315 protein-coding genes, 2 tRNA genes and 1 pseudogene are annotated in these 359,675 nt (G+C 63.4%); 167 read left to right on the forward strand and 151 right to left on the reverse strand.

Annotated elements, in window-relative coordinates:
* Positions 1 to 367: 367 nt before the first annotated feature.
* The 8 genes from LB535_RS01900 to LB535_RS01935 all read right to left on the reverse strand — a co-directional run bounded on the left by LB535_RS01900 (position 368) and on the right by LB535_RS01935 (position 11,803).
* The gene (locus tag LB535_RS01900; RefSeq protein ID WP_224630957.1) at positions 368 to 964 is read right to left on the reverse strand and encodes a DUF2478 domain-containing protein; all 597 of its coding nucleotides are present in this window, start codon (positions 962 to 964) and stop codon (positions 368 to 370) included.
* Between the two features lie 132 nt (positions 965 to 1,096).
* Positions 1,097 to 1,378: a hypothetical protein gene (locus tag LB535_RS01905; RefSeq protein ID WP_224630958.1), complete on the reverse strand. Its 282-nt coding sequence runs from the start codon at positions 1,376 to 1,378 to the stop codon at positions 1,097 to 1,099.
* A 10-nt stretch (positions 1,379 to 1,388) separates the two neighbouring features.
* On the reverse strand, positions 1,389 to 2,288 hold the full coding sequence (locus LB535_RS01910) for a peptidylprolyl isomerase (protein WP_224630959.1): 900 nt from the start codon (positions 2,286 to 2,288) through the stop codon (positions 1,389 to 1,391).
* Positions 2,289 to 2,291: 3 nt separating this feature from the next.
* Complete coding sequence (gene narI, locus LB535_RS01915) at positions 2,292 to 3,071, reverse strand: respiratory nitrate reductase subunit gamma (protein WP_224630960.1); 780 nt, start codon at positions 3,069 to 3,071, stop codon at positions 2,292 to 2,294.
* 12 nt (positions 3,072 to 3,083) lie between these two features.
* Positions 3,084 to 3,782, reverse strand: coding sequence for a nitrate reductase molybdenum cofactor assembly chaperone (gene narJ, locus LB535_RS01920; RefSeq protein WP_224630961.1), 699 nt, complete (start codon positions 3,780 to 3,782; stop codon positions 3,084 to 3,086).
* Entirely contained in the window at positions 3,782 to 5,308 is a 1,527-nt protein-coding gene (narH, locus tag LB535_RS01925; protein ID WP_224630962.1) for a nitrate reductase subunit beta, read from the reverse strand. The genes narJ and narH overlap by 1 nt, the downstream gene beginning before the upstream one ends.
* Positions 5,305 to 9,048, reverse strand: coding sequence for a nitrate reductase subunit alpha (locus tag LB535_RS01930; protein WP_224630963.1), 3,744 nt, complete (start codon positions 9,046 to 9,048; stop codon positions 5,305 to 5,307). Before LB535_RS01930 ends, narH begins: the two co-directional genes overlap by 4 nt.
* Positions 9,049 to 9,061: 13 nt before the next feature.
* Positions 9,062 to 11,803, reverse strand: coding sequence for a nitrate/nitrite transporter (locus tag LB535_RS01935; RefSeq protein ID WP_224630964.1), 2,742 nt, complete (start codon positions 11,801 to 11,803; stop codon positions 9,062 to 9,064).
* A gap of 290 nt (positions 11,804 to 12,093) precedes the next feature.
* Between LB535_RS01935 and LB535_RS28955 the strand changes: the two genes are divergently transcribed.
* The gene (locus LB535_RS28955) at positions 12,094 to 12,732 is read left to right on the forward strand and encodes a hypothetical protein (protein ID WP_318012250.1); all 639 of its coding nucleotides are present in this window, start codon (positions 12,094 to 12,096) and stop codon (positions 12,730 to 12,732) included.
* 30 nt (positions 12,733 to 12,762) lie between these two features.
* Entirely contained in the window at positions 12,763 to 13,353 is a 591-nt protein-coding gene (locus LB535_RS01945; RefSeq protein WP_224631182.1) for an NAD(P)H-dependent oxidoreductase, read from the forward strand.
* Positions 13,354 to 13,431: 78 nt separating this feature from the next.
* Here LB535_RS01945 and LB535_RS01950 read toward each other — a convergent pair.
* Together LB535_RS01950 and LB535_RS01955 are read right to left on the reverse strand one after the other, a co-directional pair.
* A pseudogene (locus LB535_RS01950) lies at positions 13,432 to 13,590 on the reverse strand (alcohol dehydrogenase); the annotation flags it as partial.
* A gap of 37 nt (positions 13,591 to 13,627) precedes the next feature.
* A complete protein-coding gene (locus LB535_RS01955; protein WP_224631197.1) occupies positions 13,628 to 13,876 on the reverse strand; it encodes a hypothetical protein in 249 nt (82 codons plus the stop codon).
* A 143-nt stretch (positions 13,877 to 14,019) separates the two neighbouring features.
* Here LB535_RS01955 and LB535_RS01960 point away from each other — a divergent pair, with 143 nt between their 5' ends.
* Both LB535_RS01960 and LB535_RS01965 read left to right on the forward strand, forming a co-directional pair.
* A complete protein-coding gene (locus LB535_RS01960) occupies positions 14,020 to 14,664 on the forward strand; it encodes a helix-turn-helix domain-containing protein (protein ID WP_224630965.1) in 645 nt (214 codons plus the stop codon).
* Between the two features lie 47 nt (positions 14,665 to 14,711).
* Positions 14,712 to 15,227 carry a GNAT family N-acetyltransferase gene (locus tag LB535_RS01965; protein ID WP_224630966.1) on the forward strand — a complete coding sequence of 172 codons (516 nt, stop codon included), beginning with the start codon at positions 14,712 to 14,714 and terminating at the stop codon, positions 15,225 to 15,227.
* Positions 15,228 to 15,380: 153 nt separating this feature from the next.
* Here the strand turns inward: LB535_RS01965 and LB535_RS01970 are convergent, their stop codons facing one another.
* Both LB535_RS01970 and LB535_RS01975 read right to left on the reverse strand, forming a co-directional pair.
* Complete coding sequence (locus LB535_RS01970; protein WP_224630967.1) at positions 15,381 to 16,556, reverse strand: acetate/propionate family kinase; 1,176 nt, start codon at positions 16,554 to 16,556, stop codon at positions 15,381 to 15,383.
* A gap of 61 nt (positions 16,557 to 16,617) precedes the next feature.
* Positions 16,618 to 18,999 (reverse strand): phosphoketolase, encoded by a 2,382-nt coding sequence (locus LB535_RS01975; protein WP_224630968.1) that lies wholly within the window; start codon positions 18,997 to 18,999, stop codon positions 16,618 to 16,620.
* Positions 19,000 to 19,513: 514 nt separating this feature from the next.
* On the opposite strand from LB535_RS01975, the gene LB535_RS01980 reads away from it, so the two are divergent.
* The 3 genes from LB535_RS01980 (at position 19,514) to LB535_RS01990 (ending at position 21,764) form a co-directional block, all read left to right on the forward strand.
* Positions 19,514 to 20,713 carry an NnrS family protein gene (locus tag LB535_RS01980; protein WP_224631183.1) on the forward strand — a complete coding sequence of 400 codons (1,200 nt, stop codon included), beginning with the start codon at positions 19,514 to 19,516 and terminating at the stop codon, positions 20,711 to 20,713.
* Between the two features lie 188 nt (positions 20,714 to 20,901).
* Positions 20,902 to 21,363: a group III truncated hemoglobin gene (locus tag LB535_RS01985; protein ID WP_224630969.1), complete on the forward strand. Its 462-nt coding sequence runs from the start codon at positions 20,902 to 20,904 to the stop codon at positions 21,361 to 21,363.
* Between the two features lie 44 nt (positions 21,364 to 21,407).
* Positions 21,408 to 21,764, forward strand: a complete 357-nt coding sequence (locus LB535_RS01990) for an ion channel (protein WP_224630970.1) — start codon at positions 21,408 to 21,410, stop codon at positions 21,762 to 21,764.
* 89 nt (positions 21,765 to 21,853) lie between these two features.
* Here the strand turns inward: LB535_RS01990 and hemN are convergent, their stop codons facing one another.
* Positions 21,854 to 23,185, reverse strand: coding sequence for an oxygen-independent coproporphyrinogen III oxidase (hemN, locus tag LB535_RS01995; protein ID WP_224630971.1), 1,332 nt, complete (start codon positions 23,183 to 23,185; stop codon positions 21,854 to 21,856).
* A gap of 259 nt (positions 23,186 to 23,444) precedes the next feature.
* Here hemN and ccoN point away from each other — a divergent pair, with 259 nt between their 5' ends.
* The 9 genes from ccoN to LB535_RS02040 all read left to right on the forward strand — a co-directional run bounded on the left by ccoN (position 23,445) and on the right by LB535_RS02040 (position 32,283).
* Positions 23,445 to 25,055: a cytochrome-c oxidase, cbb3-type subunit I gene (ccoN, locus tag LB535_RS02000; protein WP_224630972.1), complete on the forward strand. Its 1,611-nt coding sequence runs from the start codon at positions 23,445 to 23,447 to the stop codon at positions 25,053 to 25,055.
* Between the two features lie 10 nt (positions 25,056 to 25,065).
* Positions 25,066 to 25,797: a cytochrome-c oxidase, cbb3-type subunit II gene (gene ccoO / locus LB535_RS02005; RefSeq protein WP_224630973.1), complete on the forward strand. Its 732-nt coding sequence runs from the start codon at positions 25,066 to 25,068 to the stop codon at positions 25,795 to 25,797.
* A gap of 13 nt (positions 25,798 to 25,810) precedes the next feature.
* Positions 25,811 to 25,960: a cbb3-type cytochrome c oxidase subunit 3 gene (locus LB535_RS02010; protein WP_140541799.1), complete on the forward strand. Its 150-nt coding sequence runs from the start codon at positions 25,811 to 25,813 to the stop codon at positions 25,958 to 25,960.
* 2 nt (positions 25,961 to 25,962) lie between these two features.
* Complete coding sequence (ccoP, locus tag LB535_RS02015) at positions 25,963 to 26,826, forward strand: cytochrome-c oxidase, cbb3-type subunit III (protein ID WP_224630974.1); 864 nt, start codon at positions 25,963 to 25,965, stop codon at positions 26,824 to 26,826.
* Between the two features lie 168 nt (positions 26,827 to 26,994).
* Entirely contained in the window at positions 26,995 to 28,554 is a 1,560-nt protein-coding gene (gene ccoG / locus LB535_RS02020) for a cytochrome c oxidase accessory protein CcoG (RefSeq protein WP_224630975.1), read from the forward strand.
* Positions 28,551 to 29,066 carry a FixH family protein gene (locus LB535_RS02025; protein ID WP_224630976.1) on the forward strand — a complete coding sequence of 172 codons (516 nt, stop codon included), beginning with the start codon at positions 28,551 to 28,553 and terminating at the stop codon, positions 29,064 to 29,066. Before ccoG ends, LB535_RS02025 begins: the two co-directional genes overlap by 4 nt.
* Entirely contained in the window at positions 29,063 to 31,348 is a 2,286-nt protein-coding gene (locus LB535_RS02030) for a cation-translocating P-type ATPase (protein ID WP_224630977.1), read from the forward strand. The genes LB535_RS02025 and LB535_RS02030 overlap by 4 nt, the downstream gene beginning before the upstream one ends.
* Positions 31,345 to 31,521 carry a cbb3-type cytochrome oxidase assembly protein CcoS gene (gene ccoS / locus LB535_RS02035; RefSeq protein WP_224630978.1) on the forward strand — a complete coding sequence of 59 codons (177 nt, stop codon included), beginning with the start codon at positions 31,345 to 31,347 and terminating at the stop codon, positions 31,519 to 31,521. The genes LB535_RS02030 and ccoS overlap by 4 nt, the downstream gene beginning before the upstream one ends.
* A 60-nt stretch (positions 31,522 to 31,581) precedes the next feature.
* The gene (locus tag LB535_RS02040; protein WP_224630979.1) at positions 31,582 to 32,283 is read left to right on the forward strand and encodes a CBS domain-containing protein; all 702 of its coding nucleotides are present in this window, start codon (positions 31,582 to 31,584) and stop codon (positions 32,281 to 32,283) included.
* 93 nt (positions 32,284 to 32,376) lie between these two features.
* Here LB535_RS02040 and LB535_RS02045 read toward each other — a convergent pair whose 3' ends face one another.
* Both LB535_RS02045 and LB535_RS02050 read right to left on the reverse strand, forming a co-directional pair.
* The gene (locus tag LB535_RS02045) at positions 32,377 to 32,637 is read right to left on the reverse strand and encodes a DUF6455 family protein (protein ID WP_224630980.1); all 261 of its coding nucleotides are present in this window, start codon (positions 32,635 to 32,637) and stop codon (positions 32,377 to 32,379) included.
* Positions 32,638 to 32,849: 212 nt separating this feature from the next.
* Positions 32,850 to 33,659 carry a universal stress protein gene (locus tag LB535_RS02050; RefSeq protein ID WP_224630981.1) on the reverse strand — a complete coding sequence of 270 codons (810 nt, stop codon included), beginning with the start codon at positions 33,657 to 33,659 and terminating at the stop codon, positions 32,850 to 32,852.
* Positions 33,660 to 33,877: 218 nt separating this feature from the next.
* Between LB535_RS02050 and LB535_RS02055 the strand changes: the two genes are divergently transcribed.
* The 5 genes from LB535_RS02055 (at position 33,878) to LB535_RS02080 (ending at position 40,998) form a co-directional block, all read left to right on the forward strand.
* Positions 33,878 to 35,410 carry a PAS domain-containing sensor histidine kinase gene (locus LB535_RS02055; RefSeq protein WP_224631184.1) on the forward strand — a complete coding sequence of 511 codons (1,533 nt, stop codon included), beginning with the start codon at positions 33,878 to 33,880 and terminating at the stop codon, positions 35,408 to 35,410.
* Positions 35,397 to 36,011, forward strand: a complete 615-nt coding sequence (gene fixJ, locus LB535_RS02060; RefSeq protein ID WP_224631185.1) for a response regulator FixJ — start codon at positions 35,397 to 35,399, stop codon at positions 36,009 to 36,011. Before LB535_RS02055 ends, fixJ begins: the two co-directional genes overlap by 14 nt.
* Before the next feature lie 462 nt (positions 36,012 to 36,473).
* Entirely contained in the window at positions 36,474 to 37,751 is a 1,278-nt protein-coding gene (hemA, locus tag LB535_RS02070; RefSeq protein ID WP_224630982.1) for a 5-aminolevulinate synthase, read from the forward strand.
* 312 nt (positions 37,752 to 38,063) lie between these two features.
* Positions 38,064 to 39,308 carry an MgtC/SapB family protein gene (locus LB535_RS02075; protein ID WP_224630983.1) on the forward strand — a complete coding sequence of 415 codons (1,245 nt, stop codon included), beginning with the start codon at positions 38,064 to 38,066 and terminating at the stop codon, positions 39,306 to 39,308.
* A gap of 382 nt (positions 39,309 to 39,690) precedes the next feature.
* Positions 39,691 to 40,998 (forward strand): NRAMP family divalent metal transporter, encoded by a 1,308-nt coding sequence (locus tag LB535_RS02080; RefSeq protein WP_224630984.1) that lies wholly within the window; start codon positions 39,691 to 39,693, stop codon positions 40,996 to 40,998.
* A gap of 423 nt (positions 40,999 to 41,421) precedes the next feature.
* On the opposite strand, the gene LB535_RS02085 is transcribed toward LB535_RS02080, so the two are convergent.
* The 3 genes from LB535_RS02085 to LB535_RS02095 all read right to left on the reverse strand — a co-directional run bounded on the left by LB535_RS02085 (position 41,422) and on the right by LB535_RS02095 (position 43,951).
* A complete protein-coding gene (locus LB535_RS02085; RefSeq protein WP_224630985.1) occupies positions 41,422 to 42,177 on the reverse strand; it encodes an SDR family NAD(P)-dependent oxidoreductase in 756 nt (251 codons plus the stop codon).
* A gap of 74 nt (positions 42,178 to 42,251) precedes the next feature.
* Positions 42,252 to 43,022 (reverse strand): SDR family NAD(P)-dependent oxidoreductase, encoded by a 771-nt coding sequence (locus LB535_RS02090; RefSeq protein ID WP_224630986.1) that lies wholly within the window; start codon positions 43,020 to 43,022, stop codon positions 42,252 to 42,254.
* A 95-nt stretch (positions 43,023 to 43,117) separates the two neighbouring features.
* Complete coding sequence (locus LB535_RS02095) at positions 43,118 to 43,951, reverse strand: GNAT family N-acetyltransferase (protein WP_224630987.1); 834 nt, start codon at positions 43,949 to 43,951, stop codon at positions 43,118 to 43,120.
* 462 nt (positions 43,952 to 44,413) lie between these two features.
* Here LB535_RS02095 and LB535_RS02100 point away from each other — a divergent pair, with 462 nt between their 5' ends.
* A complete protein-coding gene (locus tag LB535_RS02100; RefSeq protein WP_224630988.1) occupies positions 44,414 to 45,280 on the forward strand; it encodes a hypothetical protein in 867 nt (288 codons plus the stop codon).
* A 130-nt stretch (positions 45,281 to 45,410) separates the two neighbouring features.
* Here the strand turns inward: LB535_RS02100 and LB535_RS02105 are convergent, their stop codons facing one another.
* Positions 45,411 to 46,613, reverse strand: coding sequence for an ROK family transcriptional regulator (locus LB535_RS02105; protein WP_224630989.1), 1,203 nt, complete (start codon positions 46,611 to 46,613; stop codon positions 45,411 to 45,413).
* A 222-nt stretch (positions 46,614 to 46,835) separates the two neighbouring features.
* Between LB535_RS02105 and LB535_RS02110 the strand changes: the two genes are divergently transcribed.
* The 6 genes from LB535_RS02110 (at position 46,836) to LB535_RS02135 (ending at position 53,010) form a co-directional block, all read left to right on the forward strand.
* Complete coding sequence (locus tag LB535_RS02110) at positions 46,836 to 48,074, forward strand: extracellular solute-binding protein (protein ID WP_224630990.1); 1,239 nt, start codon at positions 46,836 to 46,838, stop codon at positions 48,072 to 48,074.
* 186 nt (positions 48,075 to 48,260) lie between these two features.
* Positions 48,261 to 49,145 carry a carbohydrate ABC transporter permease gene (locus LB535_RS02115; protein ID WP_224630991.1) on the forward strand — a complete coding sequence of 295 codons (885 nt, stop codon included), beginning with the start codon at positions 48,261 to 48,263 and terminating at the stop codon, positions 49,143 to 49,145.
* Positions 49,145 to 49,990 (forward strand): carbohydrate ABC transporter permease, encoded by an 846-nt coding sequence (locus LB535_RS02120; RefSeq protein ID WP_224630992.1) that lies wholly within the window; start codon positions 49,145 to 49,147, stop codon positions 49,988 to 49,990. Before LB535_RS02115 ends, LB535_RS02120 begins: the two co-directional genes overlap by 1 nt.
* Positions 49,987 to 51,009 (forward strand): SIS domain-containing protein, encoded by a 1,023-nt coding sequence (locus LB535_RS02125; RefSeq protein WP_224631187.1) that lies wholly within the window; start codon positions 49,987 to 49,989, stop codon positions 51,007 to 51,009. The genes LB535_RS02120 and LB535_RS02125 overlap by 4 nt, the downstream gene beginning before the upstream one ends.
* Entirely contained in the window at positions 51,009 to 51,947 is a 939-nt protein-coding gene (locus LB535_RS02130) for a PfkB family carbohydrate kinase (RefSeq protein WP_095766418.1), read from the forward strand. Before LB535_RS02125 ends, LB535_RS02130 begins: the two co-directional genes overlap by 1 nt.
* Positions 51,934 to 53,010 (forward strand): ABC transporter ATP-binding protein, encoded by a 1,077-nt coding sequence (locus tag LB535_RS02135; RefSeq protein WP_224626714.1) that lies wholly within the window; start codon positions 51,934 to 51,936, stop codon positions 53,008 to 53,010. Before LB535_RS02130 ends, LB535_RS02135 begins: the two co-directional genes overlap by 14 nt.
* An 87-nt stretch (positions 53,011 to 53,097) precedes the next feature.
* Here LB535_RS02135 and LB535_RS02140 read toward each other — a convergent pair whose 3' ends face one another.
* The 8 genes from LB535_RS02140 to LB535_RS02175 all read right to left on the reverse strand — a co-directional run bounded on the left by LB535_RS02140 (position 53,098) and on the right by LB535_RS02175 (position 65,802).
* Positions 53,098 to 54,612 carry an aldehyde dehydrogenase family protein gene (locus LB535_RS02140; RefSeq protein ID WP_224630993.1) on the reverse strand — a complete coding sequence of 505 codons (1,515 nt, stop codon included), beginning with the start codon at positions 54,610 to 54,612 and terminating at the stop codon, positions 53,098 to 53,100.
* 179 nt (positions 54,613 to 54,791) lie between these two features.
* Positions 54,792 to 56,066, reverse strand: coding sequence for an RNA polymerase sigma factor (locus tag LB535_RS02145; RefSeq protein ID WP_224524412.1), 1,275 nt, complete (start codon positions 56,064 to 56,066; stop codon positions 54,792 to 54,794).
* A complete protein-coding gene (locus LB535_RS02150; RefSeq protein WP_095766415.1) occupies positions 56,063 to 56,437 on the reverse strand; it encodes a YciI family protein in 375 nt (124 codons plus the stop codon). The genes LB535_RS02145 and LB535_RS02150 overlap by 4 nt, the downstream gene beginning before the upstream one ends.
* Before the next feature lie 110 nt (positions 56,438 to 56,547).
* On the reverse strand, positions 56,548 to 57,639 hold the full coding sequence (locus tag LB535_RS02155) for a DNA topoisomerase IB (protein WP_224630994.1): 1,092 nt from the start codon (positions 57,637 to 57,639) through the stop codon (positions 56,548 to 56,550).
* A 91-nt stretch (positions 57,640 to 57,730) separates the two neighbouring features.
* Positions 57,731 to 58,606 carry a transglutaminase N-terminal domain-containing protein gene (locus tag LB535_RS02160; protein ID WP_224630995.1) on the reverse strand — a complete coding sequence of 292 codons (876 nt, stop codon included), beginning with the start codon at positions 58,604 to 58,606 and terminating at the stop codon, positions 57,731 to 57,733.
* A 124-nt stretch (positions 58,607 to 58,730) separates the two neighbouring features.
* The gene (locus LB535_RS02165; protein WP_224630996.1) at positions 58,731 to 61,142 is read right to left on the reverse strand and encodes a circularly permuted type 2 ATP-grasp protein; all 2,412 of its coding nucleotides are present in this window, start codon (positions 61,140 to 61,142) and stop codon (positions 58,731 to 58,733) included.
* A gap of 6 nt (positions 61,143 to 61,148) precedes the next feature.
* A complete protein-coding gene (locus LB535_RS02170) occupies positions 61,149 to 64,499 on the reverse strand; it encodes a DUF2126 domain-containing protein (protein ID WP_224630997.1) in 3,351 nt (1,116 codons plus the stop codon).
* 106 nt (positions 64,500 to 64,605) lie between these two features.
* Positions 64,606 to 65,802, reverse strand: coding sequence for an acyl-CoA dehydrogenase (locus tag LB535_RS02175; protein WP_224630998.1), 1,197 nt, complete (start codon positions 65,800 to 65,802; stop codon positions 64,606 to 64,608).
* 106 nt (positions 65,803 to 65,908) lie between these two features.
* On the opposite strand from LB535_RS02175, the gene LB535_RS02180 reads away from it, so the two are divergent.
* On the forward strand, positions 65,909 to 66,820 hold the full coding sequence (locus LB535_RS02180) for a LysR family transcriptional regulator (RefSeq protein ID WP_224630999.1): 912 nt from the start codon (positions 65,909 to 65,911) through the stop codon (positions 66,818 to 66,820).
* Here the strand turns inward: LB535_RS02180 and LB535_RS02185 are convergent, their stop codons facing one another.
* From LB535_RS02185 to LB535_RS02220, 8 genes are all read right to left on the reverse strand, one after another.
* On the reverse strand, positions 66,821 to 69,142 hold the full coding sequence (locus LB535_RS02185) for a Tex family protein (RefSeq protein WP_224631000.1): 2,322 nt from the start codon (positions 69,140 to 69,142) through the stop codon (positions 66,821 to 66,823).
* 122 nt (positions 69,143 to 69,264) lie between these two features.
* On the reverse strand, positions 69,265 to 70,443 hold the full coding sequence (locus tag LB535_RS02190) for a serine hydrolase domain-containing protein (protein WP_224631001.1): 1,179 nt from the start codon (positions 70,441 to 70,443) through the stop codon (positions 69,265 to 69,267).
* A 29-nt stretch (positions 70,444 to 70,472) separates the two neighbouring features.
* Positions 70,473 to 71,669 (reverse strand): serine hydrolase domain-containing protein, encoded by a 1,197-nt coding sequence (locus tag LB535_RS02195; RefSeq protein ID WP_224631002.1) that lies wholly within the window; start codon positions 71,667 to 71,669, stop codon positions 70,473 to 70,475.
* 118 nt (positions 71,670 to 71,787) lie between these two features.
* Entirely contained in the window at positions 71,788 to 72,816 is a 1,029-nt protein-coding gene (locus LB535_RS02200; RefSeq protein ID WP_224631003.1) for an extracellular solute-binding protein, read from the reverse strand.
* A gap of 45 nt (positions 72,817 to 72,861) precedes the next feature.
* Entirely contained in the window at positions 72,862 to 73,674 is an 813-nt protein-coding gene (locus tag LB535_RS02205) for an ABC transporter permease (RefSeq protein ID WP_224603934.1), read from the reverse strand.
* Positions 73,667 to 74,614, reverse strand: coding sequence for an ABC transporter permease (locus LB535_RS02210; RefSeq protein ID WP_224631004.1), 948 nt, complete (start codon positions 74,612 to 74,614; stop codon positions 73,667 to 73,669). Before LB535_RS02210 ends, LB535_RS02205 begins: the two co-directional genes overlap by 8 nt.
* Positions 74,614 to 75,714, reverse strand: coding sequence for an ABC transporter ATP-binding protein (locus LB535_RS02215; protein ID WP_224631005.1), 1,101 nt, complete (start codon positions 75,712 to 75,714; stop codon positions 74,614 to 74,616). The genes LB535_RS02210 and LB535_RS02215 overlap by 1 nt, the downstream gene beginning before the upstream one ends.
* 140 nt (positions 75,715 to 75,854) lie before the next feature.
* Entirely contained in the window at positions 75,855 to 77,522 is a 1,668-nt protein-coding gene (locus LB535_RS02220) for an amidohydrolase (RefSeq protein ID WP_224631006.1), read from the reverse strand.
* A gap of 250 nt (positions 77,523 to 77,772) precedes the next feature.
* Between LB535_RS02220 and LB535_RS02225 the strand changes: the two genes are divergently transcribed.
* The 4 genes from LB535_RS02225 (at position 77,773) to LB535_RS02240 (ending at position 81,409) form a co-directional block, all read left to right on the forward strand.
* Positions 77,773 to 78,426 carry a TetR/AcrR family transcriptional regulator gene (locus LB535_RS02225; protein WP_224631007.1) on the forward strand — a complete coding sequence of 218 codons (654 nt, stop codon included), beginning with the start codon at positions 77,773 to 77,775 and terminating at the stop codon, positions 78,424 to 78,426.
* A gap of 42 nt (positions 78,427 to 78,468) precedes the next feature.
* A complete protein-coding gene (locus LB535_RS02230; protein ID WP_224631008.1) occupies positions 78,469 to 79,500 on the forward strand; it encodes a histone deacetylase family protein in 1,032 nt (343 codons plus the stop codon).
* Positions 79,501 to 79,931: 431 nt separating this feature from the next.
* A complete protein-coding gene (locus tag LB535_RS02235; RefSeq protein ID WP_224631009.1) occupies positions 79,932 to 80,642 on the forward strand; it encodes a helix-turn-helix transcriptional regulator in 711 nt (236 codons plus the stop codon).
* Positions 80,639 to 81,409 carry a helix-turn-helix transcriptional regulator gene (locus tag LB535_RS02240; protein ID WP_140541759.1) on the forward strand — a complete coding sequence of 257 codons (771 nt, stop codon included), beginning with the start codon at positions 80,639 to 80,641 and terminating at the stop codon, positions 81,407 to 81,409. Before LB535_RS02235 ends, LB535_RS02240 begins: the two co-directional genes overlap by 4 nt.
* A 160-nt stretch (positions 81,410 to 81,569) precedes the next feature.
* Here the strand turns inward: LB535_RS02240 and LB535_RS02245 are convergent, their stop codons facing one another.
* Genes LB535_RS02245 through motA form a run of 6 tightly spaced genes read right to left on the reverse strand, consistent with a single transcriptional unit; the run spans position 81,570 to position 86,454 of the window.
* Positions 81,570 to 82,007, reverse strand: a complete 438-nt coding sequence (locus LB535_RS02245) for a hypothetical protein (RefSeq protein ID WP_095766394.1) — start codon at positions 82,005 to 82,007, stop codon at positions 81,570 to 81,572.
* Positions 82,008 to 82,024: 17 nt separating this feature from the next.
* Positions 82,025 to 83,107 carry a flagellar biosynthesis protein FlhB gene (gene flhB, locus LB535_RS02250; RefSeq protein WP_224631010.1) on the reverse strand — a complete coding sequence of 361 codons (1,083 nt, stop codon included), beginning with the start codon at positions 83,105 to 83,107 and terminating at the stop codon, positions 82,025 to 82,027.
* A 24-nt stretch (positions 83,108 to 83,131) separates the two neighbouring features.
* Entirely contained in the window at positions 83,132 to 84,154 is a 1,023-nt protein-coding gene (locus tag LB535_RS02255; RefSeq protein WP_095766392.1) for a flagellar motor switch protein FliG, read from the reverse strand.
* A 43-nt stretch (positions 84,155 to 84,197) separates the two neighbouring features.
* Complete coding sequence (fliN, locus tag LB535_RS02260) at positions 84,198 to 84,578, reverse strand: flagellar motor switch protein FliN (protein ID WP_140541755.1); 381 nt, start codon at positions 84,576 to 84,578, stop codon at positions 84,198 to 84,200.
* 30 nt (positions 84,579 to 84,608) lie between these two features.
* Positions 84,609 to 85,544, reverse strand: coding sequence for a FliM/FliN family flagellar motor switch protein (locus tag LB535_RS02265; protein ID WP_224631011.1), 936 nt, complete (start codon positions 85,542 to 85,544; stop codon positions 84,609 to 84,611).
* Between the two features lie 34 nt (positions 85,545 to 85,578).
* Positions 85,579 to 86,454 (reverse strand): flagellar motor stator protein MotA, encoded by an 876-nt coding sequence (gene motA / locus LB535_RS02270; RefSeq protein ID WP_095766389.1) that lies wholly within the window; start codon positions 86,452 to 86,454, stop codon positions 85,579 to 85,581.
* A 148-nt stretch (positions 86,455 to 86,602) separates the two neighbouring features.
* On the opposite strand from motA, the gene LB535_RS02275 reads away from it, so the two are divergent.
* The 32 genes from LB535_RS02275 (at position 86,603) to LB535_RS02430 (ending at position 117,254) form a co-directional block, all read left to right on the forward strand.
* A complete protein-coding gene (locus LB535_RS02275; protein WP_224631012.1) occupies positions 86,603 to 87,724 on the forward strand; it encodes a DUF1217 domain-containing protein in 1,122 nt (373 codons plus the stop codon).
* A gap of 7 nt (positions 87,725 to 87,731) precedes the next feature.
* A complete protein-coding gene (gene flgF, locus LB535_RS02280; RefSeq protein ID WP_095766387.1) occupies positions 87,732 to 88,454 on the forward strand; it encodes a flagellar basal-body rod protein FlgF in 723 nt (240 codons plus the stop codon).
* 4 nt (positions 88,455 to 88,458) lie between these two features.
* Positions 88,459 to 89,865, forward strand: a complete 1,407-nt coding sequence (fliI, locus tag LB535_RS02285) for a flagellar protein export ATPase FliI (RefSeq protein WP_224631013.1) — start codon at positions 88,459 to 88,461, stop codon at positions 89,863 to 89,865.
* Positions 89,846 to 90,622 (forward strand): hypothetical protein, encoded by a 777-nt coding sequence (locus LB535_RS02290; protein ID WP_095766385.1) that lies wholly within the window; start codon positions 89,846 to 89,848, stop codon positions 90,620 to 90,622. The genes fliI and LB535_RS02290 overlap by 20 nt, the downstream gene beginning before the upstream one ends.
* 195 nt (positions 90,623 to 90,817) lie before the next feature.
* Positions 90,818 to 91,198, forward strand: coding sequence for a flagellar basal body rod protein FlgB (gene flgB, locus LB535_RS02295; RefSeq protein WP_224631014.1), 381 nt, complete (start codon positions 90,818 to 90,820; stop codon positions 91,196 to 91,198).
* Positions 91,199 to 91,200: 2 nt separating this feature from the next.
* Complete coding sequence (gene flgC, locus LB535_RS02300; RefSeq protein ID WP_095766383.1) at positions 91,201 to 91,617, forward strand: flagellar basal body rod protein FlgC; 417 nt, start codon at positions 91,201 to 91,203, stop codon at positions 91,615 to 91,617.
* Complete coding sequence (locus LB535_RS02305) at positions 91,617 to 91,946, forward strand: flagellar hook-basal body complex protein FliE (RefSeq protein ID WP_095766382.1); 330 nt, start codon at positions 91,617 to 91,619, stop codon at positions 91,944 to 91,946. The genes flgC and LB535_RS02305 overlap by 1 nt, the downstream gene beginning before the upstream one ends.
* Positions 91,947 to 91,950: 4 nt before the next feature.
* Positions 91,951 to 92,739 (forward strand): flagellar basal-body rod protein FlgG, encoded by a 789-nt coding sequence (flgG, locus tag LB535_RS02310; RefSeq protein WP_140688781.1) that lies wholly within the window; start codon positions 91,951 to 91,953, stop codon positions 92,737 to 92,739.
* Positions 92,740 to 92,742: 3 nt separating this feature from the next.
* Positions 92,743 to 93,267 (forward strand): flagellar basal body P-ring formation chaperone FlgA, encoded by a 525-nt coding sequence (gene flgA, locus LB535_RS02315; protein WP_411969514.1) that lies wholly within the window; start codon positions 92,743 to 92,745, stop codon positions 93,265 to 93,267.
* A 149-nt stretch (positions 93,268 to 93,416) separates the two neighbouring features.
* Entirely contained in the window at positions 93,417 to 94,505 is a 1,089-nt protein-coding gene (locus LB535_RS02320; protein ID WP_224603773.1) for a flagellar basal body P-ring protein FlgI, read from the forward strand.
* A 2-nt stretch (positions 94,506 to 94,507) separates the two neighbouring features.
* On the forward strand, positions 94,508 to 95,119 hold the full coding sequence (locus tag LB535_RS02325; protein ID WP_095766378.1) for a MotE family protein: 612 nt from the start codon (positions 94,508 to 94,510) through the stop codon (positions 95,117 to 95,119).
* Positions 95,116 to 95,820, forward strand: a complete 705-nt coding sequence (flgH, locus tag LB535_RS02330; protein WP_224631016.1) for a flagellar basal body L-ring protein FlgH — start codon at positions 95,116 to 95,118, stop codon at positions 95,818 to 95,820. The genes LB535_RS02325 and flgH overlap by 4 nt, the downstream gene beginning before the upstream one ends.
* Before the next feature lie 18 nt (positions 95,821 to 95,838).
* Entirely contained in the window at positions 95,839 to 96,333 is a 495-nt protein-coding gene (fliL, locus tag LB535_RS02335; RefSeq protein WP_224631017.1) for a flagellar basal body-associated protein FliL, read from the forward strand.
* The gene (gene fliP, locus LB535_RS02340) at positions 96,330 to 97,061 is read left to right on the forward strand and encodes a flagellar type III secretion system pore protein FliP (protein ID WP_095766375.1); all 732 of its coding nucleotides are present in this window, start codon (positions 96,330 to 96,332) and stop codon (positions 97,059 to 97,061) included. The genes fliL and fliP overlap by 4 nt, the downstream gene beginning before the upstream one ends.
* Before the next feature lie 244 nt (positions 97,062 to 97,305).
* A complete protein-coding gene (locus LB535_RS02345; protein ID WP_224524348.1) occupies positions 97,306 to 98,301 on the forward strand; it encodes a flagellin in 996 nt (331 codons plus the stop codon).
* 259 nt (positions 98,302 to 98,560) lie between these two features.
* Positions 98,561 to 99,631 carry a flagellin gene (locus LB535_RS02350; protein ID WP_140842060.1) on the forward strand — a complete coding sequence of 357 codons (1,071 nt, stop codon included), beginning with the start codon at positions 98,561 to 98,563 and terminating at the stop codon, positions 99,629 to 99,631.
* A gap of 172 nt (positions 99,632 to 99,803) precedes the next feature.
* Positions 99,804 to 101,462 carry a flagellar basal-body MS-ring/collar protein FliF gene (gene fliF / locus LB535_RS02355; protein ID WP_224631018.1) on the forward strand — a complete coding sequence of 553 codons (1,659 nt, stop codon included), beginning with the start codon at positions 99,804 to 99,806 and terminating at the stop codon, positions 101,460 to 101,462.
* A 3-nt stretch (positions 101,463 to 101,465) separates the two neighbouring features.
* Positions 101,466 to 102,092, forward strand: coding sequence for a hypothetical protein (locus LB535_RS02360; protein ID WP_224631019.1), 627 nt, complete (start codon positions 101,466 to 101,468; stop codon positions 102,090 to 102,092).
* Positions 102,089 to 103,507 (forward strand): MotB family protein, encoded by a 1,419-nt coding sequence (locus LB535_RS02365; protein ID WP_224631020.1) that lies wholly within the window; start codon positions 102,089 to 102,091, stop codon positions 103,505 to 103,507. The genes LB535_RS02360 and LB535_RS02365 overlap by 4 nt, the downstream gene beginning before the upstream one ends.
* Complete coding sequence (locus tag LB535_RS02370; RefSeq protein ID WP_224631021.1) at positions 103,504 to 105,069, forward strand: chemotaxis protein MotC; 1,566 nt, start codon at positions 103,504 to 103,506, stop codon at positions 105,067 to 105,069. The genes LB535_RS02365 and LB535_RS02370 overlap by 4 nt, the downstream gene beginning before the upstream one ends.
* The gene (locus tag LB535_RS02375) at positions 105,066 to 106,409 is read left to right on the forward strand and encodes a flagellar hook-length control protein FliK (protein ID WP_224631022.1); all 1,344 of its coding nucleotides are present in this window, start codon (positions 105,066 to 105,068) and stop codon (positions 106,407 to 106,409) included. The genes LB535_RS02370 and LB535_RS02375 overlap by 4 nt, the downstream gene beginning before the upstream one ends.
* Entirely contained in the window at positions 106,339 to 106,929 is a 591-nt protein-coding gene (locus LB535_RS02380; protein ID WP_224631023.1) for a transglycosylase SLT domain-containing protein, read from the forward strand. Before LB535_RS02375 ends, LB535_RS02380 begins: the two co-directional genes overlap by 71 nt.
* Positions 106,930 to 107,150: 221 nt before the next feature.
* Entirely contained in the window at positions 107,151 to 107,819 is a 669-nt protein-coding gene (locus LB535_RS02385) for a response regulator transcription factor (RefSeq protein ID WP_224631024.1), read from the forward strand.
* Between the two features lie 214 nt (positions 107,820 to 108,033).
* The gene (locus LB535_RS02390) at positions 108,034 to 109,287 is read left to right on the forward strand and encodes a flagellar hook protein FlgE (protein ID WP_224631025.1); all 1,254 of its coding nucleotides are present in this window, start codon (positions 108,034 to 108,036) and stop codon (positions 109,285 to 109,287) included.
* Positions 109,288 to 109,316: 29 nt separating this feature from the next.
* On the forward strand, positions 109,317 to 110,768 hold the full coding sequence (gene flgK / locus LB535_RS02395; RefSeq protein ID WP_224631026.1) for a flagellar hook-associated protein FlgK: 1,452 nt from the start codon (positions 109,317 to 109,319) through the stop codon (positions 110,766 to 110,768).
* Positions 110,769 to 110,771: 3 nt separating this feature from the next.
* Positions 110,772 to 111,821, forward strand: coding sequence for a flagellar hook-associated family protein (locus tag LB535_RS02400; RefSeq protein WP_224631027.1), 1,050 nt, complete (start codon positions 110,772 to 110,774; stop codon positions 111,819 to 111,821).
* 31 nt (positions 111,822 to 111,852) lie between these two features.
* Positions 111,853 to 112,200 carry a flagellar biosynthesis regulator FlaF gene (gene flaF, locus LB535_RS02405; protein ID WP_040989989.1) on the forward strand — a complete coding sequence of 116 codons (348 nt, stop codon included), beginning with the start codon at positions 111,853 to 111,855 and terminating at the stop codon, positions 112,198 to 112,200.
* Positions 112,197 to 112,634: a flagellar biosynthesis repressor FlbT gene (gene flbT / locus LB535_RS02410; protein ID WP_095766363.1), complete on the forward strand. Its 438-nt coding sequence runs from the start codon at positions 112,197 to 112,199 to the stop codon at positions 112,632 to 112,634. The genes flaF and flbT overlap by 4 nt, the downstream gene beginning before the upstream one ends.
* A gap of 1 nt (position 112,635) precedes the next feature.
* Positions 112,636 to 113,043: a flagellar hook assembly protein FlgD gene (gene flgD / locus LB535_RS02415; protein ID WP_140632323.1), complete on the forward strand. Its 408-nt coding sequence runs from the start codon at positions 112,636 to 112,638 to the stop codon at positions 113,041 to 113,043.
* Positions 113,044 to 113,168: 125 nt separating this feature from the next.
* Positions 113,169 to 113,435: a flagellar biosynthesis protein FliQ gene (fliQ, locus tag LB535_RS02420; protein WP_095766361.1), complete on the forward strand. Its 267-nt coding sequence runs from the start codon at positions 113,169 to 113,171 to the stop codon at positions 113,433 to 113,435.
* Positions 113,436 to 113,594: 159 nt separating this feature from the next.
* On the forward strand, positions 113,595 to 115,460 hold the full coding sequence (gene asnB / locus LB535_RS02425) for an asparagine synthase (glutamine-hydrolyzing) (protein ID WP_224631028.1): 1,866 nt from the start codon (positions 113,595 to 113,597) through the stop codon (positions 115,458 to 115,460).
* 150 nt (positions 115,461 to 115,610) lie between these two features.
* Positions 115,611 to 117,254 (forward strand): MFS transporter, encoded by a 1,644-nt coding sequence (locus tag LB535_RS02430; RefSeq protein WP_224626668.1) that lies wholly within the window; start codon positions 115,611 to 115,613, stop codon positions 117,252 to 117,254.
* A 99-nt stretch (positions 117,255 to 117,353) separates the two neighbouring features.
* Here the strand turns inward: LB535_RS02430 and LB535_RS02435 are convergent, their stop codons facing one another.
* Together LB535_RS02435 and LB535_RS02440 are read right to left on the reverse strand one after the other, a co-directional pair.
* The gene (locus tag LB535_RS02435; RefSeq protein ID WP_224631029.1) at positions 117,354 to 119,135 is read right to left on the reverse strand and encodes a chloride channel protein; all 1,782 of its coding nucleotides are present in this window, start codon (positions 119,133 to 119,135) and stop codon (positions 117,354 to 117,356) included.
* A gap of 322 nt (positions 119,136 to 119,457) precedes the next feature.
* Positions 119,458 to 119,757, reverse strand: a complete 300-nt coding sequence (locus LB535_RS02440; RefSeq protein WP_224631030.1) for a putative quinol monooxygenase — start codon at positions 119,755 to 119,757, stop codon at positions 119,458 to 119,460.
* Positions 119,758 to 119,880: 123 nt separating this feature from the next.
* On the opposite strand from LB535_RS02440, the gene flhA reads away from it, so the two are divergent.
* From flhA to LB535_RS02475, 7 genes are all read left to right on the forward strand, one after another.
* Entirely contained in the window at positions 119,881 to 121,968 is a 2,088-nt protein-coding gene (flhA, locus tag LB535_RS02445; RefSeq protein WP_095766356.1) for a flagellar biosynthesis protein FlhA, read from the forward strand.
* Positions 121,965 to 122,717, forward strand: a complete 753-nt coding sequence (gene fliR, locus LB535_RS02450; RefSeq protein ID WP_140542845.1) for a flagellar biosynthetic protein FliR — start codon at positions 121,965 to 121,967, stop codon at positions 122,715 to 122,717. Before flhA ends, fliR begins: the two co-directional genes overlap by 4 nt.
* A gap of 5 nt (positions 122,718 to 122,722) precedes the next feature.
* Positions 122,723 to 123,109 carry a hypothetical protein gene (locus LB535_RS02455; protein WP_224631031.1) on the forward strand — a complete coding sequence of 129 codons (387 nt, stop codon included), beginning with the start codon at positions 122,723 to 122,725 and terminating at the stop codon, positions 123,107 to 123,109.
* Positions 123,110 to 123,179: 70 nt separating this feature from the next.
* On the forward strand, positions 123,180 to 123,749 hold the full coding sequence (locus LB535_RS02460; RefSeq protein WP_224631032.1) for a rod-binding protein: 570 nt from the start codon (positions 123,180 to 123,182) through the stop codon (positions 123,747 to 123,749).
* Between the two features lie 8 nt (positions 123,750 to 123,757).
* On the forward strand, positions 123,758 to 124,177 hold the full coding sequence (locus LB535_RS02465; protein ID WP_140542843.1) for a hypothetical protein: 420 nt from the start codon (positions 123,758 to 123,760) through the stop codon (positions 124,175 to 124,177).
* Between the two features lie 30 nt (positions 124,178 to 124,207).
* Positions 124,208 to 124,735 (forward strand): hypothetical protein, encoded by a 528-nt coding sequence (locus LB535_RS02470; RefSeq protein WP_224543362.1) that lies wholly within the window; start codon positions 124,208 to 124,210, stop codon positions 124,733 to 124,735.
* Positions 124,736 to 124,926: 191 nt separating this feature from the next.
* A complete protein-coding gene (locus tag LB535_RS02475) occupies positions 124,927 to 125,211 on the forward strand; it encodes an SCP2 sterol-binding domain-containing protein (protein ID WP_027165149.1) in 285 nt (94 codons plus the stop codon).
* Between the two features lie 120 nt (positions 125,212 to 125,331).
* Here LB535_RS02475 and LB535_RS02480 read toward each other — a convergent pair whose 3' ends face one another.
* The gene (locus tag LB535_RS02480; protein WP_263481553.1) at positions 125,332 to 125,922 is read right to left on the reverse strand and encodes a GNAT family N-acetyltransferase; all 591 of its coding nucleotides are present in this window, start codon (positions 125,920 to 125,922) and stop codon (positions 125,332 to 125,334) included.
* Between the two features lie 277 nt (positions 125,923 to 126,199).
* The gene (gene odc2 / locus LB535_RS02485; RefSeq protein WP_140842090.1) at positions 126,200 to 127,333 is read right to left on the reverse strand and encodes an ornithine/lysine decarboxylase; all 1,134 of its coding nucleotides are present in this window, start codon (positions 127,331 to 127,333) and stop codon (positions 126,200 to 126,202) included.
* Between the two features lie 542 nt (positions 127,334 to 127,875).
* Between odc2 and LB535_RS02490 the strand changes: the two genes are divergently transcribed.
* From LB535_RS02490 to LB535_RS02505, 4 genes are all read left to right on the forward strand, one after another.
* A complete protein-coding gene (locus LB535_RS02490) occupies positions 127,876 to 129,072 on the forward strand; it encodes an amidase (protein ID WP_224631033.1) in 1,197 nt (398 codons plus the stop codon).
* Positions 129,073 to 129,074: 2 nt separating this feature from the next.
* A complete protein-coding gene (locus LB535_RS02495; RefSeq protein ID WP_224543365.1) occupies positions 129,075 to 129,974 on the forward strand; it encodes a LysR family transcriptional regulator in 900 nt (299 codons plus the stop codon).
* 79 nt (positions 129,975 to 130,053) lie between these two features.
* Entirely contained in the window at positions 130,054 to 130,722 is a 669-nt protein-coding gene (locus tag LB535_RS02500; protein WP_140842096.1) for a DUF1007 family protein, read from the forward strand.
* Between the two features lie 154 nt (positions 130,723 to 130,876).
* Positions 130,877 to 131,944, forward strand: a complete 1,068-nt coding sequence (locus LB535_RS02505) for a nickel/cobalt transporter (protein WP_263490511.1) — start codon at positions 130,877 to 130,879, stop codon at positions 131,942 to 131,944.
* A 65-nt stretch (positions 131,945 to 132,009) separates the two neighbouring features.
* Here the strand turns inward: LB535_RS02505 and denD are convergent, their stop codons facing one another.
* The 4 genes from denD to LB535_RS02525 are packed head-to-tail and all read right to left on the reverse strand — an operon-like array spanning position 132,010 to position 134,928.
* Positions 132,010 to 132,984, reverse strand: coding sequence for a D-erythronate dehydrogenase (denD, locus tag LB535_RS02510; RefSeq protein ID WP_224631035.1), 975 nt, complete (start codon positions 132,982 to 132,984; stop codon positions 132,010 to 132,012).
* Between the two features lie 2 nt (positions 132,985 to 132,986).
* The gene (locus LB535_RS02515; protein ID WP_224524247.1) at positions 132,987 to 133,193 is read right to left on the reverse strand and encodes a hypothetical protein; all 207 of its coding nucleotides are present in this window, start codon (positions 133,191 to 133,193) and stop codon (positions 132,987 to 132,989) included.
* Positions 133,194 to 133,244: 51 nt separating this feature from the next.
* The gene (locus tag LB535_RS02520) at positions 133,245 to 134,228 is read right to left on the reverse strand and encodes a cation diffusion facilitator family transporter (protein WP_224524246.1); all 984 of its coding nucleotides are present in this window, start codon (positions 134,226 to 134,228) and stop codon (positions 133,245 to 133,247) included.
* Positions 134,229 to 134,241: 13 nt separating this feature from the next.
* Positions 134,242 to 134,928: a GNAT family N-acetyltransferase gene (locus LB535_RS02525; RefSeq protein WP_224631036.1), complete on the reverse strand. Its 687-nt coding sequence runs from the start codon at positions 134,926 to 134,928 to the stop codon at positions 134,242 to 134,244.
* 82 nt (positions 134,929 to 135,010) lie between these two features.
* On the opposite strand from LB535_RS02525, the gene LB535_RS02530 reads away from it, so the two are divergent.
* Complete coding sequence (locus LB535_RS02530; protein ID WP_224631037.1) at positions 135,011 to 136,195, forward strand: pyridoxal phosphate-dependent aminotransferase; 1,185 nt, start codon at positions 135,011 to 135,013, stop codon at positions 136,193 to 136,195.
* 12 nt (positions 136,196 to 136,207) lie between these two features.
* Here LB535_RS02530 and LB535_RS02535 read toward each other — a convergent pair whose 3' ends face one another.
* The 3 genes from LB535_RS02535 to LB535_RS02545 form a co-directional block, all read right to left on the reverse strand.
* On the reverse strand, positions 136,208 to 136,969 hold the full coding sequence (locus tag LB535_RS02535; protein WP_224543380.1) for an SDR family oxidoreductase: 762 nt from the start codon (positions 136,967 to 136,969) through the stop codon (positions 136,208 to 136,210).
* A 239-nt stretch (positions 136,970 to 137,208) separates the two neighbouring features.
* Positions 137,209 to 137,940 carry a tellurite resistance TerB family protein gene (locus LB535_RS02540; protein ID WP_224631038.1) on the reverse strand — a complete coding sequence of 244 codons (732 nt, stop codon included), beginning with the start codon at positions 137,938 to 137,940 and terminating at the stop codon, positions 137,209 to 137,211.
* A gap of 122 nt (positions 137,941 to 138,062) precedes the next feature.
* A complete protein-coding gene (locus LB535_RS02545; protein WP_224631039.1) occupies positions 138,063 to 138,980 on the reverse strand; it encodes a rhodanese-related sulfurtransferase in 918 nt (305 codons plus the stop codon).
* A gap of 157 nt (positions 138,981 to 139,137) precedes the next feature.
* Between LB535_RS02545 and LB535_RS02550 the strand changes: the two genes are divergently transcribed.
* Positions 139,138 to 139,776: a 2-dehydro-3-deoxy-phosphogluconate aldolase gene (locus LB535_RS02550; protein WP_224631040.1), complete on the forward strand. Its 639-nt coding sequence runs from the start codon at positions 139,138 to 139,140 to the stop codon at positions 139,774 to 139,776.
* A gap of 72 nt (positions 139,777 to 139,848) precedes the next feature.
* Here LB535_RS02550 and LB535_RS02555 read toward each other — a convergent pair whose 3' ends face one another.
* Together LB535_RS02555 and LB535_RS02560 are read right to left on the reverse strand one after the other, a co-directional pair.
* Positions 139,849 to 141,714, reverse strand: a complete 1,866-nt coding sequence (locus tag LB535_RS02555) for a DUF882 domain-containing protein (RefSeq protein WP_224631041.1) — start codon at positions 141,712 to 141,714, stop codon at positions 139,849 to 139,851.
* A gap of 379 nt (positions 141,715 to 142,093) precedes the next feature.
* Positions 142,094 to 143,638, reverse strand: a complete 1,545-nt coding sequence (locus LB535_RS02560) for a sigma-54-dependent transcriptional regulator (RefSeq protein ID WP_224631042.1) — start codon at positions 143,636 to 143,638, stop codon at positions 142,094 to 142,096.
* A gap of 156 nt (positions 143,639 to 143,794) precedes the next feature.
* On the opposite strand from LB535_RS02560, the gene LB535_RS02565 reads away from it, so the two are divergent.
* The 11 genes from LB535_RS02565 (at position 143,795) to LB535_RS02615 (ending at position 156,811) form a co-directional block, all read left to right on the forward strand.
* Positions 143,795 to 145,633 carry a M3 family oligoendopeptidase gene (locus LB535_RS02565; RefSeq protein WP_224631043.1) on the forward strand — a complete coding sequence of 613 codons (1,839 nt, stop codon included), beginning with the start codon at positions 143,795 to 143,797 and terminating at the stop codon, positions 145,631 to 145,633.
* A 353-nt stretch (positions 145,634 to 145,986) separates the two neighbouring features.
* The gene (locus LB535_RS02570; protein WP_224631044.1) at positions 145,987 to 146,679 is read left to right on the forward strand and encodes a proton-conducting membrane transporter; all 693 of its coding nucleotides are present in this window, start codon (positions 145,987 to 145,989) and stop codon (positions 146,677 to 146,679) included.
* Between the two features lie 152 nt (positions 146,680 to 146,831).
* Entirely contained in the window at positions 146,832 to 147,977 is a 1,146-nt protein-coding gene (locus tag LB535_RS02575) for an aminodeoxychorismate synthase component I (protein WP_224631045.1), read from the forward strand.
* Positions 147,926 to 148,588: an aminotransferase class IV family protein gene (locus LB535_RS02580; RefSeq protein ID WP_224631046.1), complete on the forward strand. Its 663-nt coding sequence runs from the start codon at positions 147,926 to 147,928 to the stop codon at positions 148,586 to 148,588. The genes LB535_RS02575 and LB535_RS02580 overlap by 52 nt, the downstream gene beginning before the upstream one ends.
* 39 nt (positions 148,589 to 148,627) lie before the next feature.
* On the forward strand, positions 148,628 to 149,563 hold the full coding sequence (locus LB535_RS02585) for a heme-dependent oxidative N-demethylase family protein (RefSeq protein ID WP_224631047.1): 936 nt from the start codon (positions 148,628 to 148,630) through the stop codon (positions 149,561 to 149,563).
* 132 nt (positions 149,564 to 149,695) lie between these two features.
* Complete coding sequence (locus tag LB535_RS02590; protein ID WP_224631048.1) at positions 149,696 to 151,141, forward strand: homospermidine synthase; 1,446 nt, start codon at positions 149,696 to 149,698, stop codon at positions 151,139 to 151,141.
* Positions 151,142 to 151,329: 188 nt separating this feature from the next.
* The gene (locus tag LB535_RS02595; RefSeq protein ID WP_095766333.1) at positions 151,330 to 151,704 is read left to right on the forward strand and encodes a hypothetical protein; all 375 of its coding nucleotides are present in this window, start codon (positions 151,330 to 151,332) and stop codon (positions 151,702 to 151,704) included.
* 190 nt (positions 151,705 to 151,894) lie between these two features.
* Complete coding sequence (locus LB535_RS02600; protein WP_224631049.1) at positions 151,895 to 154,030, forward strand: bifunctional metallophosphatase/5'-nucleotidase; 2,136 nt, start codon at positions 151,895 to 151,897, stop codon at positions 154,028 to 154,030.
* Between the two features lie 145 nt (positions 154,031 to 154,175).
* The gene (gene hemH / locus LB535_RS02605; protein WP_224631050.1) at positions 154,176 to 155,240 is read left to right on the forward strand and encodes a ferrochelatase; all 1,065 of its coding nucleotides are present in this window, start codon (positions 154,176 to 154,178) and stop codon (positions 155,238 to 155,240) included.
* A 135-nt stretch (positions 155,241 to 155,375) separates the two neighbouring features.
* A complete protein-coding gene (locus LB535_RS02610; RefSeq protein ID WP_224543403.1) occupies positions 155,376 to 156,326 on the forward strand; it encodes an SPFH domain-containing protein in 951 nt (316 codons plus the stop codon).
* A 20-nt stretch (positions 156,327 to 156,346) separates the two neighbouring features.
* A complete protein-coding gene (locus LB535_RS02615; RefSeq protein ID WP_224631051.1) occupies positions 156,347 to 156,811 on the forward strand; it encodes an NfeD family protein in 465 nt (154 codons plus the stop codon).
* A gap of 56 nt (positions 156,812 to 156,867) precedes the next feature.
* Here the strand turns inward: LB535_RS02615 and LB535_RS02620 are convergent, their stop codons facing one another.
* Positions 156,868 to 157,869: an SIS domain-containing protein gene (locus tag LB535_RS02620; protein WP_224524194.1), complete on the reverse strand. Its 1,002-nt coding sequence runs from the start codon at positions 157,867 to 157,869 to the stop codon at positions 156,868 to 156,870.
* A gap of 159 nt (positions 157,870 to 158,028) precedes the next feature.
* Here LB535_RS02620 and LB535_RS02625 point away from each other — a divergent pair, with 159 nt between their 5' ends.
* The gene (locus LB535_RS02625) at positions 158,029 to 159,822 is read left to right on the forward strand and encodes an outer membrane beta-barrel protein (protein ID WP_224631052.1); all 1,794 of its coding nucleotides are present in this window, start codon (positions 158,029 to 158,031) and stop codon (positions 159,820 to 159,822) included.
* Positions 159,823 to 159,980: 158 nt separating this feature from the next.
* Here LB535_RS02625 and galU read toward each other — a convergent pair whose 3' ends face one another.
* Positions 159,981 to 160,886 (reverse strand): UTP--glucose-1-phosphate uridylyltransferase GalU, encoded by a 906-nt coding sequence (gene galU, locus LB535_RS02630; protein WP_224631053.1) that lies wholly within the window; start codon positions 160,884 to 160,886, stop codon positions 159,981 to 159,983.
* Between the two features lie 235 nt (positions 160,887 to 161,121).
* Here galU and LB535_RS02635 point away from each other — a divergent pair, with 235 nt between their 5' ends.
* The 3 genes from LB535_RS02635 to LB535_RS02645 all read left to right on the forward strand — a co-directional run bounded on the left by LB535_RS02635 (position 161,122) and on the right by LB535_RS02645 (position 164,209).
* Positions 161,122 to 162,342 (forward strand): lytic murein transglycosylase, encoded by a 1,221-nt coding sequence (locus LB535_RS02635; protein ID WP_224631054.1) that lies wholly within the window; start codon positions 161,122 to 161,124, stop codon positions 162,340 to 162,342.
* A gap of 112 nt (positions 162,343 to 162,454) precedes the next feature.
* Positions 162,455 to 163,672, forward strand: coding sequence for a DUF459 domain-containing protein (locus LB535_RS02640; protein WP_224631055.1), 1,218 nt, complete (start codon positions 162,455 to 162,457; stop codon positions 163,670 to 163,672).
* Between the two features lie 129 nt (positions 163,673 to 163,801).
* Positions 163,802 to 164,209, forward strand: coding sequence for an MAPEG family protein (locus tag LB535_RS02645; protein ID WP_140725473.1), 408 nt, complete (start codon positions 163,802 to 163,804; stop codon positions 164,207 to 164,209).
* A 139-nt stretch (positions 164,210 to 164,348) separates the two neighbouring features.
* Here the strand turns inward: LB535_RS02645 and LB535_RS02650 are convergent, their stop codons facing one another.
* Together LB535_RS02650 and gltB are read right to left on the reverse strand one after the other, a co-directional pair.
* Positions 164,349 to 165,803 carry a glutamate synthase subunit beta gene (locus tag LB535_RS02650; protein WP_224631056.1) on the reverse strand — a complete coding sequence of 485 codons (1,455 nt, stop codon included), beginning with the start codon at positions 165,801 to 165,803 and terminating at the stop codon, positions 164,349 to 164,351.
* Positions 165,804 to 165,946: 143 nt separating this feature from the next.
* Positions 165,947 to 170,683 carry a glutamate synthase large subunit gene (gltB, locus tag LB535_RS02655; RefSeq protein WP_224631057.1) on the reverse strand — a complete coding sequence of 1,579 codons (4,737 nt, stop codon included), beginning with the start codon at positions 170,681 to 170,683 and terminating at the stop codon, positions 165,947 to 165,949.
* A 490-nt stretch (positions 170,684 to 171,173) separates the two neighbouring features.
* On the opposite strand from gltB, the gene LB535_RS02660 reads away from it, so the two are divergent.
* Both LB535_RS02660 and LB535_RS02665 read left to right on the forward strand, forming a co-directional pair.
* Positions 171,174 to 172,223 carry a threonine aldolase family protein gene (locus LB535_RS02660; RefSeq protein WP_224631058.1) on the forward strand — a complete coding sequence of 350 codons (1,050 nt, stop codon included), beginning with the start codon at positions 171,174 to 171,176 and terminating at the stop codon, positions 172,221 to 172,223.
* Between the two features lie 25 nt (positions 172,224 to 172,248).
* Entirely contained in the window at positions 172,249 to 173,142 is an 894-nt protein-coding gene (locus tag LB535_RS02665; protein WP_224631059.1) for an MBL fold metallo-hydrolase, read from the forward strand.
* A gap of 10 nt (positions 173,143 to 173,152) precedes the next feature.
* On the opposite strand, the gene LB535_RS02670 is transcribed toward LB535_RS02665, so the two are convergent.
* Positions 173,153 to 173,905, reverse strand: a complete 753-nt coding sequence (locus LB535_RS02670; RefSeq protein ID WP_224631060.1) for a sulfite exporter TauE/SafE family protein — start codon at positions 173,903 to 173,905, stop codon at positions 173,153 to 173,155.
* Positions 173,906 to 174,040: 135 nt separating this feature from the next.
* Positions 174,041 to 174,508, reverse strand: coding sequence for an Hsp20 family protein (locus tag LB535_RS02675; RefSeq protein WP_095766320.1), 468 nt, complete (start codon positions 174,506 to 174,508; stop codon positions 174,041 to 174,043).
* Between the two features lie 606 nt (positions 174,509 to 175,114).
* Here LB535_RS02675 and LB535_RS02680 point away from each other — a divergent pair.
* Positions 175,115 to 176,071, forward strand: coding sequence for an alpha/beta fold hydrolase (locus tag LB535_RS02680; RefSeq protein ID WP_224524175.1), 957 nt, complete (start codon positions 175,115 to 175,117; stop codon positions 176,069 to 176,071).
* 10 nt (positions 176,072 to 176,081) lie between these two features.
* Here the strand turns inward: LB535_RS02680 and hisN are convergent, their stop codons facing one another.
* Positions 176,082 to 176,855, reverse strand: coding sequence for a histidinol-phosphatase (gene hisN, locus LB535_RS02685; protein ID WP_224524173.1), 774 nt, complete (start codon positions 176,853 to 176,855; stop codon positions 176,082 to 176,084).
* Positions 176,856 to 177,211: 356 nt separating this feature from the next.
* Entirely contained in the window at positions 177,212 to 178,168 is a 957-nt protein-coding gene (locus LB535_RS02690) for an N-formylglutamate amidohydrolase (RefSeq protein WP_095766700.1), read from the reverse strand.
* Positions 178,169 to 178,318: 150 nt separating this feature from the next.
* Between LB535_RS02690 and cpdR the strand changes: the two genes are divergently transcribed.
* From cpdR to LB535_RS02705, 3 genes are all read left to right on the forward strand, one after another.
* Positions 178,319 to 178,681 (forward strand): cell cycle two-component system response regulator CpdR, encoded by a 363-nt coding sequence (gene cpdR / locus LB535_RS02695; protein ID WP_006199474.1) that lies wholly within the window; start codon positions 178,319 to 178,321, stop codon positions 178,679 to 178,681.
* Between the two features lie 115 nt (positions 178,682 to 178,796).
* Positions 178,797 to 178,871, forward strand: a tRNA-Val gene (locus LB535_RS02700).
* A 234-nt stretch (positions 178,872 to 179,105) separates the two neighbouring features.
* Positions 179,106 to 179,747, forward strand: a complete 642-nt coding sequence (locus LB535_RS02705) for an outer membrane protein (protein ID WP_224543545.1) — start codon at positions 179,106 to 179,108, stop codon at positions 179,745 to 179,747.
* Positions 179,748 to 179,788: 41 nt separating this feature from the next.
* On the opposite strand, the gene LB535_RS02710 is transcribed toward LB535_RS02705, so the two are convergent.
* The 4 genes from LB535_RS02710 to LB535_RS02725 form a co-directional block, all read right to left on the reverse strand.
* Complete coding sequence (locus LB535_RS02710) at positions 179,789 to 181,219, reverse strand: hypothetical protein (RefSeq protein ID WP_224631061.1); 1,431 nt, start codon at positions 181,217 to 181,219, stop codon at positions 179,789 to 179,791.
* On the reverse strand, positions 181,206 to 182,174 hold the full coding sequence (gene fcl / locus LB535_RS02715) for a GDP-L-fucose synthase (protein WP_224631062.1): 969 nt from the start codon (positions 182,172 to 182,174) through the stop codon (positions 181,206 to 181,208). Before fcl ends, LB535_RS02710 begins: the two co-directional genes overlap by 14 nt.
* Positions 182,175 to 182,186: 12 nt before the next feature.
* On the reverse strand, positions 182,187 to 183,293 hold the full coding sequence (gene gmd / locus LB535_RS02720) for a GDP-mannose 4,6-dehydratase (RefSeq protein WP_224631063.1): 1,107 nt from the start codon (positions 183,291 to 183,293) through the stop codon (positions 182,187 to 182,189).
* 80 nt (positions 183,294 to 183,373) lie between these two features.
* Positions 183,374 to 184,528 (reverse strand): dihydrodipicolinate synthase family protein, encoded by a 1,155-nt coding sequence (locus LB535_RS02725; RefSeq protein WP_224631064.1) that lies wholly within the window; start codon positions 184,526 to 184,528, stop codon positions 183,374 to 183,376.
* A 240-nt stretch (positions 184,529 to 184,768) separates the two neighbouring features.
* Here LB535_RS02725 and LB535_RS02730 point away from each other — a divergent pair, with 240 nt between their 5' ends.
* The 13 genes from LB535_RS02730 to LB535_RS02790 all read left to right on the forward strand — a co-directional run bounded on the left by LB535_RS02730 (position 184,769) and on the right by LB535_RS02790 (position 199,625).
* A complete protein-coding gene (locus tag LB535_RS02730) occupies positions 184,769 to 185,812 on the forward strand; it encodes a LacI family DNA-binding transcriptional regulator (protein ID WP_224631188.1) in 1,044 nt (347 codons plus the stop codon).
* The gene (locus tag LB535_RS02735) at positions 185,809 to 186,825 is read left to right on the forward strand and encodes a Gfo/Idh/MocA family protein (RefSeq protein ID WP_224631065.1); all 1,017 of its coding nucleotides are present in this window, start codon (positions 185,809 to 185,811) and stop codon (positions 186,823 to 186,825) included. Before LB535_RS02730 ends, LB535_RS02735 begins: the two co-directional genes overlap by 4 nt.
* Positions 186,822 to 188,423 (forward strand): acyl CoA:acetate/3-ketoacid CoA transferase, encoded by a 1,602-nt coding sequence (locus LB535_RS02740; RefSeq protein WP_224631066.1) that lies wholly within the window; start codon positions 186,822 to 186,824, stop codon positions 188,421 to 188,423. Before LB535_RS02735 ends, LB535_RS02740 begins: the two co-directional genes overlap by 4 nt.
* Positions 188,416 to 189,189 (forward strand): enoyl-CoA hydratase/isomerase family protein, encoded by a 774-nt coding sequence (locus tag LB535_RS02745; RefSeq protein WP_224631067.1) that lies wholly within the window; start codon positions 188,416 to 188,418, stop codon positions 189,187 to 189,189. Before LB535_RS02740 ends, LB535_RS02745 begins: the two co-directional genes overlap by 8 nt.
* A gap of 10 nt (positions 189,190 to 189,199) precedes the next feature.
* Complete coding sequence (locus LB535_RS02750; protein WP_224631189.1) at positions 189,200 to 190,711, forward strand: aldehyde dehydrogenase family protein; 1,512 nt, start codon at positions 189,200 to 189,202, stop codon at positions 190,709 to 190,711.
* A 58-nt stretch (positions 190,712 to 190,769) separates the two neighbouring features.
* Entirely contained in the window at positions 190,770 to 192,023 is a 1,254-nt protein-coding gene (locus LB535_RS02755; protein ID WP_224631068.1) for an ABC transporter substrate-binding protein, read from the forward strand.
* Between the two features lie 123 nt (positions 192,024 to 192,146).
* Positions 192,147 to 193,106, forward strand: a complete 960-nt coding sequence (locus LB535_RS02760; protein ID WP_224603331.1) for a carbohydrate ABC transporter permease — start codon at positions 192,147 to 192,149, stop codon at positions 193,104 to 193,106.
* Positions 193,103 to 194,047 carry a carbohydrate ABC transporter permease gene (locus LB535_RS02765; RefSeq protein ID WP_224631069.1) on the forward strand — a complete coding sequence of 315 codons (945 nt, stop codon included), beginning with the start codon at positions 193,103 to 193,105 and terminating at the stop codon, positions 194,045 to 194,047. The genes LB535_RS02760 and LB535_RS02765 overlap by 4 nt, the downstream gene beginning before the upstream one ends.
* A gap of 21 nt (positions 194,048 to 194,068) precedes the next feature.
* Positions 194,069 to 195,184, forward strand: coding sequence for an ABC transporter ATP-binding protein (locus LB535_RS02770; RefSeq protein WP_224631070.1), 1,116 nt, complete (start codon positions 194,069 to 194,071; stop codon positions 195,182 to 195,184).
* Between the two features lie 6 nt (positions 195,185 to 195,190).
* Positions 195,191 to 196,693 (forward strand): FAD-dependent oxidoreductase, encoded by a 1,503-nt coding sequence (locus LB535_RS02775; RefSeq protein ID WP_224631071.1) that lies wholly within the window; start codon positions 195,191 to 195,193, stop codon positions 196,691 to 196,693.
* Positions 196,694 to 196,901: 208 nt separating this feature from the next.
* On the forward strand, positions 196,902 to 197,663 hold the full coding sequence (locus LB535_RS02780) for a 3-ketoacyl-ACP reductase (protein WP_224631072.1): 762 nt from the start codon (positions 196,902 to 196,904) through the stop codon (positions 197,661 to 197,663).
* A 6-nt stretch (positions 197,664 to 197,669) separates the two neighbouring features.
* Positions 197,670 to 199,298 (forward strand): GMC family oxidoreductase, encoded by a 1,629-nt coding sequence (locus LB535_RS02785; protein WP_224631073.1) that lies wholly within the window; start codon positions 197,670 to 197,672, stop codon positions 199,296 to 199,298.
* 21 nt (positions 199,299 to 199,319) lie between these two features.
* Positions 199,320 to 199,625: a Dabb family protein gene (locus LB535_RS02790; RefSeq protein ID WP_224631074.1), complete on the forward strand. Its 306-nt coding sequence runs from the start codon at positions 199,320 to 199,322 to the stop codon at positions 199,623 to 199,625.
* A gap of 108 nt (positions 199,626 to 199,733) precedes the next feature.
* Here LB535_RS02790 and LB535_RS02795 read toward each other — a convergent pair whose 3' ends face one another.
* The 12 genes from LB535_RS02795 to LB535_RS02850 all read right to left on the reverse strand — a co-directional run bounded on the left by LB535_RS02795 (position 199,734) and on the right by LB535_RS02850 (position 214,150).
* On the reverse strand, positions 199,734 to 200,579 hold the full coding sequence (locus LB535_RS02795; RefSeq protein WP_224631075.1) for an EamA family transporter: 846 nt from the start codon (positions 200,577 to 200,579) through the stop codon (positions 199,734 to 199,736).
* A 7-nt stretch (positions 200,580 to 200,586) separates the two neighbouring features.
* A complete protein-coding gene (locus LB535_RS02800; RefSeq protein WP_224631076.1) occupies positions 200,587 to 201,504 on the reverse strand; it encodes an endonuclease/exonuclease/phosphatase family protein in 918 nt (305 codons plus the stop codon).
* A gap of 108 nt (positions 201,505 to 201,612) precedes the next feature.
* Positions 201,613 to 203,166, reverse strand: a complete 1,554-nt coding sequence (locus LB535_RS02805) for a cation:proton antiporter (protein WP_224524086.1) — start codon at positions 203,164 to 203,166, stop codon at positions 201,613 to 201,615.
* 176 nt (positions 203,167 to 203,342) lie between these two features.
* The gene (locus LB535_RS02810; protein WP_224631077.1) at positions 203,343 to 204,407 is read right to left on the reverse strand and encodes an ABC transporter ATP-binding protein; all 1,065 of its coding nucleotides are present in this window, start codon (positions 204,405 to 204,407) and stop codon (positions 203,343 to 203,345) included.
* A gap of 16 nt (positions 204,408 to 204,423) precedes the next feature.
* Complete coding sequence (locus LB535_RS02815) at positions 204,424 to 205,215, reverse strand: ABC transporter permease (protein ID WP_095766296.1); 792 nt, start codon at positions 205,213 to 205,215, stop codon at positions 204,424 to 204,426.
* Positions 205,212 to 206,129, reverse strand: coding sequence for an ABC transporter permease (locus tag LB535_RS02820; protein WP_095766295.1), 918 nt, complete (start codon positions 206,127 to 206,129; stop codon positions 205,212 to 205,214). Before LB535_RS02820 ends, LB535_RS02815 begins: the two co-directional genes overlap by 4 nt.
* A gap of 64 nt (positions 206,130 to 206,193) precedes the next feature.
* Complete coding sequence (locus LB535_RS02825) at positions 206,194 to 207,300, reverse strand: ABC transporter substrate-binding protein (RefSeq protein WP_224631078.1); 1,107 nt, start codon at positions 207,298 to 207,300, stop codon at positions 206,194 to 206,196.
* A 245-nt stretch (positions 207,301 to 207,545) separates the two neighbouring features.
* On the reverse strand, positions 207,546 to 208,718 hold the full coding sequence (locus tag LB535_RS02830) for an iron-containing alcohol dehydrogenase (RefSeq protein ID WP_224631079.1): 1,173 nt from the start codon (positions 208,716 to 208,718) through the stop codon (positions 207,546 to 207,548).
* Positions 208,719 to 208,736: 18 nt separating this feature from the next.
* Positions 208,737 to 210,125 carry an aldehyde dehydrogenase family protein gene (locus tag LB535_RS02835; RefSeq protein WP_224631080.1) on the reverse strand — a complete coding sequence of 463 codons (1,389 nt, stop codon included), beginning with the start codon at positions 210,123 to 210,125 and terminating at the stop codon, positions 208,737 to 208,739.
* A 188-nt stretch (positions 210,126 to 210,313) separates the two neighbouring features.
* Positions 210,314 to 211,684, reverse strand: a complete 1,371-nt coding sequence (locus LB535_RS02840; protein WP_095766696.1) for a glutamine synthetase family protein — start codon at positions 211,682 to 211,684, stop codon at positions 210,314 to 210,316.
* A gap of 88 nt (positions 211,685 to 211,772) precedes the next feature.
* Positions 211,773 to 213,308: an amino acid permease gene (locus tag LB535_RS02845; RefSeq protein WP_095766291.1), complete on the reverse strand. Its 1,536-nt coding sequence runs from the start codon at positions 213,306 to 213,308 to the stop codon at positions 211,773 to 211,775.
* A gap of 23 nt (positions 213,309 to 213,331) precedes the next feature.
* Entirely contained in the window at positions 213,332 to 214,150 is an 819-nt protein-coding gene (locus tag LB535_RS02850; protein ID WP_224631081.1) for an N-formylglutamate amidohydrolase, read from the reverse strand.
* A 145-nt stretch (positions 214,151 to 214,295) separates the two neighbouring features.
* Here LB535_RS02850 and LB535_RS02855 point away from each other — a divergent pair, with 145 nt between their 5' ends.
* Complete coding sequence (locus LB535_RS02855) at positions 214,296 to 215,120, forward strand: MurR/RpiR family transcriptional regulator (RefSeq protein ID WP_224603301.1); 825 nt, start codon at positions 214,296 to 214,298, stop codon at positions 215,118 to 215,120.
* Between the two features lie 81 nt (positions 215,121 to 215,201).
* On the opposite strand, the gene LB535_RS02860 is transcribed toward LB535_RS02855, so the two are convergent.
* From LB535_RS02860 to LB535_RS02885, 6 genes are all read right to left on the reverse strand, one after another.
* Entirely contained in the window at positions 215,202 to 215,609 is a 408-nt protein-coding gene (locus tag LB535_RS02860) for a GtrA family protein (RefSeq protein ID WP_224631082.1), read from the reverse strand.
* Positions 215,606 to 216,424 carry a ChbG/HpnK family deacetylase gene (locus LB535_RS02865; protein WP_224631083.1) on the reverse strand — a complete coding sequence of 273 codons (819 nt, stop codon included), beginning with the start codon at positions 216,422 to 216,424 and terminating at the stop codon, positions 215,606 to 215,608. Before LB535_RS02865 ends, LB535_RS02860 begins: the two co-directional genes overlap by 4 nt.
* The gene (locus LB535_RS02870; protein WP_224631084.1) at positions 216,421 to 217,389 is read right to left on the reverse strand and encodes a glycosyltransferase family 2 protein; all 969 of its coding nucleotides are present in this window, start codon (positions 217,387 to 217,389) and stop codon (positions 216,421 to 216,423) included. Before LB535_RS02870 ends, LB535_RS02865 begins: the two co-directional genes overlap by 4 nt.
* On the reverse strand, positions 217,382 to 218,545 hold the full coding sequence (locus tag LB535_RS02875; RefSeq protein ID WP_224631085.1) for a glycosyltransferase 87 family protein: 1,164 nt from the start codon (positions 218,543 to 218,545) through the stop codon (positions 217,382 to 217,384). The genes LB535_RS02870 and LB535_RS02875 overlap by 8 nt, the downstream gene beginning before the upstream one ends.
* A gap of 231 nt (positions 218,546 to 218,776) precedes the next feature.
* Positions 218,777 to 219,814, reverse strand: coding sequence for a zinc-binding dehydrogenase (locus LB535_RS02880; protein ID WP_224631086.1), 1,038 nt, complete (start codon positions 219,812 to 219,814; stop codon positions 218,777 to 218,779).
* A 5-nt stretch (positions 219,815 to 219,819) separates the two neighbouring features.
* Entirely contained in the window at positions 219,820 to 221,061 is a 1,242-nt protein-coding gene (locus tag LB535_RS02885; RefSeq protein ID WP_224631087.1) for an acyl-CoA dehydrogenase family protein, read from the reverse strand.
* A gap of 118 nt (positions 221,062 to 221,179) precedes the next feature.
* On the opposite strand from LB535_RS02885, the gene LB535_RS02890 reads away from it, so the two are divergent.
* From LB535_RS02890 to LB535_RS02915, 7 genes are all read left to right on the forward strand, one after another.
* Complete coding sequence (locus LB535_RS02890; protein ID WP_224631088.1) at positions 221,180 to 221,995, forward strand: SDR family oxidoreductase; 816 nt, start codon at positions 221,180 to 221,182, stop codon at positions 221,993 to 221,995.
* A gap of 52 nt (positions 221,996 to 222,047) precedes the next feature.
* Complete coding sequence (locus LB535_RS02895) at positions 222,048 to 222,527, forward strand: MaoC family dehydratase (protein WP_095766281.1); 480 nt, start codon at positions 222,048 to 222,050, stop codon at positions 222,525 to 222,527.
* A complete protein-coding gene (locus tag LB535_RS02900) occupies positions 222,524 to 223,561 on the forward strand; it encodes a phosphotransferase family protein (RefSeq protein ID WP_224631089.1) in 1,038 nt (345 codons plus the stop codon). Before LB535_RS02895 ends, LB535_RS02900 begins: the two co-directional genes overlap by 4 nt.
* 18 nt (positions 223,562 to 223,579) lie before the next feature.
* Positions 223,580 to 224,083: an SDR family NAD(P)-dependent oxidoreductase gene (locus LB535_RS28960; RefSeq protein ID WP_318012253.1), complete on the forward strand. Its 504-nt coding sequence runs from the start codon at positions 223,580 to 223,582 to the stop codon at positions 224,081 to 224,083.
* Entirely contained in the window at positions 224,005 to 224,355 is a 351-nt protein-coding gene (locus LB535_RS28780) for an SDR family oxidoreductase (RefSeq protein WP_318012258.1), read from the forward strand. The genes LB535_RS28960 and LB535_RS28780 overlap by 79 nt, the downstream gene beginning before the upstream one ends.
* Before the next feature lie 135 nt (positions 224,356 to 224,490).
* A complete protein-coding gene (locus tag LB535_RS02910; protein WP_224631090.1) occupies positions 224,491 to 225,135 on the forward strand; it encodes a TetR/AcrR family transcriptional regulator in 645 nt (214 codons plus the stop codon).
* A 168-nt stretch (positions 225,136 to 225,303) separates the two neighbouring features.
* On the forward strand, positions 225,304 to 225,534 hold the full coding sequence (locus tag LB535_RS02915; RefSeq protein WP_224631091.1) for a DUF680 domain-containing protein: 231 nt from the start codon (positions 225,304 to 225,306) through the stop codon (positions 225,532 to 225,534).
* A gap of 88 nt (positions 225,535 to 225,622) precedes the next feature.
* On the opposite strand, the gene LB535_RS02920 is transcribed toward LB535_RS02915, so the two are convergent.
* From LB535_RS02920 to LB535_RS02940, 5 genes are all read right to left on the reverse strand, one after another.
* A complete protein-coding gene (locus tag LB535_RS02920; RefSeq protein WP_224631092.1) occupies positions 225,623 to 225,847 on the reverse strand; it encodes a hypothetical protein in 225 nt (74 codons plus the stop codon).
* Between the two features lie 72 nt (positions 225,848 to 225,919).
* Entirely contained in the window at positions 225,920 to 226,504 is a 585-nt protein-coding gene (locus LB535_RS02925) for a sarcosine oxidase subunit gamma (protein ID WP_224631093.1), read from the reverse strand.
* Positions 226,497 to 229,490, reverse strand: coding sequence for a sarcosine oxidase subunit alpha (locus tag LB535_RS02930; RefSeq protein WP_224631094.1), 2,994 nt, complete (start codon positions 229,488 to 229,490; stop codon positions 226,497 to 226,499). The genes LB535_RS02925 and LB535_RS02930 overlap by 8 nt, the downstream gene beginning before the upstream one ends.
* Complete coding sequence (locus tag LB535_RS02935; RefSeq protein WP_140541913.1) at positions 229,487 to 229,783, reverse strand: sarcosine oxidase subunit delta; 297 nt, start codon at positions 229,781 to 229,783, stop codon at positions 229,487 to 229,489. Before LB535_RS02935 ends, LB535_RS02930 begins: the two co-directional genes overlap by 4 nt.
* Before the next feature lie 86 nt (positions 229,784 to 229,869).
* Positions 229,870 to 231,123, reverse strand: a complete 1,254-nt coding sequence (locus tag LB535_RS02940; RefSeq protein ID WP_224631095.1) for a sarcosine oxidase subunit beta — start codon at positions 231,121 to 231,123, stop codon at positions 229,870 to 229,872.
* A 213-nt stretch (positions 231,124 to 231,336) separates the two neighbouring features.
* Between LB535_RS02940 and LB535_RS02945 the strand changes: the two genes are divergently transcribed.
* The 7 genes from LB535_RS02945 to LB535_RS02975 all read left to right on the forward strand — a co-directional run bounded on the left by LB535_RS02945 (position 231,337) and on the right by LB535_RS02975 (position 236,882).
* Entirely contained in the window at positions 231,337 to 231,705 is a 369-nt protein-coding gene (locus LB535_RS02945; protein WP_224631096.1) for a YrdB family protein, read from the forward strand.
* A gap of 102 nt (positions 231,706 to 231,807) precedes the next feature.
* Entirely contained in the window at positions 231,808 to 232,566 is a 759-nt protein-coding gene (locus LB535_RS02950; protein WP_095766695.1) for an SDR family oxidoreductase, read from the forward strand.
* Positions 232,567 to 232,675: 109 nt separating this feature from the next.
* The gene (locus LB535_RS02955) at positions 232,676 to 233,062 is read left to right on the forward strand and encodes an SET domain-containing protein (protein ID WP_224631097.1); all 387 of its coding nucleotides are present in this window, start codon (positions 232,676 to 232,678) and stop codon (positions 233,060 to 233,062) included.
* A 179-nt stretch (positions 233,063 to 233,241) separates the two neighbouring features.
* Positions 233,242 to 233,508: a 30S ribosomal protein S21 gene (rpsU, locus tag LB535_RS02960; RefSeq protein ID WP_027165252.1), complete on the forward strand. Its 267-nt coding sequence runs from the start codon at positions 233,242 to 233,244 to the stop codon at positions 233,506 to 233,508.
* Positions 233,509 to 233,640: 132 nt separating this feature from the next.
* Positions 233,641 to 234,492, forward strand: a complete 852-nt coding sequence (locus LB535_RS02965) for a tetratricopeptide repeat protein (RefSeq protein ID WP_224524038.1) — start codon at positions 233,641 to 233,643, stop codon at positions 234,490 to 234,492.
* Positions 234,493 to 234,716: 224 nt separating this feature from the next.
* Positions 234,717 to 235,193 carry a DUF992 domain-containing protein gene (locus LB535_RS02970; protein ID WP_224631098.1) on the forward strand — a complete coding sequence of 159 codons (477 nt, stop codon included), beginning with the start codon at positions 234,717 to 234,719 and terminating at the stop codon, positions 235,191 to 235,193.
* Positions 235,194 to 235,415: 222 nt separating this feature from the next.
* Complete coding sequence (locus LB535_RS02975; RefSeq protein ID WP_224631099.1) at positions 235,416 to 236,882, forward strand: MFS transporter; 1,467 nt, start codon at positions 235,416 to 235,418, stop codon at positions 236,880 to 236,882.
* Positions 236,883 to 236,931: 49 nt separating this feature from the next.
* Here LB535_RS02975 and coaBC read toward each other — a convergent pair whose 3' ends face one another.
* The 3 genes from coaBC to ubiE all read right to left on the reverse strand — a co-directional run bounded on the left by coaBC (position 236,932) and on the right by ubiE (position 240,874).
* Positions 236,932 to 238,407 (reverse strand): bifunctional phosphopantothenoylcysteine decarboxylase/phosphopantothenate--cysteine ligase CoaBC, encoded by a 1,476-nt coding sequence (gene coaBC / locus LB535_RS02980; RefSeq protein WP_224631100.1) that lies wholly within the window; start codon positions 238,405 to 238,407, stop codon positions 236,932 to 236,934.
* 72 nt (positions 238,408 to 238,479) lie between these two features.
* Positions 238,480 to 240,054 carry a 2-polyprenylphenol 6-hydroxylase gene (gene ubiB, locus LB535_RS02985; protein WP_224631101.1) on the reverse strand — a complete coding sequence of 525 codons (1,575 nt, stop codon included), beginning with the start codon at positions 240,052 to 240,054 and terminating at the stop codon, positions 238,480 to 238,482.
* A 43-nt stretch (positions 240,055 to 240,097) separates the two neighbouring features.
* Entirely contained in the window at positions 240,098 to 240,874 is a 777-nt protein-coding gene (gene ubiE / locus LB535_RS02990) for a bifunctional demethylmenaquinone methyltransferase/2-methoxy-6-polyprenyl-1,4-benzoquinol methylase UbiE (protein ID WP_224631102.1), read from the reverse strand.
* A gap of 168 nt (positions 240,875 to 241,042) precedes the next feature.
* Between ubiE and LB535_RS02995 the strand changes: the two genes are divergently transcribed.
* From LB535_RS02995 to LB535_RS03005, 3 genes are all read left to right on the forward strand, one after another.
* Positions 241,043 to 242,017, forward strand: coding sequence for an adenosine deaminase (locus LB535_RS02995; RefSeq protein WP_224631103.1), 975 nt, complete (start codon positions 241,043 to 241,045; stop codon positions 242,015 to 242,017).
* 157 nt (positions 242,018 to 242,174) lie between these two features.
* Positions 242,175 to 242,804: a uracil phosphoribosyltransferase gene (upp, locus tag LB535_RS03000; protein ID WP_027165262.1), complete on the forward strand. Its 630-nt coding sequence runs from the start codon at positions 242,175 to 242,177 to the stop codon at positions 242,802 to 242,804.
* Positions 242,805 to 243,011: 207 nt separating this feature from the next.
* Positions 243,012 to 243,578 (forward strand): TIGR02281 family clan AA aspartic protease, encoded by a 567-nt coding sequence (locus LB535_RS03005; RefSeq protein WP_224631104.1) that lies wholly within the window; start codon positions 243,012 to 243,014, stop codon positions 243,576 to 243,578.
* 108 nt (positions 243,579 to 243,686) lie between these two features.
* On the opposite strand, the gene deoA is transcribed toward LB535_RS03005, so the two are convergent.
* From deoA to LB535_RS03035, 6 genes are all read right to left on the reverse strand, one after another.
* Positions 243,687 to 245,003: a thymidine phosphorylase gene (gene deoA, locus LB535_RS03010; protein ID WP_224631105.1), complete on the reverse strand. Its 1,317-nt coding sequence runs from the start codon at positions 245,001 to 245,003 to the stop codon at positions 243,687 to 243,689.
* Entirely contained in the window at positions 245,003 to 245,806 is an 804-nt protein-coding gene (locus LB535_RS03015; RefSeq protein WP_224631106.1) for a purine-nucleoside phosphorylase, read from the reverse strand. The genes deoA and LB535_RS03015 overlap by 1 nt, the downstream gene beginning before the upstream one ends.
* Positions 245,807 to 245,819: 13 nt before the next feature.
* Complete coding sequence (cdd, locus tag LB535_RS03020; RefSeq protein ID WP_224631107.1) at positions 245,820 to 246,212, reverse strand: cytidine deaminase; 393 nt, start codon at positions 246,210 to 246,212, stop codon at positions 245,820 to 245,822.
* Positions 246,213 to 246,287: 75 nt separating this feature from the next.
* The gene (locus tag LB535_RS03025) at positions 246,288 to 247,259 is read right to left on the reverse strand and encodes an ABC transporter permease (RefSeq protein ID WP_095766261.1); all 972 of its coding nucleotides are present in this window, start codon (positions 247,257 to 247,259) and stop codon (positions 246,288 to 246,290) included.
* 1 nt (position 247,260) lies between these two features.
* The gene (locus tag LB535_RS03030) at positions 247,261 to 248,400 is read right to left on the reverse strand and encodes an ABC transporter permease (protein ID WP_224603468.1); all 1,140 of its coding nucleotides are present in this window, start codon (positions 248,398 to 248,400) and stop codon (positions 247,261 to 247,263) included.
* Positions 248,397 to 249,929, reverse strand: a complete 1,533-nt coding sequence (locus tag LB535_RS03035; RefSeq protein WP_224631108.1) for an ABC transporter ATP-binding protein — start codon at positions 249,927 to 249,929, stop codon at positions 248,397 to 248,399. Before LB535_RS03035 ends, LB535_RS03030 begins: the two co-directional genes overlap by 4 nt.
* 253 nt (positions 249,930 to 250,182) lie before the next feature.
* Between LB535_RS03035 and LB535_RS03040 the strand changes: the two genes are divergently transcribed.
* Both LB535_RS03040 and LB535_RS03045 read left to right on the forward strand, forming a co-directional pair.
* On the forward strand, positions 250,183 to 250,392 hold the full coding sequence (locus tag LB535_RS03040) for a SlyX family protein (RefSeq protein ID WP_224631109.1): 210 nt from the start codon (positions 250,183 to 250,185) through the stop codon (positions 250,390 to 250,392).
* Between the two features lie 22 nt (positions 250,393 to 250,414).
* Positions 250,415 to 250,816, forward strand: coding sequence for a hypothetical protein (locus LB535_RS03045; protein ID WP_095766258.1), 402 nt, complete (start codon positions 250,415 to 250,417; stop codon positions 250,814 to 250,816).
* Here LB535_RS03045 and LB535_RS03050 read toward each other — a convergent pair.
* From LB535_RS03050 to LB535_RS03065, 4 genes are all read right to left on the reverse strand, one after another.
* Positions 250,811 to 251,266, reverse strand: coding sequence for a GNAT family N-acetyltransferase (locus LB535_RS03050; RefSeq protein ID WP_224631110.1), 456 nt, complete (start codon positions 251,264 to 251,266; stop codon positions 250,811 to 250,813). The genes LB535_RS03045 and LB535_RS03050 overlap by 6 nt on opposite strands.
* Before the next feature lie 67 nt (positions 251,267 to 251,333).
* Positions 251,334 to 252,323, reverse strand: coding sequence for a BMP family protein (locus LB535_RS03055; RefSeq protein WP_095766256.1), 990 nt, complete (start codon positions 252,321 to 252,323; stop codon positions 251,334 to 251,336).
* A 223-nt stretch (positions 252,324 to 252,546) separates the two neighbouring features.
* Positions 252,547 to 252,873, reverse strand: coding sequence for a hypothetical protein (locus LB535_RS03060; RefSeq protein ID WP_095766255.1), 327 nt, complete (start codon positions 252,871 to 252,873; stop codon positions 252,547 to 252,549).
* A gap of 84 nt (positions 252,874 to 252,957) precedes the next feature.
* Positions 252,958 to 253,659: a hypothetical protein gene (locus LB535_RS03065; protein ID WP_095766254.1), complete on the reverse strand. Its 702-nt coding sequence runs from the start codon at positions 253,657 to 253,659 to the stop codon at positions 252,958 to 252,960.
* 450 nt (positions 253,660 to 254,109) lie between these two features.
* On the opposite strand from LB535_RS03065, the gene LB535_RS03070 reads away from it, so the two are divergent.
* Positions 254,110 to 254,199: transfer RNA gene (locus tag LB535_RS03070), tRNA-Ser, on the forward strand.
* A gap of 711 nt (positions 254,200 to 254,910) precedes the next feature.
* Here LB535_RS03070 and LB535_RS03075 read toward each other — a convergent pair.
* From LB535_RS03075 to LB535_RS03095, 5 genes are all read right to left on the reverse strand, one after another.
* Positions 254,911 to 255,603, reverse strand: coding sequence for a hypothetical protein (locus LB535_RS03075; protein WP_224631111.1), 693 nt, complete (start codon positions 255,601 to 255,603; stop codon positions 254,911 to 254,913).
* 32 nt (positions 255,604 to 255,635) lie between these two features.
* Positions 255,636 to 256,817: a hypothetical protein gene (locus LB535_RS03080; protein ID WP_224631112.1), complete on the reverse strand. Its 1,182-nt coding sequence runs from the start codon at positions 256,815 to 256,817 to the stop codon at positions 255,636 to 255,638.
* A 79-nt stretch (positions 256,818 to 256,896) separates the two neighbouring features.
* Positions 256,897 to 257,619 carry a TfuA-like protein gene (locus LB535_RS03085; protein WP_224631113.1) on the reverse strand — a complete coding sequence of 241 codons (723 nt, stop codon included), beginning with the start codon at positions 257,617 to 257,619 and terminating at the stop codon, positions 256,897 to 256,899.
* 5 nt (positions 257,620 to 257,624) lie between these two features.
* Positions 257,625 to 258,779: a YcaO-like family protein gene (locus tag LB535_RS03090; protein ID WP_224631114.1), complete on the reverse strand. Its 1,155-nt coding sequence runs from the start codon at positions 258,777 to 258,779 to the stop codon at positions 257,625 to 257,627.
* Between the two features lie 23 nt (positions 258,780 to 258,802).
* Positions 258,803 to 261,964: an AAA family ATPase gene (locus LB535_RS03095; RefSeq protein ID WP_224631115.1), complete on the reverse strand. Its 3,162-nt coding sequence runs from the start codon at positions 261,962 to 261,964 to the stop codon at positions 258,803 to 258,805.
* A gap of 565 nt (positions 261,965 to 262,529) precedes the next feature.
* Between LB535_RS03095 and LB535_RS03100 the strand changes: the two genes are divergently transcribed.
* Positions 262,530 to 262,823 (forward strand): hypothetical protein, encoded by a 294-nt coding sequence (locus tag LB535_RS03100; RefSeq protein ID WP_224631116.1) that lies wholly within the window; start codon positions 262,530 to 262,532, stop codon positions 262,821 to 262,823.
* A gap of 1,022 nt (positions 262,824 to 263,845) precedes the next feature.
* Here the strand turns inward: LB535_RS03100 and LB535_RS03105 are convergent.
* Genes LB535_RS03105 through LB535_RS03115 form a run of 3 tightly spaced genes read right to left on the reverse strand, consistent with a single transcriptional unit; the run spans position 263,846 to position 266,301 of the window.
* A complete protein-coding gene (locus LB535_RS03105; protein ID WP_224631117.1) occupies positions 263,846 to 264,685 on the reverse strand; it encodes an alpha/beta hydrolase in 840 nt (279 codons plus the stop codon).
* A gap of 47 nt (positions 264,686 to 264,732) precedes the next feature.
* Positions 264,733 to 265,341 carry a hydrolase gene (locus LB535_RS03110; RefSeq protein WP_224603373.1) on the reverse strand — a complete coding sequence of 203 codons (609 nt, stop codon included), beginning with the start codon at positions 265,339 to 265,341 and terminating at the stop codon, positions 264,733 to 264,735.
* A gap of 45 nt (positions 265,342 to 265,386) precedes the next feature.
* On the reverse strand, positions 265,387 to 266,301 hold the full coding sequence (locus LB535_RS03115; protein ID WP_224631118.1) for an alpha/beta fold hydrolase: 915 nt from the start codon (positions 266,299 to 266,301) through the stop codon (positions 265,387 to 265,389).
* Between the two features lie 241 nt (positions 266,302 to 266,542).
* Here LB535_RS03115 and LB535_RS03120 point away from each other — a divergent pair, with 241 nt between their 5' ends.
* From LB535_RS03120 to LB535_RS03140, 5 genes are all read left to right on the forward strand, one after another.
* Positions 266,543 to 268,225 carry a histidine kinase gene (locus LB535_RS03120; protein ID WP_224631119.1) on the forward strand — a complete coding sequence of 561 codons (1,683 nt, stop codon included), beginning with the start codon at positions 266,543 to 266,545 and terminating at the stop codon, positions 268,223 to 268,225.
* Between the two features lie 5 nt (positions 268,226 to 268,230).
* A complete protein-coding gene (locus LB535_RS03125) occupies positions 268,231 to 268,878 on the forward strand; it encodes a response regulator (RefSeq protein WP_095765745.1) in 648 nt (215 codons plus the stop codon).
* 196 nt (positions 268,879 to 269,074) lie between these two features.
* Positions 269,075 to 270,010, forward strand: a complete 936-nt coding sequence (locus tag LB535_RS28965) for a helix-turn-helix domain-containing protein (protein WP_224631120.1) — start codon at positions 269,075 to 269,077, stop codon at positions 270,008 to 270,010.
* A gap of 481 nt (positions 270,011 to 270,491) precedes the next feature.
* The gene (locus LB535_RS03135) at positions 270,492 to 270,860 is read left to right on the forward strand and encodes a phage integrase N-terminal SAM-like domain-containing protein (protein ID WP_224523679.1); all 369 of its coding nucleotides are present in this window, start codon (positions 270,492 to 270,494) and stop codon (positions 270,858 to 270,860) included.
* 41 nt (positions 270,861 to 270,901) lie between these two features.
* Positions 270,902 to 271,204 (forward strand): hypothetical protein, encoded by a 303-nt coding sequence (locus LB535_RS03140; RefSeq protein WP_245340419.1) that lies wholly within the window; start codon positions 270,902 to 270,904, stop codon positions 271,202 to 271,204.
* Between the two features lie 190 nt (positions 271,205 to 271,394).
* On the opposite strand, the gene LB535_RS03145 is transcribed toward LB535_RS03140, so the two are convergent.
* Positions 271,395 to 273,680 carry a mechanosensitive ion channel family protein gene (locus LB535_RS03145; protein WP_224631121.1) on the reverse strand — a complete coding sequence of 762 codons (2,286 nt, stop codon included), beginning with the start codon at positions 273,678 to 273,680 and terminating at the stop codon, positions 271,395 to 271,397.
* Between the two features lie 179 nt (positions 273,681 to 273,859).
* Here LB535_RS03145 and LB535_RS03150 point away from each other — a divergent pair, with 179 nt between their 5' ends.
* Both LB535_RS03150 and LB535_RS03155 read left to right on the forward strand, forming a co-directional pair.
* The gene (locus LB535_RS03150; RefSeq protein WP_224631122.1) at positions 273,860 to 274,018 is read left to right on the forward strand and encodes a glycosyltransferase; all 159 of its coding nucleotides are present in this window, start codon (positions 273,860 to 273,862) and stop codon (positions 274,016 to 274,018) included.
* 65 nt (positions 274,019 to 274,083) lie between these two features.
* Positions 274,084 to 276,981 (forward strand): glycosyltransferase, encoded by a 2,898-nt coding sequence (locus tag LB535_RS03155; RefSeq protein ID WP_411969515.1) that lies wholly within the window; start codon positions 274,084 to 274,086, stop codon positions 276,979 to 276,981.
* A gap of 60 nt (positions 276,982 to 277,041) precedes the next feature.
* On the opposite strand, the gene LB535_RS03160 is transcribed toward LB535_RS03155, so the two are convergent.
* Both LB535_RS03160 and LB535_RS03165 read right to left on the reverse strand, forming a co-directional pair.
* A complete protein-coding gene (locus tag LB535_RS03160; RefSeq protein WP_224631124.1) occupies positions 277,042 to 277,722 on the reverse strand; it encodes a redoxin domain-containing protein in 681 nt (226 codons plus the stop codon).
* A 19-nt stretch (positions 277,723 to 277,741) separates the two neighbouring features.
* A complete protein-coding gene (locus LB535_RS03165; RefSeq protein ID WP_224631125.1) occupies positions 277,742 to 281,041 on the reverse strand; it encodes an ATP-binding protein in 3,300 nt (1,099 codons plus the stop codon).
* A 239-nt stretch (positions 281,042 to 281,280) separates the two neighbouring features.
* Here LB535_RS03165 and LB535_RS03170 point away from each other — a divergent pair, with 239 nt between their 5' ends.
* Positions 281,281 to 283,053, forward strand: a complete 1,773-nt coding sequence (locus LB535_RS03170; protein ID WP_224631126.1) for an adenylate/guanylate cyclase domain-containing protein — start codon at positions 281,281 to 281,283, stop codon at positions 283,051 to 283,053.
* A 10-nt stretch (positions 283,054 to 283,063) separates the two neighbouring features.
* On the opposite strand, the gene LB535_RS03175 is transcribed toward LB535_RS03170, so the two are convergent.
* From LB535_RS03175 to LB535_RS03185, 3 genes are all read right to left on the reverse strand, one after another.
* Positions 283,064 to 284,449 carry a hypothetical protein gene (locus tag LB535_RS03175; protein ID WP_224631127.1) on the reverse strand — a complete coding sequence of 462 codons (1,386 nt, stop codon included), beginning with the start codon at positions 284,447 to 284,449 and terminating at the stop codon, positions 283,064 to 283,066.
* 195 nt (positions 284,450 to 284,644) lie between these two features.
* Positions 284,645 to 285,169 (reverse strand): GNAT family N-acetyltransferase, encoded by a 525-nt coding sequence (locus LB535_RS03180; RefSeq protein ID WP_224631128.1) that lies wholly within the window; start codon positions 285,167 to 285,169, stop codon positions 284,645 to 284,647.
* Positions 285,170 to 285,243: 74 nt separating this feature from the next.
* On the reverse strand, positions 285,244 to 286,068 hold the full coding sequence (locus LB535_RS03185; protein WP_224603356.1) for a hypothetical protein: 825 nt from the start codon (positions 286,066 to 286,068) through the stop codon (positions 285,244 to 285,246).
* A 189-nt stretch (positions 286,069 to 286,257) separates the two neighbouring features.
* Between LB535_RS03185 and LB535_RS03190 the strand changes: the two genes are divergently transcribed.
* Complete coding sequence (locus LB535_RS03190; protein ID WP_224631129.1) at positions 286,258 to 287,673, forward strand: adenylate/guanylate cyclase domain-containing protein; 1,416 nt, start codon at positions 286,258 to 286,260, stop codon at positions 287,671 to 287,673.
* Positions 287,674 to 287,694: 21 nt separating this feature from the next.
* On the opposite strand, the gene LB535_RS03195 is transcribed toward LB535_RS03190, so the two are convergent.
* From LB535_RS03195 to LB535_RS03230, 8 genes are all read right to left on the reverse strand, one after another.
* The gene (locus tag LB535_RS03195) at positions 287,695 to 288,174 is read right to left on the reverse strand and encodes a class I SAM-dependent methyltransferase (RefSeq protein ID WP_224631130.1); all 480 of its coding nucleotides are present in this window, start codon (positions 288,172 to 288,174) and stop codon (positions 287,695 to 287,697) included.
* 293 nt (positions 288,175 to 288,467) lie between these two features.
* The gene (locus LB535_RS03200; RefSeq protein ID WP_224631131.1) at positions 288,468 to 289,649 is read right to left on the reverse strand and encodes an ABC transporter permease; all 1,182 of its coding nucleotides are present in this window, start codon (positions 289,647 to 289,649) and stop codon (positions 288,468 to 288,470) included.
* A complete protein-coding gene (locus tag LB535_RS03205; RefSeq protein WP_224631132.1) occupies positions 289,646 to 290,644 on the reverse strand; it encodes an ABC transporter permease in 999 nt (332 codons plus the stop codon). Before LB535_RS03205 ends, LB535_RS03200 begins: the two co-directional genes overlap by 4 nt.
* 2 nt (positions 290,645 to 290,646) lie before the next feature.
* Positions 290,647 to 292,545 carry an ABC transporter substrate-binding protein gene (locus tag LB535_RS03210; RefSeq protein ID WP_224631191.1) on the reverse strand — a complete coding sequence of 633 codons (1,899 nt, stop codon included), beginning with the start codon at positions 292,543 to 292,545 and terminating at the stop codon, positions 290,647 to 290,649.
* Positions 292,542 to 294,437, reverse strand: coding sequence for an ABC transporter ATP-binding protein (locus LB535_RS03215; RefSeq protein WP_224631133.1), 1,896 nt, complete (start codon positions 294,435 to 294,437; stop codon positions 292,542 to 292,544). Before LB535_RS03215 ends, LB535_RS03210 begins: the two co-directional genes overlap by 4 nt.
* Before the next feature lie 147 nt (positions 294,438 to 294,584).
* Positions 294,585 to 295,925 carry an adenylate/guanylate cyclase domain-containing protein gene (locus tag LB535_RS03220; RefSeq protein ID WP_095765761.1) on the reverse strand — a complete coding sequence of 447 codons (1,341 nt, stop codon included), beginning with the start codon at positions 295,923 to 295,925 and terminating at the stop codon, positions 294,585 to 294,587.
* A gap of 266 nt (positions 295,926 to 296,191) precedes the next feature.
* The gene (locus LB535_RS03225) at positions 296,192 to 297,535 is read right to left on the reverse strand and encodes a nucleotide sugar dehydrogenase (protein ID WP_095765762.1); all 1,344 of its coding nucleotides are present in this window, start codon (positions 297,533 to 297,535) and stop codon (positions 296,192 to 296,194) included.
* Positions 297,536 to 297,649: 114 nt separating this feature from the next.
* On the reverse strand, positions 297,650 to 298,810 hold the full coding sequence (locus tag LB535_RS03230; protein ID WP_224631134.1) for a DUF3095 domain-containing protein: 1,161 nt from the start codon (positions 298,808 to 298,810) through the stop codon (positions 297,650 to 297,652).
* Between the two features lie 93 nt (positions 298,811 to 298,903).
* On the opposite strand from LB535_RS03230, the gene LB535_RS03235 reads away from it, so the two are divergent.
* Both LB535_RS03235 and LB535_RS03240 read left to right on the forward strand, forming a co-directional pair.
* Positions 298,904 to 299,992, forward strand: a complete 1,089-nt coding sequence (locus tag LB535_RS03235; RefSeq protein WP_224631135.1) for a glycosyltransferase family 4 protein — start codon at positions 298,904 to 298,906, stop codon at positions 299,990 to 299,992.
* The gene (locus tag LB535_RS03240) at positions 299,989 to 300,753 is read left to right on the forward strand and encodes a polysaccharide deacetylase family protein (RefSeq protein ID WP_224631136.1); all 765 of its coding nucleotides are present in this window, start codon (positions 299,989 to 299,991) and stop codon (positions 300,751 to 300,753) included. Before LB535_RS03235 ends, LB535_RS03240 begins: the two co-directional genes overlap by 4 nt.
* Position 300,754: 1 nt before the next feature.
* On the opposite strand, the gene LB535_RS03245 is transcribed toward LB535_RS03240, so the two are convergent.
* The 3 genes from LB535_RS03245 to LB535_RS03255 all read right to left on the reverse strand — a co-directional run bounded on the left by LB535_RS03245 (position 300,755) and on the right by LB535_RS03255 (position 305,094).
* Positions 300,755 to 301,609, reverse strand: a complete 855-nt coding sequence (locus tag LB535_RS03245) for an MBL fold metallo-hydrolase (RefSeq protein ID WP_224631137.1) — start codon at positions 301,607 to 301,609, stop codon at positions 300,755 to 300,757.
* Between the two features lie 133 nt (positions 301,610 to 301,742).
* A complete protein-coding gene (locus LB535_RS03250; protein ID WP_095765767.1) occupies positions 301,743 to 302,192 on the reverse strand; it encodes a cyclic nucleotide-binding domain-containing protein in 450 nt (149 codons plus the stop codon).
* Between the two features lie 187 nt (positions 302,193 to 302,379).
* Complete coding sequence (locus LB535_RS03255; RefSeq protein ID WP_224627437.1) at positions 302,380 to 305,094, reverse strand: ABC transporter transmembrane domain-containing protein; 2,715 nt, start codon at positions 305,092 to 305,094, stop codon at positions 302,380 to 302,382.
* A 159-nt stretch (positions 305,095 to 305,253) separates the two neighbouring features.
* Here LB535_RS03255 and LB535_RS03260 point away from each other — a divergent pair, with 159 nt between their 5' ends.
* Positions 305,254 to 305,928 carry a class I SAM-dependent methyltransferase gene (locus LB535_RS03260; protein ID WP_411962587.1) on the forward strand — a complete coding sequence of 225 codons (675 nt, stop codon included), beginning with the start codon at positions 305,254 to 305,256 and terminating at the stop codon, positions 305,926 to 305,928.
* 147 nt (positions 305,929 to 306,075) lie between these two features.
* Here the strand turns inward: LB535_RS03260 and LB535_RS03265 are convergent, their stop codons facing one another.
* The 4 genes from LB535_RS03265 to LB535_RS03280 form a co-directional block, all read right to left on the reverse strand.
* Entirely contained in the window at positions 306,076 to 307,224 is a 1,149-nt protein-coding gene (locus LB535_RS03265) for a glycosyltransferase family protein (protein WP_224631138.1), read from the reverse strand.
* Positions 307,221 to 308,465, reverse strand: coding sequence for a glycosyltransferase (locus tag LB535_RS03270; protein WP_224523651.1), 1,245 nt, complete (start codon positions 308,463 to 308,465; stop codon positions 307,221 to 307,223). The genes LB535_RS03265 and LB535_RS03270 overlap by 4 nt, the downstream gene beginning before the upstream one ends.
* Position 308,466: 1 nt before the next feature.
* On the reverse strand, positions 308,467 to 309,681 hold the full coding sequence (locus LB535_RS03275; RefSeq protein WP_224631139.1) for a glycosyltransferase family protein: 1,215 nt from the start codon (positions 309,679 to 309,681) through the stop codon (positions 308,467 to 308,469).
* A gap of 161 nt (positions 309,682 to 309,842) precedes the next feature.
* Entirely contained in the window at positions 309,843 to 310,169 is a 327-nt protein-coding gene (locus LB535_RS03280; RefSeq protein WP_224523648.1) for a hypothetical protein, read from the reverse strand.
* Between the two features lie 135 nt (positions 310,170 to 310,304).
* Between LB535_RS03280 and LB535_RS03285 the strand changes: the two genes are divergently transcribed.
* The 5 genes from LB535_RS03285 to LB535_RS03305 all read left to right on the forward strand — a co-directional run bounded on the left by LB535_RS03285 (position 310,305) and on the right by LB535_RS03305 (position 316,644).
* Positions 310,305 to 310,880, forward strand: coding sequence for a hypothetical protein (locus tag LB535_RS03285; RefSeq protein WP_224631140.1), 576 nt, complete (start codon positions 310,305 to 310,307; stop codon positions 310,878 to 310,880).
* Positions 310,881 to 310,887: 7 nt separating this feature from the next.
* On the forward strand, positions 310,888 to 313,935 hold the full coding sequence (locus LB535_RS03290) for an OmpA family protein (protein ID WP_224631141.1): 3,048 nt from the start codon (positions 310,888 to 310,890) through the stop codon (positions 313,933 to 313,935).
* Between the two features lie 13 nt (positions 313,936 to 313,948).
* Positions 313,949 to 314,443 (forward strand): Rab family GTPase, encoded by a 495-nt coding sequence (locus tag LB535_RS03295; protein WP_224603339.1) that lies wholly within the window; start codon positions 313,949 to 313,951, stop codon positions 314,441 to 314,443.
* Positions 314,444 to 314,446: 3 nt separating this feature from the next.
* The gene (locus tag LB535_RS03300; protein ID WP_224545054.1) at positions 314,447 to 315,511 is read left to right on the forward strand and encodes an adenylate/guanylate cyclase domain-containing protein; all 1,065 of its coding nucleotides are present in this window, start codon (positions 314,447 to 314,449) and stop codon (positions 315,509 to 315,511) included.
* A gap of 65 nt (positions 315,512 to 315,576) precedes the next feature.
* Positions 315,577 to 316,644, forward strand: coding sequence for a cyclic nucleotide-gated potassium channel (locus tag LB535_RS03305; RefSeq protein ID WP_224631192.1), 1,068 nt, complete (start codon positions 315,577 to 315,579; stop codon positions 316,642 to 316,644).
* Positions 316,645 to 317,622: 978 nt separating this feature from the next.
* Here LB535_RS03305 and LB535_RS03310 read toward each other — a convergent pair.
* From LB535_RS03310 to LB535_RS03325, 4 genes are all read right to left on the reverse strand, one after another.
* Complete coding sequence (locus tag LB535_RS03310) at positions 317,623 to 319,242, reverse strand: response regulator (protein ID WP_224631142.1); 1,620 nt, start codon at positions 319,240 to 319,242, stop codon at positions 317,623 to 317,625.
* On the reverse strand, positions 319,178 to 319,525 hold the full coding sequence (locus tag LB535_RS03315) for an Hpt domain-containing protein (protein WP_224631143.1): 348 nt from the start codon (positions 319,523 to 319,525) through the stop codon (positions 319,178 to 319,180). The genes LB535_RS03310 and LB535_RS03315 overlap by 65 nt, the downstream gene beginning before the upstream one ends.
* Positions 319,526 to 319,746: 221 nt before the next feature.
* Complete coding sequence (locus tag LB535_RS03320) at positions 319,747 to 323,640, reverse strand: GAF domain-containing protein (protein WP_224631144.1); 3,894 nt, start codon at positions 323,638 to 323,640, stop codon at positions 319,747 to 319,749.
* Between the two features lie 265 nt (positions 323,641 to 323,905).
* Positions 323,906 to 324,121 (reverse strand): KTSC domain-containing protein, encoded by a 216-nt coding sequence (locus tag LB535_RS03325; protein ID WP_224631145.1) that lies wholly within the window; start codon positions 324,119 to 324,121, stop codon positions 323,906 to 323,908.
* Between the two features lie 95 nt (positions 324,122 to 324,216).
* Here LB535_RS03325 and LB535_RS03330 point away from each other — a divergent pair, with 95 nt between their 5' ends.
* The 3 genes from LB535_RS03330 (at position 324,217) to LB535_RS03340 (ending at position 326,577) form a co-directional block, all read left to right on the forward strand.
* On the forward strand, positions 324,217 to 324,828 hold the full coding sequence (locus LB535_RS03330; protein WP_095766252.1) for an alpha-ketoglutarate-dependent dioxygenase AlkB: 612 nt from the start codon (positions 324,217 to 324,219) through the stop codon (positions 324,826 to 324,828).
* A gap of 84 nt (positions 324,829 to 324,912) precedes the next feature.
* Entirely contained in the window at positions 324,913 to 325,308 is a 396-nt protein-coding gene (locus LB535_RS03335) for a hypothetical protein (protein WP_095766251.1), read from the forward strand.
* A 78-nt stretch (positions 325,309 to 325,386) separates the two neighbouring features.
* Positions 325,387 to 326,577 carry an NADH-quinone oxidoreductase subunit D gene (locus tag LB535_RS03340; RefSeq protein WP_224631146.1) on the forward strand — a complete coding sequence of 397 codons (1,191 nt, stop codon included), beginning with the start codon at positions 325,387 to 325,389 and terminating at the stop codon, positions 326,575 to 326,577.
* A 77-nt stretch (positions 326,578 to 326,654) separates the two neighbouring features.
* Here LB535_RS03340 and LB535_RS03345 read toward each other — a convergent pair whose 3' ends face one another.
* Positions 326,655 to 327,089, reverse strand: a complete 435-nt coding sequence (locus LB535_RS03345; protein WP_095766690.1) for a hypothetical protein — start codon at positions 327,087 to 327,089, stop codon at positions 326,655 to 326,657.
* A gap of 301 nt (positions 327,090 to 327,390) precedes the next feature.
* Here LB535_RS03345 and LB535_RS03350 point away from each other — a divergent pair, with 301 nt between their 5' ends.
* On the forward strand, positions 327,391 to 327,573 hold the full coding sequence (locus tag LB535_RS03350) for a hypothetical protein (RefSeq protein WP_095766249.1): 183 nt from the start codon (positions 327,391 to 327,393) through the stop codon (positions 327,571 to 327,573).
* Between the two features lie 38 nt (positions 327,574 to 327,611).
* On the opposite strand, the gene LB535_RS03355 is transcribed toward LB535_RS03350, so the two are convergent.
* The 3 genes from LB535_RS03355 to LB535_RS03365 are packed head-to-tail and all read right to left on the reverse strand — an operon-like array spanning position 327,612 to position 330,062.
* Complete coding sequence (locus tag LB535_RS03355; protein ID WP_140846318.1) at positions 327,612 to 328,403, reverse strand: sugar isomerase domain-containing protein; 792 nt, start codon at positions 328,401 to 328,403, stop codon at positions 327,612 to 327,614.
* Positions 328,404 to 328,425: 22 nt separating this feature from the next.
* Positions 328,426 to 329,193, reverse strand: a complete 768-nt coding sequence (locus LB535_RS03360; RefSeq protein ID WP_224523993.1) for a GntR family transcriptional regulator — start codon at positions 329,191 to 329,193, stop codon at positions 328,426 to 328,428.
* Positions 329,190 to 330,062 (reverse strand): ROK family protein, encoded by an 873-nt coding sequence (locus LB535_RS03365; protein ID WP_224631147.1) that lies wholly within the window; start codon positions 330,060 to 330,062, stop codon positions 329,190 to 329,192. The genes LB535_RS03360 and LB535_RS03365 overlap by 4 nt, the downstream gene beginning before the upstream one ends.
* 279 nt (positions 330,063 to 330,341) lie before the next feature.
* Here LB535_RS03365 and LB535_RS03370 point away from each other — a divergent pair, with 279 nt between their 5' ends.
* The 3 genes from LB535_RS03370 to LB535_RS03380 are packed head-to-tail and all read left to right on the forward strand — an operon-like array spanning position 330,342 to position 333,410.
* Positions 330,342 to 331,634, forward strand: coding sequence for an ABC transporter substrate-binding protein (locus LB535_RS03370; protein ID WP_224631148.1), 1,293 nt, complete (start codon positions 330,342 to 330,344; stop codon positions 331,632 to 331,634).
* Positions 331,635 to 331,662: 28 nt separating this feature from the next.
* Complete coding sequence (locus LB535_RS03375; protein ID WP_224631149.1) at positions 331,663 to 332,553, forward strand: carbohydrate ABC transporter permease; 891 nt, start codon at positions 331,663 to 331,665, stop codon at positions 332,551 to 332,553.
* Complete coding sequence (locus tag LB535_RS03380; protein WP_224631150.1) at positions 332,550 to 333,410, forward strand: carbohydrate ABC transporter permease; 861 nt, start codon at positions 332,550 to 332,552, stop codon at positions 333,408 to 333,410. The genes LB535_RS03375 and LB535_RS03380 overlap by 4 nt, the downstream gene beginning before the upstream one ends.
* A gap of 21 nt (positions 333,411 to 333,431) precedes the next feature.
* Here LB535_RS03380 and LB535_RS03385 read toward each other — a convergent pair whose 3' ends face one another.
* Positions 333,432 to 334,088 (reverse strand): class I SAM-dependent methyltransferase, encoded by a 657-nt coding sequence (locus LB535_RS03385; RefSeq protein WP_224631193.1) that lies wholly within the window; start codon positions 334,086 to 334,088, stop codon positions 333,432 to 333,434.
* 212 nt (positions 334,089 to 334,300) lie between these two features.
* Between LB535_RS03385 and LB535_RS03390 the strand changes: the two genes are divergently transcribed.
* Positions 334,301 to 334,927, forward strand: a complete 627-nt coding sequence (locus LB535_RS03390; protein WP_095766241.1) for a TetR/AcrR family transcriptional regulator — start codon at positions 334,301 to 334,303, stop codon at positions 334,925 to 334,927.
* Positions 334,928 to 334,957: 30 nt separating this feature from the next.
* On the opposite strand, the gene LB535_RS03395 is transcribed toward LB535_RS03390, so the two are convergent.
* Positions 334,958 to 336,142: a Gfo/Idh/MocA family protein gene (locus LB535_RS03395; protein WP_224631151.1), complete on the reverse strand. Its 1,185-nt coding sequence runs from the start codon at positions 336,140 to 336,142 to the stop codon at positions 334,958 to 334,960.
* A gap of 190 nt (positions 336,143 to 336,332) precedes the next feature.
* On the opposite strand from LB535_RS03395, the gene LB535_RS03400 reads away from it, so the two are divergent.
* The 8 genes from LB535_RS03400 (at position 336,333) to LB535_RS03435 (ending at position 345,510) form a co-directional block, all read left to right on the forward strand.
* Positions 336,333 to 337,232: a MurR/RpiR family transcriptional regulator gene (locus LB535_RS03400; RefSeq protein WP_224631152.1), complete on the forward strand. Its 900-nt coding sequence runs from the start codon at positions 336,333 to 336,335 to the stop codon at positions 337,230 to 337,232.
* A 197-nt stretch (positions 337,233 to 337,429) separates the two neighbouring features.
* The gene (locus LB535_RS03405; RefSeq protein WP_224631153.1) at positions 337,430 to 338,212 is read left to right on the forward strand and encodes an SDR family oxidoreductase; all 783 of its coding nucleotides are present in this window, start codon (positions 337,430 to 337,432) and stop codon (positions 338,210 to 338,212) included.
* Positions 338,188 to 339,735, forward strand: coding sequence for a mannitol dehydrogenase family protein (locus LB535_RS03410; protein WP_224631154.1), 1,548 nt, complete (start codon positions 338,188 to 338,190; stop codon positions 339,733 to 339,735). Before LB535_RS03405 ends, LB535_RS03410 begins: the two co-directional genes overlap by 25 nt.
* A gap of 19 nt (positions 339,736 to 339,754) precedes the next feature.
* Entirely contained in the window at positions 339,755 to 340,666 is a 912-nt protein-coding gene (locus LB535_RS03415; protein WP_224631155.1) for a sugar phosphate isomerase/epimerase family protein, read from the forward strand.
* 52 nt (positions 340,667 to 340,718) lie between these two features.
* Positions 340,719 to 341,771 (forward strand): ABC transporter substrate-binding protein, encoded by a 1,053-nt coding sequence (locus tag LB535_RS03420; RefSeq protein ID WP_411969517.1) that lies wholly within the window; start codon positions 340,719 to 340,721, stop codon positions 341,769 to 341,771.
* A 228-nt stretch (positions 341,772 to 341,999) separates the two neighbouring features.
* A complete protein-coding gene (locus LB535_RS03425; RefSeq protein WP_224631194.1) occupies positions 342,000 to 343,544 on the forward strand; it encodes a sugar ABC transporter ATP-binding protein in 1,545 nt (514 codons plus the stop codon).
* The gene (locus LB535_RS03430; protein ID WP_224631157.1) at positions 343,541 to 344,527 is read left to right on the forward strand and encodes an ABC transporter permease; all 987 of its coding nucleotides are present in this window, start codon (positions 343,541 to 343,543) and stop codon (positions 344,525 to 344,527) included. Before LB535_RS03425 ends, LB535_RS03430 begins: the two co-directional genes overlap by 4 nt.
* Positions 344,524 to 345,510: an ABC transporter permease gene (locus LB535_RS03435; protein WP_224631158.1), complete on the forward strand. Its 987-nt coding sequence runs from the start codon at positions 344,524 to 344,526 to the stop codon at positions 345,508 to 345,510. Before LB535_RS03430 ends, LB535_RS03435 begins: the two co-directional genes overlap by 4 nt.
* A 298-nt stretch (positions 345,511 to 345,808) precedes the next feature.
* Here LB535_RS03435 and LB535_RS03440 read toward each other — a convergent pair whose 3' ends face one another.
* The 10 genes from LB535_RS03440 to LB535_RS03485 all read right to left on the reverse strand — a co-directional run.
* A complete protein-coding gene (locus tag LB535_RS03440; protein WP_224631159.1) occupies positions 345,809 to 348,478 on the reverse strand; it encodes a nitrate reductase in 2,670 nt (889 codons plus the stop codon).
* A 3-nt stretch (positions 348,479 to 348,481) separates the two neighbouring features.
* Positions 348,482 to 348,811, reverse strand: coding sequence for a nitrite reductase small subunit NirD (gene nirD, locus LB535_RS03445; protein WP_224631160.1), 330 nt, complete (start codon positions 348,809 to 348,811; stop codon positions 348,482 to 348,484).
* A gap of 217 nt (positions 348,812 to 349,028) precedes the next feature.
* Positions 349,029 to 351,479, reverse strand: a complete 2,451-nt coding sequence (nirB, locus tag LB535_RS03450) for a nitrite reductase large subunit NirB (RefSeq protein WP_224631161.1) — start codon at positions 351,477 to 351,479, stop codon at positions 349,029 to 349,031.
* A gap of 16 nt (positions 351,480 to 351,495) precedes the next feature.
* On the reverse strand, positions 351,496 to 352,797 hold the full coding sequence (locus LB535_RS03455) for an MFS transporter (protein ID WP_224631162.1): 1,302 nt from the start codon (positions 352,795 to 352,797) through the stop codon (positions 351,496 to 351,498).
* Positions 352,798 to 352,861: 64 nt separating this feature from the next.
* Positions 352,862 to 353,038: a twin-arginine translocation signal domain-containing protein gene (locus tag LB535_RS03460; RefSeq protein ID WP_224631163.1), complete on the reverse strand. Its 177-nt coding sequence runs from the start codon at positions 353,036 to 353,038 to the stop codon at positions 352,862 to 352,864.
* Between the two features lie 363 nt (positions 353,039 to 353,401).
* Positions 353,402 to 354,628: a CmpA/NrtA family ABC transporter substrate-binding protein gene (locus LB535_RS03465; RefSeq protein WP_224631195.1), complete on the reverse strand. Its 1,227-nt coding sequence runs from the start codon at positions 354,626 to 354,628 to the stop codon at positions 353,402 to 353,404.
* Between the two features lie 2 nt (positions 354,629 to 354,630).
* Positions 354,631 to 355,233, reverse strand: a complete 603-nt coding sequence (locus LB535_RS03470; RefSeq protein ID WP_224631164.1) for an ANTAR domain-containing response regulator — start codon at positions 355,231 to 355,233, stop codon at positions 354,631 to 354,633.
* Positions 355,234 to 355,363: 130 nt separating this feature from the next.
* The gene (locus LB535_RS03475; protein ID WP_224631165.1) at positions 355,364 to 356,695 is read right to left on the reverse strand and encodes an HlyD family type I secretion periplasmic adaptor subunit; all 1,332 of its coding nucleotides are present in this window, start codon (positions 356,693 to 356,695) and stop codon (positions 355,364 to 355,366) included.
* Positions 356,692 to 358,419, reverse strand: coding sequence for a type I secretion system permease/ATPase (locus LB535_RS03480; protein ID WP_224631166.1), 1,728 nt, complete (start codon positions 358,417 to 358,419; stop codon positions 356,692 to 356,694). The genes LB535_RS03475 and LB535_RS03480 overlap by 4 nt, the downstream gene beginning before the upstream one ends.
* Before the next feature lie 34 nt (positions 358,420 to 358,453).
* The coding region (locus LB535_RS03485) for a VCBS domain-containing protein (RefSeq protein WP_224631167.1) at positions 358,454 to 359,675 on the reverse strand (1,222 nt) is incomplete at its 5' end.

The raw sequence follows: 359,675 nt of genomic DNA on the forward strand, positions 1-359,675 counted from the left end.
AACAGGCTGGAATGAGACCACGGTACAGCGGGGACGCGATGACCGTAAAAGAGGAAGGCCCGCCTGTATAGGCGGGTTTTCTTTCCCGTCGCAGGCACCAATGATTTCACAACGGCCTTGTCAGACTGCGGGCTGTAGCTGCCATCTTGGCTAAAGACAAAATGGCCACTCCCTATGGCTACTCGGCACAGCTTTGACGACTGCAATGGTTGAGGCTCCCAAAAATCCGCCACGCTATCTGCCTGCCACGCCGAACACTATGAAGATCGCCGCTAAAGAAATCAGGACAGACGGGCCGCCGGTTAGATTAATGACGACCACCCAGGCGCCCGTGACCGCGCCGGCAATGACTGAGCGCACAATGATCTCAAGCCACCTCGGCACCGACCGCGCTCCCGCCTGGGGATTGATAAGGGCCGCGAACCGTCAAGCGACAGTCGAGCAGGCGTTCCGAGGCCGCGAACCGATCGGACGGCACGCGAGGCAGTTCGATTTCCTGGGCGAGATCGGCTGCAAATTCGCGGAACGCCGTGAGATTGATGGCGGGAACACCGATCAGCACCGGCACGGAAAGTTCCAGCGCCTTGGCGATCAGGCCCCTGAAGCCACCGCCTTCGACCTCGGTCTTGCCGAATTTGCAGAGAACCAGAAGATCGGTTTTGCCGGACAACCCTGCCTCGGCGGCCTCGCAGGCGCGGAGCAGGCTGTCGGTATTCAGAACGCAGCCTCGGGCATGGGGACCCCGATCGTCGGATATGCCGTGGAGCTTTCCCGAAGCGAGATCCCGCAGATGCATGTCGCATTTCACCCGATCAGGTCTCCTTTCGCTTAGCTGGACAAGTCCGGCCAATCGCATCTCCCGCTCGGCCATGACGGCAGTTGTTTCCTGCAGGAATGCCTCGAACTCCGTGCCGTCTGAATAGACAATCGCGGTGATGGGGCAGTCAGGACGAACGCCCTGCATGGGAATCTCCTTTTGGTTTGATTTTTGTCAGCCGGCAGCGGCCCTGGATCGCCGCAATGCACCGGAATTGAAGGCAAATGCGATGGCTGTGCGTCGCGCCGCACGGCACCTGCGCCGAAGCTGCCGGCACGGTCACGCCTCGACGTCCGGCAGCGTCTTTTCGAGAATCGCGCGCATGGCCGCAAGGCCCGGATCCCGCGCGCGGTTCATGATGCCGATGAGTTGCGTCCAAAGATCGTCGGATGCGGTGTCCACGAAATTGCGAACGGCCGAGCCGACGATATCGGCCGGCGAACGACCGGACGCATCCGCGGCGGCGGCCAGTCGCGCGGCCAAGGCCGGCTCCTCGAACGCCGCGACCATAGCCATGGCCGCTTTCGGATCCTCCAGCGAGGCGATGATATTTCCAAGCATCGCGCCCGCCTCACTGCACCAGTGGCGAGGATGCGCCGTCGATGGCAATCCCGACGATGTCCGCCCGGCCGACAAGCAGCGCGACATATTGCGCCGTCGCCTGCCGGCTCACGTGCTCGGCCAGGTAGGACGCGATGCGTTCGCGCACGTGCTCGAACGGAAGCTGGCGGCCATCGATGCGCCGCGTCAGGCGAATGAGGTGGACGCCGTAACGCGTCTCCACCGGCGAAGAAATCTCACCCGGTGCAAGATCCCCGAGGGCAGCCTCGAATTCCGGCGTCGTGTCGCCGGGTCCGATCTGGCCGAGGCTGCCGCCAACGGTCGCTGATGGACAATCCGAGCAATCCCGCGCCAGCGCCGCGAAACGCTCGGGCGCCGCAGCCAGGCCGGATCTGAGTGACAGTGCCTTTTCACGCGCGGCGGCAAAGGCCTCCTTGTCATCGCGACGAGCCGCTATGAGAATATGATCGGCTTCAAGGAGCGGCGGCGTCACGAAGCGGCGAAGATTGTTCTCGTAGAAGCGCCGCAGCATCTCCTCGTCAGCCTCGGGAACGTGGACCTCGCGCTCGATCAGACCGCGCACCAGCGCGTCTTCGACGGTCTCCCGGCGTCCATCCTGGTCGGTCCGCTGCTCCCCGACGATATCGAGACGCCGGGCCTCTTGCAGGAGCAGCTCGCGAATAACGAGCGCACGGGTCGCGGCACGCCAGCCTTCGCCGGGATTGCGGGCGGGAAAATTCTGCACCTCGGCGGCGATCGCCTTGCGCGATATCGCCACACCATTGACGGTCACCGGCGGCATCGCCACGCGTTCGCGGGACGGCGCCGTGTCGGGAGTCGCGGGCCGGTGTTCGTGCGGATGTTCGGACGATTTGCGCCCGGCCGAATGGTCGATGACGAGGGCGGCCATGGTCTACTCCGCAGGCTGGTGGGAAGGAATGGCGGCGGGCGGCCGCGCCGGCGCGGCGGATCGCACGGCCGGCACCGGCGCGGGCGACCGGCGGGTCGCCAAGCGTGTGCGCACGACCTGGTAGCCGGGACGGCCGAGATACCAGACCGGCGCGCTCCAGACATGAACCAGCCTCGTGAACGGGAAGACCAGGAAGATCGTCATGCCGAGCAGCAGATGCGCCTTGAAGATCGGGTTGACGTCGGCGACATAGGCTGCGGCCGCCGGCTGCAAGGTGAGAATGCCTTGCGCCCAGTTCATGAATTTCACCATCTCGTGGCCGTCCATGTGGCCAAGCGAGACGAAGATGGTCGAAAGACCAAGCGCGAGCTGAACCCAGAGCAGCAGCAAAATCGCGATGTCGCCGGGCGCGGACGTTTTGCGGATGCGGGCATCGAACAGCCGGCGATGGGCAAGAAGCGCGATGCCGATGAAGCAGGCCACACCGGCGATGCCGCCGGCGGTGATGGCAAGACCCTGTTTGAAGCTGTGCGAAACACCGAGCGCATCGAACACCCAGATCGGTGTCAGCAGGCCGACGAAATGGCCGCCGAAGATCGCCAGGACGCCCACATGGAACAGGTTGGAGCCCCAGCGGAGCTGGCGCCGCCGCAGCAGCTGGGAGGAACCCGTCTTCCAGGTGTACTGCTCGCGATCGAAGCGGATCAGGCTGCCGAGCAGGAAGATGGTCAGGCAGAAATAGGGATACCAGCCAAAGAGCGCGTGGTTGATCGTGTCGGACATGGCTTGCCTCCGTCAGGCCGCATTGTTGCGCGCATCGCGATTGGCGGCGCGCATCTGGATTCTCAGCCGGTCGATGGAACAGCCGTCCGTCGCATTTCCGGGACCGAATGCGACCGCGGTCTCTTCCCAGGCGGCGTCGATAGCCGCCAAATCGTCGGGCTCGTCGATTTCGGCAGCGTCCGCGATCGTGGCGGACTTGCCGGCAAGCGAGCATATGGCCGTGAACACGGCGGCATAGCCGCCGTCGCGCTTGGCGAGCCGCTCCTCCAGCAGCGAGAAGATGTGGGCGGCTTCATTGAGCAGGCCGCGCGCCTCTTCGAGCGGACGAGCGGAAAGGAACTCCAGGAAGAGCGGGATGAAGTCGGGCAATTCGTTTGCCGCGACGACAAGCCCGCCACCCCGGTAATGTTCGGCAAGGTCGACCATGGCCTGGCCGCGATCTCGGCTCTCGCCGTGGATGTGTTCGAAGAGATGCAGCGAGTGACGGCGCGTCTTGTCGAACAACTCGACGTAGCGCTCCTGCAGGTCGTAGAGATCCAGTGTGGCCAGATCGGCAAGCAAGGGCTGCAGCCGCCTGCCCGCTTCGTCCGACACCAATCCCTCGGCCGCGATCGCCGCAGCGATTTCAGGGATCGCCGCGCAAAGCTCCTCGCTCGGGTAGGAAAGCAGCGCCGAGAGCGCCTTGAAGGTTCTGTTCGAATGCGGGGCCATCACGCGATCTCCATCGGGTTCGTCGGCCGCTTGGTCTGCTTGGTGCCGAAGAGGTTCGTCTCCGAGGAACCGCCCGAGCAGCCGTTGCCGAACGAGAAGCCGCAGGAGCCGCGCAGGTCCTGCGCGTCCTCGCTCCATTCGCGGTGCGACGTCGGGATGACGAAACGATCCTCGTAGTTGGCGATCGCCATCACCTTGTACATTTCGTCGATGGCCGCGCCCGTCAGGCCGACCCGCGCCGCGATCGACTCGTCGAGGCGGCCGTCGATGGTCTTTGCCCGCATATAGCTGCGCATCGCCAGCATGCGTTCGAGCGCAAGGGCCACGGGCTCCTCATCGCCCGCCGTCAGCAGATTGGCGAGATACTGGAGCGGGATGCGCAGGCTGCGCACGTCGGGCATATCGCCGCCGACACCCATCTTGCCTGCGGCCGCCGCCGATTGGATGGGCGAGAGCGGCGGAACGTACCAGACCATAGGCAGGGTGCGGTACTCCGGATGCAGCGGAAAGGCAATCTTCCAGTCCATCGCCATCTTCCAGACCGGCGACAATTTGGCGGCCGCCAGCCAGTTGTCGGGAATCCCGTCGGCCCGGGCCTGGGCGATAACCGCCGGATCGTTCGGATTGAGGAAGACGTCGAGCTGCGCCTGATAGAGGTCCTTCTCGTTGGGAGTGCTGGCCGCGGCTTCTATACGGTCGGCGTCGTAAAGGATCACGCCGAGATAGCGGATGCGCCCGACGCAGGTTTCCGAGCAGACCGTCGGCTGCCCCGCCTCGATGCGGGGGAAGCAGAAGATGCACTTCTCCGATTTTCCCGACGACCAGTTGTAGTAGATCTTCTTGTAGGGACAGCCGGAGACGCACATGCGCCAGCCGCGGCACTTGTCCTGGTCGATCAGGACGATGCCGTCCTCCTCGCGCTTGTAGATGGCTCCTGACGGGCACACCGCAGCGCAGGTGGGGTTGAGGCAATGCTCGCAGAGCCTAGGCAGGTACATCATGAAGGTGTTTTCGAACTGGCCGTAGATGTCCTTCTGGACGCCCTCGAAGTTCACGTCTTTCGACCGCTTCTCGAACTCGCCGCCGAGGATCTCCTCCCAGTTCGGTCCCCATTCGATCTTCTCCATCCGCTCGCCGGTGATGGCCGAGCGCGGACGGGCCGTGGGGAAAGCCTTGGATTCCTTCGCCGTGTGCAGATGCTGGTAGTCGAAGGTAAACGGTTCGTAATAGTCGTCGATCTCCGGCAAATCGGGGTTCGCAAAGATGTTGGCGAGGATGCGCCACTTGGCGCCCATTTTCGGCTCGATCTTGCCGTTCTGCTTGCGCCGCCAGCCGCCGTTCCATTTCTGCTGGTTCTCCCATTCCTTGGGATAGCCGACGCCCGGCTTGGTCTCGACATTGTTGAACCATGCGTATTCGACGCCTTCCCGATTGGTCCAGACGTTCTTGCAGGTAACGGAGCAAGTGTGACACCCGATGCACTTGTCGAGGTTCAGCACCATCGCGATCTGAGCGCGGATTTTCATTCTGCGGCCTCCTTCGGCGCCTGGGATGCGAGCGGTTCTTCCAGCCAATCGACATTCGTCATCTTGCGGACGACGATGAATTCATCGCGGTTGGAACCGACGGTTCCGTAGTAATTGAAGCCGTAGGACTGCTGGGCGTAGCCGCCGATCATGTGGGTGGGCTTCAGCACCGTTCGGGTGACCGAGTTGTGGATGCCGCCACGATTGCCCGTCATTTCCGATCCGGGCGTGTTCACGATCTTTTCCTGGGCATGATACATCAGCATCATGCCCGGCTTGACGCGCTGGGAGACGACGGCGCGGGCCGTGAGCGCTCCATTGGCGTTGAAGACCTCGACCCAGTCGTTGTCGACGAGGTCAGCGGCCTTGGCGTCGGCCTCGGAAATCCACACCACCGGACCGCCGCGATTGAGCGTCAGCATCAAGAGATTGTCTGAGTAGGTGGAGTGGATGCCCCATTTCTGGTGGGGCGTTATGAAGTTGAGGACGATCTCCTTGTTGCCGTTGGACCTGAGCCCCTTGACGGCGGAAATCGTCTTGAGGTCGACCGGCGGCTTCCACGTGACGAACCCCTCGCCGAATGCCCGCATCCACAGGTGATCCTGATAGAGCTGCTGGCGGCCGGTCAATGTCCGCCAGGGGATCAGTTCGTGGACGTTGGTATAGCCGGCGTTGTAGCAGACCTTCTCGCTTTCGATGCCGGACCATGTCGGCGAAGAGATGATCTTGCGCGGCTGCGCCTGGATATCGCGAAAGCGGATCTTCTCGTCTTCCTTCGGCAAGGCAAGGTGGCCATGCTCCCTGCCGGTGATTTCCGACAGGGCTTCCCAGGCCTTGATCGCCACCTCGCCATTGGTCTCCGGCGCCAGCGTCAGAATGACCTCGCCGGCATCGATGTCGGTCTCGATCTTGGGCTGGCCCTTGGCCGCGCCGCTGAGATGGATGCCGTTCAACGCGCCAAGCGCCTCGACTTCGTGCTTGGTGTTCCACGCGATGCCCTTGCCTCCATTGCCGACTTTCGTCATCAGCGGGCCAAGCGCCGTGAACTGGGCGTAGAGATTGGGATAGTCGCGAGTGACGAGCGTCACCGACGGCATCGTCCTGCCAGGAACCGGCTCGACTTCGCCCAGTTTCCAGTCCTTGACATCGAGGGCCTGGGCAATCTCGGCCGGGCTGTCGTGTTGGATAGGCGAAAGAACCACATCCTGCTCGATGCCCAGGACCTCGGGCGCGACTTCGGAGAAGCTCTTGGCGAGCCCCTTGTAAATCTCCCAGTCGGAACGCGCCTCCCAGGCCGGATCCACCGCCGCCGAGAGCGGATGGATGAAGGGATGCATGTCGGACGTGTTGAGGTCGTTCTTCTCGTACCAGGTGGCCGTCGGCAGCACGATGTCCGAGTAGACGCAGGTGGTCGACATGCGGAAGTCGAGCGTCACCAGCAGGTCGAGCTTTCCTTGCGGCGCGGTCTCGTGCCAGACGACTTCCGTGTTGCGGACCGCTCCTTCCGGCCCGAGGTCCTTGCCCATCACGCCATGCGTCGTGCCCAGCAGATGCTTGAGGAAATATTCATGTCCCTTGCCCGACGAGCCGAGCAGGTTTGAACGCCAGACGAACATGTTGCGCGGCCAGTTGGCGGGATCGTCCGGGTCGTGGCAGGACAGTTCCAGCTCGCCGGATTTCAGCGCCTTGGCGACGTAATCCTTTGGCTCAAGGCCGGCGGCCTTGGCCTGGGTGGCGATCGTCAGAGGATTCTGCTTGAGCTGCGGCGCCGAGGGCAGCCAGCCCATGCGTTCGGCGCGGACATTGTAGTCGATGAAGCTCTTGTTCCAGTCCCCCTCCGGCGCCGTCGGCGACAGTATTTCCGCGGCCGTGAGCGTCTCGTAGCGCCACTGGTCGGTCTGAGCATAGAAGAAGGAGGTCGAGTTCATGTGCCGGGGCGGCCGGTTCCAGTCGAGCGCGAACGCAAGCGGCGTCCAGCCGGTCTGCGGCCGCAGCTTCTCCTGCCCGACATAGTGTGACCAGCCGCCACCCGACTGGCCGATGGCGCCACAGAACACCAGGAGATTGATGATCCCCCGGTAAGTCATGTCCATATGGTACCAATGATTGACGCCGGCGCCGAGGATCACCATCGAGCGGCCGTTGGTCTTTTCCGCGTTGGTGGCGAACTCGCGTGCGACGGTGACGATCGCATCGCGTTTCACACCGGTGACGCGCTCCGCCCAGGCCGGCGTGAACGGCACATCGTCGTCGTAGCTGCTGGCCGTGTGATCGCCGCCAAAGCCGCGGTCGAGGCCATAATTGGCCATCATCAGATCGTGCACGGTGGCGACCGCCACTGTCGAGCCGTCGCCCAGCTTGATCCGCCGAACCGGCAGATTGCGGGTGAGGATTTCACCGTGATCGGTCGAGACGAAATGTTCGGTGGCGCGACCGCCGAAATAGGGAAAATCGACAGCCGCGATCTCGGCCTTCTTGCCGGCAAGCGTCAGCTTGAGGCGGACGTCCTGGCCCTTGCCGTCCTTCTCCTCGAGGTTCCATTTTGCGTTCTCGCCCCAGCGATAGCCGATCGAGCCGCGCGGAGCCACGAGAGCGTTCGTGTTGTCGTCGATCGCGACCGTCTTCCAATCCGGATTGTTGGTTTCGCCCAGGCCGCCGGCTATTTCGGAGGCGCGAAGCAGCCGTTCGGGGACGAGGCGGCAGTCGCGTTCGGTCAGGCGAACCAGGAATGGCAAGTCGGTGTATTTGCGGGCGTAGTCGTCGAAATAGGGCACCGTGCGATCGAGATAATATTCCCGAAGGATGACATGCCCCATCGCCAGCGCCAGCGCGGCGTCCGTTCCTTGCTTGGGGTTGAGCCAGATATCGGCAAACTTGGTCGCCTCGGCGTAATCCGGGCTGACGACCGCGCTCTTGGTGCCTTTGTAACGGACCTCGGTATAGAAGTGCGCGTCGGGCGTGCGCGTCTGCGGCACGTTGGAACCCCAGACGATGATGAAGCCGGCATTGTACCAGTCGGCGCTCTCGGGAACGTCGGTCTGCTCGCCCCATGTCTGCGGGCTCGCCGGCGGCAGGTCGCAGTACCAGTCGTAGAACGACATGCACACGCCGCCGATCAGCGACAGATAGCGCGAGCCCGCCGCATAGGAGACCATCGACATGGCAGGGATCGGCGAGAAGCCGATGACGCGGTCGGGACCATGGGTCTTCACCGTATAGGCATTGGCCGCCGCGATGAGCTCGTTCACCTCGTCCCAGGTTGCGCGCACGAAACCGCCATGGCCGCGGATCGAGATGTAGGACTGGCGCTTTTCCGTTTCCTCGACGATGGAGGCCCAGGCCGCGACGGGCGGCATCTTGGCGCGGGCGGCCCGCCACAGCTTCAAAAGCCGGCCGCGGATCATCGGGTATTTCACTCGAGCGCCGGAATAGAGATACCAGCTGTAGGAGGCGCCGCGGGCGCAGCCGCGAGGCTCGTGATTGGGCAGGTCGGGCCGTGTGCGCGGATAATCGGTCTGCTGCGTCTCCCAGGTGACGATGCCGCCCTTGACGTAGATCTTCCACGAGCAGGAGCCGGTGCAATTCACGCCGTGGGTGGAGCGCACGATCTTGTCGTGCTGCCAACGCTTGCGGTAGCCGTCTTCCCAGGAGCGGTCCTCATTGGTCACGATCCCATGGCCGTCGGAGAAGGTGCCGACGGTCTTGCGGAAGAAGGTTAGCCGGTCGAGAAAATGCGACATTGTTTGCCCCTGGTTATTCGGCTGCGGCCGTATGGACGGGCGCGCCGCGCCTGGCGCGCTCGATGGCGTGGAGAAGGCCGCCTTTGCGGGTATAGACAGCCCAGGTGATGGCAAGGCAGCTCACATAGAAAAGCAGGAACGCCCACAACGCGGCGTTCGGCGAGCCCGTGAGCGCGATCGAGCTGCCGTAGCTCTTCGGAATGAAGAATGCGCCGAAGGCGGCGATCGCCGAGGTGAAGCCGGTGATGGCGGCCGACTCCTTCTCCGCCTGCTGGCGGCGCGCCTCAGCGTTGGCCTTGGGAAACAAGCGGCCCATCTCCTTGGCCATGATCACCGGGATCATCTGGAAGGTGGAGGCGTTGCCGACGCCGGTGGCGAAGAACAGGAGCAGGAAGGAAGCGAAGAAGCCCGTGAACGCGCCCGGCTGATCCTTGATGCCGATGAACCACAAGACGCCGCAGACGCCTGCGATCATCACGACAAAGGCCCAGAAGGTGACGCGTGCGCCGCCATATCTATCCGCAAGCCAGCCCGTGCCTGAGCGCGAGAGAGCGCCGACGAGCGGGCCGAGGAAGGCGAACTGGAGCGCGTTGACGTCCGGAAACAGCATCTTCGAAAGCAGCGGGAAGCCGGCCGAATACCCGATGAAGGATCCGAAAGTACCGGTGTAAAGCCAGGCCATGATCCAGTTGTGACGGCGCTGGAAGATCACGGCCTGCTCGCTGAAGGACGCCTTGGCCGAAGCGATGTCGTTCATGCCGAACCAGGCGGCAAAAGCCGAGAGCACGATAAACGGGACGAAAACGAAGCCGGCATTCTGCAGCCAGAGGGGCGCATCGCCGGCCGGGCCTTTGACCATGGCCGGATCGCCGCCGAGCCAGCCGAATATCCCGGTGGCGATCGCCAGCGGCACCACGAACTGGACGACGCTGACGCCGAGATTGCCGAGCCCGGCGTTGAGCGCCAGCGCGTTTCCCTTCTCTGCCTTCGGGAAGAAGAAGGAGATGTTGGCCATGGAGGAAGCGAAGTTGCCGCCGCCGAAGCCGCACAGCAGCGCCAGGATCAGCAGCACGACATAAGGCGTGTCCGGGTTCTGCACCGCATAGCCGATGCCGACCGCCGGTATGACGAGCGACCAGGTGGTAAGCGTCGTCCACAGCCTGCCGCCGAAGATCGGCACCATGAAGGAATAGAAGATGCGCAGGGTCGCCCCTGAAATCCCCGGCAGGGCGGCGAGCCAGAACAACTGGTCGGTGGTGAAGGTGAAGCCGACCAGCGGAAGCTTGGCGACCACGACCGACCACACCTGCCAGATGGCGAAGGAAAGCAGCAGCGCCGGGATCGACAGCCACAGATTGCGCTTGGCGATGCGGCGGCCGGTTTCAGCCCAGAAGGTCTTGTCCTCCGGATGCCAGTCGGCAAGGGCGCCGCCCGTTCGGGTCTTTGCCACCGGCTCCGGCATTTGCTGCATTTCGGGGAACGGCGGCAGCTTGGCGAGGGCCTCGCCGACGGTTCCGCGCTCCATCTGGCGGATGGCCATATGCATCCAGAGCAGCGCGCCGGAGACCAGCAGGAAGAGCGCCATGAAGCAGCTGGTCCAGAGGCCGGTCAGGTCGAGCAGCAAGCCGAAGAGGATCGGCAGCACGAAGCCGCCGAGACCGCCGATCATGCCGACCAGTCCGCCGACCGAACCGACATGGTCGGGATAATAGACCGGAATGTGCTTGTAGACGGCGGCCTTGCCGAGCGCCATGAAGAAGCCGAGCACGAAGATCGTGACGATGAAGCCGAAAAGGCCCATCTCGATATGGAAGGAGGTCGCCGTGCCGTTGACGCCGTGCACGATATAGTCGGTCGGCGGATAGGACAGGACGAAGGTCGCCACGACCGACACGAAGAAGGTCCAATAGAGCACGCGGCGCGCGCCGAAGCTGTCCGAGAGGTGTCCGCCATAGGCGCGGAACACGCTCGCCGGCACCGAGAAGAAGGCGGCGATCATGCCGGCCGTCTTGATGTCGAGACCGTAGACATTGATGAGATATTGCGGCAGCCAGAGCGCGAGCGCGACGAAGGCGCCGAACACGAAGAAATAGTAGAGCGCGAAACGCCAGATCTGGACGTTCTTCAGAGGCTCTAGCTCGAGCCAGGCGCTTTTCGGCTTGATGCCCGAGCGCCGGCGTTCGACGACGACCGGGTCGTCAGCCGTGGTGAACCAGAAGATGGCGGCCATGACGACGAGAGCAGCCGCCCAGACCTGCGCCACGGCCTGCCATCCGAAGGCGACAAGCACGAAGGGGGCGAGGAATTTGGTGACCGCTGCACCGACATTGCCGGCGCCGAAGACACCGAGCGCCGTGCCTTGCCTTTGCGGCGGGAACCAGCGCGAGACATAGGCGACGCCGACCGAAAAGGAGCCGCCGGCGATGCCGACGCCGAGAGCCGCGACCAGCATCTGCGGATAGGTGTGAGCATAGGACAGCAGGAAGGTCGCGACCGCGGCCGCGAGCATGTTCGCCGTGAAGACGAACCGTCCGCCGTAGCGGTCGGTCCAGATGCCGAGCGCGACCCTAAGCAGGGAGCCGGTCAGGATGGGCGTGCCGACAAGCAGGCCGAACTGCGTCTCGCTGAGGCCGAGTTCCTGGCGGATGCGAATGCCGATGATGGAGAAGATGGTCCAGACCGCGAAGCAGACCGTAAATGCGGCCGTGCTTGCGCCTAATATTTGACCAGACTTCCGATTCAAAGCCGTCTGCATTGGCGGGTGTCTCCTTGGAGGCGGAGCAATGAAATTCATGCCGGATTGAATTGCTTCATCGGCTGGTTGCGGCATTGATCAGGATCAATCCTGGCGACGATTTCCCAGTCACGAGGCGGTTGGGTTGCTTTGAAGTCCTCGACGAGCCTGTAGTGGAGCAGATGCCAGTTCGTGGTCGGACAGCGGTCGGAATTCACGCGGCGAAGCCTAGCCCGAGAAACACGCCTCCTCTTTGCGCTGACACAAAGACATCTCGGTCGAGAATAAGTGGAGTCGCAATCTCATATTCCGTGGTCGCTGATCGAAGAATATCGCTGCCCCTCATCGACCTGCTGCGCGCCGCGATGCTGACGATGGCGGTCCTTTGGCGCTCTGTGCTGGCAAGCGACGGGGATCTAAGCGAGGCCGCTGCCCAGCGGGTGCTCGCCCTATCCTTTGTCGGGCTGACGATGACGCCCGCCCCATCAGACCAGGATCCGTTTGACCTTGGTCAAGGCCAACCTCCAGCCGCCGCGATAGGAATGCGGTCAAAGGAGCTTGCTATGACCACTTTGCACGACCTCACCCCGAAGTTCAGGAACATCCGCCTGCTTCTCGCTCGGGAGAAAGGTCATCCTCAGGGAGACCACCAAACCGGCTATGATGTGCTGGCCCCTCTCACCGGCGAGGGACGGCTGGACGCGGAAGAATGGAAGGCGCACCGGGCGGTCTGCCGTGTCCGCCGTTTCCGTGCCGGCGAAGACGATCTTGTCGGCCGCCTTCGCCGCAAGCCGGGCGGCCAGTGGTATTTCGACTATGCCGAGGGCGACCGCGACGACGAGGTTGGCTTTCATCTCGGTGAGGAGCGCTTCATCGTCGGCGAATATATTTCCATAAGGCGCAACGGGGCCATGCACACTTATCAAGTGACCCGGGTCGAGCAGCCATAAATAGCTCTCTCGAAGCCGGCCGGAGGCATGATGTCACGCCGCATACTTATTCTCATCGGGCATCCCGACCCGTCCCCCGACAGGCTCTGCCGCGCCTTGGCCTCGGCATATGCTGAAGCCGCGGAGAGTGCGGGCCATGCCGTCCGCAAGATCGATCTGGCCTCGCTGGACATTCCGTTCCTTCGGACGATGCAGGAGTTCGAGCACGGATCGATCCCCGACAGCCTCAGGGAGGCGGCCGACGCAGTCGTGTGGGCGGAGCATCTCGTCTTCGTCTTCCCGCTTTGGCTGGGCACCGTGCCGGCAATGCTGAAAGCGTTCCTAGAGCAGGTCATGCGGCCGGGCACGGCATTCGCCTATCCGGAACAGGGTGAGGGTTTCGCGAAATCCTTGCTGCGCGGCCGCTCCGCCCGCCTGATCGTGACGATGGGAATGCCCGCGGCCGTCTACCGGATCTGGTTTCTCAGCCATGGAATTGCCGGCATGCGGCGCGGCATCCTCAACTTTGTCGGGATCAGGCCCGTACGCGAAACATTGCTCGGCATGGTCGCGAACGCCAGCGACGTGAAACGGGCGAGCTGGCTAGAGCAGATGCAGCGGCTCGGCGCGCGCGCCGTCTAGAGCATGATGCCGAAAAGTGTGGAGGGATTGTCGGACGACATCACGTTCTATCTCTTTGATCTAGAGCCGGCCGGACCGTCATGGCCGCAGGACGGCGGCGCCGCTCAACCTGCCCATTCGCAAATCATCCAGCGCCTGGTTTGCCTGCTCAACCCGATAGACCTTTGCACGCGTGCGCACCTGAGCGCGCTGCGCTATCGGAAAGAACTCCTCCGCGTCGCGGCGCGTGAGATTCGCGCAACGGCAACGGAACGCGCCGGTCCGGCGTCCGTTCCTAGCGCGAGTGCCTGACCTTGACCGGGTGCGGCCGTGCGTGACGGCCAAGACCGTAGTCCGCCGAAGCGTCGTTGCGCTTCCCAGCGGAAAGCACTTCGAGATAAAGGCCTGCTGCGGCAAGATGGGCCAGGCCCAGTATTCCAGCCCAGATTTCGATCATGTCGGAAGTCATGTTCAGGCACCCCAGGTTGATTGGTTCGACCGGATGATCGCCGAACCAATTCATCCGGGCCTTGATCGTGGTCAATCGCACAGGACGAAAGCCTCGCCGGTGCTCGATCTGGTGATTTCGGGACAGTCCTACGTAGTTTCCCGTAGGGAGATAACCGAATTTCGACGTGGCTGGATTTGCGCGATTGCTGTTGTCGCAGATTCACCGAGACTACAGCCATGCACGCTCAAGCTTCCGCCAAGATCGAACTGCAGTCCTATCTCTCCCATCAGAGCCCTGCGTCCGTCTTTGAAGGGTCGACGACGCCGGTCAGCTTCTTCCCGTCAGGGGCCGAAATCTACGCCCAGGGCGAAAAGGCCGGCGCTCTCTACCAGGTCGAATTCGGCGCCGTGCGTATCTATCGCCTGCTCGCCGACGGCCGCAGACAGATCAGCGCGTTCCATCTGGCAGGAGAAACCTTCGGCTTCGAGGCCGACGCCACGCATCACTTCTTCGCCGAAGCCATCAGCGCGACCGGCGTCCGGGTCCATCGCACTCCCTCGGGCATGGACATGTCGCGCCAGCTCCTGCCTCTCGCGCTCAAAGGCCTGACCAGGGCGCAGGAACATCTTCTGGTGCTTGGCCGGCAGAACGCCATCGAGCGTGTCGCAGCATTCCTCATCGAGATGTCGGAGCGCCAGGGCGGGTTGCGGCAGGTGGAACTGCCGATGTCGCGCAACGACATCGGCGATTATCTCGGCCTCACCATCGAAACCGTCTCGCGGGTTTTCACCCGCCTGAAGGAGAAAGGCGTGATCCGCCTGCTCAGCCTGCGCAGCATCGAAATTCTCAAGCGCGAGACACTGCTGGCGATGGGGGAATGAGGCCATTCGGGCCAATCGCCCGCTCCTCAATCCTGAAAGGGACGACGATGAAAACCACGCTTGCAACCCATAGCGGATTTCGCTTCGAAGTGCGCCGTGCGCGCCCTGACGATGAGCCGCTTGTCGCAGAGTTCTTCACCCATGTGACGCCGGAGGATATGCGCTTCCGCTTCCTCGGCGCTGTGCGGGAAGTGTCGCATGAGCGCCTGGTGGCGATGACCCGTTCCGACGATCCGCATATCCATAATTTTCTCGCCTTCTCGACCGACGGAATGCTGATCGCGGTGGCGACGCTCGCCGCCGATCCGGCCGACAGGCTGGCGAGGTCGCCATCTGCATTCGCGAGGACCGTAAGCATCTCGGCGTCGGCTGGGAATTTCTCGGCTATATCGCGCACTATGCCGACGACCATGGGCATCGAGACGCTCGAGTCGATCGAAAGCCGCGAGAACCGTGCGGCGATCGAGCTTGAGCGCGAGATGGGCTTCACTGTCGCGACGGTTCCCGACGATCCGACGCTTGTCCTGGTCCAGCGGAAGCTCGGCGCCACGTTGGCGGATTAAGATCCTGCCATTTCCAGCCGTATGGGAGCCGCTACACGGTCGTGGAGATCGGCAGCGGGCGCAAATGGCTGCCTCCGAGGGATCGGCCATCCACCTCAATCGACAGCTCAGGCATGCGAGGGGCGTTCCACCAATGAGCGGAGACTGTTCCGCTCAGGCCGTTTCGACGCCGAGCAGTTCTGCCGCCACCGCTCGTTCTTCGTCGGCCGGAATGACAAGCACATCGACACGGGAACTCGCGGCACTCACAAGGTCTTCGCCGCTGCTATTCAAACCGTCATCCATAGCGGCGCCCAACCATGCGGCAGCCTCGCATATCCGCCGCCGGATCGCCGGCGCATGCTCGCCGATGCCGGCGGTGAACACCAGCGTGTCGAGCCCGCCCAGCGCAGCCGTCAGTGATCCGATCTCTCGCCCGACCCGATAGACGAACAGATCGACAGCGCGCATTGCCGCCGGGTCGTTCGACGCCAGCAACGTCTGCATGTTTCCCGAGATGCCAGATACGCCGAGAAGCCCGGACTTCTCGTAAAGCAAGGTGGACAGTTCGTCGGAGGACAGCTTCCTGTCTTGCAGAAGGTGCAGGAGGACGCCCGGATCGAGCGCGCCGCAACGCGTGCTCATGACCAGGCCGTCGAGCGTCGAGAAACCCATGGTGGTGGCCTGGCTTACCCCTGCCTTCATCGCGCAAAGGCTCGCGCCGCTGCCAAGATGGGCGACGACGGCGCGGCCACCCGCGCCGGCGCCGTAATGCCTGCGGAGCTCGTTGGCGATATGGCTGTAGGAGAGCCCGTGGAACCCAAAGGACACCATGCCCTGCTCCGACATCTCGTGCGGCAGGCCATACAGTCTTGCGATCTGAGGCTGCGTGACGTGAAAGGCGGTATCGAAGCAGCCGACCTGCACGGCGCCGGGCAAAAGACGGTGGGCCAGATCGACGAGTTCCAGGTTGATCGCCTGATGAATCGGAGCGAGCGGCTCGAGCTTGTGCAAGGCATCGAGCGTGGCCTGGTCAAGCAGCGTTGCGCGGGCAAACTCCCGACCGCCATGGACGATGCGATGCCCGACCCTGCTCACGCGGCGCAACAGGCCGCGGTCCGTCAGATAGGACGCAACGGCTTCGAATGCCTCGCCGACGGAGATCGCTCGTTCGCCGAGGCTCCTGTCGAACGGCGGCGTCGTTGCGGTCGGCGCGACATGGAGTCTGGGCCGCTCGCCGATCGACGAGACGCTGCCACGCATCAGCAGATGAAGCTCGCGGCGTCCTTGAAAAGCGGCGAACTTCAGGCTCGATGAGCCGCCATTGAGGACAAGGATGACATCAGTCATGTCCGACCGTTCCAGCCACTTTTGTGGGTTGGATCCTGTCGGCCTGGCGCTTCGGCATCGGCTACTGCTCCCATTTCCAGCCGAGGATCTCCGGCATGTCCTGCCCGTGCTCGCGGATATAGGCCCGGTGCTCGATCAGCTTGCCTTCCATGGCCTGTTTCAGCTGGATATGCGCACCGGCCGGCTCGGGAATGCGGTCGAGCACGCCGAGCACCAGATGATAGCGGTCGAGCCCATTAAGCACGGTCATGTCGAAGGGCGTTGTCGTCGTCCCCTCCTCATTGTAGCCGCGCACGTGGATGTTGTCGTGATTGGTCCGCCGGTAGGTCAGGCGATGGATGGTCCAGGGATAGCCGTGATAGGCAAAGATGACGGGCTTGTCGCTGGTGAACAAAGCGTCGAATTCGCGATCCGACAGCCCGTGCGGATGGTGTTCCCGTGGCTGCAGGGTCATCAGGTCGACGATGTTGACCACACGGACCTTGAGGCCGGGAATGTGGCGCCTCAGGATTTGAACGGCGGCCAGCGTCTCGAGCGTCGGCACGTCTCCGGCGCAGGCCATCACCACATCCGGCTCGGCCCCGCCGTCGGTCGACGCCCAACCCCATATGCCGATGCCGGCGTTGCAATGGACTTTCGCCTCGTCGGTGGACAGCCACTGCCAGGAATTGGCTTTGCCGGCGACGATGATGTTGATGCGGTTCCATGTCCGCAGCACATGATCCGTCACGCAGAGCAGGCTGTTGGCATCCGCCGGCAGATAGACGCGCACGACATCCGCCTTCTTGTTCAACGCTACGTCGATGAAGCCCGGATCCTGATGGCTAAAGCCGTTGTGCTCCTGCTGCCAGACATGGCTGGACAACAGATAGTTCAGCGAGGCGATCGGCCGCCGCCAGGCAAGCTTGCGGCAGGCATCGAGCCATTTCGCATGCTGGTTGAACATGGAATCGACGATATGCGTGAAGGCCTCGTAGCAGGAAAAGAAACCGTGGCGCCCGGTGAGCAGGTAACCCTCCAGCCAGCCCTGGCAGGTATGCTCGGATAGAATTTCCAGAACCCTGCCTTCTCGACCGAGATGCACGTCCTCGGGCAGGATCTCTTCCATCCAGGCACGCTCCGTCACCTCGAAGACATCCTGCAGCCGGTTCGATGCCGTTTCATCGGGCCCGACGATGCGGAAGTTCCTGGTGCCTTGATTCAATGCCATGACGTCACGCAGGAAACGGCCCATCACACGGGTCGACTCCGCCTTGACGCCGCCGGGCCGCTCGACCGGGACGGCGTGCTCTTGCAAGGCGGGCAGTTCCAGGGACCGGCGCAGCAGGCCGCCATTGGCATGCGGGTTGGCGCTCATGCGCCTTTCACCCTTTGGCGAGGTAGCGCGGACTGCAGCCACCGGCGCGCCGGCGGCATCGAAAAGCTCTTCGGGCCGGTAGCTTCTCATCCATTCCTCGAGCATCTTCAGATGCGCGGGGTTATCGGCGAGGCCGGAAAGCGGGACTTGGTGGGCGCGCCAGAATCCTTCGGTCTTCAGTCCGTCGACCTCCTTGGGACCGGTCCAGCCCTTCGGGCTTCGCAGCACGATCATCGGCCAGGTCGGCCGCGGCTGCGCGGTCTCCGCGCCGTTGCGAGCCGTGTCCTGAATAGCCTTGATGCGGTCGAGCGCATCGTCGAGCACGAGCGCCATTCGCTCATGCATCCATGCCGGATCGTCGCCCTCGACAAACAACGGCTCGTAACCATAGCCGACGAACAAGGCACGCAGCTCTTCTTCGGGAATGCGGGCGAGAATGGTGGGATTGGCGATCTTGTAGCCGTTGAGATGGAGGATCGGCAGCACCGCGCCGTCAAGCACCGGGTTGAGGAACTTGTTGGAGTGCCAAGACGTGGCAAGCGGTCCGGTTTCCGCCTCGCCATCGCCAACGACACAGGCGACGATCAGATCCGGGTTGTCGAAAGCCGCGCCATAGGCATGCGAAAGCGCGTAGCCAAGCTCGCCGCCTTCATGGATCGAGCCGGGCACGTCGGGAGCGGCATGGCTTGGGATGCCGCCCGGAAACGAGAATTGCCGGAAAAGCTTCTTCATTCCCGCCTCGCCCGGCGCGACGTCCGGATTGATCTCGCTGTAGGTGCCTTCAAGGTAGCTGTTGGCAACCATCGCGGGTCCGCCATGACCCGGACCGCAGACATAGATGACATTGGCGTCGCGTTGCCGGATCACTCGGTTCAAATGCGCATAGATGAAACTGAGGCCCGGCGATGTGCCCCAATGGCCGAGCAGCCGCGGCTTGACGTGCTCCAGCCGAAGCGGCTCGCGAAGCAGCGGATTGTCGAGCAGATAGATCTGCCCGATGGTCAGATAATTGGCGGCACGCCAGTAGGCATCGATGTCGTGCAGTTCCTGTGCGGACAAGCGATTGGTGCTGGGACGCTCGGTCATTTTCCGACTCCTTCGCTGGTGCCAGACCCACCCGGCTGAAGCTGAACGCTTGAAGGCCGCCGCCGGTTCACCGCTGGTCGGTGTCAACAACGGGCGATTTCGATTTACCCGTACAAGACCGATCGAGCTTTGATCCATCGCAAATGCCGGTCGTGTGCGACCAAATTCCAAAGCCCGGTTGTATGGTAAGACAGCGCCGTCTTTGTTTCAGAGCAATGAACGCGTCGTGTGGCTCAGGCAGATTATTGCATCCAAATGCGGACAATTTGCATGAAGCGCAAACTGAACGGCGATGCGACGATGGACGGGATCATGCGCGCGACCCCGGCATCAACGCGCTCAAGGCCCTGCGACCGGACTTTGTCACGGACGGCAGCCCATCGACAAGCGAAGCCTCCCGTCGCTGCCGTCGGCATTCACGCGCCTGTTTGATCCAACGCAAGTTCCATCCTTCGGGGCCGGGATAGAAATGGGCTCGAACAGGCACCTCGCCTGGTCTCCGATGAGGCATGCCATGGCAATTCCGCGGACGCGGCCAAGCGTCTATCCGGCAATTTTCTCCTACGGGTTCCGCCCCTTCTTTCTGCTCGGCTCGCTGCAGGCAGGCACCGCTATACTTTTTTGGTTGCCTCTCTATTACGGCAAGCTCGAGACCTTCAGCTCCTTCCTGCCCGTGGACTGGCATGTTCACGAATTGCTCTTTGGCTATCTGCCGGCAGTTGTGACGGGCTTCCTGCTGACCGCAATTCCGAATTGGACCGGGCGGCTTCCAGTTCAGGATCTCCGCTTGGTGGCACTCGTGCTGCTTTGGATTGCGGGCCGGGCGGCCGTGTTCTTTTCGGCGGAAATGGGCTGGCTCCTGAGCGCCGTCATAGACTGTTCCTTTCTTCTGGCGGTGGTGGCTGCCGCCGCGACGGAGATCGTCGTCGGGCGAAACTGGCGGAACCTCAAGGTGCTGGTGCCGGTCGCGACCCTTTTTGCGGCAAATGTCATGTTTCATGCCGAAGCGCATTACCAGGGGATCTCCGACATGAGCCGGCGCCTCGGTCTTGCAGCGGTTGTCCTCCTCGTCATGATTATCGGCGGGCGGATCATTCCGAGCTTCACCCGCAACTGGCTGGTTCGCGAGAAGCCGGGCCGGCTTCCGGCATCGTTCGGCAAGTTCGATGTCGGAACCATCGCGCTGTCGGCTGTCGCGCTCGCCGCGTGGACGTTTTTTCCCGACGCCGTTGCAGCCGGCGTCTTGCTGGTCACCGCCGCGATCTTCAACGCCGTCCGGCTTGCCCGCTGGGCGGGCTATCGGACGCTGCCAGACCCTTTGGTTCTGATCCTGCATGTTGCCTTCGCCTTTGTGCCGGTTGGACTTCTGCTTGCCGGCTTGAGCGTCCTCGTCCCGGAAAGAATCACGGCGATGGCCGGCATTCATGCCTTTGCGGTGGGAGCGATCGCCTCCATGACGCTTGCTGTCATGGCCCGCGCCACGCTTGGCCACACGGGCCGCGAATTAAGGGCAAGCGCCGGCACCTGCGCGGTTTTCGTCGCCATCATCGTTGCCGCCATCCTGCGCGTGGCCGCCGCCATGATGCCTGCCATGGCAATTCTCCTCCATCTGTCGGCGGCGTTCTGGGCCGCGGCCTTCATCGGCTACGCGGTCCTGTTCGGCGGCATGCTGATGCGGCCGCGACTCGATGCGCGCAGCAGGACTCTCTCTTGAGGAAGCGCATGTTGTGGAGGGTTTCCACCGGGCCTACATGTCGAACGACATCCGCGACGGCAGCGGCGCGATTGTCTGGTCGGCGGGCCGACTGACATTTAGACCTCCCATGTCCGTGACCGCCGCCGCTGCGGGTCGCCACTCATCGCCTGGGATTGACCTGAGTTCTCGAGAAACAAGGAACCTGTATGACTTCGAAGTTCCTCTTGCTTGACAGGGTTCGCCCTGCCGCCGAACAGCCTCTGCTTCGCCCCGGCGTCGATCGGGCATCGATCGGAAAACTGGTTCGCGAATTCTATTCCAGGGTGAGAAAGGATGGGCGGCTCGGGCCTATCTTCGCCGGCGAGATTGTCGGCGATTGGGAGCCTCATCTGGAGAAGATGACGGACTTCTGGTGCTCCGTCATCTTGAAGAGCGGCGACTATAACGGGCGGCCGGTGCCCGCTCACCTGAAGCTCAAGGACGTCACCGAAGCCGATTTCGATATCTGGCTGGCTCTCTTTCGCGAAACGGCGGCAGAGCTGTTTGCGCCCGATATCGCGTCGGTGTTTGTCGAGCGGGCGGAGCGGATAGCGGCGAGCCTGAAGCTCGCCATGTTCTTTCGGCCCGGCTCCACCGCTGCCCTGTCAAATGCTGCGGGCTCGGCTTGATTTTGCGCAAGGACTGCAGCTGCCGGGGTGCGTAGTTTCCCCGGATGATCCTTAACCTCTGCATCGGCACGATCGTCATCAGCCTGACGGTGCTGATCCACACTTTCGGTCTTATCGCGATCACGCGCATGATGGCGCATCTTGTTCCGCTCTTGCGCATGCATGGTCGGCGGAGCCGGATCATCGCCATGATCAGCGTGGTGATGGGACTTTTCGCGGTCATGACGGCGGAAGTCTGGCTTTGGGCCGGTCTGTACCGACTGCTCGGAATCCTGAGCGATTTCGAGACGGCGCTCTACTTTTCGACCATCACCTTTTCGACGGTTGGCTACGGAGATGTGGTGCCTGCCCATGGCTGGCGCATCCTGGCGGCGCTGGAAGGCACAACGGCTTTCTGCTGATCGGCTGGTCGACTGCCTATCTGATAGCGGCCGGCACGCGCGTCGGTCCCTTCAAGGTCGGCGAGCACTTCTGATGCGCAGTTCCGGCCTCAAACCGCTAACGAGTGCCTGCCGGTTCCATTGTCGAGATATTTGTCGAACTTGGCCGCCACCGACCTGACGAACGGACGGCTTTCCTCCGGCACGACGAAGTTTTCGCCATCGAGCCGAAGGTGTTGACCGCCGCCGCTGATAGCCAACCGGCTCGCTTCGCAGAGCAATGTTTGGCCGACCGCTCCAAAGCGTTCGATAAGTTCCATCGCCGAGAAGGCGAAGCTGCACATCAGGCGCTCGATGACCCAGCCTCGCGCCAGATCATCGAGGCTGAACTCGATCCCCCGCGCTATTGCCAGCCGTCCGGAATTCACGACCTTTTCGTACTCGCCGGTGGCAACGATATTTTGCGCATGACCCTGGCGGAACCGGCTGATCGAGGAGGGACCGAGGCCGATCAGGGTTTCGCACTGGTCTTCGGTATAGCCCTGGAAATTGCGGCGGATCTTGCCCGCGCGCGCGGCAACCGCCAGCATGTCCTGCGGCCTGGCGAAATGGTCCAATCCCAATGCCTCATAGCCGGCATCGACAATCAGCCGCGCGGCAAGCTGCGACTGCGCCAGGCGCGCGGTGGAGTCGGGCAGCCAGGCTTCATCGATCATCGTCTGGTGCTTCTTGAACCACGGCACATGCGCGTAGCCGAATAGGGCAAGCCTGTCCGGCGCCAGGGTCAGCGCCTGGGTGACCGTCGTCGCTACGCTCTCGCAGGTCTGGTGCGGCAGCCCGTAGAGCAGATCCAGGTTGACGGAAAGAACGCCCCGCGCACGCACCGCATCGACAATGCCTTTGGTCAGCGCGAAACTCTGCTCGCGATTGATCGCCTTCTGCACCCTGGGATCGAAGTCCTGGACACCAAGGCTCGCTCGCGTCATGCTGATGGCCGCGAAGGCGTCGAGTCGCCCCTCGTCCATATCGTTTGGGTCGATCTCGACGCTGAGGCTGGCATCGTCGAGGAAGTCGAACCGATCCCGCAATGCGTTTCCAAGCATGAGGATGTCTTCGGGCTTGAGCATTGTCGGGGAACCGCCACCAAGGTGAACAGCTCGGACCCTGCCCCTGCCGCTCACAAGGCGGCCGACCGTTTCGATCTCCTTGTGAAGCGAACGCAGGAAGGTGGCGACGGGCGCATAGTGACGCGTCTGCTTGGTATGGCAGGCACAGAACCAGCACAGACGGTCGCAATAGGGGATGTGCACATAGAGCGATATCTCGTCATCGCCCTCCAGCGCATTCATCCACCCGCGAACCGTCACTGCGTCAACACCGGGATGAAAGTGGGGTGCCGTGGGATAGCTCGTGTAACGCGGCACGTTGTCGCCAAGGGCCATAGTGTGAGTTGGGCTCGGGGAATGGACAGGAGCGGCGGGAGCGGTCATGACGGCCAAACTGCCCGAACGACGCCGGCAAGACCTTGATTTCGATCAAGGCAGCCACTGCCGAGGCCGTGCTCCAGCGGTCGCTGCAACCCTCCCCAAACAAAAGCCCTTCACGTTTGACTTGAATCAAGGCCCGGCAACGGAAAATCCCGAAATGGTGCCGCGAGCGGGAATTCCGCCGAACCCTTCGAGACGAGATCGGGAACTTGCGATGAAATATGGCACGGAGATGGTCCTTCTAAGCCTGTTTGCGTTTGGCGCCGTTGTAGCCGCCGGCTTCGGCGTGGATGAACCTTTCCGCCAGCATATGTGGGTTTTGTTCTTCGCCGTCGCTGGCTTCACCGCGATCCTGCTGCGCAACTCGGACTTCAAGCCAGCGTTGCCGGTCGACCCGGAAGCTTACATGGATGGACCGGTCCGCTACGGCGCCATCGCGACGATGTTCTGGGGTGTCGTCGGCATGCTGGTCGGCGTCGTTATCGCGCTTCAGCTCGCTTTCCCCGATCTTAACATCCCACCCTGGTTCAATTTCGGCCGTCTGCGTCCGCTGCACACCTCCGGCGTCGTCTTTGCCTTTGGTGGCAACGCGCTGATTTGCACCTCGCTTTACGTCGTCCAACGCACCTGTCGAGCGCGGCTGTTCGGCGGCAATCTGGCCTGGTTCGTTTTCTGGGGATATCAGCTTTTCATCGTCATGGCCGCGACCGGATACCTGCTCGGCATCACCGAGAGCCGCGAATACGCCGAGCCGGAATGGTATGTCGACATCTGGCTGACGATCGTCTGGGTCGCGTATCTGATCCTTTTCCTTGGCACCATTTTGAAGCGCAAGGAACCGCACATCTACGTCGCCAACTGGTTCTACCTGTCCTTCATCGTCACCATCGCGATGCTGCACGTCGTCAACAATCTGTCGATGCCGGCTTCGTTCCTGGGATCGAAGAGCTATTCGGCCTTCTCAGGTGTCCAGGATGCGCTCACCCAATGGTGGTACGGGCACAATGCGGTCGGCTTCTTCCTCACCGCGGGCTTCCTTGGCATGATGTATTACTTCGTGCCCAAGCAGGTGAACCGGCCGGTCTATTCCTACCGCCTGTCGATCATCCACTTTTGGGCGCTGATCTTCCTCTACATCTGGGCGGGTCCGCACCACCTCCACTACACCGCCCTGCCCGATTGGGCTCAGACGCTGGGCATGGTGTTCTCGATCATGCTGTGGATGCCCTCCTGGGGCGGCATGATCAATGGCCTCATGACCCTCTCCGGGGCCTGGGACAAGATCCGCACGGATCCGATCGTCCGCATGATGGTTGCGGCCATCGCGTTCTACGGCATGTCGACTTTCGAAGGGCCGATGATGTCGATCAAGACCGTCAACTCGCTGTCCCACTATACGGACTGGACAATCGGCCACGTCCATTCAGGCGCGCTCGGCTGGGTCGGCCTGATCTCGTTCGGCGCCATCTACTACATGGTGCCGAAGCTATGGAACCGACCGCGGCTCTACTCGACGCGGCTTGTCACCTGGCACTTCTGGCTGGCGACGCTGGGAATCGTCGTTTACGCGGCCGTCATGTGGGTGTCCGGCATCATGCAGGGCCTGATGTGGCGCGAGTACGACGAACAAGGGTTCCTCGTCTATTCCTTCGCCGAGACCGTTGCTGCCATGCACCCCTACTACGTCATGCGCGCCACCGGCGGCGCCATGTATCTCGCCGGCGCTCTGATCATGGCCTGGAACATCACCATGACCATCCGCGGCTACCAGCGCGAGGAACAACCTCTGCCGGGCGCCGCGCCCGCCCTCCAGCCTGCCGAATGAGGAGCCAGACATGGGCCTGATGGACAGACACGCTCTGATCGAGAAGAACGCAACACTGCTTCTCGTCGGATCCCTGCTGGTCGTGACAGTCGGCGGCATCGTCGAGATCGCGCCGCTCTTCTATCTCGACAACACGATCGAAAAGGTCGACGGCATGCGGCCTTACTCGCCGCTGGAGCTGGCCGGTCGCAACATCTATGTGCGCGAGGGCTGCTATCTCTGCCATAGCCAGATGATCAGGCCGTTCCGGGACGAGGTGGAACGCTACGGCCACTACAGCCTGGCGGCGGAGTCGATGTACGATCACCCGTTCCAGTGGGGATCCAAGCGGACCGGACCCGATCTCGCTCGCGTCGGCGACCGCTACTCCAACAGCTGGCATGTCCAGCACCTTAGCGATCCGCGTTCCGTCGTGCCCGAGTCGGTCATGCCGAGCTACGCGTTCCTGAAGGACACCCCGATCGAGGTGAAGAACTTCTCGACGCATCTCGTCGCCAACAGGCGCGTCGGTGTCCCCTACTCCGACGACATGATCGCCAATGCCAATGCGGATCTGGCGGCGCAGGCCGATCCCAATGCGGACACGTCAGGCCTGGAGAAGAGGTACCCGAAGGCCAAGGTCGGCGACTTCGACGGCAACCCCCAGCAGGTCACCGAGATGGATGCCCTGGTGGCCTATCTCCAGATGCTCGGCACCTTGGTCGATTTCAAGAACTACGACGAAGCAGCCGGCTACCGCTGAGGAGAAACAACCGATGGACTACAATTTGATGCGGGAGTTTGCCGACAGCTGGGGGCTGCTCGCAATGGCCCTGTTCTTTGTCGGCTGCATTGCTTTTGCGTTTCGCCCGGGCGGCAAGTCGCATGCCGATCACGCCGCGCAGATTCCTCTCCAGGACGACTGATCATGAGCAACGAGCATGTCGACGAAATCTCCGGCGTCACGACCACCGGCCATGAGTGGGACGGGATCAAGGAGCTCAACAATCCCCTGCCGCGCTGGTGGGTGATAACCTTCTACATCACCATCGCCTGGGCGGTCGCCTACACGATTGCCTATCCCGCTTGGCCGATGCTGAGTTCCGCCACCAAAGGCGTCCTGGGCTTTTCCAGCCGCAACGATATCAAGAACGAGATGGCGGCCGCGGAAGCCACCAAGGCCAAATATGTGGCGGCAATACAATCCAAGACTGTTTCGGAGATCGCCGCCGATGACGCATTGCGCGAATTTGCGGCCGCGGCGGGCGGTGCCGCATTCAAGGTCAATTGTGTGCAGTGCCACGGCTCCGGCGCCCAAGGATCGACAGACTTTCCGAACCTCAACGACGACGATTGGCTTTGGGGTGGCAAGGCGGAGCAGATCCAGCAGACGATCACCCACGGAATCCGGTTCGCGGCTGATGCCGATACCCGCCAGTCCGAGATGCCTGCCTTTGCCGATGTGCTCAAGCCGGAACAGATCGCCGAGGTCAGCGCCTTTGTCGCCAGCCTTTCGGGACCGCTGCGGGACAAAACCCTGATCGAGCCCGGCGCCAAGGTTTTCGCGGACAATTGCGCGGCCTGCCACGGCGACAACGCAAAGGGCAACAGGGACCTCGGAGCACCCGATCTGACGGATGCGATCTGGCTCCACGGTTCCGGCGAAGCCGCGATTGCTTCTCAGGTGCGCACGCCGAAGAACGGCGTGATGCCCGCCTGGGTCGGCCGGCTCGGCGAGACGTCGGTCAAGGAACTGGCTGTCTATGTCCATTCGCTTGGCGGCGGAGAATAGGAGCGGGGCCTATTCTCGGCCCTCAGCCGCTCAAGCGACGAGGCCCGGCCATGCCGGGCCTCGACTTGCTTCTGATGACTTAATTTGACCTGCATCAACGCGCCGCGCGCGAGCGATTGCAACACTGCTGAAGACAGGCGGCGTCATCCGCCGCGATTGGAGATCGTCGTGCTGGATCAGACGCAGGTGGAACGGCTCGATGCCGAAGCGGTCAACTCTGCAAAGACGCGACCGCCGCTTTACGCCGCGCGCAAGAAGATCTTTCCGAAGCGGGCCTCCGGCCGTTTCCGCCAGTTCAAATGGCTGGTGATGGCGATCACGCTCGGCATCTATTACCTGACGCCATGGCTGCGCTGGGATCGCGGCCCGTTTGCGCCCGATCAGGCCGTCCTCATCGACCTGGCCAATCGCCGGTTTTATTTCTTCTTCATCGAGATATGGCCGCAGGAATTCTACTACGTCGCCGGCCTTCTCATGATGGCGGGGGTGGGTCTTTTCCTGATCACATCGACGGTCGGGAGAGCCTGGTGCGGCTATGCCTGCCCACAGACCGTCTGGGTGGACCTGTTCCTTGTCGTGGAACGCGCGATTGAAGGCGACCGCAACGCCCGCATCAAACTGGAAGCCGCACCCTGGAGCGCTCGCAAACTTGTCCTGCGCGCATCCAAGCACGCGATCTGGCTCATCATCGCGGTTGCTACCGGCGGCGCCTGGATCTTCTACTTCGCCGACGCGCCGAAGCTGCTCGGCGAAGTCGCCAACGGGACGGCCGCGCCCGTGGCCTATGTCACCATCGCCGTCCTGACCGGCACCACCTATGTCTTCGGCGGACTGATGCGCGAGCAGGTCTGCACCTACATGTGCCCATGGCCGCGAATTCAGGCCGCCATGCTTGACGAGAATTCGCTGACCGTCACGTATAACGACTGGCGCGGCGAACCGCGTTCGCGCCATGCAAAAAAGGTTCTCGCCGCCGGTTTGCCGGCCGGCGATTGCGTAGACTGCAACGCCTGCGTTGCCGTCTGCCCGATGGGAATCGACATCCGCGACGGGCAGCAGCTCGAATGCATCACCTGTGCGCTCTGCATCGATGCTTGCGATGGCGTCATGGACAAGCTCGGTCGCGAGCGCGGACTGATCTCCTATGCGACACTGGCGGACTACAATGCCAACATGGCGGTGGCGACCGCGGGTGGCACGAGTCCAGTCAATCCATCGCTGGTAAGAACAACGAGCGGCGCTTTCGTCGACGGCCTGGCGCATTTCCATCTAGGCAAGATCTTCCGGTTGCGCACCTACATCTATCTCGGCGCATGGTCGGCGATCGGTCTGGTGCTCGTCTATTCGCTGCTGACGCGCGAACGGCTGGAGCTCAATGTCCTGCATGACCGCAATCCTCAGTTCGTGACGCTCTCGGACGGCTCGATCCGCAACGGCTACACGGTCAAGCTGCTCAATATGATACCCGCGCCGAGGACGATCGAGGTCATGCTGCAGGGTCTCGACGGCGGCGAGATGAGCATTGTCGGTGTCGACCAGGCCCCTAGCCGCTCATTCTCCGTTGCCGTCGAACCCGACCGGCTGAAGACACTCAAAATCTTTGTCAGGCAACCGGCCGATCAGATCAGGAAGCCGGCCCAGAGTTTCGAATTCCGCATCGCCGATAAGGCAAGTTCCGAAACCGCCGAATACACGGCCACTTTCAATGCCCCGGAGATCAGCAGATGAGCGTCGAAACGCGGAAGCCGCGCGAGTTCACAGCCAAGCATATGTTGATCTCCATTCTTGCGTTCTTCGCGGTGGTGATCGGGGTCAACGTCACCATGGCGACGCTCGCCCGGAAAAGCTGGACCGGGCTCGTCGTCGAGAACACCTATGTCGCCAGCCAGCAGTTCAACGAAGAGGCAAGGAAGGGAAGGGCGCAGGCGGCGCTTGGCTGGACAGGCAAGCTGAGCGTCGACTCACGCGAGGTCCGCTACAGCCTTGTCGACAGCAAAGGCAAACCGGTGCCGCTGCGCGGCGTCAAGATGCTGTTCCGGCACCCGGCCTACGAGGCCGAGGACGAAGCCCTGACACTCGCAGCGGTGCCCGGCGGCACGCCGGGGGACACGGATGCCTTTGCCATTCGGCACACGCCTAGAAACGGCGTCTGGATCGTGGAGATCGATGCAGACGCAGGGCTTGCGTCGCCGTTTCGCGATGTTCGCCGTGTCACGATCTCGGATGGGGCTCTGCAATGAGTTGCTGCGCGCCAGGGGCTGAGATGGCATTGGAGGTCGCCGCCGCGGCATCCGCACCGCCGTCGAGCGAGGAGATCAAGCTGGCCAGCCGCTCTCTGGGCGGCGACATGCACCAGACCGACCTGTCGGTGCCGACTGTTCATTGCGGAGCCTGCATACAATCGATCGAGGCCGCGCTCGGCAGGGTCGAGAACATCGAGTCCGCGCGTGTCAACCTGTCGACGAAACGAGTGTCGATACGCTGGCATGGCGACAGCGTCCCGCCATTCTTCGCGGTGCTCGGCCGTCTCGGGTATCAGGCGCACCTGTTCGACACGGAAATTCAGGAGAAGGACAGAACGCTCTCGGAGCTGATCCGCGCTGTCGCCGTGGCAGGTTTCGCAGCAGGCAACATCATGCTGCTGTCGGTATCGGTCTGGTCCGGCGCCGAGGGCGCGACGCGCGATCTGTTTCACTGGCTGTCCGCGTTGATCGCCATCCCGGCCCTCGCCTTCGCCGGCGGCATCTACTTCCGCTCAGCCGCGAACGCGCTGCGCCATGGCCGCATGAACATGGATGTGCCGATCGCGGTGGGTGTGTCGCTGGCTTACGCGATGAGCCTCTACGAGACCATCAACCACGGCGAGCACGCCTATTTCGACGCCTCGGTATCGCTGCTCTTCTTCCTGCTGATCGGCCGCACGCTGGATCATGTGATGCGCGAGCGCGCGCGGACCGCCGTCGATGGTCTGTCAAGGCTCGCGTCGCGGGGCTCGCTTGTCCTGACGGACGATGGCACGCGCGAATACGTGCCGGTCGCCGAACTGATGCCGGGAATGCGCCTGCTCATCGCGGCCGGAGAACGCATACCGGTCGACGGCGACATACTCAACGGAAGCTCCGACCTGGATTGCTCGATCGTCTCCGGAGAGAGTGCGCCAAAGGCCGTCGGCGCCGGCGCCCATGTGCAGGCGGGCACGCTCAACCTGACGGGTCCGCTGACGATGGAGGCAACCGCCGCCGCGAAGGATTCCTTCCTGGCGGAAATGGTTCGACTGATGGAGGCCGCCGAAGGTGGCCGCTCACGCTATCGACGCATCGCCGATCGCGTGTCGGCGCTCTACGCGCCTGTGGTCCATCTGGCGGCCTTCGTGACATTCCTCGGCTGGATGGCCGCATCCGGCAACTGGCACCGCGCCATGACTATCGCCATCGCCGTGCTCATCATCACCTGCCCCTGCGCGCTCGGCCTCGCGGTGCCGATCGTCCAGGTCGTTGCGGCCCGACGTCTGTTCGAGGCCGGCGTCATGGTCAAGGACGGTTCGGCCATGGAGCGTCTCGCCACGATCGACACGGCTGTCTTCGACAAGACCGGGACACTGACGCTCGGGCGCCCAAAACTGGTGAATGTGTCATCGATCGATCCGATCATGCTTGCAATTGCGGCGGACATGGGGGCTCATTCCCGCCATCCGTTCTCGAGGGCAATCGCCAGTTATGCAGGGTATTCCGGCCGGCCCGTTGTCGAAACCGTCAGCGAGCATCCGGGCTTCGGCATTGAAGCCATAACGGAAGGGAATACGTGGCGGCTAGGAAGGCGCGGATGGGCGGGCTGGAAGGCTCGCACCGGCGGGGAAGGCAAACCCGGCGGCCATGGCGGCACGGTGCTCTCAAAGAACGGAAACATCATTGCGTGTTTTGCTTTCGAGGACGCGCTGCGACAAGACGCCAGCGCAGCGATCCGGCAGTTGAAGGACGCCGGAGTGTCGGTCGATATGCTGTCCGGAGATACCGCGAAGGCCTGTGGCGAGGTTGCCAAATCACTGGGTGTCGACAGTTTCGCGCCGGCGCTGCTGCCCTCGGGAAAGGTCGAGTGGATCGAGGCGCTGACCCGCGCCGGACACAAGGTGCTGATGGTGGGCGACGGCCTCAACGACACACCGGCCTTGCGGGCGGCGCATGTTTCGATGGCTCCGGCAACCGCGGCCGACATTGGCCGCCAGGCCGCGGATTTCGTCTTCCTGCGCGAAAGCCTGCTTGCGGTCCCTCTGGCGATGGATGTCTCGCGCAAGGCCGGCCGGCTCATTCGCCAGAACATCGCCATCGCGATCGTGTACAACGCTTTTGCCGTTCCGATCGCCGTTCTGGGCCACGTGACGCCGCTCATCGCGGCGATCGCAATGAGCGCCTCTTCACTGATTGTGATTGCAAATGCGATGCGGCTTCAGGCAACCGCGAAAGCGGCACCTGAAGCTGCGCCGGCCCGGCGCCGCACCGATGTCATCGACGCGGCCCATCCATGACCACACTCGTCTATCTCATTCCCGTAGCCCTGTTCCTGGGAGCGCTCGGTTTGTCTGGCTTCCTGTGGGCCTTGCGCAGCGGCCAGTATGAGGACCTCGATGGAGCAGCAGAGCGGATATTGATCGAGCCTGATCAGCGAGATGGCGGAGGCCGGCAAAACAAACTGACGTAGATCAAGGCGGCGTTGTTCCTGGCGGCCGAGAAAGAGGCTGACGAAAAGCGGGAGATTTCGATGCAGGCTCGGGACATCATGACGACGCCGGTGGTCACAATCACCGCCTCTGCCTCGGTTGCCAAAGCGGCAGATCTGATGCTGACCAGGAACATCCGCTGTCTGCCGGTCGCGGGAGAAGATGGATCGCTGGCCGGCATCATCAGCGAAGGCGATTTCCTGCGCCGGGGCGAGCTTGGCACCAGACCTGCGCGGCCTCGCTGGCTGGAGGTTCTTGTCGGTCCTGGCAAGCTCGCTGACGAGTATGTCCGTTCGAGCGGCCGGCGGGTCGACGAGGTTATGACCACCGGCGTCGTTTCGGCAGTGCCTGGCGCCTCGCTCGCCGAGGTCGTAGACCTTATGGCGACCCACGACGTCAGGAACGTACCTATCCTTGATGCGGGCGAGATCGTAGGCATCGTCAGCCGCTCCGATCTGATGCGTACTCTCCTTCGCACTCTGCCCAAATCAGGCGCTGCGACCGTCAGCGACGAGGTCATCCGCAGGAACATTCTTGCCGCGTTGCGGGGCCAATCCTGGAGCATCGGCGGCGACCTTATCGGCGTCACCGTCAAGAAAGGAGAGGTCGAGCTGAATGGCGCCATCTTCGACGAGCGCCAGCGAAAGGCCGCTGTCGTTGCCGCGGAGAACGTGGCCGGGGTCAAGACAGTCACCGACAAGCTCTTCTACGCCGGACCGTTGTCGGTCGTGCTCGTCTCCTGACGAGCGTCGGCGTTTATCGCCCGATCGTCCCGACCGTGGGCTGCACCGCAACAGGGGAACGGCGCGCCCAGAGCTTCCAGAGTCAAGGTTCGATCAACGGATGGACTGCAATCGAGCGATCAAATCGCTATTGCGGCAATAGGCCGGCGGATGATCGGCATGAGCGGTTTCGTCGAGCCAGGCGGCGCATTCGTCCTGATGGCCGCAAGACCGGCACCGATCAACGGCACGATTGGTGACGGCTGCGTGATCAGCCACAACTTTCAGCTGCCTCTCGACACCCATCTTCTGCATCATGCGTTCCATCAAGGCGGTTCTAGCGTCAGCCCCGAGCAGATATTCGAGAAAGCTCATATGGTCACACTCCTCAGACCGCAAACCATTGCCACGTCAGGCGGCGTGCGACATTGATCTCGATCAACGAGAGAGCCCGTCTGCCCTAGCTTAACTGTATCGAGCGACCCGTATGGGCGCTCGACCTGACCAGGAGAGCGGCTGGCCGATCGCGACTCGCTCGCCATGGTTGGTCTGTGCCATCTGCCGCTCCGGTCGCCACGATCGCAAAGTCAATTCGAAAACAGGCGGCTGATACCGCTCTCGCCAATCAGCGAGCGTGTGATGCCGCCAAAGGCCCATTCCCTGAGCCGGCTGTGACCGTAGGCGCCGCAGACGATCAGATCAGCGTTGACCGAGCGAGCAAACGCCATCAGCCCCTCGCCATTCGCGGCACCGGGGATCACTTCGGTTCGCGCCATGATGCCATGCTCCTCTAGAAACACCGCGACGTCGGCGAGGCTGTCTCGAACATCCGTCCCCGGGACGGCTTCCATTGTGGCGACTACAACTTCTTTGGCCTTGGCAAGGAGCGGCAAGGCATCGGACAAGGCTCGTCGTGCTTCCCGGCTGTCCTTCCAGGCAACCAGCATGGTTTTCCCAAGCAGGTGTTCGGCATTGCCCGCCGCAACCAGCACCGGGCGACCGGCCCCAAGCACCAGGCCTCCTACATCGAGGGCTCGGAACACATCATCGCTGCCATTGGCGGTCACGATGAGATCGGCTGAACGGGCTGCCAGCCCCAAAGCGCGAGTCGGACCGCAAATATGCTGTCTCCACTCACTGCTGATGGACTGCGAGACGAGCTTCTCAAAGCTATCGCGCAGCTCGGCAAGACGCTTCTCGATCTCCTGCCGTTTTACCTGCATGACCTCGCCTTCATAGACCAGGCCTTCACCCGTGGCCACCAAGGGCGGAACGTCCGCGGCAGCGAAACCGACAAGGTGAGCATCAAAGCGATGCGCCATTTCTGCCGCAAGCTTCACGATTGGCGCTGGATCCGCATCGACGGCCAAGTTGACGACAATCGATTTGTAGGACATGCGGCACCTTCAGGAGATGATGATCGATTGATGAGTGCCATTCGGCGAGGCGCATGACCTTGATGCCGATCAAACTCCGGTAGCTCCATATTTGCGAATGCCTATGCGAGTGCTAAACCATCGATCGCCAGTGTTCCTTCAGATGCAGAATGGATGTGACCCAGAAGAACCCAGCTTCCGCGGAAACCATCGCCGAAGCGGCCGCTTCGCCTGCCGCCATGTCGCGAGGTGGTGAATTGCCGGAACGTGCGCTGCTTGCATCGATGTTCGAGCAGGCGCCGGGCTTCATGACCTTGCTCAGCGAGCCCGGGCACGTGTTCGAGCTGGCGAATGCCGCCTATGAGCGAATGGTCGGCCAGCGAAACATCCTTGGCAGACCGATGCGTGAAGCCTTTCCCGATCTCGAAGGCCAAGGCTTCTTCGAATTGCTGGACCGCGTCTATGAGACCGGCGAACCTTATGTGGGCCGAAGCGTCAAGGTCGTCTATCGGAACGTCGAAACGGGCGTTGCGGAAGAACGCATCCTCGACTTCGTCTATCAGCCAATCAGGGCTAAGGACGGCCGGATCACGGCGATATTCGTTCAAGGCACGGACGTCAGCGAGTTGTCCTTCGCCAACGCCGCGCTGCAGATGCGAGAGGATCACCTGCGTTCGATCCTGGCGACGGTGCCCGATGCCATGGTCGTCATCGACGAGAGCGCCGATATCCAATCCTTCAGCACCGCCGCGGAGACATTGTTCGGCTACAAGGCCAGCGAGGTCATCGGTCAAAACGTCAAATTGCTGATGCCCTCACCGTACAGGGAAGAGCATGATGCATACATGCAGCGTTACCTGACGACCGGTGAGCGGCGCATCATCGGGATAGGGCGCACGGTAACCGGGATGCGCAAGGACGGGTCGATCTTTCCGATGGAGCTCGCTGTCGGCGAAATGCATCCGGGAACAGGCCGCTTCTTCACCGGCTTCTGTCGCGACCTGACGGAACGCCACAAAACCGAAGCCAGAATGCAGGAGCAGCAACAGGAATTGCTGCACATGGCACGTTTCACCGCGCTCGGCGAAATGGCCTCGACATTGGCGCATGAGATAAACCAGCCGTTGACGGCCATCACGAACTACCTCAAGGGCAGCCGGCGCCTGCTCGAGAAAAGCAGTGACGAGAACGCGGCTATGTTGCGGGAGGCTGTCGAAAAGGCCGCGGAACAGGCCTTGCGTGCTGGCGACGTCATTCGTCGTCTCAGGGACTTCGTTGCCAGGGGTGAAAGCGAGCGCCAGGTCGAACACCTGCCATCGCTTATCGAGGATGCCTCATCGCTCGCTCTGGTCGGCGCGAGGGAGGCCGACGTACGCGTCACATATGATCTCGACCCGGCGGCCGAGCTGGTTCTGAGCGATCGAATTCAGATCGAGCAGGTGCTGCTCAATCTCATGAGAAACGCCGTGGAGGCTATGCAGGGCATGCCGCGCCGGGAGTTGCGCGTCTCTACGACCTCTCGAAATGACAGGATGGCAGAAGTCGGCGTGATCGACACCGGGCCTGGGCTGGCGCCAGAGGTCTCGGCCCAACTCTTCCAGCCCTTCATTACCACGAAGAAGCACGGAATGGGCGTGGGACTGTCTATTTGTCGCACTATCGTCGAGTCGCATGGTGGTCATATTTGGGCGGAGTCGATGCCTGATGGCGGAACGGCCTTCCGCTTCACTTTGCGCGCGGTAGAAAAGGAAGAGGTCGCTGGTGGCCAGTGATATCGTTCATGTCGTCGACGATGATGTCGACGTTCGCAAGTCGCTGGGTTTCCTGCTTGCGACAGCCGACTTTGCCGTGCGCCTCTACGAATCGGCAACCGCATTCCTGGCGACAGAGCCGAAGGAGCTCGAGGGCTGCATCGTTACCGACGTGCGCATGCCTGGCATCGACGGCATCGAGTTTCTGCGGCAACTGAAGACCCGTGGCCTTGGCGTGCCGGTGATCGTGATGACCGGGCACGCCGACGTCGCGCTGGCCGTCCAGGCGATGAAGGAGGGCGCCGCCGACTTCATCGAAAAGCCGTTCGACGACCAAGTGCTCATTGATGCGATTCGTTCCGCCTTGGACAATCGCAGCCAGCCCATTGCGACACATCCGCAATCAACGGAGATCCGGAAGAACCTTGCCACTCTTTCAGAGCGCGAGCGCCAGGTGCTCGACGGGCTCGTCTCCGGCTTGCCGAACAAGACGATTGCCTATGATCTTGGCATCAGCCCGCGCACGGTCGAAATCCATCGTGCCAATGTCATGAGCAAGATGGGCGCCGGCAGCCTCTCGCATCTGGTACGAATGGCCTTGATCGCTGAGCCCAAACATTAAGAAAAGTTCGGTGCGGTTCCGTCCGGAATTGCCGCTCTAAGACATGTTTCCAACCGAAACGGTACTGTCTTTTGGCAAATCCCAGTCGCGCCAGTGGGTCGGCCGGATATCGACGCGAATGCCGGTAACGGCATTCCGCCACCCCTCCCGATCCTTTTCGCAGGGAAATATTACGGCGTGCAAGCCTTCCTCGTCCAGAACGGCTAGTTCGAGACTGCGGCCAAACGGAGCGCTTGCTATTGGATTCCACATCCAGCCAGCGTGGGTTGAAATGGGGTCGCACGCTTTGATTTGGATCAGTTTTGGACGGATTATGTCGGGGAACCTGCCTACCGTGAGGCATCCGCGCGCCTGCCAATTTGACATAGCTCAAAGCGGCGCCTTCCCCTGCTTCGTAGGTTGGCGTCCCAGCGGGTCGAGCGCGTCGGGTCCGCGGCGTCACTTCCCGCACAGGAGCTCCACATGAACTATCAGCGGTTCTTCGAAGATGCGATCGACCAGCTCCACGCCGAGCGTCGCTATCGCGTTTTCGCCGACCTGGAGCGCATTGTGGGCAAGTTCCCGCGCGCCATCTGGCGTTCCAACGGCCGCGCCCAGGAAATCACCGTATGGTGCTCCAACGACTATCTCGGCATGGGCCAGAACGAGGACGTGATTGCCGCCTTGCAGAACGCGGCCGGCAAGATGGGCTCGGGCGCCGGCGGCACCCGCAACATTTCCGGCACCTCCAACCCGCTGGTCGAGCTCGAGCAGGAGCTCGCCGATCTGCATGACAAGGAGGCAGCGCTGGTCTTCACCTCCGGCTTCGTCTCCAACGAGGCCTCGATCTCGACCATCGCCAGGCTTCTGCCCAACTGCCTGATCATCTCGGACGAGCTCAACCATGCCTCGATGATCGAAGGCGTGCGGCGCTCGGGCGCGGAAAAGAAGATCTTCCGCCACAACGACGTCGCGCATCTAGAGAGCCTCTTGCAGGCGGCGGGGCGCGAGCGCGCCAAGCTGATCGTCTTCGAAAGCGTCTATTCGATGGACGGCGACATCGCGCCGATCAGAGAGATCGTCGAGCTCGCCGAACGCTACAACGCCATGACCTATATCGATGAGGTCCATGCGGTGGGCATGTACGGACCGCGCGGCGGCGGCATCACTGAGCGCGAAGGCCTGGCCGACCGCATCGATATCATCGAGGGCACGCTGGCCAAGGCCTTCGGCACGCTTGGCGGCTACATCGCCGGCACCAGCGCCGTCATCGACGCGGTGCGCTCCTATGCGCCGGGCTTCATCTTCACCACCGCGCTGCCGCCGGCGATCGCGGCCGCCGCCACCACCTCGATCCGGCATCTCAAGCGCTCGCAGGCCGAGCGCGACGCGCAGCAGCGCCAGGCGGCCAGAACCAAGCAGGTGCTTGCCGCCGCCGGGTTGCCGGTGATGGAATCGGCCACGCATATCGTGCCGGTGCTGGTCGGCGATCCCGAGCTTTGCAAGATGGCCAGCGACCGGCTGCTTGGCGTGCACGGCATATACATCCAACCGATCAATTATCCGACGGTGCCGCGCGGCACCGAGCGGCTGCGCATCACGCCGACGCCATTCCATTCGGACGCGCTGATCGCCCAATTGCAGGATGCGCTGGTCGAGACCTGGGATGCGCTGGGCATTCCCTATGCCGGCTCCGGCCGTCCCGCCGTCGCCAAGAGCGACCGGATTATTCCGCTGCTGGTGAGCAACGCGGGCGGCTAGATCCAGGGCGCAAAAACTTGATCCAACCCAATGCGCGAAGGTGCCCGGCACGCGAACATAGAAACAGAGCCACCGGAACGACGATGAAGGTGGCCATCCGGGCGTTGAAGCGACGTTCCCCGCGAAAGCCGATCGCATGATCAGACACGCAACATCTTCCTCATGTGTTCTTCAGCATCGTCATCGTGGAGGTTGCGGGCCGCGAGGCGTCGGAGGGCTAATCTTTCCGCGGCGAAGTGGTGCGGAAGCTGTGCCAAGCCAACTGCCAGTCGAACCGGTTGGCTGCACATGCAGCCGACTTGAGGGGCTGCCATGGGCTCGCTCATAACCCGACTCGCTATCGCGTTGGCGATGGGCCTCCTCGTTGGATTGGAGCGCGGCTGGCGAGAGCGCGATGCGCCCGATCGGAGCCGCACGGCGGGCATCCGGACATTCGGCATTGCCGGGCTTCTCGGCGGCATCATCGCGGCGCTGGCCGAAGCGCTCAACGCGATTTCCGTGTTGATCGCCGGCTTTCTTGCCTTCGCCGGCATCTTTGCATGGTACAAGGCGCGCGAAGCCGCGCATGATGAGGATTTCAGCGTTACGACCGTCATTGCGGGCTTGGCTGTGTTTACGCTTGGCGCTCTATGCGTCGCGGGCGATTTTCGCGTTGCGGCCGCGGGCGGCGCAGCGCTGGCGGCGCTGCTGGCCAGCCGAGAAGTCCTGCATGGCCTGTTGAAGCGCCTCACCTGGATCGAGCTTCGCTCGGCCTTGGTCCTGGCAGTGATGAGCGCCATAGTCCTGCCTCTACTGCCCGACCGGGCGTATGATCCGTGGGGCGGCTTCAATCCGCGGGAGATCTGGCTGCTGACGGTGCTGATGGCCTCGATCTCGTTCGCCGGTTATGTCGCCGTGCGTGTCCTCGGAAACGCTCGCGGTTTGATTGTGAGCGCGCTTGCCGGCGCCGTGGTGTCATCAACCGCTGTCACCTTGTCACTGGCTCGTATTGCCAGCGCGTCGAACACTTCCTTGTCCCTGTCAGGCGCGGCCTCGCTGGCCGCGATGGTCTCCATCTTGCGTGTCTGCCTCGTCGTCCTGTTGCTGGCGCCGGACGTAGCGGCATTCATCGCTATACCGGCGCTTTTTGCAGCAGTCGCATTTGCGGCCTGCGGAGCATCCGCATTGGCAATTGCGGGCCACATACAGGACAGTACTGCTCCGTCACGAAATCCGTTCGAAATTGTCCCGCTGATGATCTTTGCGCTGCTGTTCGCATTCGCCTCGACGGCAAGCGCCGCGTTGGCCTCGCGGTTTCAGGAACAGGGTCTGCTGGCGAGTTCCGCGATCGCGGGTAGCTTTGACGTCGACGCCTCGGTGCTCAGCGCCCTGCGGCTGGCTAAGCGCTCGATTTCCATTGAAACCATCGGGCATGCCGTGCTGACGGCCCTGATGGCCAACGCCATTGGGCGCCTGTGCCTGGCGATAGCGGCAGGGCCGGTGAAATTCTGGCTGCCACTGGCCGGCATGACCTTGACCGCCGCGAGTGCGGGTTATTGCGCCATGCAGTTCCTCTAGAGGCAATTCCAGGAAAAGTGTGAGCGGTTTTCCGTCCGGAATTGCGTAAAAAACAAAGAGGTAGGGCGTTCGTCGTTTCCGTGAAACGGTGAAACGCACTAGCGGGCGCGATTTGCGGTCGGCCTCGCGCCGATCCGGATTTGACCGGCGTCAAGGCTGCCAAGCCTCATTCGGCGTCGACCAAGCTGCGGCTGGGTTCTCCAACAGCGCTCGTGATCGGCTCCATGGTGGGCTCAGGCGTCTTCAGCCTACCTCGGAACATGGCAGCCGGCGCCGGCCCGCTTGCGATCCTATGCGCATTGTTCTCCATGCTTTGAGCGAGGTCAAAGATCGTCGCACCGACCGGGATTACCAGTGCGCGGACTCTTTTTCCGGGCGGCCTATGCGTATCGTCGACGACAACATCAGCGAAGTACCCAGGCACGGCAAGCCATGGAATTTGCTCGGCCGCCTGAGGGAACATCCGCTTGCGCGCGTCGGACCCGGTTTGATCACCGGAGTAGCCGACGACGATCCGAGCGGGATTGCGACTTATTCGCAGGCAGGCGCCCAGTTCGGTCTCAACATGCTTTGGACGATGCCGCTCTGCTTCCCGCTGATGGCGGCAGTCCAGTCGATGTGCGGCCGAATCGGCCGCGTTACGGGAAAGGGACTTGCCGCCAACATAAAGGCGCACTTCCCACCGTTCGTCGTCGTCTTCGTCGTTGCGCTGCTCGTTGTGGCGAACACGCTCAACATCGCTGCCGACATAGCTGCCATGGGCGAGGTCGCAGAGCTCGTAACCGGCATGAGCCGACACATCGCCACTCTGATCTTCACATTCGCGACGCTGGTCCTGCAGGTGTTCGTCCCATACCATCGCTATGTCGGTTTCCTCAAATGGCTGACGCTGTCGCTTCTTGCCTATGCCGCGGTGCTCTTCATGATCGATGTGCCCTGGGGCGAGGTGGCGCTTCGCACCGTGTGGCCCAGATTGCCGATGAACGCCGAGACTTCCACCGTGGCGGTGGCGATCTTCGGCACGACGATCAGCCCCTATCTCTTCTTCTGGCAGGCCTCCGAAGAGGTCGAAGAGATGAAGGGCGGTCCTCCCCTTATCGAAGACGCGACCGGATCGGGGACTGAACTGCGCCGGTTGCGCTGGGACACCTGGAGCGGCATGTTCTATTCGGATGCGACGTCCTATTTCATCATCCTCGCAACCGCGGCAACACTGAATGCCGCTGGTATCACCCACATCGAGACTGCGGCACAGGCCGCCAGCGCCCTGCAGCCACTGGCGGGCGATTTCGCCTTCGTGCTTTTTGCCGCCGGCATACTGGGAGTAGGATTGATCGGCGTGCCCGTCCTGGCGGGCTCGGCGGCTTACGCGCTGGCGGAGGCCATGGGATGGCAGGAAGGGCTTGAGCGCAAGGCGGGCGATGCGCGCGGCTTCTATGGCGTCATCGCGGTAAGCATCCTGGCGGCACTGGCCATCCAATATCTGCCCATCAGCCCGATGAAGGCGCTGTTCTGGAGCGCCGTCATAAACGGCGTCGTCGCGGTGCCGCTCATGATAGTGGTCATATTGCTGGCTTCAAGCCGATCGGTTATGGGGTCTTTCACGTCCGGTTGGCCGATCATCATGCTGGGCTGGATCGCGACGGCACTGATGGCCTGGGCATCGATCATGATGCTTTTGTCCGGCTAGGGCGTGATGCCGAAAAGTGTGAAGCGCTTTTCGGGCGAACATCATGCTCTATTGGTACCGCTGTGAGCGGCTCCCTTTTCGACGCATTGATCGAGATCAAATTCGTCCTGCCACAATTGGTCATATGTCTTGCGATCAGGCGCTTAAGGTGAATTCCGCTCGATGAAAAATGCCGTCGCGAGACTTGTCGACACGTGCAACGCCGAAAGAAGCAAGGGATCGGACTTTCCCACGATCTGGAGGAATGTGCTAAAGGCGCACCCTTGCGTGCGCGGACAACCCGTTCAGGACAGCGCAGAGAGCGGCCCTATTTTGCGGGTCCCTCTGATTACCGGCCAGTTCCTCGTGTTCCTGGGTTCGCATTTCATCCTGTTATGACCTGAGTACCAGAGCGTCCCTGTATTTTGACTTTCGCTCTCGCGGTCATGCCTTGCGTTCCTGCAGGATGTTGCCGCCGTCCACGACGAGAACGGCGCCGTTGACATAACTGGCTCCGTCGGATGCCAGGAACAGCACGGCCGCCGCGACTTCCTCGGGGCTGCCGGCACGGCCAAGCGGTGTGTTGCGGGCAGCGACAAGCTCCTCAGGCGTCGAGGCGCCCGTCGCGATCCATCCCGGCGCCACGGCATTGACCGTGACGCCGCTGCGGCCGACCTCCAGGGCAAGCGCATGCGTCAGCCCGATCATGCCGGCCTTGGCCGCGGAGTAGGCGGCCTCGCCTTCATTGGATACGTAAGGTCCCGTCACCGATGCCATGTTGACGACGCGTCCATGGCCGCGCTGCACCATGCCGGCCAGAAAGCCGCGCGTGCTCAAAAAGGCGGTCTTCAGGCTGACATCGATGCCGCGGTCCCAGTCGCTTTCGCTGAGGTCAAGAAATCGCCGCTGCAGCGCCGGCTGGGCGATGGTGCCCATCCCGGCATTGTTGACGAGGACGTCGATCTCGCCGGTCTCGGAGCGTAAACGATCGACGTCGCCCGAGAGCGTCAGGTCGGCCGCGAAAGCGCGGACATCGAGCCCCTCGCCCCGCAGTTCCGCCGCTCGTTGCTCGACGCGTGCGGACGAAGCGGTGATGGTGACCGAAACACCGGCCTCGGCCAACGCACGCGCTACCGCCACGCCAATGCCGTCGGCGGCGCCCGCGCCGGTCACCAGTGCCATGCGGGACTTGCGGAACACGACCATTTTCCCTCCAGGATGCAGGCGCCGACATGCCGGCGCGGCCAATCACGGCCGCGACGAACCGAACCGGCTCAATAGCCGGCGCTGACGCCGAAATCGATCGAAAGCGCGGCCCCGGTGATCGGCGCCGCGCCCGGCTGGCACAGATAGTGGATGAAGGAAGCAATCTCCTCCACCTGGATGAACCTTGCTTTGTCCCCTTGCGGATAGTGCCCCAGGAGCCGGCGCTTGTAGCCGTCGGGGTCGTCCGCGCCATAGGTCTTGGCCTGATATTCGATCATCGGCGTTGCCGTGTCGCCAGGACAGACGGCGTTGACCCTGATGCCTTGCGGGGCGAGTTCCAGCGCGAGAGCCTTGGTCAAGAGCACCAGTCCGCCCTTCGAGGCGCAATAGACGGAAGCCCCGTTGTTGCCGACGATGCCGGCGTCGGACGCAATGTTGACGATCACGCCCTGCGCCACCGACAGATGCGGTATGGCTGCCGAGATCAGGAAGAAGGCTCCCTTGAGATTGATGTCCAGCACCAGGTCCCACTGATCTTCCTCGACCTCGCGTGCCGGTCCCTCGAGCCAGACCCCGGCGGCGTTGACGAGAATGTCGATCGCACCGCCCCACTCCCTGGCCTTGCCCACCACGTCGCGGCAGGCAGCGACGGAGCGGATATCGAGCGGCAAGCCGATCGCGTCCGCCCCGGCCGCGGCAATCTTGGCCACGGCGCCGTCGAGCTTGGAGCCGGGAAGATCCGCGAGCACGATCCGCTCGCCGTCGGCGGCGAAACGCAGTCCGGTCGCCAGACCCATTCCTCCGGCGCCGCCGGCGATCAGAACCGTCCTTCCAGCCATTCGATAATCTCCGAAACGCAGCTCGGCAAAGGCAACCACGTCATGGAGCCATGTCGCATGGACCAGCCAGGCAAAACAATGATCTCAGCACGCGATCACCCCAGCTCGAGCGTCGTGACGCCGAAAACCGTCGACTGGTCGTTGCCGGGCTTGCCGCCCTTGTACATGCGTGTCGTCGTGAAGCCCGGAACCATGCCGGCGGCCTGCAGCATGGCGGTGTATTGAACCTGGCCGGCCGGCACGTCGATATGCAATTCCTCGCCGGCAGTTGCGTCCGACAGGTCCGCCAGCATTGCCAAGGCCAGGTCCGTCCGATCTGCGAACAGCGGCCCGACCTTGAAACCCTGCCTGCAGCGGCGCGCCACGCCGTAGCCGGTAATGCCGTCCGATCCGGCTGAGAGCCGCGCAATCCGCGGCGGCCGCAGCCACTCGCCAAGGAAGGTTTCGCGCAGTGCTGGAAAGCACTTGCGATCGTAGGCGAAAATCTCGACCATGTCGCCGGCCGCCACAGGTTTTGTTTTGCCGCCCTCGGGCAAGCCGGCGGGGCGGCCGCTGTGGCGGACGGTCTCATAGGCAGGCACGAAGCCCATACGCCGGTAGTTCGCCTGCTGCTCGGCCACCCCGTCGAGGCCGATGATGCGGTTGCCCAGACGCGCCATGCCGGCGTCCCAGACCGCCTTGCCGTGACCTTCGCCACGCCGGTCGGGCCGGCATATGTAGAGGCCGATAAAGCTGAAGCCCGAGCCGTATGCGACGGCCGAAATGCCGGCCGCCATCTCGCCGCCAACAAAGGCGCCGATGAACCCTTGCGGATCGACCGCCCGAAACGCCGCGGCATCGCCGGTGCCCGGATTCCAGCCCTCCTCCGCTGCCCAGCCAACAAGCGTTTCCACCTCGCTGGCGGTCAGCGTCCTGATTATTCTCGGCATCGTTTCACTCAGGGTTGGCCATCACCGACCAGGATAGGCCGCCCTCCGCAGGCTGCAAAGGGCTGCGCGGATTCCTCGTCACCCATACGTTATCGATCGGCGCCGACCGGCGCGGCCGACGCCAAGGCGCATGTATTGGAGACCGTCGCGCTGCCCGACAGAATGCGGCATCCTCGAAGCGCGGATCCTGCAGGATTGTCTGCGAATCCGCACCAGGGACGGAGCCCATCCCGGGAAGCACTCCCCGCAGCCCCGATGGCGCGGAACCTATGCTCGCCTGGCGGGACTCGTCAATTCAACGCAGGAGCTGCGGGCCCGACGGCTTTCCCGAACCGATGCAAAGAGTTAGCAGCGAATTCACCGCCTGATCGTTCGTTTTTCCAATGGGCAACTGGACACGACCGGCGAAGACTGGGAGTCTTCATTTGTCGTTGCTTGGAATCGCATGGAGTGCCGTAGGAAATGCCGCTGAGTGCCGCAGAAATCGCCCGTCATCCGGCAGCGCTTCGCGGTGTCCAGGAGCAGTCCAAAGCACTCATCCATATTTATCAAACGAGCCCGCGGCTGGCTGCCGTGTTTGCCACCCAGCAGCGCTGGCTGCTCGCTCATGTCGGCTTGGCTCTGCATTTCCGGCGCGATCCCAACGACCGCCGTACCGACATGACGATGGCGCGTTTCATCGAGGTCGTGCGCCGCAATTCCGTGGCCAGCCGCAACACCGCCGAGGCTTTCGTCAAGGAGATGCTGCACTACAACATCGCCGAATATATTTCGGCCAGCGGCGATGGCCGCGCCCATCCGTTGCAGGTCACGGCGGGCACCATAGAGACCTTCACCGGCTGGATTTACGCGCATCTGAGAACGCTCGACCGCATAGATGGCGCGAACCGGCTGGAAAACTTCCTCGAGCGACCCGAGATGCTGCCCATCCTGCAGCCTCTGATCGCCGATGGATTGCTAGCCAGCGGCGCAGTGCGGGAGCCTGGGCAGACTTTTTCATTGTTTATCTGGCTAAACAACGGCGGCATCGTCATGGACTGGCTGATGTCCGGTATCGATCCTGAGGATGTCCATCTCGACAGGATACCGACCGGCGTCATCTCGGTCAGGGAATTCGCCCACTGGCTGAAGCTCTCACGCACCCATCTGGCGCGCAAACTGTATGATGCCGAGGCGCTCGGCAGCATCGGCTGGATCGGCCAGCGCGGCCATTCCGTGATGTGGGTTTCGAGGACTTTCTTCGACGAATACATGGCCGTCCAGGCAGCCAAGCTCGCCGTCGTCGACGAGGCCTTCGAAGCCTGCATCTCAGCTCTGAAGAATCGCTGACCGTCAAGACTCCGCCTGGCGCCGCGCAAGACCGGTACCCGCGCCAGCGGGCGCCGCCCAGGCGGTCAAGCTCGCCATCATCGTCGCGGCTTTCGCCGCAAGCATGACGCAGGCGACGGGCCGACCGCTTCTATCCGGCCTTCAGGATCGCGGAAAAACGCGGATCGAAGGTTCGGCTGATCGGCTCTGCCGCGGCGCCGACCGCGATCGCCCAGGGATCGGTGGTACCCAGTTGCAGCCGTGGCAGGCGCCGGACCGGGCGATCCGCGATCGACGGCAGCAGCGGATGCATGGCCCGAAGCAGGAGCCGGGCGAGTGCTTCGGGCGCGCTGGAGGTGAGGATGACGGTTTGCGGATCGAAGATCGTTTCGATCAGATGCACGCCCCAGCGCAGGTCGGACGCGGCTCTTTCGACCCAGCCCATGACCCGCGGATCCTGCGCAAGCGCCAGTGCGCCAAGCGTCTCGTAAAGCCCCCTCTCGGTAGGGTCGAGGCCGAGATGCTGATAGAGCGAGGCCAGCGATGCACGGTGTTCGAGCGGCGTGGAACCGGGGCCGGCCGGCGAAAGCAGCGCCATGCCGACCTCGCCCGCATTGCCGTTGCCGCCGCTGTAGAGCTCGCCATTGAGGATCAGCCCGGCGGCTATGCCATAACCGACATAAAGGCAGACGGCGTGGTCGACGCCATGCGCCGCGCCGACGATCCGCTCCGCCGTCGCGCAGGCGGCCGCATCGTTCTGCAGGCCGACATCGAGCCCGGTGCCGGCCGAAAGCGCCTCCACCAGCGGAAATTGCTGCCAGGCAGGCATCATCCATTTGTTGTCGGGGTTCTTCAGCCCGAAGGGTCCCGGCATGGCGACGCCCAGTCCGACCAGCCGTCGCTCGGACTGGGCAAACAAGGAAGCCAGCTCGCGCCTGACGCGGTCGACCAGGCCGAGGATGATCCTGACGCCCGCCGAAGGCTCGTCGAACGGCAGCCCCGCCTCGGCGCGTGCGATCACCTTCCCGACGAGATCGACCACCACCACGCGCGTCACATGCCGGTCGATCTGCAGCCCGATGGCGAAGGCCCCTTCGGGAACCAGCCGGTAGGGCGTGAAAGGCTGCCCCCTGCCCTTGCGCACCGCATCCAGCGCCACGACCAGGCCATCGCGCTCGAGATCCTCGATGATGTTGGAGACCGCCTGCTTGGTAAGCTGTGTCGCCCGCGCCAGGTCGGCGCGTGAAAGCGCGCCGTTGAGCCGCAGCGCCTCGATCATGACGCGCCGGTTGTGGGCGCTCGTTCCCTCCTGGTTGGTGCCGCTTTTGGCGCGGATCGGGCTGATGTCGTGCACCGTCGTTTCCCCTCTTGACTCCATTAAAGGATTGATCGACTAATTAAGTCAAGCGAATTGACTTAATAGGTGAGACCCGCGCGGTTCTAAAAAAAGACGGCAAAAGCTTTCGAGCTCCGCCGCACGCCGTTGGGATGGATCCGGTCAGACGCGATGCGAATTCGAGAAAGCGGCACAGCCTTGGCCGCCCACTCGCAGCCGTCGAAAATGGGAGAAAGACAAATGCTGAAATCGATCGGTAAGACACTTCTGGGCGCGTTGTTCGTTGGCGGGCTGCTCGTCCCCCACGCCTTCGCTGAAACCACCTTGAACGCGCTCTTCATGGCGCAGGCCGCCTATAGCGAGGCCGACGTGCGCTCGATGACGGAGGCCTTCACCAAGGCCAATCCGGACATCAAGATCAATCTCGAATTCGTTCCCTATGAAGGCCTGCACGACAAGACCGTGCTCGCTCAAGGATCGGGCGGCGGTTATGACGTGGTGCTGTTCGACGTCATCTGGCCGGCTGAATACGCGACCAACAAGGTGCTGGTCGATGTCTCGTCGAAGATCACCGATGACATGAAGAAGGGCGTTCTGCCCGGGGCCTGGACCACCGTCCAGTATGACGGCAAGTACTATGGCATGCCGTGGATTCTCGACACCAAATACCTGTTCTACAACAAGGAAATCCTGGAAAAGGCCGGTATCAAGGCGCCGCCGAAGACCTGGGAAGAACTCGGCCAGCAGGCCAAGCTCATTCAGGACAAGGGCTTGCTGAAGACGCCGATCGCCTGGAGCTGGTCGCAGGCCGAAGCCGCCATCTGCGACTACACCACGCTGGTCAGCGCCTATGGCGGCGACTTCCTCAAGGACGGCAAGCCCGACTTCCAGAACGGCGGCGGTCTCTCGGCGCTGAAATACATGGTCGACAGCTACAAGTCGGGCCTGACCAATCCGAACTCCAAGGAATTCCTGGAAGAGGATGTGCGCAAGGTGTTCGAGAACGGCGATGCCGCTTTCGCGCTGAACTGGACCTACATGTACAACATGGCCAACGATCCGAAGGACTCCAAGGTCGCGGGCAAGGTCGGCGTCGTGCCGGCGCCGGGCGTTGCCGGCACCAGCGAGGTCTCGGCCGTCAACGGCTCGATGGGCCTTGGCGTGACGGCGGTGTCGAAGCACCAGGACGAAGCCTGGAAATATATCGAGTTCATGACCTCGCAGGCGACACAGAACCAGTATGCCAAGCTGTCGCTGCCGATCTGGGCTTCGTCCTATGACGATCCGGCCGTCACCAAGGGCCAGGAGGAACTGATCGCCGCCGCCAAGCTCGGTCTTGCCGCGATGTATCCGCGCCCGACCACGCCGAAATACCAGCAGCTGTCGACGGCGCTGCAGCAGGCGATCCAGGAATCGCTGCTCGGCCAGGCGACGCCGGAAGACGCGCTCAAGACCGCTGCCGAAAACAGCGGCCTCTGATCTGGCGTTCCTCCACGCGGGCGGCCTCATACACGAGCGCCGCCCGTGCTATTTCTAGAGCAATTCCAGGAAAAGTGTGAAGCGGTTTTCCGTCCGGAATTGCGTCAAAACAAAGAGATAGAGCGGTTCGCCGTTTCCGTGAAACGGTGAACCGCTCTAGCCGGATGACAGGAGAGAGGCGCTCTGATGTCGGGCACCTGGATGACGACGCGCGCGTGGCTGTTGATGCTGCCGCTTCTGATGATCATGGTGGCCGTCATCGGCTGGCCGTTGGTCGATACCTTCAGGCTTTCCTTCACCGGCGCCCAGCTGGTCGGCACGGCGGGCAACTACGTCGGCTTCGACAACTATACCAAGATGCTGACCAGCTCGAACTTCACCCGCACGCTCTCGACCACCACCTGGTTCGCGGTTATCTCGGTCACCGCCGAGATGGTGATCGGCGTGCTTGCGGCCCTTCTGCTCAATCAGGAATTCCGCGGCCGCGCCGTGCTGCGCGGGCTGATGATCCTGCCTTGGGCGCTGCCAACCGTCGTCAACGCGACGCTCTGGCGGCTGATCTACAATCCCGAATATGGCGCGCTGAACGCGGCGCTGACGCAGCTCCATATCATAGATGATTACCGCTCCTGGCTAGGCGAGCCGGGAACGGCCCTGGCGGCGCTGATCGTCGCCGACTGCTGGAAGAATTTCCCGCTGGTCGCGCTGATTGCGCTCGCCGCCCTGCAGGCGGTGCCGCGCGACATCACCGCCGCGGCACTTGTCGACGGCGCCGGCCCGCTCAACCGCTTCCGATTCGTCATCCTGCCCTATCTTGCAGGCCCGCTGATGGTGGCGCTGGTGCTGCGCACCATCGAGGCCTTCAAGGTCTTCGACATCATCTGGGTCATGACGCGCGGCGGCCCGGCCAACAGCACGCGCTCGCTGTCGATCCTCGTCTACCAGGAAGCCTTCTCCTTCCAGCGCGCCGGCTCCGGCGCCTCGCTGGCGCTGATCGTCACCCTGCTCGTCACCGTGCTCGCCGTCGCCTATGCGACGCTGGTCAAGAAGACCGCGGGGAGCGCGGCCTGATGGAACGCAAGAGCCCTGTCTTCACCGCTTTCGTCTATGCCTGCGCCATCCTGCTCGCCGCGGTGGTCCTGGCGCCGCTCGCCTGGCTCTTCGTCATGAGCATATCGCCGGCCGCCGACCTCGCCGCCAAGCCGCTGCGCTGGTGGCCGCAGGCGGCCGACTTCTCTCGTTACACGCAGCTTCTATCGAGGGTCGAGAACAGTGCCGGCGCCGCCTTCACCGCATCGCTGCGCAACAGCCTGGAGGTCGCCGGCATGGCGACGCTCGCCGCTGTTGTCCTTGCCGTGCCAGCCGGCTGGGCCGTTTCGCGAACGCCTTCGGTCGGCTGGTCGCTTTCGATGGTGATCGCCACCTACATGCTGCCGCCGGTGGCCCTCTCCGTACCGCTTTACATGGGCCTGTCCTATCTCGGCCTACTCAACAACGTCTTCGGCCTGGCGCTGATCTATCTGACGATCCTCGCGCCCTTCACCACCTGGCTGATGAAATCGGGTTTCGATTCCATCCCGCGCGAGATCGAGGCGGCGGCCATGATCGACGGAGCGGGGCTGCTCCAGACCTGGCGCATCATCACCTTGCCGCTGGCTGCGCCCGTGGTGGCGACATCGGCGCTGTTTGCCGTGCTGCTTGCCTGGGACGAGTTCTTCTACGCCCTGCTCTTCACCTCGGACCAGCGGGCAAAGACGCTGACCGTCGCCATCGCCGATCTCGCCGGCGGCCGCATCTCCGACTACGGACTGATCGCCACCGCCGGCGTGCTTGCGGCCTTGCCGCCGGTGCTGATCGGCCTCGTCATGCAACGCGCGCTGATCTCGGGCCTCACCAGCGGCGGAGTGAAAGGATAATCATGACTGCTCAAGAGAAACGCCCGGCAGGGCTCGTCGCGATCGACCGCGAGATGGCGCGCCAGCATGAGGATGCGCTTGCCTCGTTCGACAGCAATCGAGAAGTAGCTGCCGAGATCGCTGCCTCGATCAGCAAGAACGGCAGGCTCCTCCTGCTCGGCATGGGCGCCTCGCATGCCGTCGCCCGCGCAGTCGAGCCGCTCTATCGCGCGCACGGCATCGACGCCATCGCGCTGCCGCTGTCGGAGCAGCTCGGCCAGCCGCTGCCGCTGACCGGCAAGACGGTGATCGTCACCTCTCAATCCGGCGAAAGCGCCGAGGTCTTGCGCTGGTTTGCCGAGACCGGCGATCGCACGGAGACCTTCGGTCTGACGCTCGAGGCCGGCTCGTTTCTTGGCCGTACGGTGCCTTGCCTCGTCGGCGCCGGCGGTAGCGAGCTCGCCTTTGCCGCGACCCGCAGCCTGACCGTGACCTTCGCCCTGCATCTCGCCATCCTGACTGCGCTAGGCGACGATCCCGCCGGCGCGCTCGCCGGGCTCAAGGCGCCCCAGACGGTCGAGATCGATGCCGCGCTCGCGGCGCTCAGGATGGTCACGACCATCGTCACTTCTGGCCGCAAGCTTCAAGGCGTGGCTGAAGCCCTTGCGCTCGGCTTCACCGAACTGTCGCGCCTGCCTTGTTTCTCGCTCGAAGGCGGTCAGTTGCGCCACGGGCCGATGGAGATGCTGGGCCCAAGCATTGGCGTCGTGCTCTTCCGCGGCAACGACCCGACCGCCGACCTCGTCACCGCCATGGCCACTTCAGTGGTCGAGACCGGGGCCCCGCTGATCGTCTTCGACGCTTCGGGCAAACCGCCGGTCGCAGGCGCCGTCACATTGAGGTTCAAGCCCGCGTCCGGACTGGCGGCGATCTTTGCCATGCTGCCGGTGGCGCAAAGCCTGATGATCGCCTTCGCCGATTCCCGCGTCGAGAATGCCGGAACGCCGGTGCGCACCACCAAGATCACCAGGAGCGAATGATGCGGCCGCTCGCGGTGATCGGCAACGTCAACGTCGACCTGATCGTCGGGCCGGTCGCGCCATGGCCGAAGGCGGGCACGGAGACCGTCGTCGACCACGACGACCTGCGTGTCGGCGGCCAGGCCGGTAACACGGCGCTTGCCTGGCAGGCGCTGGGCATCGATTTCGAGATTGCCGCCAATCTTGGCGACGACCAGTTCGGGCGCTGGCTGCGCGAGGCATTCGGGGGCCGCGCCGCGAGATGGCCGGTCCACACGGAGGGCACGACGCTGTCGGTCGGCATGACCCATCCGGACGGCGAACGCACCTTCTTCACCACCCGCGGTCACCTGCCGCGCTTCAATCTCGACGACGTGCTTTCGGTTCTGGACGGCAAGCGGCTTTCGGGCGGCTACGCGCTGCTTTGCGGCTCCTTCCTGACCGACGACCTCACGCGCCAGTACGATGCTTTTTTCGATTGGGCGGAGGCACACCGCATCGCCGTCGCGCTCGACACCGGCTGGCCGATGGATGGCTGGACGGCGCAAAATTGTGCCGCGGCGCGCGCCTGGCTGTCGCGTTGCGAGCTTGCGCTCTTCAACGAGGTCGAGACGACGACGCTGGCGGGGTTGAAGAATCCCACGGACGCGGCACGCAAGATCCGCGACGGCATGAAAAAAGCCGCGACCGTGGTCGTCAAGCGCGGACCCGAGGGCGCGATCGCTATCGGCCCGGACGGCCAGATCATCGATGCGACCGCGCCACGCGTCAACGTCGTCGACACTATCGGCGCCGGCGATGTCTTCAACGGCGCCTTTCTGGCGGCGCTTGCTCGGGAGCACGCTCTGGCACGTTGCCTTGCAGCGGCTGTTCAGGTGGCATCGCGGGCCATTTCCACCCTGCCCCGCGATTATGGCGGGCCGATTTTCTTCGAGGAAGCCATCCATGAGCGCGCTTGAAATCCGCGATATCCGCAAGAATTACGGCAGCGTCGAAACGCTGAAAGGCATCGACATCGCGCTCGAGAACGGCGAGTTCCTGGTGCTGCTGGGCTCCTCCGGCTGTGGCAAGTCGACCTTGCTCAACATCATCGCTGGTCTTGCCGAGGCGACCAGCGGCGACGTGTTGATCGGCGGCCGGTCCGTGCTTGGCGTGCATCCGAAGAACCGCGACATCGCCATGGTCTTCCAGTCCTACGCGCTCTATCCGAACCTGACGGTGAGCCGCAACATCGGCTTCGGGCTGGAGATGCGCAAGGTTCCCGTCGCCGAGCGCGACAAGGCGGTGCGCGAGGCGGCGAAGCTTTTGCAGATTGAGAACCTGCTCGACCGCAAGCCCGGGCAGCTCTCCGGCGGCCAGCGCCAGCGCGTCGCCATCGGAAGGGCCTTGGTGCGCAAGCCGCAGGTCTTCCTGTTCGACGAACCGCTCTCCAACCTCGACGCCAAGCTGCGGCTCGAGATGCGCACCGAACTGAAGCGCCTGCATGAGATGCTGCGCACCACGGTCGTCTACGTCACCCACGACCAGATCGAGGCGATGACGCTGGCGACCCGCATCGCCGTCATGCGCGACGGTCGTGTCGAGCAGCTCGGCACGCCGGAAGAGATCTACAACCATCCGGCGACGCTCTATGTGGCAGGCTTCGTCGGCGCGCCTGCGATGAACATGCTGGAAGCTTTTGTCGAGGACGGCAAGCTCGCCATTGCCGGCACGGATGCGCGGCTGGCGCTGCCGGCGCACTACGCCAACGCAGGCCGCGACGGTGCTCAGGTCATTGTCGGGGTGAGGCCGGAAGCGCTCCGGCTGGGGCCGGGCAGCGGCGCCGATCTGTCGCTGCCGGTCGAGATCGACGTCGTCGAACTGACCGGTCCCGAACAGGTCACCACGGCCCGGATCGGCGCGCAGAACTTGACGGCGACCTTGCCGCCGCGCGCCCGCGTCGCCAAGGGTCAGCCATGCGCGTTCGTCTTCGATGCGGACGCGCTCCGCCTCTTCGATCCGGCTACCGGCAAGGCTTTCTGAGCAATCGACCGCCTTCCGCCCGCATGGCCCGATCGATAGTCGAGCCGGGTCAGCTCGCGGGTGAGAGCTGACCCGTCGCTTCGTCCCTCAATCGATGTCGAACGACACGCCTTGCGCGAGCGGCAGCGCCTTGGAATAGTTCACCGTGTTGGTGGCGCGGCGCATATAGGCCTTCCAGGCGTCCGAGCCGCTCTCTCGGCCGCCGCCGGTCTCCTTCTCGCCGCCGAACGCCCCGCCGATCTCCGCGCCCGAAGTGCCGATATTGACGTTGGCGATGCCGCAATCCGAACCGTCGACGCCAAGGAAACGCTCCGATTCCTGCAGGTCGCGCGTGAAGATCGACGATGACAGGCCGGCGCCCACGGCATTGTGCTGTTCCAGCGCCTCGTCGAAATCGGAATATTTCATCACGTAGAGGATCGGCGCGAAGGTCTCTTCCGTGACCGGCGAGACCTGGGCAGGCATTTCGACCAGTGCCGGATGCACGTAATAGGCGTCCGGATGGCCGTTCTCGACGCGCGCGCCGCCGGTCACCTTGCCGCCATGCGCTTCAGCCTCCTTCAATGCCTTCTGCATGTTATCGAAGGCCGCCTTGTCGATCAGCGGACCGACCAGCGCCTTGCCCTCCAGCGGATTGCCGACCGAGACGGTTTCATAAGCCTTCTTCAGCCGCGGCAAGAGCGCATCATAGACGCTGTCATGCACGAACAGGCGCCTCAGCGTGGTACAACGCTGGCCGGCCGTGCCCATGGCGCCGAAGGCAATCGCCCGCAGCGCCATGTCGAGATCGGCGGTGGGCGTGACGATGCCGGCATTGTTGCCGCCGAGCTCGAGCACGGCGCGCGCAAAACGCCTGGCGAGCCTGGGGCCGACCTCGCGGCCCATGCGGGTCGAGCCGGTGGCCGAGACCAGCGGCACCTTCGGATGATCCACCAGCACCTCGCCGGCAGCGCGGTCGCCGATCAGCACCTGGAGCAGTCCAACCGGCGCGTCCGCGCCGAAACGCTTGGCGGCGCGCTTGTAGATCGCCTCGCAGGCAAGCGCCGTCAGCGGCGTCTTTTCCGACGGCTTCCATACCACCGCATCGCCGCAGACGAAGGCAAGCGCCGCGTTCCATGACCATACCGCGACAGGGAAATTAAAGGCCGAGATCACGCCGACGACGCCGAGCGGATGCCAGGTCTCCATCATGCGGTGTCCGGGGCGCTCGGTGGCGATGGTGAGGCCATAGAGTTGCCGGGAAAGGCCGACGGCGAAATCGCAGATGTCGATCATCTCCTGGACTTCGCCCAGCCCCTCGGAGGGGATCTTGCCGACCTCGATCGACACCAGCCGGCCAAGCTCGTCCTTATGCGCGCGCAGCTCCTCGCCGAGCAGGCGCACCAGCTCGCCGCGCTTTGGCCCCGGCACCAGCCGCCAGGCCTGGAAAGCCTTGTGCGCGGCATCGATGGCCTTGCCGGCGTCGGCGGCCGAGATCGACTTCAGCGCCGCGATCTGTTCGCCCGTCACCGGGCTGCGCACGATCAGGTCGCCCCCCGAAAGCGCATCTTTGGCGACGCCCAGTTTCTCAAGAAGTGAAGCGGTTTCCTTCGCTAACGTCATTTTTGTCCCTTTCATATCCCGCCGCTCATGGGACGGGCGTGGAAGCCATGCGCCATGTCCGTGCCGTCGGGCACAGCCGGGCGCTTTCATGGCGTGGCATTACGCGTTTCGGGGGAAAACCGCTACCCCGGCATGGTCCAAGGCCGGATTGCGAAATTGGGCCAGACGGCGAAGCCGGATCAGCGCGCTTTTTGGAAGGAAGACTTCTCAGTGCTTTCCTTGATCAGCCGGTCGATATGCATGCGGATATGCGCCGCCTCGGCCGCGGTGTTGGCCAGGGCGATGGCGCGGTCGAAGGCGACACGCGCCTCGTCATTGCGCCCAAGCTGCATCAGCAGCCCGCCCCTCAGCCCGAAGAAGTGGAAATAGCCCGACAGCCGCTCTTCCAGCGGCTCGATCATGGCAAGTGCGGCTTCCGGGCCGCGCACCTTGCTGACCGCGACGGCGCGGTTGAGCGTTACCACCGGCGACGGCTGCATCTGCTCCAACAGACCATAGAGCAGGTCGATCTCGGTCCAGTCGGTATCCTCGGCCGTCGCCGCCCGCGCATGTAACGCCGCGATCGCCGCCTGCACCTGATAAGGGCCGGGCTTGCGGTGGCGCAGCGCCTTGTCGACCAGCGCCAAGCCCTCGTCGATCATCTTGCGGCTCCAGAGCGAGCGGTCCTGGTCCTCGAGCAGCACGATCTCGCCGTCTTCGTCGAAACGCGCCGGTGCCCGCGCATGCTGGAGAAGCAGCAGCGCCGTCAGCCCCATGATTTCAGGTTCCTGCTGGAACAGCCTGAGCAGCAGCCGGGCGAGCCGGATCGCCTCCTCGCACAGCGGCGCGCGAGCGGGCGCCTCGCCGCCATTGCTCGAATAGCCCTCGTTGAAGATCAGATAGACCATTGCGGAGACTGCGGCGAGCCGCTCCGAGCGCTCAACCGCGCCCGGCGTCTCGAACGGCACGCCGGCATCGGCAATGCGCGCCTTGGCGCGGGTGATGCGCTGTTCCATGGCGCTCTCGCCGACGAGAAAGGCGCGCGCGATCTGCTTGACGGTGAGGCCGGACACGATGCGCAGCGCCACCGCGATCTGCTGCGTCGCCGGCAGATCCGGATGGCAGCAGATGAACAGAAGCCGCAGGATATCGTCGCGATAATGCGCGCCGTCCAGCCGCTCGGCCATATCGCCTTCGGCATCCTCGAGATCGGAAATCTGGTCCTCTTCCGGCATCGGCGCCTGCTTGGCGCGCTTGCGCACGGCGTCGATGCCGCTGTTGCGTCCGACGAAGATCAGCCAAGCCGCGGGATCGCGTGGCGGCCCGTTCTTCGGCCAGTTGTTGAGTGCCCTCAGGCACGCGTCCTGGAAAGCCTCTTCCGCGGCGTCGAGGTCGCGGAAGTAGCGCAGCAGCGCGCCCATCGCCTGCGGGCGGGCATTGCTGATCGCGGCGTTTATCCAGGCGAGTTCCGTCATACCGCGACCTTTGTCGGATTGAAGACCGAAACCGGCCGGATCTCGTAGGAACCGCCGCTCGGATTGACTTCGGAAAGCTCGCGCGCGAATTCGACGGCTTCGTCGAGATCGTTGCATTCGAGCGTGTAGAAGCCGAGGAATTGTTCCTTGGTCTCGGCGAACGGACCGTCGAGCACGATCGATTCCCCTTTGACCTTTCGCAGCGTCGTGGCCGCCGTCGTCGGCAACAGGCGCGCCACCGGCCCCAGCCGGCCCGCCTTGGCGTATTTGTCCTGCACGTTGAGGAGCTTTGCCATGACCTCGTCGTCCTGTTCCTTGCTCCAGGAGCAAACGACGTCTTCGGAGGCGTAGCAGAGGATGGCGTAAAGCATGGCAGGTCCTTTCCGTATCAAAGGACGCGACACTAGGACCCTTCCCGACACTAGGTCGATAAAAAAATTTATCGAGGGATCACTGACTTGACGATCTCCGCAACCGCCTGTCAGGCGCCGCGCGCCTGCAGCCATCTGAGCACCAGCGTTTCTTCCTCGTCGAGGCCGGGTATGACGCGCTTGTGCTTATTGGCTTCGGCCATTTCGTCGAGCAGGCGCCCGTTGCTCCACGCTTCGAACACCAGCGGGTGGATGTAGCATTTGCGACAGACGGCACGGGTGTTGCCCAACCGCTCGGCGACCTTGTCGACGACGCTGTTTGTCACCCGTTTCCGCAGCGCTTGGCTTTCCGGCAGTTCGGTCTGCGCAAACAGCGAAGCGGCGTGGATGGTGCCGCCCCAGGTGCGGAAATGTCTTGAGCTGAATTCGGCGCCGGAGGCCTCGCGAATATAGCGGTTGACGTCCTCCGAGCGCACCGGCCGCCGGTCGCCGTCCTCGTCGAGATATTGGAACAGCTTCTGTCCGGGCAGGTCCTGGGCGCCGCGCACGACCTTGGCTATCCGTCGATCGGCCAGCTTCAGCTTCCATTCCTTGCCCGACTTGCCCTTGAAGGCGAAGCGCAGGCTGGAGCCCGTGATCTCGACATGGCGGTCACGCAGCGTGGTCAGTCCGAAACTCTTGTTGTCGCGCGCATAGGCCGCGTTGCCGATGCGGATCATGGTGTTGTCGAGCAACCAAACCACAGAGGCGACGACGCGCTCCATCGGCAGCCCGTGGCGGCGCAGATCGGCATCGATCTGCCGCCTGAGAGTGGGCAGGCTTTGCGCGAAAGCAACGAGGCTGGAATATTTGACGCCGTCGCGTTCCTCGGTCCATTGCGGGTGATAACGGTACTGCTTGCGGCCCCGCTGATCCCGGCCTGTTGCCTGGATGTGGCCGTCCGGATCGGGTGATATCCATACATCCGTCCAGGCCGGCGGAATGACGATCGCCTTGATGCGGGCAAGTGTCTCCGCGCTGACCTTGCGCCCGTTCGGACCGACATAGGAAAATCCCTTGCCTTTTCTCAATCGTCGGACGCCGGGATCGGTGTCGCTGACATAGCTGAGCGACGCGCGCTCGGCCGAATCCTGCGCACCGTTCCTTACTATTTCCTCGCTCCGCATTGAACGGTCCGAGGACAATCGTGAATGCTGCAACATGCCGGCTCCGCGAAATTATCCGTAGATAAAGCCGCTCGCCGATGACTGGTTCCGGATGCAAACGGCGGTGCGCGTCATCGACGCCCGCGGATCAGGCTGCCACCGGAATGACGTCGACCGCTTGCTCGCCGACCTGGCCGCCGGTGGTCTTCAACACGCCGACGATCGGCGCAACGTCGGAATAGTCGCGGCCGTAGCCAACCGTGATATGGTCGTTGCTCGCCCGCATGCCGTTGGTCGGGTCGAACTCCTGCCAGCCGGCATCGCGTCCGCACCAGGCCTTGACCCAGGCATGCATGGCATCGGCGCCCTCGAGCCGAGGCTTGCCCTTGGGCGGGATCGTGCGCAAAAAACCGCTGACATAACCGGCGGGAATGCCAAGCCCGCGCAGGCCGGCGATCATGATATGCGAGAAATCCTGGCAGACGCCGCGTTTCAGCGCGAAGGCGTCGCTTGCCCGCGTCTGCACCGTGGTTGCCTTGCCGTCATAGGTGAAATCGCGATGGATGCGGTTGCAGAGATCGGCCGCCGTTGCCACCGCCGAGCCGGCCAGGCTTTCCCGCGCATAGGCCGTGATCGCCGCATCGATGCCGGCATGGTCGCTGGCGGCGAGGAAATGATGCGGCGCGGACGGCAATAGCGAGCGTACCAGGTCGAGCTCCGACCTCAGCCCGCTTATATCGGGCGAGACATCGAGACCTGGCTCGGGCCGCGAGACAGACACGCGCGCGCTCATGCGGATGTCGAGCGTCTCATGCGCGTCGCGAAAAGCGATCGAGGTGACGTTGTTCCCGAAGAAATCGGAAAAATCGGCACGCTCGGCCGGCGACGGCTGGAACGACAGCGAGGCGGCGATCACGCGCTGCACTCCGGCGATCGTCTGCGGCATGACGCGCACCTGGTGCCGTCCGCCGCCGGCGGCAGCGGCGTAGTCGTAATGCAAATGGAGTTTGATGTCGTAGAGCATTACAGCAATTCCAGCAAAAATGCGCAGCGGTTGGGCTCGGCGGCTTCGCCGTAGCCTTGCGTCCGGAATTGCGCAAAAACAGAGAGATAGAGCATTGGAGGCGATCCTTTTCGCTGGAGATGCTCTAACCGAAATAGGCTCTGGAGAGGCTGTTGTAGAGATCGGCTATCTGGCCGGCGAGGTCGTCGAGCGCCTTGGCGCTCATGTCCGACGGCTCCATGACGGCTATTGCCGTGTTGAGCCGCAGGATCTCCTTGGCGGCGGGTGACATGTGCCCTTCGCCGCCGATCGAAGGCAGCATGCCGATCTCGGCCTTCAGCCGCTCCAGCTGGAACAAGATCGAGCGAGGATTGAGCGGGTCGAGCGCGAGCAGGTCGATAACCGTGTGCCGCCCGGCCTGCACCGGATATTGCCGGCGATGGGTCATGACGCTGTCGCCGATCTCCAGCATCATGTCCAGCGCCCCTTCCGGCGCCTCATTCCTTGTCAGCTGGCTGAGCGTGCGCGCGATCTGGATGCCGCGTTCCAGCCTGCGGCCGATCTCCAGGAAGCGCCAGCCGGTGAAGCGGTACATGTTCTCGTGCAGCAGGCCGGAAAAGCCGGCAAGCTTGCGCAGCATCACCGTCATCGCCCGCGTCGCGTCGTCTCCGGGCGCGACCGTCTCCGCGAATTTGTGGATGGTCTTGGACAGATCCTTCAGCGCCAGCCAGCCATCGGGAGAGAAGCGGTCGCGAATCTGGCCGGCGCTGTAGACCGCGCTGTCCAAAGTGCCGATCAACCCCGGTGGTATCGCCGTTTCGACGTCGATGCCGAACGGTTCCAGATAGTCCCTGATATCGGCGAGCAGCGGCATATCCGGATCGGACGTCTCGGCAAGCCGCACGTGATAGGCGCGCAGCACGCGCACCGTGTCTTCGGAGCGCTCGATATAGCGTCCGAGCCAGGTCAGGTTCTCGGCCGCGCGGCTGGGCAGGCTGCCCGGCATGGTGCGGGTGAAGCCGTCATGCTCCTGCGGCAACAATGTCTCGCGCTCGACCGGCCTGTCGCTGACCACCCAGACATCCGCCGCCTGGCCGCCGCGCTGCATGGCAATCGCAGTCGGGTCGAGCGAAAATCCGACACGGGCGAAGCCGCCGGGCATCACCGTCCAGCCTTCCGGCGTGCGCGCCAGATAGACGCGCAGGCTGGCAGGCCGCGGCTCCAGCAAGCCGTCGACGAACACCGGCGTGGTCGACAGCGTCACGGCTTCCTGGCCGACGAAGCCGGCGCCGTCCGCCTCGATGCGCGCGATGAGCTCGGCCCGCTCGCCGGCCGAAAGGGACGATCCGAGCCGGGTCGCGCCATCGTCCTCGAAGGCAAGCCGGGTCGAGAGCGCCGGGCCGACCACCATGCGGTCGATATTGGCCAGCACATGCGCGCGCTCCGCCTCTTGCCCGCACCACCAGGTGGCGATGCTCGGCAGCTTGAGATTGTCACCTTGCAGTTCTCGCGCGATCCTGGGCAGGAACGACAGCAATGCCCGCGTCTCCATCAGGCCCGAACCCAGCGCATTGACGGCCGATACGGAGCCGCGCCGGATTGCCTCGACCAATCCCGGTGTGCCGATCTGCGAGTCCGGCCTGAGCTCCAGCGGATCGGCGAAAGCGGCATCGAGCCTCCGCCACAGGACGCCGATCGGCATCAGGCCGGAAACGGTTCGCACCATCAGCCTGCCGCCGGAAACGGTCAGGTCCTCGCCCTCGAGCAGCATGATGCCCAGATAGCGGGCGATATAGGCGTGCTCGTAATAGGTTTCGTTGAGCGGTCCCGGCGTCAGGATGGCGACGCGGCCGCCCGACTCCCTTGCCATAGCGTTCAGCGCGTCGCGGAAGCGGCGGAAAAAGCCGGCAAGCCGATGCACATGCATCTCGCCATAGATATCCGACAGCGCACGCGTTGTGGCGACGCGGTTCTCCAGCGCGAAGCCTGCGCCCGACGGCGCCTGGGTGCGATCGCCCAGCACCCACCAGCGGCCGTCCGGGCCACGGCCGAGCTCGAAGGCGACCATATGCAGAAAATGCCCGTTGGCCGGCCGGACGCCGGCTATCGGGCGCAGATATTCCGGGCTGGCTGCAATCAGGCCGGCCGGCAGAATGCCTTTCTCGACCAACCGGTTCGGCCCGTAAATGTCGGACAGGATCGCCTCGAACAGGTCGGCGCGCTGGACGAGGCCGGCGCTGATCTCGGCCCATTCCTTCTCGTCGATCAGCAGCGGGACATGCGCGAGCGGCCACTCCCGCTCATTGGCGCCAGCCTGCTCATAGACACGGTAATAGACGCCGGCATCGCGCAGATACTGGTCGGCGCGGGCAAACCGCTGCCCGAGCCGATCCGCCCCGAGATCGTTGAGCGCGTCGATGAAGGAGCGCCAGGCCGGGCGCGGGCTGCCGGCCGCGTCGACCATCTCGTCGACGACGCCTTCGATCGGTCGGTAGCGTTCCAGCAGGCTCGGCGCCCGCGGCCTGCCGCCCGCCCGTCTCTGATTCCCCTTGGCCATTGTCGATCAGAATCTCGCCGGCTGCCTGAGGTCAAGGGTCATGGGGAACTCTTCAGCAGCTTCTTCGTCACGCAGCACATAGCCGCCCGGCGTGTGGCCGCGCGGTTCGAACCGGGCAAGCCGTCGCGCCTCGGCCTCGTTGCCGTTGACTGGGAAGGTGTCGTAGTTGCGGCCGCCCGGATGCGCGACATGGTAGACGCAGCCGCCGACCGAGCGGCCCGACCAGCGGTCATAGATGTCGAAGACCAGCGGCGTGTTGACCCGCAGTGCCGGATGCAGGCCCGACGCCGGCTGCCAGGCCTTGAAGCGAACGCCGGCCACCGCGACCTCGCGATTGTCGGTGACCTTCATCGGCACGAGGCGGCCGTTGCAGACGATGGCGTGACGCTCCGGATTGAGGCCTTCGGTTCGCACCTGCAGCCGCTCGACCGAGGAATCGACGAAGCGGACCGTGCCGCCGATAGCGCCCTGCTCGCCCATCACATGCCACGGCTCTAGCGCCTGCCTCAACTCCAGCTTGACGCCGGCATGTTGGACCTCGCCGCAGAACGGGAAACGGAATTCGAGCTGGGCCGCGAACCATTCGGGGCGGAAATCGAAGCCGTTCAGCTTCAGATCCTCCAGCACGTCGAGGAAATCCGCCCAGACGTAGTGCGGCAGCATGAAACGGTCGTGCAGCGAGGTGCCCCAGCGCACGAAGCGTCCGTCGAGCGGGTTCCTCCAGGCGCGGGCGACGATCGCGCGGACCAGCAATTGCTGTGCGAGGCTCATGCGCGCATTGGGCGGCATCTCGAAGCCGCGGAACTCAACCAGCCCGAGCCGGCCGGTCGGGCCATCCGGCGAGAACAGTTTGTCGATGCAGATTTCGGAACGGTGCGTATTGCCGGTCACGTCGGTCAAGAGATTGCGGAACAGCCGGTCGACCAGCCACGGCAAGGGCGCCTCGCCCTTCTCGGGATGCGGCACCTGCGCCAGCGCGATCTCGAGCTCATAGAGCGAATCGTGCCGCGCCTCGTCGATGCGCGGCGCCTGGCTGGTCGGGCCGATGAACAGGCCCGAAAACAGGTAGGACAGGGACGGATGCCGCTGCCATTGCAGCACCAGGCTCTTCAGAAGGTCTGGCCGGCGCAGGAACGGGCTGTCATTGGGCGTCGCGCCGCCGACCACGACATGATTGCCGCCGCCGGTGCCGGTGTGGCGGCCGTCGATCATGAACTTGTCGGTGCCGAGCCGCGATTGCCGCGCTTCCTCGTAGATGGCCGTGGTGGTGGCAACGCATTCCTGCCAGTTGGCGGCCGGATGGATGTTGACCTCGATCACGCCGGGATCGGGCGCGACGCGGATGACGTTGAGGCGCGGGTCGTGCGGCGGAGCATAGCCCTCGATATGCACCGGCAACCCGATGGCCTTGGCAGCATTTTCCGCCGCCGCCACCAGTTCGAGATAATCCTCCAGCGCCTCGACCGGCGGCATGAACACGCAGAGCCTGCCGTCGCGCGGCTCGACGGTGAGTGCGGTCCGCACCGCGCCGCCGATCTCGGTCAGTCGCTGCTCGACCCGGTCCTGTTGGGCCGTGGCGGCAGTGAAGGAGGCCTCAGCCTGCTGACGCGCCATTTCGTCGGCGCCTCCGCCTGGAGCTTCCGGCAGGATTTCGGCGCGCGCCGGCAGCGGGCCACGTGGCACTGAGGGGTCGACGGGCACGATGTAAGGGAATTGCGCCGGCGGAACATAGGGCAACGTACCGAGCGGCAAGCGGTAGCCGACTGGAGAGTCGCCCGGCACCAGAAACAGGCGCCCGCGCCTGGTCTTCCATTTTTCCGAGCGCCAGCGCTGTCCAGCGGCCTGGCTGTTCCAGCGCTGCACCGGCAGCACATAGCCTGACGGCTTGGTCAGGCCGCGCTCGAAGACGCGCGCCATGCGGCTGCGCTCTTCCGGGTCCTCCAGCTTCGAATTGGACGGATCGACATTGTCCGGCAGCTTGCCTTCCTTGAGCAGCCACTCGCCCGGATCCTCATAGGCCTCGCCGACCATCGCCTTGTCGATGCCGAGCTCGCCGGCGATCGCCGTGAGCAGGCTTTCGGCCTGTTCGGGTCCTATGGCGGCGCTGCTCGTCTCGCGCGCGATCAGCGACGGATCGCGCCAGATCGGCTCGCCATCGGTGCGCCAGTAGAGCGAAAAGGTCCAGCGTGGCAGGCTCTCGCCCGGATACCACTTGCCCTGGCCGTAATGCAGGAAGCCGCCCGGCGCAAAGCGCTCGCGCAGCCGGCGGATGAGCTGGTCCGCCTTGTCGCGTTTGGTCGGACCGACGGCCGCCGTGTTCCATTCCGCGGATTCGAAATCGTCGATCGACACGAACGTCGGCTCGCCGCCCATGGTGAGCCGCACGTCGCCGTCTTTCAGCACCGCGTCGACCTTTTCGCCCAGTCGATCGAGCGCCTCCCAGCTTTCGTCCGAAAATGGCTTGGTGATGCGCGGATGCTCGGCGATGCGGTCGACCCGCATGTCGAAGTTGAAATCGACATTGGCGAAGCTCGCCATGCCTGAGATCGGCGCGGCATTGCGGAAATGCGGCGTCGCGGCAAGCGGCACATGGCTTTCGCCGGTGAGCAGGCCGGAGGTCGGGTCGAAGCCGATCCAGCCGGCGCCCGGAATATAGACCTCGCACCAGGCATGCAGGTCGGTGAAGTCGACAGCGGTCCCTGGCGGTCCGTCGAGCGAGACGAGATCCGGCTTCAACTGGATCAGATAGCCGGAGACGAAGCGCGCGGCGACGCCCAGATTGCGCAGGATCTGCACCAACAGCCAGCTCGAATCCCGGCACGAGCCCTTGCCGGCGGCCAATGTCTCCTCGGGCGAATAAACACCCGTCTCCATGCGCACGATATAGGCGATCTCGCGCTGCAGCCTTGCATTGAGGTCGACCAGGAAATTGACGGTGTTTGTCGGGCTGCGGCCGATCGTCCGAAGGAATGCCGTCAACAGCGGCCCGGCGGGCTCCGGCGCCCGGTAGATGGCGAGGTCTTCCCTGATCTCCTCCGGGTAGTCGAACGGGAAAGTCTCGGCGCTCTCCTCGACGAAGAAGTCGAACGGGTTATAGACCGTCATGTCGGCGACGAGGTCGACCTCGATCTTTAATTCCGTCACCGGCTCCGGGAAGACGAAGCGGGCGAGGAAGTTGCCGTAGGGATCCTGCTGCAGGTTGACGAAGTGGTTTGCCGGCTCGACCTTCAGCGAATGGCTGAGCACCTTGGTGCGAGAATGCGGCGCCGGCTGCAGCCTGATCACCTGGGGACCGAGCACCACCGGCCGGTCATATTTGTAATGGGTCAGGTGATGAACGGCTGCCTGAATTGCCATGGTGCCCCGGAGTTCGGCGTTTCAATTCGCCGAACCCTGACATAGATGCTGGCCATTCTCCAAGCAGAGATGTTGCGCTGCACCTAATTTAAGCAGCCTTACCGGTTTAGAAAAACGCCTGCAGCCCAGTCTGCGCCCTTCCGAGGATCAGCGCATGCACATCATGCGTGCCTTCGTAGGTGTTGACCGTCTCCAGGTTCTGCGCGTGGCGCATCACGTGATAGCCGATCTGGATGCCGTTGCCGCCATGCATGTCGCGGGCCTGGCGGGCGATGTCGAGCGCCTTGCCGCAATTGTTGCGCTTGACGATCGAGATCATTTCCGGCGCCATCTTGCCTTCGTCCATCAGCCGGCCGACGCGCAGCGAGCCCTGCAGTCCGAGCGCGATCTCGGTCTGCATATCGGCGAGCTTCTTCTGGAACAATTGCGTGCCGGCGAGCGGCTTGCCAAACTGTTTTCTGTCGAGGCCGTATTGCCGCGCCCGGTGCCAGCAATCCTCGGCCGCGCCCATCGCTCCCCAGGAGATGCCGTAGCGCGCCCGGTTGAGGCAGCCGAACGGACCGCCGAGGCCCTTGGCGTTGGGCAGCAACGCGTCTTCGCCGACCTCGACGCCTTCCAGCACCACCTCGCCGGTGATTGACGCCCGCAACGACAACTTGCCGCCGATCTTCGGCGCCGACAGCCCCTTCATGCCCTTTTCCAGCACGAAGCCGCGGATCTCGTCCTTGCCGCTGTCGCCCTTCAGCTTCGCCCACACGACGAAGACGTCGGCGATCGGCGCGTTCGAGATCCACATCTTGGAGCCGGAGAGTCTGTAGCCGTTGGCCGTCTTCTCGGCGCGCGTCTTCATGCCGCCCGGATCGGAGCCGGCGTCCGGCTCGGTGAGCCCGAAACAGCCGATCCATTCGCCCGACGCCAGCTTCGGCAGGTATTTCCTGCGCTGCGCTTCCGAGCCATAGGCATGGATCGGATACATGACCAGCGAGGATTGCACGCTCATCATCGAGCGGTAGCCGGAGTCGACGCGCTCGACTTCGCGCGCCACCAGCCCGTAAGTCACATAGTTGGCGCCCAGCCCGCCATATTCTTCCGGAATGGTGATGCCGAGCAGGCCCGCTTCGCCCATCTCGCGGAAGATCGACGGGTCGGTCTTCTCGTCGGCATAGGCTTCCTCGATTCGCGGCGCCAGCTTGTCGGCGGCGAAGGCGGCAGCGCCGTCGCGCACCATGCGCTCGTCCTCGGAAAGCTGGTCCTCGATCAGGAAAGGATCGTTCCACACGAAGGCGTTCTTCTCGGCGGCCATGGCCTCGATCTCCCGACATATTGTTGAGGTGGCCGGCTTATCGGACTCCGCGTGCAAAAAATCAAACGAAATTGCATCACGGATCAATGAGCGTTAGTAATGGATCATGAATGTCCAGCGCCGCCTTCTACCCAACACCGCCGCCCTCGCCGCCTTCGAAGCGGTTGCGCGTCTCGGCTCCTTCACCGCCGCCGCGCGTGAGCTCGACCTGACGCAAGGGGCTGTCAGCCGGCAGATCAGCCTCTTAGAAGAGCAGTTCGGCCGCCGGCTGTTCGAACGCGACAGCCGCAATGTCCGGCTGTCGCCGCCCGGCGAGATCTATGCCGAAGCGGTGCGCTCGGCGCTTGGCCAATTGCGCGACGCCGCGCTTGGATTGATGAGCAATCGGCATAGCGGCGTTCTCAACCTGGCCATCCTGCCGACCTTCGGCACACGCTGGCTGATGCCGCTGATCCCGGATTTCGTCGCCCGCCATCCCGATATCACCATCAACTTCGCCACCCGCATCGGACGCTTCGACTTCGCCCGCGAGCGGCTGGATGCCGCCATCCATCACGGCATGCCCGACTGGCCGGACGCCGATTGCACGCTCTTGATGCGCGAGACCGTAATGCCGGTGGTTTCGCCCGAATTTTTGGCCAGCCGCGACATCGCCACAGCGGCCGACATCAGCCGTCTGCCGTTGCTGCATATGGCAACCCGCCCCGGCGCCTGGAGCGAATGGTTCGAGCATCAGGGGCTCGAGGCGCCGACCGGACCCGGCATGCAGTTCGAGCAGTTCGGCACGGTCGCGCAGGCTTGCATGGCCGGCCTCGGCGTGGCGCTGCTGCCGGAAATCCTGATTGCCGGCGAATTGCAGCGCGGCCAGCTGGTGCCGGCGCCGGGCACGCCGATGCAAAGCCACAGCGCCTATTACCTCGTCGTGCCGCACGACAAGCGCGGCCACCCGCCGGTCGCCAGTTTTCGCGACTGGCTGCTGGGCCAGATCGGCAAGGAGCCCGCAGTACTCGCGTGGTAGCTACTTCCGCTTCATCGCCTCGGCGAGCGCCGCACCGAACGCGCCCTGCGGAGGCCGCTCCGGCTGGCGCTGCGGCGCTGGCGAGCGCGGCGCCGGCTTGCTGCCGCCGTGGTCCCGCTGGCCGCCACGGGGCGCCCCACCCTCGCCGCCATCCTTGCGCATCGACAGGCCGATGCGCTTGCGCTTGATGTCGACATCGACGACCCGCACCTTCACGACATCGCCGGCCTTCACCACTTCATGCGCGTCCTTGATGAAGCGGTCGGCCAGTTGCGAGACATGCACCAGCCCGTCCTGGTGCACGCCGATATCGACGAAGGCGCCGAAAGCCGCGACATTGGTGACGGTGCCTTCGAGCAGCATGCCGGGCTTCAGGTCCTTGATGTCGTCGACGCCCTCGGCAAAGGTCGCCGTCTTGAAGCCGGGGCGCGGGTCGCGTCCGGGTTTTTCCAGCTCGGCGATGATGTCGCGCACAGTCGGCAGGCCGAAACGCTCGTCGACGAAGACGCGCGGGTCGAGCGACTTCAGCGCAGCGCTGTCGCCCATCAGCGCGCGCACATCGCGGCCGCAAGCGGCGACGATCTTCTTCGCCACGCCATAGGCTTCCGGATGCACCGATGACGCATCGAGCGGCTCTGTCCCGTTCGGTATGCGCAGGAACCCGGCACTTTGCTCGAACGCGCGCGGCCCGAGCCGCGCAACCTTGAGCAGGTCCTTACGGGTGGCAAACGGCCCGGCCGCGTCGCGATGCGCAACGATCGCCTCGGCGAGCGACGGCCCAAGTCCCGACACGCGCGCCAAAAGCGGCGCCGACGCCGTGTTGAGATCGACGCCGACGGCGTTCACCGCATCCTCGACCACTGCCTCCAGCGAACGGCCGAGCCGGTACTGGTCGACATCATGCTGGTACTGGCCGACGCCGATCGATTTCGGCTCGATCTTGACCAGCTCGGCCAGTGGGTCCTGCAGGCGTCTGGCGATCGACACCGCGCCGCGCAGCGACACATCCAGGCCCGGGAATTCCGCCGCTGCCGTCGCCGAGGCCGAATAGACCGAGGCGCCAGCCTCGCTGACGATCACCTTGAGCGGCTTTGGCCCGGCGCCTGCCGGCAGGTCGGACAACATGTCGGCGACCAGCTTTTCCGTCTCGCGGCTGCCGGTGCCGTTGCCGATCGAGATCAGCTCGACCTTGTGCTGGCGGATGAGGGCCGCGAGTTCGGCCTGCGTGCCGCGCACGTCGTTCTTCGGCGGGAACGGATACACGGTCGTCGTCGCCACAAGTTTGCCGGTGCCGTCGACCACCGCCACCTTGACGCCGGTGCGGATGCCCGGGTCGAGGCCCATGGTCGGCCGCGAGCCGGCAGGCGCCGCGAGCAAAAGATCCTTCAGGTTGCGGGCAAAGACATGGATCGCTTCTTCCTCGGCCCGCTCGCGCAGGTCGCGCATCAAATCGAGCGTCAGATGCAGCGACAGTTTTATCCGCCAGGTCCAACCGGCTACCTCCATCAGCCATTTATCGCCGGGCAGCGTCGCGCCGATCGCATAGGCGTTGGCGATCATGCGCTCGACCGGCTTCACCGGCGATTGATCGTCCGCATCGACCTCGATGTCGAGCGACAGCACCTCTTCATTGCGGCCGCGCAGCATGGCCAAGGCACGGTGGCTGGGCACGCCAGACCAGCGCTCGACATGGTCGAAATAGTCGGAGAATTTCGCGCCGGCCTCCTGCTTGCCGTCGACGACTTTTGCGCGCAGGAAGGCGCGTTCCTTCATATAGGCGCGCAGCTTGCCGACCAGATCCGCATTTTCGGCGAACTGCTCCGACAGGATGTCGCGTGCGCCTTCAAGCGCCGCCTTGGCGTCAGCCACCTCTTCCGTGACATAGGCGAGCGCAAGCTCGGCCGGAATTTTCGAGCGATCGGCGAGGATCGCCTCCGCGAGCGGCCCAAGCCCACGCTCCTTGGCGATTTCGGCCTTGGTGCGCCGCTTCGGCTTATAGGGCAGATAGATGTCCTCGAGCTCCGCCTTTGTGGCGGCCCCAGCGATCTTGGCTTCCAGCTCCTCGGTCAGCTTGCCCTGCTCTCGGATCGAGCTGACGATCGTCTCGCGCCGTGCGTCGAGCTCGCGCAGATAGGCGAGGCGCTCGGAAAGGTCGCGCAACTGCGTGTCGTCGAGCCCGCCGGTGACCTCCTTGCGGTAGCGTGCCACGAAGGGGACTGTCGCGCCTTCGTCGAGCAGCCCGATTGCCGCCGCGGCCTGTTCCGGCCGCGCGCCGATCTCGGCCGCGATGATTGCTGCGATGCGCTTGATGTCCGATGCCATGCTCGTCCCTGCGGAAAAGAGCGGCGACCATAGGCCGGGAGAACCGCTACGCCAACCGCAACGGTTTCATCACGCGCCGAAGGTCCACAGAAAACAGCTGTTGGAACCAGCCTCTGGTCGGCTCAAACCATGCCGCTCAACGCTTCGAAGAACGCCACGATGTCCCCATCCAGCTTATCGTCCACCGGTTCCGGTTGTGACGACATCTTGGCGATGACCATGTCTGTCTTCGGATTGACGTAAAGCCACTGGCCGTGAATGCCGATGCCGCAGAAGGCGCCGCTGTCGTGGCCGGTCTGATACCATTTGTTGCGGTAGCGTCCCTTCGGGAACAGGAACGCCATCGTGCCGCGTTGCCAGGCCTCAAAGCTGCCGCCGGTGGCGACCGTATCGCGCACCCAGGCTTCCGGCACGATGCGGCGGCCATTAGCCGTGCCGCCCTGCCGCATCATCTCGCCGATGCGGGCAAGGTCGCGCGGCGTCATCGACATGCCGCCGGCGGTGCGCGCCGTGCCTTCCATGTCGACGGTCACCGACATTTCGCTTCCAGCACCGAGCGGCTGCCACAGTTTCTCCCTGAGCAGGTCGCTGACACGCCTGCCGGAGGCGCGCTCGATCAGGATGCCGAGCACGTCGGAATTGGGTGAGCGATAGCGATAGGTCTGGCCATGCGGCTCGGCGAGCCGCTGGATCGTCATCAAGAAGGCCGTGAGGCTCTCGGACCCGCCGCCGGGGTTCCACAGCGTCGAGCGGCGGTAGCGGGCGAAGGCGCTTTCCGGATCGAGATAGGCTTCCTCGAAATCGAGGCTCACCGTCATGTCGAGCACGTTGCGCACGCTCGCGTCGCCATAGGCTGAGCCCTTGGCTTCAGGGATGTAGTGCGTTACCGGCGCGTTGGGGTCGAACAACCCCTCGCCTTCCAGTATGCCTGCGAGGATCGCCGTCACCGACTTGCTGATCGAAAAGATGATGTGGCGCGCTCCGAGCGGCATATGCGGCGCCGACCAGTCGCCGACAGGCTTGCCGGCCTTCAGGATCGTCAGCCCGTCCGTATCGGAACGCTTCAGAAAGCTCTCGACGGTCTCGCTGCCACCGGCGAGCGATATCTTTTCCTCAAGCAATGCGCCGAGCGATTTCGCTTGGCTCTCGCCGGCGGGCGCCGCCGCGATATGCGCGCTCGGCACCAGCTCGCCGACATTCTGGAACGACCATCGGTTGAACGGCGAAAGCCGCCAATTGTCGAGCCGCACATCCTTGCGGGCAAAGCCGTATCTGGCCTCGAACGCGGTCTTGCCGCTCATGATGCTCTCCCGGATCTTGTTTTGCGGTTTCAGGTCAGCGCGGCGGCAATGGCATGCACCGCCTTCTGCGTCGCCACCGAATAGGCGGAATTGACGAAATCCGGATAGCTCGAAAGCTTCACAACGACCATCCTGTGTTCCCAGCTCATGTGGATCAATTGGCCGAACACGCCGCGGCACATCAGCGAGCGTGAGCGCGAATCCTCGATCCAGAACTGGTTGCGGTAGCTGCCGTCGGGAAGGCTCGGGCTGAAATTCGGCCCGTGCTTGCCGCTGCGTGTCGCCTCGATCCAGTCGGCCGGGATCACGCCGCCGCCATTGTCGAGGATCAGTTGCCCGAAGCGGCCATAATCGCGCAGCGTCGCATTGAAGCCGCCATCGGCCAGCGCATAGCCGGCGCTATCGACGGTGAAGCAGGCGCTCTCGTCGGCGCCGAGCTTCTGCCAGAGCTCTTCCGAGACCAACCGCGCCAGGCGCTTGCCGCTCACCCGTTCCATGATGAAGGCGAGCACGTCGGTCTCGATCGAGCGGTATTCGAACGCTTCGCCATGCGGGCGCACTCTGTCCTTCAGCCGCAGGATCAGCTCGAACAGGTGCGACGGCCACGCGAAGTCCGGGTCGCTGCCCGGCGGGATCGGCTTCCAGCCGGTCGCGACATCGACCTGACCGATCTCGGAATAGCGGTCGGTGTATTCCTCGGAAAAGCGCACGCCCGTCGTCATGTCGAGCACATGCTGGACGGTGGCGCCGGCCCAGCCGGTCTCGCCGAGCTCCGGCAGATAGTCGGTGACCAGCCTGCCCGGATCGATCAGGCCGCGGCCAACCAGGATGCCGCACACCGATCCGGTGACCGACTTCGCCATCGACTGCGACAGATGCAGCGTGCGCTCGTCCATGCCGTTGAAATAGCGCTCATAGGCGATCCTGCCGTCCTTCAGCACCAGGAAGCCGTCGGCATAGGTTTCGTCAAGCAAGCCGGCAAGCGTCGTCGGCGCGCCGTTGCTGTCGGCCACCGGCAGATCGTCGAGATCCACCTCCGCCCTCTCGAGGCGATGGCGATGGCCGCTGCCGCGCCACACCTCGACGGTCGGCAGGAATTCGCGGATGTGCTGGAAGGCCCATCGGTTCCAGGGCGGCCGGTCCCAATCGAGCTTCGGCGGCACCAGCCTGGGCGGCGAGCCCTGCATGATCGGCGGCCGCGGATCGGAGTTGCGATAGGACGACAAGATTTCCTCCCGATGCATGTCGCCCAAAAATATGCGAGCGGTCCCAGAATGACATGCATAGAAACAGTCACAAGAAAGGGAGGCCGGAGCCTCCCCTCCTTTCATACGTCGCGCTGTTTTATTTGCGCAGGTTGGTCCAGATCTTGTTGTAGATCTCCACCACATCCGGCGGGCACGGCGGCACGAATTCCGGCGTCGGCGAGCCGGCCGGCGGGCTGATTTCCGGCGAGTTGGCGAACTCAGCCGGCAGGAATTTATGGCTGCCGGCGATGCCGTTGTCGTAACCGGCAAACTCGGAGATCAGCGCCGCGTTCTCAGGCGCCATGACGAAGTCCTGGAACAGCTTCGCGTTTTCGAGGTTCTTGGCGCCCTTCAGCACCGCAACATTGTCCATCCAGCCCTCGATGCCTTCCTTCGGATAGGCATATTTGATCGCCGGGATCTTCTGGCGCGAGCGGTACGCAGCACCATTCCACTGCTCGGTTACGATGACGTCGCCGGAGGTGATCTTGGTGATCGTATCGTAGCTGAAGGTCTTCCAGGATGGCTTGGCGGCCGTCAGTATGTCGTTGATCTTTTTCAAATTGGCCTTGTCAGCGCCGCAGCGGGGCACGCCGGCATAGCGCTCGGCCGCATGCATGACGGTGTTGACGTCGTCGAGCACGTTGATCTGGCCCTTCAGCTCATCCGGCGGGTCGAACAGGATAGCCAGCGTGTTGATGTCGCCCTTGAACTTGTCCGTATTGACGGAGAACGCGGTCGTGCCGAATTGCCACGGCACGGTATAATGGCGACCGGCGTCCCAATAGATGTTGAGGAAGCGCGGGTCTATATTCTTGCCGTTCGGCATCGCGTTGGGCTCGGTTTTTTCGAGCAGGCCCTCTTCGATCATGATCTTCACAGTGTAGTCCGACGGCACGACGATGTCGTAGCCGGAATTGCCGGCGCGCACCTTGGACAGCATGGTTTCGTTGGAATCGTAGTCGTCCAGCGTCACCTTGACATTGTACTGCTTCTCGAATTTTTCGATCAGCTTGGGGTTGGTGTAATCACCCCAATTGTAGATGTGCAGTTCGCCGTCGGCGAGCGCCGGCACTGCCCATAACAGAACGGCCGCGGAAACGGCCGCCATCAGTTTTCCAGACATTTTATGTTCTCCTTGCCTTCCCATTGTTGTGTTGGAGCTCGTGGATCATTTTGCGCGTCGCCGTGCGATCAGGAACGAAACCGAGACGAACAAGATCGACACCAGGAGCAGGATCGTCGAGATGGCGTTGATCTCCGGCGTCATCGGTCGCCGGATTTGGTTCCAGATATAAAGGGGCAGCGTCGTCTGGCCGGGGCCGGCAACGAGCTGGGTGATGGTGAAATCGTCGAAGGAGACGATGAAGGCCAGCGCCGCGCCCGACATGATGCCGGGCACCAACAGCGGCAGGGTGATCCGCTTGAAGGCGTTCCACGGCGTCGCATAGAGATCGGCGGCCGCGTATTCCAGCGTCAGGTCCATATCCTCGAGCCGCGCCCTGATCGGCATATAGGCAAAAGGGATGCAGAACACGGTGTGGGCCAGGATCAAATTGCCGATGCCGAAATTCAGACCGAGCGTGCCGGCGATCAGCGCGAAGAAGGAAAGCGTCGCCACCGCGGTGATGATCTCCGGCACCATCAGCGGCAGGTTGATGATCATGAAAGCGGCGGCGAGCCCGCGCCATGGCTTCACGCGCGTCATGCCGATCGCCGCAAGCGTTGCGCAGATAGTCGAGACAATCGTCGCGGTCACCGAGATGATCAGCGTGTTTTTCGCAGCGCTGTGGAACTCCTCGTTGAGGAATGCGCTGCCGTACCATTTGAGCGTGACGCCTTCCCAATGCGTGACCAGCGAGCCGCTGTTCAAAGAGAAGATCATCAGGATCAGCACCGGTGTATAGAGCACCAGCAGGCAGATGATGGCGATCGAGCGGAAGCCCGGCTGGTCCTTGATATCCATGACGCGGGGCTCAGCCATGCTGCACCTTCCCCGACGTGTTGCGGACATAGAAGAACAGCGCCACCAGCACCGCCGCCATCAGGATCAGCGCCTGCGCGCATCCCAGCGGCCAGTTGCGGCCCGAACCGAATTGCTGCGCGATCAGATCGCCGATCATCAGGTGCACGCCGCCGCCCAGGATCAGCGGCGTCACGTAGGCGCCGAGCGCCGGGATGAAGACGAGCAGGCAGCCGGCGATGATGCCGGGCTTGGACAGCGGAATGATCACCCGCCACAGCACCTGCCGGCGCGTCGCGTAAAGATCGTAGGCTGCCTCAACCAAGCGGAAGTCGAGCTTCTCCAGACTCGAATAGAGCGGCAGCACCATGAACGGCAGGAATGCGTAGAGGAGGCCGAGCTGGATGGCGAAGTTGGTGTAAAGCATCGTGATCGGTTTATCGATCACGCCGAGCGCCAGGAGCGCATTGTTGATCAGCCCCTCGTCGCGGATGATGAACATGATCGCCAGCGTGCGGACCAAAAGGTTCGACCAGAACGGGATGGTGATCAGGAGCACCCACCAGTTGCGCTGCGCCGGCGGCCGCGTCGCCATGAAATAGGCGGTCGGGAATCCAAGCAACAGGCAGATGATCGTCGTCACCACCGCGAACAGGAAGGAGCGCAGGTAGATGATCAGAAAGTCCGGCGTGAACTGCAGCGTGTCGTCGAAAATGTCGCGCTGGAACAGGAAGTTCAGATAGGCGTCGGTCGAGAACTGCCACTGCACGCCGCCATAGGGCGCGGCGACGAGGAACGAGTAGACACAGATGATGATCAGCGGCAGCACGCCGAAAATGCCGATGATAATCAGCGCCGGCAGCGACAGCAGCCGGTTGCGCCGCGCGCTGGTTTTCACCGCCTGGGCTTCGAACAAAGCGGCCTTGGAAGGTACGGTTGGGGAGAGTGCGGCTGTCGTCATCAGTCTTTCAGGACGCGAGCGGCGTCCTCCTCGAACTGGATGCCGACCTTGGCACCAGTCTCATAAGTGACCGGCGACGAGCGGCTGTTCTGGTGGCGCACGATGAAATTGTCGCCGCCGTCGAGCTTGACGTGATAATGCGTGTCGGTGCCGAAATAGACGATGTTGGAGAGCGTGCCGGTTATCGTGCCCTTGGCCGGATCGGGAACCAGATCGGCATGCTCGGGACGCACCACCAGCGTCACTTCGCCGGTCGGGTTGAAGCCTTCCGGATAGCCGGCGCTGATCGTCGCGTTGCTGGCGAACTTGACCGTCGCCACGCCGGCCTGCTTCGACACCACCGTGCCAGGCAGAAAATTCGTTTCGCCGATGAAGTCGGCGACGAAGCGTTCGGCTGGCCGGTCGTAGATGTCGCGCGGCGTGCCGACCTGCAGGATCTTGCCGGCCGACATCACCGCGATGCGGTCGGACATGGTCAGCGCTTCTTCCTGGTCGTGGGTGACGAAGATGAAGGTGATGCCGGTCTCGTTCTGCAGCCGCTTCAATTCGATCTGCATTTCCTTGCGCAGCTTGTAGTCCAGCGCCGAGAGCGGCTCGTCGAGCAAGAGCACTTTCGGCTGCGGCGCCAGCGCCCGGGCCAGCGCCACGCGCTGCTGCTGGCCGCCCGAGATCTGGCTGGTGCGGCGCGCCTTCAGCGCCTCCATCTTGACCAGCTTCAGCATCTGGGCGACCCGCGCTTCGGTCTCTCCTTTCGGCTTGCCGAGCATCTCCAGCCCGAAGCCGATGTTCTGCGCCACCGTCATATGGGGGAAGAGCGCGTAGCTCTGGAAGACGGTGTTGACCGGGCGTTTGTAGGGCGGCAGCGGCGCGATGTCCTGACCATGCAGCAATATCTCGCCGGCGGTTGGGAAATCGAAGCCGGCGATCAATCTCAGCAGTGTCGTCTTTCCGCATCCGGAGGGGCCGAGCAGCGTGAAAAACTCATTCTCGCGGATCGACACTGACACCGTGTCGAGAGCGGCTACCTGGTTTTCGCCGGCACCAAAGACCTTGCGAACACCGCGAACTTCGATCGCGTTCTTACCCGGTTGTTCCGGCACGATTACCCCATTGAGAGCGCCTGCTCTTGTCGGCAGGTGTGTTCCTGTTTGATTGTCACCATAAGCCGGTCGGCTTGGCAACTGCGCAGCGGTGACTCGATCCCGAGTCCCCATTCAATTAAGCAATTCCTATGCCATCGTTAGGCCTGGTAGGTGATCCTCCCTCCGCAGATGGTGGTCACCGGTTGCACGGTGTGCAGCGCTTCCGGCGCGGTCGCCTCGATATCGGCCGACAAGACGACGATGTCGGCGAGATATCCGGTTTTGAGGCGACCCTTGCGATGCTCGTTGAACTCCGCATAGGCGCCCTCGACCGTGTAACCCTCGATGGCTTCCCGCAACGAGAAGCTCTGGTCCGGCATGCCTTCTGCCCAAGGTTTGCGCATCACTGCCGCCTGGATCGACAGGATCGGATCGATCGGCGAAACCGGCCAGTCGGACGCGAACACCACGCGCGCGCCGGCGTTCTTCAGGGTGCGCCAGGCATAGCTCAACGGCCACTTGTCGCGGCCGATGCGCGAGATCGTCGGCTCCAGCGGGAAGTTCAGCGCGCCCGGCGGATGCGCCGGCTGCATCGAGGCGAGCACGCCAAGCTCGGCGAAGCGCGGCACGTCGGAGGCCGTGATCACCTCGATATGCTCGATGCGGTGCCGGCTGTCGCGGCGGCCGTTCTTCCTCAGCGCCGCCTGATAGCCGTCGAGCACCGCACGAACCGCGCCGTCGCCGATCGAATGCACGGCGATCTGCAGGCCGCGCCTGTCGGCCTCGACCGCCACCTCGGCGAAATGTTCCGGCGAAAACAGCGGCTCGCCGCGCCATCCGGGCCGGTCGGCATAGTCGTCGACCATCACCGCCGTCCAGGAATCCAGCACGCCGTCATAGAAGACCTTGACCATGCCGGAGGTCAGCCATTCGGAATTATAGGCCGCGGCCATCCGCGAGGCCTTTTCCAGCATGTCCAGCTTCATGAAGTTCTTGAAGTGGAACGGGATCTTGGTGCGGCAGAGCAGCCGCCCCTCCTTTTCCAGCCCGGCCAGCAGCTCGAGCTGGTAGAGATTGCCGTCCATGTTCTGGATCGACGTGATGCCATGCTTGGCGCACCACTCGAGGCCGCGATGCATCAGGTCGCGATCGGCAGCCAGTTCCTTCGCCGAAGGATAAGGATCGGGCTCCGCGCCCTCCAGGCCAAGCCGCGTCCGGTTCGCCCCGTAATGGTCGAGGACCGGTCCGAAGGCCTCGCCTTCGCGCAGCTCGCCGGCGGCGAGTCCGTCGGCCCCCATGACGATCTCGTTGCCCTGTCCTACTTGCCTGCCATGCAGCAGGCCAGCCTCTTCCAGCGCCTTGGTGTTCGCCCACATCGTATGGTGGTCCGAAGCCGACATGGCGAAGGGACGATCGGGAATGATGCGGTCGAGATCGTGGCGCGTCACCGGCTCCGGCAGGATGGCGTAGTCGACCCCGGCGCCGATCAGCAGCCTCGCGTCCGGGCGCTTGGCCGCGAAATCCTGGATCGCGTCGCGCAGCGCGTCGAAGCCGTGCACGCCTGCCAGATGCAGGTTGTCGAGTTCGGCCGCGCCGCCGAACAGATGCATATGCGCTTCGATGAACCCCGGCAGAACGGAGCCGCCCTGCGCATCGACGACTTTTGTCGTCGGACCTTTGAGCTCCTCGATGGAAGCGCGGCTGCCAATGGCGATGATGGCGCCGTCTTTGACGGCAACGGCCTCGGCAGCGGGATTGTCATTGTCCATGGTCAGCACGCGGCCGTTGACGACCACAAGATCCGCACCACCATCCGCAACCGACATCGCGACTCCACATTTTGCTGAGGGACCGGCAACGCCAGATCCAACGAGCCGCCGCTCCACATGGACAGCGCCGTGGGACAAATCGATGCCGATGCGCCGTCTTCGAAATTCCCCTTGTTATCGTGGAAGACAGCGTGGATAAAGAATGCGACTGATTATTCGCGTTTGTCAACATGCCGGATTTAGAATGTACTGTGGACTGCACCGCACGCCGATGGCGAGGCCGAGCGGGGAACGGGGGCGACAAGCAGTGAAGCGCAGTCTCGACCGCAAGACCAGGATAGCGCTCGAACCGCGCAAGCAGCCGCGGCAGCAACGGTCAAGCAAGGTGGTCGACAGGATCCTCGATGCGGCCCTGATCCTGACGCGAGAGCAAGGAACCAGAACGCCGACGACGCTCGCCATCGCGCAGCGCGCGGGCCTGTCGGTCGGTTCGGTCTATCAGTACTTTCCCAACAAGGAAGCCATTCTTCTGGACCTGGCCCGGCGCTGGCTGTCGTCTTTTCCCGAGGTGATCCGGAAACGCATCAACGTCCCTCGGCCGACCAACCGTGACGAGTTTCGGCGCGAGGTGCGCAAGCTCTTCGCCGACACATCGAGGCTCTATCTCGAAAACGCCACGCTGATGCCGGTGATCGAGGCCATATCCGGCAACGCCGACCTGAGGCCTATCCAGGACGAATATGACAAAGAGATCATCGCCCTTTACGCCGCGTGGCTGCAGCATGTGAATCCGGCGCTTGAGGACAAGATCGCCAGTCGGCTCGGCGTGCTGATGATGGAAGTCGGCCATGTCTGCCGGCTTGTCGGGCTGAAGAGAGACCGCAGGACCTACGACCTCATCGAGGACGATGTGGAAACCATGTGGCTCGCCCTGGTCAGCCCCCATCTCAATCTCGAGTGATTTCGTACTTCCAATCGATTTCGCACTTCCAAGGGAGTTTCCATGAAAACTGTCTATTCGCCACTTCATGCCGGCCATTCAGGCCAGATGGAACTGGTTACGTCGGCGATCGTGCCGGGTTTCGAGAAGCCGTCGCGGGCGCAATTCATCAAGGCGCGGGTGGAGAGCGAGAAACTCGGCCCGATCATCGGACCGACCGAGCATGACCTCGCCGCCGCGAAACGTGTGCATGAAGCTCCCTACATCGACTTCCTGCCTACGGTGTGGCCGGAATGGGTCGCCGCCGGCTTCACCGGATCGGCCATGGGCTTCACCTGGCCGACGCGCGGCCTGCGCGGCGACGTGCCGCCGAAGCGCATCGATGCCTTGCTCGGCTATTACTCCTTCGATGCCGGCGCCACCTTCGTCGAAGGCACCTGGGCGGCGATCAAGTCGTCCTATGATGTGGCGCTGACCGCCGCCGCTTTGGTCAAGGACAGCGAGCGCAGCGCCTTCGCGCTCTGCCGTCCGCCAGGCCACCATGCGGGCGGCGCCTTTATGGGAGGCTATTGCTTCATCAACAACGCTGCCGTCGTCGCGCAATGGTTCCGCGACCAGGGCGCGAAGCGCGTTTCGATCCTCGATGTCGATTACCATCACGGCAACGGCACGCAGGAAATCTTCTATCGCCGCGGCGACGTCCAGGTGCTCAACCTGCATGGCGATCCGATGGTCGAGTATCCGTTCTTCCTCGGCCATGCCGACGAGCGCGGCGAAGGCGAAGGCGAAGGCTTCAACATCAATTACCCGATGCCTTTCGGCACCGATTGGGACGGCTGGAGCGCGTCGCTGGAGGACGCCTGCGCCAGGCTCGCGGCCTACGCCCCCGATGTCGTCATCGTCTCGCTCGGCGTCGACACTTTCGAGAAGGACCCGATCAGCCAGTTCAAGCTGAAGAGCGTCGACTACCCCAAGATCGGTCGCCGCATCGCCAAGCTCGGCCTGCCGACGTTGTTCGTCATGGAAGGCGGCTACGCCGTGGAAGAGATCGGCATCAACGCCGTCGGCGTGCTGACCGGCTTCGAGGATCGCTAAGCCCCTGTTCAAGGCCATGCGCTCCCGGATGCAACCGGGGGCGTATTTTTTTACGACCTCGCCTCGAAATCATCGGCTCAATTCAGCTTTGAACTACCGCCAAATAACGCGAAGACCGGCTGCTGAGTCGCAATGCGAGTCCATCGGATTCGATTTTGTCAAATCGCGTTTGATGTCAGATTCATCTGCGGGTAGATTAGACCCGAATCAGCCGGTCCACGGGGGCGCGGCGACCACCCAAAGTCTCGAGTCCGGCGCCAGGCCGGCACCAGACGCGGACGGTTTCGCGTTCCCTAGAAGGATTCGGCGCGGTTGGGCGCCGTTCGCGCCCGTGAGTGTGTCTTCGTAAACGTGACGCGTTTCGGGTCCGGCCGTTGGCTTCGCCAGCACCGGGCACAAGGATCGATTCCGGCAAGAATCCAAGAATTAAAATGAGCAGTCCCGCCGCGCTTCTCCAACCCGACGCTTCAGGCTCGCGCCTGACGTCGCGCGGCGATCTCACCAGCTTCTTCATGCAGCTCGCCGCCGATATCGGCGCCGACAGCTACATGCTGGTCGCCATCGTGCATGACCAGGACCGTAACGATGCGCGCATCGTCTCCTCCAACTGGATCTTCGACGCCATAGAGCTGATCGGCAAAAGGCTGATCGCCAATTTGGCGCTGGGCCCCTTGACCGTGGCGCCGGGCGTACGCCCGAGGCCGTTGGTGGCGGCGCACGCGCCCGACGCCGGCGCGTTGCTGAGCGGCGAGGAAGCCCGCCTGCTCGACGTGCTCGGCCACGCCGAAATCTATTCGCTGCGGCTCAATGTCGGCCGGCAGCGCCTGTTCGTGCTGTTCTCGGCCGCCGAGGCAGGCAGGATCGACCTGGCCGCGCTGATGAAGGCACAGCTCAAATGCTGCTATGCGCTTTCCAGCATCCCGCAGCTGATCGCGGCGGCATCCATGCAGGACCCGCTGTCGGACCGCGAGCGCGAGTGCCTGTTCTGGGTTTCGGAAGGCAAGACCACCGATGAGGTTGCCGTCATCCTCGGTGTCTCGTCGAACACCGTCAACAGCTACATCACGCACGCCATCCAGAAGTTCGCGGCCAGCAACCGCGCGATGGCGATCGCGACCGCGATCAGGAGCGGCATCATTTGAAGCACGCACAGGTCAAAGAGGCGGCCGCCGCCCTTTTCAACGATCAGCGCAATCCGTTCGGCGCCTTCTCGCTCGGCTCGGAGACCCATCAAGCGGTCACCATTCCGGATGCCGTGCGTCGCTGCCGCTGGATCGCCGTCGATATCAATGCCTCGGCCTTCGGTCTCTATTTCGTCAGCCCCTCGCCCGAGCGCGCGCGTCTCGTGGCGTGTTTCGATTCCGACTATCCCGGCACCGCTGTCGCGACCAAATTCATCTCCGGCGCCAATGGCGAGGACATGGTGCGCCACAGCCGGCTCTCGACGGCGCCGCGCTGGTGGGCCGACGACGGCAGCGCCGGATCGCGGCAGGTCTTCCACTCACTCGCCTGGGCCGAGCCGACCACGCCGCTGGCACCCGGCACCAACGGCATCGCCTTTCCGGTGCATGCCGATCGCGGCCAATGCGGCCTGGTCGTCTTTCTCGGCTCGGAGATCGCGCTGTCCGACGAAACGCTGTGCGAGATCCACGCCCGCTCCTTCGCGCTTTTCGCGGCGGTCGCCCGCATCCGCCCCGGCGACACCGGCAGGGCGCGTTCAATCTCCAAGCGCGAGCTGGAATGCCTGAAGCTGACCGCCAACGGCAACACCAGCGAGGAGATCGCCAAGCTCCTCAAGCTCTCGGTGCATACCGCCAACCAGTACCTCACCCAGTCGACGCAGAAGCTCAACGCGGTCAACCGCAACCAGGCGGTCGCCAAGGCGTTGCGGCTCGGCTTGATCGAGTGACGTCACGCCTGCGGCTGAACGTGCCGCGGCTAAAGCATGCCTCCCGAAAGTGGGAACCGATTTCGGGGCAAAGACATGCGCAAAATCAAAAGCCTAAAGCGCAGGGAGCGAATCCAAAAGATCGCGACGCGCTTTAGGTCGGCTCGCCTGCTATCAAATCTCAGGGGAATGCCAGCGGCTCGGTCCTGCGGATGCGAGCCTCTTCGATCGCATCCTCGAGCAAGGCCGTGTTGTGCTCAGGCGTCTCGCCGGGTTTCTCGAACGACACGTAGTTGACCGTCACGGCCGCCTCGTGCTCGATCAGCGTAAGCTGGAAATAGACCGTCACGCCGCGCGGCCGAAGCTCGAGGTCGAGCACGATGCGCGGGCTGCCGCTCCAGTCGACATGCGCCTCGCCGCCATGGCCGAGCCGCAGCATGCCCGGCCGGAAGTAGAGCTCGGCCGCCGAATCCACCAGGTCCGAGAGGCAGGCGAAATGCTCGAGCCGGATGAAGGCGATATAGTCGGCAACGTCGATGAGCCTCAATTCGCCCACCACGGGCTCGATGGCGCTGGCGACGATCAGCTCGCGGGAATTGGCGTGTGGTTGCCGGTCCATGGGTTAGCGGCGTCCGTTCATTGGGTTGCTTTTCGCGCTGCCTTCTTCGAGTAGACGATCCGCACCAACTCGGCGACCGCCTGATAGAATTGCGATGGGATCACGCTATCAACCGAAACTTGCTTGTACATGGAGCGCGCTAGCGCCACGTCCTCGAAGATCGGGATGTTGTTCTCCCTGGCGATCTCACGGATCTTGAGCGCCACCAGGTCCTGTCCCTTGGCCAGCACGATCGGCGCGGAATCCTCCTCGCGCACATATTTCAGCGCGATCGAATAGTGCGTCGGATTGGCGATCACCAGCGTCGCGCGCGGCACGGCCGTCATCATGCGTTTGCGCGCCCGGTCGCGCGCCAGCGAGCGCAGCCGCGACTTGACGATCGGATCGCCTTCCGACTGCTTCAGCTCGTCCTTGACTTCCTGCTTGGTCATGCGCAGGTCGCGCCGCCAGTGGAAACGCGACCAGACGATGTCGACCACCGCGATCAGCCCCATGACGAAGACGATCGCCACCAATATGTCGACGAAGATGCCGCGTATGACCAGGCCGAACGAGGCCGGATTGGTGATCATGCCGGCGAGCAGCTTGCGATGATCTTGCGAGAGCGTGAAGGTCAACACCGCGATAGCGAAGCCGAGCTTGGCCAGCGACTTCAGGAATTCGACCCAGCCCTGCACGCCGAACATCCGGCTCCAGCCCTTGGCGATTGAGATGCGCGACAGCTGCGGCCTGATCCGCTCGCCGACGATTTGCGGCATGTTCTGGAACACCGAGGCGCCGATGCCGGCAACCGTCAGCAGCACCAGCAGGCTGACGACGGCGCCGCCGATCTCGACCAAGACCTGCTTGTAGAGCGAGATGACGTCGGTCTCGGTGTCCATCGGCCAGGCTTCCGGCTTTTCCAGGAACGTCGACAGGAACATGCCGAGATCGACGATCGCGTCCTTGGCGTAGAAGACGGCGAAAACCAGTATGGCGAGGAAGGAGGCAAAGATCGCGGTCTCACGCGAATGGGGCAGCTTGCCCTGTTCGATCGTGTCGCGGATCTTCTTTTCTGTGGCTTCCTCTGTTTTGGAATCCTTGTCGACCGCTTCAGCCATGGCGTCCTGACCGGGCTATGATCGTCAGGCGGCTTCGGCGGTGGCGGTCTGCGTCGAGGGCAGCTCGAAAGCCCCTTCGCGCGACAGCCGGATGGCGGCGACCGATATGCTCTTGCGCGCCGCCATGATGTCGGCAAGGGCAATGCCTTCCGATCCTTGTCCGAGCTCGGATTCGATCATGCGTCGAGAGCGTGCGCCGATCGCCGAGAGCACCGATTCGGCGAGTTCCGGCGGCGCGCCGCGCAGCGCCAGCGTGACGAGCTCCGTCGACAATCCGTCGAACAGCAGAACCCGGGCTTTTTGCGGCAGCAGCGGCAGATCGTCGAAGGCGAACAGCCGCGACCTGACGCCGGCGAGATCTGGCGTGCCGGCTTCCTCCAGGTCCTGCATAAGGTCGTCCAGTTCCGGCTTCGCCATTTCATTGAGCATGCTGGCGACGCGCTCCTGGCCGGCAGTGGTGTCCCGGCTGGCTTTCTGCGACAGCACGCTCACGCGCAGCTGGTTCTCGACGATCCTAGACGCCGCGTCCGGGATGTTGGCCATTGTCACCATGCGCTTGATGATCTGGCTTCGCATCGGCTTTTCCATCGTCAGCAGCACGTTGGCGGCTGTCTGCGGCGCAAGCTTCGACAGCACCATGGCCGATGTCTGCGGATGCTCGCCGGCAAGGAAGGAGCCGAGACGCGCCGGCTCGAGCTTCTCGAGGTCCGGCCATATCGGCGCAGGTCCTTCCGGGACAGGCTCGAACTTCTTGTCGCCCATGATGGCGCTCATTTCCTCGGGCGACAGCGATTCGTTGAGGATCGTGTCCATCCGGTCGGCTGAATCGAGCAGGCCGGCGCCCTCGGTGAACTCGGCTTCGAACTCGGCGACGATCCGTTCCAGATCAGCCTGCGGAATGGTGCGTAGGAGACGCGCGCCCTCGATCAGCGCCTTCAGCTCGTCCTGTTTGAAGAATTTGAGCAGGCGGCTGGCCGCGGGCTTGCCCATGGCCACCAATATGGCCGCCGCCTTTTGCGGACGTGTGAGCGCCAATGCCGTCGTCATGCGTGTTGTCCTCGCTGCCGATTGGTCCGCCCGCCGGCCATTCTCAGGCGCTCTTCGTCGCGGCGATGATTTCGGTGAGCCGGATACCGAAACGCGTCGGATCGCTTTCCAGCACCGTGATCTCGCCGCGCGCTATTCTGCGGCCGTTGACCACGACGTCGACCGGCTCGCCGATGCGGCGGTTGAGCGCGACGGTGGAACCCTTTTGCAGCGCCATCAGCTCCGACACGGGCATCTCCGTGCTGCCGAGGATGATCTGCACGTCGACCGGAATGGTCATGATGATCGAGGAATTGGCACCCGAATACAGCGCCCCATCCGGGCGCTTTTCCTCTTCCCGCAGCACGCCGCGCAGTTCCTCGATGGCGCGGTCGAGCTGTTCGTCGGGCTGATCGGGTTCGGCTTCCACTTTGGTTTTTGCCATCTGTCGTCTCCATGAATCCCGTGCCTGGCGTCAGCCCGGCAACAGTCCGTCGATGAAATCCTGCCCGGCATCATGCGGATGGCTGATGCGGACGGTGTAGTTCTGCCCCAGCTTGCCGAACTCGCAGACAAACAGTGTCTTGTCGCGGGCGCTGAGCCTGGCGTTGACCTGCGCGTTCTCCTCGAATTCGATCACCTGGCCGGGCGCGAACGCGGCGAGGTCGCCGAGCGTCAGCCGGGCGAGCGGCATCGTCGCTTCGAGCCGGACGGTCGAGCGCATCACCTCCTCGGAGAAGCGGGCCCGCCAGTCGAATTCATTGGCTTCGCCTTCTTCGGTTCTGGCGGTGGCTCCGCGCGTAGACAGAAGGACGCGTTGCGGAATCATCACCGTGATGGTGCCGGTATCGGTCGGCGTGGAGACACCGAACACGATGCGGACCGCGGCGCCGTCGCGCAGCACGCGCCGCCTCGCTTCGCCGCCCGACGTCGCCTTTGGCACCGGCAGGCGCAACTCGAGCGAGCGCTTGCCGGATCCGTTGAGCGCCGCCGCGACCTCCTGGAACACCATGGTCGCGACATCGGCCTCGATCTGCGACAGGTCGCGCTCGATCGGCGCCACCGGCTGGTCAGGATCGCCGCCGAACAGCGCGCTGACCATCACGGCGACCGCATGCGCATCCATCACCAGCGTCATGGCGTCGGCCGAGGCCGGCGAGGACACGATGGTCAGCGCGAAGGCATCGCCGGCGCGCGAACGCGCCTCTGGAACGCGGCCGACCTCTACCACTTGCAGATCGACGGTCACCGCCGCGCCGAGTTCTGCGACAAGCGTCTTCTGCAGCAACGGCAGCGCCCGCTCGGCCATGCCGCGGCCGACGCTGATCACCTGCGCCGCCTCGCCGCTGTCGCCGACGAGCCGCTCGATGATCAAGGCCCGCGTTTCTGACGGACTGGCCGGACTGGTCATGACGGCAGGCGGCCCTGTCTGCGATGGAGCATGCTCAGGCCGCCTTCTTCTCGGCGGTGCCGGCGTTCATGGTGCTCTGCTCCACCGCATCGATCGTCGGACGTTCGTAAGAGGATATGGTCTTGCGGCCGAATTCGATCGCCACCTGCGGCAGGGCGCCGTTCATATACGCAAGCAGTGTCTGTTTGACGATGATGTAGAGGCGGTTCTTCTTTTCGCGCACCGTCTTGATCTTGGTGGCCACCGGACCGACCACAGCATAGGACAGGAAGATGCCGAGGAAGGTGCCGACGAGTGCCGCGCCGATCAGGCCGCCGAGGATTTCCGGCGACTGGTCCAGCGCACCCATCGCCTTTACCACGCCGAGCACGGCCGCGACGATGCCCAGCGCCGGCAGGCCGTCGCCGACCGCGACCATCGCGTGATAGGCCTTCAGCTTGTCGGTACGGATCGTCTGGATCTCCTCGTCCATCAGCGCCTCGATCTCATGCGAGCGAGCGTTGCCGATGATGATGATGCGGCAGTAGTCGCAGATGAAATGGGTCAGGTCATGGTTCTTCAGCACGGTCGGAAAGGCCTGGAAGATGGCCGACTCCTCCGGATTGTCGATATGCGCCTCGACCTCGCTGCGCGACTTCGAGCGCAGTTCGCGCATCAGGCTGTGCAGGACGCCCAGCGTCTCGAGGTAGTCGCGCTCCTTCGGCACCGCCTGCTTGAAGGCTTCGAGAATGCCCTTGCCGGTATCCTTGACCGTCTTCATCGGATTGGCGACGAGGAAGGTGCCGAGCGCGGCGCCGCAGATCACCACCGCTTCCCACGGCTGCAGCAGCACATGCAGATGGCCGCCCATGGCCATGAAGCCGCCGAGAACGCAGCCGAGCGTCACCACAAGTCCGATCAGAATGCCCACGACAGGTCCTTCCGCATGTCACATCGTGGATCAGGGATAGTCCTCGTGCCTTGTGTGAGGCTTGAATCGAAGGCATCGAACGCGATTCAGCTTCGCGCAAGGAAGTGACGCTATTGTGCGGGGATAGCTTCGGCCGGAGGCATGCCCTTTGCTTAGCACCTACATCAGCTACCAGTTGATCGCCAAAGACATCCCCAAGTCTATCGCCCGCATCGAGCAGCAGCCGACGGTCGATCGCGATACCCAATACTATCTGGCCAACATCACCAAGGTGAAATCGATCGACGATTTCGTCAACAACGACCGCCTGTTCAAATACGCCATGAAGGCTTACGGGCTGGAGAACATGGACTATGCCAAGGCCTTTATGGTCAAGGCGCTGAAGGAAGGCGTCTCGAATCCCGACAGCTTCGCCAACAAGCTGACCGACAAGCGCTACGCGCAGTTTGTCCGCGCTTTCAACTTCGCGGCGGATGGCGCCGATGCGACGGTCTACAATCCGGCGCAGCAGCTGGTCACGAAGAACTACGCAATGCAGGCTGAGATCGCCGGTCTCGACCCGGATTCGGACTATGTGAAGGGCGAGACGACATATTATCTCGCCAACATCACCAAGGTGAAATCGGTCGACGACCTGATGTCGAACGACCGGCTCTACACCTACGCGCTGGCCGCATTCGGTCTCGACTCCGCCACCGAAGACAAGGACCTGATCAGGCAGGTCCTTGAGGGCGGTGTGCGCGATCCGGACAGCGTTGCCAACAAGCAGACCAACAAGGCCTATGCCGGGCTGGCCTCGGCCCTCAACTTCGAGCAGTACGGCGCAAATGCCACCACCTATGTGCCGGCGCAGCAGCCGACCGTCGACAAATACCTGCGCCAGACCTTGGAAGAGGACGCCGGCCAGACCAACGAGGGCGTGCGGCTGGCGCTCTATTTCCAACGCAAGGCGCCGGACATCACCAGCTGGTACGACGTGCTGGCCGACACCGCTTTGGCCAGCGTGGCGCGTACCGCGCTCGGCCTGCCCGATTCCTTCGCTACCGCCGACATCGACAAGCAGGCGCAGCTGTTCGAGCAGAAGCTCGACATCAAGGACTTCACCGACCCCGAGAAGCTCGGCAGATTCCTGACCCGCTTCACCAGCATGTACGAGATCAACCACCCGACCTCGACGGCGGTGACGTCTGTCAGCGTGCTCTTCGCGCAGCCGACCAGTGTCGGCATCTCCACCGATTTGATGATGGCCATGCAGCAGTTGAAGTTCTGAGAAGATCATGCAGGATAGCCTTTACGTCGCCCTTTCCTCGCAGATCGCGCTCGAGCGCCGTCTCGACACCATCGCCGACAACGTAGCCAACGCCTCGACAATCGGCTTTCGCGCCACCGGCGTGAAGTTCGAGGATATGGTTTCGGGCACCGGGCCGAAGTCGGTTTCCTTCGCCTCCTCCGGCAAGACCTATCTTTCCGGCGCGCATGGCGCGCTGACCGAAACCGGCAACCCGTTCGACTTCGCCGTCCAGGGCGATGCCTGGTTCGCCATCGAGACGCCCGCCGGCACGGTGATGACGCGCGACGGCCGCTTCTCCATGAACGAGAACGGCGAATTGATGTCGATCGAAGGCTACCCCGTCCTGGACGGCGGCGGCGCCCCGATCCAGCTCGATCCGCGCAACGGCCCGCCCAAGGCGGGCGCCGACGGCTCGCTCAGGCAGAACGATCAACTGGTCGGCGCGATCGGCCTCTATAATTTCGACCCCGGCGAGAATTTCGTCCGCTATGGCAATTCGGGTGTCGTTCCGGCGCGCACGCCCGAACCCGTCACCGACCGTTCGGACGTCGGTATCGCCCAAGGGTTTCTGGAAGAGTCGAACGTCAACCCGGTTTTGGAAATGACTCGGCTGATCCAGGTGCAGCGCGCTTTCGAGAACACGGCGGCGCTGATGCGGCAGACCGATTCCTCCACCGACGACGCGATCAAGACGCTCGGCTCGAAGTGACGGCATGACGACCGGCTCGTCCCTGTTGCGCGCTTCCGACAGCCCGGCGGATACTGGACGGCCCGACAGGTTGGCCGCGCTCGAACGCATCTGGCAGCGGTTCGACGATCCGCAGGCACTGCTTTCACGCGGCGGCCGCGTCGTCGAGATCTCGCCGACGCATTACAAGGTCCGCGGCCTGTCCGGGATTGCCAGGCTCGGCGACATCGTCGAGCAGCGCGGCAAGGCCGGCGCACGCCGCGGCGAGATCGTCCAGATCGGCAGCGACGAGGTGGTGGTCGCGCCTTTCGAACGCAGCGCCGACGCCGGCATCGGCGATGCCGTCTTTCGCCGCGGCCCGCTCGCCGTCGCGCCGCATGTTTCCTGGCGCGGGCGCGCCATCGATGCCTTGACCCGCGTCATTGACGGCGGACCGCCGCTGATCAGGCCGAATGCCGCCGAGGTCGCGCATCGCGCGACGCCCGGCGCCCTGGCGCGTCAGCGCGTCGGCACCGGCTTCCTCACCGGCGTCAGGGTCATAGACATCTTCACGCCGCTCTGCTTCGGCCAGCGGCTCGGCATCTTCGCCGGCTCCGGCGTCGGCAAGTCGACGCTGCTTGCGATGCTGGCCGGCGCCGAGGCCTTCGATACGGTGGTCGTGGCGCTGATCGGCGAGCGCGGCCGCGAGGTGCGCGAATTCCTCGAGGATACGATCGGCGCCCAGAGCATGGCCAAGACCGTCGCCGTCGTCGCCACCAGCGACGAAAGCGCCATGATGCGCCGGCGCGCGCCCGACACCGCCATGTGCGTGGCAGAGCATTTCCGCGACCAGGGCCATCGCGTGCTGCTGGTGCTGGATTCCATCACCCGCTTCGCCCATGCGCTGCGTGAGGTGGCGACGGGAACCGGCGAGCCGCCGGTCGCGCGCGGCTATCCGGCTTCGGTCTTCACCGACCTGCCGAAGCTGCTCGAGCGAGCCGGGCCGGGGGCCGAAGGCAAGGGTTCGATCACCGCCATCATTTCCGTGCTGGTCGACGGCGACGACCACAACGATCCGGTCGCCGATTCGGTGCGTGGCATCCTCGACGGCCATGTCGTGCTCGACCGCGCACTTGCCGAGCAGGGTCGTTATCCGCCGGTCAATCCGCTGTCGTCGATCTCGCGCCTCGCCGACAAGGCTTGGAGCGCGGAGCAGCGCATGCTGGTGACAAGGCTGAAATCGATGATCGCGCGCTTCGAGGACACGCGCGACATCCGTCTGCTGGGCGCTTACCAGAGCGGCGCCGATGCCGAGCTCGACATCGCGGTGCGCCAGGTGCCGCTGATCTATGAGGCGCTCACGCAATCGCCGAGAGACCGCGCATCGGCCGATCCGTTCGCCGACCTCGCCCGCCACCTCAAGGGGAAGCTCAATGGCGATCAAGGAGACTGAGCTCCAATACACCGAGCGCATGTTGCGCGACATGCTTGCCGAGGCCGAGGCGGCGGAGAAAGCCGCTGCCGATGAAGCAAGAATTGCCAGGAACAGAGCCGCGCGCGCCAGGACGGAGAAGGCGACGGCTCTTCTAAACAGAGCCAACAGGCCGCATCCGCCGAGGGCGACCGCCGATATGGCACAGGCCAGTCGCGATTCGTTGCTCGACGGGCTTTTTCCTCACACCGAGTGGCCTGAGCCGCCGAAAGCCCAGTTCCCGCGCCTCGCCGACAAGAGCGCGGATCGCCGCAGCGATTTCGTCATCGCCGCGCTCGGCATCACGCTCGGGCTGATCTGCGCCTTGTTTCCCTGGTACATTTTCTTCAACCAGGAGCAGTTCGGCGTTCAGGCCATCAAGTTCGGCGGCAGCGGCAGCAATTCCGGACGCGAGGGTGGCGGCGTTGTGGCCGAACGCAGCGGGCCGCTGACGGTCAAGGACATTCCAAATGCCGATATCGACCTGTTTGCCACCGGAACGGTGCAGGACGACCCCGCGCCGGCGCCTGGCGAACAGCCCTTCCCGGCCGCCGCTTCGGAATTCAAGATGGTGCATGCCGCCAACGGCCGCGCGATGATCGAGGACGATACCGGTCTGTGGATCGTGCAGCGCGGCTCCGTCCTGCCGGATTCCAGCCGCGTCGCCTCGATCGAGCAGCGCGGCGGCAAATGGGTGATCGTCACCAGCGCCGATAAGGTGATCCAGCTCTCGAAGTAGCCGCTAGAGCATGATGCCGAAAAGTGTGAAGCGGTTTTCGGACGACGTCGTGCTCTATTCCTTGATTTAGAAGCGGATTCAGATTTCAGGTCCATAGACCTGAAATCATCCGGCTCCAGGGCGCAAGCCCACCCCGCGCAAGGTCCACGCAAGACTGGCCGCCTAGTCTTGCGCGTACTTGCCCGGGAGATTCCCATGGAACCCGTAAATCTTTTCGATCTCGCCACGCGGCAGTCGCAATGGCTGGCCGTGCGCCAGTCGGCGATTGCCTCCAACATCGCCAATGCCAACACGCCCGGCTACACCGCCAATGACGTCGAGCCCTTCGAAAAGGTCCTCGACCGGACCGCGGTGACGCTTGCCGCCACGCAGACTGGCCACCTTGGCGCCGAAAGGGCCAATGCCGGCTTCAACGTCAAGCCCGAGGACCCTGACGGCGCGATCATGCCGTCGAAGAACACCGTGGTTCTCGAACAGGAGTTGATGAAAGCCGGCGAGGTTCGCCGCTCCTTCGAGCTCAACACGGCGATCGTCAAGGCCTTCCACTCGATGATGATGATGGTGGTGAAGAGCTGATCATGGATGCGCTGACTGCAGCCCTCAAAGTCGCGGCATCCGGCCTTGGCGCCCAGTCCGAGCGGCTGCGCGTGGTCTCGGAGAACCTTGCCAACGCCCAGTCGACCGGCAGCACGCCCGGCGCCGATCCCTATCGCCGCAAGACCATCACCTTCCAGTCCGAGGTCGACCGCGCGACCGGCGGCTCGCTGGTGGAGGTCAACGCGATCTCCCGCGATCCTTCGGACTTCCCGATCGAATTCCAGCCCGGCAACGAAGCTGCCGACGCCAAAGGGTACGTCAAGATGCCCAATGTAAACACGTTGGTCGAAATGGCCGACATGAGCGAGGCGAACCGCTCCTATGAAGCCAACCTGCAGGTCATCAAGCAGGCTCGCGATCTGATTTCCATGACCATCGACCTGATGAGGAACCAGTAATGATCGGCGGTATCGGGGCAATACAATTCAAGACGGCGGTTGACGGGGCGGAGCAGGCGTCACCGAACCTGCTGCAGGGCGGTGTCGGAACGCAGACCGGCGAAAGCGTCGGCAGCAGCTTCGCCGAGGTGCTCAGCCAAGCGGCAACGAAGACCGTCAACACCCTGCAGGGCGCCGAGCAGATGTCGATACAGGCCCTGAAGGGCGACGCCGATACGCGCCAGGTCGTCGATGCGGTGCTGAGCGCCCAGCAGGCGCTGCAGACCACCATCGCGATCCGCGACAAGGTCGTCTCGGCCTATCTCGAAATCAGCCGCATGAGTATCTAGCGTCATGAAAGCCCTTGCCATCGCCGCCACCGGCATGAATGCCCAGCAGACCAACCTGGAAGTCATCGCCAACAACATCGCCAACATCAACACCACCGGCTACAAGCGGGCGCGGGCCGAATTCTCCGACCTGCTCTACCAGGTCGATCGCACCCAAGGGGTGCCCAACCGTTCCAACACCTCGCTGGTGCCGGAAGGCGTCTCGATCGGTCTTGGCGTCAAGACGACGGCGGTGCGCAACGTCCACACGCAAGGCGAGCTGACCAGCACCGGCAACAGCTTCGACCTGGCGTTGACCGGCAGGGGCTGGTTCCAGATCGAGGGCGCCGATGGAGCCACGCTCTACAGCCGCGCCGGCGCCTTCAACACCAACGCCACCGGGCAGCTCGTGACGGTGGACGGGGCCAATGTCGTTCCGGCCATCACCGTGCCGACCGACGCGGTCGAGGTGATCGTCAACAAGACAGGCCAGGTCTTTGCTCGCATCCAGGGCCAGACCGACCTCCAGCTGCTCGGCCAGCTTCAGATCGCCAACTTCGCCAATGAGGCGGGCCTGGCGCCGCTCGGCGACAACCTCTTCCAGGAAACGGCCGCCTCAGGCCCGGCCAATGTGGGCGTCCCCGGCGATCCGGGCTTCGCCACGATCCAGCAGGGCTATCTCGAATCCTCCAACGTCGATCCGGTGAAGGAAATCACCGAGCTGATTTCGGCGCAGCGCGCCTACGAAATGAATTCCAAGGTCATCCAGGCCGCCGACGACATGGCCTCGGTGGTCTCAAAGAACATCAGGTAACGGATGATGGCCGGGCCGATCTCCTCCGCGCTCCGTCGCGCCGTGCTGGCCACTGCCCTGGTGGCCGCCGGCACGCCGGCTTTGGCGCAGGACCCGACCGGCCAGTCGGCAAACCAGATCGCCGCCGGCCAGGTCGTCGGCGAGGCCGTGCTGATCCCCAACCGGGTCATCTATCCCGGCGAGACCATCGAGCCCGCCTCGCTCAAGCAGGTGACGCTCATCCCGGGCAAGCACAAGCCGGACGGCATGGCGACGCGCTCCGAGGAGCTTCAGGGTAAGGTTGCCAAGCGCACGCTGCTGCCCGGCCGCTACATCCCGGTGACCGCCATCCGCGACGCCTGGCTGGTCGAGCAGGGCGCTTCCGTGCAGGTCTATTTCACCGCCGGCGCGCTCACCATTTCGGCCGCAGGCGTCACGCTGCAACCAGGTGCTGCCGGTGACCAGATCAAGATCCGCAACACCGATAGCGGCAAGATCATCTCCGGCACGGTGATGGCCGACGGCACCATCAAGGTCGGCGCTTCGTGATGCGCGCCTTTGTTCTTCTGCTGAGCGCCGCCATCGGCCTGCAGCCGGCATTGGCGGATGGGCTGACGCCCAAGGCCAAGCGGGAGCTCGCGCAGAAAAACGGCGGTGTCTACGACGATCCTGAATACGATCCGGCCACCACCCAGCGCATGTTCCGGGTCTCGACCGGGCCAAGCACGCTGCCGCCCGGTCAGGTCGCGGCGCGCATCAAGGACATCGCCCAGCTGCAGAGCGCGCGCGACAACCAGCTCGTCGGCTATGGCCTGGTCATCGGCCTCGCCGGAACCGGCGACAGCCTGCGCAACTCACCGTTCACCGAACAGTCGATCCGAGCCATGCTGGAGAATCTCGGCATTGCCACCGAAGACGGCCGCGCGCGCGCCAAGAACGTGGCGGCCGTCATCGTCACCGCCAACATGCCGCCCTTCGTCCAGTCGGGCAGCCGAATCGACATCGACGTCTCCTCGATGGGCGACGCCACCTCGCTCGCCGGCGGCACGCTGGTGATGACGCCGCTGAAGGCGGCCGACGGCGAAATCTATGCCGTCGGGCAGGGCTCGGTGATCGTCGGCGGTTTCACCGCCCAGGGCCAGGCCGAGCAGTTGACGCAAGGCGTGCCGACCGCCGGCCGCGTGCCGAACGGCGCTATCGTCGAGCGCTCGGTGCCGGCCGAGTTCGATGATCAGGGCGTGTTGACGCTGCAATTGCGCAATCCCGATTTCTCGACCGCCATCCGCATCGCCGACGCCATCAACGACTACACCTCGCAGCGCTTCGGCATGCGGGTCGCCGCCGAACGCGATGCCCGCACGGTGCAGATCAGGCGGCCGAGGAATGTCTCGGCCGCGCGTTTTTATGCCGAGATCGAAAATCTCGTCGTCGAATCCGACGCCCCTGCCCGCGTCGTCATCGACGAGCGCACCGGCACCATCGTCATCGGCAGCAATGTCAGGATCTCGCGCGTGGCGATCAGCCACGGCACCCTCACCGTGCGCATCACCGAAGCGCCGAAGGTGGTTCAGCCGGAACCCTTCTCGAGGGGTCACACCGCCGTCGAGCCCTTCACCGCCATCGAGGCGAGCCGGCCCGACGCCCGCGTTGCCGTGCTCGACGGTCCCGACCTCGAAACGCTGGTCTCGGGCCTCAATCGCCTCGGCGTGAAGCCCGACGGCATCATCGCCATCCTGCAAGGCATCAAATCGGCCGGCGCCTTGCAGGCCGATCTGGTTCTCCAATAGGCATGCCGATGATCGCGCTTTCCTCCCTAACACCCCGCCGTCACCTGAGCTTCCGGGCCATCGCAGCAATGGTTGCTCTGCTTGGCGGCACCGCTGCCCATGCGGACGAGGTACGACAGGTGTTGCCGGGCGGTCAGGCGCCGGTTCAGCCGGCACAGCTCACACATGAAAACGCGCCGCTTCAGCCGGCTGCGCTCGCAGGCGGCAAGGCGCCGGACGAAAGCGAGATCCAGCGCTTCTGTTCCAATATCGCGGACGCCGCGCGCGACCGCCGCTACGCTCTCCAGGCCGAGGAATTGAAGCAGCTGCAGGCCGGCATCGACGAGCGCATGAAAGCGCTGGAGGCAAAGCGGGCCGAATACGAGGAATGGCTGAAGCGCCGCGAGGTGTTCCTGGCGCGTGCCGAGGACGGCGTCGTCAAGATCTATGCCGGCATGAAGCCCGATGCCGCCGCCGAACGTCTGGCGATGGTCAACGCCGAGCTCGCGGCGGCCATCCTGATGAAGCTCGATTCGCGCAAGGCCGGCGTTATCCTGAACGAAATGGACCAGAAGGCGGCGGCGACGCTCACCGGCATCATGGCCAGCGCGGCGCGAAGGGTTGATCCGTCATGAAGTTGAAATTGCTGGCCCTGATCGCCCTCGCGACCCTGGCCGGTTGCGGTACCGATCTCAGGGAGGTCGGCAGGGAGCCTGCTTTGTCGCCGGTCGGCTCCGGTATCGGCGAAGGCGGTTCCGGCCCTTACAGCTACCCCGAGCCGCCTGCCTCCCGGCCGAAGAAATTCTCGCTGTGGGACGATCGCCAGAGCCGGCTGTTTACCGATCCGCGCGCGCTGCGCGCCGGCGACATCCTGACCGTCAACATCAGGCTCAACGACAAGGCCAATTTCAAGAACCAGAACGACCGCAGCCGCACCGCCGCGCGCAAGCTTGGCTATGACATCAATCTCGGTTGGGAAAAGGCAAGCACCAGCGGCAAGGGCGACGCCGGCCTGAGCTCCAGCACCGAGACCAATGCCGACGGCGAGATCAAACGCTCGGAAAACCTCGAGCTCAATGTCGCCGCCGTCGTCACAGACGTGCTGCCCAACGGCAATCTGATGATCAGGGGCTCGCAGGAGGTGCGCGTCAACTACGAGCTTCGGGTGCTGACCATCGCCGGCATGGTCCGTCCGTCCGACATCGGCGCGGAAAACACCATCCCCTACGAGCGCATCGCCGAGGCGCGCATTTCCTATGGCGGCCGTGGCCGCGTGAGCGAGGTCCAGCAGCCGGCCTATGGCCAGCAGGTCCTCGACCAGGTTCTTCCCTTCTAGGACCGGGAGAGCGCTGCCGTGGCAAATGTCGAGCAAGTCCAGCCGAAGAAGGGACCTTCCCTGGCGATCCAGCTCGCCATGCTGTTGGCCATGACCGGCGCGGCCGTCGGCATGGGTTGGCTTTCCGGCGGCTATCTCAAGCAAGGCGAGACCCCGGCACCGGTGCCCGCAGCGCCGGAAAACGCCGGTGCCGCGGAAAAACCCGCCGAAGGCGGCAAGGCGGGCGCCGGGCCAGCGCTGGTGCAGCTGGCGCCGATCACTACCAATCTCGCCTCGCCGTCGGAAGTCTGGATCCGGCTGGAGGCGTCGCTGCTCTACGATGCCCCGCAGCCACAGGAAGTGACCGAGCAGATCCACCAGGACCTGCTTGCCTATGTGCGCACCCTCAAGCTGCATCAGATCGAAGGCGCCAGCGGCTACCAGCATCTCAAGGCCGATCTCGAGGAGCGCGCGGCGCTGCGCAGCGGCGGCCACGTCAAACAGGTTCTCGTCAGGACGATGCTGCTCGAATGAGAAAGTTCCTCATAGCCACGGCGCTCATCGTCGTCACCACGTCCGTCGCCGCGGCTCAGCAGCTCGATCTTGGCGGCATCGGAAAGGCCGACGGCACGACCGTCGGCTATCTGATTCAGATGTTCGGCCTGCTCACCGTGCTCTCGGTGGCCCCGGGCCTTTTGATCATGGTGACGAGCTTCACCCGCTTCGTCATCGCCTTCTCGATTCTGCGCGCCGGCATCGGCCTGCAATCGACGCCGGCCAACCTGATCCTGATCTCGCTGTCGCTGTTCATGACGTTCTATGTCATGGCGCCGACTTTCGACCAGGCCTGGAACACCGGCGTGAAGCCGCTGATGGACAACCAGATCACGCAGGGCGAGGCGTTCGAGAAGATCTCCGGCCCGTTCCGCGACTTCATGCTGCACAATGTGCGCGACAAGGATTTCGACCTCTTCGCCGACCTCGCCCGGGAGCGCGGCCAGACCGTCTCGCGCGAGACCGTCGACCTGCGCATACTGGTGCCGGCCTTCATGATCTCGGAGATCCGGCGCGGCTTCGAGATCGGCTTCCTGATCGTCCTGCCCTTCCTCGTCATCGATCTGATCGTCGCCACCGTCACCATGGCCATGGGCATGATGATGCTGCCGCCGACGGTGGTATCGCTGCCGTTCAAGATCCTGTTCTTCGTGCTGATCGACGGCTGGAACCTTCTGGTCGGCAGCCTGGTACGATCCTTCACCTGATCGTTCCCGCCGGACCGCACAAGCATGCCGCGCCACGCCTCGACAGCTTGAGCAAGCTGCGCGCAAATCTTCCAACATTATTTTCGATTAACCGTCCGATTTAGGTCTTTGGTAGCAACTTGCCGCCATAGTCGCCTGCAGATGGCGGGTGACCCAATTGAGCGGTCATTGGCATGATGCCGCACCGTCATACCGGACATGCCGGTATGTCAAAAAATCCGTGTAAAAATAAGGTACGAGTACCATGGCCAGTATCATGACCAATGCCTCGGCGCTGACCGCGCTGCAGAGCTTGAACGCCACCCAGAAGAACCTCGACACCACCCAGGCCCGCATCTCGACGGGTTATCGCGTCTCGCAGGCTTCCGACAACGCCGCTTACTGGTCGATCGCCACCACGATGCGCTCCGACAACCAGGCCATGTCCACCGTCTCGGACGCGCTCGGCCTCGGCGCCTCGAAGGTCGATACCGCCTACACCGGCATGGACAGTGCGATCTCGACCATCAACCAGATCCAGCAGAAGCTGACCGCTTCCTACGGCCAGACCGATGCTTCCAAGGAAAAGACCCAGGTCGAAATCGCCGCTCTTCAGAACCAGTTGAAGGCCTATGCGGATGGCGCCACGTTCTCCGGCACGAACATGCTGTCGGTCAACAGCGGCGCCACCGCCACGAGCGCAGCCGACGTCAAGATCGTTTCGGCCTTCAACCGCGATGCCACCGGCGCAGTTTCGATCTCGACGATCGACGTCAAGGTCGACAGCATCAAGCTGTATGAAGCCGGCACCGCGGCTGGCGTGTCGAAAGGTATCCTCGACGCCGACCGCGTCGGTGCGACTGGCGCTGTCACCACCACTGCGCAAAACCCGACCCTGGGTGCGGCAGCTGCGGCGGGCGACACCTATTCGGTCGCCACGATGAAGATCTTCTCCGGCACCACCGCTGCAAGCGATACCCAGATCGCGGATATGATGAAAGTCGTCGACGCCGCGCTGAAGGACATGACGACCGCCGCGACCAAGCTCGGCGCCGCTAAGAGCTCGATCAACCTGCAGAAGACCTTCACCTCGAGCCTGATGGACTCCATCGATCGCGGCGTCGGCCAGCTCGTCGATGCCGACATGAACAAGGAATCGACCCGCCTCCAGGCGCTGCAGGTTCAGCAGCAGCTCGGTGTCCAGGCGCTGTCGATCGCCAACGGCTCGTCGCAGTCGATCCTGTCGCTCTTCCGCGGCTGATCGCTCTATACTGACCGGACCAAAGCATCGGGCCGCGCCAAAAGCGCGGCCCGATTTGCATTTGCTCAAGCCTCGCGCAACGCTCGTTCCTTAACTTCTCCGAAGCCTACTTTTAACAGGCCATTAACCATATCGCGCTAGGTATGGTTAACCAATCACTTAGGTTGTCGAATCGGCCCGACCGGCACGATTCGCAACCCATGGACAGGTCGAGACCCGGCCTGTGTGGCATGCCGGCTTTTGAGAAGGAGCGAGTTTCTTGGCGAGCATCATGACGAACGCTGCGGCGTTGACTGCACTTCAAAGCCTCAACGCCACAAACAAATCGCTCGAGCAGACGCAGGCCCGGATCTCCACCGGCTACCGGGTCTCCGAGGCCTCCGACAACGCCGCCTACTGGTCGATCGCCACCACCATGCGCTCCGACAACTCGGCGCTGTCGACCGTGCAGGACGCGCTTGGCCTCGGCGCCTCGAAGGTCGACACCGCCTATACGGGCATGAACAACGTCCTTTCGACGATCGGCCAGCTCAAGACCAAGCTGCTTTCGAGCGTCGGCCAATCGGGTGCCAACAAAGCCAAGACGCAGACGGAAATCACCTCGCTTCAGGCGCAGATGAAGTCCTTCGCCGATGCCGCCACCTTCTCCGGTTCGAATTACCTTTCGGTGACGTCAACCCAAGTCGCCGCCGCCAATGACGGTGTCCAGCCCGACGCCCAGATCGTCTCCTCGTTCAACCGCTCCTCGTCCGGCGCCATCTCGCTCGGCACCATCGACATCAATGTCGAGAGCACCAAACTATTCGATTCCGGCCTCGCGACGGCCGTCAAGAACCAGGGCATTCTCGATCGCAAGACTTCGATCTATTCCACCGCCGCGGACCAGTCGGCATATGATGCCGCTTACGCGGCCTCGATCGCCGGCGGCGCCACCGACATCGCCGCCAACACCGCGGGCCAGGCCGCTGTGTCGGGCTCGCCCGTCAAGATCGACAACGTCTCCGCCTTCAATCTCGACATCACGGCAACGGGCGTGACCGACGACATCATCACCCAGATGGTCACCAAGATCGACAACGTCATGAGTCAGCTTACTGACGCCGCCACCGTGCTCGGCGCCGCCAAGAGCTCGATCGACCTGCAGAAGACCTTCACCCAGAGCCTGATGGACTCCATCGACCGCGGCGTCGGCCAGCTCGTCGATGCCGACATGAACAAGGAATCGACCCGCCTTCAGGCGCTGCAGGTGCAGCAGCAGCTCGGCATCCAGTCGCTGTCGATCGCCAACAGCTCCTCGCAGTCGATCCTGGCGCTGTTCAAGAACGGCTAATCGGCAGAAATATTCCGACCGGCGAAAGGCCGCGCCTCGGGCGCGGCCTTTTTCGTTTTCGATAAGAGCCGGGTCGACGCTTTGCTGGACCTTCGGCGGCACGCCTATCATCCTCGCACAAGCTTCGCGGTCTAGTCTTCCGGCGGACAGTCATGCTGGGAGCGGTTGAATCGTGCCGGAACAGATCCAGAGCATCATCGCGAATTTGAAGAGCTTCGGCGTGAGGCGTCTGGCGCTCATGGGCGGCATCGCGGCCCTGGTCATGGCCGTCATCGGCATCGCGTCGGTCTATCTCAACCGTCCGGCCTATGAGACGCTCTATGTCGGCCTCGAGCGTTCCGACGTCAATCAGATCGGACTGGTGCTGGCCGACGCCGGCATCGGCTTCGACGTCGGCTCCGACGGCACATCCGTGATGGTGCCGGCCGGCACCACCGCGCAGGCGCGCATGCTGCTTGCCGAGAAAGGCCTGCCGACCAGCGCCAACGCCGGCTATGAGCTGTTCGACAATGTCGGCTCGCTCGGCCTCACCTCCTTCATGCAGCAGATCACCCGCGTGCGCGCCCTGGAAGGCGAGATCGCGCGCACCATCCAGTCGATCTCCGGCGTCAAGGCGGCTCGAGTCCACATCGTCATGTCCGAGCGTGCCAATTTCCGTCGCGACGAGCAGCAGCCCTCCGCCTCGGTGGTCATCCGCTATGCGGGCAGCGATGCCGAGAAGAGCGCCATGTCGATCCGCCACCTCGTCGCCGCGGCCGTTCCCGGCCTCTCGGCCGACAAGGTCACCGTGCTCGATTCCAACGGCAACCTTTTGGCCGCCGGCGACGACCCGTCCAACACGAGCGCCGCGCGCACGCTGGGCGTCGAGCAGACGATCGAGGCGCAGATCGGCGACAACATCCGCCGCGCGCTCACCCCTTATCTCGGCCCGGACAATTTCCGCGCCAGCGTCAAGGCCGACGTCAACACCGACACGCGCCAGACCGAGGAGACGATCTTCGATCCGAACTCGCGCGTCGAGCGTTCGGTGCAGTCGGTGAAGACCAACGAGGCCAGCAACCAGAAGCAGGCTTCGACCCCGACCAGCGTCGAGCAGAACCTGCCCGAGACGCAGACCACCACCACCGAGGGCCCGCAATCCACCTCGCAGAACGACCGCAAGGAAGAGATCACGAACTACGAGATCAATTCCAAGAAGATCGCCACCGTCTCCAACGGCTACACGGTCAACAAGATGTCGATCGCGGTCGTCGTCAACCAGGATCGCCTGAAGACCATCCTCGGCAAGGACGCCACGCCGGAGCAGATCGCCAAGCGAGTCGCTGATATCCAGAAGATGGTCGCCTCGGCGACCGGCTTCGACGACAAGCGCGGCGACATCATCGACGTTTCGGCGGTCGAATTCATCAACGGCCTCGACGGCGAGCCGATAGATCAGCCGGGCATTCTCGCCTCGATCGGCACCTATACCGGCACGCTGATCAATGCCGGCGCCTTCATCGTCGTCGTCTTCCTGGTGGCGTTCTTCGGCCTCAAGCCGATGGCCGCCGCGCTGACGGCATCGGCAAGGCCCGCGGCCATTGCCGGCCCGAGCTTCGACGACGTGCAGCGTTCCTTACCGACGCCCGATGCGCCGGTCGCCGCGATCACCGCCGAGGCCCCGGCCGGCGCCCTGCCCGGCGCGCGCGCCGGTACAACCCCGCTCGATGACCTGCGCCAGAAAATCCGGCCGGCGCCGCAGGACCGGCTTGCCCGTATGGTCGACCTCAACGAGGAGCGCACCGCGCAGATTCTGCGCAAATGGGCGGCCGTCCCGGAAGCCGTGGGTTAGGTCATGGCCTCGGCAGCCCTCTTCGATCTCCTGCCCGATTTTGGTTCGCGCACGCCGCGTGCCAATCAGGCGCCGACCGCGCGCGACGCCGAGCATCTGCCGGCCCCGCCGGAGCCGCAGGCCGACATCGGCGCGCTGATCGCTGAGGCCGTGGCCGACGCGGAGGCAGCGCTCGAGGCGCGCCTCGCGCTGGCCCATCAGGCAGCGCTCGACGCCGAGCGCCAGGCCAGCGACCAGGCCGCGCAAACATTCCTTGAAAGCTTCGGCGGCGATCTCGGCGCCGCTGTCGCCACGCGCATCGAGGCCATGGAGCAGCGCGTTGCCGAGCTTGCCGGCGCAACCGTCGCCCGTATCGTCGGGGGCCTTCTCAGCGACAACCTGCAGGAGCGTTCGCTCGCCGCCCTTTCCCGCGCCATCAGTGCGGCGGTCGCCGACAGCGAGGCCGTGCGCATCGCTGTCCGCGGCCCGTTGTCGCTGTTCGAGCCGCTGCAGGCGACGCTCGGATCCCGCGCCGCCAATCTCGACTTCAGCGAGGCGCCGGGCTTCGACCTGACCGTCACCATCGACGAAACCGTGTTCGAGACGCGTATCGCCGAGTGGTCGGCGTCCTTGTCGGAGGTCCTGTCATGAGCGCCGTCGACCATGCCGAACCCCGGCACGAGATCATCATCGTCAAGCGCAATCACGACGGTCATGACGACGGCCACCATGGTGGCGTGTGGAAGATCGCCTTCGCCGACTTCATGACGGCCATGATGTGCTTCTTCCTAGTCATGTGGCTGATCAACGCCGCCAACGAGCAGACCAAGGCAGCCGTCGCCAGCTATTTCAATCCGGTCGAGCTGATCGATCGCAACTCCAGCCGCAAGGGCCTGGAAGACCTCGGCGACGGCCCGAGCAAGGTCGGGCTGACTGCGGACAACCCGCAACAGGGCGCGACCAAAGCGGGCGATGACGGCAAGGGCGGCGCCGGTTCCTCCGAACGCCGCCAGACCAAGGCCGGGGCGCAGGATGCCCAGCTGTCCGACGAAAAGCTGTTTGCCGATCCCTACGCGGTGCTGGCGGAGATCGCCGCCGATACGGGCGTGATGCAGAACGTCAGCGCCAAGGGCGAAGGCGGCGCCCAGGCGGCCGGTCCGGCAACCGGCGCATCCGGCGGCGAATCCTACCGCGATCCGTTCGCGCCGGATTTCTGGTCGCAGCAAGTGGCGGCGCCTGGCGCCGAGGCCACCGCCGAACGCGCCAGGATCGAAGGCGATCCGGTCAGGCCCGGCGAGAAGGTCGCCACCGTCGCGGTGCCGAAGTTGAAGGTCGTTTCGGCCGCTCCTGCGCTGACGGCTGCGCCGCTGGAGCCGCTGGCAAGCCCGGAAAAGACCAACGCCAAGAGCGGGGCAAAAGCTGCGCAAGGCGACGCCGGGAAGCTGTCGGGCGAAGCAGACAACACCGAGAAAGCCCAAGGCGGGAAAGCTGAAGTCGACAAGCGCGAGGCTGCAGCGGCGGACACCAAGGCCGAAACCGCGAAGGCGGAAAAGACTGAATCCGAGCAAGCCGCCGACAAAGGCGAAAAGGCGCCGAGCAAAGCCGCTCTTCAGGAAGCGGCGGATATCAAGAAGGAGCTCGCCAAGGCATTCCTGCCGGGTGAAAAGCTCGCCGACGGCGTCTCGGTCGAGGCCACCGATAAGGGCGTCGTCATTTCGATCACCGACCAGCTTGACTTCGGCATGTTCGAGATCGGCTCGGCCATGCCACGCCGCGAGCTGGTGCTGGCGATGGAAAAGATCGGCCGCATCGTCAATGAGAAGAAGGGCACCATCACCATCAGCGGCCACACGGACGCGCGGCCGTTTCGCAGCGACACTTACGACAACTGGCGGCTGTCCACCGCGCGCGCCCATTCGGCCTACTATATGCTGGTGCGCGGGGGCGTCGACGAAAGCCGCATCACCGAGGTCGCGGGCTTCGCCGACCGGCAGCCAAAGATCGCCTCCGATCCGATGGCTGCTGCGAACCGACGCATCGAAATCCTGATGGCGGCCGGCGGATGAGGGCCAGGACCGTCATCGGCCGTTCGATGAAGCGCTTCACCGTGTCAGCGAAACGGCGAACCGCTCCATCTCTTTGCCTTGGCGCAATTCCGAATGGAAAGCCGCATCACGCTTTTCCTGGGCTGGCGCTGGCGCTGGCGCTGTTCGTTGCCGGGCCGTCATCGGCGGCCTTCGCGCAGGACGCCCTGCAGCCCTATCAGCTGGTGCATTCGCTGCAGCTGATCCAGGATCGCATTGCCGGCGGCGATCATGCCGCGCTGCCGATGCAGGCAAAACTCCTCGAAATGATCGACGCCCGGATGCGCAATGCCGATGCCGAGGATTTCAAGGAGCCGAAGAACTTCCGCGCTCTGCTCGTCTACGGCATGAGCGGCGGCAACCCGGTGACGGTCGCGGCGGCGGCTTCGCGCGCAATAACCGACCCGCAAAGCCTGGCCATCGCCAAAGGCGTCGTCGCCTATCTGAGCGGCCGGCCGGCCGAGGCGATCGAAATGCTGAAGCCGATCGATCCGATGGGCGTGCCCGCCGACCTCGGCGCCTTCCTGGCGCTGGTCAAGGGTTCGCTGCTTGCGACCGATGACCCTGCGGCAGCGCTGAACCTGCTCGACGAGGCGCGCCTGCTCAGCCCCGGCACGTTGGTCGAGGAGGCAGCGCTTCGACGCTCCGTGGGCATCGCGGCCGCACAGGGCGACGCCGCCCGTTTCGCGCTGGCTTCAACCCAGTATGTCGCCTCCTACCTCTATTCGCCTTACGCCAGCCAGTTCGCCGATGCCTTTGTTTCCGGCGTCATTACGCTGCACATGGCGATCAGCCAGGACAAGATCGCCGACATCACCTCGATGATGGATCCCGAGCGCGAGAAAGTGATCTACCTGCGCATCGCACGCCGTGCCGCGATCGACGGGATGACGGAACTCTCGGCTTTCGCCTCGGCGAAGGCCGAGCTGGGCCGCAACGGCAGCGGCAGCCGGGACGACCCGCGCACTCAGCTCTATTCGAGCCTTTCCACCATGACATCGGCCAATGTCGATGAAGTGCGCGCCAAGCTCGGCAAGATCGATCGCGGCAAGCTTTCGCAAAGCGACCGCGACCTGCTCGACGCCGCGCAGGCCGTGGCGGGCGAAGTGATGGCGCCGGTGAAAGCGCCCGCAAATGCCGAAGCCGCACCGACAATCGTTGCAAGAGGCGACAGAGGGAAATCCGCGACCGAGGCCGCAGCCGACCCGGCCAATGCCGACTTGCCTCCCGTTGAAGGAGCGATGCCCGACCAGCCACCGATCGCGGCACGCGATCCGGCGGTCGCGGTGAGCGATCCGCCGGTCGCGCCGAGCGACCAGGAGAAAGACACGCCGCCCGCCGCTTCGCCGCCCCCTTTCCCGCAGCCCGCGCAAGCATCGGCTGGAACCCCGGCGGCCGCTCCGGCTCCGACCGGCGCCGCGCCGGTGGTTAAGGCATCCGCACCGGCGACGCCCGATATGCAAGACCCGATCGATGCGGCGGTCACCAGCACGCGGCGTCAGCTCGACCAGATCGACCAACTCCTCGGAGCAGCCCCAAAATGACCAGCGTCAACCAGACCTTGCCGGGCTTTGCTTCGACACAGTCCCAGTCCCGGCAGCACACTGCCGGCGACAAGGATGGGGATCAGAATTTCGGCAAGATGGTGCATGGGACCGAGAGCCCACAGGACAAGCACACGGCCGGACCGGTAATGCCGAACGCGCATCCGGCAAGGCGCTTGCCGGCCAATGCCGGCAGGCATGAGCCGGACCAGGACCCGCAGGGGAAAACCGGTTCGCAGAAGGCGACGGGAAAGTTCGCGAAGACCGACGGGCAATCCTTATCCGCGAAGCAGACCGCGGATAAGGATACCGCGGCGCAAGTCGATGATTCCACGCCGCTGCAGGACCGCTTGCCGTTGCTGATGGCGCTGGGCGACATGAAGCATTTCGCACAATCGTCGGGCGCGGGCGGCGCTGACGGTGAAGAAGCCGCCGGCGACCACGGATCGCTGGAACTGCGGCTGCGCGCCGGCAAGCGCACGGCGATCGACAGTTCCGCCGAGCCGCTGTCGCGATCCACCCGTTCGATGGCAGCGGACGATTCCGGGCCCGATTTTGGGCAAAAGCCGATGAAGGCGCAAATGGCTCTCGATATGCCGGGCCGGCGTGATGCCGATGCCTTGCCGGCGCAAGGGGATGATCCGGCGGCCGGTAGCCCGTTGCCGCTGCAAGGCTGGCGGCCGGCTTCCGCATCCAAGGCTTCGCTGCAATCGCAGTCGGCCGCGCAGCAGACTCCGGGCAAGCCGTCTTCTTCCGCCGGACGCATGGAAGTCGTCAGCCAGCAGAGCTTCCCGGCGCCGGCGCAAAACCCGATCGGCCAGACGGCATCGGCGCTGGTTGAAGGGCTTGCCTCCGACAATGGCATCCAGCAAGCCTTTGCAAGCGCCTCGACGGGCTCCCAGACGACCAATTCTGTTGCCGTTCCGACACACGTGCTGAAGATCGAGTTGCACCCTTCGGAGCTCGGATCGGTTGTCGCCAGCCTGCGGCTCTCGGGGGAGCGACTTTCGATTGAGATGAAGCCCGAGACACACGAGGCATACCGCCGTCTCACCGCCGACAGCGACGCCGTCGTCAAGTCGATGCGCAGCCTCGGCTTCGAGGTCGACAAGGTCACCATACTGCAACCCTCGATAGCAGCGCATGCGGCCAGCCGCGCCGACGCAACCAGCGCCATGCCGATGTCGACAGGCCGCGACCAGCCTTCGTTCCAGCCTGGGAACTCGGGCAGCAACGGCGCGGGCGGCGGCCGGCAACCGGGAAGGAACAATGGCGCACAGGAATTCGGTCGACCCGCTTCGCCTCTTCGCGAGCGTGCTGACGACGATATGTATATCTAGTTTCTCTGCCGGCGCGGCCAGCGCCGCAGCCAATCCCTGCGAGCCGGAGATCCTGCGCGCCGCCGATCGCTACGGGGTGCCCGCCGGAATCCTGTACGCCGTCGGCCTGACCGAGACCGGAAAGAAGGGCAGCCTTCAGCCTAATGCCTTGAATATAGAAGGAAAAGCCGTGTTTCCGCGCAGCCGCGGCGAAGCGCTCGCCGCATTCGAGAACGCGCGTCGCGAGGGCAAGACGCTGATCGATCTCGGCTGCATGCAGATCAACCATCGCTATCACGGCGCGCAGTTCCGCAGCGTCGAGGACATGCTCGACCCGCATCGCAATGTCGACTACGCGGCGCGCTTCCTGGTCAGCCTGCATGCCCGGCACATGACCTGGTCGATGGCCGTCGCCCGCTACCATGCCGGCCCCGACAACGACCCGGCGCAGAAGGTCTATGTCTGCCGCGTCATCGCCAACATGGTCGCCACCGGCTTCGGCAAATGGACGCCGAATGCCAGCACTTTTTGCAATCAGTAGTTGTTGTACGTGAGAGCCGGTCGACCTTCGCCAGCCTATCCGCCGGCCCCGATATACGTCGGCCAACAGTTGGCGCGAATACACCAGCGCAACCGCTTTTATTACGGCTCCCAAAAAAACTCCCAAGAAAATAGCTACAAGAAATGATGGTTTTTCAGGATTCATCGAGCCGGGTACGCCTTTCCCCACGGGGCAAGTGAAATGATTCGGAGGGCGGGCCGATGATCGTGATCGTTGACGAGCGAGAGCTCGTGACAGAGGGCTACTCTTCACTTTTCGATCGCGAGGGGGTGGCCACTGCCGGCTTCGCGCCGGGCGAATTCGGCGAGTGGGTGAGTTCCGCCGCCGACACCGATCTCAGATCGGTCAGGGCCTTTCTCATCGGCGACTGCCGCGAAGGCGCGATATCGCCGCGCCAGATCCGCGACCGCACCGGCGCGCCGGTGATCGCGCTGAGCGAACATCACTCGCTCGAGCACACGCTGCGGCTGTTCGAAAGCGGCGTCGACGATGTCGTGCGCAAGCCGGTGCATATCCGAGAGATTCTCGCCCGCATCACCGCCATCCGCCGCCGCGGCTCCGAAGAGCCCGCCTATACCGAGGTCGGGTCGATGCGGATCTTCATGGATGGCCGCGATCCGGAGATCAACGGCGAGCCGCTGCCGTTGCCGCGGCGCGAGCGACGCATCCTGGAATATCTGGCCGGCAACCGCGGCCGGCGCGTGACCAAGACCCAGGTCTTCAACGCCATCTACGGCATCTTCGACGAGGAGGTCGAGGAGAACGTTGTTGAGAGTCACATCTCGAAGCTGCGCAAGAAGCTGCGCGAGAAGCTCGGTCACGATCCGATCGATTCCAAGAGGTTCCTCGGCTACCGGCTGGTGTTTTGATGGCCGCCCTCAAGCGTGATCCCGAACCGAAGGTCAGCGAAAGCAAAAAGTGGGAACCGGTTTTCGGACAAGGATCATGCTCCAACGAAGAGTCAGAGCGCGTTGGCGATTCAACGAAGCGCCATCGCGGTCTAGGCCCATCCCGCGCCAGCCTCGCGCAAGACACGAGGCATAGTTTTACGGCCTGCTATCCAGGCACTGCGGAGATCCATCGATGAGCCTCTACGGAATGATGCGGACCGGCGTTTCCGGCATGAACGCGCAGGCCAACCGCCTCTCCGCGGTGGCCGACAACATCGCCAACTCCGACACCACCGGCTACAAGCGCTCTTCGGCCGAGTTCTCGTCACTGATCATGCCCGGCACCGGCGGCGCCTATAACTCCGGTGGCGTGACCACCACGATCCGCTCGGCCGTCAGCACGCAAGGCGTCATGACCTACACCACCTCGGTGTCCGATCTTGCCGTCAACGGCGACGGCTTCTTCGTCGTCCAGGATGCCGGCGGCACGCCCTATCTCACCCGCGCCGGTTCCTTCGTCCCGGATGCGCAGGGCCGGCTGGTCAATGCCGCGGGCTACCAGCTCATGGCCTACGACTACGCCAATGGCGATCCGGCAGCGACCGCCAACGGCTTCGAGGGCCTCGTGCCGGTGCAGATCTCCGATCAGCAAATGACGGCGACGCCGAGCACCGAGGGCCTGTTCTCCGGCAACCTGCCCGCGGGCGCGACGCCGCCCTCCGGTCCGCTGCCGTCCAGCAACAGCGCGACCGCCGAATACACGTCGAAAACGTCGCTGGTCGCCTATGACAATCTCGGCAACAAGAAGCTGCTCGACGTCTATTTCACCAAGACCGGCACCGGAACATGGGAAGTCTCGGTCTTCGATCAGTCGAAGGCGACCCCCGGCACATCCTTCCCCTATACCGGCGGTGCGCTGGGATCGGCCAACCTCACCTTCGACACCACCACCGGCAAGCTCGCCGGCGCGACCACTGGCGTCTCCTTCACCGTTCCGGGCGGCCAGACCCTCAACCTCGATCTCTCCAAGCTGACCCAGCTCGGCACCGGCTTCACCGTCGCCGACGCCAAGGTCAACGGCAACGCACCGAGCTCCATCCAGAAGGTTCAGATCGGCCAGGACGGCGTCATCTACGCTCAGTTCGCGGACGGCTCGACCAAGGCGCTTTACAAGATCCCGCTTGCCGACGTTCAGAGCCCCGACAACCTCACCGCAATGCCCGGCAACATCTATGTGCAGAGCACCGACTCCGGCGCCGTCCACATCGGCTTTGCCAATGAGGGCAAGCTCGGCTCCATCGTCTCCGGGGCGCTCGAAAACTCCAACGTCGATATCGCCGAGGAACTGACCAACATGATTGCGGCGCAGCGCAGCTACACCGCCAATTCCAAGGTCTTCCAGACCGGCTCGGACCTGATGGACGTCCTCGTCAACTTGAAGAGATAAACAACGGGCGCCGCCCGTGAAAGATCAGCATGTCGCTTTCCTCCGCACTAAGCATTGCCCAATCGGCGCTCCTGGCCACGTCCAAGCAGACCAGCGTCGTATCGCGCAATGTGGCCGACGCGTCGAACCCTGACTATACCCGCCGCATCGCCGTGATGACCAGCACGGCGCCGGGCGCCCGGGCGGTGGAAATCCAACGCGCCGCGAACGAGCTCCTGTTCCGCCAGAACCTTTCGGCGCTGTCGGCATGGAGCGGCCAGAGCGCGCTTTACAACGGCATGGATCAACTCGAACTGTCGGTCAACGGGGTCGACAACGCGTCCTCTCCCTCGACCGCGATCGCCAAGCTGCAACAATCTCTGCAGCTTTACGCCACGACGCCATCGAACCAGAACCTCGGCACCAGCGTCATCGATGCCGCCAAGCAGGTGGTGAATTCTCTCAACAGCGGCACCAAGGCGATCCAGGACTTCCGCACCCAGGCCGACAGCCAGATCGCCACCGCCGTCGACGACCTCAACTCCCTGCTCGGCCAGTTCCAGGATGCCAACAAGGCCGTCATCTCCGGCACGCGATCTGGCACCGACGTGTCCGACGCGCTCGATCAGCGCGACGCCCTCCTGAAGAAGATATCGGAATATGTCCCGGTATCGACCTTCACGCGCGGCGACAACGACATGGTCGTCACCACCAAGGACGGCACGACACTGTTCGAGACCGTGCCGCGCTCGGTGACCTTCGCGCCGTCGGCCGGCTATTCGGCCGGCACGCCCGGCAACACGGTCTACATCGACAACGTGCCGGTCTCGGCCGGCACTGGCGACAACGCGACCGCCGACGGCAAGATTGCGGGCCTGCTGAAGCTGCGCGACGGCGTCGCCTCGACCATGCAGAGCCAGCTCGACGAGATCGCGCGCGGCCTTATCACCGCATTTGCCGAAACCGCGCCATCGCAGCCCAATGCGGCCGGCCTGTTCACATGGTCCGGCGCCCCGGCAATCCCGGCCGCCGGCACCCTGGTCGACGGCCTCGCCGGATCGATCGGCGTCAACGCCGCCTTCGATCCGAGCGCCGGTGGCAATCCCGCGCTGTTGCGCGACGGCGGCGCCAACGGCGTGGCCTACGTCGTCAACACCGGCAACGCATCCTATTCGGACCTTCTGATCAGCTACGGCAACAAGCTCGATCAGCCGATGGCCTTCGATGCCTCGGCCGGCATCGCCGTCAGCTCCGGCGTCTCCGACTACGCGGCCAATGCCATCGGCTGGTTCGAAGGCGTGCGCCAGCAGGCCTCGACCAACGCCGACAGCAAGCAGGCGCTGGCAGCGCGAACGGCCGAGGCGCTGTCCAACGATACCGGGGTCAATGTCGACCAGGAGATGTCCCTGCTTCTCGACCTCGAGCACACCTATCAGGCCTCGGCGCATATGATGAAGACCGTGAGCGACATGCTGGACGCCCTGATGAGCGCGGTAGGATAATTCATGAAAGCGACAGCCGTTTCCTCAGCCGCCATCTCCAATGCCCTGCGTTACCAGCAAGCGAAAATGCAGGCGGACCTTGTGAAGGCGACGACGGAATCCACGACCGGCAAGGTCGCGGATGTCGGTCTGGCGCTTGGCGGGCGCACGACCCAGGCCGTCACCTTCCAGCGCGACCTCGACCGGCTGAACGGCATCGTCGATTCCAACGCGCTCGTCACCGCGCGACTGACATCGACCCAGGATTCGCTCGGCCAGATCGCCGGTGCCGCGCAGAGCTTCCTGTCGGCGCTGACCAGCGGCGTGTCGGGCGACTCCTCGACCAGCATCCTGCAGACCGCCGGCGCCTCGGCGCTGCAGCAGATGACGGGTATCCTCAACACCAGCGTCAACGGCGAATATCTGTTTGCCGGCACCAACACCGACGTCAAGCCGATCGACGATTTCAACGCCACGGGCTCGCCGGCCAAAGCCGCCTTCGATGCCGCCTTCTCGAGCTATTTCGGCTTTGCCCAGACCGCCCCGGCGGCGGTCAACATCACCGCTGCCCAGATGGACGACTTCATCACCACCAAGGTCGAGCCGCAATTCCTGGGCGCCGGCTGGCAGGCCAACTGGTCGAGCGCCACCGATGAGCAGATCACCAGCCGTATCTCGCTCAACGAAACCACGCAGACCTCGGTCAGCGCCAACGAGCAGGGTATCCGCAAGCTCGCCATGGCGTCCGCCATGGTCAGCAGCCTGCTTACCGGCAGCATCAGCGAGGCCGCCCAGAACGCGGTCGTCAGCCGCGCGCAGGCGCTGGTCGGCGAAGCCATCGGCGGCATTACCCAGGTGCGGGCCGAAACGGGCCTTGCCCAGCAGCGCGTATCCGACGCCAGCGACCGCATGAAAACCCAGGTCGACCTGTTCGAGAAGCATATCGTCGATCTCGAAGGCGTCGATCCCGCGGAAGCCGCTACCCGGGTCGCCGACCTGACGCAGCATATCGAGACTTCCTTCGCCTTGACCGCGCGTCTGCAGCAGCTCAGCCTGCTGAACTATCTGACTTGAACACGTAAACCGGAACGCCAGAGCGCCGACGATGTATCAATTCTCCTACGCCGACATCCAGACCGACTCCGTCGCCGATGCCAAGGACCGGGAGCGGCAGCTGCTCACCCGGTCGATCGACATGCTGGCAGCGGCAGCAGCCGTTGGCACCGAGTCGATGGAAGCCGTCGAGGCGCTGCATTTCACCAACCGCATCTGGACCACATTCGTCGAGGATCTCGGCTCCAGCGACAACGCTCTGCCCAAGGAACTGCGCGCCAACCTGATCTCGATCGGCCTATGGCTGCTGCGCGAGACGGAAGACATCCGCCAGGGCCGCACCAACAATTTCGAAGGACTGATCGAGGTCTCCCAGATCATCCGAGACGGCATCCAATGACCAACACGCTGAAGATCTCGCTGAAGCCCAACGAGAAGATCTATATCAACGGCGCGGTCATCCGCGTCGACCGCAAGGTCACCATCGAGCTGATGAACGACGTGCAGTTCCTGCTCGAAAGCCACGTCCTCCAGGCCGATCAGGCCTCTACGCCGCTCAGGCAGCTTTATTTCATCGTGCAGATCATGCTGATCAACCCGCTCGGCGCCCCCGAGGCGCGCGAGATGTTCCGCCGCTCGCTGCCGATGCTGATCGCAAGCTTCGACAACCAGGACATCTGCAAGAGCCTGAAGCAGATTGACCGGATGGTCGGCGAGGATGAGATCTACGAGGCGCTGAAAGCGATCCGCGCGCTCTATCCGCTCGAGCGCAGGGTGCTCGAAGACGATGACGACATTTCCCAAACGCCGCGCGCGCTGGCTGTAGGAGCATAAAATGGCCGTCGACATGACGACAACGATCCCGGTTGGCGCCAACCAGGCCAGCCAGAAGACTTCCAAGACGGCGGTTGACTACCAGTCGTTCCTGAAGCTCCTGATCGCCGAGATGAAGAACCAGGATCCGACCAAGCCGATGGATTCCACGCAATATGTCGCGCAGCTCGCCACCTTCTCCCAGGTCGAGCAGTCGGTGCAGACCAACACCAAGCTCGACCAGATCATGCAGTCCTCGGCATTGTCGCAGGCCGACGCGCTGATCGGCCGCTCGATCACCTCGGCCGACGGCAAGACAACCGGAACGGTGGCTTCGGTGACGCTCTCCAGCAGCGGCCTGATCGCCGTGCTGCAGGACGGCACCCAGGTTCCCGTCGGCGCGGGCGTGTCGATCAAGCCGGCCGCATAAGCAGGTCTCCCGAAAGTGGTTCCGGTTTCGGGGCAAAGACATGCTTAAAATCAAAAAACCTAGAGCAGGTCGCGTGAAACCTTTTTCACGCGACCTGCTCTAGCCGGTTCGCATAAGGGTCAGCCATGAACGAGGCCGATGCCCTCGATATCGTCCAGTACGCCGTGTGGACGGTTCTTACCGCTTCCGCTCCCGTGGTGCTGGTGGCGATGGTCGTCGGCATCGGCATCGCGCTCATCCAGGCGCTGACCCAGATCCAGGAAATCACGCTGACCTTCGTGCCGAAGATCGTCGCCATCATGCTCGTGGTGGCGCTGACCGGCCCCTTCATCGGCGGCCAGATCTCGGCCTTCACCAACGTCATCTTCGAGCGCATCGAGCACGGCTTCTGACGCAAGGCGGCGAGCGTCGGGTGGCCTTTCGCCCCGACCCGGATGATCTTGCAGCGGCATCTGTAGCAGCTAGATTGTGAAGCGCGCCGGCATCGATCGGCGCCCTTGTCCTAAGCGACTTCAGGAAGCGATGCATCAGGCAAAAACGGCCGGCGGGCCATGTGCGCAATAGCCGGCGTCTGGCGAAAGCGCGATCCGATCGGCAGCGGCGATCGTCGCGACGTCGCGCGTATGATGCAGGCACTGGCGCATCGCGGCCCCGACGATCACGGCAACTGGAACGACGCCCGCCTGGCGCTCGGCCATCGCCGGCTGACCATCATCGACCCATCGCCCGCCGCGCGCGAGCCGATGTTGACCGCATCCGGCGACGGTGTGCTGTGCTACAATGGCGAGGTCTATAATTTTCGCGCATTGCGCAAGTCGCTGGCGGAGGAAGGCCTGACGTTCCGCACGGTGTCCGACACCGAGGTGGTGCTTCAGGCCCTGCATCACTGGGGCCCGCAAAAAGCGGTGCCGTTGTTCGACGGCATGTTCTCCTTCGCCTATTTCGATGCCCGCGCCGGCGCCTTGTGGCTTGCCAGGGACAGGCTGGGCATCAAACCGATGTCGGTCGCCGAGACCGGCGACCGACTGCTGTTCGCCTCAGAGGACAAGGCGATCCTCGCCTGCCACGACTTTACCCGCCGGATCGACACGCGCGAGCTGACGCTGCGGCTGGCCTGGCAGAGCCGCGATTCGAGCTACAGCGTCTTCGACGGCATCGAGCGGCTGCCGCCGGCCGGCCTCTGGAAGATCACGGCGGATGGCATCGAGAAGCGCCGCTTCTGGCACGTCCTCGACGTCCTGGAGACCGCACGCATCGCCGGCGACAAGACATCCGACGCCGAACACATGGCGACGCTCCGGACACTGCTCGAGGAAAGTGTCGAGCTGCATTGCATCGCCGATACCAGCCTTGCCACCGCCTGCAGCGGCGGCATCGATTCCGGCCTGATCACCGCGCTTGCCAAACGCTTCAGGCCTGAGATGCATGGTTACGTCGTCGACCCGAAGCTCGGCCGCAGCGAGGCCGAGGATGCCGAGCGGACCGGTCGGCATGTCGGCGTCAGCCTGCGCCGGGTGCCTTTGGACAAGGACCGGTTCCTCGAGCTCTGGCCGCGCGCGGTCTGGCACCTCGAAACCGACGGCTGGCATGCCAGCCACGCGGCGCTGCTGGCGCTTGCCGAGCAGTGCCGCGCCGACGGCGTTAAGGTGCTGCTGACCGGCGAGGGTTCCGACGAGCTTTTCGGCGGCTACAAATGGCAGGCATCGACAGTCAGGCTCTGGCGCCAGTCCTGGCTGCAGCGCCTGTTCCGGTCGAAGGCCGGGCGTGACCGCAAATTCGCTGAATTGCGCCGCGCCCCGTTCCGCAACTCGATCGGTCGCGGCTCGCCGACGGACCGCGCCATGGCGCTCAGAGCCCTGTCGCCCGAGCTGAATTTCCTGCAGACCAAGCTGTTCGACAGGTTGGACGGCGTCGCGCCGCCCGGCGATCGCGCCTTCCTGGCAAGCTGTTTTTACGACCTTTACTCGCATCTGCAGGACCTGCTGCACCGGCACGACCGGTTGAGCATGGCGGCGTCCGTCGAGCTCAGGGTGCCGTTCCTCGAGAACCGGCTGATCGACTTCGCCCTTCATTTGCCGCGTCGGCAGAAATACCGCGACGGGACCGGCAAGTGGCTGCTCAAGAAGGTCGCCGAACGCCACCTGCCGCGCGAGAACATTCGCGCCGCAAAGAACGGCTTCGAGATGGATGCCGCTTTTTCGGCTGGCACGCAGGGCCTGCTGCGCGGTGGCCTGCTGCGCGACGCGATGAAATGGTCTGCTTCCGAATTGGACGACCTGATCGACATGGCAAGCAGCCAGGAAACGTCGCGCCTGCGTCTCGTCGGCATGGAAATGCTGCTCAGGCTTTACATGAATGGCGAGACGGCAGGCGGCCTGACCGAGGCCCTGCATGCCGAAGCGAGAAACGCGACATAGTCAGAAGTTGGTCCAGACAGGCCAGATGCTTGGCTTAAAGCTTCGCCGACGCATTTTCGCCTTTGCCATCCTGTTGTTGGGTCGCACTCTTTGGCGAGTCGCCCGCCTGCGCGGGCGCGGCGAGCCTCTATAGCGGACGAAAGCGCAACCATGATCGACGACGAGCCTGAAAGCGAACGCGTCTCCGCGCTGGCGCCGTTCCGGCACGGCATCTTCCGCGCCGTCTGGTCGGCCAGCCTGGTGTCGAATTTCGGCGGCCTGATCCAGGGCGTGGGCGCCGCCTGGATGATGACCACGATCGCCACCTCGCCCTACCAGGTGGCGCTGGTCCAGGCCTCGACTACCTTGCCGATCATGCTGTTCGCGCTCGTTGCCGGCGCCATCGCCGACAGCTTCAACCGCCGCAAGGTGATGCTGGTGGCGCAGACCTTCATGCTGGTCGTCTCGGCGCTGCTGACCTTGTTCACCTGGCAAGGCTGGATGACGCCCTGGACGCTGCTTGCCTTCACCTTCCTGATCGACAGCGGCACGGCGCTGAACAGCCCGTCATGGCAGGCATCGGTCGGCGACATGGTGCCGCGCGCCAAGGTGCCGGCGGCGGTCGCGCTCAATTCACTGGGCTTCAACATCACCCGCAGTGTCGGCCCGGCCATCGGCGGCGTCATCGTCGCCGCCGCGGGTGCGGCGGCCGCCTTCGCCGCCAACGCCGTGAGCTATATCGGTCTGATCGTCGTGCTCGCCCGCTGGAAGCCGGCGCTGCCCGAGCAAACCCTGCCGCGCGAGTCGCTCGGCGCGGCGATGGGCGCCGGTCTGCGCTATGTCGCCATGTCGCCCAACATCGCCAAGGTGCTGGTCCGCGGTTCGGCCTTCGGCTTCAGCGCCGGCGCGGTGCTGGCGCTTCTTCCCCTGGTGGCGCGCGACGTCGTCAAGGGCGATGCGCTGACCTACGGCATCATGCTCGGCGCCTTCGGCATCGGCGCGGTCGGCGGCGCGCTGATCAGCGTGCGGCTCAGGCAGCTGCTGTCCAGCGAGACGATGGTGCGCATGGCCTTTAGCGGCTTCGCGCTCTGCGCCCTCAACGCCGCAGTCAGCCACAATGCCTGGCAGACATCGGCGGGCCTGCTCATCGGCGGCGCCTGCTGGGTGATCGCGCTCTCGCATTTCAACGTCACGGTGCAGATGTCGACGCCGCGCTGGGTGGTCGGCCGCGTGCTGTCGATCTACCAGACGGCGACCTTCGGCGGCATCGCGCTGGGCAGCTGGATCTGGGGCGTCGTCGCCGACGCGCATGGCGCGGAGACCGCGTTGACCGCTGCGGCGGTCGCGATGCTCGCCGGCGGCGCCATCGGCTTCGTCCTGCCCTTGCCGCGGCAGACGGTGCTCAACCTCGATCCGCTCAACCGTTTCAAGGAACCGATGCTGGCGCTCGACCTCAAGCCCCGCAGCGGCCCGATCGCCATCATGATCGAGTACATCATCCGCGAGGAGGACGTGCCGGAATTCCTGGCGACCATGGCCGAGCGCGGCCGCATCCGCCGCCGTGACGGCGCCCGCAACTGGACCTTGGCCCGCGACCTCGAAAATCCGTCGGTGTGGATCGAGCACTACCACACGCCGACCTGGGTCGAGTATATCCGCCACAACCGGCGTGCCACCCATGCCGACGCCGTGGTCGGCGAACGCATCCGCGCGCTGCACAGCGGCGACAACCCGCCGCGCGTGCGCCGCATGATCGAGCGTCCGACCACCGCTGGCACGACGCTCGTTTCGCCGAAAGGCCCGATCGATCACTGATCGCACGTCGTGCGAAGCCTACTTCGGCGTGCAAAGGGTCGACGATCAGTCGGCGCTCTGGATCATGTAGAGCTTGCGCGTGGCTGTGCCGTCGACCGACTAGCCCTCGCCGGAAAGATCCCGCCGCGCCTTGTCGAGCTCTTCGGCATAACGGCGCATCAGATGGCTTTCGGTGAGCAGGCCAAGCACGATGCGCTCGTCGAAATCCTCGACCACCGCCAGTTCCTCGGCCCCGGTGCGCTGGAAGGTCTCGGCGGCGGTCTGGACATTCATCGACGGCACCAGCACCGCGTCCTTGAACTGGGCGAGCGCGCTCACCGGCATTTCGCCATCGGAGCGATCGCTGTGCAGTTCCGGCACCAGCAGCATGCCGACATATTGGTCGGCCTGCTCGACGGCGATGACCCGCTGCGCCGAGCCGAGCGGGATCTCCTTGCGGAATTCGGAGAGCGTGGTCGAGGCAGGGACGGTGCGGACGTCCTTGCGCATCATCGAGCCGACGGTGAGGCTGCGCATCCAGCCGACGTCATGGGCGCTGCGGATCGTTTCGCCGCGCAGGTGGAAACGCCAGGTCGAGAAGGAGTAGCCGAAGGTCTCGCGCACCAGGATCGCCGACATGATCGAGGCGGCCAGCACCACGCCGGTGAGTGTCAGGTCGCGGGTGGATTCCAGCGCCAGGAATGTCATGGTCAGCGGACCGCCGACGACGCCCACCGCAAGCGAGGTCATGCCGACGACGGCGGCGACCGCCGGGTCGATGCCGGCCGACGGCGCGGTCAGCGCCATGACGCCGGCAAAGACCTTGCCGAGCAAAGCCCCCAGGAACAGCGAGGCGAAGAACAGGCCGCCGCGGAAGCCCGAGCCGAGCGAGATGGCTGAGGCCGCCAGCTTCATCACGAAGACGCTCGCCACCACGGGAAGGGCATAATTCATGGCGAACTCGCGATGCAGCGCGCCATGGCCGCTGGAGAGCACCTGTGGCGTGACCAGCCCGAGCAAGCCGACGAAGATGCCGCCGATGAACGGCCTGACCGACACGTCGATCGACAACCGTACAAAGAGCCGCTCGACGATGCTCACCAGATGCATGATCGCAATCGAGGCAGCCCCGCCGAGCAGCCCCAGCAGCAAGAATGGCACATACTCGCCGGCGGTCAGATTCGGCAGACCTGAGAGTTCCAGCGGGAACGGCACGCCGCCGAACATTTCCGCCGTCAGCGAAGCGGCGATCGCCGCCGCCATCACCGGCGCCACATTGGCGACGGAGTAGATGCCGATGACCAGCTCGAAACCGTAGAAGGCGCCGGTCAGCGGCGCGTCGAAGGCGGCGGCGATCGCGCCGGCCGCACCACAGCCGACCAGAATGCGCACGTCATTGCGGCGCAGGTGGAAGGCGCGGGCAAGTCGGGAAGCTACGCCGGAGCCGATCTGCGTGTAGCCGGCTTCCAATCCGACCGAGGCGCCGAAGCCGCTTGAGACCATCGTCTGCGCCACGATGATGAACGTGTCGGTGAGCGACATGCGCCCGCCATAGAGCGCGTTGGCCTCGATCGGATCGACAGGTGTGCGGAACTTGCGCTTTCTGAGCCAGATGACGGAAAGCCCGAGAAGCAGGCCGCCGATCGCCGGGAACATCGCCTGTGCCGGGTCGGCAAGCGAGAACATCGCCGAAAGCCGGCCGCCCGGCTGCACGTCGAACAGCAGGTAATGCATGCCTTGCACCAACGCGCTCATGCCGGTGACCAGCGCGCCCGCGATGACGCCGACCATGCCGGCCATCAGCACGATCACGATGCCGCGCGCCTCGAGCACGGGGATCGAGCTGATCAGCACCGCGCGAAGCCGGCGGGCGTAAACTTGTGGGTCGTTTCTGGCAGGCAACGAAGCGGCTCGCCGGTATGCGAAGATAAGAACTGCCGTGCCTGATACGCGCGGCGGCTTTGCGTGGCAATCGCAATGCCGACCGCATGTGGCGCCATTTTGGCGTTGCGCCGCATTAGTCTTAAGCAAGACTTGCCGCGTGACCAGGAGATCAGACTTAGTCGGGCACCGGTATGGTGAAAGGGCCGGAATCGTCTTGTACGACGAAGATCGCCAGCAGCTCCGCCCGCCGGCCTCTCCGCCGAGGCGGAACGCGCCGTGCGGCGCTGGCTGGTCGCCGTCGCGACCGCGGAGGCGGCACAGCCGTAAATGCCTCACACGATCAGGTCGGCGCGCCGCCGTCCGTCTCGAAAAGCGTGAGCTTGCGCTCGCCGATGCCGAGCTCGGCCCAGCTCGCGCGCCATTCGGCGATATGCGCCGACTTGAAATGCGCTTCGAGCGCGGCACGGTCGCTCCAGGCCTCCGAGACATGGATGAGCCCGGCATCCAGCACGTCCTGCGCGTAGGAATAGCCGAGGCAGCCGGGCTCGGCGCGGCTCGCCGAGATCATTCGCTGCATCGCCGGCTTTGCCTGTCCGAGCCTGTCGGGCGGCAGGCGGATCGTGCCGATGATCAGGAGCATGCGATTTCCTTCCGATAGGTGGCTAAGGCGCCGTAGCCGCTCTCCCACCTTCGCGCAAGCTTGGAGGGTTACGGTCGAGGGCCTGTCCTGTGCATGGTGGACGGCCTGGATTTTGAGGACGACATGGCGATCAGCGAAACACTACCGTCCGGCCTGGCGGTCAAGAACGGCCGCGACATCTTCTTCGCGCTGGGCATCGTCTTCATCCTGGCAGTGCTGTTCCTGCCGATTCCGGCCTTCCTCATCGATATTGGCCTTGCCTTCTCGATCGCGCTTTCGGTGCTGATCCTGATGGTGGCGCTGTGGATCCAGCGGCCGCTCGACTTCTCATCTTTCCCGACCGTGCTGCTCATCGCCACCATGCTGCGGCTTTCGCTCAACATTGCTACCACGCGCATGATCCTGTCGCACGGCAACGAGGGCACGCATGCCGCCGGCTATGTCATCTCGGGCTTCTCGAAGCTGGTGATGTCGAGCGACTTCGTCATCGGCCTCATCGTCTTCATGATCCTGATCGTGGTGAACTTCATCGTCATCACCAAGGGCGCGACCCGTATCGCCGAGGTCGGCGCGCGCTTCACGCTCGACGCCATTCCCGGCAAGCAGATGTCGATCGACGCCGACCTTTCCGCCGGCATGATCGATGAGAAGACCGCGCAGCTGCGCCGCCGCGAGCTGGAGGAGGAGAGCTCCTTCTTCGGCTCGATGGACGGCGCCTCGAAATTCGTGCGCGGCGACGCCATCGCCGGCCTGATCATCACCGCCATCAATATCGTCGGCGGCATCGCCATCGGCTATCTGCGCCACGGCATGGGCCTTGGCCAGGCGGCCGACGTCTTCATCAAGCTGTCGGTCGGCGACGGCCTCGTCACCCAGATCCCGGCGCTTATCGTCTCGCTCGCCGCGGGCATGCTCGTCTCCAAGGGCGGCACGCGCGGCTCGACCAACCAGGCGGTGTTCGGCCAGCTCGGCGCGCATCCGCGCGCGCTCTACGTCGCGGCCTCGCTGCTGGTCATCCTCGGCCTGATGCCCGGCCTGCCCCTGTTCCCCTTCTTCGCGCTTGCCGGCGGCATGGCCGGCCTCGGCTACATCATCCCGCTGCGCCTGAGCCGCGAGCGCGCCGCCGCCGAAGCCCTGAAGACGCAGGAAAAGGCGAACAAGGTCGAGGAGGAGAAGAACTCGGTCAAGGCCTCGCTGGTCACCGCCGAGATCGAGCTTCTGATCGGCAAGCAGCTTTCGACCAGGCTGATGGTGGCGCACCAGGAACTGGTGTTCCGCATGTCGAAAATGCGCAAGAAATTCGCCCAGCAATATGGCTTCGTGGTGCCGGAGGTTCGCGTCGCCGACGACTTCGCCATCCCGCCGAAGAGCTATCAGATCAAGGTGCACGGCACAGTGGTCGCCGAATACCAGATGCGGGTCGGCGAGATCATGGTGCTGCTCGGCACGCGCGGCGTGCCGGAAATCCCCGGCGAGGAAATCCGCGAGCCGGCCTTCGGCATGCGCGCCTATTCCGTGCTCGAAACCTTCGCCGAGGATCTGAGACGCGAGAACTTCACCTTCGCCGACAACATGTCGGTGCTGCTCACGCATCTCTCCGAGGTGATACGCAACAACCTGCCGCAGCTTCTGTCCTACAAGGACATGAAGGCGCTCCTGGAGCGGCTCGACCCGGAATACCGCAAGCTCGCCGACGAGATATGCACCTCGCACATCTCCTATCCGGGCCTGCAGGCCGTGCTGAAGCTGCTGCTCGCCGAGCGCGTCTCGATCCGCAACCTGCATTTGATCATCGAGGCGATCGCCGAGATCGCGCCGCATGTGCGCCGCACCGAGCAGATCGTCGAGCACGTGCGCATCCGCATGGCGCAGCAGATCTGCGGCGACCTCTCCGAAGGCGGCACGCTCAAGGTGCTGCGCCTGGGCAACCGCTGGGATCTCGCCTTCCATCAGAGCCTCAAGCGCGACGCCAAGGGCGAGGTGCGCGAGTTCGACATCGATCCGCGTCAGCTCGAGGAATTCGGCCAGGACGCCACCAAGGCAATCCGCAAGCATCTCGAGGCCGGCGAGCGTTTTGTGCTCGTCACCGCGCCCGACGCCCGTCCCTATGTGCGCATGATCATCGAGCGGCTGTTCACGACGCTTCCCGTTCTCAGCCATGTCGAGATCGCCAAGGGCGTCGAGATCAAGGTGCTCGGAACGATCTCGTGAACGCGCTCTCGCAAGGCGTCGTCATCGCCGCCTTCCTCGCCTTCTGCCGTATCGGCGCCTGCTTCATGCTGATGCCCGGCCTGTCCAGCGCCCGCGTGCCGCTGCAGATCCGGCTGTTCGTTTCGCTCGCCGCCACCGGCGGCCTGCTCGCTTTCCTGTGGGACCGCATCTACCCGTTCGTCGATCCGCGCCCGCAGGTCCTGGCGCCGATGATCGTCTCCGAGCTCCTGGTCGGCGGCCTGATCGGCGCCATGACCAGGCTCTACATGGAGGCGCTGCGCTTCATGGGTTCGGCCATCGCCATGCTGATCGGCTATGGCGGCTCGGGCGGACCGGCGATCGAGGAGCCGGAACCGCAGGCGGCGCTTGCCGCCATCATCTCGTTCTCGGCGCTGCTTCTGCTCTTCGTCTTCGACTTCGACCACGAGATCGTCAAGGCGCTCGTCGCCTCCTACACGGTCGCTCCGGTCAACGTGTTCTTCAACCCGCAGGCGGCGCTGGTCGATGTCACCGACACGGTATCGGATGCCTTCTTCCTGGTCATCCGCCTCGGCAGCCCATTCGTCGCCTATGCCATCCTGGTCAATCTGACGATCGGCTTCGTCAACAAGCTGACGCCGCAGATCCCGGTCTATTTCATCTCGCTGCCCTTCGTCATCGCCGGCGGAATGATCATCTTCTATTTCGCGGTCGGCACCTTGCTGTCGCTGTTCGTCGACGGCTTCGTCGACCTCACGCTGGCGAGATAGGCTCCATGACCGCGCGAAAGGACCGCCTGAAGAAACTGGTCAAGGTGCAGGAGCAGTTGAAGGCGCTGCACGAGACCCGCCACGCCGGCTTCCTCGCCGCCGCCGTCAAGGCTGAAGCGGAGGCCAGGGAGCTGATCGAGCGCTTCGACACCGACAGCTCGCTGGCCGGCCTCTTTCCCGCGCTCTACCACCGGCGCATCACCGAAGCGCTGGGCCGACAGCAACAGAACCTCGACAATGCCCGCCAGGAAGCGGCGCTGATCGCCACCGCGACGGCGCGCACCAACATGGTCGAGCGCGCCTACAAGGAGGTGCGCCGCCGCGACGAGCGCGAGCGATCCGACCGCGAGCGCCTCGATCTGATCATGCAGAAGCGGGCCTCCGACGGCTGATCATCGCAAGCCTGCCACAAGCTTCTTCAGTCATTGTGCAACTAACAAAACCGGCAAAGGGCGGACTTTCTTGGCCATTTCCCCACCCAGCGACATCGTCATGGACGTCGCCCGCGCAGCGGAGCCGGCCGATGTCGAGGCCGCGCGGGCAGCGCTCGCGAGAAGGGCGAATGGCGCCTCGGCACCGTTCGCGCTCGATCCCCCCGCGACGGTTGATGCCGGCTCCATTCTCTCGCGTGCAACGGCGGACAAGGCGGAAGCCGCCAATCCGGCGAAGAAGTTCCAGCGCTTCGAGGCGATGGTGCTGACGACCTTCATCCAGAACATGATGCCCAAGGACACCGAGGGCGTTTACGGCAAGGGCTTGGCCGGCGACATGTGGAAGTCGCAGCTCGCCGAAAAGGTGGCCGATGTCATGGCCGCGCATGGCGGCATCGGCATCGCCAGATCCATGCTTGCCGACCATTATCTCGACGGCAAGCACAAGGTGCCGGTCGGCCCCATTGCCGGTGGAGCGCAGAAAACCGAGATCGACCGGCAGACCCGGCTTTCGACCTCGATGATCGAGGAGCTTGAGCGCAAAGCAGCACGGTCGATGACCGGCGACGAGACGATCATAAAAACAGATATCAAGATCTAGGGACCTACATGGCCGACCAAACGGAGCTTTCCAACCTTCCCGCACGCACCAGCGCAATGGAGGCGCCCGCCGCCGCGCGACCCGGCAACCTCGCCGCCATCATCGGTCGCATCGAGGAAGTCGTGGACGAGGAAACCGCCGGCATCCGCAGCGGAACGGCCTATGATCTCAAGGCCTCGAACGCGCGCAAGAGCCGGTATCTCTACGAGCTGAACCGCGCCATGAAGGGCGCCAACGAGATCGAATTCCTCGAGCAGCATCGCGAAGGCCTGCTGCGGCTGCGCCAGAAGCTGGCCAGGAACGAGGCGGCGATCCTTGCCCATCTCAACGCGGTCAACGAAGTCGCCACGCTTTTGAGGAACGCCATCCAGCGCGCCGATACCGACGGCACCTATTCGGCCGGTGAGTTCGGAATGGCCCGAGCCTGATGAGATGATCGAGGCGCAAGGACAGACCCGGTGATAAAATTCATCGCCGCCGCGCTGTGGATCTGCGCCGTGACGCTCGGCGCGGTCTTCTATTCCTTCCAGGCGGCGGGCCAGCGCGGCGCGGCCGAGCCGCCGAAGCCGATGCTGGGCGGCCTCGACTATGTCAAGACCGACATGATCTCGGTGCCGTTGCTGCGCGACGGGACGATCGAGGGCTATTTCCTCACCAAGCTCGTCTACACGGTGGAGCCGGACCAGATAAAGAAGCTGTCGATCCCGGCGCAGGCGCTGATGACCGACCAGGTCTATTCCTATCTCTATTCCAACCCGCAGATCGATTTCACCAAGAAGGAATCGATCGATCTCGACGCTTTCCGCAAGTCGATCCGCGACACCATCAACACCCGCGTCGGCGTCGAGCTGGTGCACGACGTGCTGATCGACCAGGTCAACTTCCTGTCCAAGGACGATATCCGCGACAACGCGCTTCGGCGCCGCAAGAATGCCGGCGACACCGCGGCGGCGATGACCAAGCCTTTCCAGGCGCCGGAGCATTGACTGCCTAGCCGCGTGCGCCGGCGATAGACATGGCCCAGTTTCCCTAAGCGATATGACGCATGGTGACCGCGTTGACGTAAACGTCAACTCGAAGCTATATGCGCCTGTGGTCGCGCTGGAGCGCGGCGCGTCTACCTCGCCCAGCGGCCAAGCGCCGGTGCGCGTCAACGCAACCAACGAGGAGAACCGCCATGGGCGTTCAGGAGATTGCCGACAAGATCAAGTCGCGCGTGGCAAGCGCCGGCTTCGAGCATTCGGTCAAGTTCGACACCGGCAGCGACGGCGTCATCGTCATCGACGGCGCGACCGTCTCGACCACCGATGCGCCGACCGACTGCACCGTCAAGCTGTCGCTCGACGATCTGGATTCGCTGATTGCCGGCGACCTCAATCCGACCATGGCCTTCATGTCCGGCAAGCTGAAGGTCGAGGGCGACATGACCGTCGCCATGGCGCTCAGCCAGCTGCTCGGCTGATCCTTCGCAAAAACAGCAACGCCGCCCGATGGGCGGCGTTGCTGTTTTTGTCGAACCTAAAGCAATTCCAGGAAAAGTGCGTAGCGGGTTTCCGTCCGGAATTGCGTGAAAACAAAGGCTTCAGGCGACGAAACCCAGCGCCTGTCCTTTGATCTTGCGGCCGGCGGCCTTGATCGTGCCTTTGGCGCCGTCCAACGCGCCTTCCTGCAGTTCCAGCGCCAGAAGCCGGTGCCGCTCATAGGGGCCGGGCATGGCAAGCGCCCCCGTGCGGTCGGCTGAGAAGCCGAACCGCCCGTAATAGGGCGCATCGCCGACGAGCAGGATCGCGCCATGGCCGAGCCGCGCCGCTTCGGCGAGTGCGTGCCGCATCAGCGCCGAGCCGATGCCGCCGCTCTTCAATCCCGGCTCGACCGCGAGCGGGCCGAGCAGCAGCGCTGCCGGACCGCCCTCGCCCAACCTCACATCCCACAGCCGCACCGTGCCGACGACCGCGCCCGACGCATCGCGGGCGACAAAGGCCAGGCCTTCCGAGGGCCGGCGGCCGCGCCGCAGCTTCTCGGATGACTTCTTCTTGCGCTTCGGCCCCATGGCGCGGTCGAGCAGCGCTTCGCGCGCCGCGACGTCGCCCGCGCCTTCGCCAAGAATGACGAAGGCCGGCGCCTGGGCGGCCCCCTCGTCCGGCGCGCCGCGCGAGCCAGCCTGTGCCCGCAAGGCCAGGGAGGGCGCAAACGCATTTTCAGGCGAAGTGGAAACGGGTTCGCCGTAAGAAAATGCGCCAAGAAGCACTGCCGTCGAGCCGTTCTCCCCCGCGGAGAAAAGCTCAGCCAACGGTCCGGACGAGGGGGCAATTTCAGTGGCCGCGAAGGCCGATTTGGTCAGGTATTCCATGTCCGCGATCCTTCACGAGCGGAGATCTGTCCCACAAGCGAGCCCGGGCGGGCGACAGGCGCCCGCGCCGGTTTGATCTGAGCGGTTTCTTGCGAAATGCTCAGATCACGTAGGATCGGAGAGGTTCGAAGCCGTTGAAGGCGACCGCCGAGTAGGTGGTCGTGTAGGCCCCGGTGCCTTCGATCAGCACCTCGTCGCCGATGGTCAGCGACAAGGGCAGAGGATAAGGCGTCTTCTCATACATCACGTCGGCCGAATCGCAGGTCGGGCCGGCGAGCACGCAGGGCGCGGTCTCCGAGCCGTCATGGCGGGTGACCAGCGGATAGCGGATCGCCTCGTCCATTGTCTCGGCGAGACCGCCGAACTTGCCAATGTCGAGGAACACCCAGCGCACATTGTCGTTGTCGGCCTTCTTCGAGATCAGCACGACTTCCGACTTGATGACGCCGGCATTGCCGACCATGCCGCGTCCCGGCTCGATGATCGTCTCGGGCAGCGCGTTGCCGAAATGCTTGCGCAGGGCCGAGAAGATCGCCTGGCCGTAGGCCTGGGCCGCCGGCACGTCCTTCAGGTAACGGGTCGGGAAGCCGCCGCCCATGTTGACCATCTTCAAGACGATGCCTTCCTCGGCGAGCGTCGCGAACACCTTCCTGGCGTCGCCCAGCGCGCGATCCCAGGCCGACAGGTCGGTCTGCTGCGAGCCGACATGGAACGACACGCCATAGGCATCGAGGCCGAGGCCCTTGGCATGACGCAGCACGTCGACGGCCATCGCCGGCACGCAGCCGAACTTGCGCGACAGCGGCCATTCCGCGCCTTCGCCGTCGGTCAGCACGCGGCAGAACACGCGCGAGCCGGGAGCGGCACGCGCGATCTTCTCGACCTCTTCGACGCAGTCCACCGCGTAGAGGCGAATGCCGAGTTGGTAGGCGCGTGCGATGTCACGCTCCTTCTTGATGGTGTTGCCGAAGGAAATGCGGTCCGCCGGCGCGCCGGCATCCATCGCCATCTCGACCTCGGCAACCGATGCGGTGTCGAAGGACGAGCCCATCGCAGCAAGCAGGCGCAGGATTTCCGGCGCCGGGTTTGCTTTCACCGCATAGTAGATCTTGGAATCGGGCAACGCCTTCTCGAAGGCGCGGAAATTGTCGCGCACGACATCGAGGTCGACGACGAGGCAAGGGCCGTTCGGACGTCGGGTGGCGAGGAAATCAAGGATGCGCTGAGTGGCCATCGAGGTCTCTCCATTGGCGCCTTTCGGCGCGCACAAAGGCTGCGGAACGCGGGCGCTCAGCCTCGCGAACTCGCGGTGGACAAAGGCGGGACGGAAAATCCATGGAACCAGCCGGTGGAGACCCCGGAACCATGAATCGCCGTCTCGCGGCGGTGAACCTTGGCCTTGCCCGGCCTCGGTTCGCTTTGTCTGCCTTGGCTTGGATGGGAGACCCCGTCCGCACTGCCGGCAATGAAGGTGTGCCTCTTTAGTAACCCCGGTCTTTGGACAACCGGAAGAGAACCAGAAAGGCCCGCACCGTCGTTGCTTCAAGGTGTCCTCGGTCTTGTGGTTGGCCACTGACCGACTGGAGGGGTTGGCTCCAGTTACCTTACCGATTGCCCTCACCATTCGAGGATCGGCGGACACCCACAGGCACGTGCGACTTTGGGCAAGCGCGATATAAGAGCGAAGGGTTTCACAATCAATAAAAATCGTAAGCCCAGGTTGTAAAATTTCTGGCATCGAACAATGTTGGTCGCACCGTATCCGGAAATCGAACGATGCCAGGAACTCAAGGACCGCTGAACGCCTTCCTCGATCTGCGCCAAATGCCTGTGGCGAATGCGGAATTGGGCCCGCTCGCAGGCCTTCGCCTGGCCGTCAAGGACATCTATGACGTCGCCGGCTACCGCACCGGCTGCGGCAATCCGCAAAAATTCGAGGAGGCGCACGCTGCCTCGCGCACGGCGCAAGCGGTGCAGACGATCCTCGACGCCGGCGCGCGATTCGTCGGCAAGACCCAGACCGACGAGCTGGCCTTCTCGCTGTTCGGCCAGAACGCGCATTTCCCCTACCCGATCAATCCCGCCGCGCCCGAGCGCGTCACCGGCGGCTCCTCCTCCGGCTCGGCGGCCGCTGTTGCCGGCGGGCTGGCGAACATTGCCACCGGCTCCGACACCGGCGGCTCGATCCGCGCGCCGGCGAGCTTCTGCGGCCTGATCGGACTGCGCACCAGCCATGGCCGTATCCCGCTCGACGGCGCGATGAAGCTGGCATCGAGCTTCGACACTTTCGGCTGGTTCGCCGACGACATCGAAACCTATGAGGCGGTCGGCAAGCTGCTGTTTGGCCGCGACCCGCACCAGCATCCGCTCAACCGGCCGCTGTCGATCCGCTGGCTTGATGCCTTCGTCATCGGTCCGGCCGAAGCCGCCGAATATGCGCGCATGAAGGCGCTGGCGGCCGGCGTCATCGGGCAGCCGGTAGAGACCGAATACGCCTTCGCCTCTTTCCCGGACGAGCTTTACTGGTGCTTCCGCCGCTTGCAGGCCTTCGAGGCCTGGCGCGAGCATGGCCCCTGGATCGCGGCCGGCGGCCGGCTCAGCCCGGGCGTCGAGGAGCGTTTCGGCTTCGGCCGCACCATCGACGCTAAAACTGTCGCCAGCGAAGCCGCGCGCCGCCTGGCGTTCCGGGCCGAATTCGAGGCGCTGCTCGGCAACAACGGCTTTCTGGTGCTGCCCACGGTTCCCGGCGCGGCGCCACTCGCTTCAAGCACGCCCGAACAGTTCCAGGCCTATCGCGAAAGGGCGCTGCATCTCTTGTGCCTTTCCGGTCTCTCGGGCTTTCCGCAGATCACCTTGCCGATCGGCTCCGTCGACGGCGCGCCCTTCGGCCTTTCGCTGCTTGGCCCTTTCGGCAGCGACGTTGCCCTGATACGGCTCGGCCGCAGGATTCTCGACGCGGCACGAAAGGTCTGACCATGGATACATTGACGCGCATGCGCGCCTTCATCGACGTGGTCGAGGCGGAAGGCTTTTCGGCCGCGGCGCGCAAGATCGGCCGCTCCAAGGCGCTTTTGTCGAAATATGTGCGCGAGCTGGAGGACGAGCTCGGCGCGCTGCTGCTCAACCGCACCACGCGCCAGTTCTCGCTGACCGAAGCCGGCCACACCTATTATCAGCGCGCCTCCGAGATCGTGCGCGAGGTCGACAGCCTCGCCGAGGCTGTGCGCGAGTCTTCCGGCGACGTTCGCGGCAGGATCAAGCTGTCGGCCGCCCGCACCTTCGCCGATGCGCCGATCGGCCAGTCACTGGTCGACTTCGCCAGGCAGCACCCCGACATCGTGCTCGACATCCATCTCGACGACCGCTTCGTCGATCTTGTCGAGGAAGGCTTCGACCTTGCCGTGCGCATCTCGCGGCTGGAGAACTCCTCGCTGATCGCCAGGCGGCTGGCGCCGTTCTCGGTCAGGCTTTGCGCGTCGCCGGAGCTGATCGCCAGGCACGGCAAGCCGACACGTCCGCAGGATCTCGCCAACATGCCCTGCATCGTCGACACCAACGGCCGCTCGCTGGCCAACTGGCGCTTCAAGGGCGATGCCGAGGACTCCATCAGCGTCGCCGTTTCGGGCCCGATCGAGGTCAACAGCCCGATCGTGGCAAGAGCCGCCGCGCTCTCCGGCCTGGGCTACGCCATGCTGCCGGATTTCGTCGCCGCCCCCGACGTCGCGTCCGGCAAGCTGGTCACCGCGCTCGACGATCGTCTCCTGGCGGGCACCGGCATCTTCGCCGTCTACCCGCATCGCCGCTATCTGCCGGCCAAGGTAAGGGTCCTCGTCGATTTCCTGGTGCAGTGGTTCAAGACGCGCGACACAGCGTGATAACCCGCGTCCCAATTTCGCCCCCTTTATGTTAACTCTCGGGCCCTCACTCCCGAAGTCGATGGAATCGCGGCCCGGAATGCATCTGAAACGGCAAGCAACCATGCTGGCTTCGGCCCTCGCGGCCACGTTCGCCTCGGTCGAGCAGGCCGAGGTGCACCCGCATGTCTTCGCCGAGGCTCGCCTCGACGTGATCCTCAGCCAGGATCACCAAAGTGTGACGGCGCTGCGCCACCTTTGGCGCTTCGACGACCTTTTTTCGAGTACGGTGATGATGGAGTTCGACAAGAACTCCGATCTGAAACTTGACGACAAAGAGCTCAAGGAAGTGGCCGACACCGTCCATTCCTCGCTTGCCGAGTTCAATTACTTCCAGCTCGTCACCCAGGACGGCAAGGACGTGCCGATGGTGCCGCCGCCGCATCTGATGGCGAACTTCGACAACGACCAGCTGATCATCCTGTTCGAGTCGCAGCCGAAGACGCCGATCAAGCTCGCCGGCAAGGTCGACATCGGCGTCTACGATCCGACCTTCTATACGGCGATCGACTTCACCGACGACGCGAACCTTGCCGTCGAAGGCCTGCCATCGACCTGCACCAAAAAGGTCATCCGGCCCGATCCTGACGAGGCGATCAAGGAAAACCAGAAGACCCTGACGGAGGCGTTCTTCAACGATCCGACAGGCACCAACATGAGCAAGATTTTCGCCACCAAGCTCGAGTTGAACTGCCCGCCGGAAGGATGATTTGGTGATGAAACCGTCGCTGCGCGCAAGCAGGTTCCGCAAAAGTGTTTCACGGTTTTGCGATCGGAACCTGCGACAAACAAGGGAATCCAAGCGGATATTCGTGGGGCATCCCACGAATATCCGCTTGGCCCTCGGGCTCTTGGCCGCTGCCTTGATTGTGACCCATCTGCCTGTCGCGGCGCATGCGCAAAGCTCGCTCGGCATCGGCACCAATGACGGCATGGCGCCCACCACCACCGGTCCGTTCGCCCATATCCTGATGTGGATCAATCTGCGTCAGCAGGAGTTCTACCATTCGCTGGCGGCCGCCATGAAGGCGATGCGCCAGGACGGCAGCAAGCTTTGGCTGCTGATCGGCTTGTCCTTCGCCTATGGCATCTTCCACGCCGCCGGCCCCGGCCACGGCAAGGCGGTGATCTCCTCCTATATGGTCGCCAACGAAGTGGCGTTGAGACGCGGCATCATGCTCTCCTTCGTCTCGGCGATGTTGCAGGGCCTGACGGCGGTGGTCGTGATGATGCTTGCCTATTTCGTGCTGCGCGGCACCGCGATCTCGATGACCGACGCGGCCTGGCTCCTCGAAATCTCGAGCTACGTGCTGGTGACGCTGTTCGGCGCCTGGCTTTTGTGGCGCAAGCTCGGTCCGTCGATCCTGCGCCTGTTCGGCAGGACGCCTGCCTACAGCCTGTCGGCCGCTCATGCCGGTCATTCGCATGGCGGGCACGCAGGGCATTCGCACGCTCATGCGCATGCACTGCACGTGCATGACGATCATGATCATTCGCACGGTCACGATCACATTGATCACGACCACCACGATCATGGCCCGGGAGAAGTCTGCGAGACCTGTGGCCATTCGCATGCCCCGGATCCGGCAATGCTGTCGGGTGACCGCTTCGATTGGAAGACCGCCTGGTCGGCGGTGGCCGCCGTCGGCATCCGCCCCTGCTCCGGCGCGCTGATCGTGCTGAGCTTCGCGCTGCTCAACGGACTGTGGGTAGGAGGGCTGCTGTCGGTGCTGGCGATGTCGATCGGCACCGCGATCACCGTCTCGGCGCTGGCGACGATCGCGGTGCTGGCCAAAAATTGGGCGGTCTATTTCGCCGGCGATGGACGCATCGGCAACCGCATCCACTCGATCGTCGAGATCGGCGGCGCCGCCTTCATCTTCCTGGTCGGCCTGCTGCTTCTGTCGGCCGGCCTGTCGGGCGGCGCCTGACCAGGCAGTGCCCAAAGCTGTATTGAGCTTCGGGTCAGGCCGGCATCACTTGGCATCGATAGACGTCAGGCGATCTTCCCGCCAAGCTCATCCTCGATATGCGCGCGGATGATCTCGCCAAAGCTGCTTTCGGCGGCAAATCCCAATTCCCTCGCCCGCCTGGCTTCGAACCGCGTCGGCCAGCCTTTGACGATCGCCCAGACGGTCTCGTCGGGCTGCTCGCGGATCCGTTTCGCGACCTCGGCGCCGGCGATGCGTTCCAGCGCCTCGATCTGCTCGCCGACCGTGACGGCGACGCCCGGCATTGTGAGATTGCGGCGCGGACCAACCTTGTCGCCGTCGATCTCGGCCGCGTGGACGAGGAAATTCACCGCCGAACGCGGGCTAGCATGAGTATGCAGCACCGAACGCGGCACCGGCAGGATCGCCTCCTGCCCGGCGAGCGGCTCGCGGATGATGCCTGAGAAGAAGCTCGACGCCGCCTTGTTCGGCTTGCCGGGGCGGACGCAGATCGTCGGCAGCCGGATGCCGATGCCGTCGAAGAAGCCGCGCCGCGTATAGTCGGCGAGCAGCGCTTCGCTCATCTGCTTCTGCGTGCCGTAGGAGGTGAGCGGCGTCGGATGGAATTCGTCCGGGATGACGTCCGGAAACGGCGCGCCGAACACGGCGATCGACGAGGTGAAGACGAGGCGCGGCGCGAACGCCGCCAGCCGCACGGCGTCAAACAGGGTGCGCGTGCCGTCGAGATTGACGCGATAGCCGAGGTCGAAATTAGCCTCTGCCTCGCCCGAGACGATGCCCGCCAGATGGAAGATCACATCCGGGCGCGGAGCCACGAGAGCGGACATGGCGCCGGGCGCGGAAAGATCGCCGGTATGGATCGAGACATCGACGCCGGCGAGCGCCGGCGCCTGCGACGCCACGATGTCATGCAGGTCGAGCGCCGTGATCTTTCGCCCGCGCAAGGCGCCGTCCTTGGCGAGCCGCGCGATAAGCTTGCGGCCGACCATGCCGGCCGCGCCCGTGATCAGTATTCTCATCTTCAGAGACCTTTCTTGCGCTGGCTGCGTCCGCGCAGCCACAGGACGACGAACAGACCGACCATGAAGATCGCGGCGATGACGGCCGCGAGCACCGTCGACACCTTGCCCGCGGCCAGCATGATGGCCGGCAGGAAATAGGCCGCGAGACCGAACACGAGCAGTATCACGGCCGCAGCGGTCGCCGCGTTCTTTGTGTCACGATCCATCAGCTGGCGTTCTTCAGTTCGAGGCTGTTCGGGTTCATCATCACGCCGCGATCAGTGATAGTGCCGGCGATCGCGCGGCGCATCATGCGCATGGTCGTGATCATGATGGTGGTCGTGCTCGTCATGGCTGTCCGCGCATTGGCCGAATTCGGGTTCGACAGTGGCATGCTCGATGCCATGCTCGGCCGCAAGCCGTTTCTTGATGGCGCTCACCGCCACATGCGCATCGACGCCGTCATTCAGGCAAGCATGCAGCGTCGCCATGTTGGAGGTCCCGTCGAGAGACCAGACATGCATATGGTGCACCTCGCGCACGCCCTTGACAGCGCCTTCGATGTCCTTGGCGATCAGGTCGCGATCGAGGCTGGCCGGCACGCCTTCGAGCAGGACGTGGGCCGCCTGGCGCATCAGCGACCATGCCGTCGAGAGAATGAGCAGCGACACCAGCACCGACAGGATCGGATCGATGGGCGTCCAGCCGGTTGCCAGGATGATGAGGGCTGCCGCGATTGCCGCGGCCGAGCCAAGCAGGTCGCCCAGCACATGCAGGATGGCGCCGCGCATGTTGAGGCTTTCCCGATCGCCGCCATGCAGCACGAAGAAGGAAGCGATGTTGACCAGAAGGCCTGCCACCGCCACCACCAGCATCGGCCCGCCGAGCACCGGCGCCGGGTTCATCAGCCGCCCCCAGGCCTCATAGACGATCCAGAGCGCTATGACGAAGATGGCGATGCCGTTGGTGTAGGCGACGAGCGTCTTCACCCGGGCGAAGCCATAGGTGAGGCGGCCGGTGGCCGGACGGCCTGTCAGGTGGAAGGCATACCAGGCAAGACCGAGCGCGATGGCGTCCGCCAGCATGTGCCCGGCATCGGCGACCAGCGCCAGCGACCCGGTCAGCCAGCCGCCAAGCGCCTCGGCGACCATGAAGCCCGCGGTCAGGCAGGTCGCGATCAGCACCCGTTTCTTGTCGGTCGAGCCATGCACATGGCCGGCACCGGCCGGGCCGTGATCATGCGAAGCGTGGTCATGCGCCATCGCTGAACTCCTGTCACGCGCCGAAATCAGCGCGGAAATCCTCAAGCCGCCGCCTCTGGCCGCCTTCGCCGTTGAAATTCGCCGGATCGAGCCAGCCCTCATAGGCTTTGCGCAAGGCCGGCCATTCCTTGTCGATGATCGAATACCACGCCGTGTCGCGGTTTTCACCCTTGACCACAAGGTGTTGCCGGAAGATGCCTTCGAACCTGAAGCCGAAGCGCTCGGCGGCGCGCTTCGAGGGCTCGTTGCGGTTGTTGCACTTCCACTCGTAACGGCGGTAGCCGAGATCGTCGAAGAGATATTTCGCAAACAGGAACTGCGCCTCGGTCGCGGCCGGCTTGCGCGAGATCAGCGGACCCCAATAGATGTTGCCGATCTCGCCGACGCCGTTGGCGGCGTCGATGCGCATCAGCGTCTGACGACCCGCGATCTTGCCGCTCGCCTTGTCGATGACGGTGAAGAACAGCGGGTCCTCGCTCGCTTCGGCCTTGTCCAGCCAAGGCTGGAAGGCCGCGCGGGTCTCCGGCGGATAGTCCGGCAGCCAGGCGAAACGTCCGCCGGCGTCGGGCACCGACGACGCTTCGTAAAGACCATCGCCATGCCTTGCCGCGCTCAGCGGCTCGAGCCTGACCGTGCGTCCCTCGATCGGCTTGCGTTCCGGCCGCGGGCGCGGCTGCCAATTCTTCAGATCTTCCGACACGACCGCTCCAATCCGTTTGACTTTTGCCAGCGGACGGTCACAAAAACGCTCGCCCACAGAAAGAACCACAGGGACGGGAAAAATGCTCCACACGATCGCGGCCTTCGACCGTCTCGGCGAGGAAAATGCCTTCGCGGTGCTGGCGAGGGCCACCGCGCTTGCCCATCAGGGTCGCGACATCGTCAACCTCGGCATCGGCCAGCCCGACTTCAAGACGCCGCAGCACATCGTCGAGGCGGCGATCAAGGCGCTGCGCGACGGCCACCATGGCTACACGCCGGCAAACGGCCTCTTGGCCACCCGCGAGGCCGTCGTGCGCCGCACGCTGACCACCACCGGCGTCGAGGTGTCGCCCGAGAATGTGATGATCCTGCCCGGCGGCAAGCCGACCATGTTCGCCGCGATCCTGATGTTCGGCGAGGCCGGCACCGAGATCCTCTACCCCGATCCCGGCTTTCCGATCTACCGCTCGATGATCGAGTTTACCGGCGCCACTCCGGTGCCGGTTCCGATCCGCGAGGAAAACGGCTTTGCCTTCTCGGCCGACGAGACGCTGGCGCTGATCACGCCCAGGACCAGGCTGCTGATCCTCAACTCGCCCGCTAATCCGACCGGCGGCGTTACCCCGCGGACCGAGATCGAGAAGCTGGTCAAGGGCCTGGAGAAGCACCCTGAGGTCGCCATCATGTCGGACGAGATCTACGACGTCATGACCTATGACGGCGAGACCCACTGCTCGCTACTCAATTTCCCCGAGATCCGCGACCGGCTGATCGTGCTCAACGGCTGGTCGAAGACCTGGGCGATGACCGGCTGGCGCATGGGCTGGTCGATCTGGCCGAACGGCGACAAGGGCGCGCATCTCTACGACAAGGTTCGCAAGCTGGCGGTGAACTGCTGGTCCTGCGTCAACGCGCCGAGCCAGTTCGCCGGCATCGCCGCGATCGACGGTCCGCAGGACGATGTCGAGAAGATGATGCGCGCCTTCGACAACCGCAGGAAGATCGTGGTCGAAGGGCTGAACGCGCTCCCGGGCATTTCCTGCATCACGCCGAAGGGCGCCTTCTATGCCTTCCCCAATGTCTCGAAGACTGGCTGGAAGGCGAAGAAGCTCGCCTCGGCGCTGCTCGAGGATGCCGGCGTCGCTTTGATCGGCGGCCCCGATTTCGGCGTTCTCGGCGAAGGCTATATCCGGCTTTCCTATGCCAATTCGGAGGAGAACATCCTGCGCGCGCTGGAGCGGATCGAGGCGTTCCTGAACAAGTGATCGATCAAGCGCTCATCCGCGCCCGACGAATGGCATCTTCGTCGCCATTACCGTCATGAACAGCACATTGGCGTCGAGCGGCAGGCTGGCCATATGCAGCACCGCGTCGGCGACGCGCTGCACATCCATCACCGCCTCGGCGGCGATCGAGCCGTTGGCCTGCGGCACGCCCACCGTCATCGGCTGCGCCATCTCGGTCAGCGCATTGCCGATGTCAATCTGGCCGCAGGCGATGTCGAAGGGCCGACCGTCGAGCGCCAGCGTCTTGGTGAGCCCGGTGATCGCGTGCTTGGTCGCCGTATAGGGCGCTGAGCCCGGGCGCGGTGCATAGGCCGACACCGAGCCGTTGTTGATGATGCGGCCGCCCATCGGCTTCTGCCGGCGCATAGCGCCGAAGGCTGCGCGAGCGCACAGGAATGATCCCGTCAGGTTGACGCCGACGACGTCGTTCCAGACCTCGACCGGAATCTCATCAATCAGCGTCGACTTGTAGCCCATGCCGGCATTGTTGAAGAGCAGGTCGACGCGGCCGAAGCCTTCGAGCACGGTCTCGAACATGTCGTCGACTTCCTCGGCCTTGCTGATGTCGCAGGCGATGGCCAATGCCTTGGCCTGCGTCTTCCCCGCCTCTGCGATCGCCTCATCCAGCAGCGTCTTGCGGCGGCCGCAGAACACCGTGTTCCAGCCTGCCTTGAGCAGCGCCGTCGCGACGCTCTTGCCGATGCCGGTGCCGGCGCCGGTAACGATGGCGGTCTTCTCTGCTATGGCTGTCATCGCCGTCCTCCGGTCATGGATGGAAAGACGTGGCATCGCAAATGCATGGGGTCATGGCAAGCCGCTGTTGGCAATAAAGAAAAGGCCAACAAAAAGGGCGGCCATTGGCGACCGCCCCGATCTGAACCGCGCTTGGGAGGAGGAAAAGCCGGTCCGACTGATTAGAATGATGCGCTTGCTGGGTTAACGGAAGATTAACGACCGGCAAGGCGTCCCCGAAGGACGTTTACCACGCCGAATCACCACGGTGAATTGGGCGCCGTTCCCGCCGGCACCTTGGCCGCCGAAACCGTAGCCCCGACATGATCGACCAGGGCGTCCGGCAGGCCGAGGCGGCCGGCGAGCAGGTCGAGATAACCGCGCTCGGTGCGCGTGTCGGGATCGATGGTGAGCCGCGAGGCGGTGTAGAGTTCGAGCTTCTGCGCGTCGGTCTTGGCGCCGGCGACCAGCGCGTCGAGATCGAGCGGGCTTTCGAGTTCGGCAAGCAGGAATTTTTCCGCTTCGGCGCCGATGCCCGCGAGCTTGAGCTTATTGGCGATCTTCTTGCGCTCGTCATCGTCGACATGGCCGTCTGCCTTCGCCGCCGAGATCATTGCCCTGACCAGCGTCAGCGTGAACTCGGCCTCGCCCTGCGGCGCCTGCGAGGGGTGGAAGGCTGTGTCGGCCGGCGGCGGCAGCAGCTCTGGCTCGCTGCCGGCCGGTGCCTGCGCCGGCTCCTTGCCGGCCTTGTAGTTCTGATAAGCCTTGTAGGCGAGGCCTCCGATCGCAGCCAGACCGCCGAGCTTGACGGCCGCGCCCGTCACCTGCCGGCCAGTGCCAGTGCCGAGCAGCACGGCTGCCAGCGCGCCGGCGGCGAGCGGATTGTCCTTTGCCATCTGCACCGCCTGCCCCGCCTTGTCGCGGACAGTCGAGCCGGTCCCGGGGATTTGCGAGCCGAGAAGGTCGTCGAGCAGCTTCTTGGGATCGAGCATCAATGCCTCCAGAATGGGCCCGGCCGAACGCGCCCGGGCAGGGTTTCGGACCGGCAAGAGGTAGGCCCCGTGCATCGACATTACAATGACGGGGCAGCTTTTCGCTCGCAGAGCTGGCCGCTCTAATTGCCGATATGGCGCTTGCCGCCGCGCGCCTGCGCCAGCTCGACCTGGCGGTGGCGTTCGGCATAGCGCTCGCGATCCTCGTCGGACCGCGCTTCAAAGCAATGCGGGCATGAGACGCCGATTGCGTATCTCGGCGACAGCCGGTCCGCGACCGTCAGCGGATGCCGGCAAGCCCGGCAGAGCTCCGCCTCCCCCTCGACCAGACCATGCGAGACGGAGACCCGCTCGTCGAACACGAAACATTCGCCTTGCCAGAGGCTCTCTTCGGCCGGCACGTCCTCCAGATATTTCAGGATGCCCCCCTTGAGATGGAAGACGTTTTTGAGGCCGAGCGACTTCACATAGGCCGTCGCCTTCTCGCAGCGAATGCCGCCGGTGCAGAACATCGCCACCTTGCGACCTTCGAGCTCTCCACGATGCTGCTCGACCCAGGCGGGGAACTCGCGGAAGCTGGTGGTCTTGGGATCGACCGCGCCCCGGAAAGTGCCGAGCGAGACTTCGTAGGCGTTGCGCGTGTCGATGACGAGCGTGTCGGCATCCGATATCAGCGCGTTCCAGTCGGCCGGCGCGACATAGGTGCCGGCGCTCGCCGCCGGATCGATGTCCTCGACGCCCATGGTGACGATCTCGCGCTTCAGCCGCACCTTCATGCGATGGAACGGCATTTCGGCGGCGGCGCTGTATTTGACTTCGAGACCGGCAAGGCCTTCGATGGCTTGCAGATGGTCGATCAGCGCGGCAATCGCGTCCTCGCTGCCGGCAACGGTGCCGTTGATGCCTTCATGCGCCAGAAGCAGCGTGCCCTTGATGCCGCGGCCGCAGCAGAATGCGGCAAGCGGCGCGCGAAGGGCCTCGTATCCGTCGAGCCGCGCGAATTTGTAGAGCGCGGCGACGCGGACTGGCTGAATCTCCATAGCAGTTGTCATGCTCATGCCACTAGACCGTGCTGAAAGCCGTTTCAAGGCGACCGATACTCAGCTGGCCACGCGGCATCACGACACGCCGGGCTTCGTGGACTTGGCATATCCCTTCTGCTAATCGGTTTAAAACGATCGAGATGGAGACCAGCACATGACCAGCAAGACCGAAAAGCTCCTGTCGCTCCTCAATGGTCAGCCGATCATCCCGGTGCTCAAGATCGCCAATGTGGCAGATGCCGTGCCGCTCGCCCGCGCGCTTTCGCGCGGCGGTTTGCGGGCCATCGAGATCACCTTGCGCACCGCCGATGCGCTGGAAGCGATCCGCCGCGCCGCCGCCGAGGTCGAGGAGGCGATCGTCGGCGCCGGCACCATTCTAGACGCGAAGCAGTTCGACGAAGCAGCCCGCGCCGGTTCGAAATTCATCGTCAGCCCCGGCATCACCAGCCAGCTTCTCGACGCGGCCAAGGACAGCTCCGTGCCGCTGCTGCCCGGCGCCATCACGCCCGGCGAGATCATGGCCGCGCGCGAAGCCGGCCTGCGCTTCCTGAAATTCTTCCCGGCCGAGCAGTCCGGCGGCATCGCTTCGCTGAAGGCTTTCGCCTCGCCGCTCGCCGACGTGAAATTCTGCCCGACCGGCGGCATCACGGCCAAGAATGCCGCCGACTATCTGAGCCTGCCCAACGTCATCTGCGTCGGCGGTTCCTGGGTCGCGCCCGACGATCTCATCAAGGCCGGCAAGTGGGACGAGATCGAGGCGCTGGCGCGTGAGGCGAGTAAGCTCAAGAAGTAATCGGTCCGCCGCCATAAGGCAAAAGCCGCGCTGGCGGGCCAACGCGGCTTTTCAGCGGCCACGCTGGCTCGCCTATTTCGTTTGGAAGCGCGCGACCGAGAGGAACTTCACCGCGTTACCGGTGAACCGGCTTGCGTCCGGCACCCCGCCATCCGCCTGGAAGCCGGCCGTATACACTTCGCTCGGCGGCGTATGCACGATGTTGTAGGCATAGCGCGGCGCTGTCGTCGGGTCGGATACCGTGGCAATGTTGACGCCGCTGCCCAGCGCCCAGCGCGCGGCTTGCGGCGGCGTCGCCACCACCATGGCCTTGGGCCCGGGCTTCAGATCGTGGGCAGACGCCCTGGCTTCCTTGGCCGTTGTCTTCACGCCGGCGCCAATTGCCTGCGCCGGGTCGCTCCCGGCCGGGAGCGCGGCAATGGCCTGGCGCGGCGAGGCCGCATCGACGCCCGACGGATCGTTGAACGCGGAGCGCGGCTCCGGCTCGGTCAGCGACGCAAGCTGGTATTCGGCGCCGCCGACGCCATCGGCCTCGACGGTGGCATTGGCCTGTTCGAGGACGGCTTTGACCTCGTCCTGCTTGCCGGGCTGCGGCCGGGCGGTCGGCAGCACGGAGAACGCGTCGGTCGCGCTCTTGTCCTGCGAAGCGGTTTCGGCCAGCGCCAGAAGCACGCTCTTGTCCTTCGGCGCCAGATCGGCCGGCGTCGCCGAGCGGTCGGGACGCCAGGTCGGCAGCGGGATGTTGTTGACCGCCAGCTGGGCCGGATCGGTGCTCGCGGTCTCGGCGGCGCTGGCCGTGGCGAACGGAACCTTGTCCGGCACCGGCGCCTGCGCAGTCGAAACCGCCTGCTCCGTCGTCGCCGAGGCATCCGCCATGGCGAACGGCACGTTCTGCGGCGTCTGCTGGCCGACATCGACCTTCGGACGCGGCGCGAAGTCGGGCAGCGGGATTTCCTTGGGCGGCAGGGCGGCGATGATCGTCTCCGGCGTATCCTGCTGCGGCTGCTGCTGCTCGTCGGCGCTGTCATCCGCGATCTGCGGGATGCTGGCGCGCTTGGCATCCTTCGGCGCGACGATCGCGATGCCCGGGAGATTGCTGTCGCGTGCCGTGGCAGCAGTAGCGACCTGAACCTGCTTCACGGCCTTCCGCTGGGGCGCCGGGGCACTTTCGTCGGCGGCGTCGTCGGCCTCGTCGGCACCGCCGCCGAACAGGGCCGCGAGCAGGCCGCCGGAGCGCTTGGTCGAGCCGCCGGCGCTGGCCAGTTCGATGTTCGGGGTGCCGGCCCCCTTGCGGGCCTGATACGCTGCCACTGCTTGCTCATAGCCGGGCAGCGGGCGTCCGTCGCTCGGCACATGCAGCGTCTTGCCGTTGGGGAACAGGCTGACCAGTTCCTGGCGGCTGATGCCCGGCCAATGGCGCACGTTGCCGACATCCATATGCACGAAGGGCGAACCGGAAGTCGGGTAATAGCCGACGCCGCCGCCCTGCATCTTTAGGCCGATGTTGCGCAGTTTCTTCAACGGCACGCCGGGGATGTAGAAATCCATCGCCTTGCCCAGCATGTGCTGGCTCTTCTCGGCGACGCCGCGGCTGCGCGAGCGCAACAGCGCGTTGGTCGACGGCGAGCGATAGCCGCAGACGACCTGGATATAGTCGGTCGCGCCGCTTTCGCGATAGGCTTCCCAGACGAGGTCGAGCAGCCGCGGGTCCATCTTGGTCGGCTCGTTGCGGCGCCAGTCGCGCAGGATGATGTTGATCTTGCGCAGGCCTTCGGGATCGTAGCGACCATTGCGCTTGTAGACGATCTCGGCCTTCTCGTGGGTGTGCAGGTGATAAAGCTTGAGCGTACGAACCTCGGCCCGGGCGCCCGACGTCGCCGCGGACAGAAAACCGACGGCCAAAATCAGGAACGTCAGCCACCTCGGCCAGACGCTCATGTGAAAATGCCGCCCGTTGTTGTGTCGTTCGACTTTGTTCAAATCAAATGGCCTTGCAGGCTGCCGTTTGTCCCCGGATTTGACCAAACGGATGCGTCGTTTTCACATCCGAATATCGATCCTAATGGTTAATCATCGTTTATTGAAGCCGAAATGCGGTAACACCGTGGCGATATCCCGTCAAAAATGATGCACAGCATTTCGTGGTAAATCGCTGGTTTATATCAAGAATCCGGCCTCGCCCAGAACACGATCTGTTACCGTTAGCGTTAATGCGTGATTCTCGGCAACGCCAACCGCTGAAAACTAAGCGTTTTCAGGTCAAAAGCGACAATTTGACTCGGATTTTAGGCAGGCAAGCTGGTTCGAGGCTTGCCCCTCATGAGGCAAGCCGGTCGACGCGACCAGCTTCGGGATCAATGCCATATTCCTTCAACTTGCGGTAGAGCGTCGAGCGGCCGATGCCCAAACGGCGGGCGACTTCGCTCATCTGGCCGTTGTAATGGTCGATCGCAAGCTTGATCATCTCGAGCTCGACGTCGGCCAGCGCCCGCACATTGCCGCGCTCATCGAGCGCACGGAGCGTTCCGAAACGCGGCTGCGGCCTGGCTGATGCCTCGCCGTCGGACAAACCAGGCCCCGTCGTGTCGGCAACCTCATCCTCACGCAGGGTCGCACCTGCAACCGTATCGGTGATGGCGGACCCCGGTTCCGCTCCGAGATTAACCGTTCCTTCCACCTGCGCCCGGATCTGCGGGAATTCCTCCTCGGTCAGCACGTCGCCCTCGGCAAGCACCGACGCCCTGAACACCGCATTCTCCAGCTGGCGGATGTTGCCCGGCCAGTCATAGGCCTGGAGCATCGCAAGCGCCGTGGCCGATATGCCGGCAAGGCGGCGGCGCGGATCGGTCGGAGCAATCTTTTCCATGAAATGCCGGACCAGGTAGGGAATGTCGTCGCGGCGGTCGCGCAGCGGCGGCACGAAGATCGGGTAGACGTTCAGCCGGTAGAACAGGTCCTCGCGGAACTTGCCGTCCTTGACCTGCTGCAGAAGGTTGCGGTGCGTGGCCGAGATCAGCCTTATATCGACCTTGACGGTCGAGCGGCCGCCGACAGGATCGACCTCGCCTTCCTGCACGGCGCGCAAAAGCTTGACCTGGACGTCGAGCGGCAGGTCGCCGATCTCATCGAGGAACAGCGTGCCGGAATTCGCCTCGACGAACTTGCCGATGTGCTTGTCCGTTGCGCCGGTGAAGGAGCCCTTCTCGTGGCCGAACAGGATCGATTCGACCAGATTGTCGGGGATAGCGCCGCAATTGACGGTGACGAAGGGCTTCGAGCGACGATCGCCGCTGCCCTGGATGGCCCGCGCCACCAGCTCCTTGCCGACGCCGGATTCGCCCTCGATCAGGATCGGGATGTTGGAGGCCGCCGCCTTCTGCCCGAGGCGTATCACGCGGTCCATTGCCGGGCTGCGCGTGATCATATCCTTGAAGGTGAGGTGGCCGCCGCCGCGCCGCCGCGAAGCGCGCTTCATCTCGTCCTCGACCGCTTCCACCTTGAGCGCGTTGGAGATCGCGGTCTGCAGCCTGTCAGGCGACGCCGGCTTGACGACGAAGTCGAAGGCGCCGTGCCGCATCGCCGAGACGACGGTTTCGATGCCGCCCTGGGCGGTCTGCACGATGACGGGAATGTTGATGGCGCGCTCGCGCATCGCCTTCAGCACGCCGATGCCGTCGAGACCGGGCATGACGAGATCGAGAATGACGACCGAGACCTCGCGCGCATTCGGCCCGTCGAGCACCTCGAGGCCGGCGGCGCCGCTATCCGTGACGATCGCGGTGTGGCCGAACTTGGTCAACGCGGCCTCGACCAGCCTGCGCTGCACCGGATCGTCATCGACTATGAGTATGGAACCTGTCATGACTGTTTGAGTTGTCCGCCCGAGAAAATCCCATGGATCATCTTGGCACAGGGTTCTAAATAAGGTTTCAAAAAACCCGGTGAACGAATTCCTTAGGATTTGACCGGCTTCTCCTTTCCCTTTGATTCTGGCCTTGGTTCAAAGAAGGTATTGTCGATGCGCATGATGTTTGGTCGGCGGCTTGCGGCCCCAGCGTCGGGCCAGGGCGCGGCGGAGCTTGGCGACTTGCCGGAGTGGAATCTCGCCGATCTCTATTCGGGCATGGAAGCGCCCGAGTTGAAGCGCGACATCGCCAAGGCGGCCAGCGACGCCATCGCCTTCGAAGCCCGCTGGAAGGGCACTTTGGCCACCGAGGCCGGGCGCGGCGGCGCCGGCCGGCTTGGCGAGGCGCTGAAAACCTATGAGGCGCTCGAGGAACTGATCGGCCGCATCGTCTCCTATGCCGGGCTCGTTTATGCCGGCAACACCGCCGATCCGCAGCGCGCCAAGCTCTATGGCGACGTCCAGGAAAAGATGACGGACGCCAGCGCCCATCTCTTGTTCTTCGCGCTCGAGCTGAACCTGATCGACGATGCGGCGATCGAGAACGCCTTGGCCGCCGACAAGGACTTCGGCCACTACCGGCCTTGGGTGCTCGACCTCAGGAAGGACAAGCCCTACCAGCTCGAGGATCGCATCGAGCAGTTGTTCCACGAAAAGTCGGTCACTGGGCGGGGCGCCTGGAACCGCCTGTTCGACGAGACGATGACCGACCTGCGCTTCGACGTCGACGGCGAGGAGCTGACGCTTGAGCCGGCGCTGAACCGACTGCAGGATGCCAATGGCGAGGTGCGCCGCCGTGCCTCCGAGGCGCTCGCGGCGACCTTCCGCAAGAACCTGCGCACCTTCACCCTCATCACCAATACCTTAGCCAAGGACAAGGAAATCTCCGACCGCTGGCGCGGATTCCAGGATATTGCCGACTCGCGCCACCTCGCCAACCGCGTCGAGCGCGACGTCGTCGACGCGCTGGCCGCGGCCGTGCGCGAGGCGTATCCGCGGCTGTCGCATCGCTATTACGCGATGAAGGCGCGCTGGCTCGGGATGGAGGTGATGAACCATTGGGACCGCAACGCGCCGCTGCCGGAGACGCCGCAGGCGGTGATCCGCTGGGACGACGCCAAGGACACGGTGCTTTCCGCCTATCAGCGCTTCTCGCCCGACATGGCCGAGATCGCCCGCGGCTTTTTCGATCGCAGATGGATCGACGCGCCGGTGCGGCCGGGCAAGTCGCCCGGCGCCTTCGCCCATCCGACGGTGCCGTCGGCGCATCCTTATGTGCTGCTGAACTACATGGGCAAGCCGCGCGATGTGATGACGCTGGCGCATGAGCTCGGCCATGGCGTGCACCAGGTGCTGGCCGCCGGACAGGGCGCGCTGATGGCCTCGACGCCGCTGACGCTGGCCGAGACCGCCTCCGTCTTCGGCGAGATGCTGACCTTCCGTTCGCTGCTCGAGCAGACCGCTGACCGCCGCGAGCGCAAGGCCATGCTCGCCCAAAAGGTCGAGGACATGATCAACACCGTCGTGCGCCAGATCGCCTTCTACGAGTTCGAGCGCAAGGTGCATGCCGAGCGCAAGAACGGCGAGCTGACTTCAGACAGGCTCGGCGAATTCTGGCTGGAGGTGCAGGCCGAGAGCCTGGGGCCCGCGATCAAGCTGCGCGAGGGCTACGAGGTCTTCTGGACCTACATCCCGCACTTCATCCACTCGCCGTTCTACGTCTATGCCTATGCCTTCGGCGATTGCCTGGTGAATTCGCTCTACGCCGTCTACCAGAATGCCGAGCGCGGATTTCAGGAGAAGTATTTCGAGATGCTGCGCGCCGGCGGCACGAAGCATCATTCGGAGCTTCTGGCGCCCTTCGGCCTCGACGCCACCGATCCCGCTTTCTGGCAGATCGGCCTTGGCGTGATCGGTTCGCTGATCGACGAGTTGGAAGCGCTCGAGAGGTGAACAGCAACGAAGGGCGCATCGGCAGCTATAGTTTAGCCAAGACGCATATTAGCAAGAATCTATTCTTGCCCTAAATAGCTGTTCTTGAATAACTCTCCGGCGCATTTTTCAACTGGCTTTCGACAAGCCATATGATAGCGTCCGGCCTCAAGCTCAGCCGGACGCATCGCGCAGGCCAGAGATGGCTGGTCGCGCCGCTACGGCGAATGCGATGACGGCCGTCGGCTTCGGACAAGGCCAACGCCGATGGCTCGATTGAAGCCGGCGATTGCGCCGATCACGGAACCTTTGACGATCCCTGCCGTGAGCTCGCATTTCCGGGCCTCGGCCGACAGATCGGACTGGAGAGGGAAATGAGCACTTTTTTCTACATGCTCCTGGCGTTCGTTGTGGGTATCCTGGTCGGCTGGTTCATCTGGGGCCGTCTGCGCGGCGAGCTCGACAGCGTGCGTGGCGATCTCGACCGCACGCGGAGCGAGCGCGACAGGCTGCGCGCCGACAGCGATCGGTTGAAGGGCGAGCTCGACGCCAGCGGCCGTGCCCGCGCCGATCTCGAAAGCCGGCTGCGCGATACGCCTTCCGCCAAGGCCGGTGCCGACAAGGCCGCCACGCCGGCGCCGTCGGCGCTGATGTCGACGACATCGGCGGCGGCAAAGGCCGGGCCCGCAAAGCCCGCCGCTGCAAAGAAGCCGACCGCAACGAAGACTGCAGCGGCACCGAAGCCGGCGGCCAAAGCCGCCGCGCCGAAGAAGGCGGCAGCGCCCGCGGCAAAGAAGGCGGCAGCGCCCGGCAAGGCCGACAATCTGCGCCGCCTCATCGGTATCGGTCCGGTCAACGAAAGGCTGCTCAAAGGCCAGGGCGTCACCACCTACGCCCAGATCGCCGCCTGGACCGCCGCCGACGTCAAACGCATCGAGGAGGTGCTCAATTTCGACGGCCGCATCGCCCGTGAAAAGTGGATCGAGCAGGCGAAATTGCTGGCCGCCGGCAACGAGGCCGAATTCGCCCGCCAGTTCCCGACGGCCGGAACCGCAAGCAACAGCTGAACAATCCGCTTGTTGAAGCAAGGCGGCGTCCTCACGGGCGCCGTCTTTGTTTTGGCCCAGCCGCCTTTACGCCGTTCGACGCCGTTCCCTCGATTGCGCCACGCCGAACCCCCATATAGAGCGGTCGGCTGAATTGTCCGCATCCGAGGCTCATGTCCCTGCCCGCAGCCATTTTCCGCAACGACGCGACCGCTCGTCAGCTGGTCTTCGATCGGCCGGATGAGATCATCGTCGCGCACGAGGCTGAAGAGTTCGGGCCTGCGCTTGAAAGGGCCCAGGCCGCCTCCGACTCCGGCAAATGGCTGGCGGGCTATTTCTCCTACGAAGCAGGTTACCTGCTCGAGCCGAAACTGGTGCCGCTGCTGCCCGATGGCCGCCGCGCGCCGTTGGTTTGCCTCGGCGTATTCGATGCGCCGGACGAGGAGGAGGTCCCGCAGTCACAGGCGTCAGCCAGCAATGGTCCAATCTTCGATGCCCGCGCAGCCTGGTCGGCCGAGGACTATGCCGGCCGTTTCGCGCGACTTCACAACCACATCCGCAAGGGCGATTCCTATCAGGGCAACCTCACCTTTCCGGTCCGTGCGCAGTGGTCCGGAGATCCGCTTGCGGCCTTCGACGCGCTCACCGAACGCCAGCCGGTGAAATACGGCGCGCTGGTCTCGCTCGGCGATCCGATCGTCCTGTCGCGCTCGCCCGAACTGTTCTTCGAGATCGATGCCGACGGCATGATCGAGACGCATCCGATGAAAGGCACCGCGCCGCGCGGCGCGACCAAGGCCGAAGACGCCCGGCTGAAGGCCTTCCTGCGCAACGACGAGAAGAACCAGGCCGAGAACCGGATGATCGTCGACCTTCTGCGCAACGACATCTCGCTGATCAGCCAAGTCGGCACGCTCGACGTGCCGGAACTGTTCCGCATCGAGACCTATCCGACGGTGCACCAGATGGTCAGCCGCGTGCGGGCGCGGCTTTTGCCCGACATCGGCATCCGCCAGGTCTTCGCCGCGCTCTTCCCCTGCGGCTCGATCACCGGCGCGCCGAAAATCCGCGCCATGGAAATCCTGCATGAGCTGGAAGATGCGCCGCGAGACGTCTATTGCGGCGCCATCGGCTGGATCGCGCCGGGTGGCAGGATGCGCTTTTCGGTGGCGATCCGCACCATCTCGCTCTTTGCCGACGGCGAGGCCGTCTACAATGTCGGCGGCGGCGTCGTCTTCGATTCCACCGCCGAGGAGGAGTATCGGGAGTGCCTGTTGAAAGCCCGCTTCGCGACAGGAACGGTGCCGGCTTCGAGCTGATCGAGACCATGCGCTGGGAGCCTGGGTCGGGCTTCCTGCGCTTCGAGCGCCACCTTGCGAGACTTTATGCGTCCGCCGCCGAACTCGGCTTCGTCTGCGATCCTGAACGGATCGGCGAAGTGCTTTCAAACGCCGTCGGCGGGAACAAGCTTGCCTTGCGCGTGCGTCTTGCCTTGCAGCGCAATGGCGAAGCGACGGCCGCGGCTCAAGTCTATGAACCGCTGCCCGCCGACAAGGTCTGGCGCCTGCAGCTGGCGCGGATCCGTCTCGATTCGGCCAACACGCTGTTGCGCCACAAGACAAGCCTGCGCCAGGTCTACGCGCAGGCGCGCGCCGAATATCTCGCCACCCGCGCCGACGAAGTGCTTTTGGCCAACGAGCGCGGCGAGCTCTGCGAGGGCACGATCACCAATCTCTTCGCCGACTTCGGCGACGGCCCGCTTGCCACGCCGCGGCTCGACTGCGGCCTTTTGCCTGGAATATTGCGCGGCGCGCTTCTGGACGAAGGCCGCGCCGTGGAAGCGATCTACAGCTTCGACGATCTGAAGGCGGCGAAGGCGATCTTCGTCGGCAACTCGCTGCGCGGGCTGATCCCGGCGCGGCTTGGCTGACCGCGCCGGAGACATAAACTGGATAGCACCCAAACAGGCATGATCATCCGCCAGCCGACCCACACGCCCTATGACGGGTCCTCGAAACTCTTCACCATCGGGCTGAAGCCGCTCGACTTCGACCGCTGGATCGAGGTCGATGAATTGCTGCTGCCGCATCTGGCCGAGAAGCAACGGCTCTATGGGGAAATCCCGGAAAAGGTCTTTGTCGAGGAAGACGGCACAAGCGAGGCTCAGCGCGAAGTGCTGGACCTGCTCGTCGCACATCTCGAAGCCGCGCATCCCGGCACGCATCGTCGCAACGGAGAGGATGTCGAGCCGATCGGTTTCGAGACGGCAAGCGACAGGCTGCCTCCTGCCCTGCGCGAGGCGCCGCTGGCCAAGGCTTCGCTGCTCGTCCAGGAAGATCTGATCCTGATGCGCCGCGGCGAGCACGGCTGGCGGCTCGCCGCCGGCTCGCTCTGCTTCCCTTCGTCCTGGTCGCTGCAGGAAAAATTCGGCAAGCCATTGCAGGAGATTCACAAACCGGTGCCTGGATTCGGGCCCGGCACGCGGCCGGCCGAGCTCATCAACCGCATGTTCGACGGCCTGCAGGGCCAGGCGGTCGAGCGCTTCAACTGGTCGATCCAGGCCGGCGATGCGCTCTATCATCCGCTCTCCAATGTCGAACGCATCGACCGCGCCACGAACCGCCCGAGCCGCTTCGCCGACGGCAACATCAAAGCCCACGCCTTCATCCGCGTCGAACGCCAGACGCTGCGCAAGCTTCCCCTGTCGCGCGACATCCTCTTCACCATCCGCATCCATCTCGATCCGCTCAAGCTGCTCGTTCGCCATCCTGACCGGGCAGCCCTCGCCGTCTCCTTCGCGGAGCAGCTCCTGGCCCTGGATCAGCAACAACTCGACTATAAGGGCCTGACCGCGGACCGCGACCGGCTGGTCGAATTCCTCAGCGGCATGGCCTGCACGCCTTAACCAAGGTGCCAGCCGGGCCTGGCCGGCGGTTGGTGCTTTTCGCTGGTTTATGACAATGATCTGTGGTTGTAGCGCTTGGCCGTCGGGCAAAAGGCCCCGGTTTTGCGCGTGTTTGAAGGAGTGTGCGAAAAAATGGCGAACGAAAACTGGCCCGTTTACGGTGAAATCACCGGCCCTGTCGTGATGATCGGCTTCGGCTCGATCGGACGGGGAACGCTGCCGCTGATCGAGCGCCATTTCAAGTTCGACAAGTCGCGCATGACGGTCATCGACCCGCGCGACACCGACCGCAAGCTGCTCGACGAGCGCGGCATCGCCTTCATGCAGGACGCGGTGACCGAGAAGAATTACAAGAAGCTGCTGACGCCGCTTCTGACCAATGGCGGCGGCCAGGGCTTTTGCGTCAACCTGTCGGTCGACACCGGCTCGGTGGACCTGATGAAATTGTGCCGCAAGCTCGGCGTGCTCTACATCGACACCGTCGTCGAGCCTTGGCTCGGCTTCTATTTCGACACCGAGGCCGACAATGCCAGCCGCACCAACTATGCGCTGCGCGAGGCGATGATCAAGGAAAAGCAAGACAAGCCCGGCGGCCCGACGGCGGTCTCGACCTGCGGCGCCAATCCCGGCATGGTCTCGTGGTTCGTCAAGAAGGCGCTGGTCAACCTCGCCACCGATCTCGGTCTCGAGTTTTCCGAGCCCGCGCAGGAGGATCGCGAGGCCTGGGCCAGGCTTATGAAGAAGGCCGGCGTCAAGGGCATCCATATCGCCGAGCGCGACACCCAGCGCACGAAGAAGCCGAAGCCGATGAACGTGTTCTGGAACACCTGGTCGGTCGAAGGCTTCATCTCGGAGGGCCTGCAGCCGGCCGAGCTCGGCTGGGGCACGCATGAAAACTGGATGCCGAAGAACGGCAAGAAGCACAAGCACGGCTCCAAGGCGGCAATCTATCTGGAACAGCCCGGCGCCAACACGCGCGTGCGCAGCTGGTGCCCGACGCCCGGCCCGCAATACGGCCTGCTGGTGACGCACAACGAGTCGATCTCGATCGCCGACTTCTTCACCGTGCCCTCGAAAAAGGGCAAGGTCCAGTATCGCCCGACCTGCCACTACGCCTACCATCCCTGCAACGACGCCATGCTGTCGCTGGACGAGATGTTCGGCGCCGCCGGCAAGTCGCAGCCCGTCCACCACGTGCTCGACGAGAACGAATTGGTCGACGGCGTCGACGAGCTCGGCGTGCTGCTCTACGGCCACGACAAGAACGCCTACTGGTACGGCTCGCAGCTGTCGCTGGCCGAGGCGCGCAAGCTCGCCCCCTACCAGAACGCCACCGGCCTGCAGGTGACCTCGGCTGTGCTCGCCGGCATGGTCTGGGCGCTGGAGAACCCGACCGCCGGCATCGTCGAGGCCGACGAGATGGACTACCGGCGCTGCCTCGAAGTGCAACTTCCCTATCTCGGGCCGGTCAGGGGCTACTACACCGACTGGACGCCGCTGGATAACCGGCCGGGTCTCTTCCCCGAGGACCTGGACAAGGACGACCCGTGGCAGTTCCGCAACATTCTGGTCCGATAGCAGCCGGACCTACCGGAGCAATTCGAGGAAAAGTGTGAAACGGTTTTCCGTCCGGATTTGTGTGAAAACAAGTGGATAGAGCGGTTCGCCGTTTCCGCGAAACGGTGGAGACGCTCTCCCTCTGCGCCTTGCAATCGCCCGGAAATCGGGCGAATGAGTATCGGCGGACTGAGGAGAGGATTTTCAAAATGACCATTGCGCGCAAACTGCTTTCGGCAGGCGCCGCGGCAAGCCTTCTGGCTGCGGCCGCCTGCACCACCACCGGCCCCGCGGACCAGCCTTCGATGGCGGCGCCGAAGGGCGTCGAGGGCAACTGGATCGACGCCAAGGGCACCGGCCTGTCGACCTTCGCGGCCGGCAGCTTCACCACCGTCGCCACCGACACCGGCCAGAAGCTGTCGGAAGGCAGCTACACCATGACCGGAGCGACCTCGGTCGAGATCCACGGCACCTCGCTGATCCGCCAGACGCCGGTCAGCTTCAACTGCCTGATGGTCTCCATCAGCCAACTCAATTGCACCAGCGCCAGCGGCCAGAATTTCGTGCTGACGCGCCGAGCTTGAGCGTTCGCAAATCGTCAGCCGACAGGGCCGGCGGCGCAAGCCGCCGTCCTTTTTTGTGCCGGCAAACATCTCCCTGATTTGTGCTTGCATCGACCGGAACCCGATGTGAACATGACCGGAGCTGACTGTTATTTTCCAGTCAAGCGAGGGCGCTAAGCATATTCGAAGTCAGCTTATCCGGGAGACGAAGATGAAGAAGATTGCCGCGATCCTAGCCCTGTCGGCATCGGCGCTCGGCCTGTCGGCAGGCGCGTCTTTTGCCGACTACACGCTGAACATCCTGCATTTCAACGATTGGCACAGCCGCATCGAAGGCAACAACAAATACGAGTCGACCTGCTCCGCCGATGAAGAGACCAAGGGCGAATGCATCGGCGGCGCCGGCCGGCTGATCACGGCGATCGCTCAGGAGCGCAAGAAGCTCGAAGGCCAGAACCTGCTGCTGCTCAATGCCGGCGACAGCTTCCAGGGATCGCTGTTCTACATCACCTACAAGGGTGCGGCGGAAGAGGAATTCCTCAATCAGATCAAGCCCGACGCGGTAACGCTCGGCAACCACGAGTTCGACGACGGCGAGACCGCGCTGGTTCCCTATCTCGACAAGGCGAAATTCCCGATCGTCAGCGCCAATGTCGTGCCCAACGACAAGTCCGGCGCCAAGGACAAGATCAAGCCTTCGATCGTCGTCGAGGTCGGTGGCCAGAAGATCGGCATCGTCGGCGCCGTCACCAACGACACGCCGGAACTCGCGTCGCCCGGCCCGAACATCGCCATCGCCGACGATGTCAAGTCGATCACGGCCGAGGTCGAGAAGCTCAAGGCACAAGGCATCAACAAGATCATCGCGGTCACCCATATCGGCTACAGGCGCGAGCGCGACGTCATAGCGAAAATTCCGGGTGTCGACGTGGTGGTCGGCGGCCACAGCCACACCCTTCTGTCGAACACCGATCCGAAGGCCGAGGGACCGTACCCGACGATGGTCGACAACCCCGACGGTTACAAGGTACCGGTGGTGCAGGCGGCGTCCTATTCGAAATATCTCGGCGAGTTCAAGGTCGTGTTCGACGACAACGGCGTCGTCAAGGAGGCGAGCGGCGCGCCGATCTATCTCGACAAGTCGATCACCCCCGATCCCGCCGTTCTTGCCCGCATCAAGGAGCTCGGCGCGCCGATCGAGGCGCTGAAGAACAAGGAGGTGGCCGAGACCACCAAGGCCATCGACGGCAGCCGCGAGAATTGCCGCGCGCGCGAATGCGAGATGGGCAATCTCGTCTCCGACGCCATTCTCGAGCGCGCCAAGGGCCAGGGCGTCGAAATCGTCATCTCGAACGGCGGCGGCCTGCGCGCCTCGATCGACCAGGGCACGGTGACTATGGGCGAGGTGCTGACCGTGCTGCCCTTCCAGAACACGCTGGCCACTTTCAAGATCTCGGGCAAGGACCTGGTTGCGGGCCTTGAAAACGGCCTCAGCCAGATCGAGGACGGCGCCGGCCGCTTCCCGCAGGTTGCCGGCATCAAATATTCCTTCGACAGATCCGTCGCGCCCAATGCCGGCCGCGTCAAATCGGTCGAGGTGATGGAGAACGGCGCCTGGGCGCCGATCAGCCCGGACAAGCAGTACCTCGTCGCCACCAACAACTACGTCCGCCAGGGCGGCGACGGCTACAAGGTTTTCGCCGACAAGGCGACCGACGCCTATGACTACGGCCCAGGCCTGGAGCAGGTGGTGGCCGACTATCTCGGCGCCCACCGTCCCTACACGCCGAAGCTCGACGGCCGCATCACCGAGCTTGCGGCAACGGCGACGGCGGCCGAGCCGGCCAAGCCTGCGGAACCGGCGAAGCCTGCCGAGACCGCTCCCGCCACCCAGGCACCTGCGAACGGGGCAGCAAAACCAGCCGAGACGTCGCCAGCAAGCGGCGAACCCGCCATGCCGGCTCCGCCTTCCGGTTCCAGCGACATTGCCGGCACGCCGCCGGCCGTTTCTACCGAAACCGCTCCGGCCGCGGCCACCGAGACCGCGAAACCTGCCGAGACCGCGCCCGCGGCGCCGGCCGCGGAACCGGCAAAGCCCGCCGAGACCGCCCCGGCAACGCCTGCTCCCGCAGCCGAGCCGGCCAAGCCGGCGCAGGCAACGCAGGCCGAAGCGAAACCGGCCGAGACCAGCCACACCATCGCCGCCGGCGATACCTATTGGGACCTGGCCAAGAAAGCCTATGGCGACGCAACCAAGTGGAAGCTCATCTCCGAAGCCAATAAGGATTATAAGCCGCGGCGCCTGCCGCTCGGCGCGACGCTGACCATCCCGCCGGCCGCGAAGTAACCGGTCATCCGGAAAGCATGGCACCCGCTCGGGCAACCGGGCGGGTGTTCCTTTTTGAGGTCCTGACGCGATAGGGTGCGGCCAGACGCAGCATTGAAAACCGGCAGGGCATCGCTAGGTTCCGCGGCGCTACCGGAGACTGTTGATGACCATTGCCAACCCCACCGATGCCAAAGCCGCAAAGGCCGTCGGCCTGCCGCCGGCGCATGCCGCGCCGGTCAGACCAGGCAAGATCGGCGTCATGCTGGTCAATCTCGGCACGCCCGACGGCACGGACTTCAGGCCGATGTGGCGCTACCTGCGCGAATTCCTCTCCGATCCGCGCGTCATCGAGCTCAACAAGGCGATCTGGTATCCGATCCTGTATGGACTGGTGCTGACGACCCGGCCGAAAAAATCCGGCGCCAACTACGCCCGTATCTGGAACCGGGAGATGAACGAGTCGCCGCTGCGCACTTTCACCCGCGCTCAAGGTCAGAAGCTGGCCGCCGCACTTACCGACCTGCCCGATGTGGTGGTCGACTGGGCGATGCGCTACGGCAATCCCTCGACGGCAAGCGTCACTCAGAAGCTGGTCGACCAGGGCTGCGACCGCATCCTCACCTTTCCGCTCTATCCGCAATATTCGGCGACGACGACGGCGACCGCCAACGACCAGCTGTTTCGCGCGCTGATGAAGATCAGGCGCGCGCCGGCGATCCGCAGCGTGCCGCCCTATTATGACGAACCGGTCTATATCGACGCGCTTGCGCGTTCGATCGAGCAGCACCTGGCGACCCTCGACTTCGTGCCGGAGGTGGTGATCGCCTCCTATCACGGCATCCCCAAGCCCTATTCCGACAAGGGCGATCCCTACGGGACGCATTGCCTGGAGACCACGCGGCTGCTGCGGGCAAGGCTCGGCTGGGACGAGAAGAAGCTCATCGCCACCTTCCAGTCGCGTTTCGGCGCGCAGGAATGGCTGCAGCCTTACACCGATGTCACGGTCGAGAAACTGGCCAAGGACGGCGTGAAATCGATCGCCATTGTCAATCCCGGTTTCTCCGTCGACTGCATCGAGACGCTGGACGAAATCGGCCGCGAGGCGGCCGAAACCTTCCATCACGCCGGCGGCGAGAATTTTGCGCACATCCCCTGCCTCAACGACAGCGCCGAGGGCATGGCGGTCATCGAAGCGCTGGCCCGGCGCGAGCTTTCCGGCTGGGTGTGACCGGTTTCACCGACAGGCTCGAAACCGGTGCGCAAAAGCCTTCGCTAACCAATATTCCCGATCACCTGATTGTAACGCTGCGGAAACACACTTAAGTGATTCCGTGAGGTCGCCGCCTTTTGAGGGAGAAACGAAATGGGCTTCAGCGGTTTCGATATTGCCATCATTGTTCTTGTCTTCCTGGTCATCATCCTTCTTTTCAAAGGCATCAAGACGGTGCCGCAAGGCTATAATTACACGGTGGAACGCTTCGGCCGGTACACCAAGACGCTGACGCCTGGCCTGAACATCATCAACCCCATCTTCGAGCGCGTCGGCGCCAAGATGAATATGATGGAGCAGGTGCTCGACGTGCCGACGCAGGAGATCATCACCCGCGACAACGCCATCGTCGGTGTCGACGGCATCGCCTTCTACCAGATCCTCAATGCCGCGCAGGCCGCTTATCAGGTGGCCGGGCTGCAGAACGCCATTCTCAACCTGACCATGACCAACATCCGTACCGTCATGGGCTCGATGGACCTCGACGAATTGCTGTCCAATCGCGACGCCATCAACGAGCGCCTGTTGCGCGTCGTCGACGAGGCGGCGCATCCGTGGGGCATCAAGATCACCCGCGTCGAGATCAAGGACATCAATCCGCCGGCCAATCTGATCGAATCTATGGGCCGCCAGATGACGGCCGAGCGCAACAAGCGCGCCCAGATCCTGGCCGCCGAAGGCCTCAAGCAATCGCAGATCCTCGAGGCCGAGGGCCGCAGGGAAGCAGCCTTCCGCGACGCCGAGGCGCGCGAGCGCTCGGCCGAAGCGGAGGCCAAGGCGACGCAAGTCGTGTCGGAAGCCATCGCCAAGGGCGACGTGCAGGCGCTCAACTACTTCATCGCCCAGAAATATACCGAGGCGTTGACCAGGATCGGCTCGGCCACGAACAGCAAGGTGGTGCTGATGCCGCTTGAAGCCTCGTCGTTGATCGGAACGCTCGGCGGCATCGGCGAGATCGCCAAGGAAGTTTTCAGGAGTGAAGGTACGGCCGGCGCGCAGCGGCAGGCCGCACGCCCGCCGCTGGTTCGGCCGAACGAAACCTGAGATCATAGGAGGCTGCTCCCATGTTCGACCGTATCGTTTCCGAACTCGGCCCGTGGAACTGGATGGTTCTGGGCTTCGTGCTCCTGGTGATGGAGATCGTCGCGCCGGGCGTCTTCATGCTGTGGATCGGCATCGCCGCGCTCATCGTCGGCGCCGTGTCGCTGGCGATATGGGACGCCGCTTTCTGGACCTGGCAGGTGCAGGTGCTGGCGTTCCTGATCCTGTCGCTGATCTCGGCTTTCGTCGGCAAGAAACTGATGGCCGCCCGCCACGACGATGCCGACCAGCCGCTGCTCAACCGCCGCGGCGCGCAGATGGTGGGCAAGCTGGCGACGCTGGCCGAGCCGATCAAGGACGGCCGCGGCCGCATCAAGCTCGGCGACACGCTGTGGCGCGTTTCCGGTCCTGACCTCCCTGCCGGCACGCAAGTGCGCGTTGTCGGCGCCGCCGACACCGACCTGGAACTGACGGTCGAGGCGGCCTGACCCGAGACAGGTATCGGACGGGCTGAGACTAAGGCAATTCCTGGAAAAGTGCGTGGCTAGGCTGCGCCAATGCGCAGCAGGTCGTGGAAGTGAACTACGCCCACCGGCATTTTGTCTTTGGTCACGACCAGCGCGCCGATATTGTGCTCGTTGAGCATGGCGATCGCCGTGCCCGCCAGCGTCTGCGGATCGATCGTCTTGGGCGTGCGGGTCATGACCTCATCGACGGTCACGTCGGCCAGATTGCGATGCAGATTGCGTGCAACGTCGCCGTCGGTCACGATCCCGACCAGTTTGCCGCTCGTATCGACGATGCAGACGCACCCGACTTTCTTCTGCGACAGCGTCATCACCGCTTCCGGCATCTTGGTGCCGAGCAGGGCGAGCGGCACCTGATCGCCGGTCCGCATGATCTCCGACACCAGGGTCAGATTGGCGCCAAGCTGCCCGCCGGGGTGCAAGGTCCGGAAGTGATCCGGCGTGAAGCCCCGCGCTTCGAGCAGAGCGATGGCCAACGCGTCGCCCAATACGAGTTGGAGAAGCGTTGATGTCGTCGGAGCCAGCCCGTGCGGACAAGCCTCGGGCACGACCGGCAGCAGCAAGACCACATCGGCCGCACGCGCCAGCGCCGAGCTCTCGCCGGAAGTAATGGCGATCAGCGGGATGGAAAAACGCCTCGAATAGGCGACGATGCCCATCAATTCCTTGCTTTCGCCCGACCACGACATGGCGATGATGGCGTCGTCCTTGGCGATCATGCCGAGATCGCCGTGATTGGCCTCGGCGGGATGGACGAAAAAGGCTGGCGTGCCGGTCGAGGCAAGCGTCGCGGCGATCTTGGCGCCGATATGGCCGCTCTTGCCGACGCCGGTGACGATGACGCGGCCCTCGATCCGCGAGATCAGGTCGATCGCGGCGGCAAAAGGCTCGGTCAGCCCGTTTGCGAGCGCGGCGGCCAGGGCCGCCACGCCGGTCTGCTCCGTCGCCACCGTTCTCAGCGCCGATTCGATCACGGCCTGCCTGTCCGGCTGCTTTCTCTCTGGGGACCCCGCATGCATGGCGCAAGCGATTAGCGCTTTGCCGCGCCCCTGTCCAACGGAATTGCCTTCAACCTCCGATTGGGGATCTCTGAGGCGGCTCTCTCAACCCTCCGTTAACCATCCGCATTTACGGTTCGGTAAGTATGGCGCAACCGCGCCGCGCAAGCAGTGGTGACGATGTCCGGGGGCCAGTCTGAAACGAAAATCGGCCGAAGCGGCCTTGCCCTTGCAGCACTGCTGCTGACGGCAAGCGCGCTAGCCTTGCTGCATCCCGCGCCGGCATTCTCGCAGGAAACCGAGCTGCGCGGCGAGGTCTCCGAATCGGCCATACTCGCCGACCAGCAGCGCAAGGCCAGGCAGTTGCGGGCGCGGGGATCGCAGGGTCAGACCCCGCCCGCCGCCGCTGCCGTCCAGGACACGGCATCGACGACCTATCAGCCGTCAAGCCCCGGCGCCGTTCCCGATGACGATCAGACGGCGGGCGCGACGGACAGCATCTTCGATCAGCCGCAGGCAACGGACGATCCATTGACCGACACGAAGGCTCTGGTAAAACCCCGCCGACCTTGGACGGCAAAGCAGCGTGCTCAGGACGCCAAGGCCGGCGCCAAGACCGCCGACAAGAAAAAGGCCAAGAAGAAAACCGGCGAAGCGACGGACAGCACGACCACCGCCGCAACCGCCGGCACAGGCAACCGGACCGACGCCACCGCCACCGACGACAATGACGGCAGCAACCGCCGTGCCGTCACCATCGACAGCGTCGACAAGCAGAAGCTGGACCCCGGTCAGGAGCGCACCGCCTCCATAGAAGGCCTGAAAGTCAAGCCGGAGGAGGATCCCTTCGCCGCGCCGGGCATCAAGGTCGGCACCTTTCTCTTCCGGCCGACGCTCGAGCAGGGCTTCACCGCGACCTCCAATGCCGATTCCAGCAGCACCGGCAAATCGGCGGTTCTGTCCGAGACGGCGCTGCGCTTCACCGCGACCTCCGACTGGCGCGAGAATTCGGCTTCGATTACCGGCTACGGCCAGTTCCGCAACACCGTCTCTGGCCAGAAGATCAACGACGCGCAGGGCCGTATCGAGGGCCAGCTCAATGTCGACCTCGACAACGAGCTGCGCGCCATCGCCAAACTGGGCTATGAGGCCGCGCCAGAATCGGCCTCCTCGGCGGATGCGATCGCCGGTGTCACCCAACAGCCGCTGCGCCAGACCGTCGACGGCAGCCTCGGTCTCGAAAAGAGTGTCGGCAAGATGCGCTACGCGCTGACCGGCGCGGTCTCGCATGATTTCTACGGCGATGCCGAACTCTCCGACGGCACCACCGTTTCGCAGAAGGATCGCGACTCCACGCTCTATACCGCGACCTTGCGCACCGGTTACGAGATTTCGCCGGCGCTGACGCCGTTCACGGAAGTCGAGGCCGGGCGGCGCCTCTATGACCTGCGCGTCGACACCGACGGCTTCGAGCGATCCTCGACCAGGCTTGGCGCGCGCGCCGGGCTCGAGCTCGACATGGGCGAGAAGCTGTCCGGCGAATTTTCCGTCGGCTGGCTGCGCGAGGCGATCGACGACAACCGCCTTCCGGCGGTAGCGGGTCCGAGCATCGATGCCGACCTCAAATGGTCGCCCGAGCGCGGCACTACGATTGGCCTGACCGGCAAGACCAGGGTCGAAACAACCACAACGGCTAATGAGAGCGGCGATATCCTCTACTCCGGCCGTCTGACCGGCGAGCGCCAGATCCGCGCCAATCTGACGGCGAACTCGGCGCTCGGCCTCGACTGGCGCGATTACACCGGCTCCGACGGCCACGATTTGATCGTGAGCGCTGAGGCCGGGCTGACCTGGTGGTTGAACCGCTATGCCGGGGTCACCACCAGGGTAAGGACGGAGAAGCTGACCAGCAATCTGCCTGGCCGAGACTATACGACCAACAGTGTCTATCTCGGCCTGAAGGTCCAGCGCTGAAGGGCAGCAACCGCCAAGCCTATGCCGAGATTCAGGTCAGGCCGAGTCGAGAACGGTGGCTTCCGAGAACCGGAGCGGAGCGTACTCAAAGTACGTGAGCACCGGAAGCGCAGGAAACTGCCGTTCGCAGACCGGCCTCACCTGAATATCGGCATAGGCTAAGACGCGGCGCCGCGCCGCTCTACCGGCCGCACCTCGTCCAGCAGCGTGCGGATGACGCCGGCCATGCTTCCGTTCATGTCGCTACGCCAGAGCGCGAAGGCGACATTGGCCTCGACGAAACCTTCCGGCGAGCCGCAATCGAACGTGCGCCCCTTGTAGTGATAGCCGTAGAAGGGCTGCTCTTTCTCCAGCTTCAGCATCGCGTCGGTCAGCTGAATCTCGTTGCCGGCGCCACGCTCCTGGCTCTCCAGGATGCCGAAGATTTCCGGCTGCAGGATGTAGCGGCCGTTGATGTAAAGATTGGAGGGCGCGGTCCCCTGTTTCGGCTTCTCCACCATGCCGGTGATGCGGAAGCCGTGATGCGCGTCCTCGCCGCGGCCGACGATGCCGTATTTATGCGCCTCGGCCGGATCGCATTCCTGCACGGCGATGATGTTGTTGCCGGTCTCGGCATAGAGTTCGACCATGTCCTTCATGCAGCTCTTTTCCGACTGCATGATCATGTCCGGCAGAAGCAAGGCGAACGGCTCCTCGCCGACCAGCTCGCGGGCGCACCAGACGGCGTGGCCAAGGCCCATCGGCACCTGCTGGCGCGTGAAGCTCGTCTGTCCCGGCGCCGGCTGAAGCCGCTGCAGGCGGGCGAGCTGATCGTCCTTGCCGCGCTGGGCAAGCGTGTCATACAGCTCGAACTGGACGTCGAAATGGTCCTCGATGACCGCCTTGTTGCGTCCGGTCACGAAGATGAAATGCTCGATGCCGGCCTCGCGTGCCTCATCGACCACATATTGGATGACCGGCCGGTCGACGACGGTCAGCATTTCCTTCGGGATGGCCTTGGTGGCCGGAAGAAACCGCGTGCCGAGGCCGGCGACCGGGAAAACTGCCTTGCGAACGCGCTTCATGCTGACACCCCCTGCGTTTCAGCCAATTATCCGCTCGGCGGCACGCTCCGCAATCCCCCAAACATTTCCCGACGGAAATCATTTTCACGCCGGAATGTTGGATTAAGGGCGAGCAGTGAACGTGAGAACTAAAAGCCGCGACACCTCTTTTCGTTCCCCGCGGGACCTATGGTAAACCAAATGCTAACCCGGTTCGGCGTTGAATGATCTTCCTGATTTGACGAAGGAGGAAATGATGTCCGTTCGCAACACCGCGAGGCGCCTGACGGCACTGGCGACGGCCGCCGGCCTCACGCTGGCCTTGCTGATGCCCGCCGGACCCGCTTTCGCCGATGCCGGATTCCGCCAGTGGGTCTCGGATTTCCGCGCAACCGCGGTGGCGGGCGGCGTTTCGGGGGCGGTCTACGATCAGTCCATGAGAGGCATCGAGCCCGACCCGGTCGTGCTGGAAAAGGCCCGCACCCAGCCGGAATTCACCGCGCCCGCCTGGGACTATTTCGACAACCGCGTGCACGACCAGGCAGTCGCCAACGGCCAGGCGATGGCGAAGAAATGGAGGCCGTGGCTCGATCGGATCGAGGCGCGGTTCGGTGTCGACCGCAACATCCTTTTGGCCATCTGGTCGATGGAATCGAACTATGGCGAGACGCTCAAGCGCGACGACATCATGCGCAACGTCGTCCGCTCGCTGGCGACGCTTGCCTATGGCGATCCGAAGCGGTCGAAATATGCCCGCACCCAACTGATCGCGGCCTTGAAGATCCTGCAGACCGGCGACATCGATGAAAGCCATCTGATGGGCTCCTGGGCAGGCGCGATGGGCCAGACCCAATTCATCCCGACCAGCTACCAGCGCTATGCGGTCGACATGGACGGCAATGGCAAGCGAGACATCTGGAGTTCGATCCCCGACGCGCTGGCGACCTCCGCCAATCTGCTCAAGAAGAACGGCTGGCAGGCCGGCAAGACCTGGGGCTATGAGGTCTCCATACCGGCCGGCAAATTGCCCGGCGGCGTAAAGACGATCGCCCAATGGCAGGCGCTCGGCGTCGTCAGGGCCAGCGGCAAGCCGTTCAAGAACCTGACCGACAAGGCGACGTTGAAAGTGCCGGACGGCCGGGGTGGACCCGCCTTCCTGATGATCAGGAATTTCTCCGTCATCAAGGCCTACAACAACGCCGACAAATACGCTTTGGCCGTGGGCCTTCTGGCCGACGAGATCGCCGGCGGCACCGGCCTGGTGCAGGACTGGCAGCGGCCTTTCACCAAGCTCAGCTTCGAGGAACGGCAGGAACTGCAGAAGCGGCTTTCAGATCACGGCTACTATGACGGCAAGTTCGACGGCAAGATCGGCGACGGCTCGAAAGCCGCCATCATGGCCTACCAGGCCAAGGTTGGCTTGAACCAGGATGGCTATCCGAGCCTGGAAGTGCTCAAATGGCTCCGCAAGCAGTAAAGCCTGGGGAAGCGCCAGCATCCTCTCAAAGACGGCAAGGATGCTGTAGCGCTTCGGCTTGCGCATGACTTTCCCACGTCTTTCGGTCATGCGCCAAGGGATGGAGAGGTGTTTGGTTTCGGTTGCGCGTATCAGGCAGGGCATTCGCCGGGCGCCGATCCTGTTTCTCGCCCTGGCCGTGCTCGTCGTCACTGCCGCGGGCGCTTTCCACGCACCGGCATTCGCGCAGGAGGAAAGCCGCGGCTGGTCGTTGCGTGACCTTCTGTTCCCGCGCCGCAGCGAACGCGTCGAGCCACCGTTCGAAATCCAGAAATCAAGGCCGAAACCAAAGAAGAAATCCAAGCCGCGCCCGCCGGCCGAGCCGGAAACGCCGATCGTCGAGAAGACGAACGACGCCCATGTCGTGCTGGTGGTCGGCGATTTTCTGGCGGGCGGGCTGGCCGAGGGCCTGGACACCGCCTTTGCCGACAATCCTGCCGTCAGGATTGTCGCCCGCGCCAACGGGTCGTCGGGCTTCGTTCGCGACGATTTCTATAACTGGCCGGTCGAGATCAAGTCGTTGATCGAGACCGAGAAGCCGTCGGCCGTGATCGTCATGCTGGGCTCCAATGACCGCCAGCAGATGCGGGTCGGCGAGGTGCGCGAGCAGCCGCGCTCGGAGAACTGGACCAAGGAATACGAGCGCCGCGCCGATGCGCTCGGCAAGGCCATCCAGGACACCAAGGTGCCGTTCCTGTGGGTCGGCATGCCGGCTTTCGGTGTGTCGAAGATGAACTCGGACATGCTCGCCTTCAACGACATCTACCATTCGGTCGCCGAAAAGCATGGCGGCGAATTCGTCGACGTCTGGGACGGCTTCGTCGACGAGAACGGCGCTTTCGTCACCTCCGGCCCGGACATCAACGGCCAGCCTGTTCGCCTGCGTTCCGATGATGGCATCAACGTCACCAAGGCCGGCAAGCGCAAGCTCGCCTTCTATACGGAAAAGCCGCTGGCGAAGATCCTGGGCTTGGCGGCGCCGGGAAGCGTCACGACCGTGTCGGCGCCGGCCGGCGCTCCGGTCGAGGCGCCGAAGCCGGCCGCGGCGCCCGTCATCGTCGACCGCACCGCGCCGATGCTTCTCGGCGACCCGGCGCTCGACGGCGGCACCGAGCTGCTCGGCGCCGCGCAGCCGGCCAGGGCCGATCCGAACCTGCCAGGCGAAAAACTGATCGTCGAAGGCAAGGTGCCCGCCGCCTCGCCGGGCCGCGCCGACGATTTTTCGTGGCCGCCGAAGACGCAGCCGGCGACAGCAGCTGTCGAGTCGGACCCCGCGCCCGCCAGCCCGTAATCGACGTCCATCGGATTCGTCGGGATATCCGTTAAGGAGATCACCCTTAGATCGTCCTGCGCGAAAGCGATTTCACGCCAGGCCGAACAATGGCATTGTTCTATTCGGCTGGGATTACAGGGGGCGAACATGTCGGCGACGGGCTATGCCTTGCTTGGCTTCGTAACTTGGACCCTCCTCCTGCTTGTATGGATGGAGATCCTGCGCACCCATCTTGTGGTGAGTGGGCGCATCCCGGCAAATGGCTTCACGCCGGATAACGCAGGTCTTTCGCCCTTTTTGCAGCGGCTTGCGCGAGCCCACGCCAATTGCATTGAGGGACTCCCGATATTCGGTGGCCTCATGGGCGTGGCCATGATGACTTCGCGGACGGGGATCACCGACCCACTTGCATACTGGTTTATTGCCGCGCGGCTAATCCAGTCGGCCATTCATCTGGCGTCGACAAGTCCAAACGCGGTCAAGGCTCGATTTTCCGCGTTCGCGGTCCAGATGGCCATCGGCCTCTACTGGGCGGTAAAGCTGCTGGTCAGTTAGGCGCTTCAAGAAGCTAGAGCATGATCCCGAGAAGTGGGAACCGGTTTTCGGATAAAGATCATGCTCCAACAAAGAGTTAGACCGTGATGGCGATTCAACGAAACGCCATCATGGTCTAACGGCTGAGTGCTTTGAAGCCTTACCGCGGCAGCACCGTCGATCCCATCAGCGCCTCGTCGATCGAGCGCGCCGCCTGGCGGCCCTCACGGATGGCCCACACCACCAGCGACTGGCCGCGGCGCACGTCGCCCGCCGCATAGAGCTTGTCGACACTGGTTCTGTAGTCGCGATCGTTGGCCTCGACATTGTTCGAGCGGCGGCTGTCGGTGACGACTTTGATCTTGCCGTCAAGCTCCTTCATCAGGCTGTCGCCCGCCGGACCGGCGAAGCCGATGGCGATGAAGGCGAGATCGGCGCGGATGACGAACTCGCTGCCGGCGATCGGCTTGCGCTTGTCGTCGACCTCGCAGCAGCGAACACCGGTCAGCTGGCCTTCCTCGCCGATGAACTCGAGCGTCGCCACCTGGAATTCGCGCTCGGCGCCCTCGGCCTGCGAGGAGGACGTGCGCATTTTCGTCGCCCAGTAGGGCCAGACGGCAAGCTTGTCTTCCTTCTCCGGCGGCTGCGGACGGATGTCGAGTTGCGTCACGCGCACCGCGCCCTGGCGGAAGGCGGTGCCGATGCAGTCGGACGCGGTGTCGCCGCCGCCGACGACGACGACATGCTGGCCACCGGCAATGATCGGGTGCGAGGGCCAGGCCACCGACTGGATCGGCTCGCCGCCGACGCGGCGGTTCTGCTGCACCAGATAGGGCATAGCGTCATAGACGCCGCTGAGATCGCTGCCCGGAATGCCGGCCGGACGCGGCGTCTCCGAACCGCCGCAATAGAGCACGGCGTCGAATTCCCCGAGCAGATCGGCCGCTTTCATGTCGACGCCGACATTGACGCCGCAATGGAAGGTCACCCCCTCGCCCTGCATCTGCTCGATGCGCCGGTCGATATAGTGCTTCTCGATCTTGAAGTCCGGTATGCCGTAGCGCATCAGCCCGCCGGGGCGGCTCTCGCGCTCATAGACATGCACGTCATGGCCGGCGCGGCCGAGTTGCTGCGCCGCCGCCATGCCGGCCGGGCCGGAGCCGATGACGGCAACCCGCTTGCCGGTCTTCCTTTCCGGCGGATAGGGCCGGATGTGACCGGTCTCATAAGCCTTGTCGGCGATCGCCTGCTCGACCGTCTTGATGGCGACCGGAATGTCCTCGAGGTTCAGCGTGCAGGCTTCCTCGCAAGGCGCGGGGCAGATGCGGCCGGTGAACTCCGGGAAATTGTTGGTCGAGTGCAGGTTGCGGATCGCGTTGTCCCAGTCGCCATTGTAGACGAGGTCGTTCCAGTCCGGGATCTGGTTGTGGATCGGGCAGCCGGTCGGCCCGTGGCAGAACGGAATGCCGCAATCCATGCAACGCGCGGCCTGTTTCTCAACCTCCTTGTCAGACATCGGCAGCGTGAATTCGCGGAAATGCCGGATGCGGTCGGAGGCCGGCTGGTACTTGTGCACCTGCCGGTCGATCTCGAGAAAGCCTGTTACCTTGCCCATAGTCCAGTCCCTGCTGTCCGAAGGCACGCTTTTTGCAGCGCACCCGTTAACCCCATAAGGCTGCCATGGCAACCTTCGTTCCGAGGTCAGGATTGTTGGTGAGGATGCCGGCCGGAAAGTCATCTTTCCGGCCATGCCCGAAACTATTCCGCCGCCACGCTCATGCGCATGCGTTCCATCTCGATCAGTGCGCGGCGATATTCCACCGGCATGATTTTCCGGAATTTCGGCCTAAAATTCTGCCAGTCGTCGAGGATCTCGCGGCCGCGCACCGAACCGGTGAAATGCACGTGGTTGGAGATCAGCTGGTAAAGCCGCTCCTCGTCATGGCTGGTCATGTCGCCGGAGACGTCGACGCGGCCCTTGTGGTCGAGGTCGCCGCCGTGATGGAGCAGCTTCTCCATCAGGTCGTCCTCTTCCGGAACCGGCTCCAGCTCGACCATCGCCATATTGCAGCGCTCGGCGAAGTCGCCCTTCTCATCCAGCACATAGGCGACGCCGCCCGACATGCCGGCTGCGAAGTTGCGCCCGGTCTTGCCGAGCACGACGACGATGCCGCCGGTCATGTATTCGCAGCCGTGGTCGCCGACCCCTTCGACGACGGCCGCCACGCCGGAATTGCGCACCGCGAAACGCTCGCCGGCGACCCCGGCGAAATAGGCCTCGCCTTCGGTGGCGCCGTAGAGCACCGTGTTGCCGACGATGATCGAGTCCGCCGCGACGATCTTGGCCTCTTGCGGCGGCCGGATAACGATGCGGCCGCCCGACAGGCCCTTGCCGACATAGTCGTTGCCGGCGCCGACCAGCTCGAAGGAGACGCCGCGCGCCAGGAAGGCGGCGAAGGACTGGCCGGCGGTGCCGGTCAGCTTCACCTTGATCGTGTCCTCGCGCAGGCCCTTGTGCTTGAAACGCTTGGCGACTTCGCCCGACAGCATGGCGCCGACAGATCGGTCGACATTGCGGATCGGCAGCTCGATGGTGACCGGCTGCTTGGCGTCCAGCGCCGGCTTCGCCAGCTCGATCAGCTTGCGGTCGAGCACGTCGTCGATTGGATGCTTCTGCCGCTCGGTCCAGTGCAGCGCCTCGTGCGGCGCGTCCGGCTTGAAGAACATCTTCGAGAAGTCGAGCCCGCGCGCCTTCCAGTGTTGGATGACGTCGCGCTTTTCCAGGAGATCGGTGTCGCCGATGATCTGGTCGATATGGGTGAAGCCCATGTCGGCAAGCAGCGCCCGCACCTCTTCCGCCACATAGAAGAAGAAGTTGATGACGTGCTCCGGCGTGCCCTTGAAGCGCTTGCGCAGCACCGGGTCCTGCGTCGCCACGCCGACCGGGCAGGTGTTGAGGTGGCACTTGCGCATCATGATGCAGCCGGCCGCGATCAGCGGCGCGGTCGAGAAGCCGAACTCGTCGGCGCCGAGCAGCGCGCCGATGATGACGTCGCGCCCGGTGCGCAGGCCGCCATCGACCTGCAGCGCGACGCGCGAGCGCAAGCCGTTGAGCACCAGCGTCTGATGCGTTTCGGCAAGGCCCATTTCCCACGGGCTGCCGGCGTGCTTGAGCGAGGTCAGCGGCGAAGCGCCGGTGCCGCCGTCATAGCCCGAGATGGTGATGTGGTCGGCGCGCGCCTTGGCGACGCCCGCCGCGACCGTGCCGACGCCGACCTCCGACACCAGCTTGACCGAGACATCGGCCGCCGGATTGACGTTCTTCAGATCGTAGATCAGCTGCGCCAGATCCTCGATCGAATAGATGTCGTGATGCGGCGGCGGCGAGATCAGGCCGACGCCGGGCGTCGAGTGCCTGACCTTGGCGATGGTCGCGTCGACCTTGTGTCCGGGCAGCTGGCCGCCCTCGCCGGGCTTGGCACCCTGCGCCACCTTGATCTGCATGACGTCGGAATTGACCAGATATTCCGCCGTGACGCCGAAGCGGCCCGACGCGACCTGCTTGATCGCCGAGCGTTCCGGGTTCTTGCCGCCGCCGGGCAGCGGCAGGTAGCGGTCGGCCTCTTCGCCGCCCTCGCCGGTGTTGGACTTGCCGCCGATGGCGTTCATGGCGCGCGCCAGCGTGGTGTGCGCTTCCCTGGAGATCGAGCCGAACGACATCGCCCCGGTCGAGAAGCGCTTGACGATCTCGGCCGCCGGCATGACGTCCTCGATCGCGACCTTCTTGCGGCCGGTCTCTTCCGCTGTTCTGATCTTGAACAGGCCGCGAATGGTCTGCGCGCGCGCGGTCGCGCTGTCGATCTGCGCCGAATAGTCCTTGAACGTGTCCCAGGAGCCCTGCCGCACGGCGTGCTGCAGGCTGGCGACGGCATCGGGCGACCACATATGCGCCTCGCCGCGCATGCGGAACATGTACTCGCCGCCAACCTCGAGATTGTTGCGCAGCACCGGATCGCTGCCGAAGGCATCGCTGTGGCGGCTGAGCGTCTCGGTGGCGATCTCGTCCAGGCCGACGCCTTCGATCAGCGTCGCCGTGCCGGTGAAATACTTCTCGACGAAGTCTGACTTCAGCCCGATGGCGTCGAAGATCTGCGCGCCGCAATAGGACTGGTAGGTCGAGATGCCCATCTTGGACATCACCTTGAGGATGCCCTTGCCGATCGACTTGATGTAGCGCGAGACCACCTCGTACTCGTCGACCTCTTCCGGCAGCTCGCCACGCTTGTGCATGTCGAGCAGCGTGTCGAAGGCGAGATAGGGATTGATCGCCTCGGCGCCGTAGCCTGCCAGGCAGCAGAAATGATGCACCTCGCGCGGCTCGCCGGATTCCACCACGAGGCCGACCGCGGTGCGCAGGCCCTTGCGGATCAGGTGATGATGCACGGCCGCCGTCGCCAGCAGCGATGGGATCGCGATGCGGTCCGGGCCGACCTGGCGGTCGGACAGGATGATGATGTTGTAGCCGCCGGCGACCGCCGCCTCCGCGCGCTCGCAGAGCCGGTCGATAGCGCCTTGCATGCCGGCGGCGCCCTCGTTCGAGCCGTAGGTGATGTCGATCGTCTTGGTGTCGAACCTATCCTCGGTGTGGCCGATCGAGCGGATCTTCTCCAGATCGCCATTGGTCAAGATCGGCTGGCGCACCTCGAGCCGCTTGCGGCGCGACGTGCCGACCAGGTCGAAGATGTTCGGCCGTGGCCCGATGAACGACACCAGGCTCATCACCAGCTCCTCGCGGATCGGGTCGATCGGCGGGTTGGTGACCTGGGCGAAATTCTGCTTGAAATAGGTGTAGAGCAGCTTCGACTTGTCCGACATCGCCGAGATCGGCGTGTCGGTGCCCATCGAACCCACCGCTTCCTGGCCGGTGGTTGCCATCGGCGCCATCAGAAGCTTGGTGTCTTCCTGCGTGTAGCCGAAGGACTGCTGGCGATCGAGCAGGCTGACATCCTTGCGCAGCGCGCGCGGCTCGACTGGCTTCAGATCTTCCAGGATGAGCTGCGTGTTGGCGAGCCAGGTCTTGTAGGGGTGCCTTGTCGCGATCTCCGACTTGATCTCCTCGTCGGAGACGATGCGGCCCTTGGCGAGGTCGATCAGCAGCATGCGGCCGGGCTGCAGCCGCCACTTCTGCACGATCTTTTCCTCCGGCACCGGCAGCGCGCCGGCTTCCGACGCCATGATGACGCGGTCGTCGTCGGTGACGATGTAGCGCGCCGGGCGCAGGCCGTTGCGGTCGAGCGTGGCGCCGATCTGGCGGCCGTCGGTGAAGACCACCGCCGCCGGTCCGTCCCACGGCTCCATCAGCGCCGCATGGTACTCGTAGAAAGCCTTGCGGTCGGCGTCCATGAGCTTGTTGCCGGCCCAGGCTTCCGGGATCAGCATCATCATGGCGTGGGTGAGCGAATAGCCACCCTGGAACAGGAATTCGAGCGCGTTGTCGAAGCACGCCGTGTCCGACTGGCCTTCATAGGAGATCGGCCAGAGCTTCGAGATGTTGTTGCCGAACAGCTCGGAATCGACCGAGGCCTGGCGCGCCGCCATCCAGTTGTTGTTGCCGCGCACGGTGTTGATCTCGCCGTTATGCGCGACCATGCGATAGGGATGCGCCAGCTTCCATGACGGGAAGGTGTTGGTCGAGAAGCGCTGGTGGACGAGGATCAGCGCCGTCTCGAAACGTGGATCCTTGAGGTCCTTGTAATAAGCGCCGACCTGATAGGCCAGGAACATGCCCTTGTAGACGATGGTGCGCGCCGACAGCGACACGCAATAGGCGCCGATGTCCTTGTTGTCGTTTTCGGCATATATGCGGCCCGAGATCACCTTGCGCAGCAGGTAGAGCCGCGCCTCGTACTCCTCGTCGTCCGTGATGTCGGCCGTGCGGCCGATGAACACCTGCCGATGGAACGGCTCGGACGCCACGATGTCCGGCGCCTTCGACAGCGACGAATTGTCGACCGGCACGTCGCGGAAGCCGATAAGCGGCAGCCCTTCCGACTGCGCCGATTCGGCGATGATCTCTTCGATATGGGCGCGCAGCGCCGCGTCTTGTGGCATGAACCAATGGCCTACGCCGTATTGACCGGCCGGCGGCAGTTCGACGCCCACGACCGCCATTTCCTCGCGGAAGAAAGCGTCCGGAATCTGCACCAGCACGCCGGCGCCGTCGCCGACCAGCGGATCGGCGCCGACGGCGCCGCGATGGGTGAGGTTTTCCAGCATCGCCAGACCGTCCTCGACGATCTGGTGCGACTTCAAGCCCTTCATGTTGGCGATGAAGCCGACGCCGCAGGCGTCGTGCTCGTTGCGCGGATCATAGAGGCCCTGCGCGGTCATGCCGTTGGCGGTTCGCAGCCCTTTGGTCAGGACGGTATTTTTAACGGCTGCCGCTTTCGTCTGCGCGGCCTGGCCGTTGATCGCAGATGGCGTCAGTTCCGTCATCGTCCTATCCTCCGTTCTCCACCTTGGCCCCGATTGTCTCAGGACGCTGGTTTGCCTTGGGAAGCATGATGCTTCCCCTTCATGTTGCTGCACGTCTCGCGAAATCCACCGAACCAAACGGCTATACGCCCGGTTCGCATCCGGTATCGTACAGGCCAGAGCCGGGCCGTCTACCCGCCGCTCGCGACAATGGCCGGAATGGCAGCGATGATACGCCAGTCCGGCCTGTTTTGTGCGACAAAATAAGACAGCACTACTGTCCTAAATTTTTTATGGCAGAAATCAGACAGTCGCACAAGACCGATTCACAAAAAACTTGGGCGTGCCACGACACAAAATTTCGTGAAAGGCGCCGGAAACGCAAGCTTTGGTCCAGACATTTTGGCGTCGATTGCTGGCTTCACCGCTTTGCCGACGATTGGCCCTTGCGCTTCGACTGCCGAAGCAGTCAAGTCCCGCCGCTTTCGCCAATCACGATACGGATTTCTCGATGTTCTTTGCATCCGACAACTGGGCGGGCGTCCATCCCGACATTTCGGCCAACCTGTCGCGCCATGCCGCAGGCATCGCGACCGCCTATGGCGACGGCGATCTGGACCGCGCCGTCTATCGTCGCTTCAACGAGATCTTCGAGCGCGAGGTGCAGGTCTTCTTCGTCGCGACCGGCACGGCGGCCAACGCGCTTTCGATGGCTGCGTTGAACCGCATCGGCGGCATCGCGCTTTGCCATTACGAAGCGCATATGAATGTCGACGAGTTCGGCGCGATGGGTTTCTACACCGGCGGCGCGCGCATGGCGCCGGTGGCGGGACCGCTGGGGCGCATGACCCCGGAGGCCCTCGACCGGACCATCAAGCGATATTCGCAGGACCTAGCCCCCGCCGGCCAGCCGATGGCGGTCACCGTGACCCAGGCGACCGAGGTCGGCACGGTCTACAGCGTCGACGATGTCAAGGCGATCGCCGAGGTCAGCCGCCGCCACAAGCTGCCGCTGCACATGGACGGCGCGCGCTTCGCCAATGCGATTGCAGCGACCGGCGTCAGCCCGGCCGAAATGACCTGGAAGAGCGGCGTCGATCTTATCTCCTTCGGCGGCACCAAGAATGGCTGCTGGATGGCCGATGCGGTCGTGGTTCTCAATCCGGATGCCGGCAAGGATCTGCGCCTGCTGCGCCAGCGCGCCGGACAGACTTTTTCCAAGGCCCGCTTCATCTCGGCCCAGTTCGAGGCCTATTTCACCGACGATCTGTGGTTGAGGATGGCAGGCCACGCCAATGCGATGGCCGCGCATCTGGCCGAGACGATCGAGGATGCGCCGGCCGGCAAGCTCGCCTGGCTGCCGCAGGCCAACGAAGTGTTTGCCATCCTCGGTCGGGCCACCGCGGAAAAGCTGCAAGCGGCCGGCGCCAAATTCTACGAGTGGGGCGTGCCGCAGGGGTTCGATGGCCACCTCGGCGACAATGAAGCGATCTACCGCTTCGTCGCCAGCTTCGCCACCACGACGCAAGAGATCGACCGTCTCGGCCAGTTGCTTGGCTGAGCTTGCGGCACTCGGGAGCAGCCAGATGACCAAGCCGTCTCTCGGCTCGACGATGCGGCTGGTCCGTCCGGCGCCGAACGTGCTGGGCTTCTATGACGGCCGCATCGAAGGCGTTCGCATCTGGTCGCACGAGCCGAACTGGCTTGACGACGGCGCTTACACGCTTGGCATCTGCACCTATGCGATCGTCGACGGCTCGCAGGCGCTTGTCTATGACACGCACATATCCCTGCCCCATGCCCGCTTCATCCGAAAAACCCTTGAAGAGATGGGCGTGACCTCGATGCGCGTCGTGCTCAGCCACTGGCATGACGACCATATCGCGGGCAACGAGGTGTTTAAGGATTGCGAGATCATCGCCAACCGCCTCACCGCCTTGGCGCTCGAACGCAGCCGGGCCGACATCGAGGGCGGTAATCCGCCGATCAAGCCGCTCGTGCTGCCCAACAGGGTTTTCGACAACAGCCTCAGCCTGACGGTCGGGGCGGTCCCCATCGAACTGCACCAGGTCGAGATCCACAGCCATGACGGCACGGTGCTGCTGATGCCCGACGCCGGCCTGCTTTTGGCAGGCGACACGCTGGAAGACTCCGTCACCTATGTGTCGGAGCCGGAGCGCCTGAGCGAGCATCTGGTCGACCTTGGGCGCATGTCCAGTTGGCAGTTCGATCGAATTCTGCCCAACCACGGTTCCTTTGAGGCGATCGAAGCCGGCGGCTATGACAGAAGCTTCATCGACGCCACCGAGGCTTACGTCCGAAAGCTGCTTGCCTGCCGGCAAGACCCCGACCTAGCCAAGCAGGATCTGCGGACCTTCGGCGCCGAGATTTTCGCCACCACGGCGACCGAGTATTTCGCGCCATACGAAGCCGTTCACCGGCGGAATGTCGAAGCCGTTCTTGCGGCAAATAATAAGTAGGCCGCTGCAGCTAGGCCACAAAGGGCCGCAGCAACAACTCGACGCCGAGCAGGACCAGAAAAATCAGGAACCAGCGGCGAAAAATTGCCGGGCTGATCTTCCGGCGCAGCACCTGCCCCAGCCACATGCCGAGCAGGGCCGGCAGCACGGCAAGCGAGGACATCGCCAGATGTCCCGCCTCGAAGACGCCATGCGAGGCAAGGCCCAGCGCCAGGGCGATCGTCGACACCGTGAAGGAAAGACCGAGCGCCTGGATCAGATCGTCCCGGCTCAAGCCCAGCGCCTGGATGTAAGGCACGGCGGGCACTACGAAGACGCCGGTGCCGCCCGTGACCAGGCCGGTGAGAAAACCCACGACCGGCGACGACCAGCGCTCGCTTTTCTCGGGAACGATAGGCTGCCGCGCGAGCAGGCTATAGGCGGCATAGACGATCAACGCCGCGCCGAGGCCGGCGGTCGTCCATTTGACATTGTCGCTGGCGAGCAGCCGCGAGCCGGCGATCGTGCCGATCAGAATGCCCGCCATCATCAGCCAAAGCCGGCGCAGGACCGCCGAAAAACTCGGGCCGGCGAAAAGCTGCCAGACATTGGTGACGAAGGACGGCACGATCAGCAGCGACGCCGCGATCACCGGCGGCATGATTGTGCCAAGCAATCCCATGGCCAGCGTCGGCAGGCCCATGCCGGTGATGCCCTTGACGATACCGGCGAGCAGGAAAGTGATTGCAACGGTGAGTGTCAGCAGCGGGGAAAAATCGGACATGGTCCTTCATGATCCGCCGCTGCATGCTTCAAAAGAGCCAGAACGGCGCGTTGCCGGTGGCACAATAAAAAGCGGCGCCTCGCGGCGCCGCTTTCGTCTCGGGAGGGAGACGTTGTCTACTACGGGCCCCGCGGGTTACGCGGCGGCCTTGGTTTCGATCTGCTTGGCCTTGTCCGCGGACGAGGTGATCGCGATCTTGCGCGGCTTCAGCTCCTCGGGAATGTTGCGCTTGAGGTCAACGAAGAGCAGGCCGTTCTTCAGCGTGGCGCCTTCCACTTCGACGTGGTCGGCGAGCTGGAAGCGGCGCTCGAAGGACCTCGAGGCGATGCCGCGGTAAAGCAGCTCCGAACCCTCGCTGTTGTTCTCTTCCTTGCGCTCGCCCTTGACGGTCAGCACGTTGCGGTGGGCTTCGATCGAAATCTCGTCTTCCGAGAAGCCGGCAACGGCCATCGAGATGCGATAGGCATTCTCGCCCGTGCGCTCGATATTATAGGGCGGATAGGTCTGCGCGGTCTCGGGCTGACCGAGTGAATCGAGCATGGTGAACAGCCGGTCGAAGCCGACGGTCGAACGATAAAGCGGGGAAAAATCAACGTGACGCATGAGTGTTCTCCTTTTGAGCAACATGGTTTGCGTATGACCCGGTGCGAAACCCTCGAAAGGCGTTCCGGATAGGCCAGCGGCCCCGAGATCGGCGGCCACAGCATTCATTTGGGAAGCTCAAAAAGCCATTTCAAGGTTTTCCTTGGTCGCAATGCAGCCACGTTCATGAACGGTGGATGAACCACGGCTTCGGCATCCGTTCAGTCATGCGGCATTAGGCTTCGGTCAAGTTCGAGCAATTCCAAGGAAAAGTGCGAAGCGGTTTTCCGTCCGGAATTGCGTCAAGACAGAGAGACAAGCGGCGCCCCCGTCCCTGCGCCGCGACGAGGCCGAACCGGGTGCAACGTCCCTTCCTCCCGGATCGACAGAGGCCGGAAGTGCACCGCAGGCACTTCCGGCCTTCAGCGCCGCGCGTCCTCTGGACGCGCTAAGGACGCAGTAGCACTTTTGATTTCGCGCATGATCCTTTCCGAAATCGATTCCGATTTTCGGGGTCATGCGCGGCAACCGCGTAAATCCTCGCAACGCCTTTGCTTTTGCCGCCTGGCCGTCTATCACCATGCCAACGCCTCGCCCGTCCGGGCAAAGAACAAGCAACGACGCCGCATGACGGATCTTTTCCATCTGACCGAGGACAATCCCGCGCCGCAGAATGCCGCGGGCGGCTTCTTCACCACACGCGACGGCAAGAAGATCCGCTATGGCGTCTTTGCCGCTGTCAGCCGCCCGCTGCAGGGCACGGTGGTTCTGCTGACCGGGCGCAACGAATGCATCGAGAAATATTTCGAGACCATCCGCGATCTCGCCGATCGCGGCTTCGGCGTCGCCATCCTCGACTGGCGCGGCCAGGGCGATTCCAGCCGCCTGCTGCGTGACCGCCAGCGCGGCTATGTCCGCAGCTTCCGTGACTATACGCGCGATCTCGAGCAATTCTTCGAAGAAATCGTGCTGCCCGACTGCCGCGGCCCCTATTACATCCTCGCGCACTCCACAGGCGCGGTGATTGCGCTGCTTGCCTCGCCGTCGATGGTCAACCGGGTGCGGCGCATGGTGCTGCTGGCTCCTTTTCTCGAAGTGCCGGACCTGCCGGTCTCGATCGCCACGGTCCGGCGCGTCTGCACGGTTTTCTGCGCGCTGGGTCTCGGCCGGCTCTATGCCGCGCTCGGTCCGCGCCCGAAAGTGCCGCCCGCTTTCGAGGTGAACAAGGTGACCTCGGATCCTGCGCGCTACCGGCGCAATGTCGGAATCTACGAGGCCTGGCCGCAGCTCGCGCTCGGCGGTCCAACCATCCGCTGGCTGAGGGCCGCCGCCGCGGCCGCGAAAGCCGTCAGCGATCCGGATTTCATGGCAAGGGTGAAGGTGCCGATGCTGATCGTCGCCGCCGGCGCCGACCGGGTGGTCTCGACCAAGGCGGTGGAGGCCTATGCCAGAAAACTGCGCGTCGGCTCGCTGTTGATGATTGACGGCGCGCAACACGAGATCCTGCAGGAGAAGGACATCTACCGCGAGCAGCTCCTGGCGGCTTTCGACGCCTTCATCCCCGGCACGGGTGATGCTCCCTGAGCGCGCCCGATCAGCCGCGCAGCGCCGCCATCGCTGCCGCGTGAAGCTCGGGCGTCGCGGCCGCCAGTATGTCGCCGCCCTTCTCCGCCGGCCCGCCTTCGAAAGTGGTGATGACGCCGCCGGCCTTCTCGATGATCGGGATCAGCGCGACGATGTCGTAGGGCTTCAGGCCCGGGTCGGCGACGATGTCGATGCTGCCGGCCGCCAGCATGGCGAAGGCGTAGCAATCGGTGCCGTAGCGGGCGAGCTGCACCTTTGTCTCGAACTGGTCATAGCGCTTGCGCGCATCGCCCTGGAACAATGCCGGCGTAGTCGTGAACAGCGTCGCTTGCGCGAGTTCGGTCGTCTTGCGGGTCGCGAGCCGACGCGGGCCGCCAGGTCCTTCATAATGCGACCCGGAAGCGTTGGCGTAGAACAGCTCGCCGGTGAAGGGTTGCGACATCATGCCGGCGACCGCCTCGCCGTCGACGGTCAGTCCGACCAGCGTTCCCCACACTGGGATGCCGGAAATGAAGGCGCGGGTGCCGTCGATCGGGTCGATCACCCAGACATGTCGGCTGGCGAGGTTGTGGCTGCCATGCTCCTCGCCGAGGATGCCGTGCTCGGGATATTCGGACGAAATCAGCGTCCGGATCGCGCGCTCGGCTTCGCGATCGGCCTCCGTTACCGGATCGAAGCTACCCGTAAGCTTGTTGGTGACCGCCCCCTGGCTGCGGAAGCGCGGCAGGGTTTCGGCGGCGGCGGCATGCGCGATGCGCCGCATGAAATCGGTGCTGATATCCAAGTCGCTCTCCCCCATCGCGGCCGTTGCCGGCTGCCTGTTTCTCGCCGAACAGGCGCGCTGAAGACCGGTCAGACGCCCGTTTTCTGTTGCCCGAATGTCACATCTGAGCCGCCGAAGCGGAATTTCCACATCATATTGAATTAAAAAAGCCCGCTGTCGATTGACATTTGTGCGGCGCACAATAATTTTGTCATCGGACAGGTTTTCCTGTCCATGCCCTCCTTGGGCGTTTCCTCCCTAGACTTCGACCGTGTCGTGAAAACGATGCGGTCTTTTTTTCAGGCAACTCCAGGAAAAGTGTGAAGCGGTTTTCGCTCCGGAATTGCGTGTTGAAGAACTCGGCGCGCCGAACGCCGTCATTCCGCCGCCAGCGGCAAATCGACGAAATGATGGTCGGGCATCGACATCAGGTCGGCCGAGAAGCGGGTCAGGTCGCAGGCCAAGGCGTCGAAGCCGGCCGATTTCTGGAACGTCCGCTCGTCCATGTAAAGCCCGCGATTGACCTCGATCTGCAACGCATGCAGATGCCGTGCCGGCCTGCCGTAATGTTCGGTGATGAACCCTCCCGCATAGGGCTTGTTGTGCGCGACGGTGTAGCCCATGCGGACAAGCAGGCCGATGGCCATCTCGGTGAGCGCCGGCGAGGCCGAAATTCCGAACCGATCGCCGATGATGAAGTCGGGCCGCACGCCGTTGTCGCCGACGCGTATGCTGGCCGGCATCGAGTGGCAGTCGATCAGCACGGCATAGCCGAACCTGGCATGCGTTCTGGTCAGGAGCCGCTTCAGCGTCTCGTGATAAGGCTTGTACACCGCTTCGATGCGCGCCACGGCCTCAGCCAGCGGCAGGCGGCCGGGATAGATATCGAGGCCTTCGCCGACAAGCTTCGGCACCGTGCCCAGCCCGCCGGCGACACGCGCCGAACGGATGTTGCAGAAGGACGGGACCGGCTCCGCGAACATGCGCGGATCGAGTTCCCACGGCTCGCGGTTGACGTCGAGATAGGCGCGCGGAAAATTGGCCGCCAGCAGTGGCGCGCCGAGCGGCACGGCGCCGCCGAAAAGCTCCTCGACATAGCAGTCCTCCGACCGGCGGATGGCGTTGCGGTCAAGCCGCGCCATGGCCAGGAAGCGCTCCGGATAGTGGCGGCCGCTATGCGGTGAGTTGAACAGGAAAGGGACGCGCTGCTCGGCGCCCGATCGGATTTCGAAGGGTGGGACGACCGAAAAATCCTCGGCTGCCGTTTTCAATTTGCACGAACCAGGAAACAGCACTGCATCATGACGTAAAACTTGCCACCTTGCGTGCGGCATGTCCAGCATTTCGGGCGACGAAACCGCAGCTTGAACCGGATGCGGGACGCCCTTCATTCACTTGATGTTTACCGACACATCCTCATATACAGCATGGTTAACAGCCTTGCCCGGCGGCAGGCTTGGGGCGGGTGATTCGGACGGGATATGATGGCACGCATTCTGCTGGCGGAAGACGACGACGATATGCGCCGCTTCCTCGTCAAGGCGCTGGAACGCGCCGGCTACCAGGTAAGCGATTTCGACAATGGCGCCAGCGCCTATGAGCGGCTGCGCGAAGAGCCTTTCTCGCTGCTCCTGACCGACATCGTCATGCCGGAGATGGACGGCATCGAGCTTGCCCGCCGCGCCACCGAGATCGATCCGGACCTCAAAGTGATGTTCATCACCGGCTTTGCCGCAGTCGCGCTCAATCCGGATTCCAAGGCGCCCAAGGACGCCAAGGTGCTGTCGAAGCCCTTCCACCTGCGCGATCTCGTCAACGAGGTCGAGAAGATGCTGCAGGCGGCCTGAGCCACTTCGGCAGGCATCGACGACGCGCCGCGCCGATGCGACAAACGGAAGCCGTCTTTCCACATTCCCGCTATTGACGCGCCGGATCAAAAGTGGTGTATGCGCGGCTTCGGATGGGCGTGTAGCTCAGCGGGAGAGCACTGCATTGACATTGCAGGGGTCACAAGTTCAATCCTTGTCACGCCCACCATCCTACCACTAAATTAGCCGATCTCCGCCAGTGGACCCCGAGCACACCGGCTAGGTATATTGCAGCCTCCGCCCGGCTCTGGTCGCGCGGGGCACGTCAGGGCTAAGCTCCTCCAGCGCCACTGTTGCCGCTGTGTTACAGCGCAACCCTGAAAGCCATGCTATCAACCCTTAGGTGCAATGGCGGATCGGGAGCCACAGGCGAATTATGAGGAAAGTTCTACTCACGTCGGCAATGCTTGTTGGGTTTTGTTCGCCAGTCTTTGCTGCGGATGCATTGTCGGTCGAGCCCACGTCCTACAATTGGACTGGCGCCTATATCGGCGCAGTGGCCGGCGTCAATTTTCTCCAGGGCGATGTGACGATCCCCAATAACGATCCTAGCGAATACGATGGTGATAGCACCTCGGCATCGGTTGGCGGCCAAGTAGGCTATCAATACCAGTTCGACAACAATTTCGTTCTCGGAGCGGAGGCCCGCCTGGTTGCGGTGTTCAACAAGAAGACGGTGCCGACAATCGACGCTGAAACGTTCGAGACCGCTGCCGATTGGCAAGGCGATATCGTTGCGAAGGCCGGATATGCGATGGGCAATTTCCTACCCTACGTTAAGGGCGGCGTGGCCTTCCTGCACCTGCACGATACCGGATATAGCGTTCTCGGTTTTGGCGATACCAAGTTTGACAGGACTTATACCGGCTGGACGATCGGTGTCGGCGCCGACTACGCGCTCAATGACAAATGGGTTGTCGGCCTTGATTACGCCTACGCGCATTTCTCGGATCATAATTTCCAAGACGACAGCGCGTTGGTTGGTCCAACATTCGTCAAGCCCAGCACCCATACGGTTTCTCTGAGTCTGAACTACCGCTTTTGATCTCCCTTATGCAGCCGCGGCAAAGACCGCAGCGGCGGTCCCTATATTCGAATCCCCGCCTTCCAGAGCCGCAGCCGCGCCTTCGCCAGAGGACCGGACTGAGGCGTCGTCAATGGCCGTATGTGCCGTTTGATTCTCTTGAACAAGGCATTGGCCGGTTCCGCCTCCAGCGATCTTGCAATCATCCGCAGAGCCGGCTTCACCTTCCCGAGTGTTGCATGGAGGATATGCGCCGAGCACGCCGCGGCGTAGGGATGCCCCTCTGCGGCCGCCGCGAAGAAGGACTCGAAATCCTTCGACATGACATCACCGCGCCATGTTCGGCAGACCAGCACGCCAATCGCTCGCAACGGCATTGCGGGCGAGGCTTCGAATTGTCCCGTCATGAGCGCCTTCAAAACGGCCTCGCCGGACCGATAGTCGCCTTCGCGAAAAAACGCCGCCGCGATTTTGAGCGGATAGACGTCGTTGTGCGGATCCAGCGCGTGAGCCTTTTCCAGGATGTCTCTTGCCCGCGCGGGACAGATTTGATCCTCGAGATCGAGAAACGCGGTTTGATAGCCGAAGGCCGCCTCGAGCGGGTGGTAATCGCCCTGATGTCGGCTGAGTTCGGCCAGAATCATTTCCGCGGCTCTCGAACCGTCGAACAAGGTTTTCGGATGGACGAGACCGACATCGCCCATCATCGATGCGACGGACGCATAGACGCTGCCGCCTGCATAGATTTTCTGGCACCGCGCCATCAGCCTCATCTCGAAGAACGCCTTGAGCGTCTCATCTGCGAATTCCGCCGATCCCAGATCGTCGCCCAGCAAGGCTCCCGTTTCCGACCGCAGATATTCGAGCGTTTCACGATCCTGACCGATCAGAAGAGTTGTCAGGCCTTTTGATGAAAGCTCCGACGCGACAGCTTTGACCAAGGTCGAGGCCACTACCTTGTCGCTGAAATGCAGCATGAAGCGATACTTGCCGCGCACGATGTCGCCGCTGCGAAGATGTAAAGCGGCGATCGGCCCCGGAAACGGGCATCTGTCGGCGGCGTCGAGCGCCTGGTTCACGGCCCTGGAAAAACCGAAACCTCGCAATGTCTCCGATCGTCGGACGAATTGGGGTCCGCCCTGAAAATGATCCAGTATCTCAAACTCGTTGCAGATCCAGCCGCGAAACCTTCGCCGTGCCGCCGCGGCATCGAGACTGGCACGGCTAAAGGCTACCTCTCCGAGAACATCGAAACCCAATGGTTCGACCGTCTCCCCCAGCCAGTGCTTCTCGATGAAATCGGCGGAGAATATCTTGTCGACTTTCTCGACCGAGTGAAATTTATCGTCATGGATCGGCTTCCAGGCAAAGCCGAAGCGATAGCCGAGCGAGTCGGCAAGCGCCTTGGCGTTGACCATAGCCAGAAGCCGGCCGCCCAAACCGTCCTCCCTGGTCGCCGCGATGAGTTTCGATTGAGAATCATGCAGCGCCAAGACGGATATCGCCTTTCTCGACATGGTCGAGGAACCAGGCATAGGTCTGTTCCAATCCATCTCGAAGCGAATAGGCCGGCCTCCAGCCGGTCTTGAACAGGCGCGAGACGTCCATCAGCTTGCGCGGCATCCCGTCCGGCTTCGTCGGATCGAACGCGATCTCGGCGCCGGCGCCGACGACCGATACGACGGTGCCGGCAAGCTCCGCGATGGTGATGTCCTCACCGCTACCGACATTGACGTGGCCGTCGCCGGAATAAGTCTTCAAAAGCCAGACAAAGGCGTCGGCGGCGTCGTCGACATGCAGGAATTCTCGCATCGGCCGGCCCGAACCCCACACCTGCAGGGTCTTTTGACCGGTTAGCTTCGCCATATGCGCCTTGCGCATCAGCGCAGGCACGACATGACTGCTGTCGAGGTCGAAATTATCGCCCGGACCATAGAGATTTGTCGGCATGGCCGAGATGTAGTCGACGCTATGTTGGCGCCGGTAGGCCTGGCAAAGTTTCAACCCGGCGATCTTGGCGACGGCGTACCATTCGTTTGTGGGTTCGAGCGGGCCGGTGAGCAGCGCGTCTTCCGGGATCGGCTGCGGCGCAAGCTTCGGATAGATGCAGGACGAGCCCAGGAACAGGAGCTTCTGCACCCCGCTGCGAAAGGCGGCCTCGACGACATTGGTCTGCACGACGAGGTTTTCGTAAAGGAAATCCACCGGGAAGCTGTCATTGGCCAGGATGCCGCCGACCTTGGCGGCCGCCATGATCACGGCGTCCGGCCGCCGGGCCTCCATCCAGCGGCGCACGCCGGCCTGGTCGAGAAGGTCGAGCTCGCTGCGCGCCACGGTCACGATCTCGCAATCCTCGCCGGCCAGGCGGCGCACCAGGGCCGAGCCGACCATGCCGCGATGGCCGGCAACGAAAATGCGCTTTCCTTTGAGATCGAAACTCTTGTCCATAAGCGCGGAGTCCTAGGTTGAACGGCCGTTGCGCCAAGTAGCGCCGGCGGCGCGCATCAGATCGGCCCGAACCATTTCCGCTACCAGATCCTTGAAGCCGATGGTGTGCGACCAGCCCAAAACCTTTCTTGCCTTGGCGGCGTCGCCGACCAGCGTATCCACTTCGGTCGGCCGGAAGTAGCGCGGATCGATCCGCACAAGCGCGGCGCCGGTGGCTGCGTCGATGCCGACTTCATCGGCGCCGCTGCCCTGCCAGCGAATGCGGTGTCCGGCCTCGGCGAAGGCGAGTTCCACGAATTCGCGCACCGAATGCGCCTCGCCGGTCGCGAGCACGAAATCGTCCGGCTCGTCATGCTGCAGGATGCGCCACATGCCCTCGACATAGTCGTGCGCATGGCCCCAGTCGCGACGTGCGTCGATATTGCCGAGATAGAGCGTGTCCTGCAGGCCGTGATGGATCGCAGCAACGGCGCGGGTGATCTTGCGGGTGACGAAGGTTTCGCCACGCGTCGGGCTCTCGTGATTGAACAGGACGCCGTTGGCGGCGAACATGCCATAGGCCTGGCGGTAATTGACCGTGATCCAGTAAGCATAAAGCTTGGCTGCCGCATAGGGCGAGCGCGGCCGGAACGGCGTGCTCTCGTTCTGCGGAGCTTCGACCGCATCGCCATAGAGCTCCGAGGTCGAGGCCTGGTAGAAGCGCACCGATTTCTCGAGGCCGAGAATGCGGATCGCTTCGAGAAGCCTGAGCGTCCCCAGCGCATCCGCATTGGGAGTGTATTCCGGCGTCTCGAAGCTCACCTGGACATGGCTTTGCGCGCCGAGATTATAGATCTCGCTGGGCTTCGTCTCCTGCACAAGGCGGATCAGATTGGTCGCGTCGGTCAGATCGCCATGATGCAGAAAGAAGCGCGCCCCGTCCTCATGCGGATCGACATAGATGTCGTCGACGCGCTCGGTGTTGAAGGAAGACGACCGGCGTTTGACGCCGTGGACCACATAGCCCTTGCCGAGCAGCAGCTCAGCCAGATAAGCCCCGTCCTGCCCGGTAACCCCGGTGACAAGCGCGACCCTGTCTGCCAGGGCGACCTTGTCTGCCGGGGCGACTTTCTCCGCCATTGCCATGTGCGCCCGCGCCTATTTTTCGGCAAGCGAATACGATTCATCGCCGAAACGCAAATCCCCGCACGGGGACCGGCTTAAACGCCCGCGACCGCCAGCAGGGTCCTCATCCTGGCGATGGCAAGATCGGGGTCGGCCAGCAGCCCGGCCTGGTCGGAGAGCCGGAAGACATCCGCGTAGTGGCATATGCCGCGCGCCGATTGCATGCCGCCCACCATCGTGAAGTGGTCCTGATGCCCGTTCAGCCAGGCCATGAAGACGATGCCGGCCTTGTAGTATTCGGTCGGCGCCTCGAAGATTTTTCGCGACAGCGGCACGGTCGGTGCCATCAGCGCGTCATAGCCGGCCTTGTCACCTTCCGCCAGCTTCGCCAGCGCGGCATTTGCCACCGGCGCGATGGCGTCGAAGATGCCGAGCAGCGCGTGCGAGTGTCTCCTGCCATCGCCGGCGATCAGTTCGGGATAGTTGAAATCGTCGCCGGTGAACATCACCACCCCTTCGGGCAGCCTATCGCGCAGCCGCACTTCCTTCTCCGCGTCGAGCAGCGATATCTTAATGCCTTCGACCTTGCCCGCATGCCGCTCGATGATGGCGACGACCGTGTCGAGCGCCGCGTCGAAATCGTTGCTGCCCCAATAGCCCTTGAGTGCCGGATCGAACATGTCGCCCAGCCAGTGCAGGATGACCTTGCCCGATGCCTGGGACAGCATGCGCTCATAAACGCGGGCATAATCGTCCGGCCCTTTGGCCACCGCCGCCAGCGCGCGGCTCGCCATCATGATTGCCTTGCCGCCCTCGCCTTCGATGAAGGCGAATTGCTCTTCATAGGCGCCGATGACGTCGTCGAGCGTCTTGGCCGCCGCCGGCGCCAGGTGATCGGTCCCCGCCCCCGAGGCGAGGTCGGCGCCCGGCACAGTTTTGGCTTCCGCGATCGAGCGGCGGATCAGCTCCTTCGCGTTCGCCCAGTCGAAACCCATCCCGCGCTGAGACGTGTCCATGGCTTCGGCGATGCGAAAGCCGAGCCGCCACAGATGATGGCGGAACGCCATCGTCCTGTCCCAGTCGACCGCCGGCCGCGACCACGGATCGGTCATGGCGATGGGATCGGCAACGACATGGGCGGCGGCATAGGCGATGCGCGAAAAGCGTGCGCCCTCGATCGGTTCGACCGGTTTGCCGACAAGCCGGTAGCTGACGCGCTCGCCGTTTGCCGCAGGCAAGGTGATGTCCATGGAACTCTCCCGTGCGGTCGCTATAAATGGAACGTTCCAATAAATCAAGAACCTTTATGATTCACGACATCCAAGCCGGAAGACATTGTGTCTCCTTTGGGATAGCCCTTGCATTCGTTGACGTTCTGAACTGCTCCAATCAATTTTTCGAATCTCAGCTGAATCGTGATTGACTCGGATTTGGATCGGTGATTAGAACGTTCCAACAGATTTTCTCGAAACTTGGAGAACATGACGAGGATGGCCAGCCGGGCCAAGGCGACGATCCTGGACATCGCTCGCGAGGCCGGCGTGTCCAAATCGACGGTGTCGCTCGTGCTGCAGGGCAGCGGGTTGATCCGGCCTGAAACCGCGGTCAAGGTACGCAAGGCGATCGAGGATGTCGGCTATGTCTACAACCGCGGCGCCGCCAATCTGCGGAAAGCCCATTCCAATGTCATCGGCATGGTGATCAACGATCTCACCAACCCCTTTTTCGCCGAGTTGGCGGTCGGCATGGAGCGCGTCTTCCAGGCGGCGGGCGTCGTCCCCTTCATCGCCAACACGGCGGAGAACCCGGTACGTCAGGAAGAGGTGCTGAAGTCGCTGATGGAACAGGGCGTCGCCGGCCTGATCGTCTCGCCAGCGCGCGGCACCACGCCCGGCACCTTCCGCCGCATAGAGACGGCCGGCGTCCCGATCGTCTTCACCATGCGCAGGCTGCCGGACAGCCGCATTCCGGTGATCGCGCCGGACAATCATCGCGGCGCGGTGCTTGCCGCCGAACATCTGATCCGCAAGGGCCATCGCCGCCTGGCCTTCTTCGGCGGTTCATCCGATCTCGTTGTTTATCAGGAGCGCCTGGGAGGCTTCCTCGAAGCCTGCGAAACGCTCGGCATCCCAGCTTCCGACCGGCTGATCGTCGAGGGCGAGACGAGCCGCAAGGGCGGCATGGCCTGCCTGGAGACGGCGCTTGCCGTGCCGCAGCCACCGACCGCAGCGCTGTGCTTCAACGATGCGGTAGCCTTCGGCGTCATGCTGGCATTGCGCAAACGCGGTCTCGAGGCGGGCGCAGACTTTGCCGTCGTCGGCTTCGACGACGTCGCCGAGGCCGAGCACTACAGCCCGGCGCTGACCAGCGTCGCCGTCGACACCGCGGGCCTCGGCGAGCGCGCGGCGCACGTCATGCTGAAGATGATCCAGTCGCGCACCACGCGCGCCGAGAACCATATCGGTGCCGTCAGCCTGGTCGTGCGGGAAAGCAGCGGCCCGGACCGCAACAGCCAAGTGGGAGACGCGGCGTGAGCGTGCGATGGGGACTGATCGGCGCCAGCACGATCGCCAGACAGTTCATGATCGATGCCATCCGCGCGCAGGCCGACGGCGAGGTCGCCGCCGTGATGAGTTCCAGCCCGGAACGGGCCGAGACCTATGCGAGGGAAAACGGCATCGCACGCGCCGTCTCGTCTCTCGACGCGCTGCTCAACTCGGACATCGACGCGGTCTACATCTCGACCACCAACGAATTGCATCTCGAGCAGGGACTTGCCGCGATCAAGGCCGGCAAGCATGTGCTGTGCGAGAAACCGCTGGCGCTGACCAGCGCCGATGCGCGTGAGATGGTTGTCGCCGCCAAAGCTGCCGGCATCGTCTTCGCCACCAACCACCATTTGCGCAATGCCGGCGCCCACCGCGCCATGCGCGAGGCGATTGCCGCCGGCCGCATCGGCAAGCCGATCGCGGCGCGCGTCTTTCATTCCGTCTATCTGCCGGAAAACCTGCAGGGTTGGCGCATAACCAAGCCCGAAGCCGGCGGCGGCGTTGTGCTCGACATCACTGTGCATGATGCCGACACGCTGCGCTTCGTGCTGGACGACGACCCCGTCGAGATTTCGGCCTTCACGCAAGCCGCCGGCATGGCCGGCGTCGGACTGGAGGATGGCGCCATGTGCATCTGGCGCTTCAAGTCTGGCGTCATAGCGCAGTCGCATGAGGGCTTCACCACGAAGTTCGCCGGAACCGGCTTCGAGGTGCATGGCTCGGAAGGCTCGCTGATCGCCACCGATGTTATGACGCAGAAGCCGGTAGGTTCTGTGCTGCTGCGGACCGCGAATGGCGAGGAAGAGCTGAGCTTCGACCGCGAGGATCTCTACACCCGCTCGCTGCGCCACTTCCATGCCGCGATCCGCGGCGAAGGCCGGCCTGCCGCCACCGGTGAGGACGGCGTCTGGTCGCTGGCGTCGGCCGAAGCAGCACTGCAATCGTCGAACACCGGCAAGGCCGTCGCCATCGACCCGCAACTTGGGGGCATCGCGTGAGCAAGCTCGTCTCGGCGGCTTATGCCGCCAGCCTGATCAAGGATGGCATGGTCGTCTCGGTGTCGTCGTCGAGCGGCCTCGGCTGCCCCGACGCCGTGCTTGCCGCGATCGGCGAGCGTTTCGACGCGGAAGGCCATCCGCAGGCGATCACCACGCTGCACCCGATCGCCGCCGGCGACATGTACGGCATCAAGGGCATCGACCATCTCGCCAAGCCGGGCCTGCTCAAGCGCACGCTCTGCGGCTCCTATCCGTCCGGCCCCTCCTCTGCCGAGCCGCCGCAGATCTGGAAGATGATCGGCGACAATTCGATCGCCGCCTACAACGTGCCATCCGGCATCCTGTTCGACATGCATCGCGAGGCCGCCGCCAAACGTCCCGGCGTGCTGACCAAGGTCGGCCTCGACACATTTGCCGATCCGCGCCACCAGGGTTGCGCCATGAACGCCGCGGCCAGCGAGCCGATCGTCTCGGTTGAGCAGTTCGACGGCGAGGAATGGCTCTATTTCCGCGCCATCGTGCCCAACGTCTCGATCATCCGCGCCACCACGGCCGACGAGCGCGGCAACCTCACCTACGAGCATGAGGGCGCCTATCTCGGCGGGCTGGAGCAGGCGCTGGCCGCCCGCAACAATGGCGGCATCGTCATTGCGCAGGTCAAGCGCGTCGTCGAGAACGGCACCCTGAAGCCGCACGACGTGCGGGTGCCCGGCGTGCTGGTCGACCATATCGTTGTGGCGCCCGACCAGTTGCAGACGACGCAGACGCCTTACGACCCGGCGATCTCGGGCGAGATCTTCCGGCCGCTGTCGACCTTCCGCACGCCGGAGATGAACATCCAGAAGGTCATCGCGCGGCGCGTCGCCATGGAATTGCGCGACGGCATGGCCGTCAACATCGGCTTCGGCATCTCGGCCAATGTGCCGCGCATCCTTCTCGAGGAAGGCCAGCACGGCAAGGTCACCTGGGTGATCGAGCAGGGCGCGGTCGGCGGCGTGCCGCTGCTCGACTTCAAGTTCGGCTGCGCCTCCAACGCCGAGGCGATCATGCCCTCGCCGCACCAGTTCATCTATTTCCAGGCCGGCGGCTTCGACGCCTCGCTGCTGTCCTTCCTGCAGATCGACCGCCACGGCTCGGTCAACGTCTCGAAGCTCTCGGCGCGGCCGCATGTGACCGCCGGCGCCGGCGGCTTCGTCGACATCACCGCGCGGGCGAAGAAGATCGTCTTTTCCGGCTTCTTCAATGCCGGCGCGAAACTCTCGCTGACGGATGGCGCCATCCGCATCGACCAGGAAGGCAAGATCAAGAAGGTGGTCGCGGAGGTCGAGCACATCTCCTTCTCCGGCAAGCGGGCGGTCACCCAAGGGCAGGACATCACCTATGTCACCGAGCGCTGCGTGATGAAGCTGACGCCGGACGGGCTGATGGTGACGGAACTGGCGCCCGGCATCGACCTCGAACGCGATGTGCTGGCGCAGGCCGAGATCCCGCTCGCTGTGGCGAACGACCTCAAGGTCACGCCTGCGGCGCTCTATCAGGACCGGCCGATCGGCCTGTCGCTCAATGGCGGCGCTTCGCTCGGAGGCGCGCATGGCTGAGCTTGTCACCTTCGAGCGGGACGACGCCATAGGCATCGTCACGCTGCGCCGGCCGGAAAAGTTCAATGCCCTCGATATCCCGATGCTGCGCGCGCTCGAGACGGCGCTCGACGAAGCGGAACTGGCCGAGGGCGTTCGCGCCGTGCTCATCCGCGGCGAAGGCAAGGGCTTCTGCGCCGGCGGCGACGTCGAGGCCTGGGGTGCCATGAGCGCCGCCGACTTCCAGGTGCAATGGGTGCGCTACGGCCACCGCGTCTTCGACCGGCTGGCGCGGCTCAGGCAGCCGACCATCGCCGTGCTCTCCGGTCATGCGCTGGGCGGCGGGCTGGAACTGGCGGCGGCCTGCGATTTCCGCGTCGCCGAAATGCAGGTCAAGCTCGGCTTCCCCGAAACCTCGATCGGCGTCGTTCCCGGTTGGTCGGGCACGCAGCGCGCGGTGCGCCGCTTCGGCGCACAGATCGTGCGCCGGATGGCGATCGGCGGCGAGATTTTCCTGGCACCCGACGCGCTTGCGCACGGTGTCGTCGACCGACTGGTCGAAACAGGCGAGGCTTTCGACGAAGCCAAAGCCTGGGCCGAAAAGATCGCCGAGCGCGGTCCGCTTGCGACGGAGGCCGCGAAGCTGATGATCGGCATTGCCGAGGGCGAGGAAGACGCCGCCGCGACCGAGGCGCTGGCCAGCGGCTTCATCGCGCTCACCGCCGACCTCAAAGCCGGCGTCGGTGCCTTCAAGGCCAAGCAGAAGCCGGCCTTTTCGAGATCCTAGAGAAGACATGATGAACGCACCGCTCAACATTGCCATGCCGGCCGAGGCGTCTGAGGCGCCGAAGGCCTACAAGCTGCTGATCGACGGCAGGCATGTCGATGCCTGCGACGGCCGCAGCATAGAGCGCGCCAGCCCAGGCCACGGCTTCGTCGTGTCCCGTTATGCGCAAGCGGGCGCGGCGGAAGTCGAGGCGGCGGTGCAGGCCGCGCACAAGGCTTTCGAGACCGGTCCGTGGCCGCGCATGAAGGCATCGGAACGTGCGGCGGTTCTGCTGAAGGCTGCCGACCTGATCGAGGCGCGGCTGGAGCAGATCGCGCGGCTCGACGCGCTGGAATCCGGCAAGCCGATCGCCCAGGCGCGCGCAGAGATCGGCGGCGCGATTGACATCTGGCGTTACGCCGCCTCGCTTGCCCGCACGCTGCATGGCGAAAGCTACGCCAATCTCGGCGATACTATGCTGGGCGTCGTGCTGCGCGAGCCGATCGGCGTCGTCTCGATCATCACCCCGTGGAATTTCCCTTTCCTGATCGTCAGCCAAAAGCTGCCTTTCGCGCTCGCCGCCGGCTGCACGGCGGTGGTGAAGCCGAGCGAGATGACGTCCGCTTCCACTTTCGTGCTCGGCGACATCCTGCTCGAGGCCGGGCTGCCGGCTGGCGTCGTCAACATTCTCGCAGGCTACGGCGCCGATGTCGGCGCGCCGATGGTCAGGCATCCGCTGGTCGAGATGGTCTCCTTCACCGGCTCGACCCGTGTCGGCAAGACAACCATGGCAGCCGCTTCCGATACCTTGAAGAAGGTCTCGATGGAACTCGGCGGCAAGAACGGCCAGATCGTCTTCCCCGACGCCGACCTCGAGGCCGCTGCGGATGCCGCGGTGTTCGGCGGCTTCTTCAACGCCGGCGAATGCTGCAATGCCGGCAGCCGCCTGATCGTGCATGAGGTGATCGCCGACGACTTCCTCAACGCGGTCAAGGCGCTGTGCCAGAAGGTCCGCGTCGGCGATCCGCTCGACGACCGCACCAAGGTCGGCGCGATGATCTCGGCCGACCATATGGAAAAGGTAGCCGGCTATGTGACAGCGGCGAAAACCGACGGCGGCAGCGTTTTCGCCGGTGGCGCGCGGCTTCCATCCAATGCCGGCCAATATCTCGATCCGACCATTATCCGTGACGTCACGGAGGATATGGCGATCGCGCGCGAGGAAGTGTTCGGACCGGTGCTGTCCGTGCTCACTTTTGAAACGATTGAAGAGGCATTGCGCATTGCCAACAACACGCCCTATGGTCTGTCTGCAGGGGTGTGGAGCGCCGGTATCGACACGTGCATGTCGGTGGCGCGCGGCGTGCGTTCGGGGACGGTTTGGGTGAATACGTTCATGGAAGGTTATCCCGAACTGCCCTTCGGCGGCTACAAGCAGTCCGGTCTGGGACGCGAACTCGGCAAACGCGCCGTCGAGGATTATACCGAGGAAAAGACTATCCAGTTTCATCGCGGCCAGCGCACCGGATGGTGGGTCGGCTGAGTTGGGAGACCCCGGCGGACACCCGCCGGTTCTGTGAATGCAACAAGGGAGGTAGTACATGTTGCGCAAACTGCTTATCGGAACGGCTCTTGCGACGAGCTTTGCGTTCTCGGCGCACGCCGCGGACGTCAAAGAAGTGCAGATGCTGCATTGGTGGACGTCGGGCGGCGAAGCGGCTGCTCTGAACGTGCTGAAGCAGGATCTGGCCAAGGAAGGCTATGCCTGGAAGGACGTGCCGGTGGCCGGCGGCGGCGGCGACGCCGCCATGACCGCGCTGAAGGCGATGGTCGCGGCCGGCAACTATCCGACCGCATCGCAGATGCTCGGCTACACCGTGCTCGACTATGCCGCCGCCGGCGTCATGGGCGACCTCACCGAGACCGCCAAGAAGGAAGGCTGGGACAAGTCGGTTCCGGCCGCCCTGCAGAAGTTCTCCGTCTATGACGGCAAGTGGGTCGCGGCCCCGGTCAACGTCCACTCCGTCAACTGGCTGTGGATCAACAAGGCGGTGATGGACAAGATCGGCGGCACCGAGCCGAAGACCTTCGACGATTTCGTGGCGTTGCTCGACAAGGCCAAGGCCGCGGGCGTCACCCCGCTGGCGCTCGGCGGGCAGAACTGGCAGGAAGCGACCATGTTCGATTCCGTCGTGCTGTCGACCGGCGGACCGGAGTTCTACAAGAAGGCGATGAACGACCTCGATGAGGAGTCGCTCAAGTCCGACACGATGAAGAAGTCGTTCGACAACCTCGCCAAGCTCGTCAAATATGTCGACCCTAACTTCTCGGGCCGCGACTGGAATCTCGCCACCGCCATGGTCATCAAGGGCGATGCGCTGGTCCAGGTCATGGGCGACTGGGCCAAGGGCGAGTTCCACGCCGCCAACAAGACCCCGGGCACCGACTTCCTGTGCTACCGCTTCCCGGGCACCGACGGCTCGGTGATCTATAACTCCGACATGTTCGGCATGTTCAACGTGCCGGAGGACCGCAAGGCCGCTCAGGTGGCACTCGCCACCGCCACTTTGTCGAAGAGCTTCCAGTCGGCTTTCAACGTCGTGAAGGGTTCGGTCCCGGCCCGTACCGACGTGCCTGATACCGACTTCGATGCTTGCGGCAAGAAGGGCATCGCCGACCTGAAGAAGGCCAATGAGGGCGGCACGTTGTTCGGCTCGCTGGCGCAGGGCTACGGCGCCCCGCCGGCCGTCGCGAACGCCTACAAGGATGTCGTGTCGAAGTTCGTCCACGGTCAGATCAAGACCTCCGACGAAGCCGTGACCGAGCTGGTCAAGGCGATCGACGACGCCAAGTAAGCCGTTGCTTGAACTCGGATCTCCCCCGCTTCGGCGGGGGAGGTCTCCCGTCGACAAGTGCGGGAAAGACCCTGGCGCGTTTCGCGCCGGGCAGTTTCCGACCAACCGGTACTGGACGAGCCTATGAGCACAGTTGCCGAAACCCGGATCAAGCTGACACCGGAGCATGACGCCCGTCCTGGCGCGTCGGTCCGGTCGCGGCTGCAGGATCTGCTGCCGAAGATCGTTTTGGCGCCGAGTTTCGCTGCGACGATCGTCTTCGTCTATGGCTTCATCCTGTGGACGATCTATCTGTCCTTCACCAATTCCAAGACATTCCCGTCCTATGCCGTCACCGGAGCCCGCGCCTATCAGCGGCTGTGGCGCTGGACCTTCGAGAGCGACCCGCCGTCGAGCTGGTACACCTCGATCACCAATATGGGCATATTCGGCTTCCTCTACATCCTGATCTGCCTGGCGCTCGGCCTGTTCCTGGCCATCCTGCTCGACCAGAAGATCCGCGGCGAAGGCGTGCTCAGGCCGATCTACCTCTACCCGATGGCGCTCTCCTTCATCGTCACCGGCGTCGCCTGGAAATGGTTCCTCGATCCCGGCCTCGGGCTGGAACAGACGCTGCATCAGTGGGGCTGGACGAGCTTTCATTTCGACTGGATCAAGAACAAGGATTTCGTCATCTACACCGTGGTGATCGCCGGCGTCTGGCAGGCGTCCGGCTTCGTCATGGCGATGTTCCTGGCCGGCCTGCGCGGCATCGACGGCGAGATCATGAAGGCCGCGCAGATCGACGGCGCTTCCACCTTCCAGCTCTATCGCCGCATCGTCATTCCGCTGCTCAGGCCCGTCTTCCTGTCGGCCTTCATCGTGCTCGCGCATCTCGCCATCAAGTCCTATGACCTGGTCGTGGCGCTGACCAGCGGCGGCCCAGGCGGCTCGGCCTGGCTGCCGTCCAACTTCATGTATGAGTTCACCTTCAAGCGCAACGAGATGGCGGTCGGCTCGGCCAGCGCGGTGATCATGCTGATGACCATCACCGCCATCATCGTTCCGTATCTCTATTCCGAGCTCAGGGAGAAGTCGCGATGAGCGCCGTCGCTTCACCCGCCCGCCAGGCCGCAAGCGGCGCCCGAGCCAGGACGCTCAACCGCATCGTCATCTACGGGCTGCTTGGGCTGTTCGCGATCTTCTATCTGATGCCGCTCTTCGTCATGCTGGTCACCTCGTTCAAGACCATGGACGAGATCCAGAACGGCAACATGCTGTCGCTGCCGCATGCGCCGACTTTCGCGCCATGGATAAAGGCGTGGAGCGAAGTCTGCTCGGGCCTGACCTGCGTCGGCATGAAGGGCTATTTCTGGAACTCCATCAAAATGGTCGTGCCGGCGGTGCTGATCTCGACGCTGCTCGGCGCACTCAACGGCTATGTGCTGACCAAATGGCGCTTCCGCGGCCACACGCTGGTCTTTGCCATGATGCTGTTCGCCTGCTTCATCCCGTTCCAGTCGGTGCTGTTGCCGATGGCGACGATCCTCGGCAGCCTCGGCCGCTTTGGTGTCACCTTGCAGAACGCCACGGGGTTCAACTTCGGTCTCGGCAATTCCACCGTGAACCTGGTCTTCGTCCATGTGGTCTACGGCCTCGGCTTCACCACGCTGTTCTTCCGCAATTATTACGAAGCCTTCCCCACCGAGTTGGTGAAGGCGGCACAGGTCGACGGCGCCTCCTTCTTCCAGATATTTCGGCGCATCATGCTGCCCAATTCGCTGCCGATCATCGTTGTGACGGTGATCTACCAGTTCACCAACATCTGGAACGACTTCCTGTTCGCCTCCGCCTATGCCGGCTCCGGCGATGTGATGCCGATGACGGTGGCGCTGAACAACGTCGTCAACACCTCGACCGGCGTCGTCGAATACAACGTCAACATGGCTGCGGCGATGATTGCCGCGCTCCCCACCCTGATCGTCTATGTCGTCGCCGGCCGCTATTTCGTGCGCGGGCTGATGGCGGGCGCGGTCAAGGGCTGACCACATTCGGAAGGAACGACCATGGCTTTTCTGGAAATTGATGGGCTGAAGAAGCGCTTCGGGAATGTCGAGATCCTGAAGGGCATCGATGTCGAGCTCGAAAAGGGCGGCTTCCTGGTGCTCGTCGGCCCTTCCGGCTGCGGCAAGTCTACGCTGCTCAACACGATTGCCGGCCTGGAGCAGATCACCGAGGGCGAGATCCGCGTCGACGGCCGCGCGATCAACGACCTGCATCCTTCGAAGCGCGACATCGCCATGGTGTTCCAGAGCTACGCGCTCTACCCGAATATGACGGTTGCCGGCAACATCGCCTTCGGCATGGAGATGCGCGGCGTACCGGCGGCGGAACGCCAGGCGGCGATCGACAAGGTGGCGAAGATCCTGCAGATCGGCCATCTCCTCAACCGCAAGCCCAGCCAGCTTTCCGGCGGTCAGCGGCAGCGCGTCGCCATGGGCCGGGCGCTGGTGCGCGACCCGAAACTCTTCCTATTCGACGAGCCGCTCTCCAATCTCGACGCCAAGCTGCGCGTCGACATGCGCATCGAGATCAAGCGCCTGCACGCCACGACCGGCACGACCATCGTCTATGTCACGCATGACCAGATCGAGGCGATGACGCTGGCGACCAAGATCGCCGTCATGCGCGACGGCGAGGTGCAGCAATTCGGCACGCCGGCCGAAATCTACAACAACCCGACCAACATCTTCGTCGCCGACTTCATGGGCTCGCCGGCGATGAACCTGATCCCGGCCAGGATCGACGGCAATGGCAGCGGGCTGTCGGTGGTGCTGGACCGCGAGGCGCGCCAGCCGATAGTGCTGCCGATGTCCGGCGCGCCCTCCGGCCTTGCGGCCTTCAAGGACAAGCCGGTGATCTTCGGCGTGCGCCCCGAAGCGCTGACCGACCCGGAAGGTGCGGAGCGCAACGCTTCGAACATCGCCACGGCCGACTGCCATATCGAAGTGGTGGAGCCGGCGGGATCGGACACTTTCGCCGTCACCAATCTGGGCGGCAAAGGCGTGGTGGCGCGGCTGAGAGCTGATGCGAATATCCAGCCCGGCACCAGCACGCCCTTGGCCTTCAACCTCAGCAAGGCGGTGTTCTTCGACCCGGCGACCGAGAAGCGCATTCTTTAAAAAGCTATGGCAAACCCGGATATCGTCATCATCGGCTCCGGCATCGGCGGCGCCACGATCGCCTCCGGCTTGGCCGGCAGCGGCGCCTCGATCCTGATCCTGGAGCGCGGCGAGCCGCTGCCCGCAACGCCGCATGCGCGCTCGACGCGCTCCATCTTCATCGACGAGCACTACCGGCCGAAGGAGATGTGGCGCGAGGCTGGCGGCGCTGCCTTCAACCCGGGCAACTACTACTATGTCGGCGGCAATTCGAAGTTCTTCGGCGCGGTCCTGATCCGTTATCGCAAGGAGGATTTTTCCGAGCTCGAGCATTTCGGCGGCGTCTCGCCGGCCTGGCCGTTTTCCTATGACGAATTCGAGCCATGGTATTCGAAGGCCGAGCAGCTTTTTCGCGTGCGCGGCACGCTGGGCGAAGACCCGACCGAGCCGTTCCATTCGATCCCCTATGCCTTCAAGCCGGTGCCGGACGAGCCACCGATCGCGCGCGCCCGCGCCGAGCTGAAGAGCCTTGGACTGCACCCCGCTTCGCTGCCGCTGGGCGTCGACATCGAGACCTGGCTGAAGGACGGCAGGACGGGCTGGGACGCCTTCCCCAACACCGGCCAAGGCAAGATCGACGCCCAGACCGGACCGCTGGCGGCAGCGCTTACAGACAAGAACATCCGCCTCGAGACCGGCGCGCATGTCGACTGGCTCGAAACCACGCCGGACGGCAGGTCGATCGCCGCCATCCACTACACCCAGAACGGCGCGCACAAGACGCTGTCGCCGAAGCTCGTCATCCTGTCCGCCGGCGCGATCAATTCGGCCGCCATCCTGCTGCGCTCGCCCTCCGCTGCCGGCAACGGCCTCGCCAACAGCTCCGACCAGGTCGGGCGCAATTTCATGAATCACAATTCGAGCGCGATGCTGGCGATCGACCTGCGCCGCCGCAACGATAGCGTCTACCAGAAGACGCTGATGCTCAACGACTATTATCTGTCGGACGGCAAGGGCGGCAAGCCGCTCGGCAATGTGCAGCTGCTCGGCAAGATCGACGGCAACATGCTGAAGGCCAATGTGAAGAAGATGCCGAAATTCGTGCTCGACTTCATGGCCGGCCACGCCGTCGACTGGTATCTGATGTGCGAGGACCTGCCCGATCCCGAAAGCCGCATCATGGTCGATGGCAAGGAGATCATCATGCAGTGGCGGCGCTCCAACATGCAGTCGCTGGATGGCCTGACCAAGGTCATGCGCGAGAACCTTCGCGCCTGCGGCTATCCGATCGTGCTGTCGCGGCCCTTCGACAAGCGCACGCCGTCGCACCAATGCGGCACCGTGAAGATGGGCAACGACCCCGCAACATCGCCGCTCGACCCCTTCTGCCGTGCCTGGGACCATCCAAACCTGTTCGTCGTCGACGGCGGCTTCCTGCCGACATCGGCCGCCGTCAACCCGGCGCTGTCGATCGCCGCGCAGGCGCTGCGGGTTGCCGACTATCTCCGCAGGACGGAGCTTTCTTCATGATAGGCCAGCGCCGCCCCTCATCCGCCTGCCGGCACCTTCTCCCCGTAAACGGGGAGAAGAAGGCTGGCCGCAACGCCGGCACCCATTCTGCAACGCTTGCGACTGGCGAAGCCGGCGACAAAGGCTTCCTTCTCCCCGTCACCATACGGGGAGAAGTGCCCGGCAGGGCGATGAGGGGCGGCGCTGGCATCCAAAAGGCCAGTCTCCAATGACCCGCCCCGCGGCCATTGTCACCGGCGGCGCGCGCGGCATCGGCCTCGCCTGCGCAGAGGCCCTGGCGGATGCCGGCTTCGACGTCCTTGTCGCCGACCTTGCCGAGAAGCCCGCCAAGGGCCTTGCCGAGAACATCGGCGCACGCGGCGTGAAATTCGCCTACGCTCAATGCGATATCGCCGACCTCGCCCGCCATTCGAAACTGATCGAAGCAGCCACGGACGCCTTCGCCCGCATCGATTGCCTGGTCAACAACGCCGGCGTCGGCGCCGTGGTGCGCGGCGATCTGTTGGAGCTGAAGCCGGAGAATTTCGACCGCGCTCTGGATATCAACCTGCGCGGTACAGTGTTCCTCAGCCAGGCCGTCGCCAAGGTCATGCTTGCGGCACCCGCAAACGCCGTCCGATCGATCATCACCATCACCTCGGTGAGCGCCGCCATGGCTTCGCCGGAACGTGCCGACTACTGCATCTCCAAGGCCGGGCTTTCGATGTGGGTGAAGAACCTGGCGTTGCGGCTCGCACCCGAAAATATCGGCGTGTTCGAGGTCCGGCCGGGCATCATCCGAACCGATATGACGGCGGGCGTCTCCGCCAAATATGACGCGCTGATCGAGGGTGGGCTGGTGCCGGCAAAACGCTGGGGCGAGGCAGGCGATATCGGCACTGTCGTGGCCGCGCTTGCCTCCGGAAAGTTCACCTTTTCGACCGGATCGGTCATCGATGTCGACGGCGCGCTCTCCGTGCCACGCTTGTGAGGAACCATGGCTGACTACATCATCGTCGGCGCCGGTCCGGCCGGCTGCGTTCTCGCCAACCGGCTGAGCGAGGATCCGTCCAATTCCGTCCTGCTTCTGGAGGCCGGCGGCAAGGACTGGCATCCGCTGATCCACATGCCGGCGGGCTTTGCCAAGATGACCAAGGGCATCGCCTCCTGGGGCTGGTCGACAGTGCCGCAGAGGCACATGAAGGACCGCGTCTTCTGGTACACGCAGGCCAAGGTGGTCGGCGGCGGCTCATCGATCAACGCCCAGATCTACACGCGCGGCAATGCCCGCGACTATGATGCCTGGGAGAAGGAAGAGGGACTGGCCGGCTGGGGCTATCGGGATGTGCTGCCCTATTTCAAGCGCGCCGAGAACAACCAGCGCTTCGCCAACGACTATCACGGCGACCAGGGTCCGCTTGGCGTCTCCAACCCGATCTCGCCGCTGCCGATCTGCGAGGCCTATTTTCGCGCCGGGCAGGAAATGGGCATTCCGTTCAACCCCGACTTCAACGGCGCCAGCCAGGAAGGCGTCGGCTACTATCAGCTCACGCAGAAGGATGCGCGGCGTTCATCAGCCTCCGTGGCCTATCTGAAGCCGATCGGCACGCGCAAGAACCTGACGGTCAGGACCGACGTGCTCGTCACCCGCGTCGTCGTGGAGAAGGGCCGCGCCGTCGGCGTGGAGATCGTCGGCAAGCCGGGTGGCGAAAAGACGATCCTGCGCGCCGAACGCGAGGTGATCGTCTCGTCGGGCGCGATCGGCTCGCCCAAGCTCCTCATGCAATCGGGCATCGGCCCGGCCGATCATCTGAAGTCGGTGGGCGTCACGCCTGTGCATGACCTGCCCGGCGTTGGCTCCAACATGCAGGACCATCTCGACCTGTTCGTCATCGCCGAATGCACCGGCGACCACACCTATGACAATTACGCCAAGCTGCACCGCACGATGTGGGCCGGCTTGCAATATCTGCTGCTCAAGAAGGGCCCCGTCGCCTCGAGCCTGTTCGAGACCGGCGGCTTCTGGTACGCAGACCCGACCGCCGCCTCGCCCGACATCCAGTTCCATCTCGGCCTCGGCTCCGGCATCGAGGCCGGCGTCGAGAAGCTGAAGAATCCGGGCGTGACGCTGAACTCCGCCTTCCTGCGCCCGCGCTCGCGCGGCACGGTGCGACTGAAGAGCGCCGACCCGGCCGACCACCCGCTGATCGATCCGAACTACTGGTCCGATCCTTACGACCGCGACATGTCGATCAAGGGCCTGCGGCTGGCCCGCGAGATCATGCGGCAGAAGGCGCTGCAGCCCTATGTGCTGCGCGAGGTGCTGCCCGGCCCTGCCCTGCAAAGCGACGCGGACCTCTTCGAGTACGCTTGCCGCTCCTCCAAGACCGACCACCACCCCGTCGGCACCTGCCGCATGGGGCATGATGCGATGGCCGTGGTGACGCCGGATTTGAGGCTGCGCGGCATCGAAGGTCTCCGCGTCTGCGATGCGTCGGTGATGCCGCGCGTTCCCTCCTCCAACACCAATGCGCCGACGATCATGGTCGGGGAAAAGGGCGCCGATCTCATCCTCGGCCGCGAGCCGCTGCCGCCGGCCGTGTTCAAGGGCAACCAGGCGGCATGAGGCATCAACGATGATCCGGCATTGCGTCTTTGTCCGCTTCGCGACGACGTCCCTGAGACCGAGCGTGCGGCGATTCACGCCGATCTCGAAGCGCTGCGCACCGTTATCGACGGCATGGACAGGGTGCAGTTCAGCGCCAATGTCAGCCCGGAGCCGTTCGGGCGCGGCTTCGGCCACGGCTTCACCATCGACTTCCGCGATGCCGCCGCCCGCGACGCCTACCTCGTTCACGAGGCACATCAGCGCGCCGGCGCCCGTCTGGTCGCCGCCCTCCAAGGCGGCACCGATGGGCTGATGGTGATCGATCTGGAGGTGACGCAAATGTGACTGCTCGCCGCCTCTCGGGCGCGGTCGCCGTCTGCATCATCGTCGTCATCCGCTTCAGTCCGGAAAAGCGCGGCCAGGTAATGACCGTCCTCGGTTGAGGGTCTGTCTTCAACCCATTCTGAGCGCCGCGACGCCGGCAACGATGCCGAGCGCCGCGGCTGCGCGCCAGACGGTCATCTTCTCGCCCAGCGCCAGCACGGAGATCAGCATGGCGAACAGGATCGAGGTTTCGCGCAACGAGGCGACCGAGGCGATCGGCGCCTTGGTCATCGCCCACATCACGATCCAATAGGCCGCGCCGCTGAGAACGCCGGTGAACAACCCGGCTTTCCAGTCGCGCGCCAGCACCGGAAGCGACTGCGGCCCGCGAAAGAAGATGCACAGCACAAGCGCCCACGTCGCATCGCAGACGAACAGCCAGGCGGCGTAGCTTTGCGCGGTTGCCGCGAGCCGCGCGCCGCTGCCGTCGGAGAGTGTGTAGCTGGCGATGAAGATCGATGTGCCGAGCGCGAAGCCGACCGCGCGCAGATTGAGCTTCTCCAGATGCGCCCCGCCCCGGAACGACATGACCAGCGTGCCCGCCGACAGAAGCACGATGCCGAGGATGGCGAACGGCGCCGGGACCTCGCCGATCAGGGCGATGCCGCCGAGCGCCGAGAGCAATGGCGCGGTGCCGCGCGCCAGCGGATAGGTCTGAGCGAAATCGCCGGCCTTGTAGGCGCCGATCAAGAAAGTGCGGTAGCCCATGTGGAAGATCACCGAGGCGAAGATGTAGGGCCAAACTTCGGCCTTTGGCACCTCGACGAAGGGAAGCGCGACCAGCGCCGCAAAGCCCATGCCGAGCGTCATCAGTGTGATCGACAGGAAGCGGTCGAGATGCACCTTGACCAGCGCGTTCCAGATCGCATGCATGGCCGCCGCCGAAAGCACCGCCAGGACGACGAACAGCGTCATGCCTGCCTCACCTGCCCGCCAGGCCTGACGCGATGCCCGGCATTTCCAGATCGATATCGATCCTGAGCGGGAAATGGTCGGAAGCCACCTCGCCGATATCGGCGCTCACAGAACGCACCCGCCCGGCCAGCATGCCGCCGACGAAGCAATGATCGAGCCGTCGTTTCGCCAGCCTGCCGTCGATGACCTTTTCGTGCGTATGGAAGTCCGGCCCCTGCTCGCTGGCGACGGCTGCGGCATCGACGAAGCCGTCGATATAGGCAGCGCCGCGATGGTAGGGCGTATTGCCGACGATGCGCCGGTATTCGGCGCTGCCCGGCTCCATGTTGAAGTCGCCCAGCCAGATCGCCGCCAACGGGTTCTCCGGTTCCGGCTGGCCGTTCGACCAGTTGCGCTGCGGCTCGTCATCGACGCCACTCCAGGGGCCGCCGTCGAACGGCGCGCGGCGATGCTCGGCAAGCAGGTAGTCGATCTGCTCCAGCCGCTCTTCGGCCGCGATATGCGCCAGATGCAAGGAAAGCACCCGCACTGGCCCCGCCGGCGTGCGGATCATGCATTCCAGCGCCGCGTTGCGGGTGTTGAGCGGCCTCAGCGTGCGCCGCTGGGGCAAAGTGTGCAGCCGCGACCAGACGATCGGCAGCTTCGACAGCACCATCGTGCCGAATTGCCGCCGGCGGTTGACGACGCGGCCATCACGCTTCTCGCTGGCATCCATGTCGAAGGCGGGGCCGTAAGCCCAGTAATAGCCGGGCAGCAAGCTGGACAGGATCTCGGGCTGGTCGTCCTCGTTGCTGCGCTGCCAATGCCGCTCGACTTCCTGCAGCGCGACGATGTCGGCGCCGTCCACCAGCCTGGCGCAGCGGCTGAGATCGTAGCGCCCGTCGCTGCCGTAGCCATACTGGATATTGTAGCTGATCAGCTTCATTGATTAACCGGCTCACTTCTGGTGATCGCAGTAGCGCCCCGCCCCTTGCGTTGCAATGGACCGTCGGGGCAAGCGGAATAGTCCAGTGGAAATCGGCGAACCGGCGCTCTAATAAGTCGTCAGCGGCTGGAAGCTTCCGGCAGGCGACGCCGCAAGTTCCGACCAGTCGATCTCCTCCTCCAGCCGGTGATAGGCTTCGTCGCCGATCGTGCCGTTGCTGCGCAGTTCCTCCAGCGTGTCGCGCTGCCGCTTGATGGCGTAGAGGCGCAACCGGTCGTATTCCGTCGCGGCCTGCGCGTCGTCGGGGTTTTCGGCGATCCGCCGCTGCGCCTCGTACTGCTCGCGCACGACGGCGGCAGCCGACGAGGTCTTGCGGCTCAGCACATCGAGCGCGGCCTGCATGATGGCGACGCGCGCTTCGGCCACCTCGCGATCGATCGTCGTATCGCGCGGGAAATTGAGCCAGCGCAGCAGAACCTTCAGGCTCATGCCTTGCAGCACCAGCGTGCCGAGCACGACCGCGAAAGCGGCAAGCACGATCGGGTCACGCCCGGGAAAGCCGGCCGGCAAGGCAATGGCGGCGACCAGCGTCACCAGCCCGCGCATGCCGCACCAGCCGACAAGCGCGGCACCGGCAAATGTCGGCGCATCCTGCTTTTCTTCCTCGCTGTCGTTGCGGGCAAACCATCGGATGATCGCGACATACCCCGCCACCCAGACGAGGCGCGCCACGATGACGACGGTAAGAACCGTCGCGGCGAAGACGAATGCCTTGCCCTGCCCATCGTCGGCCAGCCGGCCGATGATCGACCGTGCCTGCAGGCCCATCAGCACGAACGCCAGCACATTGAGCACGAACACCGCCGATTCCCAGACCGAATAGGCGCTGACGCGGCGTCTGGCCGACATGCGGCGCGGCGTGGTGCGCGCGATGGTGATGGCATAGACGACGATGGTGATGATGGCGGAGAGGCCGAGCTTGTCGGCAATGATCCAGACGGCGAAGGTTCCGGCGAACTGCACCACGGTGCTGCTTGCCGCGTCCTCGATGCGTGTCAGCGTGAGCCGCGACACTCGGCCGAACAGATAACCGGCGATAACACTGCCGACCGTTGCAAGCAGGATGACGGGCACTGCGTCTTTGAGCATGAGTGTGCCGATGGCGGCTGAAACCGATATCCGGTAGATCAGCAGCGCCGTGGCATCGTTGAGCAGGCTCTCGCCCTGCAGGATGGCAGTCAGACGGTGCGGCACCTTGAACTGATTGAGCACCGCGCTTGCGGCGACTGCGTCCGGCGGCGCGACGATGGCGCCGAGCGCGATCGCCGCCGCGATCGGCAGGCCGGCCATCTTCCAGCCGACAAAGGCAACGACCACCGCGGTGAAGACGACCGCGCCAAGCGCCAGCAGGGCAAGCGACAGCCGGTAGCGCTTCAGGTCGCGCAGTGAAGTGTCATAGGCGGCATCGAGCAGCACCGGCGCGATGAACAGCGCCAGCGCCAGTTCCGGATCGATCTCGATCATCGGCGCGCCCGGCACGAAGGCAAGCCCAACGCCGGCAAGCGCCAGCAGCGACGGGTAAGGTACCTCCAGCCATCGCGATACCGCCGTCAGCGCGACGGCGATGAGCAGCAGGACAAGGGTGAGTTCGAACAGCGCCATGGCTCATCGTAGCGGCGAGGCGCGAAGCTTGTCAGTACCCTGAGACAGGATACTGTTGATTTATCCGGCAAACCCGCGCCGCCTCATAGGGGTGCTCGCAGGACATGCCGATGACGGCCGTATATCACCGAGAACCGTCTGGCATGTCTTATCGGCATCAGGACGGGCCAGAGCCGTCAATGCAGAACCAGCATGTCGCCCGATGAGAAGGAGATGTCCGCCTTGTCGCCTACGACAGGCGGCGGCGTCGTGGAGTTGTTGAAGGTATCGAGCGACACCGTCTTGCCGCCGATACCGACGCGCACGCGGATGACTGAGCCAAGGAAATGCACTTCGGCGATTTCGCCCGACAGGCTGGTGTCGTGGCCGGGCTGGCGCCCCAGCGAGATGGCTTCAGGCCGCAGCGCCAGCGACAGCGTGTCGCCTGACTTCGAACCGTTGAGCTTGCCTTTCAGCGAGACTTCCTGCGAGTTGACTTGCACCTTGCCGGAAGCGGCATCGGTGACCTTGCCCTCCAGCACGTTGAGCGTGCCGACGAAATTGGCGACGAATTTGGTCGCCGGCCGGTTGTAGATCTCGAACGGCGTGCCGACCTGCTCGGCCCTGCCGCCATACATCACCGCGATGCGGTCGGAGATCGACAGCGCCTCTTCCTGGTCATGCGTGACGAAGATGGTGGTGATGCCGAGCTTCTTCTGGATCGAGCGGATTTCCTCGCGCAGCGACACGCGCACCTTGGCGTCGAGCGCCGACAGCGGCTCGTCGAGCAGAAGCAGCTTCGGCTTCGGCGCAATCGCCCGCGCGAGCGCGATGCGCTGCTGCTGGCCGCCGGAAAGCTGGTAGGGATAGCGGTCGGCCATCTGCGGCAGCTTGATGATATCGAGCATCTCGGCGACCCGCCTGTCGGCATCGGCCTTCGGCATGCCACCGACCTTCAACCCGAAGGCGATGTTCTGCGCCACCGTCAGGTTCGGGAACAGCGCGTAGGCCTGGAACACCATGCCGACATTGCGCTGATTGGGCTTCAGCCTGGTTATGTCCTTGCCGCCGACGACGATCTTGCCGGCCGAGGGCTCCTCGAAGCCGGCGACCATACGCAACACTGTGGTTTTGCCGCAGCCGGACGGCCCCAGGAAGGAGACGAATTCGCCCGGCTCGACGTCGAGATTGAAGTCCTCCACCACGGTGGTGGCACCGAAGGATTTTCGAACGTGCTGGATGGAGAGGAATGGGTCGGCCATGGCGTGGTTCTCTCGATCAATTTGGGCGGTTCGCCGATTTCGGCGCGAAGCGGGACAGGATCTGGATCAGCGACATGCAGCCCCAGGTGATGGCGAAGGCGATGATCGCAAGTGCAGCCGGCTCATAGGCACGATTGGCGCCGATATTCTGCAGGTAAGGGCCGAATGCCGGCCGATTGAGCAGGCTTGCCATGGTGAATTCGCCGATGACGATGGCGAAGGTCAGGAAGGCACCCGACAGCACCGCGATCAGCACATTGGGCAGGATGACGCGGGTGATGATCGTGCCCCAGCCGGCGCCGAGGATTTGGGCTGCTTCCGTCAGCGTTCTGACATCGATGGTACGAAGGCCGGTGTCGACGGCGCGGTACATGTAGGGTAGCGCCAGCGTCGCATAGCCGATCACCAGCAAGGCGCTGGCGCCGAGATCGCTGGCCAGGAACGGCAGCGGCGAATTCGAGCCATACATACGGATATAGCCGAAGACGATGACGATCGCCGGAATGACCAGCGGCAGCAGCGTGATGAATTCGACGATCGGCCTGATTTGAGGCAATCGGAGACGGATCCAGTAGGCGGCCGGCACCACGATCAGCACGCCGAGAATGATGGTGAAGATCGCGGCGACCACCGAATACAGGAACGTCGCTTGGAAGCGCGGATCGCCGAGCACGACTTGATAGGCGTCGAAGGAATGGACGCCACGCCGCATGCGCAACGAAAACTCGAACGTTGCCAGCAGCGGGATGAAGAAATAGGCCGTGCCAATACCGAAGACGACCCAGGCCCAGAATTTGCCCGACTTCATTTCAGCCACCTCTCGGAACGGGTCCGGAACCAGATGTAGAAGACATTCGCCAGTCCGGTGATGACGATCATGCCGAAGGCGATCGCGTAACCGAGTTGCGGGTTGTGCAGCACGTCGCCGTTGATCTGCGAATAGAGCTTGATGGGAACGATGTTGAGCTGCGGGCCGGCGAACGCATAGGCCGTTGCGATGGCGCCGAAGGCGTTGGCGAACAGAAGGATAACGGTGCCGAGGAAACTCGGAAACAGCACCGGTATCACCACCATGCGCCAGTACTGCCACTGGGTGGCGCCAAGCGTGGCGGCCGCCTCGTTCCATTCCTTCTTCAAGCCGTCGATCGCCGGCACGATGATCACCACCATCAGCGGGATCTGAAAGAAGAGATAGACGACGATCAGCCCCCACGTGGTCAGGAAATTGAACCCCAGGGCATAGATGTTGAGGTTGAATATGTCGCGCAGCAGCACCGTCACTATGCCGACGCGGCCGAGCGTTGCGATGAACGCAAAGGCAAGCGGCAAGCCGGCAAAATTCGAGGCGACGCCCGAGAAGGTCAGCGTCGCGGAGCGAACCCAGCTGGGCAGGCCGCCGCGCACGATGGCCACGGCAATCGCCAGTCCGGCAAAAGCGCCGACGATGGCCGACCAGAAGCTGATCTTGATCGAAACCCAATAGGAATTGGCGATCGAAGGATCGCTGACCAACTGCAGGACGTTGTCGAGCGTGAACCCGCCTTCCCCGGTCTGAAACGCGCCGATGACGAGATACAGCGTCGGCATGATCAGGAACATCAGGGCGAAGACGAAGAACGGCGCCACGCCGATCCATTGCGTCGGCAGGCGGAAAGCAGTCGCTTCGGTCGGCGGCGCGGGCTTGGTGGCAATAGACTGATTTGAAAGCGATAGATCGGTCATGTGCCCGGCACCGTCTTCGAGGGAAAGCCGGGCGGCCAGGCGGCCGCCCGGTGCATTTCAAGTCTTACTTGACGTTGGCGCCGACAATGGCGTCCCAGTTCTTGCTGATGGCTTCCTTGGCCTTGCCCTGCTCGTCGAGCGTCGGGAAAGCCGCCGAGGCATAGGACTCAGCCGGCGGCAGCTTGGCCAGCACGTCCGCCGGGATCTTGCCGTTCTTGGCGAGATCGTTGAAACGGATCGGGTGGCAGTAGCCTTTCAGCCAGCCGATCTGGCCTTCGTCGGAATAGAGGTATTCCATCCACAGCTTCGCGGCATTCGGATGCGGTGCGAAGGCGCTGATCGCCTGCACATAGACGCCGGCGACGACGCCGGTCTTCGGCACGATCACGTCGACGGGCGGGTTGCCCTTCAGCGTGTCGCGGCCGGCGAGCGCGTTGTAGTCCCAGTTGATCAGGATCGGCGTCTGGCCCTGAGCCAGCGTCGCCGGCTTGCCGACGACCGGAACGAAGTTGCCGGCGGCGTTGAGCTTCTTGAAGAACTCGAGGCCGGCTTTTCCGGCAGCTTCGCCAGCGGCGGCGCCCGACGACAGGCCGGAGGCATAGACCGCCTGGATGGCCTGGTTCGACGCGCGCGGGTCACCGGCAAGCGCGACCGAGTTGGCGAATTCCGGCTTCTGCAGGTCGGCCCAGTCGGTCGGCGATTCCTTGACCAGGTCCTTGTTCACCATGAACGACAGCACGCCGTAATAATCGCCATACCAGGCACCATCGGCATCCTTCGCGCTGTCCGGGATCGAGTCCCAGGTCGACACCTTGTAAGGCATCAGCAGGCCGTCGGCCTTGGCGGTCGGGCCGAAGGACAGGCCGACGTCGATGACGTCGGGCGCCTGCGGGCCCTTGTTGTCCTTATTGGCCTTGATCGCCTCGACCTCGTCGCCCGAGCCGGCGTCGGGATTGAGCTCGTTGATGGTGATCCCCGGATACTTAGCCTTGAAACCGTCGATCACTGCCCCGTAGCCACACCAGTCATGCGGAAGCGCGATGGTGGTGAGCTGGCCTTCTGCCTTCGCGGCCTTGACGAGATCGTCCAGCGAATCCGCGGACGAAATCACCGTCGACGCAAAGAGCGCCGCGGCCGAGAGGGAAAGCACTTTCCCCGTGAACTTGAACATGTGTTCTCTCCGTTGAACTGGCGCGTTTAAGCGCCTGCGATGCGGGTATCGTTTTCGTGTGACAGCCGGATGAAGGCTTTTTGAAACCCGATCCCCGCGGCGAAAAAAGTTAACTCTTTTTAACGGACTGTAGCAATTAGCCCGCGCTTAATTTTCCGGCTAATGGTTATTCACCTTGCCCTTTGCCCTCTCCTTCCCCTTTGGAACGTCTCTTCAGTCAACTCTTCGGCATTGAAAGCCGGCTCTCAGACGGAGCCGGCGATCGCATTTTCGAGCAGCGTCAGCGCCGCCTTCTTGGTGAGCTTGACCGGGTTGCCGCCGGCGGTCGGGTCGACTACCGCCATGTCGGCGATCAACGTCCTGCGCTTCTTGTCCATGTCGAGGCCCTTGATCAGGCCGGGCAACGCATGCGGCACCTTGAGCTCCTTGCGCAGCTTGACGATCGCCTTGGCGAAGCCGTCGAAGCCGCCCTTGATGCCGCAATAGGCGGCGAGCCTGGCGACACGGTCGTCGATCGCGTCGCGGTTGAAGGCCAGCACATAAGGCATGAACACGGCATTGGTCATGCCATGATGGGTGTCGTAGAGCGCGCCGATCGGATGCGACAGCGAATGGATTGCGCCCAGCCCCTTCTGGAAGGCGGCAGCGCCCATGGCGGCGGCGCTCATCATATGGGCGCGGGCGACCAGATCCTTGCCGTTGGCAAAGGCCTTGGGCAGGTTCTCGAAAACCAGACGGATGCCTTCCACCGCGATGCCGTCGGCCATCGGGTGGTAGCCCGGCGCGCAATAGGCCTCCAAGCAATGCGCAAGCGCGTCCATACCGGTGCCGGCAGTGATGAAGGCCGGCATGCCGACCGACAGCTCCGGATCGGCAATGACGATCGCCGGCAAAAGCTTCGGATGGAAGATGACCTTCTTGGTGTGGGTCTCCTCATTGGTGATGACGCCGGCGCGGCCGACCTCGGAGCCGGTTCCCGCCGTGGTCGGTACCGCGATGATCGGCGCGATCGCGTCCGAGTTGGCCCTGGTCCACCAGTCACCGACATCCTCGAAATCCCATACCGGGCGCGTTTGCCCGGCCTGGAAGGCGATCAGCTTGCCGAGATCGAGCGCCGAGCCGCCGCCGAAGGCGATGACGCCGTCATGCCTGCCCTTCTTGAACACGGCGATGCCGGCAGTGAGGTTGGACTCGACCGGGTTCGGCTTCACCTCCGAAAACACGCCATAGGGAACCTTGGCGTCGTCGAGGATCTTCAGCGTCGAGGCGACGACCGGCAGCTTCGCCAGGCCCGGGTCGGTGACGAAGAGCGGGCGCTTGATGCCCGCGGCAGCCAGCACGTCCGGCAGTTCCTTGATACGCCCGGCGCCGAAACGGACGGTGGTGGGGTAGTTCCATTTGGAGATCAGCTTGGACATGTCTTGTCTTTCAAAAAGTCAGATTGCTTCGCGCAGGTGATAGGATTTCGGCCGGGTCAGATTGTCGTAGCCGATGGCCGAGAGCGCGGCGCCCTTGCCAGTATCCTTGACGCCGGTCCAGACCAGCGCCGGGTCGAGATAGTCGCAGCGGTTCATGAACACCGTGCCGGTCTCGACGCGGTCGCCGATGGCGATTGCGCGCTCCGTGTCGCGCGTCCAGATCGACGCCGTCAGTCCGTAGGGGCTGTCGTTCATCAGCGCGATCGCTTCCTCGTCATTGCGCACCTTCATGATGCCGACGATCGGCCCAAAACTTTCCTCGCGCATGACGCTCATCTGGTGGTCGACCCCGGTCAGCACTTCCGGCGCCAGATAGGGCGAGCCTGGCCTGTCGTTCTCGACCTTCATGCCGATATGGGCCTTGGCGCCCTTGCGCAGCGCCTCGGCCTTTTGCTCGCGGATCAGGTCGGCGAAGCGTGGCTGCGCCATCGGCCCCATGGTCGTCGCCTGCTCCAGCGGATTGCCGACGACATAATTCCTGGTCTCGGCGACAAAACCCTCGATGAACGCGTCATAGACCTTCTCGTGCACATAGACGCGCTCGATGCCGCAGCAGCACTGGCCGGAATTGAAGAAAGCGCCGTCGACCAGATTGGCGACCGCATGATCCATCTTAGCGTCGGGCAGCACATAGGCGGGGTCCTTGCCGCCGAGCTCGAGGCCGAGCGTCATGAAGGTGCCGGCCGCCGCCTTCTCGATGGCGCGGCCGCCGCCGACCGAGCCGGTGAAATTGACATGGTCAATCTTGCCGGAGCCGAGCAGCTTCTCGGTCTGGGCGTGGTTCATGACCAGGTTCTGGAAGAGCCCCTTTGGCAGGCCGGCCTTGTCGAAAGCCTGCTGGAAGCGCTCGCCGACCAGCAGCGTCTGCGCGGCATGCTTGAGGATAACGGCACTGCCCGCCATCAATGCCGGCACGATCGTGTTGACCGCGGTGAGATACGGATAGTTCCAAGGCGCGATCACCAGCACGACCCCGAGCGGCACCTTCTTCACATAGCGGCGGAAGCCGTCCTTCGGGTTGGAGGCCAGCACCGGCTTCAGCGCGGCTTCGGCGATCTCGACCATGTAGTTGGTGCGTTCCTTGACGCCGCCGAACTCGCCGCCATAGCGTACCGGCCGGCCCATCTGCCAGGCGATCTCGGGCACGATCTCGTCGGTCATCGCAACCAGGGCTTCCAGCATCGCCAACATGTATTTGCCGCGCTCGACGACCGGCGTCTCGGCCCACTTTTCTTGCGCCGCCCTGGCGCGCTCGACCGCCGCGTTGATCGCCTGATCGTTCGCGACCGGCCGCTCGGCATAGATCGATCCGTCGATGGGGGATTTGAGTTTGACCGTTTCGGTCATTTCTTCCTCGCAGTTTTACAACAATCGAAAATCACTTGGCTTGGCGCCGCCCCTCATCCGCCTGCCGGCACCTTCTCCCCGTATAGTAACGGGGAGAAGGGAGAAGCTCCTGCGCGGGCGACCCCCTCTCCCCGTTCTTCACGGGGGAAGGGTAAGGGTGAGGGCGGCGCCGACCCTAACCCAGCCCCCTAGTACCTCTCAAAGCCCCTGTGCAGCTCCCAATCCGTGATGCGGCGGTCATATTCGAACTGCTCCCAGCGGGCGGTGTGCACATAGTGCTCGATCACGTCGTCGCCGAAGGCCTGCTTCAGCATCTTCGACTTCGAAAGTGTCTCGGTGGCGTCGCGCAGCGTCTTCGGGATCTCGGGCAGACGCGAGGCCTGATAGGCGTCGCCGACGAACGGCTTCTGCAGCTCCAGCTTCTCGTCGATGCCGGCAAGGCCGGACGCGATCAGGGCGGCGAAGGCGAGATACGGATTGAGATCGGCGCCGCCGATGCGGCATTCCATGCGGATGCCCTTGGTGCCCTCGCCGCACAGCCGGAAGCCGGCGGTGCGGTTGTCCTCGCTCCACATGATCTTGGTCGGCGCGAAGGTGCCGGCCTGGAAGCGCTTATAGGAATTGATGTAGGGCGCCAGGAACCAGGTGAATTCCTTGGCGTATTTGAGCTGCCCGGCCGCCCATTGTTGGCCGAGGCTCGACAGCGTCCAGTCGGCCGTCTTGTCGAAGAACAGCGGCGTCTTGCCGTCCGCGCTCCACAGCGAATTGTGGATATGGCTGGAATTGCCGGCCAGCCCGTAATTGTACTTGGCCATGAAGGAGATCGCCTTGCCCTCGGAATCGGCGATCTCCTTGGCGCCGTTCTTCAGGATGACGTGGCGGTCGGCCATCTCGAGCGCTTCGGCATAGCGCACGTTGATCTCTTCCTGGCCGGGACCCCACTCGCCCTTGGAATTCTCGATCGGAATGCCGGCGGCTTCCATCTCGTTGCGAAGCCGGCGCATGACGCCCTCTTCCCTGCTGGTGATGCCGATCTGGTAGTCGCCGATATAGGGCGAGGCGCTGTCGAGCCCCTGCCAGTGCTTCTTACGCGCGGAATCGTAGGTTTCGCTGAACAAATAGAATTCGAGCTCGGAGGCGAAATAGCCGATATAGCCGCGCTCCTGCAGGCGCTTGACCTGCTTCTTCAGGATCGCGCGGGGTGAGTGTGCCAAATCCTCATGGTCGTGATGGTCGAGCACGTCGCAGATGACCAGCGCCGTCTTCTCCAGCCAGGGAATGCGCCGCAGCGTCGACAGGTCCGGCTTCATGACGAAGTCGCCATAGCCCTTCGACCAGCTCGCCGCCTTGTAGCCCGGCACCGGCTCCATATCGATGTCGCAGGCCAAGAGATAGTTGCAGCCATGCGTCTCGCCATGCGCGGAATCGACGAAATACTGAGCCAGGAAGCGTTTTCCCGAGAGCCTGCCCTGCATATCGACGATGCAGGCCAGCACCGTGTCGATCTCGCCGTTAGAGACCGCTTTCTTCAACTGATCGAACGAGAAATTCCCGGCCATTCCTTTGGCACTCCAGCGCTTGTCGATTGAAAAGGGAGAAACAAAACCATGGCCGGCGTTGCGCCGGCCATGGCCATGAAGCGAAGTATCAGTGGCCGGTCTCGCCGACCGCCACTTCGGCTGCTGCAATTTCCGCCTGACGGCGAGCAATATCGGCCCCGATCGGCGGGCCCTTGAACCGCTTGGATTCTATGCCGAACCACAGCACCGCGAGAAGGATGATCAAACCGATGGCATAGTTGATCAAGATATCGAAGGGCGGCTGGATACCCGCGTACATCAACACCAGAACGCCGAGGATGGTGATGATGGCGAACGGCTTGGACCACACGCCCAGGCGGAACGGGCCGAATTCGGTCCAGCTTTTGCCTTCAGCAAGAAGGCCAGCCGCCACCGGCATCGCATAGGACACATAGAGGAACAGGGCACAGCCGGCCGCCAAAGCCGCGAAAGCCGGCGAGTAAAGCGTCGCTGCGACCGAGAGGACGGCTCCGAGCCAGATCGCCGCCACCGGCGTGCGCCATGTCGGGCTGACGGTTTTCCACATGGAGGAGCCGGGCAGCCCGCCATCACGCGCGAAGGCGAATATCATGCGCGAGGTGGAGGTCAGTCCAGCCAGCGCGCAGATGTAGTTTGCTACCACGATTGCGATGGCGATGATGCTCTTCAACCAAAACGGCGCCGGCAGATTGTTGAAGAGATTGAACCAGGCGTTCGCGCCGTCCTTGGCAGTCGCCGCCAGATCCGGGCTTGCCAGCACGAAAGAGACGGCCATGACGAAGCCGAAGACCAATGACCAGAGAACCGAATGGATCATGCCGCGCGGCACTGCGACCCGGGCGTTGTGGGTCTCCTCCGAGGTATGGGCGGAGGCATCAAAACCGGTGATGGTGTATAGTGGGTAGAGAAGACCGATCAGGAAGGCGACCAGCGCCGTCCGTGCCGTCGGCACATAGCCGCCACCCGCATCGCCCGTGTTGTTGACGAAAGTGGTCAGTCGCGAGAAATCCCAGCTCGCGCCCCAGATCAGGAACATCGCGGTCAACACCACCGCAACGACCAGGATGAGATAGCCCGAAAAGTCGGTCAGCGCTGTGGTCAACTTGATGCCGAAATGGTTGAATAGCGCCTGCGTCACCGTGATGATCACGACCCCGATCACCTGCTCCTGATAACCCCAAGCCGACACATCGTGGCCGAACACGCCGGCCCAAACGAGGTCCTTGAAGAGCGCATAGACGCCGACATTGACCGAAGCGACAACGAAGATCAGCCCAAGCAGGTTGATCCAGGCCGTCGCCCAACCCCAGCCGCGCCCGCCCAAGATCGACGACCAATGGTAAAGCCCGCCGGCGGTCGGATAGGCCGAACCGATCTGGCCGAGCGAAGCCGCGACCACAAGGGCGAACAGACCGCCTATAACCCAGCCGATGGTCGCTTCGAAACCGCTGCCGGTGGCCATGGCCAGCGGGAACGAGGTGATGCCACCCGCCAGGATGCAAATGATCGAGAAGGAAATGGCAAAGTTGGAGAAGCCGCTCATGCGGCGAGCCAATTCCTGGGCATATCCCATGCTGTGAAGGACTTTTACGTCCTCAGACTTGTCGATTTCTTCAGGTCTCATTTTGGAAGTCCCCTATCTGGTTCTTAGCTGGCCGATTGCACTGACTTTCCCATTGCGCGTTGTCGGGAGCCCCTGGCCTCGTCAGGCTCCAGATTCGAGAATATGCCGGTGAGCAGATCCGCCCATTTCCGCTGCCCGGTCTCGCCGGAGATTTCGTCGTTGCGGATTTCGATCATCGCGCAGGCAAGGCCGCGCGAACGCGCGTGCCGTTCCAGCGTGAAATAGACGCGGTCGGCCGGCGAATAGGGTTCGTTCACGCCGACGGTGACGCCGGAGAGCCGCTGCAGCGCCGATATCAGCGGCGCCGCCAACCGGCGATCCTCGTCATGGATGATGCCTATATGCCATGGCCGGCTCTTGCCCTTATAGACCGGCGTGAAGGAGTGCACTGACACCAGCCGCGTCTCCTGGCCGCGCGCCAGCCGCCCGTCGATGATCTGGGCGATCGTGTCGTGGAACGGGCGCCAGGCAAGGTCGACGCGCGCGGCGCGCTGCTTGTCGGATAGATCTGTGTTGCCCGGGATGGCCGTCGTCTCGCTAATCGGCGGCACGAGATCCGGCGCGTCGAGCGGCCGGTTGCAATCGATGACGAGCCGCGACACGCGGGTCTCGATCAAGGTGGCATCGAGCGTCTCGGCCATGCGGCGGGCGACGGGAAGCGCGCCCGGGTCCCAGGCGATGTGGCGCGAAAGATCCTCGACCGGCAGGCCGAGCGTCCCGAATTCGGCGGGGAGGACGTTGGAAGCGTGATCGCAGGTGAAGACAAAGGGGCTTGAGCCGCCGGGGTTCGTCACCCTCACGGTTTCAGACGGTGCAAGGCTGGCGGGCCGTGCTCTCTCCATACTGCCGTCCCCTGGAGGCGCTGTATCGAATGTTACGTATTTTGTCTCATTGCGTCCCTATGAATGATTTCATACAGTTTGACCGGCTTTGTCAAACGCGAATTCGGGAAAACGGCGGCGGGCGGCCAACGGGCGGGGGAAAACCATGATTTCCAGCATTGCCGAACTGATCTCGGACCGCATCGGGACGATGCCGGCCGGCGAGCGCCGCGCCGCCCAGACGCTGATTGCCAACTATCCCTTGACCGGGCTGAAGACAGTCGCCGAATTCTCGGCCGCGGCCGGCGTGTCCTCGCCGACGATCCTGCGCTTCGTGGCCAGGCTCGGCTTCCAGAACTACCCCGAATTCCAGTCGGCGCTGCAGGATGAGCTGGCGGCGCAATTGCAGTCGCCCGCTTCGCGCACGCTCGATCCAAGCTCGGCCGGCGGCGCCATCTCGCCGATGCTCGAGGCAACGCTCGACAACATGCGCGAGACCTTCCGGCACCTCACCGACAGACAGCTGGCAGACATTGCCACGAGACTTGCCGAGCGGCGCGGCAAGACCTTCCTCATCGGCGGCCGTTTCACCGATCCGCTGGCGCGCTACATGGCCGCTCACCTGGCCATCATCCAGCCGGATGTCTATCACCTCGCCGGCCAGGAGAGCATCTGGCGCGACCGGCTGATCGACATGGGCAAGCGCGACGTCCTGGTGATCTTCGATATCCGCCGCTATCAGGAAAGTCTCGTGCGCTTTGCCGAGAAGGCTCACCATCGCGGCGTGCAGATCATTCTCTTCACCGACCAGTGGCTTTCGCCGATCGCCCGCTTCGCCCGACACGTGATCGCCGGACGCACCGCCGTGCCCTCGGCCTGGGATTCGTCCGCCGCGCTCTTCGTCGTCGCAGAAACGCTGATCGCCGCCGTGACGAGGCAATTGGAAGCCGCCGGCGCCAAGCGCATGCGAGACCTGGAGAGCTTGCGATAGAGCCGGATGATTTCAGGTCGGACAGACCTGAAATCTGAATCCGTCTCCAAGCCGCCTATCAACGCGGAGCCAGCCGAGCAGCTACTTTACGATCCTGCCCTCGATCGACCAGCGCGCCGCCAAAAAGTTCAGCACGGCGGCCACCACGACGCCGACGATCTTGGCCGGCCAGACGCCGACAACCCCCGCCAGTACGGCGATCGACAGGCTCGAAACACCGAGCGAAATCAGCGCCCCTAGCGAGACGAAACGCAGGAAGGACCGATGCAGCCGGATGTCCGGGTCCCGCTCGAACGACCAGAAGCGGTTCGCCACGAAGGAGAAGAGCACCGCGACGAACCAGGCACCGACATTGGCGGCCAGAGCCGGCACCACGAGCTTGAGCAGCAGGAAAAATGCGGTGAGATCGATGCCGGTGTTGACCAGCCCGACCAAGGCGAAGCGGACGATCTTGTTGCCGGTCGAACGCCGCGGCTGACCGGCGCTCATGCTTTGCCGTCCATGACGCGCACTCCGGCCCGTTCGAGGCTGGCGCCGAAATCCTCAGAAGTGAGAATCGTGAACTCGACCTCACGCGCGCCCTGCATCGGGTCTCGCGCCCGTAAAATGTCATCGACTTGACCCGGATGACACATGAACACCCCTTGTTCGGGCAAGGTGTCGACCGCCGCGCGCAGCGTCGGACCGAATTTTTGCGGCTGCCGCCAGTTATAGATGCCGCAGAGCGGCGTCATCACGTTAAAGCCGGCCCGCTGCATCGACCTGTTGAAACCCGCGGCCAGCGTGGCGATCGCCGCGATCTTGGCCGCCGCGTCCAGGCCGGCAAGCCCGGGCGCGCCGCGCAGTGCGGGCCTGCGCGCGCTCTCCCCAAACCGGGCGAGCAACCAATTCCGTACCACGGGAAGAAAATGCACATGCTGGTGCCCGTCGATGTGATCGGGCGGGCCAGCGAGCGCTTCGGTGAAACGGTCATACTGGGCGTCGAGCTCGGCATGAACGTCCCGCTCGTCGATGCGCCCGCGCCGCACCGGCAGCGCGAGAGAGGCAAGGCCGGGCAATTTGCCGTCTGGCGCCAGGCTGGACGAACCGGTTGCGGCTATCTGATCGGTGAGGGTCAGGTGCAGCCCGATGGCGGCCCGTTGACGCAACGGCCTGATGCGCGCCGCCGCCTCTTCCCATTCGGCAAACCCAGTCATGCAACTGGTCCCGGTCAGGCGGCCGCGCTCGATGAGGTCGAGGATCGCGTTCGATACCCCCGGCGCAAGCCCGTAATCATCGGCGATCAGGCGGATCGGCCGGGTCATTTGCCGGCAACAACCTGCTCGGCGGCATTGCCATGCAGCACGTCGCGCACGATATAGACGGGCCGGTCCTTGCTTTCGCTGAGCGTGACCCAGACATACTCGCCGATCAGGCCGAGCAGCGCCAGGTTGAGGCCTCCAAAAAGCACGACGGCGACCATGATGCTGGGGTAGCCAGGCACGGCGATGCCATAGAACAGCACCTCGAAGAGCACCTTCACGCCATAGGCCAAGCCTGCGAATGCCGCGAGCAATCCGATGAGGCTGATGACGCGCAGCGGGATCACGGAAAACGAGGTGAACCCTTCAAGCGAGAACGCGATCAGGTTGAACCTTGTCCATTTCGACGTGCCGCCGCGGCGGTTTTCCGGCGAGTAAAGCACAGCCTTCTGGCGGAAGCCGGCCCAGGCGAACAGACCCTTGTTGAAGCGGCGCTTGTCGCGCACGCTGGTCAAGGCACGCGCCACCGCGCCGCGCATGACACGGAAATCTCCGGCATTCTCGGGAATATCGAAGCGCTGGCTGCTGTTGATCAGCCTGTAGAAGAGCCGCGCCAGCTGGCTGCGCCGCCAGCTCCCCTCGCGCCGGTCGTTCTGCGCGTAGACGACGTCGATCTGCGGATGCTCGACCAGCTCGCCGATCATCCTCAGGCTGATATCCATGGAATGCTGGAGGTCCGAGTCCATGATCAGGACCATGTCGCCACGGGAATGATCGAGCCCGGCGAGCACCGCCGCTTCCTTGCCGAAATTACGGCTGAGCCGCACGATCTCCCAGGAGCCGGAGAGCGCGGCCGCGAACGTCTCGGCGCTGCCGTCACGGCTGCCGTCGTCGACGAGTATCTTGCGGACCGTCATGCCGAAGCGCTCCGCCACGGCCACTTCCAGCTTGTCGAGCAGCCCGACAAACGCGATGGCGGATTCGGCCTCGTCGAAGAACGGCGCGATGATGTCGAGCATCTCAGCCATGCGCGACAGCCCCGGCGGCAGGCGCCTTCTGTCTGTCTTGCGTCCAGAACCAGCCGACGAGCACGCAGCCAATTATGGTGATGCTGATCGGCCGGAACCACGGGTGGAAAAGATCGTGCAGTTGCAGGTCGGCACTAGTCAGTCCGGTGACGAAGAGGAACGCCGCCAAGAACCAGCATATGGCCCCGGCTCCCTTCTCCCGCCAAAGTAGGGCGATGGAGAGACCGGCAGGCACCGCCACCATGGCGTAAGTGTTCTGCTCGACCCGCGGATTGAAGACGCACATGTAGAATGCCGCGGAGAGGAAGATGGCGAGTCCGCTGATGTTGGCGTCCAGCCTGCGATCGAGCTGGAGCACCAGCCAAAGCGTGAGCAAACCCGCGACGACGCGCACGATCGTCGCGTCAAACTCGGAAATCGGGATGCCAAATCGCATGAAAGGCGCCGTGAAGTCGGCCGGAACGAAGGGGCCGGTCGGGTCCACCGTCATCGAAGTCAGCAGCCGGAAGAAATCATGATATTGCGCGTTGACGTAGTCGCTCGACGCAAAGCCATAGGGCATCGCGAGCGCGACCAGCACCGCCAGCACCAGCACCGGTATCAGCCGGGGGCGCAGCGCCCCCGTCAGAAGCAGCATGATGATCGCGGTCGGCTTGGCGATGATCGCAAGCATGGCCCAGAAGAAGCTTTCGGCCCGGCGCCCCTCGAGTGTCGACAGTGTAAGGAACCAGCACGCCCCTGTGAGCAGGATCGTCGCCTGGCCATTGCGAAGCGCTGCCAGCGCCAGCGGCAAGGCAAGAAAAAGACCCAAGGACAGCAGCCATGTCTGCTCCTCGCCGCCAAGCTTGCGCACCTGACGCATTGCAGCAAAGGTCAGCACCGAAAAGCCCAGCATGTGCCACAAAATATTGCCCAGATAGGGCCCGAGCTTCAGCAGGGGAACATAGAGGACGGCGAAGGCGGGAGCGTATAGATACCCCATGGCAACTTCGACCTGATACAGCGGTTGACGATCCAGAAAAGCTTCACTGCCATGCCTGTAGATATGGACCACCGAACGCGCATCGGGCGACCATAGCGCCAGACCAAGCACAAGCAGAAACGACCCGGCCCAAAGCCAAAGCCCCAAACGGTCGAAAACCGGCTTGGTTACCATAATAGCGCACCCCGCATTTCCGACCAGGACGGCTTTCCCATCGCCGCCTGGTTTTTAACCGCCGGCGAGATATCACATCGAATGGAATAAAACATCCAAACGTGGCTGTTACCGGCGCGAGGCAATGACGGCGCAACAGCGGCTTTTTTCCGCCGCTGTCGGGCCGATCACAGCTTTGTGTTCAAGGCTTTGGTCTGGTCTGAACAGCTGCGATCGGGCGCTCGGATTGCCTCACGGCCTGATGAACACCTTTCCATTTGGCTTGGCGAGCTCGGCCGGCAGCCTCGCCATCGCTTCGTCGAGCGGCACGACCGCGGTGACGTCGGTCGACCAGCGTCCATCGGAAAAGCGCTTCTGCGCTTCCAGCACCGCCGGGCCCAGCCTGTCGCGGAACTGGCGCATCCATTCGGCCAGCCAGAACCCTTCGACGCGCTTGTGCTGGAAGATCAGTTGGCCGGGCTCGCGAATCACCGTCGGCTCGGCGTCGAGCCTTCCATAGACGATCCAGCGCGCGCGTTTCGGCATGGCATTGAAGATGGTCGAAGCCAGCGGGCCGGTGACCGCGTCGAGGAAGATGCGCGGCTGCTCGGCCTTCATCGCCTCGCGCAAGACCGCCTCGAAATCCGCCGCTTTCTCGTTGAGCACATGGGCGGCGCCGAGCTCCTTCAGCGGCGGAATCTGCTCGTCGCGACGCACGGTGACGATCGGGCGGAAACCTTCCTCCTTCGCTAGGCCGATGATCAGCTTGCTGAGCTGGCTGGCGCCCGCGGTCATGATGAAGGATTTTTCGCCCTCCTCTCTGACGATGTCGAACATGGCCAAGGCCGTCAGCGGATTGACGATCATCGCGGCGCCGTCCTCGTCGCGCACGGTGTCGAGAAGCGGAATGCAAGACGCGGCCTCGGCAACCGCATAATCCGCCCAAGCGCCCCAGTTCGACACGCCGGTGGCGAAGGCCACGCGTTTCCCTGCAAGGCTCCTTGCATAGGGATCGTCGCCCGTGGCGACGACGATGCCGACGCCCTCGAAACCCGCCGGCCGGCCCTTTACCCGCGGCTGGCCGTACTGGCCCTTGATGAAGGCGATGTCGGACGGGTTGATCGAGGCGAGGCTGACCTTGATCAGCGCCTGCGAGGGACCGGGCGCCGGCACCTCGATGCTGCCGGGCTGGAGGTAAGGCTCCATCGCCTCCAGCGCAGCCGCCGAGGGCATCCTGGTGTAACCGTCGCCGACAAGCAGCAGACCCTGCATCTGCGAAGGAAGCGTCATGGCCGTCAGACCTTCTCCTGCGTGTATTTCTTCAGTTCCGTGCGCGCCACCTGCCGCCGGTGCACCGCGTCCGGCCCGTCGGCCAGCCGCAATGTCCTCAAATGTGTCCACGAGCGGGCGAGCGGCGTGTCCTGGCTGATGCCTTGCGCACCGAACATCTGGACTGCCTCGTCGGTGACCTTCAGCGCGACGCGCGGCGCCACCACCTTGATCTGGCTGATCCAGGGCGCGGCCGCGCGAGCGTCCCCCTGATCGATCATCCAGGCAGCCTTGAGGCATAAGAGCCTCGCCATCTCGATCTCCATGCGGCATTCGGCGATGATGTCGAAATTGGCGCCGAGCTTTGCCAGCGGTTGGCCGAAGGCCTCGCGCCGCACCGAGCGTTGGCACAGCATCTCCAGCGCCATCTCGGCCTGTCCGATCGCGCGCATGCAGTGATGGATGCGGCCAGGCCCCAGCCGCCCCTGCGCGATCTCGAACCCCCTGCCCTCGCCGAGGATCAGGTTCGCCGCCGGCACCCGTACATTGTCGAATCTCAGATGCATATGCCCATGCGGCGCGTCGTCGTCGCCATAGACCTGCATGGGCCGCAGCTTGGCGATGCCCTTGCTGTCGGAGGGCACCAGGATCATCGAATGCCGGCGATGTTGCGGCTCCTCGTCCGATCCCGTCCTGACCATGACGATATAGATGGCGCAGCGCGGATCTCCCGCTCCGGAAGCCCACCATTTCTCGCCGTTCAGCACATAGTCCTCGCCTTGCCGCTCGCAGCGCATCGAAATGTTGGTGGCGTCCGAGGACGCCACGTCCGGCTCGGTCATCAGATAGGCCGAGCGTATTTTCCCCTCGAGCAGCGGCTCCAGCCAGTCGCGCTTGTGCGCTTCCGAGCCGTATCGTTCCAGCACCTCCATGTTGCCGGTGTCGGGCGCCGAGCAGTTGAAGGTCTCGGCGCCGAGATGCGCCTTGCCCATCTCCTCCGCCAGATAGGCGTATTCGACGGTGGAAAGGCCGTAGCCGCGCTTGGAACCGGTGAGCCAAAAGTTCCACAGGCCGCGCTCGCGCGCCGTCTTCTTCAAGCCGTCCAGGATTTCCGTCTGCCTAGCGGTATAGGCCCAGCGGTCGCCATTCTTGCCGACTTCGGCGAGGAACTCTTCGCCGAGCGGCGCGATCTCGTCGCGCACCATCGCCGCCACGCGCTGATGGAGCGGCTTCAGCCGCTCGGTCATGCCGAGATTCATGTCCGCCATCGCTTCCGGCCTTTCCGAAGATAAACCTTTACCCGTGGCAAGGATGACCGTACTTCGGCTAGCCTTGTCAACGCGAGTCCTTGGGCGACTCCCGGCCGGCCGGATGCGGAGAAACACGATGAGCTATCTGGACAAGCTGTTCTCGGTCGCCGGCAAGACCGCGCTGGTGACGGGTGCGGCGACCGGCATCGGCCGCATGGTGGCGACCGGGCTGGTACGCGCCGGCGCGCAGGTGATGATCGCCTCGCGCAAGGGCGAGGATTGCGCGAAAGTCGCCAACGAATTGAACGCGCTCAGCGGCTCGGGCCACGCCGAGGGCTTTGCCGGCGACGTGTCCAGCGAAGCTGGCATCGCCGCTTTAGTCGCCGAGGTCAAGGCGCGCACGGAACGCCTGCACATCCTTGTCAACAATGCCGGCATTTCCTGGGGCGCGCCGCTGCAGGATTTCCCCTACCACGCCTGGGCCAAGGTGTTCGGTGTCAACGTCACCGCCGTCTTCCATTTGACGCGGGAGCTCTTGCCGCTGCTCGATGCGGCCGCGAGCGACGAGGACCCGGCCCGCGTGATCAATCTCGGCTCGGTGATGGGCACCCAGCCGCTGGCCGACGACGCCTATTCCTACGCCGCTTCGAAAGCGGCGGTGCATCATTTGACGCGCACGCTGGCGATCGAGTTCGCCGCCCGCCGCATCACCGTCAACGCCTTTGCGCCCGGTCCTTTCCAGAGCCGCATGACGGCCTTTGCCACCGCAACCGAGGAGCAGGCGAAACATGTCGGTAACCATGTTCCGCTCGGCCGCATCGGCGTGGCGGATGACATTGCCGGCGCAACGCTTTATTTGTGCAGCCGAGCCGGAAGCTATGTCACCGGCGCCATCCTGCCTATCGACGGCGGCCAGTCGGTGCAGCATGGCATGACTTTGTTCAAGGAATAAGGTGCCCGGTTCGAGGAATCGCTATCCGGGCGGGGGTGCGGAGGACATCAGCGTGGAACCGATCAGTCTCGATACGCTTCTGGCAAGCGTCGGCAAGGAGGTCGGCGTCTCGCCTTGGCGAACGGTCACGCAGCGCATGATCGACCAGTTCGCCGATGCGACCGACGACCACCAGTTCATCCATTGCGATCCGGAGCGCGCCGCGCGCGAGACGCCGTTTGGCGGCACCATCGCGCATGGCTTCCTGTCGCTGTCGCTTTTGTCGGCAATGACCTTCGAGACCATGCCGCCGCTGGAAAACAGCAAGATGGGCGTCAATCACGGCTTCGACACGCTGCGTTTCCTGGCGCCGGTGAAGACGGGCTCGCGCATCCGCACCCGCTTCGTGCTGGCGGACGTCAAGGTCAGGCCGTCCGGCTGGGTGCAGACCGCACACGACGTGACCATCGAGATCGAGGGCTCGAAGAAGCCGGCGCTGACGGCGCGCTGGCTGACCTTGACGCTGATTGAGCGCCAACCCGAGAACGCATGAGCGGCGAGGCCGGTGCCATAGACCAGGCGGCCCTTGCGCCCTACCTCGAAGCGCATACTCCGGGTTTTGCCGGCCTGTCCGCGATTGAAAAATTCAACTCAGGGCAGTCCAATCCGACCTATCTTTTGACCGCCGCCAGCGGCCGCTATGTGTTGCGCGCCAAGCCGCCGGGACAGTTGCTGAAATCCGCGCATCAGGTCGACCGGGAATTCCGGGTGATGCAGGCGCTTGCCGGCACGGCGGTGCCGGTGCCGCGCATGCTGCATCTTTCCGGCGAGGACTCCCCGATCGGCCGCATGTTCTACGTCATGGAATATCTCGACGGCCGCATCTTCTGGGATCCATCGCTGCCGGACGCATCCGGCAATGACGAGCGCGCCGCGATCTACGATGCCATGAATGCGACGCTCGCCGCCTTGCATGATATCGATGTGGACGCCGTCGGACTTGGCGATTTCGGCCGGCCCGGCAGCTATTTCGAGCGCCAGCTCGCGCGCTGGACCAGCCAGTACAAGGCCTCCGAAACCGAAACCATAACCGACATGGACAGGCTGATTGCGTGGCTCGAAACGCATATGCCGGCCGATGACGGCCGCGTCTCGCTAGTCCATGGCGACTACCGGCTGGACAACATGATGTTCGCGCCGGGCGCGCCGAAGATCATCGCGCTGCTCGACTGGGAGCTGTCGACGCTCGGGCATCCCTTCGCCGACCTTGCCTATCAATGCATGCAATGGCGGCTGCCGCATGCCTCGGGCTTTCGCGGCCTCGGCGGCATCGACCGCGCCGCTGCCGGCCTGCCTTCCGAGCAAGCCTATGTCGAGGCCTACTGCAGACGGCGCGGCATCGAGAAGATCGACAACTGGACCTTTTTCCTCGCCTTCTCCTTCTTCCGGCTGGCGGCGATCTGCCAGGGCGTCTACCGCCGCGCGCTGGACGGCAACGCCTCCAACCCGGAAAAGGCAAGGACCTACGGCCAGGCGGTAAAACTGCTCGCCGCGCTCGCGGCGGAACTGATTGACGAGAACAGCTGAACGCGGAGAAGCCGGGCAATGGGCCGTTTCGATGGGATGACGGTGCTGATCACCGGCGCGACCGGCGGTCTCGGCAGCGGCGCGGCAAAGGCCTTCGCCGCGGAAGGGGCACGGCTCGTTCTGTCCGACCTCGACGAGTCTGCGCTTGGCGATTTCGCCGCAACGCTCGACGCCGAGACGGCTCACCTTGCCGGCAACATCGCCGACGAAAAGCTCTCGGAGGATCTGGTGAAGCTGGCCGTGCAAAAGTTCGGCCGGCTCGACATCGCCGTCAACAATGCCGGCATTGTCCACTCCTTCGTACGCCTGCCGCAGGTCACCTCGGAGGAAGCGCGCCGCGTGGTGGAGGTCGACCTGCTCGGCGTCTTCTATGCCATGAAACACCAGGTTCTCAGTTGGAACGGCAATTCAGGGAAAGCGGCAAGGGCGGCGTCATCGTCAACATCGCCTCGGTCGCCGGCCTCTCAGGCGCGCCGAAGCTTTCGGTCTATGCCGCCGCCAAGCACGGCGTCGTCGGGCTGACGCGCTCGGCTGCCGTGGAATACGCCAGCAAGGGCATACGCATCAACGCGGTCTGCCCGGCTCACACCCGCACCGCGATGGTCGACGGCTTCGTGCGTTTCACCGGAGCGCCCGAGGCCGAAGCGATGGCCGAGCTCACGCGCGGCGTGCCGATGAAGCGTGTCGGCGAGGTCGACGAGATCACCACCGGCATCCTGTTCCTCGCCGACCCGGCCAATTCCTTCATGACCGGCCACGCTCTGGCGCTCGACGGCGGCATTGGCGCGATCTGAGCGATTCCAGGAAAGGGCCTTAGCGGTTTTCCATCCGCAATTGCGTTAAACGCAAGGGAACTGGAGGCGCCCTTGTCCGTTTCCGTACAGCGTATATAATTTCGTCAGGCAACCAATCACAAAGGCAAGCGTATATTGGCGCTAAGCGTTCAGAAACGCCGCGAAAAACAGAAGGCGGAGCTTCGCTCCGAACTGGTCGCGGCGGCTCACAAGCTGGTCCAGGAAGAGGGCTATGAGGGCCTGACCATCCGCAAGCTGGCCAAGCGGGTCGGCTACGCGCCGATGTCGGTCTATTCCTATTTCGCCGACAAGCAGGACATTCTGTTCGCGCTCGCCGAGGACGCCTTCGAAACGCTCGCCCGCCGCATCGAGGAGCACCCCGCCGACGATCCGATCGAGGCGCTCAAGGCGGTGATGACCGAATATGCCGCCTTCGGGCTCGGCAATCCCAATGAATACCGCACCGTCTTCATGACCGAGAAAACCAGGCTGCCCGAGGGACGCAGCTACGAGGACATGGAAGAGGGCAATCCGGCGATGAAGGTGCTGATAAGCCGGGTCGAGGCATGTGTGGCTGCCGGCAAGCTCAAGGGCGACCCGCGCGCCATCGCCACCATGCTGTGGACCGTCGGCCACGGTACGATCTCGCTCTTGATCACCTTCCCCTTCTATCCGTTCGGTGACCCCCAGGCCTATGTGAAGCGGATGTGCGATTTCACGCTAGCGGGGTTGCAGGCGCAGGATATTCCGCCGCTGACCGCAACGCCCGTCAACTGCTGATCTCTTTGATCGCCGACTTGCACCGCTTCGCTTGATTTGCGGCGCCGAATTCCTGTGTTCAAAAAAATTTGTCGTACACGTACAGATTCCTCCTTGAATTCCGACTTCATTAACCGTATTTGTACACCGCATCGTACGCGTACGGAAAAGATTGACTGGAGACGGAAAATGAAGAACACCATCCTTGCTCTCGCCACCGTGCTGGCTTTCTCGGGTACCGCTTTCGCTGGCGCAAGCCAGCCGGCCAAGCACGCCCCCGCGGCTTGCGCTCAGACCAACGCCAGCGTGAAGCTCGACTGCACCTCGACCGGTTCGGTGGAAAAGACCGACGCCAACAAGACGACGAAGAGCCCGCGGCTCGGCATCGATGTCAGCCCCTGGTTCGTGCCCGGCCTCTGAGCACTATTGGCAAGACTTCGAACGAAAACGGGCGGCATTTGGCCGCCCTTTTTCGTTTCTGCCCGCGCCCCTGAGGACCTGCTCGAGCCTATTTCTTGCGCGGTTTCGTTCCTGCCGCGGTCCTGGCCTTGTTCGGCTTTGCCGGCCCGCCGGGGATGGAAGTGCTGGTGATCGATACCGGGTCGCTGGCCGGAAATGTGTCCTCGAGGCCTTCCTCAAGTTCCTCTTCCTCGACCTCGTGGCGCCGCTCCTGCTCCAGCGAACGGACTGCAGCTGTCTTCTTGGATGACTTCGGCGCGGATTTGGACGGCATCGGCACTCTCCCTCGCAAGCCGCAGAAACGGCATGGACTGGCGATGGTTCCTTGGAAACGACGCCGCGAAGCTCAGTTCGCCGCGTCGCCCGCCGCTTCCGAAAGCAGAGTAAAGACATAGTCCGAGAAGGAACGCCAGCATTCCACCCGGAACGCATCGGCCGCGCTGCGCAGCAGCACGATCTCGGATTTGCCGAGAATGGTGCGCGAGGCAGCACCGACCGGGAAAGCCTCGAGCGACAGGTCCTGCGGGCAACCCGAATTGACCGTCGCCGCGGCGGCAGGTCCGACAACCGAAATTGCGACATTGCGGTGCGAGATGCCGACCGCCGAATGCAGCATTGTCACCTTGGCGCAGTCGGCGAGCAGATCCTTGCCCGCCTCGTCGATGATCATCCATTCGTCGGGCCCGAGCCACAGCGCCGTGCGCCCGTCCTTGGTCGCCGAAGTCTTGGGCTTTGTCGGCAGCGTGAGGCCGAGCGCCTTGGAAAGCGCGGCAAGCGACGCCTGCGGGGCGCGCAGCGAGATGCGTTCAGCCGGCGGCAGCATCTCGACCTTGACGCCCGGCGCCGACAGCGTGCGGCCGGCAAGCGCGGGCCGACGCTCGACGGAGGTGGAAGCAGCAGCGGCTTTTGTCTTGGCGGCGGCCTTAGCCATTGAGGCGTTCTCCCTTTTCGTCGACGAACACCATGCCGGTGACTTCCACCTCGATCGTGCCGTTCGGCATCGGCACATAGAGCGTCTGGCCCATGCGGTCGCGGCCGCCAGCGACGAGCGCCAGCGCGATCGAGCGTCCGCAATTCTCCGACCAATAGCTGGAGGTGACGTGGCCGATCATCTTCATCGGGATCGCCTGCTTCGGGTCGGCGACGATCTGCGCGCCCTCTTCCAGCACGACCTTCGGGTCCTTGGTCTTCAGGCCGACCAGCTGCTTGCGGCCCTTGGCTACAAGGTCCGGCCGGGTCAGGCCGCGGATGCCGACGAAATCGGTCTTCTTCTTGCCGACTGCCCAGTCGAGCCCGGCATCGTTCGGCGTCACCGTGCCGTCTGTGTCCTGGCCGACGATGATGTAGCCCTTTTCGGCGCGCAGCACGTGCATCGTCTCGGTGCCGTAGGCAGTCGCGCCATGCTTCTGGCCTTCGGCCCACAGCGCTTCCCACACGGCCTCGCCGTAATCGGCCGGCACGTTGACCTCGAAACCGCGCTCGCCGGTGAAGGACATGCGGAACAGCCTTGTCGGCACGCCGCAGATCTTGCCCTCGCGCACCGACATATGCGGCATCGCCTCGTCCGACATGTCGATGCCTTCGACCAGCGGCGCGATAATGTCGCGCGACTTGGGACCTTGCACGGCAATGACAGCCCATTGCTCGGTGATCGAGGTCAGCCAGACATTCAAATGCGGGAACTCGGTCTGGAGGTAGTCCTCCATGTGGTTCATGACGCGTGGTGCGCCGCCAGTCGTGGTCGTCACGTGGAAGCGGTCCGGCGCCAGCCTGCCGACGACGCCGTCATCATAGATGAAGCCGTCCTCGCGCAGCATGATGCCGTAACGGCAGCGGCCGGTTTCGAGCTTCTCCCACGGATTGGTGTAGAGCAGTTCCATGAACTTCGCCGCGTCCGGCCCGACCACCTCGATCTTGCCGAGCGTGGAGGCGTCGAACAGGCCGGCGGCCTTGCGCACCGTCACGCATTCGCGGTCGACGGCGGCATGCATGTCCTCGCCCGCCTTGGGGAAATACCAGGCGCGCTTCCAGTGGCCGACATCCTCGAACACCGCACCTTGCGACGCGGCCCAGCCATGCGTTGCCGTGCGGCGGGTCGGGTCGAACAGCGCGCCGCGCGCGTGGCCGACGATCGAGCCGAACGTCACCGGCGTGTAAGGTGCCCGGAAGGTGGTGAGGCCGACCTGCGGGATCGGCTTGCCGAGCGTCTCGGCGGCGATCGCCAGGCCGTGCATGTTCGACGTCTTGCCCTGGTCGGTCGCCATGCCGTTGGTGGTGAAGCGCTTGACGTGCTCGATCGAGTGCATGCCTTCATGCACCGCCTGGCGGATGTCCTTGGCAGTGACGTCGTTCTGGAAATCGACAAAGGCCTTGACCGTCGTGCCCGGGCCGGCGCCAGGCGCGGCGCCCAGCATGCCGCGCGACCAGCTCTCGCCGGCGTCGACCTTGGGCTTGGCGCCCTTACCAACCTTGCCGCCGGCCTCCTTCGCCGCCTTCGCGCCGGCCACATAGGCCTCGTCGACTGAGGCGGCCAGCCCGTCGGTACCGTTGCAGGCGCCGACCGAGACGCAGTCCTGCGCGTAGGTGCCCGGCACGAAGCGCTTGGTCTCGTCGTTGAAGGCGACCTTGCCGCGCGATTGCGAGAACAGATGCACCGATGGCGTCCAGCCGGCCGACATGAGGATCGCGTCAACCGGGATGGTCCGCTCGCTTCCGCCATTCTTCGGCTGCACCGTCATCGACGACACACGCAATTTGCCGCCGGCGCTGACCACCGCGCGGCCGAAATTGATTTCGATGCCGAGCGCCCTCGCCTCGTCGATCACCGGTCCGGCCGGGTTGTCGCGCAGGTCGACGATCGCCGCGATGTTGATGCCGGCCTTCTTGAGGTCGATCGCGGCGGCGTAGGCGGAATCGTTGGCCGTATAGACGCCGATATTCCTGCCGACCGCGACGCCATAATGGTTGAGGTAGGTGCGCGCCGCCGAAGCGAGCATCACACCCGGACGGTCGTTGTTGGCAAACACCATGTGGCGCTCGATGGCGCCGGTGGCGATCACGACGCGCTTGGCGCGAACCTGCCACAGGCGTTCTCGCGCAAGCTCCCGGCCCGGGCTCTTGAGATGGTCGCTGACCCGCTCGACCAGTCCGACGAAGTTCTGCGCGTAATAGCCGAAGGCGGTCGTGCGCGACAGCACGCGCACATTGTCCATCGCCTTGAGCTTCGCGATCGCCGCTTGCGCCCAGGCATAACCGTCCTGGCCGTCGATCCTGGCGCCGCTCTCGAAGCGCAGGCTGCCGCCGAATTCGGCTTGCTCGTCGGCGAGGATCACCCGCACGCCGGTTTCGGCCGCGGCGAGCGCGGCCGCGATGCCGGCGGCGCCGCCGCCCAGCACCAGCACCTCGCAATGCGCGTAGCGCGCGGCATAATGGTCGGGATCCGGCTTGTCCGGCGAAACGCCGAGGCCCGCGGCAGCGCGGATCTTCGGCTCGTAGAGATCCTTCCAGGCCCATTTCGGCCACATGAAGGTCTTGTAGTAGAAGCCGGCCGAAAACATCGGTGATGCGATGTCGTTGACGGCGCCGACGTCGAAGGCAAGCGACGGCCAGCGGTTCTGCGAGTTGGCCGTCAGCCCGTCATAGAGCTCCTGCACTGTCGCCCGCACATTCGGCGTCTTGCGCGCATCGTCGCGCACGATCTGCACCAGCGCGTTGGGTTCTTCCGCGCCGGCCGACAGGAAGCCGCGCGGACGGTGATATTTGAACGAGCGGCCGACCAGGTGCACGCCGTTGGCGAGCAGCGCCGAGGCCAGCGTGTCGCCCTCGATGCCGATATACGGCTTGTCGTCGAAGCTGAAGGAGGCAGTCTTCGCCTGGCTGAGGCGACCGGCGCCGGAAATGCGGAACGCGGCGTTCATTTTGAGGCTCCGGGCAGCTTCGCGGGCTTCGGCTCGCCGGCCTTGTAGGTCATGACGAACCTGTCGGTGACCGTATCGCGCACCGCGTTGAAGAAGCGGGCGCAGCCATGGATGTGCCGCCAGCGCTCATAGATGACGCCCTTGGGGTTGGCGCGGATGAAGAAGAATTTCTCGAAATCGTCGTCGCTCTCGGCGGCAATGTTGGTCGGGCGCGCAATATGCGCCTCGCCGGCATTGCGGAACTCGAGTTCCGGGCGCTCTTCCTCGCAATAGGGGCAGCGGATGAGAAGCATTTTCGGTGGATCCTACAACTCGCCATGGCCGACGCGGGCGCCGGCCGGTTGATCGCAAAGCGGCTTAAGGGTCATTTGGCCCATCGTCAGTGTGCCACAGCCGCCGCGGCGGCCTCGTCGATGAGACGTCCAGTGCGGAAGCGCTCAAGCGTGAAGGGCGCGTTGATCGGGTGCGGCTCGTCCTTGGCGATCGTGTGCGCGAAGACGTTGCCCGAGCCGGGCGTCGCCTTGAAGCCGCCGGTGCCCCAGCCGCAATTGACGTAGAGGCCCTGGACCGGTGTCTTCGCCAGGATGGGCGAGCGGTCGGGGGTAACGTCGACGATGCCGCCCCAGGAGCGCAGCATCTTCATGCGGGTGAAGATCGGGAACATCTCGCAGATGGCGTCGAGCGTGTGCTGCAATATGTGCAGGCCGCCGGTTTGCGAATAGGAGACATACTGGTCGGTGCCGGCGCCGATCACCAGCTCGCCCTTGTCGGACTGCGAGATATAGGCGTGCACCGTGTTCGACATCACCACGCAGGGCACCACCGGCTTGACCGGCTCCGACACCAGCGCCTGCAGGGGATAGCTTTCGAGCGGCATGCGCACGCCCGCCATGTTCATGATGACGGAGGAATGGCCGGCAGCGACCACGCCGACCTTCTTGGCGCCGATGAAGCCGCGCGTCGTCTCTACCCCGCTCACAGCGCCATTGGCCGCGCGCTTGATGCCGGTGACCTCGCAATTCTGGATGATGTGCACGCCGCGCGCCGAAGCGCCGCGCGCATAGCCCCAGGCGACCGCGTCATGACGCGCCGTGCCGCCGCGGCGCTGCAGCGCGGCACCCATCACCGGATAGCGCGCCTCCCTGGAGATGTTGAGCGGCGGACAGAATTCCTTCGCCTCTTCCGGCGTCAGCCATTCATTGTCGATGCCGTTGAGGCGATTGGCATGGATATGGCGCTTGAACACCTGGACGTCGTGCACGTTGTGCGCCAGCATCATGACGCCGCGCGGCGAATACATGACGTTGTAGTTGAGCTCCTGGCTGAGCCCGTCCCACAGCTTCAGCGCATGATCGTAGATGCCGGCGCTCTCGTCATAGAGGTAGTTGGAACGGATGATGGTGGTGTTGCGGCCGGTATTGCCGCCGCCGAGCCAGCCCTTCTCCAGCACCGCGATATTGGTGATGCCGTGCTCGCTCGCCAGATAATAGGCCGTCGCCAGGCCGTGTCCGCCGGCGCCGACGATGATGACGTCGTATTCCTTCCTCGGCTCGGGCGACGTCCACTGCTCTTCCCAGCCTCTGTGGCCGCGCATCGCCTCGCGGGCAATGGCGAATACCGAGTATTTCTTCACGTTAAGCCTCGCGCCAGTAGCTTTCGCGGATTTGCGGCCGGGCATCCCTGCCCCGGCTTGCGAGGTGTATCACTAGCGAAACCGCGATGTCATCCTTGCGCTGTTTGCGACGGCGCTTGCCGTTTTGCGCCACGGTCAAAAAACGAAGCGTCTGCTCTGGCTTCCGTGGTTCCGTTCGCCGACACTCCTGTCGCGTGATGCCGGGGGACGACAATGGGTAATGCCTGGTGGAATCTGACCCTGCGCTTCCTGCTGGAACTTGCAGCGCTGCTTGGGCTCGGCATGGTCGGCTGGAGCTTTGCCGTCGATTTCAGCCGTTGGATTCTTGCCGTCGCCTTGCCGCTCGTCGCAGCGGTGCTGTGGGGCACTTTCGCCGTGCTCAATGATCCGAGCCGGTCGGGTCGAGCTCCGGTGCCTGTGCCCGGCGCCCTCAGGCTGGCGCTGGAACTTGTCATCCTGTGCGGCGGCGCCGCGGGATTCTATCTGACCGGTCACGCGGCCATTGGCATCGTCATGGCTCTGCTGATTGCCTTCAGCTACGCCTTCTCGCTGGATCGGCTGGCTTGGCTGTTGCGGCAGTAGGGCAATGGCGCCTTTGCCGGTTTCGGGTGGCCGCCGTAATCCTCATCTGCGACCAAGCATCCAACCGCCGGCAAGCCCGGTACAGAGGAAGGATGCAAAGACATGTTCACCCTTACAAACAAGGTCGCCATCGTCACCGGCGCGAGCTCCGGCATCGGCCGCGCCACGGCCAAACTGTTTGCCGAGCAAGGCGCATCCCTGGTCGTCGCGGCCCGGCGTCAGGCCGAGCTCGATGTGCTCGTCGGCGAGATCGAAGCGGCCGGCGGCACGGCAGCCGCGCTTGCCGGCGATGTAAGGGAGGAGGCCTATGCGAAGGCGCTCGTCGAATTCGCCGTCGCAAGGTTTGGCGGCCTCGACATCGCCTTCAACAATGCCGGCGCCGTCGGCGTGATGGGACCGGTGACCGATATGGCGCCAGCCACCTGGCACGAGACGATGGACACCAATCTGACCAGCGCCTACCTCGCCGCAAGGCACCAGATACCGGCCATGCTGGAGCGCGGCGGCGGCTCCCTGATCTTCACCTCGAGCTTCGTCGGCTACACCGCCGGCATGCCGGGCATGGCGGCCTACGCCGCTGCCAAGGCCGGACTGATCGGCCTGACGCAGGTGCTCGCTGCCGAATACGGTCCGCAAGGGCTGCGCGTCAACGCACTGCTGCCCGGCGGCACCGACACGCCCGGCGCAACCACGACCACGCCCGAGGCGCGCGCTTTCGTCGAAGGCATTCATGCTTTGAAGCGCATGGCGCAGCCGGAAGAGATCGCCCGCTCCGCGCTTTACCTTGCCTCGGATGCGTCGAGCTTCACCACCGGAACCGCGCTGTTTGCCGATGGCGGTGTCTCGATCAACCGGACATGATCTATTTTGGCAGACGACAGACATGCCCATCCGCCAAAATGTTGCGATGCGGCCTTGCATTCCCGTTCATTTTGACGATTTTCGTTTCCGTCGAAATCGGACCGGAACGATGCTGCTGATCAGAACCTATGTTGCCCAGAGCGCCATCGAAGGGGTCGGGGTCTTCGCCGCCGAGCCGATCCGTAAGGGCGCTTCGATCTGGCGCCTCGATCCGGATTTCGACCGGCTGATCCCGCTGGATAAATATGAGACGGCGCCGCCGCATCTGCGCGAGTTGCTCGACCGCTATGCCTATCCGAGCCCGGACAAGCCCGGCTTCATGGTCTATGAGGTGGACAATGGCCGCTTCATGAATCACTCCGAGCGGCCGAACACGGATTTCTCGCAGTATGGCGGCGCCACAGCCATTCGCGACATCGCTGCAAGCGAGGAAATCACCTGCGATTATGGTGAGTTTTTCGAGGACTTTGCGCGCCACCATCTGGCGACCGCGTAGCGCGAGCAAACATGCGGGCGCAGCGCTCGGGTTTTTGATCGCCGTTTCGCGCAATCGGAGGTGGACATCCCGGCCTGATTCTGCTATCAGCCGCCACAATTCGCGGTGCAATTCGCCGCGGAGGCATGTCAGCTATGGCTGTTTGCCTAATGATTTCAAACCCGAAGACAGGATTGCCCGTGCAGGTACTCGTCCGCGATAACAACGTTGATCAGGCGCTTCGCGCGCTGAAGAAGAAGATGCAGCGCGAAGGTATTTTCCGCGAAATGAAGATGCGCGGTCACTACGAGAAGCCGTCCGAGAAGCGTGCCCGCGAGAAGGCCGAGGCCGTGCGCCGCGCCCGCAAGCTGGCCCGCAAGCGCGCCCAGCGCGAAGGCCTGCTGCCGATGACCCCGCGCCCGGCTCCGGCTGGTGCCGCCGGCGCATCGCGCTCGCCGCGCTCATAACGCCTATTTTTCGTCCTTTTCGAAGGATACCGAAGGTGGCGCGATGCGGAATCGCCGCCACCTTTTTGTTTACGTACTGGAGCCGGTTCGGAGAGGGAACGGACTGACGGCGCTGCGGCAGTGAGGACAAAGATGAACGCAATTACCGTGGAGCGCAAAACCGCTTTTCGCGGCTTCGCCCTGACGGCGGCCCTGCTTTCGGGTCTGACGCTTGCAGCATGCCAGACGACCCCGACGGGCGAGTTCAACTCGATCGACAAGGCGCAGGCGTCGAGCGAGAACATCTCCTCGCTTTCGGCGGTCATCCAGCGCAATCCTCAGGATCCCGAGGGCTATAACGTGCGCGGCTCGGCCTATGGCCGCGGCGGCCAGTACCAGGCGGCGCTTAAGGACTTCAACCAGGCGATCCAGCTCAATCCGAACTTCTACCAGGCCTATTCGAATCGCGCGCTGATCCAGCGCTTCCTCGGCAATCAGGAAGCCGCTTTGGCCGACTACAACCGCTCGATCCAGATCAACGCCAACTACGACGCAGCCTATATCGGCCGCGGCAATCTCTACCGCAAGGCGGGCCGCACCCAGGATGCCTTCAACGACTTCCAGAAGGCGATCCAACTCGACACTACCGATGCCCGCGCCTACCACAATCGCGGCCTGATCTATCAGAGCCAGGGCCAGCACAAATTCGCCATCGAGGATTTCTCGACCGCGATCTCGCTGGCGCCGGACGCCGCCGAGCCCTACAACGGCCGCGGCCTCTCCTATCTGGCGACAGGCGACGAGGACAACGCCTTCTCCGACTTCAACATGGCCATCAAGCTCGACGGCAAGAACGCCGAGGCCTGGGCCAACCAGGCGCTGATCTACGAAAAGCGCGGCGACAAGGGAAGGGCCGCGAAGTCCTACCGCGAGGCTGTCCACCTCGACCCCAACTACCAGCCGGCCAAGGACGGTCTGTCGCGCACCGGCGGCAACGCCAGCTGATCTCAAGCCGACGCCGGAAGGGTGTATTGCACGGCGCCCAGGCGTCGTTGCCGGTCGCCGTCGGCGGCCGCGATGATGCGCTGCGGAGACGCCGATAGCGATCCGTTAACCGCCCAGGGCGATGCGTTAACCCTTGCCATGTTCGCGTCAAAGTTTCGGCGGAACGCTCCGTGCACCTCGATCGTTTAAGCCGGGGCCAAGATTTTCGCGAAAGGGACTTTCCAATGATCAAGACACTTGCCTGTGCCGCTGCCGCGCTTGCCGCCACGGTCCTCGCTTCTCCGGTCAGCGCCGGCACGCTCCGGCTCGGCACGCTCGATTGCACCATCGACGGCGGCATCGGCTATGTCATCACGTCGAACAAGGGCGTCTCCTGCGTCTTCCGCCCCTCTCATCACGGCCCGGCCGAGATTTACACCGGGATGATCTCCAAGCTCGGCGTCGACGTCGGCAAGACGCATCAGGGCCAGCTCGTCTGGGCGGTGCTTGCCGCCACCCGCAGCCATGATGCGGGCGATCTCGCTGGCAGCTATTACGGCGTCAACGCCGAGGCCAGCGTGGTGACCGGCGGCGGCGCCAACGTCCTGGTCGGCGGCTTGGACAGCGCCTTCATGCTGGAGCCGCTCAGCGTCCAGGCACAGACCGGCCTCAACCTGGCCGTCACCGTAGCGTCGCTGGACCTCGTCCACTCCTACAAGTGAGCCCTCGGCTTTTCAAATTCATTGCGCCGCACTCGGCCCGGAACATCTGTTCCGGGCCGAGTGCTTTGGAAAGCCCTTCGGCGCAAATGGTGGCTTGCCTCGAAATCCGCGAAAAAGCCTCTTGAGCTCAACTGCGCTTGAGGTTCTACAAGCCCTGCCGAACTGGATCTTGCCCCTCGTTCGCAACGCGGATGAGGTAAGCAAAACAAGCAGGAGATCGGCGTGACGGCAGCGAGCGGCAACAAGGTGGTCAGCAGCAGGGTGGCCAGCAACAGAGTGGATTGGCGGGCGCTGTGGGCAAGCGGCGATCTGGCGCGCTTCTGCTTCGTCAGCCTCGGCATCCTGCTGCATGCCACCAACGAGACGATGGTGGCAACGGTGATGCCGGCCATGGTCGGCGAACTGGCGGGCGTGCAGCTGGTCGGCTGGTCGCTGGCGATCTACGAGCTCGGCGCGATCGTCGCCGGCGCCGCTGCGGGCCGGCTGGTCAGTTATGTCGCCCTGCGCTCCAACATGATGGTCGCGGCCCTGCTCTATGCGACCGGCGCGCTGATCTGCGCCGCGGCGCCGTCCATGCCCTTGTTCCTCATCGGGCGTCTGGTCGAAGGGCTTGGTGGCGGCGCGCTGGTATCGCTGGCTTTCGTCTCTGTCGAGCGCCTGTTTCCACGCAACATCTGGCCGCAGCTCTTCGGCATCATGTCCGCGATCTGGGGCATCGCCGCCTTCAGCGGCCCGATGCTCGGCGCTCTCATGACCGAATTCCTGTCGTGGCGCTGGGCTTTCGGCGTATTCACCTTCGGCGGCGCGGCGATGGCGCTGGCAAGCTTCGTCGTGCTCGACACGCCTGAAGCGAGGAAGCCGCAGGCGAGCGGCGGCAAGGCACCGCCCTTCCCCTATCCCGCGCTCGCCTGTCTCGCCCTCAGCGTCGTGCTGATCGCCGCCGCCGGCATCGATGTCGCCCTGTTGCGCTCGTCGCTGCTCCTCTTCCTCGGCCTGACCGGCCTGGCGCTTTTCTTCCGCGTGGATGCGCTTAGACCGCAATCCCGGCTCTTCCCGTCGCCTCTGTTTTCATGGCGCTCGCCGCTTGGCAGCGGCATGACGATGGTTGCGGCTTTCTCCGTGGCGACCTGCACCTTCACCATTTACGGGCCGCTGCTTCTGACCACGTTGCACGGCATTCCGATCCTGACCACCGGCTACATCATCGCCGCAGAATCGATCGCCTGGTCGATCCTGTCGATCCTCATCGCCAATGCGCCGCTGGAGCGCGAGAGGCTGATCATCGTCGTCGGCGCCTTGATGATCGCCTCCGGCCTCGCCGGCTTCGCCTACACAATCCCGGCAGGCTCGATCCCGCTGATCCTGCTCTGCGCCCTTTTGCAGGGCGGCGGCTTCGGCGTTTGCTGGCCCTTCCTCACGCGCGTCATCGTCGCCTCGGCCCGCGACGGTGAGCAGACCATCGCCTCGGCCGCCGTGCCGACCATGCAGCGCATCGGCTATGCCGTAGGCGCAGCGCTTGCCGGCATCGTCGCCAATGCCAGCGGCTTCTCGGAAGGTCTGAACCGTGAAGCGGCCGCAGGCGTCGCCAGTTGGCTGTTTCTGGCATTCGTGCCCCTCGGCGTGTTCGGCTGCCTGGCGGCGCTGAGGATATTTTCAGCGACAAACCGGCCGAGATTGGCAGCGGGTTGACGGGGATGTCAGGGCGGCCGCGGCCGAGGCGCCGGCTTGCCGCTCGGGCTCAGACGACGACAGTCTGCTGCAGCCGCTCGGCAATCAGCGCGGCGAGCCGCGCCGCCACTTCGTCCTTGCCCATTTCCGGCCATTCCTCGACGCCGGTCCTGGACACGATGCGCACCTTGTTGCGGTCGCCGCCCATCACGCCGGATGGACCGATGCCGCTTTCATGCGAGACGTCATTGGCGACGATGAAGTCCGCGCCCTTTTTCTTGAGCTTCGCCTCGGCATTGGCGATGAGGTCTTGTGTCTCTGCGGCAAAGCCGACGACGAGTCCGGGCCGCTGAACGTGATGGCCGATGCCGGCCAGGATGTCGGGATTCTCGACCATCCGCAGCGAGGGCGGCCCTTTGCCCGCAACCTTCTTGATCTTCTCGCCGGCGGCGTTTTCCGTGCGCCAATCGGCGACGGCGGCAACAAACACGGCGGCATCCGCCGGCAGCAGGCTCTCGACCGCTTGCTTCATCTGCGCGGCCGTTTCGACGTGGGTGGTCGCAACACCGGCCGGATCGGCGACGGTGACCGGGCCGGAGACAAGCCTGACATCGGCGCCGAGCTTAGCCAAGGCGGCCGCGATGGCATGGCCCTGCTTGCCCGAGGAGCGGTTGGCGATGTAGCGCACTGGATCGATCGGCTCATGGGTCGGACCGGAGGTGATGATGATCCGGCGGCCGGCAAGCGGTTTCGGCTTCTCGTCGAGCATCGCCTCGATCGCGGCGACGATCTCCAGCGGCTCGGCCATGCGGCCCTCGCCCGCTTCGTTGCTTTCGGCCATCTCGCCCTTAGCTGGGCCGACAAAGGCGACGCCGTCCTTCTGCAAGGTGGCCCGATTGCGCCGCGTTGCCGGATGCGCCCACATCTTCGGGTTCATCGCCGGCGCCATCAGCACCTTCTTGTCGGTGGCCAGAAGCACCGTCGAGGCAAGGTCGTTGGCATGACCGTTGGCGAGCTTCGCCATCAGGTCCGCGGTTGCCGGCGCCACGACCAGCAGGTCGGCCTCGCGCGACAGTCTGATGTGGCCGACATCGTGCTCGTCATTGCGGTCGAACAGCTCGGTGAAGACATGGTCGGCCGAAAGCGCGCCGACCGACAGCGTGGTGACGAATTCCTGCGCGGCCGACGTCATCACCACCCGCACCGAAGCGCCCCGCTCGCGCAGCCGCCGGATCAGGTCGAGCGCCTTGTAGGCCGCGATGCCGCCGCCGATGATGAGCAGGATGCGCTTTCCGGAGAGCGAGCCTCGCGAAACTGATTTCGCGGATGCGGTGACAACTGGCGCCGCCTGCTCCTTTGAGCCTGTCAGCGCACGCAGCTTTTCTTCGATCTGACCGATGCGGTCGGCCTGCCCTGCCCGGCCTTCGACCGCGGCGCGTATCATCGCCCGCGCCTGCTCCTCCATCGAGCAGCCATTTTCGGCCGCGAGTTGCCGGAGCAGGTCCTTGACCCCGTCATCCAGATTGCGGATCGTGATGCTGGCCATGTGATTGCACTCGCATGAGGTAGCGCTTGCAGTGATAGCAATGCAATCAACCGGCGACAAGCCGTGTGGCGGTCAGAGCAATTTCCATGCTACGTAGATCAGCGTCAGCGCGATCACCCACAGCGCGACTCGACCGGAGCGGGTGTGGCGCGCTTCTGCTCTCCCTATCGCGCGCGCGGTTGCATCGTCGAAGCGCAGGCCGTTTTCCGCCATCAAATCGATCTCGCGCGACAGCCGCTCGGTGCGGGCCACAAGATCCGGCGCCTGCCTTGCCAGCGACACAAGGGCTCTGCCCGCGTCGCGCGCGTCGGTGAGCATGCCGCGCGGGCCGAGATTGCCAGCGATCCAGTCGCTGACCACAGGCTCGGACGTCTTCCACATGTTGAAGGCCGGATCGAGCGTGCGGGCGACGCCTTCGACAACCACCATGGTCTTCTGCAAAAGCACCAGCTCGGTCCGCGTCGCCATATCGAACAGCTCGGTGACTTCGAACAGCAGCGTCAGCAGCTTCGCCATCGAGATGGTTTCCGCCGACTGGCCGTGGATCGGCTCGCCGATGGCGCGGATCGCCTGCGCGAAGGCCGAGACATTGTGTTGGCGCGGCACGTAGCCCGCCTCGAAATGCACCTCGGCGACGCGCTGATAGTCGCGCACGATGAAGCCGTAGAGGATCTCTGCGAGGAAGCGTCGCTCCTTCTTGCCGAGCCGGCCGGCAATGCCGAGATCGACGGCGACGATGGTGCCGTTCGCCTCGACGAACAGATTTCCAGGATGCATATCGGCATGGAAGAAGCCGTCGCGCAACGTGTGCCTGAGGAACGACTGGACCAGATTGGCGGCGATCGCCTTGAGGTCGTGGCCGGCATCGGCAAGGCCGGCGAGATCGTTCATCTTGATGCCGTCGATCCACTCCATGGTGAGCACGTCGCGGCCGGTCCGCTCCCAGTCGACCGCCGGCACGCGGAAGCCCGGATCGTCCTTGGTGTTCTCGCCGAGTTCGGAAAGCGCGGCTGCCTCGAGCCTCAGATCCATCTCGATTCTGGTGGTCTGTGCCAGCGTCTCGGTCACTTCGACCGGGCGCAGGCGACGCGACGCGGGGATGTATTTCTCCTGCAGGCGGGCGGCAAGGAAATAGCTTTCGAGATCCTGGAAGAAGCGGTGCCGCACGCCGGGCCGGATAACTTTCACCGCCACCTGCGAAGCGCTACCCTCGCGCACGATTTCGGCGCCGTGCACCTGCGCGATAGAGGCCGCCGCCACCGGTTCGCCGAAGCTCGAATAGAGATCGTCGATCCTGCGACCGAGCGAGGCTTCGATCGCATGGACCGCCTCCGCTCTCGGGAAGGTATGCATCTTGTCCTGCAAAAGCGCGAGGTCCAGCGCCATGTCGTTGCCGACGACATCGGGCCGCGTCGCCAGGAACTGGCCGAGCTTGACGTAGGAAGGTCCCAGCCGCACCACCGCCCGCGCCAGCCTGTCGCCGCGCTGATAGCTCAGCGCCCGGCGGCGGGTGAAAAGCCGCGCCACGCGCCAGCCGAATTTCGGCATGCCGGAAAGCTCTTCGCCCGGCAGCGCCGCGACGACGCCCTCGCGGACCAGCACCCAGCCGGCCCTGGCGAGCCTGAAGGCGGCAGCGACGCTGCTCATAGCGCTGCCTGCTTCAAAGGGGCCTGCTGCAAGGTGCCGCGCCTCAAAGCTTCCAGCCGGAATGAAGGGCGGCGATGCCGCCCGAATAGTTGCGGAAGGTGACGCGGTCGAAGCCGGCGCGGGTGATCATTGCTGCGAAATTCTGCTGGTTGGGGAACTTGCGGATGGATTCGACGAGATAGGAATAGGGCTCGCCATCGCCGGTCACCGCCTTGCCGATTTTGGGAATGGCGTTGAACGACCAGGCCTCATAGGCCTTGTCGAGCAGCGGCATGTCGACCTCGGAGAACTCCAGGCACAGAAACCGTCCGCCCCGCTTCAGCACCCGATAGGCTTCGTTAAGAGCAACCTCGATGCGCGGCACGTTGCGTATACCGAACGCAACCGTATAGGCATCGAAGCTGTCGTCCTCGAACGGCAATTCCTCGGCATTGGCCTCGACGAAGTCGGTGTTTGCGGCAAGCCCCAGCTTCTCGGCGCGGTCGCGGCCGACGGCCAGCATCGAGCCGTTGATGTCGAGCACCGTGGCATGGGCCTGGCGCTGGCTGGCCTCCACGATGCGAAAGGCGATATCGCCGGTGCCGCCGGCGACATCGAGCACCTTCCAGCCCGCACGCTTCGGCGGATTGAGCCAGGCGACAGTCGCGTCCTTCCACAGCCGATGCAACCCGGCCGACATCAGATCGTTCATCAGGTCGTATCGATTGGCCACCTTATGGAAGACGTCGTTGACCAGGGGCTGCTTCTCGCCTTCCCCGACCTTCCTGAAACCATAGGAGGTTTCCATGCCGCCCGCGGCCGTGGTTCTCTCAACCGACATTATTTTGATCCGCCATAAAACCGGCGGGACCATAGCCGATCGATGGTGCCGACGCTATTGTCCAAGGCGCGGTTTTCGGCCGCGCCTTCAAAACCCGGCAGGGAAAGGCCACGCATGATTTTCCGGCCAGAATCTGCGCGAGAGCAGCATATCGGACGGGATGACCGCATGATTTTGAAGGCCGAACTGCACTGCCACATCGAAGGGGCGGCGGCGCCCGAGCTCGTCGTCGCCCAAGCCCGCAAATACGGCAAGGACCCTTCGCCCTACATCCAGGACGGCTCCTTCGTCTGGCAGGACTTCACCTCGTTTCTCGCGGCTTACGATTTCGCTTCCGACCTGTTTCGCACGGAGGAGGACTATGCCCGCCTCGCCGACTACTATCTGACCAGCCTCGCCCGCGACGGCGCCATCTATTCCGAGATTTTCACCTCGCCGGACCACGCCAAAAAGGCCGGCCTGTCACCAAAAGCCTACACGGATGCGCTGGGCGAAGGCATGACCCGCGCCAAGGCCAAGACTGGTATCGAGGGCCGCATGATCGTCACCGGCGTGCGCCATGTCGGGGTCGAGGCGATCGAGCAGGCGGCGCGCTTCGCGGCGCGCTGCGGCCACCCGCTGGTGACCGGTTTCGGCGTCGCCGGCGACGAGCGCATCGGCGATTTCGAGGACTATGTGCGCGCTGTCGAGATCGCGCGCGAGGCGGGCCTCGGCATCACCATCCATGCCGGCGAGCTGATGGGCTGGGAAAGTGTGGCGGCGGCTCTCGACCACATCCGCCCCTCCCGCATCGGCCACGGCGTTCGCGCCATCGAGAATCCGGACCTGGTCCGCCGCATCGCCGCCGAAGGCGTGGTGCTGGAATGCTGCCCGGGCTCCAACATCGCGCTGAAAGTATTCGACAGCTTCGCCGACCATCCCTTTCCGGCGCTGCGCGCAGCCGGCTGCAAGGTGACGCTCAACTCCGACGACCCGCCCTACTTCTGGACCTCGCTGAAGCGCGAATACGATATCGCCGCCGAGCATTTCGCCTTGAACGACAAGGCACTCGCCGGGATCACCAGAACGGCCATCGAAGCGGCCTTCGTGGACAAGAAGACCAAGGCGGTGCTGCTAAGCCGGTTGGACGCGAAGGTGCGGTGAGTGAGTAGGGGAGTAGTCGGTAGTCAGTAGTTATGCATTTGGCCGAGCGCGCATAGAGCGGTTGAAGGCAGGAGCTTCCCCGAGGCGAGGACTCGCAAATCGGCTCACTATTCACTACTCACTACTGACTACTATCCCGAACCAGTCGGAGCACATCATGCAGGGCGTCACCGTCGTCGACCATCCCCTCGTCCAGCACAAGCTGACCATCATGCGCAAGAAGGAGACCTCGACGGCCGGCTTCCGGCGGCTGCTGCGCGAGATTTCGCTGCTGCTCGGCTATGAGGTGACCCGCAATCTCGAACTGACCACGACCATGATCGAGACGCCGATCGAGGAGATGGAGGCACCGACGCTGGAAGGCAAGAAGCTGGTCTTCGCCTCGGTGCTGCGCGCCGGCAACGGCCTGCTCGAGGGCCTGCTCGACCTGGTGCCGGCCGCGCGCGTCGCCCATATCGGCCTCTACCGCGACCACGAGACGCTTGAAGCGGTCGAGTATTTCTTCAAGGCGCCGAGCGATCTTGCCGACCGCCTGGTGATCGTCGTCGATCCGATGCTGGCGACCGCGAATTCCGCGATCGCCGCGATCGACAAGCTGAAGGGGCGCGGCGCCACCAACATCCGCTTCCTCTGCCTGCTTGCCGCCCCCGAAGGCATCGAGCGCTTCACCAAGGCGCATCCGGACGTGCCGATCTTCACCGCCTCGATAGACCGGCAGTTGAACGACAAGGGTTACATCATGCCGGGCCTCGGCGACGCCGGCGACCGCATGTACGGCACAAAGTGAGCGCCGTTCTTAACTGGCCGTTTACGCAAGCTTGCGGTTTCCCACACGCGTTAAAGTCGCACACACCATATCGGCATAAGGATGCAGGCCTTCGGGAGCAATTCCAGCAAAAGTGTGAAGCGGTTTTCCTTTCGGGATTGCTCCAAACCAAAGGGATAGAGCGGTTCAACGTTTTCGTGAAACGGTGAAAACGCTTTAGGGGCATCCATGCTGCGCAAGCTTCTCATCCTCGGCATCTTTGCCGGAACTTCGGCTTCGATTCCGATCGTCTATCAGGCTAACCCGCATCTGGTGGACGGCCTCCTGAAATCGGCCGTCGCCCCGCAGCCGGCAGCCCCGGAGGCTCAGCCCCTGGTCAATCTCGCTTCGGTCCCGAACAAACCAGCCGCGCCGATGCCGCTCGGCCGCCAGGTGCTGGTCAATGCCGATGCGCGCGGCCACTTCACGTCGCAGTTCAAGCTCAATGGCCGCCAGATCGACGGCATGATCGACACCGGCGCGACGCTGGTCGCCATCAACACCTCGACGGCGCGACGGATCGGCGTCTCGCTCAATCCGTCCGACTTCAATCGACAGGTGAACACCGCCAACGGCGCGGTAAAGGCCGCCGTGGTGACTGTCGACCGCCTGCAGATCGGCAAGATCTCGGTCGATAACGTCCAGGCGATGGTGCTCGACGACAGGGCGCTGCAGACCAACCTGATCGGCATGAGCTTCCTGCAGCGGTTGCAGAAATACCAGGTCCAGGACGGCTCGCTGCTGCTCGTTCAGTAAATCCGACGTAAACAATTCCAGGAAAAGTGCGCAACGGTTTTCCGTCCGGAATTGCGTCAGCCACAAAGGATAGAGCAGTTCACCGTTTCCGCGAAACGATGAACTGCTCTAGCGCGGCAGTATCCGCCTGAGCACGGTCTTTTCGGCGGGCGGTTTGGAACCGCCGATCGTATAAGCAGCTCGCACGGCCGCCGTCGCCGCCTCGGCCTCCGCATTGGTACGGGCATGCACCAGCGCCAGCGCCTCGCCCGGGCGCAGCTCGGCGCCGACCGGCAACAGCCTGGTCAAACCGACGGCATGATCGATCTTGTCGTCCGGACGGGTACGGCCGCCACCGAGCGTGACGACGGCAAGCCCGATATCGCGTGTCGCGATGCCGGTCACGAATCCATCCTGTTCCGCTTTCACGGCCAGTTCGACGGGCGCAGTCGGCAAATATTTTTCCGCGTTCTCGATGAAATCGGCGGGACCGCCAAGCACGGACACCATTCGCGCGAAGACGGCCGCCGCACGGCCTCCGGCAAGCGCTTCGGTGGCGCGCCTGATGCCGTCCTGGTTGGACGAGACGAGCCCCGCCGACTGCAGCATCTCGGCCGCCAGCGCCAGCGTCACCTCCTCCAGCCGCCGGTCGCGATATCGCCCGGTGAGGAAATCGACGGCATTCTTCACCTCGACCGCGTTGCCGGCGGCCGAGGCCAGCGGCTCGTTCATGCCTGTCACCAGCGCTGAGGCGCTCAAGCCGGCGCCATTGGCGACCTCGACCAGGCTGTTCGCCAGGGCGACGGCATCGCGCGACTTCTCCATGAAGGCGCCGTTGCCGACCTTGACGTCGAGCACCAGCGAACCCAAGCCCGCGGCAAGCTTCTTCGACAGGATCGAGGCGGTGATCAGCGGCACCGATTCGACCGTTCCGGTGACGTCGCGGATCGCGTAGAGCCTGCGGTCGGCCGGCGCGAGATCGGCGGTCTGGCCGATGATGGCGCAACCGGTCTCGAGCACCGTCTTGCGGAAAAGCGCCACGTCCGGCTGGCTGGCATAGCCGGGGATGGCATCCATCTTGTCCAGCGTGCCGCCGGTGTGGCCGAGCCCGCGGCCCGAGATCATCGGCACACAGGCGCCGCAGGCCGCGACGATCGGCGCCAGCATCAGCGAGACATTGTCGCCGACGCCGCCCGTGGAATGCTTGTCAGTGACCGGGCCCGGCAGGTCGGACCAGTCGAGCATATCGCCGGAATCGCGCATCGCGATCGTCAGCGCCACCGCTTCCTCGCGGCTCATGCCGTTGAGGAACACGGCCATCGCGAAAGCGCCGACCTGGCCCTCGGAGATGGTGCCGGCCGTCAGCCCCGCGATGAAGGCCGCGATCTCGTCGGCCGAGAGCCTGTGGCCGTCGCGCTTGCGGCGGATGATCTCCTGCGGCAGCATCAGGCGGGCAAGCCGTCCTGGAAGACGCGCCGCAGGATCGTCGCCAGCCGCGCGCCGCCGACCGGCGCCATATCCTTGGTTTCCTGGTGCGAGAGTTCCGCTCCGGTCATGCCGGCCGCCAGGTTGGTGATGACCGAGCAGGCGGCGACCTTGAGCCCGAGGAAGCGGGCAAGGATGACCTCCGGCACGGTCGACATGCCGACGGCGTTGGCACCCATGACGCGGGCCATGCGGATCTCGGCCGGCGTCTCGAAGCATGGTCCGGAAAACCACATATAAACGCCTTGATGCAGCGCGGTTCCCGTTGCCTTCGCCGCCTTCTCGATCGCTTTGCGCAGCCCGGCATCATAGGCCTCCGTGAGGCCGACGAAGCGGCGGTCGCTCGGCTCGCCGATCAGCGGATTGGAGCCGGAGAAATTGATGTGGTCGGTGATCAGCATCACCGAACCCGGCCCCATTTCAGGATCGACCGAGCCGGCGGCATTGGTGAGGATCAAATGCGAGATGCCGATGCCGGCAAGCACCTCCAGCGCCGGCCGCATCGCCGCGGCATTGCCATGCTCGTAATAATGCGCGCGCCCCGACAGCATCAGCACCGGCGTGCCGGCGAAATGCCCGGCAACCACCTCGCCGGCATGGCCGGAAACACCGCTGCGCGGGAAGCCCGGCAGTTCGGCATAGGAGATGCGCCTGGCATCCTTGACCTGGTCGACCAGCCCGCCCAAGCCCGAGCCCAGCACGAGCGCCGCGGTCGGCGCCAGTCCGTCCAGCTTCTCGACCAGATGATCCAGCGCTTCCTTCATTTCAATCCGCTCTTCATTTCAAGATGTCGCCCCTGAAACCGTAGGGCAGCATGTCGCCCATGGTCACCGTCTCGGCCACGCCGGCGTTGTCGCAGAGATAGAGCTTCGTGTCCGACCGGCAGAATTCCGCCAGCCGCTGCCGGCAGCCGCCGCATGGCGAGCATTTGGCCATGCGTTCGGCGATCACCGCGATCTCCACGATCCTGCCGCCGCCGCCCATGATGTAATGGCCGAGCGCCGTCGTCTCGGCGCACCAGCCTTCCGGATAGGACGCCACCTCGATATTGGCGCCGGTAAAGACGCGCCCGTCCTCGGTGCGCAGCGCTGCCCCCACAGGGAACTTCGAATAGGGCGCATAGGCCTTGGCCATCGCCGTCTTCGCCGCCTCGAAAAGATCATGCGACATCCGGTTCTTCTCTCCCACGATCTTGTTCAAATACCGGTCGCCGCCGCACGAAAATTCGCCCGGCATTCTCCGACCTCAGCGTTCCTTCACATAAGGCACGCCGCCGGCGCGCGGCGGGATGGCTTTGCCGATGAAGCCGGCGAGCAGGATAACGGTCAGCACATAGGGCAGCGCCTGCATGAACTGCACCGGCACCTTGCCGATGATCGGCAGCGGCGAGCCCTGCAGGCGGATGGCCGCAGCATCGAGGAAACCGAACAACAGGCAGGCGAACATGGCGTTGACCGGCTTCCATTTGGCGAAGATGAGCGCAGCCAGCGCGATATAGCCCTTGCCCGCAGTCATGTCCTTCACGAAGCCGCCATTCTGCACCATGGAAAGATACGCGCCGGCGACGCCGGTGAGGATGCCGGTGCAGATCAGCGCACGGTAGCGCAGCCAGGCGACCGAGATGCCGGCGGTGTCGACCGCTGCCGGATTTTCGCCTACGGCGCGCATCCTGAGACCGAAGCGGGTGCGAAACAACACCCACCAGGTGAACGGCACCATGGCGAAGGCGAAATAGACCAGGATCGAATGGCCGGAGATCAGCTCGGCATAGATCGGGCCGATGATCGGCACGTCCTTGATCGCCTCGGCGCCGGGCCAGATGATCGCCTCGAAGCGTTCGGCCGGCTGCAGCGCCGGCGTGCGCCCGCCCTGCTGGAACCAGGCCTGGCCGAGGATGATGGTCGATCCGGCAGCGATGAAATTGATCGCCACGCCGGAGACGATCTGGTTGCCGCGATGCGTGATCGAGGCGAAGCCGTGCACCAGGGCGAAAGCGACCGAGATCAGCACCGCCGTGCCGAGGCCGATCAGCGCCGAATGGAACACGGCGGCGGCCGATGCGCCGGCAAAAGCGCCGACCAGCATCTTGCCTTCGAGCCCGATGTCGAAGATGCCGGCTCGTTCCGAATAAAGACCCGCCAGACAGGCGAGCAGCAGCGGCACCGAAAGGCGGATGGTCGAATCCAGCACCTGGATGATGGCGTTGAACATGTCCATCTCAGGCCCCCTTACCGTTCACTGCCTGCATGCCGACCGATTTCGGACTGACCGAGGCGAACAGCGCCTGGATGTAAGGCCTGAACATGTGTTCCAGCGCGCCGGCGAACAGGATGACCAGCCCCTGGATGATGACGATCATGTCGCGGCTGATCGCCGGCATCTCGAAGGCAAGCTCTGCGCCGCCCTGGTAGAGCATGCCGAACAGGATCGCCGCCAGGACGATGCCGACCGGATGCAGCCTGCCCATCAATGCAACCGCGATGCCGACATAGCCGGCGCCGGACACGAAATCGATCGCGACATTGTGCTGGTCGCCCATCACCGGGTTGAGCGCCATCATGCCGGCCAGCGCGCCCGAGATCATCATCGCGGTGATGATGATGCGGGTTTCCGAAATGCCGGCATAGCGCGCCGCCTTCGGGCTGTGGCCGTAGGTGCGCATCTCATAGCCGAGCCTGGTGCGCCAGATCAAAAGCCAGACCAGGAAGGCCATGACGAGCGCCAGCAGGAAGCAGATGTTGAGGGGTGCGGAACGGATCTTGGCGCCGAACAATTCGATAATCCAGTTGAGCTTCGGCAGTTCGGCGCCGGCGAGGAAATTGCGCGTCTGCGGCGCCTGCGAGCCGGCCGGCTTCAGCGGGCCGACCAGCAGATAGACCATCACCGAGGCGGCGATGAAATTGAACATGATGGTGGTGATGACGATGTGCGAGCCGCGCTTGGCCTGCAGATAGGCCGGGATCAGCCCCCACAGCGCGCCGAACGCCGCCGCGGCCACGATCGCGATCGGAAAGATCGCCCACCAGGGCAGCACGCTGTCGAGGCTCAGGCAAACGAGCGCGATGCCCAGGCCGCCTATATAGGCCTGGCCCTCGGTGCCGATGTTGAACAGGCTGCAATGCGCCGCCACCGCCACTGACAGCCCGGTGAAGATGAAGGTCGTGGCGTAGAAGAGCGTGAAGGCGATGCCTGTGCCCTTGCCGAAGGCGCCTTCGACCAGAATGACGGCGGCACGGAACGGATTTTCGCCGACCAGCATGACGACGAAGCCGGCAACGATGAAGGCAACCGCCAGGTTGATCAGCGGAATCAACCCATAATCGGCCCAGGCAGGCAGCTTGGCGTAAGGCGTGCTCATTCGGCGGCCTCCTGGTGCTCGACGCCGGCCATGAGCAGGCCGAGCTCGCCTTCGGTCGCGTCAGGGCCGCGCTCGCCGACGACACGGCCGGCGAACATCACCAGGATGCGGTCGGACAGCGAGCGGATCTCGTCGAGCTCGACCGATACCACCAGCACGGCCTTGCCCTGGTCGCGCATGGCGATCAGCCGCTTATGGATGAATTCGATGGCGCCGACGTCGACGCCGCGCGTCGGCTGGCCGACGATCAGCACGCCGGGATCCTGCTCCATCTCCCTGGCCAGCACGATCTTCTGCTGGTTGCCACCGGAGAAGTTCGCCGTCTTCAGCCGCGGATTGCCGGGGCGGATGTCGTATTTCTCGATCTTGTCCTTCGCGTCGGCCATGATGGCATCGACGTCGAGGAACGGCCCCTTGAGGTACCGCTCGTCGTCGTGGTAGCCGAGGATCGAATTCTCGTTCTCCTCGAAGGCGAGCACCAGCCCGACATGGTGGCGGTCCTCCGGGACGTGGGCAAGCCCCCGGTCGCGCAATTCGCCGGGATCGGCCTTGCCGGTGAGATCGATCGGCTTGCCGTCGAGCATAACCTCGCCGGAAACCGCATGCCTGATGCCGGAGATCGCTTCGAGCAGTTCGGACTGGCCGTTGCCGGCAACGCCGGCGATGCCAACGATCTCGCCGCCGCGCACGTCAAAAGAGACATTGTCGACCATGGTGACGCCGCGCGAATCCTTCACCGTCAGGTTCTTGACCGAGAGTTTTACGGCGCCGGCTTCCGACTGGCCTTTCTCGACCCTGAGAAGCACCCGCCGGCCGACCATCAGCTCGGCCAGTTCGCCGACAGTGGTTTCCTTGGTCACCCGGGTTGCCACCATCGTGCCCTGGCGCATCACCGAGACCGTGTCGGTGATGGCCATGATCTCGCGCAGCTTGTGCGTGATGAGCACGATGGTTTTTCCTTGATCCTTCAATTGCTTGAGGATGCGGAAGAGGTGGTCGGCCTCGGCCGGCGTCAACACGCCCGTCGGCTCGTCGAGGATCAGGATCTCAGCGCCGCGATAGAGCGCCTTGAGGATTTCGACACGCTGCTGCAGGCCGACCGGAAGCTCTTCGATGATGGCGTCGGGATCGACCTCGAGCCCGTATTCGCGCTCCAGCCGGTCGAGCTCCGAGCGCGCTTTGGCGATGCTGCTCTTCAGCAGCACATCGTTCTCGGCGCCGAGGATGACGTTCTCCAGCACCGTGAAATTGTCGACCAGCATGAAATGCTGGTGCACCATGCCGATGCCGAGCGCGATAGCGTCGTTGGATGTGTTGATCGACACCGGCTTGCCGCCGACGTAGATCTCGCCGCTGTCGGCCTGGTAGAAGCCGTAGAGGATCGACATCAGCGTCGATTTGCCGGCGCCGTTTTCGCCGACGATGCCGTGGATGGTGCCGCGCGCCACTTCCAGGTTGATATCGCGGTTGGCGCGCACTGCGCCAAAGCTCTTGTTGATGCCTATGAGCTCGATTGCGGCTTGCGCCATGCAGCCTGTTCCCACTGTTATTTTTTATCGCTTGGTCAAAAGGCCTAGCATGATGCCCCGCTTATGCCAATCGGCCGTTCACTCTCGACAAATCGCCGCGCCCTTGTCAATTTCGAACCTGAGCAAGTTCCGCAAAACTGTCCACGGTTTTGCGATCAGAACCTGCGAGAACCAACAGGGCCTAAGCAGATATTCGGGCATCCCACGAATATCTGCTTGGGTGGAGGCTTCACATTCGAAGGGTCGGTTTTGCATGGCCATGCCTGACGATCAGCTGACGGCGTTGGAAATCCGCGCCGCCGAGCAGGAAAACACCATCGAGGAACTGTCCGGGCAGATCGCCGAACAGTGGAAGGTGATCGAGCGCATGGAGCGCAAGCTCGCAGCCCTCGCCGACCGTTTCCTGGAATTGGAGGAGCAGACCGCCTCCGACGTGCCGGTGACCAAGCCGCCGCATTGGTGAGAAGCCATGGGGAAAGACGGCCATGTCCAGTGAAAGCGACAACGTCGCCAGGGCCGGCGATTATGTCTTTGGCCTGATGAACGACAGGGAACGCGCCCGCGCCGAGCGCGACCTCGAGATTGATCCCGCCTTTCGTGACACGGTGCTGCGGCTGGCCGAGCGCTTGCGCGCTTTCGATCCCGCGGCACCTGAAGGGCGCGACAATCGCTGGGAGCTGGTCACGCAGCGCCTTGCCGAATTGCCGCAGATGCAGGCACGGCTCGCCGGCATTGCCGCCGAGGCCGAACCGCCGCCGCCGATGATCCACCGGCTCGAGCGCAAGCCCTATCGCGTCGGCCTCCATCCGCGCGGCAGGCTTGGCTTTGTTATTGTGCTTGCCCTGCTGGCTGCCTTTGCGCTCGGCTATCTCGCCGGCACGCTATAGCTCATGCGACATGAGAAGCATCGGCGCGCCGTCCTGCTCGAAGGTCTCGACCGCCGTCCATCCAAGCGCCTCGTAGAAGCCGCGCGCCTGCCAGGTGTAGAGATAGAGCTTGCCGATACCGGCCGAGACAGCATGAGCCTCAACGGTTCTGACCAGCGCCGTGCCAACGCCGCTGCCGCGATATCCATCCTCGACGATCAGCCCGGCCAGCCATGGCGAGAAGTCGTGCGGCGAACTGATTTCGCTGCGGACGAGCAGGCAGCTCCCGATCGCCCGGCCACGGTCGCGCGCAACGAAGGCTGCCTCGGAGCCGTCGCCGGCGATCAACCCGCGCAACCCGGCCATGTCCTCGTCGAGTGTCCGGTCCGTGCCTTCGAAGAAAGCCGCGAGGCGAAGCCCCGCGATTGCTTCGACGTCGCCTTCAGCCATGGCCTCGATCGTCGGCCGCATCGTTCCCTCTCCAAAGCGAAACCGCCGGGCGTTGGCCCGGCGGTTCAAACCTTGCTTCAGCCGCAGATCAATACGGGCAGGCGTTGTCGGTGGTGTAGTCGTGCACCTGGACCTTGCCCGAGATGATGTCGGCCTTGGCCTTTTCGACGGCCGCCTTCATCTCATCGGTCACCAGCGCCTTGTTGTTGTCGTCCATGGCGTAGTCGACGCCGCCTTCCTTGAGGCCGAGATTTTCGACGCCGCCTTTGAAGGTGCCGTTCTTGCCGTCCATGAAGGCATTGTAGACGGCAACGTCGACGCGCTTCAGCATCGAGGTCAGCACCTTGCCGGGCTGCAGGCCGTTCTGGTTGGAATCGACGCCGATGCCGAGCTTGCCCGCATCCGCCGCCGCCTGGAGCACGCCGACGCCGGTGCCGCCGGCAGCCGCGTAAACCACGTCGGCGCCCTGGTCGATCTGCGTCTTTGCGATCTCGCCGCCCTTGGCCGGGTCGTTCCAGGCGGCCGGCGTGTCGCCGGTCATATTCTGGATGACGTCCGTCGCGCCGGCCGACTTGGCGCCGCCGACATAGCCGCATTCGAACTTGCGGATCAGCGGGATGTCCATGCCACCGACGAAGCCGACCTTCTTCGACTTCGACGCCATCGCCGCCAGGATGCCGACGAGGTAGGAGCCTTCATTCTCCTTGAACACCAGCGAGCGGACATTGGGCAGGTCGACGGCATCGTCGATGATGGCGAAGTTGAGATCGGTATATTCGGCCGCGACCTTCTTCAGCGCGTCCTCCCAGGCAAAGCCGGCCATGACGATCGGGTTGCGGCCGTCCTCGGCGAAGCGGCGCAGCGCCTGCTCGCGCTGCGAGGCGTTGGAGACCTCGAATTCGACATAGGCGATGCCGGTCTCGGCCTTGAACTTCTCCGCGCCATGATAGGCGGCCTCGTTGAAGGATTTGTCGAACTTGCCGCCCAGATCATAGAGGATGGCCGGCTGGACATCCGCGGCGAAAGCCGGAAGAACCATTGCGGTTGCGGCCAGAAGGCCGAGAACGATACGTTTCATGTGATCCACACCCTGTCGGTTATTTTTCCGTTATGCGCCGCCTGCCCGCCCGGTTCTCCGGCAGGCTTGCGGTGCCAGGCAGGAAGTGTTTTGCCCCTCCCGCTCGCGGTCAATCTGGCACGGCGCGAAACAAAATTCACGTGGAATTTTGACCTGTTGGAAAAGCGGTTACCGGCGATTTCGCCGTGGCCGTCCGTCCGCAACAGCGTCAAAACAAGAGCCTTCAGGGACTTGGGGCGAATTCCGCGCCGCGGCGCTTGCGCCGGTAGCCGATGGCGTAGAGCAGGAAGGCCAGCACCGCGAAAACAGCAAAACCTGGTTGTGCGAGCACCCATGCGACGGCGCCGTCCCAGACCAGCGGGCTTGCCTTGGTGCGCACGAAAGTCTCGAAGGCCGCACGGGTATCGGGCGAGACCGCGAGCCAGCTTGCATTGAGCGGCGTCATCACCAGCGAGGAGGCTGCGACCGAGCGTGTCGTATCGATCACCGCCATGATCACCGAGATCGACAGCGCAACCATGGCTGCCAGCCGAAAGATGAAACGCAACATCGACGCTCTCCCCGGGAACGCTCCCGTCTGCTCTGCAATCGACATAGAGCGTGCGTGGTTTCCGCGCAATCGCGGCCCGTGAAATTAGCGAGCCCGCGCCGGCTTGCGCCGGTTCACCCGCCAGATGGCGAAAATGCCGCCGGCGACCGCGCCGACGATCAGGCCGCCCAGGCCGACAAAAGCCGCGAAAAATCCGCAGGCGCCCTCGAAACAGCTCATATGCGTCAGGTCCGCTATCAGGGAACCGGCGAAGAAACCGGCGCAGGCGCCGATCGCGCCGCCAAGGATGATGCCGAGCAGCGCGGCAAGGATCGAGACGAAGACCGGCGGCCGCTCGGTCTCCGGATTGGCGTAGATCGTCTCGGCGCCGGCCCCGTTGCGCAGCAGGTAAATGCAAAGTAGGCCGATGGCGATCTCGGCGACGGTGAAGCCCAGCGCCTCGGCCGAGAAGACGAAGTCGGACACGAGCAACACATAGGCCTGGCGCACCAGGAGCCAGATGATGATGGCGATCTGCCAGATCGTGTAATGGCGCGGGAAGCGGGCCGACCGGTTGAAGGCAAGGCCAAGCAGGTACAGCCCCCACAGGATGGTGATGACGCCGCCGCTAAGGCCGCCATATACAAGGAAGAACACGCTGTCGGGCAGGCTGAAGTCGCCGATCAGCCGCCAGGAGGAGATCAGCCCGTAGGCCGACAACCCCATGACGATGACGAGCCACGCCACCGGGATGAGGGAAAGCCCGCCGTCCGGCCGCCCCGCGGGTTGCTGGTCGATCGATGCCATGTCGGGACGATGCCCCTCGCCCAGGCAATTCCGGGAAAGCCGCCTGGCGACTTCCGGCGGGAACTGCAAAACCGAACCGGCAATTCCAGGGAAAGCTCGCAACCGTCCACCGGGACTGCATGAAAACAAGATTGGCGCAGTCGACAGCCGGGCGGAGGCGAAGTCAAGCGTCGCCGGCGCGCCGCCATCGGCCTGTGCACATCATTCGAACGCATCGCCCTGACCCTGCCTTTGCGCCCATACACGGCAAAAGCCGCGGCAATGCCAATATGGCTTGGCATTCGCTTTAGGATCGACTAGATGAGCCCCGCGCCTGTTTGCCTAGACGGCTAGCGGTGCCGGGAAGGGTTGCCTGCCGGTTGAGGGCACACCAGATATCCGTTGAGGACTTCCCATGGGAGCATCTCCCCAACCCGCGCGGCAAAACCGGCCGACGCGAGATGCCAAGACGGAGAGGTGGCCGAGTGGTTGAAGGCGCACGCCTGGAAAGTGTGTTTACGGGAAACCGTAACGCGGGTTCGAATCCCGCTCTCTCCGCCAGCAGATTTCCTAATAAACGAATTATTTCAAGAACTTAGTTAACTCACAGGAACGCTTCAAGGTCGAAGCGTCCTTAATCTGTGTAACAAACTGTCAGGAATCCGCTTAGTCCGCCATGACGTCGCTCAACGTCGAGGTGGTCAGCGTCCTGTTTGGGCCGCTTCCTGCCTGTCCGTTTCGGGCGGTAGCACTCGGAAAGCGGACACACTCGTTGACTCGCGCGACAGCTAAAATGCCGTTTGCCGGACACGGCAAGGATGCCGAGGGCCTCTCGGATATCGATGTGATGAATCCTTTCGCGTTGGTGTCGACAGGATTCAATGATCTCGGCCGGCGGCGACAACGACAAGCATTGCGTTGCGCTCGGATACTGCTACTTTCCCCCGGGAACTTGGCTGGGTACAACCGTGAAAACATCAAAAATCACCGCAGTCGATTTCTCGACGATCTTGGAGGTAGGGCCACGGTGAGGGACTCCCGTCGCCAGTTATGTGGCCGAGCCGATGCGCCCGACGCCGCCCTCTAGACCGAGGACAGCCCCGAGACGAAGGCGCGGAAGCCGGTACCCAACCCGCGGATGAGAGTCTGATCAACCGTCGTCTCTGAACTCCACCCCCCAGCCCTGTGCAGCTTCAGCCGATCCGACTGCATGGCAAACCTGCCAAGCAGGCGAGCCTTCTTGCCTTCAACCTTGACAGGGAACATGAGAGACTAGTCGTTCAGCTTTCCGCTGCGGTGGCCCATCGTCATCTTGGAAGCGTACATTGTTGGTGAGCGCTTCCCCGGCATGTTGGCGTCAAGAACGAGCTGTTCGATGAAGCCTTGGTTCATCTCCAACTCCACGCATTCGTCGAGCTTATCGACGAGCCAAACCGCGTAGCCTTCAGGTTCCTTGGCGTCAAATTCCGAATCGTCCGCCGGAATCTTGGGCTCCGGAAACGCCGGGATGATCATTATCTTGGGCTTTGGCAAATCGTAAGTATGTCCCTCATAGGCATAACCGACAATTATCCCGCACGATGTTTTCTGTTCTGGAGATGATCCGAGCATGAAGGTACTGCCTACCGTTGAAAGGACCGCAGTGCCAAAATTCTTCAGGTCGATCTTGAAATGATAGGAGACTCTGATTGGTATTTTTGGAAATGGAATATTTCCATTTACTATATCTTGGCGGCCTTTGTTGGTGTCATATTTCTCCAACACTTCAAGTGCATTGACACGTTGCTCGTCGGTGATGGGTTCCCCAGGCGCGGTTTCGACATACATGCCGGTGTCCCCAAAGGGTGCTGGCGCACCGGGCACGCTGAGTCCAATTTCCGCCCCCAAGCCATAAAGCCTGACCTGTGTTGCGTTGTAAGCGCCTGATGGAAACGTTAGTGTCGGTCGGTGATAGTCGTCGCTCATTTTCCTCGCTCCTTTTTGCTGCATCCTTCAGTTCACAAGATCTCCCGCCAGCTGAAGTTCTCATCGAATTTTTCCGCAAGCGCGGGCGCCACTCGGTCGCTGACATCGACCAGCGTGGCAGCGGCATTCTCGAAGGTCAGGTGATCTGCATCGAGGCGCGGCCATGCCTGAGCAAGGGCGAGGGCCACTTCGTCCCTAGCTCTGATCAGCATGCTCTTGAACATGAAGGGCCGAGCGCGAAAGGCGCGGGACGTGAAATCCGAGATGCGCTGCATGTCGGACTGGTCGACATCCTTGATATCGATCCCCAGCAGCCGCTCGTCGGCCAACCCCTCGTGCACCAGTGCCGCGTGGCAGACGTCGACGATCGTGTCGAACACAGCCCCCGTGAACGGCCGTGACCTGTCATGGATTTCCGCCGTCACCTCCGACATGCGGCGTGCGTTGCTGGCGAGGCGGATCTGCCGATCGCCAGTCAGCTCGGCAATCCGGTTCAATTCATTGAGAACAAGCAGGTTGCCATCGCAGTGCCGCAGCAGCCGGTCCATGCCGCTGTCGAAATTCAGGAAGGACAAGAGCGAGACTAGATCCGAGCTGGCCTCGTGAAACGGTCCGAAATCGCCTTGGGTCAGGCCGCCGGCTGGTGTCCCGAACAGCGAAAACAAGATGGCGTGGCCGACCTCATGTGCGATCACATCGAAGTTGAGTGCATAGGGACAGTCGCGTCCGTCGATGGCGCGCTCGCGGCCGAGTTCCAGATAGCCATAGCCCGATTGCGCATTCTCCCAGTCGACGAAGGGGATGATTTCGAGCCGCTCGTACGTCTCGGCGAAGTACCAGACAATCGGTTTGCCGAGGTAGCTTTCCCAGATGTCCAGCACGCGGCTGACCGAGGCGAAAGCGTGCGCAGAAAGGAACTGCCGCGAGGTCAGGGAAAGCTGATCGAAATGGCCGTCAAAACCAGCCTCTGCAGGCGGAAAGATTTCGCCGACAAACGGTGGCAGATAAGGGTAGTCGTAAGGCTCCTTGTCGAGGAGCGGATCGCGAACGTAGATGCGGTGATCTTCCGGGCCGGAGCGGATCAGATCGGGTGGAGTAGAAATCCATACTGTTTCGGGTGTTCCGTAACCCGAAAGGTGAGGGACCTGCGGGTAGACTAGGAACCGCGTTCCCAGCAACAGATCTTGCGCAACGACACGATCGACCGCGTCCAATTGCCTGCTCCCCTCTCACGCTACCACGCTATCACGGCGCTTACGTTGCGTAAATCGTCGACCGCCAAGACGTTAGGGCCTATAGCGTCAGCCCCGCATCATCCATATCCTTGGAGAAGGCCGAGATTAGCCGCAATTCCGGCATGGGGTGTGCATTTTCAAATGCTTGCTCCCGCAAAAGTTCGAGTGCCCGCAGGGCATCTTGCTTTTTTTGCTGGACGAAAGCCGCGCCGAGCTCCTTGCACAATTTCTCGACGTCGTCCTTGCCGTCGTGCGCATCCCGGACCATCCGTGCCAGGGTGCGCTCGCGAAAGTTGACGGCCTGTGCCGCACCCTCGAGCCTCGCCTGCTGTTCGGGTGAAATCACGCCGCGCCGGCATGCGGCGCGAAGGGTCCGACGCAGGTCAATCAGCGCATGCGTCAATGGAGCGAAATTCACCTCGGCCGGTCCATGCAATACCGCTACTGCGTCGTCGGGTGCAAAGGCGAAGCGGCGATACCATCGGTAGATAAGCCCGACGCCTTGCATATGGGGGAACAGCTCGGCTGCTCGAAGGGCACCCATGCTGGCCGCGCCGACGACATGAATGCCGCGGCTGAGGGCCCACAGGATTTCCTTGTGCCGAACCGCGGGCTCCGCCTGAAAACCGCCGTCGATGACAAGAATCGCACTCGGGTCGAAATGCTGCACGGCCGAAACGATCGAGCCTTGCACGGCCGGGGGAAGGCATACCGCATCGACGACCTTCAACGCGTCGGCATGGGACAGGGTAGGGCCGGTGAAGACGAGTTTCGGGCGCATGGTCTCTACCCCTGCAAGAGCGGCTGCAAGGCAGGGATGACGATCCTGACAACCGACAGGGCGTCGAGCGGTTTCGTTATCACCCGGACCAGGTGAACCGCATCGAACCCTCTCTCTTCGAGAATTGCCAGGAGGACCGACAGCCCGTCCGCCGCCGTGTTGAACTTCTGCTCGGCGAGCGCACGGAAATCCACGCTGCGCGGGCCGTCGCGAAGGAGCCGGCGATGCGCTGCGATCATCTGCCGATCGGGGTATTTTGGATAGAACGCGCGCGTCAGGTCATCGCGCGCGCCCGAGATCGCTGCCAGACGGGCCTGGGCCGCTTCGTAGATGGCGTGCGCCGCCGCTCCGGCGGGACTGAAACCGGCAGCCGAACCATCAGCCGGATGATCCAGGAGGACCGTTTCCGTCGGTTCGTCTTCCAGCAGATGGCACCACACCACCGGTATGCCCAACGGCGACAGAGCTTGCCAAAGGCCGACCAGCACGTTTTTGGCCGCCAAAGTCTCCAGGAGATCGCGGAGCGACGGATCATCGATCGTCTCGGGATCGATACGTTGACGGTGAAAAAAACCGTGGGTCCGGTATGCCGTGGCGATCGCGTCGCGTTCGATGCATTCGAGCATGCCATGAATGATGGCATCCGGCTCCTCGAAGCCTGCGGCCAGACCGCTCGTCGATGCCGCGAAAATGCCGTCGTGGGGCAGTGACGGCAGCACATATGCGGTGTGCACGAGCTCGAACGGGACCAGGTCGCGGCTGCCGGTGAGAAGATTGTCGGTGGCTACCCACGCCGTCTCCCTGCCGCGCCATCCGGGCGCGGTGCCGTCCTGGAGATGGCTTTCGAAACGATTGGGCGGGATGCCCAATTGATCGGCGGAGCCGACGACTGTGTCGAAATTCGCCACCTGCTCTGCAAAGAAGCTCTCGGCCGATTCCAGCATGGCCGATATCGCGGCTTGCGCCAGGGTGGCGCCCTTGCCTTGCGCGACCGCGTTGGAGAGCGAGAAAGGTCTTGTCACCTGGACGACCGGGATGCCGAGCTGGTCGAGCCCGGTAATGTCGGCGATCCGCGTGATGCCCAGGCCCTCGCGCATCTTCATCAGCCTCGCCAGCGCCTCGTCGGGCGGCGGACCCAGGCGTTCATATCGCTCCAGCATCGCGGATGCTCTTGCAGGGCCAGCTAGTGCCGAACGGCCGGTTCGGGATTGACAATCAGCGCGGCGCCCGGCTCGAGAGCGAATTTCGCACGTTCGACCCGATCGCGATAGCGCGACGACAGTTCAGGTGACAGGCCTGATGATTGAAGGGTCTCGTAAGCACTGACGAGGAAAGGCACCGCGCTTTGCTCCGCGGCTATGGCGATGCTCTTTTCGAGGGCAGCGATCACGTCCGCCTCCGCATCGCCCTGGAGAAGAAGTAGCTCCGCCCTTCGCCGGTAGAGCTCTGCCAGCCAGAAGCGGCTGCCGCCGGCCTCGGCCTGCGCCACAGCCGAGCCCAGCAGCGCGAGCGCCTCATCGACCTCGGCAGTTCGTGTCAAAAGCTCTGCCAGCATGCCGCAATAGACCGGTTCGTCCTCAGGCGTCTGGAACTCGCCATGGAGGCCAAGGCCTTGCCGCATTTTTTCCCTGCCGCTCTCGACCTGGCCGGCGTTGCCGTCGCACCAGCCTTCGAAGATTTGCGCTGCGGCGGCGAGGGCGGGCATATAATGGCGCTCCGTCAAGTGGCGCAGATCCGCTATCACGCTTCGCAGCATCGAAAAATCGCGGCGATAGCAATGCAGCATCGCCTCGTTGAGGTAGGCATGCGCGATGCTGCCGGCATGTCCGGTTAGCTGCGCCCAGCTCCTAGCTTCCGACATCGAATGGATCGCGCTTGCCGGCTTTCCGACGAACCACAGCGACAAGGCGCGGTGGGCGAGCCCGCAGACCCTCGCGTCATGCCCGCCGAACAACGCAGCATTGGCTTTGCCCTGGCCGTACTCATAGAGCGACAGTCCGGCGTCGACGGCCGCGATGCAGCGGTCGTGGCGGCCAAGATTGAAGTCGATTGCCCACACGCAATGCCTGGCCTGGAGTTGCACTTCGGCATCCTCGACATCCCTGAGATCGCTGAGCACGACTTCCGCGCGTTCGCCGTCCATGACGGTATCCGTGAACCACCAGCCCCAGTAGATCGGGAACCACTTGGCCCGCTCGGCCACCGGCCGCCGCCGGGCGATCACCACGCCGTCCTCGTACAATTTGCGGGCGGGCGCCGAGTTCGGACCTTCGACAGCGGTCAGGATGGGACCGAGCACGATCATTGCCGATAGCCGCAGCGCGTCTCGCGTGTCGGCTGCCGCAACGCGCTCGCAGAGCGCCAATGCATGCTCGAGTAACTGCCTCGCTTCCGCCATTGCCGAGCGGGACGAGCTTTCCGTGCCTGCGATCACGAACTGAGCGATCGCGTCCTCCAGAAGGCCTGCGCGCTCGGCGTGCTCGGCGACCTCGGCGGTGCCCAGCCACCCGGCCAGGTTTCGGTTGCGGCTCACCGCGGCAAACAGGCGGCGATGCAAGGCCTGCCGTCTCTTGCGCAGCGTTGCGTTGTAGATCGTCTCCTGAATAAGCGCATGGCGCACGCCGTGGACCGGAACGCCGGAAGACCGCACGCGAATCAGGAACCCGGCCTCGCTCAGCGAATCCAGCGCGTTTGCGATGATTTCGTCGTCGAGCTCCGGCAACAGCGCGCGCAGCAATTCCTGATTGAAACGATTGCCCGCGACGGCCGCGGCGCGCGCGACTTCGCGTGCCGGCCCCAGCGTTTCGAGCCTGGCCTCGATCACGCTTTCGAACACCGAGGCATGACTGCGCGTCGCGGTCTGCGCCAGCCGATCCGTTGCCGAGGCCGCGTTCTCGGTCATCCACTGGCAGATTTCTTCGATGAACAGCGGGACGCCTCCGGTCACACGTTCCACCACGTCGAGCAATTCCGGGGAAGTTGACGGCTTGCCTTGCGGCCACATGGCCGCGATCGCCAGCCGCGTTTGCTCGCGGTTGAGCGGCTTTAGTGAGATATGCCTTGGATTCGATGCTGCCAGCCAGCCTTCGGATTCAGGGCGCGTGGTCGCGATGACAAGCGCCCGGAAGTGACGGGCCGACTGTGCAAGCTCAGCCAACAATTGTCTCGACGTCAGGTCGATCCAATGTATGTCCTCGACCACCAGGATGATCGGTCCGCTGGCGCACAGGGCTTCGAGCGAGCGGCGAACCGCCCAATTGGCTTTCGCGCGCATCGCCTCGGCGTCGATTTCCTTGAGCATCGGATCGGCTCCCGCAGCGCCGAGCAGGAACGAGAAGATGTCGATGATTTCGGGATCGCGGACGTCATGATCGCGGAATACTTCCGCCACGGCGGCAGCGCTCAGCTGTCCTTCGTTGCCGGCGAGATCGCCGCGTACGTTCTGTAGCAGCGGATGCAGCGCCGAGCGCAGGCCGCCGGGCGTGCACTGGAAGAGCAGCAGTTTCGCGCGCTGGTGACGCGTGCGGCGGCGCACTTCGTGAAGAATGCGCGACTTGCCGATCCCGGCCTCGCCCTCGATCACCACCACGCCACCGTTTCCTGCAACAGCGCTGTCCCATGCTTCTGCGATCGTGGCGAGCTCGGCCTCGCGATCGACGAGCGGACTGCTCAGCCGTCCGAAGGCGAAGAAGCGGTCGACCTCGCGCTTGTGACTCAGCGCGCGCCAGACCAGCTCCGCCTCGGCGAACCCCTTGATCGCATGGGTGCCCCTAAAGCTGAACACATGCGACCGTCGCGCCAGGTTGCGCGTCGCGTCCGAGACCACCACCGTATCCGGCTGCGCGATGGCCTGGAGCCGCGTGGCCATCGCGAAGGCAGGGCCGGTGACATTGTCACGACCGGTGTCGGCGTCACCCTTGTGGATCAGGGTCATCGATGTCGCGATTCCGACCCGGACACGCAAATCGGCGCGGCCTTGGTCCGAACCGACGCGCCTGCAGGCGTCGATGATTTCGAGCCCGGCCCGGATCGCCAGCGATGCCGCGTCCTTGGCGTCTATTTCGGCAGGAAACAAAGCAACGCCTCCATCGCCGACCTCGACCTGGACGGCACCCGAGCACGACGCGACCGCCTGTCTCGCCGCCCGCTGGAAGGCTGATATCAGTTCCTCGAACTCTTCGATGTCCAGGATGGCAAGAAGGTCGGTCGATCCGACCAGGTCGTAGCAGAGCGCGGTCAGGATTCGGCGCTCATGCCGGGCTTCGGACGCATTTTTGCCGTTGCCGCCCAGAAAACCTGTTGCCACCGACGCCGCCGGCAACGCGACCGGACTCTTCTCCGACATGCTGCGATTTCCTCGCCGAGCACAGTGACGGCAATATTAGCAAAGTGCGATGCTGTTCACAAAACACTTGATCGGTGGTCAGGGCAGGAAAAAGCGGATGCTGGGATCATTGTGGAGAGATATGCTCACGGCGCAAACTCCCCGTGGCGTTGACACCAGCTGTGACCGCTTTTGGTGGGCGGCCGGGATGACTTCGATGACCGAAATGCGGCGCAAAGCGGCCATCTTAGGTTGCGTAACAAACTGTGTAACAAATAGCATGAAAAACTCAATGTTTTCAGCACAATAGGCACGAAATCGAAAGACGCTCTCTCCGCCAGCTATCTTCCGTAAAAAACCGTTTATTTTCAAAAACTTCGTTGTAGCCCTTGATCACCAGACATCCCAACATATCTCATTCTGTGTAACATTAGAGCGGACTAATGCGGCGATCCACAGCGCCCTGCCCGGAACAATCCGCCTTGATCACGAGATCCCGCACATACAGGTGCGTCCGAACGGGCGTCGGCTGAAGACTGATCATTCAGCTCGTGACATCCCCCTAGTAGGCTGCGCGCTTGAGGCCATGAAGCTCCATCCGGAGGGCTTCCCTCGGTATCGCGACAAGGCAGCCTCGCTTTCGGCGCTCGTCAATAAGGTGCTCACCAACAAGAAACTCCTGCCTACGTCGGAGCATAGTCTCTATAGCCTGCGGCACACTTTCGAGGACCGGCTAACGGCAGTTGAGGCGCCCGAGAAAGTAGTCGCCAGCTTGATGGGCCACAAATGGATGCGGCCGAAATACGGAGCCGGACCGTCCCTCGCGCAGAAACGCGAGTGGCTGCAAAAGATCGCGTTCACCCCACCTGCGCTTATCTGATGGACGTTGCGAACTCGAGGTCTGTTACTTCCGCTATCTCGAAGGCTATCTTAGCGCCGACCCTGCGTGTCTTACTCCATCTTTCATTAGCTTGGCGAGCACGCGCTGCGCCCGTTCGCGGTTACCTAACTGCCGCCGCGCTTGTTCGACCTCGTACTCAAGACGCTCGAACGTCGGCACGTAGACATCCCCATGCCGGACAACCAAATAGGCGGCCAGCGCCAGACAGCGTTCGAGTTCCGCAACCGATGGATGGAAGGAAGTAGCTACGCCCTCGCGAGGTGCGCAAAGGCCTTCTCCGGTAGGCAAACCATGCGATTGCTCAGCGCGCACCATCGTCTGCCCAGAGCTTATGCCAGCTCCATGACCTGCACGGATCACCGAACTCGGACAGTGGAAAGGCCGGCGGCCCTGCAATCTCGCTCTGAGCGTCGACCATATCCGCGATCCTCTCGAGCTCAATTGGAGATAAGATCGACTAGATTGAAGAGAATAAAAATGGCCGGGGTGACGAGGTTCGGCAGCGTCGTAGAACCGGCTTGAAAATGTTGGCGCTAGTCGGTGTCTGCGCGGCCAAGCGTAAATGAGCAATTCTTATAACCGAGATTATCGCCTCAGCCAAAAGCCGCTACTACGTCCGCCGCTGGTGACGCGGAGGTATAAGATTGCAAGTAGTTGGTTGCGGGGACTGGATTCAACCCCGCCGGCGCTCCTTAAGGAAGACCCTTTCAACAAATCCGTGACAGCGCTGTATGGCAACCTGACCAGAGCACGTCCTCGATAATAGGTTCACGATGTAGCGGTCCTATGCTACCGAAAGTGTCGGCCCTGGTTCCGCTCTGATTGGGGGGCATTTTCTTGTCGCGAAGGCGGGTACGACAATAGCGAGCGAAACGGTTGCGCCGGCCTTTAGCGCTTACCGGCGCGAGGTTCTTTCCAATTCCTGTTCACCGGGGTCAGGACGAAGCCACGGTTGTCTCAGTCGGGCGCTGATCGCCGGCGCCTGAGGTTGATCATCGATTTCAAAGACGTTCGTCGACCCAACCTTTGATGTCGGCCATGACCACCTCTTTATCCTTGTCATTGAGGAGGTCATGGAAATGGCCGTCATACAGCTTCAGCGTCCTGTCGACGGCGCCGGCGGTGTCATAGAAGAGTTGGCTGCCGCTCGGTTTCGTCGCCTTGTCGGCCGTGCCGTGGAGGATGAGCAAGGGCAGCTTAATCAGTGGGAACTGCTCCTTGAGCTTCTCATCGGCGCGAACCATCTCGGCAATTTTGGTCGGCTGGGTTTCATGGGCGATGAGTGGATCGGCATTCATAGCCTCGACGACGGCCGGATCGCGAGAAAAATCCTCGTTCTTGAGGTGCAAGACATGCGCGTGTGGCGCGATGTGGCTAAGCCCCTTGAGCACCGCAAGGGCGAAGTCGGGCGCCGGCACCTGGAACGCGAAGCTCTCGCAAATCAGCCCCGCCAGCCCAGCTTGGTTTTCCAGCGCGTAGAGGCAGGCGACCACACCGCCTGCACTGTGTCCGAGCAGAAACACCGGCAGACCGGGCTCCCGCGACTTGGCGATCTCCACGACACCCGCGACGTCGCTCACATAGTCGTCGAAACTGTCGACATAGAAGCGCTCGCCATCCGACCTGCCGCGTCCGCGCAGGTCAACGGCATAGACGGCCAGCCCGTCGCCTATGAACTGCTCGGCCACCCAATCATCGTAGCCGCTGTGCGAATTGAACCCGGGGACGATAACGACGACGCCGTTCGGATTGGCGAATGGGCGCCACGACCGAAAGGTTATCTTCAAACCGCCGCGGCTCTCGAAGCGATCATCGACGGGGTTGAGGACTTCCTGGTTCATTTTCTTCTCCCGTCGAGCGCGAAGCTGAGGCTTTCGAAGATATCGGCTCAATGTCCTTCGACCGCGAAGACGATTTCCGCGAAGGCCGGAACCGTCTTTTCGCGGAGCCAGTCGCGCTGCAGTTCGCAGGCGAACTGAACCCAGCTGACTGGCACCGCCCCTGCTTGCAGAATGCGTTCGAGCCCGGCCCGGTGTGCCTCCATGGAGGTGCCCCCGACGGCATCGACCACTGCATAAACCTCGAAACCGTCGCGCAATGCATCGAGCGCGGGAAAGGCCAGGCAGACCTCGGTCCAGAGAGCGGCCATAACGAGCTTCTTTCGGCCGGTTGCCCTGACAGCGTCGGCAAAGTCCTTGTCTTCCCATGCATTGATCGCGGTGCGGTCGATCGCTTCAACGGCCGGGAAGATGTCGCGCAGTTGGTGAATGAGGGGCTGGTTGCGACCGGTATTGACGTTCACTGTCGTCAACACGACAGGTACATCATAGAGTTTCGCCGTCTTCGCCAGCGCTACAATGTTGCTGACAAGGGTCCGCCGGTCCATTGACGCTACGGAGGTTACCTGGACCGGTTGATAGTCGATGATCACGACGGCGCAGTTGCTGGGTGTTAAGAGGTGGTCCTCGACTGGATTGCGCGTGGGTCGGCTTGCCATGGGTCTGTGCCTTCAGGTGCTGTACTTGGCCATGTTGCCGGGCAGCTATCTGGCGAGAAAATCCGTGACCAGCTTTATCGTGGCGTCGGGATTCTCCTCCATGATCCAATGTCCGGAGCCGGGTATGATCTCGGCGGTCACATCGGTTGCGACAAAGCGCAGAACATCCGCCTGACCCGCGCCGAAGGATTTTTCGGCACCCAGCGCCAGCACCGGCATGGCAACCTTGCCGCCCTTTTCGACGAATTCCTTGTTGTCGGCCGCATCCTGGTTGAACGCGGCGAACTGCTCGAAGGCATCGTGCATGGCACGCGGTCGGGCGTAGAGCTTCGAATAATGCTTACGGGTCGCTTCATCGATGGCCTTGGGGTTCGCCGACAGCTCATTCCAGAAGCGATCGAGATAGATGCGCTCTCTGCCCGCAACCAATCGCTCCATGTCGGGGCCGCGGAAGTTGAAGTGCCACAAGAGCGGCAAGTGGATGATGTTTTCCCAATCGCCGATGCCTGGCAGCGGCGCATCGATGACGGCCCAGCGTGTGACGCGGTCGCGATACTGGGCGACGAAGGCATAGCCGACCATGTTGCCGATATCGTGGGTGACGAGATCCACCTTGTCGATCTTCAGATGATCCAGGATGCCGGCAATGTCGAGCGCCTGGTTTTTCTTGGTGTAGCCGGTATCTGGATGGGCCGAGAGCCCCATGCCGCGCAAGTCCGGCACGATTACGGTATGGTCCTTCATCAGCCTGGCGGCGAGCGGCGCCCACATGTCGCCGCTGTCGCCAAAGCCGTGCAGCAAGAGCACCGCAGGCCCCTTGCCGCCAACTCGGACGTAAAGGCTGGTGCCGTTGGTGTCGATCGACTGCGCCTTAAATTCAGACGGAAAGGGGACAATCCGAGCCGACGCCGGCAACGTAAGAAGCATCACGCCTAACGCCGCTATCACTATCTTGAGCATGTTGTTCTCCCGAAGCTTTGAGCATGTGAACCGAGCTGTGTCGGCCCGGCTGACGACCTGGCCTCGGGAACAATAGGTTTCCGTGCTCCTATTGGATTGCTCGAATCTGACCTGGATTGAAGGAAGCAGCCCTTTTCTCGCGCCGCCCTTGCGCGCGGACGATTTTTTCGTTCCGAGCGAAACCTAGGGTGATAGGCTGTTGTCCCACGGTCGAGGGCGCGTCATGGACAGAAGTGGGGGAATGGTTGACGATGCTGGCGCGAAGCTGAAACTGCTCGAGCAAGAACTTGCCCATGCGAGGAGCGAGCTCGATGCCAGCCGGAAGATTTCAGCTCAGCTCACCGAAGAGAAGGAGGCACTTCGTATCCATGCGGACCGGCGGCAGTGGGAGGCGGGCTTCCGGCTGGCGACTGATACGACACCCGGATTGATCTGGTTCGGCCGAGCGGACGGTTCGGTCGAATTTCTGAACAGCCAATGGTGTGCCTACACCGGGCTCAGCATGGAGGAGGGGTTGGGCTGGAACTGGGTAAGCGTCATCCATCCGGAGGATCTCCCCGGCCTGATCGAACATTGGGGCGAGATCATCAAGTCGGCACGTCCAGACGAGCATGAAGCGCGGATGCGCCGGTTCGACGGCGCGTATCGATGGTTTTTATTGCGCTGCGCGCCGCTACTCGACGAGTCGGGCGCCGTGATTCGATGGTACGGCACGAATACGGACATCGAAGAGCGTAAACGCGTAGAGCAGGCGCTCAGTGCTTCAGAAAATGTATCGCGTGGCCAGGCCGAGGCACTCAAGAGCACGCTCGATGCACTGGCGATGGAACCCGTCGCCGACAAGTTGGTGGAACACGTGCTGCGCATCATCACCGAGCAATTCGGAGCTCATAGCATCAGCGTCTGGCGACGGGATCCCGCGACTGGAATGATAGGCATCGAGATGGCCTTCGAAGAGGGCCGGGTGGTAACCAGCGCCGATCCGCGGTTCGCCGGAATGGACAAGTGGCTGCCGATGGAAGAGCGCTGGCCTTGGCCGGAGGTCTTTCGTACGGGTAAGCCCAGCCTCATTGAAGACATCCGCACGGTCCCGGCATTTTCTCTGCGCGATCGTCTGCTGCCGATGGGCATTATCACTGTGTTGCTGGTGCCAATGTTCGTCGCTGGCCATCTTGAAGGGGCGATCGGTCTTCGCTTTGTCGAGAAACGGGTGTTTGGCACGGAGGAGATGGACCTTGCTCAGGCTTTGGCCAACCAAGTGATGCTGATGATCCAGTTCGCGCGCCTTTCCACTCAGACTCGCGAAACGGCCGTGATCGCGGAACGCAATCGCATCGCTCGCGACATACACGACACTCTTGCCCAAGGGCTGACGGGCGTGATCGTGCAGTTGGAAGCTGCCGAGGACGCAAACCTGCGGGGGCTTTCTGCGGAAGCTGGAGAGCATCTGGACCGCGCCCGCCGCCTGGCTCGCGAAAGTCTTAACGAAGCCCGGCGTTCCGTACACGCACTGCGCCCGCAGGCGTTGGCAGATAGCAATCTCAGCGAAGCGCTGGCCGAGCTGTTCACGAAGATGACGGCAGGAACGAGCCTGAAACTGGATTTCGCGGTGCTTGGCGCACCACGATCACTGCCTCCCGATTCGGAAGAGAATCTGTTTCGTATCGGCCAGGAGATCCTTACGAACGCCTTGCGTCATGCACGGGCGAAACTGGTTGTCGCCAAGCTGATCTTTTTACCGGGAGAAGTCTGCCTTGATCTGACCGATGACGGACGCGGCTTTGATCCTTCGAGCAAGAATGATGGATACGGTTTGCTTGGAATCAGGGAGCGGGTCGAAAGAATAGGCGGTCGGCTCGTTGTTCAAAGCTCAGCGGCGAAGGGCACGGCCGTGCGCATCACCTTGCCATCGCAGAAGGCTTGAACGTCATGAGCATTGCTCCCGAAAACACGCCAGCCGCCAAGATCAGGGTTCTAATTGCTGACGACCACGTAACAGTGCGCGAAGGTCTGGCGGCAATTATCGGCCGTCAGCCGGACATGCTGGTTGTCGCGGAAGCCGCAACCGGCCGTGATGCCGTCGATTTTTGGCGGCAGCAGCATCCTGACGTCGTGCTGCTCGACCTGCGTATGCCGGTTCTCGACGGTGTCGCGGCAATGGGCGAAATCAGGCAGCAGGATCCTTTTGCGCGCGTTGTCGTTTTGACGACCTTCGACACGGACCATGAGATTTCCCGCGCCATCAAAGCCGGTGCCCGTGGCTACCTGCTGAAGGACGCTCAGCGGGAAGATCTACTCGACTGCATTCGCAAGGTTCATGCAGGCGAAATCTGTATCCCGTCGCTGCTGGTCGCAAAGCTTGCAGCTGCCGTCAGCAGCGAAGAACTCAGCGGCCGCGAGATGCACGTGCTGACGCTGCTGGCGCAAGGCAAGGGGAACAAGGAGATCGGCCTAAATCTGCACATCAGCGAAACGACTGTGAAGTCGCATTTACGCAGCATCTTCAACAAGCTCAATGTTCTAAGCCGGACCGAAGCGATCTCCGTCGCCAGCCGGCGGGGTCTGGTTCAGCTTTAGCAGATCACAGGCTCAAGGTCTTCTCGCGCTTCTGTCGGCGTCCCGGCTGCGCTTGCGGGCTTCGTTCGAAAGTATGAGTCGACGCCGGGCCATTGGAAGTATCGGAAATTCCACCGCTTCACCAATTTCGCGAGACCTCCGCGAAGTGCATCCTATCGGCATTGCAGGGACGTTGTGCTGCCGCGAGGGACAACCGGTGAACAGTCAAACGACCGATCGTTTAGGCGAAACGACGACGGGCTTCATGGCAGCCGCCGAGAAAAGGGTTGCGCACAGACGGATGCGATGCTTGACCGGCGTTAGTGTCGAAGTCGCCCACCTGCATGGTCCCGGTCGGCATCTGGAGGACCTAGGGTCAAACCGGCCGCGACTGACCGCGATCCTGGAGCAGATCGGCGGCCGCGCGGAAATGCTTCTGACGCCCTTCTGCCCGACCCAGTCCATGCCTCCCTCCGCGGGAGGGGCTGTCAGACATCTCACCTTCGTGCCAGCCGGGGTACCTCTCTGGCAGTTTACCCGACAGTGCCACTACATCCGCCGGCTGGTCGTCGATTTCGATCTTCCTGAACTGGCGGTACACTTCGGTGAAGCCTTCGAGTTTACATCCCGCCTTACGCCGCGTGTAATGTTCCACGACAACCGCCTCCTGGCTCTGGTTGAATTGCTGGCCGATGCCTGCATTCACACCCACCCAGATGATCGCCTCTATGGAGATAGCCTCGCCCTGGCGATATCGTACAATCTGTTCGGCTTGAGAGGGCAGGAGGAAAAACGGGGTGGACTTGCCCCCGCACGGCTCCGCCGAGTGACCGTGCTCATGGAGCAGAGTCTACCCAGAGCCATCCCTTTAAAGGACTTGGCCGATATGATCGGACTTTCCGAGGGCTATTTTGCTCGTGCTTTCAAGGCTTCTACAGGAATGTCGCCGCATCGCTGGTATCTTGCCGCGAAGATACGAGAAGCACAAAAAGCGCTGCTTCAAACAAGCGACGCGCTGGCTCAAGTGGCACTTGCCAATGGATTTGCCGATCAGAGCCATTTTACGCGTGCCTTCAGAACGATCACTGGCTACTCACCCGGGGCTTGGCGCAGGAGCCATCCGACACAGGAATCCGATTTTGCCGCTGCCTAAGGCGCGATACATCGCGCCTGGGCGTCCTAACTTGCTCGATCGCGTATCGATCAAACAATAAGGCCGCCCCGGATAGACCGGGACGGTTATTGATTTATGATGAAAGTGTTTGCGGGGACGGCCAGCCACTGAAACCGACATTCGCTGGTCGTCAGGTTTTGATCGTGGCTGTGAAGTCTGAAATGGCGCAGATATTCGGAAGAAGTCACCGCTTCCTTGTTTGTCATTTCGGCAGACCAAAACGAGTGCTTACCGCGTTATCGCCGCATTCCGAGCTTCACCAATCGTCGTCCGCTAGCCTCAAGGGACTGCCCTCCCAATGAATGTTCGAGATGACCGAATTGAAGCCCGAAGAACGAACCCGCTGCGCGGGATGGGCGCGTGGGGTGAGGTAGAGATCACGAGCCGGACGTCGCGCTCGCATTGAGGGTGGTTCGGCAGCGGCAGAGCATCACGGGCTTCTTCAACAAGGAGCCTGACCATGCCCTATCCTGTTCTTGATGCACCTATCAGTCCACTTCGTCAGCGGCTGATCGACGACATGAACATGCGGCGTTTCTCACGGGAGACGCAGCGCAACTATCTGGGCGACATCGGACGCCTGGCGACGTTCCTCGGGCGTTCACCAGACACAGCGACCACCGACGACCTGCGCCGGTTCCAGATCGAGCAGCAGGACGACGGTGTTCCCGTGCCGAGGATGAACAGCATCGTGTCGGCGCTGCGCTTCTTCTTCACACATACGGTCGATCGCCCCGATCTGGCGACGGGCCTGCGCAAGAGCTACGAGCAGATGGAAGTGTTGAAAGGCATCGACTTCGAGATGGCCGCCGGCCAGAGATCGCGCTGATCGGCCCCTCGGGCTCGGGCAAGGCCACCTGCCTGCGCTGCCTGAGGAGCCGAGCGCCGGGAAATCCATCTCGATGGCGAACGGATCGGCGTCAACCGCGGCCGGCCGATGAACGATCGCCGTTCGCCCCGCAACGCGCCGAAATGGGAATGGTCTTCCAGCTGTCCAATCTCTGGCCGCATCTTTCGGTGACGGAGAACGTCGCGATCGCCGTGCGCAAGGTGCGCGGGCTTCCCGCCAGGGAAGCGAAGGAGCTGGCGCTGGAGATGCTCGCCAAGGTCCACATGACCCACCGCGTCCACGACGAACCAACCTCGGCGCTCGATCCGGAACTGGGTGCATGAGGTGCTGAAGCGGCCGGCAGGACGAACTTGCCGTCGACCTGCTTGAACTGGGCTCATTTCTCCTCCAGCCTCTTTCGAAACATCACCGAATGCGGCAATGATCGGTCCGAGGGACACGGAAAGAAAGAGTATCCCTGCCACGGGCGATACGCGGAAAGCTGTACTGTGACTCGCAGGTGTCACAGCTTTCCTACTCCGTTGTGCTGGCTTTTTTTCTGCGCCGATTGGTGTGCGACTGCGCGACGGCCACTTTCAACTCGGGTGTGATCTCCAACGGCGCGTTCCCATGTGGGTTCTGCAGCCCCTCGACGTGGACGGTCGGGAATGGGAGTTCGATGCCCTGCTCCTTGAAGACCTGGCGGAGACGTACATAGAATTTGCGTTTCATGTTGAAGGCGCCTCCCGGTCTGGTTGTGGCCTTGACCCTCAATACGATGCCGTACTCGCCGAACTCCTGTACGCCCTGCATTTTGATCGGTTCGAGCACCCAGTGTTTGAACTCGGGATCTTCCGCCAGTTCGAGCCCGATCCGCTTGATTAGCTTGCGGGCGAAGTCGATATCGGTGTCATAGCCGACGGTGATATTGAATTTGTCGATAACCCAGTCACGGCTCTGGTTCTGAACTGCCCCGAGTTCACCGAAAGGTATCGTGAACAGCGGACCACGATGGTGGCGCAACTTCACCGAGCGCAGCGAAAAGCTTTCCACAGTACCCTTGTAATTGCCCGAGGAAATATATTCGCCGACACGAAACGCATCATCGAGCAGAAAAAACACGCCCGAAATGATGTCCTTGACGATGGTTTGTGCCCCAAAGCCCACCGCGACGCCGACGACGCCAGCGCCAGCGATCAGCGGGCCAATCTGGATACCCAGCGAGGCGAGCATCATAAGCACCGCCATCACTATGATCGATGCGAGCAGAATGTTCTGGAGGATAGGCAAGAGCGTGTGCAGCCGCGCCTGCTGCGGATCGAGGATCGGGACGTCCTCGTCGCCGATCACAGGGTGCGGTGTTTCGATGCCCAGCTTTCGTTCGATCAAAGCTTTGATGATCGACCAGCCGAAATCGGCTGCGAGGGCAATGACCACGACATTGATCAGGCCGCGCAATACGACCGTGGTCGTCGTATCGCTGTCCCGCATCGACTGCATGTCCAGGCCCCAGACACGCGCGAGAAAATAAGCCGCCGCCAGGATCAAGATCATCCGGACTCCGCGGTCGATGACAGCGATCGTCACCGCCGGGATCGTAGGCCGGCCAGCATCCTCCGAACCCGGCCGCAGGACGAAATTGACCCCGCGCTGCGTCAGCACGACCGCCAAAGGCAGGAAGAATGCGGCGAAGGTAAACCAGAATAATATATTGAGGCCGGCGATGCGCAGCAGGAACAGAACGACGAAATAAGCAGTCAATAGCCATGTCGCTGCCGTGTGGCCGCTTTGGTGCGCACCGTCTCGCTGTGTTCTTGGTCGACGCCAAACCGCAAGCAGCAAGAGCAACAGCAGTACGAAATCGGCGCCCGTTGACAGGACCAGCATTCCGTCCCGATCGATGCCGAGACCCGGCAAGAGGATAAACGCCGCGCCGAAGAAGGCGAAGACGCCGACGATCCGGGGTAGCCAATAGAACCAATGGTCGGCCGTTTCGTTGGTGATCGGCAAAGCACGAACCTCGACGGCGTTCTCGACTTTCATGAAGGAAGGGACGAGCATGGCTGCGAGGTACATGCGCACACCCGCCGTAACGACCGCAGCCATCAGAAATGTCAGCACGATCTCGCGGATAAGCATTGGCCAGTCGAACAACATGAACGCACCGGCGCTGCCCAGCGCGAACGATACGATCAGCAGGCTGGAATAAAGCGTGCGGCCGCCAATCTTCTTGGCTCGCCCAATCGGCGTATCCTTCGACTGCGCGATGATCCAAAGACGAAACGGACGGGTGAGCCTGTACATTGCCCAGGTGAGCGCCACGCCGGCGGCGATGAAGATCGCAATCAGCATGAATACGCCGGCAGAGCCCTTGCTTGACATATCGTCCATGGTCTCCGTGCGAACGCGCGCGAACTGACCTGGCAGCAAGGGCACGGTTCGCGCAATTCTTTCGATATGATGCTTGATCCGATCGAGCGTCGAGGATGCCATCGTATTCATCTGGCCCGGTGCGGCCGCGGGGTCGGACGATATGTCGGCCGGCGAAGCCCCCGCCTCGGCAGGCGCTCCCGCCGGCCCGGAGCCCTGCTTTCGCTGTTCGGCCACCCAGGCCTTCACTGACGGATCGTCGAGAAGCTCGAACAGCTGTTTGACCTTTTCAGGCGGGACGGCCGCCGGCGCCTGTGCCTGTACCGGACCGGCCAACAAGAGGGCGATCCCAAGGACGAGCGGCCCGGCAATCACCGCCAGCAGTGCCGTCAGATCTCCGAAATGTCGTGCCGGGCGCGCCAGATACCCGGCTCCCAATCGTCGATTCATGAGTGGCATCGTGGTTTAACCTTCCCTCAAATCGGCAGGCAACGACGTCTATGTCCCCCATTACTCCTACCTTGAAGAAGCCGAAGTTGTGGTGCAAGACTTCATCGTTCCGAGCTAGACCGTTGCGCCGGGCACGTTTTTGACATTCGCCGACTCTTGCCGAAGAAAACGAAAGCTCGATGATCCAGGACAATGCTACCGCAGGCGGTGTGATACCGATGTTCGATGCCAAGAAAACCATCGGCGCAACGCTTGCCGGCATCCGCCGGAAGACCTACCAGGTACTGGATATAGTCGTGATGGATGATGGTCGACGGACGGATCGGCGTCGATTGTGACGGCCTGCGCCGAGAAAGACCAACGCATCCTGTTCCACCTTCGAACTAGGCGCGGGTAGGACGGCGTGGCGTCTAATCCTTTGGTTTCAATCGTGGTTCCTGCGCACAACGCGGAGGTAACGCTGGCGCGCGCGCTCGATTGCCTTCTCGATCAGGAAATAGTGGATTGGGAGGCGATCATCGTCGACGACGCCTCCACGGACCGCACCCCCGCTATCATTGCCGGTTATGTGGAGCACGATGCCCGATTTCGGGCGTTGAGGTCTTGCGCATATAGCGCCGCCGGCGCGCGCAATAGCGGGATTTCGACAGCGCGCGGCCAATGGCTCATGTTTCTGGACGCGGACGATTGGGTGGATGCCAGCTTCCTTGCGAAAATGCTGGCCGCATTGAAAACCACGCCCGATGCAGTGGCCGCCTATTGCGGTTCTCGGCGCGTGATGCCCGATGGCGAACTCACCCCGTCGAGCATCTCAACTGAGGTTGCGATCCAGCCCTTCGAAACTTTCGCCCGCCGGTGTGCCATTCGCACTCACGCGCTGCTGGTCGACCGGGAGACAATTGTCGAGTTGGGCGGTTTCGATGTGTCGCTGCGCACCTGTGAGGACTGGGATCTGTGGCAGCGCCTCGCACGTCTAGGCAAACGTTGGGTGATGGTCGACGAGCCGCTCGCTTTCTATAGCGTCAGCCCCAACTCGCTCTCCCGCAATTCGACGCAGATGCTGGCAGATGCGGAAATCGTGATCGCCCGCGGCTTTTCTCCTGATCCCAGGGTCAAACACCCAGCGTCGGCTCACGCCAATGGAGCGATCGAGGCGAACGGCCGCACCGCTTCCCAGGCACTCGCGTGGTTCGCACTGTGGAACGCCGCGTCGGATTGCGGCGGCGGCTCGCACTCGATCAACCCGCAGTCCCTGCGCGCGCTCCCGGCAGGACGTAAGTGGGCGCGTGAGGTCGCCAAGGTGGTCTTCGATGGCCTTTTGGTAGGAAGCCTATCGGTGCCAACGCAACTGGCTGCCAGATGGGAGAGGTTCGGCGGCTCTCTCACCGAGCTGATCATCGAACTCGGCAAGATCTGGGACGATCCCGCTGCGGGTCGCCGCGTCCAGTATCACTTTGAGCAAATGCTTCTCGACTTCGACGATCTCGCCGCGCCGCGCAGACTGGCACGGACACTGGGAATTCGCGTCGACGCTCGAAATCCGATCTCGATAGAATTGCCGGAAGGAATCGACCAAATTTATGCCTATCTGATGGTGGACGGCCGGATCGGGGCCCGCGTGCAGTTCGGCGCGCTCGGGAAAGTGACAAGGAGCCATTGGATTAAGCTGGCCTCGCAGAGCGGCGTTGCCGACGATTCAAACCTGTCTGCAGCCGAGGCGTCGTTGCCCATGGCGGAGCATCCGTCTGATCCGGACAGCCACTTCGGCGAACTCGCCCGATTGGTCGCTGAAGCGCAGGGGCTGGTTCGGTCGAGCGCCGAAATTACAGAGCCTCTTGCAGTGCCGCGCCGTCCACGGGCCGCGGATGACCACGACAATGATCGCACGTCTTTCTGGAATCGTTATTTCGCGACGGAGGACCCCTGGAACTACAGTTCACCCTATGAGCAGGAAAAATATGAGCGGCAGCTCGAAATTCTGCCTGCCGGTCCTATCGGACGGGCGCTTGAGCTGGCCTGCGCGGAGGGCCACTTCACGCGGCAGCTGGCGCCGCGAGTGGGCCATTTGACCGCAACTGACATCTCCGCCATAGCCATCGGGCGGGCGCGCGCGCGATGCAGCGATCAGCCGAATGTTGAATTCGGTGTGCTGGATTTCTCGGCGGACACGCTGCCAGGTGGGATGGATCTGATCGTCTGTTCGGAAGTGCTCTACTACATGGATGATCTCGCCGAGTTGCGGCGTATCGCCAAGAAATTTGTTGAGGCGTTGGCGCCTGGCGGCAGTTTCATCAGCGCACACGCATTCGTACTCCGTGACAATGTTGAAAGGACGGGCTTCGACTGGAACACTTTCGGCGCACAAGCGATCTCAGAGACGCTGGCAGCGACTGAAGGCCTCGTCCTCGAGCAATCGATCCAGACCGAGCTCTATTGCATAGACCGCTTCCACCGCCTGTCACCAGACGACGTGGCGACGGAACCGATGATTGATCATGTGCCGATCCGCGCACCCATCGGTATTGGGGTCGCGCGAAATATCGTTTGGGGCGGGGCACGGGCCTTGCGCCGCGACGTCGCACGTAGCGAGCGGCGGCAGCGTATCCCTGTCCTTATGTATCACAGCGTCGCCGATGATGGTCCGGCCGCGCTCGCCCGTTTTCGGTGCACGCCCGCCGCATTCGAAGGCCAGATGGCATGGCTGCGTTCCAATGGCTTTCACGCGATTATGTCCGAGCAGCTGGAATGGTCCATTGCCAACCGCCACCCTTTCGTTGGCCGCCCAGTGCTCATCACTTTCGATGACGGCTTCCAGAACTTTGCCGACCATGCCTGGCCGACCTTGCGCAAGAACGACCTGACCGCGGAAGTATTCCTGGTGACGGACTTGGTGGGCAAAAGTGCCCAGTGGGACGCCCACAGTGGTCCGCCGACGCAGCTTATGGACGCCGGGATGGTGCGACGCCTCGCCGGCGAAGGTGCGTTCTTCGGAAGCCATCTGGCGACGCATCGCGCGATCGATGGTCTGTCGAGTTCTGACTTGGCCGCCGAGCTCCTGCGTTCTCGTATGTTCATCGAACGGTGGACCGGTCGTCCAACCACGACGTTCGCGGCACCCTTCTCTGTCACCGACCGACGGCTTGGCCGGCTGGCCAAAGAGTGCGGCTATCGGATCGGCTTCGGCGGCAAACACGGGCCGGCGGACCTCGATTGCGACCCCATCGACCTTCCGCGCATCGAGGTTCGCGGGGATCGCTCGCTCGACGACTTTGTTGCCACTGTCGAGGCCGTACTCGAATGAACGGTGAACAAACCTCTTCTGCTTTTTTGTCGGTGTCCGCCGACTACCTTGGTCGCAAGTCTATTGGGCGACCTGGGACACGGCTGACATCAGCTCCTGCGGGTTCGGCGCCCCAAACATGTATCGCCCACCCTCTGGGACTTCAGTGAAGCTCCAGCGGACGACCCCCTGACGGTCCAGCAGGAACTGACCGATCAGTTGTCCGTGACCCGTTGCCATCATCTGCTCGTCGGCCTCGGTCACTTCGTAATGGTCCTTCTTGTCGAGGAATTCGCTGGCCGCAAAAGGATCCATGAGAGCGGGCAACTCGCCTGGTATGTCGACCCGCATATCCTTTGCCGCTGTCATCGAGACCTTGTACGGCCAGTTCGTTTCGTCTTGGGTGAATTCGAGGTTGGGCAGTCCAAAGGCACGATGTGAAGCGCGTTCGGGGTCGGAAGCCGCAAGCAGATTCGGCATCGGGTGATAGCGGAAATAGAGACGCGCCCGCTCAATCGGCGTGTTGACCACCGTCAGGCTTTCCACCCCCTTTTCGCGCAGTTCCGGATCAAGCCGCGCCTGGGCTGCGATATGGCGCCGGCAGAACGCACAATGGAGACCTCGAAACAGACCGACCAGCACCGGTTTTTGTCCGCGGAAGTCGTCAAGCGCGATCTTGCCTTCCTGGGTGATGGCGTCGAGCACCACGTTCGGCGCACGATCGCCCGGTTGAAGCGGTACCAAGTCAATACGCGCGGACATTTTTCAACCTCCCACCCGGCTAATCGAGAAAAGGCAGCACCACAAGCGCTTCCGGGTCGAGCCCGTGCTGGGCGCATATTCCCTGCGCCAGGGAAAAGTAGCGTTCAGCCTCGGCCAGATTGTCGAGGTCGAGGTTAAGCGTTGCAAGGCCATCATAGCACGGAAACAGCAGTTGAGGCTCACTCGTTTCGCGCGCTACGTCCAGTGCTTCTTGGAACAAGCCAACCGCCAGTTCCGGACGACCGTTGCACTGGTGGATCTGCCCAAGCACGATCAACGGCACCGGCAGGTGCTCGCGCTGGTCGAGCGCCCGGTCGATCTCGATGGCCTTCTCGGCAGCAGGCACGCCCTCCGTTGGGCAGCGATCCGTGAAAGTGCAACAAGCAACCGCCAGGTTGGCGAGGAGGCGCGCCTGGAAGCCCAAATCACCAATATGGCGCGCCACTTCAAGACCGCGGCGACAGACCTTTATGGCCTGTGCCGGATCGATGGTCGTGTAGAGCACGCCGAGATTGGTGTAGCCGCGGCAGGCCGCGCCCAGCAGACCGGCGGCTTCGGCCAATTCGATGCTGCGCTCAATCTGACGCACGGCTTCATGGTCTCGCCCAAGGCGAGCCAGCGCAACAGCCTTGGTATTGAGTGCCTCGGCGGTCACAAGAGTGGCATCACGCCCCATCTCTGAGGCATGCTCGGCTGTCAGAGTACGTACGCAATCCAGCGCCGCGTCTGCCCATTTTGCCGCGAGAGCGTGATCTCCGCCACGAAACGCCTGTCGGCCACGTTCTTGCCAGAGATGCGCCTGCTCGACCGGGGCATCCGCGCCATCGAGAAGCGCTGCCGCTTCGGCATAACGGGATTCTGCGTTGTCCCGCTTGCCGACGTCCCAGAACAGCCGACCGATCTTGCGCAAAACTCGCGCCGAAGCGACGCGATCGCCCGACTCGCGATATGCCTGCAAGACCGTCTCGTAGTGCTGGTGCGCGATCTCGCGGCGGCCTAGCGGACCGCTCAAATCGGCAATGCGCTCTGCAATTGCCAGTTTGAGCGGTGTTTGCCCGACCGCGCCCAACGCAGTCATGGCTCGCTCGTAGAAACGAAGGGCGTCGTCGTTGGCATATATCATGCGAGCGCGATCGCCCGCCGCCTGCAGGTATTGCGCGCCCCTTTCCCGCTCGGCGCTCTGTGCGAAATGATGGCCGAGCACGGTCAAATCCTCGAGCCGTTCCGGCTTGTCGCCGCACAGTTGCTCCAAGGCGGCACCGACCCGCCCGTGGATGTCGGTCCGGCGTTGCAGGAGCAGATTCTGATAGATCACGTCCTGCAGCAGCGTTTGCGTAAAGCGGTAGCTTTGCGATGAGACCGAACCTGATCCGGCAACTTCCTCGATGATTTCCGCATCGCAAAGCAGTTCGCAGCCGGCTTCCAGGCGGCCGGGGTCGGCTGTCACGGCTTTTAGAAGTGTGGCATCGAAGCGCGGGCCGATTACCGCGGCTTCCTGGGCCAACCGCCGCACCTCTTGGGGCAGCCGGTCGACGCGGGCAAGCAACATTGCCTGGATAGTGGCGGGAATGCCGGTTGCGACTTCGCCTGCCACAGTCCGCCATCGCTGGCCCTCGCGCACCAGAATACCGCGATCGATAAGGCCACGAACAATCTCCTCTATGAAAAGCGGGTTGCCGCCCGCGCGCTCGAGGATCTGGTCGGGAAGCCCTCCTGCGGTGTTTACCCAGCTCTCGCCGAAAAGCGCCGCCAGCAGGCTACGACCGTCATCACCGTTGAGCGGCGAAAGCCTGAGCGCCGTGTGACTGACTCGACTTGAGTCGAGCTGGTCGTTGTGCGGCGCCGGACGATGCGTGACCAGCAACATCAACCGCGTGCGTTCCAACCTGTCCATCACGAAACGCAGTGCCTCGAGCGACACGGCGTCGGCCCAGTGGAGGTCTTCGACGACAATCAACAGCGGCGACAACGCAAGCCGCCGTTCGATGATCGTGCGGACCGCGTAGAGAATTTGCCGCCGCAGTTGCTCGGGCTCGACATACTGCAAGGTGGCGTCGGGGTCGCCAAGCCCAAGCACATGGTAGAGCAAAGGCATCAGCCGCTTCACCTCCTCGCCCTGCAGGCCGAGATCGGTAAGCAAGTCTGCGAGCTTGCCCCGCATTTCCTCCCCACTGTCGTTTTGCATCATCCCGGCAGCGCTGCGCACCACTGCACCCAAAGCGCCGAATGATTGTTCGCCAAGCGGCGAGCACGTGGCCTGCCGCACGGCGACGTTGCGAAAACGATCCTCGTCGCCGACGCGGGCGACGAACTCCCTCACCAGCCGCGATTTCCCGATACCGGCTTCTCCGACGAGGCGGACAAGCTGGGCCGAGCCGCCGCACGCCTGATCAAGGCTGGCCAGCATTCTATTGAGCTCCGCACCGCGGCCTATTATCGGCGCGCTGAGGCCGAGCGCCTCGAGCCCGCGCGCTGCACGCGGCGCCGCAAGCGGTCCATCCAGTCGGTGGACGAGCACGCTGCCAGCCTTGCCGCGAAGCACGACATCACCCAGCGACTCGTAAGCAAAGGCATGCCGGGTCAGCCTGTGAGTGAGCTCGCCAACCAGCACCTCACCCGGTGCGGCCAGCGATTGCAGGCGTTGCGCCGTATTCACCGTATCGCCGGTTACCGAATAGGATTTGGCGGTACCGATGCCCAATCCCCCAGTAACGACCGGACCAGTGTTTATGCCGATGTGAAGCAACAGAGGCGAGCCGGAGTGGAAGGTGCTTTCGCCGAGCCGTGCCGTCCGGGCCATCATGTCGAGAGCGGCGCGAAGCGCACGTTCCGGATCGTCCTCATGCGCGACCGGTGCACCGAACAAGGCAAGCAGTGCATCGCCGATGAACTTGTCGACAAAACCACCAAAGTTTCGCACTGCCGCTGTCAATTCCTTGAATAGTTCGTTCTGCAGCGTTTGCATGACCTCTGGGTCGAGCTGCTCGCTGAGTGTGGTGAAGCCGCAAAGGTCGGCGAACAAGACCGTTACCGTCCTGCGATCGGCGTCAGAGACGGGATGCAGCCCGTCTTCGCTTTCGATGTTTGCAAGCAGCGACGGAGTTCGAGAAGGCGGCACAATGGTCCGGCTTGGTGTCGGATCAGGCCGTTCGACGGCTTTTGCCGGCGCACCGACGCTTGTCCCACATTTCGGACAGAACTCGAAATCAGGTGCGCAGACGTAGCCACAACTGGAGCATGGCACGGGCTGGCGCCTGCCACACCTCGGACAGAAAGCGTAACCGCCCTCAACCTCGAAACCGCAGCCCGCGCAGTCCATCGAACAAGACCTCACCAGGGGCCGTGACGGCGTGATCTAGCTACGCACTTCACGGCCGGGTATTCACACAAGGATGAACCGATAGCCGTCGACCAGCAAGCGGCAACGCAAATGGGCATCGAGCGATTAGTGTGGGTTCTGTGGCAGAGCGTCGATTCGGGCGGCTGCCTGGCCGTCCCTTGCGAAAGTTCCCTCTTACCCTCCGTCTTCCTGCTATCCTGGAGATGAGGAGACGACCCATGAGCGAGAATCGTAAGCTAGCGGCAATCCTGGCTGCCGATGTGGTCGGATACAGCCGGCTCGCGAGCGCGGACGAAGATCGTACTTTGGCGAGGTTGCGGGCGCTGCGCAGCGACCTGATCGATCCGACCATCGAAGTGCACCACGGGCGGGTGATCAAACGCACCGGGGATGGGGCGCTGGTTGAGTTCCGCAGTGTGGTGGATGCCGTGCGCTGCGCCGTTGAGGTTCAGAATGGTATGGTCGAGCGCAATGCCGGCGTGCCGCAGGACCGCCGCATCGAGTTCAGGATCGGCATCCATCTGGGCGATGTGGTCGAAGAGAGCGACGGCGACCTGATGGGCGACGGCGTCAACATCGCCTCGCGTTTGGAGGGTGTCGCGGCGCCCGGCACCATCTGTCTGTCCGAGGATGCCTATCGCCAGGTCAAGGCCAGGCTCGACCTCTCGGTCAGCGATCTCGGCAGCACGCAGCTCAAGAACATCGCCGAGCCGATCCGGGTCTATTCGCTGCAAGTCGGCAGCGCCGGAACCAAGGCGGCCGCGACCCCGGAAACCGCGCCGAGCCGGCCCGCGACGGCAGCGCCGCCCAAACTGTCGATCGCCGTCCTGCCGTTCGCCAACATGAGTGGTGACGCCGAACAGGATTACTTCGCCGACGGCATCTCTGAAGACATCATCACCGCGCTGTCCAAACTGTCGCAGCTCTTCGTCATCGCACGCAATTCGTCGTTCACCTTCAAAGGCCAGAACGTCCAGGTGCAGGAGGTGGGCACGAAGCTCGGCGTGCGGCATGTGCTTGAGGGCAGCGTACGCAAGTCGGGGAACAGGGTGCGCATTACCGCGCAGCTCATCGATGCAGCCTCCGGCGGCCATCTTTGGGCGGAGCGGTTCGATCGCGACCTGACCGACATATTCGCCGTGCAGGACGACGTGACGCAGCAGATCGTCGGTGCGTTGGCGCTCAATCTGACTGAGGGCGACCGTCAGCGGCTGGCGCCCGAGTATGCGCGCAACACGGAGGCGTATGACTATTTCCTACGGGGCCGAGAGCTGTGGCACCGGCTGACGAAGGAGACGAACGTCGCAGCCCGCGATCTCTTGCAACGTGCCATCGAACTTGACCCGAAATTTGCCTCTGCCCACGCCTTCCTCGCCCTGACGCACGGGCTCGATTACCTGAACAGGTGGAGTGGGTCGCCGCCGGAATCGATGGCGCAAGCGGAAGAGGCTGCGACGCGAGCGGTAACGCTGGATGAGAGCGATCCCTGGGCGCACTGGGCGTTGGCTATCGTCAAGCTGTATACACGACGGCACGATAAGGCCATCAACGAAGCCGAGCACGCGATAGCCCTCAATCCGAACTTCGCCGAAGGGCACGTGATCCTCGGCGAGGCGCTGCACTATTCGGGCAGGTCCGAAGAGGCGCTCGAGAGTTTCGCCCGGGGCAAGACCTTGAATCCATACTTTCCGGATGTGCTTCTGCATTTCCAGGCTTTGGCATCGTTTCAACTCGGAAGGTACGAAGAGGCCGTTGACCGCTTGCTGCAACGGCTGGCTCGCAACGCTGCCACCGATGTCTCGCGCGCGCTTCTGGCCGCCAGCTACGGCCATCTGGGCCGTTTCGACGAGGCCCGTGGGGCATGGCAGGAGGTGCTGCGCGTCAATCCGGACTATTCGCTGGACTACCGACGCAAAGTCTTGCCCTACAAGAACCCTGCCGATTTCGAACTCATGGTGGACGGGCTCCGCAAGGCCGGTGCCGTGCAATGACAGATTAGGCTCAGGTCGCCTTGATCTCTGCGTGGCCGATCTTGCGCCATCGGGCGTTTTCGCGAACCAGTTTCAGGTCGTCGGTCGTCTCGGCAAATGTCCGCAAACGATATTGCCGGAGCAGTTCCGGGAAGAGAGCCCCTGCCGGCAGGCCGGCAAGCTGCTCGCGGACAGAGATCCTTTCATCGATGACCCGCACGCCCCACGCATTTTCCTGAACCTGCAGCTCCGCGGCCAGATCGCGCTCTTCCTGCGCGTTTTCGTCCAGCGCGGCCAGCAGGATCGAGTGGAAAAGCGCTACATAGCCAATCTGTCTCAGGCCGCCCACAACCCGCACGCGGGGCAATATGGCAAGAACGAGGAACGCCAGGAACAAGTTCGGCAGCAGCATGCCGTCCAGCAGCGCCTGCCTGAGATGCGGTCGCTCGAACGGGATGGAAAGACCGTGCGGCCTGTCAGGCTCGATCAGGTGCCCGCCCTCGAGAACGAGCTTGCGCACGCGCTCCTCGCGGATGCCCCAGAAATAGGCTGTGGCATTGGGCAGGAATCTGCCAAATGGGCCCGATGCGGTCTCTTGCAAGGCACGTTCGAGACGCTGGCGCCTCGCGGGTTCAAAGAGCAGGCTGGAGAGGAGGCTGCCGTCATATTGCAGATGCCGGACCATGGCGGCCGCGGCTAGCCGATCATCGATGAAAACCGGCCGGGTCACGCCGGAACAATCCCAATTGGCGACCAGATCCTGGTTGAAGGCTGTCAGCGCATCGGCAGCGGTTCCAAACACCTTGTCTTGACTGGTAAGCAGTGTGCCCAGCCAGCGGCTGGCATCCGTTTCATCGCCCACCGCTTCGAGCGCGCGCTTGTTGAGGGAGACGGGACCGGCCACGCAGGCACTTTTGCGGCACAGTTTGTGGCGCCCTATGCCAAACAGGTTGATCTTGTCGCCGCCGACATCGAGCCATCCCGGCCCCTCCCGGCCAATTGTCTCCATGGTCATTGTCGTTCCCATGAAGCCGAAGAAGACCGACAGCCCGTTTTCGACCGCGCCGAGCCAAGCAAGCAGGAGGGCATCGAAGGTGATCCGGTCCATCAGAAGCAGGCAGTGCAGGCCGGCCTGAATCACCGGTCTGTGCTCGAACTCTTCGAGGGCCTTGCCGATCTCCTCCGGCTGCATGATCGCACCAAGGCGCCGGTGCAGGACTTCGCGCAGGATCGAGCGCGCGGCGATCGCCGGGCCCGAAGCAGGCCGCGCCACAGGTCGCCACAGGTGGCGGGCGTAGTCGGAAACCGGTGCATTCCAGTTCTGCTCGATGTCACGCACGACTTCCGGGCAGAGTGGCGACAGCAAAGCCAGAATTTCCACCGGAGGCGTAGGGGTCGGGTCAAAGACGGCGGTCATTGGTTCCCGTCAGCCGCTTGCGGTGCAGAGGCCAAGGGAACCAGACTTGCTGGACGCGCTCGGCCCACGCAACGCGATCAAATGGTGTAAGACGAAATTGACCGTATCCCACGGAGTTCTCCATCAGCAATCACCCGTTCGCCGACTCGGCACAAAATGTCAGATCGGCTGCACGGCCAAGGCCAACAGCGGATCTCAGAACCGCAGCCGGGCCATGCTCAGGAGGTCGTGGTACCGCCCGTCGGTAAAACCGGCCTTCACATGCCGACCTTCGATCTCGAAGCCGTGGCTCGTGTAAAGACGGATAGCCGGTTCGTTGTCGGCATAGACGGTCAATTCGACCCGCTTCAGGGCCCGCCAGTTGTCGGCCACGTCAAGCAGCGCGCCAAGTATGGCGGAGCCGATCCCCTTGCCGACAAAGGCGTCGTGAAGGCCGATGTTGATCTCGCCGATATGCGAACGGCGCGGCGAGCCCTGTACGATCAGGCTGCCATGGCCGACGATCTTGCCGTCCACCTCCGCAACGATCCAGGTGGTTTCCTGGCCGGACTTGGCGATACGCCGCTCCACCTGCTCCACCCTCTCGAAAGGCATCCTGAACGTGCCCCAGCGGAAACCCGGCATGTTGAAGATAGCGCAAAGCGCCTCCGCATCGCTTGACCGGATGGATCGGAGCTGTGGCCGGATCTTCTCGGACGATGGCGAGGTCGTGCTGGTCATGGCGTTCCCGGCGAAGGCAATCGGCCCTGCACGATGCACCGGACCTCACCTGGAAATCCAGCCGTGTCTGCAAGCTATGATGCCGATTGCGAGCTAAAATACCGGGAGGCGGCGTAGAGTTTGAAGACGCCGCTGATGCCGATCCAGCCGAAAAGAGCGAGCCAGCACAACGTCCCGGTCGCCGTCCAGTCGATCCGGTGCACCGCAGCGTCGGTGATGACGAGGCCAAGGATGGCAAGCAGGCCAACCAAAAACTGCGCCAGGCCGAGCACCACCAGCTCCTCGCGCGGCGCGCTTCTCCAGGCGAGAAATATGCCCCCCGCGCCGGCGAGGAAGATGGCGCTGTAGACCTGCGCGTGGAAGGCATCGATCGGCCATGGCCAGAAGCTACTGAATGTCAGGGGAAACACCAACAGGCCGATGCCATAGAATCCGAGGATCGCCAATTCCACCGGCATGTAGCCGCGCCATGCCGGGTTTAAGGTGACGCCCTTTGCAGAAGGACGATCCCAGGCCTGCCACAGGAACAGCCCCGATACTGCGACCGAGCCAAGATAGACCAAAAACCACAGCCACGGCGCTTTGCGCTCGAAGTTGAAATAGCCGAGATTGATGAACGAAGCCGCCGACACGATGACGGTGAAGATGAAGGCCATGACCAGCACGAGTCTGCCGGGCGACCAGCGGTTCCAGAACAGCAGCGCCGCCATAACGACCATTTCGGCGGTGTAGAAGCCGCCGAGGAAGCGGGCATTGAACGGCGTCACGGCCCAAGGCCACCGAGGCTTGACCAGCACAGGCGCGAAAAACAGGCCCGCGCCCACGATTAGGACGATGATGACGGCCACCGAAAAAAGGCGCAGGGCCGTGGGAAATGGCGGGTCGTCGTATGTCGGCATGGGAGAGACTCCCCAGGGTGAATGCCCGTGGACTATCATAATGCCGCTTGCGACCGGTGAAAATCGGCCGATTGGAAAGGACTTGTCTATTCGAATAGCCGCACGGCCCGTTTCGAAGTAAAATGCGGCGCTCGGACCAAAAAGCGATCCGGTCAACATGCCTCGGGCGCATTTTCCGGAGCCTGCACGATGAACGAAGCTCAGGACCTGTTCTCGCTTCTGCGGCAATCGGCAGATGTCGATCCTCTGGCAATCGACGCGATCAAGCGGATCATCGCCGAGGGCGAGGACCGCGAACTTTGCCGCATCAATGTTCTAGCCTTCGCCAGCAAGCATGGCCTCGACGAGGAGCGCACCATGGGCGCCTTTCTCCATGCGGCGCGGGTGGGCATCTTTGACATTTCCTGGAATGTTCTGTGCCCCGGTTGTGGCGGCGTGCTCGACACCAACGCCACGCTGAAAACCCTGCAGAAGGACGAATACACCTGCGCGCTGTGTTCCCAGGGCTATGCGCCGACCCTGGACGAGATGGTCGAGGTGACGTTCACCGTCAGTCCCCGCATGCGCAGGATTGCCGCCCACAATCCGCACGAACTGCCATTGGTGGAATATTTCCGCCAGATCTACTGGGCGTCCGGCATCGATGTGCCGGATGAGGATTTCACGAAGAAGATGGAAGCCTTCTCGCTGGAGGATATCGAGCTTGCGCCGGGTGAAAAGGCGGTTCTGCCCATCCAACTTCCGTCCGAATTCGTCATCGTCTTCGAGCCGGTCACCCATTCGGCGCAGTTCATCGACGTGAAGGGCGAACCAACAAAGGAGCGCCGAAGCCTCTCTTTGGTCTTCGACCGCGACCATGTCCAGAGCCAGACGCTGGAGATGCAACCCGGCCCGTTGCGCATTTCGCTGGAAAACAGGACCGATACGCGTGTGTTGCCGGCGGTTTTCATCGCGGGCCATGAATTGCATGAATTTCTGGGCAAACGCCGGCCCTTTCTCACCGCCAAGCGCCTGCTCACCAACCAGACGTTCCGCGACCTCTATCGCACGGATACTCTGGCCGTCGACCAGCGCCTGAAGATCACCAGCCTGACTTTCCTGTTCACAGACCTGCGTGGATCGACCGCGCTCTACGAGCGTGTGGGCGACCTTTCGGCCTTCGATCTCGTGCGCGAGCATTTCCAGGTTCTGCACGAGATCGTCGCGTCGGAGGCAGGCGCGGTAGTGAAGACGATCGGGGATGCGGTGATGGCGACCTTCGCGACCCCTGATCGTGCGATTGCCGCGGCCCTCAGGATGCGCGATGCCATGCGTGCGCTCAACGACAAGAGCGGGCGCGAGGATCTGCTGCTCAAGATCGGAGTCCATGCCGGCCCCTGCATCGCCGTGTCTATGAACGAGCGACAGGACTATTTCGGCCAGACGGTCAACATTGCTTCGCGGGTCCAGAATCTTGCCAATGCACAGGCGATCTTCGCCACTCGTGCGGTGGTCGACGACAATCTCACCGCCGATCTGTTGCAAAGGAAGGCGCTGACGCCCGTGCCTCATGAGGTCTCGCTGCGCGGCATTGAGCGGGAGATAGCAGTCTATACGATCCCTTGAAGACTCGGTCGTCCCGGTCCCTTACACGCGCCTGCAGATAAAGTAACGATCGGCAGGCACCGAAGGCGGCAGCGGGACGCGTTGCAACTGCGGGTGATCGAGCGGCGTGCCGCTGACCACGATGCCGCCGACGCGAAGCAGGCCCGCGGTCAGATCGGGAAGCCAGGTAGCGGTCACTGCGTCGCGATCTTCATAGCCGGTGCCGATGTCGGCATGAACAAGAGCGGCGTCGATGCCAATGAACCTGATCGCCGTCTCGCGTATTTCGCCGAGCACCAGGTTTTCGGCTTCGGGAATTGAGCTGGAGTGTGCGGCCAGTGCGCGGTCGAACGCCACGATCCTGCGTCCGGGCAGGCGCTCGCGCAGATGGTGGAACGTGCGGCCATTGCCGAGGCCGAGCTCGAGGATGGGGCCCTCGATCTTCGCCACCTCCGCGCAGACCTGATCGAGAATGTCGCGCTGTGCCGTCAGCCTGCGGATGAAACTCTCGAGGCGACTCATATGCGTTTGTGTGTCCTGAACCAGCCCAAGAATCCGGCAATGCCCGCGACCCGGGTGAAACGCAAGAGTAGCGTGCCGGACCCGATCCAGCCTTGCCGCATATAGAGCAATTCCAGGAAAAGTGGAAACGGTTTTCCTTCCGGAATTGCGTCAAAACAATGAGATAGAGCGGGTTGCTGTTTCCGTGAAACGGTGAACCGCTCTAGAGGCGAACGGTGAACGCTGCAACAGCCGAACAGCCCGCCGGCAAGCCGGTTGGAATCTGCGGCCCGGCGTGCGGCGGAATAGCGATGTCACTTGTAGGGGTCTGCGGCGTCCCGCAAGCCGTCGCCGAGGAAGTTGAACGCCAAGATGACGAGAATGACGGGGAGGATCGGCAAAAGCAGCCATGGATAGAACGCGATCACGCTGACGCTGCGCGCCTCGGTGAGCAGGATGCCCCAGCTGGTTATCGGCGCCCGCAAGCCGAGCCCCAGGAAGCTCAGCGCCGTCTCACCCAGGATCATGCCGGGTATGGAGATCGTCGCCGTCGCGATCAGATGCGACATGAAGCCCGGAATGAGGTGCCGCCGGATAATGCGGCTGCTCGAGGCGCCCATCAATTGCGCGGCCAGAACGTAATCCTCCTCACGCAAGGCTAGAAGTTTTGAGCGCACGGCCCGCGCCAGTCCGGTCCAGTGGAGCAGCCCGAGGATGACGGTGATGCCGAAATAGATCAGGATCGGACTCCAGGTTATCGGCATGATCGCCGACAGAGCCAGCCAGAGCGGAATGCTGGGGATCGATTGCAGAACTTCGATTATCCGTTGAACGATCAGGTCGAAGATGCCGCCGTGATAGCCGGCCAGCCCCCCGATGACGATGCCGAGCAGAAAGCTGAAACCGATGCCGACCAGGCCGATTGTCAGTGAAATGCGTGCGCCGTAGATGATGCGCGAGAGCACATCGCGCCCCAGCCTGTCGGTGCCGGCCAGGAAGAGCTGGCCGTTTTCGGCAGGACAGACAAGATGCCTGTCGCCTTCGATCAGGCCCCAGAACCGGTAGCTGTCGCCCTTGCAGAAGAAACGTATCCGCTGAATATCATTCCGTTTCTCGGTGTAGTTCCGCTTGAGCGTGTCCATATCCAGCGTCATCTGCCGGCCATAGACGAACGGCCCGACGAACTGGCCGTTGTGGAACAGGTGCACCCGCTGCGGCGGCGAATAGATGTAGTCCATGTTGCGCGTGTGCAGATTGTAGGGCGCCAGGAACTCGCAGATCAGTATCCCGAGATAAAGCGCTACCAGGAATATGCCGGATATAAGGGCAAGCCGGTGCCGTCGGAATTTCCACCACATCAGCCGCAACTGCGACGCCTGAAAGACCTTCGACTGCGCCGCCGTCATCGCCTCGACCGACTGTGGGTCAAAGGGCGCGATGGATACGTAGTGTTGCAGTGGGGCACCTGGAGCAGGCAGCGGCGATTGCGTGTTCATTTGGTGCTGCCGCCCTGCAAGCGAATTCGTGGATCCAGCAGCGCCAGGGCCAGGTCGGAAATCAGGACACCGATGACCGTCAGGAAGGCAAGGAACATAAGGAACGACCCTGCCAGATACATGTCCTGGCTCTGCAGCGCCCTGATCAGCATCGGCCCGGTCGTTTCCAACGACAGCACGATCGCTGTGATTTCGGCGCCGGAGATGATGGCCGGCAGGATAGAGCCGATGTCGGAGATGAAGAAATTGAGTGCCATGCGCAGCGGATATTTGACCAGCGCCTTGAAGGGATGAAGGCCCTTGGCGCGCGCGGTCACGACATATTGCTTGTGCAGCTCGTCGAGCAGATTGGCCCGCAGTCGCCTGATCATGCTTGCAGTGCCCCCGGTGCCGATGATCAAGACCGGGATCCAGAGATGGGCAAGGATCGACTTCGCCTTGGCCCAGCTCATCGGCTCGCCGAGATATTGCTGGTCCATGAGATGGCCGATGGACGTGCCGAACCAGATGTTGGCGAAATACATCAGGATCAGCGCCAGCATGAAGTTTGGAATGGCAAGGCCGAGAAGGCCGAGGAAGGTCAAGCCGTAGTCGCCCCAGCTGTATTGGTGCGTGGCGGAGTACATGCCGATCGGAAAGGCGATGAGCCAGGTGAAAATGATCGTGACGAAGGAAACCAGCACGGTCAGCCACATTCGGTCGCCGATGACGTCGCGAACCGGCAGCTCATATTCGAAAGAATAGCCGAAATCGCCGTGCAGCATCCCGCCGACCCAGTAGAAGTAGCGAATGACTGGCGGCTTGTCGAAACCATACTCCTTTCGCATCATCTGGATGCGATCGGAATCCACCGCCTCGCCCTGAGCCCGAAGCTCGCTGACATAGCTGTCGAAATAGTCGCCCGGGGGAAGCTCGATGATCGTGAACACCAGCGCCGATATGATCAGCAGCGTTGGAACCATCACGGCGATGCGCCAGACAATATATCGAAACACGCTCAGGACTCTCCAAGCCAGAATGTGTCCGGCATATAGACACCGAAATAGGCGGTCGGGTCGTAGCCGTAGAGCGCCTTGTCAGGCAGATTGCGCAGCCGCGAGGACGTTAGGATCGGCTGATGCGTTCCGTTCACAGTGCCGATCGAAAACACCTGATCGGTGTAGATCGACAGCATCGAGTTCCAGATTTCGGCGCGCTCCGCAGCTTCGGTCGATGCATTCCAGCGCTTGAGTAAAGCCATCAACTCGATCACGGGCGGAAGATCAGGCGCCTCACCGACCTTGCCATGAGACAAGTAGTGAGCTCCCCAGAGCGGCCATTGCAGCTGGTCGTCGATGGTGGGGGCTAACTGGTACGGATTCATGTCGGCGGTCGGCACGCCATTGTCGATGCCCGACCATATCGACATCATGATCTGGCCGCCAAGCGCGCGGCTGCGGAAGATGTCGCGCTGCGAAGTCCGGACGAACAGGGCGATGCCGATCTGGCGCCAATGATCAGTGATGAGTTCGAGCGCGTCGGTTTCCAGTGTGCTTTCGCCGGCCGTTTCCACGATAATTTGCGCCGGGCGTCCGTCGGAAAGTATCCGCAGGCCGTCATCGTCACGCGTCTGAAGCCCGACCTCATCGAGCAGGACATTGGCCTGGTCGGGATCATGAGCGACCCAGGCTTTCGCGAATTCCGGCCGGTAGAGCGGGCTCTCCGGCAGGACCGTATCGGCGCTTTCCTGCGCCAATCCGTAGAACACCGCCATATTGATCTCGCGCCTGTCCATAGCAAGCGAAAGTGCGCGACGCACGCGCACGTCACGAAAAAGGCCACGCCACACCTGGTCGGCACAATTCAGATTGGGCAATAGCGCCAGCCGCGAACCCTGTGTGCGTTTCCACAGATGCATCTTCACCGGGTAACGCTTCTCCGCATCCTTCAGGAACGAGTAATCGGCAAAGTCAATTCCCATGCATTGCAGGTCGCTCTCGCCCGCACCGGTCTTGGCGGAAATGATCGCCGACGAGCTAACATTCATGACCACCCGGTCAACATAGGGCAGTTGCCGGCCATTCTCGTCTACTCGATGAAAGAACGGGTTCCGCTCGAAGACGAACTGCTCGGCCGGCGGCTTGGTCCGGTTCTGCCAGGGATCGAGTGTCGGCAGTTCCGGGTTCTCAGGGCGATACTGCCGCGACATGCGGATATGCAGGAGCGTCCATTTCCTGGCCCTGTTCTCCTCCATCAGGCCGGCGAGCCGGAATGGATCCTGGTATTTCTTGTGGAACTGCTTGAGATAGGCGGCCGGCAGGACAAGCGATAGCGGCGAAGCGGCAGCGAGCTTGGGCAGGAAGTCGGGATTAGGCGCATCCCAGCTATAGCGGACCGTCAACGGATCGACGATCTCGAAGCGTGGCGGCTTGCCGCCCGCCAGCAGGGTCGGGACGAGTCCGCCTTGCGTAAGCTCATCGTTCAGCCAGACATCTTCCCAGCAATACCGAAAATCCTCCGGCGTCAGCAGGCTGCCGTCAGACCATTTATGTCCTTCCCGTATCTTGAAAGTGAAGACGCGATCGTCCACCACGTCGAAACTTTCGAGAATGTCGGGTTGCAGGTTGAGCTTTTCGTCATAGCCGACCAGGCGAGCATATCCGTAGATGGTCATCATCCGGATATCCTTTTGGCTGCCGATGATCGTGCGCAGCGTGCCGCCATACTGGCCGGGCTGCCGGCCCATCGCAGCGAGGTTCAACACGCGCGGGCTCTTGGGCAGGCGTTCGGCGAGTGCCGGCAGCGCCAGAGCCTTCAGCAGCGGCTGAAGAAATTCCGGCTCCAGATCGCCGGCGCGCAACGTGCTCGGCAGAAATGCCGAAGCCATAAGGCCAAGGACGGTGCGCCGGCTGATCAATGGCGCAGCTCGCTGACATCGGCCGAACGTCGCGCCAGCACGAGGTGGCCACCGCCAAGATCGAGTGGCGACAGCATATCCTCTTCGCCCTCGTCGCGGAATTGCGGTCCCCATGCGCTGGTGTCGGAAGCGCCGCCGAGCTTCAGCGTCTCGAAATCCATCGGCCTGTCGAGATCGGGGAAAGGCACTGCGGCGACCAGTGAGCGCGTGTAGGGGTGGACCGGTTTCCTAAGCAGAATTTCGCGCGGCGCAAGCTCGACGATACGCCCGCCGCACATCACCGCGATGCGGTCTGCCATATAGTCCACCACCGCCAGGTTGTGGGATATGAACAGATAGGTCAGGCCCAGTTCCTTCTGCAGGTCCTTCAGAAGGTTCAGGATCTGCGCCTGGACAGAGACATCGAGCGCCGAAACCGGCTCGTCGCAGATCAGGAGTTCAGGCCCCAGCGCCAATGCGCGCGCGATGCCGATACGCTGACGCTGCCCGCCGGAGAAACTGTGCGGGTAACGTTTGATAAAGCGCGGATCGAGCCCGATTGCCTGCATCAGGTTCTTGACCATGGCTAACCGGGACGCGGCATTGCCGCGCTGATGGATTTCCAGCGGCTCGCTCAAGATGTTCTCCACCGTCATGCGAGGTGAAAGCGACGAAACCGGATCCTGAAAGACCATCTGGATTTTCGCGCGCAGCATGTGCAAGGCCTCTCCCTCGCCTGCCAGGACGTCGATCGGTCCCTCGCGGCTGTTGAAGATCACAGAACCACCGCTGGGAGTGACGGCCCGCATGAGGATCTTGCTGACGGTGGTTTTGCCGGAACCGCTTTCGCCGACCAGACCCAGGCATTCACCTCGCCTGATGTCGAAGCTCACACCGTCGACGGCGCGAACAGAGGTTTGATGATCCCCGCCGAACCATCCGGACTTGCGGATGGTGAAGGTCTTTGTCAGATCCCTGACCGACAGCAGGATGTCGTCCGGCCCCTCCGATGCCGGCGCGGTCTGCTTGCCGAGCAGGTTTCCGACATTCACCGGCACCTCGCGTAGCGCCTTTAGCCTTTCGCCAGGCTTCAGGTCGAAATGCGGAACGGCTGCCATCAGGCCCTTAAGGTAAGGATGGCCTGGCCGGCGGAATATCGCCTCGACAGGTCCCGCCTCCATGATCTCGCCATGGTACATGACCACCACCTCGTCGGCGACATTGGCGACCACGCCGAGGTCGTGCGTGATCAGCAGCATCGCCATGTTCAGCTTGGTCTGAAGCCCGCGCAGCAATTGCAGGATTTGCGCCTGGATGGTGACGTCCAACGCCGTCGTCGGCTCATCGGCGATCAACAGGGCGGGCCGGCAGATAAGCGCCATGGCGATCATGGCGCGCTGACGCAATCCTCCAGAAAGTTCGAAGGGATACATGTCATAGGCGCGCTTGGGATTGGGAAAGCCGACGAGGCTGAGCATTTCCTCGGTCCGCGCCTTGCGCTCCGCCCGAGCCATGGGCGTATGAATCTGCAGGGATTCGCTGACTTGGTTGCCGATCGTGTGGAGCGGCGACAGCGATGTCATCGGCTCCTGAAAGATCTTGCCGATGCGGCTGCCTCTCAACGCCCGGATTTCGGGCCCATCACGCGACATCTTGAGAATATCCTGCGTCGTGCCGGGCTTTTCAGGATCGGAGAACAGGATCCGGCCGCGAACATGGGCTGTGTTCGGCAAAATGCCCATCACGGCTTGGCTGAGAACCGATTTACCGGAACCTGACTCGCCCACAAGCGCAGTAACCTTACCGGGCAGGACGCGAAGATTTGCGCGCCTGACGGCATGCAACGGCCCCCCCATGATGGCAAAAGAGATGCCAACGTCTTCGATCCGCAGCAGATCGACACTCGAATTCATTCTCACACCAGCCCCACTCTGGCAGCTCCCCAGAAAGCGAGACTAGCGCATTGTCAGCGCAGAGCAACTTGGATTCGAAGCGGTCGCCAGTGGCGGAACCGACGACCAAACTGGCTACCAAAGGCGATCGGGCCAGATCGCGGCGGTTTACTGGAGCTTACTCGGGTCGCCCGCCGCCATCCGCGCGGCATCGCGATGAAGCAGCATGACCTGCTCGGCGTCCGATCTTCGGTCGTGAATCGGCTCCGGCGCACCGTCTTCATCGGGTACGAGGGCTCCCGACAGATCGGGTGAAAGCACCATCAGCTTCTGCTTGATGCCAGCCAGTTCCTCGTGGCCGAGCGTCAGCCAGCTGTTGGCGCCGCAATAGCCGGCGAAGTCTTTGCTGGCCAGAACGCTGTGCGGATATTTCTTGGTCAGGGTCTGCAGGCGCTGGACCTCGTTCACAGCCGAGCCGAAGACAGAGAATGTGAGCCGGTCTTTAAGCCCGACATTGCCAAACATCACATTGCCGACATGCAGGCCGATACCGAATTTGATGTCTGACAACCCCTGCTCCTTTCGGCGCAGGTTGAGATCCATCATGCGCGCGCTGGCCTTGTGCGCGGCCGCAAGCGCAGCCTGGCAGGCGATCTCGGACTGCGAACGGTGCCTTTCGCAAGGGTAGACGGCAATGAAGCCATCACCGATGAAACTCATGATCTGCCCGCCGTTGCGATTGAAAGGTGCGGCAACGGCGTCGAAAAACTGGTTCAGCGTATCGATATAGACTTCGCGGCCGGAGGTTTCGGCGAGCCTCGACGACCCGCGCATATCTCCCATTACCAGTGCGGCCCGGATTGTGTCGCCCTCGCCGCGCTTGATCTGGCCGTCAAGAACGCGCCTGCCAGCGTCGCCGCCGAGATAGGTGGTCATCATGTTGTCGGCGAGCTTGGTGAGCACCGCCATCTTGGTGGCGATAGCGAGATGGCTCTGGATGCGCAGCAGCGCCGAAATCATGCTGTCGCTGAAGCCCGCGGCGCTGTCGGTCGACCAAGATCCCATCATGCCCTGACTGGCGTTGCCGCTGAAGGGATGGACGAAAGCCATGTAATCGGTGATGCCCATAAGCCGGAGGTCATCGAAAACAGGAAACTCCGACACCACCGACGGGTCGAGCCGGCGTCGCAGATGGTCGAGCTTATTGCTGAGCAGATGGTAGTATGGGCTGGTCAGGAATCTCTCAGACGGCACACCGGCCTCCTTGCGGAAGCCTTCCACTTCCATGCCCTGACCGCGAACCCAGGTGAAGCCAAGCGCGTCATAGAGCGGGTGAAGCATCGAGAAGCTCAAATGCACCCGCTTCAGCGGCAGGCCGGCAGCAGCCAGCCGTTCGCAAAAGCCATTTACCAATGTTTCCAGGTCGTTGCCCGCCAGCGCCGATTCGTTCAGCCAATCGGCAACCTTATCCATGAGAATGGTGGAAATTTCTGCGTACGATGTGCTCATGCTATCTCGAAACCCGTCGGAAGACGGAACCATTATCCTCTGATCTGCCATAACACAGTCCGTCAACGACCCAACGATAAGACACCCGAAGTCAACAAGGCCGGCCTCGGCGGCAAAAGCGGCGAAGAATATCCCGGATGACTATCCTTGCGGCCAAGGGGAAGGCATAAATGCATCTGTATTCGGTGGCGTTATGTGGCGAGTCAGCCGACGGAGTGCAACCACGATCCTGACACCGCACAAGAAATTCGCCGGCTCAGATGCCGTCAGGCCTTTAGCACTGTCTCTCGGTCTAGCCCGAGGCGGCCAAAAACATTGCGTGTGTCGACGATTAGAGGGGCGTGATCGGCGATCGTCTGATAGTCGATCGCGTCGTGGTCGGTTGCAACGACGACAGCATCGAAATCCTTCAGAGCCGCCTCGGTCAATTCGACCGAGCGGCGCCCCTTGATCGCCATATGCTCCCGCGTGGTCGGTATCTCGGTAACATGCGGATCGTGGAACTCCGCCTTGCCGCCCCATTCCTCGATGAGTTCAATGAGCCGCAATGAGGGGCTTTCGCGGATATCGGGCACATTCTTCTTATAGGCGAGCCCGACGATGAGAATGCGCGAGCGGCTGAGCGCCTTACCACAGCGCCGGTCCAGCGCCTTCGCCAGTTCATCGACCACATGACGCGGCATGGCCGTGTTGATCTCTGCCGCCAGCTCGATGAAGCGGGTCGGCAGTTCGTATTCGCGCGCCTTCCACGTCAGGTAGAAGGGATCGATCGGAACGCAGTGCCCGCCAAGTCCGGGGCCAGGATAGAACGGCATGTAGCCGAAGGGCTTGCTCTTTGCCGCCTCGATCACCTCCCAGATGTCGATGTCCATCGCACCGAGCACGACCTTCAACTCGTTGACGAGTGCTATGTTGACCGAGCGGAAGATGTTTTCCGTCAGCTTGACCGCCTCGGCGGTCGCCGTGGTGGAAACCGGAACGACGGTCTTGACCACGCCCTGGTAGAAAGCCTGCACGAGCGTCGCCGCTTCAATGCCGTCGCCTGCCACGACCTTAGGGATCGTCGCGACTTCGAAGCTGCGGTTGCCGGGATCCTCGCGTTCGGGCGAGAAGCCGAGGAAGAAGTCTATCTTCGACCGCAAGCCGGTTTCTTCCAGTATGGGCTTGATCACGTCATCGGTGGTGCCGGGATAGGTGGTCGATTCCAGCACGACCAGCTGGCCGGGACGCAGATGCTTCGCAATGGTGCCTGCCGTGTTCCTGACAAAGGAGAGATCCGGCTCACGGTTTTTCGTCAGCGGTGTCGGAACGCAGATGATGATGACCTCGCAGACGGCCAGTTCCGCAAAATCCGCAGTGGCGCGGAACCGTCCGCTCGCCACCTGGCCGGCAAGGGCTGTCGACGCCACCGCCTCGATGTAGGATTGGCCGTTGTTCAGGCTCTCGACCTTGTGGGCTTCGATGTCGAAGCCCGAAATCGGGAAGCCGGCGCGTGCGACCGCAACCGCCAGCGGCAATCCGACATAGCCCAGTCCGATCACGCCGACTTGTGCAGCGCGCGTCGAAATCCGGTTTAGAAGATGGTCATATATCGATCGTGAGGCGTCCAAAAATCTGCTTTCCCGTCAATTCGGACAGGCTGTCCGTTCCCGTGGCGAGGCTCACTTGGTCTCAAGGACCATGGCCGAGGCATATTGCGGAAGATCGGTTTCCGCAAGCCGTCATCAAACCGGCACCTTCGCCTTCAGGCTTGCGGCAGCCCTCGCATAGCCGCCGGCCGCGCCATCGATGAAATGAAGGTGGTCGCGCTGCAGCGGCGAAGCGACGAGGCATGTCATCAAGGCCGATTTCTGGCGGTGCAGGCCATAGGTGCAGATGCCCTCCTCTTCCGCCTGTTTCAGCCGGTTCTCGATCCGTTGCAAGACGTCCGAGTCAACGTCGATGGTCATCTTCAAGCCGTCGTCGAACTTCCGGAAATCCGAATTGCTGGCCACGTCGCGTTTGTAGACCTTCGGATCGAAACGACCGATCGTCCACCCGAATCGATCGGCAACGGCCGCTAGCGTCAGCAGGAACAATATCCACAGCTTCGACAACCACCGCCGTCCTGCCGGCGCCACGGCCCTCGCCTCGAGATCGAAGCCGGCGGGCGAAAAACTGTAGGCCGGCCCGTTCACCGGCACTGGATGGCCATCGCGTTCCTGCCTGCCGGCAAGGGCAATGATGTCGGAAACCAGAGACTGAAAACCGCGCAAGTCGCGCGACGGACCCGGTATGGCTATGATCGAGACGATTTCGCCATGCCGTGCTTCGATCGGGTTCCAGCGGCAGGAGAGGCCGGTCAGATCCGGCCGCGCGCCGGCCGGCGCGGGATCGATGCGGTAGCGCCCCGCTTTCATCTCGGCTTCCGCCCAACTGCCGCCACCGCCGGCGAACATTGCATAGAAGACCGCTTCGGAGGCCTGGAACCTCGCCACGCGAACGTCGAGTCCTTGCGCTCTTATATCCCTTATCGGCACGATCGCGGCACGCAGGGCCAGGTCCAGTTCGTCCGCCACCCATCTCTGGACAGCGGCAAGCGCGTTGCGGGCGATCTCCAGCGCCGAGCCGGGAAATGCCACGAGCGCGCCGTCGCCGCCAAAGACAAAGGGAAAATCTTGCCGGCCCAGCGCATTGAGCAGCGCCGAAATGACGCTGGCGCCGGCCATATTGACGGTTTTATAGCGCCCAGCCTTGATTGCCTTGGTGGAGCCGACGATGTCGGCGGTAGCCAGCGCCCAGTCATCGGGGAGAGGCCGATAGTTGTCGATATCGGCAACGCTTTCGAACTTTGCGAAGACCGGCAGAGAAGCGACAAACGGGTCGGATGCGGCAGCTGTTTCCATGGGCGTCAGATAGCATATTCCACTGCTTGAAGGGTGAAGTCGATCATGCTTCGAAATTGACTTGCGCCGGCTTTCCGATGATAGGGTCCGGCGATGCGAATTGCCTTCTACGCACCGCTGAAGTCTCCCAATGATCCCGTTGCCTCCGGCGACCGCCAGATGGCACGGACGCTGATCAAGGCGCTGGAGCACGTGGGGCATAGCGTCGAACTGGCATCCGAATTGCGCATCTATCTACGCGAACCGGAGCCGAAAAGTTTCGATGCGCTCAAGATCGAGGCCCGAGAGGAAGCCGCGCGGCTGACAAGGCTTTGGGATCGTGACGGCAAGCCCGATCTCTGGCTCACTTATCATCCCTACTACAAGGCGCCCGACCTGATCGGGCCCGAGCTGGCGGCGGCCTTTGCTGTCCCCTATGCGACAGCGGAAGCCTCCTATTCGAGGCGGCGTAACGCCGGTTTGTGGGCAGATGCGCAGGCTTTGGTGGCGCGAGCCGTCGAACGGGCGGCGCTGAACATCTGCTTCACGCAAAGGGACCGCGAGGGACTGGCGGATGCGGTACCCGGCGCCACGTTCGGCACGCTTTCGCCCTTCATCGACACATCGGCATTCCGTGAAATGCCGGCACGGGGTTGTCCGACGCGCCTCGTTACCGTCGCCATGATGCGCCGGGGCGACAAACTCGAAAGCTATCGCATGCTGGCGCAAGCGCTCGGTTCGATCGGTCACCTGCGCTGGACCATGTCGGTCGTCGGGGACGGGCCTGCCCGCGAACAGGTCAAAGCGCAATTCGCCGGCTTGCCCGCCGACCGTATCGAATGGCTCGGCGCGATTGAGCCGGCCGCCGTGCCGGATGTCCTCTACAGTGGGGGAATTTACGTCTGGCCGGGTTTCGGCGAGGCCTATGGCGTTGCCTATCTTGAAGCACAGGCCGCCGGCCTTCCGGTGGTGGCTCAGGACATCGCCGGCGTGCCGGAGGTCGTGCGGGATGGCCAGGCCGGGTTCCTCACCCCGCCGGGCGATGTGACGGCGTTCGCTTCTGCCATTGAAAGGCTTCTGGCCCGTAACGACGAAAGAACCATCATGGCCGCAGAAGCCAGACGTTTCATCCTCGAGGAGCGCTCGCTCGATACGGCGGCGGCGCGTCTGGCCGAACTTCTTGCGAAGATCCCGGTCTCATGACATCCGATCCGATCTGGCAACCCTTGGTGGAAGAACTGGCGCGCTGGCAACGGGCGGACCGCAAGGCAGAATTCTGGCTGCGCGACGATGACGCCGTGGATCCGACGCTTGCGCTTGATCGGCTGCTCGACCTCACCAGTGAATTCGGGGTTCCGGTCGCTCTGGCCGTCATTCCAGCCCTGACTGATGAGAAGCTTGTCGTCCGGCTTGACGAGGCGCCGCATGCCACGGTCGCCATCCATGGCTGGGCGCACCGAAATCATGCGCCCGAGGACCAGAAAAAGCAGGAACTCGGGCCGCATCGGCCACCCGAGGCGGTGCTCGATGATCTGGCTCGCGGGCTCTCTCGCATAACCGGCTTGCACGGCGCACGTGCCGTTCCGATGCTGGTGCCACCCTGGAACAGGATCGGCGCCGGCTTGGTATCCGACCTTGGGTCGATAGGATTTTTGGCACTGTCGGTCTTTGGGCCGCCGAAGCCGGCTTCGCTGGCGGTCATCAACAGCAATGTCGACATCATGGATTGGCATGGCACGCGCGGCTGCCGCGATCATGGCCTATTGGTTCAGGCCGTCGCCGCGCAATTGCGGCATGCATTCGACGGCGGCGAACCGGTCGGCCTGCTCACCCATCATCTCGTGCATGATGAATCGGCCTGGCTTTTCCTCGAACGGCTGTTCGCCGTCACCGCACGCAATGCAGCCTGTGCATGGCATCCGATCAGGACATTGATCGGGCGCAGCGCCAGCAGAGGAAAATAGCTCAGCCCGCTTTGTGCGATAAGACTGGAAATTCGAGCGTCTGACCATCCCGCGCGGCAAAAGAGCCGGCAAACCTGTTCTTGGCCAGTTTCTCGATCTCGTCCAGTTCCTCGTCGGTGCGCGCCGGATCGTGGTGAACCAGCGCAAGCTCCCGCGCACGGGCCGCCTCGCAGAGCTTGACCCCCTGTTGCCATGTCGAGTGCCCGTTCCCGCGGTAGCGTTCCATTTCCTCCTCGGTGTAGGCGCAATCGTAAATGACGAGGTCGGCATCTTCGATTAGGCCGAGCACCGCCTGATCGAGTTTACCCGACTCATGTTCGGTGTCTGTGATCAACGCCACGACGCGGCCACCCCATTCGACCCGATAGCCTATACAGCCACCGGGATGGGTGAGACTGCCGGTTCGGATCACCACCCCTTCACGCGGCCGAAGCACGTCTCCTGACACGAAATCGCAATAGTCGAGGCTTGCCTTGCAGACGTCCAGTCTCACCGGAAACCAAGGCGGCCGCATGAACTCATCGACCATCTGTCGGGTCGTCATGCGTCCTGCAAGATGCCCGGACCAAAGCCTGACTTTGACGCTGCGGTCATAGATCGGCTTAAATGCCGGCAGCCCGATGATGTGGTCATAATGGCAGTGGGTGAAAAACAGGTCGAAATCGGTCACGCCCGACGCCCGAAGCGCCCAGCCGGCAGGCCGCAAGCCGGAGCCGGCGTCGAACAGAAGCGTATGCTTGCCGCATCGCATCTCAATGCAGATCGTGTTGCCGCCATAGCGGGAGAAGTCTGGCCCCGATACCGAAATGCTGCCGCGGACGCCCCAAAACCTGACCAGGAAAACGTCGTCGTCCATGCAAGCCCTTCATAGTCCCCTAGGCCATCGTAGCCAAACAACTGCTGCTAGGCGAGACAGGTTTTCCTCCTGATGACCTTGTCCATGAGAGGTCAGTGCCATCACGACGGCAAGGATCGGCGCAAATCATTCGTTATTTGGCGCTTCGTGCGTCGATCAGATCCGCGGTCGTATGGCTTAGGCGATCGGCGAGAACCCGAACCATCTCGACGGTCATTTCCGGGAACTCCTTCATAAGCCTCAGGAAATGATCCTTGCGAATTCTCAAGGCTTCCACCGGACTTGCGGCTCTGACGGTGGCCGTGCGGGAGCTGTTGCACAATATGGCGATCTCGCCAACGATCGAATTTGGCAGCAGTTCGGCAACTTTTATCGGTCCGCTCTCGGAATCGACCAGAATATCGGCCTTGCCTGAAAGGATGACATAGGCGGCGTCTCCCTCGTCGCCCTGCCGGAAAAGGATCTGGCCGGCGCTGTAGCTTACGCGATCAGATGTGAACGCAAGCAGCTTGAGCTTTGCCGGCTCGATGCCAGAGAACAAGGGAACGCGTTGCAGCATTCCGACCTCATCCTTGAGCAGCATTGTCGCAAACCTCCCAAAATTCACGTCTGCCAGACTAGAACAACCGACATCCAGATGGAATCAATTCTGCTTGCGGATAGCGGGACGAACCGCGCGAACGTGGCGGCCTGATCAGTTGGAAACCTTAATCTCTTGAGCTTGCAGCAAGTTCCCATCGGCGGAACGATCCCATCTGAATGTCCGGGCTCTATGACAGCAGTTCCTTGAAAATACCGCTCCCCGCCAAAAGCGTCTCGTGTGGTCCGTCTTCCACCAAACGACCCGAGTCGAAGACGACAACGCGATCGAACATCATCGCCATTGCCGGATTCGTCACGACCCACACAATTGCCGGCGAACGGCCGTCGCGTCTGGCTTCCTCGAGCACGTTTTGCAGCACCTTTTCTTGTACGCGCTGGTCGAGCGCCGACAGCGGCCGGTTGAAAATGAGAAAATCGGGACGCTTGAGCAGGGCCCGGGCAACATCGAGCTTCTGTCGCTGTCCACTGGTCAACCGCCTGCCGCCGGCGCCGACGTTGAAGTCCAAGCCGACATCCAGCAGTTCGGCATAAAGCCCCAGTTCATCAAGAATATCATAGACAATGGAGCGTATGCGGTCCGGCGCATCGGGATGGTTGCTGCCCAGACGCCCGAACAGGACATTGTCCATGACAGTAGCCGCAGCAATGTATTTGGCAGGATCGTAGCGTTCGACGGCGTTTTGCAGCTCGGGCGGCAGGTCTTCATAGAACTGGTTGCGTGCGGCGACGATCTTGTTCATCAATTCGTCGCTGAGCAGGCCGAAGCGATGCCGGGGCTCGATATAGGCAAAGCTCAGGGTGACGATCATGGCGCGGTCGCTCTCCGAGACCGTCTCGTAGGGACGGTTCTTGAGCCGTTGCAGCAAGGTTTCGTAGGCTGGTATCTCCTCGGCGCTCATGAAGGCGAGCTGCTGGAAGAACTGGTGATCGGGCGGTAGGTCGGCAAACAGCTCGATCGCTTGTTTGGCGATATCCATGCCCATTTCGTAGAGCATGCGATCGAGGCCGGCTTGCATCAGCACCGACGCGAAATAAGGATTGGCCGCCAGGGCCCTGTCGGCCAGCTCCGGGCCGGCGGCAGCGCCGAAGAGCAGGTTCTGGCCGATTGTTGCTTCCTTATTGTAGGCGCCCGGTTCGAAAGGAACCACCAGTCCGCTCAGTCCTTCGTGTTCCAGCCGGGTTCGCAGCGCCGCACGCAATTCGACGATCCGCCCGGCAAGTTCCGTGTGACGCGTGAGGTCGGCCGAAGAACGCAAGCCTAAATCCAAAATGTCGCGCGACAGAAGAACCGCGTCGAGCACCTGGCGCACGGCTTCAAAGAGGTCGTGCGGGCCGGTAGCGCCGACGGAAGCATAGTCGATCCAGTCGCTGTGGATATCAAGGTCCGGGTTGCCTGATCGGCGCGCCTCGTGGATGTTCCAGCGGTGCTGGTCCGCCGCGGCACCGTCATAAGTCACCGACGTCAGCGGCGCATGCTTCAACCCGTAGAGCAGATTGTCGCGGAGGCTTGCCTGGAACAGGAAAACATCCGACGAGGCATAGGACATGCGCCGACCGGTCACTGCTTCGGGGAGTTCAAGCAGGTCGTCGGCACCCGAAGCGACCCTTCCGCTTTCCGGCCAGTTCAGCCGCGCGAAGGCCTCTGCAAGCGCCTCCGCTCCACCTGTTGAGGTGCTGACCAGCGCCACCGTCTCCCCCGGCTTGACCTGGAGAGAGATACGGTCGAGGAGCATTGCACCGCCATCGTCTGCCATGGACAGACCGATCGCCGACAGGGGGTTGGTCATCGGACCGGGATCGTCGATCGTCAGTGCCCCGATTCGCGGCGCAATGAGACCCTCGACGGTGAATTGTTCGACGACCTGCTGGTATTTGACCTGGACATCCTGCCGGTCCTGATCCCAGTCGATCAGTTCCTTCATCGGTCCGGGCAGGTCCTTGTAGGCGCCGATCACGGCCACGAGCTGACCGACGTCCAGCCGCCCCCGAATGACCAGATACCCGCCGACCATGTAGAACAGAAAGGGCGTGATCTGCGCGAGAAAATTGTTGAGGAACTTCACCATGAATTTCCATTGGTAAAGATCGAAGCGGATCTTGAAGATGAGCCCGAGCCGGGCAGCTATGTCGGCGCGCTCGTAGTTTGACGTATCATGGACGTGAACCGCGCCGATGCCGTCGACGATTTCGCCGACGCGGCCCGATAGCGCGCGCGCCGTCAACTGCCGTTTGCGCCCGAGCACGATCAGCCGCCGCCGCATTCGCGGGATCAGCACGATCTGGATCAAGACGATCACGGCGGCGATCATTCCGAGCCAGAAGTTCTGGACCACGATGAACAGCATGGCCGTCACCGCCTGGCCGCCGAGCAGCACCGGCTGCAGGAAAGCATCGCCGATGAAACCGCCCAGCGGCTCCACCTCGTCCTTCACCATGGTTGCCACCTCGGCGGATTTCACGCGCTTGAAATAACGCGGCGGAAACCGCAGCACACGATCGACCAGTTCGAAGCGGATACGGCGCAGCATCCGTTCACCGAGGCGGCCCTTGTAGGTGTTGATGTAGAATTTGAACAGGCCGTTGATGATGACCAGCAGGAGGAACACAAGGCTCAGGGCAAGCAGCGTCGTCGTGCGGTCGAGCTGAAAGCCAGGAAAGAACTGGACCTCTCCGATGAACGGCAGGTTATAGTGTAGCCTCATGAATGGCTGGGTCGCGCCCGGCTGCTCGAAGCCGCGACCTTGGATCGGGCCGTTGACAATCAACTTCGGCAGGTCAAAGGACATGAAATACGGGATCATCGAAAGCAAGACGATAACCAATATCCAGAGCTGCTGCTTCTTGGTGTGGGTCCAGATATAGCGAGCCAGGCTGGGTTCCATATGCGACTGTGGACCTTCAGTTTAAAGAACAAAGTAAAAGCATCAGCTGGTGGACGGCGCATCGGCAATCATCACCGGCGACATGTTCGAAGCCTGCGAGGCGGCTTGGCGGGGCAAGATTGCGTTGTGTCGCCCGAAATCCCAACGTACAAGGCGAATATGATGGATGTCACGCAACCGCGCAATGCCGGCATGAACGGGCACGAGCAGGCCTTGGACCTCACGCGGGGAATTGCTGCCTATGTCAACCACCCTCTCGTGGCAGGGCTGGCGCGCGTCATCGCCAAACATCCGAAGGCCGACATCGCCAACGCCTTCAACCACAAGCAGGTGGCCTGCAAGATGTGGGCGCTCGACAGGCTTTTCGAAAGCTGCGGCGGGCGCTTCGGGCGCATATGGGTTCTGGGCGGATGGTACGGCATATTGCCGGCAATGCTTTTCAACGACCCCCGCTTCGATATTGCGGCAGTCGATAGCATCGACATCGATCCCGAAGTCGCGCCAGTTGCCCGGACCCTCAACCGGGAAGCCGGCGGCCGGTTCCGGGCGCTAACAGCAGATATGTACGCACTCGACTATGCGGCCGGGCCGTCCGATCTGATAGTCAATACGAGCTGCGAGCACATAGCCGATCTGCGTGCCTGGCTTGCCCTGCTTCCGCGGGGCACGAATGTACTGCTGCAATCAAATGACTATTTCAGCGAGCCGACGCACATCAACTGCGTGGCTTCACTTGCAGCTCTCGAAGCAATGGCGGCGCTGCGGGAGATACGATTCTCTGGCGAACTACCGACAAAAAATTATTCGCGCTTCATGCTAATTGGAACTGTTTGATGCATTTCGCCCAAAATCGCGTAGCGGTTTTAGGACAACGACATGCATCAAAACAAAGACTTAAAGCGCGGCGCCTGAATCCGGTTCAGCGCGACGCGCTTTAGGCGCCGCCATCTGCTTGATCATGTCCTATTCCGAGACCGGGCCTCACTTTAGGGACCGTGTTCGATGCCGCTCGCACAGGATTTGCGCCGAGTGACGCGCCCCTTCCAGATCGAGACGATGCGCGGACGGCCTCGGTGCCACAAGCGCCTGTTCGATCGCCTGCGCCAAACCTTCAGGCGTCAGGTCCTTTTCCATCAGCACCGTTGCAAGCCCGAGTTCTTCGAGCATCAGGGCGCGAACTGTTTGTTCGGTTTCCCCGCCGGCTGCAAACGGCACGAGCAGGGAGCGACAACCCGCGCGCAGGACATCGCAGACCGTGTTGTAACCCGCCTGCGAGACCGACAGGCGGGCGCCGGTCAGCAAGCTGGCAAAATCCTCGCGGAAGCGGAAGATGGACAGGCCCGGCGGGGCATCGCGTGCGATCGCGTCAAACTCGTCTTTCGGCAGGTTGGGGCCGGTGATCAAACACCATTTCCAGCCATTGTTGGCATTCCGCGCCGCTGCGATGGTGGAACCGACAAGGCCCCTTCCGGCAGCCCCGCCGCCAACCGACACCAGAATGTCGAAGCGCTCGGTGGCCGCGGGCGATGGCGGCGCGGCAACGAGCCCTGTGTAGGTGACCTCGGCCCTGATTGCCCCAGCCAGCGGAAATGTCTTGTCGATGGTTGCGAAAGCCGGATCGCCGTGGACCATGACAAGGTCGAAATGCCTGTTGATGAGATCGACCGTTTCCTCATTTCGGCCCGGCTTGACGCGCTCCTGAAGGATATCACGGACGGACGTCACCAGCAGCGGCCTGGGCGACGTCGCGTCGATGGCCTCGATCAGCGGCAAGAGTTCGAAACGCATCTGCCGGCGTCCAAATGGAAACGCCTCGACAATGACGATATCAGGCCTGCAATCCAGGAATGCCTGCAGCAGCATTCCTGAACGCCGTTTCTTGAAATCATCGTCGATGGGTTTGCCCTGCAGGTCGACAAGTCCGGAAAATCCTTCATCACCGGAGGTGACGGGTGGCAGGGACACAGATTTTACACCCAGTCCTGGAAACCCCGCGATCGACGCTCCGCCAGTCACCACGGTTACGTCAAACCCGTCATCGACCAGCGCCGCCGCAATGCGGCTGGCGCGCGCGAGATGGCCGATACCGAGGAGGTGCTGGACATAGAAGAAAGCGCGCAGTCGCTTCATTCGGCGGCCCGCCACTCCCGCTCGAACAGTTCCTTGAGCTGTCCAATGCTAGCCATATGGTCGAAATTGCAGCGCACGCACTGCTCCGCGGCGTCGCCGAGGCGGGCGCGCAGCACGGGATCACGGATCAGGCGCTCCAGCGCCTCTGCCAGGGCAATTGGGTTTTCCGTCGGAACCAGCAGCCCGGTTTCATCCGGCGATAAAAGCTCCGGCACGCCGGAAATATCGGTCGACACGCAGGCAAGCCGCTGGCTGGCCGCCTCCACCAGGACATTCGGCAGACCGTCCCGGTCGCCATTTGCGGTGATCCTGCAGGCCAGGGCGAAGATGTCGGCGAACCGGTAGTGCTCAAGCACCTCCTCTTGCGCAAGCGCGCCCTTCCAGGAGACGCGTCCATCCAGTCCGAGCTTTTGCGCCAGCGCCTTGAGCCGTTCCAGTTCCTCGCCGCCGCCGATATGCTCGAAACGCCACGCCAAATCGCCAGGCAAGAGGGCAAGGGCCTCCAGCAAGGTATCGTAACCTTTCTTTGCAACGGCGCGCCCGACGCTCAGAATGATGACCGGTTCGTCCGGCGCCGAGCCGTCACGCTGTTTTCGCGCCTCGCCGAAACTGCCGAAGCGATCAAGGTCGAGCCCATGGTAGCTCAGATGCACGGACGAGTTGCCATTGGCGAGTTCGTTCAGACGGTCGAAGCCGGTTTTCGTGCAAGTGACCGTCCAGCGCGCCGAGGAAAGCTTGCCGGCCAGATCCCAGTCCGCCGAAGTCCAGATGTCCTTGGCATGGGCTGAGCAGCTCCAGGGCAGACTACGAAGCAGGCTGGCATAGCGCGTCACCGAGGCCGGCGTGTGCGCGAAATGTGCATGCAGCCATCCCGCGTCTTGCGGCCATTCGGCCGCCAGCACGAGCGCTTGCCCGAAGCGGCGCACGCGATTGCGCGTAAAGTCGCGGGGGATATCGGCAGCCAGCGATCCGAGCGCGCGCCAGAACCCCGGCCGCAGCAGATAGGCAAACAGCGAGCGAACCACGCGCAGCGGCTCGTGATGCAGATATTCCGGCAGATAATGGACGGGCGCTTTGATCTCGTCATGCACGGGGTGGCGTTTTGCGTCGGTCGGCCGCCTGAGCGCGACGAGTATCAGGTCGAATCCCGCGCGCTCCAGACCGAGCAGTTCCTGCGCGATGAAGGTTTCCGACAGCCGCGGATAGCCCTTCAGAACCACGACGATCTTGCGACGTTGCAACTCAGCTCAATCCCTCGATGACCGAAAGGTGAGGGCTGGCCCGCCGATCGAGCAGTTCTGCAACGATTTCGGAAATATGAGGCAGCCCTTCCAGCCTCAGATGCGGATTGCTCTGGGATGGGCGGGGCCGGTCCGGTAGCGCCACCAGTGCATCGGCAAACCGCTGGGAATCCTTGGCTTCGTCCGGCAAAAGCATCTCGATGAGGCCGAGTTCGGCTGCGCGCCGAGCTCGGATCAGTTGTTCCTGGCGGGGCTCGACGCGCGGCACGATCAGCGCCGGCTTGTCGAAAGACAGTATCTCGCAATAGGTGTTGTAACCACCCATTGCCACTACCGCCTTGGCGCCGGCAATCAGGTCTTCCATGCGGTTGTCGAACTCGATCATCTTGACGCAGGGGATCTTGGACCCCTTCTTGAGCAGCTTGTTGCGCTTGCGCGCCGGCATGTAAGGCCCAAGCACGATCAGCGCCCTATGCTGCAATTGCGGGTCCTGCTGATAGGCATCGATGACGTCGTGGATCAGTTCCGCGCCGTCACCGCCGCCCCCCGTGGTAACGAGGATATACTCGCCCTCGGGCCGGTGGCCGGGCAACTCGTTCCGCTGCAGGCTCCGTTGCAGGAAGCCGACGAACCGCATCTTTGCCCTGACAGCCGGCGGCACATCCAAGCCGGTCAACGGATCGTAGAAATCCGGCGGGCCATAGGCCCAGACCTTGTCGTAGAACAGGCCTATCTTGCGCATCACATCCCTGCGTGCCCACTCTGCTTCGAGCAGATGCGGCGCATCCATCACCTCGCGCAGGCCAAGCACGAGCGTGGTACCTCGCGTCTTGAGGTAGGACAGCGTGTCCTCGATCTCACCGCGCAGGCCGAGCGGTTCCTTGTCGACGATGAAGATTTCCGGCCGGAAGGTCTCGGCTGTGTGGCGGATGATCGACTGCCGCATCCTGAGCGTCTCATGCAGATCGATATCCTTTTCCAGCGAGGTGTATTCGCCGTTGCGCAACTTGATGACGCTGGGGATCTTCACGAAGTCGACACGGGCGCGATAGTCGAAGGCGCCGGCGATAGGCGCGCCTGAAATGATCAGCACCTGAAGTCCGCGGAAATCCTCGACCAGCGAATGCGCGATCGTCCGGCAGCGCTGCAAGTGGCCGAGCCCGAACGTGTCGTGGCTATACATGAGAATTCGAGCGTCTTGTACGTGCTGCGTCATTATTGAACGTCTTTCAGAATTCTCGCGTTGAGAACCGGGGACGACCCGCTGGATTCGAAACCACCCTCGCGAGCCCACCGACCTGTTGTGAAACATGAGGGCAAAATTTTCAATTTGTATTCCTCAAGGGGTCCATATGCTGAAGCGGGAGCCGCACCCGCTCAGTTGCCCGCTTGCCACGGATCATGAAGAACCTGCACCATTCGCTGGTATTGATCATCCCCGATTTTCCATCTTTGGCTGCCGGCCCTGAGCGCTGCCGCCGTCGTTACGCGGTTGATCGCCTTGCGGTTGAACGCCCGTGAGCGCAGAGATTGCGGACCGTCACACTGCTTCGACGACCCCGCGCCTGCCGGTTTGATCGCTGATAAGTCGCGGCCGCTTTTAAGATGGAATCGCTCCAACTTCCATTGCCACGTCGGTGACGTGGCGTTCGGCTGGGTCAAACCAACGGATTCCGTCTTGCGGGCTTGGTATTTGTCTGACATAGTTTACCATCTCCTAATGTTGCAGTGGGTAATTGGGGCACAGAAATGGCGAAGGAATCTTCGAGTGCCGCTTCTTCGGCAAGTAAAGCGGACGCAAATCTGATAGGTAATGCAGAGGGAAACGGGCTGAACTTCATGGCCTCCCAGGCTCGCGAGGGCGGGGCCGGCGGTGATGCTCCAGGTGTCGACAAGATACGCGATCTTTTGTTCGGCAATCAGATGCAGGACTACGACCGCCGTTTCTCCAAGCTTGAAGAGCGGTTCCTGCAACGCTTCAAGGATGTCGAGTCCGAAACCAAGCGCAATCTTGAAACCTACGAGTCGAATGCCAAGAAGCAGGTCGACTCGCTGGCGACGCAGTTGCGCAACGAAAAGGATGCGCGCGCCGAGGCCGACAAGGAGATCGACCGCAATCTTCGCGATCAAAACCAGGCGCTCGAAAAGCAGGTGCGCGCCTTGTCGGACCAATTGAGCGAGCTCGAGCGTGAATTCGCGGATCGCATGAGCAGAAGCGACCATTTGCTGCGCGAGGAAATCAAGCAGAAGAACGAAAGCGCTCAAATGCTGATGGAGAAGATCTTTTCCGATCTCAGCAACGTCAAGACTGACCGGAATCTTCTGGCCGGCCTGTTCGTCGAGGTCGCGAAATGTCTCAACCAGGATCCCGTCGGCAGCAAGGGCAATTCGGAGCGTGGCTGGAAAGTGAGTTGATCGGAACTTGACGTCGAGCGTCGAACCAATCAGCCTATCTCAAAGACAAGCTTCGAACGATACCGGTATTGATCGCGAGGCTTTGGCCCGCCTTTTAGTGGAAATTGCCCGGAACGTCGATCCGGACAACCGTGCCCTTTACGAAGGCGTTCCGGCCGCCGATCATCGGCTTGAAAGGCTCCGCCAACTGCTCGTCGGCGGCGAGATCTCGGAGCTGTCACGCGTTACGCACCTGCTCGACGAACCCGAGCAGCTTGCCGCCGCGGTGGGAAACGTTCTGCCCGAAGCAACGGCGCGCGCGTCCCATGCGCAACTCGGCGAGGCCCTTGCCCCGGCCGTCGAGAGAGCTGCGCAGCGGTCCATCCAAAAGAACCCGAACACGCTGACCGATATATTGTATCCGGTTTTTCTGCCGGCCATTCGCAAGTCGATCGGCGAAAAGATCGACCAGACCTTCCAGTCGTTGAATGAGTCTCTGAGGCATATATTCACTTGGCATGGGTTGAAGTGGAGGTTTGAAGCCTGGCGAACGGGGACAAGCTTCTCGGCAGTTGTTCTCAAGCATTCTCTTATCTATCGCGTGGAACATGTCTTTCTCATCAGTCGCGCTTCTGGGCTCCTGATTGCGCATGTAACATCCCAAGACGCAACCAGCGAAGACCCTCAACTGATTTCCTCGATGCTGAGCGCCATCCAGGATTTTGTGAAGGACTCTTTCAAAGAGAAGGAAAACAGCGGCCTCGACACCATCCGGTTTGGGGAACTTCGCCTCTGGTCGGAAGTCGGACAGTTTGCGACCCTGGTTGCGGTGATCCGGGGAAATCCTCCGGAGGAACTGCATGAAGTCATCCGCGACGTACTGCTTCGCATCCATCAAGAATCCTCGCGAGCCCTGGAGCGGTTCGACGGCGATAGTTCCCAGTTGCCCGGCGTGGAGACGCAGTTGCAGACCTGCGTCGAGCTGCAGCACATGGATACGAAAGAGGGATTTCCGTGGCTGGTGGTGACGGCGGTCCTGCTGGCATTGATCGTGGGGGGCGGCTGGTTCTTTCTGTCCTGGCAATCCGCACACCGCTGGCAGACCTACCTGTCGCGGCTGGCAGCCCAACCGGGCATCGTCGTTTCGGACCAAAAAATCCGTGGCGGCGAGTTCTATGTCGCCGGCCTGAGAGACCCGCTCGCCGCGGACCCACAGTCGCTGCTGCCGGGAACGGAGGTCGATCCCGCCCGCGTTCATTCAAACTGGCACTTCTATCAGAGCCTCGAGCCGGAATTCGTGCTGAAGCGGCTGTCGGCGTCGCTGGCGCCGCCGGATTCGGTACGATTCTCGGTCGTCGATGGTCGCATCGTCGCCGAGGGCGAGGCGACCACCACGTGGATCGACCGGGCGCGGGCCGCTGCCCAGCAGCTTTCGGCAGGCGGCCCGGTCTTCGACATTTCCGGGGTCAGCGATGTGAGCGCCGAGGAGCGCTGGCAGGCCTACGTGTCGCAACTGGAGACCCAGCCTGGCATCATCGTCGCCGATCACAACGTGCGCGACGGCCAATTCTACATTACAGGTCTGAGAGACCCGCTTGCCGCCGACCCAAGGTTGCTGTTGGCGGGAACGCAGGTCGATCCCGCGCGTGTTCACGCAAGCTGGCAATTCTACCAGAGCCTTGAGCCGCAGTTCGTGCTTAAACGGCTGACGGCCTCGCTTGCTCCGCCGGATTCGGTGCGGCTTTCAGTCGTCAATGATCGCATCGTTGCCGCGGGTGTAGCCACCACCGCGTGGATCAACCGGGCGCGCGCGGCCGCCCAGCAGCTTTCAGCCGGCGGCCCGGTCTTCGACATTTCCGGGGTCCGTGATGTGAGCCCCGAGGAGCGCTGGCAGGCCTATGTGTCGCGTCTGGAGGCGCAGCCCGGCATCGTCGTCGCCCAACAGAATGTGCGCGATGGCCAATTCTATATTGCCGGCCTGAGAGACCCGCTAGCCGTCGACCCGCAGTCGCTGCTGTCCGGGACGCAGGTCGATCCCGCGCGCGTTCATGCCAGCTGGCAATTCTATCAGAGCCTTGAGCCGCAGTTCGTCTTGAAGCGGCTAACGGCGTCGCTGTATCCGATGGATAAAGTGCGACTTTCAATCGTCAAAGGTCGCATCGTTGCCGAGGGTGAGGCTCCCGACACCTGGATAGATCGGGCGCGCGCAGCGGCAAGACAGCTTTCAGAAGGCGGGCCGGAGTTCGACATCTCCAAGGTTCGTGATGTGAGCCCCGATGCACGCGCGGCGGAGCATTGGCAGTATTATGTGTCGCGACTTGAGGCCGAACCGGGAATCATCGTCGCTCAGCAATCGGCGAGGGGCGGAGATTTCTACATTTCCGGTCTGAGAGATCCTCTTGCCGTCGACCCAAAAGCTCTGCTGTCCGGAACACAGGTCGATCCCGCTCGCGTTCATTCACAGTGGCAATTCTATCAGAGTCTTGATCCGAAGTTCGTGGTGAAGCGGCTGACGGCGTCGCTGTCCCCGCCGAAATCGGTTCGGCTTTCGATCGTCCAGGGTCGCATCGTCGTTGTGGGCGAGGCACCTGCCGGCTGGATCAGCCGAGCGCGGGCCGCCGCCGACCAACTTTCGGCGGACGGAGTGGTTCTGGATGTCTCGCAGCTGAGCGAGCTAAACCTTGCAGAGCTTAATCAGTTGAGAGAGGCCATCCAGACGACCGATATTTTCTTCTCTTCCGGTAGAGTTGTCCCGGGACCGGAGCAGACGCCGGTGCTCGACAGACTGGCTGATCAGCTGAAGGAATTCGCAGAAAATGCCCACAAGGCAGGCGTGACGGCGCGGTTCATGTTGACCGGCCATTCGGACATAACGGGTCGCGAGACGGCCAACGCGTCGATCAGCGCCGCCCGCGCCGAGACAGTTCGCGCGCTTCTCAACAAGCGCGGCGTCGCTCCGGAACTCCTGCAGGTTCGGGGCGCCGGCACCTTCGAGCCGGCGGTGCCCGAAAATGAAAATAGCCGAACTGGGAACTCCACCAATCGCCGGGTTTCGATTACGGTGAACCTAGAGTAGCGCGGAGCCCAGGATGCTGCAAAAAAAGATCTGCATGTTGGGCGGGTTCGCCGTCGGCAAGACCAGCTTGGTGCGCAGGTTCGTCCAAAGCATCTTCTCGGAAAACTACCTGACCACGGTCGGCGTCAAGATCGACAAGAAGAGCGTCGCGTTTCCGGACAAGACAGTGGACCTGATCTTGTGGGATCTGGCCGGCGAAGACGATATCGGCTCGTTCCGCGTCAGCTATGTGCGAGGCGCGACCGGGCTCGTGCTGGTCGCTGATGGAACCCGGCCAGCCACTCTTGCGGTGGCGCTCACGCTGCGCGAACGGTGCGAGGCCGAATTCGGCGCCATGCCGTTCATATTGCTGTTCAACAAGTCCGACCTGACTGATCGGTGGGCGATACCGGAGGGCGAGATCGACGAACTCAAGCAACGTGGATGGCAGATCTATCTGACGAGCGCGCTTTCGGGCGAACATGTCGACGATGCGTTTCGTCAGCTTGCTTCGATGGTCGCCAACTAGACCATGTCCAGTTTGCCGAAAGAAGTCAGAAGCTGGATATACGACTTCTTCTCGAATGAGCGCTTCGCAGCTTATCTGATGATCGATACCCGGCAATGCATAGAAGCCAAGGGCGGCAATCTCGACTTTTACGGGCTCTCGTCGCTTCGCCTCGGCGAGCCCGTTGCCCAGCAGCTTGAATTCATGGAAGGGCTGCTGCCTTGCCCCGAGCTTCCATTCCATATGCCCATGATGGAACTGCCCGGCGGGCATGTCGCGGACCTTCACTTCTTTGGCGATGGCGACTCGGTGTGGCTGGTCTTTCTCGACGCCACGCCCGAACGCGACCACCAGCAGCGGCTTCAGCAGAAGGCATACGAAATGACGCTTCTGCAGGAGAGGGAGCGTCAACTCAATGCGAAGCTGCAATCGACGAATGAGGCATTGAGGGAGAGCCAGGAGGGTTTGTCGCGCGAGTACCGGCGCGCCGAATCCCTGCTCCTTAACATTCTTCCGGCCTCGATTGCGGAGCGGCTGAAGGCGGACGAGCAAATTGCAGACAACCACGCGGAGGTCAGTGTGCTCTTTGCCGACATCGTCGGGTTTACGGAAAGAGCGCGGAGCGTCGGAGCCACGACGACGCTCGCTATCTTGAATTACTTCTTCAGGGCTGCGGATCTGCTCTCGGAACAGCATGGCTGCGAAAAGATCAAGACCATCGGCGATTGCGTCATGGCGGTCGCTGGCCTGCCCGTCGCGCGACCAGATCACGCGCATGCCCTTGCACATTATGCGCTCGAGCTGCGGGAGGCGGCCAGGTGCGAGCGCTTCGCAGGAGAACCGCTAAGCCTTAGAATTGGAATTCACTCAGGGCCAATCGTCGCGGGCGTCATCGGCAAAAGGCGGTTCGTCTATGACCTGTGGGGCGACACCGTCAATCTCGCCGCGCGCATTCAAAAAGCCGCAGAGCCCGATGAAATCCGTATTTCGGATGCGACTCATCAATTGCTTGGGCCGGAATTTGCTTGCGAGCCGCTCGGGGAAACGGAATTGCGTGGCACAGGTCGCGTGCGAATGTGGCGGCTCTAGGCACCTTTACGCTTGCCTCGAAGGCATCCTATTTTGGAGGGCAGCAGCCACTCGCGGGCATAGAAATGTCGGTACTGCCTTTTGTAAGAATTTACGCGCCGCTCAACGCGGTGCTGGCTGCGCCAGGGCTTCTGGCGGTGGCTGGGCTCACGATACCGGACATGTCCGGACGAAGCAGGCTGGCTCTGGCTGTGGTGCTCGCTGTCATTTGGGGCGCCTATCTCCTGCAAATGGCCGCGACGCTGCTCAAGCGCCAGGCGGGAGACGTTAGGGACAGGACGCCGACAATCGCCATCGATGTGCTCGCGGTCTTGGTTCCACTCGCCGCATTTCTGCTCGTTGGCACGCCCGACCGGAGCCTCTACTGTGCTGTCTGGCTCCTGAAACCGCTGCGCGACTCGACTTTCTTCCCGGTGCTGGGCAGGGTGCTGGCCAACGAAGCGCGCAACCTGATCGGCGTCACCACGCTCTTCGGCGTCGTTCTGTTCGGTGTCGCTCTCGCGGGCTATGTCATCGAGCGCGATATCCAACCGGAAAAGTTCGGCAGCGTCCCCCAGGCAATGTGGTGGGCGGTGGTCACGCTGTCCACCACCGGCTATGGCGACGCTATTCCGCAAAGCTTCGCTGGCCGTGTCCTTGCTGGGGCTGTCATGATGAGTGGCATCGGCATCTTCGCCCTCTGGGCAGGCATTCTTGCCACCGGCTTCTATCAAGAAGTCCGTCGCGGGGACTTTGTCCGTAATTGGCAATTGGTCGCCGCCGTGCCGTTGTTTCAGAAGCTCGGACCGGCCGTGCTGGTCGAGATCGTGCGCGCGTTAAGACCTCGCACCGTGCCGGCGGGCGCCGTGATCTGCCGCAATGGCGAGAGCGGTGACCAGATGTTCTTCGTCGTGGAGGGGCGCGTCAGCGTCGCAACGCCGAATCCGGTGGAGCTTGGCCCTGGCGCCTTCTTCGGCGAGATGGCGCTGATCAGCGGCGAACCGCGTATGGCGACCGTCAGCGCCGCAACGGCGGTCTCACTGCTATCGCTGCACTCGTCGGATTTCCAGATGCTATGCGGCAGCAGCCCGGAGATCGCGGAAATCATCCGCAAGACCGCGCTCGAGCGGCGCGGCGCGGCGCCGATGCCTTGACGGTACTACGAGGTGCAACTGCGGGACATGTCCATTCCGGCCCCGAATTTCGACCTGGGTAAGGGCGCCGGTTTTTTCGCCATGAGCGTAGACCTCGGTGCGTGTCGGGAAGAAGCTGGTCGGCTGCGTTGTCTCCCTGTTAAAAATTGCCGCCCTGGATCAGAGCTGGAGGGCTCAAATGAGTTCGCCCCTGGTGGCTATGGGTATTGCCTTGCCGATTACCCAAAAAAGGCGAGTTTCGACCGATGGCGATGTATCAAGTTTCTGGCGCAACGGGATGTCTTCAGGACACCGCGACGCGGGTGGTCTTTTCAGTATAGCGAGGCGGTACTCGGCCGTGGAGGGCGTACGACAGCGACATGACCCCGTCCACCCGAACAATTGAGGTAGCAATGCAGCCGGCCAGATCCTCGATCTTGGGCATTAACACTACAGTTGCGGATATCCGCGCCGTTTGTAGTGACAGATGGATGCCGCGGCCTGATGTCGTCGTCGCCACAGCGACCAGGCGATGATGAAGGGCTTTTGTGTCGTCAAGCCATTCGATATTACTTTTTTGGGCGACACGGGGCGCACGCCATCATCAAAGCCAACGCTTCCCGCTACCAAAGCTCCAAAGGCCGTTCAGCGGAGCAGACAAGAAGGGCTCTCCCCTGAGTACTCAGATGGCTGACTTGCCTGGGCCCAAAGAGGCGCAAAACTGACATTTCTTGCGGCGTGACTCTCGAATGCCGCGCAAAAATGGGTGGACGAACTCAGAGCAGCGAGCTTATGGAAATCGTGACCTGTCGCCCCAGCTGTGTAACAAGCTGCGTAACAAAGCAGATAAAAAAGCTACGTATTTTCAACGTTATAGGCCCAAGATCGAAAGACGCTCTCTCCGCCAGAAATTTTCCAGCTGGTCAGCCAAGATATCGCGGAGGCAATCTGGCACTCTTAGCAGGACAAGTCCGACGCGCCCGAATACTCCAAGTCTGTTCATTCCGTCGGTAACGGCACGAGGCCGAGCCTAGGGACGAATTCCTCCAGTTCATCGTCAAGCGGTGGCGGTTCTTCTTCAGCCTCCTGCTTCGGTTCGACCATCAGCAGGCCGACCACGATCAGCGCTAACGAAACCCAGGTGAGCGCCGGTATCGCTTCGCCCAGCAGCAACATGCTCCACCCTATGCCGGCGGCGGTTACGGCGTAGGCGTTCTGGCTTGCGAACACGGCACCTGTACTGGAGATCAGCGCGATGAAGAGCAGCATGGCCAGATTGCCGGCAACTGCCATCAGAATGACAATGATGCCAAGCCTTCCGACCAACAAACCAACCGGTATGAAATCCCCATAAAAGGCCGCGAGCGGAATCAGCATCAGGAGGGAAGCGACCAGGACCATGCCGAACATAGCGACGCTGTCGACGGCAGCGGGCTTGAACTCCGAAAGATAGATATCCTCGGTCGCATAAGTGACCGGGATCACGAGCGCGATGGCAAGCCATAACCAGTTCGTGTTCATTTCCCCTGGCTCGCCAAAGAAAAGGATGATGACGATGCCGACGAGACCCAGTCCAAGCCCCAAGAACCGTTTCATGCTGGGCGCTTCGGTCCGCATCAAAGCAGCGAACAGGAATACGGCGAATCCTTCAAGTACGATGACGATGGAGACGATAAAGGCGGGAAGCCTGCTTGCCAGCCAATAGACCAGCACCTGGTTGACCACCGAGCTGATGAACGCGAGCATGATAACGAACCGCCAATCCGAGCGCGTGAGAGCAGACAGCCTCGGCATGGTCCCGCGCTTGAGACTAGTCCCGAGGCAGAACGCAGCTCCGATGAGGTCAATAAGGATCGCTAGTCCAACCGGGTGAGTTTCAACGAGCGAAGCCATTTTCGACAGCGGGACGACAAGGCCCCACAGTCCTCCGCAGGCCAACAGCAGCAAGGCTCCGCGGAATGTGCGGATATTTTGCCGCATTTTGCGTTCGCGCTCGTAAACCTTTTGGGCCATCGTAGCGAACACGCTGGCGAGCTTGCCAAGACCATCGGTTCGGGCTGCCACATCGCGGATGCCCAGCTTCGAAGGGTTGAACTTGCCGTTTTCCAAGGTCGCGGCAGCTTTCGTCAGCTTGACCACCTGGCGCAGATATTCCTTCTCGATGTCGCGCAGTCTCTTCTTCTCGATGCAGGTGGAAATCCGCGCCTTGAGAAGCGCGAGTTCAAAATCCTTGGGCAAGAAATCCTCGGCGCCCAGTTCAATCGCCTTCACGACGCTGCTCATCTCATCGTCGAGGCCGGAAATCACGATTACCGGCACATCCCGCGTCCGGGACGACGCCTTGAGATTCGTCAACACCTCGAAACCGTCCATCGCAGGCATCATGATGTCGAGAAGAACAAGATCGAAATTTTCGGTGGCGAGCAGATCAAGAGCCGCTCGTCCGCCCTCCACCGCTTCGGCTTGATGTCCAAGAGCCTCGACCGATTTCTTGAGCTTGATCCTTATGGTCCGAGAGTCGTCGACAATGAGAATCCGGCCAGGGTTGCTCACACTATTTCCCCAGATTGAAGATTGCTCGAAGCTCTGTGGTGGCGGCATCGAAGGCACGCTGCGCATCACCGATTTCCGCAAGATCCGCCGGCTCGCCGCTCGCGCACCGCGCTTCCACCCGGGCGCAGATTTGGCTGAGCTCGGCCGCTCCCATATCCCGCGCGTTGGACTTCAGGGAGTGGGCCGCCCTGCGGACGGCGGCTAGGTCGGAAGCGCGGCCCGACGACCACATGTCCTGCATGATGGATGGCCCTTCCTCCAGAAAGGACTCCACAAGCTCTAGAAGGTCGGCGTTTTCGCCACCGACAAGCTCACGCAGCTTGTCCAGTGCCCCTCTGTCGATCGCCACAACATCCCCCGATGGTATGCTTCTTCAGGCTATACCCAGCGACCGCGAATTTCTCCTGGTGCTGGCGCAGTAGGAGCGAGATCGAAGTCCCTGTTCGTTTGTCAGAGTTCCACGCCGCTCAAAAAACAGACTATCGCAGCAATACTAAATTAGCGATAGCACATAACATCGGACGATGCTGCCAAGATGCGGTGGCGATTGCGCCAAGGCCCGCCTTGCATTTAGAACCCCGGCACGCCGGGTTCCTCAAATTCGTCCGATGAGCCAGCGGGCCTCTGCCCGGAATTCATTACGGCCTTGTTCAGCGAGGCAATGAGATCTTCGACGCGCAGCGGCTTGCTGAGGTAGTCGTCCATTCCGGCGTCCAGGTATCTCTCCCGATCGCCCGCCATCGCGTTGGCGGTCAGGGCAATGATGAACGGCTGATGCAGTTGTTGGGTATCGGAAGCGCGGATCAATCTTGTCGCTTCAAGACCATCCATGTCAGGCATTTCGATATCCATCAGGATAATATCATGGCCGCTCTGGGTGTATGCAGCGACTGCCGACTGCCCGTCGACCGCCAGATCAGGCTTGTACCCCAGGCGCTCGAGCACCTTCGAGCCAAGCTTCCGGTTGGTGGCATTGTCATCGACCAAAAGGATTTGAAGCGGAAACATCTTCGCCATCGAACTATCGAAAGCGGGCACTTTCGGCTGCTCGGATCGGGTGGAGCGTGTCGGAGTTCCGACAAAGATCGACAGCAGCGTGTTGAGCAACGGCGATGGCTTGATCGGCTTGGAGAGCGTGGCCGCGAATTTGATGCTCTCCATCTCCCTCCTCTTGTCATCGGGCATGGGCACCATTGAACTGAGCAGCACCAGCGGAACACGGCCCTTGTCGTCGAGCGCGCGTATTTGGGTGGCCAGTTCGATCCCGTCCATGCCAGGCATGTTCATGTCGAGAACGATGACGTCGAAGACCTCGCCTTCTGCAAGCCTTCGAAGCGCCTCGGCGGGATGTTCGATCACGGATGCAGCCATGTTCCAGGATTGTGCCTGCAAGGACATGATGCGCCGGTTTGTTGCGTTGTCATCAACGAAAAGCAGCCGTTTGCCGGCCAGCTCGTCTTTTGACGGTGTTGACTGCGTCGTTTTTTCCCCTCGGGCAACCGGAGCGCGGATGGTGAAGAAGAACGTCGTGCCTTTTCCTTCGATGCTCTCCACCCAAACCTCACCGCCCATCAATTCCACCAGGCGCCTGCTGATCGCCAGACCGAGGCCGGTTCCGCCATACCGTCTCGTGGTGGAGGCATCGACCTGGCTGAATGATTTGAAGAGGCGATCCATTCGGTCCTTGGCAATGCCGATACCGGTGTCGCGCACCGTGAACTGAAGTGTGCAAACTCTTAGGCCGCCCTCCTGTGTACTGGTATCCGCGGCCTTGGACGGCACCTCCATTACGGAAAGCACGATCTCCCCTCGCTCGGTGAATTTGACGGCGTTGTTGAGCAGGTTGATCAGAACCTGGCGCAGCCGGTTGCCGTCGGCGACAATCGTTTCCGGCGTGCCGGGCTCGACCACGTAGCCGAGATCCAGTCCCTTCTCTGCCGTCCTCGGCGCGATCAGGTCTATCGCGCTTTCGAGGCATCCACGCAGTTCGAACTGCCGAGGATCGAGATCAAGCTTGCCAGCCTCAACCTTGGAGAAATCGAGTATGTCGTTGATGATGGTCAACAGCGCTTCTGCGCTGTTGTTTATCGTCTCGCCGATTTCCCGCTGCTCGTCGTCAAGTTTGGTAGCCAGCATCAGGTTGGCCATGCCGATAACGCCGTTCATCGGCGTGCGGATTTCATGGCTCATGGTGGCGAGGAACGTGCTTTTGGCTTCGTTGGCAGCCTCCGCCGCTTCCTTGGCCTCCGTCAAGGCCAGCGAAAGCTCCTTGAGCTCGGTGAACAGTTGCGCGCTGTGAAGCGCCGCACCCGCATTGGCGGCGATGGTTGAAAGCAGCCGCAGCGAATTTTCGTTGAACATGCCCTCGCGTGTCGTGCTCTGCACGCTGATTACGCCGACATTGCCCTGCGCCGTCTTGATTGGAACGCCAAGGTAGGACAGCGCATCCTTGCCAACCGGAGTTGCTCCGATTTCCGCGCCGCGTTCCGCGACGTCCTGATTGATGAGCAACGGCTCGCCCGTTTCTATGATCTTGCTTGTAAGGCCTTCGCCGAGCCGAAGCGTGGTAAAGGCTTCGCCGAACTGATAAGGGAAATGAATGAGCTTGGTATTTGGATCGAGCAAGGCCAGATAAACGATATCGGCGCTGAAGATTTCTTGCATCTGATCGCCGATTAACTGGATTGTATTGCCAAGTTCGGCTTCGCCGACCAGCGCCTGGCTGACCTTGCTGATCGCGCCCAGTTCGGCCGCATGCTGTTGCGTTTCCTTGAGAAGTCTCTGGGTCTCGTCGAACAGGCGGGCGTTGGCGATCGCGACTCCCATGTTGGAGGCTATCGTCTGCAGCAGGCGTACGTGATTGTCGTCAAATGCGTCCTCTTCGTAGCTTTGTACGCTAACCACGCCGAGCGTTCTCTCACCCGAATTGATAGGCACGCCGATATATGAAGAGGTCCTGTCCTCTTCGTACGGAAAATAGGCACCGCGCCTTTTTCCTTCCTCCATGGTGCTGAAAACCAATGGCTTTCCCGTGCCGATAATCTCAGATGTAAGTCCTATCCCGAGCGGGAACGGCTCGATGGTCTTGTAACCTCTATAGTAAGCGTAGGGGACCCGAACCAAGCCGGATTGGCTGTCGTGCAACAGAATCTCGCTGACCTCGGTGCCGAAGGCCTCTCTCACCTTATCGCCCACCAGCCGAATGACTGTGTCGACATTCAGCGACTTCGTCATCGCTTCGCCGACGCTGTTGAGAATGGCCATTTCCTTGGCCCGGTCTTGCGCCACTTTTAGGAGCCGTTGCGTCTCGTCGAATAGGTACGCGTTGGCTATGGCAACGCCCATGCTGGAAGAGAGCCCCTGCAGCAGGCGCACATGATCTTCGTTGAACACGTTCTTCTGATAGCTTTGCACGCTGACCACACCGAGCGTTCTGTCCCCGGCAATGATCGGAACGCCCAGATAGGACTCGGTCCTATCCTCCACTGTCGGCATCAGCGCGCCCAGAGCAATATGCTCGTCAATATTCCCCAAAAGCAGTGGCTTGCCCGACAATATAACTTTCGAAGTCAGGCCTTCGCCCATGACAAATGGTTCAGGATCCTGGTAGTCTCCGTAGAACGCGTAAGGGACCGTGATCAGATCGGACTTTTCATCGCGCAGCAGGATCTCGGTTACCTCGGTGCCAAACATCTCGCGAACCTTGTCGCCGACGATCCGGGTCACGGTCTTGACATTCAGCGTTTTCGCGGTCGCTTTGCCGACGCTGTTGAGAATGGCTAGTTCCTTTGCGCGGTCCTCAGATACTTTCAGCAGCCGCTGCGTTTCGTCGAAAAGGCGTGCATTGGCAATCGCAACTCCCATGCTTGATGACAAGCCTTGCAGCAGGCGCAAATGATCTTCGCCAAATGCATTCTTTTCGTAGCTTTGAACGCTCACAACGCCCAGGGTTCTGCCCCCGGCAATGATTGGTACGCCGATATACGATTCTGACCGCTCCGCTTCGCTGAGGAAGATCGCACCGAACTCGAAGGACTGTTCAGACGTCCCGAGAACCAGTGGTTTTCCAGAGAGAATGACCTTGGAGGTCAGCCCCGCGCCCAAAGTGAAAGGCTCGACGTCCTGGTACTCGCGGTAAAATGAATACGGGACGGTGATGAGATCAGAGGCCTCGTCGTGCAACAGAATTTCGGTGATATCCGCCCCAAATATTTCTCGCACCTGATCGCCGACGATGCGGGTCACCGTCTTGACATTGAGCGTCTTCGCCATCGCTTCGCCGACGCTGTTAAGGATGGCCAGTTCCTTGGTGCGTTCCTCGGCGAATTGAATCAGGCGCTTGTTTTCAACGGAAAGACGGTCAAGCTCGATCGTCGCGACCGTGTTGATATGTTCCAGTTCAGCAATACGCCGGCTAGCGGATGCCAGGCGACTGGCAAGGTCGCTTTCGACTGAGCCCTGCATATTGGCTTCTCCCAAAGGGACCTTCCGCCAGGTTCAGCGGAATGCTTTCCCACCCCTACATTAGCAAGTAATGTTACACGCCAAACACCTGATTGACAGTACCGTCGAGGGGTGGCCTTGTGACGAGCTAGACTCTGCGGCTCGGATCCCAGAGCATGAGGCCGAAAAGTGTGACGCCGTTTTTGCACGACATCATGCTCTATCCCTTTGATTTAGAAGCGGATTCAGATACCGGCCAACCTGCCGTGGGTACCGGCCGTAGCGCTCAATGACGATCTTCATGCTCGACCAGGTGATATCTGAAACGATCACGCACGAATTCATTGAAGAACTGCCCTTTTGAGAAGGCCGCCTTGAAAGCCGTGTAGACCTCGGGTCCTACGTCCTCATAGTCATAGCGCTTGCCGGTCGGGACGAACCATACCGAGAGGACCCGCCTCGACGGATCGTAATGGATAGTCCGGATCGCGGTGGAAGGCATGTGCCGTCTCCTGCTTCCAACGCTCAATCCTCCTTGCGCCGCGAGGTTCCGCCATGCCGGCTTGCACAAGGGGCCCGATTGCCTATCTGAGCCGCATGACATCATTGAAAAACCGAGCTGCCGGCGACGCTTTCCAGGGCGATCTGTTCGGTGGGCCTGCAAGCCAGCCGCCCATGCCCGTAGGCTTCTCCTACCAGCCGGACCTGATTGCCCGCGACGAAGAGCACGAGCTGGTCCGTCATATCCGGGGCCTGCCCTTCAAGCCGTTCGATTTCCACGGCCATCTTGCCAACAGGCAGGTCGTCGGCTTCGGCTTGCGCTACGATTACGAACGCCGCCAGGTCGTGGAAGCGCCGCCCATACCGGACTTCCTGCTGCCGCTTCGCGCCAAGGTCGCCGCTTTTGCGTGCATCCCCGCAACAGAGTTCGCGCAAGTGCTGATCAACGAATATCGCCCGGGCGCGGGCATAGGCTGGCATCGGGACAAGCCGCATTTCGAGCTGGTCGCCGGCGTTTCCCTGCTGGCGTCCTGCAGCTTCCGGCTGCGCCGCAAGAACGGCGCGGCGTGGGACCGTGAAACGATCAAGGTCGAGCCCAGATCGCTCTACCTCATGGCAGGCCCGGCCAGGCACGAGTGGGAGCACAGCATTCCGCCAGTCGAACGCCATCGCTATTCGGTGACGTTGCGGACAATGCGGGCTCTTTAAGCAGCACGCGCCGGCGATTATCCGGGAACCATCGCCGGGCGCCAGGGTTGTGTCGTCAGATTTTCCAGATGGAAAGGAAAGACGATGCGCATGTTGACGATGGTCCTGACGCTGTCGGCAATGGCATTGGCGCAGCCCGCTTCCGCTCAACGCGCCGATCCGCAGCCGCCGCAAGCGACGCCCCCTGCCCAGGAGCCCATCCCCGGCCAGCCGCAGCCCGGCCAGGACGATGCCGCCCAGAACGTCACCAACATCGTCGTGGTGGCGATGGAGGACCTGCCCTCGGAAGTGAAGGCGCAGGCCGAAGCCATAGTCACCAGGACGACCGCCAAGGAACTGGCCAAGCTGCAGAACTCGGTCGACGCCTCGCCCGAGGCGACGTCGGTTCTGCATGCGAACGGACTGAATTCCTCGCAGGTCGTTGCCGCCAACATCGACGGTGACGGCACGCTGACGCTGATCATCCAGACGACGGCCTGACCTTGGGGGCATGACCCAGCCGAACGGCGGCCGACGGGCTGCGGTTCGCCTTCGATCCTCACTCTTGCGGAGGCTGTCATGACCGAAGCCGCGGTCCGCAACTTCATGCTCAACTTCGGGCCGCAGCACCCGTCGGCGCATGGCGTGCTCAGGCTGGTGCTGGAACTGGACGGCGAGATCGTCGACCGCGCCGATCCGCATATCGGCCTGCTCCATCGCGGCACCGAAAAGCTGATCGAATACAAGAACTATCTGCAGGCCCTGCCTTATTTCGATCGGCTCGACTACGTCGCGCCGATGAACCAGGAGCATGCCTTCTGCCTTGCCGCTGAAAAGCTGCTCGAGCTGTCCGTTCCCCGGCGCGGCCAACTGATCCGCGTGCTGTTTTGCGAGATCGGGCGGCTCTTGTCGCATCTTCTCAACGTCACCACGCAGGCCATGGATATCGGCGCCCTGACGCCGCCGCTATGGGGTTTCGCCGAACGCGAGAAGCTGATGGTGTTTTATGAACGCGCCTCAGGCGCGCGTATGCACGCGAACTATTTCCGCGTCGGCGGCGTCCACCAGGACCTGCCGGAAAAGCTGCTCGACGACATCTGGGATTTCTGCGATCCGTTCCTGAAGGTCTGCGACAATCTCGAGGGCCTGCTCACCGACAACCGCATCTTCAAGCAGCGCAATGTCGATGTCGGCGTGATCTCGCTCGACGACGCCTGGGGCATGGGCTTCTCCGGCCCCATGGTGCGCGGCTCGGGCGCCGCCTGGGATCTGCGCAAGGCGCAGCCCTATGAATGCTATCCCGAAATGGATTTCGACATCCCCATCGGCAAGCACGGCGACTGTTACGATCGCTATCTGGTGCGCATGGAAGAGATGCGCCAGTCGGTGCGGATCATGCGGCAGTGCCTGGAAAAGCTGCGCTCATCCGATGGCCAAGGTCCTGTCGCCGTGCCGAACCAGAAGATCACGCCGCCGTCGCGCGCCACCATGAAGCGCTCGATGGAAGCGACCATCCATCATTTCAAGCTTTATACCGAAGGCCACCGCGTGCCGCCCGGAGAGGTCTATGCCGCAGTCGAGGCGCCGAAAGGCGAGTTCGGCGTCTATTTGGTCTCGGACGGCAGCAACATTCCCTATCGCTGCAAGATACGCGCGCCATCCTTCGCCCATCTCCAGGCAATGGATTTCCTGTCGCGCGGGCACATGGTGGCCGATGTCGCGGCGATCATCGGCTCGCTCGACATCGTGTTCGGCGAGATCGATCGCTGACGCGGAGGAGAGCCCGGCGCCTCTCCTTCGTCTGCGTCAACCAGCGAGCCCGAGGCGATCCCGCCGACGGAACCGCTCTAGCGCATGAACACCGCTCTCAGCCACGCGAGAATGCCGGCGCCCGGGGAGATCGCCGCGCGCACGCGCGAAGCCGCCCAGCGGGCCGGCATGTTGGCGCCGACATGGCAATGGCAGACGACTTCATGCAGCTGCCAGTCGCTCATTTCGAAGAAGCGCTTGGCTTCGCCGTAAGTGTCGTCCCGCAGGCCTTGCGCGCGGAAGATCGGATCCTCGAAAGCGATGGTGATCGCCGAGCCGTCGATACGCATTCTTTGGCGCACATCGGCTGAGGCGTATTCGGTGCCCGCCAGCGCCGTGAGGCGGCGGCCGGGATTTTGTTCAAGAAGCTGCGCCCAGCGCTCAAGGCGCTGACCGCGATTGGCGATGAGAGCCGGTGCTTCGGTATGAACGTCGGCAACGGCGTTGATCTGATCAAGGGTTTGGTGCTTCACGGCCGTCTCCTGTGTCGGCAGATGGCCCCCGTCCACAACGGGATTTAAGGCGCCGACCGACGCCGGCAAGAGCCGAAACAGGCAGGTGGAATCATTTGATCATTGTCTGCCGCCGTCGCGCGCCGCGATCGTGTTGGAACCATCCGCGGGCGTGGCCGTTCTGCCAGCTTGCGCCGCCGATCGCTCCAGACGAAGCGTCCGAATGCAGCGGTCACCTCCATCAGTTCAGGTCGGGCAGGACATCCCGGTTTTTGGGATTCGCAGCAGGCCTTGCCAAGGCATCGAACGGAAGGAAAACGCGATGGCCATTCTCCCCAATCCGGACCCATCTCCCACGCCCGTGCCCACGCCGCCGCCCATCCCGGAACCGAAACCGGTGCGCGAACCGGAGCCGGACCGGCTGCCCGACGAGGAGCCGATCCCCAATCCCGATGAGAATGACGCGCCGCCCAGGCATTCCGCAACCAGGCGGCGCCGAATTTGAGCGACTCGCGGGAGGCGCCTGATGCGCCTCCCGCCTGATCATTCCCCGCGCATCGTCGCCTGGAAGGTCGGCAGGTGCTTCTTCTGCGCCTCGATCATGCGTTCGCGGTAGACGCCGTAGATGACGTCGGTGTCGTGCAGCGTCACGCCCGCAATGGTCGGCGAGGCGAAGACCGGCAGCTCGATGCCGCGCTTCGACAATTGCTCGGCCGTGCGGGCGAGCAACTCATGCGCCATGATCATCGCCAGCACCGTCGACGAGCCCGACACCGGGCGGCTCCAGCCTTCGATCGGCACCACCGCGTCCTCGATCGGCGAGCAGGTGTCGATGACGAGGTCGGCGGCGTCCGCCAGCCGCTTGCCGGAGGAATGCGTGGCTGGCTTGTCGAGATTGTTCTTGCTGGTGACCGCTACGACGAAGATGCCGCGCTTCTTGGCGTAGAGCGCGGTGTCGATACCCGAGGAATTGCGGCCGCTATGGCCGAAGATGATGATGGAATCGCCCGTGTTCAGCGGCTGATGGTCGAGGAACTTCTCGGCATATTTCTCGGTCCGCTCCAGCCACAAAAGCTCGCGCACGCCGCCGGCGCCGAGCACGTTGTGCCACATCACACGCGGGTCGGTCAGCGGATTGAAGCCGACGAAGCTGCCATAGCGCGGAAACATCTCCTGCGCCGGCAGCACCGAATGGCCCGAGCCGTAGAGATGGACGAGCCCGCCGTTTTGCAGCGTGTCGGCGAAACGGCTCGCCGCCTGGCCGAAGGCTTCTTCATTGGCCTTCGATGCCTGTTCGAGGAGGGCGGCGAGACGGGGAATGTAGAGATCGGACACTTCGGTACTCCTGTTGATCGTGTCAGCTTCTGGTGTTTGGGAGACGGCCGGCGCGCAGCGTCGAGCGTATCTCGTAGCGGTCGCCGCGCATGACCGAGACGGTGAATTCGAACGGGCCGCGCTCGTCGATGGTGATGCGCTCGACGACGAAGGCGGGACTGCCCGCGGGCAGGTCGAGCAGCTCGGCGTCGGCGGCGCTGACCGCGCCGACGCGGTAGTTCTCGCGCGCCTCGGCCGGCACGATGCCGTACTGACGCTCCAGCGCCTCGTAGAGCGAGCCCTTGAGCAGGCCGGCATCGAGAAAGCCCGGCACGCGCGCGGCCGCCAGTTGCGCCGTCTGGATGCCGATCGGCTCGTTATTGCCCAGCCTCAATCGCCGGATCCGCACGACAGGATCGCCCTCCTCGATCTCCAGCGCGCCGGCCGCCGCCGCATTCGCCGTCGTCAGGCTGCAGTCGAGCAGGCGCGAGCCGGCGACCACGCCGATATTGCCCATCTCCTGGGTGAAGGAGGTGAGCTCGCGCGTGCCGGCGACCAGCGTCGCCGAGCGCACGAAGGTGCCCCTTCCATGCTCGCGCCTGAGCAGTCCGCTTTCCTCAAGATTGCGCAGCGCGTGGCGAAGCGTGATGCGGCTGACGCCGAACAGCGCGCAGAGCCGGTCCTCGGCCGGGATCTGGTCGCCGGTCGCCCACTCGCCGCTCTTGACGATGGCGCGGATCGCCTCCTCGACCTGGTACCAGAGCGGCTCCGGTCGCCTGCGGTCCGGCTGCTGAAAGCTTGCTTCGCTCATCGGATCTGTCTCCACCCGCTTCCCGCCTGTCCGGCAAGCGCAGCACCCACCAGGCCGGCGCGGGAGCCGAACAATCCAGGCCTAAGTTCGATGCCGCGCAGATGCGGCGGCAATTGACGCCGTAGCGCCGCAAGCAAAGGCGGCGCGATCACATCCAGCGCATCGGCCAGGCCGCCCGAGACCAGGATGACGCCTGGATCGAGCAACCCGACCGCGCCGGCCAGCGCCGTGCCGAGTTGGCGCGCCGGCACCTCGAGCAGGGTCTGTGCGGCAAGCTGGCCTGCCTTGGCGGCGGCGATCAGCTGGCGGCTGTCGGCCAGTCCGATCTGTGCGGCAAGGGCGTCCAGCGCACGGCCGGAGGCGACACGTTCCAGCCAGCCGCTGCGATCCTCGCCGTGGTCCCTGACGTCGGCGCTGGCCCAGCCGAAGGAACAGGCGCCGCCATGCGCGCCGGCGACGATGCCGCCATTGGCCAGCACCGCCGAGCCGATGCCGGTGCCGATCGCAAGCAGGATCGCATCGGAAACACCCTTGGCCGCGCCGTGCGCCGCTTCCGCGAGCAGCGCGATCTGCGCGTCATTGCCGACCGCCACGCGAAGGTCGGGAAACAGCGCCGCGACGTCGACGCCGTCGAGCCAGGGCAGATTCGGTATCCAGCGGCATGCGGAGCCCTCGACAAGTCCCGGCACGGCAAGCCCGAGCGCTTCGGTCTCGCCTGCGGCCGCAAGCGTGCGAACGTGCGTCACGAACGCGTCGAGGCTCGCCGGAGCCGGCTCACGGACCTGGGGCACGAGGGCGCCGATATCGCCCGTATGGACCGCGGCGCGCAGATTGGTGCCGCCGAGATCGATGGCGAGAACCTGTATCATGTATCGCGGCTCCGGTCAGCATTTTCCAAATGTCATTATAACGACATGATGCCACCCGCAAGAGCCGCAAAGACGTCGACGGCTACCTATTGATCGGCGATCTGCCAGGAAACCGCATCTCATCCTTCTGATTTATTTACGTAATCTGACTGGATCGACATCATCGAGTTTTTCATCTGCAAGCATGATCCGCACGTCCATGTGCAAGGGGTCTTGCGCCTTTGCTCAAAGTTGTCATAACGTCATCTACTCTGGTCATGGCTTATGTGGAGGACGCCCATGTCGCTTGCCTGGATCTCGAAGCTTGGATTCGCCGCGGGGCTTATTGCGCTGCCCGCGACCGGCTGGGCGCAATCGGTCAACATCTCCTACCTGACGCATTGGTCGCCGGAGACGGTGGCGCTGCTCGAAGCGGCGGCCAAGGATTTTTCCAAGCAGCACCCGGATGTCGCCGTCACCGTGCGCGCGGTTCCGTTCGGCGATCTCTTGACCACGTTGCGCTCGCAGGGCGGCTCGTCCGATGGTCCGACGATCGGCGGCATCTACGATCTGTGGCTGCCGGAACTGGCAAAGGACAAGCTCGTCGCCCCCGCTCCCGATGCGGTGGCAGCCGAGGTGAAGAGCGCCTGGCCGGCGGGCGTCGTCAGCGCCGCCTCGGTCGGCGGGACGCTCTACGGCATTCCGAACGAGATCGACGTCTACGCGCTGAACTATAACAAGGCGCTGTTCAAGGAAGCGGGCATCGCCGCTTCGCCCAAGACCTGGGCCGAACTCAAGGACACCGCCGCGAAGCTGACCGACAAGGCCAAGGGCCAGCAGGGCTTCGGCATGATCAACTCATGGGCGGCGGGCGTGGTCCATCCTTTCGCCTCGCTGCTCGTCTCCAATGGTGGCAACCTGGTCAAGGACGGCAAGCCGGCGCTGGACAGCTCCCCGGCCGGCGAAACCTTCGCGCTCTATGAAGACTTGATAAAGTCCGGCGCGAGCAATCCGGCGATGGCAACGGCGGACGCCAACACCACGGGCCCGTTCCTCGACAATTTCGTCTCCGGCAAGACCGGCATGATCATCATGGCCAACTGGTGGGAAAGCGCGCTCAAGACCGGCATGGGCGACAAGTTCGCAAACATCGCCACCGCTCCCATCCCTGTCGGCCCAAGCGGCGACAAGCCGCATTCGATCTCCTATTCCTGGATGACCGTCGTCAACGCCAAGGCGGCCGAAGCCGAGCAGAAGGCGGCCTGGGAATTCCTCGCCTGGCTGAACAGTCCGAAGTCCGGCAAGAACGGCGCTTCGGCCATGTCCGACATCTTGATGTCGATGGGCATCCTGCCGTCGCGCACTTCCGACATCGAGGCGCACAAGGACAAGCTCGGCTCGGAGTTCCTGTCCGGCTATGTCTCCGTGCTCGCCGATGCGCGGCCTTTCCCGGTCGTGCTCGGCGGCCAGGAGTTCTCGGAATCCCTGCAGCAGACGCTCGAGGCGTTGCAGTATGGCCAGGTCTCGGCCAAGGATGCGCAGGCGAACGCTCAGGCCGACGCCACGTCGATCCTGGAGCGCGCCGCCAAGTAAGTTCGGGTCGCTGACCGGAAGCAGGTGAATGGCCAAAGCTTTTCGTGCCTCGGCGGGCATCATGCTTGCGCCCGCCGTGACATTGATCGGCGTGTTCGTGCTGTTGCCGATGCTGCTCACCATCTGGCTGTCCTTCCAGGACTGGTCGACGCAGACGCCCTTTTCCGAGGCCAGCTTCGTCGGCCTCGGCAATTTCCACGAGATCTTCGGCCCCACCTCGGTCGGCCGCGACTTCAAGACGGCGCTCCTCAACACCGCGATCTACACCGCGCTGTCGGTCGTCCTCATCCTGCCGCTGTCGGTCGTCTTCGGGCTGCTGGTCTATCAACGCGAGGTCGCCGGCGGCACGGCGCTGCGCACGGTGCTGTTTTCGACCTACATGGTGCCGATGATCGCCGTGGCGCTGGTCTGGTCGAAGCTCTATTCGCCGAGCGAGGGTCCGCTCAACCAGTTGCTCTGGCTGGTCGGCATTGGCCCGCAACCCTGGCTCTCCTCGCCCCGGTCGGCATTGATCTCGATCGTGCTCCTCAATGTCTGGCAGCAGGTCGGCTATTTCACCGTATTGGCCATCGCCGGGCTGACGCAGATCCCCGGCAGCCTCTATGAGGCGGCGACGCTCGACGGCGCCAACGGACGCGAGCAGTTCCGATTCATAACCCTGCCCTTGCTTCGCCGCACGCTGCTGTTCAGCGCCGTCATCGCCATCATCAATGCGGTGCAGGTGTTCGAGCCGGTGGCGCTGATCACCCAAGGCGGGCCGGTCGGCTCGACCAATGTGCTTACCTACCATATCCGCCGCGTCGGCATCGAACGCGCGCAGGGCGGACTGGGCTCGGCCATGGCGGTGATGCTGATGCTGTCACTGATCGTCTGCGTCTCGGCGCTGTTTGCCTTTGCCAATCGCAAGGACAGCGAATGAGCGCTCCAACCCGATCGCTCACCCGCAAGCGCCCTTCGGGCCGCAACGCGCTGCTCGCGACCGCAATGCTTCTAGTCGCCGTCGCCTCCGCCTTCCCGCTGGCCTGGATGGTTCTCTCCAGCCTGAAGACGCCGGCCGAGACCATGCAGGTGCCGCCGGTCTGGATCCCGCATACGCCGACCCTGGAGGCCTATGGCAAGGTCGCCGGCGTGATCAATGTCGGACGCTCGATGTGGAATTCCTTGGTCATCGCCACGATCACCACCGCCGGCATCCTGGTCACCAGCACGATGGCCGGCTACGCCTTCGCCAAATATTCTTTCCCCGGCCGCTCGCTGCTCTTCTCGCTGCTGATCGCCACCATGTTCCTGCCGCCGATCGTGACGCTGATCCCGCTCTACCGCATGGTCGGCTCGATCGGGCTGAGCGCCAGCCTTGCCGGCATCATCGTGCCCAACCTCGCCAACGCCTTCGGCATCTTCCTGATGCGCCAGTTCATCGCCGGCGTGCCGGACGAGTTGATCGACGCCGCCCGCATGGACGGCGCTTCCGAGCTGCTCATCCTGTTCAAGATCGTGGCGCCGAGCGTGGCGCCGGCCATCGCGGCGCTGGCTCTGTTCGCCTTCGTCTATCACTGGAACAGCTATCTGTGGCCGCTGACCGTGCTGCAGGGCAACGCCGACGCCTATCCGATCGTCATCAGCCTGAGCCGGCTGCTCAGCTACAACCGCGGCGCCGTCAACACCGGCCTGGTGATGGCCGGCGCAACGCTCGCCGTGCTGCCGCCGCTCATCCTCTTCGTCTTCCTGCAGCGCTTCTTTGTCGATTCGATCGTCGGCTCGGCAATCAAGGGGTAGCCATCAGCACGACCGCAGTATTCATGATTTGATGCCCCGCAGGTAATGCAGGCCCAGCCAGTTGAGTGGGCCGCCTTCTATGCGCTCGAACCCGGCTGCCGCCAGCGGTTCGCGAAGGCGGTGCAGGTCGAATTGGCCATGCAGGCCGTGCTTTGCCGCCAGGTGTCTGCGCTCGCCCGCCGGTCCGGCGTAATCGATCACCAGCAGCCGGCCGCCGGGGGGCAGAACGCGCGCGGCCTCGCGCAGACAAAAACCGCGCCTTGCCTCCGGCACCATGTGCAGTACGGTCGTGAAGGTGACGACATCGAAGCGACCTTCCTCGAACGGCAGCTCGGCCGCATCGGCATGGTGAAACGCGATGTTGAGGCCCGCCCGGCTCGCCTTGCGGCGCGCGGCGGCAAGCATCTTTTCGGAGACGTCGACCCCGACCACCGATCCGCCGGGCTGCACGCGCCGCCAGGCCGAAATCGCCTGGGTGCCGGTGCCGCATCCGACGTCCAGCAAGTGGAAGCCCGGTGCCAGGCCGGCCAGATCGAGCATGGCCTCGCGATAGGCCTTGTCGCGCCCACGGGTTAATATGAACACCAGCAGATCGTAGAGGCGCGGAAAGCTGATACCCCTGTTGGCCTCAGGGCCGATTGCGGCCCCCGTGTGTGCTTCGCTTCGCATATGGTGCATGTTCGTCACGTCCTTTCTTCAGCAGCGCAAGGTCCGGCCGATACCGGCACAGCGACCGCGGCTGGCGTAGTTTCGAAACAGCTCGTAGGATAATGGACAGCTTGTTCGGGATTTTCGACGGAAGAAGCGGGTGGACCGTTCGCTACCGGACAATTCGAGCCCGCTGTCCCGGAAAAGTCGCCCAATCCGTGCGACAGCAAAGGAGCGAACCCATGCCTCGGGAAATCGACCGGAGGGCCGCCCGCACCCGCAAAGCCCTCCACGAGGCGCTGCTGGCGCTGATGCTGCGCAAGGGCTACGAGGCCCTTTCGGTGCAGGACATCATCGACGAAGCCGATGTCGGCCGCTCGACATTCTATGCGCATTATACCGGCAAGGAGGACTTGCTGCGCAGCGGCTTCCAGATGCTTCGGGAGGAGCTCAAGGAGGCGCAGTCGGCGACGCGCGCTGGAGCCGAAGCATCGCACGACGATCCGCTAGGTTTCAGCACGGCCATGTTCGAGCATGCGGCCCGATATGCCGACCATTACCGCACGATGATCGGCGGGCGGGGCGGCGCCGTGACGGAGAGCGAAATCCGCCTGATCCTGTCGGAAATGGTGCGGCAGGAATTGCCCCCTACCCTCCATGGCGAGGCCATCCCGCGCGACTTCGTCGTGCAATTTATCGTCGGCGCTTTTCTTACAGCGTTGAATTGGTGGTTCGAGCGAAAGCCGAAATTGTCGCCGTCCCAGGTAGACGCCATGTTCCGGCGCCTGACGCTCGAGGGGCTTTCACACCTGATCGGCGGCGAGCACCGGCAGGTCGGTCGCCCGACCGCAAGCCGCGACACCGATTGATCGGTCTCAAGGACGCAAGAGACGCAGCGTTTATCCAAACCTCGCCGCCGTCCAAGCTCCTCCCGCCGCGTTCGACTCCACCGCGGCGGCGACAAACTTCACGCCGCGCGCGCCGTCGACGACATCGGGTACCTGCGCCGCGCGCGCGGCATCAACCGCACCGCCCGATCGATGCGCGCGAATAATCTCGGCGGCGTCGCGGTAGAAATTGGCGAAGGCCTCGATATAGCCTTCCGGATGCGCCGCCGGCATGCGCGAGACGCGCCGGGCTTCCGCCGTCGAGCCATGGCCCCCGCGCACCAGGGTGCGGGTTTCCTCGCCATAGGGCGAGAAGCGCAGTTCCTCCGGCCGCGATCCAAACCATTCGAGCCCGGCCTTCTCGCCATAGATGCGCACCGAAAGGTCGTTGTAGTGGCCGGGCGAGGTCTGGCTGGCGAGGATCGTGCCGCGCGCCCCGCCCGCCCAGCGCAGCAGCACATGCGCGTTGTCGTCGAGCCGCCGTCCCGGCACGGCGGTGAAGAGGTCAGCGGAAACCGCCTCGGCCTCGAAGCCGGAGACGAAGCTTGCCAGGTTAAAAGCATGTACGCCGATATCGGCGAGCACCGCCGACTGTCCGGCGCGCGCCGGATCGGTGCGCCATTCCGCCTGCTTCTGGCCCTCGGCGTCGATCGGCCTGGTCAGCCAGTCCTGGATGTAGGCGCCATGCACCGAAACGATGCGGCCGAGCTCGCCCGCCGCCACCATTTCGCGCGCCTGGCGGACCATGGCGTAGCCGGTATTGTTGAGCGTGATGACGAAGCGGCGCTGCTTCGCTTTTGTCAGCGCCACCAGCGCCTCCGCCTCGGCAAGCGTCGTCGACAGCGGCTTGTCGCAGATCACGTCGATGCCGGCCTCGAGGAACGCCGTGGCGATCGGCGCGTGCAGATGGTTGGGCGTGACGATAACGACCGCCTCGATGCCATCGGCCCGCGCCGCTTCGGCCTTCGCCATGGCGCGGTAGTCGGCATAGCTGCGCTCCGGCGCGATGCCGATCTCCGCGGCGGAGGCGGCTGCGTTCTCCGGATCGGAGGACAGCGCACCGGCGACCAGCGCGATCTGGTCGTCGAGCCGCATCGCCAGCCGGTGCACGGCGCCGATGAAGGCGTTGCGGCCGCCTCCGACCATGCCGACCCGCAGGCGTTGACGCGAGGTTCCGTCGGCAGTTGCATAGACCATGACTGCGATTCTCCCAAGGTTCGGCATGCCGGCCGGCGCGGATGTTTTCGAAATGATATTTCTATTTTTTGTTTTGTAAAACGATTGTGCCGCGTTAGCTTTTTAACCCTAGGGACCAGGCGATCGGGCGCTTCCGGAGGACAGGATCCGATGACGCATCCGACGGTTGGGTCACGATGAGGCATATCCTATGAGCGGCCATCGCGGAGCGGCTGACGAACCGTTCACAGATAGTCTGGAGACGGCGGCAAGAAAACGGAGCCGTTCGCTGGCAGCACTTGGCTACACGAAACCGCAAACCTACGAGGAATTGCGGGCCGTGCTTGCGTCGGGGACCGTGCATTTCCCAAAACGGCTTCGCCAGGTGGCGATCTTCCTCTGGCAGCACCCGAGCGAGGTGGCGCTTGGCACGATCGCGCAGGTGGCGGACCAGGCCGGCGTGCAGCCTTCGACCCTGGTGCGCTTCGCCCAGATCTTCGGCTATTCGGGCTTTTCCGATTTCCAGCTCCTGTTCAAGGACCGCATGAAGGGCTCCTGGTCGGACACGCAAGGCGGCCAGGACAAGGCCGCGGAGCCGAACGCCAACCTGCATTTTCTCAACGGCATGGTCGGTGCCTGCCAGGCCTCGCTCGGCCGCATCGGCAACGATCTCGATATCGCCGCTTTCGAGACGATGGTCGATCATCTGGCGGCGGCGGAGCTGATCTATGTCATCGGCAGCAAGCGCGCCTTCCCCGTCACCACCTATCTGTCGCTGACGCTCTCGCAGCAGGGCGTGCGCAACGTGCTGGTCGACAATGTCGGCTCGACCGCGCTCGACCAGGTCGGCTGCATCACGCCGCGCGACGCGGTACTGGCCGTCTCCTTCAGCCCCTACAACTCGATCACGCCCGACCTCGTCGCCGTGGCGCATGAGCGCAAGGCGCGCATTCTCACCATCACCGACAGCACCTTTTCGCCGCTGGCAAAACTCTCCGACACCTGGCTTGAAGTGGTCGAGCAGGACTTTGGCGGTTTCCGCTCGCTTGCCGCCTCGCTCGCGGTCGGCATGGCGTTGGTCCACGGCGTCGTCGCGCAGCGGACAGGCTGACAAGAGCAATTCCAGGCAAAGTGTGAGCGGTTAAGTTCGGCGTCTTCGCCGTAACCTTCCGTCCGGAATTGCGAAAGACAAGGGAGATAGAGCGGTTCACCGGTTCCATGAAAACGGTGAACCGCTTTAGCACGATTGACTAAAGAGAACCGTCGTTCCATATTCGAAAAAATGGAAACTTTGTTCCGGGAGGAGGAATGGAGGTTCGTCTCGACGGCAAGGTGGTGCTGGTCACCGGCGCGACGCAAGGCATCGGCCGGGCGATCGCTGAGACGCTTGCTCGCTCCGGCGCCGCCGGATTGCTGATCACCGGGCGGGACCAGAAGCGCGGCGACGCGGCCACCGCCGAACTCTCGGCCATGGGCACTCCCGCCGCCTTCGCTGCTGCCGATCTCGGTGATCCCGAGGCCCCGGTGCGGCTGGCCCAAGCCTGCATCGACCACTTCGGTCGCATCGACGGCTTGGTCAACGCCGCCGGCCTGACCGACCGCGCTTCTTTCGTCGATGGCACGCTCGACAACTGGGCGGCGCTTTTTGCCGTCAACGCCCGCGCGCCTTTCTTCCTGATGCAGGCGGCAATCGCCGATATGAAGAAACGCGGGCAGGGCGGCTCGATCGTCAACATCCTGTCGATCAACGCGCATTGCGGCTCGCCGGAGCTCGCCGTTTATTCCGCCACCAAGGGCGCGCTGGCAACGCTGACCAAGAACGCCGCCAATGCGCACCGCTTCGACCGCATCCGCGTCAACGGCATCAATGTTGGCTGGACCGACACGCCGGCCGAACGAGTCATGCAGGCCGAGACGCTCGGCCACGGTCCGGGCTGGCTCGACGCGGCCAATGCGACGCAACCCTTCGGCCGGCTGTTGTCCGTAACCGACATCGCCAATCTTGCCGTCTTCCTGCTTTCCGACGCGGCAGGTCCCATGACCGGGGCGCTGATCGACCAGGAGCAATGGGTGATCGGAGCCAATCGGTGAGCGCCGAGAACCTCGGCCCTGCCCTGCTCGGTCGATTGCCGGCCGAGGTCCGCACGCCGGCTTACGATCGCGCCGCGCTGAAGCCGGGCATCGCCCATATCGGCGTCGGCGCCTTCCACCGTTGCCATCAGGCCGAATACACCGACGATCTTCTGGCGAAGGATTTCGACCGCTGGGGACTGGTCGGCATCAACATCCGCCCTCCCCTGCTGGCCGGCACGCTAGGGCGCCAGGACGGCTGCTACACGCGGCTCATCCGCCAGAACGACGAGGTCGAGGCGCGCGTCATCGGCAGCATCATGCGCGTCGTCGACAGCCAGGACAGCGCGGCGCCGGCGCTGGATGTGCTCGCCTCGCCCGACATCGAGACGGTCACCATGACGGTGACCGAGAAAGGCTATTGCCACATCCCCTCGAACGGCGCGCTCGACCTCGACCATCCTGACATCGCGCACGACCTCGCCAATCCCGAGGCGCCGCGCAGCGTGCCCGGCATCCTGGCGCGCGCGCTGGAATTGCGCATGGCCACGCATGGCAGGCCGGTGACGCTGCTCTCCTGCGACAACATCCCGACCAACGGCATCATCCTTGGCAACGTCGTACGCACATTCGCCGAACGACGCGGCAGAGAACTGGCGGACTGGATCGAAGCCAATGTCGCCTTCCCCGCGGCCATGGTCGACCGCATCGCGCCGGCGACGACCGAGGCCGATATCGACACCATCGAGCAGCGCTTCGGCTACCGCGACAGCGCCGTCGTCGTCGGCGAGCGTTTCCGCCAATGGGTGATCGAGAACCGCTTCGCCGGTCGCGTGCCGCGCTGGGACCTTGTCGGCGCGACCTTCGTCGACGACGTTACGCCATTCGAGCACCTCAAGATGCGTGTGCTGAACGGTGCCCAGACGACGCTCAGCTATCTCGGAGTTTTGGGCGGCTTCGAGCACACGTTCGAGACCATCGCCGACCCGCTTCTGGCCAGTTTCGTCCGCCGCATGCTCACCGAGGAAACACTGCCGACGCTGATGCCCGTGCCCGGCATCGCGCCGGCCGCCTATGTCGAGCAGAGTCTGTCGCGCCTCACCAACACGGCGATACACCATCGCAACCACCAGATCGCCACCGACGGCTCGCAGAAGATCGTGCAGCGCCTGCTCAACCCGATCCGCGATCGGCTGGCGAAGGGCGAGGGAATTGCGCTCCTCTCGGTGCCGGTCGCCGGCTGGATGGCTTATCTGATCAAGGCTTCTTCCCGCTTCGGCCGCGCCTGGCAGGTGTCCGATCCGTTTGCCGACAAGATTGCCGCCATCGCCGACCGCATCGGTGCCGACAGCAAAGCGCTCGTCGATTCGATCCTCGCCATCGACGCTATCTTCGACCCGGCCTTGGCCGCCAACGCCAAATTCCGTGCCCATGTCGTCGCCGGGCTCGATGGTTTGCTTTCGGGCGATCCGATGGGCTTTGTCGGACAGGTCTGCGCTGGGCCAACCGATGCGCGGTTGAAGCAGCCGGCGCGATCTGCATAGTTAGCAACCGGGAGGGATCATGAAGCTTGGACTGCTGACAGCACCATTCCCCGACACGCCGCTCGGCCAAGTCGCCGACTGGGCGTGCTCGGCCGGCTTCGAGGCGCTGGAAATCGCCTGCTGGCCGAAGACTTCCGGCGCCAGCCGCCGCTACGCCGGCACCAGCCATATCGACGTGGACGTCCCGGCCGCTGAGGCCAAGGACATCGCGGCCGAGCTCGCTGGCAAGGGACTGGCCGTCTCGGGTCTCGGTTTCTATCCCAATCCGCTCCATCCCGACCAAGCGCATCGCGAAGCGGTGATCGACCATCTGAAGAAGGTGATCGTGCTTGCCAGCCGCATGGGCGTGCCGCTCGTCAACACCTTCTGCGGCGGCGATGCTTCGAAGACCATCGATGCCAACTGGGAGGATGCGCAGAAAGTCTGGCCGGCGATCATCGCCCATGCCCGCGAGCACGGTGTAAAACTCGCCTTCGAGAACTGCCCGATGATCTTCAGCTATGACGAATGGCCGGGCGGGCACAACATCGCCTACTCGCCTTATGCCTGGCGCCGCATCCTGGAAGCCTGGGGCGGCGATGTCGGCATGAACTTCGATCCCTCGCATCTCGTCTGGCAGATGATCGACAAGGAGCGCTTCATCCGCGAGTTCGGCGCAAACATGCTGCATGTGCATGCCAAGGACCTGATGATTGATCATGATGGTTTGTACGAGCGCGGAATCCTTTCGGCTGGCATAGGTTGGCAGGTGCCGCGCATGCCGGGGCTTGGGGACATCGACTGGAGCAGGATTTTTTCGGGCCTGTATCGGGCCGGCTATGACGGGCCGGTCATCATCGAGCACGAGGACCGGCGCTTCGAAGGGACGGACGAAAAGGTCAAGCGCGGCTTCCTGCTGGCCCGCGACGTGCTGCGCCCCTTCATCAAATAACGAAAGCTTGGCTCCGACTGAATCAGAGCCTGGAACCGAACTGAAAAGATCAATGTGGAGGAGTACTGAAATGAAAAGACATCTGACCGTGGCCTCGCTCCTTGCCGGCGCCGCGCTGCTTGCCTCGGTGGGCGCCTCGGCCGCCGCCGGCAAGTACACGATCGGCATTTCCAACACCGTGCAGGGCAATGGCTGGCGCGAGGAAATGATCTGCGCGATGAAGGCGCAGGCGCTCGCATCCGGCGAGGTGGCGAAGCTCAACATCGCCCATCGCAACACCGATGCCGCCGGCCAGCTCGAGGACATCCGCAACCTGATCAGCGCCAAGGTCGACGCCATCGTCGTCAACCCGGCCGATCCGGCAGGCATCAAGGCCGGTCTCGAGGAAGCGACGAAGGCCGGCATCATCGTCGTCGCCGTCGACCAGGCGGTGACCGAGCCGTCCGCCTACATCATCTCCAACAACCAGGAACAATATGCCTATCTCGGCGCCAAGTGGCTGTTCCAGCAGATGGGCGGCAAGGGTGAGGTGCTCTACATGCGCGGCGCCGCCGGCGCTTCGGCCGACTCGGATCGCGACAAAGGCTTCAAGAAGGCGCTTGCCGAATTCCCAGACGTGAAGGTCGCGCAGGAAGTCTTCACCGGCTGGCAGCAGGATCAGGCCAAGCAGCAGATCCTGTCCTTCCTCGCCACCGGCACCCCGATCAACGGCATCTGGACCTCGGGGATCGACAACGTCATCGTCGATGCGCTGGTCGAGCAGCAGGCGCCGATGGTGCCTGTGGTCGGCGCCGACAATGCCGGCTTCGTCGGCCAGTTGAGCTCGGTCAAGGGCCTGGTGGGCGCGGCCGTCACCAATCCCGGTTCGATCGGCGGCGCCGGCGTGACGCTGGCGCTCCAGATCCTCGACGGCAAGAAACCGGCGCAGCAGACCGTTCTGGTCGAACCGCAGCTTTGGGAAAACGCCACGGAGGAAGGCAAGGCCAAGCTGAAGAGCGTCGTCGATCCCTCGCTCAGCCCCGAATGGCCGGTCTCGATCTCGATCCCGGACTGGACGACCTACACCAAGGACCAGATCATCGCCTGCAAGGGCCCGGGCGAATAAGCGACGAAACCCTCTTCTGCCTTCTCCCCTTGTGGGAGAAGGTGGATCGGCGCGTAGCGCCGAGACGGATGAGGGGTATTCCAGGGAACGCCAACGTCTCACTCCGCTGGAGCACCCCTCATCCGTCGCCTTCGGCGACACCTTCTCCCACAAGGGGAGAAGGAGGAGGTCAGCCGCGGCCTGCATCGGTTTTTGGAACGAGAACCACACGATTTGACAACAAACCCGTTGCCGCAAAGCCCTCTCCTCGACGCCACCGGCGTAGCGAAGAACTATGGTGCAGTTGCCGCGCTGCGTAACGCCTCGCTGTCCGTGCTGCCGGGCGAGGTGCATGCGCTGATGGGCGCCAACGGCGCCGGCAAGTCTACGCTGGTGAAGATCCTGACGGGGGCGATCAAGGCAGACGCCGGCCGCATCCTGATCCGCGGCCAGCAGCTCGATGTCCGCTCGCCCGCCGCCGCCCGCCGCGCCGGCCTGCTGCCGGTCTACCAGGAACCCTCGCTGATCCCCGACCTCGATGTCCTATCCAATCTGCGGCTCACCGGCACGCCGGTCGAGCCGTTCCGCGCCTGGGTGCGCGAGCTCGGCATTGCCGACCTCGATATCCGCGAGACGGCGCATCATATCCCCTTGGCCATCCTGCGCGTGCTCGACTTGGCGCGCGCGCTCGCCGTCGAACCCGACGTGCTTCTCCTGGACGAGATGACCGCGGCGCTACCGGCGAACCTCGCTGAGAAAGTGCTGGAAGTCGTGCGCCGCCAGGGCGACGCCGGCCGTTCCGTCATCTTCATCTCGCACCGTTTCGTCGAGATCTCCGCGCTCTGCGACCGCGCCACCGTGCTGCGCGATGGCGCAACCGTCGGCGTTGTCGACATCGAGCCGGGCATCGAGGAAAGAATAGTCGAGATGATGCTCGGCACCCGCATCGAGAAGACGCGCGTCGCCGCGCGCGCGGCGAATGAAGGGGCGGTTGCCGGCGAGGGTCGTCCGCGATTGTCGGTCCGCAACCTGCAGCTAGGCACCAAGCTCAACGACGTCTCCTTCGATCTCGCCAATGGCGAGGTCGCCGGCGTCTTTGCACTCGAAGGTCAGGGCCAGGACGAGCTCTTCGCCGCGCTTGCCGGCTCGATCCGTCCGACCGGCGGCAGCATCGACGTCGACGGCGCGCCGGTCAAATTCTCGCATCCGAGCGACGCCATCCGGGCCGGCATCGCCTATGTGCCGGGCGACCGCGCCGAGGCCTTGGCCATGCAGCGTTCGGTGCGCGAGAACATCGCGCTGCCCTTCAGCGCGAAGCCGCGCAAATGGGGCCCGATCCGCATGCGCCGCGAGCAGGTGGTGGTTTCCGGCGCCATCGGCAGGTTGCAGATCGATACCCGCGCCCAGGGCGAAGTGCAGCGCCTGTCCGGCGGCAACCAGCAGAAGGTGACCATCGCTCGCTGGATCGCCGCCAACGCTCGCACCATCCTTTGCTTCGACGCGACGCGCGGCATCGATGTCGGCACCAAGCAGGAGATATACAAGCTGCTGCGCGAGCTCGCCGGCCAGGGTAAGTCGGTGCTGTTCTACACGTCCGAGATGGAAGAGGTGCAGCGTGTCTGCGACCGCGTCATCGTCATCTTCGGCGGCCGCGTCGTCGACACTTTCCCGGTCGAAGACGCCGACGAAGCGGCATTGATGCGGGCCGCCTACGGCCTGCCGCGCGGCGCCAGGGCGGATGTCGGCATCCTTGCCGAGGTCAAACCCGGTTCCAGCGCCGAGGCCGCGTCATGAGCCGCTTCTTGCGAAACCAAGGCTGGGTGGCAGGCCTGTTCGCTCTGCTGATCTTTGTCTTCGTCGTCACCAAGCTGATCCAGCCGGGCTATGGCAGCGGCGACTTCGGTTCGCTGGCGCGGGCGGTTCTGCCTTACGCCTTTGCCGTCGCGGCCCAGACCGTCGTCGTCATCGCCGGCGGCATCGATCTGTCGGTCGCCGCCATGATGGCGCTGACAAGCGTGACCGCTGCCTCGATGATGAACGGCGCCGGCGAGGAATATGCATTGTTCGTCGTGCCCTTCGTGCTGGCCATGGGGCTGGTGCTCGGCGCGCTGAACGGCGTGCTTATCGTCGTCACGCGGGTGCCCGACATCGTCGTCACCTTGGCCATGCTGTTCGTGCTGCAGGGCGCGGCGCTGCTGGTGCTTGGTGCTCCCGGCGGCGCCGCCGCCGAGTGGCTGAAGGCAAGCGTCATCGGCACCGCGCCCATCCCCGGCCTGCCGGACTGGGCCGACGCCTGGGTTCCGAAAGCCCTGGTGCTGCTCGTCGTCTGCCTCTGCATCGTGTGGATTCCGCTCAGGCGCTCGCGGCTTGGCCTCTCCATCTATGCCATCGGCAGCGACGAACTCGCCGCCTTTCGCAGCGGCGTGCCGGTGGCGCGCACCAGGATCGTCGCCTATGCGCTCTCCGGCCTGTTCGCCGCGATGGGTGGATTGTCTCTCACCATCAGCACCGGCATCGGCGCGCCCATTCCCGGGCCTTATCTGCTCGCCAGCGTCGCCGCCGTCGTGCTGGGCGGCGTCGCGCTCGGCGGCGGCAAGGGCGGCCTGCTCGGGCCGATCATCGCGGTCTTCGTGCTGCGGCTGGTGCGCACCGATCTGACGCTTCTGGCCATCGATCCGAACGTGACCGCCATCATCGAAGGCGCGATCATGGTCGCGGTCGTGATGTTCGGCGCCTTCATCACTATCCGCGGCCGTCCGGTAGGAGCAACGCCATGACCGACATCGCGACCATGCCCCAGCCGGTCTCGTTCGGGCGCCGCTTGAAGCGCTTCATGGCGGACCGGCCGCTCATCCCGCTGATCATCCTTTTGATCGTCCTCGTGGCGATCCTGCAGGTCCTGCGTCCGGGCATCGTCAACGAGCGCTGGATCGCCAACACGGCGAAATTCGCCATCCCGCTGGCGATCCTCGCCGGCTGCCAGACCATGACCATGCTGACCGGCGGCATCGACCTTTCGGTCGGCACCGTGGCGACGATGAGCGCCTTCATCATGGCGACACAAATCGTCAACCAGAATCCCGCGGTGGCTTTCCTGCTGGCCATGCTGCCCGCCGTGCTGATCGGCCTCGTCAACGGCATCGGCGTCGGCGTGTTCCGGGTGCATCCGCTGATCATGACGCTGGGCACCAGCCTGATAGGCACCGGCTTCCTGCAGGTCTACCAGCGCACCGTAATCGCCTCCGGCGCGAAAATCCCGGATTTCCTCAACTGGCTGGGCACCGGCCTCACCTACGGCTTTCCCAACGCGCTCTTCCTGTTCGTGCCGGTGGCGGTGCTGATCGTCTTCATGCTGAACCGCACCGGATTCGGCCGCCTGCTCTATGCCGTCGGCGACAACGAACGCGCCGCGCGCCTGTCAGGCGTCCGCTACTGGCAGGTGATCACGGCGCTCTATGTCCTCTCCAGCCTGCTCGCCGGCATCACCGGCCTGCTCTATATCGGCCTGATCAAGGCGCCCTCGCTGTCGCTCGCCGAGCCGCTGGTGCTGCCTTCGGTGGCGGCGGCCGTCATCGGCGGCACCTCGATCTTCGGCGGCCGCGGCGGCTACACCGGCACCATCGTCGGCGCGCTGATCCTGACGGTGCTGACGACGCTGCTCACCATCCTGCAGATGCCCGAAGGCGGCCGCCGCATCCTGTTCGGTTTCATCGTGCTGTTCGTGACGGCGGCGTATTTGAGGATCATCGAGGATCGGTAGTATTTGAGCTAAGGCATGTCGCGCAAAAGTGTGCAGCGGTTTTGCGGCAACGACATGCACAAAATAAGCGGCTCATCCCTGTCGCATCGGAGAGGCACCCCTTATGGCCGAGCGTTCGCGTGCTGCTGCAAACAGTCCCGCCGACGATGACCCTCGTCTTGCGTTCATCTACCAGGAGGCGGTGAGAGGTCTCACTGAGCCAAAACCGCGCTGTGGCCTTATAGGGGACCGGTGCAGGAAGACCTGGAGCGAGGTCGAAGTAGAACATTTCGAAGCCGGCGACGGCGACACGCATGGGTTACTCGGCGGCCTGCACTCGGCGGGCGTCGATGATCGCCCTGATCTCCGAGCGGCATGAGCCGCAATTGGTGCCCGCGCGCAGCGTCGAGCCGATCGCTTCGAGGCTGTCGCATCCCGAGGCGACCGCCGAAGCGAGCTGGTTGGCGCCGACATGGAAGCAGGCGCACACGACGCGCCCGATCGCAGGCATCGGCACGGGCGAGCGACCGGACAGAAGCGCATGGCGATCGGTCGTCGACAGCGGCTGGCGCGTGGCGAGCAACGACACCAGCCAGTCCCGCATGGGCAACTGGTCCGGAGCGGCGACCAGCAGGGCTTCGGCCATGGCGCCGCCTTCTTCGATCGCAGCGGCGCGATAGGCGAGCCCGCGACGATCGGTGTATTCCAGGAGCTGGTCCCGTCGTTGCGCGCCGAGCAGCTTGCGCGCCAGGAGAATGCCCTGGTCCGGCGGCTCGGTTCCGGTCAGCTCGTAGACCCATCCGCCCTCGACAGCATGCCGGCTCCAGTGAACGAAACCGGTCGGCCTGAGATCGCGCCGCGTGATGAGCACACCCGCCCATCCAGTGTCTTCCCGCACGATTCTCACCGGAACATGCTTGAGCTCCGGCTGGCCGGAATGCGGATCAGTGACCGACGAGGATAAGAGGCCGGCTGCTGCCCTGGCCGCGAACTGGCCGCTCCAATGCATGGGCATGAAGGCTTGGCCGCGCCGCTGTGCGTCGGCCACGCGCACCCTGGCGCGGACGAAGCCGAAGCGGGTTGAAAGATGAGCGAGGTCGCCATCCTTGAGCTGATGCGCCGCCGCGTCCGCCGGATGGAGGTCGACTGCGGGCTCCGGCGCGTTCGCCATCAAACGCGGCACGTTTCCGGTGCGCGTCATAGTGTGCCACTGGTCGCGCAGCCGGCCGGTGTTCAAGGCAAGCGGATAGTCCGCGTCGACCGTGAAGGCCGTCGCCTCCTGCCGCACCGGCACGAAACGCGCGCGGCCGTCTTGTGTCGGGAAACGGCCATCGGAGAAAAGTCTCGTCTGCTGCTCGTATCGCTCCGACGCGGGCCAATGGCGCGGCGCGAAGGCGGAATAATCTTCATCGCTGAGATCAGCCACACCGCCAAGGTCGAACAGACGCTTGCCGTCGTTCTCGAAGGCGGAGAGCGCTGCATGCTCGCGGAAGATCGCGGCCGGCGTCCGGTAGGCGAAGGCCTCGCCAAAGCCCATGCGCGCGGCGACCTCGCAGATGATGCGCCAGTCGGCCTTCGCCTCGCCGGGCGGCGGCAGGAACGGGCGCTGGCGCGAGAGGCGCCGTTCCGAATTGGTGACGGTGCCGTCCTTCTCGCCCCAGGCGGCGGCCGGCAGCAGCACGTCGGCATAGCGCGTGGTGTCGGTGCGGGTCACGTCCGAGACCGCGACGAAATCGCATTTGGACAACGCAGCGCGCACACGCGAAGCGTCGGGCATTGAGACGGCGGGATTGGTGCCCATGATCCATAGGGCCTTGATGCGGCCGTCGGCGACCGCCTGGAACATGTCCACGGCCTTCAGGCCGCCGCGCCGCGCGACGTTTGGCGCATTCCAGAAGCGGGAAACCCGGTCGATATTGGCCTCGTCCCCGAAATCCATATGCGCGGCAAGCTGGTTGGCCAGACCGCCGACCTCGCGCCCGCCCATGGCGTTCGGCTGCCCGGTGACCGAGAACGGCCCCATGCCGGGCCTGCCGATGCGGCCGGTGGCGAGATGGCAGTTGATGATGGCGTTGACCTTGTCAGTCCCATGCGCCGACTGGTTGACGCCCTGGCTGTACACGGTGACCGTCCGCTCGGTCTCGGCGAAGAGATCGTAGAAGGCCTGGACGTCGGCTGCCGCCAGTCCGCACCCTTTCGCGACGCGCGCGATCGACGGCGCATCGGCGGCGGCGAGCGAAGCTGCCGCATCGAAGCCCGCTGTATGGTCGCGGATGAAAACGGCATCGGTCTTTCCGGCTTGCGCGAGATGCGCGAGCAGCCCGTTGAACAAGAGCACGTCCGTGCCAGGATCGAGCGCCAGATGCAGGTCGCACTCGTCCGCCGTTGCGGTGCGGCGAGGATCGATGACGACGATCCTGGTCCCCCGCTCCCCGCGCGCCGCGAGCATGCGCTGGTAGAGCACCGGATGGCACCATGCGGTGTTGGAGCCGGTGAGCACGATGAGATCGGCGCGCTCGAAATCCTCATAGACACCGGGAACGATGTCCTCGCCGAAAGCGCGGCGGTGGCCGGCAACGGACGAGGCCATGCAGAGCCGCGAATTGGTGTCGATATTCCCCGAGCCGATGAAGCCCTTCATCAGCTTGTTGGCGACGTAATAGTCCTCGGTGAGCAACTGGCCCGAGACGTAGAAGGCGATCGAGTCCGGGCCGTGCTCGGCTACCGCCTGCAAGAATTTCGCGGCCACGAGGTCGAGCGCTTCGTCCCAGCTCGCCGGCTTGCCGAGAATCTCCGGCCGCAGCAAACGGCCTTCGAGGCCGAGCGTCTCGCCGAGAGCCGAACCTTTCGAGCAGAGCCGGCCGAAATTGGCCGGATGATCGGGGTCGCCGCGAACGGTCGTCGTGCCGTCCGCGGCGACCTCGGCGAGCACGCCGCAGCCCACCCCGCAATAGGGGCAGGTGGTCCTCACCTCGCGTGCTTCTTGCATGCCTCAGGCCGCTTTCGAGGCCAGCGCTTCGAGCGCGATGAACAACCGTTCGCCCTCGACCTTGACCGGGATAGTCCGGACCGAGCCTTCGTCGGCGCCAAGCGCCTTTCCTGTCTCCAGCGAGATCACCCAATTGTGCAGCGGGCAAGTCACCGCAGCGCCATGGACGATGCCCTGGCTGAGTGGCCCGCCCTTGTGCGGGCAGTGGTCGTCGATGGCAAAGACCTGGTCGTCTGCCGTGCGGAAGACGGCGATCTTGCCTTGCGGTGTCGCAACGCAGCGCGCCCCGCGCGGCGGAATGTCAGTGACGGAACCGATGGCGATCCAGGTCATGCGGCCTTCCTCGTCTTTGGCTGACGGGAATGCGCCCAGGCACTCCCCTCTGTCCTGCCGGACATCTCCACCGCAAGGGGGGAGATTGGCAGCTTGGGCGCCCCGCCCAATCCTGCAACGCTGGTGAATTGCGAAGGCCGCAGTGATGGCTGATCTCCCCCCTTGCGGGGGAGATGGCCGGCAGGCCAGAGGGGGGTGCCTCGCGCTGACATCTCCATCATTCCGCCGCCTCCGCGAACCCGACCGACGCCATCGGCCTGAACTCATGCTTGTCCTTGCCGGAGACGCGCTCCGACCACGGATCGACCTGCGCGAATTTTTGGCTGAAGACGAAGCGGTCGAAGAGCGTCCTGCGGCGCTCGGCATCGTCCAGGATCTGCTTCTTGATCTCGGCGGTGCCGATCCGCTTGGCCCATTTGTAGATGCGCTCCAGATAGCGGGCCTGCTCGCGGTACATCTGGACGAGAGCCACGATCGTCTCAAGCGCCTCGTCCTCGGTCTTCACCAGCCCCAGCACTTCCGTGCCCTTGATGTCGAGGCCGGCGGCGCCAGCGAAGTGAATTTCGTAGCCAGAATCGACGCACACCACGCCGACATCCTTGCAGGTCGCTTCCGCGCAGTTGCGCGGGCATCCCGACACCGCCATCTTCACCTTGGCCGGCGTCCAGGAACCCCACATGAACTTCTCGATACGGATGCCGAGCCCGGTCGAATCCTGCGTGCCGAAGCGGCACCAGTCCGAGCCGACGCAGGTCTTCACCGTGCGCAGGCCTTTGGCATAGGCATGGCCGGAGACGAAGCCCGCCTTGCCGAGATCGGCCCATACCGCCGGCAGGTCTTCCTTGCGGATGCCAAGCATGTCGATGCGTTGGCCGCCCGTCACCTTGACCATCGGGATATCGAACTTGTCGACCACGTCGGCGATGGCACGCAATTCGCCGGCGCTGGTGACCCCGCCCCACATGCGCGGCACCACTGAATAGGTGCCGTCCTTCTGGATGTTGGCGTGCACGCGCTCATTGATGAAGCGCGACTGGTAGTCATCGGCATATTGATCCGGCCAGTCGCAGACGAGATAGTAGTTGAGCGCCGGCCGGCACTTGGCGCAGCCGCAGGAGGTCTTCCACTCCAGCTCCTGCATGACAGCGGGGATCGTCTTCAGGCCCTTTGCCTTGATCAGGCGCCGCACGTCGTCATGGCCAAGGCTCGTGCAGCCGCACATGGGCTGCACCGCTGCCGGATTGTAGGCGTCACCCAGCGTGAGCTTCAGCAACTGCTCGACGAGACCCGTGCACGAGCCGCACGAGGCCGAGGCCTTGGTGTGGGCGCGCACGTCGTCGAGGCCGGTCAGCCCCTTCGCCGTGATCGCGCCGGTGATCTTGCCCTTGCAGACGCCGTTGCAGCCGCAGATTTCCGCATCATCCGCCAGTGCCGCAACGGCCGCCAAAGGGTCCGAGGAAGCGCCTCCCTGGAACGCCTGGCCGAAGATCAGCGTGTCGCGCATCTCCGATATGTCGGTCGCCTTCTTCTTGAGGTCGTTGAACCAGGCGCCGTCTGCGGTCTCGCCGAACAGCACCGTGCCGATGATGCGGTTGTCCTGCAGCACCACACGCTTGTAGATGCCGGCGGAGGCGTCGCGCAGGATGATCTCCTCGCGGTCGTCGCCGTCGGCGAAGTCGCCCAGCGAATAAAGATCGATGCCGGTGACCTTGAGCTTGGTCGGCGTGTCGGAGTGGACGAAACGCCTGTCCTCACTGTCCGTCAGTTTGGCTGCCGCCACCCGTGCCATCTCGTAGAGAGGCGCGACCAGCCCGTAGACATGGCCGCCGACCTCGGCGCATTCGCCGAGCGCCATGATGGCGGGGTCGGAAGTCCGCATGCGGTCGTCGACGACGATGCCGCGATTGACCTCGAGCCCAGCCTCCTTGGCCAAAGCGGTGCTCGGCCGGATGCCGACCGCCATCACCACCAGCGTCGCCGGAATGATCGTGCCGTCCATAAGCTCGACACCCTCGACCTTGCCGTTGCCGACAATGGCCTTGGTGTTGGCCTTGGTCACGACCTTGATGCCGCGCGCCTCGACGGCTTTCTGCAGCAGATAACCGGCGGCCGGGTCGAGCTGGCGCTCCATCAGCGTCGGCATGACGTGCAGCACGGTGACGTCCATGCCGCGCTCTTTCAGGCCGGCCGCGGCTTCGAGGCCGAGCAGGCCGCCGCCGATAACGACCGCCTTGGCGCGCGACTGCGCGGCAAGCAGCATGGCGTTGACGTCGTCGAGATCGCGATAGCTGAGAACGCCGGGCAAGTCCTTGCCCGGAACCGGAATGATGAAGGGAACCGAGCCGGTGGCGATGACCAGCCTGTCGTAGCTCTCGGTGACGCCGTGGTCCGAGGTGACGGTCTTGGCCTCCCTGTCGATGGCGACGATCCGGTGGCCCTTGTAGAGGGTGATGCCATGCTTGATGTACCAGCCATCGCCATGGATGACGATCTCCTCGAACGCCTTCTCGCCCGAAAGCACCGGCGACAGCATGATGCGGTCGTAGTTCACGCGCGGCTCGGCGTTGAAGATGGTGACGGCGTAGCGGTCGGGCGCGGCCTCCAGCAGGTGCTCGAGCATCCTGCCCGGCGCCATGCCGTTGCCGATGATGACGAGTTTCTCGGTCATGTCGCTCTGCTCCGATCTATTCGGCGGCGTAGGAAAGGGATGCGTTGTTGACGGCGGCGGCGCGCTCCATCCGGCGGATGGTGACGTGCATCCAGACCAGGCAGGAGACGACGATGAGGAAGAGCAGCATGAAGCAGCTCGACCAGACCCCGGTGAGATCGTTCAGCGCGCCGAAGGCGATCGGCAGGATGAAGCCGCCGAGCCCGCCGATCATGCCGACGACGCCGCCGACCGCGCCGACGCTCTGCGGATAATAGGCGGGGATGTGCTTGTAGACGGCCGCCTTGCCGAGGCTCATGAAGAAGCCGAGCACGCAGGCGACGCCGATGAAGGCGAGCGGGCCGATCTCGAAATGGAAGGGGATCGGCCCGCTGATGCCGCGCACGACATAGTCTGCCGAGGGGAGAGACAGAACGAGTGTCGCGACGGCACAGACGCTGAAGGTCCAGTAGAGCACGGTGCGGGCGCCGATGCGGTCGGAAAGCACGCCGCCATAGGCGCGGAAGATGCTGGCGGGGATCGAATAGGCGGCGCCGATCATGCCGGCGGTGGCGATGCCGAAACCGTAGACGCCGATCAGGTAGCGCGGCAGCCAGAGCGACAGCGCCACGAACGCGCCGAAGGAGAAGAAATAGTAGAATGCGAAGCGCCAGACCCGCAGGTTCTTCAGCGGCGCGAATTCCTGCCAGAAGCTTCTTGCGGGCGCAGCCTTGCCGGCGCGGCGCTCGCGGATGACCGGATCGTCGCCGGTGGTGAACCAGAAGATGGCCGCCATGACGACCAGCGCCGCGGCCCAGATCAACGCCACCGACTGCCAGCCCCAGGCGAGCAGCACGAAGGGCGCCACGAACTTGGTGACAGCGGCGCCGACATTGCCGACGCCGAAAATGCCGAGCGCAGTGCCTTGTTTTCCGGCCGGGAAGAAGCGCGAGACATAGGCGACGCCGACGGCAAAGGAGCCGCCGGCAAGGCCGACGCCGAGCGCGGCAAGCAGCATCTGACCGTAGGTGTGGGCGAAAGCGAGCAGGAAGGTCGCGATCGCCGCGGCGAGCATGGTCGCTGTATAGACCAGGCGTCCGCCATAGCGGTCTGTCCAGACACCGAGCACCATGCGCACGAGTGAGCCGGTCAGGATCGGCGTGCCGACGAGCAGGCCGAACTCGGTCTCGTTCAGGCCGAGCTCCTGCTTGATACGCACGCCGATGATGGAAAAGATCGTCCACACCGCAAAGCACACGGTGAAGGCGATGGTGGACATCACGAGCGCCTGCCTGGGAGCATTATCCTGGCTGGGCGAGGCTGGGAGGTTTGCAGTCATGGTCGGCTCCGGTTTGCGGCGTGGGAGGCACCGCGCGTTGTGTTGATCAGAGGCGTGGCATCGGTCAGTGCGGCGAGACCGGGACTTGCGCGGTCACTTGTGGCCCCTTGGCCTCGCTTTCGTGATTGGCTGGGAACAGCAGGAGCGCCGCGGTGAACAGCGCCGCGGTCAGCGCGCTGCTCACCAGGAAATCGCGACGGGTGAAATCCTTGAGCAATGTCGTTGCGATCCGTTTCGTCATCGTCGTCTCCGCTCGGCGCCGGCTGGATCGGCGCCATCGATTTGCGTGGTCGGGTCCAAATACGAAAAAAGCCGCCGTCCAGGCCTTGCGCGTCCGTACATCCGGGATCGCGTGGTGACCTGAGCGGCAGCTTTGCCTGTGGCGCCCGCCATTGGACGCCTGTTCCATTGCCCGCGAACGGGCTCGATCACTTCAAAGCACGAAGCGTGCCAGTTTCGTTCGGAAGCGGAATTTCAAGGAAAATCAATGACGTGGGAGCTTTGCCCTTCGACCGGGCCGAGCGGCGGCGCGATCAAACATTGATCAATGGCACAGGCATTGCGCATAAATTTTGTGCAATGCACAAGAATGGCGCGCAAATGATCAGGCGCGCCGCTGGCCGGCAATATAGGCGTCTATCCGGTCCGGATCGAAGATCTGGCCGTCGAAAAATCCGTCGGGGCCAAGGACCAGGCTTGCGCCCGCGGAGCCGACCGGCGTTGCCATCCTCAGCGCGCCCTCCACCTTGGCATTGGCACCGGGCAAGGCGACGCCAAGCGGCCTCAATGCCGCGCGGTAGAGATCGGGCCGATAGCAGTCGCGGGCGATGGCGAGGTTTTGCGGCGTATGCGGCAACTGCCCCCAACGCACCATCTGCGTGTAGAACCAAAGCGCATGGCTCTTCCAGGGAAAGTTGGCCGCCTTGTCGAAGGGCAGGAAGAAATCCTCGACGCGCCGTGCCGCGCCCCCGCCAAGTTGAAGCTGCCCGGTCAGGGCCGGCATCTGGATCGCCTCCGGCTGGCCAAGAAAGTCGGGCCGCGCCATCAGCGCCGCCAGCTCGCCGCGGTGTGCCGGATCCTGGCACCAGCGGGCGGAGTGATGCAGCGCCCTCAGCAGCGCCGCCAGCGCGTCCGGGTTCTCTTCGGCCCACATCTTGCGCACCCCGATCACCTTTTCCGGGCTGTTGCGCCACAGCAGCGCCTTCACGGTGACGACGTAGCCGGTGCCCGCCGCGACGGCGGCGCTGTTCCAGGGCTCGCCGACGCAATAGCCGTCGATGCGGCCGGCGGCCAATGCATCGGCCATGAAGGGCGGCGGCACGATGACGATCTCGATATCGCGGTCGGGATCGACGCCGCAGGCGGCGAGCCAGTAGCGCAGCTCATAATTGTGCCCGGAATGCGGATGCACGACGGCGAAACGCAGCGGTTCGCGGCCGGCGGCCGCCCGCTCACGGATTAATGCGCCGAGCGCTGCTCCGGCGCGCGCCGGATCAAGGTCAGGTGCTGCGTCATGCGCCGCCATGCCTTGCCACACCGCATTGGAAACAGTGATGCAATTGCCGCCGAGCCCGAGCGAGAACGGCACGATGGTCTCAGAAGCAAGCGGCGTGAGGCCGAGGCTGCAGGCGAGCGGCATCGGCCCGAGCATATGGGCGACATCGAAGTGGCCGATGGCGATGCGGTCGCGGATATTGGCCCAGGAGGTCTCGCGATGCAGCTTGAGCTCGATGCCCTCGCGCGCGGCAAAGCCCATCTCGCCGGCTGCGACCAGGACGGCGCTGTCGAAGAGCGGCATGAAGCCGGCGGTGATCTGACGCGCTGCCGACATGCTCATTCGCCCTCCTGCGGTCCCAGCAACCCCGCCGCCGTCACCAGGCTCTGAGCGATATCGGCGATCTTGCGGTTCTGGTTCATGGCGGTCCTGCGCAGCAGCGCATAAGCCGCCTCCTCGCTTAAGCCCCGCGACCTCATCAATATGCCCTTGGCCCGGTCGATGACCTTGCGGTTCTCGAGCTCGCTGCGCGCCTCCTCCAGTTCGCGCGCCATGCGCGAGAAAGCATTGAAGCGACTGATCGCCATGTCGAGGATCGGCTTGATGCGCTCCTTCTTCAGCCCGTCGACCACATAGGCGGACACGCCGGCATCGACGGCCGCTTCGATCGAGGCCTGGTCGGAGCGGTCGACGAACATCGCGATCGGCCGCTTCACCACGCGCGACAGCTGGAACATGTTCTCCAGCATGTCGCGGTTGGGATTTTCGAGATCGATGACGATGACGTCCGGCTCGATCTCGGCGATGCGCCGGGCGATGCCGGCGACGTCATGGACGACCGTGACATGGCGATGGCCGGCGTCCCGCAATCCGGCCTCGATGATAGAGGCACGGATGCGGTTCTCGTCGATAACAAGGATGGTCAACGAACCGGCGGACATGCGCCTATTGTGCAGGCCGGGCGGAATTGTGCAATGCGGCAATCGACTGGGGTGGATCGCAACCGCCCTCAAGGCATGAACTGCGACCCGCCCAATCCTGCGTTGCCGCTAGGGAGGTTGGCCGCCTTTCTCACTCCTCTCTGAAGGCGTGAGCAAAACTGTCGGCGACCGGCTGGAAGAGATACTCGAGCATGGTTCGCTTGCCGGTGACAACGGAGACCTCCACCGGCATTCCCGGATATAGCTTCACCTGCGGAAGCTTCTTAAGCTCATCGGCGCCCACCTCGACGGTCCCCCGGAAAAAAGTCGCGCCGCTGCGCTCGTCGATCTCTGCGTCGGCCGAAACACGGGTAAGGGCGCCCTTCACCGTGGGCGTGGTTCTCTGCTTATAGGCGACCAGCCGCACCGTCGCCGGCAGACCGGGGCGAGCGACATCGATATCCAGGGGCTGAAGCTTGACGTCCAGCACCATCTTGTCCTGATCGGGAACGAGATCGAGAATAATCCCGCCGGGAGGTACAACTCCGCCCGGCGTGAAATATCGAAGGTTCATCACCGCCCCATCTTCCGGCGCAACGACATCGCGGCGCGCCGCGCGCGCGTCGGTCTTCTGAAGCGCCTTTTCGAGCTCGGAGCGTTTGGTCTGGATGTCACGAAGGTCCTCAGCCGCCTTCTTGATGTACGAAAGCCGGCCATTGTCGATCTGTGCATTGGCCTCGGCGATCTGCTGCCGCAGGCTTTCTATGTTCCCACGGTTCGACTCAGCCTCGCCTTGTGCTGCGATGATCTGCCGTTCGAGCTGGAGCACGCGGGACTTCACCCCATAGCCTTTCTTGAGCAGCGTGCGGGCGTCCGCCAACTCTTCCCGCAGAGACGGCAACTGGATCTCGAAGGCCGCAACTCTCGCAGCGAGCGCCGACATCTGGGCATGGTACTGGGCGATCCGCTGCTGCCAGACTTCGACCTCCGACGCCTGAACCTTGGCCTGGTCCTGGAAGATACGCTCCTGACCGGCAAGGGCCTCGGCGACGGTCGGTTCGCTTCGCCGGGCCGACAGGTCTGCCGGGAATGGAATCGTGCTCAGGCCGTCGCGCTGCGCGATCAGGCGGGCTTCGCCGGCGAGCGCCGCATCGAGTTCACCGCGCACGGCATCGCGGTCGGATTCCGCGTCGAGCCCGTCGAGGCGGACCAGTATCTGGCCCTGCCTGACCTGGTCTCCTTCCCGGACCAGGATTTCCCGGATGATGCCGCCTTCCAGGTGCTGTACGGTCTTGCGATTGCTGTCGACCTTCACTACCCCGGGCGCGACCGCAGCGCTTGTCAGCGGCGCGGTGGCTGCCCAGAGGCCGAAGCCGCCGAACAGCAGGCCGATGACGGTCAGGCCACCGAAGACATGGGCGCTCACCGCCGGCCAGGCGGTCGGTGGCGGCGGCATTTCCAACGACAAGGTGGCTTCCGTCACGATCCGGTCCTTTCGGAGCTCACGACTCGGACCTGCGGCGCAGCCGAGTTCTGCTCGGGGCGGCGCAGTTGCGCAAGCACGCCGTCGCGCGGGCCGAACATTTGCGGCTGGCCTTCGTTTAGCACCAGGACGCAGTCGACGTTCACCATCAGCGACGGGCGGTGGGCGACGATCACCACGGTCGAACCTGCCTCCTTCATCGCGGCAATCGCCTGGTTCAGGGCTTCCTCGCCGACGGCATCGAGATTGGAGTTCGGCTCGTCCAGCACCAGCAGCGCCGGACGGCGATAGAGCGCCCTGGCAAGCCCTATGCGCTGGCGCTGCCCCCCGGAGAGCACCGAACCCTGTTCGCCTATCTCGGTATCGTAGCCATTTGGGAGCCTGAGGATCATCTCGTGCACGCCCGCCATGCGGGCGGCGGCCACGATCTCGGCCGGATCGCCTTGCTCCATGCGGGCGATGTTCTCGCGGACGGTTCCGGGAAAGAGTTCGACGTCCTGCGGGAGATAGCCCACATAGGAGCCGAAATCGGCGCGGTTCCAGGCAAACACGTCGACACTGTCGAGCCGAACCCGCCCCTGCTGTGGCGAAAGCATGCCGACGATCAGGCGGGCAAGCGTCGACTTGCCGGCGGCCGACGGCCCGATCACCGCAAGCACCTGGCCCGGCGGCACGGCGAAGGAGAGGTTCCTGAGCACGGGCTCCTTTGCGCCAGCCGGCATATATGTGACGGCGTCGACCGAGAGCTGCCCCTGGGGACGCGGCAATTCCATCCCCGGCGGGCGCAGCGACGGAGTCTCGAACAGCCGGTCCAGCCGGCGCCAGGCCTCGCGCGCGGCGGTGGTCTGCTTCCAGGTGGCGATAGCCTGCTCGACCGGCGCGAGCGCGCGCGACATGATGATCGACGCCGCGATCATGGCGCCGGGCGAGACTTCGTGGCGCAGCGACAGCCAGGCGCCGAGCCCCAGCACCGCGACCTGCAGGAACATACGGAACGGCTTGGTGAATGCATTGATCAGGCCGGCCCAGTCGCTGGCGGTTGTCTGCAGCGCGAGCACGGACGCATTGGCCGCGTCCCAACGCCGGGCAAGCACCCCGCCCATGCCCATCCCGTCGATGACTTCGGCATTGCGGAAACCGGCATCCGCCGCTTGGTAGGCGCGCGCGGAAGCGGCGTTGGCCTGCTTGAGCGTGTTGGCCGTCAGCGCGTTGTTGGCAAGGGCGAGGCCGAACAAGATGATCGCGCCGCCCAGCGCCAGAAGTCCGAGCAGGGGATGCAGCAGGAAGACGAAGCCGAGATAGAGCGGCATCCATGGCGCGTCGAACAGCGCCATGATGCCGCCGCCGCCAAGATAGCCGCGCAGCGTGGCGAGGTCGCGCAGCGCCTCGGTACGGTAGGATGAGCCGCGCAACGCGTTCTCAAGCCCGCGGCCCAGCACCTGCGGCGACAGCACGCGGTCGATCCAGGTGCCGAGCTGCACCAGCAACCGGGAGCGGAAGAATTCGAGCGCGCCCATTGCAGCCAGCGCCGCCGTCGTAATCAGCGTCAGATAGACGAGCGTTTCCACGCTGCGTCCCGTCAGCACGCGATCATAGACCTGCAGCATGTAGATCGAGGTCGAGAGCACGAGCAGGTTGATGACGAAGCTGAACCCCGCCACCGCGGCGAAACCGCCGCGGCAGCGGGAGAGAGCAAGCTTTAGGGGAGAGAGGCCTTCCATCATCTTATCTGCCGCCCTCTGTCACTTTTCATGGTTGTCAGGCGCTCAGGTTGAAGTCGTTGGCAGTGAGCGTAGAGACCCCCATCAAATGGATTTCGATGATGTGGGCTCCACCCGCCACACTCTCGGCCGAGTCTCCGGTATTGGCATAGACGATCGTGTTGCCACTCCCGTCGCTCTGCCAGGCAACGGTATGAGCAGCCAGATTTCCACCCGAGACCGTGCCTGTTGCCGTTAGGCTAAGGGTGCTCGCAAAGTCGATGAAGTCGTGACTCGACACGCCCGTCCAGTGCTGGAAATCGAGAATGGTGTCGAAGGCTGAGTGCGTTGAATCGCTCACCGCCTCGAACCGGAAATGATCATCCCCGGCTCCGCCGCTCAACCAGTCGGCGCCGCCAAGGCCCTTGATCGCATCGTTGCCGCTCCCGCCGAAGATGTAGTCGACGCCGCTGGAGCCTGTTAGGCCGTCGGTGCCGGCACGACCGTCTGCGATGTTGGGGTTCGTGCTGCTTAGAACGATCCCGTCATCCCCGTTTCCGCCGCTGCCGTTGCCGATCCAGACATTGAAGGTCTGCGGCGACGAGGAAGCGGCATGGTTGTCGGTCGCGGTGACTATGAGCGTCCCGGTCAGTGTCTGCCCCGTAGGCACGTTGACAATCAGCGAGCCGTTGCTGGCAACGGAGACCGAGCCATTGCTGTTGAGGCCGGGCGTGAAAGTGCTCGCGAATGTGACGGTGTCCTGAGCATCGGGATCGGTCGAAACAAACGAGCCTAGGCTCGGAGCCTGTCCATCCGGCAATGGCGTCGAGCTTGGGACGAAAACCGGGGCGCTCGGCGCATGATTGGTCACGGGCTCGTCGGCACCGTTCACAGTGATGTCGATGACGTGGTCCGTGCCATCTACCGACGTTACATGGATCTGATCATGCGGATGGTCCGCGGAGTTCAGAGCCTGAACGTTGGCGGCGCCATTGTTGAGCGTATAAACCCAGTTGCCGGCGGCATCGATGGTCAATGACCCGTATGTGCCCGCGATCGGATTGCTGCCGTTGTGCACCTGGAACGAACTCTGGCCTGCGTCAGGATCGTTGACGGTCAGAGCACCGTTTACGGTCAGGACGGCATCCTCGGTCACAGAGCCGGTGCTGGTGCCGGTGATCACCGCCGCATCGTTGGCGCCGATGATGGTGACCTGGGCGGTCTGCGCCACCGACGCGCCGTGCTCGTCGACCACGTCGTAGCTCAGGTTGAGCACCGCG

It is taken from the genome of Mesorhizobium sp. CA10 (assembly GCF_020165285.1).
In the GTDB taxonomy this organism is placed as follows: domain Bacteria; phylum Pseudomonadota; class Alphaproteobacteria; order Rhizobiales; family Rhizobiaceae; genus Mesorhizobium.

What these genes read in the sequence shown, in the direction of transcription:
- LB535_RS02855 (WP_224603301.1), top strand. Translation starts at nt 214,296, where the DNA reads ATGATTTCCAGCATTGCCGAACTGATCTCGGACCGCATCGGGACGATG.
- LB535_RS02665 (WP_224631059.1), top strand. Translation starts at nt 172,249, where the DNA reads ATGACCAAGCCGTCTCTCGGCTCGACGATGCGGCTGGTCCGTCCGGCG.
- LB535_RS02965 (WP_224524038.1), top strand. Translation starts at nt 233,641, where the DNA reads ATGAACGCAATTACCGTGGAGCGCAAAACCGCTTTTCGCGGCTTCGCC.
- LB535_RS02750 (WP_224631189.1), top strand. Translation starts at nt 189,200, where the DNA reads ATGAACGCACCGCTCAACATTGCCATGCCGGCCGAGGCGTCTGAGGCG.
- LB535_RS03410 (WP_224631154.1), top strand. Translation starts at nt 338,188, where the DNA reads ATGGGTGATCGGAGCCAATCGGTGAGCGCCGAGAACCTCGGCCCTGCC.
- LB535_RS02325 (WP_095766378.1), top strand. Translation starts at nt 94,508, where the DNA reads ATGCCGATGATCGCGCTTTCCTCCCTAACACCCCGCCGTCACCTGAGC.
- LB535_RS28960 (WP_318012253.1), top strand. Translation starts at nt 223,580, where the DNA reads ATGGGCCGTTTCGATGGGATGACGGTGCTGATCACCGGCGCGACCGGC.
- LB535_RS02900 (WP_224631089.1), top strand. Translation starts at nt 222,524, where the DNA reads ATGAGCGGCGAGGCCGGTGCCATAGACCAGGCGGCCCTTGCGCCCTAC.
- LB535_RS02885 (WP_224631087.1), bottom strand. Translation starts at nt 221,061, where the DNA reads ATGGCGGACATGAATCTCGGCATGACCGAGCGGCTGAAGCCGCTCCAT.
- LB535_RS02615 (WP_224631051.1), top strand. Translation starts at nt 156,347, where the DNA reads ATGTTCGACCGTATCGTTTCCGAACTCGGCCCGTGGAACTGGATGGTT.
- LB535_RS02540 (WP_224631038.1), bottom strand. Translation starts at nt 137,940, where the DNA reads ATGCTCGATCCCAAGAAGCTGCTCGACGACCTTCTCGGCTCGCAAATC.
- LB535_RS02455 (WP_224631031.1), top strand. Translation starts at nt 122,723, where the DNA reads ATGACCGCGCGAAAGGACCGCCTGAAGAAACTGGTCAAGGTGCAGGAG.
- LB535_RS03390 (WP_095766241.1), top strand. Translation starts at nt 334,301, where the DNA reads ATGCCTCGGGAAATCGACCGGAGGGCCGCCCGCACCCGCAAAGCCCTC.
- LB535_RS03430 (WP_224631157.1), top strand. Translation starts at nt 343,541, where the DNA reads ATGAGCCGCTTCTTGCGAAACCAAGGCTGGGTGGCAGGCCTGTTCGCT.
- LB535_RS02585 (WP_224631047.1), top strand. Translation starts at nt 148,628, where the DNA reads ATGATCATCCGCCAGCCGACCCACACGCCCTATGACGGGTCCTCGAAA.
- LB535_RS03295 (WP_224603339.1), top strand. Translation starts at nt 313,949, where the DNA reads ATGCTGCAAAAAAAGATCTGCATGTTGGGCGGGTTCGCCGTCGGCAAG.
- LB535_RS02835 (WP_224631080.1), bottom strand. Translation starts at nt 210,125, where the DNA reads ATGACCGAAACGGTCAAACTCAAATCCCCCATCGACGGATCGATCTAT.
- LB535_RS02360 (WP_224631019.1), top strand. Translation starts at nt 101,466, where the DNA reads ATGGCCTCGGCAGCCCTCTTCGATCTCCTGCCCGATTTTGGTTCGCGC.
- LB535_RS02050 (WP_224630981.1), bottom strand. Translation starts at nt 33,659, where the DNA reads ATGTCCTACAAATCGATTGTCGTCAACTTGGCCGTCGATGCGGATCCA.
- LB535_RS02535 (WP_224543380.1), bottom strand. Translation starts at nt 136,969, where the DNA reads ATGACAGCCATAGCAGAGAAGACCGCCATCGTTACCGGCGCCGGCACC.
- LB535_RS02100 (WP_224630988.1), top strand. Translation starts at nt 44,414, where the DNA reads ATGCCGCTGAGTGCCGCAGAAATCGCCCGTCATCCGGCAGCGCTTCGC.
- ccoS (WP_224630978.1), top strand. Translation starts at nt 31,345, where the DNA reads ATGACCACACTCGTCTATCTCATTCCCGTAGCCCTGTTCCTGGGAGCG.
- LB535_RS03310 (WP_224631142.1), bottom strand. Translation starts at nt 319,242, where the DNA reads ATGCGCAGCGTGCCTTCGATGCCGCCACCACAGAGCTTCGAGCAATCT.
- LB535_RS02165 (WP_224630996.1), bottom strand. Translation starts at nt 61,142, where the DNA reads ATGGCCAAGGGGAATCAGAGACGGGCGGGCGGCAGGCCGCGGGCGCCG.
- LB535_RS02400 (WP_224631027.1), top strand. Translation starts at nt 110,772, where the DNA reads ATGAAAGCGACAGCCGTTTCCTCAGCCGCCATCTCCAATGCCCTGCGT.
- LB535_RS02545 (WP_224631039.1), bottom strand. Translation starts at nt 138,980, where the DNA reads ATGGAGATTCAGCCAGTCCGCGTCGCCGCGCTCTACAAATTCGCGCGG.
- coaBC (WP_224631100.1), bottom strand. Translation starts at nt 238,407, where the DNA reads ATGGCCAGCATCACGATCCGCAATCTGGATGACGGGGTCAAGGACCTG.
- LB535_RS02920 (WP_224631092.1), bottom strand. Translation starts at nt 225,847, where the DNA reads ATGCCGTCCAAATCCGCGCCGAAGTCATCCAAGAAGACAGCTGCAGTC.
- ccoP (WP_224630974.1), top strand. Translation starts at nt 25,963, where the DNA reads ATGAGCAACGAGCATGTCGACGAAATCTCCGGCGTCACGACCACCGGC.
- LB535_RS03370 (WP_224631148.1), top strand. Translation starts at nt 330,342, where the DNA reads ATGTCGCTTGCCTGGATCTCGAAGCTTGGATTCGCCGCGGGGCTTATT.
- LB535_RS02230 (WP_224631008.1), top strand. Translation starts at nt 78,469, where the DNA reads ATGAAAACTGTCTATTCGCCACTTCATGCCGGCCATTCAGGCCAGATG.
- LB535_RS02465 (WP_140542843.1), top strand. Translation starts at nt 123,758, where the DNA reads ATGGCCGACCAAACGGAGCTTTCCAACCTTCCCGCACGCACCAGCGCA.
- LB535_RS02530 (WP_224631037.1), top strand. Translation starts at nt 135,011, where the DNA reads ATGCTCCACACGATCGCGGCCTTCGACCGTCTCGGCGAGGAAAATGCC.
- LB535_RS02390 (WP_224631025.1), top strand. Translation starts at nt 108,034, where the DNA reads ATGAGCCTCTACGGAATGATGCGGACCGGCGTTTCCGGCATGAACGCG.
- LB535_RS03470 (WP_224631164.1), bottom strand. Translation starts at nt 355,233, where the DNA reads ATGTCCGCCGGTTCGTTGACCATCCTTGTTATCGACGAGAACCGCATC.
- LB535_RS02770 (WP_224631070.1), top strand. Translation starts at nt 194,069, where the DNA reads ATGGCTTTTCTGGAAATTGATGGGCTGAAGAAGCGCTTCGGGAATGTC.
- gmd (WP_224631063.1), bottom strand. Translation starts at nt 183,293, where the DNA reads ATGGCGGAGAAAGTCGCCCCGGCAGACAAGGTCGCCCTGGCAGACAGG.
- LB535_RS03045 (WP_095766258.1), top strand. Translation starts at nt 250,415, where the DNA reads ATGTCCAGTGAAAGCGACAACGTCGCCAGGGCCGGCGATTATGTCTTT.
- LB535_RS03480 (WP_224631166.1), bottom strand. Translation starts at nt 358,419, where the DNA reads ATGATGGAAGGCCTCTCTCCCCTAAAGCTTGCTCTCTCCCGCTGCCGC.
- LB535_RS03090 (WP_224631114.1), bottom strand. Translation starts at nt 258,779, where the DNA reads ATGCTGGAGCGATATGAACGCCTGGGTCCGCCGCCCGACGAGGCGCTG.
- LB535_RS02475 (WP_027165149.1), top strand. Translation starts at nt 124,927, where the DNA reads ATGGGCGTTCAGGAGATTGCCGACAAGATCAAGTCGCGCGTGGCAAGC.
- LB535_RS03245 (WP_224631137.1), bottom strand. Translation starts at nt 301,609, where the DNA reads ATGGACGACGACGTTTTCCTGGTCAGGTTTTGGGGCGTCCGCGGCAGC.
- LB535_RS01980 (WP_224631183.1), top strand. Translation starts at nt 19,514, where the DNA reads ATGGCAATTCCGCGGACGCGGCCAAGCGTCTATCCGGCAATTTTCTCC.
- LB535_RS02590 (WP_224631048.1), top strand. Translation starts at nt 149,696, where the DNA reads ATGGCGAACGAAAACTGGCCCGTTTACGGTGAAATCACCGGCCCTGTC.
- LB535_RS03115 (WP_224631118.1), bottom strand. Translation starts at nt 266,301, where the DNA reads ATGCTCAAGATAGTGATAGCGGCGTTAGGCGTGATGCTTCTTACGTTG.
- LB535_RS02945 (WP_224631096.1), top strand. Translation starts at nt 231,337, where the DNA reads ATGGGTAATGCCTGGTGGAATCTGACCCTGCGCTTCCTGCTGGAACTT.
- LB535_RS02345 (WP_224524348.1), top strand. Translation starts at nt 97,306, where the DNA reads ATGGCCAGTATCATGACCAATGCCTCGGCGCTGACCGCGCTGCAGAGC.
- LB535_RS02160 (WP_224630995.1), bottom strand. Translation starts at nt 58,606, where the DNA reads ATGCTCTACGACATCAAACTCCATTTGCATTACGACTACGCCGCTGCC.
- fliI (WP_224631013.1), top strand. Translation starts at nt 88,459, where the DNA reads ATGACGACCGGCTCGTCCCTGTTGCGCGCTTCCGACAGCCCGGCGGAT.
- LB535_RS02570 (WP_224631044.1), top strand. Translation starts at nt 145,987, where the DNA reads ATGAGCACTTTTTTCTACATGCTCCTGGCGTTCGTTGTGGGTATCCTG.
- LB535_RS02500 (WP_140842096.1), top strand. Translation starts at nt 130,054, where the DNA reads ATGCATCTGAAACGGCAAGCAACCATGCTGGCTTCGGCCCTCGCGGCC.
- LB535_RS03150 (WP_224631122.1), top strand. Translation starts at nt 273,860, where the DNA reads ATGATCCAGGACAATGCTACCGCAGGCGGTGTGATACCGATGTTCGAT.
- LB535_RS01965 (WP_224630966.1), top strand. Translation starts at nt 14,712, where the DNA reads ATGAAAACCACGCTTGCAACCCATAGCGGATTTCGCTTCGAAGTGCGC.
- LB535_RS02760 (WP_224603331.1), top strand. Translation starts at nt 192,147, where the DNA reads ATGAGCACAGTTGCCGAAACCCGGATCAAGCTGACACCGGAGCATGAC.
- LB535_RS03380 (WP_224631150.1), top strand. Translation starts at nt 332,550, where the DNA reads ATGAGCGCTCCAACCCGATCGCTCACCCGCAAGCGCCCTTCGGGCCGC.
- ccoN (WP_224630972.1), top strand. Translation starts at nt 23,445, where the DNA reads ATGAAATATGGCACGGAGATGGTCCTTCTAAGCCTGTTTGCGTTTGGC.
- LB535_RS02780 (WP_224631072.1), top strand. Translation starts at nt 196,902, where the DNA reads ATGACCCGCCCCGCGGCCATTGTCACCGGCGGCGCGCGCGGCATCGGC.
- LB535_RS02935 (WP_140541913.1), bottom strand. Translation starts at nt 229,783, where the DNA reads ATGCTTCTCATCCGCTGCCCCTATTGCGAGGAAGAGCGCCCGGAACTC.
- fcl (WP_224631062.1), bottom strand. Translation starts at nt 182,174, where the DNA reads ATGGACAAGAGTTTCGATCTCAAAGGAAAGCGCATTTTCGTTGCCGGC.
- flgD (WP_140632323.1), top strand. Translation starts at nt 112,636, where the DNA reads ATGGCCGTCGACATGACGACAACGATCCCGGTTGGCGCCAACCAGGCC.
- flhB (WP_224631010.1), bottom strand. Translation starts at nt 83,107, where the DNA reads ATGGCTGAAGCGGTCGACAAGGATTCCAAAACAGAGGAAGCCACAGAA.
- LB535_RS03050 (WP_224631110.1), bottom strand. Translation starts at nt 251,266, where the DNA reads ATGCGGCCGACGATCGAGGCCATGGCTGAAGGCGACGTCGAAGCAATC.
- LB535_RS02950 (WP_095766695.1), top strand. Translation starts at nt 231,808, where the DNA reads ATGTTCACCCTTACAAACAAGGTCGCCATCGTCACCGGCGCGAGCTCC.
- LB535_RS02380 (WP_224631023.1), top strand. Translation starts at nt 106,339, where the DNA reads ATGGCGCACAGGAATTCGGTCGACCCGCTTCGCCTCTTCGCGAGCGTG.
- LB535_RS03335 (WP_095766251.1), top strand. Translation starts at nt 324,913, where the DNA reads ATGCGCATGTTGACGATGGTCCTGACGCTGTCGGCAATGGCATTGGCG.
- denD (WP_224631035.1), bottom strand. Translation starts at nt 132,984, where the DNA reads ATGAGAATACTGATCACGGGCGCGGCCGGCATGGTCGGCCGCAAGCTT.
- flgK (WP_224631026.1), top strand. Translation starts at nt 109,317, where the DNA reads ATGTCGCTTTCCTCCGCACTAAGCATTGCCCAATCGGCGCTCCTGGCC.
- ubiB (WP_224631101.1), bottom strand. Translation starts at nt 240,054, where the DNA reads ATGAGCAGCGTCGCTGCCGCCTTCAGGCTCGCCAGGGCCGGCTGGGTG.
- upp (WP_027165262.1), top strand. Translation starts at nt 242,175, where the DNA reads ATGCAGGGCGTCACCGTCGTCGACCATCCCCTCGTCCAGCACAAGCTG.
- LB535_RS03325 (WP_224631145.1), bottom strand. Translation starts at nt 324,121, where the DNA reads ATGCCTTCCACCGCGATCCGGACTATCCATTACGATCCGTCGAGGCGG.
- cdd (WP_224631107.1), bottom strand. Translation starts at nt 246,212, where the DNA reads ATGTCGCATGATCTTTTCGAGGCGGCGAAGACGGCGATGGCCAAGGCC.
- LB535_RS01985 (WP_224630969.1), top strand. Translation starts at nt 20,902, where the DNA reads ATGACTTCGAAGTTCCTCTTGCTTGACAGGGTTCGCCCTGCCGCCGAA.
- LB535_RS02650 (WP_224631056.1), bottom strand. Translation starts at nt 165,803, where the DNA reads ATGGGCAAGGTAACAGGCTTTCTCGAGATCGACCGGCAGGTGCACAAG.
- LB535_RS02385 (WP_224631024.1), top strand. Translation starts at nt 107,151, where the DNA reads ATGATCGTGATCGTTGACGAGCGAGAGCTCGTGACAGAGGGCTACTCT.
- LB535_RS03005 (WP_224631104.1), top strand. Translation starts at nt 243,012, where the DNA reads ATGCTGCGCAAGCTTCTCATCCTCGGCATCTTTGCCGGAACTTCGGCT.
- LB535_RS03400 (WP_224631152.1), top strand. Translation starts at nt 336,333, where the DNA reads ATGAGCGGCCATCGCGGAGCGGCTGACGAACCGTTCACAGATAGTCTG.
- LB535_RS02180 (WP_224630999.1), top strand. Translation starts at nt 65,909, where the DNA reads ATGAATGTCCAGCGCCGCCTTCTACCCAACACCGCCGCCCTCGCCGCC.
- LB535_RS03110 (WP_224603373.1), bottom strand. Translation starts at nt 265,341, where the DNA reads ATGGCAAGCCGACCCACGCGCAATCCAGTCGAGGACCACCTCTTAACA.
- LB535_RS02775 (WP_224631071.1), top strand. Translation starts at nt 195,191, where the DNA reads ATGGCAAACCCGGATATCGTCATCATCGGCTCCGGCATCGGCGGCGCC.
- LB535_RS03415 (WP_224631155.1), top strand. Translation starts at nt 339,755, where the DNA reads ATGAAGCTTGGACTGCTGACAGCACCATTCCCCGACACGCCGCTCGGC.
- LB535_RS03105 (WP_224631117.1), bottom strand. Translation starts at nt 264,685, where the DNA reads ATGAACCAGGAAGTCCTCAACCCCGTCGATGATCGCTTCGAGAGCCGC.
- LB535_RS02875 (WP_224631085.1), bottom strand. Translation starts at nt 218,545, where the DNA reads ATGGTAACCAAGCCGGTTTTCGACCGTTTGGGGCTTTGGCTTTGGGCC.
- LB535_RS03175 (WP_224631127.1), bottom strand. Translation starts at nt 284,449, where the DNA reads ATGACCGCCGTCTTTGACCCGACCCCTACGCCTCCGGTGGAAATTCTG.
- flbT (WP_095766363.1), top strand. Translation starts at nt 112,197, where the DNA reads ATGACCAACACGCTGAAGATCTCGCTGAAGCCCAACGAGAAGATCTAT.
- LB535_RS03190 (WP_224631129.1), top strand. Translation starts at nt 286,258, where the DNA reads ATGAACGAAGCTCAGGACCTGTTCTCGCTTCTGCGGCAATCGGCAGAT.
- LB535_RS02290 (WP_095766385.1), top strand. Translation starts at nt 89,846, where the DNA reads ATGGCGATCAAGGAGACTGAGCTCCAATACACCGAGCGCATGTTGCGC.
- LB535_RS02430 (WP_224626668.1), top strand. Translation starts at nt 115,611, where the DNA reads ATGATCGACGACGAGCCTGAAAGCGAACGCGTCTCCGCGCTGGCGCCG.
- LB535_RS02115 (WP_224630991.1), top strand. Translation starts at nt 48,261, where the DNA reads ATGTCGGGCACCTGGATGACGACGCGCGCGTGGCTGTTGATGCTGCCG.
- fliQ (WP_095766361.1), top strand. Translation starts at nt 113,169, where the DNA reads ATGAACGAGGCCGATGCCCTCGATATCGTCCAGTACGCCGTGTGGACG.
- LB535_RS02860 (WP_224631082.1), bottom strand. Translation starts at nt 215,609, where the DNA reads ATGAGCGCCGGTCAGCCGCGGCGTTCGACCGGCAACAAGATCGTCCGC.
- LB535_RS02365 (WP_224631020.1), top strand. Translation starts at nt 102,089, where the DNA reads ATGAGCGCCGTCGACCATGCCGAACCCCGGCACGAGATCATCATCGTC.
- LB535_RS02845 (WP_095766291.1), bottom strand. Translation starts at nt 213,308, where the DNA reads ATGAGACCTGAAGAAATCGACAAGTCTGAGGACGTAAAAGTCCTTCAC.
- LB535_RS01945 (WP_224631182.1), top strand. Translation starts at nt 12,763, where the DNA reads ATGTCACGCCGCATACTTATTCTCATCGGGCATCCCGACCCGTCCCCC.
- asnB (WP_224631028.1), top strand. Translation starts at nt 113,595, where the DNA reads ATGTGCGCAATAGCCGGCGTCTGGCGAAAGCGCGATCCGATCGGCAGC.
- flaF (WP_040989989.1), top strand. Translation starts at nt 111,853, where the DNA reads ATGTATCAATTCTCCTACGCCGACATCCAGACCGACTCCGTCGCCGAT.
- LB535_RS02555 (WP_224631041.1), bottom strand. Translation starts at nt 141,714, where the DNA reads ATGAGCGTCTGGCCGAGGTGGCTGACGTTCCTGATTTTGGCCGTCGGT.
- LB535_RS03420 (WP_411969517.1), top strand. Translation starts at nt 340,719, where the DNA reads ATGTGGAGGAGTACTGAAATGAAAAGACATCTGACCGTGGCCTCGCTC.
- LB535_RS02870 (WP_224631084.1), bottom strand. Translation starts at nt 217,389, where the DNA reads ATGGCTGAGATGCTCGACATCATCGCGCCGTTCTTCGACGAGGCCGAA.
- LB535_RS03320 (WP_224631144.1), bottom strand. Translation starts at nt 323,640, where the DNA reads ATGCAGGGCTCAGTCGAAAGCGACCTTGCCAGTCGCCTGGCATCCGCT.
- hemA (WP_224630982.1), top strand. Translation starts at nt 36,474, where the DNA reads ATGAACTATCAGCGGTTCTTCGAAGATGCGATCGACCAGCTCCACGCC.
- LB535_RS03385 (WP_224631193.1), bottom strand. Translation starts at nt 334,088, where the DNA reads ATGCACCATATGCGAAGCGAAGCACACACGGGGGCCGCAATCGGCCCT.
- LB535_RS02800 (WP_224631076.1), bottom strand. Translation starts at nt 201,504, where the DNA reads ATGAAGCTGATCAGCTACAATATCCAGTATGGCTACGGCAGCGACGGG.
- LB535_RS02075 (WP_224630983.1), top strand. Translation starts at nt 38,064, where the DNA reads ATGGGCTCGCTCATAACCCGACTCGCTATCGCGTTGGCGATGGGCCTC.
- LB535_RS03135 (WP_224523679.1), top strand. Translation starts at nt 270,492, where the DNA reads ATGCCCTATCCTGTTCTTGATGCACCTATCAGTCCACTTCGTCAGCGG.
- LB535_RS03340 (WP_224631146.1), top strand. Translation starts at nt 325,387, where the DNA reads ATGACCGAAGCCGCGGTCCGCAACTTCATGCTCAACTTCGGGCCGCAG.
- LB535_RS03035 (WP_224631108.1), bottom strand. Translation starts at nt 249,929, where the DNA reads ATGGCGCAAGCCGCAATCGAGCTCATAGGCATCAACAAGAGCTTTGGC.
- LB535_RS02865 (WP_224631083.1), bottom strand. Translation starts at nt 216,424, where the DNA reads ATGACCCGGCCGATCCGCCTGATCGCCGATGATTACGGGCTTGCGCCG.
- LB535_RS03160 (WP_224631124.1), bottom strand. Translation starts at nt 277,722, where the DNA reads ATGTCCGCGCGTATTGACTTGGTACCGCTTCAACCGGGCGATCGTGCG.
- LB535_RS03360 (WP_224523993.1), bottom strand. Translation starts at nt 329,193, where the DNA reads ATGAGCGAAGCAAGCTTTCAGCAGCCGGACCGCAGGCGACCGGAGCCG.
- LB535_RS02725 (WP_224631064.1), bottom strand. Translation starts at nt 184,528, where the DNA reads ATGGACATCACCTTGCCTGCGGCAAACGGCGAGCGCGTCAGCTACCGG.
- odc2 (WP_140842090.1), bottom strand. Translation starts at nt 127,333, where the DNA reads ATGGCCACTCAGCGCATCCTTGATTTCCTCGCCACCCGACGTCCGAAC.
- LB535_RS02550 (WP_224631040.1), top strand. Translation starts at nt 139,138, where the DNA reads ATGACCAGCAAGACCGAAAAGCTCCTGTCGCTCCTCAATGGTCAGCCG.
- LB535_RS02705 (WP_224543545.1), top strand. Translation starts at nt 179,106, where the DNA reads ATGCTTGTTGGGTTTTGTTCGCCAGTCTTTGCTGCGGATGCATTGTCG.
- flgG (WP_140688781.1), top strand. Translation starts at nt 91,951, where the DNA reads ATGAAAGCCCTTGCCATCGCCGCCACCGGCATGAATGCCCAGCAGACC.
- LB535_RS01935 (WP_224630964.1), bottom strand. Translation starts at nt 11,803, where the DNA reads ATGCAGACGGCTTTGAATCGGAAGTCTGGTCAAATATTAGGCGCAAGC.
- LB535_RS03240 (WP_224631136.1), top strand. Translation starts at nt 299,989, where the DNA reads ATGACATCCGATCCGATCTGGCAACCCTTGGTGGAAGAACTGGCGCGC.
- LB535_RS02825 (WP_224631078.1), bottom strand. Translation starts at nt 207,300, where the DNA reads ATGTTCAAGTTCACGGGGAAAGTGCTTTCCCTCTCGGCCGCGGCGCTC.
- LB535_RS02095 (WP_224630987.1), bottom strand. Translation starts at nt 43,951, where the DNA reads ATGCCGAGAATAATCAGGACGCTGACCGCCAGCGAGGTGGAAACGCTT.
- LB535_RS03060 (WP_095766255.1), bottom strand. Translation starts at nt 252,873, where the DNA reads ATGTTGCGTTTCATCTTTCGGCTGGCAGCCATGGTTGCGCTGTCGATC.
- LB535_RS02175 (WP_224630998.1), bottom strand. Translation starts at nt 65,802, where the DNA reads ATGGCCGCCGAGAAGAACGCCTTCGTGTGGAACGATCCTTTCCTGATC.
- LB535_RS03170 (WP_224631126.1), top strand. Translation starts at nt 281,281, where the DNA reads ATGAGCGAGAATCGTAAGCTAGCGGCAATCCTGGCTGCCGATGTGGTC.
- LB535_RS02815 (WP_095766296.1), bottom strand. Translation starts at nt 205,215, where the DNA reads ATGAAGTCGGGCAAATTCTGGGCCTGGGTCGTCTTCGGTATTGGCACG.
- nirB (WP_224631161.1), bottom strand. Translation starts at nt 351,479, where the DNA reads ATGACCGAGAAACTCGTCATCATCGGCAACGGCATGGCGCCGGGCAGG.
- LB535_RS03460 (WP_224631163.1), bottom strand. Translation starts at nt 353,038, where the DNA reads ATGACGAAACGGATCGCAACGACATTGCTCAAGGATTTCACCCGTCGC.
- LB535_RS02915 (WP_224631091.1), top strand. Translation starts at nt 225,304, where the DNA reads ATGAAGAACACCATCCTTGCTCTCGCCACCGTGCTGGCTTTCTCGGGT.
- LB535_RS02680 (WP_224524175.1), top strand. Translation starts at nt 175,115, where the DNA reads ATGACGGATCTTTTCCATCTGACCGAGGACAATCCCGCGCCGCAGAAT.
- hemH (WP_224631050.1), top strand. Translation starts at nt 154,176, where the DNA reads ATGACCATTGCCAACCCCACCGATGCCAAAGCCGCAAAGGCCGTCGGC.
- LB535_RS01910 (WP_224630959.1), bottom strand. Translation starts at nt 2,288, where the DNA reads ATGGCCGCCCTCGTCATCGACCATTCGGCCGGGCGCAAATCGTCCGAA.
- LB535_RS02625 (WP_224631052.1), top strand. Translation starts at nt 158,029, where the DNA reads ATGTCCGGGGGCCAGTCTGAAACGAAAATCGGCCGAAGCGGCCTTGCC.
- LB535_RS02830 (WP_224631079.1), bottom strand. Translation starts at nt 208,718, where the DNA reads ATGTCCAAGCTGATCTCCAAATGGAACTACCCCACCACCGTCCGTTTC.
- LB535_RS03235 (WP_224631135.1), top strand. Translation starts at nt 298,904, where the DNA reads ATGCGAATTGCCTTCTACGCACCGCTGAAGTCTCCCAATGATCCCGTT.
- LB535_RS02850 (WP_224631081.1), bottom strand. Translation starts at nt 214,150, where the DNA reads ATGGAGAGAGCACGGCCCGCCAGCCTTGCACCGTCTGAAACCGTGAGG.
- LB535_RS03065 (WP_095766254.1), bottom strand. Translation starts at nt 253,659, where the DNA reads ATGGCATCGATCGACCAGCAACCCGCGGGGCGGCCGGACGGCGGGCTT.
- LB535_RS02040 (WP_224630979.1), top strand. Translation starts at nt 31,582, where the DNA reads ATGCAGGCTCGGGACATCATGACGACGCCGGTGGTCACAATCACCGCC.
- LB535_RS03125 (WP_095765745.1), top strand. Translation starts at nt 268,231, where the DNA reads ATGAGCATTGCTCCCGAAAACACGCCAGCCGCCAAGATCAGGGTTCTA.
- ccoO (WP_224630973.1), top strand. Translation starts at nt 25,066, where the DNA reads ATGGGCCTGATGGACAGACACGCTCTGATCGAGAAGAACGCAACACTG.
- LB535_RS02245 (WP_095766394.1), bottom strand. Translation starts at nt 82,007, where the DNA reads ATGGACCGGCAACCACACGCCAATTCCCGCGAGCTGATCGTCGCCAGC.
- LB535_RS02995 (WP_224631103.1), top strand. Translation starts at nt 241,043, where the DNA reads ATGATTTTGAAGGCCGAACTGCACTGCCACATCGAAGGGGCGGCGGCG.
- LB535_RS02220 (WP_224631006.1), bottom strand. Translation starts at nt 77,522, where the DNA reads ATGTCGGTTGCGGATGGTGGTGCGGATCTTGTGGTCGTCAACGGCCGC.
- LB535_RS02520 (WP_224524246.1), bottom strand. Translation starts at nt 134,228, where the DNA reads ATGGCGCATGACCACGCTTCGCATGATCACGGCCCGGCCGGTGCCGGC.
- LB535_RS02805 (WP_224524086.1), bottom strand. Translation starts at nt 203,166, where the DNA reads ATGGCGCTGTTCGAACTCACCCTTGTCCTGCTGCTCATCGCCGTCGCG.
- LB535_RS02690 (WP_095766700.1), bottom strand. Translation starts at nt 178,168, where the DNA reads ATGCCGCACGCAAGGTGGCAAGTTTTACGTCATGATGCAGTGCTGTTT.
- LB535_RS02140 (WP_224630993.1), bottom strand. Translation starts at nt 54,612, where the DNA reads ATGACGTTAGCGAAGGAAACCGCTTCACTTCTTGAGAAACTGGGCGTC.
- LB535_RS03365 (WP_224631147.1), bottom strand. Translation starts at nt 330,062, where the DNA reads ATGATACAGGTTCTCGCCATCGATCTCGGCGGCACCAATCTGCGCGCC.
- LB535_RS03435 (WP_224631158.1), top strand. Translation starts at nt 344,524, where the DNA reads ATGACCGACATCGCGACCATGCCCCAGCCGGTCTCGTTCGGGCGCCGC.
- LB535_RS02890 (WP_224631088.1), top strand. Translation starts at nt 221,180, where the DNA reads ATGAGCTATCTGGACAAGCTGTTCTCGGTCGCCGGCAAGACCGCGCTG.
- nirD (WP_224631160.1), bottom strand. Translation starts at nt 348,811, where the DNA reads ATGACCTGGATCGCCATCGGTTCCGTCACTGACATTCCGCCGCGCGGG.
- LB535_RS02560 (WP_224631042.1), bottom strand. Translation starts at nt 143,638, where the DNA reads ATGACAGGTTCCATACTCATAGTCGATGACGATCCGGTGCAGCGCAGG.
- LB535_RS02785 (WP_224631073.1), top strand. Translation starts at nt 197,670, where the DNA reads ATGGCTGACTACATCATCGTCGGCGCCGGTCCGGCCGGCTGCGTTCTC.
- LB535_RS02210 (WP_224631004.1), bottom strand. Translation starts at nt 74,614, where the DNA reads ATGACGACAGCCGCACTCTCCCCAACCGTACCTTCCAAGGCCGCTTTG.
- LB535_RS02595 (WP_095766333.1), top strand. Translation starts at nt 151,330, where the DNA reads ATGACCATTGCGCGCAAACTGCTTTCGGCAGGCGCCGCGGCAAGCCTT.
- LB535_RS01960 (WP_224630965.1), top strand. Translation starts at nt 14,020, where the DNA reads ATGCACGCTCAAGCTTCCGCCAAGATCGAACTGCAGTCCTATCTCTCC.
- LB535_RS02130 (WP_095766418.1), top strand. Translation starts at nt 51,009, where the DNA reads ATGCGGCCGCTCGCGGTGATCGGCAACGTCAACGTCGACCTGATCGTC.
- LB535_RS02150 (WP_095766415.1), bottom strand. Translation starts at nt 56,437, where the DNA reads ATGCTTTACGCCATCCTCTGCTACGCCTCCGAAGACGTCGTTTGCTCC.
- LB535_RS02495 (WP_224543365.1), top strand. Translation starts at nt 129,075, where the DNA reads ATGGATACATTGACGCGCATGCGCGCCTTCATCGACGTGGTCGAGGCG.
- LB535_RS03100 (WP_224631116.1), top strand. Translation starts at nt 262,530, where the DNA reads ATGAAGCTCCATCCGGAGGGCTTCCCTCGGTATCGCGACAAGGCAGCC.
- LB535_RS03195 (WP_224631130.1), bottom strand. Translation starts at nt 288,174, where the DNA reads ATGAGTCGCCTCGAGAGTTTCATCCGCAGGCTGACGGCACAGCGCGAC.
- LB535_RS03455 (WP_224631162.1), bottom strand. Translation starts at nt 352,797, where the DNA reads ATGACTGCAAACCTCCCAGCCTCGCCCAGCCAGGATAATGCTCCCAGG.
- narI (WP_224630960.1), bottom strand. Translation starts at nt 3,071, where the DNA reads ATGTCCGACACGATCAACCACGCGCTCTTTGGCTGGTATCCCTATTTC.
- LB535_RS03095 (WP_224631115.1), bottom strand. Translation starts at nt 261,964, where the DNA reads ATGTCGGAGAAGAGTCCGGTCGCGTTGCCGGCGGCGTCGGTGGCAACA.
- LB535_RS03145 (WP_224631121.1), bottom strand. Translation starts at nt 273,680, where the DNA reads ATGAATCGACGATTGGGAGCCGGGTATCTGGCGCGCCCGGCACGACAT.
- LB535_RS03280 (WP_224523648.1), bottom strand. Translation starts at nt 310,169, where the DNA reads ATGTCAGACAAATACCAAGCCCGCAAGACGGAATCCGTTGGTTTGACC.
- flgB (WP_224631014.1), top strand. Translation starts at nt 90,818, where the DNA reads ATGGAACCCGTAAATCTTTTCGATCTCGCCACGCGGCAGTCGCAATGG.
- LB535_RS02025 (WP_224630976.1), top strand. Translation starts at nt 28,551, where the DNA reads ATGAGCGTCGAAACGCGGAAGCCGCGCGAGTTCACAGCCAAGCATATG.
- LB535_RS03375 (WP_224631149.1), top strand. Translation starts at nt 331,663, where the DNA reads ATGGCCAAAGCTTTTCGTGCCTCGGCGGGCATCATGCTTGCGCCCGCC.
- LB535_RS02120 (WP_224630992.1), top strand. Translation starts at nt 49,145, where the DNA reads ATGGAACGCAAGAGCCCTGTCTTCACCGCTTTCGTCTATGCCTGCGCC.
- LB535_RS02765 (WP_224631069.1), top strand. Translation starts at nt 193,103, where the DNA reads ATGAGCGCCGTCGCTTCACCCGCCCGCCAGGCCGCAAGCGGCGCCCGA.
- narJ (WP_224630961.1), bottom strand. Translation starts at nt 3,782, where the DNA reads ATGGCCCCGCATTCGAACAGAACCTTCAAGGCGCTCTCGGCGCTGCTT.
- LB535_RS03120 (WP_224631119.1), top strand. Translation starts at nt 266,543, where the DNA reads ATGGTTGACGATGCTGGCGCGAAGCTGAAACTGCTCGAGCAAGAACTT.
- LB535_RS02440 (WP_224631030.1), bottom strand. Translation starts at nt 119,757, where the DNA reads ATGCTCCTGATCATCGGCACGATCCGCCTGCCGCCCGACAGGCTCGGA.
- LB535_RS02235 (WP_224631009.1), top strand. Translation starts at nt 79,932, where the DNA reads ATGAGCAGTCCCGCCGCGCTTCTCCAACCCGACGCTTCAGGCTCGCGC.
- LB535_RS03465 (WP_224631195.1), bottom strand. Translation starts at nt 354,628, where the DNA reads ATGTCGGCAGCGCGTCAGATCACCGCCGGCTTCATGCCGCTCTTCGAC.
- LB535_RS02610 (WP_224543403.1), top strand. Translation starts at nt 155,376, where the DNA reads ATGGGCTTCAGCGGTTTCGATATTGCCATCATTGTTCTTGTCTTCCTG.
- LB535_RS02645 (WP_140725473.1), top strand. Translation starts at nt 163,802, where the DNA reads ATGTCGGCGACGGGCTATGCCTTGCTTGGCTTCGTAACTTGGACCCTC.
- LB535_RS03055 (WP_095766256.1), bottom strand. Translation starts at nt 252,323, where the DNA reads ATGAAACGTATCGTTCTCGGCCTTCTGGCCGCAACCGCAATGGTTCTT.
- LB535_RS02810 (WP_224631077.1), bottom strand. Translation starts at nt 204,407, where the DNA reads ATGGCCGACCCATTCCTCTCCATCCAGCACGTTCGAAAATCCTTCGGT.
- LB535_RS03200 (WP_224631131.1), bottom strand. Translation starts at nt 289,649, where the DNA reads ATGAACACGCAATCGCCGCTGCCTGCTCCAGGTGCCCCACTGCAACAC.
- LB535_RS02030 (WP_224630977.1), top strand. Translation starts at nt 29,063, where the DNA reads ATGAGTTGCTGCGCGCCAGGGGCTGAGATGGCATTGGAGGTCGCCGCC.
- LB535_RS02600 (WP_224631049.1), top strand. Translation starts at nt 151,895, where the DNA reads ATGAAGAAGATTGCCGCGATCCTAGCCCTGTCGGCATCGGCGCTCGGC.
- LB535_RS03440 (WP_224631159.1), bottom strand. Translation starts at nt 348,478, where the DNA reads ATGCAAGAAGCACGCGAGGTGAGGACCACCTGCCCCTATTGCGGGGTG.
- flgF (WP_095766387.1), top strand. Translation starts at nt 87,732, where the DNA reads ATGCAGGATAGCCTTTACGTCGCCCTTTCCTCGCAGATCGCGCTCGAG.
- LB535_RS02515 (WP_224524247.1), bottom strand. Translation starts at nt 133,193, where the DNA reads ATGGATCGTGACACAAAGAACGCGGCGACCGCTGCGGCCGTGATACTG.
- LB535_RS03180 (WP_224631128.1), bottom strand. Translation starts at nt 285,169, where the DNA reads ATGACCAGCACGACCTCGCCATCGTCCGAGAAGATCCGGCCACAGCTC.
- flhA (WP_095766356.1), top strand. Translation starts at nt 119,881, where the DNA reads ATGGCGATCAGCGAAACACTACCGTCCGGCCTGGCGGTCAAGAACGGC.
- LB535_RS02565 (WP_224631043.1), top strand. Translation starts at nt 143,795, where the DNA reads ATGCGCATGATGTTTGGTCGGCGGCTTGCGGCCCCAGCGTCGGGCCAG.
- LB535_RS02745 (WP_224631067.1), top strand. Translation starts at nt 188,416, where the DNA reads ATGGCTGAGCTTGTCACCTTCGAGCGGGACGACGCCATAGGCATCGTC.
- LB535_RS01900 (WP_224630957.1), bottom strand. Translation starts at nt 964, where the DNA reads ATGCAGGGCGTTCGTCCTGACTGCCCCATCACCGCGATTGTCTATTCA.
- LB535_RS03085 (WP_224631113.1), bottom strand. Translation starts at nt 257,619, where the DNA reads ATGCGCCCGAAACTCGTCTTCACCGGCCCTACCCTGTCCCATGCCGAC.
- LB535_RS03230 (WP_224631134.1), bottom strand. Translation starts at nt 298,810, where the DNA reads ATGGAAACAGCTGCCGCATCCGACCCGTTTGTCGCTTCTCTGCCGGTC.
- LB535_RS02925 (WP_224631093.1), bottom strand. Translation starts at nt 226,504, where the DNA reads ATGGCTAAGGCCGCCGCCAAGACAAAAGCCGCTGCTGCTTCCACCTCC.
- LB535_RS03255 (WP_224627437.1), bottom strand. Translation starts at nt 305,094, where the DNA reads ATGGAACCCAGCCTGGCTCGCTATATCTGGACCCACACCAAGAAGCAG.
- LB535_RS02185 (WP_224631000.1), bottom strand. Translation starts at nt 69,142, where the DNA reads ATGGCATCGGACATCAAGCGCATCGCAGCAATCATCGCGGCCGAGATC.
- LB535_RS02375 (WP_224631022.1), top strand. Translation starts at nt 105,066, where the DNA reads ATGACCAGCGTCAACCAGACCTTGCCGGGCTTTGCTTCGACACAGTCC.
- fliP (WP_095766375.1), top strand. Translation starts at nt 96,330, where the DNA reads ATGAGAAAGTTCCTCATAGCCACGGCGCTCATCGTCGTCACCACGTCC.
- LB535_RS03395 (WP_224631151.1), bottom strand. Translation starts at nt 336,142, where the DNA reads ATGGTCTATGCAACTGCCGACGGAACCTCGCGTCAACGCCTGCGGGTC.
- LB535_RS03030 (WP_224603468.1), bottom strand. Translation starts at nt 248,400, where the DNA reads ATGAGCACGCCTTACGCCAAGCTGCCTGCCTGGGCCGATTATGGGTTG.
- LB535_RS02090 (WP_224630986.1), bottom strand. Translation starts at nt 43,022, where the DNA reads ATGGCTGGAAGGACGGTTCTGATCGCCGGCGGCGCCGGAGGAATGGGT.
- LB535_RS03300 (WP_224545054.1), top strand. Translation starts at nt 314,447, where the DNA reads ATGTCCAGTTTGCCGAAAGAAGTCAGAAGCTGGATATACGACTTCTTC.
- LB535_RS02730 (WP_224631188.1), top strand. Translation starts at nt 184,769, where the DNA reads ATGGCCAGCCGGGCCAAGGCGACGATCCTGGACATCGCTCGCGAGGCC.
- LB535_RS02145 (WP_224524412.1), bottom strand. Translation starts at nt 56,066, where the DNA reads ATGACGGAACTCGCCTGGATAAACGCCGCGATCAGCAATGCCCGCCCG.
- LB535_RS02880 (WP_224631086.1), bottom strand. Translation starts at nt 219,814, where the DNA reads ATGACGCTTCCTTCGCAGATGCAGGGTCTGCTGCTTGTCGGCGACGGT.
- LB535_RS02170 (WP_224630997.1), bottom strand. Translation starts at nt 64,499, where the DNA reads ATGGCAATTCAGGCAGCCGTTCATCACCTGACCCATTACAAATATGAC.
- LB535_RS03215 (WP_224631133.1), bottom strand. Translation starts at nt 294,437, where the DNA reads ATGAATTCGAGTGTCGATCTGCTGCGGATCGAAGACGTTGGCATCTCT.
- LB535_RS03025 (WP_095766261.1), bottom strand. Translation starts at nt 247,259, where the DNA reads ATGGACATGTTCAACGCCATCATCCAGGTGCTGGATTCGACCATCCGC.
- LB535_RS02930 (WP_224631094.1), bottom strand. Translation starts at nt 229,490, where the DNA reads ATGAACGCCGCGTTCCGCATTTCCGGCGCCGGTCGCCTCAGCCAGGCG.
- LB535_RS03285 (WP_224631140.1), top strand. Translation starts at nt 310,305, where the DNA reads ATGGCCTCCCAGGCTCGCGAGGGCGGGGCCGGCGGTGATGCTCCAGGT.
- LB535_RS02840 (WP_095766696.1), bottom strand. Translation starts at nt 211,684, where the DNA reads ATGGCCGGGAATTTCTCGTTCGATCAGTTGAAGAAAGCGGTCTCTAAC.
- LB535_RS01930 (WP_224630963.1), bottom strand. Translation starts at nt 9,048, where the DNA reads ATGTCGCATTTTCTCGACCGGCTAACCTTCTTCCGCAAGACCGTCGGC.
- cpdR (WP_006199474.1), top strand. Translation starts at nt 178,319, where the DNA reads ATGGCACGCATTCTGCTGGCGGAAGACGACGACGATATGCGCCGCTTC.
- deoA (WP_224631105.1), bottom strand. Translation starts at nt 245,003, where the DNA reads ATGCTGCCGCAGGAGATCATCCGCCGCAAGCGCGACGGCCACAGGCTC.
- LB535_RS02200 (WP_224631003.1), bottom strand. Translation starts at nt 72,816, where the DNA reads ATGTCTGGAAAACTGATGGCGGCCGTTTCCGCGGCCGTTCTGTTATGG.
- LB535_RS03015 (WP_224631106.1), bottom strand. Translation starts at nt 245,806, where the DNA reads ATGAAGGAAGCGCTGGATCATCTGGTCGAGAAGCTGGACGGACTGGCG.
- flgA (WP_411969514.1), top strand. Translation starts at nt 92,743, where the DNA reads ATGATGGCCGGGCCGATCTCCTCCGCGCTCCGTCGCGCCGTGCTGGCC.
- fliN (WP_140541755.1), bottom strand. Translation starts at nt 84,578, where the DNA reads ATGGCAAAAACCAAAGTGGAAGCCGAACCCGATCAGCCCGACGAACAG.
- ubiE (WP_224631102.1), bottom strand. Translation starts at nt 240,874, where the DNA reads ATGTCGGTTGAGAGAACCACGGCCGCGGGCGGCATGGAAACCTCCTAT.
- gltB (WP_224631057.1), bottom strand. Translation starts at nt 170,683, where the DNA reads ATGACGGAACTGACGCCATCTGCGATCAACGGCCAGGCCGCGCAGACG.
- LB535_RS03305 (WP_224631192.1), top strand. Translation starts at nt 315,577, where the DNA reads ATGTCGGTACTGCCTTTTGTAAGAATTTACGCGCCGCTCAACGCGGTG.
- LB535_RS02110 (WP_224630990.1), top strand. Translation starts at nt 46,836, where the DNA reads ATGCTGAAATCGATCGGTAAGACACTTCTGGGCGCGTTGTTCGTTGGC.
- LB535_RS03220 (WP_095765761.1), bottom strand. Translation starts at nt 295,925, where the DNA reads ATGAGCACATCGTACGCAGAAATTTCCACCATTCTCATGGATAAGGTT.
- galU (WP_224631053.1), bottom strand. Translation starts at nt 160,886, where the DNA reads ATGAAGCGCGTTCGCAAGGCAGTTTTCCCGGTCGCCGGCCTCGGCACG.
- LB535_RS03250 (WP_095765767.1), bottom strand. Translation starts at nt 302,192, where the DNA reads ATGCTGCTCAAGGATGAGGTCGGAATGCTGCAACGCGTTCCCTTGTTC.
- LB535_RS03260 (WP_411962587.1), top strand. Translation starts at nt 305,254, where the DNA reads ATGATGGATGTCACGCAACCGCGCAATGCCGGCATGAACGGGCACGAG.
- LB535_RS02660 (WP_224631058.1), top strand. Translation starts at nt 171,174, where the DNA reads ATGTTCTTTGCATCCGACAACTGGGCGGGCGTCCATCCCGACATTTCG.
- LB535_RS02190 (WP_224631001.1), bottom strand. Translation starts at nt 70,443, where the DNA reads ATGAGCGGCAAGACCGCGTTCGAGGCCAGATACGGCTTTGCCCGCAAG.
- LB535_RS02820 (WP_095766295.1), bottom strand. Translation starts at nt 206,129, where the DNA reads ATGACCGATCTATCGCTTTCAAATCAGTCTATTGCCACCAAGCCCGCG.
- LB535_RS02155 (WP_224630994.1), bottom strand. Translation starts at nt 57,639, where the DNA reads ATGTTGCAGCATTCACGATTGTCCTCGGACCGTTCAATGCGGAGCGAG.
- narH (WP_224630962.1), bottom strand. Translation starts at nt 5,308, where the DNA reads ATGAAAATCCGCGCTCAGATCGCGATGGTGCTGAACCTCGACAAGTGC.
- LB535_RS01975 (WP_224630968.1), bottom strand. Translation starts at nt 18,999, where the DNA reads ATGACCGAGCGTCCCAGCACCAATCGCTTGTCCGCACAGGAACTGCAC.
- LB535_RS01970 (WP_224630967.1), bottom strand. Translation starts at nt 16,556, where the DNA reads ATGACTGATGTCATCCTTGTCCTCAATGGCGGCTCATCGAGCCTGAAG.
- LB535_RS02255 (WP_095766392.1), bottom strand. Translation starts at nt 84,154, where the DNA reads ATGACGACGGCATTGGCGCTCACACGTCCGCAAAAGGCGGCGGCCATA.
- LB535_RS03040 (WP_224631109.1), top strand. Translation starts at nt 250,183, where the DNA reads ATGGCCATGCCTGACGATCAGCTGACGGCGTTGGAAATCCGCGCCGCC.
- LB535_RS03405 (WP_224631153.1), top strand. Translation starts at nt 337,430, where the DNA reads ATGGAGGTTCGTCTCGACGGCAAGGTGGTGCTGGTCACCGGCGCGACG.
- LB535_RS02055 (WP_224631184.1), top strand. Translation starts at nt 33,878, where the DNA reads ATGTCGCGAGGTGGTGAATTGCCGGAACGTGCGCTGCTTGCATCGATG.
- LB535_RS02955 (WP_224631097.1), top strand. Translation starts at nt 232,676, where the DNA reads ATGCTGCTGATCAGAACCTATGTTGCCCAGAGCGCCATCGAAGGGGTC.
- LB535_RS01905 (WP_224630958.1), bottom strand. Translation starts at nt 1,378, where the DNA reads ATGCTTGGAAATATCATCGCCTCGCTGGAGGATCCGAAAGCGGCCATG.
- LB535_RS02620 (WP_224524194.1), bottom strand. Translation starts at nt 157,869, where the DNA reads ATGCATGCGGGGTCCCCAGAGAGAAAGCAGCCGGACAGGCAGGCCGTG.
- hemN (WP_224630971.1), bottom strand. Translation starts at nt 23,185, where the DNA reads ATGGCCCTTGGCGACAACGTGCCGCGTTACACGAGCTATCCCACGGCA.
- LB535_RS02575 (WP_224631045.1), top strand. Translation starts at nt 146,832, where the DNA reads ATGTCCCTGCCCGCAGCCATTTTCCGCAACGACGCGACCGCTCGTCAG.
- LB535_RS03165 (WP_224631125.1), bottom strand. Translation starts at nt 281,041, where the DNA reads ATGGACTGCGCGGGCTGCGGTTTCGAGGTTGAGGGCGGTTACGCTTTC.
- LB535_RS02305 (WP_095766382.1), top strand. Translation starts at nt 91,617, where the DNA reads ATGATCGGCGGTATCGGGGCAATACAATTCAAGACGGCGGTTGACGGG.
- LB535_RS02080 (WP_224630984.1), top strand. Translation starts at nt 39,691, where the DNA reads ATGCGTATCGTCGACGACAACATCAGCGAAGTACCCAGGCACGGCAAG.
- LB535_RS02045 (WP_224630980.1), bottom strand. Translation starts at nt 32,637, where the DNA reads ATGAGCTTTCTCGAATATCTGCTCGGGGCTGACGCTAGAACCGCCTTG.
- LB535_RS03075 (WP_224631111.1), bottom strand. Translation starts at nt 255,603, where the DNA reads ATGAGCGACGACTATCACCGACCGACACTAACGTTTCCATCAGGCGCT.
- LB535_RS03265 (WP_224631138.1), bottom strand. Translation starts at nt 307,224, where the DNA reads ATGAAGCGACTGCGCGCTTTCTTCTATGTCCAGCACCTCCTCGGTATC.
- LB535_RS03275 (WP_224631139.1), bottom strand. Translation starts at nt 309,681, where the DNA reads ATGACGCAGCACGTACAAGACGCTCGAATTCTCATGTATAGCCACGAC.
- LB535_RS02755 (WP_224631068.1), top strand. Translation starts at nt 190,770, where the DNA reads ATGTTGCGCAAACTGCTTATCGGAACGGCTCTTGCGACGAGCTTTGCG.
- LB535_RS02970 (WP_224631098.1), top strand. Translation starts at nt 234,717, where the DNA reads ATGATCAAGACACTTGCCTGTGCCGCTGCCGCGCTTGCCGCCACGGTC.
- LB535_RS02635 (WP_224631054.1), top strand. Translation starts at nt 161,122, where the DNA reads ATGTCCGTTCGCAACACCGCGAGGCGCCTGACGGCACTGGCGACGGCC.
- LB535_RS02265 (WP_224631011.1), bottom strand. Translation starts at nt 85,544, where the DNA reads ATGACCAGTCCGGCCAGTCCGTCAGAAACGCGGGCCTTGATCATCGAG.
- LB535_RS03185 (WP_224603356.1), bottom strand. Translation starts at nt 286,068, where the DNA reads ATGCCGACATACGACGACCCGCCATTTCCCACGGCCCTGCGCCTTTTT.
- LB535_RS02675 (WP_095766320.1), bottom strand. Translation starts at nt 174,508, where the DNA reads ATGCGTCACGTTGATTTTTCCCCGCTTTATCGTTCGACCGTCGGCTTC.
- flgC (WP_095766383.1), top strand. Translation starts at nt 91,201, where the DNA reads ATGGATGCGCTGACTGCAGCCCTCAAAGTCGCGGCATCCGGCCTTGGC.
- LB535_RS02490 (WP_224631033.1), top strand. Translation starts at nt 127,876, where the DNA reads ATGCCAGGAACTCAAGGACCGCTGAACGCCTTCCTCGATCTGCGCCAA.
- LB535_RS02370 (WP_224631021.1), top strand. Translation starts at nt 103,504, where the DNA reads ATGAGGGCCAGGACCGTCATCGGCCGTTCGATGAAGCGCTTCACCGTG.
- LB535_RS01990 (WP_224630970.1), top strand. Translation starts at nt 21,408, where the DNA reads ATGATCCTTAACCTCTGCATCGGCACGATCGTCATCAGCCTGACGGTG.
- LB535_RS02010 (WP_140541799.1), top strand. Translation starts at nt 25,811, where the DNA reads ATGGACTACAATTTGATGCGGGAGTTTGCCGACAGCTGGGGGCTGCTC.
- LB535_RS02795 (WP_224631075.1), bottom strand. Translation starts at nt 200,579, where the DNA reads ATGACGCTGTTCGTCGTCCTGGCGGTGCTTTCGGCGGCGGCCATGCAT.
- LB535_RS02205 (WP_224603934.1), bottom strand. Translation starts at nt 73,674, where the DNA reads ATGGCTGAGCCCCGCGTCATGGATATCAAGGACCAGCCGGGCTTCCGC.
- LB535_RS03350 (WP_095766249.1), top strand. Translation starts at nt 327,391, where the DNA reads ATGGCCATTCTCCCCAATCCGGACCCATCTCCCACGCCCGTGCCCACG.
- flgH (WP_224631016.1), top strand. Translation starts at nt 95,116, where the DNA reads ATGAAGTTGAAATTGCTGGCCCTGATCGCCCTCGCGACCCTGGCCGGT.
- LB535_RS02320 (WP_224603773.1), top strand. Translation starts at nt 93,417, where the DNA reads ATGTTCCGGGTCTCGACCGGGCCAAGCACGCTGCCGCCCGGTCAGGTC.
- LB535_RS02135 (WP_224626714.1), top strand. Translation starts at nt 51,934, where the DNA reads ATGAGCGCGCTTGAAATCCGCGATATCCGCAAGAATTACGGCAGCGTC.
- LB535_RS03330 (WP_095766252.1), top strand. Translation starts at nt 324,217, where the DNA reads ATGACATCATTGAAAAACCGAGCTGCCGGCGACGCTTTCCAGGGCGAT.
- LB535_RS02670 (WP_224631060.1), bottom strand. Translation starts at nt 173,905, where the DNA reads ATGTCCGATTTTTCCCCGCTGCTGACACTCACCGTTGCAATCACTTTC.